386 protein-coding genes, 3 tRNA genes, 1 other RNA gene and 2 riboswitches (2 of these 392 cut by a window edge) are annotated in these 461,373 nt (G+C 66.6%); of the genes, 167 read left to right on the forward strand and 223 right to left on the reverse strand.

Annotated features, from left to right (window positions below):
- Positions 1 to 816: the 5' portion of an FtsH protease activity modulator HflK gene (gene hflK / locus SMAL_RS15340; RefSeq protein ID WP_006383788.1), read on the reverse strand. Its footprint begins 318 nt before the window's first position; 816 of the gene's 1,134 nt are visible here — the first part of the coding sequence; it begins with the start codon at positions 814 to 816; the stop codon falls past the left edge of the window.
- Between the two features lie 153 nt (positions 817 to 969).
- On the opposite strand from hflK, the gene SMAL_RS15345 reads away from it, so the two are divergent.
- Complete coding sequence (locus tag SMAL_RS15345) at positions 970 to 1,965, forward strand: YhdH/YhfP family quinone oxidoreductase (protein WP_012511837.1); 996 nt, start codon at positions 970 to 972, stop codon at positions 1,963 to 1,965.
- A gap of 88 nt (positions 1,966 to 2,053) precedes the next feature.
- A complete protein-coding gene (pilH, locus tag SMAL_RS15350) occupies positions 2,054 to 2,425 on the forward strand; it encodes a twitching motility response regulator PilH (RefSeq protein ID WP_005410644.1) in 372 nt (123 codons plus the stop codon).
- A 98-nt stretch (positions 2,426 to 2,523) separates the two neighbouring features.
- Here the strand turns inward: pilH and SMAL_RS15355 are convergent, their stop codons facing one another.
- Positions 2,524 to 3,411, reverse strand: a complete 888-nt coding sequence (locus SMAL_RS15355; protein ID WP_012511838.1) for a DnaJ C-terminal domain-containing protein — start codon at positions 3,409 to 3,411, stop codon at positions 2,524 to 2,526.
- Between the two features lie 261 nt (positions 3,412 to 3,672).
- Here SMAL_RS15355 and SMAL_RS15360 point away from each other — a divergent pair, with 261 nt between their 5' ends.
- A complete protein-coding gene (locus SMAL_RS15360) occupies positions 3,673 to 4,155 on the forward strand; it encodes a peroxiredoxin (RefSeq protein WP_006383828.1) in 483 nt (160 codons plus the stop codon).
- Between the two features lie 29 nt (positions 4,156 to 4,184).
- Entirely contained in the window at positions 4,185 to 4,760 is a 576-nt protein-coding gene (locus tag SMAL_RS15365) for a ferritin-like domain-containing protein (protein ID WP_006383829.1), read from the forward strand.
- A gap of 113 nt (positions 4,761 to 4,873) precedes the next feature.
- Here SMAL_RS15365 and pbpC read toward each other — a convergent pair whose 3' ends face one another.
- The 9 genes from pbpC to prpB all read right to left on the reverse strand — a co-directional run bounded on the left by pbpC (position 4,874) and on the right by prpB (position 20,721).
- Complete coding sequence (pbpC, locus tag SMAL_RS15370) at positions 4,874 to 7,255, reverse strand: penicillin-binding protein 1C (protein ID WP_012511839.1); 2,382 nt, start codon at positions 7,253 to 7,255, stop codon at positions 4,874 to 4,876.
- A gap of 64 nt (positions 7,256 to 7,319) precedes the next feature.
- The gene (locus SMAL_RS15375; RefSeq protein ID WP_012511840.1) at positions 7,320 to 12,227 is read right to left on the reverse strand and encodes an alpha-2-macroglobulin family protein; all 4,908 of its coding nucleotides are present in this window, start codon (positions 12,225 to 12,227) and stop codon (positions 7,320 to 7,322) included.
- Positions 12,228 to 12,431: 204 nt separating this feature from the next.
- A complete protein-coding gene (locus SMAL_RS15380) occupies positions 12,432 to 13,892 on the reverse strand; it encodes a bifunctional 2-methylcitrate dehydratase/aconitate hydratase (RefSeq protein WP_006384082.1) in 1,461 nt (486 codons plus the stop codon).
- Positions 13,893 to 14,044: 152 nt separating this feature from the next.
- On the reverse strand, positions 14,045 to 15,223 hold the full coding sequence (gene prpF, locus SMAL_RS15385) for a 2-methylaconitate cis-trans isomerase PrpF (protein ID WP_006384130.1): 1,179 nt from the start codon (positions 15,221 to 15,223) through the stop codon (positions 14,045 to 14,047).
- A gap of 23 nt (positions 15,224 to 15,246) precedes the next feature.
- The gene (locus tag SMAL_RS15390) at positions 15,247 to 15,573 is read right to left on the reverse strand and encodes a type II toxin-antitoxin system RelE/ParE family toxin (protein WP_006384132.1); all 327 of its coding nucleotides are present in this window, start codon (positions 15,571 to 15,573) and stop codon (positions 15,247 to 15,249) included.
- Complete coding sequence (locus SMAL_RS15395; RefSeq protein WP_006384133.1) at positions 15,560 to 15,817, reverse strand: type II toxin-antitoxin system ParD family antitoxin; 258 nt, start codon at positions 15,815 to 15,817, stop codon at positions 15,560 to 15,562. The genes SMAL_RS15390 and SMAL_RS15395 overlap by 14 nt, the downstream gene beginning before the upstream one ends.
- 100 nt (positions 15,818 to 15,917) lie before the next feature.
- Positions 15,918 to 18,536 carry a Fe/S-dependent 2-methylisocitrate dehydratase AcnD gene (gene acnD, locus SMAL_RS15400; RefSeq protein WP_012511841.1) on the reverse strand — a complete coding sequence of 873 codons (2,619 nt, stop codon included), beginning with the start codon at positions 18,534 to 18,536 and terminating at the stop codon, positions 15,918 to 15,920.
- Between the two features lie 97 nt (positions 18,537 to 18,633).
- Positions 18,634 to 19,791, reverse strand: a complete 1,158-nt coding sequence (gene prpC, locus SMAL_RS15405; RefSeq protein WP_006384137.1) for a bifunctional 2-methylcitrate synthase/citrate synthase — start codon at positions 19,789 to 19,791, stop codon at positions 18,634 to 18,636.
- A gap of 36 nt (positions 19,792 to 19,827) precedes the next feature.
- Positions 19,828 to 20,721 (reverse strand): methylisocitrate lyase, encoded by an 894-nt coding sequence (prpB, locus tag SMAL_RS15410; RefSeq protein ID WP_012511842.1) that lies wholly within the window; start codon positions 20,719 to 20,721, stop codon positions 19,828 to 19,830.
- Positions 20,722 to 20,874: 153 nt separating this feature from the next.
- Between prpB and prpR the strand changes: the two genes are divergently transcribed.
- On the forward strand, positions 20,875 to 22,458 hold the full coding sequence (gene prpR, locus SMAL_RS15415) for a propionate catabolism operon regulatory protein PrpR (RefSeq protein WP_012511843.1): 1,584 nt from the start codon (positions 20,875 to 20,877) through the stop codon (positions 22,456 to 22,458).
- A 74-nt stretch (positions 22,459 to 22,532) separates the two neighbouring features.
- Here prpR and SMAL_RS15420 read toward each other — a convergent pair whose 3' ends face one another.
- Entirely contained in the window at positions 22,533 to 22,994 is a 462-nt protein-coding gene (locus SMAL_RS15420) for a DoxX family protein (protein WP_006384211.1), read from the reverse strand.
- Between the two features lie 205 nt (positions 22,995 to 23,199).
- On the reverse strand, positions 23,200 to 23,799 hold the full coding sequence (gene pdxH, locus SMAL_RS15425) for a pyridoxamine 5'-phosphate oxidase (protein WP_012511844.1): 600 nt from the start codon (positions 23,797 to 23,799) through the stop codon (positions 23,200 to 23,202).
- Positions 23,800 to 23,839: 40 nt separating this feature from the next.
- Between pdxH and SMAL_RS15430 the strand changes: the two genes are divergently transcribed.
- Positions 23,840 to 24,667 (forward strand): kinase, encoded by an 828-nt coding sequence (locus SMAL_RS15430; protein ID WP_041864575.1) that lies wholly within the window; start codon positions 23,840 to 23,842, stop codon positions 24,665 to 24,667.
- A 6-nt stretch (positions 24,668 to 24,673) separates the two neighbouring features.
- Here SMAL_RS15430 and SMAL_RS15435 read toward each other — a convergent pair whose 3' ends face one another.
- A complete protein-coding gene (locus tag SMAL_RS15435; RefSeq protein WP_012511846.1) occupies positions 24,674 to 24,877 on the reverse strand; it encodes a dodecin family protein in 204 nt (67 codons plus the stop codon).
- Positions 24,878 to 24,976: 99 nt separating this feature from the next.
- Between SMAL_RS15435 and SMAL_RS15440 the strand changes: the two genes are divergently transcribed.
- The 5 genes from SMAL_RS15440 (at position 24,977) to mdtD (ending at position 29,601) form a co-directional block, all read left to right on the forward strand.
- Positions 24,977 to 25,519 (forward strand): shikimate kinase, encoded by a 543-nt coding sequence (locus SMAL_RS15440; protein ID WP_006384262.1) that lies wholly within the window; start codon positions 24,977 to 24,979, stop codon positions 25,517 to 25,519.
- Positions 25,516 to 26,628 carry a 3-dehydroquinate synthase gene (aroB, locus tag SMAL_RS15445; protein ID WP_006384265.1) on the forward strand — a complete coding sequence of 371 codons (1,113 nt, stop codon included), beginning with the start codon at positions 25,516 to 25,518 and terminating at the stop codon, positions 26,626 to 26,628. Before SMAL_RS15440 ends, aroB begins: the two co-directional genes overlap by 4 nt.
- Before the next feature lie 122 nt (positions 26,629 to 26,750).
- Positions 26,751 to 26,990, forward strand: a complete 240-nt coding sequence (locus tag SMAL_RS15450; protein ID WP_012511847.1) for a WGR domain-containing protein — start codon at positions 26,751 to 26,753, stop codon at positions 26,988 to 26,990.
- Positions 26,991 to 27,016: 26 nt separating this feature from the next.
- Positions 27,017 to 28,099, forward strand: coding sequence for a uroporphyrinogen decarboxylase (gene hemE / locus SMAL_RS15455; RefSeq protein ID WP_012511848.1), 1,083 nt, complete (start codon positions 27,017 to 27,019; stop codon positions 28,097 to 28,099).
- Between the two features lie 92 nt (positions 28,100 to 28,191).
- Positions 28,192 to 29,601, forward strand: a complete 1,410-nt coding sequence (gene mdtD / locus SMAL_RS15460; protein ID WP_012511849.1) for a multidrug transporter subunit MdtD — start codon at positions 28,192 to 28,194, stop codon at positions 29,599 to 29,601.
- A 550-nt stretch (positions 29,602 to 30,151) separates the two neighbouring features.
- Here the strand turns inward: mdtD and SMAL_RS15465 are convergent.
- Both SMAL_RS15465 and SMAL_RS15470 read right to left on the reverse strand, forming a co-directional pair.
- Complete coding sequence (locus SMAL_RS15465) at positions 30,152 to 33,679, reverse strand: hybrid sensor histidine kinase/response regulator (RefSeq protein WP_012511850.1); 3,528 nt, start codon at positions 33,677 to 33,679, stop codon at positions 30,152 to 30,154.
- 97 nt (positions 33,680 to 33,776) lie between these two features.
- The gene (locus SMAL_RS15470; protein WP_012511851.1) at positions 33,777 to 37,322 is read right to left on the reverse strand and encodes a hybrid sensor histidine kinase/response regulator; all 3,546 of its coding nucleotides are present in this window, start codon (positions 37,320 to 37,322) and stop codon (positions 33,777 to 33,779) included.
- 165 nt (positions 37,323 to 37,487) lie between these two features.
- Between SMAL_RS15470 and SMAL_RS15475 the strand changes: the two genes are divergently transcribed.
- Genes SMAL_RS15475 through SMAL_RS15485 form a run of 3 tightly spaced genes read left to right on the forward strand, consistent with a single transcriptional unit; the run spans position 37,488 to position 39,279 of the window.
- On the forward strand, positions 37,488 to 38,120 hold the full coding sequence (locus tag SMAL_RS15475; RefSeq protein WP_012511852.1) for a YceI family protein: 633 nt from the start codon (positions 37,488 to 37,490) through the stop codon (positions 38,118 to 38,120).
- A gap of 10 nt (positions 38,121 to 38,130) precedes the next feature.
- Positions 38,131 to 38,703 carry a cytochrome b gene (locus SMAL_RS15480; protein ID WP_006384699.1) on the forward strand — a complete coding sequence of 191 codons (573 nt, stop codon included), beginning with the start codon at positions 38,131 to 38,133 and terminating at the stop codon, positions 38,701 to 38,703.
- A 3-nt stretch (positions 38,704 to 38,706) separates the two neighbouring features.
- Entirely contained in the window at positions 38,707 to 39,279 is a 573-nt protein-coding gene (locus tag SMAL_RS15485) for a YceI family protein (protein WP_006384701.1), read from the forward strand.
- 79 nt (positions 39,280 to 39,358) lie between these two features.
- Here the strand turns inward: SMAL_RS15485 and SMAL_RS15490 are convergent, their stop codons facing one another.
- Positions 39,359 to 39,586, reverse strand: a complete 228-nt coding sequence (locus SMAL_RS15490; RefSeq protein WP_012511853.1) for a glutaredoxin family protein — start codon at positions 39,584 to 39,586, stop codon at positions 39,359 to 39,361.
- Positions 39,587 to 39,686: 100 nt separating this feature from the next.
- Between SMAL_RS15490 and SMAL_RS15495 the strand changes: the two genes are divergently transcribed.
- Complete coding sequence (locus SMAL_RS15495; RefSeq protein ID WP_006384709.1) at positions 39,687 to 41,069, forward strand: L-serine ammonia-lyase; 1,383 nt, start codon at positions 39,687 to 39,689, stop codon at positions 41,067 to 41,069.
- 203 nt (positions 41,070 to 41,272) lie between these two features.
- Positions 41,273 to 42,268: an alpha/beta fold hydrolase gene (locus tag SMAL_RS15500; RefSeq protein WP_012511854.1), complete on the forward strand. Its 996-nt coding sequence runs from the start codon at positions 41,273 to 41,275 to the stop codon at positions 42,266 to 42,268.
- 90 nt (positions 42,269 to 42,358) lie between these two features.
- On the opposite strand, the gene SMAL_RS15505 is transcribed toward SMAL_RS15500, so the two are convergent.
- From SMAL_RS15505 to metX, 3 genes are read right to left on the reverse strand one after another with little or no spacing between them, the layout of a single operon-like run.
- A complete protein-coding gene (locus tag SMAL_RS15505; protein ID WP_006384718.1) occupies positions 42,359 to 43,426 on the reverse strand; it encodes a homoserine dehydrogenase family protein in 1,068 nt (355 codons plus the stop codon).
- Positions 43,423 to 44,658 (reverse strand): O-succinylhomoserine (thiol)-lyase, encoded by a 1,236-nt coding sequence (locus tag SMAL_RS15510; RefSeq protein WP_012511855.1) that lies wholly within the window; start codon positions 44,656 to 44,658, stop codon positions 43,423 to 43,425. The genes SMAL_RS15505 and SMAL_RS15510 overlap by 4 nt, the downstream gene beginning before the upstream one ends.
- The gene (gene metX, locus SMAL_RS15515; RefSeq protein ID WP_006384721.1) at positions 44,655 to 45,686 is read right to left on the reverse strand and encodes a homoserine O-succinyltransferase MetX; all 1,032 of its coding nucleotides are present in this window, start codon (positions 45,684 to 45,686) and stop codon (positions 44,655 to 44,657) included. Before metX ends, SMAL_RS15510 begins: the two co-directional genes overlap by 4 nt.
- A 77-nt stretch (positions 45,687 to 45,763) precedes the next feature.
- Positions 45,764 to 45,882, reverse strand: a riboswitch (SAM riboswitch).
- Positions 45,883 to 46,031: 149 nt separating this feature from the next.
- Here metX and SMAL_RS15520 point away from each other — a divergent pair.
- From SMAL_RS15520 to SMAL_RS15535, 4 genes are all read left to right on the forward strand, one after another.
- The gene (locus SMAL_RS15520; RefSeq protein WP_012511856.1) at positions 46,032 to 46,925 is read left to right on the forward strand and encodes a M23 family metallopeptidase; all 894 of its coding nucleotides are present in this window, start codon (positions 46,032 to 46,034) and stop codon (positions 46,923 to 46,925) included.
- 66 nt (positions 46,926 to 46,991) lie between these two features.
- On the forward strand, positions 46,992 to 48,596 hold the full coding sequence (locus tag SMAL_RS15525) for a peptide chain release factor 3 (protein WP_006384729.1): 1,605 nt from the start codon (positions 46,992 to 46,994) through the stop codon (positions 48,594 to 48,596).
- 178 nt (positions 48,597 to 48,774) lie between these two features.
- Entirely contained in the window at positions 48,775 to 49,413 is a 639-nt protein-coding gene (trhA, locus tag SMAL_RS15530; protein ID WP_032972214.1) for a PAQR family membrane homeostasis protein TrhA, read from the forward strand.
- 79 nt (positions 49,414 to 49,492) lie between these two features.
- Entirely contained in the window at positions 49,493 to 51,466 is a 1,974-nt protein-coding gene (locus SMAL_RS15535) for an AsmA family protein (RefSeq protein WP_012511857.1), read from the forward strand.
- Positions 51,467 to 51,946: 480 nt separating this feature from the next.
- On the opposite strand, the gene SMAL_RS15540 is transcribed toward SMAL_RS15535, so the two are convergent.
- The 3 genes from SMAL_RS15540 to mtgA are packed head-to-tail and all read right to left on the reverse strand — an operon-like array spanning position 51,947 to position 54,163.
- The gene (locus SMAL_RS15540) at positions 51,947 to 52,378 is read right to left on the reverse strand and encodes a CBS domain-containing protein (protein ID WP_012511858.1); all 432 of its coding nucleotides are present in this window, start codon (positions 52,376 to 52,378) and stop codon (positions 51,947 to 51,949) included.
- Positions 52,338 to 53,357, reverse strand: coding sequence for a glycosyltransferase family 2 protein (locus SMAL_RS15545; protein WP_012511859.1), 1,020 nt, complete (start codon positions 53,355 to 53,357; stop codon positions 52,338 to 52,340). The genes SMAL_RS15540 and SMAL_RS15545 overlap by 41 nt, the downstream gene beginning before the upstream one ends.
- Before the next feature lie 56 nt (positions 53,358 to 53,413).
- Positions 53,414 to 54,163 carry a monofunctional biosynthetic peptidoglycan transglycosylase gene (mtgA, locus tag SMAL_RS15550; protein WP_012511860.1) on the reverse strand — a complete coding sequence of 250 codons (750 nt, stop codon included), beginning with the start codon at positions 54,161 to 54,163 and terminating at the stop codon, positions 53,414 to 53,416.
- 77 nt (positions 54,164 to 54,240) lie between these two features.
- Here mtgA and hslO point away from each other — a divergent pair, with 77 nt between their 5' ends.
- Together hslO and SMAL_RS15560 are read left to right on the forward strand one after the other, a co-directional pair.
- On the forward strand, positions 54,241 to 55,134 hold the full coding sequence (hslO, locus tag SMAL_RS15555) for an Hsp33 family molecular chaperone HslO (protein WP_006384774.1): 894 nt from the start codon (positions 54,241 to 54,243) through the stop codon (positions 55,132 to 55,134).
- Between the two features lie 116 nt (positions 55,135 to 55,250).
- Positions 55,251 to 56,096 carry an XOO1806 family protein gene (locus SMAL_RS15560; protein WP_006384775.1) on the forward strand — a complete coding sequence of 282 codons (846 nt, stop codon included), beginning with the start codon at positions 55,251 to 55,253 and terminating at the stop codon, positions 56,094 to 56,096.
- A 203-nt stretch (positions 56,097 to 56,299) separates the two neighbouring features.
- Here SMAL_RS15560 and SMAL_RS15565 read toward each other — a convergent pair whose 3' ends face one another.
- Both SMAL_RS15565 and SMAL_RS15570 read right to left on the reverse strand, forming a co-directional pair.
- Positions 56,300 to 59,257, reverse strand: a complete 2,958-nt coding sequence (locus SMAL_RS15565; protein ID WP_012511861.1) for a TonB-dependent receptor domain-containing protein — start codon at positions 59,255 to 59,257, stop codon at positions 56,300 to 56,302.
- 230 nt (positions 59,258 to 59,487) lie between these two features.
- Complete coding sequence (locus SMAL_RS15570) at positions 59,488 to 60,087, reverse strand: TetR/AcrR family transcriptional regulator (protein ID WP_012511862.1); 600 nt, start codon at positions 60,085 to 60,087, stop codon at positions 59,488 to 59,490.
- Positions 60,088 to 60,228: 141 nt separating this feature from the next.
- Here SMAL_RS15570 and SMAL_RS15575 point away from each other — a divergent pair, with 141 nt between their 5' ends.
- From SMAL_RS15575 to SMAL_RS15585, 3 genes are all read left to right on the forward strand, one after another.
- Positions 60,229 to 61,146, forward strand: a complete 918-nt coding sequence (locus SMAL_RS15575; RefSeq protein ID WP_012511863.1) for an alpha/beta fold hydrolase — start codon at positions 60,229 to 60,231, stop codon at positions 61,144 to 61,146.
- A complete protein-coding gene (locus SMAL_RS15580; RefSeq protein ID WP_012511864.1) occupies positions 61,143 to 63,620 on the forward strand; it encodes an acyl-CoA dehydrogenase in 2,478 nt (825 codons plus the stop codon). Before SMAL_RS15575 ends, SMAL_RS15580 begins: the two co-directional genes overlap by 4 nt.
- Before the next feature lie 76 nt (positions 63,621 to 63,696).
- Positions 63,697 to 64,164, forward strand: a complete 468-nt coding sequence (locus SMAL_RS15585) for a hotdog fold domain-containing protein (RefSeq protein WP_012511865.1) — start codon at positions 63,697 to 63,699, stop codon at positions 64,162 to 64,164.
- Between the two features lie 580 nt (positions 64,165 to 64,744).
- Here the strand turns inward: SMAL_RS15585 and SMAL_RS15590 are convergent.
- Positions 64,745 to 65,095, reverse strand: coding sequence for a DUF1304 domain-containing protein (locus tag SMAL_RS15590; RefSeq protein ID WP_006384872.1), 351 nt, complete (start codon positions 65,093 to 65,095; stop codon positions 64,745 to 64,747).
- A gap of 78 nt (positions 65,096 to 65,173) precedes the next feature.
- Complete coding sequence (locus SMAL_RS15595; RefSeq protein ID WP_006384874.1) at positions 65,174 to 66,499, reverse strand: NTP/NDP exchange transporter; 1,326 nt, start codon at positions 66,497 to 66,499, stop codon at positions 65,174 to 65,176.
- A gap of 286 nt (positions 66,500 to 66,785) precedes the next feature.
- Between SMAL_RS15595 and SMAL_RS15600 the strand changes: the two genes are divergently transcribed.
- Complete coding sequence (locus SMAL_RS15600) at positions 66,786 to 68,186, forward strand: serine hydrolase domain-containing protein (RefSeq protein WP_006384876.1); 1,401 nt, start codon at positions 66,786 to 66,788, stop codon at positions 68,184 to 68,186.
- Between the two features lie 114 nt (positions 68,187 to 68,300).
- On the opposite strand, the gene SMAL_RS15605 is transcribed toward SMAL_RS15600, so the two are convergent.
- Positions 68,301 to 69,059, reverse strand: coding sequence for an SDR family NAD(P)-dependent oxidoreductase (locus tag SMAL_RS15605; protein WP_012511866.1), 759 nt, complete (start codon positions 69,057 to 69,059; stop codon positions 68,301 to 68,303).
- Positions 69,060 to 69,173: 114 nt separating this feature from the next.
- Between SMAL_RS15605 and SMAL_RS15610 the strand changes: the two genes are divergently transcribed.
- Positions 69,174 to 70,088, forward strand: coding sequence for a LysR family transcriptional regulator (locus SMAL_RS15610; RefSeq protein WP_006384880.1), 915 nt, complete (start codon positions 69,174 to 69,176; stop codon positions 70,086 to 70,088).
- 62 nt (positions 70,089 to 70,150) lie between these two features.
- Here the strand turns inward: SMAL_RS15610 and SMAL_RS21140 are convergent, their stop codons facing one another.
- From SMAL_RS21140 to nudE, 10 genes are all read right to left on the reverse strand, one after another.
- Positions 70,151 to 70,702, reverse strand: coding sequence for a hypothetical protein (locus SMAL_RS21140; RefSeq protein ID WP_006384881.1), 552 nt, complete (start codon positions 70,700 to 70,702; stop codon positions 70,151 to 70,153).
- Between the two features lie 775 nt (positions 70,703 to 71,477).
- Positions 71,478 to 71,873: a glycine cleavage system protein GcvH gene (gene gcvH, locus SMAL_RS15620; protein WP_012511867.1), complete on the reverse strand. Its 396-nt coding sequence runs from the start codon at positions 71,871 to 71,873 to the stop codon at positions 71,478 to 71,480.
- Between the two features lie 93 nt (positions 71,874 to 71,966).
- A complete protein-coding gene (gene gcvT / locus SMAL_RS15625; RefSeq protein ID WP_012511868.1) occupies positions 71,967 to 73,079 on the reverse strand; it encodes a glycine cleavage system aminomethyltransferase GcvT in 1,113 nt (370 codons plus the stop codon).
- A gap of 144 nt (positions 73,080 to 73,223) precedes the next feature.
- Positions 73,224 to 73,667 (reverse strand): NfeD family protein, encoded by a 444-nt coding sequence (locus tag SMAL_RS15630; RefSeq protein ID WP_006385101.1) that lies wholly within the window; start codon positions 73,665 to 73,667, stop codon positions 73,224 to 73,226.
- A 1-nt stretch (position 73,668) separates the two neighbouring features.
- Positions 73,669 to 74,628 (reverse strand): SPFH domain-containing protein, encoded by a 960-nt coding sequence (locus SMAL_RS15635; RefSeq protein ID WP_012511869.1) that lies wholly within the window; start codon positions 74,626 to 74,628, stop codon positions 73,669 to 73,671.
- 66 nt (positions 74,629 to 74,694) lie between these two features.
- Entirely contained in the window at positions 74,695 to 74,997 is a 303-nt protein-coding gene (locus SMAL_RS15640) for an Mpo1-like protein (protein WP_006385112.1), read from the reverse strand.
- A 139-nt stretch (positions 74,998 to 75,136) separates the two neighbouring features.
- Positions 75,137 to 75,466, reverse strand: coding sequence for a YnfA family protein (locus SMAL_RS15645; RefSeq protein WP_012511870.1), 330 nt, complete (start codon positions 75,464 to 75,466; stop codon positions 75,137 to 75,139).
- Complete coding sequence (gene mazG / locus SMAL_RS15650) at positions 75,463 to 76,302, reverse strand: nucleoside triphosphate pyrophosphohydrolase (protein WP_006385122.1); 840 nt, start codon at positions 76,300 to 76,302, stop codon at positions 75,463 to 75,465. The genes SMAL_RS15645 and mazG overlap by 4 nt, the downstream gene beginning before the upstream one ends.
- Positions 76,303 to 76,315: 13 nt before the next feature.
- Positions 76,316 to 77,119 carry a 3'(2'),5'-bisphosphate nucleotidase CysQ gene (gene cysQ, locus SMAL_RS15655; RefSeq protein WP_006385123.1) on the reverse strand — a complete coding sequence of 268 codons (804 nt, stop codon included), beginning with the start codon at positions 77,117 to 77,119 and terminating at the stop codon, positions 76,316 to 76,318.
- Positions 77,116 to 77,679 carry an ADP compounds hydrolase NudE gene (gene nudE, locus SMAL_RS15660; RefSeq protein WP_012511871.1) on the reverse strand — a complete coding sequence of 188 codons (564 nt, stop codon included), beginning with the start codon at positions 77,677 to 77,679 and terminating at the stop codon, positions 77,116 to 77,118. Before nudE ends, cysQ begins: the two co-directional genes overlap by 4 nt.
- Positions 77,680 to 77,756: 77 nt before the next feature.
- Between nudE and bioA the strand changes: the two genes are divergently transcribed.
- Together bioA and SMAL_RS15670 are read left to right on the forward strand one after the other, a co-directional pair.
- Positions 77,757 to 79,148, forward strand: a complete 1,392-nt coding sequence (bioA, locus tag SMAL_RS15665) for an adenosylmethionine--8-amino-7-oxononanoate transaminase (RefSeq protein ID WP_012511872.1) — start codon at positions 77,757 to 77,759, stop codon at positions 79,146 to 79,148.
- A complete protein-coding gene (locus SMAL_RS15670; RefSeq protein ID WP_012511873.1) occupies positions 79,139 to 79,876 on the forward strand; it encodes a 16S rRNA (uracil(1498)-N(3))-methyltransferase in 738 nt (245 codons plus the stop codon). The genes bioA and SMAL_RS15670 overlap by 10 nt, the downstream gene beginning before the upstream one ends.
- A gap of 99 nt (positions 79,877 to 79,975) precedes the next feature.
- On the opposite strand, the gene SMAL_RS15675 is transcribed toward SMAL_RS15670, so the two are convergent.
- From SMAL_RS15675 to pilG, 7 genes are all read right to left on the reverse strand, one after another.
- Complete coding sequence (locus tag SMAL_RS15675; RefSeq protein ID WP_006385148.1) at positions 79,976 to 80,440, reverse strand: chemotaxis protein CheW; 465 nt, start codon at positions 80,438 to 80,440, stop codon at positions 79,976 to 79,978.
- Positions 80,437 to 81,771 carry a chemotaxis protein CheB gene (locus SMAL_RS15680; RefSeq protein ID WP_012511874.1) on the reverse strand — a complete coding sequence of 445 codons (1,335 nt, stop codon included), beginning with the start codon at positions 81,769 to 81,771 and terminating at the stop codon, positions 80,437 to 80,439. The genes SMAL_RS15675 and SMAL_RS15680 overlap by 4 nt, the downstream gene beginning before the upstream one ends.
- A complete protein-coding gene (locus SMAL_RS15685) occupies positions 81,758 to 88,396 on the reverse strand; it encodes an Hpt domain-containing protein (RefSeq protein ID WP_012511875.1) in 6,639 nt (2,212 codons plus the stop codon). The genes SMAL_RS15680 and SMAL_RS15685 overlap by 14 nt, the downstream gene beginning before the upstream one ends.
- A 100-nt stretch (positions 88,397 to 88,496) precedes the next feature.
- Positions 88,497 to 90,533 (reverse strand): methyl-accepting chemotaxis protein, encoded by a 2,037-nt coding sequence (locus SMAL_RS15690; protein WP_006385328.1) that lies wholly within the window; start codon positions 90,531 to 90,533, stop codon positions 88,497 to 88,499.
- Positions 90,534 to 90,574: 41 nt separating this feature from the next.
- Positions 90,575 to 91,105, reverse strand: a complete 531-nt coding sequence (locus SMAL_RS15695) for a chemotaxis protein CheW (RefSeq protein WP_006385330.1) — start codon at positions 91,103 to 91,105, stop codon at positions 90,575 to 90,577.
- The gene (locus tag SMAL_RS15700) at positions 91,105 to 91,467 is read right to left on the reverse strand and encodes a response regulator transcription factor (RefSeq protein ID WP_006385332.1); all 363 of its coding nucleotides are present in this window, start codon (positions 91,465 to 91,467) and stop codon (positions 91,105 to 91,107) included. Before SMAL_RS15700 ends, SMAL_RS15695 begins: the two co-directional genes overlap by 1 nt.
- Before the next feature lie 18 nt (positions 91,468 to 91,485).
- Positions 91,486 to 91,887: a twitching motility response regulator PilG gene (gene pilG, locus SMAL_RS15705; RefSeq protein WP_005418455.1), complete on the reverse strand. Its 402-nt coding sequence runs from the start codon at positions 91,885 to 91,887 to the stop codon at positions 91,486 to 91,488.
- A 240-nt stretch (positions 91,888 to 92,127) separates the two neighbouring features.
- On the opposite strand from pilG, the gene gshB reads away from it, so the two are divergent.
- Together gshB and SMAL_RS15715 are read left to right on the forward strand one after the other, a co-directional pair.
- Positions 92,128 to 93,075: a glutathione synthase gene (gshB, locus tag SMAL_RS15710; RefSeq protein WP_012511876.1), complete on the forward strand. Its 948-nt coding sequence runs from the start codon at positions 92,128 to 92,130 to the stop codon at positions 93,073 to 93,075.
- Positions 93,075 to 93,959 (forward strand): energy transducer TonB family protein, encoded by an 885-nt coding sequence (locus SMAL_RS15715; protein ID WP_012511877.1) that lies wholly within the window; start codon positions 93,075 to 93,077, stop codon positions 93,957 to 93,959. The genes gshB and SMAL_RS15715 overlap by 1 nt, the downstream gene beginning before the upstream one ends.
- A 400-nt stretch (positions 93,960 to 94,359) precedes the next feature.
- Here SMAL_RS15715 and tsaB read toward each other — a convergent pair whose 3' ends face one another.
- The 8 genes from tsaB to SMAL_RS15755 all read right to left on the reverse strand — a co-directional run bounded on the left by tsaB (position 94,360) and on the right by SMAL_RS15755 (position 106,254).
- A complete protein-coding gene (gene tsaB / locus SMAL_RS15720; protein ID WP_012511878.1) occupies positions 94,360 to 95,073 on the reverse strand; it encodes a tRNA (adenosine(37)-N6)-threonylcarbamoyltransferase complex dimerization subunit type 1 TsaB in 714 nt (237 codons plus the stop codon).
- Positions 95,074 to 95,082: 9 nt separating this feature from the next.
- Positions 95,083 to 97,128, reverse strand: coding sequence for a DNA repair helicase YoaA (gene yoaA / locus SMAL_RS15725; RefSeq protein WP_012511879.1), 2,046 nt, complete (start codon positions 97,126 to 97,128; stop codon positions 95,083 to 95,085).
- Positions 97,129 to 97,355: 227 nt separating this feature from the next.
- Positions 97,356 to 97,892 carry a hypothetical protein gene (locus SMAL_RS15730; protein ID WP_050767040.1) on the reverse strand — a complete coding sequence of 179 codons (537 nt, stop codon included), beginning with the start codon at positions 97,890 to 97,892 and terminating at the stop codon, positions 97,356 to 97,358.
- Complete coding sequence (mrcB, locus tag SMAL_RS15735; RefSeq protein ID WP_012511881.1) at positions 97,889 to 100,330, reverse strand: penicillin-binding protein 1B; 2,442 nt, start codon at positions 100,328 to 100,330, stop codon at positions 97,889 to 97,891. Before mrcB ends, SMAL_RS15730 begins: the two co-directional genes overlap by 4 nt.
- An 84-nt stretch (positions 100,331 to 100,414) precedes the next feature.
- Complete coding sequence (locus tag SMAL_RS15740) at positions 100,415 to 101,467, reverse strand: glycosyltransferase family 2 protein (protein WP_006385413.1); 1,053 nt, start codon at positions 101,465 to 101,467, stop codon at positions 100,415 to 100,417.
- A 72-nt stretch (positions 101,468 to 101,539) separates the two neighbouring features.
- Positions 101,540 to 102,430, reverse strand: coding sequence for an SDR family oxidoreductase (locus SMAL_RS15745; protein ID WP_032972301.1), 891 nt, complete (start codon positions 102,428 to 102,430; stop codon positions 101,540 to 101,542).
- Positions 102,431 to 102,495: 65 nt separating this feature from the next.
- Positions 102,496 to 104,067: a hypothetical protein gene (locus tag SMAL_RS15750; RefSeq protein WP_012511883.1), complete on the reverse strand. Its 1,572-nt coding sequence runs from the start codon at positions 104,065 to 104,067 to the stop codon at positions 102,496 to 102,498.
- Between the two features lie 30 nt (positions 104,068 to 104,097).
- Positions 104,098 to 106,254 carry a RelA/SpoT family protein gene (locus SMAL_RS15755; RefSeq protein WP_012511884.1) on the reverse strand — a complete coding sequence of 719 codons (2,157 nt, stop codon included), beginning with the start codon at positions 106,252 to 106,254 and terminating at the stop codon, positions 104,098 to 104,100.
- A 130-nt stretch (positions 106,255 to 106,384) separates the two neighbouring features.
- On the opposite strand from SMAL_RS15755, the gene SMAL_RS15760 reads away from it, so the two are divergent.
- Positions 106,385 to 106,921 carry a hypothetical protein gene (locus SMAL_RS15760; RefSeq protein WP_012511885.1) on the forward strand — a complete coding sequence of 179 codons (537 nt, stop codon included), beginning with the start codon at positions 106,385 to 106,387 and terminating at the stop codon, positions 106,919 to 106,921.
- 42 nt (positions 106,922 to 106,963) lie between these two features.
- Here SMAL_RS15760 and hrpA read toward each other — a convergent pair whose 3' ends face one another.
- Entirely contained in the window at positions 106,964 to 111,046 is a 4,083-nt protein-coding gene (gene hrpA / locus SMAL_RS15765; protein WP_012511886.1) for an ATP-dependent RNA helicase HrpA, read from the reverse strand.
- Between the two features lie 86 nt (positions 111,047 to 111,132).
- Between hrpA and SMAL_RS15770 the strand changes: the two genes are divergently transcribed.
- From SMAL_RS15770 to SMAL_RS15795, 6 genes are all read left to right on the forward strand, one after another.
- Positions 111,133 to 111,681, forward strand: a complete 549-nt coding sequence (locus SMAL_RS15770) for a Dps family protein (RefSeq protein ID WP_006385608.1) — start codon at positions 111,133 to 111,135, stop codon at positions 111,679 to 111,681.
- Between the two features lie 563 nt (positions 111,682 to 112,244).
- Positions 112,245 to 114,050 (forward strand): DNA helicase RecQ, encoded by a 1,806-nt coding sequence (recQ, locus tag SMAL_RS15775; RefSeq protein WP_012511887.1) that lies wholly within the window; start codon positions 112,245 to 112,247, stop codon positions 114,048 to 114,050.
- A gap of 192 nt (positions 114,051 to 114,242) precedes the next feature.
- Complete coding sequence (locus SMAL_RS15780) at positions 114,243 to 114,626, forward strand: CopL family metal-binding regulatory protein (protein ID WP_012511888.1); 384 nt, start codon at positions 114,243 to 114,245, stop codon at positions 114,624 to 114,626.
- 75 nt (positions 114,627 to 114,701) lie between these two features.
- A complete protein-coding gene (locus SMAL_RS15785; protein WP_012511889.1) occupies positions 114,702 to 116,504 on the forward strand; it encodes a copper resistance system multicopper oxidase in 1,803 nt (600 codons plus the stop codon).
- Entirely contained in the window at positions 116,501 to 117,526 is a 1,026-nt protein-coding gene (locus SMAL_RS15790; RefSeq protein ID WP_006385663.1) for a copper resistance protein B, read from the forward strand. Before SMAL_RS15785 ends, SMAL_RS15790 begins: the two co-directional genes overlap by 4 nt.
- An 83-nt stretch (positions 117,527 to 117,609) precedes the next feature.
- The gene (locus SMAL_RS15795; RefSeq protein WP_012511890.1) at positions 117,610 to 118,122 is read left to right on the forward strand and encodes a GNAT family N-acetyltransferase; all 513 of its coding nucleotides are present in this window, start codon (positions 117,610 to 117,612) and stop codon (positions 118,120 to 118,122) included.
- 43 nt (positions 118,123 to 118,165) lie between these two features.
- Here SMAL_RS15795 and SMAL_RS15800 read toward each other — a convergent pair whose 3' ends face one another.
- Entirely contained in the window at positions 118,166 to 118,486 is a 321-nt protein-coding gene (locus SMAL_RS15800) for a TFIIB-type zinc ribbon-containing protein (protein WP_006385814.1), read from the reverse strand.
- 149 nt (positions 118,487 to 118,635) lie between these two features.
- On the opposite strand from SMAL_RS15800, the gene SMAL_RS15805 reads away from it, so the two are divergent.
- Both SMAL_RS15805 and SMAL_RS15810 read left to right on the forward strand, forming a co-directional pair.
- A complete protein-coding gene (locus SMAL_RS15805) occupies positions 118,636 to 119,403 on the forward strand; it encodes a CPBP family glutamic-type intramembrane protease (RefSeq protein ID WP_006385816.1) in 768 nt (255 codons plus the stop codon).
- Between the two features lie 94 nt (positions 119,404 to 119,497).
- Positions 119,498 to 119,923, forward strand: a complete 426-nt coding sequence (locus tag SMAL_RS15810; RefSeq protein ID WP_006385818.1) for a response regulator — start codon at positions 119,498 to 119,500, stop codon at positions 119,921 to 119,923.
- A 37-nt stretch (positions 119,924 to 119,960) separates the two neighbouring features.
- Here the strand turns inward: SMAL_RS15810 and SMAL_RS15815 are convergent, their stop codons facing one another.
- Positions 119,961 to 120,899 carry an alpha/beta hydrolase gene (locus SMAL_RS15815; RefSeq protein ID WP_006385820.1) on the reverse strand — a complete coding sequence of 313 codons (939 nt, stop codon included), beginning with the start codon at positions 120,897 to 120,899 and terminating at the stop codon, positions 119,961 to 119,963.
- 84 nt (positions 120,900 to 120,983) lie between these two features.
- A complete protein-coding gene (locus tag SMAL_RS15820; RefSeq protein WP_012511891.1) occupies positions 120,984 to 121,826 on the reverse strand; it encodes an alpha/beta hydrolase in 843 nt (280 codons plus the stop codon).
- Between the two features lie 173 nt (positions 121,827 to 121,999).
- Between SMAL_RS15820 and SMAL_RS15825 the strand changes: the two genes are divergently transcribed.
- Positions 122,000 to 122,338: a hypothetical protein gene (locus tag SMAL_RS15825; RefSeq protein WP_012511892.1), complete on the forward strand. Its 339-nt coding sequence runs from the start codon at positions 122,000 to 122,002 to the stop codon at positions 122,336 to 122,338.
- 74 nt (positions 122,339 to 122,412) lie between these two features.
- Here SMAL_RS15825 and SMAL_RS15830 read toward each other — a convergent pair.
- Positions 122,413 to 122,488, reverse strand: a tRNA-Lys gene (locus SMAL_RS15830).
- 177 nt (positions 122,489 to 122,665) lie between these two features.
- On the opposite strand from SMAL_RS15830, the gene SMAL_RS15835 reads away from it, so the two are divergent.
- Positions 122,666 to 123,622, forward strand: a complete 957-nt coding sequence (locus tag SMAL_RS15835) for a DUF2268 domain-containing putative Zn-dependent protease (protein ID WP_012511893.1) — start codon at positions 122,666 to 122,668, stop codon at positions 123,620 to 123,622.
- A gap of 202 nt (positions 123,623 to 123,824) precedes the next feature.
- Here the strand turns inward: SMAL_RS15835 and queC are convergent, their stop codons facing one another.
- The 18 genes from queC to aspS form a co-directional block, all read right to left on the reverse strand.
- Positions 123,825 to 124,490, reverse strand: coding sequence for a 7-cyano-7-deazaguanine synthase QueC (gene queC / locus SMAL_RS15840; protein ID WP_012511894.1), 666 nt, complete (start codon positions 124,488 to 124,490; stop codon positions 123,825 to 123,827).
- 77 nt (positions 124,491 to 124,567) lie between these two features.
- Positions 124,568 to 125,269, reverse strand: a complete 702-nt coding sequence (gene queE / locus SMAL_RS15845; RefSeq protein WP_012511895.1) for a 7-carboxy-7-deazaguanine synthase QueE — start codon at positions 125,267 to 125,269, stop codon at positions 124,568 to 124,570.
- A 237-nt stretch (positions 125,270 to 125,506) separates the two neighbouring features.
- Positions 125,507 to 126,325 carry a tol-pal system protein YbgF gene (gene ybgF / locus SMAL_RS15850; protein ID WP_012511896.1) on the reverse strand — a complete coding sequence of 273 codons (819 nt, stop codon included), beginning with the start codon at positions 126,323 to 126,325 and terminating at the stop codon, positions 125,507 to 125,509.
- Positions 126,326 to 126,328: 3 nt separating this feature from the next.
- A complete protein-coding gene (pal, locus tag SMAL_RS15855) occupies positions 126,329 to 126,847 on the reverse strand; it encodes a peptidoglycan-associated lipoprotein Pal (RefSeq protein WP_006386160.1) in 519 nt (172 codons plus the stop codon).
- 64 nt (positions 126,848 to 126,911) lie between these two features.
- Positions 126,912 to 128,231, reverse strand: a complete 1,320-nt coding sequence (gene tolB, locus SMAL_RS15860) for a Tol-Pal system beta propeller repeat protein TolB (RefSeq protein ID WP_006386162.1) — start codon at positions 128,229 to 128,231, stop codon at positions 126,912 to 126,914.
- A 296-nt stretch (positions 128,232 to 128,527) separates the two neighbouring features.
- Positions 128,528 to 129,583, reverse strand: coding sequence for a cell envelope integrity protein TolA (gene tolA / locus SMAL_RS15865; RefSeq protein ID WP_006386164.1), 1,056 nt, complete (start codon positions 129,581 to 129,583; stop codon positions 128,528 to 128,530).
- Positions 129,573 to 130,001 (reverse strand): protein TolR, encoded by a 429-nt coding sequence (gene tolR, locus SMAL_RS15870; RefSeq protein WP_006386166.1) that lies wholly within the window; start codon positions 129,999 to 130,001, stop codon positions 129,573 to 129,575. The genes tolA and tolR overlap by 11 nt, the downstream gene beginning before the upstream one ends.
- 24 nt (positions 130,002 to 130,025) lie before the next feature.
- Positions 130,026 to 130,805 (reverse strand): protein TolQ, encoded by a 780-nt coding sequence (tolQ, locus tag SMAL_RS15875; RefSeq protein ID WP_006386168.1) that lies wholly within the window; start codon positions 130,803 to 130,805, stop codon positions 130,026 to 130,028.
- 10 nt (positions 130,806 to 130,815) lie between these two features.
- Positions 130,816 to 131,247, reverse strand: a complete 432-nt coding sequence (ybgC, locus tag SMAL_RS15880; RefSeq protein WP_006386170.1) for a tol-pal system-associated acyl-CoA thioesterase — start codon at positions 131,245 to 131,247, stop codon at positions 130,816 to 130,818.
- Positions 131,237 to 132,277 carry a Holliday junction branch migration DNA helicase RuvB gene (gene ruvB, locus SMAL_RS15885; protein ID WP_010481595.1) on the reverse strand — a complete coding sequence of 347 codons (1,041 nt, stop codon included), beginning with the start codon at positions 132,275 to 132,277 and terminating at the stop codon, positions 131,237 to 131,239. Before ruvB ends, ybgC begins: the two co-directional genes overlap by 11 nt.
- A 127-nt stretch (positions 132,278 to 132,404) precedes the next feature.
- The gene (locus SMAL_RS15890; protein ID WP_012511897.1) at positions 132,405 to 134,324 is read right to left on the reverse strand and encodes a potassium transporter Kup; all 1,920 of its coding nucleotides are present in this window, start codon (positions 134,322 to 134,324) and stop codon (positions 132,405 to 132,407) included.
- A 49-nt stretch (positions 134,325 to 134,373) separates the two neighbouring features.
- Complete coding sequence (gene ruvA, locus SMAL_RS15895) at positions 134,374 to 134,967, reverse strand: Holliday junction branch migration protein RuvA (RefSeq protein ID WP_012511898.1); 594 nt, start codon at positions 134,965 to 134,967, stop codon at positions 134,374 to 134,376.
- 13 nt (positions 134,968 to 134,980) lie between these two features.
- Complete coding sequence (ruvC, locus tag SMAL_RS15900) at positions 134,981 to 135,502, reverse strand: crossover junction endodeoxyribonuclease RuvC (RefSeq protein WP_006386268.1); 522 nt, start codon at positions 135,500 to 135,502, stop codon at positions 134,981 to 134,983.
- Between the two features lie 129 nt (positions 135,503 to 135,631).
- A complete protein-coding gene (locus SMAL_RS15905) occupies positions 135,632 to 136,363 on the reverse strand; it encodes a YebC/PmpR family DNA-binding transcriptional regulator (RefSeq protein WP_012511899.1) in 732 nt (243 codons plus the stop codon).
- Between the two features lie 162 nt (positions 136,364 to 136,525).
- Positions 136,526 to 137,158, reverse strand: coding sequence for an esterase/lipase family protein (locus SMAL_RS15910; protein ID WP_012511900.1), 633 nt, complete (start codon positions 137,156 to 137,158; stop codon positions 136,526 to 136,528).
- A gap of 75 nt (positions 137,159 to 137,233) precedes the next feature.
- A complete protein-coding gene (locus SMAL_RS15915) occupies positions 137,234 to 137,755 on the reverse strand; it encodes a GNAT family N-acetyltransferase (protein ID WP_012511901.1) in 522 nt (173 codons plus the stop codon).
- A gap of 32 nt (positions 137,756 to 137,787) precedes the next feature.
- The gene (locus tag SMAL_RS15920) at positions 137,788 to 138,120 is read right to left on the reverse strand and encodes a hypothetical protein (protein ID WP_012511902.1); all 333 of its coding nucleotides are present in this window, start codon (positions 138,118 to 138,120) and stop codon (positions 137,788 to 137,790) included.
- 16 nt (positions 138,121 to 138,136) lie between these two features.
- On the reverse strand, positions 138,137 to 139,888 hold the full coding sequence (gene aspS, locus SMAL_RS15925; protein ID WP_012511903.1) for an aspartate--tRNA ligase: 1,752 nt from the start codon (positions 139,886 to 139,888) through the stop codon (positions 138,137 to 138,139).
- 158 nt (positions 139,889 to 140,046) lie between these two features.
- On the opposite strand from aspS, the gene SMAL_RS15930 reads away from it, so the two are divergent.
- Positions 140,047 to 140,790 (forward strand): DUF3011 domain-containing protein, encoded by a 744-nt coding sequence (locus SMAL_RS15930; protein ID WP_012511904.1) that lies wholly within the window; start codon positions 140,047 to 140,049, stop codon positions 140,788 to 140,790.
- A 110-nt stretch (positions 140,791 to 140,900) separates the two neighbouring features.
- Here the strand turns inward: SMAL_RS15930 and SMAL_RS15935 are convergent, their stop codons facing one another.
- The 3 genes from SMAL_RS15935 to blaL2 all read right to left on the reverse strand — a co-directional run bounded on the left by SMAL_RS15935 (position 140,901) and on the right by blaL2 (position 143,807).
- The gene (locus tag SMAL_RS15935; RefSeq protein WP_012511905.1) at positions 140,901 to 141,542 is read right to left on the reverse strand and encodes a hypothetical protein; all 642 of its coding nucleotides are present in this window, start codon (positions 141,540 to 141,542) and stop codon (positions 140,901 to 140,903) included.
- Positions 141,543 to 141,595: 53 nt separating this feature from the next.
- Positions 141,596 to 142,810 (reverse strand): cation:proton antiporter, encoded by a 1,215-nt coding sequence (locus SMAL_RS15940; RefSeq protein WP_012511906.1) that lies wholly within the window; start codon positions 142,808 to 142,810, stop codon positions 141,596 to 141,598.
- An 85-nt stretch (positions 142,811 to 142,895) separates the two neighbouring features.
- Complete coding sequence (blaL2, locus tag SMAL_RS15945; protein WP_012511907.1) at positions 142,896 to 143,807, reverse strand: L2 family extended-spectrum class A beta-lactamase; 912 nt, start codon at positions 143,805 to 143,807, stop codon at positions 142,896 to 142,898.
- A 177-nt stretch (positions 143,808 to 143,984) separates the two neighbouring features.
- Here blaL2 and ampR point away from each other — a divergent pair, with 177 nt between their 5' ends.
- Positions 143,985 to 144,848, forward strand: coding sequence for a LysR family transcriptional regulator AmpR (ampR, locus tag SMAL_RS15950; RefSeq protein WP_012511908.1), 864 nt, complete (start codon positions 143,985 to 143,987; stop codon positions 144,846 to 144,848).
- Between the two features lie 92 nt (positions 144,849 to 144,940).
- Here the strand turns inward: ampR and SMAL_RS15955 are convergent, their stop codons facing one another.
- On the reverse strand, positions 144,941 to 146,806 hold the full coding sequence (locus SMAL_RS15955; RefSeq protein WP_012511909.1) for an ABC-F family ATP-binding cassette domain-containing protein: 1,866 nt from the start codon (positions 146,804 to 146,806) through the stop codon (positions 144,941 to 144,943).
- A 336-nt stretch (positions 146,807 to 147,142) separates the two neighbouring features.
- On the opposite strand from SMAL_RS15955, the gene SMAL_RS15960 reads away from it, so the two are divergent.
- Positions 147,143 to 149,530 (forward strand): TonB-dependent receptor plug domain-containing protein, encoded by a 2,388-nt coding sequence (locus tag SMAL_RS15960; RefSeq protein ID WP_006386625.1) that lies wholly within the window; start codon positions 147,143 to 147,145, stop codon positions 149,528 to 149,530.
- 169 nt (positions 149,531 to 149,699) lie between these two features.
- Positions 149,700 to 151,400 (forward strand): YbaL family putative K(+) efflux transporter, encoded by a 1,701-nt coding sequence (gene ybaL, locus SMAL_RS15965; RefSeq protein WP_012511910.1) that lies wholly within the window; start codon positions 149,700 to 149,702, stop codon positions 151,398 to 151,400.
- Positions 151,401 to 151,893: 493 nt separating this feature from the next.
- Here ybaL and SMAL_RS15970 read toward each other — a convergent pair whose 3' ends face one another.
- Entirely contained in the window at positions 151,894 to 153,180 is a 1,287-nt protein-coding gene (locus SMAL_RS15970; protein ID WP_012511911.1) for an O-acetylhomoserine aminocarboxypropyltransferase/cysteine synthase family protein, read from the reverse strand.
- Positions 153,181 to 153,361: 181 nt separating this feature from the next.
- Between SMAL_RS15970 and SMAL_RS15975 the strand changes: the two genes are divergently transcribed.
- From SMAL_RS15975 to SMAL_RS15985, 3 genes are all read left to right on the forward strand, one after another.
- Positions 153,362 to 154,099 (forward strand): winged helix-turn-helix domain-containing protein, encoded by a 738-nt coding sequence (locus SMAL_RS15975; RefSeq protein WP_012511912.1) that lies wholly within the window; start codon positions 153,362 to 153,364, stop codon positions 154,097 to 154,099.
- Positions 154,096 to 155,385 (forward strand): ATP-binding protein, encoded by a 1,290-nt coding sequence (locus SMAL_RS15980; protein ID WP_012511913.1) that lies wholly within the window; start codon positions 154,096 to 154,098, stop codon positions 155,383 to 155,385. Before SMAL_RS15975 ends, SMAL_RS15980 begins: the two co-directional genes overlap by 4 nt.
- Before the next feature lie 140 nt (positions 155,386 to 155,525).
- On the forward strand, positions 155,526 to 156,326 hold the full coding sequence (locus tag SMAL_RS15985) for a MipA/OmpV family protein (RefSeq protein WP_006386820.1): 801 nt from the start codon (positions 155,526 to 155,528) through the stop codon (positions 156,324 to 156,326).
- Between the two features lie 72 nt (positions 156,327 to 156,398).
- Here SMAL_RS15985 and clpB read toward each other — a convergent pair whose 3' ends face one another.
- Both clpB and SMAL_RS15995 read right to left on the reverse strand, forming a co-directional pair.
- Positions 156,399 to 158,984, reverse strand: a complete 2,586-nt coding sequence (gene clpB, locus SMAL_RS15990) for an ATP-dependent chaperone ClpB (RefSeq protein ID WP_012511914.1) — start codon at positions 158,982 to 158,984, stop codon at positions 156,399 to 156,401.
- A gap of 181 nt (positions 158,985 to 159,165) precedes the next feature.
- On the reverse strand, positions 159,166 to 159,987 hold the full coding sequence (locus SMAL_RS15995) for a DUF3014 domain-containing protein (RefSeq protein ID WP_006386823.1): 822 nt from the start codon (positions 159,985 to 159,987) through the stop codon (positions 159,166 to 159,168).
- Positions 159,988 to 160,157: 170 nt separating this feature from the next.
- On the opposite strand from SMAL_RS15995, the gene SMAL_RS16000 reads away from it, so the two are divergent.
- Positions 160,158 to 160,868, forward strand: coding sequence for a glutathione S-transferase (locus SMAL_RS16000; protein WP_012511915.1), 711 nt, complete (start codon positions 160,158 to 160,160; stop codon positions 160,866 to 160,868).
- 59 nt (positions 160,869 to 160,927) lie between these two features.
- Here the strand turns inward: SMAL_RS16000 and SMAL_RS16005 are convergent, their stop codons facing one another.
- The 4 genes from SMAL_RS16005 to SMAL_RS16020 all read right to left on the reverse strand — a co-directional run bounded on the left by SMAL_RS16005 (position 160,928) and on the right by SMAL_RS16020 (position 166,505).
- Entirely contained in the window at positions 160,928 to 162,535 is a 1,608-nt protein-coding gene (locus SMAL_RS16005; RefSeq protein WP_012511916.1) for a SulP family inorganic anion transporter, read from the reverse strand.
- A gap of 745 nt (positions 162,536 to 163,280) precedes the next feature.
- On the reverse strand, positions 163,281 to 164,999 hold the full coding sequence (locus SMAL_RS16010) for a thiamine pyrophosphate-dependent enzyme (protein WP_012511917.1): 1,719 nt from the start codon (positions 164,997 to 164,999) through the stop codon (positions 163,281 to 163,283).
- Positions 165,000 to 165,128: 129 nt separating this feature from the next.
- Positions 165,129 to 165,986, reverse strand: a complete 858-nt coding sequence (locus SMAL_RS16015) for an XAC2610-related protein (RefSeq protein ID WP_012511918.1) — start codon at positions 165,984 to 165,986, stop codon at positions 165,129 to 165,131.
- Between the two features lie 36 nt (positions 165,987 to 166,022).
- Positions 166,023 to 166,505 carry a DUF3574 domain-containing protein gene (locus SMAL_RS16020; protein ID WP_012511919.1) on the reverse strand — a complete coding sequence of 161 codons (483 nt, stop codon included), beginning with the start codon at positions 166,503 to 166,505 and terminating at the stop codon, positions 166,023 to 166,025.
- A 215-nt stretch (positions 166,506 to 166,720) separates the two neighbouring features.
- Between SMAL_RS16020 and SMAL_RS16025 the strand changes: the two genes are divergently transcribed.
- The 4 genes from SMAL_RS16025 (at position 166,721) to otsA (ending at position 173,670) form a co-directional block, all read left to right on the forward strand.
- Positions 166,721 to 169,156, forward strand: a complete 2,436-nt coding sequence (locus SMAL_RS16025) for a TonB-dependent receptor plug domain-containing protein (protein ID WP_012511920.1) — start codon at positions 166,721 to 166,723, stop codon at positions 169,154 to 169,156.
- Between the two features lie 571 nt (positions 169,157 to 169,727).
- The gene (gene otsB / locus SMAL_RS16030; protein ID WP_006386900.1) at positions 169,728 to 170,486 is read left to right on the forward strand and encodes a trehalose-phosphatase; all 759 of its coding nucleotides are present in this window, start codon (positions 169,728 to 169,730) and stop codon (positions 170,484 to 170,486) included.
- 41 nt (positions 170,487 to 170,527) lie between these two features.
- Positions 170,528 to 172,309 carry a glycoside hydrolase family 15 protein gene (locus SMAL_RS16035; protein ID WP_006386902.1) on the forward strand — a complete coding sequence of 594 codons (1,782 nt, stop codon included), beginning with the start codon at positions 170,528 to 170,530 and terminating at the stop codon, positions 172,307 to 172,309.
- Positions 172,306 to 173,670 (forward strand): alpha,alpha-trehalose-phosphate synthase (UDP-forming), encoded by a 1,365-nt coding sequence (gene otsA / locus SMAL_RS16040; RefSeq protein WP_006386904.1) that lies wholly within the window; start codon positions 172,306 to 172,308, stop codon positions 173,668 to 173,670. Before SMAL_RS16035 ends, otsA begins: the two co-directional genes overlap by 4 nt.
- Before the next feature lie 72 nt (positions 173,671 to 173,742).
- Here otsA and SMAL_RS16045 read toward each other — a convergent pair whose 3' ends face one another.
- From SMAL_RS16045 to rluD, 4 genes are read right to left on the reverse strand one after another with little or no spacing between them, the layout of a single operon-like run.
- On the reverse strand, positions 173,743 to 174,180 hold the full coding sequence (locus SMAL_RS16045) for a thiol-disulfide oxidoreductase DCC family protein (protein WP_006386906.1): 438 nt from the start codon (positions 174,178 to 174,180) through the stop codon (positions 173,743 to 173,745).
- Positions 174,155 to 174,679 (reverse strand): DUF4166 domain-containing protein, encoded by a 525-nt coding sequence (locus SMAL_RS16050; protein ID WP_012511921.1) that lies wholly within the window; start codon positions 174,677 to 174,679, stop codon positions 174,155 to 174,157. Before SMAL_RS16050 ends, SMAL_RS16045 begins: the two co-directional genes overlap by 26 nt.
- Positions 174,680 to 174,681: 2 nt before the next feature.
- The gene (pgeF, locus tag SMAL_RS16055) at positions 174,682 to 175,452 is read right to left on the reverse strand and encodes a peptidoglycan editing factor PgeF (protein ID WP_012511922.1); all 771 of its coding nucleotides are present in this window, start codon (positions 175,450 to 175,452) and stop codon (positions 174,682 to 174,684) included.
- A complete protein-coding gene (gene rluD, locus SMAL_RS16060; protein ID WP_012511923.1) occupies positions 175,452 to 176,441 on the reverse strand; it encodes a 23S rRNA pseudouridine(1911/1915/1917) synthase RluD in 990 nt (329 codons plus the stop codon). Before rluD ends, pgeF begins: the two co-directional genes overlap by 1 nt.
- A 113-nt stretch (positions 176,442 to 176,554) precedes the next feature.
- Between rluD and SMAL_RS16065 the strand changes: the two genes are divergently transcribed.
- Positions 176,555 to 177,442 (forward strand): outer membrane protein assembly factor BamD, encoded by an 888-nt coding sequence (locus SMAL_RS16065; RefSeq protein ID WP_041864578.1) that lies wholly within the window; start codon positions 176,555 to 176,557, stop codon positions 177,440 to 177,442.
- A gap of 199 nt (positions 177,443 to 177,641) precedes the next feature.
- A complete protein-coding gene (locus tag SMAL_RS16070; protein WP_012511925.1) occupies positions 177,642 to 178,844 on the forward strand; it encodes a lipase family protein in 1,203 nt (400 codons plus the stop codon).
- A 92-nt stretch (positions 178,845 to 178,936) separates the two neighbouring features.
- On the opposite strand, the gene SMAL_RS16075 is transcribed toward SMAL_RS16070, so the two are convergent.
- The 3 genes from SMAL_RS16075 to sucC form a co-directional block, all read right to left on the reverse strand.
- Positions 178,937 to 180,571 (reverse strand): NAD+ synthase, encoded by a 1,635-nt coding sequence (locus tag SMAL_RS16075; RefSeq protein WP_012511926.1) that lies wholly within the window; start codon positions 180,569 to 180,571, stop codon positions 178,937 to 178,939.
- Positions 180,572 to 180,792: 221 nt separating this feature from the next.
- Positions 180,793 to 181,668, reverse strand: a complete 876-nt coding sequence (gene sucD, locus SMAL_RS16080; RefSeq protein WP_012511927.1) for a succinate--CoA ligase subunit alpha — start codon at positions 181,666 to 181,668, stop codon at positions 180,793 to 180,795.
- 20 nt (positions 181,669 to 181,688) lie between these two features.
- Positions 181,689 to 182,858, reverse strand: a complete 1,170-nt coding sequence (gene sucC / locus SMAL_RS16085; protein ID WP_004154430.1) for an ADP-forming succinate--CoA ligase subunit beta — start codon at positions 182,856 to 182,858, stop codon at positions 181,689 to 181,691.
- 376 nt (positions 182,859 to 183,234) lie between these two features.
- Between sucC and SMAL_RS16090 the strand changes: the two genes are divergently transcribed.
- A complete protein-coding gene (locus tag SMAL_RS16090) occupies positions 183,235 to 184,848 on the forward strand; it encodes a sensor histidine kinase (protein WP_032972469.1) in 1,614 nt (537 codons plus the stop codon).
- A 60-nt stretch (positions 184,849 to 184,908) separates the two neighbouring features.
- On the forward strand, positions 184,909 to 186,282 hold the full coding sequence (locus SMAL_RS16095) for a sigma-54-dependent transcriptional regulator (protein ID WP_006387002.1): 1,374 nt from the start codon (positions 184,909 to 184,911) through the stop codon (positions 186,280 to 186,282).
- 232 nt (positions 186,283 to 186,514) lie between these two features.
- Here SMAL_RS16095 and pilB read toward each other — a convergent pair whose 3' ends face one another.
- The gene (gene pilB / locus SMAL_RS16100) at positions 186,515 to 188,248 is read right to left on the reverse strand and encodes a type IV-A pilus assembly ATPase PilB (protein WP_012511929.1); all 1,734 of its coding nucleotides are present in this window, start codon (positions 188,246 to 188,248) and stop codon (positions 186,515 to 186,517) included.
- Between the two features lie 344 nt (positions 188,249 to 188,592).
- Here pilB and SMAL_RS16105 point away from each other — a divergent pair, with 344 nt between their 5' ends.
- The 3 genes from SMAL_RS16105 to SMAL_RS16115 are packed head-to-tail and all read left to right on the forward strand — an operon-like array spanning position 188,593 to position 191,928.
- The gene (locus SMAL_RS16105; protein ID WP_041864579.1) at positions 188,593 to 189,465 is read left to right on the forward strand and encodes a glycosyltransferase family 2 protein; all 873 of its coding nucleotides are present in this window, start codon (positions 188,593 to 188,595) and stop codon (positions 189,463 to 189,465) included.
- Complete coding sequence (locus SMAL_RS16110; protein ID WP_012511931.1) at positions 189,462 to 190,691, forward strand: glycosyltransferase; 1,230 nt, start codon at positions 189,462 to 189,464, stop codon at positions 190,689 to 190,691. The genes SMAL_RS16105 and SMAL_RS16110 overlap by 4 nt, the downstream gene beginning before the upstream one ends.
- Positions 190,681 to 191,928, forward strand: a complete 1,248-nt coding sequence (locus SMAL_RS16115; RefSeq protein ID WP_012511932.1) for an oligosaccharide flippase family protein — start codon at positions 190,681 to 190,683, stop codon at positions 191,926 to 191,928. Before SMAL_RS16110 ends, SMAL_RS16115 begins: the two co-directional genes overlap by 11 nt.
- Here SMAL_RS16115 and SMAL_RS16120 read toward each other — a convergent pair.
- On the reverse strand, positions 191,894 to 193,006 hold the full coding sequence (locus SMAL_RS16120) for a glycosyltransferase (RefSeq protein ID WP_012511933.1): 1,113 nt from the start codon (positions 193,004 to 193,006) through the stop codon (positions 191,894 to 191,896). The genes SMAL_RS16115 and SMAL_RS16120 overlap by 35 nt on opposite strands.
- Positions 193,003 to 193,773 carry an FkbM family methyltransferase gene (locus tag SMAL_RS16125; protein ID WP_041864581.1) on the reverse strand — a complete coding sequence of 257 codons (771 nt, stop codon included), beginning with the start codon at positions 193,771 to 193,773 and terminating at the stop codon, positions 193,003 to 193,005. The genes SMAL_RS16120 and SMAL_RS16125 overlap by 4 nt, the downstream gene beginning before the upstream one ends.
- Positions 193,774 to 193,972: 199 nt before the next feature.
- Here SMAL_RS16125 and SMAL_RS16130 point away from each other — a divergent pair, with 199 nt between their 5' ends.
- Positions 193,973 to 195,085, forward strand: coding sequence for a glycosyltransferase family 4 protein (locus SMAL_RS16130; RefSeq protein ID WP_012511935.1), 1,113 nt, complete (start codon positions 193,973 to 193,975; stop codon positions 195,083 to 195,085).
- Here the strand turns inward: SMAL_RS16130 and SMAL_RS16135 are convergent.
- The 3 genes from SMAL_RS16135 to SMAL_RS16145 all read right to left on the reverse strand — a co-directional run bounded on the left by SMAL_RS16135 (position 195,079) and on the right by SMAL_RS16145 (position 197,896).
- Positions 195,079 to 196,983, reverse strand: a complete 1,905-nt coding sequence (locus tag SMAL_RS16135) for a hypothetical protein (protein WP_012511936.1) — start codon at positions 196,981 to 196,983, stop codon at positions 195,079 to 195,081. The genes SMAL_RS16130 and SMAL_RS16135 overlap by 7 nt on opposite strands.
- Positions 196,983 to 197,387 (reverse strand): pilin, encoded by a 405-nt coding sequence (locus tag SMAL_RS21285; RefSeq protein ID WP_012511937.1) that lies wholly within the window; start codon positions 197,385 to 197,387, stop codon positions 196,983 to 196,985. Before SMAL_RS21285 ends, SMAL_RS16135 begins: the two co-directional genes overlap by 1 nt.
- 95 nt (positions 197,388 to 197,482) lie before the next feature.
- Positions 197,483 to 197,896 (reverse strand): pilin, encoded by a 414-nt coding sequence (locus SMAL_RS16145; RefSeq protein ID WP_012511938.1) that lies wholly within the window; start codon positions 197,894 to 197,896, stop codon positions 197,483 to 197,485.
- A 354-nt stretch (positions 197,897 to 198,250) separates the two neighbouring features.
- Here SMAL_RS16145 and SMAL_RS16150 point away from each other — a divergent pair, with 354 nt between their 5' ends.
- Genes SMAL_RS16150 through coaE form a run of 3 tightly spaced genes read left to right on the forward strand, consistent with a single transcriptional unit; the run spans position 198,251 to position 201,004 of the window.
- Positions 198,251 to 199,510: a type II secretion system F family protein gene (locus SMAL_RS16150; RefSeq protein ID WP_012511939.1), complete on the forward strand. Its 1,260-nt coding sequence runs from the start codon at positions 198,251 to 198,253 to the stop codon at positions 199,508 to 199,510.
- Positions 199,511 to 199,517: 7 nt separating this feature from the next.
- Complete coding sequence (locus SMAL_RS16155; RefSeq protein ID WP_012511940.1) at positions 199,518 to 200,381, forward strand: prepilin peptidase; 864 nt, start codon at positions 199,518 to 199,520, stop codon at positions 200,379 to 200,381.
- An 11-nt stretch (positions 200,382 to 200,392) separates the two neighbouring features.
- A complete protein-coding gene (gene coaE, locus SMAL_RS16160) occupies positions 200,393 to 201,004 on the forward strand; it encodes a dephospho-CoA kinase (protein ID WP_012511941.1) in 612 nt (203 codons plus the stop codon).
- Positions 201,005 to 201,180: 176 nt separating this feature from the next.
- Here the strand turns inward: coaE and SMAL_RS16165 are convergent, their stop codons facing one another.
- The 5 genes from SMAL_RS16165 to rimK form a co-directional block, all read right to left on the reverse strand.
- On the reverse strand, positions 201,181 to 202,548 hold the full coding sequence (locus tag SMAL_RS16165; RefSeq protein ID WP_012511942.1) for a sensor histidine kinase: 1,368 nt from the start codon (positions 202,546 to 202,548) through the stop codon (positions 201,181 to 201,183).
- Positions 202,511 to 203,188 (reverse strand): response regulator transcription factor, encoded by a 678-nt coding sequence (locus tag SMAL_RS16170; RefSeq protein ID WP_005410804.1) that lies wholly within the window; start codon positions 203,186 to 203,188, stop codon positions 202,511 to 202,513. The genes SMAL_RS16165 and SMAL_RS16170 overlap by 38 nt, the downstream gene beginning before the upstream one ends.
- An 8-nt stretch (positions 203,189 to 203,196) precedes the next feature.
- Entirely contained in the window at positions 203,197 to 203,667 is a 471-nt protein-coding gene (locus SMAL_RS16175; RefSeq protein ID WP_006387227.1) for a hypothetical protein, read from the reverse strand.
- A gap of 89 nt (positions 203,668 to 203,756) precedes the next feature.
- Positions 203,757 to 204,233, reverse strand: a complete 477-nt coding sequence (locus tag SMAL_RS16180; RefSeq protein WP_006387229.1) for a hypothetical protein — start codon at positions 204,231 to 204,233, stop codon at positions 203,757 to 203,759.
- A gap of 245 nt (positions 204,234 to 204,478) precedes the next feature.
- A complete protein-coding gene (gene rimK, locus SMAL_RS16185) occupies positions 204,479 to 205,357 on the reverse strand; it encodes a 30S ribosomal protein S6--L-glutamate ligase (RefSeq protein ID WP_012511943.1) in 879 nt (292 codons plus the stop codon).
- A gap of 131 nt (positions 205,358 to 205,488) precedes the next feature.
- On the opposite strand from rimK, the gene SMAL_RS16190 reads away from it, so the two are divergent.
- Complete coding sequence (locus SMAL_RS16190) at positions 205,489 to 205,911, forward strand: acyl-CoA thioesterase (protein ID WP_012511944.1); 423 nt, start codon at positions 205,489 to 205,491, stop codon at positions 205,909 to 205,911.
- Positions 205,912 to 206,036: 125 nt separating this feature from the next.
- On the opposite strand, the gene SMAL_RS16195 is transcribed toward SMAL_RS16190, so the two are convergent.
- The 4 genes from SMAL_RS16195 to SMAL_RS16210 form a co-directional block, all read right to left on the reverse strand.
- A complete protein-coding gene (locus SMAL_RS16195) occupies positions 206,037 to 207,218 on the reverse strand; it encodes a hypothetical protein (protein WP_012511945.1) in 1,182 nt (393 codons plus the stop codon).
- 39 nt (positions 207,219 to 207,257) lie between these two features.
- Positions 207,258 to 207,662, reverse strand: a complete 405-nt coding sequence (locus tag SMAL_RS16200; RefSeq protein ID WP_006387338.1) for a DUF805 domain-containing protein — start codon at positions 207,660 to 207,662, stop codon at positions 207,258 to 207,260.
- A gap of 245 nt (positions 207,663 to 207,907) precedes the next feature.
- Positions 207,908 to 207,981, reverse strand: a tRNA-Gly gene (locus tag SMAL_RS16205).
- A gap of 112 nt (positions 207,982 to 208,093) precedes the next feature.
- Complete coding sequence (locus SMAL_RS16210) at positions 208,094 to 209,947, reverse strand: autotransporter domain-containing esterase (RefSeq protein WP_012511946.1); 1,854 nt, start codon at positions 209,945 to 209,947, stop codon at positions 208,094 to 208,096.
- A 207-nt stretch (positions 209,948 to 210,154) separates the two neighbouring features.
- Between SMAL_RS16210 and thiS the strand changes: the two genes are divergently transcribed.
- The 4 genes from thiS (at position 210,155) to SMAL_RS16230 (ending at position 213,890) form a co-directional block, all read left to right on the forward strand.
- The gene (gene thiS, locus SMAL_RS16215; RefSeq protein ID WP_008265079.1) at positions 210,155 to 210,355 is read left to right on the forward strand and encodes a sulfur carrier protein ThiS; all 201 of its coding nucleotides are present in this window, start codon (positions 210,155 to 210,157) and stop codon (positions 210,353 to 210,355) included.
- Positions 210,356 to 210,486: 131 nt separating this feature from the next.
- Entirely contained in the window at positions 210,487 to 211,281 is a 795-nt protein-coding gene (locus SMAL_RS16220) for a thiazole synthase (protein ID WP_006387459.1), read from the forward strand.
- Positions 211,281 to 212,015 (forward strand): tRNA (guanosine(46)-N7)-methyltransferase TrmB, encoded by a 735-nt coding sequence (trmB, locus tag SMAL_RS16225; protein WP_006387461.1) that lies wholly within the window; start codon positions 211,281 to 211,283, stop codon positions 212,013 to 212,015. The genes SMAL_RS16220 and trmB overlap by 1 nt, the downstream gene beginning before the upstream one ends.
- A gap of 27 nt (positions 212,016 to 212,042) precedes the next feature.
- On the forward strand, positions 212,043 to 213,890 hold the full coding sequence (locus tag SMAL_RS16230) for an SLC13 family permease (RefSeq protein WP_006387463.1): 1,848 nt from the start codon (positions 212,043 to 212,045) through the stop codon (positions 213,888 to 213,890).
- Positions 213,891 to 214,009: 119 nt separating this feature from the next.
- Here SMAL_RS16230 and SMAL_RS16235 read toward each other — a convergent pair whose 3' ends face one another.
- Positions 214,010 to 214,345, reverse strand: a complete 336-nt coding sequence (locus SMAL_RS16235) for a Rieske (2Fe-2S) protein (RefSeq protein ID WP_012511947.1) — start codon at positions 214,343 to 214,345, stop codon at positions 214,010 to 214,012.
- A gap of 178 nt (positions 214,346 to 214,523) precedes the next feature.
- On the opposite strand from SMAL_RS16235, the gene SMAL_RS16240 reads away from it, so the two are divergent.
- The 4 genes from SMAL_RS16240 (at position 214,524) to SMAL_RS16255 (ending at position 217,703) form a co-directional block, all read left to right on the forward strand.
- On the forward strand, positions 214,524 to 214,805 hold the full coding sequence (locus tag SMAL_RS16240; protein WP_012511948.1) for a hypothetical protein: 282 nt from the start codon (positions 214,524 to 214,526) through the stop codon (positions 214,803 to 214,805).
- Between the two features lie 75 nt (positions 214,806 to 214,880).
- Positions 214,881 to 215,597, forward strand: a complete 717-nt coding sequence (locus SMAL_RS16245) for a fumarylacetoacetate hydrolase family protein (RefSeq protein ID WP_006387611.1) — start codon at positions 214,881 to 214,883, stop codon at positions 215,595 to 215,597.
- 55 nt (positions 215,598 to 215,652) lie between these two features.
- Entirely contained in the window at positions 215,653 to 216,057 is a 405-nt protein-coding gene (gene mscL, locus SMAL_RS16250) for a large-conductance mechanosensitive channel protein MscL (protein WP_012511949.1), read from the forward strand.
- Between the two features lie 224 nt (positions 216,058 to 216,281).
- The gene (locus tag SMAL_RS16255; RefSeq protein WP_006388317.1) at positions 216,282 to 217,703 is read left to right on the forward strand and encodes a M28 family peptidase; all 1,422 of its coding nucleotides are present in this window, start codon (positions 216,282 to 216,284) and stop codon (positions 217,701 to 217,703) included.
- 146 nt (positions 217,704 to 217,849) lie between these two features.
- Here the strand turns inward: SMAL_RS16255 and SMAL_RS16260 are convergent, their stop codons facing one another.
- The 9 genes from SMAL_RS16260 to SMAL_RS16300 form a co-directional block, all read right to left on the reverse strand.
- On the reverse strand, positions 217,850 to 219,301 hold the full coding sequence (locus SMAL_RS16260) for an alanine/glycine:cation symporter family protein (protein WP_006388325.1): 1,452 nt from the start codon (positions 219,299 to 219,301) through the stop codon (positions 217,850 to 217,852).
- 10 nt (positions 219,302 to 219,311) lie between these two features.
- Positions 219,312 to 220,304, reverse strand: a complete 993-nt coding sequence (locus tag SMAL_RS16265; protein WP_012511950.1) for a hypothetical protein — start codon at positions 220,302 to 220,304, stop codon at positions 219,312 to 219,314.
- Between the two features lie 237 nt (positions 220,305 to 220,541).
- Entirely contained in the window at positions 220,542 to 221,378 is an 837-nt protein-coding gene (locus SMAL_RS16270) for a TrmH family RNA methyltransferase (protein WP_006388350.1), read from the reverse strand.
- On the reverse strand, positions 221,371 to 222,888 hold the full coding sequence (locus SMAL_RS16275) for an alanine/glycine:cation symporter family protein (protein ID WP_012511951.1): 1,518 nt from the start codon (positions 222,886 to 222,888) through the stop codon (positions 221,371 to 221,373). Before SMAL_RS16275 ends, SMAL_RS16270 begins: the two co-directional genes overlap by 8 nt.
- Positions 222,889 to 223,066: 178 nt before the next feature.
- Positions 223,067 to 223,651: a GNAT family N-acetyltransferase gene (locus SMAL_RS16280; protein ID WP_012511952.1), complete on the reverse strand. Its 585-nt coding sequence runs from the start codon at positions 223,649 to 223,651 to the stop codon at positions 223,067 to 223,069.
- Positions 223,644 to 226,769, reverse strand: a complete 3,126-nt coding sequence (locus tag SMAL_RS16285) for an efflux RND transporter permease subunit (protein ID WP_006388394.1) — start codon at positions 226,767 to 226,769, stop codon at positions 223,644 to 223,646. Before SMAL_RS16285 ends, SMAL_RS16280 begins: the two co-directional genes overlap by 8 nt.
- Positions 226,766 to 227,872, reverse strand: a complete 1,107-nt coding sequence (locus SMAL_RS16290; RefSeq protein ID WP_012511953.1) for an efflux RND transporter periplasmic adaptor subunit — start codon at positions 227,870 to 227,872, stop codon at positions 226,766 to 226,768. The genes SMAL_RS16285 and SMAL_RS16290 overlap by 4 nt, the downstream gene beginning before the upstream one ends.
- A gap of 272 nt (positions 227,873 to 228,144) precedes the next feature.
- Positions 228,145 to 230,208, reverse strand: coding sequence for a TonB-dependent copper receptor (locus SMAL_RS16295; RefSeq protein ID WP_012511954.1), 2,064 nt, complete (start codon positions 230,206 to 230,208; stop codon positions 228,145 to 228,147).
- 72 nt (positions 230,209 to 230,280) lie between these two features.
- Complete coding sequence (locus SMAL_RS16300) at positions 230,281 to 230,712, reverse strand: DUF2946 domain-containing protein (RefSeq protein WP_012511955.1); 432 nt, start codon at positions 230,710 to 230,712, stop codon at positions 230,281 to 230,283.
- Between the two features lie 239 nt (positions 230,713 to 230,951).
- Here SMAL_RS16300 and SMAL_RS20895 point away from each other — a divergent pair.
- Positions 230,952 to 232,303, forward strand: a protein-coding gene (locus SMAL_RS20895) for an IS3-like element ISStma2 family transposase (protein ID WP_087943697.1) whose coding sequence is annotated in 2 segments (ribosomal slippage) — positions 230,952 to 231,399 and positions 231,399 to 232,303 — 1,353 coding nt in all. Because the reading frame shifts where the segments join, the coding sequence is not laid out codon by codon here.
- A gap of 475 nt (positions 232,304 to 232,778) precedes the next feature.
- Here SMAL_RS20895 and SMAL_RS16315 read toward each other — a convergent pair.
- Positions 232,779 to 233,762 (reverse strand): LysR family transcriptional regulator, encoded by a 984-nt coding sequence (locus SMAL_RS16315; RefSeq protein WP_012511956.1) that lies wholly within the window; start codon positions 233,760 to 233,762, stop codon positions 232,779 to 232,781.
- Between the two features lie 207 nt (positions 233,763 to 233,969).
- Between SMAL_RS16315 and cysK the strand changes: the two genes are divergently transcribed.
- Positions 233,970 to 234,929: a cysteine synthase A gene (gene cysK, locus SMAL_RS16320; RefSeq protein ID WP_012511957.1), complete on the forward strand. Its 960-nt coding sequence runs from the start codon at positions 233,970 to 233,972 to the stop codon at positions 234,927 to 234,929.
- Positions 234,930 to 235,221: 292 nt separating this feature from the next.
- A complete protein-coding gene (locus SMAL_RS16325) occupies positions 235,222 to 235,821 on the forward strand; it encodes an O-acetyl-ADP-ribose deacetylase (RefSeq protein ID WP_006388480.1) in 600 nt (199 codons plus the stop codon).
- A gap of 91 nt (positions 235,822 to 235,912) precedes the next feature.
- Here SMAL_RS16325 and SMAL_RS16330 read toward each other — a convergent pair whose 3' ends face one another.
- From SMAL_RS16330 to gap, 8 genes are all read right to left on the reverse strand, one after another.
- Positions 235,913 to 237,061 carry an iron-sulfur cluster assembly protein gene (locus SMAL_RS16330; protein ID WP_012511958.1) on the reverse strand — a complete coding sequence of 383 codons (1,149 nt, stop codon included), beginning with the start codon at positions 237,059 to 237,061 and terminating at the stop codon, positions 235,913 to 235,915.
- Positions 237,062 to 237,190: 129 nt separating this feature from the next.
- Positions 237,191 to 238,195, reverse strand: a complete 1,005-nt coding sequence (locus SMAL_RS16335; RefSeq protein ID WP_006388532.1) for a class I fructose-bisphosphate aldolase — start codon at positions 238,193 to 238,195, stop codon at positions 237,191 to 237,193.
- A 196-nt stretch (positions 238,196 to 238,391) separates the two neighbouring features.
- Positions 238,392 to 239,858 carry a pyruvate kinase gene (gene pyk / locus SMAL_RS16340; protein WP_006388586.1) on the reverse strand — a complete coding sequence of 489 codons (1,467 nt, stop codon included), beginning with the start codon at positions 239,856 to 239,858 and terminating at the stop codon, positions 238,392 to 238,394.
- Between the two features lie 214 nt (positions 239,859 to 240,072).
- Positions 240,073 to 240,726, reverse strand: a complete 654-nt coding sequence (locus SMAL_RS16345; RefSeq protein WP_012511959.1) for an HAD-IA family hydrolase — start codon at positions 240,724 to 240,726, stop codon at positions 240,073 to 240,075.
- Positions 240,723 to 241,898 (reverse strand): phosphoglycerate kinase, encoded by a 1,176-nt coding sequence (locus SMAL_RS16350; protein ID WP_012511960.1) that lies wholly within the window; start codon positions 241,896 to 241,898, stop codon positions 240,723 to 240,725. The genes SMAL_RS16345 and SMAL_RS16350 overlap by 4 nt, the downstream gene beginning before the upstream one ends.
- Before the next feature lie 725 nt (positions 241,899 to 242,623).
- On the reverse strand, positions 242,624 to 244,000 hold the full coding sequence (locus tag SMAL_RS16355) for a DUF3999 domain-containing protein (protein ID WP_012511961.1): 1,377 nt from the start codon (positions 243,998 to 244,000) through the stop codon (positions 242,624 to 242,626).
- A complete protein-coding gene (locus SMAL_RS16360; protein ID WP_012511962.1) occupies positions 243,997 to 246,672 on the reverse strand; it encodes a DUF2339 domain-containing protein in 2,676 nt (891 codons plus the stop codon). The genes SMAL_RS16355 and SMAL_RS16360 overlap by 4 nt, the downstream gene beginning before the upstream one ends.
- Before the next feature lie 125 nt (positions 246,673 to 246,797).
- Positions 246,798 to 247,802 (reverse strand): type I glyceraldehyde-3-phosphate dehydrogenase, encoded by a 1,005-nt coding sequence (gene gap / locus SMAL_RS16365; protein ID WP_006388661.1) that lies wholly within the window; start codon positions 247,800 to 247,802, stop codon positions 246,798 to 246,800.
- 193 nt (positions 247,803 to 247,995) lie between these two features.
- On the opposite strand from gap, the gene SMAL_RS16370 reads away from it, so the two are divergent.
- The 3 genes from SMAL_RS16370 (at position 247,996) to SMAL_RS16380 (ending at position 250,822) form a co-directional block, all read left to right on the forward strand.
- Positions 247,996 to 248,625 (forward strand): OmpW/AlkL family protein, encoded by a 630-nt coding sequence (locus tag SMAL_RS16370; protein WP_012511963.1) that lies wholly within the window; start codon positions 247,996 to 247,998, stop codon positions 248,623 to 248,625.
- A gap of 566 nt (positions 248,626 to 249,191) precedes the next feature.
- Positions 249,192 to 250,010: a S1/P1 nuclease gene (locus SMAL_RS16375; RefSeq protein ID WP_012511964.1), complete on the forward strand. Its 819-nt coding sequence runs from the start codon at positions 249,192 to 249,194 to the stop codon at positions 250,008 to 250,010.
- A gap of 11 nt (positions 250,011 to 250,021) precedes the next feature.
- On the forward strand, positions 250,022 to 250,822 hold the full coding sequence (locus SMAL_RS16380) for an MBL fold metallo-hydrolase (RefSeq protein WP_006388709.1): 801 nt from the start codon (positions 250,022 to 250,024) through the stop codon (positions 250,820 to 250,822).
- Between the two features lie 65 nt (positions 250,823 to 250,887).
- Here SMAL_RS16380 and SMAL_RS16385 read toward each other — a convergent pair whose 3' ends face one another.
- Genes SMAL_RS16385 through SMAL_RS16395 form a run of 3 tightly spaced genes read right to left on the reverse strand, consistent with a single transcriptional unit; the run spans position 250,888 to position 253,047 of the window.
- Entirely contained in the window at positions 250,888 to 251,451 is a 564-nt protein-coding gene (locus SMAL_RS16385; RefSeq protein WP_012511965.1) for a hypothetical protein, read from the reverse strand.
- Entirely contained in the window at positions 251,448 to 252,689 is a 1,242-nt protein-coding gene (locus SMAL_RS16390) for a M56 family metallopeptidase (RefSeq protein WP_012511966.1), read from the reverse strand. The genes SMAL_RS16385 and SMAL_RS16390 overlap by 4 nt, the downstream gene beginning before the upstream one ends.
- The gene (locus SMAL_RS16395) at positions 252,682 to 253,047 is read right to left on the reverse strand and encodes a BlaI/MecI/CopY family transcriptional regulator (RefSeq protein ID WP_012481135.1); all 366 of its coding nucleotides are present in this window, start codon (positions 253,045 to 253,047) and stop codon (positions 252,682 to 252,684) included. Before SMAL_RS16395 ends, SMAL_RS16390 begins: the two co-directional genes overlap by 8 nt.
- 118 nt (positions 253,048 to 253,165) lie before the next feature.
- Here SMAL_RS16395 and SMAL_RS16400 point away from each other — a divergent pair, with 118 nt between their 5' ends.
- Positions 253,166 to 253,723, forward strand: coding sequence for a flavin reductase family protein (locus SMAL_RS16400; protein ID WP_012511967.1), 558 nt, complete (start codon positions 253,166 to 253,168; stop codon positions 253,721 to 253,723).
- Positions 253,724 to 253,757: 34 nt separating this feature from the next.
- Positions 253,758 to 255,710 carry an acetyl-CoA hydrolase/transferase C-terminal domain-containing protein gene (locus SMAL_RS16405; RefSeq protein WP_012511968.1) on the forward strand — a complete coding sequence of 651 codons (1,953 nt, stop codon included), beginning with the start codon at positions 253,758 to 253,760 and terminating at the stop codon, positions 255,708 to 255,710.
- Between the two features lie 125 nt (positions 255,711 to 255,835).
- On the opposite strand, the gene tkt is transcribed toward SMAL_RS16405, so the two are convergent.
- From tkt to SMAL_RS16470, 13 genes are all read right to left on the reverse strand, one after another.
- Positions 255,836 to 257,833, reverse strand: coding sequence for a transketolase (tkt, locus tag SMAL_RS16410; protein ID WP_012511969.1), 1,998 nt, complete (start codon positions 257,831 to 257,833; stop codon positions 255,836 to 255,838).
- Positions 257,834 to 258,170: 337 nt separating this feature from the next.
- On the reverse strand, positions 258,171 to 259,490 hold the full coding sequence (locus SMAL_RS16415) for a dicarboxylate/amino acid:cation symporter (RefSeq protein ID WP_006388765.1): 1,320 nt from the start codon (positions 259,488 to 259,490) through the stop codon (positions 258,171 to 258,173).
- A 57-nt stretch (positions 259,491 to 259,547) separates the two neighbouring features.
- Positions 259,548 to 261,263, reverse strand: a complete 1,716-nt coding sequence (locus tag SMAL_RS16420; protein ID WP_006388766.1) for a BatD family protein — start codon at positions 261,261 to 261,263, stop codon at positions 259,548 to 259,550.
- Complete coding sequence (locus SMAL_RS16425; protein ID WP_012511970.1) at positions 261,260 to 263,098, reverse strand: tetratricopeptide repeat protein; 1,839 nt, start codon at positions 263,096 to 263,098, stop codon at positions 261,260 to 261,262. Before SMAL_RS16425 ends, SMAL_RS16420 begins: the two co-directional genes overlap by 4 nt.
- On the reverse strand, positions 263,095 to 264,099 hold the full coding sequence (locus tag SMAL_RS16430) for a vWA domain-containing protein (protein WP_012511971.1): 1,005 nt from the start codon (positions 264,097 to 264,099) through the stop codon (positions 263,095 to 263,097). The genes SMAL_RS16425 and SMAL_RS16430 overlap by 4 nt, the downstream gene beginning before the upstream one ends.
- The gene (locus SMAL_RS16435; RefSeq protein ID WP_012511972.1) at positions 264,096 to 264,545 is read right to left on the reverse strand and encodes a DUF4381 family protein; all 450 of its coding nucleotides are present in this window, start codon (positions 264,543 to 264,545) and stop codon (positions 264,096 to 264,098) included. The genes SMAL_RS16430 and SMAL_RS16435 overlap by 4 nt, the downstream gene beginning before the upstream one ends.
- Entirely contained in the window at positions 264,542 to 265,471 is a 930-nt protein-coding gene (locus SMAL_RS16440) for a DUF58 domain-containing protein (RefSeq protein WP_012511973.1), read from the reverse strand. Before SMAL_RS16440 ends, SMAL_RS16435 begins: the two co-directional genes overlap by 4 nt.
- An 8-nt stretch (positions 265,472 to 265,479) precedes the next feature.
- A complete protein-coding gene (locus SMAL_RS16445) occupies positions 265,480 to 266,505 on the reverse strand; it encodes an AAA family ATPase (protein ID WP_041864582.1) in 1,026 nt (341 codons plus the stop codon).
- A gap of 190 nt (positions 266,506 to 266,695) precedes the next feature.
- Positions 266,696 to 268,669: a type IV pilus secretin PilQ gene (locus tag SMAL_RS16450; RefSeq protein WP_012511975.1), complete on the reverse strand. Its 1,974-nt coding sequence runs from the start codon at positions 268,667 to 268,669 to the stop codon at positions 266,696 to 266,698.
- A 21-nt stretch (positions 268,670 to 268,690) separates the two neighbouring features.
- Entirely contained in the window at positions 268,691 to 269,194 is a 504-nt protein-coding gene (locus SMAL_RS16455; RefSeq protein ID WP_050559910.1) for a pilus assembly protein PilP, read from the reverse strand.
- 26 nt (positions 269,195 to 269,220) lie between these two features.
- The gene (locus tag SMAL_RS16460; protein ID WP_006388913.1) at positions 269,221 to 269,877 is read right to left on the reverse strand and encodes a type IV pilus inner membrane component PilO; all 657 of its coding nucleotides are present in this window, start codon (positions 269,875 to 269,877) and stop codon (positions 269,221 to 269,223) included.
- Complete coding sequence (locus tag SMAL_RS16465; protein WP_012511976.1) at positions 269,874 to 270,746, reverse strand: PilN domain-containing protein; 873 nt, start codon at positions 270,744 to 270,746, stop codon at positions 269,874 to 269,876. The genes SMAL_RS16460 and SMAL_RS16465 overlap by 4 nt, the downstream gene beginning before the upstream one ends.
- A complete protein-coding gene (locus SMAL_RS16470; protein ID WP_006388916.1) occupies positions 270,746 to 271,804 on the reverse strand; it encodes a pilus assembly protein PilM in 1,059 nt (352 codons plus the stop codon). The genes SMAL_RS16465 and SMAL_RS16470 overlap by 1 nt, the downstream gene beginning before the upstream one ends.
- A gap of 219 nt (positions 271,805 to 272,023) precedes the next feature.
- Between SMAL_RS16470 and SMAL_RS16475 the strand changes: the two genes are divergently transcribed.
- From SMAL_RS16475 to SMAL_RS16485, 3 genes are all read left to right on the forward strand, one after another.
- The gene (locus SMAL_RS16475; RefSeq protein ID WP_012511977.1) at positions 272,024 to 274,447 is read left to right on the forward strand and encodes a penicillin-binding protein 1A; all 2,424 of its coding nucleotides are present in this window, start codon (positions 272,024 to 272,026) and stop codon (positions 274,445 to 274,447) included.
- Positions 274,448 to 274,742: 295 nt separating this feature from the next.
- Positions 274,743 to 275,387: a hypothetical protein gene (locus SMAL_RS16480; protein ID WP_012511978.1), complete on the forward strand. Its 645-nt coding sequence runs from the start codon at positions 274,743 to 274,745 to the stop codon at positions 275,385 to 275,387.
- Positions 275,388 to 275,779: 392 nt separating this feature from the next.
- Positions 275,780 to 276,745, forward strand: coding sequence for an IS110-like element ISStma4 family transposase (locus tag SMAL_RS16485; RefSeq protein WP_012510657.1), 966 nt, complete (start codon positions 275,780 to 275,782; stop codon positions 276,743 to 276,745).
- A 147-nt stretch (positions 276,746 to 276,892) separates the two neighbouring features.
- Here SMAL_RS16485 and SMAL_RS16490 read toward each other — a convergent pair whose 3' ends face one another.
- The 7 genes from SMAL_RS16490 to SMAL_RS16520 all read right to left on the reverse strand — a co-directional run bounded on the left by SMAL_RS16490 (position 276,893) and on the right by SMAL_RS16520 (position 289,741).
- Complete coding sequence (locus SMAL_RS16490; protein ID WP_012511979.1) at positions 276,893 to 277,642, reverse strand: hypothetical protein; 750 nt, start codon at positions 277,640 to 277,642, stop codon at positions 276,893 to 276,895.
- A gap of 69 nt (positions 277,643 to 277,711) precedes the next feature.
- The gene (locus tag SMAL_RS20635) at positions 277,712 to 283,156 is read right to left on the reverse strand and encodes an ESPR-type extended signal peptide-containing protein (protein ID WP_012511980.1); all 5,445 of its coding nucleotides are present in this window, start codon (positions 283,154 to 283,156) and stop codon (positions 277,712 to 277,714) included.
- Between the two features lie 61 nt (positions 283,157 to 283,217).
- Positions 283,218 to 283,925 carry a fimbrial protein gene (locus SMAL_RS16500; protein WP_012511981.1) on the reverse strand — a complete coding sequence of 236 codons (708 nt, stop codon included), beginning with the start codon at positions 283,923 to 283,925 and terminating at the stop codon, positions 283,218 to 283,220.
- Positions 283,926 to 283,943: 18 nt separating this feature from the next.
- The gene (locus SMAL_RS16505) at positions 283,944 to 285,095 is read right to left on the reverse strand and encodes a CblD like pilus biogenesis initiator family protein (RefSeq protein ID WP_012511982.1); all 1,152 of its coding nucleotides are present in this window, start codon (positions 285,093 to 285,095) and stop codon (positions 283,944 to 283,946) included.
- Positions 285,092 to 287,824: a TcfC E-set like domain-containing protein gene (locus SMAL_RS16510; protein WP_012511983.1), complete on the reverse strand. Its 2,733-nt coding sequence runs from the start codon at positions 287,822 to 287,824 to the stop codon at positions 285,092 to 285,094. The genes SMAL_RS16505 and SMAL_RS16510 overlap by 4 nt, the downstream gene beginning before the upstream one ends.
- Positions 287,825 to 287,885: 61 nt before the next feature.
- The gene (locus SMAL_RS16515) at positions 287,886 to 288,386 is read right to left on the reverse strand and encodes a CS1 type fimbrial major subunit (RefSeq protein WP_012511984.1); all 501 of its coding nucleotides are present in this window, start codon (positions 288,384 to 288,386) and stop codon (positions 287,886 to 287,888) included.
- A gap of 596 nt (positions 288,387 to 288,982) precedes the next feature.
- On the reverse strand, positions 288,983 to 289,741 hold the full coding sequence (locus SMAL_RS16520) for an alpha/beta fold hydrolase (protein ID WP_012511986.1): 759 nt from the start codon (positions 289,739 to 289,741) through the stop codon (positions 288,983 to 288,985).
- A 93-nt stretch (positions 289,742 to 289,834) separates the two neighbouring features.
- Between SMAL_RS16520 and SMAL_RS16525 the strand changes: the two genes are divergently transcribed.
- Positions 289,835 to 290,608 carry an AraC family transcriptional regulator gene (locus tag SMAL_RS16525; protein ID WP_012511987.1) on the forward strand — a complete coding sequence of 258 codons (774 nt, stop codon included), beginning with the start codon at positions 289,835 to 289,837 and terminating at the stop codon, positions 290,606 to 290,608.
- 148 nt (positions 290,609 to 290,756) lie between these two features.
- Here the strand turns inward: SMAL_RS16525 and SMAL_RS16530 are convergent, their stop codons facing one another.
- The 8 genes from SMAL_RS16530 to gmk form a co-directional block, all read right to left on the reverse strand.
- Positions 290,757 to 292,034 (reverse strand): citrate synthase, encoded by a 1,278-nt coding sequence (locus SMAL_RS16530; protein ID WP_012511988.1) that lies wholly within the window; start codon positions 292,032 to 292,034, stop codon positions 290,757 to 290,759.
- Between the two features lie 296 nt (positions 292,035 to 292,330).
- Positions 292,331 to 292,573 carry a type B 50S ribosomal protein L31 gene (locus SMAL_RS16535; protein ID WP_006389217.1) on the reverse strand — a complete coding sequence of 81 codons (243 nt, stop codon included), beginning with the start codon at positions 292,571 to 292,573 and terminating at the stop codon, positions 292,331 to 292,333.
- A gap of 87 nt (positions 292,574 to 292,660) precedes the next feature.
- Positions 292,661 to 293,599, reverse strand: a complete 939-nt coding sequence (locus SMAL_RS16540) for a nucleoside hydrolase (protein ID WP_012511989.1) — start codon at positions 293,597 to 293,599, stop codon at positions 292,661 to 292,663.
- A 541-nt stretch (positions 293,600 to 294,140) separates the two neighbouring features.
- A complete protein-coding gene (recG, locus tag SMAL_RS16545) occupies positions 294,141 to 296,252 on the reverse strand; it encodes an ATP-dependent DNA helicase RecG (RefSeq protein ID WP_012511990.1) in 2,112 nt (703 codons plus the stop codon).
- A gap of 7 nt (positions 296,253 to 296,259) precedes the next feature.
- Positions 296,260 to 296,646 carry a RidA family protein gene (locus SMAL_RS16550; RefSeq protein ID WP_012511991.1) on the reverse strand — a complete coding sequence of 129 codons (387 nt, stop codon included), beginning with the start codon at positions 296,644 to 296,646 and terminating at the stop codon, positions 296,260 to 296,262.
- A 332-nt stretch (positions 296,647 to 296,978) separates the two neighbouring features.
- On the reverse strand, positions 296,979 to 299,141 hold the full coding sequence (locus tag SMAL_RS16555; protein WP_006389575.1) for a RelA/SpoT family protein: 2,163 nt from the start codon (positions 299,139 to 299,141) through the stop codon (positions 296,979 to 296,981).
- 106 nt (positions 299,142 to 299,247) lie between these two features.
- On the reverse strand, positions 299,248 to 299,547 hold the full coding sequence (gene rpoZ / locus SMAL_RS16560; RefSeq protein ID WP_005410877.1) for a DNA-directed RNA polymerase subunit omega: 300 nt from the start codon (positions 299,545 to 299,547) through the stop codon (positions 299,248 to 299,250).
- 110 nt (positions 299,548 to 299,657) lie between these two features.
- Entirely contained in the window at positions 299,658 to 300,323 is a 666-nt protein-coding gene (gmk, locus tag SMAL_RS16565) for a guanylate kinase (RefSeq protein WP_006389578.1), read from the reverse strand.
- Between the two features lie 291 nt (positions 300,324 to 300,614).
- Here gmk and fdnG point away from each other — a divergent pair, with 291 nt between their 5' ends.
- From fdnG to SMAL_RS16615, 9 genes are all read left to right on the forward strand, one after another.
- Positions 300,615 to 303,683 carry a formate dehydrogenase-N subunit alpha gene (gene fdnG, locus SMAL_RS16575; RefSeq protein WP_012511992.1) on the forward strand — a complete coding sequence of 1,023 codons (3,069 nt, stop codon included), beginning with the start codon at positions 300,615 to 300,617 and terminating at the stop codon, positions 303,681 to 303,683.
- A gap of 10 nt (positions 303,684 to 303,693) precedes the next feature.
- Positions 303,694 to 304,611: a formate dehydrogenase subunit beta gene (gene fdxH / locus SMAL_RS16580; RefSeq protein ID WP_012511993.1), complete on the forward strand. Its 918-nt coding sequence runs from the start codon at positions 303,694 to 303,696 to the stop codon at positions 304,609 to 304,611.
- Positions 304,608 to 305,255 (forward strand): formate dehydrogenase subunit gamma, encoded by a 648-nt coding sequence (locus SMAL_RS16585; protein ID WP_012511994.1) that lies wholly within the window; start codon positions 304,608 to 304,610, stop codon positions 305,253 to 305,255. Before fdxH ends, SMAL_RS16585 begins: the two co-directional genes overlap by 4 nt.
- A 393-nt stretch (positions 305,256 to 305,648) precedes the next feature.
- Complete coding sequence (fdhE, locus tag SMAL_RS16590) at positions 305,649 to 306,632, forward strand: formate dehydrogenase accessory protein FdhE (RefSeq protein ID WP_012511995.1); 984 nt, start codon at positions 305,649 to 305,651, stop codon at positions 306,630 to 306,632.
- Positions 306,633 to 306,635: 3 nt separating this feature from the next.
- Positions 306,636 to 308,060 carry an L-seryl-tRNA(Sec) selenium transferase gene (gene selA, locus SMAL_RS16595; RefSeq protein ID WP_012511996.1) on the forward strand — a complete coding sequence of 475 codons (1,425 nt, stop codon included), beginning with the start codon at positions 306,636 to 306,638 and terminating at the stop codon, positions 308,058 to 308,060.
- Positions 308,057 to 309,988, forward strand: a complete 1,932-nt coding sequence (gene selB / locus SMAL_RS16600; protein ID WP_012511997.1) for a selenocysteine-specific translation elongation factor — start codon at positions 308,057 to 308,059, stop codon at positions 309,986 to 309,988. The genes selA and selB overlap by 4 nt, the downstream gene beginning before the upstream one ends.
- A 24-nt stretch (positions 309,989 to 310,012) precedes the next feature.
- Positions 310,013 to 310,108 (forward strand) — tRNA-Sec (locus SMAL_RS16605).
- Between the two features lie 26 nt (positions 310,109 to 310,134).
- Positions 310,135 to 311,214: a selenide, water dikinase SelD gene (gene selD / locus SMAL_RS16610; RefSeq protein WP_012511998.1), complete on the forward strand. Its 1,080-nt coding sequence runs from the start codon at positions 310,135 to 310,137 to the stop codon at positions 311,212 to 311,214.
- Positions 311,215 to 311,396: 182 nt separating this feature from the next.
- Entirely contained in the window at positions 311,397 to 312,542 is a 1,146-nt protein-coding gene (locus tag SMAL_RS16615; RefSeq protein WP_006389651.1) for a Fic family protein, read from the forward strand.
- A 151-nt stretch (positions 312,543 to 312,693) separates the two neighbouring features.
- Here the strand turns inward: SMAL_RS16615 and SMAL_RS16620 are convergent, their stop codons facing one another.
- Positions 312,694 to 313,554: a YicC/YloC family endoribonuclease gene (locus tag SMAL_RS16620; protein WP_012511999.1), complete on the reverse strand. Its 861-nt coding sequence runs from the start codon at positions 313,552 to 313,554 to the stop codon at positions 312,694 to 312,696.
- 124 nt (positions 313,555 to 313,678) lie between these two features.
- Between SMAL_RS16620 and rph the strand changes: the two genes are divergently transcribed.
- The 7 genes from rph to pepQ all read left to right on the forward strand — a co-directional run bounded on the left by rph (position 313,679) and on the right by pepQ (position 320,930).
- The gene (gene rph, locus SMAL_RS16625; protein ID WP_012512000.1) at positions 313,679 to 314,404 is read left to right on the forward strand and encodes a ribonuclease PH; all 726 of its coding nucleotides are present in this window, start codon (positions 313,679 to 313,681) and stop codon (positions 314,402 to 314,404) included.
- Positions 314,401 to 314,790 carry a VOC family protein gene (locus SMAL_RS16630; protein ID WP_006389719.1) on the forward strand — a complete coding sequence of 130 codons (390 nt, stop codon included), beginning with the start codon at positions 314,401 to 314,403 and terminating at the stop codon, positions 314,788 to 314,790. Before rph ends, SMAL_RS16630 begins: the two co-directional genes overlap by 4 nt.
- On the forward strand, positions 314,787 to 315,383 hold the full coding sequence (gene rdgB / locus SMAL_RS16635) for an RdgB/HAM1 family non-canonical purine NTP pyrophosphatase (protein ID WP_006389722.1): 597 nt from the start codon (positions 314,787 to 314,789) through the stop codon (positions 315,381 to 315,383). The genes SMAL_RS16630 and rdgB overlap by 4 nt, the downstream gene beginning before the upstream one ends.
- Positions 315,384 to 315,439: 56 nt before the next feature.
- Positions 315,440 to 316,666, forward strand: coding sequence for a radical SAM family heme chaperone HemW (gene hemW, locus SMAL_RS16640; RefSeq protein WP_012512001.1), 1,227 nt, complete (start codon positions 315,440 to 315,442; stop codon positions 316,664 to 316,666).
- 203 nt (positions 316,667 to 316,869) lie between these two features.
- Positions 316,870 to 319,152 carry a DUF1631 family protein gene (locus SMAL_RS16645; protein ID WP_012512002.1) on the forward strand — a complete coding sequence of 761 codons (2,283 nt, stop codon included), beginning with the start codon at positions 316,870 to 316,872 and terminating at the stop codon, positions 319,150 to 319,152.
- Positions 319,149 to 319,523, forward strand: a complete 375-nt coding sequence (locus SMAL_RS16650) for a PilZ domain-containing protein (RefSeq protein WP_006389793.1) — start codon at positions 319,149 to 319,151, stop codon at positions 319,521 to 319,523. Before SMAL_RS16645 ends, SMAL_RS16650 begins: the two co-directional genes overlap by 4 nt.
- Before the next feature lie 75 nt (positions 319,524 to 319,598).
- Complete coding sequence (gene pepQ, locus SMAL_RS16655) at positions 319,599 to 320,930, forward strand: Xaa-Pro dipeptidase (protein WP_012512003.1); 1,332 nt, start codon at positions 319,599 to 319,601, stop codon at positions 320,928 to 320,930.
- A 221-nt stretch (positions 320,931 to 321,151) separates the two neighbouring features.
- On the opposite strand, the gene SMAL_RS16660 is transcribed toward pepQ, so the two are convergent.
- Positions 321,152 to 322,474, reverse strand: a complete 1,323-nt coding sequence (locus SMAL_RS16660; protein WP_087943715.1) for an aminopeptidase P N-terminal domain-containing protein — start codon at positions 322,472 to 322,474, stop codon at positions 321,152 to 321,154.
- Positions 322,475 to 322,479: 5 nt separating this feature from the next.
- A complete protein-coding gene (locus SMAL_RS16665; protein WP_012512005.1) occupies positions 322,480 to 323,028 on the reverse strand; it encodes a YecA/YgfB family protein in 549 nt (182 codons plus the stop codon).
- A gap of 152 nt (positions 323,029 to 323,180) precedes the next feature.
- Here SMAL_RS16665 and SMAL_RS16670 point away from each other — a divergent pair, with 152 nt between their 5' ends.
- The 8 genes from SMAL_RS16670 to SMAL_RS16700 all read left to right on the forward strand — a co-directional run bounded on the left by SMAL_RS16670 (position 323,181) and on the right by SMAL_RS16700 (position 327,330).
- A complete protein-coding gene (locus SMAL_RS16670; RefSeq protein WP_005410898.1) occupies positions 323,181 to 323,402 on the forward strand; it encodes a TIGR02449 family protein in 222 nt (73 codons plus the stop codon).
- Complete coding sequence (locus SMAL_RS16675) at positions 323,399 to 323,695, forward strand: cell division protein ZapA (protein ID WP_006389797.1); 297 nt, start codon at positions 323,399 to 323,401, stop codon at positions 323,693 to 323,695. The genes SMAL_RS16670 and SMAL_RS16675 overlap by 4 nt, the downstream gene beginning before the upstream one ends.
- Before the next feature lie 153 nt (positions 323,696 to 323,848).
- Positions 323,849 to 324,034: non-coding RNA, 6S RNA (gene ssrS / locus SMAL_RS20905), on the forward strand.
- Between the two features lie 83 nt (positions 324,035 to 324,117).
- Positions 324,118 to 324,711 (forward strand): 5-formyltetrahydrofolate cyclo-ligase, encoded by a 594-nt coding sequence (locus tag SMAL_RS16680; RefSeq protein ID WP_012512006.1) that lies wholly within the window; start codon positions 324,118 to 324,120, stop codon positions 324,709 to 324,711.
- Positions 324,708 to 325,187 carry an EVE domain-containing protein gene (locus SMAL_RS16685; protein ID WP_012512007.1) on the forward strand — a complete coding sequence of 160 codons (480 nt, stop codon included), beginning with the start codon at positions 324,708 to 324,710 and terminating at the stop codon, positions 325,185 to 325,187. The genes SMAL_RS16680 and SMAL_RS16685 overlap by 4 nt, the downstream gene beginning before the upstream one ends.
- Positions 325,188 to 325,209: 22 nt before the next feature.
- On the forward strand, positions 325,210 to 325,857 hold the full coding sequence (gene rpiA / locus SMAL_RS16690; protein ID WP_012512008.1) for a ribose-5-phosphate isomerase RpiA: 648 nt from the start codon (positions 325,210 to 325,212) through the stop codon (positions 325,855 to 325,857).
- 20 nt (positions 325,858 to 325,877) lie between these two features.
- Positions 325,878 to 326,324 (forward strand): DUF192 domain-containing protein, encoded by a 447-nt coding sequence (locus SMAL_RS16695; protein WP_012512009.1) that lies wholly within the window; start codon positions 325,878 to 325,880, stop codon positions 326,322 to 326,324.
- A 160-nt stretch (positions 326,325 to 326,484) separates the two neighbouring features.
- Positions 326,485 to 327,330, forward strand: coding sequence for a SirB1 family protein (locus tag SMAL_RS16700; RefSeq protein ID WP_010484022.1), 846 nt, complete (start codon positions 326,485 to 326,487; stop codon positions 327,328 to 327,330).
- 59 nt (positions 327,331 to 327,389) lie between these two features.
- On the opposite strand, the gene SMAL_RS16705 is transcribed toward SMAL_RS16700, so the two are convergent.
- Positions 327,390 to 327,614: a rubredoxin gene (locus SMAL_RS16705; protein ID WP_014038358.1), complete on the reverse strand. Its 225-nt coding sequence runs from the start codon at positions 327,612 to 327,614 to the stop codon at positions 327,390 to 327,392.
- Positions 327,615 to 327,648: 34 nt separating this feature from the next.
- On the opposite strand from SMAL_RS16705, the gene thiE reads away from it, so the two are divergent.
- Both thiE and hemL read left to right on the forward strand, forming a co-directional pair.
- Positions 327,649 to 328,275, forward strand: a complete 627-nt coding sequence (thiE, locus tag SMAL_RS16710) for a thiamine phosphate synthase (protein WP_012512011.1) — start codon at positions 327,649 to 327,651, stop codon at positions 328,273 to 328,275.
- Positions 328,276 to 328,291: 16 nt separating this feature from the next.
- On the forward strand, positions 328,292 to 329,581 hold the full coding sequence (gene hemL / locus SMAL_RS16715) for a glutamate-1-semialdehyde 2,1-aminomutase (protein WP_012512012.1): 1,290 nt from the start codon (positions 328,292 to 328,294) through the stop codon (positions 329,579 to 329,581).
- An 80-nt stretch (positions 329,582 to 329,661) separates the two neighbouring features.
- Here hemL and azu read toward each other — a convergent pair whose 3' ends face one another.
- Positions 329,662 to 330,111 (reverse strand): azurin, encoded by a 450-nt coding sequence (azu, locus tag SMAL_RS16720; protein ID WP_006389875.1) that lies wholly within the window; start codon positions 330,109 to 330,111, stop codon positions 329,662 to 329,664.
- 123 nt (positions 330,112 to 330,234) lie between these two features.
- Here azu and SMAL_RS16725 point away from each other — a divergent pair, with 123 nt between their 5' ends.
- The gene (locus SMAL_RS16725; RefSeq protein ID WP_012512013.1) at positions 330,235 to 330,837 is read left to right on the forward strand and encodes an HAD-IA family hydrolase; all 603 of its coding nucleotides are present in this window, start codon (positions 330,235 to 330,237) and stop codon (positions 330,835 to 330,837) included.
- Positions 330,838 to 330,976: 139 nt separating this feature from the next.
- Here the strand turns inward: SMAL_RS16725 and SMAL_RS16730 are convergent, their stop codons facing one another.
- Positions 330,977 to 332,203, reverse strand: a complete 1,227-nt coding sequence (locus tag SMAL_RS16730; protein WP_006467246.1) for an acetylornithine transaminase — start codon at positions 332,201 to 332,203, stop codon at positions 330,977 to 330,979.
- Between the two features lie 63 nt (positions 332,204 to 332,266).
- On the opposite strand from SMAL_RS16730, the gene SMAL_RS16735 reads away from it, so the two are divergent.
- Positions 332,267 to 333,139 carry an ion transporter gene (locus SMAL_RS16735; RefSeq protein WP_012512014.1) on the forward strand — a complete coding sequence of 291 codons (873 nt, stop codon included), beginning with the start codon at positions 332,267 to 332,269 and terminating at the stop codon, positions 333,137 to 333,139.
- Positions 333,140 to 333,241: 102 nt separating this feature from the next.
- Here SMAL_RS16735 and SMAL_RS16740 read toward each other — a convergent pair whose 3' ends face one another.
- The 3 genes from SMAL_RS16740 to SMAL_RS16750 all read right to left on the reverse strand — a co-directional run bounded on the left by SMAL_RS16740 (position 333,242) and on the right by SMAL_RS16750 (position 336,129).
- Positions 333,242 to 334,207, reverse strand: a complete 966-nt coding sequence (locus SMAL_RS16740; protein ID WP_012512015.1) for a YiiG family protein — start codon at positions 334,205 to 334,207, stop codon at positions 333,242 to 333,244.
- Between the two features lie 17 nt (positions 334,208 to 334,224).
- Complete coding sequence (locus SMAL_RS16745) at positions 334,225 to 335,217, reverse strand: YiiG family protein (protein WP_012512016.1); 993 nt, start codon at positions 335,215 to 335,217, stop codon at positions 334,225 to 334,227.
- Between the two features lie 93 nt (positions 335,218 to 335,310).
- The gene (locus SMAL_RS16750) at positions 335,311 to 336,129 is read right to left on the reverse strand and encodes an SDR family oxidoreductase (RefSeq protein WP_012512017.1); all 819 of its coding nucleotides are present in this window, start codon (positions 336,127 to 336,129) and stop codon (positions 335,311 to 335,313) included.
- Positions 336,130 to 336,237: 108 nt separating this feature from the next.
- Here SMAL_RS16750 and SMAL_RS16755 point away from each other — a divergent pair, with 108 nt between their 5' ends.
- Entirely contained in the window at positions 336,238 to 336,921 is a 684-nt protein-coding gene (locus SMAL_RS16755) for a hypothetical protein (protein ID WP_012512018.1), read from the forward strand.
- A 63-nt stretch (positions 336,922 to 336,984) separates the two neighbouring features.
- Here the strand turns inward: SMAL_RS16755 and SMAL_RS16760 are convergent, their stop codons facing one another.
- Positions 336,985 to 337,491, reverse strand: a complete 507-nt coding sequence (locus SMAL_RS16760) for a DUF2867 domain-containing protein (protein ID WP_012512019.1) — start codon at positions 337,489 to 337,491, stop codon at positions 336,985 to 336,987.
- Complete coding sequence (locus SMAL_RS16765; RefSeq protein WP_012512020.1) at positions 337,488 to 338,150, reverse strand: serine/threonine-protein kinase; 663 nt, start codon at positions 338,148 to 338,150, stop codon at positions 337,488 to 337,490. Before SMAL_RS16765 ends, SMAL_RS16760 begins: the two co-directional genes overlap by 4 nt.
- Positions 338,151 to 338,235: 85 nt before the next feature.
- On the opposite strand from SMAL_RS16765, the gene SMAL_RS16770 reads away from it, so the two are divergent.
- On the forward strand, positions 338,236 to 340,230 hold the full coding sequence (locus SMAL_RS16770) for a bifunctional DedA family/phosphatase PAP2 family protein (RefSeq protein WP_012512021.1): 1,995 nt from the start codon (positions 338,236 to 338,238) through the stop codon (positions 340,228 to 340,230).
- Positions 340,231 to 340,472: 242 nt separating this feature from the next.
- Here SMAL_RS16770 and SMAL_RS16775 read toward each other — a convergent pair whose 3' ends face one another.
- From SMAL_RS16775 to SMAL_RS16785, 3 genes are all read right to left on the reverse strand, one after another.
- Entirely contained in the window at positions 340,473 to 341,051 is a 579-nt protein-coding gene (locus SMAL_RS16775) for an LON peptidase substrate-binding domain-containing protein (RefSeq protein ID WP_006389956.1), read from the reverse strand.
- Positions 341,048 to 342,412, reverse strand: a complete 1,365-nt coding sequence (gene mpl / locus SMAL_RS16780; RefSeq protein WP_012512022.1) for a UDP-N-acetylmuramate:L-alanyl-gamma-D-glutamyl-meso-diaminopimelate ligase — start codon at positions 342,410 to 342,412, stop codon at positions 341,048 to 341,050. Before mpl ends, SMAL_RS16775 begins: the two co-directional genes overlap by 4 nt.
- Before the next feature lie 327 nt (positions 342,413 to 342,739).
- Positions 342,740 to 343,303 carry an adenylate kinase gene (locus SMAL_RS16785; protein ID WP_012512023.1) on the reverse strand — a complete coding sequence of 188 codons (564 nt, stop codon included), beginning with the start codon at positions 343,301 to 343,303 and terminating at the stop codon, positions 342,740 to 342,742.
- A 136-nt stretch (positions 343,304 to 343,439) separates the two neighbouring features.
- Here SMAL_RS16785 and SMAL_RS16790 point away from each other — a divergent pair, with 136 nt between their 5' ends.
- The 3 genes from SMAL_RS16790 to SMAL_RS16800 all read left to right on the forward strand — a co-directional run bounded on the left by SMAL_RS16790 (position 343,440) and on the right by SMAL_RS16800 (position 346,206).
- The gene (locus SMAL_RS16790; RefSeq protein WP_006390031.1) at positions 343,440 to 344,696 is read left to right on the forward strand and encodes a 6-phosphofructokinase; all 1,257 of its coding nucleotides are present in this window, start codon (positions 343,440 to 343,442) and stop codon (positions 344,694 to 344,696) included.
- A 205-nt stretch (positions 344,697 to 344,901) separates the two neighbouring features.
- The gene (locus SMAL_RS16795) at positions 344,902 to 345,696 is read left to right on the forward strand and encodes a hypothetical protein (RefSeq protein WP_006390034.1); all 795 of its coding nucleotides are present in this window, start codon (positions 344,902 to 344,904) and stop codon (positions 345,694 to 345,696) included.
- Between the two features lie 120 nt (positions 345,697 to 345,816).
- Positions 345,817 to 346,206 carry a DUF488 domain-containing protein gene (locus SMAL_RS16800; RefSeq protein ID WP_032972765.1) on the forward strand — a complete coding sequence of 130 codons (390 nt, stop codon included), beginning with the start codon at positions 345,817 to 345,819 and terminating at the stop codon, positions 346,204 to 346,206.
- A 72-nt stretch (positions 346,207 to 346,278) separates the two neighbouring features.
- Here SMAL_RS16800 and SMAL_RS16805 read toward each other — a convergent pair whose 3' ends face one another.
- The gene (locus tag SMAL_RS16805; RefSeq protein WP_006390041.1) at positions 346,279 to 346,782 is read right to left on the reverse strand and encodes a hypothetical protein; all 504 of its coding nucleotides are present in this window, start codon (positions 346,780 to 346,782) and stop codon (positions 346,279 to 346,281) included.
- A gap of 284 nt (positions 346,783 to 347,066) precedes the next feature.
- Between SMAL_RS16805 and SMAL_RS16810 the strand changes: the two genes are divergently transcribed.
- Positions 347,067 to 349,094, forward strand: a complete 2,028-nt coding sequence (locus SMAL_RS16810; RefSeq protein ID WP_012512024.1) for a sodium-translocating pyrophosphatase — start codon at positions 347,067 to 347,069, stop codon at positions 349,092 to 349,094.
- A gap of 36 nt (positions 349,095 to 349,130) precedes the next feature.
- Here the strand turns inward: SMAL_RS16810 and SMAL_RS16815 are convergent, their stop codons facing one another.
- Genes SMAL_RS16815 through SMAL_RS16835 form a run of 5 tightly spaced genes read right to left on the reverse strand, consistent with a single transcriptional unit; the run spans position 349,131 to position 352,083 of the window.
- Positions 349,131 to 349,850: an energy transducer TonB gene (locus SMAL_RS16815; protein WP_006390046.1), complete on the reverse strand. Its 720-nt coding sequence runs from the start codon at positions 349,848 to 349,850 to the stop codon at positions 349,131 to 349,133.
- Positions 349,847 to 350,272, reverse strand: a complete 426-nt coding sequence (gene exbD, locus SMAL_RS16820; protein ID WP_012512025.1) for a TonB system transport protein ExbD — start codon at positions 350,270 to 350,272, stop codon at positions 349,847 to 349,849. Before exbD ends, SMAL_RS16815 begins: the two co-directional genes overlap by 4 nt.
- Before the next feature lie 9 nt (positions 350,273 to 350,281).
- The gene (gene exbB, locus SMAL_RS16825) at positions 350,282 to 351,010 is read right to left on the reverse strand and encodes a tonB-system energizer ExbB (protein WP_012512026.1); all 729 of its coding nucleotides are present in this window, start codon (positions 351,008 to 351,010) and stop codon (positions 350,282 to 350,284) included.
- Positions 350,997 to 351,464: a YbaN family protein gene (locus SMAL_RS16830; protein WP_012512027.1), complete on the reverse strand. Its 468-nt coding sequence runs from the start codon at positions 351,462 to 351,464 to the stop codon at positions 350,997 to 350,999. The genes exbB and SMAL_RS16830 overlap by 14 nt, the downstream gene beginning before the upstream one ends.
- A gap of 31 nt (positions 351,465 to 351,495) precedes the next feature.
- Entirely contained in the window at positions 351,496 to 352,083 is a 588-nt protein-coding gene (locus SMAL_RS16835) for a biliverdin-producing heme oxygenase (RefSeq protein ID WP_012512028.1), read from the reverse strand.
- A gap of 107 nt (positions 352,084 to 352,190) precedes the next feature.
- On the opposite strand from SMAL_RS16835, the gene SMAL_RS16840 reads away from it, so the two are divergent.
- Positions 352,191 to 352,448, forward strand: coding sequence for a DUF2789 domain-containing protein (locus SMAL_RS16840; protein ID WP_006390068.1), 258 nt, complete (start codon positions 352,191 to 352,193; stop codon positions 352,446 to 352,448).
- Positions 352,449 to 352,543: 95 nt separating this feature from the next.
- On the opposite strand, the gene SMAL_RS16845 is transcribed toward SMAL_RS16840, so the two are convergent.
- The 4 genes from SMAL_RS16845 to SMAL_RS16860 form a co-directional block, all read right to left on the reverse strand.
- Positions 352,544 to 355,465 (reverse strand): TonB-dependent receptor, encoded by a 2,922-nt coding sequence (locus tag SMAL_RS16845; protein ID WP_012512029.1) that lies wholly within the window; start codon positions 355,463 to 355,465, stop codon positions 352,544 to 352,546.
- A gap of 244 nt (positions 355,466 to 355,709) precedes the next feature.
- The gene (locus SMAL_RS16850) at positions 355,710 to 356,648 is read right to left on the reverse strand and encodes a FecR family protein (protein ID WP_012512030.1); all 939 of its coding nucleotides are present in this window, start codon (positions 356,646 to 356,648) and stop codon (positions 355,710 to 355,712) included.
- A 104-nt stretch (positions 356,649 to 356,752) separates the two neighbouring features.
- Positions 356,753 to 357,253, reverse strand: coding sequence for an RNA polymerase sigma factor (locus SMAL_RS16855; RefSeq protein WP_006390147.1), 501 nt, complete (start codon positions 357,251 to 357,253; stop codon positions 356,753 to 356,755).
- A 72-nt stretch (positions 357,254 to 357,325) separates the two neighbouring features.
- Complete coding sequence (locus SMAL_RS16860; RefSeq protein WP_012512031.1) at positions 357,326 to 357,799, reverse strand: hypothetical protein; 474 nt, start codon at positions 357,797 to 357,799, stop codon at positions 357,326 to 357,328.
- Positions 357,800 to 357,983: 184 nt separating this feature from the next.
- Between SMAL_RS16860 and ppa the strand changes: the two genes are divergently transcribed.
- Together ppa and SMAL_RS16870 are read left to right on the forward strand one after the other, a co-directional pair.
- Positions 357,984 to 358,520, forward strand: a complete 537-nt coding sequence (gene ppa, locus SMAL_RS16865; RefSeq protein WP_006390151.1) for an inorganic diphosphatase — start codon at positions 357,984 to 357,986, stop codon at positions 358,518 to 358,520.
- Between the two features lie 151 nt (positions 358,521 to 358,671).
- A complete protein-coding gene (locus tag SMAL_RS16870) occupies positions 358,672 to 359,793 on the forward strand; it encodes an HDOD domain-containing protein (protein WP_006390153.1) in 1,122 nt (373 codons plus the stop codon).
- Between the two features lie 56 nt (positions 359,794 to 359,849).
- Here SMAL_RS16870 and SMAL_RS16875 read toward each other — a convergent pair whose 3' ends face one another.
- The 7 genes from SMAL_RS16875 to SMAL_RS21055 form a co-directional block, all read right to left on the reverse strand.
- Positions 359,850 to 360,056, reverse strand: coding sequence for a hypothetical protein (locus SMAL_RS16875; protein ID WP_012512032.1), 207 nt, complete (start codon positions 360,054 to 360,056; stop codon positions 359,850 to 359,852).
- Positions 360,057 to 360,235: 179 nt separating this feature from the next.
- A complete protein-coding gene (locus SMAL_RS16880; protein WP_006390155.1) occupies positions 360,236 to 363,199 on the reverse strand; it encodes a TonB-dependent receptor plug domain-containing protein in 2,964 nt (987 codons plus the stop codon).
- Between the two features lie 49 nt (positions 363,200 to 363,248).
- Entirely contained in the window at positions 363,249 to 364,148 is a 900-nt protein-coding gene (locus SMAL_RS16885; protein ID WP_006390157.1) for a helix-turn-helix transcriptional regulator, read from the reverse strand.
- 114 nt (positions 364,149 to 364,262) lie between these two features.
- Complete coding sequence (locus SMAL_RS16890; RefSeq protein ID WP_012512033.1) at positions 364,263 to 366,587, reverse strand: winged helix-turn-helix domain-containing protein; 2,325 nt, start codon at positions 366,585 to 366,587, stop codon at positions 364,263 to 364,265.
- Between the two features lie 269 nt (positions 366,588 to 366,856).
- Entirely contained in the window at positions 366,857 to 367,528 is a 672-nt protein-coding gene (locus SMAL_RS16895; protein WP_012512034.1) for an ion channel, read from the reverse strand.
- A 134-nt stretch (positions 367,529 to 367,662) separates the two neighbouring features.
- The gene (gene thiC, locus SMAL_RS16900; protein WP_012512035.1) at positions 367,663 to 369,507 is read right to left on the reverse strand and encodes a phosphomethylpyrimidine synthase ThiC; all 1,845 of its coding nucleotides are present in this window, start codon (positions 369,505 to 369,507) and stop codon (positions 367,663 to 367,665) included.
- 82 nt (positions 369,508 to 369,589) lie between these two features.
- A riboswitch (TPP riboswitch) is annotated at positions 369,590 to 369,691 on the reverse strand.
- A 39-nt stretch (positions 369,692 to 369,730) separates the two neighbouring features.
- Positions 369,731 to 369,871 (reverse strand): hypothetical protein, encoded by a 141-nt coding sequence (locus SMAL_RS21055; protein ID WP_154354822.1) that lies wholly within the window; start codon positions 369,869 to 369,871, stop codon positions 369,731 to 369,733.
- Between the two features lie 66 nt (positions 369,872 to 369,937).
- On the opposite strand from SMAL_RS21055, the gene SMAL_RS16905 reads away from it, so the two are divergent.
- Positions 369,938 to 371,515 (forward strand): BCCT family transporter, encoded by a 1,578-nt coding sequence (locus SMAL_RS16905; RefSeq protein WP_006390329.1) that lies wholly within the window; start codon positions 369,938 to 369,940, stop codon positions 371,513 to 371,515.
- 561 nt (positions 371,516 to 372,076) lie between these two features.
- Here SMAL_RS16905 and ggt read toward each other — a convergent pair.
- The gene (gene ggt, locus SMAL_RS16910; protein WP_041864679.1) at positions 372,077 to 373,795 is read right to left on the reverse strand and encodes a gamma-glutamyltransferase; all 1,719 of its coding nucleotides are present in this window, start codon (positions 373,793 to 373,795) and stop codon (positions 372,077 to 372,079) included.
- A gap of 687 nt (positions 373,796 to 374,482) precedes the next feature.
- On the opposite strand from ggt, the gene ilvC reads away from it, so the two are divergent.
- From ilvC to leuB, 9 genes are all read left to right on the forward strand, one after another.
- The gene (ilvC, locus tag SMAL_RS16915) at positions 374,483 to 375,457 is read left to right on the forward strand and encodes a ketol-acid reductoisomerase (protein WP_012512037.1); all 975 of its coding nucleotides are present in this window, start codon (positions 374,483 to 374,485) and stop codon (positions 375,455 to 375,457) included.
- A 39-nt stretch (positions 375,458 to 375,496) separates the two neighbouring features.
- On the forward strand, positions 375,497 to 377,233 hold the full coding sequence (gene ilvG / locus SMAL_RS16920; RefSeq protein WP_012512038.1) for an acetolactate synthase 2 catalytic subunit: 1,737 nt from the start codon (positions 375,497 to 375,499) through the stop codon (positions 377,231 to 377,233).
- On the forward strand, positions 377,217 to 377,468 hold the full coding sequence (locus SMAL_RS16925) for an ACT domain-containing protein (RefSeq protein ID WP_012512039.1): 252 nt from the start codon (positions 377,217 to 377,219) through the stop codon (positions 377,466 to 377,468). Before ilvG ends, SMAL_RS16925 begins: the two co-directional genes overlap by 17 nt.
- A gap of 96 nt (positions 377,469 to 377,564) precedes the next feature.
- A complete protein-coding gene (locus SMAL_RS16930) occupies positions 377,565 to 378,656 on the forward strand; it encodes a threonine dehydratase (protein WP_012512040.1) in 1,092 nt (363 codons plus the stop codon).
- A complete protein-coding gene (locus tag SMAL_RS16935; RefSeq protein WP_012512041.1) occupies positions 378,653 to 380,239 on the forward strand; it encodes a 2-isopropylmalate synthase in 1,587 nt (528 codons plus the stop codon). Before SMAL_RS16930 ends, SMAL_RS16935 begins: the two co-directional genes overlap by 4 nt.
- Before the next feature lie 10 nt (positions 380,240 to 380,249).
- On the forward strand, positions 380,250 to 381,023 hold the full coding sequence (locus SMAL_RS16940; RefSeq protein ID WP_006390723.1) for a class I SAM-dependent methyltransferase: 774 nt from the start codon (positions 380,250 to 380,252) through the stop codon (positions 381,021 to 381,023).
- Positions 381,024 to 381,083: 60 nt separating this feature from the next.
- Complete coding sequence (gene leuC / locus SMAL_RS16945; RefSeq protein WP_006390725.1) at positions 381,084 to 382,502, forward strand: 3-isopropylmalate dehydratase large subunit; 1,419 nt, start codon at positions 381,084 to 381,086, stop codon at positions 382,500 to 382,502.
- The gene (gene leuD, locus SMAL_RS16950) at positions 382,502 to 383,080 is read left to right on the forward strand and encodes a 3-isopropylmalate dehydratase small subunit (protein ID WP_006390726.1); all 579 of its coding nucleotides are present in this window, start codon (positions 382,502 to 382,504) and stop codon (positions 383,078 to 383,080) included. The genes leuC and leuD overlap by 1 nt, the downstream gene beginning before the upstream one ends.
- The gene (gene leuB / locus SMAL_RS16955) at positions 383,070 to 384,131 is read left to right on the forward strand and encodes a 3-isopropylmalate dehydrogenase (protein ID WP_012512042.1); all 1,062 of its coding nucleotides are present in this window, start codon (positions 383,070 to 383,072) and stop codon (positions 384,129 to 384,131) included. Before leuD ends, leuB begins: the two co-directional genes overlap by 11 nt.
- A 107-nt stretch (positions 384,132 to 384,238) precedes the next feature.
- Here leuB and SMAL_RS16960 read toward each other — a convergent pair whose 3' ends face one another.
- Positions 384,239 to 385,012: an SDR family oxidoreductase gene (locus tag SMAL_RS16960; RefSeq protein WP_012512043.1), complete on the reverse strand. Its 774-nt coding sequence runs from the start codon at positions 385,010 to 385,012 to the stop codon at positions 384,239 to 384,241.
- 115 nt (positions 385,013 to 385,127) lie between these two features.
- Here SMAL_RS16960 and SMAL_RS16965 point away from each other — a divergent pair, with 115 nt between their 5' ends.
- The gene (locus tag SMAL_RS16965; protein ID WP_012512044.1) at positions 385,128 to 386,033 is read left to right on the forward strand and encodes a LysR family transcriptional regulator; all 906 of its coding nucleotides are present in this window, start codon (positions 385,128 to 385,130) and stop codon (positions 386,031 to 386,033) included.
- 214 nt (positions 386,034 to 386,247) lie between these two features.
- On the opposite strand, the gene SMAL_RS16970 is transcribed toward SMAL_RS16965, so the two are convergent.
- The gene (locus SMAL_RS16970; RefSeq protein WP_012512045.1) at positions 386,248 to 389,409 is read right to left on the reverse strand and encodes an efflux RND transporter permease subunit; all 3,162 of its coding nucleotides are present in this window, start codon (positions 389,407 to 389,409) and stop codon (positions 386,248 to 386,250) included.
- A gap of 3 nt (positions 389,410 to 389,412) precedes the next feature.
- Positions 389,413 to 390,552, reverse strand: a complete 1,140-nt coding sequence (locus tag SMAL_RS16975) for an efflux RND transporter periplasmic adaptor subunit (protein ID WP_012512046.1) — start codon at positions 390,550 to 390,552, stop codon at positions 389,413 to 389,415.
- 123 nt (positions 390,553 to 390,675) lie between these two features.
- Between SMAL_RS16975 and SMAL_RS16980 the strand changes: the two genes are divergently transcribed.
- The 3 genes from SMAL_RS16980 to SMAL_RS16990 all read left to right on the forward strand — a co-directional run bounded on the left by SMAL_RS16980 (position 390,676) and on the right by SMAL_RS16990 (position 393,515).
- Positions 390,676 to 391,356 (forward strand): TetR/AcrR family transcriptional regulator, encoded by a 681-nt coding sequence (locus SMAL_RS16980; RefSeq protein ID WP_012512047.1) that lies wholly within the window; start codon positions 390,676 to 390,678, stop codon positions 391,354 to 391,356.
- A 136-nt stretch (positions 391,357 to 391,492) separates the two neighbouring features.
- Positions 391,493 to 392,140: a protein-L-isoaspartate O-methyltransferase family protein gene (locus SMAL_RS16985; protein WP_006390984.1), complete on the forward strand. Its 648-nt coding sequence runs from the start codon at positions 391,493 to 391,495 to the stop codon at positions 392,138 to 392,140.
- A 16-nt stretch (positions 392,141 to 392,156) separates the two neighbouring features.
- Positions 392,157 to 393,515: a TolC family outer membrane protein gene (locus tag SMAL_RS16990; RefSeq protein ID WP_012512048.1), complete on the forward strand. Its 1,359-nt coding sequence runs from the start codon at positions 392,157 to 392,159 to the stop codon at positions 393,513 to 393,515.
- Positions 393,516 to 393,615: 100 nt separating this feature from the next.
- On the opposite strand, the gene SMAL_RS16995 is transcribed toward SMAL_RS16990, so the two are convergent.
- Both SMAL_RS16995 and waaA read right to left on the reverse strand, forming a co-directional pair.
- Positions 393,616 to 394,866 (reverse strand): hypothetical protein, encoded by a 1,251-nt coding sequence (locus SMAL_RS16995; RefSeq protein ID WP_012512049.1) that lies wholly within the window; start codon positions 394,864 to 394,866, stop codon positions 393,616 to 393,618.
- A gap of 213 nt (positions 394,867 to 395,079) precedes the next feature.
- Entirely contained in the window at positions 395,080 to 396,378 is a 1,299-nt protein-coding gene (waaA, locus tag SMAL_RS17000; RefSeq protein WP_012512050.1) for a lipid IV(A) 3-deoxy-D-manno-octulosonic acid transferase, read from the reverse strand.
- Positions 396,379 to 396,438: 60 nt separating this feature from the next.
- On the opposite strand from waaA, the gene SMAL_RS17005 reads away from it, so the two are divergent.
- Positions 396,439 to 397,356: an LpxL/LpxP family Kdo(2)-lipid IV(A) lauroyl/palmitoleoyl acyltransferase gene (locus SMAL_RS17005; protein ID WP_006390992.1), complete on the forward strand. Its 918-nt coding sequence runs from the start codon at positions 396,439 to 396,441 to the stop codon at positions 397,354 to 397,356.
- Between the two features lie 100 nt (positions 397,357 to 397,456).
- On the opposite strand, the gene SMAL_RS17010 is transcribed toward SMAL_RS17005, so the two are convergent.
- Genes SMAL_RS17010 through SMAL_RS17020 form a run of 3 tightly spaced genes read right to left on the reverse strand, consistent with a single transcriptional unit; the run spans position 397,457 to position 400,097 of the window.
- Positions 397,457 to 398,788, reverse strand: coding sequence for an O-antigen ligase family protein (locus SMAL_RS17010; protein ID WP_012512051.1), 1,332 nt, complete (start codon positions 398,786 to 398,788; stop codon positions 397,457 to 397,459).
- Positions 398,769 to 399,884 carry a glycosyltransferase gene (locus tag SMAL_RS17015; protein ID WP_006391101.1) on the reverse strand — a complete coding sequence of 372 codons (1,116 nt, stop codon included), beginning with the start codon at positions 399,882 to 399,884 and terminating at the stop codon, positions 398,769 to 398,771. The genes SMAL_RS17010 and SMAL_RS17015 overlap by 20 nt, the downstream gene beginning before the upstream one ends.
- 15 nt (positions 399,885 to 399,899) lie before the next feature.
- On the reverse strand, positions 399,900 to 400,097 hold the full coding sequence (locus SMAL_RS17020; protein ID WP_012512052.1) for a zinc-finger domain-containing protein: 198 nt from the start codon (positions 400,095 to 400,097) through the stop codon (positions 399,900 to 399,902).
- A 420-nt stretch (positions 400,098 to 400,517) separates the two neighbouring features.
- On the opposite strand from SMAL_RS17020, the gene SMAL_RS17025 reads away from it, so the two are divergent.
- Positions 400,518 to 403,862, forward strand: a complete 3,345-nt coding sequence (locus SMAL_RS17025) for a GH92 family glycosyl hydrolase (RefSeq protein WP_012512053.1) — start codon at positions 400,518 to 400,520, stop codon at positions 403,860 to 403,862.
- Positions 403,859 to 404,593 carry a basic secretory protein-like protein gene (locus SMAL_RS17030; RefSeq protein ID WP_012512054.1) on the forward strand — a complete coding sequence of 245 codons (735 nt, stop codon included), beginning with the start codon at positions 403,859 to 403,861 and terminating at the stop codon, positions 404,591 to 404,593. The genes SMAL_RS17025 and SMAL_RS17030 overlap by 4 nt, the downstream gene beginning before the upstream one ends.
- 459 nt (positions 404,594 to 405,052) lie before the next feature.
- On the opposite strand, the gene SMAL_RS17035 is transcribed toward SMAL_RS17030, so the two are convergent.
- Both SMAL_RS17035 and SMAL_RS17040 read right to left on the reverse strand, forming a co-directional pair.
- A complete protein-coding gene (locus tag SMAL_RS17035; RefSeq protein WP_012512055.1) occupies positions 405,053 to 407,344 on the reverse strand; it encodes an NADP-dependent malic enzyme in 2,292 nt (763 codons plus the stop codon).
- 229 nt (positions 407,345 to 407,573) lie between these two features.
- Complete coding sequence (locus SMAL_RS17040; RefSeq protein ID WP_006391248.1) at positions 407,574 to 408,917, reverse strand: dicarboxylate/amino acid:cation symporter; 1,344 nt, start codon at positions 408,915 to 408,917, stop codon at positions 407,574 to 407,576.
- Positions 408,918 to 409,249: 332 nt separating this feature from the next.
- On the opposite strand from SMAL_RS17040, the gene SMAL_RS17045 reads away from it, so the two are divergent.
- Both SMAL_RS17045 and SMAL_RS17050 read left to right on the forward strand, forming a co-directional pair.
- A complete protein-coding gene (locus SMAL_RS17045) occupies positions 409,250 to 410,419 on the forward strand; it encodes an OprO/OprP family phosphate-selective porin (RefSeq protein WP_012512056.1) in 1,170 nt (389 codons plus the stop codon).
- Between the two features lie 66 nt (positions 410,420 to 410,485).
- Complete coding sequence (locus SMAL_RS17050; RefSeq protein WP_012512057.1) at positions 410,486 to 413,128, forward strand: hybrid sensor histidine kinase/response regulator; 2,643 nt, start codon at positions 410,486 to 410,488, stop codon at positions 413,126 to 413,128.
- Positions 413,129 to 413,646: 518 nt separating this feature from the next.
- Here SMAL_RS17050 and SMAL_RS17055 read toward each other — a convergent pair.
- The 4 genes from SMAL_RS17055 to SMAL_RS17070 all read right to left on the reverse strand — a co-directional run bounded on the left by SMAL_RS17055 (position 413,647) and on the right by SMAL_RS17070 (position 417,505).
- Positions 413,647 to 414,297: a response regulator gene (locus SMAL_RS17055; protein ID WP_012512058.1), complete on the reverse strand. Its 651-nt coding sequence runs from the start codon at positions 414,295 to 414,297 to the stop codon at positions 413,647 to 413,649.
- A gap of 76 nt (positions 414,298 to 414,373) precedes the next feature.
- Positions 414,374 to 415,429, reverse strand: coding sequence for an ABC transporter substrate-binding protein (locus tag SMAL_RS17060; protein ID WP_012512059.1), 1,056 nt, complete (start codon positions 415,427 to 415,429; stop codon positions 414,374 to 414,376).
- Positions 415,426 to 416,817, reverse strand: a complete 1,392-nt coding sequence (locus SMAL_RS17065; protein WP_006391394.1) for a sensor histidine kinase — start codon at positions 416,815 to 416,817, stop codon at positions 415,426 to 415,428. The genes SMAL_RS17060 and SMAL_RS17065 overlap by 4 nt, the downstream gene beginning before the upstream one ends.
- On the reverse strand, positions 416,810 to 417,505 hold the full coding sequence (locus tag SMAL_RS17070) for a response regulator transcription factor (RefSeq protein WP_012512060.1): 696 nt from the start codon (positions 417,503 to 417,505) through the stop codon (positions 416,810 to 416,812). Before SMAL_RS17070 ends, SMAL_RS17065 begins: the two co-directional genes overlap by 8 nt.
- A 276-nt stretch (positions 417,506 to 417,781) precedes the next feature.
- On the opposite strand from SMAL_RS17070, the gene SMAL_RS17075 reads away from it, so the two are divergent.
- The 5 genes from SMAL_RS17075 (at position 417,782) to SMAL_RS17095 (ending at position 423,991) form a co-directional block, all read left to right on the forward strand.
- Positions 417,782 to 418,921 carry an OprO/OprP family phosphate-selective porin gene (locus SMAL_RS17075; protein WP_032972851.1) on the forward strand — a complete coding sequence of 380 codons (1,140 nt, stop codon included), beginning with the start codon at positions 417,782 to 417,784 and terminating at the stop codon, positions 418,919 to 418,921.
- A 75-nt stretch (positions 418,922 to 418,996) separates the two neighbouring features.
- A complete protein-coding gene (locus SMAL_RS17080; protein WP_032972858.1) occupies positions 418,997 to 420,325 on the forward strand; it encodes a CitMHS family transporter in 1,329 nt (442 codons plus the stop codon).
- A 24-nt stretch (positions 420,326 to 420,349) separates the two neighbouring features.
- Positions 420,350 to 421,090 carry an acetoacetyl-CoA reductase gene (gene phbB, locus SMAL_RS17085; RefSeq protein ID WP_012512061.1) on the forward strand — a complete coding sequence of 247 codons (741 nt, stop codon included), beginning with the start codon at positions 420,350 to 420,352 and terminating at the stop codon, positions 421,088 to 421,090.
- Between the two features lie 205 nt (positions 421,091 to 421,295).
- Complete coding sequence (locus SMAL_RS17090) at positions 421,296 to 421,556, forward strand: hypothetical protein (RefSeq protein ID WP_198283144.1); 261 nt, start codon at positions 421,296 to 421,298, stop codon at positions 421,554 to 421,556.
- 137 nt (positions 421,557 to 421,693) lie between these two features.
- Positions 421,694 to 423,991, forward strand: coding sequence for a TonB-dependent receptor (locus tag SMAL_RS17095; RefSeq protein ID WP_012512062.1), 2,298 nt, complete (start codon positions 421,694 to 421,696; stop codon positions 423,989 to 423,991).
- A 444-nt stretch (positions 423,992 to 424,435) separates the two neighbouring features.
- Here SMAL_RS17095 and SMAL_RS17100 read toward each other — a convergent pair whose 3' ends face one another.
- The gene (locus SMAL_RS17100; RefSeq protein ID WP_012512063.1) at positions 424,436 to 425,689 is read right to left on the reverse strand and encodes a flavohemoglobin expression-modulating QEGLA motif protein; all 1,254 of its coding nucleotides are present in this window, start codon (positions 425,687 to 425,689) and stop codon (positions 424,436 to 424,438) included.
- A 210-nt stretch (positions 425,690 to 425,899) separates the two neighbouring features.
- On the reverse strand, positions 425,900 to 427,009 hold the full coding sequence (gene rsgA / locus SMAL_RS17105; RefSeq protein WP_012512064.1) for a ribosome small subunit-dependent GTPase A: 1,110 nt from the start codon (positions 427,007 to 427,009) through the stop codon (positions 425,900 to 425,902).
- A gap of 114 nt (positions 427,010 to 427,123) precedes the next feature.
- On the opposite strand from rsgA, the gene SMAL_RS17110 reads away from it, so the two are divergent.
- Genes SMAL_RS17110 through SMAL_RS17120 form a run of 3 tightly spaced genes read left to right on the forward strand, consistent with a single transcriptional unit; the run spans position 427,124 to position 429,740 of the window.
- Entirely contained in the window at positions 427,124 to 428,398 is a 1,275-nt protein-coding gene (locus SMAL_RS17110; protein ID WP_032972151.1) for a pyridoxal phosphate-dependent aminotransferase, read from the forward strand.
- 3 nt (positions 428,399 to 428,401) lie between these two features.
- The gene (locus tag SMAL_RS17115; protein ID WP_012512065.1) at positions 428,402 to 429,019 is read left to right on the forward strand and encodes an SGNH/GDSL hydrolase family protein; all 618 of its coding nucleotides are present in this window, start codon (positions 428,402 to 428,404) and stop codon (positions 429,017 to 429,019) included.
- A gap of 4 nt (positions 429,020 to 429,023) precedes the next feature.
- Positions 429,024 to 429,740 (forward strand): class I SAM-dependent methyltransferase, encoded by a 717-nt coding sequence (locus SMAL_RS17120; protein WP_012512066.1) that lies wholly within the window; start codon positions 429,024 to 429,026, stop codon positions 429,738 to 429,740.
- A 68-nt stretch (positions 429,741 to 429,808) separates the two neighbouring features.
- Here the strand turns inward: SMAL_RS17120 and SMAL_RS17125 are convergent, their stop codons facing one another.
- Positions 429,809 to 430,588 carry a polysaccharide deacetylase family protein gene (locus SMAL_RS17125; protein WP_012512067.1) on the reverse strand — a complete coding sequence of 260 codons (780 nt, stop codon included), beginning with the start codon at positions 430,586 to 430,588 and terminating at the stop codon, positions 429,809 to 429,811.
- Between the two features lie 59 nt (positions 430,589 to 430,647).
- Here SMAL_RS17125 and grxD point away from each other — a divergent pair, with 59 nt between their 5' ends.
- The gene (gene grxD / locus SMAL_RS17130) at positions 430,648 to 431,574 is read left to right on the forward strand and encodes a Grx4 family monothiol glutaredoxin (RefSeq protein WP_012512068.1); all 927 of its coding nucleotides are present in this window, start codon (positions 430,648 to 430,650) and stop codon (positions 431,572 to 431,574) included.
- A 77-nt stretch (positions 431,575 to 431,651) separates the two neighbouring features.
- Here grxD and SMAL_RS17135 read toward each other — a convergent pair whose 3' ends face one another.
- Entirely contained in the window at positions 431,652 to 432,191 is a 540-nt protein-coding gene (locus SMAL_RS17135) for a DUF924 family protein (RefSeq protein ID WP_006384394.1), read from the reverse strand.
- A gap of 43 nt (positions 432,192 to 432,234) precedes the next feature.
- The gene (locus SMAL_RS17140) at positions 432,235 to 433,011 is read right to left on the reverse strand and encodes an AMP nucleosidase (protein WP_005414446.1); all 777 of its coding nucleotides are present in this window, start codon (positions 433,009 to 433,011) and stop codon (positions 432,235 to 432,237) included.
- 153 nt (positions 433,012 to 433,164) lie between these two features.
- Here SMAL_RS17140 and SMAL_RS17145 point away from each other — a divergent pair, with 153 nt between their 5' ends.
- The 5 genes from SMAL_RS17145 to SMAL_RS17165 all read left to right on the forward strand — a co-directional run bounded on the left by SMAL_RS17145 (position 433,165) and on the right by SMAL_RS17165 (position 437,942).
- The gene (locus SMAL_RS17145; protein WP_012512069.1) at positions 433,165 to 434,574 is read left to right on the forward strand and encodes an amidohydrolase; all 1,410 of its coding nucleotides are present in this window, start codon (positions 433,165 to 433,167) and stop codon (positions 434,572 to 434,574) included.
- A complete protein-coding gene (locus tag SMAL_RS17150) occupies positions 434,574 to 435,836 on the forward strand; it encodes an amidohydrolase family protein (RefSeq protein WP_012512070.1) in 1,263 nt (420 codons plus the stop codon). Before SMAL_RS17145 ends, SMAL_RS17150 begins: the two co-directional genes overlap by 1 nt.
- A gap of 20 nt (positions 435,837 to 435,856) precedes the next feature.
- Positions 435,857 to 436,489 (forward strand): 2-hydroxychromene-2-carboxylate isomerase, encoded by a 633-nt coding sequence (locus SMAL_RS17155; protein WP_012512071.1) that lies wholly within the window; start codon positions 435,857 to 435,859, stop codon positions 436,487 to 436,489.
- 95 nt (positions 436,490 to 436,584) lie between these two features.
- Positions 436,585 to 437,526, forward strand: coding sequence for a DegV family protein (locus tag SMAL_RS17160; RefSeq protein WP_012512072.1), 942 nt, complete (start codon positions 436,585 to 436,587; stop codon positions 437,524 to 437,526).
- A 77-nt stretch (positions 437,527 to 437,603) separates the two neighbouring features.
- On the forward strand, positions 437,604 to 437,942 hold the full coding sequence (locus SMAL_RS17165) for a hypothetical protein (protein WP_012512073.1): 339 nt from the start codon (positions 437,604 to 437,606) through the stop codon (positions 437,940 to 437,942).
- Positions 437,943 to 438,152: 210 nt separating this feature from the next.
- Here the strand turns inward: SMAL_RS17165 and SMAL_RS17170 are convergent, their stop codons facing one another.
- The 4 genes from SMAL_RS17170 to SMAL_RS17185 all read right to left on the reverse strand — a co-directional run bounded on the left by SMAL_RS17170 (position 438,153) and on the right by SMAL_RS17185 (position 443,267).
- The gene (locus SMAL_RS17170) at positions 438,153 to 439,565 is read right to left on the reverse strand and encodes an efflux transporter outer membrane subunit (protein WP_012512074.1); all 1,413 of its coding nucleotides are present in this window, start codon (positions 439,563 to 439,565) and stop codon (positions 438,153 to 438,155) included.
- Positions 439,562 to 440,644: an HlyD family secretion protein gene (locus SMAL_RS17175; protein WP_006384446.1), complete on the reverse strand. Its 1,083-nt coding sequence runs from the start codon at positions 440,642 to 440,644 to the stop codon at positions 439,562 to 439,564. Before SMAL_RS17175 ends, SMAL_RS17170 begins: the two co-directional genes overlap by 4 nt.
- A 21-nt stretch (positions 440,645 to 440,665) precedes the next feature.
- Positions 440,666 to 442,195 (reverse strand): MFS transporter, encoded by a 1,530-nt coding sequence (locus SMAL_RS17180; RefSeq protein ID WP_012512075.1) that lies wholly within the window; start codon positions 442,193 to 442,195, stop codon positions 440,666 to 440,668.
- A gap of 154 nt (positions 442,196 to 442,349) precedes the next feature.
- Positions 442,350 to 443,267, reverse strand: a complete 918-nt coding sequence (locus SMAL_RS17185; protein ID WP_012512076.1) for a LysR family transcriptional regulator — start codon at positions 443,265 to 443,267, stop codon at positions 442,350 to 442,352.
- 141 nt (positions 443,268 to 443,408) lie between these two features.
- Between SMAL_RS17185 and SMAL_RS17190 the strand changes: the two genes are divergently transcribed.
- Entirely contained in the window at positions 443,409 to 443,855 is a 447-nt protein-coding gene (locus SMAL_RS17190; RefSeq protein ID WP_012512077.1) for a universal stress protein, read from the forward strand.
- Positions 443,856 to 443,860: 5 nt separating this feature from the next.
- Positions 443,861 to 444,331 (forward strand): hypothetical protein, encoded by a 471-nt coding sequence (locus tag SMAL_RS17195; RefSeq protein WP_012512078.1) that lies wholly within the window; start codon positions 443,861 to 443,863, stop codon positions 444,329 to 444,331.
- A gap of 54 nt (positions 444,332 to 444,385) precedes the next feature.
- On the opposite strand, the gene SMAL_RS17200 is transcribed toward SMAL_RS17195, so the two are convergent.
- From SMAL_RS17200 to frmR, 5 genes are all read right to left on the reverse strand, one after another.
- Positions 444,386 to 445,831: a GGDEF domain-containing protein gene (locus tag SMAL_RS17200; RefSeq protein WP_012512079.1), complete on the reverse strand. Its 1,446-nt coding sequence runs from the start codon at positions 445,829 to 445,831 to the stop codon at positions 444,386 to 444,388.
- A 186-nt stretch (positions 445,832 to 446,017) separates the two neighbouring features.
- The gene (fghA, locus tag SMAL_RS17205; RefSeq protein WP_012512080.1) at positions 446,018 to 446,848 is read right to left on the reverse strand and encodes an S-formylglutathione hydrolase; all 831 of its coding nucleotides are present in this window, start codon (positions 446,846 to 446,848) and stop codon (positions 446,018 to 446,020) included.
- 63 nt (positions 446,849 to 446,911) lie between these two features.
- Complete coding sequence (locus SMAL_RS17210) at positions 446,912 to 447,271, reverse strand: YqcC family protein (protein WP_012512081.1); 360 nt, start codon at positions 447,269 to 447,271, stop codon at positions 446,912 to 446,914.
- A gap of 8 nt (positions 447,272 to 447,279) precedes the next feature.
- Positions 447,280 to 448,389, reverse strand: a complete 1,110-nt coding sequence (locus tag SMAL_RS17215; RefSeq protein WP_012512082.1) for an S-(hydroxymethyl)glutathione dehydrogenase/class III alcohol dehydrogenase — start codon at positions 448,387 to 448,389, stop codon at positions 447,280 to 447,282.
- Positions 448,390 to 448,446: 57 nt separating this feature from the next.
- Positions 448,447 to 448,722, reverse strand: a complete 276-nt coding sequence (gene frmR / locus SMAL_RS17220; RefSeq protein ID WP_005411009.1) for a formaldehyde-responsive transcriptional repressor FrmR — start codon at positions 448,720 to 448,722, stop codon at positions 448,447 to 448,449.
- A gap of 187 nt (positions 448,723 to 448,909) precedes the next feature.
- Here frmR and SMAL_RS17225 point away from each other — a divergent pair, with 187 nt between their 5' ends.
- Positions 448,910 to 449,329 carry an Imm70 family immunity protein gene (locus tag SMAL_RS17225; RefSeq protein WP_012512083.1) on the forward strand — a complete coding sequence of 140 codons (420 nt, stop codon included), beginning with the start codon at positions 448,910 to 448,912 and terminating at the stop codon, positions 449,327 to 449,329.
- A gap of 8 nt (positions 449,330 to 449,337) precedes the next feature.
- On the opposite strand, the gene SMAL_RS17230 is transcribed toward SMAL_RS17225, so the two are convergent.
- The gene (locus SMAL_RS17230; RefSeq protein WP_012512084.1) at positions 449,338 to 450,243 is read right to left on the reverse strand and encodes a LysR family transcriptional regulator; all 906 of its coding nucleotides are present in this window, start codon (positions 450,241 to 450,243) and stop codon (positions 449,338 to 449,340) included.
- Between the two features lie 130 nt (positions 450,244 to 450,373).
- On the opposite strand from SMAL_RS17230, the gene SMAL_RS17235 reads away from it, so the two are divergent.
- On the forward strand, positions 450,374 to 451,477 hold the full coding sequence (locus SMAL_RS17235; protein WP_012512085.1) for an alkene reductase: 1,104 nt from the start codon (positions 450,374 to 450,376) through the stop codon (positions 451,475 to 451,477).
- Positions 451,478 to 451,536: 59 nt separating this feature from the next.
- Positions 451,537 to 451,953 (forward strand): VOC family protein, encoded by a 417-nt coding sequence (locus tag SMAL_RS17240; protein ID WP_012512086.1) that lies wholly within the window; start codon positions 451,537 to 451,539, stop codon positions 451,951 to 451,953.
- Between the two features lie 12 nt (positions 451,954 to 451,965).
- On the opposite strand, the gene SMAL_RS17245 is transcribed toward SMAL_RS17240, so the two are convergent.
- Entirely contained in the window at positions 451,966 to 452,661 is a 696-nt protein-coding gene (locus tag SMAL_RS17245) for a DAPG hydrolase family protein (RefSeq protein ID WP_012512087.1), read from the reverse strand.
- A 78-nt stretch (positions 452,662 to 452,739) separates the two neighbouring features.
- On the opposite strand from SMAL_RS17245, the gene SMAL_RS17250 reads away from it, so the two are divergent.
- A complete protein-coding gene (locus SMAL_RS17250; protein ID WP_012512088.1) occupies positions 452,740 to 453,402 on the forward strand; it encodes a TetR/AcrR family transcriptional regulator in 663 nt (220 codons plus the stop codon).
- A gap of 72 nt (positions 453,403 to 453,474) precedes the next feature.
- On the opposite strand, the gene SMAL_RS17255 is transcribed toward SMAL_RS17250, so the two are convergent.
- Positions 453,475 to 454,359, reverse strand: coding sequence for a LysR family transcriptional regulator (locus SMAL_RS17255; protein ID WP_006384681.1), 885 nt, complete (start codon positions 454,357 to 454,359; stop codon positions 453,475 to 453,477).
- A 106-nt stretch (positions 454,360 to 454,465) separates the two neighbouring features.
- Here SMAL_RS17255 and SMAL_RS17260 point away from each other — a divergent pair, with 106 nt between their 5' ends.
- Both SMAL_RS17260 and SMAL_RS17265 read left to right on the forward strand, forming a co-directional pair.
- Positions 454,466 to 455,524 (forward strand): NAD(P)-dependent alcohol dehydrogenase, encoded by a 1,059-nt coding sequence (locus tag SMAL_RS17260; protein WP_006384682.1) that lies wholly within the window; start codon positions 454,466 to 454,468, stop codon positions 455,522 to 455,524.
- Positions 455,525 to 455,681: 157 nt separating this feature from the next.
- Positions 455,682 to 456,938: an NnrS family protein gene (locus SMAL_RS17265; RefSeq protein ID WP_012512089.1), complete on the forward strand. Its 1,257-nt coding sequence runs from the start codon at positions 455,682 to 455,684 to the stop codon at positions 456,936 to 456,938.
- Positions 456,939 to 456,977: 39 nt separating this feature from the next.
- Here SMAL_RS17265 and SMAL_RS17270 read toward each other — a convergent pair whose 3' ends face one another.
- Positions 456,978 to 458,342, reverse strand: a complete 1,365-nt coding sequence (locus SMAL_RS17270) for a glutamate--cysteine ligase (RefSeq protein WP_012512090.1) — start codon at positions 458,340 to 458,342, stop codon at positions 456,978 to 456,980.
- Positions 458,343 to 458,494: 152 nt separating this feature from the next.
- Here SMAL_RS17270 and SMAL_RS17275 point away from each other — a divergent pair, with 152 nt between their 5' ends.
- The 3 genes from SMAL_RS17275 to SMAL_RS17285 form a co-directional block, all read left to right on the forward strand.
- Positions 458,495 to 459,199, forward strand: coding sequence for a VIT1/CCC1 transporter family protein (locus tag SMAL_RS17275; protein ID WP_012512091.1), 705 nt, complete (start codon positions 458,495 to 458,497; stop codon positions 459,197 to 459,199).
- The gene (locus tag SMAL_RS17280) at positions 459,196 to 460,020 is read left to right on the forward strand and encodes a helix-turn-helix transcriptional regulator (protein WP_012512092.1); all 825 of its coding nucleotides are present in this window, start codon (positions 459,196 to 459,198) and stop codon (positions 460,018 to 460,020) included. The genes SMAL_RS17275 and SMAL_RS17280 overlap by 4 nt, the downstream gene beginning before the upstream one ends.
- Before the next feature lie 635 nt (positions 460,021 to 460,655).
- A protein-coding gene (locus SMAL_RS17285; RefSeq protein ID WP_012512093.1) for an MBL fold metallo-hydrolase crosses the window boundary here: on the forward strand, positions 460,656 to 461,373 show its 5' portion. The gene runs 257 nt beyond the window's last position; only the first 718 of its 975 coding nucleotides appear in the window; it begins with the start codon at positions 460,656 to 460,658; its stop codon lies off the right edge, out of view.

Here is a 461,373-nt window from a genome sequence, read left to right on the forward strand (position 1 = left end):
ACCCTCGGCCTTGGACACCACGGCCTGCTTGTAGCCTTCGGCAGTGGTACGGGCACGCGAGGCCTGGCCTCGGGCTTCCGGCACGACCTTGGCGGCATAGGCCTGGGCTTCGTTGATCAGGCGTTCCTTGACCTGCTGGGCACCGTTGACCTCGTCGAAGGCCGGCTTCACTTCCTCCGGCGGACGGGCGTCCTGCAGGGTCAGGCCGGTCACGGTCAGGCCGGTCTTGAACGCCTTCAGCAGCGCCTGCAGGCGCTCCTCGGCGGCCACGGCCAGCGGGCCACGGTTGTTCAGTACCGCGTTGAGGTCGGCACGGCCGACTTCCTCGCGCACCGCGCTCTGCGCCGACTGCTCCAGCACCTGGTTGGCATCAACCGTGCCGAACAGGTACTGCTGCGGGTCGTCGATGCGGTACTGGACGTTCAGCGAGACGTTGACGATGTTCTCGTCGCGGGTCAGCACCGGCACCTGGATCGAGAACGTCTTGATCTCGGTGGCGTTGACCTTGGTGACCGATTCGATCGGCCACGGCAACTTGAAGTTCGGACCTGGGGTGAGGATGCGCGAGAACTGGCCGAAGCGCAGCACCACGCCACGCTGCTGTTCGCCGATCAGCTGGAAGCTGGAGAACAGCACCAGCAACACCACCGCTGCCGCCACCCAACGCAGGATGCCACCGTCGAACAGATCCTTCAGCGGCCCGGGCAGTCCGCCCCAGCCACCGCCATTGCCACCGCCGCGCGTGCCGAAAGGCCCACGTCGCTTGTCCTCGGGGCCTTGTCCGCCCTTGTTGCCGCCGGGTGTATTCCAGGCCATGCACGCTCCATCAAGATTTGGGCTGCGGCGCGGGCCCTTCCCGCAACGCCAGCCGTGAAACCATTACCGATCATACAAGATGGGGCGGACCGGCAGGATTGAAAGGGGCTCGACGGGGTAAGGTGGCGTTTTCCTCGAAGTCAGGCAACGCCGATGGCCCCCACCACCCCGTTTACAGCCTTCCGCATCGAAAATGACGATGCCGGTTACCGCGCCGGCCTGGCCCAGATCACTGTCGACGACCTCAACCCCGGCCAGGTGCTGATCCGCGCCCAGTGGTCTTCGGTCAACTACAAGGACGCGCTGGCGGGCACCGGCAAGGGCAGGATCCTGCGCCGCTTCCCGCTGGTCGGCGGGATCGATGTGGCCGGCACCGTGGTGGCATCCACCGACCCGGCCTGGCGTGAAGGCGATGCGGTACTGGCCACCGGCTGCGGCCTCAGCGAAACCCGGGATGGGGGCTACAGCCAGTACGTGCGGCTGCAATCGAGCGCGGTGATCGCGCAGCCGGCCGGGCTGAGCCCGCGCGAGGCGATGGTGCTGGGCACCGCCGGCTTCACGGCAGCGTTGGCCCTGCTGCGCCTGCAAGACAACCGGCAGACCCCGGAGCTCGGCCCGCTGGCAGTCACCGGCGCCAGCGGCGGTGTGGGCGCGCTGGCGCTGTCCATCTTCAGCCGTGCCGGCTACACGGTGCACGCGGTCAGCGGCAAGCCTGAGCAGTCGGACTTCCTGCGCGGCATCGGCGCCGCCGAGGTGCTGCCACGCTCGGCGTTGGCCGATACCGGCCCACTGCAATCGGCCCGCTTCGGCGGGGGCCTCGACAATGCCGGAGGCGACATGCTGGCCAGCCTGCTGGCGCAGACCGTGCCCTATGGCAGCGTGGTCAGCGCCGGCCTCGCGGCGAGCCCGAAACTGGACATGACGGTGATGCCGTTCATCCTGCGCGGCGTGTCACTGCTGGGCGTGTCCTCGGCCAACGCACCGCGCGGGCTGCGCGAAGCAGTGTGGGCGCGGCTGGGCAATGAGTGGAAGCCGCAACACCTGGACCGCATCTGTACCGCCGAAGTCGGCCTGGACGGCCTGCCGGCGGTGTTCGAGCGGATGCTGGCCGGCGGTTCGCTGGGCCGCACCGTGGTGCGGATCGACTGAACGTTGCAGGCAGGCGACGGACGGCAGATGCGGCCCTCCCACCGGTAATGAGCCCGCACTACACTGCGGGCATTACATGGGGAACAACATGGCACGCATTCTGATCGTCGACGACTCACCGTCGCAGCTGTTGGGGATACAGCGCATCGTCGAGAAGCTCGGGCACCAGATCCTGACCGCCACCGATGGCGCCGCCGGGGTCGAAACCGCCAAGGCCGAGCTGCCCGACCTGGTCCTGATGGACGTGGTGATGCCCAACCTCAATGGCTTCCAGGCCACCCGCACGCTTGCCCGCGACGAGGCGACCCGGCACATCCCGGTGATCCTGGTGACCACCAAGGACCAGGACACCGACCGCATGTGGGGCATGCGCCAGGGTGCCAAGGCCTACATCACCAAGCCGTTCTCGGAAGACGAGCTGTCCGAGGTGCTGGAGCGGGTGTTCGCCGGGCAGGGCTGAGACGCGCGCGGTAGTGCCGGCCGCTGGCCGGCAACCACGCATCACCGTCCCGGGTCATGAAATTGCCGGCCAGCGGCCGGCACTACCGCAAGGCATGCTCAGATTGACTCGCCGAACGCCTTGGCCAGATTGCGGTAGGCCTTCTTCTGCGCCTCGTCGGTCGCGGCCGGGGCCACGATCTCGATTTCAACAATCTGGTCGCCATCCGGGCTGCCTGGCAGCCCACGGCCACGCAGGCGCAGCTTGCGGCCGGCATCGGAATCGGCCGGAATCTTCAATTCCACCGCTCCACCCAGGGTCGGCACGCTGATGCTCGTACCCAGCGCGGCCTGCCACGGCGTGACCGGCAGCGTGTAGAGGATGTTGCGGCCATCGACCTCGAACTGCGGGTGGGCGGCGTATTCCACTTCCAGCAGCAGGTTACCGCCGTGGTTGCCCTGCCCGGCCAGCCGGATCACCTGGCCCGGGCGGATACCCTTGGGCACGCGTACATCCAGCTGCTTGCCGTTGACCGTGATGCGCAGGCTGTCGCCGCTGTAGGCCGCTTCCAGCGGCACCGACAGCTTGGCGCGGGTATCACGATTGGGCGCATGGCCCTGGCTGCTGAAACCCGGCCCCGGACCGGCACCGCCACGCTGGCGCGCGAACAGGCTCTCGAAGAAGTCACTGAAGCCGCCATTGGGGCCGCCACCGCCGAACACTTCCTCGAAGTTGAAGCCACCGGCACCACCGTAGTTCGGCGGTACGTTGAATTCCTCGCCCGGGCGATAGCCCTGTGCGCGCAGCTGGTCGTAGGCCGCGCGCTTCTCCGGGTCACGCAGCGCCTCGTAGGCCTCGTTGACCGCCTTGAACTTGTCTTCGGCCCCGGCCTCCTTGCTGACGTCCGGGTGGTACTTGCGTGCCAGCCGGCGGTAGGCGGTCTTGATTTCCGCCTCGCCCGCGCTCGGTTCCACCCCCAGGGTGGCGTAGTAATCCTTGAATTCCATCCAGCTACCTCGATCTGCTTCGGCCGCGCCGGTGGCGCCGCCCCGGGTTCATTCTACGCGCCGGCGATGCTACGCCGCCCCTCGTGCGGCCCCGGTGAGGCCGACTGATCCTGCGCAATGCGGCTGCCATCCCCATGCGCCACGCTGTGGCTGGAAGCCCCTGCCGCAAAGCCTGAAGATGGGGCCTGCACACGGGTTTTCCAATGTCTTGACGCCCCTGTCCCATCCGGCCCACTAGCCTGCCCCAGCAAGGAGTTCCCCATGACCATCCATGTCGGCGACCGCATTCCGGAAGTGACCCTCAAGCGCATCCGCGAGGGCATCGAAACGCTCGATACGCATTCGCTGTTCGACGCGCGCAAGGTGGTGCTGTTCGCCGTGCCCGGCGCGTTCACCCCGACCTGCTCGGCGCGCCACCTGCCCGGCTACGTCGAAAAGTTCGAGGCGTTCCGTCAGCGCGGTATCGACGTCTACTGCGTGGCAGTCAACGACCCGTTCGTGATGAAGGCTTGGGCGGCCGAACAGGACGTGCCCGCCGGCCTGATGATGCTGTCCGACGGCAACGCCGAACTGACCCGCGCGCTCGGCCTGGAACTCGATGCCAGCGCCTCGGGCATGGGCATCCGTTCGCGCCGCTTTGCCCTGTACGTGGTCGACGGCGTGGTGCGCGCGGCCTGGATCGAGCAGCCCGGCCAGTTCGAGGTGTCTTCGGCCGAGTACGTGCTGGAGCATCTGCCAACCTGATCTTTCACCGCAAGAGGAAACGGCCAGCCATGTCCACCAAGCCAGCCAAAGCCGCAAAGCCTGCCGCAAAGGTGCCCGGCATCAGTGACCGCAAGACCCTGCGCGAACGCGCGCGGCGCAACATCGAAGACGGGGCGATCACCGACAGCTACAGCGCCGACCGCAAGGTCGTGATCAAGCTGCTCAACGATGCACTGGCCACCGAGTACGTATGCGTGCTGCGCTACTACCGGCACTACTTCATGGCCAAGGGCATGTTGGCCGACGCGGTGAAAGCCGAATTCCTCGAGCATGCACAGCAGGAACAGGCGCACGCCGGCAAGCTGGCCGAGCGCATCGTCCAGCTCGGCGGCGAGCCGGACTTCAACCCCGACACGCTGACCGCGCGCTCGCATGCCGAGTACAAGGAAGGCAGCGACCTGCGCGACATGGTCCGCGAGAACCTGGTGGCCGAACGCATCGCCATCGACAGCTACCGCGAGATGATCAACTTCATCGGCGACCGCGATACCACCACCAAGCGCGTCCTTGAAGAGATCCTCGCGCAGGAAGAGGAACACGCCGACGAATTCGCCGACCTGCTGGATGGGTGGATCGGGGAATGATCCGGTAGATGCCCACCTTGGTGGGCGCTTCGCCGCGTGCCAACCAAGGTTGGCACCTACCAGAGCACAAAGGTGTTGTTGGCGCTGGACCGAGTGCCGACCAAGGTCGGCATCTACCTGAGAACGTTGAACCGCACCTGCGTCCACGCGCCATCGGCCGCCAGCGCGGTCAGGGTGTGTGCGCCCGGCTCGGCGAATTCGCGCTGCATCAACTGCGCGCCATGGGTCTGCGCGATCCAGCGTCCATCCAGCAACCAGTCCACTGCCTGCTCGCTGCCCAGCGCGCGCAGTTGCAGGCGCACGCCATGTTCGGCATTGGGTGCGCGCGCCAGGGTAGCGCCGTTGTTGAGACCGTCGATGTGCAGCGCCACGCTGGCATCGCGTCCGTCTTCGCGGCAATCCGGTGACAGCGCTGGCAACTGCGAGGCCTCGCGCGTGGCCTTGGGTAACCATGGCGACAACAGCGCCGGCCAGCGCGCGATCTCACGCGCGACTTCCTCATGCGGCAAACGGCAATCAGCAGATACACGCAGACCGGTCCGCGCATCGGCCAGGTAACGCTGCCGGCCCGGCTGCCAGCGCCGCGCCTCGCGCTCGGGGAAGGTCGGTGGTGCTGCGCCGTCCAGCAGGTAGGCCGACATCCGCCGCTGGCACAGTGCCGCGGGCAGCCCCTCGGCACGTTCGCCGGTCGGCCAGCAGATGTCTTCCTGGCTGACACTGGCCGGCATCGGCGCAGCAGCGGAATCGCCACGCTGGCGCGGCAGGCTGTCGACCACTTCGAACATCAGCGGCAGTGCAGTGACCGCACCGTACTGGCCCGGCAACGGCGTGCCGTCCGGTCGGCCCACCCACACGCCTACCGTGTAGTGGCGGGTGCTGCCAATCGCCCACGCATCGCGATAGCCATAGCTGGTACCGGTCTTCCAGGCCACGCGCGGGCGGCCACCGATATCGAAGGTACCGACGCTGTAGCCCGGTCGTGGGTTCGATTCCAGCATCTCGCGCACGATCCAGCTGGCGCCCGGCGACGCCAGGCGCCGCTCGATCATCGGTTCGTCATCGGTGTAGCGCACGCGTCCGGCAATGCCGTTGCGGTTCAGCGCCGCGAACGCGCCGACCAGATCTTCCAGCCGCGCGCCGGTGCCGCCCAGAATCAGTGACAGGTTGGGCGTGCTGCCCGGCGGGAAGCGCAGCTGGATGCCGGAGTGCGAAAGCCGTGCAGCAAAGCGCGCGGCCCCGACCCGCTGCAGCAGGTCCACCGAGGGCACGTTGAGCGACAGGCGCAATGCGCTGGACGCGCCGATCGGCCCATTGAAGGCCATGTCGAAATTGCCGGGCCGGTAGCTACCGAAACTCTGTGGCGCATCGACCAGCAGGCTTTCCGAATGGATCAAGCCATCGTCCAGCGCCATCGCATACAGGAACGGCTTGAGCGTGGAGCCCGGCGAGCGCCAGGCCTGCACCATGTCGACGTGGCCGAGCCGCTGGCGGTCACCAAAGGACAACGTACCGACGTAGGCACGCGCCTGCAGGGTCTGGTTGTCGACCACCAGCAAGGCCGCCGAAGTACGCTCGGGCAGCGTCGAGAAATAGCTGGCCACGCGCTCTTCCAGCGTGCGCTGCAGGCCGATGTCGATGCTGCTCTGGATGCGCGCCTGTCCTGGATGCGCCGAATGCAGTCGCTGCGCAAGCAATGCGGCATGCAGCGGCGGCCGCAGCGAGCGCGCCACCACGTTCTCGATACGCGCGTCCTGCACTTCTTCCGGCGTCCACGCGCCCAGTTCGGCCATGCGTGACAGCACCTTGTCCCGCGCCTTCTGCGCGGCTTCCGGGTGGCGGTCCGGGCGCAGCCGGCTTGGTGCCTGTGGCAGTACCGCCAGCAACGCGGCCTCGGCATGTGACAGCTGCGCCGCCGGCTTGCCCAGATAGGCCCAGCTGGCCGCTTCCACGCCCTCGATGGTGCCACCGTAGGGCGCGCGCTCCAGATACAGGGCCAGGATCTGCCGCTTGCTCAGGTGAACTTCCAGCTGCACCGCGCGCAGCATCTGCTTGAGCTTTCCCCAGGGCGTGCGCGTATGCGGGTCGAGGATGCGCGCGACCTGCATGGTCAGGGTCGAGCCGCCGGAAACGATGCGACCACCGCGCAGCAGCTGGCCGCTGGCACGCAGGATCGCCAGCGGGTTGATGCCCGGATGGCGCCAGAACCAGCGGTCTTCGTAGGTCAGCAGCGCCTGCAGGTACAGCGGCGAGACGCTGTCGATCGATGCCGGATAGCGCCACACGCCCTCGGCATCGGCAAACGCACGCAACGGCGTGCCGTCGGCGGCGACCACCAGGGTGCTGGTATCGCGTTGCTTCGGCAGCGGTGGCGGGAAGGCGAAATCCAGCACCAGCAGCAGTGCCAGCAGGGCCGCCGTACCCCAGCGCAGCCACGGCCACAGCGGCCGCAGCCAGCGGCGCAGGGCCGCCAGCCGGGTCGACATCGTCTTCTTCATTGCAGCGTGCCGGATTGGAGCTTGCCAGCGGGACGGGCCGCGCCCTCGCGGCCCGTCCGCGCGGTCACGGCTGTACCACCGTGATCGTGGTCGGGTTGCTGCGGCCGACGCCACGCAGCTGCGGCCGGTACATGTCCTCCACCAGCGGCGGCGGCACCGAGTAAGTACCCGGGGTCACCGCGCGCACCAGATAGAACACGTTGGCCTTGCTGCCACGCGAGAGCTTCAGCGCGGCCACATAGCGGTCGTCGCGGAACTCCTCATGCTTGGTGTCGGCGGCTTCACCGCGGTCGCTGATGGTGATGCCATCAACCACCACATCGGCCCACTGCTTGGCGTCGCCCAGATTGAAGTTCTCGATCTCCAGACCCGCCGGCAACAGGTCGGTCAGCAGGGCATCGGGCATCGTGGTGTCGGCGGTGACCGTCACGCGCACGATCAGGGCTTCGCCTTCCTTCAGCGGACGCGGCGACCACGGCTTGCCATCGGTGCCGTAGTAGCTGCGCTCAATGCCCAGCACACTGTTGTCCGGTGCCGGCGCGCTGCGCGGGATGCCGGCCACGTCGATGCTGGCGAACATCGGCGGCTGGCCCTGCGGGGTGAAGCGCACGCCGCTGGCCAGCTCACTGGCGCTGAAGTTGCGGCCGAACAGCTTTCGCTCGCCGATGGCTTCGGTGTTGCCACCAATCACCAGTTCACCGGCCACCAGTGCCTTCTGGTTGGCGGCCAGGGCCTTGCCAAGACGGGCGATGGCCACCTGCTCCTGCGTGCTCAGCCACATCCAGCCGGCATTGCGGCGCGCATCCAGGCCACGGCCGAGATCCACCGCACGCGCGTCCCACGCGGGCTTGGCCAGCTTGTTTTCGTGGGTCAGCGCGATCATCAGCGCGTCATCACGGATCGCACTGCCGTAGTCGCCGAAGTACGACGGGCGTTCGCTGCTGGACTTGGCGAAGGCCGCGGCCAGCGCGGCCTGACCGCGCTTGGCATCGCCCTGCAGCGACAGCGCCACGCCCAGATGGACCAGCGACAGGCCGCCGACCGCCTTGCTGCGCTCGTTGTCGTACAGCGTGCGCAGGGTACCCAGCGGCGCACGGTTGACCCGGGCCAGCACGTAGCCCGAATACGCCTGGTTGGCGAACTTCAGCTTTTCGCGGTCGTCCTGGCCGTAGAACTGGTTGCCACCGGACAACAGATCCTCGCTGAGACGGTTCAGTGCCTTCTGCAGCACGTTGTCGGGCACCGCGAAGCCGGCATCCTTGGCATCGAGCAGGAACTCGGTGATGTACGGGGTCAGCCACGGGTTCACATAGCCGTCGTCCCCCCACATCGAGAAGTTGCCATTGGCCACCTGCATCGACGCCAGGCGGCCGAATGCGCCTTCCATGCGCTCGCGGCGGGTCTTGGCATCCAGCCCGTCGGCACCGAGCATCGACGACGTCGCCTGGTCCAGGATCAGCGCGGCGTAGCCCTTGCTGGTGGTCTGCTCGGCACAGCCGTACGGGTAGTTCAGCGCGCCCTGCAGCGCACTGGCGAACGGGATCGGCGGCAGCGGGCTGACCAGCAGGCGGGCATTCACCGACTCGGACATCAGGCCATCGGTCAGGCTGTTGTCGAGACTGACCGCTGCCAGCGGATCCAGCGTGCGCACCTGCGAACGCAGCACCTGCGGCCACGCCGCACGCACCGGCAGCTCGTAGCGGCGATCAGCCTTGAAGCCGTTGCCGTCCACACGTACGCGCACCTTGGCCACGCTGTGGCCCTCACGCGCCGACAGCGGGAAACTCAGCGTTGTCTTGGCATCAGCATTCAACTGCACGCTGCGGCTGCCCTCGCCCAGGTTCAGCGGGCCTTCGCTTTCCACCTTCACGTTGAACTGGCCCGGCTTGCCGGTGAAGTTCTGCACGTCCAGGGTCACGGTGCTGCGGTCGCCCGGGGCGAGCACGCGCGGCATGCTGGCTTCGGCCAGGATCGGCGCGCGCACCACGGTTTCCACATCGCGCTTGCCGTACTGGTCATCGCTGTAGACCAGTGCCGACACCCGCAGCGTGCCGTTGAAGTCCGGCACCTTCAGGCGGATGCGGGCGATGCCCTTGGCATCGAGCTGCACCGGGCCGGAGAACAGGTCCACGGTCTGCACGCGCGCGGTCGGGCGCTTGGCCTGCGGCAATGCCTGCAACGCCATGTCGCCACCGAACTTCAGCTTGCCGGCACCGCCATCAAAGCTCTCGATCACCCGGCTGTAGATGTCGTAGGCATCGATGCCGAGGCGACGCTGGGCGAAGAAGTGCGCACCGGCATCGGGCACCGGGAAGCGGGTGATGTTGAGGATGCCCACGTCCACCGCCGAGACGGTGACGTGCGCCATCTTGCCGGCCAGCTGCGGTGCACTGACCGTCACCGGCAGGTCCTGCTCCGGGCGCATCTGCTTGGGCGCCACCAGGCCGACCGCCACGGTGCGGCCCTTGCGGTCCATCGGCACATGCACCACGCCCACAGCACGGGCCGGGGTGATCTTGCTCGGCGCGCTGCCGCCGCGGAACACCAGTGCGGTGATGTAGACGTCGTGGCGCTCCCAATCGGCGGTGACCGGAATCTTGAAGGTCGAACCCGGCTTGGCCTCGATGTCCTGCACGTACAGCATGCGGTCGGTCTCGACCATCAGGATGCCCTTGCCGGCATGCGGCGGGGTCACCGTCACTTCCAGGGTGTCACCGGCCTTGTAGCCGGTCTTGTCCAGGCCCAGCTTGACCTTGTCCGGGCGTGCATCCAGGCCACGGTTGTCATCGCCCCAGCTCCAGCCGGCGCGGAACGGGTAACGGCTGGTCAGGCCGGTGGACGGATCGAACACGTCCACCCGGTACTCGCCCCACTCCACCGGGAAATCGAAGGCGACCGCGCTGCTGCCGGCATCGACGGTGCGGGTTTCCTTGTTCTCGAAACGGCGGGTGAAATCGTAGTCCCAGCGGTTGTCGTTGAAGGTCCAGTGGTAGTCGCGCAGTTCGCGCACCAGGGTGATCTTCAGGCCATTGGCCGGCTGCGGCTTGCCGGCGGCATCCACGCGCATCAGCTCGAAGCGCGCATTGCCGTTGGAGTCGGCACCATCCTCGGGGTTGAACAGCGGGCGCACGCCAACCAGCGCGTTGGCCGGCCACATCACCCGCTTCAGGGTACGGGTGACGGTACGGCCACCGGTTTCATACAGGCTGCCGGACAGCACCACGGCGATCGGTGCCTTGGCCTTGGCGGCCTCTTCCGGCAATGCCACATCCTCACGCAGCTGGCCGTTGCCCGGCAGCGTGGAGTCGATCACGTCCTTGGCTTCGCGCGGCAGCTGCAGGGTCGGGTCACCGAAGAAGTAGCCCGGCAGGCCTTCGACTGGCTGCTGTTCGGCGGCCACCGCCATGCGCGCAGTGAAACGGTTGCCGTCGGCCGGCGCACCGTACAGGTAGGCACCATTGGCCTGCAGGCGCAGGTCCTCGCCCGGCTTCAGCGTCTTCTGCGCGCTGTCCAGGTCCAGCTTCATGCGCTCGGGCAGGAACTCCTCGATGCGCAGGGTCATGCCCTGGATCGCTTCCTTGCTGGCCGGATCGGTGCGGAACTCGACCTGCCAGCGCCCGGTCGGCGCCTCGGCGGGGATCACCTGCTCGAAGTTGATGTAGCCCTGCTCGCCCGGCTGCAGGCGGGTCTCGCGGAAGGTCTTGCCGTCGGGCTGCTTCAGGCGCAGGAACACCGGCTGTGCCTTGACCGGCTTGCCATCGTTGTCGCGCAGCAGGGCGGACAGGCGCACGGTCTCGCCCGGGCGGTACAGGTCACGGCCGGACCAGGCGTAAACGTCGAACCAGGCATTGTCACGACCGGCCACGGCAAATTCGCTCAGGTCCAGCGCCGGCTGGTTGAACGGCAGGAAGCTGGTGTCCTTGCCCGTGCTGGCGACCAGCACGTGGGTGGCATCCAGCGTGTAGTTCAGCAGCGCATTGCCGTTGCCGTCGGTGCTGCCCTTCAGCACCACCTCGCCCTTGGCGTCGAGCACGCGCAGGTCGATGCCCTTCAGCGGCGCACCGTCCTTGAGGCCGGCGGTGTGCACGAACAGCTTGTCCTTGTAGGCGCGGGTATGCAGGCCGATGTCGCTGACCGAGAAGAACGCGGTATCGAACTCGCCTTCATAGTCGCCGGTACGCTTGAGCAGGGCGAAGTACAGGCCTGGCTCCTGCAGTTCCTTGATGTCCTGGGTCGGCAGGTAGGTCAGCACCCGCTCGTTCTTCTTGCCACCAAGGATGAAGCGGTTGACGTAGACCGGCTCGGCCAGCTTGTTGATCGGGCTGCGCTCGTAGTCACTGCTCAGCTCCCAGCTGCCGCGGCGGCCACCGCGCTGGTACTGGCTGAAGAAAGTCGGCAGGTCCTTCTCGCGCACGCGCAGGAATTCAACATCAACCTCGGGCACGTTCACCGAGACCACCGGCAGGCCACGGCTGTCCTTGGCCGGCAGAACGCTGCCCTGCGAGGCGAAACCGACCACCGGCTTCAGCTCGCCGCTGAACACCTTCTGCTTCAGTTCCTTGCCCAGGCGGCTGCCATCGGCGGCCAGCAGGTCCGGCGAGACCACCAGGCTGAACTCCTTGCCAGCCTCGACGAACGGGTAACGCAGGGTCAGGCCGTCATCGGACAGCGTCCAGCTGCTGTCGTCGGTGCCGACCTTCTCTTCGAAGCGCACCAGCTTGTCGAAATCCTGGGTGCCGACCAGCGGGCGCGAGAACTCCAGCGCCAGCGACAGGCCTTCATTCTTCCGGTCCGGGTAAGCGCGCAGCAGGGTGAATTCCTTCACCTGCTCGGCCTTGGTGGTGATGGCCTCACCGCTGCTCTTGGGCAGCTGCCCGCTGTCGTTGCGGCAGCCGGCCAGGCCCAGCAACAGGCCTCCTGCCAGTACCGCCGCCGCCCATCCCCACCGCTTCCGCCGTGCCGGACCGCTCATGTCGTCACTCCTTGATCGAGGTGGCCATTATAGGCAGGCCGCGTCAAGGTGTTGACGCGAATTCGGCAGGAATGCATCGGAACGGTCGCACCGGGCCGCGCCCGGCTGGATCGGATCCGTGCCGACCAAGGCGGTCCCGATAGCCGCCAACCTTGGTTGGCGTTGGGCCCGTGCCAACCAAGGTTGGCACCCACCAAAGCGTTGCTACCCCGGCAGGTACAGGTCCACGTAATCGGTCACCGGCATCGCCGCCAGCGCCACCGGGTCCAGCGATGCCGCCAGGATGCGCTGCTGCTGGGCGGTCGGGAAGCGATGGGCCAGGTGCCGGCGGAACTTGTCCTTCAGCAGCGGAATGCCTTCCTCGCGGCGCCGGGCATGGCCGAGCGGGTACTCCACCAGCACCTCCGGCAGTTCGCTGCCATCGTTGAAGCGCACGCTGAGGCCGTTGGCGATGCTGCGCTTGTCCGGGTCCAGGTAGTCGGCGCTGAGCTGCGGATCCTCGTGGCAGGCCATCTTTGCGCGCAATGCGTCGATGCGCGGATCGGCGGCGACGTCGTCCTCATAGTCCTCGGCCACCAGCCGCCCATGCAGCAGCGCGATGGCGATCATGTACTGCACGCAGTGGTCGCGGTCGGCCGGATTGTGCAGCGGGCCCTGCTTGTCGATGATGCGGATGCAGGCGTCCTGGGTCCGGATCGCGATGTGTTCGATGTCCTCGGCGCGCCGCCCGGCCACGCGCAATTGCTGGTGCAGCGTAATCGCTGCCTCCACTGCGGTCTGGCCGTGGAACTCGGCCGGGTAGCTGATCTTGAACAGCACGTTCTCCATCACATAGCTGCCCAGCGGTCTCTCCAGCGTCAATGCCTGGCCATGCATGGACACTGCCTCGAAGCCCCAGGTCGGTGCACTGAGCACGCTCGGATAGCCCATTTCACCCGTTGCCGCGATCAGCGCCAGGCGCACGCCACGGCTGGTGGCATCGCCGGCGGCCCAGCTCTTGCGCGAGCCGGTGTTGGGCGCGTGCCGGTAGGTCCGCAGCGCCTGGCCATCGACCCAGGCCAGCGACACTGCATTGAGCATGCGTTCGCGATCAAGCCCGAGCAGCTGCGCTACCACGGCGGTGGTCGCCACCTTGACCAGCACCACATGGTCCAGCCCGACCCGGTTGAACGAATTCTTCAGCGCCAACACGCCCTGGATCTCATGCGCCTTGATCATCGCCAGCAGCACGTCCTGCACGGTCGGCGGCGGGCGGCGCAGGGCCTGCGCATTGCGTCCCAGCCAATCGCAGACGGCGAGGATGCCGCCGAGGTTGTCCGACGGGTGGCCCCATTCGGCGGCCAGCCATGTGTCGTTGAAATCCAGCCAGCGCACCATCGCGCCCAGGTTGAAGGCGGCCTGCACCGGGTCCAGCACGTAGTGCGTGCCCGGTACGCGCGCGCCGTTGACCACGCTGATGCCCGGCACCAGAGGACCGAGCAGCTTGCTGCAGGCCGGGAAGGACAGCGCTTCCAAACCGCAGCCCAGCGTGTCGAGCAGGCAGTGGTGCGCGGTCTGGAACGCCAGGGGTGAGTCGATGCGCGCGTCGCGCACGTAGTCGACGATGTCCACCAGCAGCGCATCCCACGCTGCACGCTCGTTGGATGGGGTGTGGTTATCGGACATCGTCGATCTCCTCTTCAGAAAAGCAGGTCAGGCCGCGCCTCCCGGTAGTCGCCAACCTTGGTTGGCGCTGGACATTGCCCGGGCGGTGCCAATGCCATGCCAACCAAGGTTGGCATCTACCGAAGCGTGTGATGCCAGCGCCGACCTGCTGGTTACTCGGCCGGCACCCGCACCTTGCCTTCCATCAGCACGCGGGCGCTGCGGCTCATGATGGCCTTGGTCACCGTCCACTGGCCGTCAACGAGACCGGCCTGCGCGCCCACGCGCAGCGTGCCGGAGGGGTGGCCGAAGGTCACCGCCTCGCGCTCGCCACCACCGGCCGCACGATTGACCAGAGTGCCCGGAATCGCCGCGGCAGTGCCGATCGCCACGGCGGCGGTGCCCATCATCGCGTGGTGCAGCTTGCCCATCGACAGTGCGCGCGCATGCAGGTCGATGGCCGAGGCCGGAATGGCCTTGCCGCTGGATGACACATAGTCCTGCGCCGGCGCCACGAAGGCGACCTTCGGCGTGTGCTGGCGGGTTGCCGCATCTTCCAGGTTCTTGATCAGACCCATGCGCAGCGCGCCATGCGCGCGGATGGTCTCGAACTTCTGCAGTGCGGCCTTGTCCTCATTGATCGCCGGCTGCAGCTCGGTGCCGCTGTAGCCCAGATCGGCAGCGTTGAGGAAGATCGTCGGGATGCCAGCGGTGATCATGGTCACCTCGAAGCTGCCCACGCCGGGCACTTCCAGGGTATCGACCAGATTGCCGGTCGGGAACATCGCACCCGCATCGCCGTCATCGGACGGATCGATGAATTCCAGCTGGATCTCGGCCGCCGGGAAGGTCACGCCGTCCAGCTCGAAATCGCCGATCTCCTGCACTTCGCCATCGCGCATCGGCACGTGGGCGATGATGGTCTTGCCGATGTTGGCCTGCCAGATGCGTACGGTGCACAGGCCGTCACGCGGTACCCGGGCCGGATCGATCAGACCGTTGGCGATTGCGAACGGACCCACCGCAGTGCTGAGATTGCCGCAGTTGCCGCTCCAATCGACGAAGGCGGTGTCGATCGCCACCTGACCGTACAGATAGTCGACATCGTGATCCGGCACAGAGGCAGTGGAGATGATCACGCACTTGCTGGTGCTGGAGGTGGCGCCGCCCATGCCATCGGTCTGCTTGCCATACGGATCGGGCGAACCGATCACGCGCATCAGCAGCGCGTCACGCGCGGCGCCCGGCACCTGCGCGGCCTCGGGCAGGTCCTGCAGGCGGAAGAACACGCCCTTGCTGGTGCCGCCGCGCATGTAGGTGGCGGGAATTCGGAGTTGCGGAAGAAAATTCATCGTCGGATCCAAGCGTTTGGATTTCAGGAAATGTCTTGCATCAGTGCGTCAAGGCCACGATCAACGCACCACACCCGCATGACGTCCACGCGGTCCGGCAGATCGAGGTAGTAGACGAGATAGCGTTCAAAGCCCGGAACCTGCATGAAGCGCAGGAGTGCCGGCAACTGTGCGGCGAGGTCGGCATGGCGGACGGAACCTGACGCAGGGAACATCGCAATACGTTGAAGCGTGGCCTCCAGCTCGGCGAGAAAGCGCTGACCCAGTGCCAGCCCTCCCTGTCGTGCGTACCACAGCGCGGCGTCGGCTGCGTCTGTCTCGGCCCGGGGCCTCCATTCAATCGCCTTCACGCTCCATCCTTTCGGTCAGCTCGCGACGCATCCGCTCGAATGTGGCCGCAGTCACCGGAACGGCAGGCCCAGAAGCCAGCCCCTCGGCAATCAGCTGCTTGAGCAGCTCTTCAGCCTTGCTGCGCTGGCGCTGGCGGATCAGGTCACGCACATAGTCCGACGTGCTGGAGTAGCCGCCTTCGCGCACTTCTTCGTCCACGAACTGCTTGAGCGGATCGGTCAGCGAAATGTTCATGGTGGCCATGAAACTCTCCTTTGGCAGTTTTTGCCAAGTCAGTGTGCGCCCTGCCCTGGTGTCGGACAAGCCCGCCCCCGGCCTCCGGGGGCAGGCATTCAGTCCGGCATCACGCCACCTTGGCGCCTTCCAGGAAGTCCTGGGCGAAGCGCTGCAGCACACCGCCGGCTTCGTAGATCGCCACTTCCTCGTCGCTGTCCAGGCGGCAGGTGACCGGCACGATCACGTCCTGGCCGTCGCGGCGGTGGATGACCAGGGTCAGGTCGGCGCACGGGGTGCGCTCGCCGATCACGTCGAAGGTCTCGGTGCCATCGATGCCCAGGGTCAGGCGGGTGGTGCCCGGCTTGAACTCCAGCGGCAGCACGCCCATGCCGATCAGGTTGGTACGGTGAATCCGTTCGAAGCCTTCGGCCGCGATCGCCTCCACGCCGGCCAGGCGCACGCCCTTGGCGGCCCAGTCACGCGAGCTGCCCTGGCCGTAGTCGGCACCGGCGATGATGATCAGCGGCTGCTTGCGGTCCATGTAGGTTTCGATCGCTTCCCACATGCGCATGACCTTGCCTTCCGGCTCCACGCGCGCCAGCGAACCCTGCTTCACGCTGCCGTCGTCGTTGCGCACCATCTCGTTGAACAGCTTCGGGTTGGCGAAGGTGGCGCGCTGCGCGGTCAGGTGGTCACCGCGGTGGGTGGCGTAGGAATTGAAGTCCTCTTCCGGCAGGCCCATCTTCGCCAGGTACTCACCGGCGGCACTGGACGCCAGGATCGCGTTGGACGGCGACAGGTGGTCGGTGGTGATGTTGTCCGGCAGCACCGCCAATGCGCGCATGCCAGACAGCGTACGCTCACCGGCCAGCGCGCCCTCCCAGTACGGCGGGCGACGGATGTAGGTGCTATGCGGGCGCCAGTCGTACAGCGGGCTGACCGCCGCACCGTGCTCCACACGCACGTTGAACATCGGGTTGTAGACCTTGCGGAACTGCTCGGGCTTCACCGAAGCCTTCACCACAGCATCAATCTCGGCATCGGTCGGCCAGATGTCCTTCAGGCGCACCTCGTTGCCATCGGCATCCACACCCAGCACGTCCTTCTCGATGTCGAAGCGCACGGTGCCGGCGATGGCATAGGCGATCACCAGCGGCGGCGAAGCCAGGAAGGCCTGCTTCGCATACGGGTGGATGCGGCCATCGAAGTTGCGGTTGCCCGACAACACGGCGGTGGAATACAGGTCACGGTCGATGATCTCCTGCTGGATCGCCGGATCCAGCGCGCCACTCATGCCGTTGCAGGTGGTGCAGGCGAAGGCGACGATGCCGAAGCCGAGCTTTTCCAGGTCCGGCAGCAGGCCGGCCTCTTCCAGGTACAGCTGCACCGCCTTCGAGCCCGGCGCCAGCGACGACTTCACCCACGGCTTGCGCAGCAGGCCACGTTCGTTGGCCTTGCGCGCCAGCAGTGCGGCGGCGATCACGTTGCGCGGGTTGGACGTATTGGTGCAGCTGGTGATGGCGGCGATGATCACCGCGCCATCGGGCATCAGCCCCTGCGCCTGCTCGGCCTTGCCCGCTTCCAGCTTGGCTTCGTCGGCGATGCCGCGCTCGGCCAGCTCGGCGGTGGCCACGCGCTTGTGCGGGTTGGACGGGCCGGCCATGTTGCGCACCACGCTGGACAGATCGAAGCGCAGCACGCGCTCGTACTGTGCGGTGGCCAGGTCATCGGCCCACAGGCCGGTGGTACGAGCGTAGTTCTCCACCAGCGCCACCTGCGATTCCTCGCGGCCGGTCAGGCGAAGGTAATCGATGGTCTGCCCGTCGATGTAGAACATCGCGGCGGTCGCGCCGTACTCCGGGCACATGTTGGAAATGGTGGCGCGGTCACCGATGGTCAGTGCCGCGGCACCCTCGCCGAAGAATTCAAGCCACGCACCGACCACGCGTTCCTTGCGCAGGAATTCGGTCAGGGCCAGCACCACATCGGTGGCGGTGATGCCCGGCTGAGGGCGGCCACTCAGTTCGACACCGACGGTGTCGGGCAGGCGCATCCAGGACGCGCGGCCCAGCATCACGTTCTCCGCTTCCAGGCCGCCCACACCAATCGCGATCACGCCCAGCGCATCCACGTGCGGGGTGTGGCTGTCGGTGCCCACGCAGGTATCCGGGAAGGCCACCCCGTTCTGCACGTAGATCACCGGCGACATCTTCTCCAGGTTGATCTGGTGCATGATGCCGTTGCCCGGCGGAATCACGTCCACGTTCTCGAAGGCCAGCTTGGTCCAGTCGATGAAGTGGAAACGGTCTTCGTTGCGGCGATCCTCGATGGCGCGGTTCTTCTCGAACGCCTGCGGATCGTAACCACCGCATTCCACCGCCAGCGAGTGATCGACGATCAGCTGCACCGGCACCACCGGATTGACCTTAGCCGGATCACCACCCTTGTCGGCGATCGCATCACGCAGGCCAGCCAGGTCGACCAACGCGGTTTGGCCGAGGATGTCATGGCACACCACGCGCGCGGGGAACCAGGGGAAATCCAGGTCGCGACGGCGCTCGATCAGCTGCTTCAGCGAATCGGTCAGCGTGGCCGGATCACAACGACGCACCAGGTTTTCGGCCAGCACGCGCGACACGTACGGCAGCGTGGCATAGGCGCCCGGCTGGATCGCATCGACAGCGGCACGCGCGTCGAAATAATCCAGCGAGCTGCCGGGGAGGTTCTTGCGGTAATCGGTATTCATGGGCTGGCGGAGTGCTTGAGGCGGGCCGGGTGCCGGCGGTGCGGCGGCGAAAGCATCCGGCCGGCACGCGGCCGGCCGGATGGGTACAGCAGGTGGATCAGACGCGCTTGTCGATGGCGACGAAGTCGCGGTCTTCCGGACCGATGTAGTTGGCGCTCGGGCGGATGATCTTGCCGTCGATGCGCTGCTCGACGATGTGCGCGCTCCAGCCGGCGGTGCGGGCGATCACGAACAGGGGGGTGAACATCGCGGTCGGCACGCCCATCATGTGGTAGCTGACGGCGCTGAACCAGTCCAGGTTCGGGAACATCTTCTTGATGTCCCACATGACCGTTTCCAGGCGCTCGGCAATGTCGTACATCTTCAGGCTGGACTGCTCTTCGGACAGCTCGCGGGCCACGTCCTTGATCACCTTGTTGCGCGGATCGGACACGGTGTAGACCGGGTGGCCGAAACCAATCACCACTTCCTTGCGCTCCACGCGGGCCTTGATGTCTTCCTCGGCCTCGTCGGGATTGTCGTAGCGCTTCTGCACCTCGAAGGCCACTTCATTGGCACCGCCATGCTTGGGACCGCGCAGCGCACCGATGCCACCGCAGATCGCGCTGTACATGTCGCTGCCGGTGCCGGCGATGACGCGGCAGGCGAAGGTGGAGGCATTGAATTCGTGCTCGGCGTACAGGATCAGCGAGGTGTGCATCGCCTTCACCCACGAATCCTGCGGCTTCTCGCCATGCAGCAGGTGCAGGAAGTGACCTCCGATCGAGTCATCGTCGGTTTCCACGTCGATGGCACGGCCGTTGTGGCTCCAGTGGTACCAGTACAGCAGCATCGAGCCGAGGCAGGCCATCAGCTTGTCGGCGATGTCGCGCGCGCCCGGATGGTTGTGGTCGTCCTTTTCCGGCGACACGCAGCCGAGCACGGACACGCCAGTGCGCATCACGTCCATCGGGTGCGCCGACGGCGGCAGCTCTTCCAGCGCCGCCTTCACCGCGGCCGGAATGCCACGCAGCGACTTCAGCTTGGCCTTGTACGAAACCAGCTCGGCGCGGGTCGGCAGCTTGCCGTGCACCAGCAGGTAGGCGATTTCCTCGAACTCGCTGGTGTTGGCCAGGTCCAGGATGTCGTAGCCACGGTAGTGCAGATCGTTGCCGCTGCGGCCCACGCTGCACAGCGCAGTGTTGCCGGCAGCAGTGCCGGACAGGGCGACGGACTTCTTCGGCTTGAAGGTCGGGGTTGCGGTCGTATCGTTCATGTTTTCCCTCCGAAAACTGATGGTGCAGGGTACTGCTTATTTCTTGGCGGCGAACAGTGCATCGAGCTGCTGCTCGAAGGCGTGGTAGCCGATGCGGTCATACAGCTCTTCGCGCGTCTGCATGCTCTCCACCACATTGCGCTGATGGCCATCGCGGCGCACCGCCTGGTAGACATTTTCGGCGGCCTTGTTGGCCGCACGGAACGCTGACAGCGGGAACAGCTGGATGGCCACGCCGGCCGAGGCCAGTTCATCGCGGCTGAACAGCGGGGTGGCACCGAATTCGGTGATGTTGGCCAGCACCGGTACCTTCACCGCGTCGACGAAGCGGCGGTAGGTGTCCAGGTCGTAGGCGGCCTCGGCGAAGATGCCGTCGGCACCCGCCTCAACGCAGGCGATGGCGCGCTCGATGGCCTTGTCCACGCCGTCCACCTGGATGGCGTCGGTGCGCGCGATCAGGAAGAAGTCCGGATCGGTCTTGGCATCGGCAGCCGCCTTCACGCGGTCGACCATTTCACCCTGCGAGACGATCTCCTTGCCGGGGCGGTGACCGCAGCGCTTGGCGCCGACCTGGTCCTCGATGTGGCAGGCGGCCGCGCCGGCCTTGATCAGCGACTTCACGGTGCGCGCGATGTTGAACGCGCTCGGGCCGAAACCGGTATCGATGTCGACCATCAGCGGCAGGTCGCAGACATCGGTGATGCGCCGCACGTCGATCAGCACGTCTTCCAGGGTGTTGATACCCAGGTCCGGCAGGCCCAGCGAACCAGCGGCAACGCCGCCGCCGGACAGGTAGATGGCACGGAAGCCAGCGCGCTTGGCCAGCAGCGCATGGTTGGCGTTGATCGCGCCGATCACCTGCAGCGGCGATTCGGCAGCCAGCGCCTCACGGAAGCGGGCACCGGCGGAGAATGGGGCGGAAGCGGTCATGCGGCAATCCAGGTTGAAGAACGGGAAGGTAGGCGCAAGCACCATGCCAAGCTGCAAGCGGTTGATTTCACGGGGATGACCGGCACGCAACGGTGAAACAAATAAAACATTGAAACGGATGTATCATGAAACACCCCACCCGAACCCGCCGCCATGTACCTGCCCCGATCACCCCTGCGCCACGCCGATACCGACCCCGGCCGCCCGGTGATCTGGACCGTCAGCGTCTCGCGGCTGACCGGCCTGCTCGGCGACGTCATTCCCGAGTTCGACCGCCGCGCACGCATCGAGCAGATCAACCTCGGCTTCGAGGAAGCGGTGGACGTGATCGGGCAGCGCCTGCGTCGCGAGCACTGCGATGTGGTGATCGCCGGCGGCTCCAATGCGGCGTGGCTGCGTGGTCGGCTGGAGCTGCCGCTGGTGCCGATCCAGGCCAACGGCTTCGACCTGATGGAAGCACTGGCGCGCGCGCGACGCATCGCTCCGCGCATCGGCCTGGTCACCCACGCCAGCGATGTACCAGTGTTCAGCAACTTCCAGCAGAGTTTCGGCCTGGATATCGAACATCGCCGCTTCGTCACCCGCGAGGACGCACGAGACTGCATCGCCGACCTGCGCGCCAACGGCATCGAGGTGATCGTCGGCACCGGCATGGCCATCGACCATGCAGAACAGGCCGGTCTGCCCGGGGTGCTGCTGTATTCGGCCGACTCGGTGCGGCAGGCGTTCGAACATGCGCTGGAACTGACCCAGACCCTGGCACGTTCCGGCAGCAACCGCCCTGCCCCGCGCCGGCGCCCGGCAGCGCGTGCCGATGCGCATGAACTACTCGGCGACAGCGACGCGATGGCGCAGGTGCGCGCGCAGATCGCGCTCTACGCCCCACATGACAGCACCGTGCTGGTCAGCGGCGAAACCGGCACCGGCAAGGAACTGGTGGCGCGCCAGCTGCACGCCGCCAGCGGTCGTCGCGGACGCTTCGTGGCACTGAACTGCGGCGCGATCAGCGAATCGCTGCTGGAAGCGGAGCTGTTCGGCTACAGCGATGGCGCCTTCACCGGCGCGCGGCGTGGTGGCCGTGTTGGCCTGGTCGAGGCGGCAGATGGCGGCACCCTGTTCCTGGACGAAATCGGCGAACTGCCGCTACCGCTGCAGACCCGACTGCTGCGGGTGCTGGAGGAACGCGAAGTGCTGCGCGTCGGCGCCACCGAACCCACGCCCGTGGATCTGCGCGTCGTCGCTGCCACGCTGCAGTCACTGGAACAACGTGCCGCCGCCGGAAGTTTCCGCCGTGATCTGTATTACCGCCTGGCCGCGCTGCGTATCGCGCTGCCTTCGCTGCGTGCGCGGCACAGCGATATCCCGCTGTTGGCGCAGCACTTCTTCCGCCAGCTGCGTGGCATCGATGCGCCACTGGATGAGGATGCGCTGGCGGTGCTGACCGCCGCACGTTGGCCCGGCAACGTGCGCGAACTACGCAATCTGGTGGATCGCCTGCGCATCCACTGGCAGCCCGGTGAAGGGCTGATTGATGCCGCGCGACTACTGCAGCTGGCGCCCGAACTGGTGAATGAAGGCGTTTCAGCATTGCCGGTGGAAAGCAACGGCAAGCGCCCACCGCGTGCGCAACTGGAAACGCTGCTGCAGGAACATCGCAATGATCGCGAGGGGATGGCGCAGGCGCTGGGTGTATCGCGCACCACGCTGTGGCGCTGGCTGCGCGCGGAAGGCCTGTAGAGCCGAGCCCATGCTCGGCTGATCTTCCCGCAGAAGCAGCCGAGCATGGGCTCGGCTCTACAGGGTGCGTGCCGTCAGCGTGACCAACGCGCCTCTATCGCAAACCGGCCACTCCCCACCGCCGCAATCCAAAGCAGCAGCACCCCAAGCGGCACTTCGCTGAGGTAGAAGAACCAGCTCAACCAATCCGGCACGCTCAGCCCGGCCGGAATGCGTGCGATGCCATCGGTCAATGCGGCCACCGCGCAGATGCCCGCCAGCAGCAATGCCGAAGGGCGACTGAGCAGCCCCAGCACCAGCAGTCCACCGGCAATCCATTCAATCACACCCAGCACCGGCGCACTGAATACCGGGAACGGAATCCCCGCATCGACCAACGTATGCACCATGCGCTCGCGCCCGGCGTCGGTGAACACCTTGTTCCAGCCGGAGACGCAGAACATCACACCGGCGACGATGCGGGCAAGCAGCAGCAGGTAAGCCTCCACGCCACGACGCGGTGATGGCACCGCAAACAGGCAACGCCAGGAGGGCATGGCAACTCCACAGATTGAAGGCTTCGATTGGAGTGTGCCCGCCAGCTACCTGCTCATACATGAAGCTGACCAGTCCACTCGCAAAAAGCGTGGACTTCTGTAGAGCCGAGCCCGCGCTCAGCTGATGCTCTCGAAGAAGCAGCCGAGCGTGGGCTCGGCTCTACAACAGGCCTCCAACAACCAGCAGGCGTTGCATCGGGCAGCCTTACGGATACAGCAGGCGCTTGCTCCAGCGCCCTTCAGCCCCGGCCTCATAGCACCAGCGCTCATGCAGGCGGAATTGCGCGCCGTACCAGAACTCGATGCGGTCGGGCACCACGCGCAGGCCGCTCCAGCCATCCGGGCGCGGCACGTCCTTGCCTTCGAAGCGGGCTTCGATCTCGGCCACGCGTGCGTCGAATTCCTCGCGCGTCGACAGCGTCTTCGACTGCTGCGAGGCCCAGGCGCCGACCTGGCTCAAGCGCGGGCGGCTGGCGAAGTAGGCATCAGCCTCGGCATCAGCGACCTGCTCGACACGGCCTTCGATGCGCACCTGGATGCCGGCCTCGCGCAGGCTGCGCCACAGGAACAGCAGTGCGGCCTGCGGATTGGCCTGAAGTTCCTGGCCCTTGTGGCTGTCCAGATGGGTGTAGAAGACAAAGCCACGCTCGTCGAAGGCCTTCAGCAGCACGGTACGCGCCGAGGGACGGCCCTGCGTATCGGCGGTGGCCACGGTCATCGCATTCGGCTCGACCTCGCGGCTCTGCTTGGCCTCCTCGAACAGGCCGGCAAACGTGGACAGGGCTTCGGCGTACAGGTCGCTCATGATTGCGTTCTTCTCACACGGATTGGGCTATTGTGGCTGCATGGTCGCTGCTGCGTATATGCCCCAGGTGAAAGGATTCCCCGAAACATTGGCCGAACAGGCGCTGGACGATGCGCTGGCCAGCGATGCAGCAGTTCCAGTATTGGCGATCAGCGGTCTGCAGGGGAGCGGCAAATCGACGCTGGCCGCGCAGGTGGTGGCGCGCGCCCAGGCACGTGGCCTGAACGCGGCCACGCTGTCGATCGATGATGTCTACCTGACCCGCGCACAGCGCCAACGGCTGGCCCGCCAGGTGCACCCATTGCTGATCACCCGCGGCCCGCCCGGCACCCACGACCTGCCGCTGGCCCACGCCGTACTGGACGCGGTGGCCGCACGCCAGCCCTTCGCGATGCCGCGCTTCGACAAGCTCGCCGACGAGCGCCTGCCCGAGGCTCAGTGGCCGCAGCTGCAGCAGCCATTGGACCTGCTGGTGTTCGAAGGCTGGTTCCTCGGCACACCGGCGCAGGATGACAACGCACTGGACAGCCCGTTGAACGCGCTGGAACGCGAGGCCGACGCCGATGGTCGTTGGCGCCGCTGGTGCAACCAGGCACTGGCCCGCGACTACCCGGCGTTGTGGCAGCGCTGCGACCGCCTGTGGTTCCTGCAGCCGCCGGATTTTTCGGTGGTGCCGCGCTGGCGCTGGCAGCAGGAGCAGAACCTGCAGGCGGCGCAGCCGGGCCGGCACGGCATGAGCCGGCCGCAGCTGGAGCGCTTCGTGCAGTATTACGAGCGGGTCAGCCGGCAGGCACTGCATGCCCTGCCCGGCCTGGCCGACCACGTGGTGGTGCTGGACGGCCAGCGCCAGGTGCAGGCGGTGCGCTGAGGGCGCCTATTCCACCAGGAACGTCACCCGCAGATTGACCCGCCATTCGGTGATTTCGCCGTTGCCATCGGTCACCACCTTGGTTTCGTTGATCCAGGCGCCCTGGATGCCCTTGACCGTCCCGGATACCTTCTTCAAGCCACTGCGCACGGCATCCTCCACGCTCTTGGGCGAGGACGCATTGATTTCGATGACCTTGGCGACCGTCATGACTGCTGCTCCGTCAGGCGCGGGAGAGCCCCGCAGTAACGCCCAGCTTGACGTGAAGAACGTAAAGGCCAAGGCACGGAGGTGTTAGGATCAGAGGGCATGAATCCTGCTCCGAACCTGATCCTGATCGGCCCGATGGGCGCCGGTAAAACCTGCATCGGCCGCCGCCTGGCCGAGCGCTTCACGCTGGACTTCGTCGATGTCGACCAGGCCATCGTCGATGCCGCCGGCGCCAGCATCCCGACGATCTTCGAGCACTCGGGCGAAACCGGCTTCCGCAGCCATGAGCGTGAGGCGCTTGCTCGCGTACTGGAAGGCCGTGGCCAGCTGGTCTCCACCGGTGGCGGCGCCGTACTGGATCCGGACAACCGTGCACTGATCGCCCGGCGCGGCTTCGTGGTCTACCTCCGGGTCAGCGTGGCCGAACAGCTGGAGCGCCTGGCCCGCGACAAGGGCCGGCCGCTGCTGCAGCGCCCTGACCGCGAGCAGGTGCTGCACGATCTGGCCGCACACCGCGACCCGCTGTACCGCGAGCTGGCCGACCTCATCCTCGATACCGACCCGTACACCGCTGCCGATGCGACCGCCCAGCTGGTGGTCAAGCTGGCCACGCAATGGCAGCGCCAGGACCTGACCGCATGACTTCCCCCGCCCTGTTGCAGGTCGCCGTTGGCGGCGACCGCCCCTACTCCATCACCATCGGCGCTGGCGCGCAGGCCGACGGCACCGCGCTGGCCTCGCATGTGCGCGGCCGCCATGTGCTTTTGCTCAGCGACAGCGAAGTGGCTCCACGCTACCTGGCCGCCGTGAAGCAGACGCTGCTGGCCGCACGCCCCGACCTGATCGTCGGCGAGCACGTGCTGGCCGCCGGCGAAGCCTCCAAGACCCTGGCCGAATTCGGCCGCACGATCGAAGCGCTGGCCGCGCTCGGCGCCACCCGAGATGCCTGCGTGTTCGCCCTCGGCGGCGGCGTGGTTGGTGACCTCGCCGGATTCGCCGCCGCCTGCTGGATGCGCGGCGTGGACTGCGTGCAACTGCCGACCACCCTGCTGGCGATGGTCGATTCGTCGGTGGGCGGCAAGACCGCGGTCGACATTCCAGCCGGCAAGAACCTGGTCGGCGCGTTCCATCCCCCCCGCGCGGTGATCGCCGATACCCTCGTGCTGGCCACCCTGCCGTCGCGCGAACTGCGCGCTGGCCTGGCCGAAGTGGTGAAGTACGGTGCACTGGGCGACGCGGTGTTCTTCGAATGGCTGCAGCAGCACGCCGATGCGCTGCTGGCCGGCGAGGATGCAGTGCTGGCCGAGGCCATCGCGCGCAGCTGCCGGCACAAGGCCGCCATCGTCGAGCGCGATCCGTTCGAGAAAGGCGAGCGCGCCCTTCTCAACCTTGGCCACACCTTCGGCCACGCCATCGAGACCGAACAGGGCTACTCCGCTCCCGGCCGCGATGCACTGAACCATGGCGAGGCGGTGGCGGTGGGCATGGTGCTGGCGGCGAAGCTGTCCACCGACCTGGGCCTGGCCGAGGATGCCGACCGTGCACGCCTGCAGATGCTGCTGGAACGCCTCGGCCTGCCGGTGGCGATCCCGGCCGGACTGGACCCGCAGGCCCTGCTCGGCCGCATGCGGCTGGACAAGAAGAACGTGGCCGGCCGCCTGCGCCTGGTGCTGTGGCGCGGCATCGGCCGTGCTGAAGTGGTGCCGGACGTGGACGAGGCGGCGGTGCTGAAGGTGCTGGGCGCGGCCTGACCGTTTCCGTGTTCGCCGGGCATGGCCCGGCGCTACCGGGGAGGTTTCATGAAGTTGCCGGCCAACGGCCGGCACGACCGCGTTGCGGCCGGGGTCACCCTGGCCCCGCTACAATCGGCGCCATGCACGTTTACCTGCAACATCCCGACGCCGGTGCGCAGGCACCGCGCTTCCTGCGCCTGAGCCTGCAGCCGGACCTGTTCGGCGGCTGGGAGCTGCTGCGCGAGAGCGGTCGCGCCGGTGGTCGCTCGCAGCTGCGGCGCGAGCTGTACCTGCAGGCCGATGAAGCCCGCCACGCTTTCGAGAAGGCCCGTGATGCCGAACTGCATCGCGGCTTCCAGATTCTTCCGCACGGCGACTGACGCCGCTGCCAACTTTCGCCCAAGGAATGCCCATCGTGACCAGCCCTCTCCGCAACGATCGCCTGCTGCGCGCCCTGCGCCGCGAACCGGTGGACTGCACCCCCGTCTGGCTGATGCGCCAGGCCGGCCGCTACCTGCCGGAGTACCGCGCGACCCGGGCCAAGGCCGGCAGCTTCCTGGCCATGGCCAAGAACCCGGAGATCGCCTGCGAAGTCACCCTGCAGCCGCTGCGCCGCTTCCCGCTGGACGCTGCGATCCTGTTCTCGGACATCCTCACCATTCCCGATGCGATGGGCCTGGAGCTGTACTTCGTCGAAGGCGAAGGCCCGAAGTTCCGCCACCCGGTGCGTGATGAAGCCGCCATCGCCAAACTGGCGGTGCCGGACATGGAACAGGACCTGGGTTACGTGATGGACGCAGTGCGTCTGATCCGCCGCGAACTGGACGGCCAGGTACCGCTGATCGGCTTCTCCGGCAGCCCCTGGACGCTGGCCTGCTACATGGTGGAAGGCGGCGGCAGCAAGGATTTCGCGCGCATCAAGGCGATGGCACTGAACCATCCGCAGGCCCTGCACCGCCTGCTGGAAGTCACCACCGAGGCGGTGATCGCCTACCTCGGCGCGCAGCGCGCGGCCGGTGCACAGGCACTGCAGGTGTTCGATACCTGGGGCGGCGTGCTGTCGCCGTCGATGTATCGCGAGTTCTCGCTGCGCTACCTGCAGCGCATCGCCGAGGGCCTGGAGCGCGGCGAAGGCAACGAGCGCACGCCGCTGATCCTGTTCGGCAAGGGTACCGGCCTGCACCTGGAGGCGCTGTCGCAGACCGGTGCCGATGCACTGGGCCTGGACTGGACGCTGGACCTGGACGAAGCGATGCGCCGCACCGGTGGCCGCGTCGCCCTGCAGGGCAACCTCGACCCGACCACGCTGTACGCCTCGCCGGATGCGATCGCCGCCGCAGCAGCACGCGTGCTCGACACCTATGCCGCCGGCAATGGCGGCTCGCGCGAGGGCCATGTGTTCAACCTCGGCCACGGCATGTCGCCGGACATGGACCCGGCGCACGTGCAGGTGCTGGTCGACGCGGTGCACGCGCACAGCCAGCGCTGAGCATTGCGCATGCGGTTGCGGCGCGATGTTGATCGCGCCGTGACCCGCGGTGCGCGATCATGGCGTCCCCCACGCTGCACCGGCCACACCCCATGTCCACATCGCCATCGACCTACACCCGCCAGCGCCCCTTGCTGTGGCTGGTTTCGTTGGCGATCTTCATGCAGATGCTGGACTCGACCATCGTCAACACGGCCTTGCCGGCGATGGCGGCCAGCCTGGGCGAAAGCCCGCTGCAGATGCAGTCGGTGGTGTTCAGCTACGCGCTGGCGGTGGCCACTTTCATCCCTGCCTCCGGCTGGATTGCCGACCGCTACGGCACGCGTCGTACCTTCCTGGTAGCGATCATCCTGTTCACCCTCGGCTCGCTGGCCTGCGCGCTGGCCCAGCACCTGCACCAGCTGGTTGGGGCACGTGTGCTGCAGGGTATCGGCGGTGCAATGCTGCTGCCGGTCGGCCGCTTGGCAGTGATGCGTTCGGTGCCACGCGAGGACTTCCTGCGCGCGATGAGCTTCATCGCCATCCCCGCGCTGGTCGGCCCGTTGATCGGCCCGACGTTGGGTGGCTGGCTGGTCGAGATCGCATCGTGGCACTGGGTGTTCCTGATCAACCTGCCGATCGGCGTGATCGGTTTCATCGCCGCGATGAAGATCATGCCCGACCACTACGCCAGCCATCGCACCCGTTTCGACCTGCGCGGCTACATCATGCTGGCCTTCGCGATGGTGGTGCTGTCGCTGGCGCTGGACGGCATCTCCGGGCTCGGTACGCCACACGCGTTGGTGATGCTGATGACCGTGGCCGGCCTGGCGGCGCTGGTGGGTTACTGGCTGCACGCCGCCAACTCGACCGCGCCGTTGTTCTCGCTGGCGCTGTTCCGCGTGCCCAGCTACCGCATCGGCATCCTTGGCAATCTGTTCTCACGCATCGGCAGCAGCGCCATGCCGATGCTGATCCCGTTGCTGCTGCAGGTCGGCCTCGGCCTCGGCCCGATGAACGCAGGACTGATGATGGTGCCGGTGGCGGCCGCCGGCATGGTCTCAAAGAAGCTGGCGGTGAAGCTGGTCGAGCGCTACGGCTACCGCCGCGTGCTGATGGTCAACACCGTGCTGGTGGGCCTGGCGATGGCCAGCTTCATCCTGATGACGCCCGGCCAGCACCTGGCCTGGCGCCTGCTGCAGCTGGCCTTCTTCGGCGCGGTCAATTCGCTGCAGTTCACCGTGATGAACACCGTGACCCTGCGTGATCTGGACCGCGAATTCGCCAGTTCCGGCAACAGCCTGCTGTCGATGGTGATGATGCTCGCAGCCGGTTTCGGTGCCGCCGCCGCCGGCAGCCTGCTGGCCGCGTTCGGCAGTCACCTGGACAGCGACAGTGCGACGTCGGCGCTGCACGCCACCTTCCTGTGCGTGGGTGCGATCACCCTGACCTCGACGATGATCTTCTGGCAGCTGCCCGATACCAAGCCGGAGCCACGGCAGGTCGAGCACGTCGCGGAGTGAGGGGGTTCGGCAGGGTTGCACCCTGCGCCCGCAGAGGCCCAACCCGAAGCAACAGCAACAGCAACAGCGAGCATTCCGTGGGATGGCGGGGCGGTGTGGGCTTGCAGGACACGCCGTAAACCCGTCCATGGGGGCTCGATGGCGCCATCCATGGCGCCAACGGTCCTGCAAGCCCACACCGCCCCACCTCTGACAGGTTCACGCGGCTGTGGGTAACGGCGACTGTTGGAACGCGCGGTTGTTGGTAGGTGTCGACCTTGGTCGACACATCTGTCAGATATCGAATTCCAGATTGGGGTCAGAGCCCGTTGCGCGCCAACGGGATCCGACCCCGTGCTCCGACAGATCGCGGAAAACTGTCGAAGGCGGAGAGGGTCCGGTTGCGGGAGTGTCCGCTGCATGGATGCCGCGGCCAAGTTCCGGGGGTCACTTCATGGACGGGTTTACGGCGTCTCCCGCCACCGGACCCACCCCGCCATCGCATGGAATGCACGCTTTTGACGTTGACGTTGATCCGGCGGGTGCAGGGCCGCAGGCCCTGCCGAACCCTCTACCGTCCCATGATCCTGGCAATCGCTTCCACCAGCAGCTCCCCGGTCACCGGCTTGCGCAGGAAGCCACCGATACCGGCCGCTTCCACCTGCTGCTGCAGGTCCGGGTCGGTACGCGCGGTCACCGCCAGCAGCGGCAGCATGTAGCCCTGGTTGCGCAGGTGCTGGGCCAGCTCGAAACCACTCAGTCCCGGCAGGTCCAGGTCCAGCAGGCCGACGTCGAAGTCACCGGCACTGATCTCGCGCAACGCCGCCAGCGCGTGGCCGGCATGTACCACGTCATGCCCACGCGCGCTCAACAGTCCGCGCACCACGTCGGCCACGGTGGCGTCGTCCTCCACCAGCAGCACCCGCAACGGCGGCATGTTCGCCGCTTCCTCGCGGTGCGCTTCGCCAGCGGCTTCGGCGTCGGCGTCGACCACCAGCGGCAACGGCAGGGTCACGCCGAAACAGGTGCCCCGCCCCAGCTGGCTCTCGACCTGGATCCGGCCCTGCATGGCCTGCGCCAGCTCGCGGCAGATTGCCAGGCCCAGGCCGCTGCCGCCGTACTGCGCGGCGGTGCGCGCACCATCGGCCTGCTCGAAGCGGCGGAACAGGCGTTGCTGTTGTTCCTGGCTGATGCCCGGACCGGTATCGCGTACCTCGAAGTGCAGCGCGCGCAGTTCGCCATCGCTGCGCGCGTGCAGGGTGATGGTGCCGCGGCTGGTGAACTTCACCGCGTTCGACAGCAGGTTGAGCAGGATCTGGCGGACCCGCATCGCATCACCGGTCGCCTGCAGCCCCGGTGGCAACTGGTTGTCCAGGGTGAAGCGCAGGCCCTTCTGCGCGGCCAGCGGTCCCATCAACGCGGCCAGGTCCTGCAGCAGGCGACTCAACGCGAACGGCTTGGACTGCAGTTCCAGCCTGCCCGATTCGATCCGCGCCAGGTCCAGCGCATCATTGACCAGATGCAGCAGGTGTTCACCGGCGTGGCGGATCGACTGCGTGTAGCCGCGCTGCTGCGGATCCAGCGGCGAGGCCAGCAGCAGTTCGCTCATGCCCAGCACACCGGTCATCGGCGTGCGGATCTCATGGCCGAGGTTGGCCAGGAAACGGGTCTTGGCGGCGGAGGCCTGTTCGGCCAGCTCCTGCTTGTGCAGCGCCAGCTGGTAGGCATGGCGACGCTGCAGGCGGCGGCGATACAGCCAGGCGAACCAGCTGGTCAGCAGCAGTGCGATCGACGCCAGCACCAGCAACCCGGACAGGCTGCGCCACCACGGCGGCTGCACGCGAAACTCCAGGCTCTGCACCCGAGACCAGACATGGTCGGCCGAGCGCGCCTGCACTTCCAGGCGATAGCTGCCCGGTGGCAGCCGCGAGAACAGGCGCTCACCGGCCGGCCCCACTTCAACCCAATCCGGGTCGTAGCCGGCCAGCCGGTAGCGATAGGTGTTGGAGGCCGAATCCGCAAACGACAGCAGGCGCGCGACGATGCGCAGGTCGCGGTCGCCATCGGCAATCTGCAACGGGGTGTCATGGGTCAGGTCCAGCACCTGCTCGTTGCGGCGCACCTCGACACGCTCGATCACCAGCGGTGCACGCCGCACCGACGGCCGCACCTGTTCCGGGTCGAACACCACCACGCCGGCCGGCGTGCCCGCCACCAGGTGCCCGTCGCCCGAGGTCGTCAGTGTGTGCTCGCGGAATTCCTGGCTGGGCAGGCCGTCGTGCACGCCATACAGACGCACGCTCTGGCCATCGGCACCCACCCGCACCAGCCCACGTGCACTGGTTGCCCAGGCCACGCCCTGCGCGTCGACCACCAGGCCAGAGGCGGAGATCGCCGGATAGCCCTGCTCGGCACCGATCACAGCCTGCCGTTCCAGGCGCCCCTGGCTCCAGCGATAACGCGACAGACGCCCGTCTTCGGACAGCCAGACCTGGCCATCGCGGCCCACGTGCAGTGCGTGGATCGCCGTGGCCGGTGCACCGGGCACCGGCTGGAATCGTTCGCTCTCCGGCAACCACTGCAGCAGGCCACGGCTGCTGGCCAGCCAGATGTGGTCCTGCGGGCCGCATTCCACGTCGAGGTTGAGTTGCCCCTGCTGCAATCCACGCTGGCCATTGTCCAGCTGCCGGCGCAGGCGCCCATCCAGATCACGCTGCTGCAGGCCGGCCGGCAGCATCAGCCAGAGGCTGTCGCCATCGCAGGTCATCATCGATTCGATGACCCCTTCCATGGTCGCGTCGGCGCCAGCGTCACGGCCCCACCGGCGCAGGTCGCGACGCTTGGGGTCGTAGCGCATCAGCGCGTCGGTCGAGCCGATCCAGACCTGGCCACGCCGGTCCTCGCGCACCGAGGTCAGCCAGTACATGCCATTGACCCAGGTGCGGTGCTGCTCGATCCTGCCGGTCTTCGGGTCGAAACGGTCCAGCGCGCCGTGGCTGCCCACCGTCCAGATGCCGCCATTGCTGGAGGGACTGGTCCCGAGCACGAAAGCATTGCGCAGCGAACTGGCATCGTCCTCCAGCCGCGACAGCACCGAGAACTGCCACCAGCGCGGCAGCAGGTGCCACAGGCCTGCATTGGTGCTGGCCAGCCAGATGCCGCCTTCGCGGTCCTCGTAGGCGCCGGTCCAGTTCGGCCGTACCGGGCCGCGCGCAACCGCGCTGTACAGCGGAACGGTCTGGTACTGGCCGTCCACGGCCCGGCCCAGGCCACTGCGGGTATCCAGCCAATGCCCGCCCTGCTCGTCGCGCAGCATCATGCCGAGCACCTGTTCGCCCTGCGGCAGCTTCCACGGCAATGTTTCGAAACGACCATCGGGACGACGCACGGTGGCGCCGGCCATCGTGCTGATCCACAGGCTGCCATCGGGTTCGCTGGTCAGGCCGTTGATCAGCAGGCTGGGAATCACGTCGGCGCCGATGCGCTCGAAATCGGTGCCGGTCCAGCGCGCCACGCCATGCTTGGTACCAACCCACAGGCTGCCATCGGCCAGCGTGACCAGGTACGGCACCGACGCAGCAGGCAGGCTGCGCGGATTGTTCGCCTCCGGCAGGAAGCGCTGCAGGCGGTCCTGGCTGTCCAGGCGGTACAGGCCGCCTTCGTGGGTACCGAACCAGATCGAGCCGTCAGGCGTGGTTGCCAGGCTCCAGATGGTGTTGGTGCCCATCAGCGGCTGGCTGCTGCGGTCGTAGAAATGCAGTTGCCGGCGGTCGGCCGACATCCGCACCAGGCCGGCGTTCTCGGTACCGATCCAGAGTTGGTTGCGCGCATCCACCAGCACCGTCCAGATGCGGTTGTCGCGCAGCCCGTCTTCCGAGCGCCAGATCCGGTAGTTGCGGCCGTCGTAGCGGGCCAGACCGTCGTTGGTGGCGATCCACAGGTAGCCGTAGCGGTCCTCGGCCATGCGGTTGACGGTATTGGATGGCAGGCCATCGAACACGGTGACCTGGCGCGGGCTCGGCGGCACCGGCTGCGCCGCAGCAGGCGACAGGCAGCACAGGAGGACCAGCAGCAGCATCGCCGCCCGCAGATACACCACCGATTGCCTCCTCACGCTGCTTCTGATGGATTCCCGCGCTGCGGGCGTCGGCATGGTAAACCGAAAGTCACGCCGTTCGCGTCCGGCACCGACGCTTTCAATGTGGGACCTGTCGTTTTGCGCGAGCCTGGGCAATCGCGGTCACCAGCAGGTCGCCGGTGACCGGCTTGCGCAGGAAACCATCGAAACCGGCCGCAAGCACCTGGCTTTCGGCATAGGCGTCGGAGCGTGCGGTAACCGCCACCAGCGGTAGTTCATAGCCCATGGTGCGCAGCTGGCGGGCGATCGCGGTTCCATCCAGGGCAGGCAGGTCGAGGTCGAGCAGGCCGACATCGAAGCCATCGGTAGCGATCTCGGACAAGGCTCCCAGCCCATGCAGCACATGCACCACCTCGTGGCCACGGCCACGCAGCAGGCCGGCGATGACCTCGGCCACGGTGGCATCGTCTTCGACCAGCAGGATGCGCAAGGGCGGCAGTACCGGCATCGCCGGAGAGTCGCCCTGCGCGTTGGCCGCCTGCCGGGTCCACGGCAACGGCAGGCGCACCTGGAAGCGCGCGCCCTTGCCCGGCTGGCTGTCCACTTCGATGCGCCCGCCCATCGCCACCGCCAGTTCCTGGCAGATCGCCAGGCCCAGGCCGCTGCCACCATAGCGCGACGCCGTGCGCGGCCCCTCGGCCTGCTCGAAGCGATGGAACAAGCGCTCCTGCTGCTCGGCATTGATACCCGGACCACTGTCGTGCACCTCGAAGCAGAGGCCAGCACCGTTGTCATCCAGGCGCACGGCCAGGCCAACGTGGCCACGTTCAGTGAACTTGATCGCATTGCCCAGCAGGTTGAGCAGGATCTGGCGCACGCGCATCTCATCACCGCTGACGCTGATCGGCCCGGGCGGATCGTCGCCCCGCTGGAAAGCCAGCTGACGCTGCCGTGCCATCGGCTGCATCAGGGCCTGCACCTGGTCGAGCAGGCCGGCCAGGTCGAACGGACGCAGGTCCAGCTCCAGCCGCCCAGCCTCGATGCGGGCCAGGTCCAGCGCGTCGTTGACCAGCCGCAACAGGTGGCTGCCCGCCTGCTGGATCGAGCCGGCGTAACTGCGCTGCACCGGGTCCAGCGGCGTGGCCAGCAGCAGCTCGCTCATGCCCAGCACGCCCGTCATCGGTGTGCGCACTTCGTGGCCCAGTGTGGCCAGGAAACGGCTCTTGGCCTGCGACGCCTGCTCGGCCAGCTGCTGCTTGTGCACGGTCAGCTGCCACTGCTGGCGGCGACGCAGGCGCGCCCGGATCGACCACACCAGGGTCACCAGCAGCAACGAACCAAGCAGGATATAGCCGAAGATCGCCATGCCGCTGCGCCACCACGGCGGCAGCACCTTCACCTGCAGTCGCTGTGATGGTGTCCATGCGCCGCTGGCGGTCGCCGCCTGCACTTCGATGACATAACTGCCGGTGGGCAACCGCGAGAGCGTACGCTGGCCGTCGCCGCCCTGCTCGACCCAGTTCTGGTCGTAGCCGCGCACCCGGAAGCGATAGCGGTTGCCCTGCGGGTTGGCATAGGACAGCAACCGTGCATCGATCTGCAGATCACGATCATCCGGCCCCAGCAGCAGGGTGCCGGTGTTAGGCAGCGGCTGCCAGCCGCGGGCATCGTCACGGCGCACGCGTACCTCGGCAATCACCAACGACGAAGGCGGCAGCACCGCGTCGACCGAGTTCACATCGAATGCGACCAGGCCGGTCTGGCTCACCGCCAGCACACGACCATCGGCATTCACCGCCGGCGGCCGGCTGGTGAACTCGGCATCGGACAGGCCATCGCGTTCGTTGAACTGCTGCAGGCGCCGCGCCTTGGGATCCCAGCGCAGCAGGCCGCGCGGCGTGGTTGCCCACAGGCGGCCGTCATCGGCCAGCGCCAGCCCGCCCATGCTGACCGCGGGCACACCGGCACCGCCATCAACACGCTGGATCAGGCGCAGGCTCATGCCATCCCACTGGTAGCGCTCGAGCGCGCCCTGCCGGGCCAGCCACAACTGTTGCGGATCAATCCATACCAGGTCGTAGATGAGCCCACGCGAGACACCTGGCACTGCTTCAAATCGTCCCGCGTGCTCGCGCCAGAGGCCCATGTCGCCCATCACCCAGGCCTGGCCATGGGCGTCGAAACGGATCTGCTCGATCGGTGAATCGGCGGTGCCACGGATGTCATCCAGCGGGAAACTGCGCAGCAGCCGGCCGTCGGCGCTGCGCTGCTGCAGGCCCAGGTTCATCACCGACAGCCAGACCGTGCCATCCGGCGCCTGCCGCATCAGATCGATGCGCTGGCGCAGGTCGGCGCCGCCATCGATGCGCCAGTCGTGCAGCGCACGGGTGGCCGGATCGTACACGCTGATGCGGCCCGCGCGGCCCAGCCACAGGCCCCCGTCCGGTCGCGGCAGCACCGACCACACCGCCCCGCTGCCGATCTCGCGATCGCTGGCCAGCAGGCGCAGCGTGCCCTGAGCATCCAACTGGTACACGCCATGCGCTGAGCCGACGTAGTAATTCCGGCCATCACTGGCTGCACTCAGCAGGTACTGGCTGTCCAGCGGCTTGCCGTCAAGCTGGTTCCAGATCGAAAACCGGCGCCAGTCCGGCGGCAGGTAGGCCAGGCCCTGGGTCAGCAGCGCCACCCACAGTCCCCCTTCATGGTCCTGCAGCAGATCAAGCACACCGCTTTGCGCGGTCAGGAAGCCGCTGCCACGGTCCCCCTCGAGCCGGCGCAGCGTGCCGGCATCGCCGCGCAGCAGGCCATCGGACGTACCGGCCCAGTAGCCGCCCTGGCGATCGGCCAGCACCAGTGCCGAACGCAGGCTGGCGCTGTCGGCCCAGCGCGGACGACTGACCCGGTCCTGCGCATCGATGCGGTACAGGCCCTCGTTCTGGCTGCCGACCCAGATCGAGCCGTCAGGATCCCGGCTCAGCCGCAGCACGCTCAGCGTACCCAGCTCGCGTGGGGCCACCGCCTCGAAGCTGCTGCCGTTCCAGCGCGCCAACCCCGCTTCGGTGCCGATCCACAGACGGCCCTTTGCATCGACCAGGCTGCTGAAGATGGTGTTGCTGGGCAGTCCACCGGGATGCCCCGGATCATGCTGGAAGAAGCGCAGGCTGCCGTCCTCGCCGAAACGGCAGACACCATGGCCGCTGGTACCGATCCAGAGGGCATCCTCGGCATAGGCCAGGGTCCAGAACTGGCTCATGCACGGGCCATTGACCGTGTCGAAGGTCTTGAAGCGCTCGCGATCGGCATCCAGGCGCGCCACGCCCTTGCCGTTGATACCCACCCATACGCGATCCAGCGGATCGACCAGCAGGGTCTCGATCTCGTTGCCGGGCAGCGAGCCCGGCTGATCCGGATCGTGCTCCCAGACCCTCAGGCCGCCCCCGTCGTAGCGCACCAGGCCGCCGTCGGTAGCCGCCCAGATATGCCCCTGGCGATCCTCTGCCAGGGCCAGCACCATGCGCGACGGCAAGCCTTCGGCGGCACCAAAGCGGCGCAGGCGTGGTGTTTCCGCCATGTCCAAGGTGGCAGCTGCCACGGCAAACGCCATCAGCAGCAGCCCCGTACCCGCGATGCCTTGGCACCACAGGCGCCAGCCGCTCGTCATCCTGAACCCCCTGTCCTGTCCCGATTGTCACACAGGGCCAGGTCCATCGCTGCAACAGCCTGTTTCCAGAGGCAATACCACCACGAACTGTTGCAGCCGTGCACGCAACGTTGGCAGGGGGCTATGCGTATGATCGCAGCGTCCCCCTTCCGGAGCCCGCCATCGATGCGTCCCTGCCTGGCCCTGCTGCCGATGCTGCTCGCCACCGCGCCCGCCTGGGCGGACGCAGACACCTATCGCCTCGACCCAGTGCATACGCGGGTGCTGTTCGCCATCGACCACGCCGGCTATTCGCAGGCGATGGGGACGGTCTCCGGCAGTGAGGGCCGCCTGCAGTTCGATCCCGACAACTGGCGCGAGGCTACGCTCGACGTCGAAGTCCCCGTGTCGCGATTGGACCTTGGCGATGCCAAGTGGAACCAGGCCACGCTGGCCCGCAGCCTGCTCGATGGCGAGCGCTTCCCGAGCGCGCGCTTCGTCTCCACCCGGGTTGAACCGATCGATGCCAAGCGCGCCCACGTGATCGGCACCCTGACCCTGCGCGGGGTCAGCCAGGAGGTCACGCTGGACGTGACCCTCAACGCCATCAAGCGCTACCCGCTGCCCCCGTTCCGACGCACCGCCGGTTTTTCCGCCAGCACCACGCTGAGCCGGCGTGCGTTCGGCATCACCGCCTGGCCGGGCGTCATCGGTGATGCAGTACAGCTGAGGATCGAGGCTGAAGCCACCCTCGACCGCAGCGACGCCCCGGGAACTCCCGCTCCCGTTCCGCACTCCGACCCCAAGACGGCCCCCTAGAGGACCTTTCATGACCGCCAAGAACACCCCCGCCGCCTGGGGGAGTGTCAGCCAGATCCTGCATTGGTTGATCGCACTGCTGATCCTCGCCCTGGGCGTGGTCGGCCTGACCATGGGCGAGCTGCCCAAGACCCCCAAGTACTTCTGGGTCTACACCGCGCACAAGTCGATCGGCATCACCGTATTGGCGCTGGTGCTGTTCCGCCTCGGCTGGCGTGTGTATGCCGGTGCGCCCAAGCCGGTGCCGGGCGTGCCCAGCTGGCAGGAACGCATCGCCAGTGCCACCCACGTGCTGCTCTACGTGCTGATGTTCGCCATCCCGCTGTCGGGCTGGCTGTACGACTCGGCCAGCGGCCTGCGTCCGTTCCGCTGGTTCGGCCTGGTTGACGTGCCGAAGCTGAGTGGCCCGGACCCGCAGGTCGTCGCGGTGTCCCATGCCATCCACGAATACGGCTTCTGGCTGTTGATCGCGGTGGTGCTGGCCCATGCCGGCGCTGCCTTCTACCACCACCTGTTCCAGCGCGATGCAACGTTGTCCCGCATGTTGCCGCGCGGCTGGCTCGCCTCCCCTCAGAAGGACTGATCGATGAACCTGAAACTGACCACTCCGGCCGCCGTGGCCGCCGCCCTTGCCGGCATGCTGGCCACCGCCCCGGTGCTCGCCGCCGACTACGCGCAGGCGCCCGGCGCCGGCTCGATCCTGGTGTTCGCCACCAAGTACGACGGCGAAGTGTTCACCGGCAGCTTCCCGGGCTTCGCCACCAAGCTCAGCTTCGACCCGGCCAATCCGGCCGCCGGTTCGCTGGACGTGGTGATCCCGCTGGCCGGCGCCAAGAGTGGCAACAGTGATCGCGACTCGACCCTGCAGACCGCTGACTTCTTCAACGTCGGCAAGTTCGCCACCGCACGCTACACCGCCAAGGGCTTCCGCGCGGTGGGCAACGACCAGTTCGCCGCCGACGGCACACTGGAACTGCGCGGCGTCAGCAAGCCGGTCACCCTCACCTTCACCTGGAAGCCCGGCACCCAGCCGGTGCTGACCGGCAAGGCCACGGTCAAGCGCCTCGACTTCGGCGTTGGCGGCGGCGACTGGGCCGACACCAAGACCATTCCGGACGAAACCGCGATCAGCACGATCGTGAAGTTCGACGCGAAATAAGACGGGTGTGCCGCCGGGCATGGCCCGGCGCTACCGCAGAACGGTGACACAGGGTAGCGCCGGGCCATGCCCGGCGGATTCAACCCGCAGCCAGCCAGGCCTGAACCGTGGCCGCGTCGAACGGCCAGTCCAGCTCGCGGTCAGCGCCCTCGTCACGCAGCACCGGCACCCGCGCGCCGTAGCGCGATTCCAGCGCCGGCTGGTCATCCAGGAATACCGATTCGAACTCCGGCGCCCGCGCTTTGGCCAGTTCGGCCAGGGCCATGTCGCACAGGTGGCAGTCGTCACGCTGGATCAGGGTCAACACCGGTTGGGCTCCCGTGGTGGAAATGCTGCGCCGCAGCCATTGAAGTGCGGCGTGAACCGCTAGAATAGCGGTCTCTTCCGGTACCCGCAGTACGGCAACCATGGCTGTCAGCACGTTCGACGTTTTCAAGATCGGCATTGGCCCGAGCTCCTCGCACACCGTCGGGCCGATGAAGGCCGCCGAGCGATTCATCCACCGCTGGCTGCTCGACCCGGGCCGCCTGCACGAGGTCGCGCGCATCCGTGCCGACGTCTACGGATCGCTGGCGCTGACCGGCCGCGGCCATGGTACCGACAAGGCGATCCTGCTCGGCCTGGAAGGGCAGCGGCCGAACCTGATCGACCCGGACATCATCCCGGCGACGCTGGAGCGCATCCGCAGCAGCAAGCGCATCCAGCTGATGGGCCAGCACGAGATCGCCTTCGACGAGAAGCGCGACCTCGGCATGAACAAGCGCCAGAAGCTGCCGTACCACACCAACGGCATGCGCTTCACCGCGTACAACGCCGACGACGAAGTGCTCGCCACCCGCGATTACTACTCGGTCGGCGGTGGCTTCGTGGTCAACCAGGACGACGCGGCTGATGACCGCATCGTGCCCGACGAAACCCCGCTGCCTTACCCGTTCAAGAGCGGCGACGAGCTGCTGGCGCAGACCGCGCGCAGCGGCCTGAGCATCGCCCAGCTGATGTTCGAGAACGAGAAGTGCTGGCGCAGCGAAGACGAGATCCGCGCCAACCTGCGCGAGATCTGGAGCGCGATGCAGTCGTGCGTCAGCCGCGGGATCCGCGAAGAAGGCGTGCTGCCGGGTGGCTTGAAGGTGGGCCGTCGTGCACCGGCGCTGTACCGCGAGCTGTCGTCGAAGCCGGAAGCGGCGATGCGCGATCCGCTGACCACGCTGGACTGGGTCAATCTGTATGCGCTGGCGGTGAACGAGGAAAACGCGGCCGGTGGCCGCGTAGTGACCGCACCGACCAACGGTGCAGCCGGCGTACTGCCTGCGGTGCTGCATTACTTCGACCGTTTCTGCCCGGGCGCGAACGAGCAGCGCGTGTTCGACTTCCTGTTGACCTCGGCGGCGATCGGCATCCTGTACAAGGAAAACGCCTCGATCTCCGGCGCCGAAGTCGGCTGCCAGGGCGAAGTGGGCGTAGCCTGTTCGATGGCGGCCGGTGGCCTGGTGGCGGCGCTGGGTGGCAACCCCAGCCAGATCGAGAATGCTGCGGAAATCGGCATGGAGCACAACCTCGGCCTGACCTGCGACCCAATCGGCGGCCTGGTGCAGATTCCGTGCATCGAGCGCAACGCGATGGGTGCGGTGAAGGCGATCAATGCCTCGCGCATGGCGATGCGTGGCGACGGCAAGCACAAGGTGTCACTGGACAAGGTGATCAAGACCATGCGCGATACCGGCCGCGACATGCAGGACAAGTACAAGGAAACCAGCCGCGGTGGCCTGGCGGTGAACGTCATCGAGTGCTGAGCTCGACCGGGCTCGGCGCGATGGCGCCGGGCCACAGGTAGAGTCAACTGTTAGTCGACTATCGCGCGCAGCGCGGGTTTTTCGCGGTCTGATCGAAGAGCAGTCGACTGCCAGTCGACTCTACCCCGTTGTCCCTGGCCGGTCGGACGACACCATCACCGCGTTCCGGTTAGGCTCGGGGCTCCCTCGCCCCGGATTACCCCATGCGCGTGATCGCCACTGCCCTGCTTGCCTGCCTGTCGTTGCCGGCCCTGGCCGCGCCCACTTACGGGCCGCGGCTGGAGGGTTTCGACTACGGCTATCCAGTCAAGACGTTCGCGCTGGAATCACAGCGGCAGCCTGTGGAGATGGCCTATCTGGATGTCCTGCCCAAGCGCCGCGCCATCGGTGTGGTGGTACTGCTGCACGGCAAGAATTTCTGCGCAGCCACCTGGCAACAGACCATCGCGCCGCTGCTGAACGCCGGTTACCGGGTCATCGCGCCCGACCAGGTGGGCTTCTGCAAGTCCAGCAAGCCCGAGCGCTACCAGTACTCGTTCGCGCAGCTGGCGGCCAACACCCATGCGCTGCTGCAGCAGTTGCAACTGGAGGACATGCCGGTGCATCTGGTCGGCCATTCGATGGGCGGCATGCTGGCGGTGCGCTATGCGCTGATGTACCCGCAGGACCTGCGCAGTCTGTCACTGGTCAACCCGATCGGACTGGAAGACTGGAAGGCGCTGGGCGTGCCATGGCGCAGCGTGGATACGTGGTACGCCGGCGAAATGAAAACCAGCTACGACAGCATCCGCCGCTACCAGCTGGACGTGTACTACGACAGCCAATGGAAGCCGGTTTATGAAACCTGGGCGAGGATGCAGTCGGGCATGTACGAAGGCCCCGGCAAGCAGGCCGTCGCGTGGAGCCAGGCCCTGGCCTCGGACATGGTGTTCAACCAGCCGGTGGTCTACGAGCTGAAGAACCTGCAGGTGCCGACCACGCTGTTCATCGGCCAGAAGGACCGCACCGCGATCGGCCGTGACCTGGCGCCGCCGGAACTGAAGGCAACGCTGGGCAACTATCCGGTGCTGGGCAAGGCAGCGGCGGCGGCGATTCCCGGTGCGACGCTGGTCGAGTTCGCCGAGCTGGGCCATTCGCCGCAGGTGCAGGACCCGAAGCAGTTCAATGCGGCGTTGTTGAAGGCGTTGGAGTCGCGTTGAGATTGCGGGTCCGCCGGGCATGGCCCGGCGCTACCTGCGAGCGGGGTTGGTAGCGCCGGGCCATGCCCGGCGAGCGCAGCAGCAGGGACGTCAACCCACGATCCGCAGCACGTCATCCAGCAGCGCGGCCGCAGTGACTTCCGCGCCCGCGCCCGGCCCCTGGATCAACAACGGCTGGCGCTGATAGCGATCGCTGTGGATCGCTACCCGGTTGTCGGTGCCCGCGCCCTGTGCCAGCGGATGATCGGCCGGCAGCTCGCGCAGGCCTACCTGCGCACCGTTGCCATCAACGCGACCGACAAAACGCAACACACGCCCGTTGTCGCGTGCCTGCTGCCAGCGCGCCTGCAGCGGCGCATCCAGCTGTTCCAGCGCAGCCACCGCATCCTCCAGCGGCAACGCTGCCAGTGTTTCCGGCACCAGCGAATCCACCTGCACCTGCGAAGCATCCAGCGCCAGCCCGCTGCTGCGGGCCAGGATCAGCAGCTTGCGGCGCACATCCTCGCCGGACAGGTCCAGGCGTGGGTCGGGTTCGGTGTAGCCCGCCGCCAGCGCTTCGCGCACCGCCGCCGAGAACGGCGCTTGGCCGTCATAGCGATGGAACAGCCAGGCCAGCGAACCGGACAGCACGCCCTCGATGGCGTGGATGTGGTCGCCACCGGCTACCAGCGCGCGCAGGCTGCTCAGCAACGGCAGGCCCGCGCCCACCGTGGCGCTGTCGCCGTAGCGCGCACCGCTGTCGGCACAGCTCTCTGCAATGGCCTGTGCGCGTGCCAGCTGCGCGCCACGACCCAGCTTGTTGGCAGTCACCACGTGCACACCGCGTGCCAGCCACTGCACGTGACGCGCGGCGACGTCTTCACTGGCGGTCGCATCGACAACCACGTCGCCACGCTCCAGCCCTTCGGCACTGGCCCATGGCGGCGAGTTCTGGCCATCACGCGGCGCACGCCGCGCCAGTTCCAGCGGCAGCGCCAGATCACGATCGATCGCCAGCGCGGTGCGCGAATTGGCCAGCCACTGCACGCTGGGCAGCTCAAGCCCGCGCGCCTGCAATGCCTGGTAGCGCTGCACGAAGGCCGAACCAACCGTGCCCGTGCCGAGCAGCGCCAGGCGCCCCGCGCCCAGCGCAGGAATGTCAGCGGCGAGTGCGCTCATGCATCCACCACCTGTTTGCGGCGCGCAGCCGCATCGATCACGGCTTCGGCGCGCTGCAGCGCTGCGCCGAGATCCGCCAGCAGGTCACGCTCGGCCTCGATGCCGACCGACAGGCGCAGCAGGCCTTCGCTGATGCCGGCGGCCGCGCGCGCTTCGGCGGTCATCGCCGCATGGGTCATGGTGGCCGGATGCGCGATCAGGCTTTCGACGCCACCCAGCGATTCGGCCAGGGTGAAGCAACGCAGGCCGTCGACGAAGGCGCGCACAGCGGCATGCGGATCGTCACCGGCACAGCCTGCCAGTTCGAACGACAGCATCGCGCCGAAGCCACTCTGCTGGCGAGCGGCGATGGCATGGCCCGGATGATCTGCCAGGCCCGGGTAGTAGACCGCGCCGACCGCCGGATGCTGATCCAGCAGGGCCACGATCGAGGCGGTGTTCTCCTGGTGCACGCGCAGGCGCGCATCCAGCGTGCGCAGGCCACGCAGGGTCAGGAAAGCATCGAACGGCGAACCGGTCAGGCCCAGCGCATTGCCCCACCACACCAGCTGCTCATGCAGTGCCGGATCACGCGCGATCACCGCACCGCCGACCACATCACTGTGGCCGTTGATGTACTTGGTGGTCGAATGCAGCACCAGGTCCGCGCCGAACGACAGCGGTTGTTGCAGCGCCGGCGACAGGAAGGTGTTGTCGACCACCACCAGCGCACCAGCCTTGTGTGCCGCCTCGATGACGAAGCGCAGGTCGGTGATGCGCAGCAGCGGGTTGGACGGCGTTTCCACCAGCACCAGCTTCGGCTGGGTGGCCAATGCCTGCGCCAGCGCGCGCGGATCGGTCAGATCGGCGGTGACCAGCTCAAAGTGGCCCTTCTTCGCCAGCGCATTGAACAGGCGCCAGCTGCCGCCGTAGGCATCGTGCGGCACCACCAGGGTGTCGCCAGGCTGCAGCAGCGCGTTCAGCACCAGGTTGATCGCGCCCATGCCGGTGGCGGTAATGACGCCGCCGGCGCCGCCCTCCAGTTCCGCCAGCGCCTCGCCCAGAAGGTCACGGGTCGGGTTGCCACTGCGCGTGTAGTCGTACTGGCGCTTGTTGCCGAAGCCTTCAAAGCTGAAGTTCGACGACAGCACGATCGGCGGCGTGACCGCTCCATGCGCGGTGTCACGATCGATGCCGGCGCGGACGGCGGCGGTGGTGCGACTACAGGACGGCTCGTTGGCGTGCAGGCTCATGCGGACTCTCCAGAAGTGCGGAAGGCGGTGGCGAGGATCGCGTCGATGCGATCGGTTTCTTTGAGGAAGGCGTCGTGGCCGTAGGGCGAGCGCAGCACGCGCAGGCTGCCGCGCGGGCCCAGCCCTTCGACCAGGCCGACCAGATCGGCCAGCGGCACCAGGCGGTCGCCCTCCACGGCCACCACCACGGTCGGTGGCAGGATCGCGGTCGGATCAACGCGGTGCAGGTCGATCGATTCGGACAGGCGCAGGTAGGCGGTCACCGGCGTGCGCGCGACGTACTGCGCGCCGGCCGCATCGAGATAGTCTTCGGCAGCCACACGCACGCGGCCATTGATGACTTCCGGCGCGGCATCGAAGCGCTCGCCGAATTCTTCCGGCGTACGGTAGCTGAGCATTGCGAACTGCCGCGCCAGGGCAAGGCCGTGGTCTTCACCGCACTGCAGCTGGCCGAGCGCGACGGCGCGGCGCTGCAGCGCACGCCAGGCGGCGGCATACGGATGCGGGCGATGTGCACCGCTGGCCAGCACCAGCTGGCGCACTCGCGCGCGGTGACGGATCGCGAACTGCTGGCCGACCAGCGCGCCATAGGAATAGCCAACGAACGCCTTCAGCGCGCGGATGCCGAGATGGTCCAGCAGCAGCGCCAGTGCATCGGCCTGGTCGGCGGTATCGATCGGCACATCCAGTGCACCGTCGGCACCGATGAAATCGAAGGCCAGTACACGCAGCTGCTGTGGATCCAGCGCGCGCCCGCTGCCGACCAGATCTTCGGCCCAGCCCTTCTCGCTGAACTGTGCATTGGACGCCACGTGGCGATGGGCGGAAATGCCACCGGCCAGCACCACCACCTGCGCATTGGCCGGGCCGACCCACTCATAGCGCAGGCGCACCGGGCTGGAGCCGGCGTGACGCATCGACAGCACCGCGGCGAACTCACCGCGCTCGGCATGCACGCGGTCCTCGACCGGCACGCTGACGGGGACAAAGGGTTCGGGGCGAATGGCGGTACTGGCGGCGAAGCTCATGGCGGGATCCGGTTGGGGAATCGGCCATCGAGCCTTCGCGGGGCCCGCGTTCGAGATGCACGTGCGGTGCATGGTTCGAACCATCTTTCGGTGGACGCCAGGGTCCCCGCAGGATTTGGCACCTACGCAGTCGCTTGCGCGCCTGCGGGCTGCCCCGGCTTCAAAGGGCCTGTCCCTCTGCCGGTCTCGATGGTGGAGCTACGATGCCAGCCTCTTTCGGGACTGTCAATCCTTTCATGCGGATAAAGCGATGAATATTTTCAGCCCAGCTGTGCGAAGGCGGTCGCGGTCGTCCCGTTCAGGATCGGCTACAGTCCCGGCGGCCCCTACCCGCTGGAACCGCTGATGCCGCGCCTGCCCCTGACCTGCCTGTTGTTGTCCCTGCTGGCAAGCGCGACGGCAAGCGCCGGCGACTGGCGCCAGGGGTGGGGACTGGTGCCCAAGTCCGCCCCGGCCGCTCCGCCCCCCCGTGGCGAGACCGCCCAGAGCGCCGCGCCGATGGCCCAGCTGCGCCTGCAGCCGATCGGCCAGCAGTGGCAGGCCCGGATCGACAATGCCCTGGCCGGGCCACTGCAGGTCGAGCTGCGCGCCGCGCCCGGACACCCTGTCGAGGGCCTGCCGGTACAGTCGCTTATCCAGGGCGACAGCAGCCTGGTCGTCGGCCACCTGCCCGCGCCGGTCAACGGCCGCACCTTGGACCTGCGCCTGCGGTCGGTTCCGGGCAACCCGGCCGCGCAGGCCGAGGATGTGGCCTACCGCCTGCCGTTCGATGACGCCCGTCCGCGCGTGGACCAGGCACCACAGGGCCGTTTCAGCCATGATGACGAGGAGAACCGCGACGCGGTCGACTTCGCACTGCCGGAGGGCACGCTGGTGCTGGCCGCGCGCGAGGGCACGGTGATGCAGATCCAGGACGGCTTCCATGGCAACGGCCTGGATCGTGAACGCGATGGTGCCCGCGCAAACTTCATCCGCGTGCTGCACAGCGACGGCAGCATGGCCCTGTACGGCCATCTGCAGGCCGGTGGTATGCGTGTGCGCCGTGGCCAGGCAGTGGGCATCGGACAGCCGATCGGCCTGTCCGGCAACAGTGGCTTCAGCAGCGCGCCGCACCTGCACTTCGTGGTGCAGGTCAACCGCGGCATGGGCCTGCGCTCGTTGCCGGCACGCATCTTCGCCGAGCAGGGCCAGCTGCAGTTCGCCCGCCAGGGCGAGGCCGGCGGCGGCACCGGGCGCTGACCGGCCCCGGCCGGTATAATCGGGCGCTTATCTCTTTGAAAAGCGCCCCGGGCGGGCGCCACTGCCATGTCCGAAGTCGCCAACGAAGCGTCGCGTCGCCGCACCTTCGCCATCATCTCCCACCCTGACGCAGGCAAGACCACGCTGACCGAAAAGCTGCTGCTGTTCGGCGGCGCGATCCAGATGGCCGGTTCGGTCAAGGGCCGCAAGGCCGCCCGCCACGCCACCTCCGACTGGATGGCGCTGGAAAAGGAACGCGGCATCTCCGTCACCTCCTCGGTGATGCAGTTCCCGTACGAGGGCAAGATCGTCAACCTGCTCGACACCCCCGGCCACGCCGACTTCGGCGAGGACACCTACCGCGTGCTGACCGCGGTGGACTCGGCGCTGATGGTGATCGACGTGGCCAAGGGCGTGGAAGAGCGCACCATCAAGCTGATGGAAGTGTGCCGCCTGCGCGACACCCCGATCATGACCTTCATCAACAAGCTCGACCGCGAGGGCAAGGACCCGATCGAGCTGCTGGATGAAGTGGAGACCGTACTGGGCATCCAGTGCGCACCGGTGACCTGGCCAATCGGCATGGGCCAGCGCCTGAAGGGCGTGGTCCACCTGCTGACCGGCGAGGTGCATCTGTACGAACCGGGCCGCAACTTCACCCGCCAGGACTCCACCATCTTCCCGTCCATCGATGCGCCCGGCCTGGCCGAGAAGATCGGTGCACAGATGCTGGCCGAGCTGCGCGACGAGCTGGATCTGGTGCAGGGCGCCAGCCATCCGTTCGACCTCGACGCTTACCGTGCCGGCAAGCAGACCCCGGTGTTTTTCGGCTCGGGCGTGAACAACTTCGGCGTGCAGCCGCTGCTGGACTTCTTCGTCGAGCATGCACCACCGCCGCAGGCGCGCACCACCACCGGCCGGGTGATCGCCCCGGAAGAGAACAAGCTGACCGGCTTCGTGTTCAAGATCCAGGCCAACATGGACCCGCAGCACCGTGACCGCGTGGCGTTCATGCGCATCTGCTCGGGCCGTTTCAGCGCCGGCATGAAGACCTTCCACGTGCGCACCGGCAAGGACATGAAGCTGGCCAACGCGCTGACCTTCATGGCCAGCGACCGCGAGATCGCCGCCGAGGCGTGGCCCGGCGATGTGATCGGCATCCACAACCACGGCACCATCTCGATCGGCGATACCTTCACCGAAGGCGAAGCGGTCACCTTCACCGGCATCCCCAACTTCGCCCCGGAACTGTTCCGTCGCGCCCGCCTGCGTGATCCGCTGAAGCTCAAGCAGCTGCAGAAGGGCCTGGCCCAGCTGTCCGAGGAAGGAGCGACCCAGTTCTTCCGGCCGCTGACCAGCAACGACCTCATCCTCGGCGCCGTCGGCGTGCTGCAGTTCGACGTGGCCGCCTACCGCCTGAAGGACGAATATGGCGTGGAAGCCACCTTCGAGCAGGTCAGCGTCAGCACCGCACGCTGGGTCCACTGCAGCAACGAGAAGAAGCTGGAAGAGTTCCGCGAGAAGAACGCGCTGAACCTGGCGCTGGATGCAGCCGGCCATCTGGTCTACCTGGCACCGACCCGGGTCAACCTGCAGCTGGCCCAGGAACGCTCGCCAGACGTGCGTTTCTCGGCCACTCGCGAAGCGGCGCATACCGTTTCGGTAGGCTGAGCCGTGGGGTCGGATCCCTTTCCGCAAGGAAAGGGCTCTGACCCCAGCAGTCGCGGGCGATTCATCCCCCGCAACACTGGGATTCACCCACCATACGGTGACGGGCGTGCACGCACCGGCCATCGCGGCGATGATAGGGGCACGCGGGTCCCCCTCCCCGTGACCGATGCCCATGCCCATGTCCACGACGTCCATTGCTTCGATCCGTGAAGAAATCGCCAGCGCCTTGACCCACGGGTTGGGCGCGGTATTCGCCCTGGCCGCCAGTGCGGTGTTGATCACCCTGGCCGCGATCTACGGTGACGGCTGGCAGCTGGCCAGTGCGATCGTGTTCGGTATCGCCCTGTTGCTGCTGTATACCGCCTCCACGCTGTACCACGCCATCCAGCATCCGGTCGCCAAGGGCCGCCTGAAGGTCTTCGACCATTGCGCGATCTACGTGTTGATCGCCGGCACCTATACGCCATTCACCCTGATCGGCCTGCGCGGCCCCTGGGGCTGGGGCCTGTTCACCGCGATCTGGGCGCTGGCGCTGGGCGGCGTGGTGTTCAAGCTGTTCTACACCGGCCGCTTCAAGGTGCTCTCAACCGTGATCTACATCGCCATGGGCTGGTTGGTAGTGGTGGCGATCAAGCCGATGTGGGCTTCGATCGACGGCGGCACCCTGGCCTGGCTGTTCGGCGGCGGCCTGTCGTACACGCTGGGCACGTATTTCTATCACCGTGAATCGATCCCCTATTCGCATGCGATCTGGCACCTGTTCGTGATCGGCGGCAGCGTCTGCCACTTCGTCGCAGTCACCATGCAGGTGCTGTAAGCGCGCACGCGCGGCTTGTGCACACCACGCACATGGACGCTTCGCGCCCCCTCCACGATCAGGGGGCAACCATGGCAGCGTGAATGCTGCCCCCTCCCCTGCCGCGCCACGCGCATCCCGCTGGCGTTTCCGTCGCCCAGGCCCGCGCGGCCAGCGCGGGTTGGCCGTGCTGGTCTTCCTGCTGGCCGCGATCCTGCTGCTGATCGCGCTGTGGGACTGGAACTGGTTCAAGGGCCCGGTCGAGCGCGCCGTGCAGGCGCGCACCGGCCGTGTGCTGCACATCGGCCACCTGGATGTCGACCTCGGCCGCACCAGCACGGTCCGCGCCGATGCGATCACCTTCGCCAATGCAAGCTGGTCGAAGCAGCCGGAGATGGCCACGGCCGACCGCATCGAGATCGATGTGCGGGTGTGGCCCCTGCTGCGCGGCAGTGTGCAACTGCCCGAGGTGCGCCTGACCCGGCCGGACGTGCTGCTGGAAACTGCGCCGCGCAAGGATGAACCAGGCAACTGGGATTTCCTCGGGGACCGCTCCGGCGGGACCAGCCCGCAGCTCAAGCGCCTGCGCATCGATGACGGGCGCCTGCAGTTCCTCGACGCTCTGGGCCGCACCGACATCCGTGTGGATGTGCGCAGCGGCCAGCCGAAGCAGGCCGACGCCGCACCACCGCTGCTGGTACAGGGCAAGGGTCGCTGGCGGGGCAACCCGTTCACCCTGCGTGGCGGTACCGAGTCGCCACTGCAGCTGACCGACAGCGATCATCCGTTCCGCATCCACCTCGATGGCCGCGCCGGCGCCACCCATGCGGTGGCCACCGGTACGCTGACCAATCCCTTCCAGCTGCGCATGTTCGACCTGCAGTTCGCGCTCAGCGGCCAGGATCTTGCCGATCTCTATCCGCTGCTGGGTATCGCCATCCCACCGTCGCCCCCCTATGCCCTGAACGGCCGTCTCAAGCGCGACCACAACGTCTGGCGCTATGAGCAGTTCACCGGCAAGGTCGGCGACAGCGACCTCGGCGGCAACCTGCAGTTCGAGGTGGGCGGCGCACGGCCGCGGCTGACCGCCACACTGGAATCCAAGCGCCTGGACTTCGACGACCTGGCCGGCTTCGTCGGTGCGCCACCGAAGACCGGCGGCGGCGAAACCGCGAACGCGCAGCAGAAGGCCGAGGCCGCACGCGTTGCGGCCAGCGCGCGGGTGCTGCCGGATACCCCGTACAACCTGGGCAAGCTGCGCGCAATGGATGCCGACGTGCGCTGGAAGGCCCACCGCATCAATGCGCCGTCACTGCCGCTGGATGACATGGATGCGCACCTGTTGCTGGATGATGGCGTGCTGCGGCTGGACCCGCTGAACTTCGGCGTGGCCGGCGGCGATATCCGCAGCACCATCCGCATGGACGCACGCCAGCCGCAGATCGCCACCGCACTGAAGGCCAGCGTGCGCGGTGTACAGCTGGGCCAACTGTTCCCGGATGCCAAGCTGGCCGAGCAGGCCAAGGGCGGCATCGGCGGTAATGTGGACCTGAGCGGCCACGGCAACTCGATCGCCGCAATGCTCGGCAGCAGCAGTGGCCAGGTCGGCCTGGCGATGGGTCGCGGCCATGTCGGCAACCTGGTGATGGAACTGGCCGGCCTGGACATCACCGAATCGTTGAAATTCCTGGTGACCGGCGACAAGCAGATCCCCCTGCGCTGCGCCTTCGCCGACTTCGGCGTGCGCGACGGCCTGATGACCAGCGAGGCGCTGGCGGTGGACACCACCGATACGATCCTCATCGGCGAAGGCACAGTCAGCCTGCGCGACGAGAGCCTGGACCTGCTCCTGAAGCCGCGCCCGAAGGACAAGAGCATCCTGGTACTCCGCTCGCCGCTGCACATCTCCGGCACGTTCAAGGACCCGTCATTCCGCCCGGACTTCAAGGCGTTGGGCATCCGGGGAGCCGTGGCCCTGGCACTGGGCAGCATCGCCCCACCGGCGGCGTTGCTGGCGACCATCGAACTGGGGCCGGGGAAGGATGCCGACTGCGGGGGGCAGTATGCGAAGTAGAAGCGTTGTTCGCGGCGCCTCGTTTTTCCGCGCGTAGAGCCGGAGCAAGGCGACAGGCAGGACACGCCGTAAATACGTCCCTGTAGGCTCGGTCGGCGCATCCATGCGCCTCACGGTCCTGCCTGCCGCCTTGCTCCGGCTCCGGACAGTTTCCAGCGCGCGGAACGAGAGCGGAAATTCAAAGTCAAAAGAAAAAGCAAAGTCAAAAGCTGTTGCCAACCAAGGTTGGCAGCTACCAAAGGCGAGCCACCGCGCATGTATGCACCGCGCTCGCAGGAACGTGTCCAGGGGCGGAGGGCATGGCCGTGCAGGACCGTTGGCGCCATGGATGGCGCCATCGAGCCCCCAGGGAGGGGTTTACGGCGTGTCCTGCACGGCCATGCCCTCCGCCTCCCCGACGTATCAGGAAGGCGCTGCTTTGGCTTTGGCTTTGAGCTTCGAAAAGCGGGCCGGCGGGCCGCAGGCCCGCCAGCGAACACCTCACCCCGCCACAATGTACTGCTGCAGTTGATCCAGCTCCCTGCGCTGCGCATCGATCACCGACTTCACCAGGTCGCCGATGGAGATCACTCCCAGCACCTGTGCGCCCTCCACCACCGGCAGGTGGCGGATGCGGTAGTCGGTCACCAGCTGCAGGCAGTGTTCCACCTGCTCGCCCGGCGACACCGTCACCACCTGCGCCGTCATGATCTCCGCCACCGCCGTATCGCGCGACGAACGATCGCGCAGCACGATCTTGCGCGCGTAATCGCGCTCGGACAGGATGCCGACCAGCCGCGGCCCGTCCATCACCAGCACCGCACCAATGCCCTTTTCCGCCATCAACCGGATCGCGTCGATCACCGCCGCATCCGGCGCGACCGCATGTACTTCAGGAGACTTGCCGTCCAACAGTTGCCGTACCGTGGTCATCCGCCTGCCCTCCAAGGGTGGGTTGCAGGGCCGAGTCTGCCACGGCGGATGCTAGCCACGCGTCAACCAGGTACAACGGCCGCTGCTTGGACTCCTCGTACAGCCGGCCCAGGTACTCACCGATCAAGCCAAGTGCGATCAGCTGCACGCCGCCCAGGAACAGGATCACCGCCATCATCGTCGGCCAGCCGGCAACCCGGTCGCCGTACAGGGCCGCCTTGGCGATCACCCAGACACCGAACACGAAGGCCACCGCCGCCGTCGCCAGGCCCATGTAGGTCGCCGCGCGCAGCGGGACGGTCGAGAACCCGGTGATGCCCTCCAGGGCGAAATTCCACAGCCGCCACAGACTGAACTTGCTGGATCCGGCCACGCGCGCATGGCGGTGATAGGGCACCGCGATCCGCTTGAATCCGACCCAGCTGAAAAGGCCCTTCATGAAGCGGTGGCGCTCACGCATTTCGCGCAGTGCACTCAACGCGCGCGCCGAGAGCAGGCGGAAATCGCCGGTATCGGCGGGGATCGGTGTGCGCGACAGGCGCCCGATCACCCGGTAGAACATCGCGGCAGTAGCGCGCTTGACCCATGCCTCGCCATCGCGGGCCATGCGCGTGCCGTAGACGTTGTCATGGCCTTCGCGCCAACGCGCGACAAACTCCGGCACCAGTTCCGGCGGGTCCTGGCCATCGGCGTCAAGGATCATCGCCGCGCCGTCGCGCACCAGATCCAGGCCGGCGGTCAGCGCTGCTTCCTTGCCGAAGTTACGCGACAGCTTCAGGGCGGAGACCCGTACATCGGACTGGGCCAGGCCGGCAATCACCTCCCAAGTGCCGTCATGGCTGCCATCGTCCACATAGAGGATGTGGCCCTCGATGTCGGGCATGCCGTCGAGCACGGCGCACAACCGCGGATGCAGCAGCGGCAGTGCCAGGGCCTCGTTGTAGGCAGCGATGACGAAAGTAAGCCGTTCGCGGGTCATGCCCGGATTGTACGTCGCCGGCAGGCGCACGGCCTGCCGACCGGGCCGCCTGGGCCTCACTCCTCCGACAGGTACGCCGCCCCACCCAGCTGCCGCGCCTGGCGCTGGATCCACGCCGCGCGCCGCTGCACATACGGCCCCGGCGCCGCTGCGTTGTAGCGCCGCGGTGCCGGCAGCACCGCCGCCAACCGCGCACTCTCGGCCGGGCTCAGCCGCGCCGCATCCTTGCCCCAGAATTTCTTCGCCGCCGCCTGCGCGCCGTACACACCATCACCGAACTCGGCGATGTTGGCGTACATCTCCAGGATCCGCTCCTTCGGCCACAGCGCCTCGATCAGCACCGTGTACCAGACCTCCAGGCCCTTGCGGATCCAGCTGCGGCCCTGCCAGAGGAACAGGTTCTTGGCCACCTGCTGGCTGATCGTGCTGGCCCCCCGCAGGCGTCCGCCCTTGGCATTGTGGTCGCGGGCCTTCTCGATGGCCTGCAGATCGAAGCCACTGTGCTCGGGGAAGCGCTGGTCCTCGGCCGCCACCAGCGAAATCGGCAGGCTCGGCGCCATCTGCTCCATATCCCGCCATTGGTAGTGCAGGCGATAGGACCAGTCACCCTCGCCCAGCGCCTCGCCATAGCGCCACAGCATGACCGTGGACAGCGGCGGGTCGATGAAGCGCAACACCAGCACCTGCAGGCAGCTGAAGGCGGCCAGCAGCACGGGCAGCCACAGCAGGCGCTTCCAGTGCCAGCGACGACGGCGTGGCGGAGCCTCAACCGCCTCTACCTTGTGCTGCTCTCCCGCTGCCCCCATTACTGGTGCATCCTTCTTCTGTCTGGTTGTCGGCACATTATCCGGCAACCGCCCCTGTTTACGCGCGATGTGAGCCGATGACCGCCAACCCCGATTCCCTGATCCGCTTCCTGCTCCCCGACGCTGGTGTCCGCGGCGTCCATGTGCGCCTGCAGGCGACCTGGCAGGAGATCCTGTCCCACGCCCAGTACCCGGATACTGCCGCTGAGCTGCTCGGTGAAGCCTGCGTGGCCTCGGCACTGTTCACCGGCCACACCAAGATCGATGGCCGCCTGTCGATCCAGCTGCGCAGCAGCACTGCACTGCGCACCCTGTTCGCCGAATGCACCGCGGCCGGCACCCTGCGCGGCATTGCCCAGCTCAGTGAAGGCGCCGATGCACCGCGCGACCTGTCCAATCTCGGCGACGATGCCCTGCTCGCCATCACCATCGAGAACCCGGGGCTGGACCCGCGCGAGCCGCAGCGCTACCAGAGCCTGGTCGGGCTGACCGCGCCGGAACTGGACGAGGCCTTCGAGGACTACTTCCGCCAATCCGAGCAGCTGCCAACCCGCCTGCTGCTGGTCGCCGACCGCGACGGCGCCGCCGGCCTGCTGCTGCAGAAGCTGCCCGGCGACGAGGGCGACGAGGATGGCTGGGCACGCGCCAGCGCGCTGTTCGAGACCCTGGGCAAGGCCGAACTGCTGGCCACCCCGGCCGAGCAGCTGCTGCACCGGCTGTTCCACGAGGAGCAGCCGGCGCTGCTGGGCGAAAAGCCGCTGTCCTTCGCCTGTTCCTGCTCCCGTGATCGGGTGGCCTCGATGCTGCAGTCGCTGGGCGAGGACGAGGCCCGTGCTGCCGCCGAAGCCAGTGGCGCGGTCGAGGTCCGTTGCGAATTCTGCGGGCGGGAGTATCACTTTCCGTTGACGGAGTTCGGCATATTGTTCCACGGTGCCGAGGGGACTGTGCCGGCGCCTGAACGGCTTCAGTAAACGGCATGTCTTGCATCTGGGGGGATCAAGGCTTGTTAAGAATTCATAAACACCCTAGGATCAAGTTCCCGTATCCGCGGGAACTTCCGTTGTCCGTCCCTGTCTGAACTGGTCCGATGCGTACCTTCCTGCGTCTACCGCTGGCCCTGCTGATCGCCCTTGGCGCGATCACGGGCGTGCACGCGCAGAGCAAGGACACCCGCACCGTGCTGCCGGTGTGGAACAAGGGCAGCGGCAAGGTCGAGGCCCTGCTGTATCTGGAACCGACCGGCGAACAGGCGGCCGGCGCGCGCTGGCACTTCGGCCGCAACTCGCTGGATGCAGCCTTCGGGCTGTCGTCCGGCGACTCGCTGGGCCTGCTCTGCAACAGCAGCGGAACCAGCATGAGCGGACTGGCCAGCCATTGCATGCTGGCCAGCCTCGGCGATGACGATGACCTCAACAGCCGCCGCTTCACCGGCACCGCTGCGCTGAACCGTGGCAACAGCCGCCTGGGCATCACCGCCGGTACCGGCCGTGAAACCCTGCCGGCCTGGTTGTCCGGGCCGAACAAGACACCTTCGTTGCGTGCCGAGCAGAACGACCTGACCGTATTCGCGCAGAAGAACATCGGCCGCGAAGGTTTCGTCTCCATCGCCGGCACCTACGCCAAGGCGCGGCTGGTGCCACTGGCCGATGCCTCACCGGCCATCGTCGATCGCTGGGACAGCAAAAGCCTGAGCATCGGTGCCGGCTATGGCAACTTCACCGGCAGCATCATCGGCCGCGTCATTGACGTACCCGGCAAGCCAGGCAAGTGGGAAGGCCTGGGTATCGGCTTGACCTGGCGCACCCCGTGGTCCGGCCAGCTCACCGTCGGCGCCGAGAATGTGATCAGCCGCGGCAAGAACCCGTTCTCGCCCCGCAACGAGAGCAACGACGACGGCACCGTGCCGTACGTGCGCTACGAGCAGGACCTGTAAGCCCCCTGCCTGATCGCAGCGTCAACGCTGCGATGCTCTTCTCTTCTACCTCCCTGGTGACACAACGTCACCTGCCTGCGGCTGCGTGCATGGCGACGTGCACTGGGCCGTTCCGCCCGGTGCCGGCCGGCGAACCCACCCCATGAAAAAGGCCACGCCCCTTTCGGGGCGTGGCCATGTCACACGTACGGATTACGCTGCAATCAGAAGCGCTGCGTGTACTTCATGTACAGGAAGCGACCGATGTCGAAGCCACCGTAGTAGGAGACGTTGGCGTTCGGCTGGCTGTACATGGTCGGGCCCACGCGGCCGAACACGTTGTTGGCACCCACCGCCACGGTCGCGTTCCACGGCGCGCTCCAGCGCAGCTGGACGTCGTTGAACACCGTTGCGCCACGCTGGTTGGTCGCGCTGCCCACGGCCACGCCCTGGTTGTTCGGCGAGGCGTAGTTCGGCAGGTTGCACTCTTCCGGGAACGTCACAGCACTCAGGCACGACTCCTTCATGCCCGAGAAGTAACGAACGGTCCAGCTGGCGCCGAAGTCACCCATTTCCCAACCCAGGTTCAGGTTCGAACGCACGCGGAACGCGCCGCCCGCCCAGCCCACGCCGGTGCGGGGGTTCGGGTGGGTGACCGGGTTCTTGGTGGTGACCAGGTCATCACGCGAGGTGTAGGTGCTGGTCCACTGCGCGCTGAAGTTACCGAAGCGATCGGTCGGCAGGCGGTAGCTGACGTCCAGATCGAAGCCTTCCACCTCGCGGTAGCCGGCGTTGATGCCGGTGCGGTTGAGGTTGTTGACGATGCCGGTCACCGGGTCGCGCGTGAAGGCCGAGCAGCGCGACGCGATGTCGTTGAGGTAGCAATCGTTGAGGATCAGGTTGGCCGTGTCGGCGATGATGGTGTTCTCGACACGGATTTCCCACCAGTCCAGCGACATGTTGAAGTTCTGGATGAAGCCCGGGCTCCACACCACGCCCAGCGTCTTGGACGTCGAGGTTTCCGGAGTCAGCTGGTCGTTCGAACCCGAAACGAAGGCCAACGGCGTCTGCGACGACGCAGCGGTGGTCGGGGTGAAGCCCTGCTGCTGCTGGCGGAAGTTAGCGACATTGACGCCAGCCGGCAGTGCGGCGGCGCAACGGGCACGCACCGCAGCATTGGTACGCGCAGCGCCATAGACCGAATCGCACGGATCGGTGTAGAAGTCGAACGACTGCGAACCACCGCTGTACAGGTCGGCGATGGTCGGGGCACGGAAGCCCTCGGCCCAGGTACCGCGGATCAGCACTGAATCGACCGGCTTCCATTTGAAGCCGAACTTGCTGTTCAGCGTGGTGCCGAAGGTGTCGTAGTCCGAATGACGGGTGGCCGCGTTGAGGCTCAGCTCGCGGGCGCCCGGCAGATCGGCCAGGATCGGTATGTTGAACTCGGCATAGACTTCGTCAACCTTGTAGCCACCACCGGTCGGGAAGTTGGCCAGGCCGGAAGTGTTGCCCGACTGCACCAGCGCATCCGGGCTGAAGCTGCCCGTTTCCTTGCGGTGTTCGATACCGACGGCGAAGCCCAGATCGCCCGCAGGCAGGGTGAACAGGCTGCCGGCCAGGTTGGCGGTCACGACCTTGGTGGTGGTCTCGGCGGTGGAGTGAGCCGCCGGGAACAGCAGCTTCTGCAGCGCATCATTGCCGGTCAATGCGCCATTGGCACCGTTGCTCGGAATGCCGGCACGCAGGAACGGGTTGTACGGCACGCACTGGTTCAGCGGAATCGGACTGGCGGCGGTACCGCACTGCGCCACGCCGCTGCTGTTGATGAAGGACGGGCCCACCGCCGCACGCAGCGCGGTCAGGTTGAGGTCACCGGTGCTGGTCTGGACCAGCTTGTTGTTGTTGTACAGGTAGCCGACATCCCAGTCGAACAGACGGTCAGCGAACTCGAAGCTGCCTTCCAGGCCACCACTGAAGCGGAACGTGGTCAGTTCGGCGCGGGTGTTGCGCGGCACTTCCAGGGTACGACGCCACCAGTTGCTGATTTCGGTGCCCAGCGGGTTGAACGCGCTGGTGGCCGACATCGGCGAAGTGAAGGCCAGCGCCTGGTACGGGTAGCCGGCGATCTGACGGTTCGAATCGCGGTAGCTGTACAGCATGTTGGTGCGCAGGCGCACATTGTCGGTCAGGTCATAGATACCATCGACGAACACCGCGCGGCGTTCCTGCGGGGTACGCAGGTCGGTCTGCAGGTTGGTATTGGTCTTGTCCTTGGTGACCAAGCTGTTGACGTTCTGCGCGACGTAGTCGGCCTTGTTGTTCGGGTTGCCACCCTCACGCAGGATCACGCGCACTTCGCGGTTGGGATTGCCCGCACTGGCAGCCGGATAGGTGACGCCCGGCAGGCCATCGGCCGGACGGCTGACGAAGCCACCGAATTCACCGACGGTGGTCCAGCCGAAGTCCGGGTGGTTGGCGCTGCGCGGGAAGGCACCGTACGGACGATCCGCCGCCCGCACCTTGTCTTCCTTGGCGTACTCGGCACCGATGGTCAGCGAACCGCGCTCACCCTTCACGCCCATGGTGAAGTCCATGGTGCGGGTGGCACCGTCGCCCTCACTGTACTGGCCGTAGTAGACGCTGCCGGTGGCGCCTTCGAAGTTGGTACGGGTGATGATGTTGATGACGCCGGCGATAGCATCGGAACCGTAGATCGACGAAGCGCCATCCTTCAGCACTTCAATGCGCTCGATGGCCGACACCGGCACGGTCGAGATGTCCTGCAGGCCACCGGTGGTGATGCCCAGGCGCTTGCCGTTGAGCAGCACCAGGGTACGGGTGGCACCGAGATCACGCAGGCTGATGTAGGTACCGCCCACGGCTTCGCCCGAGGACAGCGGCTGGGCACGGCTGATCGGCGGCGAACCGACGGCGCTGATGTTCTGCAGGATGTCGGCGACCGACGAGAAGCCCTGCTTCTCGATATCCGCGCGGTTGAGGGTCAGGACGGGCTGGGCGGTTTCGACGTCGACGGTACGGATGCGCGAACCGGTGACTTCGATGCGGTCCAGATTGGTCGCTTGCTGGGCGAGGGCCGTGCCGGTGCCGGCCACGGATGCGGCGCTGGCCGCCAACGCAACGCACACAGCATCGCGCAGCTTGTTGCTGTTCAACTTCATGGGCTCTCTCTCCATGGATCTTGGGTTGTGTGCTGAGTCCAGCCGGCGTGCCAGAAAAGGAGGCACAAAAACGACTGGTGACCCGATAGTAGCCACACTTGATCTGGAATTAAAGAGTCGTTAAGAAAACGCCCAAATCGCGTGAAATCGGTCTCACTGCGACATACGTTGGCGCATTGAGGCCGTCCTGCTTGACGCTTCCAGCCTCAGCAGGACGCCCCCTTGCCCATTCAGCTGGGGATGAGCGTGTCGATCAGATGCTCGACGTAGGCCTCGAAATCTTCGCGGGCCTGCTTGGGTTGCTGCAGCTGCAGCGACAGCTGCAGGAAGCCTACATAGGCCGCGTAGGCCAGGCGCGCGCGATGGCGTGCATCGGTCGAGCTGAGCCCGGCCTGGCGGAACGAGGCGATCAGGTAATCCAGGCGGCGCTGCGAGACGCGGTCGATCACCGGACGCACCATCGGGTGGTCCAGCGCCTTCAGCAGTTCGCTGTAGATGATGTGCGGCTGCACCTCATGGGCGACCATCTGGAACAGCTGGCGCAGGCGCACCCGGGGATCGGGCACGTCTTCGAGACTGCCGAACACCTGTTCCTGTTCGAACAGCTCCCAACGCTCCAGCGCGGCCTGCAGCAACGCATCACGCGAGGGGAAATGCCAGTAGAAACTGCCCTTGGTCACGCCCAGGCGCCGCGCCAACGGTTCCACCGCGACGGCACCCACGCCTTGTTCAGCAATCAGATCGAGGGCCGCCTGGGCCCAGTCTTCGGCACTCAGGCGGCTGTTGCGGCCGGCGCGCGGTTCGCCGGCGGAAGCGTCAGGTTGATTCATGGGCTGATTTAACCATACGCCGGGGTTCGTTGCAGTACGCGAATGCGGCCGAATCCGTCGCAGAGCAGTCCGGATGGCCTTCCGCATCGCACCATACGATGCAGTATTGACTTCCTTCCGAAGCAATCCATACTAGCAAGTATGGTTACGTCCCCGACTCCCGCTGCGTTCCATGACCTGCGCCTGGAAGCGGCCCATGGCACCCGTCTGGCCGCCACCGCCAGTGACCACGGCCGTCGAGGCCGTGTGCTGTTCGCACATGGCTTCGGCCAGACCCGGCATGCCTGGAATGCGACCGCCGGCGCACTGTCTGCAGCTGGCCTGCAGACCCTGGCCTACGATGCCCGCGGCCATGGCGATTCGGACTGGAATGCCGCCGACCTGCCCTATCACGGCGAACAGTTCGCCGATGACCTGATCGTGCTGGCCGGCGAGCAACCGCGCCCACCGGTGCTGGTTGCAGCATCGATGGGCGGCCTGTTCGGCCTGCTCGCCGAATCGCGCTGGCCGGGCCTGTTCTCGGCGATGGTGCTGGTCGACATCACCCCGCGCTGGGATACCGCTGGGGTCGAACGCATCCTGGCCTTCATGACCGCTCACCCCGATGGCTTCGCGTCGCTGGCCCAGGCCGCCGACGTGATCTCGGCCTACATGCCGCACCGCCCGCGCAAATCCGAACAGTCGCTGCGCGCCCTGCTGCGCGAGGACGACCACGGCCGCTGGCGCTGGCACTGGGACCCGCGCCTGGTGGCCGAACTGGCCCGCGACAGCGAGCAGCACCAGGACGCGCTGGCTGAAGCCGCGCGCCAGGTGAAGTGCCCGTTGCTGCTGGTCAGCGGCGGTCGCAGCGATCTGGTCACGCCACAGACCGTGGCCGAATTCCTGGCGTTGGCGCCGCACGCGCGCCATGTACAGCTGCCGCAGGCCACGCATATGGTTGCCGGCGACGACAACAACGCCTTTACCGCTACTGTGTTGGACTATCTGGACGTGTTGCCCGCAGCGGATGCTGCGGCTTCGTCCGCCACAAACGAGCACGTCACCGGAGCACGCTCATGAGCATCGTTCTTCCCTTCCTCGCCCTGCTGCTGGCAGGCGCGTTCGTCGCCTACCACCGCATGCGGCTGGTTACCTGGACGCTGATCAGCGTGGCCCTGCTGGTCGCCTGCTGGTTCGTGCCCTACGTCAACCAGACCGCCACGATCGTTGCCGCCGCCGTGCTGGCGGTGATCGCCGTGCCGCTGCTGCTGCCGTTCATCCGCAAGCCGCTGCTGACCGGCCCGATGATGAAGGTGTTCCGCAAGGTGCTGCCGCCGCTGTCGCAGACCGAGCGCATCGCGCTGGAAACCGGCTCGGTCGGTTTCGAAGGCGAGCTGTTCACCGGTGACCCGGACTGGAACATCCTGCTGAACTACCCCAAGCCGCAGCTGACCGCGGAAGAGCAGGCCTTCCTCGATGGCCCGGTCGAAGAGCTGTGCAAGATGGTCAACGACTGGGAAATCACCCACGTCCATGCCGACCTGCCGCCGGAACTGTGGGCCTTCATCAAGAAGAACAAGTTCTTCGGCATGATCATTCCGAAGGAATACGGCGGCCTCGGCTTCTCCGCGCTGGCCCACCACAAGGTGATCCAGAAGCTGGCCTCGGTGTCCTCGGTGGTCAGCTCCACCGTCGGCGTGCCGAACTCGCTGGGCCCGGGCGAACTGCTGGTGCATTACGGCACCCAGGAGCAGAAGGACCAGTACCTGCCGCGCCTGGCCGATGGCCGCGAAGTGCCCTGCTTCGGCCTGACCGGCCCGTTCGCCGGCTCCGACGCCACCTCCATTCCGGACTACGGCATCGTCTGCAAGGGCGAGTGGAACGGCGAGCAGGTGCTCGGCGTCAAGCTGACCTTCGACAAGCGTTACATCACCCTGGCCCCGGTCGCGTCGCTGATCGGCCTGGCCTTCCGCATGTACGACCCGGATGGCCTGATCGGTGAAACCCGCGACATCGGCATCACCCTGGGCCTGTTGCCGCGTGATACCGCCGGCGTTGAAATCGGTCGCCGCCACTTCCCGCTGAACTCGACCTTCCAGAACGGCCCGATCCGCGGCAAGGACGTGTTCATTCCGCTGACCCAGCTGATCGGTGGCGCTGCCATGGCCGGCAAGGGCTGGAACATGCTCAACGAGTGCCTGGCCGTGGGTCGCTCGATCACCCTGCCGTCCACCGCCAGTGGCGGTGCCAAGGCCGGTGCCGCCGTGACCGGCGCCTATGCGCGCATCCGCAAGCAGTTCGGCCTGTCGGTCGGCCGCTTCGAGGGCGTGGAAGAAGCACTGGCCCGCATTGGCGGCAAGGCGTACAAGATCAGTGCGCTGTCGCAGGCCACCGCAGCTGCGGTGGACCGCGGCGACGTGCCGTCGGTGCCGTCCGCCATTGCCAAGTACCACTGCACCAACATGAGCCGTGAAGTGATCTCGGACATGATGGACGTGATCGGCGGCAAGGGCATCATCCTCGGCCCGCGCAACTTCGCCGGGCGCAGCTGGCAGGCCGCGCCGATCGCGATCACCGTGGAAGGCGCCAACATCATGACCCGCAGCCTGCTGATCTTCGGCCAGGGTGCGATCCTCTGCCACCCGTGGGTGCTGAAGGAAATGAAGGCCGCGCAGGATCCGGACATCCGTGCCGGCCTGCAGGACTTCGACCGCAGCCTGTTCGGCCACATCCGCTTCGGCATCTCCAATGCCGTGCGTTCGTTCTGGTTCGGCCTGACCGGCGCGCGCTTCGGCGCTGCCCCGGGCGATGCCTACACCCGCCGCTACTTCCGCAAGCTGGACCGCTACTCGGCCAACCTGGCGCTGATGGCTGACATCTCGATGATGACCCTCGGCGGCAAGCTGAAGTTCAAGGAGTCGCTGTCCGGCCGCCTGGGCGACGTGCTGAGCCATGTCTACATGACCAGCGCCATGCTCAAGCGCTACCACGACGAAGGCGCACCGCAGGCCGACCAGCCGCTGCTGGCCTGGGCCTTCCATGACAGCGTGCACAAGATCGAGGAATCGCTGTCGGCGGCCCTGCGCAACTTCCCGATCCGACCGATCGGCTGGCTGATGTGGGCACTGATCTTCCCGCTGGGCCGTCGCGCCGAGGCACCGGGCGATCGCCTGAGCCGCCGCGTGGCCGCCCTGCTGATGGCTCCGAACGAAGCGCGTGACCGTCTGGCCAGCGGCGTGTTCCTGACCCCCTGCGAGAACAACCCGGGTGGCCGCATCAACAGCTACCTGAGCAAGGCGATCATGGCCGAGCCGGTGGAGCGCAAGTTCCTGAAGGCGCTGAAGAGCAAGGGCATCGAAGCGCTGGACTTCAACAGCCAGCTGGACGAAGCCGTGGCCGAGGGCGTGATCACCCAGGACGAGCGCAGCCTGCTGGAAGAACTGCGCACGCTGACCCTGGACACCATCACCGTGGACGATTTCGACACCCACGAACTGCGCGCGGCCAGCTACTACGACCGCCAGCACAAGGACCCGCACTCGCAGGCAGCCTGATCGCCCGCGACATGTGTTGCCTTCGACGGCGGGCTTCGGCCCGCCGTTGTTTCATCTGCCGACCGGAATTCCAACCATGTCCACGCCCCTGCTGTCCCTCTACCAGCGTCTTCAGCGCTGGCCTGCCGGCAACTGGCTGTTCTCCCGCGCGGTGTGCTTCAAGGCACCCTACTTCGCCAGCATTGCGCCACGCATAACCCGTCTGGAGCACGGCCGCTGCGAAGGCACGCTGGCCGACCGCCGCAAGGTGCGCAACCACATCGGCACGGTGCACGCGATCGCGATGTGCAACCTGGCCGAGCTGACCGCCGGGTTGATGGTCGATGCCTCGCTGCCGAAGGGCATGCGCTGGATCCCGAAGGGCATGCAGGTGCAGTACCTGGCGAAGGCGCGTGGCACGCTGCGGGCGCTGGCGTTGCCGGCGCAGCCGATTGTCGTCGCGGCCGAGGGCTATGCGCTGCCGGTGACGGTGAGCGTGCGCGACCGTGCGGGCACCGAGGTGTTCAGCGCAGTCATCGACATGTGGATGTCGCCGGCGAAGTAGTGTTCCCGCGAACGGCGCAGCCCCTCGTGGGTGGGCAGTTGGTCGCGGAAAGCTTTGGTTTGGCTGGGGGCGGTGGGTTCGCGGGGGACGCCGTGAACCCGTCCATGGGGGCTTGGCCGCGGCATCCATGCCGCGGACACCCCCGCGAACCCACCGCCCCCAGCCTCTGACAGATCTCTGCGGCGTCCACCCACGGAAGAGAAAAAGAAGAGCAAAAGCAAAAGCGGCCCACCGGCCGCTTTTTTCATGCGCGCAGAACCCACGAGCGCAGCGACCCGCTGTTGCTCTTGATCTTCTTTTTCTTCTCCGTGGGCTGGCCGCGCACGGAAACTGTCAGGGGTGGGGCGGGTGGGCCGTGCAGGGGCGTTGGCGCCATGGATGGCGCCATCGAGCTTACATGGGTGAAGGCGCTTTGCTTGCGAAGCACTGCTTCGCAAGCGCCTGAACGCACAGCCGCCAGCGGCTGGGCCGGGCCCCGGAGGGGGACTTGCAGCGTCCCCTGCACGGCCCACCCGCCCCACCAATCACATGAACAGCTCTACGCGACCACCCCACGAGGGGCTGCGCCGTTGGCTGGAAACTACGCCAGCGCGCGAAACACCAACGCCAGAATCGCCGGTACGGCCTGGATCATGAAAATGCGCCGGCTCACGCTGTACGCGCCATAGCACCCCGCCACCACCACGCAGGCCAGCGAGAACGTCACCAGCACCGGCTGATCGATCACCAGCCCCACCACGATGCCCGCCGCCAGGAAGCCGTTGTACAGGCCCTGGTTGGCCGCCAGCACACGCGTGGCCTGCGCCTTCTCCGGCGTATTGCGGAACGTCTTCAGGCCCAGCGGACGGGTCCACAGGAACATCTCCAGCACCAGGAAATAGGCGTGCAGCAATGCGACCAGCAGGGTCAGGGCAAGTGCGATCCAGTACATGGGCGGTTCCTTGGATAGATGGATGGGGTGATGGGGTCAGAGCCCTCTCCGTGGGAGAGGGATCCGACCCCGCGCGTCTCAGCGGTCGCGCGGCAGCTTCTTTTCTTCGCGCAGCACGCCGAATGCGGCGGCGGTCATGCACGCGGCAACCAACACGCCACCGATGAACACCACATGGGAACCCAGCAGCGACAGCCCCTTGTGCACCCAGGTGAAGCTCAGGTCCGCTCCGCGGTAAACCACAGTGTCGATGGCCGCGCCGGCCTTGTAGCGCCACTGGCGGTCCACACGGGTGTAGATGGTCTCGCGGGCAGGCTTGGCCAGCGCGAATTCGCTGGCACGGGTCATCACCTGCACCACTGCCACCATCAGCGGCATCGGCGAGGCGGCCAGTACCGAGAAACCGATCAGGATCGCAAAGCCCGGGATCAGCAGCGCCGGGGCGATACCGTGACGTGACAGCAGCCAGCGGGTCAGGCCGAGCTGCATCAACAGGGCCAGTGCGTTCACCGCCAGGTCGATGCGCGAGAAAAACGCCGTGCTCGCTGCCGGGTCACTGAAGGCCGCGCGCACGATGCTGGCCTGCTGGTTGTACAACAACGTGCCCACGCCCACGCCGAACACCACCATCACCGCCAGCCAGCGCAGCAGCGGCTCGCGCACGATCAGCTTCAGGCCATCGAGCACGCTGCCGCCCATCGGCTTCTCGCCCGACACCAGCTGCTGTTCGCGTTCGCGCAGCACCGCCCAGTGCCGCAGCCGCCAGATGCAGAACAGGCACACAAGCAGGAACCCGGCCGAAACCAGCATCAGGTTGGCAATGCCCACACGCTGCACCAGCACGCTGGTGATGAGCGGGCCGAGGAAGGCGCCAACGGTACCGGCCGCACCGATGTAGCCGTAGTACGCACGCGCCTGCGCATTGGAGAACACATCGGCCATGAAGCTCCAGAACACCGCCACCGCAAACAGGTTGAACACCATCACCCAGAGGAAGAAGGCCATGCCGCGCCCTGGCACGCCGGTATCGAACAGTGCGTAGAAGCCCAGCAGGGTGACGATGAAGAAGCCATACACCGCCGGCAGGAACACCCGTCGCGGGAAGCGGCTGACCAGCCAGCCGTAAACCGGCTGCAGCACCAGCATGATCACGAACACGCAGGAGAACAGGAACTGCAGGACGAAGTCCTTCAGCGCAATGCCATGACCGGCGAACCAGGCGATCAGCATCGGCGGGAACACGGTTTCCAGATCGGCCGAGGCGGCCATCGCCTCGCGCACCGGGCGCAGCACGTAGTAGCCGCTGAGCAGGCAGAAAAAATACAGGAACGACCACCACAGGGCCGGCGACTCGCGCAGCCCGGTGAACAGCCCTCGCAGCGGGCCGGAACCGGCCGCGCTCACGCGGCTCCCCTCGCCTGCGAAAGGCGGTTGGACAGCGGCATGGCAGGCTCCGGCGGCGGTGAAGCGCGTACGTTAGCCAATGCACTGCAACATCGCCAGCAGCAGCCATGCAGAAGGCCGCAACGCAGTGTCACGGCCTCGCCCGGACGACACGTTCCGATACATGCTTTCGGGGCGTCAAAATTCCAACTTTTTCAACGAGATGCGCATTCATCTTCGCTTTGTTTGTGCACAAGGGAAAAGCGGCGCTAGAATCGCCATCAGCAGTCGCGCACGGGTCCAACCGATGAAAAAGAACAGCCTGCGTCGTCCGATCCGTTCGGCGGCCACCGGTTTGCTGGGCATGTTGATGCCCGTTGCCTTGTCCACCACCGCGCAGACCCCGCCGCCATTGCCGCCGATGCCGACCAACATCGAGTCCGCTGCCGGCGCTGCTGTCGCCCACACCCAGCCGGCGGCCTACCGTACCGGCCTGGTGCCGCAGGTGCAGCTGCCAGCGGCCGGCTTCAACGTCGCCAACATCGAATCGATGGCGCAGCAGCTGACCTATGGCGAGCGCGTGCCGGGCATGGCCGTGGCGATCGTGCAGGGTGGCCGTGTGCTCAGCGCACGCGGCTATGGCGTCACCGACGTCAACAACCCGCTGCCGGTTGATGCCCACACCGTGTTCCGCCTGGCGTCGCTGTCCAAGGCCTTCGCCGGCACCATGGCCGGCCTGCTGGTCAACGACGGCACCCTGCGCTGGGACAGCAAGGTCACCGACTATGTGCCGGGCTTCCGCCTCAACTCGCCGGAAGCGACCGACCGCCTGACCGTGGCCGACGTGCTCAGCCACCGCGTCGGCCTGCCGTACAACGCCTACGACCGCGACATCGAAGGCAACGCCGAGTACTACTCGCTGACCCAGAAGCTGGCCAACACCGGCCTGAAGTGCCTGCCGGGCGACTGCTACGCCTACCAGAACGTGGCCTTCAGCCTGATCGGCGACGTGGTCTATGCCGCCTCGGGCAGCTTCTACGAGCAGTCGGTCGAGCGCCGCATCTTCAAGCCGCTGGGCATGAACGATGCCAGCCTCGGCCTGGCCGGCATCCAGGCCAGCTCGCGCTGGGCGCGCCCGCACGTGCGCAGCCGCAACGGCTGGGTGTCACTGACACCGAAGCCGACCTATTACCGCGTCGCCCCGGCTGCCGGCGTCAACGCCAGCGCCAGCGACATGGCGCAGTGGCTGCTGGCCCACACCGGCCACCGTCCGGACGTGCTACCGGCGCCGCTGCTGGCGACCCTGCATTCCAGCCTGATCAACACCCCGGGCGAGATGCGTTCGGGCTGGCGCCGCGAGCGGCTGCACTCGGCCGGTTACGCGCTGGGCTGGCGCACCTTCGACTACGCCGGCCACGACGTGGTGTTCCATGCCGGTGCCGTGCAGGGCTATCGCGGCCTGGTCGCGCTGGTGCCGGAACGCGATCTCGGCATCGCCATCATGTGGAACGGCGAAAGCGGCCTGCCCAGCGGCCTGTTGCCGACCGTGCTCGATTCCGCGCTCGGCCTGCCGACGCAGCGCTGGCTGGACGTGGACACCGACTTCGGCAGCGACAACCTGATGGCCGAAGGCGCGAGCCCTGCGCAGCAGGACAAGCGCAAGGGCAAGGGCGCTTCCAGCAACCGTGCCGTGGCCTCGCCGCGCTGATCTGGCGGACTCGACGGTGAGTACGAAGGGCGGCCTGCGGGTCGCCCTTTTTGTTGGCTCGACTCTACAGATGCGAAGGGCAGTCGAGCATGGCTCGACTCTACAAACGCCGGGCTAATGCGCGAAGTAGTGCATGCCGCCGTCCACCGGAATCACCGCGCCGGTGATGTACCCGGCCAGCGGCGAGGCCAGAAAGGCCACCAGCGGCGCCACCTCCTCCGGATCACCAAAACGCCCGATCGGAATGTTGCGTTCGATGAACTCACGCCGGCTTTCCTCGGTGGGATGCAGGCGGTTCCGGATCTGCGCGCTGTTGATCCGTCCCGGCGCGATTGCATTGACCGTGATGCCCTGTGTGGCCAGCGCCGACGACAGCCCTTTGCTCCACAGATGCAACGCCGCCTTCGCCGCCGTGGCAGCGTTCACCGCGCGCGGCTCCATCGAACCGCTGAGGTTGATCACCCGCCCCCAGCCCTGCGCCTGCATCGCCGGCAGCAGTGCCTGGGTCAGGCGGCGTGCTGCAGAGAAGTTCAAGGCCATGGCTTCCTCCCAGACATCGTCGCCCGCATCCACCGTGGTCGGCCGCCCTCCTCCAGCCGCGTTGACCAGGATGTCCACGCGCTGCAGCGCCGCCAGCGAGGCATCGGCGATGCGGCGCACATCATCGGCATCGGTGACATCACCGAGCACGATGACCGGCGCGGGCGCGCCACCGCTTTCGATTTCCGCCGCCAGCGCCTGCAGCGGCTCCGCGCGCCGTGCACTGATCACAACACGCACACCCTGCGCCGCCAGCAACCTGGCGACACCGGCACCGATGCCACTGCCTGCACCGGTGACCAGCGCGGTGCGTCCTTCGAGGTTCAAGTCCATGGTGTTCTCCTGTGAGCATGGCCGGCACATCCGGCCCGTGCAGCGCATGCTCTTTGATCACCACTGATTGATAAACTCCGCGCAGGTTTCAGCATTCAACACCCGGGGTGTCAGATGAACCTGCTGGAGAGCATGCAGGTCTACGTGCTGATCGTGGACAGGGGCAGCCTCAGTGCTGCAGCAACGGCGATGGATATCTCCGCGACGATGGCCGGCAAGCACCTGCGTGCGCTGGAAGCACGCCTGGGCATGCAGCTGCTGAGCCGCACCACCCGGCGCCAGCACATGACGCCGTTCGGCGAGGACTACTACGCGCGCTGCAAGGAGATCCTGCGCCTGGTGGACGAGACCGATGCGCAGGCCCAGCATCAGCAGCTGGCACCCGCAGGAACGCTGCGCATCAGCGCCCCGGTAATCTTCGGTACCCATGCACTGGTGCCGGCGCTGGCCGAGTACATGGCCCGCTACCCGGACGTCCGTGTCGAGGCGACGCTGACCGACCGCGTGGTCGACCTGACCGAGGAAGGCTTCGAAGCAGCGCTGCGCATCGGCACGCTGGCCGGCAGCAGCGAGCTGGTGGCACGCGCACTCACCCCGTATCGCCTGATGATGTGCGCCTCGCCGGCCTACCTCGCACGCCACGGCACCCCGGATACCTTGCCGGCGCTCGCCTCGCATCAATGCCTGTCCTTCGAACCCAGCGCGCTCGCGCAGTGGCTGCAGGCCGGCGCTGGCGAGCTCGACCGAACGCCCGATGGCCGGCTGCAGATCAACAACGGCGAAGCACTGCGTTCGGCCGCACTGCATGGGCTGGGCATCGTGCTGCAATCGACCCTGCTGCTGGCTGCGGATGTCGACGCCGGGCGCCTGGTGCAGCTGTTCCCCGAGCACGGTCAGGCCGGTCGGCCGATGCACGTGGTCTACGCCCACGACCGCTACCGCTCAACCCGCCTGCGCAGCTTCCTCGACTTCCTGGTGGAGCGTTTTCCGCCCTTGCCGACCGCGTTCGCAACCGACATCCGAGCATAAAAAAACCCCCTCCCTGCTGGGCAACAGGGAAGGGGTTTCAGGATGCGGCTATCGGGAAGTACTTAGATCAGCGGCGCCGGGGTTGCCGGCAGAGCGACCGGAGCAGCCTTCTTCTTGCGGGCGGCCGGCTTGCGCTTGGCAACCTTCTTCGCTGCCTTCTTCGGGGCAGCCTTCTTGGTGGCCTTCTTCGCGGTCTTCTTCACTGCCTTCTTGGCGGTCTTCTTTACCGCCTTCTTTGCAGTCTTCTTTACGGCCTTCTTGGCAGTCTTCTTTACTGCCTTCTTGGCGACCTTCTTGGCCGGCTTGCGGGCAGTGACCTTCTTGGCAGTCTTCTTGGTGGCCTTCTTGGCTACCTTCTTGACGGCCTTCTTCGCGGTCTTCTTGACGGCCTTCTTGGCAGTGGACTTCTTGGCTACCTTCTTTGCCGCCTTCTTCACTGCCTTCTTCGCAGTGGTCTTCTTGGCGACCTTCTTCGCAGCCTTCTTCACTGCCTTCTTGGCGGTCGCCTTCTTCGCGACCTTCTTCACTGCCTTCTTGGCAGCGGCCTTCTTAGCGACCTTCTTCACCGCTTTCTTGGCGGCGGGCTTTTTCTTCGCAGCTTTCTTGGTTGCCATGGGATGGCTCCTCGTCAGTGATAGGGAGTTGAAACGCCCAGGTGGATCAAACCCGCGGATGCTGCGTGCGGGGACCGCCGGCGCGTCAGGCGCGCCGTTACGGATGCGGCAATGCCCGCCTCGATCGGCGGAGCGGGCATCGGAACGGGAGGTACCTTGCATTTCTCCGGGGGAAGCGGGGCCATGTCCACCGTCATCAGGGTCGCGGTGGTCTTGAAGGGGCTGCTTCGCATCGGACGATTGATTCTGCGCACTCGGTTGGGCAGGCAAGGTCTGCTGAGGCGAAACCTAATCACGGTTTTTTTTACTGTCAACAACCCCCGCGAAAAATTTTCACATCCGCGCCGTCCGCGGTGGCGCCTGCACGGTCGCTGCGGCCCGCCTGCAGCGACCGCCAAAGTGCCGTGCACGCACGTTGCCTGCGACAACGCAAACGCAATCGTTGAACAAAAAACACTTGAAATAGGCACTCTGCGCAGAAGCGTGCATGTTCGTCGCCACAGCACACATGCATCGTCAGTGACCTTCGACGCTGCCGCCAACGCCAGCACAACGGCGCCGCAACAGGGGATCAAAAGTTTTCACATCCGGGCGCGCCAACGCGGGGTGGAAACGCGGAATTGCGCAAAACTGCGCATGCCCTTCCATGCCGTTCGTCCGCCCTCTGATGCCGTGCAGAGGGCATGCAGCGAACCCGTCGTCATGAGCCAGGCACGGTCGCCAAAACAAAAACGGCCACCCGAAGGTGGCCGTGTCCGAACCCGGAAGCGACGACTCAGTGGTCTTCGTCTTCCAGTGCTTCGGCGTACGCGTCCGGATCCAGCAGCTCGTTGAGTTCTTCGGCGTTGGACAGTTCGACCACGTACATCCAGCCGTCGCCGTAGGCATCTTCGTTGATGGTTTCCGGCTTGTCCGACAGCGCCGAGTTGACCTCGACGATGGTGCCGCTGACCGGGCTGTAGACGTCGGAGGCGGCCTTCACCGACTCAACGACTGCGATCTGCTCGTTGGCCTTGGCCGTCGCGCCGACTTCGGGCAGCTCGACGTAGACCAGGTCACCCAGCAGGCCCTGGGCGTGGTCGGAAATACCGACGGTCACGCGGCCATTGCCTTCGACACGGGCCCACTCATGGGACTTGAGGAACTTGAGGTCGCCGGGGATCTCGCTCATGGGACTGCTCCAGAGATATGCAGGGGTGGAAAAAACGGGGCTAGTGTAACCAACCGGCCGCCACTGCTGTCAGTGACGACCGGCATGTTTGGATCACGCGTCGCCAAGCACGCCGGGCTGGGCCTGGCCTTCGCGCACGAACGGGAACTTGACCACGCGCACCGGCACCTGCCGGCCGCGGATATCGACGGTGACCTGGCCCAGTTCACCGGCCGGCACGCGGGCGAAGGCGATGCCCTTGGCCAGGGTCGGCGAGAAGGTGCCGGACAGGATCTCGCCCTGGCCACCGGCGGTGGTCACCGCCTGGCCATGACGCAGCACGCCCTTCTCGTCCATCACCAGGCCGATCATCTGGCGTGCGTTGCCTGCGGCCTTCTGCGCTTCCAGCACGTCGCGGCCAATGAAGTCGCGGCCCTCGTCCAGCGACACGGTCCAGGCCAGCGCCGCTTCGTACGGGCTGATTGCTTCGTCCATGTCCTGGCCATACAGGTTCATGCCGGCTTCCAGGCGCAGGGTGTCGCGTGCGCCGAGGCCGGCCGGCTTCACGCCCGCCGCCAGCAGGCGATTCCAGAACGCGACCACGGCGTCCTGCGGCAGCAGGATCTCGAAACCATCTTCACCGGTGTAGCCGGTGCGGGCGACGAACAGCTCGATGCCATCGTCGGACTGCGCCTGCAGCGCGGCGAAGCGGCCCAGCTTGGTCAGCGCTGCACGGTCGGCTTCGCGGGCCAGGCCGATGACGATGTCGCGCGCCTGCGGGCCCTGCACGGCGAGGATGGCCAGGTCCGGGCGCTGCTCGACGGTGACGCCGAACGGCGCAGCCTGCTCGCGCAGCCAGGCCAGGTCCTTCTCGCGGGTGGAGGCATTGACCACCATGCGGAAGAAATCGTCGCCCAGGTAGTAGACGATCAGGTCGTCGATGACGCCGCCGCGCGGATTCAGCATGCACGAGTACAGGGCCTTGCCGGTCACCTTCAGCTTGTCCACGGAGTTGGCCAGCAGGCGGCGCAGGAACGGCTTGACCTGGTCACCGCGCAGGTCGACCACGGTCATGTGGCTGACGTCGAACACACCGGACTCACGACGCACCAGGTGGTGTTCGTCCAGCTGCGAGCCGTAGTGGATGGGCATGTCCCAACCCCCGAAATCGACCATCTTGGCGCCAAGGGCGCGGTGGGTATCGTTGAGCAGCGTCTTCTGGGTCATGACCGGGTCCGGCAGCAGAGGAAACAAGAATCCCCATTATCCCAGATCGGTCGCCCGCAGGTGTGCCGCAGCGCAGCGCCGGAGCTGTAGAGCCGAGCCCATGCTCGGCTGCTCTTCGTGTGGAAGCCGAGCGTGGGCTCGGCTCTACAGGGGGCGGCCTGCGGCCTCGACCACCAGCACCGTGCCCTGCACGCTGAGCACCTTCACCCACGCGCCTGCAGGCAGTTCCGGACCAGTCACCTGCCAGGACGCGTCGTCGATGCTGACCCGCCCATGGCCATCAACGATCCCCTGCTGCAGTGCCACCACCCGGCCGATCAGTTGTTCCGTGCGGCGGTTGAGCAGCGGCGCGTCGCTGGGCCGGGCGCGGGGCCGCCCCCAGCGCCGGTAGCATTGGATCGAGACAACGCTCAACAGCACGAAGGCAACCACCTGCCACAGCAGCGGGATATCGCCGAACACCGCCACCAGCACGAACACCGCCGCCGCGCCGATGCCGATCCACAGCATGAACGCCCCCGGTGCCAGCGCCTCGGCCGCGAACAGCAGCAGTGCCAGGGCGCCCCAGCCTACGACTTCCCAGCGCATGTCAGCCTCCGATCGGTGGTGGCCGCTTGCTGGCGGCCTTGCTGTCCTGGTCGGCCAGCGCCTGCTTGGCCAGCTCAGCCACGCCGGCAATCGAACCGATCACCCCGCTGGCCTCCATCGGCATCAGCACCAGCTTCTGGTTCGGCGAACTGGCCAGTTCCTTGAAGGCTTCCACATACTTCTGGGCGACGAAGTAATTGATCGCCTGCACGTCACCCTCGGCAATCGCCACCGACACCACCCTGGTCGCCATGGCCTCGGCCTCGGCCAGGCGCTCGCGGGCCTCGGCATCGCGGAACGCCGCTTCACGGCGGCCTTCGGCCTCCAGCACCGTGGCCTGCTTCTCGCCTTCGGCGCGCAGGATCTCCGACTGCCGTGAACCCTCTGCCTCAAGGATCTGCGCGCGCTTCTCGCGCTCGGCTTTCATCTGCCGCGCCATCGCATCCAGCAGGTCGCGCGGCGGCTGGATGTCGCGGATCTCGATGCGGTTGACCTTCACGCCCCACGGGTTGGTGGCATGGTCGACCACGCTCAGCAGCTGCGCATTGATCACTTCGCGCTGGCTCAGTGATTCATCCAGGTCCATCGAACCGATCACGGTCCGGATGTTGGTCTGTACCAGGGCGATCATCGCCACTTCCAGATTGGCCACTTCATAGGCGGCCTTGGCCGCATCGAGTACCTGGAAGAACACCACGCCATCCACGCGCACGGCGGCGTTGTCCTTGGTGATCACTTCCTGGCTGGGCACATCCAGCACCTGCTCCATCATGTTCACCTTGCGGCCCACCCCATAGACGATCGGGATCAGGAAGTGCAGGCCGGGCGTCATGGTGTGCGTGTAGCGCCCGAAGCGCTCGACGGTCCATTCATACCCCTGCGGCACCATCCGCACCGCCTTGAACAGGATCACCACGGCCACGAAGGCCAGTACCACGGTGAAGAACATGGTCGGGAACATCGCGCTTTCCTTATCTATGACGTCCAGGCCCCAGCATAGCGCGTGGGGGCGGCGGGCACAGCGAAGCTACCAGGGCACCCGCCCGCGCAGGATGTCGACGAACATCACCCAGTCGCCCATGAATGAATACAGCGGATGCCGGAAAGTGGCCGGGCGGTTCTTCTCGAAGAAGAAATGACCGAACCAGGCGAACCCGTAACCGCAGAACAGAGCGCCGATCAGGAGCAGCGGCTGGCCGCGCAGGATCGCGGCAGCGACCAGCAGCAGCACCCCGCAACTGCCGATGAAATGCAGCCGGCGCGACACCGGGTGGCGGTGCTCGTCCAGATAGAACGGATAGAACTCACGGAAGCTGGCGAAACGGGACATGCGCATGCTCCGGGGGCCGTGGTCACCGTCATCATGCGCCTTTCTGGGAGGGAAAGCGGCTTGGACGGCGTGGCCGATTCTGACAAGGCAGTGCATGATCCGGTGGCGCTGCCTTTGTAGAGTCGAGCATGACTCGCCTCTACACCGAAGGCGCGCGCGGGCCGAACATGATCACCGCCATCCCGGCCAGGCAAAGTGCGGCACCGAGCAGGTCCCAGCGGCTGGGGCGGATGCCATCGACCAGCCACAGCCAGAACAGCGCGGTGCCGATATAGACGCCACCGTAAGCGGCATAGACGCGGCCACTGGGGGTTGGATGCAGGGTCAGCAGCCACGCGAACAGGGCCAGACTGGCTGCCGCCGGCAGCAGCAACCAGATGCTGCCGCCCTTGCGCAGCCACAACCACGGCAGGTAGCAGCCAACGATTTCGGCCAGCGCGGTCAGCAGGAACAGCGCAAGTGTCTTCACGCCTTCTCCGCCGCCTTGGCGTGCTGCCACAGCGCTTCCTGCGCATCCAGGTCCAGCGCGGACAGCGCTTCCCCCTGCACTTCGGCCTGTGCTTCCATCGCGCGGAAGCGGCGTTCGAACTTGTGGTTGGCGCCACGCAACGCAGCACCCAGGTCGATGTCGGCGTGCCGGGCCAGGTTGGCGCAGACGAACAGCAGGTCGCCCAGTTCTTCCTGCAGGCGCGCCTTGTTGCCGGCAATGTCGCCGCGCTCGAACTCTTCGCGCAGTTCCTGCAGTTCCTCAGCTGCCTTGTCCAGCACCGGCAGCGGGCCCGGCCAGTCGAAACCGACCTTGGCCGCGCGCGACTGCAGCTTCACTGCCCGCTGCCATTCCGGCAGGCCGCGCGAGATGCCGGCCAGCGCGGAAGTGTCCTGCTCGCCTTTGGCCACACGCTCGGCGCGCTTGATCGCATCCCAGTTGCGCGTCACCCCGTCGGCGTCATCGACGCTGACATCGGCGAACACGTGCGGGTGGCGGCGCTGCATCTTGTCGCTGATCGCGCGCGCGACCTCGGCGAAGGCGAAGGCGCCCTGCTCCTCGGCCATGCGCGCATGGAACACCACCTGCAGCAGCAGGTCGCCCAGCTCATCGCAGAGATCATCGAGGTCGCCCCGATCGATGGCATCGGCCACCTCGTAGGCTTCCTCGATGGTGTACGGGGCGATGGTCGCGAAGTTCTGCTCCAGGTCCCAGGGGCAGCCACCCTGCGGATCGCGCAGGCGCGCCATGATCGACAGCAGGCGTTCCAGTTCGTTGCTGGCGGCACTGCCGGTGGTGGGGGTGTCGTGCGCGCTCATGCGGTCTCCAGGGTCAATCGGACAACCAGTCGCGCCAGGGCAGGCTGGTGTCACCAAGGGCAATGAAATCACCGTTCAACAGGGTCTCGCGGCGGTTGTAGCGGAACGGCTTGCCGGTCGCCGCCGACAGCACCGCGCCACCGGCGGCGTGCAGCACGCACTGGCCGGCGGCGGTGTCCCATTCGGAGGTCGGGCCCAGCCGGGGATAGACATCCAGCCCGCCTTCGGCGATCCGGCAGAACTTCAGCGATGAGCCCTGCGCGATGGTTTCGATGCGGCCCATCCGCGCCAGCAGCGCTTCGGTTTCCGGCGAGCGGTGCGAGCGGCTGGCGGCGACCCGCAGTGGTGCGGTGGCCGGCGTACGGGTACGCAGCACGGTGTCGTGCAGGCCCTGGCGACGGTATGCCAGCTCACCGCGCATGGCATGCCAGACGATGCCGGTGACCGGCGCCAGCACCACGCCGAAGGCCGGCGCACCCTGGTAGATCAATGCGATGTTGACGCTGAACTCGCCGTTGCGCTTGATGAACTCGCGGGTGCCGTCCAGCGGGTCGACCAGCCAGTAGGCGCCCCAATGACGGCGTTGCTCCCACGTGACCTGGGCCGACTCCTCGGACAGGATCGGCAGATCCGGGGTCAGCTGCTGCAGGCCCTGCTCGATGACCTGGTTGGCGGCCAGGTCGGCGGCGGTGACCGGGCTGTTGTCGTCCTTGAGCTGCACGTCGAAGCCATCGGCATATACCTGCATGATGGCCTGTCCGGCTTCCTGGGCGATGGCGATGGCGGTCTCGCGCAGGTCCGTGGTCAATTTGATCATCGCGTTCCCTGCAGCCACTGCCGGGCGATGAACAGCGCCGCCAGCGAGCGTCCCTCGGAGAAGTCCTCGCGCAGCATCAGCTGGTCCAGCTCGGCCAGCTTCCACGGCACCACTTCCAGTTCTTCCGGCTCATCGCCGGCCAGCTTTTCCGGGTACAGGTCCCGCGCCACCACCAGCCACGACTGATGGCTCATGTAGGTCGGGGCCAGCGTCATCGCGCGCAGCACGTCGACCCGGCGTGCACCGTAGCCGGCCTCTTCCTTCAGCTCGCGGTCGGCCGCCTGTTCGGGGGTCTCGCCGGCGTCGATCCGGCCCTTGACCAGGCCCAGCTCGTAGCGGTGCATGCCAGCAGCGTATTCACGTACCAGCAGCACGGTCTCGTCATCGAGCATCGGCACCACCACCACCGCGCCGTGGCCCCGGCTGACCAGGCGCTCGAAACGGCGGCGTTCACCATTGGAGAACTCCAGGTCCAGGTGCTGGCGCTGGAAGGGACCGTTCTCTTCATCGGTGATCCGATGGATGATCGGCAAGCGACGGCCGCCACGGTCATCGTTCATGCGGAATCTCCGCGGCGGCCGGCGCCTGCGCCGGGGCCGATAGAATGTGCAGGCAGCAACATGTTCATGAGCCCGAAATGCTAGCAGACCCAACCCCCTCCCCGCTGGTCGAGCACTGGCGGCAACGCGACCTGAAGGTGCTGTGGCACCCGTGCACGCAGATGCGCGAGCATCCGCACACCCTGCCACTGGTCCCGATCGCACGCGGCCAGGGTGCCTGGCTGTTCGACCACGACGGCAACCGCTACCTGGACGCGGTCAGCAGCTGGTGGACCAACCTGTTCGGCCATGCCGAGCCGCGCATCGGCGGCGCCATCGCCGCCCAGGCCGGGCAGCTGGAACAGGTGATGCTGGCCGGCTTCGGCCACGAGCCGGCGATCACCCTGGCTGAACGCCTGCTGGCGCTGGCACCACGCCAGCCCGGCCGCGAACCGCTGGCCAAGGTGTTCTATGCCGACAACGGTTCAGCCGGCGTGGAAGTGGCGCTGAAGATGGCGTTCCAGTATTTCCAGAACCGCGGAGAGCCGCGCCGCACGCGCTTCATCGCTCTCGAGAACGGCTACCACGGCGAGACCCTGGGCGCGCTGGCACTGGGCGACATCCCGCTGTACCGCCGCGTCTATGCGCCACTGCTGGCCGAAGGCCTGTTCGCGCCCTCGCCCGATGCCTATCTGGCCGAACCAGGGCAGAGTGCGGCCGACCGCGCCCGGCAGGCCGCTGATGGCCTGGCCACGCTGTTCGACCAGCACCCGGGCGAGATCTGCGCGGTGATCCTGGAACCGCGCCTGCAGTGCGCCGGCGGCATGCGGATGCACGACCCGGTGTACCTGCAGCGCGTGCGCGAACTGTGCGATGCGCACGGTGCATTCATGATCGCCGACGAGATCGCCGCAGGCTTTGGCCGCACCGGCACCCTGTTCGCCTGCGAGCAGGCCGGGGTGATGCCGGACCTGATGTGCCTGTCCAAGGGCCTGACCGGCGGTTTCCTGCCACTGGCCGCCGTGCTCGCCACGCAGGCGCTGTACGACGCGTTCCTCGACGACTCGCGCGAGCGGGCGTTCCTGCATTCGCACAGTTACACCGGCAACCCGCTGGCCTGTGCGGCCGCGCTGGCGACGCTGGACATCTTCCGCGACGACGATGTGATTGCCCGCAACCGCGGCATCGCCTCGGTGATGGGCACGCTGGCGGCACCGTTCAGCGACCATCCGCACGTGGCCGATGTGCGCCAGGCCGGCATGGTGGTGGCGTTCGAGCTGTCGCGCGATGGCAACAAGCGCACACCGTTCGACCCGGCCATGCGGCTGGGCCTGAACGCCTACAAGGCCGCGCTCAAACGCGGCGTGGTACTGCGCCCGCTGGGCGACGTGCTGTACTGGATGCCACCCTACTGCGTGGATGACGAACAACTGGAGCTGCTGGCACATACCACGCTGGCGGCGATTGACGAGGCGATTGCATGCGCGTGACCCGCTGCCCCATCGACCTGGCGCTGCACAGCGGCCAGACCGTGACCCTGCCGGAAGAGACCGCCAACCACCTGGTACGGGTGATGCGCCTGCGCGAGGGCGATACCTGTGTGCTGTTCAATGGCGATGGCCACGACTACAGCGCGACGCTGACCGTGGCCGGCAAGCGCGAAGTGCAGGTGCGCATCGACGCCGTGCAGGCCATCGACACCGAATCGCCGCTGGCGATCACCCTGCTGCAGGGCATCGCCCGCGGCGAGAAGATGGACCTGATCCTGCAGAAGGCCACCGAGCTGGGCGTGGCGGCGATCGTTCCGGTCAACGCCGAGCGCACCGAGGTGAAGCTCGATGCAGCACGCGCGGAGAAGCGCGTGGCGCACTGGAACAACGTGGTGACCTCAGCCTGTGGCCAGTCCGGGCGCGCGCGCATTCCGCAGGTGGGCCCGCCGCTGTCGCTTGCGCAGGCGGCAGCGGCGCTGCCGGTGGATACGCTGCGGTTGACCCTGGATCCGCAGGGTGCGCACCGGCTGTCGACGCTGGACGCCGCGCCTGGCGGGGGCATCGTGATTGCAATCGGTCCGGAAGGGGGGTGGTCGCCACGCGACCGTGATCAACTGGCGGCCGCGGGCTTCCAGGGCCTGCAGCTGGGGCCGCGCATCCTGCGTACCGAGACCGCCGGGCTGGCCGCGATCGCGGCGCTGCAGGCGCGGTTGGGCGATCTGGGGTAAGGCGACGGATCGCGCGACCGCTGCGCTCGCCGGGCATGGCCCGGCGCTACCGGGAATCCGGAACGCCTGAGGTAGCGCCGGGCCACGCCCGGCGGATTTTCAGGCGGCCAGCGAATCCAGCGCCGCTTCCAACGCGTCCAGGTTCGGCAGCAGTGCGCTCTGCTCGCCCAGCAACACACGCATGTGCACGATGTCCGGCAGGGTTTCCTCCGAGGCGTCGGCCAGCAGGCCATCGCGCGGCACCGAAATCAGCTGCGGGAAGTTCTGCGTCAGCAGGGCGTAGTACGGGCGTTGCGCGTTGCCGCTGAGGGCCTTCAGCACCACCACCTTGTTGTGGCCGCCCACGGCTTCTTCGCCCAGTCCCGAAAGACGTGCGAACGACACCAGCGGCACCTGCCAACCATGCCAGCCGATCTCGCCGACCAGCCAGCGCGGCGCATCGGAGACCGGCTGCACCGGCACGCGCGACATCATTTCGGCCACGGTGGCATTGGGCAGCAGCACGCGCGCGTTGCCGGCCTGGATCAGGACGCCGCGGATTTCGTCATTGCTGGCATAGCTCATGGTGCCTCTCCGTTGTCGTCCTGCTCACCCCAGCGCGCGGCAATCGCCTGCGCCAGTTCCTGCGGTTCGCCCGCGACCATACCGGCGGCAACCACAGCGGTGGCTGTGGCGGGGTCATAGCAGCCCTCGCCCACCTGCCCGGCCACCCAGGCGCCGGCGGCAGCCAGGTCCAGCGCCGGGCCGACGTGGACCAGGTCGGCGCCGCTGAGCAGCACCAGCGCCGTGTGTTCCGCCGGCAGCGCGGCAATCGAGATGCCCTGTGCGTTGCTGATGAAATGCAGGCCATCACCGGCCGCCTGCACGCCGATGTCATCGGCCAGCACGTGCACTTCACCGGGCGTGGCGCGCTGGCCGGCTTCAGCCAGCTGCACCGGCAACGGCGACACCCGTGCCATCTGCTTGACCAGGTTGCCGTAACGACCACCATCCAGCCGCATGTGCACCAGCACCGGCACGGCCAGCGACGCCGGCAGTGCGCCGAGCAGGCGCCGCAGCGCATCCGGGCCACCGATGCCGGCCAGCACCAGCAGCGATCCGGCGCGCGCGCCGACCGGCGCGGCAGCGTCCAGATCGACCAGGCTCAGGTGATCGGTATCGAACGAGGGCGGTGCCGCTTCGACCGCAGCGATGTTGGCAGCAGCGGCCGGTGCATCCGCCACGTCATCGACCAGCGACCACGCCGTGTGGTCGAAGGAGACCAGCGGTGCGGCAGTGGCAGGCTCGGCCATCGCTGGCGGCAACGACGGCGCCTGCAGCGATTCGGGGACGATCGGCTGCAGCGCGGCCAGTGCCTGCTCCAGCGCGATCGGCTCGTGCAGGTGCGCGGGGGGCGAGTACAGGCTGTCGGCCGGGACGTCGTCGGCCCAGCTCAGCGCCTGTTCCACGTGCGGCTGCAGTGCTTCTTCGCGTGGCGCGGGCGGCGGTGCCGGATGGCCCGGTTCCAGCTGCAGGCTGGGTTCTTCCTCGGCACCGGGCGGCAGCACCTGCTGGTGGCCGTGCAGCTTGGCGGCCAGATGGCGGCCCCAGCGCTGCACTTCCCAACCATCACGGCGTGCGGCCAGTTCGGCCTCGTCGAACACCAGGGTCAGGCCAGGTGCGGACAGCACAGTGTCCAGCCGTTCCAGCGCGTCCTCGATGGCCGCCTCCAGGGCGATCACCACGAACTGCGGTCGCGCCTGCTGCAGGACCTGCGGCTCCAGGCTGTTGGGGTCTTCTTCCAGCACCAGCTGCACATCGGCGTGCGACAACGCCTCACGCAGGCGCTCGCGCGCGGCGCCGGGGCGGGCCAACAGGGCAACGGCCGGGGCCGGATGGGCTTCACTCACGGACACGGGCGATCCCCAGCAGGTCGTACACGTTACGCATCAGGTCCAGTTCCTGGTACGGCTTGCCCAGGTAACGCTGGACACCGATCTCGAAGGCGCGCTGGCGGTGCTTGTCGCCGCTGCGCGAGGTGATCATCACGATCGGCACGTCCCTGTAGCGCGGGTCGGCACGCATCGCGGTGGCCAGCTCGTAGCCATCCATGCGCGGCATCTCGATATCCAGCAGTATCAGGTCGGGTACGCGCTCTTCCAGCCGCTCCAGCGCTTCCACGCCATCGCGGGCGACGCTGACCTCGAAGTTGTGGCGCTCGAGGATGCGGCCGGTGACCTTGCGCATGGTCAGCGAGTCGTCGACCACCATCACCAGCGGCACCTGGCGCTCCTGCCGTGGTGCATTGGCCAGTACCGGCAGCGTCGGATTGGCGAGGAAGCGGCGCACCAGCGGCGCCACGTCCAGGATCACCACCACGCGGCCATCGCCGGTGATGGTGGCACCGTAGATACCCGGCACCGAGGCGATCTGCAGGCCGACCGGCTTGACCACGATTTCGCGGTTGCCCAGTACCTGGTCGATCGCCACGGCGGCGCGCAGGTCGCCGGCGCGGACCAGCAGCAGCGGCACCTGGTCCTGGCCATCGGCACGCGCCGGGGCCTGTCCGACCAGGCTGCCGAGGTCGTACAGCGGGTAGTCTTCGCCGCTGTAGCGGTAGCTGCTGTCGGCGGCTTCAAAACGCTCGCGCGACAGGCGGCCGATACCACTGACCGAGGCGACCGGCACCGCGAAGGTGGTTTCGCCGATCTGCACGAACACCGCCTGGGTGACCGCCAGTGTCTGCGGCAGGCGCAGCGTGAAGCGCACGCCCTGGCCACGCACCGACTGGATGTCGACCGAGCCGCCCAGCTGGCGCACTTCGTTGCGCACCACGTCCATGCCCACGCCGCGGCCGGCCAACTGGCTGACCTGATCGGCAGTGGTGAAACCGGAGGCGAAGATCAGGTTGTCCAGCTCCTGCTCGCTCGGCTGCGCATCGGCAACCAGCAGGCCACGGTCGAGAGCGCGGCGGCGGATCGCTTCGCGATCCAGGCCAGCGCCGTCGTCGGCCACGTCCAGCACGATTTCCGAGCCTTCGCGGTGCAGGCGGATGGCAATCTCGCCCTCCTCCGGCTTGCCGGCGGCACGGCGCTGCTCCGGCGCTTCCAGGCCATGGGCCACGGAATTGCGTAGCATGTGTTCCAGCGGCGCGACCATGCGGTCGAGCACGTTGCGGTCGAGTTCGCCGTGGGTACCTTCCAGGGTCAGGTGGACCTGCTTGCCGGTGTCCATGCCGGCCTGGCGGACCACGCGGCGCAGGCGCGGCACCAGACCATCGAACGGCACCATGCGCGCGCGCATCAGGCCATCCTGCAGTTCCGAGCTGACGCGCGACTGCTGCTGCAGCAGCGAATCGTACTGGCGTGACAGATCATCGAGCACGCCCTGCAGGCCGCCAAGGTCAGCCGCCGATTCGTTCAGCGCACGGCTGAGCTGCTGCAGGGTGGAGAAGCGATCCAGCTCCAGCGGGTCGAACTTCTGATCGGCCTGGTCCTGCTCACGCTGGTAGCGGGCGACGATCTGCGCCTCGGTTTCCAGATCGAGGCGGCGCAGCTGATCGCGCAGTCGCGCGTTGGTACGTTCCAGCTCACCCATGGCGCCACGGAAGGCACCCAGCTGCTGCTCCAGCCGCGAGCGGTAGATCGCCACTTCACCGGCATGGTTGACCAGGCGGTCGAGCAGATCCGCGCGCACGCGTACCTGTTCCTGTTGCGGGCGCGCCAGCGCGTCTTCATCGACCACGCCTTCGGCCGGCAACGGCGCCGACAGCGGCGCATCAGCCAGTGCGGTGACCGGAGCTGCGATCGTTGCCGATGCGGCTTCGACCATGCTGGCGGCATTGGCCGCAGCGGCAGCCGCGGCGATATCGGTGGTGGTGCGGACCTCGAAGGCCTCGACCAGATCCTGTGCAGGTTCCACCACACGGTGGGCACCGGTGCGGGTCAGCAGCTGGTGCAGGCGGTCGAAACCACGCTCCAGCAGCTGCACGTCGCGGCGTTCGATCTCGGTGCGGCCGGCGGCGACAGCTTCCAGCAGCGATTCGATGCTGTGGCCAAGATCGCCGATGGCATTGATGCCGGCCATGCGTGCACCACCCTTGAGGGTATGCAGGTCGCGCTGCAGGCCGGACAGCGCCTCGCGATCCTGTGGCGCATCGCGCAGTTCGCTGATCAGGCCATCGCAGTGGTCGAGCAGGTCCTTGCCTTCCTCGACGAAGATGTCGACCAGCTCGCGGTCGTACACGCTGAAGTCGAGTGTGTCTGCACTGTCTTCGGTTTCTTCTTCGGCTGCTGCGGCCGGCATCGCGTCGATGACCAGGGAGCTGGCTTCGGCTTCGGCGACTTCGGCATGCACCGTCCCTTGACCTGGTGCGTCTTCGAGTTCGAAGAAGCGCACCGGCTCATCAGTGGCCTGCGGTGCTTCCGCAGCGATCTCCTCATTCACCGTCGCCGGGGACGGCTGATCGGCGCTCTCTCCTTCACCGACCGCCGCCTCCCCGCCGACGTCCGCATCCTCGGCAAAGGCTTCCGCCTCGCCCGGCGCGAGTTCGCTGGCCTGCAGGCCGAGTACGGGCCAATGCCCGTCGTCGGCCAGGGTCTGCTCTTCGTCGATCACGTGCAGGCCGGCCTCGAGCGCGGCTGCCAGCGTGACCGGTTCTGCAAAACCCGGCGCAGCCATTTCATCCTGCAGGCTCGACAGCTCGCTGTCGAGTGGCAGTGCAGCAGGTGTGTCGAGGAAGCTGTCTTCAACGACATCGGCGTCATCGGACAACGTCGCATTCAGGTTGATTGCGTCAGCTTCGCCGAACGTCGCTGCCTCATCAGCATCACGGTCATCCACCGGCAATGCGCTGGCATCCAGGTACGGCGACAGATCATCGGCCACGGTGAGATCGGCGGCGTCGGCCAGCGACGATGCGGGCTCCGCGTCCGCGTCCTCCGTGGCAGGGATTGCCGCGATCGCGTCCACCTGGACCGATTCAAGTGCGTCCGGGGCGATCACGGCGGGCTCGCCTTCGCCCGGCACCGACGGCCATCCCGCATCGAAGTAGCGCGAAAGATCATCGCTGGCGGTCAGCTCGGCAACGTCCAGCCCACTGTCGGCGGTGGCGAGGGCCGCTGCCACGTCCACCTCGGCCGGAATCGGTTCCAGCACCTGCTCGGACGGGGCTTCGAGAGCTGCCGGCACTTCGGCATCGTCCTCTGCGTCCAGCGCCAGGTCTTCGTCTTCATCTTCCAGCCCGACCATCGGCCAGCGCGCTTCCGGCAGTTCGCCGGCGAGCGCCTGCAAACGCTGCACCAGCGCGTCCTGCGGTGCGATGCGTGGCTGTTCGGCCTGCAGCGCGTCCATGGTCGCAGTGATCGCCTGCGCGGTCGCATCCAGTGCGGCCAGGCCTTCTTCACCCGGCACCACGTCAGCGGCCAGTGCACGCTTGATGTAGGACTCGGCGCCCCCGGTGACGGCGGTGATCTCCGGCACTTCGGTCATCGCGAAGGCACCGTTCATGGTGTGCACCGCGCGCAGCAGTGCGTCGCTGACCGGCTGCGGTGCCTGCTGCGCCGAGCGCAGCCAGTCCTGCAGGGTCGCCTGGTGGACTTCCACCTCGGCCTCGAGGATCTCGCGCAGCACGCTGTCGATGTTGGCCGGCGTACCGGTTGCTTCAACCACCGTACCAGCGTTGCCCTGCACCGATGCCACCGCTTCGGCCTCAAGGATGCGGCTGATCTCGTCTTCGCCTTCGGCCGCAGACGGCGGCACTGCCGGTGCGGCAGCGACCGGCAACGGTACGTAGAACGTTTCCTCGCCGGCGCCAACGCGGTCGGCGATGGCCTGCATCGCCTGCAGGTCGACGCTGATGCGCTGGCCATCGCGCAGCGCGGCGTTCAGCTGCGGCAACGCGGCGTGGGCGTTGTCGACCATCGCCAGCACCGCCGGCGAGGCCGCGCGGCTGCCATCCAGCACGCGGTTGAGCATGCCTTCGATCTTCCACGCGAACTCACCCAGGGTGCGCGCACCGACCAGGCGGCCACTGCCCTTGAGGGTGTGGAAGATGCGCCGGATCGGCCGCAGCCGGTCCATGTTGTCCAACTGCATGCGCCATGCCGGCAGCAGCGTGCCGAGGTTGGCCAGTTCGTCGTCGAACTCTTCCAGGAACACCTCGCGGATGTCCTCGTCGATGTTCTCCGCGTCGTCATCGAAGCCGGCCTCGAAGCCGGCGTCGGCAGCGACCACGACCGGCGTTTCCGCAGCGGCGGGAGTGGCTGCCGCCTGCGGATTGAAATCGGCGGCCGCCGCGCTCAGTTCGGCGAAGAACTGCGCATCGGCTTCGCTGAAATCGATGGGCGCGATGGTGTCGATATCAATCACCGATACCGCCGGCGCCGGTGCATCGGAGGCCGGCGTCAGCACCTCGGCCATCGGCGCGGGCACGTCCTCCGGCACATCCGCCGGAACGGCGTCGACTTCGGCAACCACGGGGCTTTCGTCCACCAGCACGGGCGCGGCGGTATCGACGATCTCCAGCGACGGCAGCAGGCCGGCATCGTCGTCCAGCGACAAGGTCTCCATCGCGTGCAGCGACAGCACGTCGTCGGCGTTGTCCAGCGCATCGGCATCGAAGCGGAACACCACATCATCGTCCGGCAGTGCGCCAGCCTCATGCTCGGCTGCAACCGGATCGAACACCGGCGCGGCATCGAAGCCGGTGTCGATCGATACCGCAACATCGCCAGCGTCATCAGCGGTCAGCGTGGTGGCATCCGCCAGGTCATGCGACGGCGCCCCGGACAACGCCCACTGCGGCGCAGCGAACTGCCCGGCATCGGCCTGTTCGAAGCCGACCGGATCGAAGCTGGCGAAGGTCGGGCTGCGTTCGTCATCGGCGACCGCCAGCGGATCGGCGTCCGGATGGAACGGCGCCAGGTCCCACTGCGGAACCTCGGGTGCCGGTGCACTGGAGGCCGCGAACACCAGCGGCGCATCCTCCCCGTCATGAAGCGACAAGGGCGTCGCGCCGGCGCTGCCGGCATTGACCGCAGCAGTGACTGCCGCGGAGCCCAGCGCACCAAACATCAGGCTGTTGTCGGCAACCTCTGGCGGCGCCACCGGCGGTGGATCGAAGGTGAAGTCCGGCAGCGGCACCGGTACGGTGCCAGCGGCGGGTGCGGCGGGCTGCACCGCGATCTCGACAGGTTCCGGCTGCAGCGGCCCGGTCTCCACCGCGACCGGCTCGCGCTCGACCAGCAGCGATGCGAACACCACCGGCTCGGCTGCGGCAGGCGTCGCTGCATTGCGGTCCGGCAGCGGCCAATAGCGCAGCGCTTCCAGGCTGCTACGGGTGATCTCGAGAATGTCCTCGCGGCCGGGGCGACGGTCGCGCAGCGCCTCCAGGTAATACTCGAGGCTGGCCATGGCATCGGCCAGGGTATCCAGCTGGCGGCCACTGGGCACGCGCTGGCGGCCGACCAGTTCGGCTTCGATGTATTGCTGCACGCCGCGCAGATAGTCGGCAGCAGTGCCCAGGTCGAGCATGCGCAGCGCGCCGGAGACATCGCCCAGCAGGCGCGGCACATCCTGCAGCTCGGCATGGTTCCAGCTGGTTTCAATGAAAGCGACGAAATGCTCGCGGGCCGCCGCGAAGTTGGCGATGGCTTCATGCGCCAGCACTTCCACGGTGCGCCGATTCTCGACCGCGCTCGGATCGTCCTCGCCACTGCCACCGGCGCCCAGATGGGCCACCTGGTCGTCCAGCGAGGCATCCACGTACAGCAGTGCGCCGGCGATATCCAGCAGCAGGTTCTCATCGATCTGCTGGCGACCCTCGACCACGCCACGCAGCGCGTCGCGCTGCTGCACGACCACGCCGCGGGCCACGCCCAGGCCCATCATGCCCAGCGTATCTGCCACGGCGCCAAGTTCGTTGGCCTGGGTCTGCAGCTGCTCCGGTGCGCCGCCGGTGCGCAGGTGCAGGTCCAGCGCATCCTTGATGCGCAGCAGTTCTTCCTTCACCGCGCTGCCCACGGTATCCAGCAGCTCGCGGTTGCGCCCGCTCAGGCTGCCACGGGCATGGTCCAGCTCGGCCTCGGTGGCACTGACGCTGTCCGGCGCGAACGCCAGCAGCACGCTGTCATGCACGCCTTCTTCGCCTCGCGCGGCACGGATCTCGTTGAGCAGCGGCATCAGCACGATCGGAATATCGCGATGACCGTTCTGCAGGCGCTCCAGGTAATCGGGCAGCAGCACGCTGCCGCGCATCAGGGTTGCACAGGCCTCATCGCGATCGGCCACACGGCCGGCACCGATGGCGTTGGACAGCTGTTCCAGCTCCTCGGCCACCATCGCCGGGGCATACAGCTCGACCATGCGCAGGGTGCCCTGCACCTGGTGCAGGTAGCCGGCGCAGATGCGCATGCGGCTGGCATCGCTGGGATCTTCCGCGTAGTACTCGACCTCGTTGCGCACCTGGCGCAGGGTCTCGTCCAGCTCGGGCTTGACCCAGCCCAGCGCTGCGTGGCTCATCGCATCGCGCAGACTGCTCATGGACGCGCTCCGTTCGCCGCCGCGCGGTGGCCGCGCGAGTTCTGGCGTGGGAAATGGAAATGCTTCATCGACTGGTTCCTTGCTCGCCGCCCTGTCCGCGTCACGCCGGCAGCTTGAAGTCGGCGACCGAACGACGCAGGTCGGCCGCCAGCTGCGCGAGGTGGCCGATCGATTCGGCGGTCTGCCCGGCACCCTGCGAGGTCTGGCCGGTGATCTGCCGGATCACGCCCATGGTGCGGGTGATGTCCGAGGCCGCAGCGGACTGCTGCTGGGCAGCGATGGAGATGTTCTTGATGAGGTTGTTCAGGGCGTTGGACACGCGCTCGATTTCGGTCAGGGCGGTACCGGCGTCTTCGGCCAGGCGCGCACCGGACACCACTTCGGCAGTGGTCTGCTCCATCGAGGTGACCGCTTCGTTGGTATCGGCCTGGATCGCCTGCACCAGGTTTTCGATGCGTCGGGTCGCCCCCGAGGTGCGTTCTGCCAGGCGCTGCACTTCGTCGGCCACCACGGCAAAACCGCGGCCGGCCTCACCGGCCGAAGCTGCCTGCACCGCCGCGTTCAACGCCAGAATGTTGGTCTGTTCGGAAATGTCGTTGATCAGTTCCACGATCGAGCCGATTTCCTGCGACGATTCACCCAGGCGCTTGATGCGCTTGGAGGTTTCCTGGATCTGGTCACGGATCTGGTCCATGCCCTGGATGGTCTCGCGGACCACGCCGGCACCCTCGGCGGCGATGACCACCGAACGCTGTGCCACGTCGGCCGATTCGGCCGAGTTGCGCGACACCTGCTCGATGCTCGCCGCGATTTCGCCGATGCGGTCCGAGGCCGAGGTGATCTGGTTGGCCTGGTGGCCTGCCGCCTCTGCAAGCTGCATGGCGGTGGCCTGGGTTTCCTGGGTGGACAGCGCGACCTTGGCCGAGGTGTCGTTGATGGTGGTTACCAGGTGGCGCAGCTCGTCAACCGCGTAATTGATTGCGTCGGCGATGGCGCCGGTCATGTCCTCGGTCACCGAGGCCTTCACGGTCAGGTCGCCCTCACCCAGCGAGGAAATTTCGTCCAGCAGCCGCATGATCGCCTGCTGGTTGCGGCTGTTGAACTCCACCTGGGTCTGGTAGCGCAGCTCCTGCTCGCGCGAGCGGCTGCGCACGTTGGTGGAGACGAAGCCGATGATCGCGATCAGCGACAGCGCACCGGACACCACACCAATCCAGAAATTCGGGAACAGGCGGGTATCGGACACCGAACCGAACGAGGAGAACGCTTCGAACAGCTTGCGGCTGTCGTCCAGCATGTGCGCCGAACCCTGGCCCAGCGCGGTGGCGGCGGACTGTGCGGCAAACAGCTGGCGCGAGCTGGCCAGGATCGCGTCGGCGTCCTGCTTCATCGCTTCCCACTTCTGCTGTGACTGCTCCAGCGCAGCGACGGCGGCGGCACCACGCACGGCGGTGATGCCCAGTTCCTCGTTGCCATTGCGCAGGCCATCGAGCACCTGCGAGAACACGGTGATGTCACGTGCCAGCGCATCACCGGCAGTGGCCGCACCACTGCCACCGGCACGCATTTCGGTCACGCGACGGGCCATCGAACCGGCCACCACGACCTGTTGCAGCGCGCTGTATACCTGCGCCGACGGCGCGCCGGAGGCGGACATCGCACGCACCAGTTCATTCAGCTGAGCCTGCAGGCCCGGCACCGCGCCGCTGAAGTTGTTGGCGTTGCCAGCCAGGGCCAGCACCGCCGGCTCACTGGCGACCAGCTGGCCGGCCTGCTTGCCCAGCGGCGCCCAGGTTTCACCCAGCGTGGAGATCGCGCCGGACACGCCCGGCTCCTTGCCGTAGCGCCCCTGCAGGGTCGACACGTTCTGTTCGATCGCGTTGCGGGTGGCCTTGAAGGCGGTGAACGCCTGCGCGTTGCCACCCACCGCGTCACGGCCCTGGTTGGCCAGCTGCTGCGACAGCACCTGCAGGTCGGCGGCCTTGGAGCCGGCATCGGCCAGGCGGCTGCCCTGCCAGGTGGCGACGCCGGTGTTGACGCCGAACAGGATCATCGATGCCAGCAGCAGGAACAGCCAGAGGTTGCTGCCGCCCAGCCGCAGCTTGCCGGTCTTGGTGGCGCCCGAAGCAGTACTCATCGTTCAACCTCGTTCTTCAATGCAGGGGGCAATGCCCGGCCTCAGGCCGCGGCTTGCCGGAATTCAGGGGTGCGCGACAGCAGCGAGAGCGAGAACACGCCCCAGTCCTGGCCGTCGGCATGAAAGGCGCGGTCGACAAAATGGCCATAACGCCCATCGGCCAGTGCACCGGCCTCGATCTGCTGGGCCAGTTCGAAGCTGCGCTGGCCGAACAGTTCATCGATGGTCAGCGCGACGTCGCCGCCGGCCTGGCGCATGATCAGCACACGCTGGCCTTCCTGCTGCACAGTGCGCGTGCCTTCCAGGAAGTACTTCAGGTCGACCACCGGGAACAGGTTGCCGCGCAGGTTGCCCACGCCCAGCAGCCACGGTTGCGCGCACGGCACCGGGGTTACCGGCGGCATCGGTACGATTTCCACCACTTCGCGGAAATCGGACACCAGCCGACGCTGGCCGACGCGATAGCCGACGCCACGCCACAGGTCCTGGGCGAACTGCCGTTCGGGCAGCTGCACCGCATGGGCCAGGCTGCGCCGTTCGTAGGCTTCAAGAATGTCGAAGGGCGAGCGCATCAGGCCACCAGTTCGTTGATCCGCGCGATCAGTTCATCCTCGCGCGGCGGCTTGACGATGTAATCGGCCGCGCCCTGGCGCAGGCCCCAGGCCTTGTCGGTTTCCATCGCCTTGGTGCTGACGATGATCACCGGGATGTGCTTGATCGCGGCGTCGCGGGCCATCGCCCGGGTCGCCTGGAAACCGCTCATGCCGGGCAGCACCACGTCCATCAGCACCAGCTGCGGCGATTGGTCGCGGACCAGCTGCAGGCCATCCTCGGCGTTGTCCGCTTCCAGCACCTCGTGGCCGGCACGGCGCAGCCACTGGGTGAACACCGCGCGGTCGGTCGGTGAATCCTCGATCAGAACGATACGAGCCATTGTGCCTTTCCCCCCTGGTCAGGCGTTGACGTATGTGCGGATGGCACCCAGCAGTTCTTCACGCGTGAAAGGCTTCGTCAGGTACTGCTCCGAGCCGACGATGCGTCCCCGCGCCTTGTCGAACAGGCCATCCTTGGACGAGAGCATGATGACCGGGGTCGCCTTGAACAGCTGGTTGCCCTTGATCAGCGCACAGGTCTGGTACCCGTCCAGGCGCGGCATCATGATGTCGACGAAGATGATCTGCGGTTGCTGGTCTGCGATCTTCGCAAGCGCTTCGAAGCCGTCGGTGGCGGTGACCACCTCGCAGCCTTCGCGCTTGAGCAGCGTTTCCGCAGTCCTGCGGATGGTCTTCGAATCATCGATGACCATCACCCGGAGTCCTGCGAGTTCCCCGCCCGCAGTCGTGTTTTCAGTCATTGCCTATCCCCAAGCGCACGGCCCGATCTCTGGCGGGGGCCGCTACGAAAGCGTATCTATATCGCACTTTCCGCGCCCGCTTCAAGGCCGCCCCATGGCGCGGGGCATGGCGCCCTCCTGAACGTGACGGGTTTCGCAATGACTGCGCGGGCGCCGGGCGGACGCAGCGTTGCAGTACGGCGGGGAGGCGCGCGACCGGCGTTGCCGCTACCATCAACGCCTTGCCAGACAGGTGCGCCCATGCCGTTGAACGTCATCGTGGTGATGGATCCCATCGCCCACATCAAGATCGCCAAGGACACCACCTTCGCCATGCTGCTGGAAGCCCAGCGCCGCGGCCATGCCCTGCACTACGTGCGACCGGGCGGGCTGGCCCTGGAAGGCGGCGTGGCGGTGGCCCAGACCGCGCCGCTGCAGGTGCGCGACGACCCGGCTGGCTGGTATGAGCTGGGCGCGTTCAGCCGCACCGAATTCGGTCCCGGCCAGATCGTACTGATGCGCAAGGACCCGCCGGTCGACGCCGAGTACATCTACGACACCCAGGTGCTGGACGTGGCTGCGGCGGCCGGTGCCTGCGTGGTCAACAACCCGCAGGGGCTGCGCGACTACAACGAGAAGCTGGCCGCCCTGCTGTTCCCGCAGTGCTGCCCGCCGACCCTGGTCAGCCGCGACGCCAAGGCGCTGAAGGCCTTCGCGCTGGAACACGGCCAGGCCGTGCTGAAGCCGCTGGATGGCATGGGCGGCCGCTCGATCTTCCGCAGCGGCCAGGGCGATCCGAACCTGAATGTGATCCTGGAAACGCTGACCGACGGCGGCCACAGGATGGCGCTGGCACAGAAATTCATCCCGGACATCACCGCCGGCGACAAGCGCATCCTGCTGGTCGATGGTGAGCCGGTCGATTACTGCCTGGCGCGCATCCCGCAGGGCGATGAATTCCGCGGCAACCTCGCCGCCGGCGGTCGCGGCGAAGGCCGCCCGCTGAGCGAGCGCGACCGCTGGATCGCCGCCCAGGTCGGGCCGGAGATGAAGCGTCGTGGCATGCGTTTCGTCGGCCTGGACGTGATCGGTGATTACCTGACCGAGGTCAACGTGACCAGCCCAACCTGCGTGCGCGAACTCGACGCACAGTACGGCCTGAACATCGCTGGCACCCTGTTCGACGCGCTCGAGGCCGGCCTGCGCTGATGCCCCCCGCACCTGCCGTCCTGCCCCCGCCGCCGCGCGAAGCGCAACGGCTGGGGGCGACCATCGCGCTGTCGGTCCTGGTCCACGCCCTGCTGATCCTGGGCGTGGGCTTTGCCGTGAAGGGCGATGCGCCGCTGGTGCCGACGCTGGAAGTGATCTTCAGCCAGACCCGCACCGCACTGACGCCCAAGCAGGCCGATTTCCTGGCCGCGGCCAGCCAGGAGGGCGGCGGCGAGCACGACCGCGCACAGCGCCCGCGCGACAACCAGGCCGGCATCGTGCCGCAGGCCCAGTCCGGGCTGAGCCCGGTGCCGCAACAGCAGCAATCGGCCGCGCCCGTGCCACCGCCGCAGGCGCGGGTGGTCAGCAGCCGCAATGGCGAGGACACAGTGGTGCAGGCGCAATCGCGCCCCACCCCGCTGGAGCCGACGCCGGATGCGCCGATGACCGCGCGCGAACAGCGTGATGCGGAAATGGCGCGCCTGGCAGCGGAAGTGCACCTGCGTTCTGCGCAGTACGCCAAGCGCCCGAACCGAAAATTCGTCTCCGCCAGTACGCACGAATATGCCTATGCCAATTACCTTCGCGCGTGGGTCGACCGCGCCGAGCAGGTGGGCAACCTGAACTATCCGGACGAGGCGCGGCAGCGCCGTCTCGGCGGCCAGGTGGTGATCAGCGTGGGCGTGCGCCGCGATGGCAGCGTGGAAAGCAGCCGCATCCTGCGTTCGAGCGGGACGCCGTTGCTGGACGAAGCTGCGCTGCGGGTGGTGCAGCTGGCACAGCCGTTCCCGCCGCTGCCGAAGACCGAAGACGAGATCGATATCCTGCAGGTCACGCGTACGTGGGTGTTCCTGCCGGGCGGCGCCCTGCGCGACGATCGGTAGGGGTTTGTTGCCCGGGCCTGCGGCCCGGGACCCGCAGAGGCAACGGCCACAGCCGAAGCAACAGCAGAAGCGGCGGCAGAGATGCCGCCCCACCTCTGACAGATCGCGGCGCATTTTTGCTATTGGTAGGTGTCGACCTTGGTCGACACACATCCACGCCACGCGTGGATGCGAGCGAAGCGACCCGCTTTTGACTTTGATTTTCTTTTTTGATTTTCCGCGGCGGACGCACACGGAAACTGTCAGAGGCGGGGCGGGGTGGGGTCGCGGGGGTGTCCGCGGCATGGATGCCGCGGCCAAGCCCCTGGGACGGGTTCACGGCGTCCCCCGCGAGCCCACCCCGCCCGGCCCAGCGCGGCTTCTGCTCTTGCCTTCAGCAACCACCCCCGCCACGAGGGGCTCAGCCGTTGGCCTTCGCCTTCGCCTCGCGCGCGGCCTGCTGCTCGACCAGGGTCAATGCCACGTTGTCGCGCAGGTACGCCGGCTCCACCTTCTCCGGCGCAATGGCTTCGCCACGTGCGAAGGCTGGCACCGCCAGCGTCAGCAGATCCGACGCGCGCGGCAGTGCAGTGGCATCGAATCCGCGCAGGCCAGCACCGAGCTGCGCCACCAGTGCGCCCTCGGCCGCACCGAAACCGGTGCCGACGCCGTAGGCAGCCAGCCCTTCCGGCAACGCCACCACAGCAGGTGCGCACACGCGTTCGGCATCGCGTGCCACCGGCAGGCCGTCCACGCGCTCAAAGCGCGCGACGTACAACTCACCCATGCGCGCGTCGATTGCCGAAACTATCTGGTTTTCTTCGACCGGCGCGCGCAGCGCCAGTACCTGCAGCGTCGAGACCGGCAGCAGCGGGCGGTCCAGCGCCAGCGCGATACCCTGCGCAATGGCGATCGCCAGACGCACGCCGGTGAACGCACCGGGGCCACGGCTGAGCGCGATGCCGTCCAGTTGGCGGCGGCTGATGCCGGCTTCGGCCAGCAGCGCCTCGGCCCATGGCAGGCTCAGTTCGGCATGCCGGCGCGGGGCGATCTCGAAACGTTCCAGCACCTGCCCATCCACATGCAGGGCAACGGAACAGGCTTCGGTGGCGGTTTCAAAAGCGAGCAGTTTCATCGGATCAGGTCAGAACAGGGGGAACGTGGCGCCGGGTGCCGGTTGCGGGCCCGCCGCAACAGCGGACGGAGCAGCAGCATCGGCCACGGGTGCCCATTGTGGCGTAAAGAAGGCCTGCACATCGGCCAGGCTGCGGGTACGCCGGAACGGCGGCAGCGAATCGAGGAAGACCCGGCCATAGCCCCGGTTGAGCAGGCGCGGGTCGCACAGCACCAGTACGCCACGATCGCTCTCACTGCGGATCAGGCGGCCGACGCCCTGCTTCAGCGCGATCACGGCCTGAGGCAACTGCTCGTCGCGGAACGGGTTGCCCCCCTGGCTGCGGATCGCCTCCAACCGCGCCTCGTACACCGGGTCATCCGGCGCCGCGAACGGCAGCTTGTCGATCATCACCACGCTCAGCGCTTCGCCGACCACGTCCACACCCTCGCGGAAGCTGGCCGAGCCGAGCAGCACGCCGTTGCCGGATTCGCGGAAGCGCTGCAGCAGCGTCGCGCGTGGCGCCTCGCCCTGCACGAACAACGGCCATGGCCCGTCGCGCAATGCCTCGGCCGCCTCACGCAGGGCGCGATGCGAAGCAAACAGCAGGAATGCCCTGCCCTGCGACGCCTGCAACACTGGCCGCAGGCTCTGGATCAGTGCGGTACCGAAACCGCGCGCGGCGGGATCGGGCAGGCCCTCGGGCATGTAGCACAGCGCCTGCTCAGGCCAGTTGAACGGACTCGGCTGCACCAGCGTGTGCGGATCGTCCAGGCCCAGGCGGGTGGCGATGTGATCGAAACCACCGCCCACGGTCAGCGTTGCCGAAGTGAAGATCCACGCGGCACGGCTGCGCTCGCGATGCTCACGCAACGGACCGGACACATCCATCGGCGTGCGCTGGCAACGGAAACCACGCGGCGTAAGCTCGTACCAGAGCACATCGGCCGCACTGTTCGCTTCCGACGGATCGGTGTCGAAATCGAGAGTGGGTTCGTCATCGCCCAGCCAGCGGCTGAGCCGCGAGACCGCCTCGCGCGCCCGCGCATGGCAGGCATCCAGGCCGGCCGCCGCTTCGCGCAGCGGCTGCAGTGCCTGCTCCAGCATCACCAGGCCCGCCATCACCGTATCGAAGCCGTCACGTACCTGCGGCATCGCCAACGCACGCCACTGCGTGCCACGCGACGGCAGCCCTTCCATCGCCGATCGCAACGCCAGCAGCGCCTGCTGCAGCTGATCGACCGGCTCCTGCAGGGCCGACTGTGCGCCACCCACGCCACGTGCTTCGGCCAGGCAGTCGCGTCCCAGCTCCTGCCACGGGCGCATGCCGAAGCCTTCGCCAAAAAACTGCGCGGCCAATTCGGGCAGCTGATGCGCCTCGTCGATGACGAAGGCCTGTGCACCGGGCAACAGCTCACCGAAGCCGTCCTGCTTCAGCGCCAGATCGGCCAGCAGCAGGTGATGGTTGACCACCACCACATCGGCGGCCTGCGCGCGTTGCCGCGCGCGCACCACGAAGCAGTCATCCCAGAACGGGCAATCGGTGCCCAGGCAGTTGTCGACAGTGGAAGTGACCATCGGCAGCAATGGGGAGTCGTCGGCCAACCCGTCGAGCTCGGCGATGTCACCGAACTCCGAGCGACCGGACCAGGCCAGGATCCGCTGGAACTGCGCTGCCTGTTCGGGGCTGGAAAAACGCGGCTCTCCACGCGCCTGCTGCAGGCGGTAGCGGCACAGGTAATTCGCACGCCCCTTCAGCAGCGCACTGCGCAGGCCGACCCCGAGCGCCTGGCGCACGCGCGGCAGATCGCGGTGGTAGAGCTGGTCCTGCAGCGCACGGGTGCCGGTGGAGATGATGGTACGCAGCCCGGACAGCAGCACCGGCACCAGATAGGCGAAGGTCTTGCCGGTGCCGGTACCGGCTTCGGCCAGCAACAGATCACGCTGCTGCAACGCGTCGGCGATCGCTTCGGTCAGGCGCAGCTGTGCGGGACGCGGGACGAAGGCATCCAGGTGCGAGGCGAGCGCGCCGCCGTCGCTGAGGGCTTCGCGGCTGGCATGGACAAGGTCGGACATCAGAGGGAAAGGATACCCGGCCGGGCGCTGCCCGGCACCCGTTTCAAGCCAGAGCACCAGCAACAGCAACAGCGGTGTTCATGGCTCTGGGTTGTACTGGGGACTGGCAGGGGACTGTGGGTTTGCGGGGACGCCGTAAACCCACCCCGCCCGGCCCAGCGCGGCTTTTGCTTCTGGCTTCAGCGATCAACCCACAACCACGAGGGGCTGCGCCGTTGGCCGGAAACTCAGTACCGCTTGATCCCCGGCACAGTGCAGCCTTCAATCTGCGCATGCGCGGACACTGCGTTCTCCTTCTCGCCGCGCGCCAGACGCGACTGCTCGATCGTCGCCCAGTGCCGGCGGCACAGCGGCCCGGTCTTCGAGCCCAGATCAACGGCCTTGCGCGCGAACGTCTCCGCCTGTGCCCATTGGCCCTGCAACAGCGCCAGCTCGGCACGCTCCTGCAACACCGCCGGGTCACCGGCCACGATCTCCAGCGCATGGTCCAGGCTGCTGGATGCGCCAGCCAGGTCGTTGGCCTGGCGCTGGGCCTGCGCGGCCAGGCGCAGGTCTTCCACCTGCGAATCACGCAGCGGCTGCACCGACAGTTCCTTGTCGTCCGGGCCTGCTGCGGCGTCGACTGCGGCCAAGCGCTGCGCCGGCGTCGTGGTATCCACCGGCTTGACCACCGGCGGCGGGCTGCTCACGCAGGCGGCCAAGGCCAGGCTGAGGCCGGTCAGGGCCAGGGGCTGCAGCAGGGATCGGATGTTCATCGGCATCATCGGCTCGGAGGAGGTGTGGCCGCGGCGGGTGCCGCGGCAGGTTCAGCAGGCGGCTCGGGCTTTCGGTCCAGGCCGAACCAGCTGCGCCAGCCGCCGCCCTCACCTTCGGCCCCACCCTGCCCATCCGGCGACACCGCCGGCGCACACGGCGCATAGGCCGGTGCATAACCCACTACGAACGGGAAGCGACGCGCGCCCGGGCAACCATCGTCGGTAGTGTTCATGCCGGTGGCGGCCACCGACTGCCAGTCCAGGCCCTTGTTGCTGACCCGCAGCGGGGCACTCGGCAGGCGCTGGAAGATGCCCGACCACACCCGCATCGCACCGGTGGCACCGTACAGGCCGGCCTGCTCGTTCTGGTCGTTGCCCATCCAGATCACCGCCAGGTGGTCACCGGTGTACCCGGCGTACCAACTGTCGCGACCATCGTTGGTGGTACCGGTCTTGCCCGCCGGCTGCAGGCGGCCGAGGCCATCGGCGTTCAGGCGCTGCGCGGTGCCGCTGGCGACCACCTGCTGCAGGCCGACGCTGATCAGATTGGCGGCGATCGAGTCACCTTCCTGCGCCGGCGCCGGGGTCTTGTCGTAGCGCTTGAGCAGCTTGCCCTGCGGATCGAGCACGCCACGCACCGCGTGCAACGGTTGGATCTCGCCACCCGAAGCCAGGAACTGGTACAGCTGCGCCATCGCGTAGGGGCTCTGGTCGGTCGAACCGAGGATCACCGCCGGATTCGCCTCGGCCTTGATCCCGGCCAGCACGTGGATCAGCTGGGTCACGCGCTCGGGGCCGACCTGCATGCCCACGCGCACCGTGGCCTGATTGTAGGAATGCGCCAGCGCGTCGATCAGGCGCACCGTGCCGTGGCTGCGGTTGTCGGCATTGCCGGGATTCCAGTTGCGGCCGCGGCCGAGCTGCACGGTCACCGGTGAATCGTCGACCCAGCTGGCCAGCGAGTAGCGGTCCGGCTGTGCCAGCGCCAGCAGGTACACGAACGGCTTGAGCAGCGAGCCGACCGGGCGCTGTGCCTCGATGGCGCGGTTGAAGCCGACTTCGGAGACCTCGCGGCTGCCGATCACCGCCAGCACGTCGCCGTTGTGCACATCGGTCAGCACCATGCCGGCCTGCAGCTCCGGCCGGCGCTTGCTCTCCAGCGACTTGATGGTGCGGGTGACCGCGCCTTCGGCATAGGCCTGGGCGGACGGCGACATGCCGCTCATCACGCTCAGGCCCGCGCCCTGCAGTGCCGATTCCGGATAGTCATGGCCAAGCTGGCGACGGACCAGATCGACGTAGGCCGGGAAGCGGTTGGCAGCGACCAGGCCCGGGGTCTTGGGCACGCCGAGCGGCGCCTTGAGGGCGCGCTGGTACTCGGCATCGTCGATCAGGGTTGCCTCGTGCAGCTTGCCCAGCACGAAGTTGCGGCGATCCAGCGCGCGTTCCGGGTTGCGACGCGGATCGTAGAAGGAGGGGCCCTTGACCAGGCCGATCAGCAACGCGATCTGCTCGGTTTCCAGCGACGACAGGTCGCGGCCGAACCAGAATTCGGCACCGGAGGACATGCCGTGGATGGCCTGGCTGCCGCGCTGGCCCAGGTACACCTGGTTGAGGTAGGCCTCGAAGATGGTGCGCTTGTCGTAGCGCGCTTCCATGATCAGCGCGTAGAGCACTTCATTGAACTTGCGGGTGACCGTCTGTTCCTTGCCAATACCGAGCAGGCCGCTGCGGGCCAGCTGCTGGGTCAGGGTGGAAGCACCCTGGCGGCTCTGGCCGCCGGAACGAATCGTCACCCACACCGCACGCGCGATGCCGGACAGATCGATGCCGTGATGGCGGTTGAAGTCCTTGTCCTCCACCGCCTGCAGGCCGGTCACCAGCAGGTCAGGTGCCTCATCCATGCGGATCAGGCGGCGCTCTTCCTGCTTCTGCCCGTACAGGGTGGCGATACGCGCCGGATCCAGCCGCGCGGCCTTCAGTGCCTTGCGACTGCCAGCGTCACGCAGCGAGGCGATGCCTCCATCGGCCAGCGACAGCTCGACACGACGCGCGGCGACCACGCCATCCACGTCGTTGTAGCCACGGCTGGAGATGACGAAACGGCCGCCGTTCACGGCGTAGGTCGCCGGCTCCTTGCCCTGCCCGTCATCGCGGTAGGCGGAGGCGGCCAGCTCGGTCTTCAGGGTGGACGCGTCCATCGCCTTGCCGGGCGTGAGCACCAGCGGGCGTGCATAGACCCGCGTCGGGATCTGCCAGCGCAGTTCGCCGAAGCGCTGGGTCACCTGCTGGTTCAGGTACAGCGTATAGGGAATCAGGAAACCCAATCCCAACGCGACCGCTGCCATGCTCCAGGTGATCAGGCGGCGCCGCCACAGGGGGCTGTTGTCCTGCTGGTCGTCGTCGTCGAAATCGTCGATGTCGTCGGAATCGTAGCGTCGGGGCACGGGAATGCTGGAAGGTAGGGTCTGGCGAGTCTAACGCAGGCACTGCGGTGGCTGGCAGGCGGTGGCCCGCGGTTTCACTGCAGTTCAAGCAGCACGAGGCTTCCGCCAACCGGTTCCGGCCCCCGCCAACGCCGCCCATACACCCTTCCAGCCGGCTCCGGCCAGGCAGACGTTGGCCAGCCTTGCGATCAAGCGCGGCGCGTCATGGCCGATCCAGCGCAGGCTGACATCTGCCCGCCGATACAACTGCAGCCGTGACCAGGCCATGCGCCAGGCCAGCGCGTGAAGGCCCTGGTAGTGTTCGGGTGCTACCACCACACCGCGCTGCCGCAGCAGGTCCGCCAGGGCGAGCAGGCGCCCGGCCGTACGCTGGCGGGCCTGCGCGTCGAACAGGTCAAGATGACGCAGGCGCTGCAGGAAACCGCGCCGGCTTGCGCCGATCTGGTTGTTGCCGTGTTGCCGGTAATCGATGGTTGGCTCGGCCAGCATGTCCAGCCCTCCACGCAACGACGCATTGACTGCCAGCCACTCGTCATGGCTCCAACCGGGCGGCACCGGCAACGCGCTGGTCAGCAGGGTGCGACGCACTGCACAGGTGGCCCCGGTGATGAAATTGCGCAACAGGATCGCGTCGATGGCCTGGCCCGAGCGCTCCAGTTCCACTTCGGCTGGATGTACCACCAACACCTCCAGCAGTTGCTGGCCCAGCGGCGCTCCCTCTGCGTCCACCAGCCGCGCATCGCTGTGCAGCAGCAACAAGCCCGGATCGGCGCTGAAGCGCTGGGCATAGGTGCGGACCCGCCCCGCATGCCAGACATCATCCTGGTCGCACAGGAACAGGATGTCGGCCTGGCAGCGTTGCAGCGCATCGGAGAAATTGCGTACATAGCCAAGATTTCGCGTGTGCTGGACAATCTCGACCCGGACCCCCAGAGCCTGCGCACGCGGCACGAAAGCCTGAAGCAGCTCCAGTGTCTGGTCGCTGGAGCCGTCATCACCAATCACGACTTCGTGCACCCGCGGGTCCTGGCTGAGGATGCTGTCCAGCTGCGCCTGCAGGTAGCGAGCCCCGTTGTAGGTGCACAGCGCGACACCAATGCGCTCGGCAGGGGCCGATCGGGATGGCGCGTCAGGCATCGAACGTACTCGCGGAAAACCAAGGCCGGGGGATGGTAGCAGAGCCCTCCAGCAGATGGATTCAGGCCCCGGCTAACTGTTGCCGGGATGCGCCGCGATCCGCTGCAGGGCCTGGGTGGCACTCATCGGTTGCCACGTGCCTGCATCGGGCTGGAACGGCCGCGGATGTACGCCCAGCAGCGCCTGCAGTGGTCCGTTGTCCGCAATCAGGTCCTGCTGCAGACGCGACACCGGACCGCGCGCGCGCGGCAGCACCGCCGCCAGCCCGCGCAGTGCACCCGCCGGCAACGGCAGCGCCAACGTCGGCTGCACCAGACTGGCATGTACGCGGCGGAACATCGCATGGTATGGCAGGCGCTCACCGCCCCCGATCTCCAGCACCCGCGCCGACGCCGCGCCGGTGGTGATGGCGGCCAGTACGGCACGCGCAATATCGTCGGCGTGTACCGGCTGGCGCAGGCCATCCGCCAGCGGAATCGGGAACACGCGCAGGCGCAGGGCACGCTGCACGATCGGGGTGATGCTGCGATCGATGCCCGCGCCATAGATCAGCGTCGGTCGCAGGATCGTCCACTCCATGCCCAGCCGTTCAGCCTGCTCGATCAGGCCACGCTCGCCCCGCTGCAGCATCGCCACCACACCCTGTTCGTCGGCCTGGGCCGAGCCCTGCTTGCTCAGCACGCTCATCGAACTGGTCGCGATGACCCGTCGAGCCGGTGCCGAGGCCTGCCGCGACAGCCAGTGCGCCAATCCTTCCAACGGACCGAAGCTTGCGATGGCCTGCCAGGACGGAGATGGCACGCTGTCCAGCGCGGCAGCCAGATCACCGCACAGCCACTGCACGCCGTCCTGCGCAGGTTGTGGCTGCCGGCTCACCGCCTGGACCTGGCCATGCGCCTGCAGCAGGCGCGGCAACAGGAACCGGCCGATCTGGCTGGTCGCTCCGGAAACAAGGACGGTCATCGGACATCCGTGAGGCGTGGTTGGCAGGGCCGCTACTATAACGGCCACGGCAGCAAACACCGGGCTCAGGGTGAAGACGTTGCGATGTCGCGCAGGCGTTGCTGCAGTTGAAGATACTCTGTGCTGGAAGCACCGACACCGAGTTCTGCCGCGTGCTGCAATGCGCGTTCGGCAAATGCGATATCACCATTGCCCAAGCGTTCGCTGCCAATCGCCAACCAACGTTGCGCCAGACGCTGACGCGCAGCAGGCAGCCCCGCTGCAGTCGGCGACAGCGTCTGCCAGGCCTGCAGGCAAGCCCCTGCAGCCTGTACCCGGTTCTGTCGCAGATTGTCGTCGAAGCAACGACGGCTGGCCGGCAGCAGGCGCGCGGCAGCCGCTTTCACCCGGGCATCGCGCGGTGCCAGTGATTGCGCCTCACGCAACGCATCAAACGCACTGTGGCCCGGCGGACTGATCCACTGACCGGCGCGCTCGGCGCGTTCGATCCTGCGCAGATGATCGCGCAGTTGCCGTTCACGCTGCGCATTGCTGACGCTTGGCAGCTGCAATGCCTGCTGTGCCTGTTGCGCACGCTGCAGGCGCTGCGCCAGTTGCTGCTGCGCAGCGGGCGACGCCCCCAGTTCCTGCGCCAACGCCGCGTCACGCTGTGCGGCCTCGAACTGGAAGTCGTCGGCCTGTTTCTGGCTGCGTGCCAGCACCGCCTGCAACGACTGCTCGCGGCCGCGCTGGGCGTTGGGATCGTCGGGGGCTACGGCCAGCACGGCCAGGAACCCGTTTCCTGCAACGTCCAACTGCTGCCGCTGCAAAGCGCGCTGTGCCTGCCGCAAGCGCTGGTCCACCGCCTGTGCCAACGCTTCCTGGCTCGCCGGCAGATCGGCATGGCCTGCATCGAACTGGCGTGCGCGCTGCACGATGCCAGCGGCCGCGGCCAGCTCACCGCGCCCGGCCAGTGTGCGCGCATGCTGCAACAGATCGCTCAGTGCATCCTCGCGCCCTTCCAGCGCCGGCAGATTGTCCGGCTGCAATGACAGGATGCGTTGGAACAGTGGCAGCGCACTGCTGTCGCCATCATCCAGGCGGCCGGCGGCAAAGGCATTGCGGGCCTGTGCCAGCAGCGCGCCGATACCGGCTCCGGCGCTGCGACGTGCCTGCAACTGGCGCGCCACGGCATCGCCTTCAGCCTGTGGCACCTGCAGCTCACGGGCCAACGCCAGCGCCTGCGCGCTTCCGTTCAGGTCATTGACCTGCAGCTTGTCCCGGGCCTGCTGCAGCGCTGCGGCGCCTGTACGGGCCAAGCCCTGGCGCGCCTGCGGGCGGTCGCCATCCAGTGCCAGCACGGCCTGGTAGCGTTCGCGCGCACCACTGCCATCGTCCGCACTCAATCGACCCGCCGCCAATGCGCGATCACCTTCAGCCAGCAGCTGCTCGATCTGCGGCTCGTCCCAGAACCAGTCTGCCAGCGGCTTGCGCAGCAACACCAGCAGCACGAACACCGCAAGCGCGGCGACCAGCGCCCAGCGCCAGACCCGGCGTGCATGGCGCGCCTGCAGCCACCACCAACGGCCTTCGCGGCGGACGCGGTCCAGCGCAGGATGATCAGCGCCATGCGGGCGATGCGGGGGCTCGCGTTCCATGCGTGCAGGGTAGCCGGGGCAGCGTGAAGCCTAGCCGAGGCGACGCGCCTCGCTCACGCCCGGCAGCGCGTCCAGCTTGCCCAGCAGGTTGGACAGCTGGCCGTAATCGCTGACCTTCAGCCGCAGCCGCAGATGCGCACGGCCACTGTTGCGCACGTTGTCGCTGTGAATGTCGAGCACGTAGGCGTCTTCCTGGGCGATCAGATTGGTGATGTCCTTCAGCAACCAGCGGCGATCGACCGCATCGACCACCACGTCCACTTCGTAGCCGCCGCCGGCCTGCCCCCATTCCACCGGCAGGATGCGCTGCGGGCTGGTGGCGGCCAGCCGGGCCAGCGCGACACAGTCTGCACGATGCACGGTGACACCGCGGCTACGGGTCAGGTAGCCGACAATCGGTTCGCCGGCCACCGGCTGGCAGCAACGTGCCAGCTGCACCAGCAGGTTGCCCACGCCCTGCACGGTGAACTTGGATTTACCCAGGTTCTCGCGGCGCGCGGTCGGCCGCGGCAGCGTCGGCGCGGGTGCCGGCTGGTTGGCCGCACGCTCCGCTTCCAGCAGCGCACGGCTGACCTGGTTCGGGCCGGTGTCGCCCAGCGCCACCTGGATGTACAGGTCATCGACGCTGTCGGCATGGAATTTCTTCGCCGCCACCGCCAGGTCCGAATGCTGCAGGCCCAGCCGCTTCAATTCGCGCTCCAGCAGCTCGCGGCCGGCCTGCACGTTGCGCGCACGGTCCAGCTTGTGGAACCAGCTGCGCACCTTCTCGCGCGAACGGTTGCTGGCCAGGAAACCCAGGGCCGGCATCAGCCAGTCGCGGCGCGGATCAGCCTCCTTGCCGGTCAGGATTTCGACGCGGTCGCCGCTGCGCAGGCGGTAGGTCAGCGGCACGATGCGGCCGTTGACCTTGGCGCCACGGCAACGGTGCCCCACCATCGTGTGCACCTGATAGGCGAAATCGAGCGGCGTGGCGCCCTGCGGCAGGTCCAGCACCTCGTCCTTCGGGCTCAGTGCATAGACACGGTCTTCGGTCAGCTCGGCATCAAGCGCGCCGGCCAGCTCGTTGCCCTGCCCCTCCTGCGCCTGCTCCAGCAGCTGGCGCATCCAGGTGATCTTGCGGTCGAAGGACTTTTCCGCGCCCTTGCCGCCTTCCTTGTACTTCCAGTGCGCGGCTACGCCCAATTCGGCCTGCGAGTGCATCTCGTGGGTACGGATCTGCACTTCGATGGTGCGGCCTTCCGGCCCGACCACGGCGGTATGCAGCGAACGGTAGTCGTTGGCCTTGGGCCGGGCGATGTAGTCATCGAATTCGCTGGGCACCGGCGCCCACAGTGCATGCACCACGCCCAGCGCGGCGTAGCAGGCGGCGACATCGTCGACCATGACGCGCACCGCACGGATGTCGTACAGCTGGTCGAACGCCAGCCGCTTCTTCTGCATCTTCCGCCAGATGCTGTAGATGTGCTTCGGGCGGCCACTGACCTCAGCCCTGATGCCCTGCGCGACCAGCTCGCGCGACAGCACCTTCTTGACGTTCTCGACGTAACGCTCGCGCGCGATGCGGGTTTCGTCCACCTCACGGGCGATGCGCCGGTAGGTCTCCGGCTCCAGGTGGCGGAACGCCAGATCTTCCAACTCCCATTTCAGCTGCCAGATGCCCAGGCGGTTGGCCAATGGCGCATGGATGTCGCGGGTCAGCTGCGCCAGCGCGCGGCGCTGTTCGTCGTCCAGCTTGTCGGCGGCACGCATCCGCGCCAGCTGCCGGGCCAGCAGGATCGGTACAACCCGCAGGTCGCGGATGATCGCCAGCAGCAGCCGACGCAGGCCTTCACTGTTGCGCCCTGCTTCACGGCCGGCATGCAGCGCCCACACCGGATCGGCGGCATCCTGGCCATCCAGCAGGCCGATCACGGCCGCCCTGTGGTTGCCCAGCGGCAGCTGCTCCAGGCTGGCGCGCAGACCCGGCAGGTCGAACAGCAGGGCTGCGGCCACCGCGCCTTCGTCGGCAGAGAGCATCGCCAGTGCGTCGAGGGTGTCACCCAGCACCGACCAGCTGGCGCGCATCTGGTGGTCGCACTCGGGCGCTTCCCAATGCTCGCGCAGGGCCTGGCGCAGCGGAGCGGGCAGCACCGCTGCCGAGGGACGGTTCAACAAGGCATCCAGGCCGGGGACGGAAGCGCGGTTCACAGCATCGAGCAGGCAAGACAGAGGCCTCTACACTAGCGCCGGCGCCGTTCAGGGACAATCACTGCGGCCACCATCACCCGGCATGAAGACATGCCGCTACACTCGCGGGCAAACCCAGGAGAGTCCCGACATGTCCTCGATCGTCCCGCGTTTCCGCCTACGGCTGCTGGCCGGTGCCGCGCTGTTGCTGTCCCTGTCGGCGCCCGCGCTGGCCCAGCGCGTGGTGGAAGGCGACCTGCAGCAGCAGATGTCACCGGCCGAATTCAAGTCGGCTGGCCTGGACAAGCTCAGTGCCCAGGAACTGGCCGCGCTCAACCGCTGGCTGCAGGGCAAAGTCGAAGCGGCCACCACCCAGGCGGTGGCCGCGGTACGCGAGGAAGCCCGTGAACAGGGCCGCCAGGAAGTGATCGTGAAGAACCGCGGTTTCTTTGATTTCGGCAGCAGCGAACCGATCACCGGTGCCCTGCAGGGTGAGTTCCGGGGCTTCGGCAAGGGGCGCGTCTACGTGCTGGACAATGGCCAGGAATGGGAACAGACCGACACCACCAGCGTGGTCGGCGTGCGCAAGCAGTCGCCCAAGGTCAGCATCAAACCCGGTGTGATGGGCGTGTGGTACATGAAGGTGGAAGGCGTGAACAGCCAGCCGAAGGTGCGCCGCTCCAAGTAACGGTGTGAGGGAAGCCGCCGGGCATGGCCCGGCGCTACCGCATCACAGCTGGCGCAGCGCGGTCACCCGCTGCGCCAGTTTCTTTGCAGAGATGCCGGTGCGTGCACCCAGCTCCTGCGCGAACAGCGACACCCGCAGCTCTTCCAGATCCCAGCGCAGTGCCTGCCATTGCGGCCGCTCGCGCAGGCCCTGCTGCTCACCCGCCTGCAGCGCCTCCAGGAACGGATGCAGTTCCAGCATGCGCGCCTGGTCACGCGGCGGGTCGCGCTTGGCGCGCTCGGTGCGCAGGATCATCGCCTTCAGGTAGCGCGGGTACTGCGCCAGCGCGTCGGCCGGCGTATCGCGCAGGAAGCCGGGGTGGATCAGCCCGACCAGCTGCGCCTCCATGTCATCCAGATTGCCGCGTGCCCAACCCATCAGCGGCGCTTCCAGCATCGGCTTCAGTTCCGCCACCAGGGCCAGGATCGCCTCGGCCAGCTTCAGCCGCTGCATGGCCTCGCCAAACAGCGCCTTGGCCGCTTGCTCGCGGCGTTGCTCGAACGCCTGCGCATCGCGGATCTCGCCCAGGCCATCGGCCAGCACCGCGTTCAATGCGGCGTCGACCAGGTCACCCCGCAGGCGCTCCTGGGTTTCGATCGAGGCGTACAGCAGGCCGGTCTTGGCCGCTACCGGCAACTGCTTGCGCGCCTGCTTGATCTTCTCGCCAAGGCCGATTTCCAACAGTCGGCGCACGCCAAGCGGATGTGCTTCTTCGGCCTGCTGGCGGTCCGCGAAGATGCGCAGGGCTACGCTGTCGCCCTCGTCCAGCAGCGCCGGGTAGGCAGGAACACCCGCCTCGCCAGGCACCTGCAGCGGAATCGGCGTGGCCGGGAACGTACGCAGGCCATCGGCGGCCATCTCGCGCCCCGCGCGCGCGGCGAAGGCATCGCCGGCTCGGCCACCGAACGTTGCACGCAGCGCGTCCAGATCGCGCGAGGTCGCAAGTACCTTGCCGTTCTCGTCGCGCAGGCGCAGGTTCATGTGCAGGTGGGCTTCGATCGAATCCGGCTCGAAGTCGGTGGCTGCCACCTTGGCGCCGGTCGCGCGCGACAGGAAGCGCGCCAGCTCGCCGGTGATGGCGTCGGCGCCGGGCTGCGGGAATGCCTCGAAGAATGCACGCGCGAAGTCCGGCGCAGGCACATAGTTGCGGCGCATCGCCTTGGGCAGGCTGCGGATCAACGCGGCCGCCTTGTCGGCAACGAAGCCCGGTGCCAGCCAGCCCAGCTGCACGGCGTCCAGCGCGTTGAGCAGGTGCAGCGGCACCTCCAGGGTTACCCCGTCATCGTCGGCGCCTGGCTCGAAGCGGTAGTGCAGCGGCAAGCGCGCCTGGCCCAGCGCCAGGTACTTCGGGTAGCGCTCCTGCTCGCTGCCTTCGCCCGGCAACAGATCAACCAGCGACCAGTGCAGGGGCTTGCGCTGTTCCGGTGCCAGCCCCTTCCACCAGGTATCCAGTCCCGCGGCAGAATGGATCTGCGGCGGCACCCGGTCCAGGTACCAGCGCGCCTGCCAGTCCTCGTCGGCGACGATACCGGCGCGGCGCAGCTTGGCTTCTTCCTCGCGGGCGATCTCCAGCACCTTCTGGTTGTCGGCCACGAAGCTGGCGCGTGTAGTGATCTCGCCGGTCACCAACGCCTGGCGCACGAAGATGTCATGCGCTTCGCCGGGGTTGATGCGGCCGTAGTGCACTGGTTTTTTCGGCGCCAGCACCAGCCCGAACAGACTGATCTGCTCGGAGGCCAGCACCTGGCCCTGCGCGCGTGACCAGTGTGGATCGAAATGTTTGCGCAGCAGCAGGTGCGGCAATTCGGCGATCACCCAGTCCGGTTCGATCGCAGCCAGGGTCATGCCCCAGACCTTCTGCGTATCCAGCAGGTTGGCCACCAGCAGCCACGGCGGCGGCCGCTTGGACAGCGTCGAGCCGGGGAATGGCAGGAAGCGGCGCTGGCGTGGCGCCTGGAAATCACCTTTCTCGGTGCGGTGGCCGATCTGCGTCGGCAGGCCCGCCACCAGCGCCCGATGCAGGGTCTGGTAGGCGGTAGCACGCACGCGCTCGCTGAAACCGCCGCCAACCGGCGCCTGTTCCTTCTGCGCGCGCACGGCCACCGGTGCCGGCGCCGCCTCGGCCTTGCCTTCGCGGGCCAGGCGCGCCGCACGGTGCAGCTGGCCACGGGTGGCCTTCACTGCCGCCGCATCGTCGCGCGCAGCGGCCGGCGCACTGCTGCCCGCCAGCAACGGCGCCATCGAGGCCTCGTTGGCTTCTTCCTTCCAGCCCAGTTCCTCGCACAGCAGACGCAGTTGCCGATGCAGCTCGCGCCACTCGCGCATGCGCAGGAAGCCGAGGAAATGACGGCCACACCAGTCGCGCAACTTGGATTGGGTCAGGTCTTCGTGGGCCTGCCGGTAGGCATCCCACAGGCGCAGCACACCTACAAACTCGGAGCGCCCATCGGCAAACTGCGCGTGCGCGCTGTCAGCCGCGCCGCGCGCTTCGGGCGGGCGTTCGCGCGGGTCCTGGATGCCCAGGAACGAGGCGATCACCAGCATCGGCCGCAGGCAGCCGGCGGCCTGCGCGGCCACCAGCATGCGTGCCAACTTCACGTCCACCGGCAGGCGCGACATCTGCTTGCCGATCGCGGTCAGGTGACGCTCGCTGTCAATCGCGCCCAGTTCGGTCAGATGCTGCCAGCCATCGGCCACGGCACGTTCGTCGGGGGCCTCCAGGAACGGGAAGTCCTCAATGCGGCCCAGGCCAAGCTGCAGCATGCGCAGGATCACCCCGGCCAGGCTGGAGCGCCGGATTTCCGGATCGGTGAATTCCGACCGTGCCTGGAAGTCGGCTTCGGCGTACAGGCGATAGCAGATACCCTCGGCCACACGGCCGCAGCGGCCCTTGCGCTGATTGGCGCTGGCCTGCGAGATCGGCTCGATGTGCAGACGGTCAAGCTTGTTGCGCGGACTGTAGCGCTTGACGCGGGCAAAGCCCGGATCGACCACGTAGCGGATGCGTGGCACCGTCAGCGAGGTTTCCGCCACATTCGTGGCCAGCACGATGCGGCGGTTCGGGCCGGGGTTGAACACCCGGTCCTGGTCCTGGTTGGACAGGCGCGCGTACAGCGGCAGCACCTCGGTATTGCGGTACTTGCGCCGTTCCAGCGACTGGTGCGCATCGCGGATCTCGCGCTCGCCCGGCAGGAAGATCAGCACGTCGCCGCGCGAATCCAGACGGGTGATCTCGTCGATGGCCGACACGATGGCGTCGTTGACGGTGCGCTCGCCCTCCTGCTCGCCCTCGCCTTCCAGCGCGCGGTAGCGCACCTCCACCGGATAGGTGCGGCCTTCGACGCTGATCACCGGCGCATTGTCGAAATGCTGGGCAAAGCGTTCGGTGTCGATGGTGGCCGAGGTCACGATCAGCTTCAGGTCCGGGCGCTTGCGCAGCAGCTGCTTCAGGTAGCCCAGCAGGAAGTCGATGTTGAGGCTGCGTTCGTGCGCCTCGTCGACAATGATCGTGTCGTAGTTCGACAACCAGCGGTCACTGGCGATCTCCGCCAGCAGGATGCCGTCGGTCATGAACTTGATGCGGCTGTCTTCGCTGACCTTGTCGTTGAAGCGCACCTGGTAGCCGACCAGCTGGCCCAGTTCGCTCTGCAGTTCCTGCGCCACGCGGCTGGCCACCGCACGTGCGGCAATCCGTCGCGGCTGGGTGCAGCCGATCATGCCGGCCTGGCCACGGCCTGCGGCCAGGCACAGTTTCGGCAGCTGGGTGGTCTTGCCCGAGCCGGTTTCACCGGCGATCACCACGACCTGGTGGTCGCGGATCAGCCCGATGATGGCGTCGGCTTCACGCGCAATCGGCAGCTGCGGGTCCAGAGTAATGGACGGCTGCTGTTGCGCCCGAGCCTGCCGGCGCTGCACCGATACCTGCAAGGCCTGCTCGAAGGTGGCGGCCAACGCCGCATCCTGTGGCTTGGCCTGGCAACGCGAGAGCATTCCCAGCAATCGTCCACGGTCGCGGCTCATGGCACCGTCAATGGCGGCACGCTGTTGGCGCTGGCGGGACTGCGGCATTTTGTCGATAGCGTTCATCAATCGGTTCGTTCAAAACTTTGAAAGCGACCAGTCATCACGACCGGTTTATTGTGAAGGCCAACGATTCCACAAGGAGGAACCCCATGGCGAAGACCAAGAGCACGACCAAGCCCAAAACCGGCAAGCAGAAGCTTGCAGCGGCGGCACCGTCGGCACCGAACATCGATATCGGGATCACCCAGGGCGACCGCAAGAAGATTGCCGACGGTCTGTCGCGCTTCCAGGCCGATGCGTTCACGCTCTACCTGAAGACGCACAACTTCCACTGGAATGTGACCGGGTCGATGTTCAACTCGCTGCACACCATGTTCGAGACGCAGTACACCGAGCAGTGGGCGGCACTGGACGATGTGGCCGAGCGCATCCGCGCACTGGGCTTCAATGCCCCGGGCTCCTACCGGGAATTCGCTGCGCTGACCTCGATCGCCGAGGAGCCGGGCCTGACCGACAGTGCGGACTGGCGTGAAATGGTACGCCAGTTGGTGGTCGCCAACGAAGCGGTCTGCCGTACGGCACGTGAAGTGCTGGAGGTGGCGGCCAAGGGTGACGACGCCCCGACCGAGGATCTGATGACCCAGCGCCTGCAGACCCACGAGAAGTACGCCTGGATGCTGCGCTCGCTGCTGCAGTAAGGGTTGGGGGTGTTCGGCAGGGCTTGCAGCCCTGCACCTGCCGAGGCAACGTCAAGTTCAACGTCAACGTCAAAAGCGGGTTTCCTGAGGGTTGGCGGGGTGGGTCCGGTTGAGGGGGACGCCGTAAACCCGTCCATGGGGGCTTGGTCGCGGCATCCATGCCGCTCACACCCCCTCAACCGGACCCACCCCGCCTTCGACAGTTTTCCGCGATCTGCTGACAAAGCTTGGGGTCAGATCCGTTTTCCGCAGGAAAACGGATCTGACCCCATTTCGTTTGTCGATATCTGACAGATTCCATCCACGCAACGCGTGGATGGCCCCACCGTCACCAGGAATCTGTCGGGGGTGGGGCAGTGTGGGCTTGCAGGACCGTTGGCGCCATGGATGGCGCCATCGAGCCCCCATGGACGGGTTTACGGCGTCCCCGCACTCCGACACCGCCCCGCCAAACTACGGATCACTTCAGAGCCGGCTGTCGCTTTTGACGTTGCTCTGGCTTGAAGGCTTCTGCAGGTGCAGGGCGCAGCCCTGCCGAACCCCCGCCGGGGTAAACTAGCCGGATGGCTTCCCGTCCCGCGCACGACCTGCTCCAACGCGTCTTTGGTTACGACGATTTCCGTGGTCCCCAGCAGGACATCGTGGAGCATGTGGCTGCCGGTCACGATGCCCTGGTGCTGATGCCCACCGGCGGCGGCAAGTCGCTGTGCTACCAGGTCCCGGCCCTGCTGCGTGACGGATGTGGCATCGTCATCTCGCCGTTGATCGCCTTGATGCAGGATCAGGTCGAAGCCCTGCGCCAGCTCGGCGTGCGTGCCGAGTACCTGAATTCCACCCTGGATGCCGAGACCGCCGGCCGCGTCGAGCGCGAACTGCTCGCCGGCGAGCTGGACATGCTCTATGTCGCTCCCGAGCGCCTGCTGACCGGTCGCTTCCTGTCGCTGCTGTCGCGCAGCCGCATCGCCCTGTTCGCCATCGACGAAGCGCACTGCGTGTCGCAGTGGGGCCACGACTTCCGCCCGGAATACCGCCAGCTGACCGTGCTGCACGAGCGCTGGCCGGAGATTCCGCGGATCGCGCTGACCGCCACCGCAGACCCGCCAACCCAGCGTGAGATCGCCGAGCGGCTGGACCTGCAGGAAGCACGCCACTTCGTCAGCTCGTTCGACCGCCCCAACATCCGCTACACCGTGGTGCAGAAGGACAACGCCCGCAAGCAGCTGGGTGACTTCCTGCGCAGCCATCGCAGCGAAGCCGGCATCGTCTACTGCATGTCGCGTCGCAAAGTGGAAGAAACCGCCGAATTCCTCTGCACACAGGGCTTCAACGCCCTGCCCTACCATGCCGGCCTGCCGTCGGAGGTGCGCGCCAACAACCAGCGCCGCTTCCTGCGCGAGGACGGCATCGTGATGTGCGCCACCATCGCCTTCGGCATGGGCATCGACAAGCCGGACGTGCGCTTCGTGGCGCATACCGACCTGCCCAAGTCGATGGAAGGCTACTACCAGGAAACCGGCCGCGCCGGCCGTGATGGCGAAGCCGCCGAGGCCTGGCTGTGCTACGGGTTGGGCGATGTGGTCCTGCTCAAGCAGATGATCGAGCAGTCCGAGGCCGGCGAAGAACGCAAGCAGCTGGAACGGGGCAAGCTCGACCACCTGCTGGGCTACTGCGAATCCATGCAGTGCCGCCGCCAGGTGCTGCTGGCCGGATTCGGTGAAACCTACCCCAAGCCCTGCGGCAACTGCGACAACTGCCTGACGCCGCCAGCGTCGTGGGACGCGACCATTCCTGCCCAGAAGGCGCTCAGCTGCGTGTACCGCAGTGGCCAGCGTTTCGGCGTCGGCCACCTGATCGATGTCCTGCGCGGCAGCGAGAACGAGAAAGTGAGGCAGCAGGGCCACGACAAGCTCAGCACCTACGCGATCGGCCGCGACCTCGACGCGCGCACCTGGCGCAGCGTGTTCCGCCAGCTGGTGGCCGCCAGCCTGCTGGAAGTGGACAGCGAGGGCCACGGCGGACTGCGCCTGACCGATGCCAGCCGCGACGTGCTGACCGGCCGCCGGCAGATCAGCATGCGTCGCGACGCCGTCAGCACCAGCACCGGCCGTGAGCGCAGCGCGCAGCGCACCGGCCTGTCGGTGCTGCCGCAGGATCTGGCGCTGTTCAATGCCCTGCGCGGCCTGCGTGCCGAACTGGCACGCGAACAGAACGTGCCGGCGTTCGTGATCTTCCACGACAGCACCCTGCGCAACATCGCCGAACAGCGCCCGACCAGCCTGGACGAACTGGCCCGGGTCGGCGGCATCGGCGGCACCAAGCTGAGCCGCTACGGCCCGCGCCTGGTGGAGATCGTGCGCGAGGAAGGTTGACCGCCACGAGTTACCGCGTTGGGCGCTACCCCTGCGCTGGTGTCCTTGTAGAGCCGAGCCCACGCTCGGCTGCTGTTGCCGCACAAGCAGCCAAGCATGGGCTCGGCCCTACATACATTGGTGCAGCTCCAACCTTGAACCGGCCATTCAGCCGGAAGTGCATCCGCGGCCGCTTACGGCTAGATTAGCGTCATGTCCCTGGCCTCGACCCTGCTCCGTGTCGTGCTCATGCTCAGCCTGTTGCTCAACGGGCTGAACGCGGCCATGGCCAGTGGTCACGAGGAAATGGGCCGGATGGCGCATGCCATGGCCACCGCGGTCGACGACGGTGACCCTGACTGCCACCACCACACGGGCATGCAGGCCGACGAGGCCCCGCAGGCCAAGGCCCCCGCCCACGACGCCCACTGCCAGATCAAGGACTGCGTGCGCAGCTGCGCCCAGCACCCGCTGCTGGTGGTGCAGCCGTTGCCGTTCATGGCCGGTCCGACGTTGTCGCTGGCCCCGCAGCCGATGCCGGCCACTGGCCGTCCGGCGCCGCCACTGCCGCCGATTTCGCGTCCTCCCATCGGCTGATTCCACACGCACCGTGCGCCCTGCGCACCGCAGCCGGCCGCCTGCCGGCGTCTTTACGTGTCTGGAGTCACCACCATGAATACCCGCATTCCCCCCGGCCCGGGCGCTGTGCCCATGCCGTCGCGCCGCCTGTTCGTACAGGGCCTCGCCGCAGGTGGCGTGGTTGCCGGCATCGCCGCTGTCGGCGTGCCGCAGCGCGCGCTTGCTGCTGCCAGTGCCGCCCCCCGCCTGGCCGGCGCCCCTGCCGTGCTCAGCGATACCCGCGTTGAACTGGCCATCGGCGAATCCCTGGCCAACTTCACCGGCCGTACCCGCCCGGCGATCACCGTCAACGGCTCGCTGCCAGCGCCGATCCTGCGCTGGCGCGAAGGCCAGACCGTGGACCTGTTCGTGCGCAATACGCTGGAACGCCATCCGACCTCGATCCACTGGCACGGCATCCTGCTGCCGGCCAACATGGACGGCGTGCCCGGCCTGAGCTTCAACGGCATCGGCCCCGGTGAGACCTATCACTACCACTTCGAGCTGAAGCAGTCGGGCACCTACTGGTACCACAGCCACTCGATGTTCCAGGAGCAGGCCGGCCTGTACGGCGCGCTGATCATCGACCCGGCCGAACCGGCGCCGTACCACCACGACCGCGAGCACGTGATCATGCTGTCCGACTGGACCGACATGGACCCGGGCGCGCTGTTCCGCCGCATGAAGAAGCTGGCGGCCTACGACAACTACTACATGCGCACGCTGCCGGATTTCCTGCGCGACGTGAAGCGCGATGGCTGGTCGGCGGCGCTGTCCGACCGTGGCATGTGGGGGCGGATGCGGATGACCCCGACCGACCTGTCCGACGTCAACGCCAACACCTACACCTACCTGATGAACGGCACCGCCCCGGCCGGCAACTGGACCGGTCTGTTCCGCAGTGGCGAGAAGGTGCTGCTGCGCTTCATCAATGGCGGGTCGATGACCTACTTCGACGTACGTATTCCTGGTTTGAAGATGACCGTGGTCGCCGCTGACGGCCAGTACATCCACCCGGTCAGCATCGATGAATTCCGCATCGCCCCGGCCGAGACCTACGACGTGCTGGTTGAACCGAGCGGCCAGGATGCCTACACGATCTTCTGCCAGGACATGGGCCGCACCGGCTACGCCGCCGGCACGCTGGCGGTTCGCCACGGCCTGCAGGCGCCGATTCCCGAGCGCGACCCACGCGTGCTGCTGACCATGGCCGACATGGGCCATGGCATGGGCGGTGGCGGTCACGACATGGCAGCGATGAAGGGCATGGAAGGTGGCTGCGGCGCCAGCATGGGCCACGGCGCGCATGGCGGCGGCGATTCCGCCAGCAAGGCACCGAAGCACCCGGCCAGCGAACGCAACAACCCACTGGTGGACATGCAGAGTTCGGCCAGCGAACCCAAGCTGGATGACCCTGGCATCGGCCTGCGCGACAACGGCCGCCAGGTGCTGACCTACGGCGCGATGCGCAGCCTGTTCGAGGATCCAGATGGCCGCGAACCGAGCCGCGAGATCGAACTGCATCTGACCGGCCACATGGAGAAGTTCTCCTGGTCGTTCGATGGCATTCCCTTCGCCAGTGCCGAACCACTTCGACTGAACTACGGCGAGCGCATGCGCATCGTGCTGGTCAACGACACCATGATGCAGCACCCGATCCACCTGCATGGTGTGTGGAGTGATCTGGAAAACGCGCAGGGCGAGTTCCAGCTGCGCAAGCACACCATCGACATGCCACCGGGCACCCGCCGCAGCTACCGTGTGCGCGCCGATGCACTCGGCCGCTGGGCCTATCACTGCCATCTGCTGTACCACATGGAAGCGGGCATGATGCGCGAAGTGAGGATCGAAGAATGAGCCGCTCACTCCTTTCTCCCAGCCTGCTGGCCCTGGGCCTGGCGGCGGCGCTGCCGGTGTTCGCGCAGTCGCATGCCGGCCATGACATGGCCGCGATGAACGCGCCCGCGAAAACCGCGAAGTCGCCGGTCGAACCGGTCGATCATTCGAAGATGGATCATTCAAAGATGGATGCCGGTGCGATGGATCATGCCGGCATGGACCATTCCAAGATGGACCATGGCGCGATGCAGCCCACGTCGACGGACCAGGTCACGATGGACCATTCCAAGATGGACCACGCGGCCATGGGCCACGGTGCGCCCGCCCCCACCGAACCGCGCGAACCCATTCCGGTGCCGACCGATGCCGACCGTGCCGCCGCATTCCCGCCGATCGCCCATGGTGCGATGGAGCACGCACCGGAGATCAACAGCCTGCTGCTAATCGACCGTCTTGAACACTGGGATGGCAAGAGCAGCAACGGCCAGGCCTGGGAGGCCACCGGTTGGATCGGCGGCAACATCAACCGCCTGTGGCTGCGCACCGATGGCGAGCGTAGTCGTGGCCGCACCGAATCATCGTCGCTGGAAGCGCTGTATGGCCGCAGCGTGTCGCCCTGGTGGGACGTGCTGGTCGGCGTGCGCCAGGATTTCCGCCCCGCCGATTCACGCACCTGGGCGGCGATCGGCATCCAGGGTCTGGCGCCGTACAAGTTCGAGAGCTCAGCCACGCTGTACATGGGCTCCGGTGGCCAGGTACTGGCCAAGGCCGAGGTCGAGTACGACGTGCTGCTGACCAACCGCCTGATCCTGCAGCCGCTGCTGGAAGCCACCGTCGCGGCCAAGGACGAGAAGGAGTACGGCATCGGCCGTGGCCTGAACAAGGTCGAAGCCGGGCTGCGCCTGCGCTATGAGTTCAGCCGCCGCTTCGCGCCCTACATCGGCATCAGCCACGAACGCACGTTTGGCGACACCGCCGACTACGCCGGTGACCACGCGCGCGACACGCGCTGGGTGGCCGGCGTGCGCATGTGGTTCTGAGCAGCGTTACGTGAGCAGTGTAGCCGGCCCCGGCAGCCGCCGGGGCCGGCTACACTGCGCCACGTTCCAATGCAGGCACCGCCATGTCGTTGCAGATCCGCCGCGCCACCCTTGCCGACGTCGACGCGCTGTCGGCGATCGCCATCGCCACCTACACCGAGACCTGGGGCGATTCGTATCCGACGCAGGACCTGCACGATTTCCTGCAGGATCACTACAGCGGCGAACCGCAGCGCATCGAACTGTCCGACCCACGCAGTGCCATCTGGCTGCTGATGGACGATGATGCCGTGGTCGGCTATCTGGCCGCCGGTGCCAACACCCTGCCGCATGCGGATGCGCGCGAGGGCGACATCGAACTGAAGCGGTTCTACATCCTGGCCGCACACCAGAACGGCGGCCATGGCGCGCGCATGATGGACGCGTTCATGGCCTGGCTGGACCAGCCACACCTCCGCACCCTGTGGGTGGGCGTGTGGGAGGAGAATTTCGGCGCGCAGCGCTTCTACTCGCGTTATGGCTGCAGCAAGGTTGGCGAGTACGACTTCATCGTCGGCGACAGCCGCGACCGTGAATTCATCCTGCGCCGCCCGTGATCGCGCGCCTTTTGTGGAGTCGAGCGCAGCTCGACTCCACAAGTTAGAAATCGAACAGCTCGGAGAGGAAGCTCTCCTTCTTCTTTTTCTTGTAACCGTGGCCGTGCTGTTGGCCGCGATTGTCCTCGTAGCGCTGGCCCAAGTGGCGGGTATCACGGTGCATCACCGGCGGCGGAGAGGATGCCGGATGCTGCTGCACAGGCGCGGGCGGCGGCACGGCCGCACCGGCACCGGCGCGCTCGATGATCTTGTCCAGTTCACCACGATCCAGCCACACGCCTCGGCAGCCGGGGCAGTAGTCGATCTCGATGCCATGGCGCTCGGCCATCTGCAGGGTCTGGGTCTTGCACACGGGGCACAGCATCGGCATTGCTCCTGTCGGTCTGACCTCGACTGTACCTGCGCGGTGATGACTGTGCGGCAACGCATGACCGATGGCACAGGGACTTCCGACGCGTGCCGGTATTGCCGAAGGGCCCGACACTGCAGGCTTGTTCCGCAGGGAGTGCGTACATGACAATTCTGTCCCGCTTGCCCTCCGCCACACGCCTGTTGCTGGTCCTGCTGGGCGTTGGCCTGGGCCTGAACCTGCGCGATATCGCCGCAGCCGCGGGCACTCCGATTCCTGCCCTGCCCATGCCCTACGGCGGCAGCCTGCTGGACAACGCACTGGCAATCCTGGTTGCGCTGCTGCTGGCTACGCTGCTGCGCCCCCGCAGCATGGGCCTGCTGGCCAGCCTCGGCCTGCGTGGAAACGGCTGGGGCGGTCCGCTGTGGGTGCTGCTGGCCAGCCTCCCCTGCTGGCTGGGACTGGCGCTGCTCGGCACCCCGAACATGGCGCTGACCGCGCTGGACGCCGCGATGCTGACCGTGCTGTTCCCGCTGGCCGAGGAAGTGCTGTTCCGCGGCCTCGGCTTCGTGCTGCTGGTGAAGCTCGTGCGCGGCCCGTGGCCGCTGCTCGCGCTGCCGCAGGCGCTGCTGTTCGGCATGGTGCACTGGCTGGGCTTCGGTGGGTTCGACGGTGGCGGCATCGCGCTGTTCATCGGTGCGGTCATCGCATTCGGCGGCTTCATCTTCGCCTGGCTCGACCACCTCGATGGCGACACCCTGTGGTGCGGTCTGGTACTGCATGTTTCGATGAATCTGGCCTGGAACGTGTTCAGTCTGGATGACGCTGTTGCGCTGGGCTGGCAGGCCACCAGCCTGCGCATCGGCACGACCCTGCTGGCGGTTGCGGTACTGGCCTGGCACGTGCGCCGCCAGCGCCGCGACCGGGTGTAACGCCCACTTAGCTTGCCGTGCACGCCGGGATCACCCCCGGCTTGCGCATACTTGCGCGCCTTCCGCTCCCCCTGTTGTCCGGAGTTGCCGCGTCATGTTGCTGTCCAAGCGTTTTGTGGAACCGCGCGTCCTGCTGATCGAGGACGCCGAGGAAACCCAGGAACTCAGTCGCCTCGCCCTGGAAAGCCAGGCCTGCCAGGTCACCGCTGTCAGCAGCGCCGAGGCCGCACTGGGCCTGCTCAACGCCGGCGAACCGTTCGACCTGCTGTTCACCGACGTCTGCCTGGGCGGCATCAGCGGCATCGAAACCGCCAACCGCGTGCGCGAGCACCTGCCGCAGCTGCCGATCCTGGTCACCTCCGGCATGGACCAGCACCGCGTGCTGCCGCAGCTGCGCGCCGGCATCCACTTCCTGCCCAAGCCGTACAGCATGAGCGAACTGCTCGATGCCATCCGCCTGTGTTTCCGCCATGCGGCGGATGCCACGTTGATGCCGCCGCCGCAGGCCAGCGCGGCCTGAGGCAATCATCCACGCATGGCGTGGATGCGACCGGCCATCAACCGCCGGTGTACGGCCCATCGCCCGGCATCACCTCCAGCAGTGCACGAGTGATCACCCGCGGGTAGACCGTGAGATGGTCCTCGCCGTCAATCACCACGTTGTCCACCTGCAGCTTGCGGCCACTGCGCTGCAACTGGGTGGTGAAGTCCGCGGTCTGCCGCAGCATGTCGTTGCCGGTTGAATAGCGCGGCCCTGGCTTGTCCGTCTCGTAGCTTCCTACCGACAGCAGCACGCGCGTAGGCTGCGAGGGAATCACGGCGGCATCCTGCATGCGCGGCAGCAGAAGCTGGTCGAACCACAACGAAGGACTGGACAGGATGTAGGTACTGAACAGGTCCGGCTGGGTGGTCAGCACGTAGGTACCGAACAGCGCGCCATAGGAATGACCGGCGAACACGCGCCGGGCCGGATCGGTGCGATAGCGCGCATCGACCATCGGCAGCACGTGTTCCGCCAGGAAATCACGATAGTGCGCGGCACCGCCGTAGGTGACGTCATCGCTGTAATAGCCCTTGGCAGTACGCGCCGGATTACTGGGCGTGTAGTCGCGCGAGCGACTCTGCTTCGAGGTCAGGCCTTCCTGTGGAGGCAGCCCAACCAGGATGAAATTCTCGATGTTGACGCCCTGCTGCCCCACCAGATTGCGCACGCTGCGCACCAGCGGGAAGCTGTACAGCGCATCGGTCACGTACAGCACCGGGTAGTGCTTCTCAGGGTGCGCGGCATAGTCGGCCGGCAGCGCCACCCATATCGGGTAATCGCGGCCCACAGGATCGTGCACGCGCAATGCTTCGGTATCCGGCAGCACCACGCCCGGCGCAGCGGTGGCCGCGCTTTCCTTCGCTTCATTCTGCGCTGCCGGTGGCGCCACCGACATCGCGCAGCCACTCACGACCAGGCAGGCCGCCACACTCCATCCACGCACACGCTGCATCCACGCTCTCCCGTTGCGGGCGGCGCACCCGGGTGGCGCCGCTACCGCATCCTCACATGTCGCGCGGCTACGCGCCACGCAGGGTCAAGGCGAGGCCGGCGGCGGCGCCGGGAACAGCGTGCGCAGCGCCTGCAGGGCGGCCGGGTGATAGATCGTGGCGTGGGTTTCCTCCGGCAGCGGCAGGTACTTCACCAGCGGCGACGGCGAGGCCTGCTGCAGCAACGCGGCCAGTCGCGCAGTGGATGCGGCCAGTTCCGGCTGCCCGCTGCTGGCCAGGAACACCTGCGGCTGCGCGCGCGTCACCGCCGGCAGCTGTTTGGCCGCCCCGGCCAGCATCGCGCCATGGTTCCACCACAGGCTCGGGTCCAGCGCGATGTAGCTGTTGAACAGTGTCGGTTCCTGCAACAGCGTCTCGACCACGAACAGGCCGGCCAGCGATTCACCGATCAGCGCGCGCTCGTCGGTGGTCGGGTAGCGCTGGCGCACCTGCGGCATCAATTCATCGCGCAGGAAACGGCGGTAGGCCGCCGATCCACCGATGCGCGGCGCGATCTTCTGGTCCTGCGGGTCGTTGCTGGGGCCGGTCATGTCGCGACGGCGTTCGGTGTTTTCGATGCCCACCAGCAGGAACGGTCGCATGCTGCCGTTGCCGCTCAGCACCTGCACCAGCCCGGCCACATGCAGGAAGTCCTCGGCGATGCCGCCATCGGCCATATACAGCACCGGCAACGGCGCCTTCGGGTCCAGACCCCAGGGTTGTGGGCGGTAAACATTGATGCGGCGGGTTTCGCCCAGCGCCTTCGACTCGATGGTGAAGGTCTCGCCGATGACCAGTGGCGAGGCGGCAGCGGGCGACGCGGATTCGGCGGCCATCAGCGGCGCGGCGGAGACGACGGACAACAACAGCGACAGCGCGATCAGACGCATGGGGCGGTCCATTCTGGGAAAGCGCTGAGCATAGACCGCCGGAGACATTGTCGTTCGCGGCACTTTGCCGATCTACCGGAACTGGAGCACCATGGAGTCGGTGATGGTCATGCAACGCGCACCTTGGCTCACGGACTGGTCACCGCCACGCTCATGTCCACAAGGAGGTTCCCATGTTGAGTGTATTGATCGCCACCACCCTTGCTGCCGGCTCACCGCAGGCCAGCAACATTCCCCCAGCATCCGCCGCGTATGCGGACTGCCTGCTCGCCCACCTCCAACCGGGATTGTCCGACCACGCGATCCCGCTGCTGCAGCAGGCCTGCGTCGCGAAGTATCCGGAGAGCTACGTCGCATATTCAGAACTGGAACGCCGGATCAGCGCGCAGCGCCGGGCCGATTTCGAGGCGGCTCAAGCGGAGGCGGCGCGTTCCGCGAATGCGGCAGCGACGGCCGCACAGGAAGCTGCCGACGCGGCGGCCGCGAAAGCCAAGGGAATGCGGGCGAAGTAGAGGGCCTTGACCAGGCAACAAAAAAGGCACCGCATTGCGGTGCCTTTCTGAATGACCTGGGTCATTGGCTGCAATGGTGGGCCGTGAAGGATTCGAACCTTCGACCAAAAGATTAAAAGTCTTCTGCTCTACCGACTGAGCTAACGGCCCATTGCACTGCCCCGGCCTCTCGGCGGGGTGGGCATTCTACCCTACTTTGCCGGGCCGGGTGAAACCCTGGTGCATGAGGTTGCCGGCCAGCGGCCGGCACTACCCGATCTGGTGAGCCCGCTTAAACCTTCCGGGCCTCCGTCGCATCCCATCTGTGATCCTTCCCCGGAGCCACGGATGCGCCTGCCCTTCTGCCTCATTGCCGCCCTGCTGCTGCCCTGTGCGGCACTGGCCGCCCCGCCCCAGGTCGTCACTGAAGATATCGGCCGCTTCTGGGCCACCTATGACGCGGTGCGCGCCGAGCCTGATGCCGAGCGCCAGGTGGCGCTGGTCCAGCAGCACTACATCGATCCGGGCAGCCCCGGTCTGCACGCGCTGATGCAGGTCCGCAACTACACCGCCCGCGAGTACGCCGAAGCGATGCGCTCCTGGCCGCGCTTCTGGAACTCGGTACGACCACTTACCGCCAACGCGCAGCAGGCCAGCGCTACGCTGGAACGGGATCTTTCCGACTTCCGGGCGCTCTACCCGGCTTTGCGCCCGGCCACCATCACCTATGCGGTAGGCGTGCTGCGTACCGGCGGCACCACGCTGGGCGACAAGGTGCTGATCGGTGCGGAGATGGCGCTGGGCGATGAGCGTGTGGACGTGAGCGAGCTGCCGGAGCCGATGCGCAGCCGCCTGCGGATCTTCTACGACAGTCGGCCCGGTGCGAACAACGCGCAGAACAACCTGCACGAATACGTGCACACCCAGCAACGCGAGACCACCGGCAGCCTGGCCCAGTACGCGGTGCGCGAGGGTGTTGCCGAGTATGTGGCGGAGCGCATCAGCGGACGCCGGCCGGCGTTGCCGCTGTACACCTACGGGCCCGCGCACGAAGCGGAAATCCGCACGCGCTTCATTGCTGAGATGGACGGTGATGACCTGGACAACTGGCTGTACAACAGCGCCCGCAATCCGTTCGGGGTGAGTGATCTGGGTTACTACGCCGGCTACCGCATCGCGCAGGAGTACATGCGGCAGCAGGCCGATGAGAAGGCGGGCATCGCGCGGATGATCGAGCTGGACTATGCCGATCCGAAGGCGGTGCGTGCCTTCATCGAGGCGTCGGGGTGGTTGCGGGAGCGATAGCGCCGAGTCGTGCCTAGCGGACAATGCCAACCAAGGTTTGCACCCACCAGAGTCAGACCTCCCCGGTAGCGCCGGGCCATGCCCGGCGGACAGTGCCAACCAAGGTGGGCACCCACCAGAGTCAGACCTCCTCGGCATCGCCGATCCATGCCCGGCGAAGAGCGTGCGAACCAACGGTTCGCACCCACCATGCCATGGGCCGTCAGGCGTACAGCGTCGGGTCGGCTACGCCGGCCTCGGTGAAGCCCTGCGCGCGCAGGCGGCATGCGTCGCAGTGGCTGCAGGCGGCGCCGTTGGCGTCGGCGTTGTAGCAGGACACGGTCAGGCCGAAGTCCACGCCCAGGCGCACGCCTTCGCTGACGATCTGGCCCTTGCTGAGGAACTGCAGCGGTGCATGTACCTTGATGCCCGCGCCCTCCACGCCCGACTTGGTAGCCAGGTTGGCCAGCGCCTGGAACGCGGCCACGAACTCGGGGCGGCAGTCCGGGTAACCGGAGTAGTCCACGGCGTTGACGCCGCAGAAGATGTCGTTGGCGCCGAGCACTTCGGCCCAGCCCAACGCCAGCGACAACATGATGGTATTACGCGCCGGCACGTAGGTGACCGGAATACCAGCACCACCGGCCTCGGGCACGTCGATATCGTCAGTCAGCGCCGAGCCACCAATACTGCGCAGGTCCACGTCCACGGTCTTGTGCGCGATTACGCCCTGGGCCTTGGCCACACGGGCGGCGGCGTCCAGTTCAGAGGTGTGGCGCTGGCCGTAGCGAACGCTCAGGGCATGCACGGCAAAGCCCTGTTCCTGGGCCATGGCAATGACGGCGGCTGAATCCATGCCGCCGGAGAGAAGCACGACTGCCTTCTTCATGGGTCAATCTTCCGGTTTGGGGGAAAAGCCAGCACGCTGTCCCGCGCCGGAGCTACATCAGGGAACGCTGCGTGGGCTCATCGGCCCGGTTCGTCGTTCCACAGGATTTTATGCAACTGCATCTGGAAGCGCACCGGCAGCCGGTCTTCGACGATCCAGTCGGCCAGCTGGCGCGCGGTGATCTCGCCTTTGCTCGGCGAGAAGAACACGGTGCAACGCTTCACCAGATCGTGCTCGGCCAGCATGGCCTTGGCCCAGTCGTAGTCCTCACGGCTGCAGATGACGAACTTGATCTGGTCGCGCGCGGTCAGCAGCGGCAGGTTTTCCAGGCGGTTGCGCGCGGCTTCGGCCGAACCCGGGGTCTTGATGTCGACCACGCGCGACACGCGCGGGTCCACTGCGCTGACGTCCAGTGCGCCGGACGTTTCCAGCGAGACGTCCATACCGGCATCGCACAGCTTCTGCAGCAGCACCAGGCAGCGCTTCTGTGCCAGCGGCTCGCCACCGGTCACGCAGACATGGCGCACGCCCTGGGCCAGCACCTCGGCCACGATGTCGTCGATGTCCCACCAGGTGCCGCCGTGGAAGGCATAGGCGGTGTCGCAGTACTGGCAGCGCAGCGGGCAGCCGGTCAGGCGCACGAACACGGTCGGCCAGCCGGCGGTATCGGCTTCGCCCTGCAGCGAGGTGAAGATCTCGGTGATCTTCAGGCGTGGCAGCGGCGACTGCACGATCTCGCTGGGTGTGGCGGCGGCGCTGGACGGGGTAACGGCGGTCATGGCGGGGACTTCTTGGTGGGGCACGTGGCGGGTGGGCTACCGTGGCCGGTAACGAAAGCAGCCGAGCATGGCTCGGCTCTACAACAGCAGCCGGTCGGGTATGGCCCAGCCGGAAATGCACGCCGCCGGGCATGGCCCGGCGCTACCGGATCCGGGCGGGTTTGCCGGTCCGGAAACGAAAGCAGCCGAGCATGGGCTCGGCTCTACAGGACACGTATTGTACGCCCGGTCAGCGGATCAGCGGATCTGCTTGCCGAGGCGGATCGACTGCAGGCGGTCCTGCGCGGTGCGCGCGGCGTCCGAGCCGGGGTACTGCGCCACGACGGTCTCCAGCGTCTGCTGGGCCTGGTCGACCTTGCCCTCGCCGTACTGCGAGAGGCCAACCTTGAGCAGGCCGCCAGCGGCCTTGTCGTGGGTCGGATAGCGTGAGAGCAGTTCACGGAACTGGGTCTCGGCCATCGGGAAATTGCGGGTGGCGTAATAGCTCTCGCCCAGCCAGTACAGCGCGTTCGGCGCGTAGACGCCGTTCGGGTACAGCTGCAGGAAGCTCAGGAACAGCTGCGCCGAATCATCGTACTTGCCGGCCTTCAACGAATCGAAGGCGACGTTGTAGGTGGTGCGCTCGTCGCCGGTGGCGGCAAGGCTGCCGGCATCACCATGGACGGAAGGCGGCCGCTCGGAAGTGGCCGCCGTCGCGGGTTTTGCCGGGGCCGGAGCGGCCTTCGGCGTGCTCGCCGGAACGGGCGGCAGGGCCGGGGCGGCATTACCCCCTTCCAACCGGTTCAGGCGGCTGTCCAGATCCAGGTACTGGTCCTGGGCGGACTGCTTGAGCTGGGCGTTGTCGTGCTGCAACTGCTCGATCGAGGCCTGCAGGCTGGTGACCTGCTGCCGCAGCTGGTTGATCTGGTTCAACAGGTCCTGGTTGGCACTGTTGTTGTACATCTGCTGCTCGATCGCGCCGACACGGTCGGCCAGACTCTGTCGCTGTGCATGCGCCGGTGCGGCAGCCACGAGGGCTGCCGCAACGACCAGCATCAGTTTGATGCCAATGCGCATGGATTACTGCGCGGTGTAGACGATTTCGACGCGACGGTTCTGCGACCAGCAGGACTCGTTCGATTCGGTGCAGACCGGACGCTCTTCACCGTAGGACACGACGGTCAGCTGCGAAGCCGAACCACCGTTGGCCTGCAGGGCCGAGTTGACGCCGTTGCCACGACGCTCGCCCAGGGCCTGGTTGTACGCGCGCGAACCGCGCTCGTCGGTGTGGCCCTGCAGGGTGATGCGCGAGGACGGACGGTCACGCAGGTACTTGGCGTGGCAAGCCATGATGGCCTGGAATTCCGGCTTCACGTCTTCCTTGTCCAGGTCGAAGTAGACAACGCGCTGGCGCAGGCAGGCATCGGTGTCCAGGTCGCCCGGGCCGTACAGGCCGGAGGTGGACGGACCGGTCGGGGTGGTGGTCGAGGTGCCGGTATCGACCGGAGCCTGCGGCTCTTCCTTGACCTTCTTCGAGCAACCGGCCAGGACGGCCACAGACAGCAGGGAAACAAGCAGAACGCGGGTGGACTTGTTCATGGCGATACCTTTGTGGCTCCTAGGCCGATGAGGGGATCAAGACAGCGAAAATATTAACACTCTTTTAGCGCTGGGTACGGTATGGGGACCATGCCGGTTCGCGCACATCTCCGTCAGCCAGAACCAACCGCTGGCGCACGCGCGCATCGGCGGAAACGGCATACAGGACACCACGGCCACCCTCGCGGGCGGCGTACAACACCATGCTTGCGTTGGGCGCAAAGCTCGGAGACTCATCCAGCGAACCGGGGGACAGCGTGCTCCAGCGGGGCGAACCCAGCGAGCTGTCCATCATCGCAATCTTGTAGCTGTTGCCGGAGCCCTGGGCGACGGCGATCTTCTTGCCATCGTAGGACACCGAAGGCTTGGCGTTGTAGTTGCCCTGGAAGGTCACGCGCTCGGCGCTGCCGCCGCCCGCACCCACCTTGTAGACCTGCGGACGGCCACCGCGGTCGGAAGTGAAGTACACCGCGCTGCCGTCCGGTGCCCAGGTCGGCTCGGTGTCGATGGCGAAGTGGTTGGTCAGCTGGGCCAGCTGCTTGCTGCCCAGGTCCATCACGTAGATTTCCGGGTTGCCCGAACGCGACAGGGTCAGGGCCAGCTTGCGGCCATCCGGCGAGAACGCCGGGGCGCTGTTGATGCCACGGAAGCTGGTGACCAGCTCACGCGCGCCGGTGCCGATGTTCTGGATGTAGATGGCCGAGTTGCCACGTTCGAAGCTGACATAGGCCAGCTTACTGCCATCCGGGCTCCACGACGGCGACAGCAGCGGCTCGGCCGAACGCACGATGGTCTGCGGATTGAAGCCATCGGAGTCGGCCACCATCAGCGCATAGCGCATGGCATCGCCCTTGCCGCTGGCGGTCACGTAGGCGATGCGGGTCCAGAAGGCGCCGCGCACACCGGTGATCTTCTCGTAGATGGCATCGGCCATCTGGTGGGCGACGTCACGCATGGCATTGCCACGGGCGGTCATCGCCAGGCCCAGCAGGCGCTCGCCCTTGGGCACGTCGAACAGCTCGTACTCGACGCGGTAGGCGCCGGCACCGGCGTCGAGCACGCGGCCGACCACGATGTAGTTCTGCTTCAGCGCGCGCCAGGTGGCGAACTGGATGTCGCCGCCGCGCACCGGCTTTTCGACGATCTGCGCTTCCGGCAGCGTGCGGAACTGGCCCGAACGCTCAAGGTCGGCACGGACCACGCCGGCGACGTCGGTCTGCGGTGCGGCCGAAGACCCCTGGTAGGGCATCGGCACGACGGTGATCGGCAGCGCGGAGGCATTGCCGCCGATGATGTCGATATCCAGCCCCTTCTGCTGCGCAACGGCAGCAAAGGGCAGCAACAGGGCCGCAAACACGGCAAGCCAGCGAGGCATCTTTTTCATGGAGCGCTCAATAGGGGGAAACCGGAACGAGGGATAGCAAAGCGGAAGTGAACCGCTTCGCAATCATGAACCAAGGGTACGTGAATTCCGGGTCAGTTCCAGCCCGTCCTCTCACGCACCGTTAACGTCGTGGCTAACATCGCACCCACCGGCCTCGTCGGCCCCGATCACGCCCCCCATCGAAAGGCGGCGTTCCCGGGCGACGTCCAGCCTGCCCGGCTGAAACCGGGCCCGCCAGAGGCAAGCGCGACATCCGTGGGCGCAGGTGGCCCGATGGCCACCCTGCCCTGCCCGCCTCAGCGATCCTGGGCGGTAAAGGTGAAGTTGAGCGTGCGCGCGAACACCGACTCGAAACCGCGGTACGGCAGCGGCTGGGCGTTGAGCACCGCGGCCTCGATCGAACGCCTGCCGGCCTCGTCGTACGGGCAGTTCGGGCTGACCTTGGCCTGCATCACCGTGCCACCCGGAATCTGGGTGATGGTGATGGTGCAACGCTGGCCCAGTGGCACCGTGTCCGGACGTACCCACTGCGACAGCACCTTGGCCTGGATCGCGGCGGCGTACTTGGCCGAAAGGTCATCGCTGGTGCCACCACCACCGCCAGCCGGCTGTGCCGCACCGCTGGCGCCGGCGGCGGCGCTGCCGGCGGCATTGCGCGCAGCGGCGACCTGGCGCAGCTTCTGCTCGGCCAGCTTGGCTTCCTTCTCGGCCTGCTCACGGCGGGCGCGGATCTCGGCGATCTTCTTCTGCTTTTCGGCCTCGGCCTTGTCAGCGGCCACGCGCTCCTGCTCGGCCTGCTTCTTCTTCTCGTCCGCTTCCTGCTGCTTGGCCAGGCGCAGCTTCTGCTCTGCTTCTTCCTGGCGCTTGCGTTCGGTGAGGTCGATCTGCTCCTGGCGGCGCTTGGCTTCCTGTTCCTGCTTGGCCTTCTCCTGCGAGATGGCCAGCGCGCTCACGGCGTCCTGATCCTTGGTATCGGGCTGCGCGACACGCTCCTGCGCCTGTTGCTGCTGCGGCGTCGGCGCATCCTGTGGGCGCGGCTCGGGAATCGGCTGCGGCGGCGGAATGGTGTCTTCCGGCACCGGGATCGGCTCGGCGACCGGCGGCGGCAGGTCTTCCAGCTTCTCCGACTGGCGCAGGGCCTGGCGCGCGGCAGCGGCCTCGGACGAGGACAGCGCCAGGCTGGCCTCGACCGACGGATCGCCGGCGGCAGCGTCGGTGTTGCGCTGGGGCGACCACAGCCAGGCGCCGATGAAGATCAGCGCGACCAGCAGGTGCACCAGCACGGCCAGGGCCAGGGGCAGGCCCCAGCCGGGTTCGCGCTGATGCGGGGGTGGCAGGGCGTCAGCGTGCATCGGTGGCCAGGCCTACCTTGTCTACCTTGGCGCGCTTGATCACATCCATCGCGGCAATGACCTTTTCATAGGCCACGGCACGGTCGGCGGCGACGATCACGCGCACGCCCTTGTCCTGGGCGGCGATGCCGGCCAGGCGGCCTTCCAGTTCCTCGGCCGACACGGCGGTCGGCTCTTTGGCGTCAGGCAGCTTCAGGCTGAGCTGGCCGTCCTGGCGCACCGAGACGATCACCGGGTCCTGCTTGCTTTCCAGCGCCTTGGCGTTGGAGTTGGGCAGGTCGACGTCGAAGCTCAGGGTGAGCAGCGGTGCGGTGACCATGAAGATGATCAGCAGCACCAGCATCACGTCGATGTAGGGAACGACGTTGATTTCCGATTTCAGCTTGCGGCGCTTGCGGCGACCGATGGCAGCGGACATGGCTTGGACTCCCGGGTCGGTCGCTTACTCGTCGCCAGCGCTCTGGCGCTGCAGGATGGAGCTGAACTCCTCGGCGAAGGTCTCGAACCGCACCGACATGCGCTCCACGCGAGTGGTGAAGCGGTTGTAGGCCCACACCGCCGGAATCGCCACGAACAGGCCGATGGCGGTGGCGAACAGCGCTTCGGAAATACCCGGGGCGACCGCTGCGATACCGGCCTGTGCACCGCTGCTGATCATGTCGTGCATGGTCACCATGATGCCGAACACGGTGCCGACCAGGCCCACGTAGGGGGCGGTCGAGCCGATGTTGGCCAGCAGTTCCAGGTTGCGCTCGAGCTGGTCGACTTCGCGGGTGTAGGTGGTGCGCATGGCACGCTGCGCGCCTTCCAGCTGCGCACGGCCGTCCAGCCGGCGCTTGTCGCGCAGGCGGCTGTATTCGCGGAAACCGGCTTCGAAGATCGCTTCCAGGCCGCCGACATTACGGCTGCGGTCGGTGGCCGAGCTGTACAGCTTGCCCAGGTCCGCACCGGACCAGAAGCGGTTCTCGAACTCGTCGGCTTCGCGCGTGGCCTGCTTGAAGATGCGGGCCTTGCGGAAAATGATCACCCAGCTGACGAACGAGCCGACCAGCAGCGCCAGCACGATGATCTTCACCGGCAGGCTGGCCTTGGCCATCAGTTCGAGGTAGTTGATGCCGCCGCCGGTGGTGGCCTGGGCAAGGGTCTGTGTCGCGGCGTTGCTGACGTCGGCCGGCAATGCCTCGGTGACCGTGGCCTGCAGGGCCAGGAGCGTTGCGATCATCCGTTGTTCCTCAATGTTCGGATTCGGGGTGGAGGTGGGGTTTCAGCACGGCAAGGACGGCTTCGTCCATGCCACGCGGGCGAAAACTGGCCGCTTCCAGTGCGGCGATGCGGACCTGGGCCGACAGCAGTAGTTCGCCGTCGCGCAGGATCTGCTGGTCGAAGGCCATGCTGGCCTTCTTCAGCTGGACCAGCGTGGCGCTCACCTGCAGGGTGTCATCCAGCCGTGCCGGCTTGATGAAATCCATCTGCATCGAACGCACCGCGAAGACCATCCCGTGCTCGGCACGCATGCGCTCCTGGCCATAGCCCAGCGCACGCATCCATTCGGTCCGGGCCCGTTCCATGAAGGCCACGTAGCGGGCGTGGTAGACCACGCCACCTGCGTCGGTATCTTCCCAGTAAATGCGTGTCGGCCAACTGAATCGGGGCTCAACCGACATCGGGAACCTCGGCGAACAGGTCCTGCGGCGGGTTCTTGGGCTTCAGGCCCATGTGCCGGTAGGCCTTGTGGGTGGCCATGCGGCCACGCGCGGTGCGCACCAGGAAGCCCTGCTGGATCAGGTACGGCTCGACCACGTCTTCCAGCGTGCCGCGCTCTTCAGACAGCGCCGCAGCAAGCGATTCGATGCCGACCGGGCCGCCATCGAAGTAGTCGACCATGGTCTTGAGCAGGCGACGATCGAGCTCGTCGAAGCCTTCCGGGTCGACCTTGAGCATCTTCATCGCAGCCTGGGCCACGGCCTCGTCGATGTGGCCGCCGGCCTTCACCTGCGCATAGTCACGCACGCGGCGCAGCAGGCGGTTGGCGATACGCGGGGTGCCACGCGCGCGACGCGCGATCTCCCCTGCCCCATCGGCGGTGCAGTCGATGGCCAGGATCGCAGCCGAACGGCGCACGATCCGGGTCAGCTCCTCGACGCTGTAGAACTCCAGGCGCTGGACGATGCCGAAGCGGTCGCGCAGCGGCGCTGTCAGCAGGCCGGCACGGGTGGTGGCACCGATCAGGGTGAACGGCGGCAGGTCGATCTTGATCGAGCGGGCGGCGGGGCCCTCGCCGATCATGATGTCGATCTGGAAATCTTCCATCGCCGGGTACAGCACTTCCTCGACCACCGGCGACAGGCGGTGGATTTCGTCGATGAACAGCACATCGTGCGGCTGCAGGTTGGTCAGCAGCGCGGCCAGGTCGCCGGCCTTTTCGATCACCGGGCCGGAGGTCACCCGCAGGGCCACGCCCAGTTCGTTGGCGATGACATGGCTGAGCGTGGTCTTGCCCAGGCCGGGCGGCCCGAAGATCAGCACGTGGTCCAGCGCGTCGCCACGCCCCTTGGCCGCCTGGATGTAGATCTCCATCTGCTCGCGCACCGGCACCTGGCCGAGGTAGTCGGCAAGGCGCTTGGGGCGGATGCTGGCGTCGGCGGCGTCATCCTCGCGGGTGGCGCCGGCGCCGATGATGCGGTCGTCGGTCATGCCGTGATTATGCGGTAAATGGGCGCATTCCGGGGCCGGAAGCACGGTAGTGCCGGCCGCTGGCCGGCAACCCCATGAACGCCGGCGGCATTACGGGATGCCGGCCAGCGGCCGGCACTACCAGACCTCAGATCTCCACCTGGGCGCCCAGTTCCACCAATCTGTTGCCCGGGATCCGGAAGAAGCCCGTCGCCGGGGCGGCGTTGCGATGCATCAGCGCGAACAGCTTGTCGCGCCAGATCGGCATGCCGCGGTTGGCGGTGGCGACGATGGTTTCGCGGCTGGCGAAGAAGGTGGTGTCCATCGGGTCGAAGTAGATGCCGCCGTGGTCGCACGAACGCATCAGCGCCAGTGGTACGTCCGGGGTCTCCATGAAGCCAAAGCGCACGTAGACCCGGTAGAACTCGTCGCCCACCGATTCAATCTTGAGGCGCTGCCCCTCCGGCGCATACGGTACCGGCAGGGTTACCACGTGCAGGAACACGTTGCGCTCGTGCAGCACCTTGTTGTGCTTGAGGTTGTGCATCAACGCATGCGGGGCCACGGTCGGGTCGGCGGTCAGGAACACCGCGGTGCCCGGCACGCGTACCGGCGGCGCCAGCATCAGGCCCGGCAGGAAGGTATCGATGCGGATACCGTCCTTGCGGATTTCATCGCGCAGCAGTTCGCGGCCACGACGCCAGGTACGCATCATGGTGAACAGGAAGATGCCCAGCACAACCGGGAACCAGGCGCCCTGCAACAGCTTGGCGCCGTTGGCGATGACAAAGCCCAGGTCAATGACGAAGAACACCACGCACAGCGGCAGGATCCAGTTGCGCGCCTTGGGCCACAGCGAGCGCGCGACCAGGGCCAGCAGCAGGGTATCGATCAGCATCGTGGCCGACACCGAGATGCCGTAGGCCACGGCCAGGTTGGACGAGCTGCGGAAGGCCAGCACCAGGCCGATCACCATCACCGCGATACCCCAGTTGATGCCCGGGATGTAGATCTGGCCGATGGTGTCGTGCGAGGTGTGCTTGATGCGCATGCGCGGGATGTAGCCCAGCTGCATGGCCTGGCGCGAGACCGAGAACGCGCCGGTGATGACCGACTGCGAGGCAATCACCGCTGCCATCGTGGCCAGGATGATCATCGGGTACAGCGCCCACGACGGCACCGCTTCGAAGAACGGGTTCTTTACCGCCTCGGGGTGGTTGAGCACCAGCGCGCCCTGCCCCAGGTAGTTCAGCACCAGGCACGGCAGCACGAAGAAGTACCAGGCGTGGCGGATCGGCTTGGCACCGAAGTGGCCCATGTCGGCGTACAGCGCCTCGCCACCGGTCACTGCCAGCACCACCGCGCCCAGGATGAAGATGCTGTGCCAGCCATGTTCCATGAAGAAACGGATTGCCCACCACGGGTTGAACGCCTTCAGCACTTCCGGCGCGTCGACGATGTTGTAGATGCCGATCGCCGCCAGCGAAATGAACCAGATCGAGGTGATCGGCCCGAACAGCTTGCCGATCTTCGCCGTACCGAAGCGCTGTACCGCGAACACGGCCAGCAGCACCACCACGGTGATCGGCACGATGAAGGCATGCAGCCCCGGCGCAGCGACCTCCAAGCCTTCGACCGCACCCAGCACCGATATCGCCGGCGTGATCACGCCATCGCCGAAGAACAGCGAGGCACCGAAAATGCCAAGGATGCCGACCACATAGGCCGAACGCGACCCATTGCGCAGCGTGCGCTGGGTCAGCGCCATCAGCGCCATGATGCCGCCTTCGCCGTCATTGTCGGCGCGCATGATGATGGTCACGTACTTCAGGGTGACCACGATGTTCAACGCCCAGAACGCCAGCGACAGCACGCCCAGCACGGTGTCATGGTCGCTGTTGAGCCCGTAGTGCGGCGAGAACGCCTCCTTCAGGGTGTACAGCGGGCTGGTGCCGATATCGCCGAAGACCACGCCGATCGCACCGATGATCAGCGCCAGGCCTCCGGCTGGAGGGGCGTGACCGTGGCCGCCGGGGGCGGCTGCGTGCGGGGTTTGACTGCTGGACATGGGACTCCTGGCGGGGCTCAGGCGGTTCGTTGGAGGAAAGGAAAGCGGGTCAGCGCAGCGCCGACTGCAGCGCCTTGCGGATCACGATGGCCACTTCATCACCTTCATTGAAGGCTTCGCGGGCCATCCGCGCCGCTTCAGCCGGCTTGTAACCCAGCTGCTGCAGGGCCACGGTGGCATCGGACAGCGGATCAGCCGGGGCCGGGCCACTGCCGGTCGGCAGCGCGCCACCGGCACCGAACTGGGCAGCGCGGTCGCGCAGCTCAAGCACCATGCGCTCGGCGGTCTTCTTGCCGATGCCGGGGATGCGGGTCAGCGCGGTGATGTCGCCAGCCTGGACCATGCGCGCGAACTCCTCGACGGTGACACCGGACAGCACGGCCAGCGCGATCTTCGCGCCGATGCCGCTGACCTTCTGCACGTCGCGGAACAGGCGCCGCTCGCCCTCGCGCAGGAAGCCGTACAGCGAGACGCTGTCTTCCTTCTGCGAGTAATGGGTGTACAGGGTGACCTCGCGGCCGAGTTCGGGCAGGTCGTAGAAGGTGCTCATCGGCGCCTCCAGCTCGTAGCCCACTCCGTTCACGTCCACCACCAGCCACGGCGGCGCCTTGTAGGCGACGATGCCGCGCAGTCGACCGATCATTGCGTGCAGCTCCTCATTTGCGGCCCCACGCCTGGCGGGCACTGAGCCCCAGGCGGTTGGCCGTTGCCCTTACGTGGGCATGGGTGATGGCCACCGCCAACGCGTCGGCCGCGTCGGCCTGCAGCTTGGTTTTCAGGTTGAGCATGAGCCCGACCATGTGTTGAACCTGTTGCTTTTCGGCGCCGCCGCGCCCGACCACCGCCAGCTTGATCTCGCTGGCGGCATATTCGTGCACCGGCAGGTCGCGCAGCACCACGGCCGAAATCGCCGCGCCACGGGCCTGGCCCAGCTTCAGCGCCGAATCGGGGTTGCGTGCCATGAACACGCGTTCGATGGCCACTTCCTGCGGTTCGTACTCACGGCAGAGGTCGGCCAGGCCCAGCACCAGCAGCTTCATCCGCTGCGGGAAGTCATCAGCGCCCAGCAGCACCAGCGGTTGGTGATGCACATGGCTCACCCGGCCGGTGGCATCGACATCGATGATGCCGACCCCGGTCCGCTGCGAACCCGGGTCGATGCCAAGAATGCGGGTCATGCGGCACACACGCGGCTGCCGAAGGCCCGGGACGGACGCTGGCAGCGGCAATGGCAGGAAACGGCTGGGGTCATCATGGTGCGCATTGTCCGCTCACCGGCCGCCAAAGGCGACCGGTGATGCGTCCGTTCAGGCGTACGCGTCCGCGCCGAGATCGGCGTTGGAGTACACATCCTGTACGTCGTCGAGGTCTTCCAGCATGTCCAGCAGCTTCTTGACCTGCAGGACGGTGTCGCCTTCGACCTTGATGTCGTTGTCGGCTCGGAAGGTCAGTTCCGCATGATCCGGCGTGCGTCCGGCCGCTGCCATCGCTTCCTTGACCGCGTGGTAGCTGTCGGCGGCGGTGAGCACGTCGATCGCGCCATCTTCGGGATAGACCACGATGTCGTCCGCACCGGCCTCGATGGCCGCTTCGGAAATGGCGTCCTCATCGGCACCTGCGGCGAAATGCAGCACGCCCACGCGCTTGAACATGAAGCTCACCGAGCCTTCGGTGCCCATGTTGCCGCCGCACTTGCTGAACGCATGGCGGACATCGGCCACCGTGCGCACGCGGTTGTCGGTCAGGCAGTCGACGATGACCGCCACGCCACCCGGGGCATAGCCCTCGTAGCGGATTTCCTCGTACTCGACGCCTTCCAGCTCGCCGGTGGCCTTCTTGATGGCGCGCTCGATCACGTCCTTGGACATGTTCGCGGTCAGGCCCTTGTCCATCGCCACGCGCAGGCGCGGGTTGTTGTTGGGGTCGCCTCCACCGCCGCGCGCGGCAACGCCGATCTCACGGATGATCTTGGTGAAAATCTTGCCGCGCTTCGCGTCAGACGCGTTTTTGCGGTTTTCGATGGAGGGGCCTCTACCCATGGGTCTTTCCGTACGTGCGTTGATGGATAAGGCCGCGGATTCTACCTGATCGGGCCCCGTGACCGTGTCGAGGCCGGCCAGATGCCGCCGGGCATGGCCCGGCGAAGAGCGTGCGAACCAACGTTTCGCCCCCACCAATGGAGGACGTTCGCGCCCACCGACTTACGCGGCGGCGGCGTCGCGACCGTGCTGGAACTGGCCGTGACGGAGGAAATGCGCGGTCTGCCGGGCTGCATCCGGCGACACCACCAGGCCGCTGTGGCTGGTACGCACCACGCAGTGGTCAGCCAGCCCCGGCAGCCGGGTCTCGGCCAGCGCCACGGTACCGTCGGAGGCATCGTCAATGGCGCCGAGCAGGCTACCCAGCCCGTGCGGGACCGAACCAGCGATCAGGCCGACCTCGGCTTTGCCCTGCCAGTCCGGCAGGCCGTCCAGCAGCAGATCGCTGCTGCGGCCCAGGGCCAGGCCCCAGCCATGTTCGGACAGCGAACGCGCCGTACCACTGCCGCGCAGCGGTGACCCCAGGCAGACCACGCGTTGCACCGGCAGCTGCGGATTGCGACGCAATGCCTCCAGCGCCAGCAGTCCGCCCAGGCTATGGCCGACCAGCGACAGCGGGCCGGCATCGGCCAGCCGCTCCAGCAGCTGCGGCACGGCCACGTCCGGGCCGCCGAACACCGAGGAGTAACCAAACGCATGCACCTGGAAGCCACGCGCGCGCAGGCGCCAGGCCAGCGGCCCGACCCAGGCGCGGGCGTTCCAGATGCCATGCAGCAGTAATACGGGGGGAGTCATGCAAACAGCCTGGCAGTCAGCGGGGCAGGAACGTACGGTGATTGGACACGCGCGCGCAGCAAGCGGCGGTGAACGTCAGGCCTCGCGCGGTGCGCGGCGCAGGATGAATTCAAGATCGTTCGTGTCGCCGACCGGGAACAGGTACTCGCCGACCTTCTCGAAACCATAACGGGCGTAGAAGCGCTGCGCACCAAAGTTTTCCGACCACACGCCCAGCCACAGCGTGCGCGGGCCCGGCTGTTCCAGCCAGGCCAATGCGGTTTCCAGCAGCCGGCTGCCCCAGCCGCAGCTCTGCTGCGTCTTGATCAGGTACAGCCGCTTGAGTTCGCCGTCACCAGGCTTCACCTCGGGATGCGGCAGGCCACAGGGGCCGGCGGCGGCATGGCCGACCGCCTCCCCATCCAGTTCCAGCAGCCACACCGCGTAATCGGGGTGGGCCAGGATCGTGCGCTGGCGCTCGACCGTATAGGACTCATCCAGGAACGCCTGCAGGTCCTGCGGCGGATAAAGATGTCCGAAGGTTTCGGTGAACGTGCGGGCGGCCAGCGCCGACAGGGTCGGCGCGTCGTCCACAGTAGCGCGGCGGATCGAATACATGGGTCGAGTTGACGTCAGGACAACGGTTCGGGTCAAGCCCGTTCCGCCGCTGCCTTCTCGTCTTCTTCCTCTTCCTCTTCGTATTCCTCGTCGTCCTCTTCTTCCTCGCCGTCTTCCTCTTCTTCGCCTTCCTCGTCCTCGTCGTACTCTTCCTCTTCGTCGTCCTCGTAATCCTCGACGCCGAAGTCTTCACCGTCCCAACGGCCTTCGCCGTCGGCGACGAAGGTCAGGGCCATCGCCGCCGGGTTGGTTCCGACGCGAACCAGCCAACCACCGAACACGCGCGCACGCTCGGTGACCAGGGTGGCCTCGGAGCCTTCATTGCCCAGCTTTTCCCACTCCAGCGAAAACGCAAACTCGGTCATTGCCTGGATCTCCTGATCAGTTGGTCTTGGGGCGAACCTGGATGTGCACTTCGGCCAGCTGCGCGTCGACGATCGGCGACGGCGCGTCGGTCATCAGATCCTGTGCACCGGTGGTCTTCGGGAACGGGATGACGTCGCGGATCGACTCGGTGCCGGCCATCAGCGCGGCGATGCGGTCGATACCGAAGGCGATGCCACCGTGCGGCGGCGCGCCGTAGTTCAGCGCGTCGAGCAGGAAGCCGAACTTGGCGCGGGCCTCTTCGGCACCGATGCCGAGCAGTTCGAACACCGCGCTCTGCATGTCCGGACGATGGATACGGATCGAACCGCCGCCGATTTCATTGCCGTTGAGCACCATGTCGTAACCGCGCGAAACGGCGGTACGGGCATTGGCGCGCAGGTCGGCGATGTCGTCCACAGCCGGTGCGGTGAAGGGGTGATGCAGGGCGACGTAGCGCTGTTCTTCCTCGTCCCACTCGAACATCGGGAAGTCGGTGACCCACAGCGGTGCCCAGCCGTCGGCGACCAGGCCGAAGTCCTTGCCGGCCTTCAGGCGCAGCGCGCCCATGAAGTCGGAGACCTTGTTGTAGCCACCGGCGCCGAAGAACACGATGTCGCCGTTGCCGGCACCGACGTGCGCGACCAGGGCGGCGAAGGATTCCTCGCTGAAGAACTTCTGGATCGGCGAGCTGACTTCGCCGTTGTCGGCGATCTTGATGTAGGCCAGGCCCTTGGCGCCGTACTTGGCAGCATGCGCTGCATACTCGTCGATCTGCTTGCGGCTCAGCGACGCACCGCCCGGAATACGCAGCGCGGCGACGCGGCCGTCGGCATCGTTGGCCGGGCCGGTGAACACCGGGAATTCACTGTTCTTGACCAGCTCGGCCACGTCCACCAGCTCCAGCGCGATGCGCAGGTCCGGCTTGTCCGAACCGTAGCGACGCATCGCCTCGGCCCAGGTCATGCGCGGGAAGCTTGCATCCAGTTCGACGTTGACCACTTCCTTGAAGATGCCGCGGATCATGTCCTCGACGAAATCCTGCACGTCACGCTCGCGGACGAAGGCGAACTCCATGTCCAGCTGGGTGAACTCCAGCTGGCGGTCGGCACGCAGCGCTTCGTCGCGGAAGCAGCGCGCAATCTGGTAGTAGCGGTCGAAGCCGGCCACCATCAGGATCTGCTTGAACAGCTGCGGGCTCTGCGGCAGGGCGTAGAACTCGCCCGGGTGCATGCGCGCCGGCACCAGGAAGTCACGCGCGCCTTCCGGGGTGGCCTTGGTCAGGATCGGGGTCTCGATGTCCTGGAAGCCCTTCTCATCCAGGTGGCGGCGCAGGGCCTGCACCAGCTTGATGCGGGTGCGCTGCATGCGCTGCATTTCCGGACGGCGCAGGTCCAGGTAACGGTACTTCAGGCGGGTTTCCTCGCCCGGGTTCTCGTGGGCGTGGAACGGCAGCGGCGCGGCCTTGTTCAGCACGGTGATGGCAGTGGCGATCACTTCCACCTTGCCGGTACGCATCTTGTCGTTGACCGCGTGGCGGGCGCGCACCACGCCTTCCACCTGCAGCACGTCCTCGTAGCCCAGCGACGCGGCCACGGCGAACACTTCGGCGTTGTCGACCTCCACCGTCACCTGCACGATGCCTTCATGATCTCGAAGATCGATGAAGCAGACGCCGCCCTGGTTACGGGCCACGTCGGTCCAGCCGGCGAGGGTGACAGTCTGGCCAATCAGGGTCTCATCGACCAGGCCGCAGAAGTGGGTACGCATGGGGGGAAGCTCCGCTGGAGAACGCCGGCGCCCGATGGGGGCCGGAAAGCCTCGTATTCTGCGGCCGAGGCCCCGGCCGGGGCAAATCCTGCCAGTCACATCGGCTTGATCGCCCCCCTCCCTATAGTCGGGCACCTGCCACCGTATGGGATGCCGCCATGAAACCGCTGTCCCTGGCCAGCCTGGCCGTGACCCTCACCCTGGGTGCACTGGGCACCCTCGCCCTGCCCGCCCCGCCAGCCGCTGCGCAGAACGGCGTCATCCGCTGCGAAAGCCAGAGCAACCGCGAACGGGTCTGCAACACCGGCTGGCGCGGAGCGCAGCTGGTCCGCCAGCTGTCCGGCAGCCCCTGCGAGGAGGGACGTAGCTGGGGCAGCCGCAGTGGCAGCATCTGGGTCACCAACGGCTGCCGCGCCGAGTTCGTCGAGGCTCGCGGCGGCTGGGGCGGTGGCAACGGGGGTGGCTGGGGCGGCAACAACGGCCGACCGGGCGAAACGATCCGCTGCGAAAGCCAGAACAACCGCGAGCGCAGCTGCCAGGTCGGCTGGCGCAATGCCCGCCTGGTCCGCCAACTGTCCGGCAGCCCCTGTGATGAAGGCCGCACCTGGGGCGTGCGCAATGGCGCGATCTGGGTCAGCGGCGGCTGCCGCGCCGAGTTCGCCGAGGCCCGCGGCTGGGGCGGCGGTGGCGGCTGGGGTGGCGGCGGTGATCGCAACTACTCCATCACCTGCAGCAGCAACAACAACCGCTCGCAGACCTGCGACTGGGATGAGCGCCAGGGTCGGCCGGTGCTGCAGCAGCAACTGTCCGGCAGCGCCTGCCAGGAAGGCCGCAGCTGGGGTTACTCGCGTGGCCAGGTGTGGGTAAGCAACGGTTGCCGGGCGAGATTCGGCACGCGTTGAGTGAATGGGCGCGGACGCGGCCGATTCGTGGGTAGCGCCGGGCCATGCCCGGCGAGCGCAGCGGCAGAAGACGGCCGCCGGGCATGGCCCGGCGCTACCGGCCTGCGAGGTCAGGGTGCCGGTGGCGTGTCGTCGCCCCACGGCGCTGGCGGCAGGTCCACCGGCTTGCTCAGATCGAACTGCACGCGGAAGCGACGGCCGTCGGGCCGGGTCAGCTCGTAGACGAAGGTCTGATCGGGATCGATCTCCATCGCCCAGGTGTTGTGGGTCGACGCCAGCATGTCGGCACGGCGGAACATCGCCACCGAATCCGTATCGGCCGGGAACTGCTGGCGCTCGGCGGTCCCCGGCGGCGTGCTGTCGCCGCCATACAGCGTGATCGCATCGGGGCTGCCGTCTGCATGACGATGATCGTGCTTCAGCCGCAGGCCGCTCGCGGTACGGGTCAGCACCCAGGTGCGCGAGTGGTCATCGCCGACATGGAACGGGATACGCAGCTCATGCGCCGGGTCGGCACAACCACGAACGTGCATGACCAGGCGCTGGCCGGCGAACGGGTCCTTGCCGGTGGGTGCCGGGGTGTCCTCCACCACCCTGCCGGCGTAGGCCTGGCCGCAATGTGCGGCCACGGCGGCCATGAAAGCGTCGGCCGGTGCGGTCGCCAGATCATGGGCGACCGTGTCGGAGCGCTGCGTACACGCAGCGAGGCTGAGCAGGAGGGCGGAGGCGGTGACGGCGGCGGGCAGTTTCATACCCCAACCCTAACGGCCATGGCCGGTGGGCGCAAACCGCGCACGCTCTCCGATCAACGTTCAGCCGTCTGCGCCACCGGCAACGTTTCGGTGGCGGCCACCGGTGCCGCCTCGCCCTCGCCCGCCGGCTCCTGTTCAACCGGATCGACATCGAACGGCGTGCGGAACACCAGCGACGGCAGCAGCGTGGTCAGTGCCGCATACAGCAGCAGCGCACCGAACAGTACCGCCGGAATCTGGAAGCGCTCGCGCATGATCGCCGCCAGCACCAGGGTGAAGATCAGCGTCGGGGCCAATGCCAGCGAGACCCGCAGGCTGCTGCGGAAGCTCTCGCCGAACATCACCCGGCGCTGCAGCCAGACCACGCCGATGCGCAGCGGCAGCACCACCAGGGTGATCACGATGCCCAGCCCCAGCGCCTCGAAGCTGAGTGCTTCGCTGGGCACCTTGGTGCCGGCGTTGAAGAAGTAGAACGGCACGAAGAACGAGGCGAACAGGCGCAGCGCGTGCAGGTTCTCGTGCGAAGCCAGCAGTGGCATGCGCTGGTGCAGCAGGCGGGCGACCAGACCGGCGATGAACGCGCCGACCAGGTAATACACGCCCAGCAGGTAGGTGATGTAGGCGGCGACCATGCCGACCATCACCAGCAGCGAGAACTCCGAGCCCGGCGCGTGCGGTGCCACCCAGCGCCCCAACGCAATGAACAGCAGCGGCAGGCCGATCATCATCGCCAGCAGGGCCAGGCTGGACAGCGCCATATGCCCCGGATCGCCGGCCTGCAGCACGATGAACAACGCGGCCAGCGCCAGCAGTTCACCGGCAATGGCCTTGCTGGTGACCCAGAACCGCTCGTCCTCGCTCAGGCCAAGCCGCGACAGCGAATCCATGATGAAACCGGTGGAGGGGGTCAGCAGCGCCAGCGCCAGCAGGCCGGCGGCCTGCCACGGCAGCCCCGCGTAGCGCCAGGCCAGCCAGCCGACCCCGAACAGGGTCGCACTGCGGATCACAAGGTGCGCCAGCAGCGGCCACATGCCCCGGCGCAGCGCCTGCAGGTCCACTTCCAGGCCGGCAAACAGGAACAGCGAGGAAATGCCCAGCGTGGCCAGCAGGCCGATCACCGCGTCGTGTGCCTGGTCGCCCAGCCAGAGCATGCCGATGATGCCGAACAGCAGGCAGGTCAGCGGCGCCGGCAGGCTGAAGCGCTGCAGCGCGCGCGGGATCACCAGCAGCGCGAAGATCAGCAGCAGGTAGATCAGCTCATGGCTCATGGGGGACATCCATGTGGTTCGAAGGCGCGCAGGATGCGCGCGCCCGACCGATCCGGCAAGCGACTTTTGAATGACCCCGGTTACCTCAACCGATCAGGCGATCGGCGATCCGCCCGACCTGCGCCAGCACCGTGGCACGTTGTTCATAGCTGATCGCACCCGCCTGCAGATAGGCGGTCAGCACCCACGGTGCGCCGCCGGCCACTGGCCACAGCACGCCGATATCGTTGCGCGCGTCTTCGCCATTGCTGCCGGTCTTGTCGCCGACCCGCCAGCGCTTGCCCAGGCCCGCGCGCAGGCAGGCATCGCCGGTTTCGTTGTCGATCAGCCAGTCGGCCAACTGCTGCCGCGAGGCCGGTTGCAGCACTTCGCCCAGCACCACCCGTTGCAGGGTCGCGGCCATCGCTGCGGGCGTGGTGGTATCGCGCGGGTCATCCTTGGCAAAGCTGTTCAGCTCAGGCTCGAGCCGATCGCTGCGGCTGAGCGCATCGCCACTGGCGCGCAGGAAGGCGGTCACCGCGGGCGGGCCACCGACCACGCCGAACAGCAGATTGGCGGCGGTGTTGTCGCTGGTGATGATCGTGGCACGGCACAGATCGCGCACGGTCATGTCCTTGCCGGCGTGGCGACGTGTGACCGGCGCATGCGAGAGAAGATCGGCATCGCGAACCGGCACGCGCGTGTCGAGCAACGCGGGTCTGCGCTCGGCCTGGCTGAGCACGGTGGCGGCCAGCACGCTCTTGAACGTGCTGCACATCGGGAAACGCTCGTCCTGGCGATGACCGATGCGGCGGCCGCTGGCGGTATCGAGCAGGGTTACGCCAAGGCGGCCCGCACAGGCTTTTTCCAGCGCCGCGAAGTCGGTGGCGGCGGTGATCGCAGCTTCGGCGGGCACGTTGGCGGTGGCCTTGCCCGTCGCACGTGCCAGCAACGGAAGGGCAAGCGAGGAAGCCACGGCGGCACCACTGAACTGCAGGAATCGGCGACGGGCGAGCATGCGGGGTTCTCCTGGGGGACCGTTCGATTATTGAAGCCTCGCACGCAGGCGACCAGCGCGAAAAATCAGCGGGAGGCATTAGATGGATTAATGGCTGTCGCGATCAACCCCTTAATTCTCCTGAACTGGGCGCGAGGCAGGTAGGATCAGTCATCACCCTGGCTCACGACTCCCCCGATGCTGCACCCGACCCTGCCGCTGAACGCCCTGCGTGCCTTCGAGGCGGCCGCACGCCACCAGAACTTCACCCGCGCCGCGCTGGAGCTGTGTGTCAGCCAGGCCGCACTCAGCCACCAGATCCGCGGCCTGGAAGACCGCCTCGGCATCCGTCTGTTCCATCGCCTGCCGCGCGGCGTGGCGCTCACCGAGGAGGGCGCGGCACTGTATCCGGTACTCAACGAATCATTCGAGCGCATCTCGGCCAGCATCGCGCGCTACACCGGTGGCCCGGCCCGTGAAGTACTGACGTTGGGCGTGGTCGGTACCTTCGCCACCGGTTGGCTGCTGCCAAGGCTGGCCGCGTTCGAGGCCGCGCATCCGGATATCGAGCTGCGACTGCAGACCCACAACAACCGCATCGATCTGGCCGGCGAGGGCCTGGACCTAGCGATCCGTTTCGGCGACGGCGACTGGCAGGGCCAGGCCTGCACGGCGATCCTCGATGCGCCGTTCGCACCGCTGTGCGCGCCGGCATTGGCGCGACGGCTGAAACAGCCACGCGACTTGGGCACGCTGCCGCTGCTGCGCTCCTACCGCAGCGACGAATGGCCGCGTTGGCTGCAGGCGGCAGGAGTGAGTGGCGTGGAAGCCCGTGGGCCGGTGTTCGATTCGTCGTTGACGGTGGCGATGGCCGCGGTCGGCGGTGCCGGCGTGGCGCTGCTGCCGCTGCGCATGTTCGAGCAGGAACTGGCTGAAGGCCGGTTGCTGCAGCCATTCAGCACCACGCTGGAACTGGGCCGCTATTGGCTGACCCGGCTGCGCTCGCGTGCCGAGCGCGAGCCAGCGAAGCGGTTCCGCGAGTGGTTGCAGGCGCAGGGATGAAACACGCGCGCCGTGGGTAGCGCCGGGCCATGCCCGGCGAGCGCAGCGGATGGAAAAAGCCCGCCGGGCATGGCCCGGCGCTACCCATGGAATCAGGACTCCAGCAGTTCCATCCACGCTGCCTCAGCTTTTTCCAGCTGCGCGGCGGTGGTTTCGCGGTCGCGGCCGATCACCGCCATGCGGGTGGCATCGGCGTAGTTGGCCGGGTCGGCCAGCTGCCGGTCCAGCTCGGCCAGGGCGCCTTCCAGCTCGGCCACCTTGGATTCGGCCGCGGCCAGCTTGTGCGGATTCACCGGCTTCTTCTGCACCACCTGCGCCACCGGCGCAGTCTTGACCACCACCGGCTCTTCCACCTGTTCCATGCGCGCCTTGGTGCCTTGCGCCTGCGGACGGGTCCGCAGCCAGGCGGCGTAGGCGTCGAGGTCGCCGTCGAACGGTTCGACCACGCCATCGGCCACGCGCCAGAAGGTGTCACAGACCAGGCCGATCAGATGGCGGTCATGCGACACCATCACGATCGCGCCGTCGAAATCGGCCAGTGCCTCAGCCAGTGCTTCGCGCATTTCCAGGTCAAGGTGGTTGGTCGGTTCGTCCAGCAGCAGCACGTTCGGCTGCTGCCAGGCGATCAGCGCCAGCGCCAGGCGCGCGCGCTCGCCGCCGGAGAAGCCATCGACCGGCTCGAACGCGCGGTCGCCCGGGAAGTTCCACTTGCCGAGGAAATCGCGGAACGACTGGTTCGGTGCGTCCGGGGCGATCTCGCGGAAATGCTCCATCGGCGACTGGCCTTCGTGCAGCGACTCCACCGTGTGCTGGGCGAAGTAGCCGATCTTCAGGTCCGGGTGCGCCATGCGCTCGCCGACGATCGGTGCCAGTTCACCCACCAGGGTCTTCACCAGGGTGGTCTTACCGGCACCGTTGGGGCCGAGCAGGCCGATACGCTGGCCCGCTTCCAGGCCGAAGCCGACGTTGTGCAGGATCACCGCGTCCTTGCCGTAGCCGGCCTCGACGTGGTTCAGGCGGATCAGCGAGAACGGCAGCTTGGCCGGCGGCGCAAACTCGATGCGGAACTCGCGCTCGGCGCGCACCGCTTCGGTGCCGGCCAGCTTGGCCAGGCGCTTCATGCGGCTCTGCGCCTGCGCGGCCTTGCTGGCCTGCGCCTTGAAGCGGTCGATGAAGCTCTGCAGGTGGGCGCGCTCGGCCTGTTCCTTCTCGTGCGCGATCTGCTGCTGGCGCAGCTGTTCGGCGCGCTGGCGCTCGAAATCGGTGTAGCCGCCCGGGTAGAGCTTGGCGCCGCCACCGTGCAGGTGCAGGGTGTGGGTGGCCACGTTGTCGAGGAACTCGCGGTCATGCGAGATCAGCAGCAGCGTGCCCGGATACTTCAGCAGCCACTGCTCCAGCCAGTACACCGCGTCCAGATCCAGGTGGTTGGTCGGTTCGTCCAGCAGCAGCAGGTCGCTGGGCATCATCAGCGCGCGGGCCAGATTCAGGCGCACGCGCCAGCCGCCGGAGAACGAGGACACCGCGCGGTGGTGGGTCTCTGCCGGGAAACCGAGGCCGTGCAGCAGCTTGCCGGCGCGCGCTTCGGCGTCGTAGGCATTGAGCTCGGCCATCTTCGTGTGCGCCTCGGCCACCGCTTCCCAGTCTTCGCGGGCGGTGGCCTCGGCCTCGGCGGCCAGCACGGCGGCCACTTCGGTATCACCGCCCAGCACGAAGCTCAGCGCCGGGTCCGGCAGCGACGGGGTTTCCTGGGCAACGCTGGCGATGCGCACCTTGCCGGGCAGGTCGACGTCGCCCTTGTCCGCCTCCAGCTCACCCTTCACTGCCGCGAACAGGCTGGACTTGCCGGCACCGTTGCGGCCGACCACACCCACCCGGTAACCGGCATGCAGGGTCAGGTCGACATTGGACAACAGCAGCCGCTCGCCGCGGCGCAAGGCGAAATTACGAAGGGAGATCATCGGGGGAGGGGTCCATATAACCGAATGGAATGTGCTGGTGAGCACTGTTCCTGCGACGCAATTCTAACGTTAACGAATACTTGACGGGCCCCGGGATGCGCAGCGGCCGACGTTCCTCTCTCCCACGTTCTCGCCGCGCGCCTCCCGGGTCCCCTCCCCCGTCAGTGCCGATCCGGGCTAAATGGTTGCTGCTGCAACGTTTTTTCTGATGACCGGCATTTGACAGGCGCTGAATATCCCGTTAATTCCTGTATTGCGCACCGCAACAACCGCCGTCCGCCTCACCCCCGTGATGTCGATTCCGGTGCCGCCCCCGCCAACCGGAGCCCCATCCCGATGACCCGCAAGACCAGCCTGATCGCCGCCGCCGTCGCTGTCGCACTCGGTGGTTCTCCGTTCGTTGCCGCTGCCCAGCAGGCCGGCACCGCAGCCAATACCCTGGACACGGTGATCGTCACCGGTACCCGCGTGGCCGACCGCACGGTGGCCGAGTCGCAGTCGCCGATCGACATCATCACCCCCGAAGCCCTGCAGTCCACCGGCACCAGCGAGCTGGCCACCGCGCTGTCGCGCGCCCTGCCCTCGCTGAACTTCCCGCGCCCTGCCCTGACCGATGGCACCAGCGGCGTGCGCCCGGCGCAGCTGCGCGGCCTGTCGCCGGACCAGGTGCTGGTGCTGGTCGACGGCAAGCGCCGCCACACCTCGGCGATGATCAACGTCAACGGCAGCATCGGCCGTGGCTCGTCGGCCGTGGACATCAATGCGATCCCGATCGCCGCCATCGAGCGCGTGGAAGTGCTGCGTGACGGTGCGTCGGCGCAGTACGGCTCGGACGCCATCGCCGGCGTCATCAACATCGTGCTCAAGGGCAGCGGCAGTGGCGGCAGCCTGGCGGTGGACTACGGCCAGTACTCCGCTGGTGACGGCAACAAGTACCAGCTCTCCGGCGATACCGGCGTCGAGTTCGGCAACGGCCGTGGCCGCGTGCACGTGGCCGGCCAGATCAGCCAGCAGGACGAAAGCAACCGCGCCGGCCCGTATCGCGGCAGCACCCCGAACACCGGCAACTACCCGAGCATCGGCCAGAAGACCTTCATCGTCGGCGACCCGCGCGTGGACGCCACCGCCGCCTCGGTCAACGCCAGCTTCGATTTCAGCGACCACGTGACCGGCTATGCCAGCGCGCTGCTCAGCAACCGCGACATCACCTCGTTCGCGTTCTACCGCTCGCGCAACCATCTGAACCAGACCGCGCTGCTGGCGCAGACCTATCCGGACGGCTTCGTGCCGGAGATCAACCAGTACTCCAAGGACCGCTCGCTGGTGGCCGGGGTCAAGGGCAACACCGACAGCGGCTGGACCTGGGACCTGAGCCTGAACCACGGCGAGAACACCCTCGACTTCCACACCCGCAACAGCATCAACTACAGCCTGGGTGCGACCAGCCCGCGCTCGTTCTACGACGGCACGCTGAAGTACCAGCAGGACATCTTCAACGCCGATCTGACCAAGTCGCTGGACTGGGGCCTGGCCTACCCGGTCACGCTGTCCTTCGGCGGTGAGTACCGCAAGGAAAAGTGGGACCAGAAGCCGGGCGAACTGAACTCTTACACCGGCAGCGGCGCACAGGGCTTCGGTGGCTTCACCCCCACCAATGAAGTGCATGCCGACCGCCACAACTACGCGGTCTATGCGGGCCTGGAAGCGGACCTGACCGAGAAGTTCTCGGCCGGCATCACCGGCCGCTACGAGGACTACTCGGACTTCGGCGACCGCTTCTCCGGCAAGCTGTCGGCACGCTACGCGTTCACCGACAAGGTCGCGCTGCGTGCCACCGCCTCCAGCGGCTTCCGTGCACCGTCGCTGGCGCAGCAGGGCTACCAGGCGGTGACCAGCCAGTTCACCAACGGCGTGTTCGTCGAGCGCGGCACCTTCCCCACCACCAGCCAGGCCGCGCAGGCGCTGGGCGCTTCGCCGCTGAAGGCCGAGACCTCCACCTCCTACAGCCTGGGCCTGGTGCTGCAGCCGGTCGACCGCCTGTACATCACCGTCGACGCCTACCAGATCGACATCGATGACCGCATCGCATTGTCGTCCAGCATCACCACCAACGCCGCCACCAGCGCGCTGCTGGGCACCCTGGGCCTGCCGCAGGTGACCGCGTTCTCGTACTTCACCAATGGCCTGGATACGCGTACCCGTGGCGTCGACTTCGTCTCCAGCTACACGGTGCCGTTCAGCGCCAGCAGCCTGGAACTGACCGCTGCGTACAGCTACAACGACACTGAAGTGCGCCGCGTCGGCGGCACCCCGGCGGTGTTCGGCACGCTGGGCCTGAACCAGTCGCTGATCGGCCGCGATGAAATCGGCCGCATCGAGGACAGCTACCCGCGCGACAAGGCGATCCTGAGCGGCACCTGGCGTTCGGATCACTGGGAGCTGGGCCTGGCGGCGACCCGCTACGGCAAGTTCACCGTGCGCAACTCGGCCACCGCGCTGCGCGACCAGACCTACGGCGACGCCTGGGTGGTGGATGCCTCGGCCAGCTACAAGCCGAGCAGCAACTGGACCCTGACCGTGGGCGCCGACAACCTGCTGGACAAGTACCCGGACCGCACCGAAGACCTGCAGAACTCCACCTTCGGCATGCTGCCGTACAGCAACTACTCGCCGTTCGGCTTCAACGGCGCGTACGTGTACGGCCGGGTCAAGTACACCTGGTAAGCGCTGGCGGGCGCCTCTCTGGTAGTGCCGGCCGCTGGCCGGCAACTCCCTGGTGGGGTCAGATCCTTTTTCCTGCGGGAGAGGGATCTGACCCCATTCGCATTTAAGGTTTGCCGTATCTGGCGTCATCGGTGAAAATCGGGATACCCCCGTTTTTCTGCGAGAGCCGATGCACCATGACACCGACCTGATCAACATCGTTGCCGTTGGCCTGGGGCTCGCCTTCATCTTTGGCGCGCTGGCCAACAAGCTGCGTTTGTCTCCGCTGGTCGGTTACCTGGTTGCTGGCATCTGTGTAGGTCCGTTCACCCCCGGCTTCGTCGCCGACCAGGCGCTGGCCAACCAGCTGGCCGAGCTGGGCGTGATGCTGCTGATGTTCGGCGTCGGCCTGCACTTCTCGCTGAAGGACCTGATGGCGGTCAAGGCCATCGCCATTCCCGGTGCGATCGGCCAGATCCTGGTCGCCACCCTGCTCGGCTGGGGCCTGGCAGCCTTGATGGGTTGGCCGGTCATCCACGGCATCGTGTTCGGTTTTGCGCTGGCCACCGCCAGTACCGTGGTGCTGCTGCGGGCGATGGAAGAGCGGCGCCTGCTGGAAACCCAGCGCGGCAAGATCGCGGTCGGCTGGCTGATCGTCGAAGACCTGGCCTGCGTGCTGGCACTGGTGATGATGCCGGTGATGGCCGGCGTGTTCGGCCCCGATGCCGCCAACGAAACCCATACCTTCGGCAGCGTGCTGGCCAGCATCGGCTGGACCTTCGTGCAGCTGGGCCTGTTCGTTGCGGTGATGCTGGTGGTCGGCCGCCGGGTCATTCCGTGGATCCTCGAACGCATTGCAGGTACCGGTTCGCGCGAGCTGTTCACCCTGTCGGTGCTGGCAATCGCGCTGGGCGTGGCATTCGGCTCGGCGATGCTGTTCGGCGTGTCCTTCGCGCTGGGCGCGTTCTTCGCCGGCATGCTGCTCAACGAATCCGAACTCAGCCACAAGGCGGCCAACGATTCACTGCCGCTGCGCGATGCGTTCGCAGTGCTGTTCTTCGTCTCGGTGGGCATGCTGTTCAACCCCAGCATCCTGATCGAGCACCCGTGGCAGGTGCTGGCCACCGCCGCGATCATCATGTTCGGCAAGTCCGCCGCCGCGTTCTTCATCGTGCGCGCGTTCGGCCACCCTACCGGTACCGCACTGACCATCTCGGCCAGCCTGGCGCAGATCGGTGAGTTCGCCTTCATCATCGCCGGCCTCGGCGTGACCCTGAAGATCCTGCCGCCCACCGGGCAGGCTTTGGTGCTGGCCGGCGCGCTGATCTCGATCATGCTCAACCCGCTGGTGTTCGGCCTGCTCGACCGTTGGCTGATGAAGCACCAGGAAACCACGCCGGCCGCAGTGGAAACCGAATTGCCGCCCGGGCCGTCGCTGGACCTGCACGACCACGCCATCGTCATCGGCTACGGTCGTGTTGGCAGTGCGCTGGCGCAGGTGCTGCGCGACCGCGGCGTGCCGGTGATGATCATCGACGACAACAAGGAGCATGTTGCCGAAGCGCATGCGGCCGGCCTGCCCGGCATCCGCGGCAGTGCCGCCTCGGACAAGGTGCTGGCCGAAGCCCATCCCGAGCGCGCCAAGATCGCCGTGCTGGCGATCCCGCAACCGCTGGAAGCCGGCGAGACCCTGGCCAAACTGCGTGCGCTGAACCCGAATCTGACCCTGCTGGCGCGAGCACACAGCGATGCAGAGGTGAAGCACCTGCTGGAGCATGGTGCCGATGGCACGGTGATGGCCGAGCGAGAGCTGGCCTATTCGCTGGCAGAGATGGTGATGGCCACGCCGCCGTATCGCAACCTGGGCCAGCACAGCATTCCTGTGGTGTGAGAGTTCTGCGGCAGGGCTGCGCCCTGCACCCGCCGAAACAACGGCAACGGCAAAAGCTGGCATTCCGTGGGATGGCGCGGTGGGTCCGGTTGCAGGGGACGCCGTGAATCCCCAGGCCGGCCCAGCCGCTGGCGGCTGTGCGTTCGGGCGCTTGCGAAGCAGTGCTTCGCAAGCAAAGCTCCCTCACCCATGGAGGCTCGGTCGCGCCATCCATGGCGCTCACGCCCCTGCAACCGGACCCACCCCGCCTTCGACAATTTCCTACTGCTGTTGGTAGGTGTCGACCTTGGTCGACACGGCGGCGCATGCGGTCAGATCCGTTCTCCGCAGGAAAACGGATCTGACCCCGGAAACAAAAAAATCCCCGGTCGACCCGCATCGACCGGGGATCTGGATCGCCACGTTGCCATTGCCTTGGAGAGGCAGCTCCACCGTAGCGCATTGGGTGACCGGTGGTGATCGCCTGTGGCGATGAGGACCAAGCGCGTGGCTATCAGGCGCCGGCCAGGGCCTGCTCCAGGTCGGCACGCAGGTCGCCGATGTGCTCGATGCCGATCGACAGCCGCACAGTGTCTTCGCTGACACCGGCCCTGGCCAGCTCGGCGGCGTCCAGCTGGCGATGGGTGGTCGAGGCCGGATGGGTGGCCAGTGACTTCGCATCGCCCAGGTTGACCAGGCGGGTGAACAGCTTCAGCGCATCGAGGAAACGTGCACCCGCCTCACGGCCGCCCGGCAAGCCAAAGGTCAGTACGCCCGAGCCGTGCCCGCCCAGGTAGCGTTGCGCGGCGGCATGCTCGGGGTCGTCGGCCAGCCCGGCATAGCGCACCCAGGCGACCTTTGCGTGCGCCTGCAGGAACTGTGCGACCGCCAGCGCGTTGGCGTTGATGCGCTCCATGCGCAGGGCCAGGGTTTCGATGCCCTGCAGGATCAGGAACGCATTGAACGGCGACAGCGCCGCGCCGGTATTGCGCAGCGGCACCACCCGCGCGCGGCCGATGTAGGCCGCAGGCCCCAGCGCTTCGGTATAGACCACGCCGTGATAACTGGGGTCGGGCTGGTTGAGCCGTGCGAAGCGCTGGGGTTGTGCAGCCCAGTCGAAGCGGCCGGAATCGACGATCGCGCCGCCGAGGCTGTTGCCGTGGCCGCCGAGATACTTGGTCAGCGAGTGCACCACGATGTCGGCGCCATGCTCGAACGGGCGCAGCAGGAACGGCGTGGCCACCGTGTTGTCGACGATCAGCGGCACGCCGGCGGCATGCGCGACCTCGGCAATCGCCGCGATGTCGGTGACGTTGCCACGCGGGTTGCCGATCGACTCGACGAAGACCGCCTTGGTGCGTTCATCGATCAACGCGGCGAACGCGGATGGATCGGCCGGATCGGCGAAGCGGGTCTGGATGCCGTACTGCGGCAACGTATGCGCCAGCAGATTGAGGCTGCCTCCATACAGCGCGCTGGAGGCGACGATGTTGTCGCCGGCTTCGGCGATGGTCTGGATGGCGTAGGTGATCGCAGCCTGCCCAGAGGCCAGCGCCAGCGCACCGATGCCGCCTTCCAGCGCCGCCACGCGCTGCTCCAGCACATCGGTGGTGGGATTCATGATGCGCGTGTAGATGTTGCCTGCCACCTTCAGGTCGAACAGGTCGGCGCCGTGCTGGGTGTCATCGAAGGCATAGGCCACCGTCTGGTAGATCGGCACCGCCACCGCGCGGGTGGTCGGGTCGGGACGATAGCCGCCATGCACGGCCAGGGTTTCCAGTTGCCACTGCGGGTCGCTCATTGCGCCAGGCTCCATCCGGGGAAACGGCCACGATAGGCCAGCCGGCAGCGACCGCTGAGAGCCACTGGCGATGACGCCCGTACCGGTGGTTATCAGGTTGGCCGCGATTCAGGCAGCCGTCATGGGCCGTTGCTAGGCTTCGCCGCCGGGCGCTCCTGCCCGGGCACGGAGGCCCAAGCGCATGCAGTCATCCCCCTGGACACCCGCCGCCAGCGGCTCGCCGACCCCGGTGCTGCTGGTGGAGGACGACCGCCGCCTGGCCGAACTGGTCAGCGACTACCTGCACGAACATGGCTTCGCCGTGCAGCATGTGGCCCGTGGCGACCTCGCCGGTGCGGCCTGCCGCCAGCACGCGCCGGAACTGGTGGTGCTGGACCTGATGCTGCCCGGCCTTGGCGGCATCGATGTGTGCCGGCAGATCCGCAGCTTCTCCGATGTGCCGATCCTGATGCTGACGGCCTGCGAGGACGACATCGAGCAGGTGCTCGGCCTGGAATCAGGCGCCGACGACTACGTGCACAAACCGGTCGAACCGCGCCTGCTGCTGGCCCGCCTGCGCGCCCTGCTGCGCCGCCGCCACGGCAGCGGCAGCACCGGCTCACCCTGCCGGCTGATGCACGGAGGGCTGCTGATCGACCGCATGCAGCGCGACGTCCAACTGCATGGCCACGCGGTGGAGCTGGGTACCACCGAATTCGAGATTCTGTGGCTGCTGGCCAGCCAACCCGGACAGATCCTCTCGCGCGACCAGATCCTGCAGGCGGTGCGTGGCATCGGCTTCGATGGCCTGGACCGCAGCGTCGACGTCAGCATCGGCAAGCTGCGCCGCAAGCTGGGCGACGACGCGCGCGAACCTCGACGGATCAAGACCGTGTGGGGCCGGGGCTACCAGTTCAATCCCTCGGCCTGGTCGGCGTGAAGCGCCTGTTCCTGTGGCTGTGGTTCGTCACCGGTGCCTGTTTCCTGGTTTCGGTGTACTTCCTCAATCACATACTGGATGGCATCTACACGCCCGTGCAGGACCGCGTGTTCGTGCAGCAGGTGCGCGGGCAGGTGTACGCCCTGCGCAGTGGCCTGGCCGGCCTGGATGCAGAACAGCAGCGTGAGCGCCTGCAGCAGTGGCAGCCGCACTACGGCATCGCCCTGACCCTGCTCGACAAGCCTCCCTCGCTCGACCCGCAGGAACAGGTGGCGGTGCGGGCCGATGGCTTCATCGTGCGCGACCTCTACCAGCAGCTACTGCTGCCCATCGACGGCGTTGACGGCCGCTGGCTGCACCTGCGCCTGCCCGGTGCGGTGTCGATGACAACGTACATGACCATCGCTGCCTACCTCGGCATCCTGCTGCTGGTCGGCGCCAGCCTGTATGCCTGGGTACGCCTGCTCTGGCGCGACCTGGAGGCACTGCGCATGCATGCCGATCGCATCGGTGCCGGCGACCTGCAGGCGCGCGCGCAGGTGTCGCCACGCTCGCAGATCCGGGTCATTGTCGATCATTCCAACCGCATGGCCGCGCGCGTGGCTGAGCTTGTGCAGCGCCAGCGTGACCTCACGCATGCGATCTCGCATGAACTGCGCACGCCGATCGCACGCGTGGCCTTCGGCCTGGACCTGATGCGGGACAGCGACGATCCGGCACGACGCGTGCGCTTGGCGCAGGGGCTTCACGGTGACCTGGCCGAGCTCAACGGACTGGTCAGCGAACTGCTGGCCTACGAGCGCCTGGAACATCCCAACGAAGCCGAGCCCCTGCAGCGCATCGAAGCCAATGACTGGTTGCAGGCCTGCCTGGCCGATGCGCGCCGCGATGCCGAACGCGCCGGCCTGGTACTGCGCGTGCAACCCAGCGCACTGCCGCGGGTGGATGCCGAACCACGCCTGCTGCAGCTGGCGCTGAGCAACCTGGTCGGCAATGCGTTGCGCCATGCGCGTTCGCAGGTGGAAGTCTCGCTGGTTGGCGTTGGCGGTCGCGCCTGTCTGCGCGTGGATGACGACGGCCAAGGCATCGCCGAAGCCGACCGCGAGAAGGTGACGCGCCCGTTCACCCGCCTGGACGACAGCCGCAGCCGCGATACCGGTGGCTTCGGACTGGGCCTGGCCATCGTCAGCCGCATCGCGGCGCGCCATGGCGGGGAACTGCACATCAGCCGCGCCACGATGGGCGGCGCTCGCTTCGAAATGCACTGGCCGCTGGCTGCCAGCTGAACGCCCACGGGCGCGATTACAGTTGATTACAACTCCCGCACAACTGCGGAGGGATCGGTCGCCGGCATATCGCCACGCTGGCGACCCTGCAGCACTCGCCGGATGCGCGCGCTGCTTTCCTCCCATTGTCGAGAGATTCCATGTCCCAGCTTCGCCGTACTCCGTCCCTGCTCTGCCTGGCCCTGCTGCCGCTGTTTGCCGCACCGATCGCCCACGCCAAGGATGACCACTGGACCTTCGAAGTCGCCGCCGGTGCCGGCGCGACCCCGCGCTACAGCGGTAGCAAGGAGTACCAGGCGTCGCCCATGCTGTCCTTCGATGCCAAGTCGCCCGGTGGCTGGTTTCTGGGCACCAGCGGTGTCGGCTGGGGTACGGCCATCGGTGAACACACTCACCTGCGCGCCTACATCGGTGCCAGCGGCAGCCGCCGCGAAAAGGACTCCCCCCTCGGCGGTTCGGACTTCCTGCGCGGCATGGGTGATATCCGTACCCGTCCCCTGGTCGGCCTCTCGGCTGGCTATACGCTGGGAGAAGCCGTGCTGAGCGGCAGCTGGCAGTTCACCCGCAAAGATGAAGACAAGGGCGACAACGGCCTGGCCACCCAGCAGATGCAGCTAAGCCTGTCGATGCCGCTGTTCGATTTCGCCGGCGGCGTGGTCAGTGGCAGTGTCGCCACCGAATACGGCAATCGCGGCTACATGCAGACCTGGTACGGCGTGAGTCCGGAACAGGCGGCGCGTACCGGATTTGCCCAGCACAAGCCGAAGGCCGGCCTGGTCAGTGCCGGGCTTGGCCTGAAGTGGAGCCACCGCGTGGGTCGCAACGGCAACTGGTACATCTCGGCGGAAGGCACGCGCCTGCTCGGCGATGCAGCCGACAGCCCGATCGTGCAGAAGCCGAACCAGTTCGGTTTGATGAGCGGGTACACGCACCGCTTCTGAGGCGACGGCGGGTGTGACCCGGTGCTACACGCAGGAAACGGGGCGCTGCGACCAGGCAGCGCCCCGTGTGGATCACGCCTTGGCGAACACCAGGTGGCCGCCGTCGTTGCCGACTTCGATGGTATCGCCGTTGACGAAGGCGCCGGACAGGATCTTCTGCGCCAGCGGATTCTCCAGCTGGGCCTGGATCGCACGCTTCAACGGGCGCGCACCATACACCGGATCGAAGCCGACGTTGCCGAGCAGGTCGAATGCCGCATCGGACACCACCAGCTTCAGCCCGCGCTCGGCCAGCCGCTTCTCCAGGCCGCGCATCTGGATGCGCGCGATCTGCTTGATCTGCTGCTTGTCCAACGGGTGGAACACCACGATGTCGTCCAGGCGGTTGATGAACTCCGGACGGAAGTGCGCCTGCACCACGCCCATCACCGCCGCCTTCATCTGCGTGTAGGCCTCCGGGCTGTCATCGCTGCTCATGTCCTGGATCTGGTGCGAGCCCAGGTTAGAGGTCATCACGATGACGGTGTTGCGGAAGTCCACGGTGCGGCCCTGGCCATCGGTCAGGCGGCCATCGTCCAGCACCTGCAGCAGGATGTTGAACACATCCGGATGCGCCTTCTCCACTTCGTCCAGCAGGATCAGCGAGTACGGACGACGACGCACAGCCTCGGTCAGGTAGCCACCCTCTTCGTAACCAACGTAGCCCGGGGGCGCACCGATCAGGCGGGCGACGCTGTGCTTCTCCATGAACTCGCTCATGTCGATGCGGATCATCGCGTCGGCACTGTCGAACAGGAACTCGGCAAGCGACTTGCACAGCTCGGTCTTGCCGACACCGGTCGGGCCGAGGAACAGGAACGAACCGGCCGGACGATTCGGATCGGACAGGCCCGCACGCGAGCGGCGCACGGCGTCGGAGACGACCTTGATCGCTTCCTCCTGGCCGACCACGCGGTTGTGCAGCACCTCTTCCATGCGCAGCAGCTTGTCACGCTCACCTTCGAGCATCTTGTTGACCGGAATGCCAGTCCAGCGCGAGACGACCTCGGCGATCTCCTCGTCGGTGACCCGATCCTGCACCAGCTTGAAATCCTTGTGTTCTGCTTCCTGCGCGGCGGCCAACTGCTTTTCCAGCTGCGGCAGCAGGCCGTACTGGATCTCGCTCATCTTGGCGAAATCCTGGCGACGCTGCGCGGATTCCAACTCCAGCTTGGCCTGCTCGACCTGCTCCTTGATTTTGGTCGTGCCCTGCAGCGCGGCCTTCTCCGACTTCCAGATTTCATTGAGGTCGGAGAACTCGCGCTCCAATCCATCAATGTCGTTCTCCAGATCGGCCAAGCGCTGCCGCGAGGCCTCGTCCTTTTCCTTCTTCAGCATCTCGCGCTGGATCTTCAGCTGGATCACCCGGCGTTCAAGGCGGTCCAGTTCCTCCGGCTTGGAGTCGATCTCCATGCGCAGGCGCGAAGCAGCCTCGTCCATCAGGTCGATGGCCTTGTCCGGCAGCTGCCGGTCGGTGATGTAGCGGTTGGACAGGGTCGCCGCCGCCACGATGGCCGGATCGGTGATCTCTACGCCGTGGTGCACCGCGTACTTTTCCTTCAGCCCGCGCAGGATCGCGATGGTGTCTTCCACCGAAGGCTCACCCACGAACACCTTCTGGAAGCGGCGCTCCAGCGCGGCGTCCTTTTCGATGTACTTGCGGTACTCATCCAGCGTGGTCGCGCCCACGCAGTGCAGCTCGCCACGGGCCAGCGCCGGCTTGAGCATGTTGCCGGCATCCATCGCGCCGTCGGCCTTGCCGGCGCCGACCATGGTGTGCAGTTCGTCGATGAACAGGATGATCTGGCCTTCGCTCTTGGCCAGGTCATTCAGCACGCCCTTCAGGCGCTCTTCGAACTCACCGCGGAACTTGGCACCGGCAATCAACGCGCCCATGTCCAGCGACAGCACGCGCTTGCCGCGCAGGCCTTCGGGCACTTCGTCGTTGATGATGCGCTGGGCCAGGCCTTCGACGATCGCGGTCTTGCCCACGCCCGGCTCGCCGATCAGCACCGGGTTGTTCTTGGTCCGGCGCTGCAGCACCTGGATGGTGCGACGGATCTCTTCATCGCGGCCAATCACCGGATCGAGCTTGCCGCTCTCGGCACGCGCGGTCAGGTCGATGGTGTACTTTTCCAGCGCCTGCCGCTGTTCCTCGGCATTTTCCGACTGCACGTTCTCGCCGCCGCGCAGCTTGTCGATGGCGGCCTGCAGGCGGGTCTTGTCGGCGCCGGCGGCGCGCAGCGCCATGCCCAGCGTGCCGCTGTCTTCCAGCGCCGCCAGCACGAACCACTCGCTGGCAATGAAGGCATCGCCATTCTGCTGGGCCAGCTTGTCAGTGTGATTGAGCAGGCGTCCGAGGTCGTTGCCCATCGAAACGTTGCCAGCCTGGCCGGACACCTTCGGCAGCGCATCCAGTGCCTCGGTCAGGCGCTCGCGCAGCACCGGCACGTTCACCCCGGCCTGGGCCAGCAACGGGCGCGTGCTGCCGCCCTGCTGGTCCAGCAGTGCGCTGAACAGGTGAACCGGTTCGATGATGCTGTTGTCGCGGCCCACGGCCAGCGACTGTGCGTCTGCCAGCGCCTGCTGGAAACGCGAGGTGAGCTTGTCCATCCGCATTGCGAATCCTCATCGGTCATCAGGGCCGGCCCGCGCCGGCGATGCTGGAAAGATGCGGTTGCCCCACCCGGTTTCAAGGGTGGCTGCGACTGCACCCCGAGGCCAGTCAGCCTGCGGCCAGCATGCCGGAGCGGGTGTGGTCGGCGCGTTGATCCCGATCAGTTTCGCCCGCTGGATGGGCTCAGCGGGTGATCGCAGTACGGATCGCCCGCAGCTGCTGCTTGATGGCCCTTGCCTGCGCCACATCCATGCGCAGCAGGGCCTTCTGCCCGATCGAGCGCGACTGCAGGGTGGCGTCGACGAAGCGGTAGCGGCCACGCTCATCGCGTTCCACCAACGGCGGCTGGGCCGGCTCCGGGGTGTCCAGCAGGTGGTCGATCACCGCCACCAGACGGTCGTTGAAGTAGCCGTCGGGCCGGCCAAGATCGACATAGGCCTGCTGGATCAACGGATAGAAACGCTTGTAGGCGGTGGCCGTCGCCGCCGGATCCAGCGCGGTGAAGGCCTGCACGTAGGGTGCATAGCGCGCCGCGTTGCTGGCGGCGATCCGCTCGCCGCCCTCACCGGGCTCGACCTGCAGGCTGCCTGGCAGCGGCCGCGCGGCCAGCGCGGTGGGTGGCACGCTGGGCTTGTCCAGGTTGTCGACCTGGGTGACCAGGCGCTGGATCAGATGGTCGCGCAACAGCAGGGTCAGTGGCCCTTCGCCCTGGAACAGCTGGCTCAGCGCGCCCCAGGCAGCGGCATCGCTGTCGGCCAGTTTCGGCAGCGCTGGATCAGCGGCCGCCTCTGTCTCCAGCGGGTGCCTGATCGGTGGCGGTGCCGGGGCCGGTTGCTCGGCCGTCATTGGCTGTGGAGGTGCAGCGCTGCTGGCGGGAGTGGATTGCACCGGCACCGAAACGCCGTCCGCCAGGCTCTTCAGCTGATCGCGGAACAACCACCCGCCCGCACCGCCGATCACCACCACGCCCAGCACCCAGGGCCATACCGCCTTTCCACTCTGCATGATGCAGCACCTCGTTTTCACACGCATGGAGAAGGTGTGACCCCCCGTGTCTGCGAGGGTTCCCCCTTCGTTCGGCTGCGGTTTGGGTTGGGCAGGACATGCAGCCATGCTCACGCCTGCTTTGCACGCCGCGCGCGAGGCTGTTGCTCTTGTCGTGTGGAGACGTTGCCATGCAATACGCGCTGTACTACTGGACCGGCATCCAGGGCCGCGGTGAATTCGTACGGCTGGCGCTGGAAGATGCCGGCGCCGACTACGTCGACATGGCGCGGGTACACGGCGATGCAGTGATGCAACCTTTCCTTGATGGGAAAAGCGAGGGGACGCAGCCATTCGCACCGCCGTTCCTGAAGGCCGGCCGCCAGGTCATCGCACAGGTCGCGGCGATCCTGGATTTCCTTGGCCCGACATTGGACCTGGTGCCACAGGCGGCCTCGCGGCGGATGCAGGCGCTGCAGTTGCAGCTGACCATCGCCGATCTGGTGGCCGAGGTGCATGACACCCACCATCCGATCGCCGTATCGAAGTACTACGAAGACCAGAAGAGCGAAGCCAAGGCACGCGCCGCCTCTCTGCGCAGCGAACGGCTGCCGAAGTTTCTCGGCTACTTCGAGCAGGTGCTGGCCGCCAATGGCGGCCGCCATACGCTACGCGAGCATTCCTACGTGGATCTGTCGCTGTTTCAGCTGCTGAGTGGGCTGGATTACATGTTCCCACGCCGTATGCAGGCACTGGGCCAAACCCTGCCCCTGCTGCGTGCGCTGCAGGAGCGGGTGGCGAAGCGGCCGAACATTGCCGCCTACCTGGCCTCGGAACGACGGTTGCCGTTCAACACCAACGGCATCTTCCGCCACTACCCGGAACTGGATGGGGAGGGGTAGCGCCGGGCCATGCCCGGCGACCTCGCAGCCGAACGCCGGGCATGGCCCGGCGCTACCGATCACTGGGCCTTGTCACTCAGCGGCTTCACCGCCTGCTTCTGCAGCGACAGCAGGCCCAGCAGCACTGCCAGTGCCACGTAGGCGCCGGCGAACTGCCAGCTGATGATACGTGCCAGCCCTTCCAGCTCCCAAGGCAGGTAGATGCCACCACGCGGGTCCACCGAGTGGATCAGGCCGAACAGGGTCAGCACCGCGGCCACCAGCAGGAAACCGCAGGCCCGGCGCAGGCGGCCATCGACCATTGCCGCCACCGCCGAGATCCACAGCATCGAGGTGATGATGAAGCCATTGCCGAGGGTGAAGATCACCGCCAGTTCCGGCAGGCCGTGGCCGTCGAGCTTGGTCAGCAGCTGCGGCAGCTGGTCCGGCGCGATCCAGCCCGGCGCCTTGATCGCCAGCAGATAGGCCACCGACGGCAGGAAACCGAACACCATCGCACCGGTGTGGTGGCGCGGCGTGGCCTGGAACGCCTGGGTGGTGATGTCGATGGCCACGTACACGATGATCGGTGCCAGCACCGCCAGCGGCAGCCACTGCACCAGCCCGGAGATGATGCCGAGCATGCCGCCGATGCCGACGAACAGGCCGGTCAGCAGCGTGTAGCCGCTGCGAGCGCCCATGTGCTTGTAGGCCGGCTGGCCGATGTACGGCGTGGTCTGCGCGACGCCGCCACAGACACCGGCCACCAGCGTGGCCACCGCCTCCACCAGCAGGATGTCGCGGGTGCGATAATCATCGCCGGCTGCGCGTGCGCTTTCGGACACGTTGATGCCACCGACCACCATCAGCAGGCCGAACGGCAGCAGCAGCGGCAGGTAGGTCATCGCGGTAGGCAGGCCCTCGAGGAAGCCCAGCGTCGGCAGCGGCAGCACCACCTGCGGCGGCACCCACTCCGGCACGTGGAAGCCCGGTGCGCCCAGCCCGGCCAGGCCAAGGCCGTAATACAGCACGGTGCCGAACACGAAGGCCAACAGCACGCCCGGGCCACGCACCGGCAGCTTGCCCTTGGCGATCAGCACGTACAGCAGCAGGCCCAGCGTGGTGAAGCCGACCAGCGGCGAGCGCAGCGTTTCCAGCAACGGCAGCAGGCCCATCAGCACCAGCGCGATGCCGGCGATGGAGCCCAGCAGCGCGGCCCGCGGCAGCGCGCGGGTGACCGCTTCGCCGAAGAACGACAGCACGAACTTGAGCACGCCCATGATGACCAGCGCGGCCATGCCCAGCTGCCAGGTCGCGATACCCGCAGCATGCGGGTCCATGCCCTGCTGCTTGAAGGCGATGAAGGCCGGACCGAGCACCAGCAACGCCATGCCGATGCTGGTCGGTGCATCCAGGCCGAGCGGCATGGCGGTGACATCATCGCGGCCGGTACGCGCGGCCAGCCGGCGTGCCATCAGGGTGTACAGCAGGTTGCCGACCAGCACGCCGAAGGCGGTGCCGGGGAACATGCGGCCGAACACTACGTCGGCGGGGAACTGGAAGATCCCGACCAGGGCCATGGCGATGAAGCCGAGGATGGAGAGGTTGTCGACGACCAGGCCGAAGAAGCCGTTGAAGTCGCCGGCGACGAACCAGCGACGCGGTGCGGCGGAAGCGGGAGCGGACATGGAAGGGGCGGTGGGGGTGGGGACCGCCGATGGTAGGCCCAGCGGAGCCGGTGCGCCAATTCCGTCGTGGAATGATGGGTTCCAGCCAACGGCGGAGCCCCTCGTGGCTGGGGGTTGGTCGCGGACAGCGGGTTTATCGGAATGGGCCGTGCGGGGTGGCCTGCGCAGGACACGCCGTGAACCCGTCCCTGGGGGCTCGATGGCGCCATCCATGGCGCCAACGGTCCTGCGCAGCCCACCCCGCACAGCCCCTGACAGTTTCCTGCGCGTGCCAGCCACGGAAGAGAATCAAAAGATCAGAAGCAAAGGCAGGCGCTCGTTGTAGAGCCGAGCCCATGCCCGGCTGCTGTACGCGAAGCCTCTCAGCCGAGCATGGCTCGGCTCTACAGAAGATCATTTCGATCATTCCTGCGTTATCCACGCATGGCGTGGATCTACCGTGTCAACCAAGGTCGACACCTACCAACAGCAGCGATGATCTGTCGAAGGCGGGGTGGGTCCGGTTGCGGGGGTGTCCGCGGCATGGGCCCGAGGCATGCCTCGGGCGGGTTGGGCAGGACGCCCAACCCCGGTCTTGCCGTGTGCGCAGGACAGCGCACACGAGCAAGCCGCGGCCAAGCCCCCAAGGACGGGTTTACGGCGTCCCCCGCAACCGGACCCGGCCACTCCACGGAAACCCGTTTTTGAATTGGATATTGCTCTGGCCTCTGCGGGTGCAGGGCGCAGCCCTGCATCGACCAACCCCCTACTTCTTCAGGAAGTTGTCCACCAGCAGATGCTTCACGTCGTCGAAGCGGCCGTTCAACACCGCCTTGGCGGCATACAGCGCCGTACCGGCCACCTGCTTGGCCTCGATCTGCGGCGGCATCACCAGCTCGGCGCGGCTGGTGTGCACATCCAGCAGCGCCGGGCCGCGTTGGGCCAGGAAGTCCTGCACCGCTTCCTCCAGATCCTCGCTGCGGGTCACGGTGCGGCCGTGGAAGCCGATCACCTCGGCCAGGCGGCCGAAGTCCGGGTTCTTCAGGTCGGTGTAGTTATCCAGCAGGCCTTCCACCTTCTGCTCCAGCTCGACGAAATTCAGCGAGCTGTTGTTGAACACCACCACCTTGATCGGCAGATTCTCCTGCACAGCGGTCAGCAGATCGCCCAGCAGCATCGCCAGGCCACCGTCGCCGGACAACGAGATCACTTGCCGCCCCGGGAACGCCTTCTGCAGGCCCAGTGCCTGTGGCATCGCATTGGCCATCGTGCCGTGCAGCAGGCTGGTCAGCGTGCGGCGGCGGCCGTTGACGCGGATGTGGCGCAACACCCACACCATCGGCGAGCCTCCGTCGGCGGTGAACAGTGCATCATCGGTGGCGTACTTCGACAGCAGCGCGGTCAGGTGCTGCGGATGGATCAGCTCGCCCTCACCGGGCTGCTCTTCCTTCTCGCGCTTCTTCAGTGCCTTGTCACGGCGCTCGATGCACTCGTCCAGGAAACTGCTGTCCTCGCGCGGCGGCAGCATCGGCAGCAAGGCGTCCAGCGTCGGCGCGATATCACCGACCACGCCAAGGTTCACCGGATGGCGGCGACCGAGGTGGCTGCCATCGCGGTCGACCTGGATGATCGTGGCCTTGTCCGGGTAGAACTGGCCCCAGGCGAAGTCGGCGCCGAGCAGCAGCAGCGTGTCGCACTCCATCAGCGTGTGGAAGCCGGATTCGATGCCGAAGATGCCGGTCATGCCCATGTTGTACGGGTTGTCCGGCTCGACGAAATCCTTGGCGCGCGAGGTGTGCGCCACAGGCGCCTGCAACCTGCGCGCAAGTTCCAACAACTGCACATGCGCGCCCTGGCAACCGGCACCGGCATAGATGCCGATGCGCTTGCCCTGCCCCAGCAGCTCGGCAATGTGCTGCAGCTCGGTGTCGGACGGACGCAGCACCGGCTGGGTGTAGTGCACCGAGAACGGCACATCGTGCTTCACCTCGGTCTCGCTGATGTCAGCCGGCAGGATCACTACGGCGACGCCGCGACGGCTGATCGCGGCCTGGCAGGCCAGCGCCACCACGCGTCGCGCCTGTTCGGCACTGTGCACCTGCTCGCAGAACACCGTGCAGCTGCCATACACCGCCTTGAAATCCACTTCCTGCGGGAACTCCATGCCCAGCTCGCTGGTGACGATCTGGCTGGCGATCAGCACCATCGGCGCCCGGTTGCGGTTGCTTTCGAAGATACCGTTGATGAAGTGCAGGCCACCGGGCCCGCAGGAACCGGCGCAGGCGGTCAGTTCGCCACTTACCAGCGAATCGGCACCGGCGGCAAAGGCCGCCACTTCCTCATGGCGTACGTGCACCCAAGCGATCTCGCTGCCATGCATCGCATCGGTCACATGGTTGAGCGTATCGCCCACGATGCCGTAGCAACGGCGGACACCAGCCTGCTGCAGGGCGTCCACCACGATTTCGGCCACGCGCTTGCTCATCGGATACATCCTCGAACGGGGGAACGTTCGAGGCTAGACCTGATGAAGTGATGCTTCCGCAAAAAAAGGGGACGGAGGGAATTAAGTCGTTTGTGCCGTTAACGACTTAATTCCCTCCGTCCCCTTTTCTTAATCGTTGACGTTGATCCAACCTTCCACCGCGCCTTGCTTCGGGTTGCGGTAGCGCAGCTTCATCCAGCCATCCTGTTCATCCAGCATCTCCACACGGTCGCCTTGCACCAGATAACGCTTGGTGCTGGATGCACCGGGCCGGTCGAACAGGAACAGGCGCGCCGCCAGCACAGAGGCCTGCTGGCCACGCAGCGGTCCGTCGGCGGGTGCACCCAGGCCATCGGCGATGGCGCTCTCCAGCACACGACCAGTGGGATCATAGGTGCGCCAGACTGCCAACGGGCCCTGCTCGTCGGTCTGTTCCCATTGCAGCGCGGCGTTCAGCGTGTCGCCCAGCATCAGCACGCTCTCGCTGCGGTAGAGATAAAGCTTCGCACCTGCAAACCGGTACTGGTCGGCGTACCACATCGGGCCGCTGCGGCAGCTGCTGGTCAGGGTGCGGCTCAGACGATCGACAGTCAGCCCCATCAGGTCACCGCAGCTGTCCTTGCCGTGGGTGTCGGCCTGCAGCGCGCGGAACCCGGCACTGGACGGATCGAAGCGGTACACCGTCACCGCTTCGTTGACCATGCCCACCGAGGCGCGCGCGACCAATTCCGGGTAGCCATCGAAATCGACATCTTCAAGAGACCATCTCGAATTGCCGTCGGCATCGGCCGCGCCCTCAAGCGTCTGGCGCTTGCCTGACGGTGACATCTGCACGGCGATGCTGCCGTCCTGCTGGGGATCGGCGTGCGCCTGCACGTGAGCGGCGACCTGGAACCGTAGCGTCTCGCCGCCGTCCTCATTCGCCTCCGCCGTCGGCAGCCATAGGCCTGCCAGCAGCAGGCCCAACACGTAGTCCCTGTGTTTCATCGTCTATCCCTGTGGCGCCACGATGGCCCCTTCAGGTCAGAACGATACCTCGACCGGCTGCCGCGACCACAGCACCGACTGATGCTTGGTCTGCTGCTTCCACGCCAGGCGGATCGCTTCAATGTCAGCACGGCGCTGCGGGGTGTCCTCGTGCAGCACCACCAGCACCTTGGTGCGCAGGCGATTGGGCGAGGCATCGCCGCGGAACAGCCACTGGCCATAGGCATCGAACACGGTCAGGCCATCCGGGAAACGCGGGGTCACTTCTTTGTCCAGGAAAGCGCGCCACTGCGCCTCGCTGATGGTGTCGGCCTGCGGGCGGTTGCCGGCACCCTGCTCTTCACCCACGCCGAAGTACAGCTCGCTGCGCACCCAGCCGTGGCCGGCGGAGGGGCGGGCGGCATCGCCCTTCAGTTCGGCGGTGGTGGCCGTGGCATAGGCGCTGGGCGCCTGCGAGGACAGGCTGGCACAGCCGCTGGTGGCCAGCAGCACGGCGAAGACGAGGCCAAGGTGTTTCATCGGTACAGCTCCGGGGAAGGGGGACAGAGGCGAGCCGGCAGCGTACAGCGCCACTGGCCCGGCGTGCTGATGCCAGCAGGGCATCAGCTCATGCCGGGACGGCAGGGACTTGCATCGGCACCGGCCATCACGCGAAGATAATATATCGCTTCATCCGGATGGATGTAAGTGAAACTATCTACCCCTTCCCCGTCGTCGTTGTTGCTGGAGCCCCCATGTCCATCCGCCTGCCCGCGTCGCCGCTCGGCCTCGCCATCGCCCTCGCGCTTTCCTCCACCGCCGTCCCGGCTCTGGCCCAGGACGCTACCAACCTCGACACCGTGATCGTCACCGGCACCCGTGCCGCCGACCGCACCGTGCTCGAATCCACCTCGCCGGTGGATGTGCTCACCGCCGAGGACATCCGCAAGGCGGGCGTGGTCAACGGTGAGCTGGGCAGTGCGCTGCAGGCCCTGCTGCCGTCGTTCAACTTCCCGCGCCAGTCCAACTCCGGCGGCGCCGACCACGTGCGCGCCGCACAGCTGCGTGGCCTGTCGCCGGACCAGGTGCTGGTGCTGGTCAATGGCAAGCGCCGCCACCACACCGCGCTGGTCAACACCGACAGCAAGATCGGCAAGGGCACCACGCCGGTCGACTTCAATTCGATCCCGGTCAGCGCGATCAAGCGCATCGAAGTGCTGCGCGACGGCGCCGGTGCGCTGTACGGCTCCGATGCGGTGGCCGGCGTGATCAACGTGATCCTCGACAACGGCGGTGACGGCGGCGAGATCGAGGCCAGCTACGGTGCCCACCACACTGACCTCAAGCCGATCGGCCGCACCCTCACCGACGGCCAGACCGGCAACATCAGCGCCAAGGTCGGCACCTCGCTGGGCGAGGACGGCGGCTTCCTGCGTGTCGGCCTGGAGTACAAGCACCGCAACGGCACCAACCGCGCCGGCTTCGACCAGATTCCGCCGTGGGACCAGACGCCGGACAACCTGGCGCTGCAGGGCAAGCGCAACTATGTGCTGGGCGATGGCAAGAGCAAGGACATCAACCTGTGGCTGAACACCGAAATTCCGGTGGGCCAGACCTCGACGTTTTACGCGTTCGGCACCTTCAACCAGCGTGATACCGAAGGCGCGAACTACTTCCGCTATCCCGATGGCGATGCCAACTGGAAGCAGGTCTATCCGAACGGTTACCGGCCGATCTCCGAAGGCGAGAACCGAGACGTGCAGGCCGTGGCCGGCGTGCGCGGCCAGTGGGGTGAGTGGAGCTACGACGGCAGCCTGGATTACGGCCAGAACGACTTCACCTACCGCCTGCGTGATTCGCTCAACGCGTCGCTGGGCCCAACCAGCCCGACCCGCTTCAAGACCGCTGACTACAAGTACGCACAGACTGTGGGCAACCTCGATCTGAGCCGCGTGTTCACCCAGAGCGACAGCATCAGCCACACCCTGGGCCTGGGCGTGGAAGCGCGCCATGAGCGCTACCAGACCCGCCCGGGTGACCCGGCCAGCTACGCCGCAGGCCCCTACACCGATCGCCCGACCGGCTCGCAGGCCGGTGGCGGCCTGACCCCGCAGGATGCGGCCCGCCTGTCGCGCGATGTCGCCAGCGCCTACGCCAGCCTGTCCAGCCAGTTCGGCGAGAAGTTCTCCACCGATCTGGCCGCGCGCTACGAGCACAACGACGATTTCGGCGGTGAACTGACCGGCAAGCTCGGCCTGCGCTATAAATTCACCCCGGCGTTCGCGCTGCGTGGCGCCATCTCCAACAACTTCCGTGCGCCGTCACTGGCGCAGATCGGCTACGAATCCACCTCCACCGGCTACAACGCCGGCGGCCAGCTTGTGCAGGGCCGCCTGTTGTCGGTCAACAATCCGATCGCACGTGGCCTGGGTGCGCAGAATCTGAAGCCGGAAAAGTCGATCAACACCTCGCTGGGCTTCACCAGCCGCATCGGTGAGCACTTCGACCTGTCGCTGGACTTCTTCCAGATTGACATCGACGACCGCATCGCGCTGTCGGAAAGCATCACCGGCGCTGCACTGACCGACTACGTGGCGGCCAACTACGGGGTCACCGGCCTTCAGAGCGCCAGTTTCTTCGTCAACGCCGCCGATACCCGCACCCGCGGTGCCGAGCTGGTGAGCAACTGGCGGCAATCGCTGGGCGATGGCCAGCTGCTGCTGACCGGCACCTACGCGTACACCAAGACCACACTGAAGAACGTGCTGGCCACGCCGGCACAACTGCGTGCACTGAATCCGGACTACGTGCTGTTCGGTATCGAAGAGACCAATACCCTCACCGATGCCACGCCGCGCACCCGTGGCAGCTTCTCGGCCGCCTGGAGCAACGACCACTGGTCGCTGAGCACCCGCGTGAACCGCTATGGCAGCGCCACCCGCGTGTTCAACTTCGGTGACGGCTACATCCCGCGCCAGACCTACCAGGCCGAATGGCAGCTGGATGCCGAAGTCGAGTACCGCATCACCCCGCAGTGGAGCGTGGCCATCGGTGGCCAGAACCTGACCGACAACTACCCGGATCGATCCAACAGCGATATCCACTACTTCGGCAACCTGCCGTACGACGTGCTGTCGCCGATCGGCAGCAACGGCGCGTATTACTACGGCCGCGTCCGCTATACGTTCTGATTGCATTGGACCAATGACTCCCGGTGGGTGCGGACCGTTGGTCCGCACTGTCTGCGTTCCATGCAGGCTGCCCTTCGTGCCGACCAACGGTCGGCACCCACCGGAGGTGAACGCTCTGGGCGGGTGCGGACCGTTGGTCCGCACTGTCTGCGTTCCATGCAGGCTGCCCTTCGTGCCGACCAACGGTCGGCACCCACCGGAGGTGATCGCTCTGGGTGGGTGCGGACCGTTGGTCCGCACTGTCTGCGTTCCATGCAGGCTGCCCTTCGTGCCGACCAACGGTCGGCACCCACCGGAGTGATCGCTCTGGGTGGGTGCGGACCGTTGGTCCGCACTGTCTGCGTTCCATGCAGGCTGCCCTTCGTGCCGACCAACGGTCGGCACCCACCGGAGGTGATCGCTCTGGGCGGGTGCGGACCGTTGGTCCGCACGACACGGTAGTGCCGGCCGCTGGCCGGCAACCGCAGGGTGCATCCATGGACCATGACGTTGCCGGCCAGCGGCCGGCACTACCAGATCCGTAGCCTGCCCTCGACCCCACGTACACGCCCGCGCTGGCAAGCTGGGCGTCATGGCTGAACCGCTCCCCCTGCGTCCGCCACCTCCATTGCTGGACGATGCCTGCGCGTTGTTCCTCGATGTTGATGGCACCCTGATCGAATTCGCTGCACGCCCGGATGCCGTGCAGCTGCTGCCCGATGTGCGCGAAGCCATCGGCCGCATCAGCGACCGCCTGGAAGGTGCCGTGGCACTGGTCAGTGGCCGCCCGCTCGAGCAACTGGACCAGTTGTTCGCTCCGCTGCAGCTTCCCGCCGCCGGCCTGCATGGCCACGAACTGCGTGGCGAGGATGGTCGCGTGCTGCGCGACACGCATGATGACGACACCGCCGACTGGCTGCATGCGCTGCACCAGCAGGCAATGCGTTTCGCACATGGGCACCCCGGCGTGCTGGTGGAGGACAAGGGCGTCGGCCTGGCCCTGCACTGGCGCGGCGCACCGAACGCAGCGGCCGATGTGCGCGCCTTTGCCAACCGCCACCTGCGCGGTCGCAGCAGCCATCGCCTGCAACCCGGCGACCATGTGGTCGAGTTCGTGCCGGTCGGCTCCGACAAGGGGCGCGCGGTGCGACGGATGATGCAGTACCTGCCGTTCCGTGGCCGGCTGCCCGTGTTCATGGGGGACGACCTCACCGATGAGTTCGGCTTTGACGCCGCCAATGGCCAGCATGGCTGGAGTGTGCTGGTGGGTGAACGCGAACCCAGCGCGGCGGTGTTCGCACTGCCCGACATACGCAGCGTGCACGCCTGGCTGCGTGAGAATGCCTATTGACCCGGCCAACCCCCACGGCCGCAACCGAGATGTAGCACGTGATGACCCAACCCGATCTTGATCTGGGCGTGGTCGGCAACGGCAGCTTCGGCGCCCTGGTCGACAAACATGCCCGCGTTGTCTGGAGCTGCCTGCCCACCTTCGACGGCGACCCCACCTTCTGTGCCCTGCTCGGCCCCAACCAGCAGACCGGCGGCGACTTCGCCATCGAGCTGGAGGATTTCAGCAGCAGCGAGCAGGAATACCTGACCAACACCGCGATCCTGCGCACCGTGCTGCACGACAGCCACGGCGGCTCGCTGGAAATTCTCGACTTCGCTCCGCGCTGGCGCCAGAACGATCGCTTCTACCGCCCGGTGAGCCTGATCCGCCAGGTGCGTCCACTGGCGGGCAGCCCGCGCATCACCGTACGCGCGCGGCCGCTGGCCGACTGGGGCGCACGCGTACCCGAGTCCACCTGGGGCAGCAACCACGTGCGCTGGATCCTGCCCGAACACGTACTGCGGCTGACCACCGACGTGCCGGTGCGCCTGGTGCGCGACGGCCTGCCCTTCGTGCTCAACCATCCGGTCCACCTGATCCTGGGCGTGGACGAATCGCTCGACCGCTCGATCAGCGGCTACGTGCAGGACGCCTTCCAGCGCACCCGCGACTACTGGCGCGAATGGGTGCGCTACCTGTCCATTCCGCTGGAATGGCAGGACGCGGTGATCCGCAGTGCGATCACCCTCAAGCTGTGCCAGTACGAGGACAGCGGCGCGATCATCGCGGCGATGACCACCTCCATTCCCGAAGCGCCCGGCAGCGTGCGCAACTGGGACTACCGTTACTGCTGGCTGCGCGATGCCGCGTTCGTGGTGCGTGCGCTGAACCGCCTCGGCGCGACGCGCACGATGGAACAGTTCCTCGGCTACATCTTCAACCTGGCCAGCAACGACGGCACCCTGCAGCCGCTGTATGGCATCGGCTTCGAAGCCAAGCTGGACGAGGACGAAGTGCCCAGCCTGTCCGGTTACCGCGGCATGGGGCCGGTGCGCCGCGGCAACCTGGCCTGGGTGCAGCGCCAGCACGATGTCTATGGCAGCGTGGTACTGGCCTCCACCCAGCTGTTCTTCGATCGTCGCCTGCAGGATCCCGGCGACGCGCACACCTTCGCGCGGCTGGAACCACTCGGCGAGCAGGCCTTCGCCCTGCATGACGTACCGGATGCCGGCCTGTGGGAGTTCCGCGGCCGCACCGAAGTACATACCTACACCAGCGCGATGTGCTGGGCCGCCTGCGACCGCCTGTGCAAGATCGCCGTGCGCCTGAAGCGCGATGACCGCGCACGCTACTGGCGCGAGCGCGCCGACACCATCCACGCCCGCATCATGGCTGAGGCCTGGAGCGAAGAACGGGGCCACTTCACCGATACTTTCGGTGGTCACCGCCTGGATGCGTCGTTGCTGTTGCTGGCCGACATCGGCTTCATCGACGCGATGGACGCCCGCTTCGTCGCCACCGTCGAGGCCATCGGCCGTGACCTCAAGCATGGCAACTCGCTGTACCGCTATGTCGCCCCGGATGACTTCGGTGAACCGGAAACCAGCTTCACCATCTGCACGTTCTGGTACATCGACGCGCTGGCCGCGATTGGCCGCATGGAAGAAGCGCGCGAGATGTTCGAGCTGCTGTTGAAGCAGCGCAATCATCTGGGCCTGCTGTCGGAGGACCTGGCCTTCGACAGCGGCGAGGCCTGGGGCAATTTCCCGCAGACCTATTCGCACGTCGGCCTGATCACCGCCGCGATGCGCCTGTCGCGGTCGTGGCAGGAGGCATCGTGAGTCGTCTTGTGGTGGTTTCAAACCGCGTGGCCGTGCCGGGCGAGAACCGCGCCGGCGGCCTGGCGGTGGGCCTGCTGGCCGCGTTGAAGGAACGCGGCGGCATGTGGTTCGGCTGGAGTGGCAAGAGCGTGCGTGATGGCAGTGGCACGCTGCACCGGCAGAAGGACGGCGACATCGAGTTCGTCACCCTGGACCTGAGCAAGCGCGAGGTCGATGGCTACTACAACGGCTTCGCCAACCGCACGCTGTGGCCGCTGCTGCATTTCCGCCTGGACCTGGTCGATTACGATCGCGGCACCCGCGAGACCTACCACAAGGTCAACGCGCTGTTCGCCGACAAGCTCGCACCGCTGCTGCGCGAGGACGACATCGTCTGGATCCACGACTACCACCTGATTCCGCTGGGCGCGATGCTGCGCGAACGGGGCATCGGCTGCCGCATCGGTTTCTTCCTGCACATCCCGATGCCCTCGGCCGACCTGCTGCAGGCGATGCCGGACCATCTGCGGTTGTTCTCGGCGCTGTATGCCTACGATCTGGTCGGCTTCCAGACCCAGCGTGACGCCGACCGTTTCCAGACCTACCTGCGCCTGTTCGGTGGCGGCAAGGTACTCGAGAACGGCGAACTGGAAGCACCGGGGGGACGCCGCTTCCGCGCGGCCGCCTTCCCGATCGGCATCGATACCGAACTGATCGCCCGCCAGGCTGGCACCGCCGCCACCAAGGCAGCGGTGAAGAACCTGCGCGGCAGCCTGCGCGACCGCCAGCTGGCGATCGGCGTGGACCGCCTGGACTATTCCAAGGGCCTGCCCGAGCGCTTCCTCGGCTTCGAGCGCTACCTGGAACGGCATCCGGACCAGCACGGCTCGCTGACCTACCTGCAGATCGCCCCGGTCTCGCGCGGCGATGTCACCGAGTACCGCCAGCTGCGCAGCCAGCTGGAACAGATCGCCGGGCACATCAATGGCGGCCACGCCGCACCCGACTGGACCCCGCTGCGCTACGTCAACCAGAACTTCACCCATGCCACGTTGACCGGCTTCTACCGCGCTGCGGCGGTGGGCCTGGTCACCCCGCTGCGCGATGGCATGAACCTGGTGGCCAAGGAGTACGTGGCCTCGCAGGATCCGGAAGATCCCGGCGTACTGGTGCTGTCGCTGCTGGCCGGTGCCGCCGACGAACTCAAGCAGGCGTTGCTGGTGAACCCGCATGACCTGGACGGCGTCGCCGATGCCATCGCCACCGCAGCAACGATGTCACTGCACCGGCGCAAGGAGCGCTGGCACGCAATGATGGAGCACCTGCGCACCTACGACATCAATCATTGGCGCCGCAGCTACCTGGACGCGCTGGAAGGCTGAGGGAAAAAGGGGACGGAGGGGATTAAGTCGTTTGTGCACAAACGACTTAATCCCCTCCGTCCCCTTTTTTCTTCAATCCAGGAACCGCGCGGCCTGCTCCGGTGCCGGCAGATAGCAGGCGTCATGCCGCCCGAACCAGCGATAGCGGTTGCGGGCCAGCGCGCGGTACGCCGCGTCGCGCCAACTGCGCGGCAGCACGCGCAATGCACCGGTCAGGCGCCAGCCACCGCCCATTCCTGACAGCACGCGCAGGATCGCATCGGTATCGGTCCAGGCGCCCTGTTCGTCCAGCAACAGGAACGACATCGGGTCCTGCGGGTCCAACCCGTGCGAACGCAGCAGCGCACTGCCCCGCTCGCCCTGCATTGCCGCGAAGCGATAGCGTTCCTTGCGATCAAAGCGCAGCAGGAAGCGCACCCAGCGGTTGCACAGTGCGCAGACACCATCGAACACGATCACCGCGCCGCCCGCTTCGGTGGCGGCTTCACTGCGGTTCGAGCCAGCCTTCATAGCGGATCAGGGCTCCTGCCCAGGGCAAGGTCACATCGACCAGGAAAGTGTAGCGCTGGTCATCCCAGGCCTCGCGGCAACGTACGCCACCAAACCAGCGCGTCGGCAGCGGCAGCAGGCCAAATGCCCAGACCCGCCGCACCGACCAGTCGATGCCACCGTCGCGGGCCTGCAGGTCGAATTCAAAACGCACCGCACCCAACTGCTCGCGCAGATACCCTTCGTGCACCCACAGCCTCGATACCATCGGCCAGCGGCCGAAGCGTCGTGCCCAGCGTTCCCCCTGCCCGTATGCGCTGAACGCCACCTCGGTCGGCAACGCCTCGCCATCCCTTGGCAGCCGCGCCAACGCAGCCAGCAGCGGCACCAGCCAGTGCCGGCCGCGCTCGATTCGCGCCTGCCCCACGTAGCGGCAGGGCAGCGGCGCGGCATGCAGTGCCTGCACCGGTGCGGCCAGGGTGGCGAAGGCCGGCCCCAGCACGCGCGCGAACAGCGGCACGCTCAGGGCGCGATCCAGGCCAGGGTTGCCATGCGTCCGGTACGACGGTCGCGCCGGTGCGAATACAGGTCCGGATCGGCCATGGTCGACACCGTGCCGCCGTGAATCTGCGCCGGGTCCATCCCCGCCGCCTGCAGGCGCTGACGGGCCAGGGCGAACAGGTCAACCTTCCAGTGCCCAGCTCGGGTTGCCACGAAGGCGGCCTCGGCAGCCGGATCGTGACCGACGAAGGCGTGATAGACCTCCTCGCCGATCTCGTAGTCGGCCGGTCCGGCCGCCGGGCCCAGCCACGCGCGCAGCTGCGTCGGCGGGGTGTGCATGGCGGCCACGGTGGCCTCCAGCATGCCGTCGGCCAACCCACGCCAACCGGCGTGCGCAGCGCCCACCTCGCTGCCATCGACGGCGGCGAACACCACCGGCAGGCAGTCAGCGGTCAGGATCGCCAGCACCACACCCGGCACCGAGGTCACCGCGGCGTCGGCGACCGGTTCGCTGGCACCGGCCACTGGCGGCGCGTTGAAGCGCAGTACGGTGCTGCTGTGCACTTGGCGCAGCCAATGCGGTGCCGACGGCAGCGCCAGCCCCTGCTGCAGCAGCTGGCGGTTGTGTTCGACGTTGGCCGGGGTGTCACCATCGGCCGCGTGGCGGTTGCCCAGGTTGAACTGCGCGAACGGCGCCGGCGAGATGCCGGCACCATGCCGCCGCGTGGTCAGCGCGTGGACGCCCGCAGGCGCCGGCCAGTCCGCCTGCAGCAACGGCAGCGCGGCAGCCATCACCAGCGGTCCCGCTCGCGTGCGGCGAAGGCGTCACTGTCTTCGCGCAGCACCTTCAGCAGGTGCAGCATGTCGGCCGGCACCGGCGCGGTGTTGCGCACCGTCTCACCGGTGATCGGGTGCACGAACTCCAGCGTCTCGGCATGCAGCGCCTGGCGCTTGAAGCCGCGCAGCGCGGCTACCAGCTCGTCGCTGGCGCCCTTGGGCAGCTTCAGCGCGCCGCCATACAGCGGATCGCCCACGATCGGGTGACGGATGTGCGCCATGTGCACGCGGATCTGGTGGGTACGACCGGTTTCCAAACGGCATTCCAGTGCGGTATGTGCACGGAAGCGCTCGCGCAGGCGGTAATGGGTCACCGCTTCCTTGCCATCCTCGCGCACGCCCATCTTCAGGCGGTCGCGCGGGTGGCGGTCGATCGGCGCATCGGCAGTGCCGCCGGCCACCAGTGCGCCCATCACGATGGCCAGGTACTGGCGGTGCACGTCGCGTGCGGCCAGCTGCTCGACCAGCGCGGTCTGCGCCTCCAGGGTCTTGGCCACCACCATCACGCCGCTGGTGTCTTTGTCCAGGCGATGCACGATGCCGGCGCGCGGCAGCACCGCCACCGACGGGTCGCGGAACAGCAGGGCGTTGACCAGGGTACCGCTGTGGTTGCCGGCGCCGGGGTGCACCACCAGGCCGACCGGCTTGTTGATCACCAGCAGGTACTCGTCCTCGAACAGCACGTCCAGCGGGATGTCCTCCGGCTGGGCGTCGGTCTGGGTTTCCAGCACCACGGTGAGGGTGACCACCTCGCCGCCGCGCAGCGGATCGCGCGGGCGGGCCTGGGCGCCGTCCAGCAGGACATCGCCGTTCTTGATCCACTCGGTCAGGCGCGAACGCGAGTATTCGGGGAACAATTCGGCCACGACCGCGTCGAAACGGCGGCCGGCAGAGGTGTCGGGGACGATGGCCTGGCGGGCCGATTCAGAGGGTTGTTCAGACATGGCAGGGGGCATTCTTTGAAATTTTGGGGTCCCGGCGGCCGGTTTCAGTCGCTGGACAGGACACTAGGCTATCATCGACCCTTCGTATTCCAGCCGCGTCCCGCCTCGACCTCATGATCCGACGCTCCGTCATGCTCTCTGCGCCCGTCCGCCTCACCGCCCTGTTGCTGGTGCTGGTCATCGCTGCCACCGGCTGCCACCGTGGTGCCAAGAAGGGCGATCGCCCCGATGAAGGGACGCCGGTCGAACAGTTGTACGAGAAGAGCCACAAGCTGATGCAGGGTGGCAACTGGAGCGGTGCTGAGTCCAGCTTCCGCCGCCTGGTGGCCCAGTATCCGTACGGCCCGTACACCGAACAGGCGATGATCGAAACCGCCTATGCCCAGTACAAGGCCGGCAAGCACGATGACGCGGTGTCCAGCATCGACCGCTTCATCCGTACCTATCCGACCCACCGCAACATCGCCTACCTGTACTACCTGCGCGGCCTGGCCAACTCCAACCGCAGTACGGTTTTCCTGCGCCACGTATGGTCGCTGGATGCAAGCCGCCGCGACCTGTCCACGCCGCACCAGGCGTACTCGGACTTCAACATCGTGGTCGACCGCTACCCGAACAGCCGCTACGCCGCCGATGCGCGCCAGCGCATGCTGGAGCTGCGTGACGTGTTCGCCCAGCATGAGCTGGACAACGCCCTGTACTACATGCGCCGTGGCGCCTGGGTCTCGGCCGCGGGCCGCGCCAACTACCTGCTGGAAACCTACCCGCAGAGCGCCTTCCAGTACGACGCCGTCGCCGTCCTGGCTGATTCCTACACCCACCTGGGCAACAAGACCCTGGCCGACGACGCCCGCCGCGTCCTGCAGCTGAACCAGCCGGACCACCCGTGGCTGGAAGGCAAGTGGCCGAAGTACCCGTGGATGATCCGCAAGCTGAACCCGTTCGCCGGCGAGAAGTCCGCCAGCACCGGCCAGCGCAACGCGCGACTGGAAAAGAAGTAAGAGAGGGCCCCGCAAGGGGCCCTTTCCTTTTGTAGAGTCGAGCCATGCTCGACTACTCTCCCAGCCCGCCTCCCCGCACCGGGACCGGCACCTAGGAATTCTCCGAATCCCCGGTGGATGCGACGCCGGTCCCATTCGGCGCGGGCAAGGCCCTCCACACTGCGGCGCAACGGCCATCCCGGCCGGCAAGGAGCGCCCCATGTCCCGACCGTCCCGCCATTTGCGGCCGCTGCCCGCCCTGATCGCCTGTGCCGTGCTGGCGCTGGCCGCTGGCCCGCTGGGCGCCAGCCCGGCCGCACCCGGCGACCTGCTCTCTGCGGCACCCTACCGCGCCAGCTGGGTGCCGTCCAAGGCCGCCCAGGCCTACAAGCTGCACTACCGCACCCCAGACCACCGTGGCCAGTTGGCCGAAGGCACCGGCCTGCTGTACCTGCCGGCCGGCGCGGCTCCGGTCGGTGGCTGGCCGGTGGTGTCGTGGGCACACGGCACCCAGGGCATCGCCGATCGCTGCGCCCCCTCCGTGTCCGGCCCCTACCAGCCTAAACGCGACGGGCGTTTCCTCGACCTGTTCCTGGCACAGGGCTATGCCGTGGTCGCCGCCGACTACCAGGGCCTCGGCAGCCCCGGTGACCACGCCTATCTGCACGTACGCACCGCCGCACGCAACGCCATCGATCTGGTCAAGGCCAGCCATCAGTACCTCGGCCGCACCACGCTGTCGCCGCGCTGGGTGTCGGTTGGTCATTCGCAGGGCGGTGCCGCCGCACTTGCTGCCGGCCACATCGCAGATGCTTACGGCGGACCATCACTGCGGTACCGAGGCAGCTTCACCACCGGCACGCCCACCGCCGTCGAACTGACCGCGCTGGTGATGAAGCCGGACAACCGCACCGCCAATCCCGGCGCACTCAACGCCTATCACGCCTATCTGCTGGATGGCCTGCTGCAGGTCGCCCCGCGGATCGACCGCGTGCTCAGCGATGAGGGGCGTACACGGGTCGCGCTGGCGCGCAGGCAATGCCTGGGCGAACTGGCCGCCACGCTGGAAGGCGCCGATACCGGCGCGATGTTCACCGCACCGCTGACCGACGTGGCGGGCATCTGGACGTTGCTGCACGACTACCTGGGCGTGCCGCGCCGCGGTTTCAGCCAGCCGCTGATGCTGGGCCATGGCAGCGAGGACCGCGACGTGCCGTACCTGACCACCCTGCTGTATGCCGCGGGGCTGGCCCTGCGTGGAGAGCCCGTGGCATTCCGGCGCTATCCGGTCGACCACCGCGGCACGCTGGATGCGGCGGCAGCCGATGGGCTGGCGTTCGTGCGTGCGCGGTTGGGGGACAGCCCGTTCGACGAAGCCACCGAAACCGCTGGCTTCGAACAGCTGCTCGACGAAGCCCGGTAGATCCATGCCATGCGTGGATACGCGGTGTGCGGGGTTGCCGGCCAGCGGCCGGCACTACCTGGTAGCGCCGGGCCATGCCCGGCGACCTGCCCTCAGCCCTTGTAGCCGTTGCTGATCGGGTAACGGCGCTCACGGCCGAACGCACGCCGCGAGACCTTCGGCCCCGGTGCGGCCTGGTGCCGCTTCCACTCACTGATGCGCACCAGGCGCAGCACGCGGTCGACCACGGCCGCGTCGTAACCGGCCGCAACGATCTCCGTGCGCGACTGCTCCTGGTCGATGTAGCGGTACAGGATGCCGTCCAGCACGTCATAGGCCGGCAGCGAATCCTGGTCCAGCTGGTTCTCGCGCAGCTCGGCCGACGGCGGGCGGCTGATCACGGCCGGCGGGATCACCGGCGCACCGCCCACGGTGTTGCGCCACTTCGACAGGCCGAACACCTCGGTCTTGTACAGGTCCTTCAACGGCGCGTAGCCACCGCACATGTCGCCGTAGATCGTGGCGTAACCCACCGCATACTCGCTCTTGTTGCCGGTGGTCAGCAGCAGTCCGCCGAACTTGTTGGCCAGCGCCATCAGGATCACGCCACGGCTGCGCGACTGCAGGTTTTCCTCGGTCACGTCCGGGGTGGTGCCTTCGAACATCGGCGCCAGCGATTCCATCAGGCCCTTGAATGCCGGCTCGATCGACACCGCTTCCAGCTTCACGCCCAGCGCCTGGCACTGTTCGGCGGCCAGGTCGTTGGACAGGCCAGCGGTATAGCGCGACGGCAGGCGCACCGCGGTGACGTTTTCGGCACCCATCGCGTCCACGGCCATCGCCAGCACGATCGCCGAGTCGATGCCGCCGGACAGGCCCAGCCACACCTTCTTGAAGCCGTTCTTGCGGCAGTAGTCCTGGATGCCCCGGGTCACTGCGCGCCACGCCAGCGCGTCCATACTCTCGTCGCCATCGTCCATCCACACGTGCGGCAGGAAGCGGCGGGTTTCACCGTCGTACTCCACCACCAGCCACTGGTCGACGAAGGCCGCTGCGGCCGGGTGCACGGTGCCGTCGCCATCGGCCACCACCGAGGCACCATCGAATACCAGCGCATCCTGGCCACCGACCACATTGAGATAGGCGATCGCCGCCCCGCTCTCGCGGGTACGCGCGGCCAGCACGGCGTCGCGCTGGGCGTGCTTGCCGCGCTCGTAGGGCGAAGCATTCGGCACCACCACCAGCTGCGCACCTTCGCGCACGGTGTCGGCCAGCGGCTCGGCGAACCACAGGTCCTCGCAGATCAGCAGGCCCACCGGAATGCCGTTGACCTCGAACACGCAGCTGCCGCCGTCCGGGTCGACATCGAAGTAGCGACGCTCGTCGAACACCGCGTAGTTGGGCAGCTCGCGCTTGCGGTAGGTCTGCTCGACCAAGCCATCGCGCAGCACGCTGGCGGCGTTGTAGACCACCGCACCAGCCGCCTGCGGCCAGCCGACCACGGCGGTGATGCCACGGCAGGCAGTCGCGATGCGGGTCATCGCCTGCTCGCACTCGTACAGGAAGCCGGGGCGCAGCAGCAGGTCCTCCGGCGGATAACCACTCACCGCCAGCTCGGGGAACATCACCAGCTCGGCGCCGTACTCGTCGCGCGCCTGGCCGATCATCTCGATGATGCGCTCGGTGTTGCCGGCGACATCGCCGACCGGGAAGTCGAACTGCGCCATCGCGATGCGGATCGAAGCCATGGGAATCCAGCCTGTGGTTGCAATGCGCTCATTGTAGCGCTGCGCGTTCGCCGGGCATGGCCCGGCGCTACCGTGTAGATCCGGCCAGGTAGCGCCGGGCCATGCCCGGCGGATGTTCGCGCGACGCCAGACGCAGAAAGGCCGCCCGGAGGCGGCCCTTCTGTTTCAAGCAGCCGGCCAGCGGCCGGCTCTACAGAATCGTCTGCCAGAGGCAGTCGATCTTATTTCACCAGCTTGGCGATGGCAGCACCCAGGTCGCCCGGCGAGCGGACGGTGACAACACCAGCGGCTTCCATGGCAGCGAACTTGCCTTCAGCAGTGCCCTTGCCGCCCGAGGCGATCGCACCGGCGTGGCCCATGCGCTTGCCGGCCGGAGCCGACGCACCGGCGATGAAACCGACAACCGGCTTCTTCACGAACTGCTTGATGTACTCGGCGCCGGCTTCTTCGGCGTCACCGCCGATTTCGCCGACCATGATGATGCCTTCGGTCTGCGGGTCTTCGTTGAACAGCTTCAGGCAGTCGACGAAGTTCAGGCCGTTGATCGGGTCACCACCGATGCCGATGCAGGTGGACTGGCCCAGGCCGACTTCGGTGGTCTGCTTGACCGCTTCATAGGTCAGGGTGCCCGAACGCGACACGATGCCGATCTTGCCCGGCTTGTGGATGTGGCCCGGCATGATGCCGATCTTGCACTCACCCGGGGTGATGACGCCCGGGCAGTTCGGCCCGATCAGCACGGTGTCCGGATGCGAACGGGTCAGCACGTTCTTGACGCGCAGCATGTCCAGCACCGGGATGCCTTCGGTGATGCAGACGATGACCTTGATGCCGGCAGCAGCGGCTTCCAGGATCGCGTCAGCCGCGTACGGCGGCGGCACGTAGATGACCGAAGCGTTGGCGCCGGTGCTCTGCACGGCGTCGGCAACGGTGTTGAAGACCGGCAGGTCGATGTGGGTGGTGCCACCCTTGCCCGGGGTCACGCCGCCAACAACCTGGGTGCCGTACTCGATCATCTGAGTGGCGTGGAAGGTGCCCTGCTGGCCGGTGAAGCCCTGCACGATCACCTTGGTGTTCTTGTTAATCAAAACAGACATGGGAATTCCTTGGTGTCGAATCAGGCAGCGTTCTTGACAGCTTCAACGATCTTCTTGGCGCCATCGTTGATGTTGTCAGCCGGGATGATGGCCATGCCGCTGTCACGCAGCAGCTGCTTGCCTTCTTCCACGTTGGTGCCTTCCAGGCGCACCACGACCGGAACCTTGACGCCCACTTCCTTCACGGCGGCGATGATGCCTTCGGCAATCATGTCGCAGCGGACGATGCCGCCGAAGATGTTGACGAAGATGCCTTCGACCTTGTCCGAGGACAGGATCAGCTTGAAGGCTTCGATGACGCGCTGCTTGTTGGCACCGCCGCCCACGTCCAGGAAGTTCGCCGGCTCGCCGCCGTTGAGCTTGATGACGTCCATGGTGGCCATGGCCAGGCCTGCGCCGTTGACCATGCAGCCGATGTTGCCGTCCATGGTGACGTAGTTGATGTCCAGCTCCGAAGCGATCACTTCGGTCGGATCTTCCTGGGTCTTGTCGCGCATGGCGACCAGGGCCTTCTGGCGGAACGCGGCGTTGTCGTCGCTGTCGAACTTGCCGTCCAGCGCGTACAGGTTGCCGTCGTCCAGGATGGCCAGCGGGTTGATTTCAACCAGCGCCAGGTCCTTTTCGTTGAACAGGCGGTACAGGTTCACCATGATGCTGGCGAACTGGCCGGCCTGCTTGGCGGTCAGGCCCAGCTTGAAGCCGAAATCACGGCCGTGGTAACCCTGCACGCCTTCGACGAAGTCGACGTTCAGCGAGTGGATCAGCTCCGGGGTTTCAGCAGCGACCTGCTCGATCTCCACGCCGCCTTCCGAAGAAGCGATGTAGGTGATGGTCTTGGTGCCACGGTCAACCAGCACCGACAGGTACAGTTCCTTGACGATCTCGCCAGCGGTGGTCACCAGCACCAGGTTGACCGGCAGTTCAACGCCAGCGGTCTGGTAGGTGGCCATCTTGGTGCCGAGCATCTTGGCCGCAGCGGCCTTCACGTCGTCGGTGGTCTTGCAGAACTTGACGCCGCCAGCCTTGCCGCGGCCGCCAGCGTGGATCTGCGCCTTGACCATCCAGGGGCCCTGGCCCAGGGAGTTGGCAGCGGCAACCGCTTCGTCCGGGGTCGCAGCGACCTTGCCGGCCGGGACCGGGATGCCGTACTCGGCAAGCAGTTGTTTTGACTGGTATTCGTGGAAATTCATGCGTCACCGTGGGAATAGGAACGACCGCACGCAATTCCTCAGGGCCCCGGCGGGGCGCCGGCATGGACCGCGGCGGGCCCACTATTGTGGCCGAGCCAGCGCCGGGGCGCAAAGAAGTCTGTACAAAACGCCAGACCCGGCCAGATTTCCACCATCATTCAGGCAGTTGCGCCCCGCCCGACGCTGGCCACCGGTATCCACAGCGGGCCAAATGCGCGATCCGGGTGACTCCGGCGGCGTCCTGTCGGGGGCCCTATACTGGTCGTATCGAGCAGACTCGACGCCACATCGACGCGACGTGCCGGCCGGCTTCAGGGGACGCCAGGCAGGCCCGCCGCAGATTCCAGACCCAGGCAGCCAGAAGGGGAGTTCCGGCGTGTCACCCAGTGCTTCATTGATCGACCGCATCGAATCGATTCCGCGGCGTGAGCTGTACTTCTTCGCGCTGTACCGGGTGCTGATCGCCGCGGTCATCGCCGGCCTGCTGTACAGCCCGTTGTCGGCCATGGTCGGCGAAGCCCATCACCCGCGACTGGCCGATACCGTCGCGGCCATCTACCTGCTGCTGTCGCTGCTGGCCCTGGCCATCGGCCGCAACGAACGCTGGCTGCGCCCGATCGTGGTCAGCGGCGTACTGGTGGACATCGTTGCCGCCACCCTGCTGTCGCATGCCCTGCCCGGTGCCAGTGCCGGCATCTCGATGTCGCTGCTGTTCAACATCGCCGCTGCCGCCACGCTGCTGCCACTGAGCTGGGGCCTGGGCCTGGCGATCGCCGCCAGCGTGGCCACCGGTACCGAATACCTCTGGAAAGTACTGGAAGGCGGCGACCCCACCCGCACCCTGGCCGAACTGGCGATGTTCGCCACCAGCTACCTGGCGCTGGCCTTCATCAGCTTCCAGGTGGGCAACCGCGCGCGCCGCAACCAGCAGCTGGCCAACCAGCGCGGCGATGAAGTAGCCAACCTGTTCCAGATCAACGAACTGATCATCCGCCGCATGCGTACCGGCGTGCTGGTGGTGGATGCCGACAGTCGCATCACCCTGGCCAACGAAGCCGCCTCGATGCTGCTGGGCGACAGCGATGGCAATGGTGAAAGCGGGCGCCTGGACCTGACCAGCGCCGCGCCGGAACTGGCCCGCCGCCTGCAGCGCTGGCGCAACGGCTGGGCGCAGGACGAGCTGCCGCTGCAGCTCAACCCCGACCAGCCCGAGGTACAACCGCGCTTTGCCCGCCTGCTGGCCGGCAGCGAACTGGCGCTGGTGTTCCTGGATGACTCCAGCGTGGTCTCGCGCCGCGCCGAATCGCTCACCCTGTCGGCGATGGGGCGGTTCTCGGCCAGCCTGGCGCACGAGATCCGCAACCCGCTGGCGGCGATCAACTACGCCGTGCAGTTGCTGGAGGAAGGCACCGGCTTCAACGAAAGCGACCGCCGCCTGCTGCAGATCATCCGCCAGCAATGCCAGCGCACCAACGGCATCGTCGAGAGCGTGCTGGGCCTGGCCCGGCGCGAGCGCGCCACCCCCGAGAACGTGGACCTGGCCGCGTTCGTGCGCCGCTTCGTGCTGGAGTACAAGCAGGGGCAGACGCTGGAGACCGACAGCATCGAGCCGATCATCAACGACAGTTCGGTGATGGCCCAGGTCGATGCGAAGCATCTCTACCAGGTGCTGACCGTGCTGGTGCACAACGCGCTGAAGTACGGCCGCATCGGCCAGCAGCCTGCACGCGTGCGGCTGCGCGTGGCGCAGCACGAGCGCAGCGCGGTGATCGACGTGATGGACCGTGGTCCGGGTATTCCAGAGAGCGTGGCCGCGCAGCTGTTCCGGCCGTTCTTCACCACCTCCGAGCATGGCACCGGCCTGGGCCTGTATATCGCCCGCGAACTGTGCCGGGCCAACCAGGCACGGCTGGACTACATTCCAGTGCCGGCCGGCGGCTCCTGCTTCCGCCTGGTGCTGCCCGGCCCGCACACGCTGTTGCCCACCTGATTCCGATTCTGTGCGTCAAACATTTGTCGCTTCCAGCCCCCTCGTTTATCTTTCACGCCCATGAACGAAACCCGCAGCGCCCTCGTCGTCGACGATGAACGCGACATCCGCGAACTGCTGGTACTGACCCTCGGCCGCATGGGGCTGCGTATCAGTACCGCCGCCAACCTGGCCGAAGCGCGCGAGCTGCTGGCCAGCAATCCGTACGACCTGTGCATCACCGACATGCGGCTGCCCGATGGCAACGGCATCGAGCTGGTCAGCGAGATCGCCCAGCACTACCCGCGCACGCCGGTGGCGATGATCACCGCCTTCGGCAGCATGGACCTGGCCGTGGAAGCACTGAAGGCCGGTGCCTTCGACTTCGTCAGCAAGCCGGTGGATATCGCCGTCCTGCGTGGACTGGTCAAGCATGCACTGGAACTCAACAACGCCGAACGCCCGCAGCCCGGGCCCAACGCCGAACAGGGCGCACGCCTGCTGGGCGCTTCGCCGGCCATGGACGTGCTGCGCACCACCATCGGCAAGGTCGCGCGCAGCCAGGCGCCGGTCTACATCCTGGGTGAGTCCGGCGTTGGCAAGGAACTGGTCGCACGCACCATCCACGCCCAGGGCGCGCGCGCGGCCGGACCGTTCATTCCGGTCAACTGCGGCGCCATTCCCGGCGAGCTGATGGAAAGCGAGTTCTTCGGCCATCGCAAGGGCAGCTTCAGCGGCGCCCATGCCGACAAGCCCGGCCTGTTCCAGGCCGCACACGGCGGCACCCTGTTCCTGGACGAAGTGGCCGAGCTGCCGCTGCAGATGCAGGTGAAACTGCTGCGCGCGATCCAGGAGAAGTCGGTGCGGCCGGTCGGTGCAGCCAACGAAGAACCGGTGGACGTGCGCATCCTCTCTGCCACCCACCGCGATCTGGCCGAACTGGTCGAGGACGGGCGTTTCCGCCACGACCTCTACTACCGCATCAACGTGATCGAACTGAGGGTGCCGCCGCTGCGCGAGCGCCGCCAGGACCTGCCGGAGCTGGCCGCGGCAGTGCTGGCACGACTGGCCCGCAGCCACGGCCGCGCCACCCCGCTGCTGGCGCCGTCGGCGCTGGAGGCACTGGCCCAGTACGCCTTCCCCGGCAACGTGCGCGAACTGGAGAACATCCTGGAACGGGCGCTGGCGCTGGCCGAGGAAGACTGCATCGGTGCAGACGACCTGCGCCTGCCGCAGCATGCTCCGCGCGTCCCCGGCGGTGCCGCTCCTGTCGAAGCCGTGGCCGACCTGCAGCCTGGCAGCGCTGCCCTGCCCTCGTACATCGAGCAGCTCGAGCGCAGCGCCATCCAGCGCGCGCTGGAAGAGAACCGCTGGAACAAGACCCGCACCGCCGCACAGCTGGGCATCACCTTCCGTGCGCTGCGCTACAAGCTGAAGAAGCTGGGGATGGAGTAAGGACCGGGTCGGATCCCTTTCCGCAGGAAAGGGCTCTGACCCGATGCGCGGCACCCCATCCACGCATGTCGTGGATCCACCTACCAACGTGGTAGGACCGGCCGCTGGCTGGCAACCTCACACATCCCGCATCCACGCATGGCGTGGATCTACTGTAGGGCCGAGCCCATGCTCGGCTGCTGTTCGGGCATTGAGCCGAGCATGGCTCGGCTCTACAGAAAGCCGCGCGGCATCAATCCTTGGTCACGCGATTGATCTCGGCCAGGCTGGTCACGCCTGCCGCCGCCTTCTTCAATGCCGACTGCCGCAGGTCATTCACCCCGATCTGCTGCGCTGCTTCCGCAATCTGCAGCGCGTTGCCGCCAGCCAGCACGATGGTGGCGATCTCATCAGTCATCGGCATCACCTGGTAGATACCGGTTCGGCCCTTGTAGCCCTCGGTGCACTCATCGCAGCCCACCGCCTCATACAGCTCGATGCCCGCGTCCAGCTGCGCCTGGGTAAAGCCCTCGGCCAGCAGCGCATGCTCCGGCAGGGTCGAGCGCCGCTTGCAGTTGCCGCACAGGCGGCGTGCCAGGCGCTGGGCGATCACCAGCGTCACCGAGCTGGTGATGTTGTACGGCGCGATGCCCATGTTCATCAAACGCGCGATGGTCTGCGGCGCGTCGTTGGTATGCAGCGTGGACAGCACCATGTGGCCGGTCTGCGCCGCCTTGATCGCGATCTCGGCCGTCTCCAGGTCGCGGATTTCGCCGACCATGATGATGTCCGGGTCCTGGCGCAGGAACGAGCGCAGCGCCGCAGCAAAGGTCATGCCGCGCTTGTTGTTCTGCTGCACCTGGTTGACGCCGGGCAAGCGGATTTCCACCGGGTCTTCGGCGGTGGAGATGTTGCGCGTCTCGTCGTTGAGGATGCCCAGCGCGGTATACAACGACACGGTCTTGCCCGAACCAGTCGGGCCGGTCACCAGCACCATGCCGTACGGCTTGTGGATGGCATCCTGGAACAGCTTCTGCTGGTCCGGCTCGTAGCCCAGCTTGTCGATGCCCAGCTTGGCCGCGCTGCCATCGAGGATACGCAGTACCACCTTCTCGCCAAACAGGGTCGGCAGCGTGCTGACGCGGAAGTCGATCTGCTTGCTCTTGGACAGGTTGAGCTTGATGCGCCCGTCCTGCGGCACGCGCTTCTCGGCGATATCCAGCTGCGCCATCACCTTCAGGCGCGCGGCGATGCGCTGATTCAACTTCACCGGCGCGCGCGCGACCATCTTCAGCAGGCCGTCGATGCGCAGGCGCACACGGTAATCGTCTTCGTAGGGCTCGAAATGGATGTCCGATGCACCCTTGCGGATCGCATCGACCAGCACCTTGTTGACGAACTTCACCACTGGGGTGTCGTCGCCCTTGGCGTCGATGCCGGAGTCGCCACTGCTGGTGCCGAGATCTTCGTCACCGGCCGCGACATCCAGGTTTCCCATGCCGTCGTCGTCACTGCCCAAGGCGTCGCCGATGGTGTCATGGCTGGCGTGCCACTGCTCCAGCGTGCGGCGGATCTGGTCCTCGTCGACCAGGATGGGCTCCACCACCAGGTTGGTGTGGAACTTGATTTCGTCCAGCGAGTGGGTCGGGTTGCTGGTGCCGACAAACAGCTTGCCACCCCGTTTGAACAACGGCAGCACGTTGTGCTTGCGCAGCAGCTCCTCGCTGACCAGGCTCATCGCATTCTGGCTGGCATCGAAGGTGGACACGTCAAACAGCGGCATGCCGAACTCGACCGCATTGGCGGCGGCCAGCTGCGAGGCATTGACCAGCTTGTTCTGCGCGAACCACGTGGGCAACGGCTGGCGGGCCGCGGCGGCCTTGGCCATGGCGTCGCGGGCGCTGGCCTCATCCAGGGCGCCGTCCTGGACCAGGCGACGGGCCAGGCCGGTGATGCCGACAAGGTTGGCGGTGGTTACGGCATTCATAGAAATCCTTGGCTCATGGGTCTGGCAGCGCCGGGCACCCTCCAAGGGCACGGCACCGGGCAGCAGAACCTGCCACGACCCAACGGCCAATGGCATCGCCAATCCATGAGCAACACTGCCTTGCCCGGCACTCCCAGCCCGGCAGACACGATCCTGACTCCCCCGGGGATGATAGCTCCGTCAAGGGTCGACCAACATCCCATCGGATCACATGTTTGGGATCCGTCGTGCCTGTACGTCCAGCAGGTCCTGCAAGGCCTCCCCCGCTCCGCTTCCACGGAGTTACCACCCCATTCATACATCGCAGCGGAGTAACATTGCACTGGGGAAAATGGGGACACACCTTGAATCAGCTCAGCATCATCCTGCCGGCCAAGAACGAAGCCGAAGGCCTTCTTCGCACGCTGCCGGCACTTCGTCAGCACTACCCGCATGCAGAGATCATCGTCGTCGACGATGGATCCACCGACGCGACGGCAATCATTGCCCGTGAACAGGGCGCTCAGGTCCTTTCCAGTCCCTACTCAATGGGCAATGGTGCCTCGATCAAGCGTGGCGCACGTGCCGCCAGCGGAGACATACTGGTGTTCATGGACGCGGACGGTCAACATGATCCGGCCCACATCCGCGCTTTGCTGGACAAGCTGGCCGAAGGCTACGACATGGTCGTTGGTGCACGCGACAGCAGCGGCCAGGCCAACGTTCATCGCGGCTTGGCCAATGGATTCTACAACTGGCTGGCCAGCCACATGACCGGCTTCAAAGTGATGGACCTCACCTCTGGCTTCCGCGCAGTCCGCGCAGGGCGCTTCCGTGAATTCCTACACCTTCTGCCGAACGGATTCAGCTACCCGACCACCAGCACCATGGCCTTCTTCCGAAGCGCCTATCCGGTCGCCTATGTGCCTATCCCGGTAGCAAAGCGCGTGGGCAATGGCAGTCACATCCGTCCGATCAAGGACGGCATCCGCTTCCTGCTCATCATCTTCAAGATCGCGACACTTTACTCTCCGCTGAAACTGTTCGCTCCGGTAGCACTGGCGTTCTTTATGCTTGGCCTTGGGTATTACGGATACACGTTCGCGACCATGCACCGATTCACCAACATGAGCACATTGCTGTTCAGTGCATCGGTGATCATCTTCCTGATCGGATTGGTGTCGGAGCAGATCACCGGCCTTACTTACCTCGCATCACGGAAGGACTCGCAGCCGTGACAGAGGCTGACGCACAGGCTGCAGATCTTCCGGGATTGCTGGTTGTTGCGTCTACCTATCCGCGCTGGGCGGGCGACCCCGAGCCTGGGTTTGTGCACGCTTTGAGCCAACGCCTGACTAGTGATTTCAAAGTCACAGTGCTATGCCCCCATGCCCCGGGCGCGGCCACGCGCGAGCAGCTCGATGGGGTTCAGGTCATTCGATATCGATACGCACCCGAGGCAATGGAACAGCTGGTCAATGGCGGAGGCATCACCTCCAACCTCCGCCGCCGCCCATGGACGTTGGTGCTGGTGCCAACCTTTCTTCTGGCCCAATGGTGGGCCATGCGACGCGAGCTGCAGCGCCATCGCCATAAGGTCCTGCATGTCCATTGGATCATCCCACAGGGACTTGCCAGCGCGCTGTTGCCGAAACGGCTCCGCCCTCCGATGTTGGTGACTTCCCACGGCGGCGATCTCTTTTCACTCCGTGGGCCATTGTTCCAGGCCATGAAGCGCTTTGCCCTCGCTCGGGCCCAGGCCGCCAGCGTCGTGAGTCATGCGATGGTGGCGCCATTTCGCACCCTGGCGGCCGACCTGCCGTTGGCAGTCTCGCCAATGGGAGTGGATCTTCAGCATCGTTTCATCCCCTCTTCGATGGAACGCGCGCGTGATGAACTTCTGTTCGTTGGGCGACTGGTAGAGAAGAAGGGCTTGACGTATCTGATTGATGCGTTGCCAGCGGTCCTGGCTCGACATCCCCGGGTCTCACTCACTGTCATCGGACATGGGCCTGAGCTTCAGGCATGCCAGTCCCAGGTGGAGGCGCTTGGGCTACAGCGCCATGTTCGCTTTCTCGGGGCAGTGTCGCAGGAAACGCTGCCGATGCACTATCAGCGTGCAATCGCTCTTGTCGCGCCCTTCATCGAAGCACGCAATGGTGATCAGGAAGGTCTTGGTCTGGTCTCGGTGGAAGCCCTGGGCTGCGGATGCCCGGTCGTCACAACCGACGTTGCTGCCGTGCGTGATGCATTCCCTTCCGGGCCGCCGCACTATCTGGCGCAACAGCGCTCTGCAGCAAGTCTCGCCGAGGTACTACTGGATCTTCTGGACGCGCCAGAAGATGCCCTAACCTGGGCCCATGAGCAACGCCAGGCGCTGGTGGACCGTTTCGACCATGCGAAGGTAGCCACCCGCTATGTGAAGCAACTGCAGACCATCATGGAGAAACCGGATGCTCGGTAGACTGCCGCGCCTGGGAAATCTGGCCAGGACCTCAATTCTGGTGATGTTCTGGCAAGGTATTCGGATCGTTTGCCTCGCCGCGTGGATAATCATCGGCGCGCGCGTATTGGGAGCGACAAACTACGGACTATTCTCCGGCACGGTAGGTACGGCATCGGCCCTTGCGGGCTTAGTCGGACTTGGTGGCGGTATGCTCATGTACCAGTACAGCGCTTCGGACCGCGCGCAGTTCCCTCGCTATTGGAAACAGTGCTTGTTCCTTTGCGTGCTGAGCGCACTCCCACTCTCCCTGCTTTTCTCGCTACTGACTGCAGGCCTACTGCCTTGGCACGCACTCGGCCTGATCGCGCTCTCGGAGATCATTGCATTCCCCTTCGTGACCAACGCGGCATTTGCTTTCTCTGCCAATGACCGACTGGGCTGGTCAGCCGCGCTACCCGCATTGAATGCAATCTTGAGGTTGGCCGCGATCTGCGTCTTCAGCCTGCTGCCACTGGATCATGATCTGACTGTCTACCTCATGCTGCACCTTGCTTCATCTGCATGCAGCGCGATGCTGGCACTGCTGCTGGTACGCAGACTGCTGCGGCCAGGCCCTGCGCACTTGCACATCGGGCGTAGTGACTTGTTGCATGGAACGGGGCATGCCGTTGCGTGGAGCTCTGCTGTCGGCGTCACCACCCTGGACAAATCCTTTGTTCTTCGCATCGGTGGCAGTGAGACAGCAGGCCTATACGCCGCCTGCTACCGCATCGCCGCCGTGGTGACCATGCCACTGGATGCAATGATCATGTCCGCCATGCCACGATTGTTCAGAGCGCAGCGCGATCTTGCTCAATACAGACGTCTTGTCATCTCGATGGTCATGACCGCTTTCGGCTACGGCATGCTCACTGGCCTGGTGTTGTGGTGGGCCGCAGTTCTGCTTCCCCGGCTACTGGGCGGCGAGTTCGCAGCTGCCATTTCGGGCCTGCGATGGATGGGATTATTCGTGCTTGGCTACAGCCTTCGCCAGATCGCCTGCCATGCATTGATTGGGCGGGGCTGGAAGATGCGTCGGTTCCTCATCGAAGCAGTCGGACTATTGATGATGGCAGGGATAGCATCGGCATGGATCCCCACTCATGGTTTACAGGGGGCTGTATGGATGATCATCGCATCCGAGGCACTAATGGCCATTATCGCTTGGATAACCCTTCTCTTCAGTTCCGTCGCCGCTGACGCCGCGCCAGGTTGAACTCGTCCAGATAGGCTTCGCACGCCGTTTCAATTGAGAACTCCATGCTGCGTTTGCGCAGCTCTTCAGGCGGCACCCAGTACTTTCCATCCAGTACCATCCGCATAGCCTGGGTCAACGCCGCAACGTCGCCAACAGGCACTAATTGACCATAGCGACCTTCGTCGAGCACTTCCGCAGGCCCATACGGGCAATCTGTGGCTATCACCTGGGTCGCACAGCACATCGCCTCTACCAGCACATTTCCAAATCCCTCATAGTCTGACGGAAGCACCAGCACGGTACTCCGAGCAATCCAGGGCAACACGTCCTCCACCCGACCAAGCATCGCACACTCGTTCTTCAGATCACTACTCGCTATCCACCCGGCGAGACGCTCTCCTTCCTTTCCCTGCCCCAGCACAAGCAAACGGGCCATGTGCGTTGTTCGAAGTTGGCGATAAGCGTCCCACAGCAGGTCCAATCGTTTTTCTGACGAAAGGCGCCCTGCATACACAAAAACGGGAATCCCGTCATTCGGGAACGGCCACGCGTGGCTTGGCAGGATAACGGGAGCATTGTCCTTGCGGGTCAAGGGATTGTGTATCACCCGGACGCACGAAGCGGCGAGCCCCAGCTCATGCTCTATATCCGCTGCCAAGGCAGCGGACACGGCAACCACCCCTTGAGCCCGCGGCACCACCATGCGCATGGCCTGACGAATCAACTCCAGTTTGCACCGGGCCAGCCCATGCGCCTTATGCCTTGGCGCGGACAAAGAAAGGTGCTGTGACACGACAATAGCAGTCGATGGATAGAGAAGTCGCCTCCAGAAGACAGCCCATACGGCGACATCGTTGGAGGTAGTAACCACAACCTGCGGCCGCTCGCGCCGAATGCGCCATGGAAGCTTAAGTAGTAGTTGCCAGGCGCCACGGGGAGCAATGAATTCAACTTCGCCACTGCCCCCCGGCCCACCCAGATCACGACCTGCAACGACGCGAGCCGTGTGCCCCAGCTCGTTGAAGCCGCGCGACAGATTCAGTTGCACGCGCTCCAGGCCACCCGGCTCCCATCGGCTTGCAATAAGCCAGATCATGTCCCTTCCACGCTCCGATTACATCCCGCGATACAAACAACATCCTGGTAGTCACGAAGGCACTGGATATCGATCCGGACCAAGCGTCCCTTCACTTCCAAGCGATAGAAGCGATACCCCAATGGCTCCAGCAATTCCAGGATCTCACGACTGTGGTATCCGGCTGCCAAACTGGAACGTTCCTGTACTTCGACCACAATCACCGGCGAGAAGCGCCGCAGGGTTTCGATGCCACCTCGCAGACAGGGCAGTTCACCGCCTTCGATGTCGATCTTCAACAGATCCAGTCGTGACAGGCCAATACGCTGGGCGAGTTCGTCCAATGTGGTGATGTCGACCATCCCAATGCATTGATCGACGCCCTCGATTCCATGCAGGCTCCCGAGCCCCTGGTGAGCCTCATTCACATCATGCTGCCCGCAGGATGCATAGATCGGCAGTCGACCAATCTCGGCAGCCAACCCTTGTCGGAAAATCTGCACGACAGAATGCAGTCCATTGCACTGAACGTTCAGCTGCAGCTCGTCAGCGATCCCGGAGACGGGTTCCAGGGCGACCACGCAGCCGTCCTGCCCAACACGATTGGCGCAGACCAAGGTGACCTCGCCGATGTTGGCACCCACATCGACCACGGTCATTCCGGGTTCCAGGATGCGATCCAGAAAGGAAACCAAGCGAAGATTGTAGTATCCCATCCAGAACATTCGCCGCTGCATGTGCTCGGCCAGATCCAGCGTCACGGTGAACCGACCATCGAAATCATCCACAACCTGCCGTCCGCGCGTATGACGGAACAGCCGCCGAAGCGCGCTCTGTGTCCATCCAGGCCTCTCGCCAAATCGCAGACCGTTTCCCACCCCTCGAAGTACTGATATCAGCCCCATCGCCAGCCCTTCATGGTGACTTTCTCCCTTCAACTGCCCATGATGATGCATTGCCCGCCAGAATAGTCATACAGGTCCATACATGCATGTCCTCATGCTCTGCAAGCGGCAGTACACCGGACAGGACCTTCTCGATGACCAGTATGGAAGATTGTATGAGCTGCCAGAAGGCCTAGCTCGCCTGAGCATCCAGATCAGCGGCATTGCCTTGAGCTATCGGCCTCGCCCGGCCGTAGAGCATCTGTCTTTGTGCGGCGTTCAATGGCAATCAATCAATGCCATTCCGAAGGGCCCCTTCCGCTTGCCGGGATACATCCAAGACGTTCATCAACGAAACCCGGTGGATATCGTGCTAGCGGCCTCGGATGCACCATGCTGCATCCTCGGCATGAAGATCGCAAAGCGACTCGCCGTACCTTGTGTGCTCGATCTTTATGACAATTACGAGAGCTTTGGCCTTACCCGTATCCCAGGACTAAAAGCAGCCTTCAGGAATGCATGCAGATCCGCCGATGGGATCAGTACTGTCACTCACGCACTAGCTGACCATGTCCGGGAAACCATTGACCCGCGGGGCCCGGTGCAGGTGATTGCCAATGCAGTGAGGACCGACATCTTCCACACCATGGACAAGCTGGATTGCCGGCGGAGCCTGGGACTGCCTACCACCTCGCGCTTGATCGGCTGTGCTGGCGCCATCGACCAAAGCCGTGGCATCTCCGATATGTTTCAGGCATTTCACCAACTGGCGGAGCGCGATGCCGATCTTCATTTGGTGATTGCTGGCCGCAGGAGCGGCACAGCAGCTCGTTTTAACCACCCTCGTCTGCTGGACCTGGGCATGCTGGACTGGCAACGTGTGCCGATACTGCTTAATGCATTGGATGTGGCCATCACCTGCAACCGCAGCTCATCCTTTGGACGCTACTGCTACCCGCTCAAGCTTGCCGAGAGCCTGGCATGTCGAATACCCGTGGTCACCGCCAACGTGGGCGACGCTGTTGCAATGGTCCAGAACGAGACCGCCTGTCTCTATACGCCCGGTGACGCAGAAGGGTTGGCCGCTGCAATCAGCGGCCAGCTATCCGCCCCCAAGCACCCTTCATTGACGGGGATAAGCGACTGGCAGGACCGGGCGGCGGTATTGGCTGACCTGCTGGAGTTGGCGGTCCAGTCCGCAGGTGTAACTCACTGAGGACGCTGTGCCTGTGTTTCATCGGAGTGCTCAACATCGATGCCCAGTCGCCTTGCCGTGTCCCGCGCAACGTTCGCCTGATGGGTGTGGCCCTGGCGCTCCAATTCGTCGATCACCTTCTGCGCATAACCCGGCCAGCCCACACTTTCCTCTACAGACTTGGCAAATGCCCAATCAGCTAGTCCCGGATTGCCGGCATGCGTCAATAGGTAGTCTCCAAACTGAGCGTAGCTGTTGGGCGGCAACGTTGCGCGCTCGAATAGCACGCCAAAGGCCTCCACCAAGCGGCCATCATCCAATTCAAAACCCTTGTAACGGCTGTTCATCAGTGAGAAAAGTGCCCCACTCACTTCGGGCGCGATGGGTTGGTGCTGCAACTTACCAATCAAACGCTGCCACCAAGCGTCCGGCACCAGGCGTCCAGCCTGGGTGGCAGCCAGGATCAGCCCCTGATCACTGATGACGGAACTTCCCGGCAGCGACGCAGAACGCTCAAACTCGCCGATAGCCAGATCGTTGAAAGGAGAGTCCGCATAACCATCCGACATCTCCAGATAGATCGCCCCTAGCTCGTTCGCAGCACGCGCCGAGCGTGGATTTTCCAGGGCCATGTCAGTGGCAAGCAGCAGTCTGTTGCCCCATACGCTCGAACGTATCAACGACGCACCGGACAGCAGCACGACAATTGCACTAACGGCAGCCCAACGGACCACTACCGATTCAATCCGGATGTGGACAGCTATCGCCACTATTGCCCAAAGAATACCCAGCAACGCAAGGTAATTCCGGTGTTCGAAAATCAGCTCGAGACCCACCACGTTACTGGTTAACATATGGGAGACGAAGAACCAGACAATACCCAAGCAGAACAGCGGGACCTTGCGCCGCAGTCCGAGGGCCACCAGCAGAAGCGCCAGCAGGGCCACACCCGACACCAGAGTGGAGACGGGATACAGCCAGCCGTGCGAGGGCTGAAAGTCGTCATAGTAGAACGTCAGCGCATTGGGCAGAGGCCAGAACACTTGGCCGAGGTACATGCACAAGATTCGCAACTGACTCAACAGGCGCTCATAGGTTCCGAAATCACGACCAAAATAGGTGTCGACCCAGTACGCCGGCGCAACCACGAACAAATAGCCCACCACGGCGGTGATCACGGCAACGATGCAGAGCAGCTTCCAGAAGCGCGCCACGCGTAGCGAGCGCGCCTGGAAAGCCAGCACTCCCCATTCCAGTAGGACGCCATAAGCAACCACTAGTACACCGGACTCCTTTGCAAGCACGCCAAGTAGTGCAAGGGGCAGGCATGCTACAAGCCATGGCCATGCGCATCCGCCCTGTATTTGACGCTCACGCGCCTGCAGGTAACACAGCAACGCTCCCAGCATGAAACTCGCCGCCAGCGTCTCCATCCGTTGCACGACGTACAGCACACTGGAAATCTGCAGGGGATGGACGGCCCAGATCAGCGCAACGAAAAAACTAATGCGCAGCGCCACGGCCGCCGGGACAACTCGCAGATGATTCAGGATCCGCCGTGTAAGAAGCAGCACAAGAACGACATTGATCAGATGGACGAGTAGTCCAACCAGTTTGTAAGCCCAAGGATCCAGCCCACTCCCAACGTAGTTCAGCGCGAAGCTGACCATCGACAGCGGCCGCGCGCCCAGCAAACCACCTGGATCGAACGATGTGGCTGCCCTCCAGAGCTCCGGCCAACCCAGCTTCTCCACATGAATGGCGCTGTTGTCAACAATCGTGCCGAAGTCATCAAAGATGAAGGGCCCCCTCAGCCCCGGCCAGAAAATGCCAGCCACCAGGACCAAGAGGACAGCCATCCATACGCGAGGCGAAGCGATCAGATCTTTCGCGCGCGATTCATTCAACACCATGGACATCAGTTGCAGTCACGAGGCCAGAGATAAGCAGGGATGTTCGCATCAACTTTGCACTGCCAATTGCCGGACATATTACGTGCAATCTGCACCGTCTTTCCGTTGACTAACGGATTGCCCTTAAGGCGACACTGGATACTTCCGGTTTCCGACGATTCCATGCTCATCACGCATCGCGCAGTACTGGACTGCAGACCAATATCTGCAAGCTGGAAGGTGGTAATGTTGTTGGCGAGAATCTGCGACTCGAACATCGTGCGCCCACCACTTACCTCAGCCAGACCCGCCGTCAGCTGCGATCTGGCCACGTACATCTGGTACATCGGCACGGCAATGGCCGCAAGCACCGCGATAGTCGCGACAACTATCATCATTTCAATCAACGTAAAACCACGCTTCCCACGCATGGCAACTCCCCTTCAACTCCGGTCATTACCCGAAATGGGCAACAAAAAAAGGGGGCGAAACCGCCCCCTTTCTTCAGACGGCTGCAGGGCAGCTATCAGCAGCCGGCCGGCTTGTAGGTGGCCAGATCCGCGTGTGCAGAGCAATTCCACGCGCCCGAGCCATTGCGGGTCAGCGTGATGGTCTTGCCCGCAACCTTCGGATTGCCCTTCAGGGTGCAGGTAATCGTCTGACCCGAGGCGGCGTTCCAGGCGCCAGTGGCAGCGATGGCGCAACGCGGGGTGCTGGTATTCAGACCGAGGTCAGCCGGAGCGGCCGAGCCAGTCTTGGTACCCGACTGGATACCTTCTTCGAAGGCGGTGACGCCGCCACGGATGTCGGCAAGGCCGGCAGTAACCTGCGACTTGGCAACATAGTTCTGGTAAGCAGGCAGCGCGATGGCGGCCAGAATGGCGATGATCGCAACAACGATCATCAGTTCGATAAGGGTGAAGCCCTTCTGGTTCTTCATTGGTACATCCCCAAGATAGTGGTGGTTGATTTCAGCGCCCAGGATCGAGCCAGCCTGCTAGCTGGTTGAGCGGGTCCTGCGCCCTGCGGGTGGATCAACGCAGGTTGCGTGCCAACTCTGGCACACCCCCCCCTGGATTTCCCCGGGCTCATGATGGCATCAATTTCGCGGATGGGAACCCCCCGGATGCGAATCTGCGACGGACGCGGCAATGTGACGCAGTGCGTCACCTTTGGTCGACCCCCGGCACGAAAGTGCATCGCAGGCCGTTCCCGAACTGCCCAGATGACCATGAACCCGCTACCATCAACAGCTAGACGCCCGCCCGGGGATGGCGGGTCTTGGGGAGCCAACATGTCTGTCAGTCGCAGTGCGATCAAGAAGGTACCCGTGGCACGCAGTACCACGGAGTTGCAACCGTTTGTCTGGGAGGGGACCGACAAGCGGGGCGTGAAGATGAAGGGCGAACAGGCCGCCAAGAACGCGAATCTGCTGCGGGCCGAACTGCGACGCCAAGGAATCAATCCTGGCACAGTGAAGCCTAAGCCAAAGCCCCTGTTTGGGGCAGCTGGCAGCAAGATTTCGGCGAAGGACATCGCGTTCTTCAGCCGCCAGATGGCGACAATGATGAAATCCGGCGTGCCCATTGTCGGCGCCCTGGACATCATCGCGAGCGGGCACAAGAACCCGCGCATGAAAAAGATGGTTGACTCCGTGCGTACCGACATCGAGGGCGGGTCCTCCTTGTATGAGGCTGTCAGCAAGCATCCGGTGCAGTTCGACGAGCTCTACCGCAACTTGGTGCGTGCAGGCGAGGGGGCGGGTGTACTTGAAACGGTGCTGGACACCGTCGCCACCTACAAAGAGAACATCGAATCCCTGAAAGGCAAGATTCGCAAAGCGCTCTTTTATCCCGTCATGGTCATGGCGGTAGCGCTCTTGGTCAGCAGCATTTTGCTCGTTTGGGTTGTTCCGCAATTCGAAGATGTGTTCAAGGGCTTCGGCGCCGAACTACCTGCCTTCACTCAGATGATTGTCAACCTATCCAGATTCATGGTGTCCTGGTGGTGGTTGATACTGATCGTTTTGGTAGGCGGCATTGTTGGGTTGATCGCCTCCTACAAGCGTTCTCCGAAGATGCAGCACTGCATGGATCGCCTGGTCCTGAGGGTGCCAGTCATCGGCCAGATCATGCACAACAGTGCCATTGCGCGCTTCGCCCGCACAACTGCAGTGACCTTCAAGGCAGGTGTGCCGCTTGTGGAAGCATTAGGCATCGTCGCTGGCGCCACGGGCAATACCGTTTACGAGGACGCCGTACTACGCATGCGGGACGACGTTTCGGTCGGCTATCCGGTCAACGTGTCCATGAAGCAGACCAACCTGTTCCCGCACATGGTCATCCAGATGACTGGCATCGGCGAAGAGGCCGGCGCGCTGGACGCCATGCTGTTCAAGGTGGCCGAGTACTATGAGCAGGAGGTCAACAATGCCGTTGATGCCCTGAGCAGCCTGCTGGAACCGATGATCATGGTATTCATTGGTACCATCGTCGGCGGCATGGTCATCGGCATGTACCTGCCGATCTTCAAGCTCGCTTCCGTCGTCGGATAACACATACATGGCTTTTCTCGACCAGCATCCCGGCCTCGGCTACCCCGCCGCGGCCGCCCTGGGACTGCTGCTGGGCAGTTTCCTCAACGTTGTCATCCTGCGGCTGCCCAAGCGGCTGGAGTGGCAGTGGAAGCGCGATGCGCGCGAAGTCCTGGAGGAGCCGGACTTCTATGAACCACCCCCTCCGGGGATCGTGGTCGAGCCGTCACACTGCCCGCACTGCAAGCACAAGCTGAGCTGGTACGAGAACATCCCCCTGTTCAGCTGGATCATCCAGGGCGGCAAGTGCCGGCACTGCAAGGCGCCGATCTCGCTGCAGTACCCGCTGGTGGAGGCGCTGACCTCGGTGCTGGTGCTGGCCTGCGTCTGGCAGTTCGGCTTCGGCTGGCAGGGCTTCGGCGCCATCGTGCTGACCTGTTTCCTGATCGCTCTGTCCGGTATTGACCTGCGCACGCAGCTGTTACCCGACCAGTTGACCCTGCCGCTGATGTGGCTGGGGCTGATAGGCAGCATTGACAACCTGTACATGCCGGCCAAGCCCGCTCTGGTGGGTGCGGCGGTGGGTTACCTGTCGCTGTGGACGGTGTGGTGGCTGTTCAAGCAGCTGACCGGCAAGGAAGGCATGGGCCATGGCGATTTCAAGCTGCTGGCCGCACTGGGCGCCTGGTGCGGGTTGAAGGGCATCCTGCCGATCATCCTGCTGTCGTCGGTGCTGGGCGCCATCATCGGCTCGATCTGGCTGTACAGCCGGGGCCGTGACCGTGCCACACCGATCCCGTTCGGCCCCTACCTGGCCATCGCCGGCTGGTTGTACTTCATGTGGGGCGCTCCCGTGGTGGAGCAGTACCTGCTGATGAGCGGGCTGCGCTGAGGGGAGTCCCCATGAGCCGCTATGTGGTGGGCCTGACCGGCGGCATCGCCTCCGGCAAGAGTGAAGTGACCCGGCGCTTCGAGGCGCTGGGGATCGTGGTGGCCGACGCCGATCTGGCCGCACGGGCCGTGGTCGCCGCCGGCAGCCCAGCCTTGGCCCGCATCGCCGAGCGTTTCGGCGCCGACATGCTGCTGGCCGATGGCGGCCTGGACCGGGCCCGGCTGCGCGCCCACGTGTTTGCCGACCCGGCCGAGCGGACGGCGTTGGAGGCCATCACCCACCCGGCCATCCGCCTGCTGATGCAGCAGCAGTGCGAGCAAGCTGAGAGCCCCTATGCGATTGCCGCGATTCCGCTGCTGACCGAGGTGGGTGGGCGGAAAGCCTACCCGTGGCTGGACCGGGTGTTGCTGGTGGATGCGCCCGAAGCCGTGCAGCATGCGCGGCTGATGCAGCGCGATGGCATTGATGCCGCGCTGGCCGACCGGATGATTGCTGCGCAGGCCAGCCGCGCGCAGCGGTTGGCGCTGGCCGATGACGTGGTGGTCAATGACGGGCAGCCGGAGGACCTGCAGGTGCAGGTGGAACAGCTGCATGCGCGGTATCTGGGGTTGGCCGGGGGGTGAGGCCTGGTTGCCGGCCAGCGGCCGGCACTACCGGAGTGCATCCACGCATGGCGTGGATCTACTGATTGGGCATCCATGCGCGAAGTGGATCTACTGTAGAGCCGAGCCCATGCTCGGCTCCGGGAGCCCAAGGCAGCCGAGCATGGGCTCGGCTCTACAACGGCGGCACCTACCGCTTACAACGGCTTCGGCGAGAACGTCAGGGTGGCGATCACGCCGCGTTCGCCGCCGGGGCGCACGCTCACCTGCCAGCCGTACAGATCGCACAGGCGGCTGACGATCGACAGGCCGATACCTCCGCCCTGCGAGTGGCCGGCATGGGTGCCGCGGTAGCCACGCTGGAACAGCTTGGCCGCGTCTTCCTCACTCAGGCCCGGGCCACTGTCGGTCACCGACACCGAATTGGTGCCGACGAACACGCGTACTTCGCCATCCTGCGAGTACTTCACCGCATTGCCGATCAGGTTGCCCAGCGCCACCGACAAGGCGGCTTCGGGTGCGTCGATGACCAGGTTGCGCTCGCCTTCCAGCAGCAGCTCCAGCGGCTTGCCGCCCAACTGCGCGCGATGCGCGTCCAGCAGCTGCTCGGCCACGCGGGCCACGTTGCTGGTGCCCTGCCCGCGCTCGTTGCGCGACAGCAGCAGCAGCGCGCCGATCAGGTCGCTGCACTGCTGTTCGGCGCGCTGGATGCGCTGCAGGCGCTGCAGTACCTTCTCGTCCAGGCCGGGCCGGGTCAGCAGCAGTTCGGTAGCGCCACGGATCACCGCCAGCGGCGTGCGCAGTTCGTGGCTGACGTCGGCGTTGAACTCACGGTCGCGCTGCACCACTTCGGTCAGCCGCGAGGAATAGTCGTCCAGCGCCTGTGCCAGCTGCCCCACTTCGTCGTCGGGGAAGCGTGGCGCCAGGGGTTCCGGGTCACTGGTGCCGCCGCGATAGGCACGCAGCCGCGCGGCCAGGTCCGACACCGGCTTCATCACCTTCGACGCCGACCACCAGCCCAGCACCAGCGACAGCACACTGAACACCAGCACCGACAGCACCAGCGCGCGGTTGAGCTGCTTGCCACCGCGCACGCTGTCGGTCATGTCATAGGCGAGGAAGAACCAGGCGTCAGGCGTCTTGCGTACCGCCAGCTTGTAGGAATACGCCTCGCCGTGCTCATCACCGCTGACGCTGTGGATGCCATCGGAGAAGCCGGCCCATTGCGCGCGCTCTTCGCGCACCCGGTCGAATTTGTCCTTGGAGTACGCGTACGCCTTGATCTGCAGCACGGGGGCATCCGGGTTGTGGCCCGGATGTTCGTAATAGCGCCGCGCGTACTCGTCGATGTTGCGGTTCATCAACTCTTCCACCAGCTGGTTTTCCACGCGAAGGCGGGCCCAGTTGGTGGCGAACGCGAACAGTGTTGTCAGGCAGAAGCCCAACAACACGAACGACACGATGATGCGGCTGCGCAGGCGCCGCCGATACGGCGTACGCCGGCGCTCCCCCTTGGCTGCCACGGAATCAGGCTTCCGGGGTGGCGATGCGGTATCCGATGCCATGGCGGGTCTGGATCAGCGGTACTTCAAACGGCTTGTCGACCACCGCACGCAGGCCATGGATATGCACGCGCAGCGAATCGGAGTCGGGCAGCTCCTCGCCCCACACGCGGGTTTCCAGCTCCTGGCGGGTCACCACGGCCGGGGCCGCTTCCATCAGCGCCTGCAGGATCTTCAGCGCGGTCGGGTTGAGCTGCAGCAGCTTGCCCTGGCGGCGCACTTCCAGCGTATCCAGGTTGTATTCCAGGTCGCCGGTTTCCAGCACGCGGGTCTGCACGCCCTTGCCGCGACGCGACAGGGCGTTCAGACGCACTTCCACTTCCTGCAGCGCGAACGGCTTGATCAGGTAGTCGTCGGCACCGGAATCGAAACCCGCCAGCTTGTTGTCCAGCGAATCGCGGGCGGTCAGCATCAGTACCGGGGTCTGCTTGCGCGCTTCATTGCGCAGCTTGCGGCACACTTCGATGCCGTCCATGCCTGGCAGGTTGAGATCCAGCACGATCGCGTCGAACTCGTGCACCACGGCCAGATGCAGGCCGGTGACCCCGTCAGCGGCGAAGTCCACCGTATGCCCGCGGTCCTCCAGGTAGTCGCCCAGGTTGGCCGCAATGTCGCTGTTGTCTTCGATTACCAGGATTCTCACTGTCACCTCTAATTGACTGTTCTGCCGGCGCGCATGACCTGGCCCATGTCCTGCTGTGCCCGTTCTTTCTGCCGGGCGCGTTCGGCAACGGTCATGCACTGCGTGGTGGTTCGGTTGGAACCAATGGGCTTTTCACGTTGGCATATTAGACGACTATCTTCACGCGCCTGTGTCAAAACTGTGTTCACGACCTGCTGATCGTTGAAGACCTGGGTTTGTACCGGTTCAGGCATGGCCTCACGCGTGGGGTACTGCTCGACCGCACCACGCATGCGCCCCAACGCCTCGCTGACGCGGGCACGCTCATCCTGCTTCAGTTCCGAATAGGTCTCGCCATCCTTGAGCTCCACCTCGATACGCGCGATCTGCTGCTGCAGCGGCTGCCCGGGCACGAAGATTTCCTTGCCCTTGGATGCCGATGCGGTACTGGCCAAGGCGAGTCCCGACACCAGGACGGCCGTCATCAAAGCCTGTTTCATGGCAAACAAATCCTTGTCTGTAGTGAATCCCGACTCTATTCGCACCGCCTTCACGCCAGCAAGTGCCAATCGGCCGGGTGGAAAGGGCCTTATCGCGAGCTGGCTGGATTGAAATTGTTGAAGGTGCGCTGGTCATTCAGAAGCGCCTTGCCCTTCTCTTCGATCCGGCGGCGCTCGGCCACGGTCAGGCAGCGGCTCTTGGGCATGTTGCTGCCGGTGCTGCGGGTGTGCTGGCAGATCTGCCGGCTGTCCTCGTGGGCGCGGGTGAGCAGGGTGTTGATCCGCTCCTGGTCATTGAAGACTTCGCCCTGCACCGGTGCCGGCAGCTCCTGCAGGCTCTGGTGGTCGCCCATCCGCGCGGTGATGCGGGCCAACGCCTCCCGCACCTGGACGCGATCGTCGGCGGAGATTTCGCTGTAATCGCCATCGTCCAGGGCCTTTTCGACCCGGCGCACCTGTTCGGCCACCGGCGACTGCCGGTCCATCTGTACCACCGATTTTTCCGGCTTGGCCGCAGCGGCCCCGGCCAGACCCAGCAACAACGCGATCATCGTGATGCGGTACATCGCCAGCCTCCGATCCATCCAGGAACGATGGGCGCACTGTACGGCCGTCACGCGGCCTCCACAAGGGGCCTTCGGCAGGCATAAAAAAGACCCAGGCGGTGCCCCCGCCTGGGTCTGAAGTTGTATCCCGATACCGATCCTGCTGAGAGGCAGAGCTGCGGTTCGCTGAAGGCTACGCCCGCCCCGATTAAAGGCGTGTTAAAGCCGGCCTCACTTGCCCATGAGAATCACAACCAACTGAAATATCAAGGTTTTCTCAGCTTCTCGACGTGTTCGATGATCCGCGTGGCCACGTCCACTCCGCAGGCGGCCTCGATCCCTTCCAGCCCGGGCGTCGAATTGATTTCCAGCACCAGCGGCCCGCGTGCGGAGCGGATCAGGTCCACCCCGCACACCGACAGGCCCAGTGCCTTGGCCGAGCGCACCGCCACCTGCTGCTCGGCGCGGCTGGCCTTGGCCGCCACGGCGGTCCCCCCGGCATGCAGGTTGGAACGGAAGTCGCCTTCCGGCGCCTGCCGCTGCATCGAGGCCACCACCTGGTCGCCCACCACGAAGCAGCGCAGGTCGGCGCCCTTGGCCTCGCCAATGAACTCCTGCATCAGGAAGTTGGCGTACAGCCCACGCAGGGCCTCGACGATGCCGCGCGAGGCGCTGGCCTTCTCGGTGAGGATCACGCCACGGCCCTGGGTACCCTCGTTGAGCTTCACCACGTGCGGCGGCGGGCCGAGCATGGACAGCAGGTCGACGGTGTCGTCGGGGTTGTCACCGAACACGGTGACCGGCATGTCGATGCCCTTGGCCGCCAGCAGTTGGTGCGCGCGCAGCTTGTCGCGCGAACGCAGGATCGCATCGGACGGATTGGGGGTACGCGCGCCCATCAGCTCGAACTGGCGCAGCACGGCGGTGCCATAGCGGGTGATCGAGGCGCCGATGCGCGGGATGACCATGTCCACGCCGGTCATCGGCCGGCCCTTGTAGTGCATCGAGAAGCCATCGGCGGCGATGCGCATGTAGCAGCGCAGCGGGTCGAGGATGCGTACGGTGTGGCCGCGCGCGCGCGCCGCCTCGACCAGCCGGCGGGTGGAATACAGGGTGCTGTTGCGGGACAGGATGGCGAGCTTCATCGCAGCGGGATCGGACGGCAGGCGCGCAGCATAGCGCGGGCGTGTGGCGGGTGGATGATGCCGTGCGGCGTGGCTTGGCCGGCAGCAGCCGGCACACTGCGCGGACCTGTTCAGTGCGCATGGAGCGGCCGATGACGATCACCGTGTTTCCGCGATTTTCCGAAGTGGACGTGCTTGGCCACGTCACCAACACCGCCCTGCCCGTCTGGTTCGAGGAGGGTCGCCAGGAGATCTTCCGCCACTTCAGCCAGGAGGCCAGCATGCGTGACCTGACGCTGATCCTGCGCCGCTACGAGATCGACTTCCTGCAGCAGATCCAGGCCGGCCATGAGGTGCGCATCGAGACCCGCATCGAGGCCATCGGCCGCTCCTCGCTGTCGATCGTGCAGCAGGCGTTCCAGTTCGAGGCCCTGGTGGCCAGCGGGCGCTGCGTGATGGTGCATTTCGACTACACAGCCAACGCCTCACGCGCCATTGATGCGGAGCAGCGTCGGGCGTTGTCGGGGCTATTTACCGAGGAGTATGCGCAGCTGATGCAAGCGGAAGGCACATGAGTCATCCGGAAATCCGATCATCCGCACTCAGTACTGCCCGCAGCCCATTTCTTCAGCTTTTCCAGCGCTTTCCCGGCCTGCATCCACGACGCATGCCGGAACCTCCTTGTTTGATTCGAAGCGGCCTAACCTGTGACTGACGGCCGCTGGTCCGCGCGGGGCAGGCGCAGCGAGAAGCGTCCATCGCGGACACGCACGGCCAGTCCGGTTTCCCGCCACTCCACCGGCAGTGCCAGTGCCGTGTGTGGCGTGGGGATGCGTGTGATCGCCTCGAACGTCCAGTGTTCCTCATAGGCTTCGCAGCGAAGCCTACCGTCATCACCGACCTCGATCACATCGATCCAGGCACCACTCCGGGCCTTGCCGCTGCCGCCCATCGCACGGCGGCCGATGGCCTGCCAACGCCCCTGCCAGTGGACGAGCCACACACCCTCGATGGGACGCAGATCCCCATCAAGTACGCTACCCGCCACCACCACGCATCGCCCTGACGGGCTGGCGATGACCGTCTCCAGATCGCAGGCGTGACGGTCACTGGCCTCGCCATCAAGGCAGAGGGCGTACGGGCAGACGCGGGTGAACAGGGTCGGATGCGCGGTCAGGCGCAGGTCGTCGGGAAGCAGCGGGATGGCCTGCAGAACCCGGCCATCAGGCAGGACATGCCGCAATGCCTGCGGCAACCCGGCGGCCAGTGCCGGGTGTTCCTGTTCCAGCCATAGACCCCGACAGGGGCGCAGCGTGGTCACTCGACTGGGAAGATCGCGCAGCCACATCGCGGCTTCTGCATCTCCGCCAAGCTGCCGGCGCTCGTGCAGTTCCTGCCAGAACAGGCTGGGAACAATCGTCAGCAGGTGCATCACCCTCTTGTCCGCTTCGTCGTAAACGATCACGGCCTCGCTGCGATCAATGTAGCCACTGGCCACACGCAGCGCGCTTCCTGCCAGCTCCTGCCACTCACCGCTGGCATCGTGGCTGCCGCTGGTCGATACGCCTTCAACGATGGCGCCATCGCGCAGCATCTGGGTGCTGTAGGCAGGCCCGCCCATACCCAGCTCGCCCCAGTCCAGCAGCACATCGTGCGTGGGCGGCCAAATGGCAAAGGGCAGCGTCGCCCGCGAGCGCAGCTGTGCGCCGCCTACGGCATCGCCAACCAGATCGAAGCGCTGCAGCACGCCGCCCAGGGCAAGGCATGCGGCCAGGCCAACGACCACGCCCAAGGGCGACCACCAGGCCACGCAGATGGCCACCCAGGCCAGGAACGGCAGCCATTGGGTGTATCGGCGGAGGGTGATGCGATCAACAATCATGCGGGTGTGGTGGCTGCCACTTCGCACCAGAACGCTGATTCAAGCGCCCGGCACTCCAGGCATTCCGCCGAATCGATTCTCTTCCTCGCTTCCCGGAAGGAGCATGAGAGGAAAGAGAACGAACACACCCAACGGAATGAATGCGATCACCACGTACCAGCCGGACTCGTCGATATCGTGCAATCGCCGAACGGCCAGGGCCAGCATCGGCGGGAGGAGGACGATGACGGCAAACATCGCCACTGCCAGTCCTGCGCCCTGCAGATGCTGGGACATTTCCCCATCGTAGAGATCGGTACCGATCAGCCAGGAGCTGGCATTCATCAGAATGTAGCCCAACCCCGCCACGAACCCGGCAAGCAGGGAATACGACCAGAATTCTGTCCGGTTGGATCGCCCTGAAAAATCAAGGCATCGCCTGATGGGCATAAGTGCAGCGATCATTCTCGCTCCGGGCAGCGGACGATGGGGACCAAAAGTTAACGATCTTTTAGCATCCCCAAGCCGAGCACCGACTGAATCTTCCCGCGCGACACAGCCTGGGAGACAGCGGGCGTTGCAAGAGAGGATTTCCCGCGCAAACCCCGCACCAAGGCCAGTACGGACATGGCCACTCGGTTCACGCATGCCTATGAGATGAGCGGTTCGGATATTGCCGAGCGTCAGCCTTGCGCTGACCGCTGGAGACATGGAGCGGGCGATGGGAATCGAACCCACGTCAGTAGCTTGGGAAGCTACAGCTCTACCATTGAGCTACGCCCGCATTGCGGGTGAAAGTCTATGCGGAGCGGCCGGTATTGCGCAATGGTGGCCTCTGCATCAGCGACGGGGTCAGAACCCTTTCCTTGCGGAAAGGGATCCGACCCCGCTCTGGATCAGAAGCTGCCGCTGACGGTGGCGAAGATCGAGGCATCACGGGCGCGCTTCTGCGCAGCCGTGGTGCTCAGGCCAACGTTGCCCTGCAGGCCGAACAGGTCCATACGCGCACCCAGCACGGCGGTGGCGTAGTTCTTGTCGAAGTCCAGGCCCGGCACGCGGTAGCTGCCCAGCTCCGGCAGCGTCTGCAGCCAGGCGCTGGCCTGCTTGGTGTCCTCGAACTCGTGGTCGTAGGTCACCTGCACGTACGGCTTGACGGTGCCGCCATCGAAGCGGGCCTGCCAGCCGATACGACCGACGGTGGAGTCGACGTTCTGGCGGTCGTAACCCAGGGCGGTGGCCAGCGTGCCCGCAGCGGCGCTTTCGCTGTAACCGTCGATCTTGACCTTCTGCCAGATCACCGCAGCGACCGGACCATGACGGAAGCCACCTTCGGTGCCGAACTCGTAACCGGCGTTCAGTGCGGCGGTCAGGTTGCTGCCATCCGGGGAACCACCGTGTTCGCGGGTGGCCGGGCCCAGCTGGACCTTGCGGTTCACGTCATACGACAACCAGGTGTAGCTGACCTGGCCGTTGACCCAGACGCGGTCGCCGTACCATGCCGCGAACAGGCCGGCGGTGGTGTCCTTCTGGGTGAAGTCACCACGGCTGTTGCCGAAGTCGGCATTCAGGCGGCCGAAACCGGCGAAGCCGCCGACCACCACGCCGTTGCGTGCCCAGTCGATACCGAACAGGCCGGCCGGAGCGAGGCCGTCATACAGGTCTGCGTGGTCATAGCGCTGCAGGTCGCCACGCACGCCACCCCACCACGACAGGCCATCAGCCGGACGGGCACCCAGGTGATTGCTGACCTGATCGGCACGCGAGCGGCCAATGGTCTGTGCCGAGTGGCTCAGCACCTGCTGCAGGCGCGGAGCCTCCAGCACCGAGACGGCGTACTGGCCCAGCAGCTGGTGGCCGGTAACGGTGGGATGCACGCCATCTGCGAACAGATAGGTCTGGTACGCATCGGGGCTGACGTAGGTGGTCGGGTTGCAGCCGATGATGCTGCCCGTGGTGTTGGCCGGGTTGATCTTGCAGGCGGTGCCGGTGACGTTGGTGAAGCCGTACATGCCCGGGTTGGCGGTCACTTCACGCAGGATGCTGAAGGTATCGAGCGGAATGAACTCGATGCCCGCCTGCTTCAGGCCGCCATACAGCGCCTTGTTGTAGCCGACCGACATGGCGGTGGCCGCCGCCGCGTTGGGGCCACGGAACTGCGGGGTGATGCCCACGTCCGGCAGGTTCGGCACCAGCACGTACTGGGCACCGGCCTGCTTCAGGGCGCCGACCAGCGCGATCTGGTCGGTGACTGCCGCGCCGATGATGCCCTGCACCTGGGCCGGCGGCGCACCCGCACCGGCAGCGCCGGCGGCGGCAAACAGGTCGTTTGCGCCACCCCAGACGGTATACAGGGCGTTGCGGTCAGCCTTGCCACCGTTTGCAGCCAGGTAGCGGGCCGCCTGCGACTTCAACGACGGGATCGCGCCGAGGGCACCGCTGCCTTCCACCGACACGCGGGCCCCGCCGACAGCGTAGTTGTCGCCGTTCTGGCCGTTGCCGTTGGGGTCCTTGTTAAGGCCGTAGTAGTTGGCGACCTGCTGCGACCACACCCAGCCCGGGTTGGTGGTGAACTGGCCGGAGAGCCCCTGCGTGGCCTCGGGCAGCAGCGGGCGGAAGTAACCGGCATCGGTCAGGCTGTCGCCGAAGAACACCGCCTTCGAATACGGGTTTTCGCCTGCCATGGCCGGAAGCGCGGCCAGCGCGATCGCGGCCGCCATCAGGGAGCGGATCGGGTGTTTGCTGAGCTGCATGAAGAAACTCCTGTGGGGTGAATAAGTGGGAACCCGGCGTACGTACGCCGGCGCACGGTGAATGGTTTCACCGCGCCGCCTTTTGCTCACGCTGCGCCGCCGCATGGATTGTCGCCTGAACGCCTGACAGCACGCTGTGCCGGAGCTGGCGCCCGGCGGAAGTTGCAAGCATTCCGATCCTGGCAGGCCATCAGCGACAATGGGCCGATGAACATCCAGCTCAATGGCGAACCGCGTACCCTGCCCGCTTCGGCGACCCTCCACGACCTGCTCGAGGCCGAGCAGCTGCTGCAGCGCCGGGTGGCGGTGGAGGTCAACGGCGAGATTGTCAGCCGCAGCCGCCACGGCGAGCATGTTCTGGCCGAAGGCGACGTGGTGGAGATCGTGCACGCGCTGGGTGGCGGCTGAAGCGACCGCGCTGCGCGCTCGCCGGGCATGGCCCGGCGCTACCACGCGCGCACCTCCTCGGTAACGCCGGGCCGTGCCCGGCGGTGCAATCGCGTGACCCCATCTTCAGGCGGATAAGCGATAATCGCGCCATGAACGTTCAAGTCTCCCCCGATTCGCTGGTGATCGCCGGCAAGACCTATGGCTCGCGGCTGCTCACCGGCACCGGCAAGTTCAAGGATCTGGAAGAAACCCGCCTGGCCACCGAGGCCGCTGGCGCCCAGATCGTCACCGTGGCCATCCGCCGCACCAACATCGGGCAGAACCCGGGCGAGCCGAACCTGCTCGACGTGCTGCCGCCGGAGCGTTTCACCATCCTGCCCAACACCGCCGGCTGCTACACCGCCGAGGATGCGGTGCGCACCTGCCGCCTGGCCCGCGAACTGCTGGACGGCCACAACCTGACCAAGCTGGAAGTGCTGGGCGACCAGAAGTCGCTGTACCCGGACGTGGTGCAGACCCTCAAGGCCGCCGAGCAGCTGGTCAAGGACGGTTTCGAGGTGATGGTCTACACCTCCGATGATCCGATCCTGGCCAAGCGCCTGGAAGAGATCGGCTGCGCTGCGGTGATGCCGCTGGCTGCACCGATCGGTTCGGGCCTGGGCATCCAGAACAAATACAACCTGCTGCAGATCATCGAAGACGCCAAGGTGCCGATCATCGTCGATGCCGGCGTCGGCACCGCTTCGGATGCGGCGATCGCGATGGAGCTGGGCTGTGATGGCGTGCTGATGAACACCGCCATTGCCGGTGCGCGCCACCCGGTGCTGATGGCCAGCGCCATGCGCAAGGCGGTCGAGGCCGGGCGCGAGGCGTTCCTGGCCGGGCGCATTCCGCGCAAGCGCTACGCCAGTGCGTCGTCCCCGATCGATGGGTTGATCGGCTGATGACCAATCCGTTCGACAGTGCCGGTTCCAAGGCCCCGCCCAAGCCCTTCACCGTCAGTGAAGGCCGCCGCGAAGTGCGCAGCTTCGTGCTGCGCCAGGGCCGCTTCACCCCCGCCCAGCAGCGCGCGTTCGACGAACGCTGGCCACGCTTCGGCATCGACTACAACGGCCAGCCGCGTGACCTGGACGCGACCTTCGGCCGTCCCGCGCACAAGGTGCTGGAAATTGGCTTCGGCAATGGCGCCGCCATGCGCTTCGCCGCCCAGCACGACCCGTCGCGCGACTACATCGGCATCGAAGTGCACGCCCCCGGCGTGGGCCGCCTGCTGAACGCGCTGGCCGACGACAACGCCGATCACGTGCGCCTGTACCACCACGATGCGGTGGAAGTGCTGCAGAACGAGATCGCCGATGGCGCGCTGGATGAAGTGCGCATCTACTTCCCGGATCCGTGGCACAAGAAGCGCCACAACAAGCGCCGCCTGCTGCAGCCGGCGTTCGCCGAACTGATCGTGCGCAAGCTGCGCCCGGGCGGCCGCCTGCACTGCGCCACCGACTGGGAAGACTACGCCGAGCAGATGTGGGACGTGCTCGACGCCACCGCCGGCCTGGTCAACCGCGCCGGCCCGCGTGGCAGCGTGCCTCGCCCCGACTGGCGGCCGCAGACCCACTTCGAGACCCGCGGCCAGAAGCTCGGCCATGGCGTCTGGGACCTGTTGTACGACCGCACCTGATGATCGCCTGAGGACGCTGCGCCCCACATGGATACCGCGCTGACGCTGACCACTGACATGAAGCTCGTGCTCGGGCTGGTCGGCTTCACGATGGCGATGTTCCTGTTCGAGCGCATCCGCGCCGACGTGGTTGCGCTGGTGGTGCTGGTGGTACTGGGCGTGACCGGCCTGATCGCGCCAGAGGAGATCTTCGGCGGTTTCTCCGGTAACGCGGTGATGAGCATCATCGCCACCACCATCCTCGGCGCAGGCCTGGACCGCACCGGGGCGTTGAACCGGCTCGCCGCCTGGCTGCTGCGCCGTGGCCACGGCGTGGAGCAGCGGTTGCTGATGATGACCACGGCCATCGCCGGCCTGAACTCGTCCTTCATGCAGAACCCGTCCGTGATGGCGCTGTACCTGCCGGTGGCCTCGCGGCTGGCGGCGCGCACGGGCCTGACCATGCAGCGGCTGCTGCTGCCGATTTCGGCGGCGATCGTGATGGGTGGCGCGCTGACCATGGTCGGCAACTCGCCACTGATCCTGCTGAACGATCTGCTGGCCTCGGCCAACAACAACCTGCCCTCGGGCCTGGCCACCATCGAACCACTGCGCATGTTCGCGCCGCTGCCGATCGGCGTGGCGCTGCTGATCGCTTCGCTGCTGTACTTCCGCTACTACGGCGACCGCAAGCTGGTGGAAGAGGAAAGCCTGGTCAACGACGGGGTCACTCCGGCGCGTACCGAAAGCTACTTCGCCAAGACCTACGGCATCGAAGGCGATGTGTTCGAGCTGGTGGTCAGTGCCGAAAGCCCGCTGGTCGGCATGACCCTGGGCGAGGCCGAGAACCTGCACGATGCACCGCTGCTGCTGGCGCTGAAAACCGGCAACGACACCCGCCTGGCGCCGCCGGCGGAAATGCGCATCTGGGTGGGCAGCGTGCTCGGCGCGATGGGCCCGCGCGAGCAGATCAACGACTTCGCGCAGAACCAGTTCCTGCGCATGTCTTCGCGGCTGAAGCATCTCGGCGACCTGTTCAACCCGAGCCGCGCCGGTATTTCCGAGGCGGTGGTGCCGCCAACCTCGAACGTGATCGGCAAGAGCGCGGCCGACCTGCGCCTGCGCAAGGAGCGCGGCATCAGCCTGCTGGCGATCAACCGCGACAAGCAGGTGATCCGCGAGGACGTGCGCGACGTGCAGCTGCGCGCCGGCGACATGCTGGTCTTCCACAGCATCTGGACCGACCTGGCGCAGGCCGCCCGCAGCCGCGACTTCGTGGTGGTGACCGACTACCCGACCGGCGAGCAGCGACCGCACAAGTTCAAGATCGCGATGGCGATCTTCGCCTTGACCATCCTGATCGCGCTGACCAGCAAGCTGCCGGTGGCACTGACCCTGATGACCGGCGTAGCCGGCATGCTGCTGACCGGCGTGCTGCGCATGGACGAGGCCTACGCCTCGATCAACTGGAAAACGGTGTTCATGATGGCCGGGCTGATCCCGCTCGGCTGGGCGATGGATTCCAGTGGCGCGGCGGCGTGGGTGGCCGGCCATACCATCGACAAGCTGCCCACTGGCATCCCGGTATGGGTGCTGGAAGTGGCGTTGGCACTGCTGACCACGGCGTTCTCGCTGGTGATCAGCCATGTAGGCGCGACCATCGTGATGGTGCCCATTGCGGTGAACCTGGCACTGGCGGCGGGCGGCAATCCGACGGCGTTCGCGCTGATCGTGGCGCTGTCGGCGTCCAACAATCTGATGACGGCCTCCAACCCGGTGATTTCGATGATCACCGGCCCGGCCAACTACACCCCGCGCGAGATGTGGCGGGTCGGCGGCCCGCTGTCGCTGATCTACACCTGCGTGGTGGTGCTGATGATCAACCTGATGTTCTGAGGGGATTGATCGGCAGGGCTGCGATAGGTGGGTGCGGACCGTTGGTCCGCACAGGGCTTGCCTGCAACGGAGCGTGCGGACCAACGGTCCGCACCTACCTCAAGCAACATCGCCCGGCCTCAAGCCAGGTAGACCTGCCCGTCGCGCACGTCCACCGGCACCGCGCGCAGGCGGTCGCCCTTGCAGGGACCGGCGATGCAGTCGCCGCTGTCCAGCGCGAACGAGGCGCCGTGGGCGGCGCACACCAGGTGGCCTTCGCGGCTCTTCAGGAACTGGCCCGGCGCCCAGTCCAAGCGGCGGCCGGCATGCGGGCAGATGTTCAGGAATGCCCGCACCTGCGCACCGTCGCGGTACAACACCAGCGACTCGGCATCGCCATCGACCACCGCTTCGACCTCAGCAAACGCGCCATCGGCAATGGCATCAAGGGCGATCAGGGCAGCAGCGGCAGTCATGGCGAAGGCTCGGACAGTAAACGCGCATTGTCGCACGCCCACTCAGGTGACTGGCTGCAACATGAACACAAGTCATTGATTCGTAATAAGCACAGGCTATATTTAACGAGTTTTTCACTCAATGACAGTGGCACGTCCCGATACTCTGGTTTCGCTGATCCCAGCCTATCGAGCCGCCATGTTCAATCGCGCATCCGCCTTCAACCAGTTCCGCACCCTGTTCGCGCCGCGCAAGCCGCGTCACCCGCTGGTGCGCGTTGCCGTGGGCCTGCTCGGCCTGGCGATCCTGGCCGCGATGGTGTTCATCGGCGTGTTCGTCGGTGCGGCGATGATCCTGGTCGGCCTGGCGTGGAAGCTGCTGGCTTCGCGCAAGCCGGGCACTGCCCGTGCGCTCGACCCGAACGTGGTCGAGGGCGAGTTCCGCGTGGTGCGCAAGCCGGTGCTGCCGGCCTCGCGTTGATCCACGCCCTACGCGCCCGCTGACGGCGGGCGCCATGCGTTCTAGACTGCGGGCACGCCCTTCCTGGATGCCCGCATGTCCGATGTCTCCGATGTGATCCCTGCCGTAGCCCTGCCGCGTGTGCCGGTGGTGGGTGGTGGCAGCTTCCCCGTGCACCGTATCTACTGCGTCGGCCGCAATTTCGCCGACCATGCCCGCGAAATGGGCGCAGCGGTGCCGGCGGCCGACGACCGCGGCCGTCCGATGTTCTTCAGCAAGCCGGCCGATGCGATCGTGGTCGGACACGACGATGCCATCCCCTATCCCCCGGCAACCGCCAACCTGCACCACGAAGTGGAGCTGGTGGTGGCGATCGGCCGTGATGCGCCAGCCGGCGAACTGGCCGTCGCCGATGCCGACGCGCTGGTCTACGGCTATGCCGTCGGCCTGGATCTGACCCGCCGCGACCTGCAGGCCGCCGCCAAGGACAAGGGCCATCCGTGGGATGCGGCCAAGGGCTTCGATGCCTCGGCGCCGATCAGCGAGATCGTGCATGCCGCTGAAGTGGGCGACCTGGCCGCGCTCAACCTGTCGCTGGAGGTCAACGGCGAGGTGCGCCAGCAGGCCCTGCTCGACCAGATGATCTGGAACGTGCCGGAGATCCTGCATGAGCTGTCCAAGCTGTGGCAGCTGCGTGCCGGCGACCTGGTGTTCATGGGTACCCCGTCCGGAGTGGCCGCGCTGAAGCCCGGCGACCGCTTCAGTGCCCGCCTGGAAAACGTGGCCGAGCGCCACGGCGTGATCGCCGGCTGACATCACCTGCGCTACCCTGCGCGCTGTCCACTTCCCCCACCGGAGAAAAACAACAATGGGAATGCTCACCGAGTTCAAGGAATTCGCGATGCGCGGCAACGTCATCGACCTCGCCGTCGGCGTGGTGATCGGCGCGGCCTTCGGCAAGATCGTGACCGCGCTGGTCGAGAAGATCATCATGCCGCCGCTGGGCATGCTGATCGGCAAGGTGGATTTCTCGCAGTTGGCGTGGACGTTGTCACCGGCCAGCATCGGTGCCGACGGCAAGGAAATCCCGGCCGTGGTGATCGGCTACGGCGACTTCATCAATACGCTGATCCAGTTCGTGATCGTAGCCTTCGCCATCTTCCTGGTGATCAAGGTGATCAACCGCCTGTCGCGCAAGCAGGACGCCGCCCCGGCCGCCCCGGCCGAGGAAGTGGTGCTGCTGCGCGAGATCCGCGACAGCCTGAAGAAATAAGGTGGTAGCGCCGGGCCATGCCCGGCGGGACGCCATCTTGCCGCTGCGCTCGCCGGGCATGGCCCGGCGCTACCGCAGAAGCCTGTGAAAGCCCCGCCCCGGCGGGGCTTTCGCTTTGCCGGACGTGGCGGAAAACAGCGTTCGCGGCAGCCATGACCTCCCGCCCATGCGCCGGGCTGAACGACTGTTAAGCTCCAAGGCTTGGTCCCTTCCCGGAGCTGTCCATGCGTCGCCGCGTCCTTGCCATCGCATCCTCCCTCGCCCTGCTGGCCGCCCCGGCCTTCGCGGCGCCGCACACCACCACCCTGCCCCCGGCGTCGCTGTCCACCGCTGCGCAGCTGCGCGACCAGGCGCTGGCTGACGACACCGGCTGGAAGGTGGTTGAATCGCTCACCACCGAAATCGGCCCGCGCATCGCCGGCAGCGAAGCCGACGCCCGCGCCGTGGCCTGGGCCGAAGCCAAGTTCAAGTCGCTCGGCTTCGACAAGGTCTGGAAGGAACCGGTGACGTTCCCGAAGTGGGAGCGCCGCAGTGAACACGCCGCGGTGACCGGCAAGAACCCGCAGCCGCTGCAGATCACGGCGCTGGGCGGCAGCCCGGGCGGCACCGTTGAAGCCGAAGTGGTCCGCTTCGCCGACCTGGCCGCACTGCAGGCCGCACCGGCCGGTTCGCTGAAGGGCAAGATCGCGTTCGTTGATTACCAGATGCTGCCGTTCCGCGATGGCCGCGACTACGGCCGTGGCGGCGCGATCCGCAGCAAGGGCCCTTCCGAAGCAATCCGCAAGGGCGCGGTCGGTTTCCTGATGCGCTCGGCCGGTACTGACTCGCACCGCGTGCCGCACACCGGCATCACCCGCTTCGACGACGGCCTGACCCCGGTGCCGTCTGCAGCACTGTCGGTGCCCGACGCCGACCAGCTGGCCCGCCTGCTGGCCCGTGGCGCGACAACGGTGAAGGTGGCGCTGGACTGCGGTTGGGACGGCACCGCCACCTCGTACAACGTGATCGGCGAGATCACCGGCCGCAGCCTGCCCAAGGAAGTGGTGGTGATCGGTGGTCACCTGGATTCCTGGGACCTGGGCACCGGCGCAGTGGATGACGGTGCCGGCGTGGGCATCACCATGGCCGCTGGCCATCTGATCGGCCAGCTCAAGCAGGCGCCGAAGCGCACCATCCGCGTGATCGCCTTCGCCAACGAAGAACAGGGCCTGTATGGCGGCAAGGCTTACGCCGAGGCGCATGCCAAGGATGTGGCCCTGCACCAGCTGGCCGCCGAGAGCGACTTCGGTGCCGGCCGCATCTATGCCTTCAATACCGGTTCGCCGAACCCGGAAGGCTCGCGCGAAGCGACGAAGCAGATTGCCGAAGTGATGAAGCCGCTGGGCATCGAGTACCAGGCCGACAAGGGTGGTCCGGGCCCGGACGTCGGCCCGTTGGCCGCCAAGGGCGGCGCGTGGGCATGGCTGGCGCAGGACGGCTCGGACTACTTCCACCTGCACCACACCGCCGACGACACGCTGGACAAGATCGACCCGAAGGCGCTGGCGCAGAACGTGGCCGCGTACACCGTGTTCGCGTATCTGGCCGCGGAAGCCGATGGCAGTTTCGGCAGCGAAGCCAAGGCGACCACGCCGCCGAACGAATGATGCGCCAGCGCCGGGCCATGCCTGGCGAGCGCAGCGGGAAGATCGGTGCGAACCAAGGTTCGCACCCACCGAGTAATGGCGCACCCACCGGGCGATGGCGTGGGTCAGATCCCTCGCCATGAGCGAGGGATCTGACCCTGATCCTGTCAGCCCTCCCACACGCTGGTGTTGCGCACACCCAGCAGCTTCGGATTGAACAGCGGATCCTTGCCCGCCTGGCGATGCTGTTCGTAGTCGCGCAGCGCCGCCAGCGCCGGCTTCTGCAGCAGCAGGATGGCGATGATGTTCAACCAGCTCATCAGGCCGACGCCGATGTCGCCCAGCGACCACGCGATCGTCGCACTGTTCACCGCCGAGTAGCCGGTCGCGGCCAGGAACAGCAGCTGGAACCCGCCCATCACCCACGGCGCGGGACGATCACGGCACAGGTAGCTGATATTGGTCTCGGCCATGTAGTACAGCGCCAGAATGGTGGTGAACGCGAACGGCAGGATCGCCAGCGCCACGAACGAACGGCCGAAGCCCGGCAGCGCGGACTCCACCGCGTGCTGCACGAAGCGCGGCCCGGCCTCGACGCCAGGCAGATTGCCCAGCAGCAGGCGCGCCTCATCCGGAATGCCGTTCACTGCCGGGTCGTAGACGTTGTACAGGCCCGTGGACAGGATCAGGAACGCGGTAGCACTGCACACCACCATCGTGTCGATGTAGACCGAGAATGACTGCACCAGGCCCTGCTTGACCGGATGCGAGACCTCGGCGGCGGCGGCTGGATGCGCACCGCTGCCCATGCCGGCCTCGTTGGACAGCACACCACGGCGCACGCCCCACTGGATGGCGGTGCCGATCATTGCACCGAACGCTGCATCCACACCGAATGCGCTGCGCAGCACCAGCATGATCACCTCCGGCACTTTCTCTGCATTGAGCACCATCACCAGCGCGGCCACCAGCAGATACGCCACCGCCATCAACGGCACCACCCATTCGGCCACCCGTGCGATGCGGCGCACGCCGCCGATCAGGATCGCCCCCAGCACCACCAGCAGCACCGCCGTGGTGGTCATCACCGGCACGTCCCAGGCTTCGTTCACCGCGCTGGTGATCGCATTGGACTGGGTACCGGCCAGCATCGCACCGGCCAGCACGGTGACCAGCGCAAACAGCACTGCATACCAGCGCTGGCCCAGGCCTTTTTCGATGTAGTACGCGGGGCCACCGCGGTACTGGCCCTTGGCATCGCGGTCCTTGTAGATCTGTGCCAGCGTGGATTCGATGAAGGCGCTGGAGGCGCCGAGGAAGGCGACGATCCACATCCAGAAGATCGCGCCCGGGCCACCAAAGGCGATGGCCATGGCGACGCCGGCGATGTTGCCGACGCCGACGCGGCTGGACAACGACAGCGACAGGGCCTGGAACGGTGACACACCGGCTTCGGAGCGCTCGTGCCGGAACATCAGGCGCAGCATCTCCGGCAGCGCGCGCAACTGGATGAAGCGGGTACGCACGCTGAAGTACAGGCCGGCGAGCAGGCACAGCACCACCAGGTACGGGCTCCAGACGATGCCGAGGATGGTGTTGACGATGGATTCGATGTTCATCACCTGCCCCTCAGAAGAACATGCCCAGGGCGACCTGGGGGCTGATGATGCGGCCGGTGTTGCGCCCGGCCACGGTGAATTCGACGCCGGCGATCAGGCCCAGCGACGGGCTGAAGTGATACTCCACTGCCGGCGCCAGGCTGACGTTGCGGCTGGCCGGACGGTGCTCTTCAATCCGTTCGATCGCACCACTGCCGTTGCGTGCGAAGCCGCTCAGGCGCTGGCCGGTCTCGCGGCTGGCGGCCATTTCCATCACGCCCACCCAGCGCGAATTGAAGCTGTACTCGGCGCCTACCGACAGGCCCAGTACCGAGCCGCGCGAAATGTGCCCCTGGAAGCTGTCATCGGTGCCGTACACGCTGGTGCCGGAAATGGCGGTGCGCGACGGTGCCGGCCCGGCGCTGAGCTGGGCGCGCCAGCGCACGGGGCGGTCATTGCCCAGCCACACCACCTGCTGCACGCCCAGCGCCGCGGTGGTGCGCTGTACGCCGTCGCCCTGCGCATCCAGCGGATTGCCGGTGATGCGATCGTGGCTGCCGGTGCTGAAACGCTGCACCAGCGCGACCGAGATGGCCGGACGGGTGCCATCGGCATTCGGCGCCTGCAGCAGGTACTGCAGGCGTGCGGTGGTGTCACCGGCGCGGAAGCCGCTGCTGCGCGCACTGCCGGATTCGGAGCGCGAGGCGCTGAGATTGACCTGGCCCATCACCCGGTCACTGAAGCCATAGATGATCGGCACCACCGTGGCCCAGGCGCCACTGTGCTCGGCACTGCGGCGACGATCACCGTTGTTGTCGTAGTGGTCGCGGCTGTCGACCCGCACCAGATAGGGCTCGATGTACCAGTTGCCCTGCGGCAGGCCGGCGGGATTGGGAGTGATCAGCGGTCCGGTGAAATTGACGCCATCGAGACTGCGTTCCGCGGCCTGTAGCGATGGTGCGGCAAGCGCAGCGAGTGCCAGCACCAGGCAAGTGTGACGTGTGCGGCGTTGGATTCGATGCATGGAACCACTCCTGTACGACGTTGGAAGGAACTCCACCGTGCGGCGCGGGAAACGGCCCAGCAATGAGACAAATACTAAAATCGCTTGCATACCCATCAAGCGTGTTTGAAGCAACGTAAGCTGACGCAGATGACCCAGTTTGCTGCGCGTGCATCGTTTGCGGCCTTGCGCCGCGCAAAAGAAAACCCGGCCGCGAGGGCCGGGTCAGGAGATCAACACAGCATCAGCACGACAGGATCAGCCGTGGCGGCGGCTCGCCCACTGCGCCAGCAACACGGCCGTGGCCGAGGCCACGTTCAGGCTCTCCACCGCGCCGCTGCCGGGAATCGAGACCTGCAGGTCGCATTCGCTGGCAAGGCTGCGGTCCATGCCTTCGCCTTCGGCACCCATTACGTAGACCAGTCGTGCCGGCAGCGATGCGCGGAACACGTCCTCACCGCCCTCGACCAGTGTCGCGGCCAGCCCGAAACCGGCCGCTCGCAGCTGTGCCATGGCCTGTGCGTTGTCCGGCAACTGCACCAGCGGTACCGATTCGGCGCCACCTTCGGCCACGCGCGCAGCGGCACCAGACAGCGCCAGCGTGCTGCCGGCCGGCAGCAGCAGCGCCTTGACACCGAAGTGCGCGGCCGAGCGCAGGATTGCGCCGAAGTTGTGGGGATTGCCGACACCGTCCAGCCACAACGCCAGCGCCGGGCCTTCGCCCAGATCCTCCAGCCACTGCGCCAGCGGTACGACGGGCGCACGCAGCACGTCGGCCACCAGGCCTTCGTGATGGGTGGTGGCAGCCAGCTTGTTGAGGTCGCCCTCCTCCACCACGCGGTAGCCGACGCGGTTGGCCACGCACCACTTCAGCACCGGCTGCATGCGCGGAATCAGCGATTCCACCAGGTACAGCTTGCGCAGTGCCTGCGGGCGCTTGTCGAACAGGGCCTGCACGGCGTTCCAGCCGTACAGGCGCAGTTCGTCGTTGCCACGCCCCGGCGGTGGCGGGGTGCCGCCCTCACGCGGCGGCAGCGGGGTGGCCCGCGGCGGTCGCGACGACGGACGGCGGGCATTCTTCCAGGGATCATTCACTACGGGACAACTCCAGCTTGCGTTGACGCCAGAAATCGGCGTTCTTGATGCCCAGGGCATCGGGGTCGAAAATCGGATCCAGGCCCAGCTTCTTCTGCCGCTCGTAATCGCGCAGGGCCAGCATGGCCGGCTTCTGGATGATGAGGATGGCGATGATGTTCAGCCAGGCCATCAGGCCCACGCCGATGTCACCCAGCGCCCAGGCCAGGGTCGCATTATGGAACGCGCCGAACACCACCATGGCGATGATGCCCAGGCGCAGGCACAGCACGGTCAGCGGGCGCTTCTTGTTGTGGTTGACGTAGGTCAGGTTGGTTTCGGCCATGTAGTAATAGGCCATGATCGTGGTGAAGGCGAAGAAGAAGATCGCGATCGACACGAACGCCGAGCCCCAGCCCGGCAGCACGGCTTCAACACCGGCCTGCGCATAGCCCGCGCCTTCCGGAATACCGGCCAGGCCCTGGAAGATCGGCGCGGCACCCGGCACCGGCGAGTACACGTTGTAGGTGCCGCTGGCCAGGATCAGGAAGGCGGTGGCGGTGCACACCATCATGGTGTCGAAGTAGATGGCGAACGCCTGCACGTAGCCCTGCTTGGCCGGGTGCGAGACCTCGGATGCGGCGGCCGCGTGCGGGCCCGAGCCCTGGCCGGCCTCGTTGGCGTAGATGCCGCGCTTGATGCCCCACTCCACCGCCAGGCCCATCATCGCGCCGAATGCCGCATGGGTACCGAAAGCGCTCTTGAAGATGATGCCGAACATTTCCGGCACGCGGTCGTAGTTGATGATCATGATGACGATGGCGGTCAGGATGAACGCCGCCGCCATGAACGGCACCACCACTTCGGCGAAGTTGGCGATGCGCTTGACGCCGCCGAAGATCACCACGCCCAGCAGCAGGCCCACCACCAGTCCGATACCCAGCTTCAACGCCTGCGCCGATTCCATGCCAAAGACCTGACCATCAAGCGGGCCGCACAGCGCGGTGCCACGGCAGGCGTTGATGACGCTGTCGGCGATGGCATTGGCCTGCACGCCCGGCATCAGGAAACCGGCGGCGATGATCGTGGCGATGGCGAAGGCCATGGCATACCACTTCAGGCCCATCGCTTTTTCAATGTAGTAGGCCGGGCCACCGCGGTAGCGGCCTTCGGCGTCCTTGGTCTTGTAGATCTGCGCCAGGGTGCATTCCACGTACGAGGTGGACGCACCGAGGAAGCCCATCACCCACATCCAGAAGATGGCACCGGGGCCGCCGAAGGCGATGGCCGTGGCCACGCCGGCGATGTTGCCGATGCCCATGCGCCCGGCCATCGACATGGCCAGCGCCTGGAAGGAAGACACGCCGGCGTCGGACTTCTCACCTTTGACGGTAAGGCGGCACATCTCGACGAAGCCGCGGATCTGCATGAAGCGGGTGCGCAGGCTGAAGAACAGGCCGGCGGCCAGGCACATGAAGATCAGCGCCTTGCTCCAGATGATGCTGTTGATGAAATGTACGGTAGCTTCCACGCGCGCTCTCTCCAGTCGGCGGGTTGTGAGGACGTCCCGTCGGCTGGAAGGGACCGGTCGATTCTCCCTGATCGAAGGCCGCTGCGGTAGCGGCAGAAGGAATCCGCCGGGCATGGCCCGGCGCTACCGGCAATGACCGTGGCCCCCACGGTAGCGCCGGGCCATGCCCGGCGGCCTTTCAGGGCAGCTGCGTGCGCACCCGGGCGAAGCGGCGCAGGTCGTGCAGCACGCCGCGCTTGTAGACCGCGCAGCGGTCCACGCCCTCTTCCTGGAAGCCGTTCTTTTCCAGCACACGGGCCGAGCCGAGGTTGAAGTCGACCACCCCGGCCTGCAGCCTGAACAGGCGTAGTTCGTCCATCACCCACGGTGCGAACAGTCCGACCACGCGGGTCATCAGGCCCTGGCCCCAGTACGCGTGGCCCAGCCAGTAGCCCAGCTCCGCCATGTGCCCGCGCTCGGCATGGCCCTGCTGGGCCCCGACGCTGCCGCAGGCCTGGCCGTCGATCTCGATGGCCAGGTTGAGCGTGCCCGGCGCCAGCACGCGGCCAGCCAGGAAGGCCTCGCCATCCTCGCGCGTGTACGGGTACGGGAAACGATCGCGCAGGCCCCGCGATACCTCGGCGTCGTTGGCATGGCGCAGCAGCGATTCGAGGTCTTCATTGCGCCAGGGACGCAGGAGGAAGCCGTCGCCCTGCAGGTGTGGGGTCAGAGCCCTTTCCTCTTGGGAAAGGGATCCGACCCCGCTGGCGGTCAGGTCAGGCATGCCCACCCACCGACGGCGACTCCGCCTCCTGCTTCTCCAGCTCGCGCTTCACCGCTTCCGGCGAGCGCGTGTACGGCGCCAGCCGCGCGTAGAACGCCGGCACCACGAACAGCGACAGGAAGGTCGAGAGGGTCACGCCGAAGATGATCACGATGCCGATGGTGCCACGGCTGGCCGAACCGGGGCCACCGGCCACCACCAGCGGGACCGCACCGACCACGGTGGCGATCGAGGTCATCAGGATCGGGCGCAGGCGCACCATCGCCGATTCGATGATCGCCTCGCGCACGGTTCTCCCGTCGTCGCGCAGCTGGTTGGCGAATTCGACAATCAGGATGCCGTTCTTCGCCGCCAGGCCGACCAGCATGACGATACCAATCTGGCTGAACAGGTTCACCGTGCCACCGCTGACCCACAGGCCGACCAGCGCACCGAGCACGCCCAGCGGCACGGTCAGCATGATGGTGAGCGGGTGGATGAAGCTCTCGAACTGTGCGGCCAGCACCAGGTACACCACCAGCAGCGCCATGGCGAAGGTCAGCAGCACCGCGCCGCCGGCACTCTGGTATTCGCGCGATTCGCCCTTCCAGTTCACCTGCGCGTACTGCGGCAGCTCTTCGCGCGTGACCTGCTGCGCCCAGGCAATCGCCTCGCCCAGCGGATAGCCCGGCGCAAGGCCAGCATTGATGGTGATCGAGCGCAGGCGGTTGAAGCGGTTCAGGGTGCCGGCCTCGGCCACTTCGCTGAGCGTGACCAGGTTGGACAGCGGCACCAGCTCGCCGGAGGTGGCGCGCACACGGATCGCGGCGAGGTCGGCCGGGCTGGCGCGGCCATCGCGACCGGCCTGGACCAGCACGTCGTACTCCTCGCCGTTGTCGACGAAGGTGGTGACGCGGCGCGAGCCCATCATCGTTTCCAGCGCCGAACCGATCGCGGTGACCGGCACGCCCAGATCGGCCGCACGCTGGCGGTCGATGTTGACCCGCATCTGCGGCCGGGTTTCCTTGTAGTCCGAGTCCGGGCCGACCAGGCCGGGGTTGTCGGCCATGCGCAGCAGGATGCGGTCGCGCCACTGCGCGATCTCGGCGTATTCCGGGCCGCCCAGCACGATCTGGAACGGCTGGCCGCCACTGCGCACCAGGCCACCGCCCACCTGCGTGCGTACGCGCACGCCGCGGATGGTGTCCAGTTCCTTCTGCAGCTCATTGGCCACTTCCGGCGTGCCTTCGCTGCGCTGGCGCCACGGCTGCAGGAACACGCTGACGCGGCCGGTATGCATTTCCTCGCTGGCGCCCCAGCCGCCCGGCACGCGCGGGTTGGCGCGCACGATCGGTTTGTCGGCGCCCACATGCGGGGCCAGCATCGCTTCCACCTGCTGCACCTGCTGCACGGTGTAGTCGTAGCCGGCGCCTTCCGGGCCGTCGATCATGATCTGGAACGAACCGCGGTCTTCGGCCGGTGCCAGTTCCGACGGCAGCAGCTTGAGCAGACCCCAGCTGGCGGCCAGCGCGGCCACCATCACCAGCAGGTAGATCCAGGTGCGATCGACATGGTGATCGAGCACCCGCCCATAGGCGCCGGCCAGGCGCTCCAGGTTGCGGTTGATGAAACCATGCAGGCCACGCGGCGCCTGCCCGGTATGCGGCTTGAGCAGCTTGGAGGCCATCATCGGCGTCAGCGTCAGCGCCACGAACGCGGACAACGCCACCGCCGCGGCCAGCGCCACTGCCAGTTCGCGGAACAGCCGTCCCGTGTTGCCCTCCAGGAAACCCACCGGCAGGAACACCGCCACCAGCACGGCCGTGGTGGCGATCACTGCGAACGCCACCTGCGCGGTACCGCGTTTGGACGCCACCAACGGCGGTTCACCCAGATCGATGCGGCGCTGCACGTTCTCCACCACCACGATCGCGTCGTCCACCACCAGGCCGATGCACAGCACCAGGGCAAGCAGGGTCAGCAGGTTGATCGAGAAGTCGAACGCATACAGCGCGATGAACGCGGCGACCAGGCACACCGGCACCGTCACTGCCGGAATCAGTGCAGCGCGGAAGCTGCCGAGGAACAGCCAGATCACCGCCAGCACCAGGATCATCGCTTCCACCAGCGTGGCGTAGACACGGTCCACTGCGGCTTCGATGAAGGTGGTGTTGTCGAAGGCAACGAAAATCTGCGTGCCCTTGGGCAGGGTCAGCGCGACCCGCTCCGCCTCAGCGCGCGCGGTGCGTGCCACGTCCAGCGAGTTGGCGGTGGAGGTCTTGACGATGCCCAGGCCGATGCCCGGTTCACCGTTGCTGCGGTAGTAGGCGCGACGCTCGGCCGAAGCCAGCTCGATCTTCGCCACGTCGCCCATGCGCACCACGTAGCCGTCGCGGCCCTTGCCCAGCGGGATGGTCGCGAAGTCTTCGGGCTTGATGTAGTTGCGCTCCACGCGCAGGGTGAAATCGCGGTCGGTCGATTCGATGCGACCGGCCGGCAGTTCCACGTTTTCGTTGCGCAGCGCGGTTTCCACATCGCCGGTGGTCAGCCCGCGCGCCGCCAGCTGATCGCGGTCCAACCAGATGCGCATCGCATAGCGCTGGCGGCCACCGATGCGGACCTGGGCCACGCCATCGAGGCTGGAGAAACGATCGACCACATAGCGGTCGGCGTAGTCGCTCAGCTCCAGCGTGTCCATGGTCGAGGAGACCATGTTGAACCAGATGATCGGGTCGGCATCGCTTTCGACCTTGGCGATTTCCGGCGGACGTGCTTCTTCCGGCATGCGGTCGGCAACGCGGCTGACCGCATCACGCACGTCGTTGGCCGCGGCCTCGATATCGCGGTTGGAGGTGAATTCGATGCTGACCTGCGAACGGCCGTTGTTGCTGCGCGCGTTGATGGTATCGATGCCTTCGATACCGGCCAGCGCGTCTTCCAGCACCTGGGTGATGCGGCTTTCGATGACCGCCGCCGATGCACCGGTGTAGTCGACCGACACCGAGACGATGGGCGGATCGATGGCTGGTAGTTCGCGCAGGGTCAGGCGGGTGAAGGACATCACGCCCAGCACCAGCAGCAGCAGGCTCATCACCACGGCGAACACCGGCCGCTGGATGGAGGTGTCGGACAGCTTCATCCGCCGTGGCCCTCGGCCGCGACCGGCACCGGTGCATCAGCCGGTTTGGCACCCTTGGCCGGTGCCGCGTCCTTGGCGGCTACCTTCAGGCCCGGGCGCAACTTGCCGGTGCCATCGACCACGATGCGCTGGCCCGCTTCCAGGCCCTGCCTGATCTCGACCACGCCGGCACGACGCGCGCCGGTGACCACGTCCACGCGCTCGACACTGTCGTCGCTTTTGATGCGGTACACGAAGGTATCGCGGCCGACCTGCACCACCGCGATTTCCGGCACCACCAGCGCCGGCCGTTCGGGATGGAACAGGCGCACGTCCAGCAGCATGCCCGGACGCAGTGCGTGGTCGCTGTTGGCGAAGTCGGCGCGCACGGTCACTGCACGGGTCGCCGGATCGATGCGCGCATCGATGGTGCTGACCACGCCTTCGAAGGTGCGGCCTGGCCAGGCCACGCTGGACGCACTGACCTTGTCGCCGACGCCGAGCGCGGCCAGTTCCACTTCCGGCACCTGGAAATCGATGTGCATGTGCTCGATGTCGTCGAGCGTGGCGATCACCGTGGTCGGCGTCAGCAGCGTGCCCGGGCTGACCTGGCGGATGCCGAGCACGCCGGCAAACGGCGCACGCACACGACGGTCACCGATGTCCGACTGCATCTGTGCCACGCGCGCTTCGGCGGCATCGCGGATCGACTTCTGCGTATCCAGCGTGGCACTGGACACCAGCCGCTGCGTGGCCAGCTCGCGCTGGCGCTTGTACAGCTGGTCGGCCTCGTGGAAGGTGGCCTGCGCCTGCACCAGCGCGGCCTCCTGGGCCTGCCCGCGCAAGGTCACGATCGGCGCACCGGCGACGATGTGCTGGCCGCTCTCGAAGTGCACCTTCTCGACGATTTCGCTGACCTTGGCGGTGACACTGATCGATTCGCGCGCCTTGGCCGTGCCCAGCGCCTGCAGGGTGTCGCTCCACTGCGTGGGCTGCACGACCTGCGCGGTGACCGGCACTGCTTCGCCCTGCCGACGTGCGGCAGCCTCCTGTTTGCCTGCGCACCCGGCCAGCACGGCCAGGCTGAGGCCGAAGGCCAGGGTCGAAGCGATACGAGCCAACATGAACGGTCCTGATTGATCCACGGCCGCCGAGTGTAGGCAAGGGCCTGCATAAGCGATATGTGCCAAGCGTTTACCGGCGTGGAACCGGCACCGCGCTAGCGCCTTCAACCGGTTCCGTGCAAGGCTGGTGCTGGCGGTGTCGACTTGTGTCGGGGTGTATCCAGCGACCCATTGCCGACGTTGCCATCGTAGAGTCGAAGCTGCCCGACAGAGGGCGTCGGGCGGGGACGGATCCTGGCGGGGATCCGGCCCCGTTTTTTTTGCCCGGCGGATCAATACCGGTAGTTCACCTTCATCCACACGCTGCGGCCCGGCTCATTGATGCGTACCGGGTCGGCCGGGAAACCGAAATCGGCACTGCCGGCCAGGTTCAGGTGCTCGCTGTAGGCGCGGTCAAACAGGTTGTCGACACCCGCGCTGAGCTGCAGTTGCGAACTGAAGCGGTAGGCGGTGTTGAGCGCAAAGGTGGCGAAGCCGGCGCTCGGTCCCAGGTCCTGCGCGACCACGTTGCCCTGGCCATCGGCGACACGGTGCTGGTGGGTCACCGCCCGCAGCAGGGCGCCAGCACTCCAGCGCTGGCCTTCCCAGTTCGCACTCAGGCGCGCTTCCAGCGGCGGCATCTGCGGCAACGGTCGCTGCTGGTCGCGGTTCTCGCCCCAGGCATAGGCCAGCGTGCCGCCCAGTTTCCACTGTTCGGCCAGCGCCACTTCCACGCCCGCCTCGGCACCGGCAATGCGGGCATCGACGTTGCGGGCCTGGCTCATGCCCATCATCCCGCTGCCGTGGTAGGTGAACAGGATGTAGTCCTGGATCTGCCCGGCGTACGCCGAGACCCAAGCGTGCACGCGCGGACCCTTGTACTGCATGCCCACATCAAGCTGGGTGGTGCGCTCGGGCTGCACGCCGCTGAATGCATTCACCGCGCCGGCCGGTCCCTGGTTGGGCGAGAACAGCTCCCAGTAGTCGGGCATGCGCTCGCTGTGGCCGAGGCCGGCGTACCAGGTCAGGCCGTCGGCCAGATCCTGCTCGTAGCGCAGGAAACCACTGCCCAGCCATTCCTTGCGCTGCAGGCCAGCGGTCGGGTTCGGCCGGTTGCCCATCATCCCGCGCACCGACTGCCGCTCATCGCGGACGCTGGCGCGATCGATGCGCAGCCCGCTGATCCAGCGCTGGTCGGTGCCGGCGCCGAGGGTGAGTTCGGTGAAGGCACCGTAGCGGCGGAAGTTGGCATCGGTCTCCCACGCCGCCTGCCGGTAGGTGTCGCGGCCCATGCCCATGCGGCCGCGGTGACGACTGCCCTCTCCATCCACACCGGCCACCAGCTGCACATCCTGCCAGCGCCACTCGGAACTGACCCGCCCGCCCTGGGTGCGGCGGTCCACGTTAGAGGCCATCGGCATCGGCATCATGCTGTGCGGGTTCGGCGTGCGCAGCGTGTAGTTGTCCATCACGTGATCGGCCTCGTTGTAGTACACATTGGCCTGCAGCGTGTCCCACGCACCCGGCAGGTTGCGCTTCTCGAAGCGCGCCGCGTAGCTGGTGCGCTCGAACGCGGCACCGTCCATGCCACGGCCCGCGTAGCGCGCGATCGCATCGCCGGCACCGGCGGAGATTTCCAGCAGCGTGTCGGCATCCGGCGTCCAGCCGATGGCCACGTCGCCGTTCCACTTGCGCCACTTCGACGGCACCACGTCGCCATTGCCGTCCTTGTAGTCATCGGCTTCGGAACGGTTGCCGCTTGCACGCACGTAACCGGTCGGATTGCCCAGGGTCAGGTCCAGCACCTGGTCGTTGCGGTTGCGCGAACCGACCAGCGCACTGGCATCGGCACGCAGGCCCGGTTCCTCGAAGCGCGGCGTATCGCGCTCGAAACGCACGGTGCCGGCCGACGCGCCCGCGCCCCAGCGCACGCTCTGCGGCCCCTTGATGATGGTCAGCCGGTCGAAGCTTTCCGGCGCGATGTAGGACAGCGGATTGTCCATGCGCGACGGGCAGGCACCGATCAGGTTGCCATCGTTGCTGAGGATGTTCAGGCGCGAACCAAACATGCCGCGCAGCACCGGGTCGCCATTGGTGCCACCGTTGCGGATGGCGGAGAAGCCGGGGACGGTTTTCAGGTAATCAGCACCGTCGCTGGCGGGCACCGGCTGCCGCGGCAGGCGCGGATCGGTCACCCAGTGCAGCGGCGAGGACGGTGCAGCGGCGGTCACCACCATCGTGTCGAGGGTGCGCGCCTCTTCGGCAGGCGCAGCGTGAGCCAGTGACGCGGTCACGGCCAGGCCAAGGGCAACCGGCAGGCGCGCGCAGGCGCCCGCGGGGCGGGAAGTCATTTTCATCGGAACAGCTCCAAAGTACGCACGCGCGCACGGCGCCCGGTCAGGCGTCGTGCGGCAGATTCGATAGGGACATCAGCGAACGATGGAGAAGCGCGGCGGCCCACGCGCGGCATGTGCCGGCCACCGCAGTGCCGGCAGCACCTGCTGCGACCATGGGAACGCCAGCTGCGGCCGCCACAACAGAGGCAACAGCAGCACCAGCACGGCCAGCCACGGCAGCAGGCGCATGGCCAGCACGCAGTATTCGCAGGCTTCGCCATGCATGGCGTGGGGGTCGGCCGGACGGCTGGGCGCTGCCGGCGCGGCGCCGTGTTGATCGTGCCCAGGCATGGCCATGTCGTGCATGTCATGGCCCATGGCGGCGTGGTCCATGCCTGCCATCGCGGCATGCTCCATCGGCTGCGCCTGCAGCGAGCGGCTGACCAGTGGCGCAAGCACCATCAACAGCGTCGCCAGGACGGCGAGCTGGAGCAGAAGGCGCTGCGGGCGGGACAGGCGGGTCACCCCGCTAGTGTAGAGCCGGGTCCAGGGTTACCCGTGCGACGAACCGTCGCAGGAGGGGGTTTATCGGCAGGGCTGCGCCCTGCACCCGCTGCGAGCTGGAGCAACAGCAACAGCAACAGCCGAAGCAGAAGCGGAATTCCTGTGGGTAGGCGGGGTGGGTCCGGTTGCGGGAGACGCCGTAAACCCGTCCCTGAAGTGACCCCCGGGAATTGGACACCAGATCCAACCCCGAGGGATACATGAACAGATACGACGCGCGTTTCAAACTGCAGGTCGCCAAAGAGGCCTGCAAGACCTCCACATCGGTCAAAGCCATTGCCCGTCGCCACGGCCTGGAGTTCTCCACGGTCAGGCGCTGGGTGGCGACCTATCGGCTGCATGGTTGGCGAGGATTTCATCGCCAGGCCCGGTTCTATGACCTCCCGTTCAAGCTGGCTGTCCTGGAGAAAATGAGCCAGGACGGCATGTCCGGGCGGGAGGCCACCACCTACTTTCAAATTGGCGATGCCGGCGCGGTGGGGCGATGGCGGCGCCTGTATGCTCAAGGCGGTGCCCAAGCGTTGGCACCCCCTCCGCCGCCGCCCCGAAAGCCGATGAAAAAGACCCGTTCGTCCAAGCCACCTGAAGATATGAGCCGCGATGAGCTGCTCAAGGAAGTCGCCTATCTGCGTGCGGAGACCGACTACCTAAAAAAACTCGATGCCTTGATCCGGGAAGAGCAGGCGGCGCAGGACGCAAAGCGCAAGCCGTCCAAGGATTGAGGCAGGTTCATACGCTGTCGCTTCTGCTCGAAGCAGCTGAGCTGTCACGCAGTACGTTCTATTACCAGAACCATGTCCTGGCCCATCCGGATCAGGACGAGGCACAGCTGTGCGAGCGCATCCGTGCAATCTACGATCAAAGCCAAGGGCGCTATGGCTATCGCACGGTGACGCTGGAATTAGCCAATCAGGGCCATCGGACCAATCACAAGCGGGTTCAGCGCCTGATGGGGGAGATGGGGCTGAAATCGCGGGTGCGTGTGAAGCGCTACCAGGCCTTCAAGGGGGCGGCCAACGTTGTGGTTGGCAATGACCTCAATCGCCAGTTCCATGCCGAGCGCCCCAACCAGAAATGGGTGACTGACGTGACCGAGTTCAAGGTGCAGGGCATGAAGCTGTACCTGTCGCCGATCATGGACCTCTACAACGGCGAAATCGTGGCTTATCAGATCAAGCGTCGGCCCGTATTTGATCTGGTGGGCCAAATGCTGGAGGAGGCCATCAAGAAGCTTCCCCCGGATGAGCGCCCCATGATCCACTCCGACCAGGGCTGGCAGTACCAGCATGAAAACTACCGGCACATGCTGGAAAAGCACTCGTTGAAACAAAGCATGTCCCGGCGCGGCAACTGCCTGGACAATGCGGCGATGGAGAGCTTCTTTGGGACGCTGAAGTCGGAATTCTTCTACCTGAACAGCTTTGACAGCATCGAGAGTCTGGAAGCTGGGCTGGTGGAATACATCCAGTACTACAACGAAGAGCGCATCAAACTGAAACTGAAAGGTCTCAGCCCGATAAAGTACCGGGAGCAGGCCCAATCGGCCGCCTGACCCCGTCCAAGTCTCGGGGGTCACTTCACCCTGGGGGCTTGGCCGCGGCATCCATGCCGCGGACACTCCCGCAACCGGACCCACCCCGCCTTCGACAGTTTTCCGCGATCTGTCGGAACGACTCTCGGGGTCAGATCCGTTTTCCTTCGGAAAACGGATCTGACCCCAGATGTATTTCGATATCTGACAGCTTTCATCCACGCATGGCGTGGATCTACCGTGTCGACCAAGGTCGACACCTACCAATAGCCGCCAGAATCTGTCAGAGGTGGGGCGGTGTGGGCAGGCAGGACCGTTGGCGCCATGGATGGCGCCATCGAGCCCCCATGGATGGGTTTACGGCGTGTCCTGCCTGCCCACACCGCCCCGCCATCCCACAGGAAACCCGCATTTGATGTTGCTGTTGCTTCTGAGGTTGCCGGCCAGCGGCCGGCACTACCGCGGGTGCAGGGCGGCACGCCCTGCTCGACCAACCTCACACCGTGATGGTCTGGGTCAGTGACTCCCACGTCGGTGGTACCGGCCACGCCGCCGCCTGGTTGCCATCCAGCACCCTGCGCAGGTCGCGCGGATCGATCTGCGGCGCCAGCACGTGCACCAGCTCCAGCGCGTAGTCGCGCAGCACGCGGTCGCGCGGCAGCACCGCCCAGGCGATGCACTCGGCAATCGGTGCCGGCGCCGGCCATGCCTTCAAGTCCTCGTCGTTGGAACTGACCGCCATCTCGGCCAGCAGACCCACGCCCAGACCGGTGCGCACATAGGTCTTGATCAGATCGGCATCCAGCGCGGTCAGCGCCAGATCCGGCACCAGGCCGTTGGCGGCAAAGGCACGCTGCAGCGATGAATTCGGCCGGGTCGAGGATTCGTAGCTGATCAGCGGCTGCCGGGCCAGCGCGGCGAGGTCCGGGGTGCGGCCTGCGCGGTCCAGCGGGTGGCCCTTGGGCACCACCACCAGGCGCCGCCAGCGGAACAGCGGCACCGCAATGCCATCGGTAGGCTCGCTGCCAGCGGTGCTGATGATCGCAATGTCGGCATCGCCCTGGTTCAAGCGATCCAGTGCATCGGCTTCACCGGCCTGCTGCAGATGCACGCTCACCTGCGGATACGCCTGCTTGATCGCTGCCACCGCCGGCGGCAGCACGAAGCGCGCCTGGGTGTGGGTGGTGGTCAGGATCAGCTGGCCCTGGCTCTCGCGGCGCTGGTTGGCCGCGTAGGTGCGGATGTTGTTGGCCTCCGCCAGCACCGAGCGGGCGCGGGCGATGACCTCGGTACCGGCCGGTGTGACCGACTCCAGGCTGCGGCCCTTGCGAACGAACAGCAGGAAACCGAGCTCGTCCTCCAGCTGCTTGAGCTGCTTGGACAGGCCGGGCTGGGTGGCATGCACGCGCGAGGCGGCGAGCGTGATGTTCAGCTCGGCGTCGGCGATGGCAACCAGATAGCGCAGCTGGGTCAGCGTCATGGCAGGCGGGCGATGTGGGGGCGGAGGTCCACTCTAGGGTCAATTGCCGTCACCAGCTTATAACCAAAGGTTGTTTAAGAAAGGTATCTGGTCATTTCCGGGCGTCATATGCCGGCGCTACGGTCAGCCGGCAGCCGCTGGCCTGAACAGCCAGCCCTCCCCCTTCGCCCGCCGCAGCCCGGCGCGGCCCCTCTCCGGAGCGCTTCCATGGCCCTGTACGACTCCATCCTCGACACCGTCGGCAACACCCCAATCGTCAAGCTGCAGCGCCTGGCGCCGCCACAGGTCAGCCTCTACGCCAAGGTCGAGTCGTTCAACCCGGGCGGCTCTGTGAAGGATCGCCTGGCGCTGGCGATCATCCTCGACGCCGAAGCGCGTGGCCTGCTCAAGCCGGGCGACACCATCGTCGAGGCCACCTCGGGCAACACCGGCGTGGCACTGGCGATGGTCGCCGCCGCGCGCGGCTACAAGTTCGTGGCGACCATGGTCGAAACCTTCTCGGTGGAACGGCGCAAGCTGATGCGCGCGTATGGCGCCAAAGTGATCCTGACCCCGGCCGCCGAGCGCGGTAGCGGCATGGTACGCAAGGCCGCCGAACTGGCCGAGCAGCACGGCTGGTTCCTGGCCAGCCAGTTCGCCAACCCGGCCAACCCGGCGTACCACCGCAACACCACCGCCGCCGAGATCCTGCGCGACTTCGCCGGCAAGCGACTGGACTACTTCGTCAGTGGCTGGGGCACCGGCGGCACCCTCACCGGCGTCGGTGAAGTGCTGAAGGTCGCGCGCCCGCAGACGCGCATCATCGCCACCGAACCGGCCGGCGCCGCGCTGCTGAAGGGCGATGACTGGAAGCCGCACAAGATCCAGGGCTGGACCCCGGACTTCGTGCCGGACGTGCTCAACCGCGATGTGGTGGATGAACTGGTGACGGTGGAAGATGACCGCGCGATCGCCACCGCCCGCCGCCTGGCGGCGGAGGAAGGCATCTTCGTCGGCATCTCCGCTGGCGCCACTGTTGCCAGCGCACTGGATGTGGCCGCGCGCGCCGAACCGGGCTCGGTGATCCTGGCGATGCTGCCGGACACCGGTGAACGCTACTTCTCCACGCCGCTGTTCGCCGATGTGAATGAAGGTTCCGACGACGACTGGTTGGCCGGCCTGCCGTGAGCCCAGGGTCGAATCCCGTTTTCGTTCAAGGTAGCGCCGGGCCATGCCCGGCGTTGCTGTTTCCGGCATTCGCTTCGTCCACCATCCGCCGGGCATGGCCCGGCGCTACCGTTTCGCCACCTCCCCCTTTCTGCTTCAGCCTGCGTGAAGGCGCCGCCAGCCATCGTGCGTGAAGGCCGCCGGATCGCAGCGCGTGAGACGGTCATGACGCAGTATCAATGCCCTGTCCCCTACCTTGGGAACAGCCGGCGCAGATGCTGCGCGGAACACCTCACAGGCAGGAGACGGACGCATGAAGATCGAAGTTTGGCAGGGCGACATCACGACCCTGGCGGTGGATGCGATCGTCAACGCGGCCAATGAAACACTGCTCGGTGGTGGCGGTGTCGACGGTGCGATCCATCGCGCTGCTGGCCCAGCGCTGCTGGCCGAATGCGAGCAGCTGCCGGAACTGCGCCCCGGTGTGCGCTGCCCGACCGGCGAAGTGCGTGCCACCGACGCCCATGCGTTGCCGGCGCGGCATGTGCTGCATACGGTCGGCCCGGTGTGGCACGACGGTCAACGCGACGAACCGGCGCTGCTGGCCAACTGCTACTGGAAGTCCCTGCAGCTGGCAGAATCGCTGGGCGTGACATCGATCGCTTTCCCCGCGATCAGCTGCGGCGTGTACGGCTACCCGCTGTACCAAGCCGCGCAGATCGCAGTGACCGAAACGCTGGCATGGCAGCGCAGCCATGCACAACCGATGCGCATCGTGCTGGTGGCGTTCAATACCGCTACCGCCAAGGCGTACCAGCAGGCACTGACCGCTGCCGGCCAGAACGCGGACAACGAGCCACGCAGCTCGATGCTGCCACCATTGGGCGATACCGGATTTGCAGCCGCGCATTGAACGGCTGAAGGGGTTGGAACAGAAAAGGCCGGGCAATGCCCGGCCTTTTCTGTTGCGGCCTTGAGGTCATCCACGCTGCGCTTGGATCACCTCAACGGCTGGCAGCTTCCACCGCAGCAGCGGCATCATCGGCCACTGCGGCAGCAGCGTCTGCAGCCGCGCGCGCGGCTGAGGCTGCGGCACCGTCGGCGCTGGCACCCTCCACCTGCACGCGCACTTCCACCATGCCCGCGCCATTGTTCAGGCTGGACACGTCAATGGTGTAGTGACCGGCCGGCAAGGTCTCCTCCAGGCGCGCATTGGTACCGTTGCCACCGTCGTCGTCGGTCAGCTCGACATCACCGCCGACCACGCGCAGCACGGTGTCGACCTGGCTGGAGATCGCATCCAGGCGCACGTCGGCCGGGCGATCCAGGGTCAGCAGGAAACGACGGCGGCCATCGTTGTCGAGCATGGTGTACACGCTGCCCGACTTCGGCAGGGCGGTGCCATCGCGTTCAACCAGATTGCCCGGCAGTTCGATGCGATTGGCGGACAGGGTAAACATGCCATTGACACCGTCGCCCAGACCGCGCGCGGTCAAGGTGTACTTGCCCGGCTTCAGCGACAGGGTCAGGCGCGAGTTGGTGCTGTCGTTGCCATCATCGTTTTCGGCCTCAACGCCCTGGCCCGACAGCTTCAGCACCGGGTCGAACACATCCGACACCAGGCGGATCTCGTACAGGCCAGCCTTGTCCACCTGCAGGGTGTAGTCCTGCGAGCTGCCGGCCAGCATGTCGGCGATCTCACCGCTGCCCAACAGCGGCTTGCCGTCATACGGCTTCAGCTTCTCGGCGCGCAGGCGATACGGACCGAAGGCGCTCGGGCCATCGGCGTTGACCGCCACCTGGTAGGTGCCGCCACCGTTGGCACGGAAGGCCAGCGAGACGTCGCCTTCGCGTTCGTAGCCGGTATTGCTGGTGGATACCAGGCTGCCGTTGTTGAACACGGCGATCGAACCGGTCAGTGCACCGGTCAGCTTCAGGCCGACCAGGTCCTTGTCTTCCAGCTTGATCTGGTACAGCTGGTGGTGACTGCCGTCGTTGAAGTTGATGCCGCTGCGCGAGGTGATTTCGCCGGACACCGGCTTGTCGAAATCGAGCGACGCGGCCTTGCCTGCGTCACCACCGCCACCGATGCGGTTGCAACCGCCGGCGATCAGGACCGTGGCAACGGCCACTGTGATTGCTGCCAAACGCATGTTTTTTCTCCTTGGCCTTCCATGTATGTCCCGCACACCGGCCCGGTGCGTGGGGGCGGAAACGATACCCGCAAAAGCAAACGCCGGCGTGATGCCGGCGTTGCCCTGTTCATCCTGCGATGGGACGGATCAACCGTTCCACTTGCCCAGCGCGGCCAGGCCATTGTCCTTGGCGCGCTCGTACACGGTCTTCTGGGCAGCAGCGTAGTTGCCCTTCATGTCCTTGGCCCACAGCTTCAGCGCAGCCTGCTGCATCGCGCGGCCGTAGGAGAAGCTCAGCGGCCACGGCAGGTTGCCCATCTGGTTCATGGCGTTGAGGTGAGCGGTGGACTGCTCGTCGCTCTGGCCGCCGGACAGGAACACCACACCCGGCAGGATCGCCGGCACGGTGCTCTTCAGGCACATCACGGTCGACTCGGCCACTTCCTCGACGTCGGCCTGCTCATCGCAGTTCTTGCCGGAGATGACCATCGAGGCCTTCAGGATGGTGCCTTCCAGCAGCACGTTCTGCTGGTACAGCGCATCGAACAGCGAACGCAGGGTCGCTTCGGTGACTTCATAGCAGGTCTCGATGTCGTGGTCGCCGTCCATGATCACTTCCGGCTCGACCATCGGCACCAGGCCGCATTCCTGGCACAGCGCTGCGTAGCGGGCCAGCGCGTGGGCGTTGGACTCGATGCAGGTGCCCGACGGAATGCTCTCGCCGATGTTGATCACCGCACGCCACTTGGCGAAGCGCGCGCCCAGCTTGTAGTACTCCTGCAGGCGCTCGCGCAGGCCGTCCAGGCCTTCGGTCACCAGCTCGCCCGGGCAGCCGGCCAGCGGGTGCGCACCCTTGTCCACCTTGATGCCCGGAATCATGCCGTGGTCGGCCATGTACTTGGCGAACGGCACGCCGTCCTTGGTCGACTGACGGATGGTTTCGTCGTACAGGATGGCGCCGGAAATATGCTCGTTGAGCTTGGGCGTGGTCAGCAGCAGTTCGCGGTAGGCACGACGGTTCTCCTCGGTGTTCTCGATACCGACGCCGGCGAAACGCTTGGCGATGGTAGCGGTGGATTCGTCGATCGCGATGATGCCCTTGCCCGGGGCAACCATGGCCTGGGCGGTTTCAGCCAGCTGTTCGATGCTCATGTACTTCCTGTGGCGGGTGCGGGAAAAACGTAAGTATAGCCCCGCTACCCGTTGCCTCGCCGTAGAGGCCAGGCTGGAAACGATTCCAATGTCCGCACTGGACAAGGGATGTCCTGTGGCATGGGGTCAGAGCCCCTTCGGGGATCTGACCCGGGGTCGGATCCGCAACGCGGCTCGGACCCCAGGCCAACAATACTTACAGGTCGCCCAGACCGCTGGCGCGGCCGTCTTCGCCCACTTCCAGCAGGCGCAGGGTGTTGGTCGCACCCAGGGTTTCCATGTGCTCGCCGCTGGTGAACACCACGCGGTCGCCGGCCTGCAGCAGATCGGCTTCAACCAGCAGGCGGATGCTGCCGCGCGCGGCTTCGCGCGGGGTCAGGCCACGGCTGTCGAAGTTGATCGGATACACGTCGCGCATCAGCGCCATCTGCCGACGGGCGCCGTCATGGCGGGTGACCGCGAACACCGGCGCCTTGGCGCGGAAGCGCGACAGGTAGCGGGCGGTGCCACCGGACTCGGTCATCGCCACGATCGCGCGCACGCCCACGTGCTGCGACAGGAACATGGTGGCCATGGCAATGGCCTGGTCGGCACGTTCCAGGTTGCGCGGCGAGGCGTTGAAGTCGGTCTCGGTCTGGAACTGGCGCTCGGCACCCAGGCAGATCCGCGCCATCGCTTCCACGGCCTTGACCGGGTAGGCACCGGCAGCAGTTTCGGCCGACAGCATGACCGCATCGGTGCCGTCGATGACCGAGTTGGCCACGTCCAGCACTTCGGCGCGGGTCGGGATCGGGCTTTCGACCATCGACTGCAGCATCTGCGTAGCGGTGATGACCACCTTGTTCTGCGCCAGCGAGGCCTTGATGATCTTCTTCTGCAGGCCCGGCAGTTCGGCATCGCCGATTTCCACGCCGAGGTCACCGCGCGCAACCATCACCACGTCACTGGCCTCGACGATCTCTTCGAGGTTTTCGATGGCCTCGGTGCGCTCGATCTTCGACACCAGCGCGGCGTAGCAGCCGTGCGATTCAGCGATCTCGCGCGCGTCATTCATGTCCTGCGCATTGCGGCAGAACGACACGGCGATGAAGTCGACGCCGATCTTGGCGACGATGCCGATCAGTTCCTTGTCGCGCTCGGTCAGCGCGCCCAGCGACAGGCCACCGCCCTGCTTGTTCAGCCCCTTGCGGTCAGACAGCGCGCCGTCGTTGAGCACGGTGTTGATGATGCGCTCGCCTTCCACTTCGACCACCTGCAGCTGCATCAGGCCATCGTCGAGCAGCAGGACATCACCCGGGCCGACGTCCTGCGGCAGGCCGAGGTAGCTCACGCCGACCTGGGTCGCATCACCGGGGCCGGCATTGGTGCTGGCGATCAGGTCGAAACGGTCGCCCGCCTTCAACTGCACCTTGCCTTCGGCGAAGCGCTCGATGCGGATCTTCGGGCCCGGCAGGTCGGCCAGGATGCCCACTTCCACGCCGACGCGGGCCGCAGCCGCACGCACTTCGGCGGCGCGCTTGGCCTGGCCGGACGGATCACCGTGGCTGAAGTTCAGCCGCACCACGTTGACGCCGGCGCGGAACAGATCCTCCAGCACGCCCGGCGGATCAGTGGCCGGGCCGAGGGTGGCAAGGATCTTGGTGCGACGCTGACGCTCGAACATGGTGAATGGGCCTCTCCCGATAAAGAACGGAAATTAGCACATCCTTCACGCCGCATGTATACGGTTACAGCCTTGCGCTGCCTGACTTCGCGGGTCATCGAACGGACATCGGCCGGACATACGCTGGCGCAGGGTCGTGGTAGCGCTGGGCCATGCCCGGCGGGTGCTGGGCAAAGCCGCCGGGCATGGCCCGGCGCTACCGATCAAAGGCGCATCACGCCAGCAGCGTTTCCAGCTGCGCCGGTTCGCGTGCCAGTTGCCCGGCGCCGGCCTCGGTCAGCTCCTGCTCGCCACCGAAGCCCCACAGCACACCGATGCTGCGCAGGCCGTGGTGACGCGCGCCTTCGATGTCCATGCGGCGGTCGCCGATCATCCAGCAGTGCGCCGGCTGCACCTGCAGCCGGCGCAGCGCTTCACCGACCAGTTCCGGCTTGTGGCTGCGCGAGCCATCCAGGGTCGAGCCGACGATCTCCTCGAACAGCCCGCCGAACGGCAGGTGGGCAAGGATGCGGCGCGCATGCGGCTCGTTCTTGGCGGTGACCACCGCCAGGCGGTGACCACGACCGTGCAGCGTGCGCAGCGTGTCTTCCACCTGCGGATACACCGTGTGCTCGCGCCAGCCTTCGGCATCGAAACGTTCACGGTAGTAGCCGACGGCCTGTTCCACCCGCGCCGGTTCGACGAACAGCGGCGCGAAGGTGGTCCGCAACGACGGACCGATCCAGCCCAGCAGGGTGTCCTGCGGCGGCACCGGATGGTCCATCTTCTGCAGCGCGTAGGCGATGCAGGCGGTGATGCCCACCTGCGAATCGATCAGCGTGCCGTCGAGGTCGAAGAACAGCACATCCCTGCCGTGGTCGGCATTCATGCGCCGCGCGCGTCGAGTGCGGCCACGGCCGGCAGGGTCTTGCCTTCCAGGAACTCCAGGAACGCACCACCGCCGGTGGAGATGTAGCTGACCTGCGCGGCGATATCGAACTTGTCGACCGCAGCCAGGGTGTCGCCACCGCCGGCGATGGAGAACGCGTTGGAGCTGGCGATGGCGCGCGCCAGCGCTTCGGTGCCCTTGCTGAAGGCCTCGAACTCGAACACGCCGACCGGACCGTTCCAGACCACGGTGCCGGCGTTTTCGATCAGCTGCGCGTACTGCGCGGCGGTCTGCGGGCCGATGTCCAGGATCAGGTCGTCTTCGGCGACGGCATCGACCGCCTTCACTTCAGCCACGGCATCGGGCAGGAACTGCTTGGCGGTGACCACGTCGACCGGCAGCGGGATGTCCGCGCCACGGGCCTTGGCATCGGCGACGATCTTCTTCGCGGTGTCCAGCAGGTCCGGCTCATACAGCGACTTGCCGACGTTGTAGCCAGCGGCGGCGATGAAGGTATTGGCGATGCCGCCACCGACGATCAGCTGGTCGACCTTGCCAACCAGGCTGGCAAGCAGTTCCAGCTTGGTGCTGACCTTGCTGCCGGCGACGATCGCCAGCAGCGGCTTGGCCGGGGCATCCAGCGCCTGGGCCAGCGCATCCAGCTCGGCCATCAGCAGCGGGCCACCGGCCGCGACCGGTGCGAAGCGGATGACGCCGTGGGTGGAGGCCTGGGCGCGGTGCGCAGTACCGAAGGCATCCATCACGAACACGTCGCACAGCGCGGCGTACTTCTTCGACAGGGCTTCATCGTCCTTGCCCTCGCCGACATTCATGCGGCAGTTTTCCAGCAGCACCAGCTGCCCCGGCTGCACGTCGACGCCGTCGACCCAGTCGCGCACCAGCGGAACCTCGCGGCCGAGCAGCTCGGACAGGCGCTGGGCCACCGGCGCCAGCGAATCGGCTTCGCTCCACACGCCTTCCTTCGGGCGCCCCAGGTGCGAGGTGACCATCACCGCCGCGCCCTGCTCCAGCGCGCGCTTGAGCGTCGGCAGCGAAGCGGTGATGCGCTGTTCGGAGGTGATGCGGCCATTCTCGATCGGCACGTTCAGATCCTGGCGGATCAGCACGCGCTTGCCGGAGAGGTCGAGGTCGGTCATGCGGACGATGGACATGGGCAACTCTTTGGCTCAGGGACGGGATGCCGGGCTACGGCAGACGGCCATTGTATCGGGTGCGGGTGGTGGGAGGGCCGATGCCTGCGGCAGGCAGAAGCGCAGGGCGACAGCAACGGCAACAGCAACAGCAACGGCCGAAGCCAAAGCGCTGGCGCTTCGTGGTGCTGTGGATGGGCCGGGGTGGTGTGGGCTGGCAGGGGACGCCGTAAACCCATCCATGGGGGCTTGGTCGCGGCATCCATGCCGCTCACCCCCCTGCCAGCCCACACCACCCCGGCCTCGACAGGTTCATGTGGCGGAGCGGATGGCAAAAGCAGAAGCGGTTTCTGATGTCGGTTGGAAAATGAAGGGGTCAGATCCGTTTTCCTGCGGAAAACGGATCTGACCCCGATGGCATCGTTGTTCTGTGGAGCCGAGCGTGGGCTCGGCTGGATCTATCGCGAACAGCAGCCGAGCGTCGGCTCGGCTCTACAAGAAGCGCGCAGCCAAGCTGCTTTGCTTTTGCTCTTCTTTTTTCTCTTCCATGGGTGGACGCACACGGAAACTGTCAGAGGTCGGGCGGGTGGGCTGGGCAGGGGTATCCGCGCCATGGATGGCGCGGCTAAGCCTCCAGGGACGGATTCACGGCGTCCCCTGCCCAGCCCACCCGCCCGGCCAAGCGCGGCTTTTCGCTCTACGCGACCAACCGCCCACCCACGAGGGGCTGCGCCGTTCGCCGGAACCTACGCCGAAGGCGCAGGCTTCTGCCGAAGCAGGCTGACCGCCAGGCCGCCCACCACCAGCACGCCCAACCCCAACAACGCCCACAGCAGCCACGCCTTCCAATCGCGCTGCGGCTTCAGCGCCGCGTCGCCGGCCAGCGGTTCCGGGCTGCCTTCCAGGCGCGCCAGCGTCGGCTGCCAGGAGGGGTCATTGCGCTGCCGCAGTTCCTCGATCAGCACCCCCACCGGTGCCTCCGCCCGGCGTGCGGTCGAACTGCCTACCGCCAACGCATACGGTGCCGCGCCCTGGCTCAGGAACACCAGCACTTCCGGCTGATAGCCCAGGCGCAGGGTCGGCGCCGTCGCCGTTTCAGCCGGGTTCGCCACCAGCTTCCAGTAACGGTCGCGGTGGATGCCGCCCAGCGGTTGCGCGGCAGACTGCTGGCGCTGGCCCTGGGCGCCCTGCTGCAGCTGGTAGGCAATCCACGGTGCGCTGCGGCGCTGCCATTCCGCGCTCTCGTCATCGCGGCTGAACAACGTCCACTGCACCAGGCTGTTGTCGGTGCTGGCCACGTCGGCGCGCGCCACCGGGAAGCGGCCGTCCAGCTCGAAGGTGTACTCGCCCTTGCCCTTCGACGTCGGCTCCAGCGACAGCCATTCCCACGGCAGCGTGGCCGGTGCAGGCGGCAGCTCGGCCAGCACACTGCGCAGGGTCGGCAGGCGTGCTTCGCCCTGTGCCAACACGCGCACGTAGCGAGCGCTGCTATCCACCTGCAGCCGGCGCTGCAACAGGCGCTTGCCGGCGCGCTGCAGGTCCACCAGCGGCACGTCCCGCGCGATCGGGCGCCAGTTCTGCAGATCGTCGCTGGCGTCCAGCTGCACCTGTGCCTGCAGCGGCTGGCCGCTGTCGGCCCAGTCCAGCACCAGCGCTGCCAACGGCTGCTGGCCAAGCACGCTGGCGTCGATCAGCCAACCGCCCTGCCCGTTCGTCACCGCGCCGCCGCCCACACGCGCTTCAACCCGGCGCACGCGGCCGTCGGTATCGCGTTCGGTCAGCAGCTGCAGGTCATTGCGCTGCGCTTCGGCCAGCGGCGGCAGCACGAACCATGGCAGCTCGCGCTGCACCGGCGGCTGTGCCAACGGCTGGTCCGGTGCCAGCAGCGCCGATGGCAGCGATTGGCCCGCCGCGTTGAACACCTGCAGATCGCCCAGGTCGGCGGCACCGGCACGGCGGTAGATCGCCGGTTCCAGCACGACGCGATACGCGCCGGACTGCACACTGGACAACGTCAACGGCCATTGTTCGGCGTACTGGGTGCGGTACTCGGCGGCCTGTGCCGCGACGGCGGCCAGCATGCCGAACATCACCGGCAGCAGCGCCCTGCTCCACTTCCTCATTGTTTTTCCTCCACGGACGGCGCCGCGCTGGGCGGTGCCGGTGCCAGATACCCCACGACCGTGCACAGCAGGCCGTAGGCGATGAACGATGCGATGCCGAGCAGGTTGCCCAGGTGCTGGCGATCGATGAGTACCAGCTTGGCCAGCACCACGCCCATCAGCACGGCACCCACCATCCACAACACGCGCTGGCCGCGACGCGAGCCCCATACCCAGGCGATCACGCCAAGCACGCTCCACAGCACGGTCAAGCTGGTCTGGGCCAGGCTGAAGCGCATCATCGAGGCACTCCAGGAGAGGCCGCCCCACTGGTGCACGCCATGCAGCACCAGGCTGGTCAGCGCAATGAAGGCCGCCAGCGCCAGCACGGGCAGGCGGACCTTCAGCAGTGCCTGCGGCGCCTGATCGCTGTACAGCCAGCGCGCCAGCAACAGCAGGCTCAGCCACTGCCCGATCTCGGCCGGGTTCAATACCGGCAGCCACAGCAGTGGCGCGGCATCACCCGGCAGCAGCTGGCCGAACAACCAGCCGATCGACAGCAGGCCGAACAGCACGCACTGCAGCGGCAGGCGCACGCTGTCGAAGGCCACGCCCAGCGGCCAGCGCAGGACGTTCCAGCGCCACAGCGACAGCGCCGCCATCAGCAGCCACGGCAGCGTGACCAGCAGGGTCGTCCAGCCCTGCGCCAAGTTGGCCTCGCCACCGCCCCACAGGGCCAGCAGCGAAAGCAGCGACGGCCACAGCAGCCACCACAGGAACTGCGCGATGCGTGCCACGGTGTCGCCGCCCTGGCGCAGGCACAGCAGCGTGCGCACACCCAGTACCGCGAACACCGCCCAGGCCAGCGCACCGTAGCCGGCGAACGGTTGCTGGTGCGCATCGCTCTGCATCAGCGCCAGCGGGAAGCCCAGCGCCAGCATCGCTAGTGCAGTCACGCCCAGCGCGCGCGCCGGCTGGCGACGCTGCATTTCCGCGGCCAACCATGCGGTAACCGCGGCCAGCACCAGCAGTGCATCCACTTCGATGCGGTAGGGGAAGAACCGGGTGATCTCGTGCACCAGGCCACCCAGCCACCACAGCAGTCCCCACAGGTAGTAGACCAGCGCGATCTCGTGACGCTCCCTGCGCTGGTAACTCCACGCCGACGCGAAGCCGGCCACGGCCAGCAGCAGCGCACCAATCGCCGTCGGGTTGAGCAGGAAACGCAGGTCCTCATGCCAGTGATCGCCACCGGCAACGAAGGCGAACGCGGCACCCATCTGCAGCAATGCACCGGACACCTGCGGCAGCCAGCGCTTCTGGCGCAGCCCCAGCCAGGCCAGGCCGGCACCTTCCAGTGCGAACACCGCACCGGTTGCACGCGCCGACAGCGCCAACGGCACCGCCAGCGTGGCGAAGCCCACCGCCAGCACCGCATGCGACTGCGCCAGCACGGTGTACGACGCACGCGCGATCAGCGCCCGCGCCAGCACCGCGTAGATCGCAGCCAGGCCCAGTGCACACAGTGCCAGCGTCATCGGCTGCTCATGCAGCATGCCGGCCTGCAGCGAGAACGCGACCAGCGGCGTGCCGAACACCAGGCTACCGTCGACCAGATCGCGCCGACCCGCCGGCTGACGGCGTGCATACAGCAGCGGGATCAACAGATAGAAGGCGAAGAACAGCAACAGGAACGGCTCGGTGCTGCTGAACTTCTCAGGCGCGTACTGCAGCACGCCCCAGAAGGTACCGATGCCGAACGTAAAAGCGAAGCCGAGCAGATTCAGCGCACGCCATGGACGGAACCAGGCGATGGCGAAAATGCCTGCGTTGAGCACCGCGTAATAGCTGAACAACCCCACGTGGTTGCCGCTGCCCGTGGACAGCCACAACGGCGCCATGAAGCCGGCGAGGATGCCCAGCACCGCCAGCGTGCGCGAGTTCTGTACCACCGCCAGCACGCACAGCCCGGCCACCAGTGCGATCGAACTGGCAAAGGCAAAGCCTGGGTTGAGCAGTTCAAAGCGTTTGAACGCGGCGAAGATGGTCAGCAGCAGCACGCCGATGGCACCGCCCTGCAGGGCCAGCGCAAACAGGCGCCGACGTTCGCGCTGGTGCCAGCCGAAGGCCAGCAGGCCCAGTGCACCCACGGTGACGCCGGCCAGGCGCAGTTCGATCGGCAGCACCAGCCAGCCCTGGTCGCTGACGTACTTCAGCAGTGCGGCGACACCGGCCAGCAGCACCAGCATGCCGATCTTGACCGGCACGTTGCCTTCGGTGAACCAGCGTTTGACCGCACCGACGCCACGCTCGATGAAATTCGGCAGCGCCGGCTCGGCCGGCAACGGCGGCTGTACTGGTGACGGTGGCACCGGAGGCGGCGTGAGCGGTCGCGGCGCGGGCACTTCGGCCGAGGCCTGTTCGCGCAGCGGCGGCGGTGGTGGCAGCGGCGGGGTGGCCAGCACCGGCCGCAGGAACGGCGGATCGGCACTGGTGGAAGCCGCGGCGGCAGGCCGTGCAGGCGCGGCCTCGGTGGTGGTTGAGGCCGCTGCGCGGGGGGCCGGCGCGCCGTCCAGGGCGCTCTCCAGCGCGGCGACGCGACGGCGCAGGCCGGCAATCATCACCAGCGCCACCACCAGCAGCAGCGGAATGGCCAGCAGGACGAGTACGACCAGGGCTATCAATGCTTCCATTGCGTGCTTCCATTGCGATCCCGCGCCCCAGCGGCAGCGGTCGACCGGCCCATGCTACGACAGTGCCGGCCCCATAAACGACGAACCCCGGCCAGGCCGGGGTCCGCGTGCGATCTTTGCTGGCCTTACTTGGCGGCGACGACCTTGGCCATTTCCAGGCACTTGTTCGAGTAGCCCCACTCGTTGTCGTACCAGGTCACCAGCTTGACGAAGGTGCTGTCCAGGGCGATACCGGCTTCGGCGTCGAACACCGAGGTGCAGGTTTCGCCGCGGAAATCGGTGGCCACGACCTTGTCTTCGGTGTAGCCCAGGATGCCCTTCAGCGGGCCTTCGCTCTGTGCCTTCACTTCAGCGCAGATCTCGGCGTAGGTGGCTTCCTTTTCCAGCTCGACGGTCAGATCGACCACCGACACGTCCGAGGTCGGGACGCGGAAGCTCATGCCGGTCAGCTTCTTGTTCAGTTCCGGGATGACCACGCCGACGGCCTTGGCCGCACCGGTGGACGACGGAATGATGTTCTCCAGGATGCCGCGGCCGCCGCGCCAGTCCTTGTTGGACGGGCCATCGACGGTCTTCTGGGTGGCGGTGGCCGCATGCACGGTGGTCATCAGGCCGCGCTTGATGCCCCACTTGTCATTGATGACCTTGGCCAGCGGCGCCAGGCAGTTGGTGGTGCACGAGGCGTTGGAGACGATCGCCTGGCCGGCGTAGGTCTTGTCGTTCACACCGTAGACGAACATCGGGGTGTCGTCCTTCGACGGCGCCGACATGATCACCTTCTTCGCGCCCGCGTCGATGTGCTTCTGCGCGGTTTCCTTGGTCAGGAACAGGCCGGTGGACTCGATCACCACGTCCACGTCCACGTCGTTCCACTTCAGGTTGGCCGGGTCGCGTTCCTGGGTCAGGCGGATCTTCTTGCCGTTGACCAGCAGGTCGTTGCCCTGCACCGCCACATCGGCCTTGAAGCGGCCGTGCACGGAGTCGTACTTGAGCATGTAGGCCAGGTAATCCGGCTCCAGCAGATCGTTGATGGCCACGATTTCGATGTCGTCGCCGAAGTTCAGCACCGCCGAGCGCAGGACGTTACGCCCGATGCGACCGAAACCGTTGATACCAACCTTGATTGCCATGTTCTCAAGCTCCTGCGGCCGCGTCGGGTGCGGCGGGATGGATAGGGCCCACAAGTCTAGCAAACCGGGCATGGCCACCGTGGGCCAGCCCCTGCCGGCAGCGGGCTGGCGGACAGGATTTGATCCGGATCAAAGCGTTAGCGCGACGTGAGGCCGAGACTGGCCGCATCCACCCAGCAACGAGATCACCCCCATGCGCAAGACCTCCCCCCTGATCGTGGCCAGCCTGGCCGCCGCCCTGTCCCTCGCCGCCGCCCCGGCCATGGCCCAGTCCAAGGGCGACTGGACCGTTTCGGCCGGTATCCACCAGGTGGCACCGAAGTCGAACAACGGCTGGCTGGCCAACGGCACCCTGAAGGTCGATGTCGACAACGACGTCAAGCCGACCATTACCGGTGAATACTTCATCGCCGACAATCTGGGCATCGAAGTGCTGGCCGCGCTGCCGTTCAAGCACGACATCAACATCAACGGGCTCGGCCGCGTGGGCAGCACCAAGCAGCTGCCGCCGGTGGTGACCGTGCAGTACCACTTCAACAGCAGGGGCAAGGTGTCGCCGTTCATCGGTGCGGGCGTGAACTACACGACCTTCTTCAGCGAAGACACCACCGGTGCGCTGAAGGACAGCCGCCTGAAGCTGCAGGATTCGTGGGGCCTGGCCGCGCATGCGGGCGTGGACTTCGCGATCGGCGAGAAGGGCGCGCTGCGCGTGGACATGCGCTGGATCGACATCGACAGCAAGGTGAAGTTGAACGGCGAGAAGATCGGCACGGTCAACATCGATCCGCTGGTCTACGGCGCTTCGTACGTCTTCAAGTTCTAAAGCGGTGTGTTGAGCGCGGGGGCTTCGCCCCCGCTCCCCCGCTACACGCAAAACCCTCGCAGCATGTTGCCCCGGTGATTGCCGGGGCTTTTTTTGTTTGCGCGAAAAGCACCGGCATCTGGAATTGGGCGGAGAGGGTGGGGTGATCGGGACACGCCGTAAATACGTCCCTGTAGGCTCGATCGCCGCATCCATGCGGCGAACGGTCCCGATCACCCCACCCTCTCCACCCTTCCCATCTGCGCGCGCGTGCCAGCTCAAGCAAAGGCAAGAGCAGAAGCAGAACCTGAACATCCGAGGCGTAGTGGTTGCCTGTAATTGCAGGAGGCCGATTTTGATCCTGCATTTGTTTTTGATGTTGCCTTTGACGTTTGCATCCGCCTCCGCGGCCATGTTTGGAGGGGAGCGCAGCGGGAGGGGCGGCGGGACCGTTGGTGCCATGGATGGCGCCATCGAGCCCCCATGGATGGGTTTACGGCGTGTCCCGCCGCCCCTCCCGCTGCGCTCCCACTTCGGAACAGGAACGCGCCGCTCTTCAATCCACCTACCCCCGCTAGAATGTGCACATGAAAGCCCTGCACTCCTTCTTCCTCGCCGCCGCCCTGGCGCCGGCCCTGCTGTCCGTCTCCGCCCCTGCCCATGCCTGGGGCGCGCAAGGCCACCGCCTTGTCGCCGAAGTCGCCGACGCCCGCCTCAACCCCACCGCCCGCGCCGAAGTGGACCGCCTGCTGGCCACCGAACCGGACGCCACGCTGGCCAGCATCGCGCCGTGGGCCGATCAGCTGCGTGCCAAGGATCCGGGCCTGGGCCGTCGCTCGGCCGGCTGGCACTACGTCAACATCGCCGAAGACAACTGCCATTACGAAGCACCGAAGCACTGCAAGAACGGCAACTGCATCGTCGAGGCCCTGAAGGCGCAGAGCACCATCCTCGGCGACCGCAGCCTGACCGACGGCGAGCGCCTGCAGGCGCTGAAGTTCGTCGTGCACCTGGTCGGCGACATCCACCAGCCGATGCACGCTGGCTACGCCCACGACAAGGGCGGCAACGACTTCCAGCTTCAGTTCGGCAACCGCGGTACCAACCTGCACTCGCTGTGGGACAGCGGCATGCTCAACACCCGCAAGCTGGACGACGCCGGCTATCTGCCGCTGCTGCAGGGCCAGCGCGCGCCGAAGCTGGCGCGCCAGTCCAACCCCCAACGTGACCCGCAGACGTGGGCCGAGGCCAGCTGCCGCATTTCCATGCAAGCTGGCGTTTATCCGGCCACGCGTAAAATCGGTGATGAATACACCGAGCGCTACCGGCCGCTGGCCGAAGCGCAGCTGCGACTGGCCGGTGAGAACCTGGCGCAGTTGCTGAACCGCGTGCTGGGCACGCGCTGAGGAGCGTTCCAATGTCAGTCCAGGTGCAGTCGTTCTTCCACCGTGACAGCAATACCTTCAGCTATCTGGTCAGTGATCCGGCCAGCGGCGAAGCGGCGCTGATCGACCCGGTCCTGGACTACGACCCGGATACCGACGCCAGCAGTGAAGCGCCGCTGCATGCCGCGTTGCAGGCCATCGAACAACAGGGCCTGCAGCTGCGCTGGCTGCTGGAGACACACGCTCACGCCGACCACGTATCGGGTGGGCGCCGGCTCAAGCAACGCTTCCCGCAGGCCACGCTGGCCATCGGCGAAGGCATCCGTGCGGTGCAGGCCACCTTCGCGCCGCGCTACGGCCTGCAGCTTCCTGCAGCGGATGAAATCTTCGATCACCTGTTCGGCGATGGCGAAACCTTCGCTCTTGGCGAACTGCGCTGCCAGGTGATCGCCGTGCCCGGCCATACCAGCGACAGCATCGCCTACCTGATCGACGATGCGCTGTTCACCGGTGACTCGCTGTTCATGCCCGACGGCGGTACCGCCCGCTGCGATTTCCCGGGTGGCGATGCCGCGCAGCTGTACCGTTCAATCCAGCGCCTGCTGGCGCTGCCCGATGCGACCCGCGTGTTCGTCTGCCACGACTACGGTCCGGGTGGTCGTGCATTCGCCAACGAAACCACCATCGGCGAACAGCGCGCACACAACATCCACGTGCATGACGGCGTGGCCGAGGCGGAATTCGTCAGCGTGCGCCAAGCACGCGATGCAACGCTGGAAGAACCCAAGCTGATGCAGCCCGCGGTGAAGGCCAACATCCAGGGCGGGGCCTGATCCACGCCGCTGCGCTCGCCGGGCATGGCCCGGCGTTACCGTTTTCGGTCAGGCATCGCGGGCGTTCATTTCCCCTGTGTGCGCACCACATGCTGACCCTTCACGATTTCGAACGTAAAGGCGTACTGCAGGGTGACCGCCACCGGCTCGATGCGCTCGGCGCCGCGACAGTCGCCGCGGTCGGCAGGCACCTTGCCAGCCGCAAAGTGGCAGACCGCTGCGGACGAGTACTTCCACATGGCCACCGCTTCCTGTGCGGCCTGCAGAAGGGGCGCATTCTCGCGTGCGGCACCTGCCGCGCACCCGGAGCGATCAGTCAATGGCAGGCTGCGCTCGACTGCGCCATTGGCATCAACCACCACCTGCAGGCAGATGGTGGTCGGTGCCAGCTCCGCACGCGGGTCACGATCACCGACCTCCGGATCCGGCGCCGCGTACAACTGCGGCATCCGGTAGCCCTCGCTCGCGCCCAGCGAATAGGCCTGCAGCTGCCCACTGCCGCCACCGGTCTGCGGCTGCAGGCGCTGATGGCCGACATTCTCGCTGCGGGTATCAACGGTGGTCAGGCGATCCTGGGTCGCGCACCCTGCCAACAGCGCCGCCATCATCAACAGTGGCGCGGACTTCACTGGGAGTCCTCGGTGTTGTCCATGGCATAGGTGATCGGAATCTTCACAGCCCCTGCAACGGGCTTTCCGTTCTTCATCGCCGGACGATAGGTCCAGCTCCGCGCAGCGGCGATCGACACCGCATCGAACACACCCGGATTGGTTGCACTGAGCACCTGGAAGTCAGTCGGATGGCCGTTGGCATCCACGTCCACGCGCAGGTTCACCACGCCCACCTGGCGCTGTTCGATGGCGGACTTCGGATAGGACGGTGGCGGCATCTTGTCGACCTGGATCGGACGGTCCAGCCCCGCCTTGGCCGCATCTTCTTCAGCATGTTCGAACGGCTCGACGCTGATCGACGGCACGCCCGTCGCGCCACCCTGGCTGGCCCACGCCACCGCTCCCATTCCCAGGCACAACCCGACCACCAGCACCTGCCCCGACACCCACGGCAATGCCTTCCGCTTGGACTGCTTCAACATGGCGATACGCTCCTTCAACACGGGTTGGCTGCGCCAATGGCAGACCGCTGGCGCAACCGGATGGACCAGCTGCGCCTTCAGCAGCGTGCTGGCGTAGAGACCACGCAGTGCAGGCTGCGGGGCAATGGTGCGGGCATCGCAGGCCAGCTCCTGGTCACGCAGGAATCGGCGGGCGGCCCACGGCAGAAGCGGATGGAACCAGAACACCGCGCGTGCCATCAGCAGCGCCCCATTGGCCCAGTGATCGCCATTGCGACGGTGGCTGCGCTCGTGCTGCAGGATCAGGCCCTGTTCCTGTGCGGTGAACTGCTGGTCGAAGTCCGGGCCTACCACGATGCGTGGACGCCACAGGCCGACCAGCGCCGGCAGCCCGGGATCAACGCTGGCCTGCCAGCTGCCATCGGCGCGTGCGCACAGTTGGCCCATGCCGCGTTCAAAGCGCCACTGCGCACGTAGATCGCGTAGCAGACAGAGGACCGCCCCCAGCGTCCATGCCAGCAGCAACAGCCCGGCCCACGGCAACGACTGCCCTGTCATGCCTTCGACGGCGCCGGGTACCACTTTCAACGGCAGCGTTGGCACATGCTCCAGCAGTGCCACCTGCGGCAACGGCAGCAGCAACGATGCCCCCAGCAACGGCAGCAGCCACCAGCTGCGGTAGGCCAACGCCACGCCCCCCAGGCGCACCAGCAAGGGACGCAGCACCGCCAGCACGACCACACCCAGTGCCAGCCACAGGCTGGCCTGCCACAGTCCATCGAGCAGCTCAGTCATGGTCCAGCTCCTGGATCAGCTTCTTCAGTTCGGCGATGTCCTGCGCACTCAACTGGCCGCGTTCGCTGAAGTGCGCGACCAGCGGTGCCACCCGCCCTTCGAAGACGCGGCCGATGAAGTCCTGGCTCTGCGCCTCCACCCACGCCTGGCGCTGCAGCAGCGGCCGGTACAGGTAGCGCCGGCCATCGCGCTCGGCGGCGATCGCGCCCTTGGTCAGCAGGCGGTTGAGCAGGGTCTTGATGGTCGGCTCGGCCCAGTCGCGGTGGGCCAGCGCGGCCACCACCTCGTCGGCGCTACGCGGTGCCTGCTGCCACAGCACCTCCATCACAACGGCTTCGGCTTCGCTGATCGGGGTCATGGTTTACATCCGTAATCGACAACCCGATTACGCGCGTAATCGAATCGCCTGTCAAGCCCCTCGACTCCAGGTTCATCGCACCTGCGCCAGCATCGATACCTCCCGCCCCAGGCCCCGGATGAAAGCGCTGCCCAAGAAGGATTTCCCGGTCGAGCAGGCGCGCCGCTTCCTCGAACCCGGCCCGATCGTGCTGCTCAGCACCGCCTGGCGTGGCCAGCGCAACCTGATGACGATGGGCTGGCACATGGTGATGGGCTTTTCGCCCTCGCTGGTCGCCACCTACCTGTGGGACGCGAACCACAGCCACGCGCTGGCCCATGGCAGCGGCGAGTGCGTGATCAACGTGCCCGGCGTGGAGCTGCTCGATACCGTGGTGGACATCGGCAACTGCAGCGGCCGCGAGGTCGACAAGTTCGCCCACTTCGGGCTCGATGCACAGCCCGCGTGCGAGGTCGGTGCACCTCTGGTCGGGCAATGTCATTCGTGCTTCGAATGCCGCCTCTACGACGACAGCCAAGTGGAATCGAGCAACCTGTTCATCTGGGAAATCGTGCGCGCCCATGTTGCACCACGCCCAAAGCTGCCGCGCACGGTGCATTACCGGGGCGATGGGCAGTTCATGGTGTCTGGCGCCGAAGTCTCGCGTCGACGGCGGTTCAAGCCCGACATGCTGTAATGCCAGCACTCCCCCACTCGCAGGACCACCGCGCATGACCGAACACCTCACCGACCTGGACGCCGCCGTCGACTGGTTGTTTGCGCGCGTGGACGGGCCGCTGCGGATCGGGGCACCGCTGGCACTGGGCAAGCCGCATCGGCTGCTCAATGCCCTTTACGCACGCGTCGAGCACGATCCGTCGCGGCCGCTGCAGCTGTATACCGCGCTCTCGCTGAACCCGCCGAAGGCACGCGGCAATGGCCTGGAAGCGCGCTTCATGGCACCGTTCGCGCAGCGCCATTTCGGCGACGATTTCCCGCGCCTGGCCTATGCCGATGCGATCGCGCGCGACGCGTTGCCGGCACATGTGCAGGTGGAAGAGTTCTACATGCAGTCCGGCGCCCTGCTCGGTTCGCGGCAGGCGCAGTCCAGCTATACCAGCCTGAACTACACCCACGCCGCAGACGCGGTGGCGCAGCGCGCGCCGCAGGTGATCGTGCAGAAAGTGGCGATGCGGCCGGATGACCGCCGGCTCTCGCTGTCGTGCAACAACGACATTACCCAGGACACGCTGGATGCGATCGCCGCGCGCGGCCTGCCGCGGCCGCTGCTGGTCGCCGAGATTGATCCGCAGCTACCCTACCTGGGTGGCTCGGCCACGGTCGATGTGTCGTTCTTCGATCTGGTGATCACCCCACCGCCGCCGTACCCGGCGCTGTTCGGCCTGCCGCGGCAGCCGGTCGGTGATGCCGACTACGCCATTGGCCTGTATGCCAGCACGCTGGTGCGCGACGGCGGCACCCTGCAGATCGGCATCGGCACGCTGGCCGACGCGCTCAGCCATGCGCTGGTGCTTCGCCACACCGACAACGCGCGCTACCGCCGCGTGCTGCATGCGCTGGATCCGCAGCTGGCCAGCCACCCGCTGGTGCAGGAAATCGGCGGACTGGAACCGTTCGAAGTCGGCCTGTACGGCTGCAGCGAAATGCTCAACGAGGGCTTCCGCCGCCTGGTGCAGACCGGCGTGATCAAGCGCAAGGTGCACGACGACCTGGCGCTGATGCAACGCATCGAAAACGGCAGCACCCTGTCCATCGACCACGCCACCCTGGCCGCCGAAGGTGAGTACCTGCACGGTGCGTTCTACCTGGGTTCGCCGGAGTTCTACGAATGGTTGCGCACGCTGCCGGAAGACGAGTGCCGCGCGATCGGCATGCGCCGTATCAGCGAGATCAACCAGCTGTACGGTGGCAACGAGACACTGGAACGCCTGCAGCGCCGGCACGCGCGCTTCTTCAACTCCTGCATGATGGCCACCGCGCTGGGTGCGGCGGTGTCGGATGCGCTGGACGATGGCCGTGTGGTGTCCGGCGTGGGCGGCCAGTACAACTTCGTGGCGATGGCACATGCGCTGCCGGAAGCGCGCAGCGTGCTGATGTTCCGCGCCGCGCGCGATGACAAGGGCCAGCGGGAATCCAACGTGCGCTGGAACTACGGACACACCACCATCCCGCGCCATCTACGCGACATCTACCTCAACGAATACGGCATCGCCGATCTGCGCGGCTTGACCGACGAGGACTGCGTGCATGCGATGACCGCAATCACCGAGGCCCCGTTCCAGGGCGGCCTGCTGCAGCAGGCACACACTTCGCGCAAGCTGCTGGCCGCCAAGCAACCGGATCCCGAGCGCCAGCAACGCAACACACCGCAGGCATTGACGGCGGCGCTGGCAGCGTTCCGCGCCGATGGCACGCTGCCGGACTATCCGCTGGGCAGCGACTTCAACGAGATCGAGCAGGTGCTGGTGAAGGCGCTGGGCTGGCTGAAGGCCAACACGCAGACCCGTGGCGACAAGCTGCGCACGGTCTGGGCGGCGCTGCGGCAACCGGCCGGTGATGGCGATGCGGTGTACCTGCAGCGCATGGGCCTGCAGGCACCGAAGGATTTCGCCGAACGCCTGGACGCGCGACTGCTGCGCCTGGCGCTGGCGCGTACCGCCTGAGAAAAGTTTCCGGTAGCGCCGGGCCATGCCCGGCGAGCATCTGATCCGCCGGGCATGGCCCGGCGCTACCCAATAGAGAAAGGCCGGCTTGCGCCGGCCTTTCCTTCATCTCACTGCCGGGCTGCTTACAGCGCCTTGGCGGCTTCCACCACGTGGGCGGTGGTGATGCCGAAGTGCTTGTACAGCTGGTCGGCGGGGGCCGAAGCGCCGAAGGTGTCGATGCCGATCACTGCACCGTCCAGGCCAACGAACTGGCGCCAGAAACCGGTGACGCCGGCTTCCACGGCCACGCGCTTGCGCACGGCGTTCGGCAGCACCGATTCACGGTAGGCCGCATCCTGGCGCAGGAACACGTCGGTGGACGGCATCGAGACCACGCGGGTCTTGAGGCCAGCCGCGTCCAGCTGGGCCTTGGCTTCAGTCGCCAGCGAAACTTCCGAACCGGTGGCGATCAGGATAACGTCCGGGGTACCAGCAGCATCGGCCAGCACGTAACCACCGCGCTCGATCTGGGCGATCTGCTCGGCGTCGCGCGGCTGGTGCGGCAGGTTCTGGCGGCTGAACACCAGGCAGCTCGGACCATCCTGACGGGTGATCGCAGCCTTCCAGCTCACCGCCGACTCGACCGCATCGCACGGACGCCACACGTCGTTGTTCGGGATGTAACGCAGCGAAGCCAGGTGCTCCACCGGCTGGTGGGTCGGGCCGTCTTCGCCCAGGCCGATCGAGTCGTGGGTGTAAACGTGGATGGCGTGTGCCGGGATCAGCGCGCTCATGCGCACGCCGTTGCGGGCGTAGTCGCTGAACACCAGGAAGGTGGCGTCGAACGGAATGAAACCACCGTGCAGGGCCAGGCCGTTGGCGATGGCGGTCATGCCGAACTCGCGCACGCCGTAGTACACGTAGTTGGCGTTGGCGTCGTCGCTGGCGACCGACTTGCTGCCCTTCCACAGGGTCAGGTTGGAGTGCGCCAGATCAGCCGAGCCACCGACGATTTCCGGCAGCAGCGGCGCGTAGGCTTCGATGGCCAGCTGCGAGGCCTTGCGCGAGGCGATCGTCGGGCCTTCAGCGGCCACCTGGGCGATGTACGCATCGGCCTTGGCAACGAAGTCGGCCGGCAGGTCGCCGTGCGAACGGCGGGTCAGTTCGGCCGCTTCGGCCGGGTACTGCGCGGCGTACTTGTCGAACTGCTGTTCCCATTCGGCCTGGCGCAGGGTGCCGGCACCATTGGCGCGCCAGCCGTCGTAGATCGCCTGCGGGATCTCGAACGGGCCGTATTCCCAGCCCAGCTTCTTGCGGGTGGCTTCCAGCTCGTCCTTGCCCAGCGGTGCGCCGTGGCTGGATTCCTTGCCCGCCTTGTTCGGCGAACCAAAACCAATGGTGGTGCGGCAGCAGATCAGGGTCGGCTTGTCGCTCTGCGACAGCGCGGCCTCGATGCCGGCCTTGATGCTTTCCGGGTCGTGGCCATCGACATCGCGGACCACGTTCCAGCCATAGGCCTCGAAACGCTCCGGGGTGTTGTCGGTGAACCAACCCTCGACGTTGCCGTCGATGGAGATGTGGTTGTTGTCCCAGAAGCAGACCAGCTTGTGCAGGCCCCAGGTGCCGGCCAGCGAAGCGGCTTCATGCGACACGCCTTCCATCAGGCAGCCATCGCCCATGAACACCCAGGTACGGTGGTCGACCACTTCCAGCTCCGGGCGGTTGAAGCGCTGTGCCAGCAGCTTCTCGGCCAGGGCGAAGCCCACGGCATTGGCGAAACCCTGGCCCAGCGGGCCGGTGGTGGTTTCCACGCCCGGGGTCTCGTGGCGTTCCGGGTGACCGGCGGTGTGGCTGCCCAGCTGGCGGAACAGCTTGAGCTGCTCGATCGGCAGGTCGTAACCGCTCAGGTGCAGCAGCGCGTACTGCAGCATCGAACCGTGGCCGTTGGACAGCACGAAACGGTCGCGGTTGAACCAGTGCGGATTGCTCGGGTTATGGCGGAGATAGTCGTTCCAGAGGACTTCGGCGATGTCGGCCATGCCCATGGGCATGCCGGGGTGGCCGGACTTTGCGGTTTCAACCGCATCGGCGGCAAGGAAGCGGATGGCGTTGGCCAACTGGCGACGGGTAGGCTGCGTCATGGTTCTGTCGGAATCGGGAGGCGGCCGCGGACGTGCGGGCGGCCTATTGTCCCATAGTCGCCGGGCGGGGGGTCAGTTCACCTTGCCCGGTAGTGCCGGCCGCTGGCCGGCAGTTGCGCAGAATTCAATGAAGATCATGAAGTTGCCGGCCAGCGGCCGGCACTACCCGCCCCCGGAGTTCGGGGGCTGCGCCATAGGCGCCGGGGTGTGGAGGCCGGTAAGGGGGGCCCGCGATTCGCATCGCGAAACGTGGGAGCGGCAGCGCGCATGCGATGACGCGTACCCGGCCAGCGGCCGGCACTACCGCCCCCGGAGTCCGGGGGACGGGAATCCGATCTCAGTCCTTGTGCGGGGTCAGCGCCGGGCCGTCGTGGCCCTCACCCTTGGCCACCAGGGTGGTCAGGGCCAGGTCACCGGTGACGTTCAGCGCGGTACGGCACATGTCCAGGAAGTGGTTCACGCCCAGGATCAGGCCGATGCCCAGCGGGTTCACGCCCACCATCGCGCAGATCATCGCCACCACCGGCAGCGAGCCGGACGGTACGCCGGCGGTACCGATGCCACCGAGGATGCAGACCGCCATCACCATGATCTGCTGGCCGATGCTCAGATCCACGCCGAAGAACTGGGCCAGGAAGATCACCGTCACGCCCTCGAACAACGCGGTGCCGTTCTGGTTGGCGGTGGCACCCACGGTCAGCACGAAGCGCGAAACCCGCTGCGGCAGGCCCATCTGGTCGGCCACGCGCAGCGCGGTCGGCAGGGTGGCATTACTGGACGCGGTGGAGAACGCCATCACTGTCGCCTCCTGGGTATCGCGGAAGAACGACAGCGGCGAACGGCCGGACAGCCACACGGCCGTACCGTAGGTCACCACCATGTGCAGGCCCAGTGCCAGCACCACCACGCCCACGTAGGCGCCCAGGCGGATGATCAGCTCGAAGCCGAACAGTGCGGCCAGGTTGAACATGAAGCAGGCCACCGCGTACGGCGCCAGGCGGATGACCAGGTTGATCAGGGTCATCGAGATTTCGAACACGCCTTCGATGGCGCGGCGCAGCGGGGCGACCTTCTCGTTGTCGGTCAGCACCATGCCGATGCCGAACATCAGCGCGAAGAACATCAGCGACAGGATCGCGCCGTTGTCAGACGCGGCCTGCAGCACGTTGCTCGGCACGATCGACAGCAGCATGTCCATGCCCTTCGGCGTGCCATGGATGCCAGCAACGATCTCCTTGCTGCGCTCGGCGTTCTCCGACAGCATCATCGCCGCGACCTGCGGGTCGACGCCCACGCCCGGCTTGAGCAGATTGACCAGCACCAGGCCGATGCCGACGGCGATGCCGGACAGCAGCACGGTATAGGCCAGGGTCTTCCAGCCGATGCGACCGAGGGCGCGGATATCGCCCATCTCCGACACGCCCATGATCAGCGCCGAGAAGATCAGCGGCACGATCAGCATGAAGATCAGGTTGAGGAACAGGCCCGAAGCCGGGGTGGTGATGTAGTCCATTACCCACTTGGCACCGGCCTGCAGACCATCGACGCTGCCACCCAGGGCGTGCACGATCAGTCCCAGGACCAGGCCGATCGCGAAGCCGATGCCCATCTTCCAATGCAGGGGCAACTTCTTCTTGTCGGCAGCAGCTGCTGTCATACGCGGGTTTCCTCGAAAAATGAATGCACTCTAACAAAGCGCGCAAGCGGCGCCGGTTCAGGTTCGCCGTGGCGGATACAGCGGCGCCAGACCAGTGTCAGCGGTGCCCGCAGCCGCCGACCAGTGCGGTCCGTCACGGAAGGCCTCGCGCAGGCGCGCACGCAGCGACGCCAAGTCGCCCTGCCCACCCCAGCGCGCCTGCTGCAGGTCCTGCAGCACTTGTCGCTGTCCGGGGTCAGCCAGGCGGTCGATGACCTGCTCGATACGTTCGACACCGGCCATCGCACACAGCTGCGCTTCGACCTGCTCAAAACCTTCGCCATCCAGCACACGGCGCAGTTCGGCCAGACCGGCACGCCCGCTCGCCACAACCGGCACAGCCGAGCGACCCGCCACCGGCGCCGCCGCACGCGGGCGACGGCCACGTTGCCAACCCCACAGCAGGGTCAGCAGCCACAGCAACGCCAGGCCGATGGCCGCTCCCATCCACGGCCATGGCCGTTCGGACAGGCCACTGGCGCGCGGATCGGTCGCCGCGATACGGCTGTCCTGGCCATCGGCACCCGGCAGCGCCGCATCGGTGTCGATCGGCGGCAAGGGTGCCGGCGGCGCGTTGCTTGCGCCGTTGCCCGCTGCAACGGCCAGCGTCAGGTCTGGCAGGCGCGCTTCCTGTGCCTTGCCGCTGCGAACATCCCACCATGGCAGCTGCGGCCCCGGCACCACCAGCGAACCGGGCTGGCGCGGCACGATCGAATAGCGGCGGGTGATCTTCAGCCGCGGCGTGCTGCCGTTGAAGGTCTCCTCGTACTGTGCCGGCTCGGCAAACACCTGCGCATTGCTGCCGACCTCGGGCACCGGCAGATCGGTGAACTGCGCGCGGGTCGCGCCTTCGGCAATCGCCTCGACCACGATGTTGGCGGCTTCCCCGCTGCGCGCACTGGTCGGCGCGCTGGTGTAGCGCAGTTGCAGGCTCTGCAGCGGCAGCCACGGCTGCGGTGCCTGCGCCGGCTGTGCCTGCACCTGCAGGGTGCGGTCGGCGCCGGTGGCATTCATGCGGCCATCGCCGCCGCCAAAGAAATCATCGAAGAACCCACCGGCACTACGACCGTTGAAGCGTGCACCGGCCAGCCGCAGTGCACCGCTGCGCTCGGGGATCAGCAGGAAGCGGCGCTCGACCACGTTGTAACGGCGGCCATTGACCTGGCGCACGTCGGTGCGGTCGTCGCCCACCCGCTGCAACGACGCGCCGGCCGGTGTATCCAGCACCAGTTCGCCGGACGCCAGCTGCGAGGCGAAGTACAGCCGCACCACCACGCCTACGCTCTGCTGCACGTACGGCGTCTGATCATCGACAACGGTTTCGATGAAGGCCATCGCGTTGCTGTCCGGACCGGCGACGGTGGCGGCGTCCACCTGCAGGGTCAGCGGCGCGGTCCGCGTGCTGCCCACCTGCAGGCCGGGAATGACCAGCGCACCACTGCGACGCGGCGTCAGCGCCACACCGTACAGATTGCGCTGCTGCATGGCGCCGTTGCTCCACTCCACCTGGCGGCTGCTGGTCTGCCCACTGAGGTCGAAGTCGGTACGCAACGGGTTGAAGTCGGGTGCGCCCTGGTCACTCTCGACGTTGAGGGTGACCGTATCGCCCATCGCAACACGGTCGCGGTCGAGCCAGGCGCGCGGCTGCGCCCACGCCAGCAGCGGCAGCCACAGCAGTAGTGCCGCCAGTACCTGCAGCGGCCAGCGCCCATGCATGTTCGTCGCCCGCGTCATCGCCCTTCCCTCTTCCTGCGTTCGTTTTCCAGCTGGAACTTGGCCCGCAGCAACGCGCCCGGATCATCCGGCACACGCCGCATCCACGCCTCCACCGCCTGCTGCTCCTCGCGCTGGCGTGGCGTGGCGCCATCGCTGCCTGGTACCGGCTTGCCGTCCTTGTCGGCCTGATCCTCGCGCGCCTGCTGCATCGCCTGCTGCATGCGCTGGCGCTGCTGTTCATCGGCCTGCGCCTGCGCCTTGGCGTCTTCCACCTGTGGTGGTGCCTGCTGGCCGTCGCGGCCACGCTCGCCGGGCTGCGGGTTCGACTGCGTTTTGTCGTCGCCCGGCTTGGGCTGGCCCTGCTGGCCAGACTGCGGCTGGCCCTGGCCGGAATCCTTCCTGCCCTGCTGCGGCTGCTGGCCCTGCGGATTCTGCTGGCCCTGACCATTCTGCGGTTGTTTCTGCTGCCCGTTCTGCGGCGGCTTCTGCTGATCCTGGCCCTGGCCACCGGATGACTTGCGCTTGCGCGCGGCATCGACCACCGCACGGTTGGCCACCGCGTCGGCCATGCCCGGATGCAGCGCCAATGCGCGATCGTAGGCAGCAATGGCTTCGTCGTAGTTGCCCTGGCGTGCCAGTGCGTTGGCCAGGTTGTACCAACCGGCATCGTTGTCGATGCCCTCGAACTGCTTGCGCGCACTGGCGAAGTCGCCATTGCGGTATGCCTGCACGCCGTCGGCCAGGCGCTGATGCTGCAGCTGGTCGCTGCGCTTCCACAGTGTGCCCTGCACCGGCTGCGGCGCAGCGGCCGACGGCGCCTGCGCCTGCACCTCGCCCATCCATGGCAGCAGGCCCACTGCCAGTACGGCAGCCAGCAATGCGCGGCGACGGAACGCCAACAGCGCCAGCAGCATCAGGGGCGGCAGCAGCCAGAAACCTTCATCGCGCCATTGCCTGCCCTCGCCCGGTCGCTCCGCCGTCGTGCCCTCACGCACATCGAGCACGCCCAACGCACGCAGATCGCTGTCATCGGCGGCAATGCGCGCATAGCGTCCGCCGCCGGCCGTGACCACCGCGCGCAGGCTGGCTTCATCCAGTGCGGCCTGGCGGATCTGCCCGCTGCCATCGCGATAGGCCGCACCGGCTGGCGTACCCAGCCCCAGCACCGACACCTGCAGGCCCAGGCTGCGTGCCTGAGCTGCGGCCAGTCCGGCTTCGCCGTCGGCCTGGTCGGTCACCAGCAGGATCTGCCCGCGCAATGCACCGATCTGCCGCATCAGCCGGGTCGCCCAGTCGATGCCACGGTCGGCGCGCTGGCCGTCGCGCGGCATCACTTCAGGTGACAGCGCATCCAGATACAGCGCGACATTGCTGCCGTCATCGGTCAGCGGCGCGACGGTGTAGGCATCGTCGGCGTACACCACCAGACCGACCTGTCCGCCCTGACGCGCGCGCAACAGCTCACCTACCTTTGCACGCACCTGCAGCAGGCGCGAGGGCGGCAGGTCGGTGGCGGTGATCCGGCTGGACAGGTCCAGCACCACCAGCAACGGTGCGCTGGCCTGGAACATCGGTTGCGCCTGCTGGCGCCAGCTTGGCCCGGCCATCGCCAGCGATGCCAGCGTCCAGCCCAGCAGCAGCGCCCACGGCAGGCGCGCACGACGGCGCGTGCCAGCCGCCAGCAGATGCGGCAGCAGGTGCGCATCCACCGCCTGCCGCCACACATCGCTGCGCCGCTGCCGGTACAACGCCACCGCGATGATCAGCGGCAGCGCCAGCAACGCCCACAGCCATTCCGGGCGCAGGAAGTGCAGCGCGTTCCAGTCGGGAAGATTCGAAACCAACGCGATCATCGGCGACGCTCCGGCCACAGCCAGGCCAATGCGCCCAGCAACAAGGCCAGGCCCAGCGCCCATGCGTAGCGTTCCTCGCGCGGGCGCAGGCTCGGACCCTTCGCCGCGATCGGCTCCAGCCGGTCCAGCTCGGCATAGATGCCGGCCAGCTGTGCGGTGTCACGTGCGCGGAAGAACTGGCCGCCGGTCATGGTGGCGATCTTCTTCAACGTCGCTTCGTCGACCGGATCCTGGTCGGCAGAGATCGGAATACCAAACAGGCGCATGCTGCCGTCACCGCCAAAGGCCACGGTGTGGATGCGTACGCCTTCGGCGCGCGCCACCTCGGCCGCACGCAACGGTTCCAGCACGCCGGCATTGCTCACGCCATCGGTCAGCAGGATCAGCACGCGCTGGCCCTCGGGTTGGCTGCGCAGCCGCTTCACCGCCAGGCCGATGGCATCGCCAATGGCCGTCTCGCGGCCGGCCAGGCCGACCACGCTGTCGCGCAGCTGATCGCGCACGCTGGCCAGGTCGGCGGTCAGTGGCGTCAGCGTGTAAGCACGGTCACCGAACACCAGCAGGCCGATGCGATCCCCGGCACGACGATCAAGAAAATCGGCCAGCACGGCCTTGGCTGCGGTGAGGCGATCAACCGCCTGCCCGCCCAGCACCATGTCGCCCTCGCCCATGCTGCCGGACACGTCCATCGCCAGCATCATCTGCCGGCCTTCCTGCGGCGGCGTGATCGCCTCACCCAATTGCTGCGGACGCGCCAGCGCCACGCACAGCGCGCACCAGCCCAGCCACAGCAGCAGCGTGCGCAGCCACGACACATCGACGCGGCCGCCACCGGCCAGCGCTTCCAGTTCGGTGGCCGCATACGGCACGCGCAGCGCAGCGCCCGGATCGGCACGGCGTTTCCACCAATGCATCAACAACGGCAGCGGCAGCGCCAGCAGGGCCAGCGGCCATGCCAGCTGCAGGTCCGGCCACGGCCAGTAACTCGCCAGCACGTTCATCGGCGGCGCTCCAGCAGCAGCGCCAGGTAGCGCTCGCGCGCCCAGCGGCGTACTGCGGCCACCTCGTTGACGTCCACGCGTGGGCGATAGGCACCTTCGGCCAACAGGCTACGGCGTGCTTCCGGCAATGTGCCCTGCGGATCCACGCGCTGCCACCAGGCCTCATCGCGCAGCGACTCGCTGCCCGGACGCGCATGGCGGGCGGCACGACGCAGCAGTCCCGCAATGGCCGCCAGTTCCGCAACGGCGTCGTGGCTGGCAGCCAACTCCTGGTCGAACAGCTGCAACCAGCGCTGGTGACGACGGCGGCGGCGCCACCACAGCACAGCCACCACCAGCAGCACCAGCAGCAACACGCCACCGATCATCAGGTAGCCCGGTGCCGGCGGCCACCAGGATGGTGGCGGCGGCAGCTGCACATCACGCAGCGGCAGGTTGGCGCTCATGCCGGCACCTCGGTCGGCGACGGTGCCAGCCAGGCATCGCTGGGCGCGTCGGTGGACAGCACCTGCACGTCGACACGGCGCGCACCGAGCTGACGCCGCAGCTCCTGCAGCGGTTCAACGAAATGCGCCTGCCAATGGGCCTGCACCTCGCTGCGGCGCAGGTCGAGGCCAATGAGCTGCTGCAGGGTCTGGAACTGCAGCGCGGCCGACGGCGGCTGCAGTTCCAGCGGATCGACCAGCAGCACCAGGCTGAGGTCGTGATGCTGGGCCAGCGCGCTCCAGCGTGCCGGCGGAATGCGGATGGCCTGCTGCGGATCGGCCAGCACCAGCATGCGCGCACCCGGGCGCAGCACGCGGCCGGCGTGGTCCAGCGCGCGCTCCAGGCCCAGATCATCGGCAGGCGGCTGCGCATACCAGCGGGTCAGTGCGTCGAGCACGCGCAGCACGCCGCGCGGACCGCCTGCGGGGGCAATCGGTGGTTCACGGTCGCTGCCACGCAAGGCGCCGATGCGATCGCCACGGCGCTGCGCCGACCACGCGGCGACGGCGCCGGCGCGTGCGGCCTGCACCGACTTGAAGCGCACGCGGGTGCCGAAGTACAGCGACGGTGAAGTATCGGCCACGATCAGGCTGACCCGCTCGCGCTCGGCCTGGAACAACTTGGTATGGGCACGACCGGTCCGTGCGGTCACCCGCCAGTCGATATGGCGTGCATCGTCGCCGGCCACGTACTCGCGCGACTCGGCATATTCCATGCCGCGCCCACGCAGCGGCGACGGCGCCTGCCCGGCATTGCCGGCACGGCCACGGCGCGGCGGTGGCGGACGCTGCGCCAGCCGCCGCAGTGCCACCAGTTCGGCCAGCTGTGGGCGCAGCCCGTCACCGTCACTGACGCTGGGTACGTGTTCCAGGGATCGATCGGTCATGCGCAGGCTCAGGGTGCCGGCACCCGGGCCAGCAGTTCCTGCACCAGGCGCTCGCCGTCCCAACCCTCGGCGGTGGCTTCGTAGCTGGGCAGCACGCGATGGCGCAGCACGTCGGCAGCGACCGCGCGCACGTCATCGGGGGTGACGAAGTCGCGATCCGCCAGCCAGGCGCGTGCGCGCGCACAACGCTCCAGCGCGATCGAGCCGCGCGGGCTGGCGCCCCAGGCGATGCGGCGGCCGAGGCCGGCGTCATAGCGCGACGGGTCACGCGAGGCCAGCACCAGCTCGATCAGGTAGCGCTCCAGCGCCGGCGCCATGTGCAGGTCCAGCACTTCGCGGCGGGCATCGAACACATCCTGCATCGGCATCTTTTCCGGTACCGGTGCCGACTCGCCCAACGCACCACGGGCGCGCTCGCGGGCCAGGCGCAGGATTTCCGATTCGGCCGCCTGGTCCGGGTAACCAATGCGCACGTGCATCAGGAAGCGATCCAGCTGTGCTTCCGGCAGCGGGAAGGTGCCTTCCTGCTCGATCGGGTTCTGCGTGGCCATCACCAGGAACAGTGGCGGCAACGCGTAGGTGTGGCGGCCCACGGTGACCTGGCGCTCGCCCATCGCTTCCAGCAGCGCTGACTGCACCTTTGCCGGGGCGCGGTTGATTTCGTCGGCCAGCAGGATCGGGTGGAAAATCGGGCCGGGCACGAATTCGAAGCGGCCTTCCTGCGGGCGCCAGATCTCGGTGCCGGTCAGGTCGGCCGGCAACAGGTCCGGGGTGAACTGCACGCGTGCGAAGTCGGCTTCCAGGCGCGCGGCCAGCGCGCGGATGGCGGTGGTCTTGGCCAGGCCGGGGGCACCTTCCACCAGCAGGTGGCCGTCGGCCAGCAGGGCGATCAGCAGGCGTTCGACCAGCGCGGCCTGGCCCACGATCTCGGCCGACAATGCGTCGCGCAGCTGGCTGAAAGCGGCATGCAGGCGGGAGGTAGCCGGCGCGGGCGGCGGCGAAACGGTTTCGGGCATCGGCGGTGGCAGGTTCATGGGGGCCTTTGACCGGCGCAGGACGGCACGGGTTCCCGACATCATCGCAGGGTGCCCTGCGATTGGCATCAAGAACGGCTGAACAGCATCCACGCATGACCTGGATCTACCGGGCCGTAGGCGTGGAAGGGGGCCCAAACGAAGAAGGGCCGCACAGGGCGGCCCTCTTCGTGTTGCGGGGTGCGATGGCTCAGTTCTGCTTGGCCACGCGCAGCACCTTCGGGGTCACGAACACCAGCAGTTCGGCCTTGTCCTTGTTGCGGCCACGCTTCTTGAACAGGTTGCCGAGGAACGGCACGTCGCCCAGGAACGGCACCTTGCTGATGCTGCTGCGGTCGGTGAACTCGTACACGCCACCGATGACCACGGTCTGGCCGTCCTCGACCAGCACCGCGGTGTTGACTTCGCGGCGGTTGATCGACGGCACGGTGCCGTAACCGTCCAGCTGGATGAGCTGGTCCACTTCGTCCTTCTTCACCTGCATGTTGAGGAACACGCGGTTGTCGTTGGTGATGGTCGGCGTGACCTTCAGTTCCAGCACCACTTCCTTGAACTGCACGTTCGGCGTTGCAACGCCACCGGTGCCGCCACCACTGATGGTGACATAGCCGATTTCCTTGCCCTGCTTGATCGTTGCCTCGCGCTGGTTGGTGGTGACCACACGCGGGTTGGAGATCACTTCGCCACGCGACTCTTCCTGCATGGCCGAAAGCTCCACATCCAGCAGGTAGCCGGCGTTGAGGATCGACAGGGCCAGCGAACCCGGATTGCTGGCCGTAGCAACCGGCAGGCTCCAGTTCAGGCCGCGGGTGATGGTCGAGCCCGTCGCCACCGGCGGCGGACCGACGCGGCCGCCGGCAATCCAGTCACGCTCGGCCTTGGCATTGTCCTGCGCCGTCTTGACCTGCGATTCGCGGGTCAGGCGATTGGCTTCCAGATTGCCACTGAAGTAGACGTTGTCACGGCTGCCACTGATGCCGAACTTCGCACCCAGCTCGCGGGCGAAGGTGTCGGTCGCAATGACGATACGGCTTTCGATCAGCACCTGGTCGACCGGGCGGTCGATCACGTTGATCAGCTCGCGCATGCGCGCGATCTTCTTCGGAATGTCGCTGATCATCAGCGTGTTGGTGCGCTCGTCGGCCACGATGCGGCCGCGACCGGACAGGAAGCCACTGTCCTCCTGCGAGGATGAGCCACCACCGCCGCCGCCAGCGCCACCACCGCCACCGCCACCGATGCCCTTGGCTTCAGTCAGTGCTTTGAAGATCTGGGTGGCGCTGTGGTAGTTGATCTGGACGTAATCGGTGACCAGGTCCTCGCGGTTCTCGATGGCGATGCGCGCGTCTTCCTTCTCCTGCTCGAACTTGGCCAGTTCGGCCTGCGGAGCGACCCAGATCACGCTGCCGTCGCGACGCTTGTCCAGGCCCTTGGCGCGCAGCACGATGTCCAGCGCCTGGTCCCACGGCACATTCACCAGGCGCAGGGTCACGTTGCCCTGCACCGAGTCGGATGCCACCACGTTGAGATTGGACTCTTCGGCAATCAACTGCAGCACGGTGCGCACCGGCACGTCCTGGAAGTTGAAGGTCACCGGCTTGCCGGTGAAGCCGCGCTGCGGCAACGCCTTGGCTGCCTGGGTGACGCTGCCGGCGGTGACCGCGCCTACAGCGGCCGGGGCCTGCCGCGGGCTGATCTCGACCACGTACTCGTTGCCGCTCTGGTAGGCGAGCGATTCGACCGCACCGCCGGTGCTCAGCACCAGCTGGGTACCGGCACCGGACGGCTTGGCGTCGATGCGCTGCACCGGCGTGGCGAAGTCGACGACATTCATCGGCTTCTGCAGGTTGGCCGGCAGACGGGCATTGCCGACGTCCACGACCACGCTGTTGCCCTGCGTACGCAGGTCCGGGATCGCGCCCTGGCCGTCGAACTGGACGATCAGGCGCCCGGCGCCATCATCGCCCCGCTTGAAATCGATCTTGGCCACCGACAGGCCGGCCGGTGCTGCAGCCGCTGCCACGGTGGTGCCCACCGGCTTTTCCGCCGGTGCGGCAGCCAGCGCCGGAGCGCAGGCCAGCATCAGCGCGACTCCCAGCGCGCTGACACGGTTCAAGGTAGAGCGCCGGACGGGACGCAGCCCCTTGGCTTGGTGAAAGGTCATCGTGCTATCCCCAGTAAACGATCATTGATCTTCAAGCGAGAGCGTTGCCGGCCGTTCCAGCCAGCCACCCGCGCCATCCGGCACCAGTTCGATCAGCTCCACGCGGTCCTCGAAGACCGCCGTGGCCCGTCCGTCGCTCTGCCCCAGGTAACCGCCCGGGCGCACCCGGTAGGTCACCTTGTCCGGTCCCATCACCAGCGCGACAGTGCCTGCGCCGGTGCCGATGGTGCCGACCATGTCCAGTGCGTCCAGCGGGAAGCCTTCCAGCGGCTCCTTGCGCCGGTTCGGATCCGGCCGCAACCCACCGCTCCCCTGCGGATTGGTCCAGGCATCGGTGAACGGATCACGCATGCCCTGCGCGGAGTATTCGAAGGTCTCGAACTGCTGCATCACCGGCAGCGGCTCCAGTGGCTGCGCCGGTCGTGCACGCTCACCCTCCACCCACTTTTCCAGGTTCGGTGCATCGCCGGGCGTGCTGGTCACGCCACGGCCGCACGCAGCCAGCAACAGCACTGCAGCAGCCATTCCACAACGTGCGAAGAAGGAACGGATCACTTCTTGTCCTCCTTGCCGGCTTCAGCCTTCTGCTGTTCCTGCACCTCGGTCTCGTCCAGGTAGCGATAGGTCTTGACCGTGCCGGACAGTTCCAGCGCACCACTGCGGACGTTGCCGCCGGTCTTGTCCTTGGGCTTGAGGTTGATGTCGTGCATGGTCAGGATCACCACCCGCGGCAGCGAGGCGACGCCACTGACGAACGCGCCGAACTGGTGGTAACTGCCCACCATGCGCAGCTTGATCGGCTTCTCGGCGTAGAACTCCTTCACCTGCTCCTGCTCCGGCTCGAACAGCTCGTTGGTCAGGCCGCTGGACAGCGCCGTCTGCGAGATGTCGATGATCAGATCGGGCATTTCGGTCTTGCTGGGCAGCTGCCGCAGCATCTGCTGCAGCACCTGTTCCATCTGTGCCAGCTGCTGCTTCAGCGGCGCCAGGTTCACCGCGCGTTCCTGCTGCTTGGTGAACTCGGTGCGCAGCTCGACTTCCTTCGATTCCAGGCCGGCCAGTTCCTCGCGCTTGCCGCTGATCAGCAGCATCCACGCCACGAACATGATCACCAGCGCCAGCAGCGAGCAGAAGACGATCTTGGCCTTCTGCGGCCAGTTGCCGATGTCGTTGAAATCAAGGTTCTTCAGATCGATCTTCTGGCTCATGCGCGGTCCCCCTGCAGCGGGGCATGGAAGGCCTGCGGCGGCTGCGCCAGGCGGCTGCCCTCAGGCTTCGGGGCGGGCTTGGCAGCCGGCTGGTTCGGCGCGGCCGGTGGATTGGCCGGTACTGCTGCAGGTGCCGCCGGAGCCGCCGGAGCCGCCGCTGGCTGGCCTGCGGCCGGTGCCGCCGGCGTGGCAGCATCCGGACCCGCGGCAAGCGGAGCCACGGGTGCCGGCGCTGCCGGCGCAACCGTGCCGTCTGCGTTCAGGCCCGGCGTCGCCGCCACCTCTTCACTCTGTGCCGGCAGCTTCACCTTGACCACGAACACGTACGGCAGCGCCTTCATGTCCGCAACCGGACCCGCCTTGCCGTCCTTGTCCTTCTCCGGATCACGCGCCTCGATGATCGACAGCTCCGGGTTGGTCATCCAGCCGGAGGTATCCAGGTTGCGCATGTAGGCCGAAACACGGGCATTGGACTGGGTACGGCCTTCCAGGGTCAGTACATCGCCTTCCTGCTTCAGCGCGGTCAGTACCACGCCGTCAGGAATGGTGCGCACCAGCGCATCGAACAGGTGGACCATCTGCGAGCGCTTGGCCTGCAGTTCCTCGATCACCTTCTTGCGGGCCAGCAGGCGTTCCTTCTGGGCGTCGAGGCGGTCGATCTCCTTGTTCTGTTCCTTGACCTTCTCGATCTCGGCTTCCAGATAGGCGTTGCGGTCCATCTGGCCGCTCACCTGGCGGTCGTAGTAGAACCAGATCACCAGCGACAGCAGCAGGCCACCGATCGCGGCCATGCCCAGCATTGCGTAGAACTCACGCTGGCGTTGCTTGCGCCGCTCGGCGCGCCAGGGCAATAGATTGATGCGCGCCATCAGTCGAAGCTCCTCAGCGCCAGACCGGTGGCGATCATCAGCGCGGGGGCATCCTGGGCCAGCGCATGTGCGTTCACCTTCGGGCCCAGGGTCATCTGTGCCAGCGGGTTGGCGATCACGGTCGGCACGCCCAGCTGCTCTTCGACCATTTCCGGCAGGCCACCGAGCACGGCGCAGCCACCGGCCAGCACAATGTGATCGACGCGGTTGAATTCACTGCCCGCATAGAAGAACTGCAGCAGGCGGCTGATCTGCTGGACCGTGGCTTCCTTGAACGGCTCCAGCACTTCCATCTCGTAGCTTTCCGGCAGCCCGCCCTGGCGCTTGGCCAGGCCCGCTTCCTCGTAGCTCAGGCCGTAGCGGCGCATGATCTCGTCGGTCAGCTGCTTGCCACCGAACACCTGTTCGCGGCTGTACAGGCTGCGGCCACCGCGCAGGACATTGAGGGTGGTCATGGTGGCGCCGATGTCGACCAGCGCGACCACGCCCTCGATGGACACCGGCAGCTCGCTGGCGACCAGGGCATAGGCGTTCTCGACCGCGAAGGCCTCCACGTCCATCACCTTGGCCTGCAGGCCACCCAGTTCCAGCGCGGACTGGCGCAGTTCCACGTTTTCCGAACGCGACGCGGCCAGCAGCACCTGGACCATCTCCGGGTTGTTCGGGATCGCCCCGATCACCTCGAAGTCCAGGTTCACTTCCTCGATCGGGTACGGAATGTAGTTGACCGCTTCCAGCTCGATCTGGGCTTCCATGTCGTTCTCGTCGAGCTCGGCCGGCATTGGGATCACCTTGGTGATCACCGCCGACCCAGCGACGGCGGCAGCGGCCAGCTTGGCCTTGCTCCCCGAGCGGTTCATCGCGCGGCGGATGGCCTCACCCACGGCCTCCACTTCCACGATGTTCTTCTCCACCACCGCATTCGGCGGAAGAGGTTCCACAGCGTAATGTTCCACACGAAAACGATTGCCACTGCGGGACAGCTGCAAAAGCTTTACCGCAGTCGAACTGATGTCGACGCCTACAAGCGGCGACTGACTTTTTGGGATGAGCCCCACGGTTTCTCCCCTGCCGACGGGCACTTGGACGCAAGACCTGCGCCCGAGCATTAATAACGTATTCTTAGCAAATGGCAACGGCCCTGCTGTGAAGTCCCTCACGGATTCACCATGCAGCCCCTGACTGTTCCCTTTGCGCTCCCCGGCGACGACCCCAGCCGCCACCTTGCGTAATCTATACTCTGCGACCACGAAATTCGCAATCGGAATCTGAACCCGATGACTCGACTCCGCCGCTGGCTGCGCTGGATCTTCCTGATTGTCCTGGTCCTGGCGCTGATCGGCGCGGCCGCCGTAGGCGGTCTGTACTATGCCGTTTCCTCCAAGCTTCCCGACGTGCAGACCCTGCGCGACGTGGAAATGCAGGAGCCGATGTACGTCTACGCTGCCGACGGCAAGCTGATGGCGGTGTTCGGCGAGACCCGGCGCACCCCGATCACCATGAAGGATGTGCCCGAGCGCCTGAAGCAGGCGTTCCTGGCCACCGAGGATGCCCGCTTCTACGAGCATGGCGGCGTCGACTACATGGGTATCGGCCGTGCCGTATGGCTGCTGGCCACCACCAGCGACAAGCGCGTGCCCGGTGGCTCCACCATCACCCAGCAGGTCGCCCGCCAGTTCTTCCTCAGTTCCGAGTACAGCTACACCCGCAAGCTGGCCGAGATCCTGCTGGCGCGGAAGATCGAGTCCGAGCTGAGCAAGGACGAGATCTTCGAGCTGTACCTGAACAAGAGTTTCTTCGGCAACCGTGCCTACGGCGTGGCCGCCGCCGCCGAGTTCTACTACGGCAAGAAACTGAACGAGCTGGACCTGGATGAAATGGCCTCGCTGGCCGGCATCCCCAAGTTCCCGTCTTCGGGCAACCCGATCTCCAACCCGGAACGTGCCCGCCAGCGTCGCGACAACTACGTGCTGCAGCGCATGGCCGACCTGAAGTTCGTCAGCCAGGCCGAGGCCGATGCGGCCAAGGCCGTGCCGATGCACGCCACCGCGCACGAGCCGCCGGTGCAGGTCGATGCCCCGTACGTGGCCGAGCTGGTGCGCCAGGAAATGATCGCCCGCTTCGGCGGCGATGTGGTCAACAAGGGTTACCACGTCACCACCACCATCGATGCGACCCTGCAGACCGCCGCCAACCAGTCGGTGCGCGACGGCCTGCTGCTGTACGACCACCGCCACGGCTGGCACGGCGTGGAGAAGCAGGTGCAGGTGGGGGCCGGCGAAGACGCCGCCGCTCTGGCCGAGCACCTGCGCGGCATGTTCGGCCAGGCCGGCCTGCTGCCGGCCATCGTTGCCAGCACCGGCGCCGATGGCAGCGCCACCGTGGTGCTGGCCAACCGCAGCGAGATCGTGCTGCCGGCCGGCGCCGCCAAGTGGACCAACAAGACCCCGGGCAAGCTGGTGCAGCGCGGCGACATCGTGCGCGTGCGCACCGGCGCCAAGGAAGGTGAGTGGCTGCTGGACCAGCTGCCGCGCGGCCAGTCCGCCCTGGTTTCGCTGGATGCCCACAGCGGCGCGCTGAAGGCACTGGTCGGTGGCTTCAGCTTCTCGGGCAACAAGTTCAACCGCGCCACCCAGGCCCGTCGACAGCCGGGGTCGAGCTTCAAGCCGTTCGTCTACGCCGCCGCCTTCGACAAGGGTTACAACCCGGCCTCGATCGTGCTCGACGCCCCGGTCGTGTTCCGCGACCGCCGCGGCAAGACCTGGGCCCCGCAGAACGACGGTGGCGGCTTCCGCGGCCCGATGCGCCTGCGTGAGGCGCTGGTGCAGTCGCGCAACCTGGTCTCGGTGCGCCTGCTCGATGGCATGGGCGTGGACTACGCGCGCAAGTACATCAGCGAGTTTGGTTTCGCCGAATCGGAACTGCCGCCGAACCTGTCGATGTCGCTGGGTACCGCCTCGCTAACCCCGTTGTCGGTGGCCCGCGGCTACGCCGTGTTCGCCAACGGCGGCTCGCGCGTGGACACCTGGCTGATCGACCAGGTGAACGACCGCGACGGCAACCTGGTGTTCAAGGAAAACCCGGCGATGGCCTGCCGCGACTGTGCCGGCAGCAGCGGCCAGCCGGTCAACCAGGTGGTGGACGGCTTCAACTTCGGCGCTCCGGCCCCGAAGGTGGACCCGGCTGCTGCGGCCAAGGCCGAAGCCAAGACCGAAACCCCGGCCGCGCCGGTCAACCCCGATGCCCGCACCGCCCCGCGCGCGATCGACGCCCGCACCGCCTACCAGCTGGTGTCGATGATGCGCGACGTGGTCCAGCGCGGTACCGGTGCCCAGGCCAAGGTGCTCGGCCGCGAGGACGTGGGCGGCAAGACCGGCTCCACCAACGACCACCGCGACGCCTGGTTCTCCGGCTTCGGCGGCCCGTACGTGACCACCGTGTGGGTGGGCCGCGACGATTTCCGCTCGCTGGGTTACCGCGAATACGGTGGCAAGGCCGCCCTGCCGATCTGGATCGACTACATGCGCACCGCGCTGAAGGACACCCCGATCGCGCAGAACGAGCCGCCCAGCGGCATGGTCCAGGCCACCCTCAACGGCGCCACCGAGTGGGTGAAAGTGGAAGACATGGACCGCCTGACCGACTACGACCTGAACCTCAATACCCCGCAGGCCGACGCTGCCGCGTTCGATATCTTCTGAGGAAGGGTGCGGTGGGTGCCGCTCTGGTAGATGCCAACCTTGGTTGGCGCCGATGCCGCCCCGGTAGTTGCCAACCTTGGTTGGCGCCCTGTGCCGACCAAGGTCGGCACCTACCAAAGCCTTGGTGGGTGCCAACCTCGGTTGGCACCGATGCCGCCCTGGCAGATGCCAACCTCGGTTGGCGCCCCGTGCCGACCAAGGTCGGCACCCACCAAAGCGGTTGCATCCGCCATACCCACGCAGATGTCACATCCGTGCGCTAGTCTGTAGCCAGGTCGCAACAGGGAGTCATCGCATGCATCGCGCCCGTCAGCATGCTGCCAGCCAGACCCGCGAGCGGCGCCACCGCCTCGCCCACGAAGCCGCCCGCCTGATGGCCGAAGGCGGCATCCGCGACTACCACCAGGCCAAGTTGAAGGCCGCCAGCCGGCTCGGCATCCACGACGATGCCTCCCTGCCCCGCAATACCGAGATCGAGGACGCCCTGCGCGAGTACCAGCGGCTGTTCTCCGGGCCGCAGCACGGCAACGAACTGCAGCGCCGCCGCGAAGCCGCGATGCGCGCCCTGGAGTTCCTGCACGGCTTCGCCCCGCGCCTGGCCGGCCCGGTGCTGGATGGCACCGCCGACGCCAACAGCCCCGTGCAGCTGCACCTGCACAGCGACGACCCGGAAGCCGTGCACCGCTTCCTGGACGAACACGGCATCCCCGCCGAATCGCGGACGCGTCGCCTGCGCATGGACCGCGAGCGCTGCCTGGACGTGCCGGTGTGGGTGTTCAGTGCCGAAGAGCTGACCTTCGACCTGGCGGTGTTGCCGTATGACGCCCTGCGTCAGGCACCGCTGTCACCGGTGGATGAGAAGCCGATGCGGCGCGCGTCCGTGGCGCAGTTGCGGCAGGTGCTGGCTGAGGCGGAGATCACCGCGTATATCGGCGGGTGACGGTAGCGCCGGCCCATGGCCGGCGAGCGCAGCAGTGTGGGACGGGCGTGGTGGGGGGCCGTGCCGGTCTTTGTAGGTGCGGACCGTTGGTCCGCACGGTGTTTCGGACATTCGGATACCTGACCAAAGAGCAGCCGAGCGTGGGCTCGGCTCTTGTGTCTTGGATCGTGCCCTGATCAGGCACAATCCCCCGGTGACCCGGGAGGCTCCGATGACGCTGCCTCGGCTCTTAAGCCTTCGAGCTTGCAAAGTAGATTCAGCGCGTCGGCGGCCTGACACCGCCATGGAACTTGAACGGTATCTTAGGCCCGCCATCGGGTGAGAGCCTGTACTCACAAGGGCAAGTCTGGCGGCTTCCGATCACGATCGTAAGTTCAAGCTGGAGCGAAATCATGCAATTTATCGGCATCGACGCAGCCAAGGCAACTTTTGACATCGCCCTGCCTCTATCTCACGGCAAGTATCGAACCAAGGCCAAACTCCCCAATACGCCAAAGGGTTTTGATGAGCTTCTGGCCTGGCGCGCCAAACATGCGCCGAACGCGGCGGTAGGTATGGAGGCTACAGGCATCTATCACGAGGCCTTGGCTCAAGCACTGGTGGAAGCGGGGGTAGTGGTTCATGTGGCCAATCCCGCCCGAGTAAAGGCGTTTGGGCAGGCGGAGGGGATGCGGACCAAGACTGACCGCAGCGACGCCAAGCTGATTGCCCGGTTTTTTGAGGCACAACGCTCGGAAAAGCTGTATCCCTACGTTCCACCGACGCCCTCGGAGGTGAAGCTGCGCGCCTTGGTACGGCGTCGAGATGATCTCCAGGAAATGCTGCAGATGGAGCACAACCGCCTGGACGTTGCCGATATCTCGGTCCAGCAAGGGATCAAGGATGTGATCCGGACGTTGGAAGAGCAGATCAAGCAGGTCCAGAAGGCGATTGAGGACCATATCGATAACGATCCGGACCTGCGCCGGCGTCATCAACTGCTTACCAGCATCCCCGGTGTAGGCAACACCAGCAGTGCCCAGCTGTTGGCCATGCTGGGGGATCTAAGCAAATACAGCGACGTGCGCCAGGTGGTTGCCCACGCGGGCCTGAATCCGGCCCAGCGTCAATCAGGAAACTACGAAGGCAAATGCCGGATATCACGCGTCGGCGACGCCAATTTCCGCAAAAAGCTGTACATGCCGGCGCTGACCGGGAAGACCCACAACCCCACACTGAAGTCCTTTGCAGACCGGCTCAGCGCGAAAGGCAAGCCCTTCAAGGTCGTCATGTGTGCAGTGATGCGCAAGCTCATCCATCTGATTTGGGGCGTACTGAGAAGTGGCCGACCCTTTGAGCCTGACGTCGCCCTTGCCTAGGCGAGGGCGACACGGTATCTACAAGGAGCGCGGTCCCCGCCTTTGGTGGGTGCGGACCGTTGGTCCGCACGGTGTTTCAGACATCCGGATGCCTGACCAAAGAGCAGCCGAGCGTGGGCTCGGCTCTACAGGGGGCCGGTTGCGGTGTTACAACGGCATTCCGTTTCGAGACTCCGGCGTCGATCCCGTCATCCACTTCGGCAACCACGACACTGGTGCGCGCCGTGGGTACTCCGCCATCATCCGGGCATGCATTCTCTGCAGATCGTTCAGCAGCCATGTCTGGTGATAGATGTCGTCGAACGAGTCCGACCAGCCACTCTTCACCCGCTGGCGCTCGTTGTCTTCCAGATTGGGCAGCAGATCCATCGGCTCGTCCAGAATCGCCTGCAGCGCCCGGTTGACGCCCGCGTTCTCCTCCGCCGCCTCGCGCAGGAACGCGATGCGCTCCTGCACGCGCTCGCAGCGGTAAGGCACGCATCCATCGGTCGCGTCGATGTACTCGGCGATATCCGTCAGCAGGCTGGCCTTCAACCGCCAGGCGACCTCACCGTCCAGCACCTGCCGCACCCGCATCGTGCGTACCGTGCTGGCCCGGATCTCCTCCGGCGTAGTGAACGCCTTGCCGGGCGTGGTACCGCCATGGCGCACCAGCACGATGCGGCGGATGGCCTCGTTGGTGATGCCCTCCACCCGCAGCGCAGCCGCCTGCGGATGCATGCGCGGCGGCGGCGCGCTGGTGAACTGCCAGTAGTACCAGAGCAGCGCCACCACTCCCATGAGGCACAGTGTGCTGGCCAGCATCCAGGCATCCAGATGCCGGGTGTAGTAACGATACCGGGCACGCCACACGTAGAAGCTGCGGTAGCTCATGAACCAGCTTACCCATCGATACATCGCCATCTCCTGGGCGAGGACCCCGGCGCGACGGGGTGGATTACGCGCGTCACGCCGGGGCTCCATGGCTTACCAGCCGATGCCTACGCCGACGCCCATGCTGCGCTCACCGCTGTTGGTGAACGCACCATTGAGGCTGAAGGTGGCCGAGCCCTTCTCGTTGAGCACGCGCTGGTAACCCACCGCCATGGCCGACTCGCCTTCGGCGTAGCCGACGCCCGCACCGAGACGGTTGTAGGTGGCCAGGCCGGCCGTGTTCATTGCCATCGCCGTCTGAGCGCTGCTCATCGCCGCCATGCGGTTGAAGCGCTTGTCCATCTTGTCCAGGCGGCGTTCGACGTTGCTGATCGCGCCATCGGTGTACTCGTTGGCGCGGGCCAGCATCTTCTCCAGCTCGGCGGTGTCGACCTGCGGCTTCGGCGACTCGTCCTTGTTGGCCTTCGGCTGCGGCGTGGGCTTGTCACCCTCGCCCAGCGAAGCGACCTGCTGGGAATCCTTGCCTTCCGGTACCACAGGAGTTTCCTCGGCCTGCGGCTTGGGCACCGAGGACGACGCCAGTGCACGCGGTGCTGGGGCATCGTCGATGCGCTGCTCCAGCCCATCCATGCGGCCGTTGAGCTGCTGCTGCATCGAATGCAGCTGGCCACCGTTGACCGCATCGCGACTGCCGGCCGCGATCAGGCCGTTGGCCACATTGGAGATGACCATGCCGTTGGCACCCGCGAGGGTGAGCTGGTTGACGCCGTCGGCGCGGACCGAGGGGGTGTCCTGGAAGACGGAGCGGAGCTGGGTTTCGACCTTGTCCACGCGCGAGGTTGTGGTGACGACCGCGCCATCGAGCGCCTGCAGTGCACCGTTCAAGGTGGACTGTGCCTGGCCCTGGACGTTGAAGCTCGGGCCGACGATGTTGCCGTTTGTATCCACCTCGCCGCCGAGGGCGGAAAGCGCACCGCGCAGCTGGCCGACGGTGGCGGCATTGTGATTGGCGGTGCCGTTGGCGACATTCACCAAGCGCCGCCCTGCGGCCAGACTACCGAACGATACAGTGTTCGCCTCGGTTGCCTCAGAACCTGCACCCACTGCCACTGACCAAACCGCGCCAGCACCCACCTTGGCACCGGAGCCCATAGCGATTCCGTGCTGTGCGCTCACTTGAGATCCCGCGCCCACGGCAAAGCCGCCAACTGCTCGCTCCTCAACATATGAACCTCTTCCCAGCGCCACAGAATTAACGCCAAGCGCCGCTGCATAGGCTCCAAGCGCCGTACCACCGTCAGCCCCAGTCCTTGCAGAATCGCCGATTGCCACGCCCAAGAAGCCAGCGAAGGCATCTTCGCTCAACTCATCTGTATTGATCTTCAGGAAGCGTCCTTGATGCTCAATCTTGGATACCCGATCACTGACGCCAAACAACTGGCGACCGGTAACCACGTCGTGACTATCCCCAGAGACTGAACCATCGCCCACACCAGTCAAACGCGCACCACCGAAGTCGATCGGGCCGTTTGCATCCATCTCTCGCATTGCCTGCTGCCCCATCTCCCGCTTCTTGCGCATTGCCTCCAGATCATTCCGATTCTGCGAGATCTTCTGCTCTGCGGCGTACAGCTGGTTGCCCGTTACGGCATCACGGCTTCCTTGGGCCACTCGGCCATCGGCAAGATTGGTCAACACCATGCCATTCACGCCATTCAGCGCGATCTGCCTCGTGCCGTCGGCGCGGGCCGAGGGTGAATCCTGGAAGATCGAGCTGAGCTGACCTTCCACCTTGTCCGCGCGACGGCCGGCGGTGATGACAGCGCCATCGAGTGCCGTCAGCGCATCCTCGACGGTGTTCTGCGTTCCGCCTTGCAGCGTGTAGGTCGGAGCGATGATATTTCCGTTGCCGTCCATGCCTGCGCCGCCGCCGAGAGTGGCGAGGGAATCATTGAGCTGAGAAACGGTGGTGGCGTTGTGGCCAGCTGTACCGCGGGCGATGTTTACAAGGCGGCGCTGGATGCCGACACTCCCGAATGACACAACCCCAACTTCATCAGCTTGGGAACCCATTCCAAGTGCCAACGAGCCGTGAGCTCCGCCTTCAACGCTTGCGCCAGCACCGATCGCTACACCTCCACGTGCACCGCCAGCGTCTCCGCCGACCTGTGCACCGACTCCCATTGCGAACCCATTCTCGGAATCCACAGAGACACTCGCCGCTCTACCGATTGCGGTGGAGTTCCTTCCCATCGCCTCCGCAAACGTGCCCACCGCGGTCCCTCCTTCTAGTCCAGTCTTTGCTGAATTTCCGACCGCAACACCTGCCACACCGGCTGCTGCGCGCTCACTGATTGGCGCTGAGCCTATACTCACAAACTGCGCGACATCCTCAAGATCTGAGACGCGTGAATTGGTTGAATGCAGCTGCTTACCAGACACAGCCTCGGCACTACTTGCGCTCAAGAGCCCATCTGCAACGCCACTGATTCTCCGATTGGCATTGGTACTGTTACGCACATCCAACGTCGTACCGCTGTTCTTCTCACCCAGGCGCACATTGCCGGACGCGGAAACCTGCGCCACCAGCCCGCCCAGCGCCGCTGTCTCGGTCAGTGCCTTGGCTGCATCCGTCTTCGCCACGGCAGCTTCCGTGCCCGCAGACCTGGCTATACCCTCCACCGTCGCCACCTTGTCATTGGTGGTATTGAGCTGCCTACCATTGACGGCCTCATAGCTGCTGGCGCCGACTACACCATCGGCCACTCCGGTCAGCTTCCGATTCGCGTTCGCACTGTTGCGCACATCGAGCACGGTGCCGCTGTTCTTCTCGCCAACACGAACGTTGCCGTTGACAGCGACTTGACCGACAAGCCCATTCAGCACTCCGGTGTCAGCCAGCGCCTTGTCCGCGCTGACCTTCGCTGCGCTGGCTGTCGCCTGTGCCGAATTCACGTTCGCGTTGGTTTCATGGAGCTGCTTGCCGGTCACGGCCTCATTGCTGGTCGCGCTGATGGCCCCTTCGGCGACGCCCACGATCTTGCGATTCGCATTGGCGCTGTTGCGCACATCCAACTGCGTGCCACTGTTCTTCTGGCCCAGACGAACACTGCCATTGGCAGCGGTCTGGTTGACCAGGCCACCCAGCACCACCGTCTCGGCCAGTGCCTTGCCCGATTCCACCTTTGCGGCATTGGCGATGGTCGTCGCTCCGTCAGCTGCTGTCTGGGCCTTGGTCACGGCCTGGTTGGTGACATGAAGCTGGTTGCCGGTGATGGCATCGGTGCTACCGGCCCCCACCACACCATCGGCGATGTACTGGATCTTCCGCTTCCTGCTGGCGCTGCCGACCGATACCGAATTGGCCGAAGCGGTCACTGCACCTGCGCCCAGCGCAACGGCATTCTCATGTGAGGCCTGAGCGCGGTCACCCAGCGCCACGGAGCTGGTGTTCGTAGCCTTGGCCAGATTGCCCAGTGCGCTGGCGAATTGCGCCGTCGCCTCACTGCCACGCCCCAGCGCGGTGGCCTGGCTGGCGCCTGCCTTGCTCAGATAGCCAACCGCCGTAGCGTGCTCTGCCTCGGCCTTGGCGTCGCCACCTACGGCAATAGAGAAGTTGCCGCTTGCGTTTGCACGGAAGCCGGTTGCAACGGCGCCGTTGGCGCTACGGGTTCCGGCGCCAACCGAGACACCCGCGTTCTGGTTGGCCACCTTGTTACCGTCCGCATCCACACCAGCGCGCGCGTCGTCGCCCAGCGCTACGCTGCGGCCGTTGTACGCCTTTGCGTTGTTGCCGAGTGCGGTGCTGATGCCGTAGCTGCCGCTCTCTGCGGTGGCACCGTTGCCCAAAGCCAAGGTCGTTGCATCGATGCGGTTCGTGGCGGCCTGTGCGATTGACTTCACTGCGGCCAGCTCACCCGTCACATCGCCTGCGGTCTTCTCCACGGCCGCGAGCCGGGTATTGGTCTGGAACAACTGGTTGCCAGTGATGGCATCGGTGCTGCCGGCACCCACCACACCATCGGCGACGTATTGGATCTTCCGCTTCCTGCTGGCGCTGCCTACCGAAACGGAGCTTGCCGAAGCGGTTACCGATCCGGCGCCAATCGCAACAGAGTCCTCGTGCCCTGCGTGTGCACTGTTTCCAAGTGCCAGCGAATTGATGCCCGTTGCCCTGGCAAGATTGCCGACAGCGGTGGCGAACTTCGCCGTTGCCTGTGTCCCTCGCCCCAAGGCCGTCGTCTGCTGGGCACCTGCGATACTGGTTTTTCCGAAGGCGGTACTCAACTCCTCATTGGCGACGGCATCGGAGCCGATCGCAACGGAGAAATTGCCACCCGCAACTGCCTTGTGACCCATGGCAACGGCGCCGTGCGCACTGCGGGTGCCGGACCCGACCGAGACTCCTCCCGTCCTGCCATTGACCTTGTTTCCTGCCACATCTACGCCTGCGCGAGCGTCGTCGCCGAGCGCAACGCTCGCTCCGTTATAGCCCTTGGCATTATTACCCAGCGCAGTACTTGCGCCACGGGAAGTATCCGACTCAGCGACGGCCCCGTTGCCGAGCGCCAGCGCCGTCGCATCCACCCGATTGTTGACCGATTGCGCAAGGGCTTGGGTCGCAAACAGCTGCTTGCCGCTGACGGCGTCCGTGCTTGTTGCATTCAAGCGCGCATCGGCCACGTTGACGATTCGTCGCTTGGTCGACGCGTTGCCGACGGAGACCGAGTTCGCCTCGGTCGCTTCAGAGTTGGCGCCGATGGCGACCGAGCCATTAGCCAGTGCCTTCGCATGGTGACCGAGCGCAACGCCGCTGAACTCTGCACGCGCGTTGCCACCCACTGCAATGGCTCCTGAGTAGCCAGCGGTTCCCGCAAATGCATTTCCTCCAATCGAGATGCGGGATACACCCGCCGTGCTTTCAACTGTGCGGGCGCCACTACCTACTGCTATTGAGTTCTGAGAATAAGCACGAGCATCGTGACCGACAGCAGTGGTACCAACACCCGACGCAACCGAACTCGCACCGAGCACTGTGGAGTAGCCGCCCGTGGCTTCCGCCTTGTACCCAACCGCCACAGCCCGGTCCCCCTTTGCAATCGCCTCATTTCCGACAAGCACGCTTCCCCTCCCTGCCAGCGCCGACGCGGTGCCGACGACCACGGAACCCCAACCGTTGATGCTGGATCTGGAGCCCAGAATCATCTGCATGTCACCATTGAGGGTTGAGTCTTTGTAGTAGGCATCGTTCACGATGGCGCCTTGCACCACGATCTTGCGTGGTTGCGCAGCGAACAGCGAAGAGATCATTGGAGAGCTGGACAGGAACCTAGCCACCTCTTCCTGAGGCTCTCCGTTCTCATACTCATCCTTCGGGCGCTCTTGTGCTGATGCAGACATCCCGACCGATGCAACAGCCGCCAGTACCAGCAACCGCGGCTTGGTCCGAGAGGATTTTCTGCGCGGACTACTCAACTCACTGCCCACCACCCAGCATTGCTTGGCCACACTCCAGATACGTCGATAGATTCGATTCATGCTTGCTCTCCTTAACACCAAAGGGATATGAAGCCCCGCGCTTGCGCGGGGTGATAGAGGGTCAGGCGCTTGGCGACAGGGTCGCTATGTGATCGCGATAGCCGTCGTTCGACAGGCGGTACTGCAACTGCAGGGCGCTGCCCGGCTGGAGCTGGAACGGCAAGGTCAGCGCAGCATCGGGGTAGAGGCTTTTCGACAGCTCGTGCGGTGCACATACGCCAGCGGCATTGCACTCGGACGCACCGGTGATACCCACACGCAACGTGCCGGTATTGCGCAGGGTGTTGCCCTGCAGTTGCAGATCCACGGTGCCCTTGGCAGGCACCACGTTCACCAGCGCGCCCCAGACCAGGCTGACGCCGACGTTGGCCTGCGCCGCCTGCTCGTCGCCCTCCAGGATCGTGCCGTCGGGACCATTCACGCCCTCGAAGTAGATGCGATAGGCCGCTTCTTTTTCGACGGTCTGCAGCGGAATCACCCGGATCAGGCGATTGCCACCACCGCTGAGTGCGAACTTGCCAGGCGTGATGGCAATCGCCGCATCGGCAGCTTCCACTTCGATCTCTTGCTCCCCCACCTGCGCCGGGTTGTTGATGCGCAGCAGCCGCGCCTGCACGTACTGCGGCTGGGTGGATTGCGAGTACACGCGGATCTTCGTGCCATGCTTGGCGTCCACCGCCGCACGCATCGGATGAATGGACAGATTGGCCTGTGCCGGTGGGGCCAGCAGTGCACTCAACGGCAACAGGCAGAACAGCAGCTTCTTCATGATGAGCCTCCGTGGGGATCAGGGTTTGGCGGTCGGCACGCGCAGCTCTACCGTCAGCTCGCCGTCGTAGAGACCGGGGCGCTTGCCGGCGATGGGCGTAGGCGGTGTCTCCAGCGTCAGTGGCGTAGGCACGCAGTACACGGGTTGGCTGATGCCCGGCAGCAGCACCATGCGCAGTTGCGCGCTGTCGATACCGCGCAGCAGCTGTTCCTCACCATGCTTCATCGCCAGCAGATTGCCGCCATAGCTCAGGCCGACCTGGTAGTCGAGGCGCTGGGTATCGTCGCTACCGCCATCCTGATGCCAGACAGCAAAGTCACGCCCTGGTGACGGTCGCGGCCCACTGTCGCGCACAGTGACGCCGAGGAATTCGCTCTGCGAACCCACGCCGTCGTAGAGGCACATGTCAACGTCCTTGCGCCCGGCGACGACCTTGCGGATGGGGTCGTAGCGCAGGTCCATGTTGACCAGCGGTGCAACACCGTCGAAGCCGGGGAAGTAGATCGAGATCGCGTCGTAGTCGGTGACGGTGAAGTCGAAGTTGAAGGTGGCCGTGGCGACCGGTGCTGCGGCCGGGTCAGCCTTGATGTTCAGGCGCATCGTGGCCTTCCAGTGGCCTGCGACGAGCCGCGAGATCTCGCGTTGAGGCAGAATCATCTCGACGCCGGTGCCGAGCGGCTGATCTGCCCCACTCCCTATGCCACATGTGTACCAGAATGCTGCATTCAGAACACGCGGTACTGAGTCCCAGTAATCTAAATTGCAGCGATATCCCGACATGACCCGCTGCAGGTTTCCTACTGCACGAATCTCGGTACGCAGGCCAGTCCTTAGTTCAACGAGACGTAACGCTATCTCTGTTGTTCCTGTTCCCCCTGACGAGGTCAGGTCACCTTCCGTCGGACACCGCCCAAACTCACTATCAGAAGCAGACCCACAAACCACATGGATCTGCCCATACTTCATCGCCAGGTCGTGGCTAAACCCCAGCACCGTCCGCGGCGCCCACAACTCCACATCACCCGGCACGGCCGAGCGATCCCAGGTCATCACGATGTCCCGGCTCTGATCCGTCGGGTGCGTCTCCGGCGGCCACTGCGCCCACGCCCTCGGCGCCAGCACCACCAGCGCACACACCAGCATCAACACCAACAACACACGCCGGTTCATGGCGTTCCTCCTGCAGCAGCGGTCTGGGGCGTGGCGGCAATCAACGCGCGCTCCTGCAGCAGCCGGGTCACGCGGGCCTGCTGGCGGATCTCCGGCGGCAGCTGGGCCACGGCCAGCGGCTCGCAGTGCACGGCGCCGACCAGCAGCACCACCTGGCGGCGCTCGCGCACCTGCAGCGGGCAGTGCAGCAGGCGGTCGTCCTGCAGCAGGTACAGCGTTGTTTCGCGACGCGGGAAGTCGGCGACGAAGCCACCGTTGGCACTGGTGCCGGGCACCGGCGCGTTGAGGATGCGGGCGCCGCCCAGCGGTGCTCCGGCAAGATCCTTGGCGTTGCCGATGAAGGTGTAGGTCACCTCGATCGGCACCGGCATGCGCATCAGCCGCCCGGGGCTGAGGAACATCGGCCGTGCACCACCCACGCCGGTCACGCGGATGGCGGCGATGCTGTCCAGCGTGCTGGCGTCCTGCACTTCAGCGCGGTGCGACTGGTACGACGACAACGGCAGCAACCGGCGCTCGCCAATCTGCAGGCGTTGCCTGCGCAGGCCGCCCACCTGCAGTTCGGCCGCCACGCCACGCAGGTCGACGTCGTCGGTGTCGGCCACCTGTACGGCCAGGCCAGCATCGGCACCGTTGCTGCCGCTCCAGTAGAAGCCGCGCTTGCCCAGTGCGAAGCCGGAGCTGTGCATGCCGCTGTAGGCGGTCTCGCTGCGGCCGCGCTGCTGGTAGTGCGCCAGCGTGGCACCGCTCTGGCCCAGGCTGTTCTGCAATTGGCCGCTGAGCGTGGCGCTGTAGCGGTCACTGTTGTTGGCGCGTAGTTCGGCCGACAGCTCGCGGTACTGCGCATCCACCTCCTGGCGCAGGCTATGGCCAACGCTGTAGTTGATGTCCGGGCGCTGATGCTGCGGCTGCCGCACGTCCACGCTGTAGCGGCGCTGGCCGCTGCTGGCGGTGCCACGCAGCAGGCGGGTCAGGCTCAGGTTGAAGTAGATGCCGCGGTCGCGTTGATCACTGCCGCGCAGGCTGTCGCTGGCACGCTGCTGCCACACACCCACGCGGGTGGAGACGCTGAAATCCTGCCAGCGATGGCTGCGGCTGAAGCTGGCCTGCCAGGTGCGGCTGAGCTGCGGCTCGCGGCGCGGTTGCCACGGCGGTGGCGGTGGCAGCAGCGGGTCCAGCCCGGCCAGCGGATCGTCTTCCGCACCCGGCAGGATGCGTCCCGCGCGCCAGGTCTGACGCCGCGTGTAGCCCACATAGGCACTGCCACCAGCCAGCGGCAGCGCCATCGAAGCGCTGAGCGAGTTGGTGCAGCCCAGCTGGTCGCGGGCGTCGGCCTCGAACTGGCAGGCCTTGCCGCGCATGCGCTGCTGGTAGATGTTCCAGGATGCGATGCGGCGGTACGACAGCTGGTGCTGCTGGCCGGTGCTGCCATCGTTGCCGCGCATGCCGCCGAAGCTGGCGCGCAGTTCCTGGGTGGCGTACAGGCGGCGAAGGTCCACACGCAGCTCGCCATAGCGGAAGCCGCCGAGGTCGGCGGCACCGGCCACCATCGCCACGTCGCGGCCCAGCGGGACGCGCATCCCGGCCACCGCCACGCGTTCGCCATCGAAGCGGTCACTGCGGCGCTCGTTGCGCCTGCCGCCCTGCACGAACCACTGCCACTGGCTGTTGGTCCAGTCGCCGCCCTTGTCGAACGGTGCGTCTTCGCTGCGCACCAGCACGCCATCTTCGTAGATGCGCAGGGTGACGTTGTAGTTGCCGAACGGGAAGTTGCGGGTGTCGATCTGGTTGATGCCGGCCTGCAGGTAGGAGGTCTGCAGCAGGCGCGTGCCGTCGTAGGCATCCACGCGTGCGTCGCGTGCCAGCAGCACGGTCAGCGGCGTGGCCTGCACGGCGGCATCGGCGTCCACATAGGCCTGGGTGGTGCCCACGCGCAGGCCCTGCAGGCGGTCCAGCGGCAGCATGCTGAAACTGAAGGTGCCGCCCTGCGGGCTGGACAGGTTGCGGCGGTCCATGCGCCCGGCCTGCAGGTAGTGCGCCTGCCCCAGGTCGTGACGGTAGTAGACGTTGTCGAACTGGAACTCACTGTCACTGCCGCGGCTGCGGTAGCGCTGCTGGTTGAAGTTCCATTCGGCGGAGACATGTCCGCGATCGAACAGGCCCAGCACACCGGTGCCGCGCGCGGACAGCGTCTGGTAGTCACGGCTGCCACTCACATTGATCACCTGCTGGTGCAGGAAGGCGTTTTCGGCGTTGGCGCTGACGGTGTGGAAGCGTTCGGCAGCCGGCTTGCCCGGAATCCACTGGCGGGCGACGAACAGGCGCACCGCGCCCTCGCCTTCGTCGTACAGCGCGCGCACGGCGGCGGGGTCGTCCGGTGGATCGAGATAGCCGCAGCCGGCAGTAGCGCCACCGAAGCGGCAGGCCAGATGGCTGTTGCGCGGCATCGGCTGGGACAACGCGGGCAGCAGCGCGGCCTGCGCCTCGACGGGCAGATCCAGCGCCTGCAGCACGCCTGCCGGATCTTCCAGCTGCACGTGTTCAAGGGTCACGCGCACCGGCGACAGCCCGGCCGAGCGGCCGAACAGTTGGATGTCGAGTTGTTCGGTCTGGCCTTCGACCAGATCCTCGAAGCCGGGCGGGACGCCGCGCGCCGCCGCCAGCGGCGTTGCCAGCACCAGGGCGAGCGCGACCGCCAGCCGGGTGATGGCGGGGGCGTGTGGGGTCATGAGGGTACCGCTGGAGAAGCGGCCGGCCCGAGTCAGGGGCCGGCACAGGAACCGCGTTGAATCAGGGCTTCTGGTTCAGCACGATGTTGACGACGCCCGAGTAGCGACCCTGGGTGGTCAGCGGTGCCGGAGCGGTCTGCGCGATGACCAGCGGCATCGAGATCGACGCGCCCGGGGTCGAGCCTGCACCGGTGAACAGATCGGCCGCAGCGTATTCAATCGGGGTCAGGCCCAGATCGCGACCGTTGAGGCTGACCTTCATCGGCACGGTGACCGTACCGTCACCGTTGGCCAGCACGAACGCACCACCGATCTTGGCTTCGATATCGGCGGTGTCATCGTTGGAGTGGATGCGCACGTGCTGGGTGTCCGGAATCAGGCCACGCAGCGGATCGTGGGTCAGGGTGACGGCGTCCGGCAATGCGCTGCCGTCGTCGCGCAGCAGGGCCAGGGTCGGGTCGACGTCGGCATAGACGGTGATCTTGGTTTCCACGGCGTGCGCGGACAGCGAAGCCGTGGCCAGCGCTGCAGCGAGCGCGGCCTTCTTGAGAATGGCGTGCATGGGTTGTCTCTCTCGGACAAGGGGGAATGAGAAAGCCCCCCTCCCCAAAGGAGAAAGGGAGGGAGGCGCCGCCCGCAGAGGTGGTTGCGGGCGACGGAGAGAATGTTAGGAACCCATTGTCCTGCCGGCCATTCAAGCATTCCTAAAACGTTGAGCGTTAAGAAGAATCTTTGAATGAGTTCAACGTTCCAGGCTTATGCAATTTCCCTCATTCGGTAAATGCAAAAAATCTCATTGCTTCGCCTTTGTAGAGTCGAGCCATGCTCGACTGCTGTTCGCGCTATGCGTGCGAGTCGAGCATGGCTCGACTCTACAGTGGTTCATCCACGCATGGCGTGGATCTACAGACAAGGTTATGCAACTTCCCTCACGCGTTGAATACAACAAACCCCATTGCCTCGCCTTTGTAGAGTCGAGCCATGCTCGACTGCTGTTCGCGCTGTGCGCGCGAGCCTCAGCCTGCGGGCACCACGGTCACGCGATCAACATCGATGTCGGTCGGCTTGAACCGATGCGTGTCGACCTCGCCATGCGGTTCCACCACCGTACCCATCCGATGGCCTCCGTCGGCAGATCGTCGTCGATCTCCTATTCGATCAAGGCGATGACAACAGGAAGGACTCCATTGCCTCCACCAGTACCAACGGTGTCTCATTCATCGGGTAGTGTCCTGCATCCTCCAGAACCTGCAGCGTGGCCTGCCGGTAGCGGCGCAGATAGGTGCGCTCCATCAGTGATCGGTTGAAGGTCGGATCGTGCCCGCCTATCAGCACCTTCAACCGGTGCTCGCCAACGATCTCGTCGCTGAAATCGGTATCTGCCCACGCGGGAAGATAGGCAGCAAACGCGTCAGGCGCGGAGTGCTGCATTGAATAGCGGGCCTTCCAATCCAGCCAGGCTGCAGGCAGTCTGCCGCCAGTACTGCGATCGATGATGGCCCTTCGGCTGGCCACGCTGCCGGCAGCACTCTCCAGAAGTCCTCGCGTGGATGCGTCATAGGCAATGCCACCACAGGGGACGGGTGCGATGGCCAGCATGGAGCGCACCCGCTGGGGCGCGAGCACGGCGATGCGCTCGATGGCCATGCCTCCCATGGAATGCCCCGCCACACTGAATGTCGCCAGTCGAAGTGCATCGGCGAGCGAGAGTGCGTCACGGGCGATTTCGTCGATGCTGTACTGCCCCGCCACATCGCGCATGCCGCCGTAGCCACGGCAGTCCATGAAGATGTAGCTGAAGTGGTCGCGTGACAGCCATGGCTCGATCGGTTCGAACGCGTGTGCGTCGCCGAACCAGCCATGCAGGACCAGGACGGAGTGAGGCCCCTGCCCCACGCGATGAAAGGTATTGGCCATGAAGCATTGCCGCAGTGAGGAGGAGTGTTGATGCTAGGCAGCGCAGGCCCGGCCCACCGTCGATGACAGGTCAACCGCTATAGAATCCGGGCCATGCGCAATTCACTGCTCGATCCCTACGAAGACCTGCCGCGCGATGTCGTGGTCACCTCGAACGACTATGCAGCGTCGTCCACCTTTCCCCGCCATGCCCATCGACGCGGGCAGTTCGCGTTCGCCGCGCGCGGCACCATCAGCGTGACGACACCGCAGGGACACTGGCTGGTGCCGCCACGGCGCGCCTGCTGGGTTCCCGCCGGGCTGGCCCACGAGATGACGATGCGCGGGCCGGTGACGATGCTCAACGCCTTCCTTTCCATCGAGGCCGCTGCTGCGGTGGCGATGCCGGCGCAGTGCCACGTGTATGCCGTTTCGCCGCTGCTGCGGCAGCTGCTGGAAGGCGCAGTGGACCTGCCTGCGTTGTACGACGAGGACGGGCGTGCGGGCAAGCTGATGCAGTTGCTGGTTGCGGAGATCGCGTCGATGCCGATGCTTTCCCTGCATGCGCCGTTGCCTGCCGATGCACGCCTCGCGCGCGTCTGCCTGGCGCTGTTCGATGCGCCCTCGCTCGCCATCGGGCTTGATGAGGTGGCTGCGGATGCAGGCATGAGCCGGCGCACCTTCACGCGGACGTTCCGCGCAGGTACCGGGGTGAGTTTCGCCGAGTGGCGGCAGCAGGTATGCCTGCTGGCAGCCATCGAACGGCTGGGCCAGGGGCAGGCAGTGACCCGCGTGGCACTGGACCTGGGGTATGCGAGCCCCAGCGCGTTTTCTGCCGCGTTCCGGCGCGAACTGGGGTGTTCGCCGAGCCGGTATTCAGAGGTGTAGTGCCGGGCAGGTGTTTGGTTGCCGTGCGGACCAACGGTCCGCACCCACCACCCGTCGACGGTCCGCAGCCACCCTCCGCCGAACGCGATCGGGGCAAAAAAAACGCCCCGCGGATGCGGGGCGTTCTCGGCACAACCTACGCGGGCGATCAGCCCTGGTAGTCGCGCACGTCGCTGCCGGTGTAGACCTGGCGCGGACGGCCGATCTTCATTTCCGGATCAACCTGCTGTTCCAGCCAATGCGAGACCCAGCCGGAAGTACGGCCCAGGGCGAACATGACGGTGAACATTTCGGTCGGGATCTGCAGCGCCTTGTAGATGATGCCACTGTAGAAATCGACGTTCGGGTACAGCTTGCGGGCGACGAAGTACTCGTCCTGCAGCGCGGCCTGTTCCAGCTTCACGGCCACGTCCAGCAGCGGATCCTGCACGCCCAGCTGCTTGAGCACCTTGCCGGTCATCTCGCCGATGACCTTGGCGCGCGGGTCGAAGTTCTTGTAGACGCGGTGACCGAAGCCCATCAGGCGGAAGCCGGAGGTCTTGTCCTTGGCCTTGAGCACGGCGGACTCGACATTGTCGGCAGTGCCGATCTCTTCCAGCATCTTCAGCACGGCTTCGTTGGCACCGCCGTGGGCCGGACCCCACAGCGCGGTGACGCCAGCGGCGACCGACGCGTACGGGTTGGCACCGGTCGAACCGACCAGGCGCACGGTCGAGGTCGAGGCGTTCTGCTCGTGGTCGGCGTGCAGGATGAACAGCAGGTCCAGCGCCTTGACCACGTCCGGGTTCAGATCGTACTGGCCATCAGCCGACTCGAAGGTCTGCTTCAGGAAGCGGCTGACGTAGTCCAGCGAGGTGTCCGGCTTGTTGGCCGGCAGGCCCTTGCCGTGGCGGTAGATCAGCGCCGACAGCGTCGGCACCTTGGCGATCAGGCGCACGGCAGCCTGGCGGCGCTGTTCGGCGTCGGCCAGGTCCAGCGAGGCGTGGTAGATGCCTGACAGCTGCGCGATGGCGGCGGTCAGGATGGCCATCGGATGAGCATCCTTGGCGAAGCTGCCGATCAGGGTGTTGATCGACGCATCGACGTTGGCTTCAGCCGCCAGCTCGTCGGTGAAGGCCTTCAGCTGTTCGGCGCTCGGGCGCTCGCCGTTGATCAGCAGGTAGGCCACTTCGACGTAGCTCGACTTTTCCGACAACTGTTCGATCGGGTAGCCGCGGTACAGCAGCACGCCCTTGTCGCCGTCGATGTAGGTGATGGCGGACTTGCAGCTGGCCGTCGCGGTGAAACCGGAATCGTAGGTGAAGTACCCCGTTTCCTTGGTCAGCTTCGCGATGTCGACGCAGTCGTTGCCAAGGGTGGGTTTGATGACGGGCAGAACGACCGACTTATCGCCGGCGTTGAGCGTGACCTGATCAAGATCGGACACTGTGTGCGCTCCTTCATGGGAAGGCGCCTGCCCAAGCGCATTGGTCAGGCACGTGAATGACGTCCTCGGCCTGTGCCGGGGATCACGCCATTATCGCACAGCAGCATTTGCCCGGCGCTAGACAGAAGTCGTATACGACAGGCGGCCAGACGCCGGCCGTTGAGCGGCCCGGATCGGCAAAAGCGTTGTCATCCGAACGCAGTGTTCCGTCCATCCAAACGCCCGTTGGGTAGGCGTTGGGGAAAAACAAACGGCCGCGCAGAGCGCGGCCGTCGGTTCGAAGCTGGATCGACAGATCAGCGCGCGTAGCGCTTCTGGAACTTGTCGATGCGGCCCGAGGTATCGATGACCTTGTGCTTGCCCGTGTAGAACGGGTGCGAAGCAGAGGAAATTTCAACCTTCACCAGCGGGTAGTCGTTGCCGTCTTCCCACTTGATGGTTTCCTTCGTGCTCATGGTCGAGCGGGTCAGGATCTTGAAATCGGAGGTGACGTCATGGAAGACGACGTCGCGGTAGTTCGGATGGATATCGGCCTTCATGGGCTCACACCGTAAATGGGCTGGTGGTCAAGAGCGGCATTATAAGCACCGGTTGCCCCTCGGGGCAACCGGTTGCCGGCATCCGGCTCAGGCGGCGCCCAAGGCCTGGCGTACCAGGGCCTCGAAACGGGCCTGATCGTAGGCCATCAGCAGATCGCAGTTGTCCGGCTGGCCGGTCTGGCGGTTCCAGTCGACGATGGTGGCGCCGCGGCTGAACGTACCGTTCAGCTCCACGTTCAGCGGCCGCGACTCGACCTGCAGCTGCCCTTCCGGGTTCAGCGCCCAGGCCATGGCCAGCGCGTCGGCGGTGTACCAGCGGCCGCCCTTGCTGTCTTCGGACAGGCCACGGGTCTTGCGCGAAATCAGCTCGTAGAAGCGCGCGCGATCGGAATCGGCCTGCAGCCATTTTTCGGCGTCCTGCAGCGGCAGGCCGTGGGCGACGGTGGCCTCCCAGTCCGACACCAGCAGGTGCTTGAACGAGGTGAACACCACGTGCGCCGCTTCCGGATCGAAGGCGATGTTGAATTCGGCGGCCGGGGTGATGTTGCCGTGGCAGGTGACCGCGCCGCCCATCACCACGATGCGCTTGATGCGCTCGGGCAGGGTCGGGTCCAGCTTCAGTGCCAGTGCCAGGTTGGTCAGCGGGCCAAGCATCACCAGCATCAGTTCGCCGGCGTGCTCGTGCGACAGGCGCAGGATGGCCAGCGCGGCGTGTTCGGCGTCGGCCTGGCGGCTCGGCGGCGGCAGATCGACGTCGCCGTAGCCGTCACGGCCATGCACGTGGGCGGCGTCAACGGAGGGATGCAGCAGCGGATCCGGGCTGCCGGCGAACACCGGCACGTCGGCGCGGCCGACGATGTCGCAGAGCTTGAGGGCGTTGCGGACGGTGTACTGCAGGCCGACATTGCCGGCGGCGATGGTCAGGGCGACCACGTCATGCCGTTCATCGGCAAAGGCCATCAGCAGGGCCAGGGCGTCGTCCACACCGGGGTCGGTGTCGATCAACAGGGGGATCTTGTGGGTCATCGTTGCCGTCTTCAGATCGGCAACGAAGTGTGGACCGGGATGATGACCGTTGCAAGTACGGGGGATTGGGGTTCGGCAGGGCTGCGCCCTGCACCTGCTTAATGCAACGGCAAGGGCAAAAGCTGGCTATCCGTGGGATGGCGGGGTGGGTCCGATGGCGGGGGACGGCGTGAATACATCCGTGTAGCCTCGGTCGCGCCATCCATGGCGCTCACGCCCCCGCCACCGGACCCACCCCGCCTTCGACAATTTCCCGCGGTCTGTCGGAACGGCGTTCTGCTCTGGTAGGTGTCGACCTTGGTCGACACATTCACGCAATGCGTGGAGGAACATGTAAATGATCGAATCGGCTCTCTGTAGAGTCGAGCCATGCTCGACTCACGCGCGTAGCGCGAACAGCAGCCGAGCGTGGGCTCGGTTCTACAGTAGATCCACACCATGCGTGGATGTGTGGATCAAGTTCCACACCTTCAAATGCGGCGTGGATGAGCGCCGGGACATGGGGTCAGAGCCCTTTGCCATGCAAAGGGATCCGACCCGCTTACGCCGAGGCGTAGCGCACGGCGGTGCCGATCCAGCGTTGCACCACGCGATCGGCCAGCGCGGGTTGCTGGTCCAGCAGGCGCTCGGCCAGGTCATGCACGCCGGGCAGCAGGCCGGCGTCGCGGGCCAGGTCGGCAATGCGGAAGCCGGCCAGGCCGGTCTGCCGGGTACCCAGCAGTTCGCCGGGGCCGCGCAGTTCCAGATCCTTCTCGGCGATGACGAAGCCATCGTTGGTTTCGCGCATGGTCTGCAAACGCTCGCGCGCCATCTGCGAAAGCGGCGCCTGGTACAACAGCACGCAGCGCGAGACCGCCGAACCACGACCCACGCGGCCGCGCAGCTGGTGCAGCTGCGCCAGGCCGAGGCGCTCGGCGTTCTCGATCACCATCAGCGAGGCATTCGGTACGTCCACGCCCACTTCAATCACGGTGGTGGCCACCAGCAGGTCGATCTCGCCGGCCTTGAACGCCACCATCGTTGCCAGCTTTTCCGCCGCCTTCAGCCGGCCATGCACCAGCCCGACGCGCACACCCGGCAGCAGCGCCTGCAGCGATTCGTAGGTGGCCTGCGCCGGGGTGGCATCCAACTCTTCGCTTTCTTCAATGAGCGTGCACACCCAGTACACCTGTCGCCCTTCCTGGCAGGCCAGGGCGATGCGTTCGATCAGTTCCGGGCGGCGATCATTGTTCAATGCAACCGTCTGCACCGGCGTGCGGCCCGGTGGCAACTCATCGATGGCCGAGACATCCAGGTCCGCATACTCGGACATCGCCAGCGTGCGTGGAATCGGCGTGGCGGTCATCACCAGCTGGTGCGGCACGCTGTTGCCGCCCGCGCCCTTGTCGCGCAGCGCCAATCGCTGGCGCACGCCGAAGCGGTGCTGCTCGTCGACGATGGCCAGGGCCAGGTCCTGGAACACCACCGCCTCCTGCATCAGCGCGTGGGTGCCGACCACGACCTGCGCTTCGCCGTTGGCGACCTGCTCCATCACCTTGGCGCGCGCCTTGCCGGTAACCTTGCCGGCCAGCCAGGCGATGCGCACGCCGAGCGGCTCCAGCCAGCCGCGCAGGTTGTTGAGATGCTGCTCAGCCAGCAGTTCGGTAGGGGCAGCCAGTGCGACCTGCTTGCCCTGCTCCACCGCCAGCATCGCCGCCAGTGCGGCAACCACGGTCTTGCCGGAGCCGACGTCGCCCTGCACCAGCCGCAGCATCGGGCTGGGGCGGGCGAGATCTTCGCGGATCTGCTTGAACACACGCGCCTGTGCGCCGGTCAGCGCGAACGGCAGCTGCTTCAGCAGTGCCTTGGCCAGCTTGCCGGGACCGGCCAGCGGCGGCGCGTGGTGTGCCTGCAAGGCGATCCGCTGGCGACGCAGGCTGAGGTGGTGGGCCAGCAGCTCTTCCATTGCCAGCCGGCGCTGCGCCGGATGGGTGCCTGCGGCCAGCGCGGCCAGGTCGGCATCCGGCGGCGGCCGGTGCACGGTCAGCAGGGCGCTGCGCAGTGACGGCAGGCCGAGGCCATCCAGCCAGCCGCTGGGCAGCAGTTCCAGCGTGCTTTCCTCGGGCAGGCGGTCCAGCGCCTGGCCGATCAGCTTGCGCATGGTCATCGGGCCGACGCCTTCGACGGTGGGATACACCGGGTCGAGGCGGTCGCCGAGTTCGGGATCGTCGTTGCGGCCCAGCACCTGGTAGCTGGGGTGGACGATTTCCAGGCCGAGGTGGCCGGGTTTGGGCGTGCCGAAGCAGCGCAGCCGGTTGCCGACCGCGAACTGTCCGACCTGCTGCTGGCGGAAGTGGAAGAAGCGCAGCACCAGGGTGCCCTGCCCTTCGTCTTCCACCGCCACTTTCAGCATCGGCCGGTAGCGCATGCCGCGCTCGACCGCGACCACCCGCCCTTCCACCTGCGCCGGCACGCCGTTGCGCAGGTCTTCGATGCGGGTCAGCCGGGTCCGGTCTTCATAGCGCAGCGGCAGATGAAGCCAGAGATCCTGCAGGGTGGCCAGGCCACGCGCCTGCAGTTTGGCGGCCACGGCCGGACCGACGCCGGCGAGCATCGCAAGCGATGCTTCGCCGGACGGTGACAGGACCGGGGTGACCGCCGCCTTGCGTGCCACGTGGCGGTCAGTCGATGACCATCACCGCGTCGACCTCGAAGTTGGCGCCCTTCGGCAGGCCGGAGACTTCGATGGTGGAACGGGCCGGGAACGGGGCCTGGAAGTAGTCCTGCATGACGGCGTTGACCTTGGCGAACTCGCCCAGGTCGGTCAGGTACAGGCCAAGGCGCACGACCTTGTCCAGCGAGCCGCCGGCGGCTTCGGCAACCGCCTTGAGGTTGTCGAACGCACGACGGGCCTGGGCTTCGACGTCACCGGCGCCGACGATGTCACCGGTGGCCGGGTCGAGCGGAATCTGACCGGAGAAATACACGGTGTTGCCGGCGCGCACGGCCTGCGAGTACGGGCCGATGGCGGCCGGGGCCTTTTCGGTGTTGATGATCTGGCGGGACATGGGTCGCTCCGGTGCTTTTGGGGGAAAACAGAGCGGTGATTGTACCGGGTGGGGGCGCATCCACGCATGGCGTGGATCTACCGCGCCGCTTCGGTAGTGCCGGCCGCTGGCCGGCAACTCCATGAACGTTTGCCGACATCGCGAGGTTGCCGGCCAGCGGCCGGCACTACCGGGAACATCCACGCATGGCATGGATCTACTGCAATGCAACCGGTAGCGACGGGCCATTCCCGGCGAGCGCGCAATCATCCACGCATTTGTGTGGACCTGCAGCGGGATTCAATGGGGTCAGAGCCCTCTCCGTTGGAGAGGGATCCGACCCCGGGTTCGTGTTACTGGCGGCGCACGGCCTGCACGACCGACAAGCGGCGCAGGCGGCGCATCACTTCGGCCAGGTGGTTGCGGTCGCGCACCTGGATGTTGAACGCCAGCACGGCGGCGTTGAAGTCGCGGTCCAGGTAATCCACGCGCTCGATGTTGGAATGGCTCTGCGCGATGGCCGCGGCCAGCTGCGCCAGCACGCCGGTGCCGTTCTCCACTTCCACCACCAGCGAGGTGTCGTAGTCGCCGGAAACGGTGGTGTCCCAGCCGATCGGCACCCAGCGCTCGGGCGACTTGCGCAGCTCGGCCAGGTTCGGGCAGTCCATGCGGTGCACCACGATGCCCTTGCCGGCGGTGTGGTAGCCCATGATCTCGTCGCCGGGAATCGGCTGGCAGCAGCCGGCGAAGGTGACCACGCCGCGCTCGCTGCCGTTGATCAGGATCTTTTCCTGCGAGTGGTGGCGCGAATGCGGGCCGCCACGCAGTTCGGCGTAGGCCATCAGCGCCTGTGCCGCCTGGGTCGGCATCCAGTTGCCCAGCGCGACCTCGGCCAGCAGCGCCTCCAGACGCGGGAAGCGGTGCTCGGCCAGGAACGCATCCAGGCGTCCCTTCGGCAGCCGCTCCAGCGAGGAATCCATCGCTTCCAGCGCGCGGTCGAGCATGCGATGCCCCAGCTGCACGGCGTCTTCGTGCTCCAGCTGCTTGAGCTGGTGGCGGATGGCGGTGCGCGCCTTGCTGGTGACCACGAATTCCAGCCACTGCGGTTTCGGCGTGGCCGAGCGCGCGGTGATGATCTCCACCGACTGGCCCGACACCAGCTTGGTCCGCAACGGCACCAGCTTCTTGTCCACGCGCGAAGCGACCGCCATGTTGCCGACGTCGGTGTGCACGGCATAGGCGAAATCGAGCGCGGTGGAGTTGCGCGGCAGCGCCAGGATCTTGCCCTTTGGGGTGAACAGGTAGACCTCGTCCGGGAACAGGTCGACCTTGACGTTGTCGAGGAACTCCAGCGACGAACCGGCAGCACGCTGCGAGTCGATCAGTTCAACGATCCAGGCATGCGCGCGGCTCTGTGCGCTGTTGGGCGAATCACCACCGAACTTGTAGGTCCAGTGCGCGGCCACGCCGCGTTCGGCGATCAGGTCCATCTCCTCGGTACGGATCTGCACTTCGATCGGCGAGCCATACGGCCCGAACAGCACCGTGTGCAGCGACTGGTAGCCGTTGGCCTTGGGAATGGCGATGAAGTCGCGGAAGCGCCCATCCAGCGGCTTGAAGGTAGCGTGCACCGAACCCAGCGCGTGGTAGCAGCTGGGCACGCTGCGCACGACCAGGCGGAAACCGAACACATCCATCACCTGGTCGAAGGATTTGTTCTCTTCGTGCATCTTGTTGTAGATGCTCCACGGCGTCTTGATGCGGCTGACCAGGCGGTGCTCGATGCCCTCCTTGGCCAGGCGCTGCGACAACTGCACTTCCACCTGCGCCAGCGCCTCGCGGCGCACCACCGGCTGGCTGCGGATGTGCTTTTCCAGGATGGCATGGCGCCACGGATACAGCGCCTTGAACCCGAGGTTCTGCAGTTCGCTCTTGACCAGGCTCATGCCCAGGCGCTGGGCGATGGGCGCGTAGATCTCCAGCGTCTCGCGGGCGATGCGGCCACGTGCCTCGCGGCTCTGCGCGCCCAGCGTGCGCATGTTGTGCAGGCGGTCTGCCAGCTTGATCATGATCACGCGCAGGTCGCGCGACATCGCCAGCAGCATCTTGCGGAAGCTCTCGGCGGCAGCCTCCTGGCGGTCGCGGAACTTCAGCTTGTCCAGCTTGGTCACGCCGTCGACCAGCTCGGCCACGGCCTCACCGAACTCGGCCGACAGCGCCTCACGGGTCAGCGGGGTGTCTTCAATGGTGTCGTGCAGGATCGCGGCGATCAGCGCCTCCACGTCCAGGCCCAGCTCGGCCAGCACCTGGGCCACGGCCACCGGATGGGTGATATAGGGCTCGCCCGACTTGCGCGTCTGCCCAGCATGCGCGGCGGCGCCGACTTCCCAGGCGCGGCGCAGCAGCGGCAGCTGCTCGGGCGGCAGGTAGTGGGCGGCGCGTTCAAGCTGGAGGACGTAGTCGGGTACGGCGGCAGCGGGGACTGCGGCGACCTTGGCAGTGGGGCCTGGGTTCATGCCCGAAGCCTATGCCAGTGCGCCGTTTACGGCAAATCCTGAATGCGAAACAGCCCGCACGGGGCGGGCTGTTCGGCGTATCCAGCAATGACCTTGATCGATGCGATCAATCGTCGTTCTTGGACATGTCTTCGTCGGCGACCACTTCGGCGGCGGCCCACTCCAGCGCTTCGCGCTCGGCGCGCTCACGCTCGGCCTTCTCGACTTCGTCGATCAGCGCGTTGTCGATCTTGCGGGCGGCGATTTCGCGCAGTGCCAGCACGGTCGGCTTGTCCTCGGTCTCGCTGTTGTCCAGCGTGGCCTGCACGCCGTTGGCGAGCTGGCGGGCACGCTTGGAAGCCATCATGACCAGTTCGAAACGGTTGTTAACGACTTCCAGGCAATCTTCTACGGTGATGCGGGCCATACGGGCTCCCGGCGACCGGTCGGCCGCTCAGTCGAATGAGGGAAAGGGGACGGAGTGTACTGGCAGGGGCTGGACAAAATCAAGCCAACCCCCACCCGATTCTTTTGGAATCAGTCAGTTGCGCCCGGATCAGGGGTCAGCAGCGCCTGGATCAGGCCGGCGTGGCGGACCTTCTGGGCCTCCCGGCGCAGGCGGCTGGCGGTGAAGATGGCACACAGCTCGTCCACGGCGGTGTCGAACACCTCGTTGACGATGACGTAGTCGAACTCGTTGAAGTGCAGCATCTCGTCACGGGCGGCACCCAGGCGCTGGGCGATGACCGCCTCACTGTCCTGCCCGCGCTTGCGCATGCGGTCCTGCAGGGCCTGCTTGGACGGCGGCAGGATGAACACGGTGACCGTGCCCGGCACCAGCTGGCGTACCTGCTGCGCCCCCTGCCAGTCGATCTCCAGCAGCACGTCCTGGCCGGCAGCGAGCTGCGGTTCCACCGACTGGCGGGCGGTGCCCTTCCAGTCGCCGTGCACCCAGGCATGCTCGAAGAAGTCGCCGGCGGCGATCATCTGCTCGAACTTCTCGGCACTGACGAAGTGGTAGTGCTTGCCGTTCACTTCACCCGGGCGCATGGCGCGCGAAGTGAAGGAGATCGACAGGGCGATCTGCGGATCACGCGCCAGGGTGGCATTGACGATGCTGCTCTTGCCGGCACCGGAGGGGGCGGCAACGATGTACAGCGTGCCGCGCGCAACGGCGTCCGACGGCTTCGACGGGGCGCTCATGCGCGGAACCCAACTGGTTGATTTCGCAAAATTTTTCCTCAGTGTTCCAGATCCGGCGCGGAGGATCGCGCCAGGACGGCGGGGGCTGCGCGGAACATCCTGGAACCAGGCCCGGCAGACGGCTCCCCGGGGTGCGGGCACGCAACTTTAGCAGAGGCGCCCCTTTCCGCGCCCGGCCAGCGGGCTGCCGGGCCTTGTGCCACATGGGCGTGCGGGGGCCTGTGCTATAACCGGGCCGTACCCACCGACAGCCCGGAGGCCTGCGCCTCCTCGCCATCCCAGGAGAACGGCATGCCCTCGATGAGCCGCCGCCAGTTCCTGAAAGTGACCGGGACAACCCTGGTCGGCTCCAGTCTGGCATTGATGGGCTTCGCGCCCGGCATCGCGCTCGCGGAGGTCAGGCAGTACAAGCTGACCCGCGCGACCGAGACCCGCAACACCTGTACATACTGTTCGGTGGCCTGCGGCATCCTGATGTACAGCCTCGGCGATGGCGCCAAGAACGCCGAGCCGAGCATCTTCCATATCGAGGGCGACCCGGACCATCCGGTCAACCGAGGCACGCTGTGCCCGAAGGGTGCCGGACTGGCCGACATCATCCACAGCAAGTCGCGCCTGCTCTACCCCGAGTACCGCGCGCCGGGCTCGAACGAGTGGAAGCGGCTGAGCTGGGACGATGCGCTGGACCGCATCGCGCGGCTGATGAAGGAAGACCGCGATGCCAACTTCGTGCAGCAGAACGAAGCCGGGCAGACGGTCAACCGCTGGCTGACCACCGGCATGCTGGCCGCCTCGGCCACCAGCAATGAAACCGCGGTGCTGACCCACAAGGTCGTGCGCTCCCTTGGCATGTTGGCATTCGACAACCAGGCACGTGTCTGACACGGCCCGACGGTGGCAGGTCTTGCCCCGACGCTAGGCCGTGGTGCGATGACGAATCACTGGGTCGACATCAAGAATGCCGACCTGGTGCTGATCATGGGTGGCAATGCCGCCGAGGCGCATCCGTGCGGGTTCAAATGGGTGACCGAGGCCAAGGCCCACAACAAGGCCCGGCTGATCGTGGTCGATCCGCGTTTCAACCGCTCGGCCGCGGTGGCCGACGTGTACGCGCCGATCCGCACCGGCACCGACATCGTGTTCCTGGGCGGCCTGATCAACTACCTGTTGACCGAGGACCGCATCCAGCACGAGTACGTGCTGAACTACACCGACATGTCGTTCCTGGTGAAGGACGAATTCGCCTTCAAGGACGGCCTGTATTCGGGCTACAACGAAGAGAAGCGCAGCTACGACCGTTCCAGCTGGGACTACGTGTACGGCGATGATGGCTTCGTGCGCAGCGACCCGACGCTGAAGGACCCACGCTGCGTCTACACCCTGCTCAAGCAGCACTACGCGCGCTACACCGTGGAGATGGTCGAACGCATCTGCGGCACGCCGGCCGACAGCATCCGCCAGGTCTGGGACATGATCGCGTCCACCGCCGGCAAGGACAAGGCGATGACCATCCTGTACGCGCTGGGCTGGACGCAGCACTCGGTGGGTGCGCAGAACGTGCGCGCCGGCACCATGGTGCAGCTGCTGCTGGGCAACATCGGCGTGGCCGGCGGTGGCATGAACGCGCTGCGCGGGCATTCCAACATCCAGGGCCTGACCGACATCGGCCTGATGTCCGACCTGCTGCCCGGCTACCTGACCCTGCCGAAGCAGGACGAGCAGGACTACGACGCCTACATCGCCAAGCGCACACAGAAGCCACTGCGCGCCAACCAGATGTCGTTCTGGCAGAACTACCCGAAGTTCCACGTCAGCCTGATGAAGTCGTGGTGGGGCGACGCCGCCACTGCGGACAACAACTGGTGCTTCGACCATCTGCCCAAGCTCGACAAGCCGTACGACATGCTGCAGGCGTACGAGCTGATGAACGAAGGCAAGATCCACGGCTACATCTGCCAGGGCTTCAACCCGCTGGCCTCGGCGCCGAACAAGGGCAAGCTGATCAGTGCGTTCTCCAAGCTGAAGTTCATGGTCAGCATGGACCCGCTGGAAACCGAGACCATCGCGTTCTGGCAGAACCACGGCGCACTGAACGACGTCGACCCGGGCACGATCCAGACCGAAGTGTTCCGCCTGCCGACCACCTCGTTTGCCGAGGAAAACGGCGCGGTGGTGAACTCCTCGCGCTGGCTGCAGTGGCACTGGAAGGGGGCCAATCCGCCGGGCGAAGCGCGCAGCGACATCGAGATCATGTCCGAGCTGTTCCATCGCATCAAAGCGATGTACGAAAAGGACGGTGGTGCGTGGTGGGATCCGGTGCGCGACCTGGCCTGGAAGTATTCCAACCCGGAACTGCCGACGCCGGAAGAACTGGCGATGGAGTACAACGGCAAGGCACTGGTGGACGTGTTCGATCCGAAGGACCCGACCAAGCTGGTGCGCAAGGCCGGCGAGCAGCTGGCGGCATTTGGCGACCTGCGCGACGACGGCAGCACCGCCTCCGGCTGCTGGATCTACATCGGTGCCTGGGGCCCGACCGGCAACATGATGGCGCGGCGTGACAACAGCGACCCCACCGGTATCGGCAACACGCTGGGCTGGGCCTGGGCGTGGCCGGCCAACCGCCGCGTCATGTACAACCGCGCCTCGTGTGACGTGGCCGGCCAGCCGTTTGATCCGCGGCGCACGCTGCTCGCCTGGAACGGGAAAAACTGGGGCAGCGTGGACGTGCCGGACTTCAAGGCCGACGAAGATCCCGCAGGCGGGATGGGGCCGTTCATCATGAACCCGGAAGGCATCGCCCGCTTCTTCGCCAAGGCCGGCATGGCCGAGGGGCCGTTCCCGGAGCACTACGAACCGTTCGATACGCCGCTGCGCAGCAACCCGCTCAGCCCCGGCCAGGCACTGACGCTGAACAACCCGGCGGCCCGCGTGTTCGCCAGCGATCGCGCACAGATCGGTTCGCCGGATGAGTTCCCGCATGTAGCCACCACTTACCGGCTGACCGAGCATTTCCACTTCTGGACCAAGCACGGCAAGCTCAACGCCATCATCCAGCCCGAGCAGTTCGTCGAGATCGGCGCGGCCCTGGCCGACGAGCTGGGCATCAACAACGGCAGCCGTGTGCGGGTCAGTTCCAAGCGCGGCCACATCGAAGCGGTGGCGATGGTGACCAAGCGCATCAAGGCCCTGCAGATTGATGGCAAAACCGTGCACCAGGTGGGCGTGCCGATCCACTGGGGCTTCCTCGGTGCGGCCAAGCCCGGATACATCGCCAATACGCTGACCAACGCCATCGGTGACGGCAATTCGCAGACGCCGGAGTCGAAGTGCATCCTGGTCAAGGTCGAGAAGGTGTAGGAGACACGCCATGTCACTGCAATCCCTGGATATCATCCGCCGCTCGGCCACCACCACGCCCTCGCCGGAGGCACGTGGTGCGCATACCGGCCAGGTCGCCAAGCTGATCGATGTGAGCAAGTGCATCGGCTGCAAGGCCTGCCAGGTCGCCTGCATGGAGTGGAACGACCTGCGCGACGAGGTCGGCAGCTGCGTTGGCAGCTACGACAACCCGCCCGACCTGAGCGACCAGTCGTGGACGGTGATGAAGTTCCGCGAGTACGAGGACGAGAAGGGCAAGCTGGAGTGGCTGATCCGCAAGGAAGGCTGCATGCATTGCGCCGACCCGGGATGCCTGAAGGCCTGCCCGTCGCCGGGTGCGATCATCCAGTACGCCAACGGTATCGTCGACTTCCAGGAAGAGAACTGCATCGGCTGCGGCTACTGCGTGACCGGCTGCCCGTTCGACGTGCCGCGCATTTCCAAGAAGGACCACAAGGCCTACAAGTGCACGCTGTGTTCGGACCGGGTGGCGGTGGGCCAGGAACCGGCCTGCGTGAAGACCTGCCCGACCGGTGCGATCACCTTCGGCAGCAAGCAGGCGATGACCGAGCATGCCGCCGGGCGCGTGGAAGACCTGAAATCCCGTGGCTACGAGAACGCTGGTCTGTACGACCCGCAGGGCGTGGGTGGCACCCATGTGATGTATGTGCTGCAGCACGTGAACAAGCCCGAGCTGTACGCCGACCTGCCCAAGGACCCGCGCATCAGCCCGATGGTGGAAGTGTGGAAGGGCGTCGCCAAACCGCTGGGCGTGCTGGCGATTGCCGCCACCGCCTTCGCCGGCTTCCTGCATTACATCGGCATCGGCCGCAACACGGTGAACGATGAGGAAGAGGAGGAGGCCGAGCACGAGGCGAAGAAGATCGAAGAGGAGCAGCGGCCATGAAGTACGCCCCGCACCCGCGGCAGATCGTGCGCTACCGCGCGCCGACCCGCATCAACCACTGGATCGTGGCGATCTGCTTCGTGCTGACGGCGCTGTCCGGGCTGGCCCTGTTCCACCCTGCCCTGTTCCCGCTGACCCAGCTGTTCGGCGGGGGGCCGTGGACGCGCATCCTGCACCCGTTCATCGGCCTGGTGATGGTGGTGGGCTTCGCCTTGCTGGCGTTCCGCATGTGGCGCGACAACCTGCCGACCGCCGACGATGGCAAGTGGATGCGCGGCATGCGCGATGTGCTGCGCAACGAGGACGAGAAACTGCCGCCGGTAGGCCGCTTCAATGCCGGCCAGAAGCTGCTGTTCTGGGCCATCATCGGTTGCCTGTCGGCGTTGCTGCTGACCGGCTTCGTGATCTGGCGGCAGTACTTCAGCCACTTCTTCCCGATCGGGGCGATCCGCTTCTCGGTGCTTGCCCATGCGCTGTTCGGCTGGGTGCTGATCTGCGCGATCGTGGTGCACATCTACGCGGCGATCTGGATCAAGGGTTCGGTGCGGGCGATGACCCAGGGCAAGGTGACCTATGGGTGGGCGTACAAGCACCACCGGCAGTGGTTCCGGGACATCCTGCGCGGACGGCGGGGAGAGGGTTGACGGCAGGGCCTGCGGCCCTGCACCCGCAAAATCAACGTCAACGTCAACGGCAAAAGCGGGTTTCCTGGGGATGGCGGAGTGGGTCCGGTTGCGGGGGACGCTGCAAGTACGTCCATGTAAGCTCGGTCGCCGCATCCATGCGGCTCACGCCCCCGCAACCGGACCCACCCCGCCTTCGACAGTTTCCTGCGATCTGTCGGGACGGCGTTCTGCGTTGCTCTTGGTGGGTGTCGACCTTGGTCGACACGATGAACACGGCAACAACCGATGGGGTCAGATCCGTTTTCCAGAGGAAAACGGATCTGACCCCAACCTTTCAAATGGCCGGCAGCACGCTGGACGCCAGCGCCGACAACGGCGAGGATGGAGGCTGGTTCTTCCGGCTGGCCCTGCATGGCGCAACGCATCCTTGAACCCGGTGAAATCGAGACGCTGGCCTCGCGCGATGTTCCGCGCATCATCCTGCCCGATGCTGCGTCCCTGTTCTCCGATCGCGCAGCACGCCTGCGCAGCCTGGCCGCGCACAGTGCCATCGGCGGTTACCTGCAGTTGCTGGCGGCGTTGGCCGAAGCGCAGCAGGCGCTGCTGGATGAATTGACGCCGCAGCAACGTGAAGCGCTGCAGGTACAGGCGCGCGCGCAGCAGTCGAGCGCTGCGGCCGGCGCCGGCATGCCGCTGCGTCCCGCCAACACCCTGCAGCTCGACGACCGCTGGCGCGGATGGTTGCGCACGCTGTGCCAACACTGTGCCGATGAAGCCGGCCTGCCGGCGGAAACCCGCCAGGAACTGCAACGCGTTGCCGCTGCCGATGACGCGTGGCTGGATGCGCAGGCGCACGCGGTGCTGGAGCGGGACGACGCGCCGTCGCTGGATGCGGTGGCTGCGCTGCTGGTGATGACGGCGCTGCAGGTGTACTGGGTGGTATTGGCCGAGAGCTTCCGCCCGGCCGATCTGAAGCCGCTGGCCGATGCACCCGGGCTGTGCCCGCTGTGCGGCACCCTGCCGGTGGTAAGCGTGGTGCAGGCACGCCCACCCTATGCGTCCTATCGCTACCTGTCGTGCGCGTTGTGCGCCTGCCAGTGGCACTACGTGCGCGTGCAGTGCAGCCAATGCGGCACCGCCGGCAAGGACATCGCCTACCGTGCACTGGCCGATGTGGATGGCGACGCCGGCCACGCCGTGCGCGAAAGCGCAGTGCGCGCCGAGACCTGCGACCACTGCCACAGTTACCGCAAGATCCTGTACCTGGAAAAAGACCCGATGCTGGAACCGGTGGCCGACGATCTGGGCACCCTCGCACTGGACCTGCTGCTGGGCGAGGAAGGCTACGCGCGTGCCAGCCAGAACCCGCTGCTGTGGCAGGCCGACGGCGACTGACCGATGCCACGCACGCCTCCTGCTCCGGCATCCGCCGCTGCCCTGCCCTCGCTGGATCGGCTGCTGCGACTGCCGGCATTGTCCGAACTGATTGAAGGCCACGGACGCAGCCGCATCACCCAGCTGCTGCGTTCGCACCTGCAGCAGCTACGCGATCGGATCAGCAGCGGGCAGTTGTCCGCCGAGCAACTGCAACAGGCGGTGGACGGCCCAGCGCTGGTCGCCGCACTCAACGCAGCGTTCGCCGCCGATGCACGCTTGGACCTGCAGCCGATGTACAACCTGACCGGCACCGTACTGCACACCAATCTGGGCCGCGCCCTGCTGCCCGAGGCTGCGGTACGGGCGGTGACCCGCGCGATGACCGCACCGGTCGATCTGGAATTCGACATCAGCCGTGGCCGCCGCGGCGACCGCGATGCGCGGGTGCAGGCGCTGGTCTGCGAATTGACCGGCGCCGAAGCCGCTACCGTGGTCAACAACAATGCGGCAGCGGTCCTGCTGCTGCTCAACAGCCTGGCCAACCGCCGCGACGTGGTGGTGTCGCGCGGCGAACTGGTGGAGATCGGCGGTGCCTTCCGCATTCCCGATGTGATGCGCAGCGCCGGCGCGCGGCTGCTGGAAGTGGGTACGACCAACCGCACCCATCCGGCCGACTTCGCCAACGCCATTGGTGCGCGCACCGCGCTGCTGATGGAGGTGCACGCCAGCAACTACGCGATCACCGGTTTCACCGCCAAGGTCGAGACCGCGAAGATGGCGACGATCGCGCACGAGCATGGCCTGCCGCTGGTGGTGGACCTGGGCAGCGGCAGCCTGTGTGATCTGGCCCTGTTCGGCCTGCCGCACGAGCCGACCGTACAGGAAACGCTGGCGGCCGGTGCCGACCTGGTTTCGTTCAGCGGTGACAAGCTGCTGGGCGGACCGCAGGCCGGCATCATCGCCGGTCGCGCCGACCTGATCGCACGGATCAACCGCAACCCGCTGAAGCGGGCGCTGCGCATGGACAAGATGGGGCTGGCCGCGCTGGAAGCGGTGCTGGCCCTGTACCGCGAACCGGAGCTGCTGGCGCACAGGCTGCCGACCCTGCGCACCCTGTCGCGCACGCAGGACGACATCGATGCGCAGGCACAGCGCCTGCTGCGGCCGATGCAAGACGGGTTGGCATCGGAGTACGGCCTTGAACGCGCGGCGATGCACAGCCAGATCGGCAGCGGTGCGCAACCGCAGGCACAGCTGGCCAGTGCCGGACTGCGCATCACCAGTACACGCCGAGGCGGACTGGATCGCCTGGCCAAGCGCCTGCGCCAGCTGCCACGGCCGGTACTGGGCCGCATCGCCGATGACGCATTGTGGCTGGACCTGCGCTGTCTCGAGCCTGCGGACGAAGCCGACTTCCTCGCGCAATGGAGCACGCTGCAGGCATGATCGTCGGCACCGCCGGGCATATCGACCATGGCAAAACCAGCCTGGTACGCGCACTGACCGGCATCGAGACCGATCGTCTGCAGGAAGAGCGAACGCGCGGTATATCGATCGAACTGGGCTATGCCTATGTCCCGGTGGAAAGCAGGGACGCCGAAGGCCCGGCTGCGACGCTGGGCTTCGTCGACGTGCCAGGCCACGAGCGCTTCGTGCATACGATGGTGGCCGGCGCCACTGGTATCGATGTCGCCCTGCTGGTGATCGCCGCCGACGACGGTGTGATGCCGCAGACCCGCGAGCATCTGGCGATCCTGCAGCTGCTGGGCGTAGACCGTGCCGCGGTGGCGCTGACCAAGATCGACCGCGTGGATGCCGCACGCCTCGCCCGGGTCGAAATCGAGATCGCTGCACTGTTGGCCGGCACGCCACTGCAGGACGCCCCCGTGTTCGCCTGTAACAGCACGTCACCTGAAGACACAGGTGTCAGCGCACTGCGTGCCCGCCTGCACGCGTGGGCTGCGGACGATGCCAGCACGCGCCAGGCCGAACTGCGCAGCGAACTGTTCCGCATGCCGGTGGACCGCGTGTTCTCGCTGGCCGGCCACGGCACGCTGGTGACCGGCGCAGTGCATGGCGGCGTGGCTGCTGTTGGCGAACATCTGCAGCTGATGCCGGCCGCCACCGACGTTCGCGTGCGCAGCATCCACGCGCAGAACCAGGCCAGCGAACAGGCGGTGGCGGGGCAGCGCTGCGCGCTGAACCTGGCCGCCATCGCCCGCGACGACATCACGCGCGGTGACTGGATCGCCGACCCGCGTGCGCTGCTGGCCACCACCCGCGTCGACGTGCGCCTGCGGCTTTCCGCGCGGGAAGCCCCCCTGCGCGACTGGGCGCCACTGCATATCCACTGGGGAACGATGCACCGGCAGGCCCACGTGGTGCTGCTGGAGGACCATGACCACGGCGATGGTCAGCTCGTGCAGCTGGTGTTCGATGCACCGGTCTGCGCGATGTGCGGTGACCGCTTCATTGCCCGCGATTCGGCCGCGACCCGTACCCTGGGCGGTGGTGTTGTGCTCGATCCAGATCCCCCGCAGCGGCGTCGGCGCAGCCTGGCTCGCCTTGCTTTGCTGGGTGCACTGGAGCAACTGGCGGCCGGAGCAGGGGTTGGCCCGCTGCTGCGGCAGGCCCCTTCCGGCATCCCCCTCGGCGCTCTGCAGCGCTACTGCCGGCGCGCCGCCGACCGGATCGACCTGCCCGACGACGCGCGCCGCATCGCTACCCGCGAAGACACGGTGATCATTCTTGCCCCGCACTGGCAGGCGCTGCGCGAACAGGTGCTCACCTCGCTGTGCGACTGGCATGAACGACGCCCGGACGAACCCGGCGTCGACAGTGGACGCCTGCAGCGCAGCACCCTGCCCGCGTTGGCAACCAGCCTGTGGAACGCCCTGCTGCAGGATCTGCTCGACGATGGCAGCGTGCAGCGCGCGGGTGCATGGTGGCGCTTGCCCGGCCACGATCACGCACCGCCGGAACGCGAACGCCTGCTGCTCGAACGCGTGCTGCCACAACTGCACGCGGGCGGTTTCGATCCGCCATGGGTACGTACCCTGGCGGCCGACATCGGCCTGCCCGAGGATGAGGTCCGCGCGGTCCTGCGCCGCGCTGCCGCGCGTGGTGAACTGTTCCAGGTGGTGCCCGACCTGTTCTATGCACCGGCCCGCATCGCCGAGCTGGCCGCGATCGTCGCGCAGCTGTCACAGGCCAGCGGCACGGTGGATGCGGCGGCGTTCCGCGATGCCATCGGGCTGGGCCGCAAACGCAGCATCCAGATCTTGGAGTTCTTCAATCGCGTTGGCTACACTCGACGCGTCGGTGACCAGCATCGGCCGCGCGGCGACCTGCAGTGGAACGAAGCGCGCGACTGAGCCCACCGGCATCGCGGTACTTTCGGAAGGCATGCGCATCCGGGCATGCGGCTGGGCTTCAAACCCAGTAGGGGGCGTCGATCGTTCCCTGGTAGGTTCGACTCCTGCTGCCTTCCGCCATTCGTGTTTCCGCAGGAGATGTCGGCATGGCCACGCACGCGCAGTCCCCCGCTCCTTCAACGGCCGATGCCCCGCAACGACTGACGTCTCTCGCGCATGGCGGCGGCTGCGGCTGCAAGATCGCGCCGGGTGTGCTGACCGAACTGCTGCGCGGGGTTCCGGCACTTCCCGCACCGGTCGAACTGCTGGTCGGCCGCGAGACCAGCGACGACGCCGCGGTGTACCGCCTCGATGACCACCAGGCGATCGTCGCCACCACCGATTTTTTCATGCCGATCGTCGACGACCCGTTCGACTTCGGCCGCATCGCTGCCACCAATGCCTTGTCGGATCTGTACGCGATGGGCGCGCGGCCATTGTTCGCGCTGGCCATCGTCGGCATGCCGATCAATACCCTGCCGCAGGACACCATCCGCGGCATCCTGCAGGGCGGCGAACGCGCCTGCGCCAATGCCGGCATCGTGGTGGCCGGCGGCCACAGCATCGATTCGGTGGAACCCATCTACGGCCTGGCTGCCATTGGTGTGCTCGATCCGCAACGGCTCAAGCGCAATGCCGATGCCCGCGCCGATGACGTGCTGGTGCTGGGCAAGCCATTGGGGGTGGGCGTGTATTCGTCAGCACTGAAAAAAGAAGTACTGGATGCCGAGGGCTACCGGCAAATGGTCGAGTCGACCACACGCCTGAACAGCGTGGGCATGCCCCTTGCCGCGCTGGACGGCGTGCACGCGATGACCGACGTCACCGGTTTCGGCCTGCTCGGCCACCTGCTGGAAGTGTGCCGCGCCAGTGGCGTGGCCGCCGAGGTGGACAGCGCGCAGATCCCGTTGCTGCCGCAGACGCTGGACCTGCTGCAACGCGGCTGCGTGACCGGCGCCTCCAACCGCAACTGGGCCTCGTATGGCGCCGAGGTGCGTTTCGCCGAGGGCACGGCGGCGCACTGGCAGCCACTGCTGACCGACCCGCAGACCAGTGGTGGCCTGCTGGTGTCCTGCGCCCCGGAGGCGGTGGATGCGGTACTGGCCTGCTTCCACGACGCCGGGTTCGGCCAGGCGGCCGTGGTGGGGCGCTTGAGCGAGGGAGCGCCGGGCGTCAGCGTGGTTTGAGATGTTCTTGCCTCGGGCGCGCGTCTCCCGTCGATGAGATCCGCAGCCATGGCGGCGGCACCACTTCATCGGCTTGCTCAGATAACGTGCCACTGAGAGCAATCTCATCACTATTAAAGCATGCTTTAATAGTGGCCGGGATTCTTAAAGATCCCTTTAACAACGCCTCGCCAGGAGCGCAAATGCCCAGGACCACCGGCACTTATACCACCACCGATTCGGGTGGCGAGCTTGTCAAGGCCTTCGTGCCCCATCCATTGCCGCCCACGATGCCGCCCCTTGACCCTGCTTGCTACATGGCCAATGCGGCAGCCGAGGCGGCGCTGGGACGGCTCTCCGCCATGTCAGGTTTGGTCGCTTCTGCTGAATGGCTGATCTACAGCTCCATCCGCAAGGAGGCCTTGTTGACCTCCCAGATGGAAGGCACTCAGGCGACACTGACGGATCTGCTGGATCAAGAATCCGGAATCGACGTGGCCAGTACCACAGACGTTAGCGACGTGACGAATTACCTGCAAGCGTTCGCGTATGTGCGAGACCAGCTGAAGCACGATCGGGGCCTGCCGATCTCAACGCGCCTGCTGTGCGAAGCACATAGCATCCTTTTGAACAGTGCGCGCGGCGAGCAGAAGCTACCTGGTGAAGTGCGCCGCTCCCAGAACTGGATCGCAGGTACCCGGCCAGGCAATGCTCTTTACGTCCCCCCGCCTCACATGGAAGTCGGACGGTTGCTGGGTGAGATGGAGCACTATATCCACGAGACTACGACAGACCTTCCTCCTCTGGTCCGCATTGCCTTGATCCATGCGCAGTTCGAAACGATCCACCCGTTCCTTGATGGCAATGGGCGCATAGGCCGCTTGCTGATTGCAGCATTGCTGGAAGACTGGAAGCTGCTGCCGGAGCCACTGCTCTATGTCTCTGGCGAACTCAAGAAACATCAAGCCGAGTACTACCGGCTCCTGTCGGCCATCCGCGCCGATGGCGACTGGGAGAGTTGGATCCGCTTCTTCCTCGACTGCACGACCGAAGCCGCCGAGAACGCCCAAAGAAACATCATCGACATCGCCTCACTCATCGCAGCCGACCGGAGAAAGGTCATGGCTGCGAAAGACGGCACGGTGCAGGCGATCCGCTTGTTCGAAATGCTGCCTACGATGCCGCGCTTCACCATTACATTTGCAGCTGAAAGGCTGGGGGTGACATTTCCCACCGCCAGTGCGGCTGTCAAAGTCCTGCAAAGCGTTGACGTCCTTGTCGGTACCGAGAATCAGAAACGGAACCAGCAGTTCAGCTACAAGCAATACACCGAACTGCTGCAGCGCTAGGGAGGTAGGCGCAGCCCGCGCATCGAAGTGAAGACGTTGAATCTCCCCCTAATGCGTACCCAGGCGGATCAACGATCCCCCATCACACGCTCGTCCCAACCGCCAGGGCACGCATCTTCGATGGCCTGACGGCACGCCCGGCCACGCACTCTCACTCGATGTTCTGCACCTGTTCGCGGATCTGGTCGATCAGCACCTTCAGCTCCACCGCCGCATTGGACGTACGGCTGTCCACCGACTTCGAGCCCAGCGTGTTGGCTTCGCGGTTGAACTCCTGCAGCAGGAAGTCCAGGCGGCGGCCGACCGGCTCGCGCTGCTTGAGCACGCGGCGGATCTCGACGATGTGGCTGCCGAGGCGATCCAGTTCCTCATCCACATCCAGCTTCTGCAGCCACAGTACCAACTCCTGCTCGGCGCGGCCGGGGTCGACCGGATGCGGCAGGTCAGCCAGGCGGGCGGCCAGCTTGGCGCGCTGGCCGTCGCGAATGGCCGGAATCAGCGTGCGCACTTCGGTGGCGATGCGTTCGATGCCGTCCACGCGCTCGCTGATGGCAGCGGACAACTTGCCGCCTTCACGTTCACGGGCTTCGACGAAACCGTCCAGCACCTGGTCCAGCAGCGCAAGGGCCTCGGCCTGCAGCGCGGCAGCATCGGTGGCCTCGCCGCGGGTGACGCCCGGCAGCTGCAGCAGATCGGTGAAGCTGACCTGCAGGTTGGGGAAATCGGAGGTCAGGCGGTGCGCCAGGCGACCCAGCTGGCCCAGCAGGGCCTCGTCCACCTGCAGGTTGGCGGCGGCTTCCGGCGCGCGCAGGCGCATCACCAGATCCAGCTTGCCACGGCTCAGGCGCGCGGCAATGCGCTCGCGCAGCTGCGGTTCCAATGCCCGCAGTTCATCGGGCAGGCGCGTGCCGACCTCCAGGAAGCGGTGGTTGACCGAGCGCAGCTCGCAGCCCAGCGTGCCCCACGGGGTGACCCGCTCGCCGCCGGCATAGGCGGTCATGCTTCGAATCATGGAATGTGTCCGGTGCGTGCAAAGGGGGAATGGTACCCTAGCGCCCTCACCAGAGCCCCCTTGCCCGCCCCGTGAAGGCCGCGGGCGTGGCGGCGTACTCCCTCGCCATTACGGAACCCGCACCATGTCCGATTCCCGCCCCAGCGGCCGCCAGCCCGACCAGCTCCGTCCGGTCGTCATCCAACGCGGCTTCACCCGCCACGCCGAAGGTTCGGTGCTGGTCTGCTTCGGTGAAACCCGTGTGCTGTGCACCGCCAGCGTCGAGAACCGCGTGCCGGGCTTCCTGCGTGGCAAGGGCGAGGGCTGGGTGACCGCCGAGTACGGCATGCTGCCGCGTGCCACCCACACCCGCAGCGACCGCGAAGCGGCCCGTGGCAAGCAGGGCGGTCGCACCCTGGAGATCCAGCGCCTGATCGGCCGCAGCCTGCGTGCCTGCGTGGACCGCAATGCACTGGGCGAGCGCACCATCACCCTCGACTGCGACGTGCTGCAGGCCGACGGTGGCACCCGCACCGCTGCCATCACCGGCGCCTACGTGGCCCTGGTCGATGCGGTGAACGTGCTGATGAAGCGTGGCGACATCAAGCGCAACCCGATCCTGGGCGCCGTGGCAGCGGTGTCGGTGGGCGTCTACCGCGGCACCCCGGTGCTGGACCTGGACTACGCCGAAGACAGCGACTGCGACACCGACATGAACGTGGTGATGAACGACGGCGGTGGCTTCATCGAACTGCAGGGCACCGCCGAAGGCCATGCCTTCCGTCGCGACGAACTGGACGCGCTGCTGGGCCTGGCCGAAAAGGGCGTGCGCGAGCTGCTGGACGCGCAGCAGGCAGCGCTGTCGGCATGAACCGGCGCCTTGCCCTGACCACGCTGGTGGTGGCCGACTACGACGAAGCCATTGCCTGGTACACCGGCAAGCTGGGCTTCGCGCTGCTGGATGACATCGACCAGGGCCACAAGCGCTGGGTGGTGGTCGGCCCGACCGACGGCAGCGCCGCCGCACTGCTGCTGGCACGCGCCAGCGACGACGAGCAGCGCAGCCGCATCGGCAACCAGACCGGTGGTCGCGTCGCCTTCTTCCTCAACACCGACGACTTCCACCGCGACCACGCAGCGATGCTGGCCGCCGGGGTCGAGTTCCTGGAAGCGCCGCGCGAAGAACCCTATGCAACGGTGGCGGTGTTCCGCGACCTGTACGGCAACACCTGGGACCTGCTGGAGCCCCGTCAATGAAGCAACTGGTACTGGCCAGCCACAACGCTGGCAAGCTGGTGGAAATGCAGGAGATCCTCGCCGATCTGCCGCTGCAGATCACCTCGGCCGCCGAGCTGGGCCTGGGCGACGTGGAAGAGACCGGCCTGACCTTCGTCGAGAACGCGCTGCTGAAGGCGCGCGCGGCCTGCGAAGCGACCGGGCTGCCGGCGCTGGCCGATGACTCGGGCCTGATCGTCGATGCCCTCGGCGGTGCACCGGGCCTGTACAGCGCGCGCTATGCCGGCCATCCGACCAATGCTGCGGCCAACAACGCCAAGCTGCTGGAGGCGATGGCCGATGTACCCGATGGCCAGCGCGACGCCCGCTTCTATGCGGTGATCGTGCTGCTGCGCCACGCCACCGACCCGCAACCGCTGATCTGCGAAGGTCGCTGGGAGGGGCAGATCATCCGCGAACTGCGTGGAACGAATGGTTTCGGCTACAACCCGGTGTTCCTGGATACCACCCACGGCCTGACCGCCGCGGAGATGGAGCCGGCACTGAAGAACGCCATCAGCCACCGTGCCCTCGCCCTGCAACAGCTCAAGCAGCAGCTGGCGACGCTGTACTGACGCCACCCGATCGAACCAGGGAAGCCGGCCAGCGGCCGGCACTACCGAAGAAGCCCATGCCGCACGCCCACGACCACTGCAACCACCTGCCCGGCGAAGCCTGCTCCGCTGACCACGACAGCCCGCCGCGACTGGTGCCACCGCCGCTGTCGCTGTACGTGCACCTGCCGTGGTGCGTGCGCAAATGCCCGTACTGCGATTTCAATTCGCACCAGGCCAAGGGCGAGCTGCCGTTCGATGCCTACATCGATGCGCTGCTGCGCGACCTCGACCAGGACCTGCCGCTGGTCTGGGGCCGGGTGGTGCACAGCGTGTTCTTCGGTGGTGGTACGCCCAGCCTGTTCCCGCCGGAAGCGATCGACCGCTTCCTGCAGCAGGCCAGCGCACGCCTGCGCTTCGCGCCCAATGCCGAAATCACCCTGGAAACCAACCCGGGCACCGCCGAACACGGCCGCTTCGACCGCTATCGCGCAGCCGGCGTGAACCGCCTCAGCTTCGGCATCCAGAGTTTCGACGATGCGATGCTCAAGCGCCTGGGCCGCATCCACGACAGTGGCGAGGCCGAGCGCGCGGTGAAAATGGCGCAGGACGCGGGCTATGACAACTTCAACATCGACCTGATGTACGCACTGCCGGAACAGACCCTGGCCGGTGCCGAGGCTGATCTGGAACGCGCGTTCGCGCTGCAGCCGGCGCACATCTCGCACTACCAGCTGACCCTGGAACCGAACACGGTGTTCTTCGCGCGGCCGCCGCAGGGCATTCCCGATGAAGACAACGCCTGGGACATGCAGGAGCACTGCCAGGCGCTGCTGGCGCAGGCCGGTTTCGGCCAGTACGAAGTCAGTGCCTACGCCCGCCCCGGCCGGCAGAGCGCGCACAACCTGAACTACTGGCGCTTTGGCGACTATCTCGGCATCGGTGCCGGCGCGCACGGCAAGATCAGCTCCGGTGCCGAGGAACACGTGCTGCGGCGTTGGAAACTGAAGCATCCGCAGGCCTACCTGGACAGCGCTGGCACGCCAGCCTCGTTCGGCGGTGACGAGGTGATCGCGCCCGAGCGCCTGCCGTTCGAGTACATGCTGAATCTGCTGCGCCTGCATGAAGGCTTTGGCCTGCGCGATTTCGAGTCGCGCACCGGGCTGCCGCGCAGCGTGCTCGATGCGCCGCTGGCCGAGGCCGTGCAGCGCGGTTGGCTGGACGTGACGGATGGCCATGTGCAGCCGACCGAGCTGGGCCGGCGTTTCACCAACGATGTGGTGAGCCTGTTCCTGGAGGAATGATCCCTTCCGCCGTAACGGGTAGTGCCGGCCGCTGGCCGGCAATCCGATAAAGACAGAGTTGCCGGCCAGCGGCCGGCACTACCGTTCATCCACCGGGCATGGCCCGGCGAACAAGGTGCACATTCACCCTAAAGTAGCGCCGACAGCGGCCGACACGGTAGATTCACCAGATCGATCCGCGGGAATCCGGGTACCGCCTGCCGATGTCAGCTGTCTTTTCCATCACTCCTGCCGACAAGAACCGCCTGGCCGCCAGCGACCTGCCACCGCGGGTGCGCGAACTGCTGGGCGCGTTGATCGGCCTGTGCCGGCAAACGCTGGCCGCGCCGCTGATCCTGACCGTCGAAGCGCTGGAGCAGACCCTGCTGCACGACGCCGACCGCGCGCGCAATCCGCAGCAGCAGTCCGAACTGATGGCCCAGCGCGGCCAGCTGCACACCTTCTCCGGTCACTTCGCCGACCGCATGCTTGATGCCGTTGCCGAAGCACTGGCACGCCTGCGCGAGCCGGCTGCCGCCGCCACGAGCAGCGCGGCTCCGCCACCGCTGCCCGGCATGCTGGGGCTGTCGCTGGTGGCCGAGCATGACGTCGACCGCGACCTGCTGCTGACCGAGATGGTGCGGCGGGAAACCCTGCGCTCGACCAACACGCTGAACCTGCTGGGCCAACGCCTGGGCGTGCTGGCGGCAGCGCCGGCTTTCGAAGCCGACACCCTGCCACTGGCGCCGCAGGCGCTGTGCGTGATGGTGCGCAGACTGGCCGAACAGGATGCGCTTGGCGCCGAGGTGCAGCTGGCGCTGTACCGCAGCTTCGAACGGCAGGTGCTGGAGCGGCTGGGTGATGTACTCGACCGCGCCAATGCACTGCTGGCCCAGCACGGCGTGCTGCCGGGGCTGGTCTACACCCCCTATCTGGCGCGTTCCTCGAGCACGCGGCGGATCATCACCCAGTCGGTGGGTGGCGGCCGCACCACGCAGCCCGCAAAACGCGCCGCTGCGCCACTGACCGGCTGGAACGGTTCGGCCCCCTCGGGCTCCTGGTCGAGCCTGGTGCAGGACGCCTTCAACGAGGGCGGCGCTGCCGGCCCCGCCACCACGCCTGGATTGACCACGTCCACCGGCAGCGCACTGCATGAGCTGTTGCAGCAGGCACGCCATGCCAGCGCCGCACCCGCGGACAGCGGCGCCGTACCCAGCGCTGCGGTGGACGCCATACTCGCGCGCCTGCAGGCCCAGTCCAGTGCCGCCACCGGCGTGGCCGACCTGCAGGCCGCCGTCGTCGCCCAGCTGCGCAGCGAGCACGGCGCGCAGGCCCAGCTCGGCAGCCACGACCGCGACAACCTCGACCTGCTGCGCCTGTTGATGCAGCAGGTGCAACAGCAACAGCGCCCCGACCCGGTGCCCGCCGCATTGCTGGCGCGCCTGCAGGTACCGCTGGCGCGTGCTGCGATGGCCGACCCGGGCTTCTTCGTACGCGACGAACATCCCGCGCGCGAGCTGCTCAACCAGATCGCCGAGGTCGGCGCCAACTGGCTGGGCGACGATGATGTCGACCCGCAGCTGCTGCAGCGCATGGCGCAGAGCGTGCAGGGCCTGCTCGGCCAGGATGCACGCGCGCCGGAAGCCTTCGCCGCTGCCAATGAAGATGTGCAGCAGCACCAGCGTGCCGCCGCGCATCGTGCCGAACTGGCCGAACGCCGTCACGTGGAAGCTGCACGCGGCAAGGAACGGCTGGAACTGGCCCGGCGCCAGGCCAGCGCCCGCATCGATCAGTGCTGCGATGCGCAGGAGCCACCGCGCTTCGTGCAGACCCTGTTGCGCCAGGCCTGGGCCGATGCCCTGACCCTGACCCGGCTGCGCCATGGCGACGACTCACCACAGTGGCAGGAGCGCCTGCAGCAGACCGAGCGCATCGCAGCGGTGACCGCACAGCCGGTAGATACCGCTGTCGGCACCGATACGGTGCTGGCCGCCGAGGTCGAAGCAGCCTTGCTGCAGGTTGGCTACCACGCCGAGGAAGCCGCTGCCGTCGCCCGCCGCCTGGCCACGCCCGGTGGCGAGGATGACAGCACCTCGCGTACCGAACTCAGCGCCCGCCTGAAGGCACGCGCGCGCCTGGGTGAACATGCCGGCACGACCGCCGGTACCGCTGCCGACGCACCGCGCAGCGATTCCGAAGAAGCGGCGTACCAGCAACTGTCGACGCTGCCGTTCGGCAGCTGGTTCGATATCGACAACGACGACGGCACCCTTCGCCGCCAGCGACTGTCCTGGTACAGCCTGCTGACTGGCCACGCGTTGCTGGTCAACGCACGCGGGCAGAAGATCGCCGATACCGACCTGGATACGTTGGCCCGGCAGATCAGCGCTGGCCATGCGCAACTGGTCACCGAGGACAAGGGCCGGCTGGTCGACCGCGCCTGGCAGGCCAGCCTTGGCGCATTGCGCACATTGGCCGGTGATCGCACGCAGGAGACCCACGCATGAAACCCGTCCCGCCGCAGGACACGCGCCGCGCACCGCGCCGCCAGGTCTCGGACCTGGTGCCGGTCACCGACCAGATGCGCGAATGCGTGGTCGGCCGCCTCGGCAATGTCTCCGAGACCGGCATGCTGATGCTGGCCAGCGCCCCGCTGCGCGAAGATGCGCTGTACCAGCTGCGCTTCCCGCTGCCGATGGGTGATGGCCGCCAGGAAGCGATCGATGTCGGCGTGCATCTGCTGTGGAGCGAGCCGGCGCACGTACCTGGACAGAGCTGGACCGGCTTCCGCTTCCTGACCCTGTCACGTGAACATCGGCAGCTGCTGCGCCAGTGGGTGGGCGAGGACAGCGACGAGGGACCGCTTTCGACGGCCTGAGTGCCGGTTCCGGCACAGCGGTTTTTCGCGGTATGCGGCAGAATCTAGGGCCGTTTTCCGTGTCGAGCCACCGCAATGATCCAGCAAGACCCCGGCGCCCTGTATTCCGACCACCTGGCCGTGCTGTTCCGACGCGCCGAACAGGCACTGGCCCGCGGCGGCTTCGACCATCTGGTGGTGCCCAGCGGTACCCTGCACTACCAGGTGTTCGACGACCGCGACTACCCGTACGCGGTGAACCCGCAGTTCAAGGCCTGGCTGCCGCTGACCCGCGTGCCCAACAGCTGGATCGTGTTCACCCCGGGCAAGCGCCCGGCGGTGCTTTTCCACCAGCCCTTCGACTACTGGCACGTGGTGCCGGACGCACCCAGCGGCTGGTGGGTGGAGCACTTCGACATCCACATCATCCGCAAGCCCGAAGAGGCGCTGGCGCTGCTGCCGGCCGATCCGTCGCGCTGCGCGATCCTCGGCGAGCCGCAGAGCGCGCTGGGCAGTTATGTGCCGAACAACCCGGCACCGGTGGTGAACTACCTGGAATGGCACCGCGGCAGCAAGACGCCGTATGAAATCGCGTTGATGCGCCAGGCGCAGGTGCTGGGCGTGCGCGGCCATCGCGCCGCCGAGGCTGCGTTCCGCAACGGCGCCGACGAGTTCAGCATCCACATGGCGTACTGCCAGGCCGTGGGCCAGGATGCCACCGAGCTGCCGTACGGCAACATCGTGGCGCTGAACGAACACGCCGCCGTGCTGCATTACACCGAGCTGGGCCGCAAGGCGCCGCAGCCGCTGCGCAGCTTCCTGATCGATGCCGGCGCCAGCGCGCACGGCTACGCCAGCGACATCACCCGTACCTACGCCGCGCGCGGCCACGACGAGTTCGCGGCGATGATCGCTGCTGTCGATGCCGCGCAGCAGCAGATGTGCGCGGCGGTGCGCCCGGGCTTCGACTACAAGCAGCTGCACGTGGACGCGCACCTTTCGCTGATGGGCGTACTGAAGGACTTCGGCGTGATCAAGGTGTCGCCGCAGACCGCACTGGAGACCGGCGTCAGCGCCGCGTTCTTCCCGCACGGCATCGGCCATCTGATCGGCCTGCAGGTGCACGACGTGGCCGGCTTCGCGGCCAGCGACGAAGGTGGCCGCATCGAGCGCCCGGCCGGCCATCCGTACCTGCGCCTGACCCGCGTGCTGGAACCGGGCATGGTGGTGACCATCGAACCCGGCCTGTACTTCATCGACATGCTGTTGAATGAAGTGAAGGACGCCGGTCATGGCGATGCGATCAACTGGGACCGCGTGGACTTCTTCCGTCCGTATGGCGGCATCCGCATCGAAGACGAAGTGCTGTGCACCGAGGGCGAAGCGGACAACCTGACGCGGCCGGTGTTTGCGGCGGCGAACGGCTGAGCCCCTCGTGGTTGGTCGCTGAAATCAGAAGCCGCGCTTGGCCGGGCGGGGTGGGTTTACGGGGTGTGAGCCGCATGGATGCGGCGACCAAGCCTCCAGGGATGGATTCACGGCGTCCCCGCAAACCCACAGTGCCCCGCCATCCCACGGATAGCCCGCTTTGGCCTTGGCTTTGGCTGTTGCCTCTGCGGGTGCAGGGCTGCAAGCCCTGCCGAAACCCCTTACCCCGCCATCACCGCTTCGATCTCGTCAGCGCTGCGCGCCAGGCCCTCGGTCAGCACGCGATGGCCGTCATCGGTGATCAGCACATCATCCTCGGTGCGGATGCCGATACCGCGCCAGCGCGGTTCCACCGTCGTATCGTCCACGCCGATGTACAGCCCCGGCTCGATGGTGAACGCCATGCCCGGCTCCAGCAGGCGCGAATCGCCGGCCAGGCGGTAGTCGCCCACGTCGTGCACGTCCATGCCGATCCAGTGCCCGGTCTTGTGCCGGTAGAAGCGCTGGTACAGGCCCTCGGACAGGTTCTTTTCCAGCGTGCCCTTCAGCAGGCCCAGCCGCAGCAGGCCTTCGGTCAGGGTCTGCACCGCCGCCAGGTGACCCAACTCGTAAGCCACGCCCGGTTTGGCCTGGGCCAGTGCCGCGGCCTGTGCATCGCCGACCAGGTCGTGCAGCGCGCGCTGTTCGGCACTGAAACGGCCGTTCACCGGGAACGTGCGGGTGATGTCGCTGGCATAGCCACGGTACTCGGCACCGGCATCGATCAGCACCAGCTCGCCGTCACGCGAACGTGCGTTGTTGTCGCGGTAATGCAGGATGCAACCGTTGCGGCCGGCACCGACAATGCTGCAGTACGCCGGCACCGCATCGCTGGCACGGAACACCCGCTCCAGTTCGGCCTGCAGTTCGTACTCGTGGATGCCCGCCTTCGCCGCCTTCATCGCCGCCAGATGTGCGCGCACGCTGATCTGCGCGGCGTGGTGCATCAGCGCCACTTCCGAACCGGACTTGAACAGGCGCTGCTCATGCAGCAGATGGCCCAGCTCCAGGAACTCATGTGGCGGCTGCGCACCGTGGCGCACCTGCGAACGAACGCGGTTGACCCAGCCGATCAGCTTCAGGTCGAAGTCGGCATCGCGGCCGAAGTGGTAATAGACGCGCGAACGCCCTTCCAGCAGGCCCGGCAGGATCTCGTCCAGATCATCGATCGGATAGGCATCGTCCATGCCGTACTGCGCCACCGCGCCTTCCTGGCCGGCACGCCCACCGTCCCAGGCTTCGCGCTCGGCGTCGCGCTCGCGGCAGAACAGGATCGCCTCGCCGTGGCGACGGCCGGGAATCAGCACCAGCACCGCTTCCGGTTCCGGGAAGCCGCTCAGGTACTGGAAATCCGAATCCTGCCGGAACGGGTAATGTGTATCCAGGCTGCGCACCTTCTCGGCCGCGGCGGGCAGCACCAGGATCGCGTCCTCGCCGGCCATGTCCATCAGCTGGCGGCGGCGACGCTTGTACTCGCCGGCCGCGATGCCGGTGCGCTGCTTGATATCCATCAGTTCAGGCGCTGCCGATGGCGCGAGGCCAGCACCACGTCACCGTGCAGCAACAGCACCGCCACGCGGATGAACTCCTCGATCTCCGACAGTGCTTCGTCGTCATCGTCACCACCGGCCTCGAAATCCTCGCTGGAGGCGCGGGCCAGGCTGGCCATGTCGTTCAGCGCTTCCTCGCCCTCTTCGGACAGCGCCGGGCGATGGCCACCACTGCCCAGGCCGAAGCCGCCGAGGAAGCTGCGGGTCCAGGCGAACATGGCATCGGCCTGCGCGGCCACGTCGTCGTTGTCGGTCAGCAGCAGCTCGAAGGCGAAGTCGCGGTCTTCCAGCTGCCTGATGGTGACCTGCAGCAGCTGTGCCAGCACGCTGTCGGCGGCCACCGGCGGCAGGTTGTCGTCGGCCAGCACGCGCGCCGGCCAGTCGTTGCCAGGGGCGCCGCCGGCGGCCAGCCAGCCGCACAGTGCGCCGTGCAGCTCGGCAGCGGTGGCGCCCAGGCCCAGCTCCTGGCTGGCGCGGGTAACGTCGTCGACGGAGGGAAGTTCGGTCATCGTGCGGCTCGTTCGGATAAGGAAACCAGGAGCGCACGCGCGCGCCCGTGAGACCGCCTAGTGTAGCAACCCGACGGCCTCCTCCCCGTGGCCGCCGGGCCTTGCTGCGACAGCGCTTGACCGCCCTTGCCCCGCTTGCCTATCGTGCCCGCATGGAACCCGCCGATCCCCTTGCCCAGCTGCAGGACTTCGCCGCCCGCGTGGAAGCGTTGCTTGAACGCAACCAGCGGCTGGCCGAGGAGAACCGCAGCCTGCGCCATCAGCAGGAACAACTGGTGGCCGAGCGCTCCACGCTGCTGGCCAAGAACGAACAGGCGCGCTCGCGGGTGGAAGCAATGATCAGCCGGCTCAAATCCCTGGAGCAGCACACATGAGCGCCGAACCGGTCAGTGTCCGCATCCTCGATCGTGAATACACCGTGGGTGTCGGCGGCGATGAACGCGACAGCCTGATGGCCGCCGCGCGCCTGCTCGATGCACGCATGCGCGAGATCCGAGGCAGCAACCGCATGGCCGCGGTGGACCGCATTGCGGTGCTGGCCGCGTTGAACCTGGCCCACGAACTGCAGCTGCTGCGCGACGAAAACGCCCGCCAGGCGGTGGCGCTGCAGCAGACGCTGGCCGACCTGAACCGGCGTCTGGACCGCGCGATCGACGGCACCCCATAGAAAAAGGGGACGGAGGGGATTAAGGCGCATTCGCCCCTTCTGCGCTGGAAACGTCTTAATCCCCTCCGTCCCCTTTTCTCATATCTGAATTGGCACGGACTGTTGCCGACGAACGGCCTATCCAGATCCTGCGTGCTGGCTATAATGGCCACGCGTTCTCTGCGGTACTCGACGGCATGTGCAAACATTCGCCTTGTCCCTTAAGAACGACACCGGGAGCGCGACAGCGCCGGGAGTGCAGGTCCGCCTTGTAGCGGGAAGCCCGATGGTTCTCCAGCGTTCCCACTTGAGCCCCCGGGTTCAAGGTCGTTTCGCATGCATCGACATTGCGGAGAATGCAATATTCCAGCAAGGGCGGCGTCTTCGGGCGTCGCCCTTGTTCTTTCCGGCACAATGACGGCTGATCCTTGCCGCACGCTGCCATGACCGACCCGCGCCAGGCCCTGCGCCACGACCTGCGGCAACGCCGCCGCGACCTTTCCGCCGGTGAGCGCATCGCCGCCGCCGAATCCCTCGCCGATGCCCTGCTGGCCCTGCCGTTCGCCCCGTGCGAAGGCGCCGTGGCCGGCTACTGGGCGCTGGATGGCGAAATCGCCCTGCACCGCTGGCAACTGCAGCTGCCCGAAGGACTCACTTACTGCCTGCCGGTACTGGCCGGCGACGTACTGCGCTTCGCGCCGTGGCGGCCCGGGCAACCGCTGACCAGCAACCGTTACGGCATCCCCGAGCCGGATGTGACCGTGGAAGACACCCTGGAACCCGCGCAGATGGCGCTGGTGGTGACCCCGCTGGTGGGCTTCGACACCCAATGCCGGCGGCTGGGCATGGGAGGCGGCTGGTATGATCGCAGCTTCGCCTTCCGCCACGACCGGCCGGCGCCGCCCTGGCTGGTCGGCGCTGCGTTCGCGGTGCAGCAGGTCGAGTCCTTGCCGGTGGCGTCGTGGGACGTGCCGGTGGATGCGATCTGCACCGAAGACGGCACCCTGTTCCCCTCCGCTGCCCCCGTGAACGCATGACCGCCCGCAAGCGCTACTGGCTGATGAAGTCCGAACCGGACGCCTTCTCCATCGATGACCTGGCCAAGGTCAAGGTCGAACCCTGGAACGGGGTGCGCAACTACCAGGCGCGCAACTTCATGCGCGATGGCATGCAGGTCGGCGACGGCATCCTGTTCTACCACTCCAATACCAAGGTGCCGGGCATCGTCGGCCTGGCCACGGTGGCCAGCACGGCCTACCCGGACGACACCCAGTTCGACCCGAAATCCGACTATCACGACCCCAAGAGCACGCGCGAGAACCCGCGCTGGATGCTGGTGGACGTGGCCTTCGACCGCAAGCTCAAGCAGGTGATCGCGCTGGACGAGATCAAGCTGCACGCCGAAGCGCTGGGCGAAGGCTTCCCGCTGGTTGCCAAGGGCAACCGCCTGTCGGTGTTCCCGGTGACCGCTGCGCAGTGGAAGCTGCTGCTGTCGCTGGAAAAGAAATCCTGATTCCCTGCCTGAGAGTTCTCCCATGTCCGAAGCCAAGCGCCTGGCCGCCGAGAAAGCCATCGAGTACGTTGAAGACGGCATGATCGTCGGTGTCGGCACCGGTTCCACCGTGGCCTATTTCATCGATGCCCTGGCCCGCATCCAGCACCGCATCAAGGGTGCCGTGTCCAGCTCCGAACAGAGCACCGCGCGCCTGAAGCAGCACGGCATCGAGGTGATCGAGCTGAACCACAGCGGCAATCTGTCGCTGTACGTGGACGGCGCCGATGAGTGCGATGCCAACAAGTGCCTGATCAAGGGCGGCGGTGCCGCGCTGACCCGCGAGAAGATCATCGCCGAGGCCAGCGAGCGCTTCATCTGCATCGTCGACCCGAGCAAGCAGGTGCCGGTGCTGGGTAAATTCCCGCTGCCGGTGGAGGTGATTCCGATGGCGCGCAGCCTGATCGCCCGCCAGATCCGCGACATGACCGGCGGCCAGCCGACCTGGCGCGAAGGCGTGGTGACCGACAACGGCAACCAGATCCTGGACATCCACAACCTGCAGATCACCGATCCGGAAAAGCTGGAGCGCGAGCTCAACCAGCTGCCGGGTGTGGTGTGCGTCGGCCTGTTCGCGCGCCGTCGCGCCGATGTGGTGATCGTCGGCGGCGAGCCGCCGGTCGTGCTCTGACCTTTGCAAGGATCCTGACGATGTCGCTGTTGCGTTCGCTGCTGATGCTTCCGCTGCTGGCCCTGGCCGGCTGTGCCACCGATGCGGCCCGCCACTGGGTCGAGCTGGATGGTGCGCGCTACCAGGTGGAGCTGGCCACCAACGATGAAACCCGCGCGCGCGGGCTGATGTTCCGCGACCAGATGGCCGCTGACCACGGCATGTTGTTCATCCACGACCGCGAAGAAATGCAGGCGTACTGGATGAAGAACACCAAGCTTGCGCTGGATATCCTGTACTTCGACAGCCAGCGCAAGCTGGTCAGCCAGCAGCGCGACGTGCCGCCGTGCTCGGCCGGCGACATGTGCCCGCCCTACCCCAGCGGTGGCCCGGCGCGCTACGTGCTGGAGCTCAACGCCGGCCAGGCCGAGAAGCTCAAGCTGAAGGACGGCACCGAGCTGACCTTCGGCCCGGGCATCGAAAAGTAAACGATGCGGCCGGCCAGCGGCCGGCACCCGCGGTAGTGCCGGCCGCTGGCCGGCAACCCTGCAGGGGTCAGATCCCTTTCGCACGCGAAAGGGATCTGACCCCTGAATTTTTCACGCGACACCGCTTGAAACCGCCTGCAATTGCCGCCAGTCTGTGGTCATGCAGGACCGGATCTCACTCCCCGACTGGGATGCACTGGCCGACCTCGAAGACGAGGCGCTGCCACTGTTGCCGACCGCGCTGCTGATCGCGCGCGATGAATACCCCGATCTGCAGCCGTCCACGTACGACGCGCTGATCCAGAGCCACGTCGACCACCTCCGCTCGGAAGTGGACAGCATCGATAACAGCCCGCTGAAGATGGCGGCAATCAACCGCCACCTGTTCGACGAGCTGGGCTACAGCGGCGACCACGACGAGTACTACGACCCGCGCAACAGCTACCTCAACCAGGTATTCGAGCGCCGCCTGGGCAACCCGATCTCGCTGGCACTGGTGCAGATGGAAGTCGCGCGCCGGCTGGGAATCCCGCTCGACGGCGTGTCCTTCCCCGGCCACTTCCTGGTGCGCCTGCCGGTAGACGACGGCGTGCTGGTGATGGACCCGTTCAATGGCGGCCGCCCGCTGGACGTGGACGAACTGCGCGAGCGGGCCAAGTCACACCTGGGCGGGCAGATGCCCGACGACCAGGTGCTGGCGCAGATCCTCGACCCGGCCCCTGCGCGCGCAATCCTGATGCGGATGCTGCGCAACCTGCACGGCGTGTATGCCGAAGCGGGCGAATGGGACCGCGCTGCACGCAGTGCCGACCGCCTGCTGAAACTGGCCCCGGAGCAGGACGACGCCCTGCGCGACCGTGGCCTGGCCTACCTGCAGCTGGAGTATCTGGCCGGTGCCCGCCATGACCTGGGGCAGTACCTGAAGCGCAATCCCGAGGCCAGCGATGCGCAGTGGCTGCGCGAGAAGCTGATCGACCTGGGTGGACCGGTGCCGCGGCTGCATTGAGGATGTCGGTGTGTGGACCAACGGTCCACACCCACCGGATGGGCCGGGTGGCCCACCAATCAATCGACCTCGACCATCTCGAAATCGGCTTTGGTCACGCCGCAATCCGGGCAGGTCCAGGTCTCGGGAATGTCTTCCCAGCGCGTCCCCGGCGCGATGCCCTCCTCCGGCAAGCCTTCCGCTTCGCTGTAAAGGAAGCCGCAGACCACGCACATCCAGGTGCGCAAGGTGGTGGGGGTGGCATCGCTCATCGGATAATCAGGACTGGATTCACGGGCCGCCATTGTCCCATCGCGGTCCACTCACCGGTAGCCATCGATGACTTCTGCTTCCCCGGCGCCCCGCGGCGTCTACCTGATCACCCCGGACGAGCCCGATACCGCGCGCCTGCTGGACCGCACCGCGCCGCTGCTGGCCGCCGGCGCCACCTGGCTGCAGTACCGCAACAAGACCGCCAGTGACGCGCTGCGGCGCGAGCAGGCCACCGCCCTGCAGGCGCTGTGCGCGGAACACGGCGTGCCGCTGATCGTCAACGACGACCCGGCGCTGGCCAAGGCGGTCGGCGCCGCCGGCGTGCATCTGGGCGGCACCGATGGCGACATCCCCAGCGCGCGCGCCCTGCTCGGCGCGGATGCCATCATCGGCGCGTCCTGCTACGACCAGCTGGCCAATGCCGAACAGGCCGTGGCCGCCGGCGCCAGCTACGTGGCCTTCGGCGCATTCTTCCCGACCACCACCAAGATCACCACCAGCCGCGCCCATACCGACCTGCTGCGGCAAAGCGCCGCACTGGGCGTGCCGCGGGTGGCGATCGGCGGCCTGACGCCGGACAATGTCGGTCCCATCATCGACGCCGGCGCCGATCTGGTCGCCGTGGTCAGCAGCGTGTTCGCCGCCGAAGACCCGGTGGCGACCCAGCGTGCCTACCTCGCCCAGTTCGCGTAATGCCCAGGAAAGCCCCATGAACCACGACCAGTCCCACGCCCTGTTCTCCCGCGCCCAGCAACTGCTGCCGGGCGGCGTCAATTCGCCGGTGCGCGCGTTCAAGTCGGTCGGCGGCGAGCCGTTCTTCGTCGAGCGCGCCGACGGTGCCTACCTGTATGACGTCGACGGCAATCGCTACATCGACTACGTCGGCTCCTGGGGTCCGATGATCGTCGGCCACAACCACACGGCGGTGCGCCAGGCGGTGAAGAAGGCGATCGACAATGGCCTGTCCTTCGGCGCGCCCTGCGCAGCCGAAGTGACCATGGCCGAGACCATCACCCGCCTGGTACCGTCGTGCGAGATGGTGCGTATGGTCAACTCCGGTACCGAGGCCACGCTGTCGGCGATCCGCCTGGCGCGCGGCGCCACCGGCCGCAACCGCATCGTCAAGTTCGAAGGCTGCTACCACGGCCACGGCGACTCGTTCCTGGTCAAGGCCGGCAGCGGCATGCTGACCCTGGGCGTGCCGACCTCGCCCGGCGTGCCGGCCGGCCTGAGCGAACTGACCCTGACCCTGCCCTACAACGACTTCGAAGCGGCCACCGCGCTGTTCGAGCAGCAGGGCGACGACATCGCCGGCCTGATCATCGAACCGGTGGTTGGCAATGCCAACTGCATCCCGCCGCGCGACGGCTATCTGCAGCACCTGCGCGAACTGTGCACGAAGCACGGCACGCTGCTGATCTTCGACGAAGTGATGACCGGCTTCCGCGTCGCCCTCGGCGGTGCACAGGCGCATTACGGCATCACCCCGGACCTGACCACCTTCGGCAAGATCATCGGCGGCGGCATGCCGGTGGGCGCCTACGGCGGCCGCCGCGAACTGATGCAGCAGATCGCCCCGGCTGGCCCGATCTACCAGGCCGGCACGCTGAGCGGCAATCCGGTGGCGATGGCCGCCGGCCTGGCGATGCTGGAACTGATCCAGCAGCCGGGCTTCCACGCCGACCTGGCCGAGCGCACCGCGCGCCTGTGTGCCGGCCTGGAAGCGGCCGCCGCCGACGCCGGCGTGGTCGTGACCACCACCTGTGTGGGTGCGATGTTCGGGCTGTTCTTCACCAGTGAGAAGGTGGAGACCTATGCGCAGGCCACCGCCTGTGACATTCCGGCGTTCAACCGCTTCTTCCACGCGATGCTGGACCAGGGCGTGTTCCTCGCGCCGTCGGCGTACGAGGCCGGCTTCCTGTCCAGTGCACACGATGACGCCGTGATCGAGGCCACGCTGGCCGCCGCACGCGTGGCGTTCAAGGCCGCCAAGGGCTGAGCCCGCTCTGCACGAAAAAGGGGACGGAGGGGATTAAGTCGTTTGTGCACAAACGACTTAATCCCCTCCGTCCCCTTTTTTCAACCGAAGACGAACTTGCCCTTCATCATCGCGAAGTGGCCGGGGAACGAGCAGAAGAAGGTGTAATCCCCACCCTTCTGCAGCCCCTGGGTAGAGAAGCGCACGCGCGTGGTTTCGCCGCCGCCGATCACCTTGGTGTGCGCCAGCACGCGCTTGTCAGCCTTCGGCAGGTAGCTGTCGGCCAGGGTCATGCGCATGCCGGCCATCGCCACCGGCTGGTAATCCGCGCTGCGGGTCAGCACCCAGTTGTGGCCCATCGCGGTAGCGGCCAGCTTGCCGGTGTGGCGCAGGGTCAGGTCGACGGCGGTGCAGTCGGCGGCCACCTTGATCTCGCGGCTGCTGAAGCTCATCTGGTCGGTGCTGTCGATACTCACCGCACACACCCGCGCCATCGCCGACGGCGCCAGCATCAGCGCGCCCAGTCCCACTGCCACCATCCAAGCCTTCATCGTTGCGTCTCCTGCGGATTCAAGCGCCATTCTAGGCAGGCGCCTGCGGCCCCGTCTGCGACCGTCTGTCGCATGGCTGGTCCAGGGTTTCCCGCGTGTTCATTGCAATGGCATGCTCGGCCAATGCGGATCGACCTGTTGCTGCTGGATGTGGATGGCGTGCTGGTGCAGTACCAGCGCGCGCAGCGCGTGCTGCACCTGGCGCGGGCGCTGGATGTCGCGCCGGAAACCGTGCAGGCCGCGCTGTACGACAGCGGGCTGGAAGCCCAGCACGACTGCGGCGCCCTGGATGGCCTCACCTATCTGGCGCAGCTGAGCAAACAGCTGGACCGCACCGTTGATATGCACACCTGGATCGCTGCGCGACAGGCCGCCAGCCATCCACGGCCCGCGGTACTGCAGCGGCTGCAGGCCCTGCAGCTGCCACTGGCGGTGCTGACCAACAATGGCGCGCTGATGGTGCAGGCCTTGCCCACGCTGCTGCCGGAACTGTTCCCGGCGCTGCAGGACCGCGTGTTCTGCAGCGCCGATTTCGGCCTGCGCAAACCCGAGCCAGCGGTGTTCCTGCGTACGCTCGATGTACTGGGCGTCGCGCCTTCGCACACGCTGTTCGTCGATGACCTGTTCGCCAACGTGCGCGGCGCACGCGCCGCCGGCCTGCACGCGGAAACCGTGCGCGATGGCCGTGGGTTGGGCAAGGTGTTGAGGCGTTACCAGATTGCGTGAACCACTGTAGAGCCGAGCCCATGCTCGGCTCATCGCCATGTCAGGCAACAGCAGCCGAGCATGGGCTCGGCTCTACAGGCATTCCGCGGCAGCCGGGTCAGAGCCCTCTCCGCAGGAGAGGGGTCCGACCTCAGCAGATTCAGCGCGCGGCGATGAACGCGGCAATCGCCGCGCGCAGGCGCTTGAGGCCTTCGGCCACTTCTTCGTCGGTGATGTTCAGCGACGGCACGAAGCGCAGCACGTCCGGGCCGGCCTGCAGGGTCAGCAGGCCCTGCTCGGCAGCGTGGTCGAGGATCGCACCGGCCTGGCCGGCGAAGTCCTTGCTCAGCACCGCGCCCAGCATCAGGCCACGGCCACGCACGTCGCTGAACACACCGAACTCGTCGTTGATGCGGGCGAAGCCATCCCGCAGCGCCTTCGACTGACGGCTGACGTTGGCGGCGATCTCCGCCGAGGCCAGCTTGCGCAGCGCCACGCGCGCGACGGCGGCCGCCAGCGGGTTGCCACCGAAGGTGGTGCCGTGCGCGCCGAACTGCATGGTCTCAGCCACCTTCGGGCCGGCCAGCATCGCGCCGATCGGGAAGCCGCCGCCGAGCGCCTTGGCCAGGGTGACCATGTCCGGCACCACATCGTCCTGCCAGTGCGCGAACAGGGTACCGGTGCGGCCCATGCCGGCCTGGATTTCATCCAGCACCAGCAGTGCGTTGTGCTGGTCGCACAATTCGCGCACGCGCTTGAGGAAACCGGACTTGGCCGGCATCACGCCGCCCTCGCCCTGGATCGGCTCCAGCATCACCGCCGCCACGTCGCCGGCGGCCATCGCGGTTTCCAGCTGCACCTCATCGTTGAAATCGATGTAGCGGAAGCCACCGGGCAGCGGCTCGTAGCCTTCCTGGTACTTCGGCTGGGCAGTCGCGGTCACCGCGCCCATGGTGCGGCCGTGGAAGCTGCCGCGGAAGGTGATGATGACGCGCTTGTCGGCCGGGCGGCCCTGGCTGGAGGCCCACTTGCGGACCATCTTGATCGCCACTTCGTTGGCTTCGGCGCCGGAATTGCACAGGAACACGCGCTCGGCGAAACGGCTGGCCTTCACCAGCTCCTCGGCCAGGTGCAGCGGCGGTGCACTGTAGAACACGTTGCTGGTGTGCCAGAGCTTGCCGGCCTGCTCGACCAGTGCGGCCACCAGGTCCGGATCGTTGTGGCCCAGGCCGCACACCGCGATGCCAGCCGCCAGGTCGATGAACTCACGGCCCTGGCTGTCCCAGACGCGGGCGCCCTGGCCGCGCTCCAGTACCACCTGGCGGGGCTTGTAGACCGGCAGGTAATAGTGCGAAAGGGAGATCAGCGGATCGGTAGCGGCGGTCATGGCAGTCGGCAGGGTTCAGGAATGCCCATTCTCGCGCCGGAACCCCTGCGGCACAATGCGCCCATGCGACCGTTTTCTGCCCCCCAGCTGAACCCCGCCACCGAGACCGGCTGGCGCCGTCGGTGGTTCGACATCATCTACCGCCATGACTCGCGGCCCTCGCGCAACTTCGACCTGATCCTGGTGGTGGCGATCGTCGCCAGCATCCTGGTGGTGATGATCGACAGCGTGCAGCACCTGCATGCCGAATGGTCCACCGGCCTGTACATCCTGGAATGGGCCTTCACGATTATCTTCACCGCCGAGTACCTGCTGCGGCTGGCGGTGGTCAAGCGCCCGCTGCGTTACGCGGTGAGCATCTGGGGCATCATCGACCTGCTGTCGATCCTGCCCGCCTACCTGTCGATGTTCATCCCCGGCGCACAGAGCCTGCTGGTGGTGCGCGCGCTGCGCATCCTGCGCGTATTCCGCATCCTCAAGCTGACCCGCTACATCGAGGAAAGCGGCGTGCTGATGACGTCGCTGTGGCGCAGCCGGCGCAAGGTACTGGTGTTCCTGTTCACGGTGATCACCATCACCATCATCGCCGGCGCGCTGATGTACGTGATCGAGGGCCCCGAACACGGCTTCACCAACATCCCGGCCAGCATGTACTGGGCGGTGGTGACCATGGCCACGGTCGGCTTCGGCGACATCGTGCCGCAGACTGTGCTTGGCCGCTTCGTCACCTCGGTGCTGATCCTGATCGGCTACAGCATCATCGCCGTGCCCACCGGCATCTACACCGCCGAACTGGCCAGCACCATGCGCGATGCCGAACTGGCCGCGCGCCGCGATTCACGTGGCTGCCCGCACTGCGGGCTGGAAGGCCACGAGCCGGATGCGCGGCACTGCCGCAAATGTGGCGGACCATTGCCGGATACGTTCAGCCATTGAGGCGCATGCAGGCCAGCGGCCGGCACTACCGAAACAGGATGGTGCGCGCCGGGCATGGCCCGGCGCTACCGTGGGCAGGCCCACGCCCTGCGTGGATCGCGCTCAACGCATGCGGTTGCTGGTGGTTACCAGGTCGTTGTAGGCATCCAGAATCGTCGACTGCGCCCCTTCAGGATCAGTGGTGAGCCAGCTGCCCGACGCCTTGCGCTCGGCTGCCAACGCATCGGCGGCGATCGGCTTGCCCTGTTGCAGCCGCTCGACACCGCGTCCGGCAGTACGCACCAGCTTGTCGGCCGAGCGCTGCACATGGCCCCACATCGGGTCGTCCTTGCCGACACTACCGTTCTGGATTTCCGTCACCAACGCCTGATAGTCGGCCAGTTGCCTGCGCAGCACCGCCACATCCGGTGCGTCACCCTGGAACGCCATCGCCAGCTGTTTGCCATCACCGACAAGGCGCAGGTGGTAATACGCCAGCGAGCGGCCTTCGCGTTCCTCAATCTGCTTCAGCTGCGCGGCGCGGCGATCGTTCTCGTTCTTTTCCAGCGCCGCATCCATCGCTTCGCTGGCCTTGAAGAAATCAACATAAGCCTGCATCAGCGGGGCATGCTGGCTGCGCATCCCTTCACCGCCATCGCGACGATAGTCTTCGCGGGTGAAATAGCCATCAGCGCGCTCGACCAGGGTGTTCAGTGCCTGGAACGCCTGCTGGTACTGCCGCGCGGGAGCGTCCAGCGGCGTCGCGGGGGTCTTTGCCAGCGCATCGGTCAGCGGCTGGCCGCAGTACTCGACCCGGTGCGACAGCACCTTGCCGGGCGAACGAGGTTGCGCTTCCTTGCCGGTCGGGCCGACTTCAGGGTCCTTCATCCAGCTGGTGTAGGCCTGGAAGCCCTCGTGAATGGGTTGTTCAACGCCGTTGTAGCATTCGATGTAGGCGTTCACCTTCTCCAGGCCGGGGTCGGCCACAGACAACCCTGCCGATTTGTTGCAGCCGCTCAGGCCAGCCACAGCGCCGATCAGCAGCAGCGGCGCGATACGCAGATAGGAAGTCGTCATGGTCTCTAGCATGGGTGCTGGCGCGCCGGTCACTGGCGGTTGCTCTGGAAAACTAGCGTGTTGTATTCCTGCATGAGCTTGCTGGCAGAGCCACGCGGCGCCATCGACGGCGAATCAAGCATGCGTCGTTCGAAATCGGTGTAAGGCTTCTTCTCGCTGACGCGCTGCAGCCGCTCCTTGCCTTCGCGCCGGAAATTCTCGGCCCCACGCTCGAAGCCTTCCCAGTCGGACTTGCCCGGCTCCTGGTCGGCAACCTTGGCGTGCGCTTCATCGGAAATGCGGTTGAAGGCATCCAGACGTTCACGGGCCTTGGCCTGATCGAAATCATCCTCGCTCATCAGATCCATGATGGCCTTGGCTTCCAGCATCATCGCCAGACGGTAGTACTCGCGGGTGCGCCCCTCGGCCTGCTCCAGCGCCTTGAGCTGCTCGCGCTGGGCAGCGTCGTTCTGGCGCTCCAGCTCGGCATTGAACGTTTCGCTGGCAGCCACGAAATCCTTGAAAGCGGCCATCAAGGGCGCATGCAGCTGCTTGCCCTTGGCAAACTGGTCGTCCTCGTAGTCATGGCGATCGTAGTAGTCGTGCGCGTCCTTGCTCACCGGCACCAGCGCCTTCAGCGCCTGCTGGTAACGGCCTGCAGCCGCATCGAGATCGGCCAGCGCCGGCTTGGCAGCGATCGCCTCGGTTACCGGGGCGTCGCACTGCTTCATGTCGTAATCGCTGATCTCGAACGGCCCGTACACGTGCGTCTCGCGGCCGGTCGGGCCAGCGTCGACATCCTTGATCCAGCGCGTGTAGGACTGGATGCTGCCGCGGGTTTTCGAATCCAGCGCGTTGAAGCAGCTGATGTAGGCGTTGAGCTTGGCGGTCAACTGCTGCTGCGTGTCGGACGGGGCCGCGCTGGCGTCTGCCGTGCCGGAGGCAGCGGCGCCGCCCGCAACTGCGGGTGCCTTGCCACCGCAGGCGGTCAGGATCAACGACAGCGAAGCGGCCAGCGCCGCGACGGAAAGAGTGCGTGACATGTGCTCACATCCCTGTTGAAAACGATTACAGCCACGCATTCTAGCGCAGCAGGCCGAAGGTCGCAGCCCTCGGCCTCTTCCGGCGACGCGCGATCAATCCAGGAACAGATCCGGCAACAATGGACGCGACGGATCCACCGCGTAACCCGAAAGATCGGTGACACCGGCCTGCGCCAGCGCTTCATCATCGATCAGGAACTGGCCGTGGAAACCGGCCGCCTCACGCACCAGCACCGCATGCGCGGCGTCGGCCATGATCTGCGGCGTGCGGCAGCCGGCCGCGTCCACGCCGGGAATCATGTTGATCGCATCGGTGGCGATCACCGTGCGCGGCCACAGCGCATTCACCGCCACGCCCTGCGGACCGAACTCCGCGGCCAAGCCCAGAGTGACAAAGCTCATGCCCATCTTCGCCAGCGTGTAGCCGGTGTGCGGTGCCCACCACTTTGGGTCCAGGCTCGGCGGCGGTGCCAGGGTGAGGATGTGCGGATTCGGTGCCTGCAGCAGGTACGGCAGGCAGGCCTGCGCGCAGAGGAAACTGCCGCGCGAATTGACCTGCTGCATCAGGTCGAAACGCTTCATCGGCGTATCCAGCGTGCCGCGCAGCCAGATCGCGCTGGCGTTGTTGATCAGGATGTCGATGCCACCGAAGGTGTCGACCGTGGCCGCAACTGCCGCGTTGACCTGATCTTCCTCGCGGATGTCGCACTTCAGCGCCAGGCCCTGGCCGCCGGCGGCGGTCACCGCTTCGGCAGCGGTGTGGATGGTGCCGGGCAACTTCGGATTGGCCACCGAGGACTTGGCGGCGATGGCGACGTTGGCACCGTCGCGCGCGGCGCGCAGTGCAATGGCCAGGCCAATGCCACGCGAGGCACCGGTGATGAAAAGGGTTTTGCCCTGCAGACTGCCCACGTTCCACACTCCAGCGTATGCAATGAGTCGCTAGTATGCCGCGCCGACGCGGAGTTCACCCAGCCTTGACGATACTCGGGTCTCCAGACAACGCACGAGGTCCACGCCATGCGCCGTTCCCGCCTGTTGCTGCCTGCCCTGGGCCTCGCCCTGCTGACTGCCTGCCAGGGCCGTTCGCCGGAACCCGGTAAGGAGCCGCCCGCCGGTGACGCGCCCAGTGCGGAGAAGGCCGCCGCCGACGGCAAGATGCGCTGGAGCGAGGCGGTGGTCTGGGATGGCGACCTCAATGCCTGCCGCCAAGGTGAGAACGCCGCGACCCGCGATTGCCTGCGCGATGCGATGCGCGCGGGTGGCGCCAGCGCCGATGCCATCACCGCCGCCGAGCAGTTGTCCAGCGGCGGCGAGCTGGCCTATGTGACCGCCTGGCACGAGAACGAAGGACTTGGCATTGCCACGGTCGAGTATCCGTTCCGCGCCAACACCAATGAAGGCACGCGACTGGTCGATGCCGGTGGTAAGCGCATCGACGTGGATGCGGTGCAGCTGGACGACACGCTGCGTGCCGACCCCACTGTGCAGGAACTGCTGAAGGCCAACCCACAGGCCACGCCGTTCGCACCGGCGCAGTCGGCCGGCGCTTCGCCATTGGATAACGGCGGCATCCGCCTGCTGTACCGCACGCCGCTGCGCGACTGCCACGCCTGCCCGGACGTGGGCCAGTTGCAGATCGCCTATGACTTCGACGCCAAGCGCAACTTCATCGGCCAGCAAGTGGTACCGGCAACGCCGTAAGCAGGTAGCGCCGGGCCATGCCCGGCGGACGCAGCGTTCAATGCCGCCGGGCATGGCCCGGCGCTACCGATAGCTGCGGACCTGCTTCTGAAGCAGATGCGGCACGATCAGCCGATGCACGGGTGCAACCGGCAGCATGTACGCACGCCCGAACGCGTTGTGGGTATGCACCACCGTCGCCACTTCCAGCACGTCACCCTGCCATTGCAGGGCCAGCTGCACGCGCAGATGGCGATCATCGTCTTCCAGCACGATGGCATCGTCGCCCAGCGACTGCAGGGTGAAGATGCCCAGCCGCTGGCCGGGCCGAGGATCCTCAACAACCTGCACCGCACGCAACGACCCCAGATGCTTCATGCCGAGCAGGCGCATGCCGTGGTTGCGCAGCGTCATCAGCCCGTCGAACCAGCCGGGAATGGTCGCCGACATATCGCGGTACGCCTGCAGCGCGGTGCGCCCGTCGCGCCGGGTCGTGGCCTGGCAGGCGTGCACGAAGTCGGCGCCGGGCAGCTGCGCACGCAGCACGTTGCCCGCACCCGGCGGGCCGCTCACCACCTGCGCACGGCTCACGGCTTCGGCCCCTGCCCTTCGTTGTCTTCCCAATGCAGGATGCGGCGGGTGACGAAGCGGTAGACCGGCTTGCCGGTGGCGAACCACAGCTCGCGCACCCACGAGGTGCGCTTGAGCACACGCTTTTCCACCGGGGTGAGCGACTCGCGGCAGTACATGCGCTTGTGCTTGAGCAGGTGGCGCAGGTCCTCGCGGGCCAGCAGCCGCATCCAGCGCGAGCGCGGGTTGCCGATCACCGCCAGCTGGAAGTCGATCAGCGCCGGCCGACCATCCTCGGTGACCAGCCAGTTGGCTTCCTTGGCCAGGTCGTTGTGGGCGACACCGTTGCGATGCAGCTGCTGCAGCAGGCGACGCGCCGAGCGGAACCAGGCCAGATCGCCGCGCGGCGGGCGCTGGTACATGGCGTCGCCGGCCATGAAACTGCGGTCCAGGTGACGGCCATTCCAGGCCAGCAGCTGCGGCACATCGGCCATGCCGTGGATGTGCTGCAGCGCGCGTGCCTCGCGGCGGGCCAGCCACCAGGCTGGCAGCCGCAGCCACATCGGTGTGGCGCCCAGATCACGGCGCACGAACGGGCCATCGGGCCCTTTCACAAGAAGGATCTGGCCGAAGCTGTCGGCCTTCAAAGCATGCGGTGGAGCGTCTGGCGTATGCGGCATGGGCCCATTCTAGGCGATGGCGCCGGTTGCAAACGGTCACGAAGCGGCTGGGAACCAGTCACCTTCACGCCCCTATAATCGGGCAATGGACTCTTCATGGATCGACGCCACGCTCGCGTGGATTGCCGCTCACCCCGTGTTGGCGGGTGCCGTTATCTTCCTCATCGCCTTCTGCGATGCGGTCATCATTCTTGGCGCCATCGTGCCGGCGCTGCCGTTGCTGTTCGCGGTGGGCGTGTTCATCGGCCTGGGCCAGATCTCCGGGCCGTACGCGGTTGCGGCTGCAGCTCTGGGCGCCTTTGCCGGCGACGGCATCAGCTACTGGATCGGCCGCCGTTGGGGTGACCGACTGCGCGGCGTCTGGCCGTTCAGCCGCTACCCGCAGCTGCTCGACCGCGGTGAGAACCTGTTCCGCCGCAATGCGTTCAAGAGCATCCTGATCGCACGCTACGTCGGCGCGATCCGCCCGTTCGTGCCCGCCATTGCCGGCATGATGAAGATGCCAGCCAGCCGTTACGTGCAGGCCAGCGGCATCGCCAGCATCTCCTGGGCGGTGCTGTTCCTGGCGCCAGGCTGGATCCTCGGCGAAGCCTACGACGCAGTCGCGGCGGTGGCCGGGCGTCTGGTGGTGGTGGTCGGCCTGCTGGCGGTGATCCTCAGCCTGGTCTGGGCCATCGTGCTGTACGGCTACCGCTGGTCGGCCGCGCGCATGGACAACTGGCTGGCGCGCCTGCTGGACTGGTCCAACCGTCATCCGACGCTGGGCCGCTACACCGTTGGCGTGCTGGACCCGAAGCGCCGCGAGTCGGTGCCGCTGGCGATGCTGGCACTGATGCTGCTGGTGCTGGGCTGGGGCTGGTTCGCGCTGCTGACCGTGGTAGTTGCGCATGGGGAGCCGCTGGCAATCGATCTGCTGGTGCACCAGGCCATGCTGGCACTGCGCAACCCGCTGGCCGACTACCCGATGGCCGCGCTGGCTTCGCTGGGGGCGTGGCAGGTACTGCTGCCGGCCACCGCTGCGGCGATGGGCTACCTGATCTGGCGCCGGCGCTGGATGGCGGCCGCGCACTGGCTGGCCGCCCTCGCCTTCGGCCTGGCGCTGACCATGCTGCTGGGTGCCACCGTGGATGTGGTGCGCCCGGTCGACGCCAGCAGCGGCTTCGGCTTCCCGTCGGTGTCGGTGACCATGGCCACCATCACCTTCGGCTTCTTCGCGGTGCTGATCGCCCGCGAGATGCCCGGCCGCACCCGCGTCTGGCCCTACCTGGTGTCGGGCATCGTGGTCAGCCTGATCGGCTTCTCACGCCTGTACCTGGGCGCGCATTGGCTGAGCGACGTGATCGGCGGCATGCTGTTCGGCACGTTCTGGCTGCTGGTGCTGGGCATCGCCTACCGCCGCCGCTTCAACCGCTCGTTCTGGGTCAAGCCGGTGGCTTGGCTGTTCTACGGCGTGTTCGCGGTAGCGGCGATGTGGTACGCGCCGCGCCACATTCCGGTGAAGCTGGAACGCTTCGAGCCGACCCTGCCGGCACCGCAGGCGATGGATGCGCAAGCCTGGTGGCAGCACGACTGGGCCACGCTGCCGGCGCGCCGCAACGAGTTCGACGACGACCAGCGCTGGCCGCTGGACGTGCAGGTAGCCGGGCCGCTGGCACCGCTGCAGGCTCAGCTGGAAGCGCGCGGCTGGAAGCGGCAGGAACAGGCTGGCTGGCAGCAGGCGCTGCTGATGCTGGACAAGAACACCGGTGCAGATGAACTGCCGGTGTTGCCGGCAACGCTGGACACCCGCGTGGAAGCACTGCTGATGGTGCGCCAGGGCGCGAAGCCGGATGAGCGCTATGTGCTGCGCCTGTGGCCCGCACCCGCGCAGTTGCAGCCGGGCAACACGCCGCTGTGGCTGGGCAGTGCACAGACCCTGCGCTACGAGCGCCACTTCGAATGGATCGGCATGTGGCACCCGTTGCGTGGTGTCGACCCGGCCTTGAATGCAGTGAAGGACGCCGTGCAGGACCTGCCGCAGCGCGAAGACGTGCACAGCGAAACCGGATTGCCGGTGCTGCGGTTGAAGACCACGCCGTGATGGCGCCGCCGGGCATGGCCCGGCGCTACCGCCGCGCTCTGGCAGATGCCAACCTTGGTTGGCGCTTCGGGAAAAGGCTGCCAACCAAGGTTGGCATCTACCGGCTCCGCCGCGCCCTGGTAGTCGCCAACCTTGGTTGGCGTTTTCCGGCTCCGCCGCGCTCTGGTAGTCGCCAACCTTGGTTGGCATTTTCCGGTTCCGCCGCGCTCTGGTAGTCGCCAACCTTGGTTGGCGGTTTCCGGTTACGGCATCCAGCCCAGCAACTGCTGCAACCGCTGGTGCGGGTCATCCATCTGCAGCAGCTGCAGGCGCTGCTGCTCGCTCAGCGGCAGCAGTTCGGCCAACCGCCAGCCGACCCAGCTGGCCTGGTCCAGCAGTGCCGGGCTGGCGGGCGCATAGGCCTCGCCCGCCTGTTCGATGATGTGCCCCAGCACCGTGGCCAGCAGCGCATGCTGCGGCTTCAATTCGTCATCGGGATCTTCCTCGCACCAGTGCACGTCGGCCACCACCAGGCCGTTGTCGCGCACGCGGGTGCGCTCGACATGGAAGCGGCGGGTACCGCGCAGGCGCAGTTGCAGCACGCCATCGGCGCCGACATCGAAGTCTTCGATGCGTACCTGCACGCCATACGCTGCCGGTGTCGCCGGGGCTCCCACTTCCTGGCCGTCGAGGATCAGGCAGACACCAAAGCCTTCGCCACTGCGACCGCTGTCGCGGACCAGATCCAGATAGCGGCGCTCGAACACACGCAGGCCCACCGCTGCACCCGGCACCAGCGTGGTGTGCAGCGGAAACAGCGGCAGCGAATCGTCGGCGCTCATCGGGCCTGCAGGGCAGCGAGGAAGCGGCGCGGTGCGCCGTCGAAGCCACCGTTGGACATGAACACCACATGGTCACCGCTGCGCACGCTGGACTGCAGCTGCGCCAGCAACGCGTCGGTATCGGGTACCGCATGCGCTTCACCACGCACGGCGGCGACCACTGCCGCCGCGTCCCACGCGAGCTCAGGGCGGTGCAGGAACACCACTTCATCGGCCAGCGCCAGCGACGGGGCCAGCGCCTGCGCATGCGCGCCCAACCGCATCGAATTGCTGCGCGGCTCCATCGCGACCACGATGCGCGCATCGCCAACCTTGGCACGCAGGCCTTCCAGCGTGGTGGCGATCGCGGTCGGGTGATGGGCGAAATCGTCGTAGACGGTGATGCCATCGTGGCTGCCGATCACCTCCATGCGGCGCTTGACGCTGCGGAAGTGCGCCAGCGCCGGGATCACCTCGGCCGGGGCCACGCCCACCGCATGCGCGGCAGCCAGTGCGGCCAGGCCGTTGAGCACGTTGTGGCGGCCCAGCAACGACCACTGCACGTCACCCAGCGCCTGCCCGCGATGGTGCACGCGGAACGCGCTGCCATCGGCGGCCAGCAGTTCGGCGTGCCACTCCAGCGAGGGATCGAAACCAAAGCGCTCCACCGGGGTCCAGCAGCCCATGGCCAGTACTTCGGCCAGGTGCGGGTCCTCGCCGTTGACGATCAAGCGGCCGCGAGCCGGCACCGTGCGCACCAGGTGGTGGAACTGGCGCTGGATCGCAGCCACGTCCGGGAAGATGTCGGCGTGGTCGTATTCGAGGTTGTTGAGGATGGCCACCAACGGCCGGTAGTGCACGAACTTGCTGCGCTTGTCGAAGAAGGCGGTGTCGTATTCATCGGCCTCGACCACGAACTCGCGGCCCTGGCCCAGCCGGGCTGAAACGCCGAAGTCCTCAGCTACGCCGCCGATCAGGAAACCCGGCGAGCGCCCAGCGCTTTCCAGCAGCCAGGTGAGGATGGTGGTGGTGGTGGTCTTGCCGTGGGTGCCGGCCACAGCCAGGGTATCGCGCCCCGGCAGGACCTGCTCGGACAGCCACTGCGCCCCGGAAATGTAACGCTGGCCGGCATCAAGCACGGCCTCCACGGCCGCGTTGCCGCGCGACAGCGCGTTGCCGATCACCACCTGGCCGGTGTCGGCCGGCACGCTGTCGGCGCGGTAGCCCTGGTCCAGGGTGATGCCCAGCTGCTCGAGCTGGGTCGACATCGGCGGGTAGATGGCCTGGTCGCTGCCGCTGACCGTATGGCCCAGTTCCCGCGCCAGGGCGGCCACGCCGCCCATGAAGGTGCCGGCGATTGCAAGGATATGTACGCTGCTCATGACCGAGGATTGTGACTGATGACGGCTGTATAGGGCCAATGTCCGACCGGGGGTAAGACAAGTCCTACACAGGATGTGAGAAAACTCCAATCTTCTGTCAGGGAAATCCCGATAGCGATGTTCTGTGAACCCGGACACAATTCGAACTGCCAGCCGCAGTACCCGAACCGGTCCTACTCCCCAAGAGGCCATCCCCAAGGGAGCTCATGCTGCGGGGCCCTGAGCAAGCCCTCTGCTGGCGCCTATGAAACGACACAGGCCTGATCCTCGCGGACCAGGCCTGTGTTTTTTGCGCCCGGGGGCCGGCAAGACGCCGGCCCGGCCGGTTCAACCCTTGATCGCCGCCAGGATGCGGGCTTCGATCTCGTCCAGCTCACCGACGCCGTCGACGCGGGCCAGAGTGCCACGGGCGGCATAGAAGTCGACCACCGGGGCGGTCTGGTCGTTGTAGACCTGCAGGCGCTGACGCACCGCTTCCGGACTGTCATCGGCGCGGCCCTGCTCCTTGGCACGACCGGCGATGCGGTCGACCAGCAGCTCGGTGGCCACGTCCAGCTGCACCACCGCGTCCAGCGGCTGGCCGATCTTGGCCAGCAGGCCGTCCATCGCATTGGCCTGGGCCACATTGCGCGGGTAGCCATCCAGGATGAAGCCCTTGGCGACATCGGCCTGGGTCAGGCGCGACTCCAGCATGCCCAGCAGGATGTCGTCCGAGACCAGGTTGCCGGCGTCCATGACGGCCTTGGCCTGCTTGCCCAGCTCGGAGCCGGCAGCGATTTCCGCGCGCAGCATGTCACCGGTCGAAATGTGGGCGATACCCAGCTTTTCCTTCAGGCGCGTCGCCTGTGTCCCCTTGCCCGAACCGGGCGGTCCCAACAGAACCAATCGCATTGACCTGACTCCAACGTGTTGAAAATTAAGAAGGTTCGCGTCCCGGACGGTCCGGTATCGCTGCACCGCAATAGCGCCACTTTACCGCATACGGGTAATGTCCCTGCAATGTCCCCTCCCCCGAGCAGGTAGAAGCATGCGCAACGGTACTCTCCTTTATGCCCAGTCCGGCGGTGTCACCGCGGTCATCAATGCCACTGCAGCAGCGGTGATCGAGCAGGCCCGCGCCAAGGGCATCAAGGTACTGGCCGCCCGCAACGGCATCCTCGGCGCGCTGCGCGAGGAGCTGATCGACACCAGCAAGGAGAGTGCTGCGGCCATCCGCGCCCTCGCCCACACCCCGGGCGGCGCCTTCGGTTCGTGCCGGGTCAAGCTGAAATCGCTGGATGCCGACCGCGCCCGCTACGACCGCCTGCTGCAGGTGCTGCAGGCCCACGATGTGCGCTGGTTCCTCTACAACGGCGGCAACGACTCGGCCGATACCGCGCTGAAGGTCTCGCAGCTGGCCAAGGCCTCCGGCTATGACCTGACCTGCATCGGTGTACCCAAGACCATCGACAACGACCTGGCGGTGACCGATACCTGCCCGGGCTTCGGCTCGGCGGCCAAATACACCGCCGTGTCGGTGCGCGAGGCAGCGCTGGACGTGGCGGCGATGGCAGAGACCTCCACCCGCGTCTTCATCTACGAGGCGATGGGCCGCCATGCCGGTTGGCTGGCGGCGGCCGCCGGCCTGGCAGGCAATGGCGATGACGAGGCCCCGCACATCATCCTGCTGCCCGAACGCGCCTATGACGAGGCGGTGTTCCTGGCCAAGGTCAAGGCTGTGGTGGAACGCGTCGGCTACTGCGTGGTGGTGGCCTCGGAAGGCATCGCCACCGCCGATGGCCGCTTCGTCGCCGACGCCGGTGGCGGCAAGGACTCGTTCGGCCACTCGCAGCTGGGCGGCGTGGCCGCGCATCTGGCCGGCCGGGTCAAGGACCAGCTGGGCCTGAAGGTGCACTGGGCGCTGCCCGACTACCTGCAGCGTTCGGCCCGCCACCTGGCCAGCAAGACCGACTGGGAGCAGGCGCAGGCAGTCGGCAAGGCCGCGGTGCAGCTGGCACTGAAGGGCCAGAACGGCGTGATGCCGGTGATCGTGCGCAGCAGCGATGCGCCCTACCGCTGGAAGATCGAAGCGGCACCGCTGTCGAAGATCGCAAACCACGAGAAGAAGATGCCCGCCGGCTTCATCCGCCGCGATGGCTTCGGCATCACCGCCAAGGCACGCGCCTACCTGTCACCGCTGATCAAGGGCGAAGCCCCGCTGCCGTACGGCACCGACGGCCTGCCGAAGTACGTGACGCTGAAGAACGTGGCCGTGAAGCAGAAGCTGCCGGCCTTCGAGGGCTGAGCCGAAAAAGGGGACGGAGGGGATTAAGTCGTATAAGCCCCTCCGTGCTGAGCCCTGTGCCGAGCGCAGGGCACATTGCGGCGGCCGCCGAAGCACCCCACAATCGGGCTCCGGCCCGGGGCAAAGGGGCCGCCGCAAGCCAGATTCGACGCTGCCCGGCCTTCAAGGCCCGGGCCTGTGCTGCCATTTCACAAGGACTGTAACCATGAAGCACCCGATCCTGATCGCCGCGCTGCTGTGCGGCGCTGCCGCGCCGGCCTTCGCTGCGACCTGCGAAAGCAACTTCCAGAAGAAGGGCAATCCCTTCGTCGGCACGACCTTCACTTCATCGGTCACCCACCCGGACCTGACCGTGGCCAGTGCCATCGGCCAGATGCGGGTGATCGCCAAGAACGCCAACATGGATGTCCTCAGCGAGGACGTGGAAGGCGGCTCGATGCTGATCGAAGAACCGGAAACCATGGCCCACAAGCCGATTCCGATGATCATCAGTGCCACCTCCGAAGGCGGCCAGGGCACCGTCGGCATGGTGGTGAAGGTCAACAAGGGCGCCATTGCCTCGGCCGATGGCGTGCGCGAAGAAATGTGCAAGCTGCTCAACCAGATCAAGCCGGGCAAGGCTGGCGAACAGGCAGCCAAGGCCACTCCGCAGGCGTCGGTGGTAACGATTGCCGCCGACCGCTTCGGCTTCCAGCTGCGCAACCAGAACAAGGACAACCCGGCCGCGGTCGAGCCGCGCTACAAGGGCAAGACCTACGCCATCACCGGTCGCATCACCTCCGTGCTGCGCAGTGGCGGCACCTACAACACCAGCTTCGACCTGCCCAGCGATGGCAGCATCGACTTTGAGCGCGTGGCCATTTCCTGCTCGTTCGCAGCCAACCAGGCCGCGTATGCGCTGGCCCTGCGCCCGCGCGAGAAGGTGACGCTGACCGGCGTGGTCGACAGCTACGACCAGATTGGTCGTGTGTTGTGGCTGAAGGACTGCCGCGGCAACTGATCGCTGCCAGCATGGGAAAAGGCCCGGGTGCGCAGGCGCCCGGGCCTTTTCGTTTCCACAGCGGTTCACACCTGGCGCACGTGCATCGCAGGATGATGGATGCCCCGCATGGAGATCATCATGGCACTGCGTGTTGTGCGATTGGGCACCCCTCGCGCCCCCGGTGAAGGCCTGCGCATCGGCACCGTTCGGCGCCCACCGCGCGGCGTGCCACGCAGCGAATTCGCGAAACAGGACTGGTACGACGTCTGGTTCCCGACCCTGTCACCCAGCGCGGAGCTGGTGAAGCAGGCCCATGAAGCGAAGACCACCGCCGACTGGAATGCCTTCTTCCGCCACTACAAGGCCGAGATGAAGGCACCCGATGCCGCGCATGCGCTGGATCTGCTGGCCGCGATGTCGCAGCACAGCGACATCAGCGTGGGCTGCTACTGCGAGGATGAGACGCACTGCCACCGTACGGTATTGCGCGAGCTGCTGGTCGCGCGCGGGGCGACGCTGGCGGAGTGATGATTGCAGGGTTGCCGGCCAGCGGCCGGCACTACCGGTGGATGACCGCGTGGGTACACCGCCCGCGCAATTTCAATTGCAGGCCTTGCCTTCCATCTGCAGCTGCGCGGCGAACATCGTCACCTGCGGGATCTTGCCGGCAGCGGCCTGCTTCTTGGCCTCTTCCAGATAGATGCGCGACTGGCCCTGCCCATCCAATGCCTGGGTATTGTTCACTGGCAGGCGCCACACCCGCACTACTGCCTGCTGCGCCGGGCACGCGGCATTGGGTACGCGGATCACATCGTTGAGCTTCCAGCCCTTGTCCACACTCGGCTGCGCCTTGGCATAGTCGACGAAGCGTGCGCGCGGCTGGCACTGCTCGCTGGTCCGCACCGGTGCGAAGCGATACGGCTCGGCCGCCTGGCCGGTGAATGCACCTTCCAGTCGCGCACAGGCCTCGGGGATCTGCCGCAGCGTGTGCACTGCGCCCACCGCCTGTGGGGCACCCACGGCACGCTGCAGCTCGGGGGTTTCCACGGCGAGTGCCGGTACGGCCGGGACCAGGGCGGCAAGCATCAACAGGGACAGGCGCATGCGGGATCTCCTTCAGGACTGTGCGCAGGCTTGCAGAGGCAGGCTTAACGGGGCGCAAAGACGCATCCATCGAGCAGCCACTGCGCTCGCCGGGCATGGCCCGGCGCTACCATCCGGGCGCAGGTGCACGCATACTGCGGGCACCAGGGAATGCTGAACACCGCCATACGTCGGACGACCACCAAGGTCGGTACGGGTTGGTTCCAGGCTGCAGCCCGTCGTCCCCCTCGTGGTGCAGTTCATCGCCACTGGATGCTTGTCCATCCATTCTGCGGAGGGGTCTAATGCTGGAACGTCACGGGCTGTCACTGGCGCTGGGCTGCGCCATTCTCGCGATCCTGTTCGGAATCGTCTCGGCGCGCTGGATCCTGCGCCAACCCACCGGCAATGAACGCATGGTCGCGATCGCCACCGCGATCCAGGAAGGTGCGCGTGCCTACCTCAACCGCCAGTACCTGACCATCGGCGTCGCCGGCGTGGTGCTGTTCGTGCTGGTCGGCATCTTCCTCAGCTGGTACACCGCAGTCGGCTTCGCCATCGGCGCGGTGCTGTCCGGTGCCGCCGGCTACATCGGCATGAACGTCTCGGTACGCGCCAACGTGCGCACCGCCGAAGCTGCCCGCCACGGCATCAGCGCGGCGATGGACGTCGCCTTCCGCGGCGGTGCGATCACCGGCATGCTGGTGGTCGGCCTCGGCCTGCTGGGCGTGGCCGGCTACTACGCACTGCTGCTGCGCATGGGCCTGCCGATGGAACAAGCGCTGCATGCCCTGGTGGGCCTTGCCTTCGGCTCCTCGCTGATCTCGATCTTCGCGCGGTTGGGCGGCGGCATCTTCACCAAGGGCGCGGACGTAGGTGCCGACCTGGTCGGCAAGGTCGAAGCCGGGATTCCCGAGGATGACCCGCGCAACCCGGCGGTGATCGCCGACAACGTCGGTGACAACGTCGGCGACTGCGCCGGCATGGCTGCCGACCTGTTCGAGACCTATGCGGTCACCGTGATCGCCACCATGCTGCTGGGCAGCCTGATGCTGGCCGAGGCCGGCGCCAATGCAGTGCTGTATCCGCTGGTGCTGGGCGGCGTATCGATCATCGCTTCGATCATCGGCGCACTGTTCGTCAAGGTGAAGCCGGGCGGTTCGATCATGGGCGCGCTGTACAAGGGCGTGATCGTCTCCGGCGTACTGGCCGCGATTGCGTTCTACCCGATCACCACCGGGTTGATGAGTGACAACGTGCATGGGCCGATGGCGCTGTATGGCTGCGCATTGATCGGGCTGGTGCTGACCGGCCTGATCGTGTGGATCACCGAGTACTACACCGGCACCCAGTACAAGCCGGTGCAGCACGTGGCACAGGCGTCGACCACCGGCCACGGCACCAACATCATCGCCGGCCTCGGGATCTCGATGAAGTCCACCGCACTGCCCGTGATCGCGGTGTGCGCGGCCATCTGGGGTGCGTTCGCGCTGGGTGGCCTGTACGGCATCGCCATCGCCGCCACCGCAATGCTGTCGATGGCCGGCATGATCGTCGCCCTCGATGCTTACGGGCCGATCACCGACAACGCCGGTGGCATCGCCGAGATGGCTGAACTGCCCTCGGAAATCCGCGACATCACCGATCCGCTGGATGCGGTGGGCAACACCACCAAGGCGGTGACCAAGGGCTATGCAATCGGTTCGGCGGCACTGGCCGCGCTGGTGCTGTTCGCCGACTACACCCATAACCTGCAGGCGGCCAATCCCGGTCAGGAGTTCCGCTTCGACCTCAGCGACCACACGGTGATCATCGGCCTGCTGATCGGCGGCCTGATTCCTTATCTGTTCGGTGCGATGGCGATGGAAGCGGTCGGCCGCGCCGCCGGTGCGGTGGTAGAAGAAGTGCGCCGCCAGTTCCGCGAGATCCCCGGCATCATGCAGGGCACCGGCAAGCCGCAGTACGACAAGGCGGTGGACATGCTGACCCGCTCGGCGATCCGCGAAATGATCGTGCCCTCGCTGCTGCCGGTGGCGGTGCCGGTGGTGGTCGGCCTGCTGCTGGGGCCGCGCGCACTGGGCGGCCTGCTGATCGGCACGATCGTGACCGGCCTGTTCGTGGCCATTTCGATGACCACCGGCGGCGGCGCCTGGGACAACGCCAAGAAGTACATCGAAGACGGCCACTTCGGCGGCAAGGGCAGCGAGGCGCACAAGGCGGCAGTGACCGGCGATACCGTCGGCGATCCCTACAAGGACACCGCCGGTCCGGCGATCAATCCGCTGATCAAGATCATCAACATCGTGGCGCTGCTGCTGGTGCCGCTGCTGTAGATCCACGCCATGCGTGGATGAGATGCCCGATGGCGATCACCGCCCGCGCAGGAAGAACGACACCGGCACCATCACTTCCACCGGGTCGCCGGCCACTTCGGCCGGCGGCGCCGGTACCGGGCTGGCCCGCTGCACGGTGTCCAGCGTCTCCTGGTCGAGCAGCGCGAAGCCACTGCTGCGGCCCAGTTTCAACCCCGAGACCGCGCCATCGCGGGCAACCGCAAAGCGCACGTAGACCACACCCTGCTGGCGCAGCCGCTCGGCCTGGCGCGGATAGCGGCGGTGTTTCTGCAGGTGCCCGAGCAGGCGTCCTTCCCAGGTCGCCTCGGCACGACTGCGCTCACCCGCCGTGGTCTGCGGTGCGGTGTAGCGTGTAGCCGCGTCAGCCGCCACCTGCGGCGGTGCGCTGGTCTGCGCGACGTTGGCGTCAGCGGTGTCCGGCGACGGCGTCGGCTCCGGTGTACGCGGCGGTGGCAGCTCACCCTGCGGCTGCATCGGCGCCTTCGGTTGCTCGCGCAGGGCCGGCTTCGGCGCCTGCCGCTGCTGTTGCTGCTGCAGCGGCCCGGTGGCGACCTCGCGCGGCGGCACCGGCGGCGCCTGCGCCATCGGCGCCAGTTCCAGCATCAGCGCCGCAGGCGGAACCGCAGCCGTCAGCGCCGGCGCACGGGCCGCCCACCAGCAGGCCGCGCCGATCAACAGCGCATGCACCAGTAGTACGATCGCCAGGCTGGTCGCCCAGCGCCGCAGTCCACTCATCGTGCGCCCTGCTCCAGGCCGACCAGCGCCACCTTCAGGTAACCGGCCGCTCGCAGCGCATCCAGCGTGGCCATCAGTTCGCCATAGGGCACGCGGGTATCGGCACGCAGGAAGATGCGCTGCGTGGTATCACTGTGAGTGGCCGCCTGCAATGCAGCCGCCAGCCCGTCGCGCGCTACGGCCTGTTCGCCAACGCGCAGCGACAGATCTGCCTGCACGGTCACGTACACCGGTGCCTGTTCCGGCGGCGTGGCACTGGCATTGCTGGCCGGCAGCTGCACCGGCACCGACACGGTGGCCAGCGGTGCGGCCACCATGAAGATGATCAGCAGCACCAGCATCACGTCGATGAAAGGCGTGACATTGATCTCATGCGCTTCTTCCGGCGCATCGTCACGGTCGGACGCGGTCCTGATCGCCATCGTCGCGCCTCAGTGCACCGCACGCAGCGGCGCGGCTGCGGTACGCGGAACGGCACGATCGAGATCGCGTGAGACCAGTTGCTGCACGGCCGCCGACAGATCGCCGAGCAGCCCACACAGGCCAGCCAGCACGCGGCTGAAATGGTTGTAGACCAGCACTGCGGGAATCGCTGCGACCAGGCCCAGCGCGGTCGCCAGCAGGGCCTCGGCGATGCCGGGGGCGACCACCGCCAGGTTGGTGGTGTTGCTGTGGGCGATGCCGATGAAACTGTTCATGATGCCCCACACCGTGCCGAACAGGCCAACGAACGGCGCCACCGCGCCGATGCTGGCCAGCACGCCGATGCCGCGCCGCTGCACGCGCGCAGTTTCCAGTTCGATACGGCCCAGGCGCGAGGCAACGCGTTCCTTGGTGCCATCGCGGCTGTCCAGCTCCTGAGACAGGCGCAGCTCGGTTCGCGCCGCGTCCAGCATGGCGAGTGCGGTGCCCTGCTGCACACTGGCGTCGGCGCTTTCGCTGGGCAGGCTCGGCGCCTGCAGCAGCAGCGCACGCGCTGCGCGCAGCTGCCGTGCCTGGCGGGCCAGTTCCCAGCCCTTGGCCAGCAGCACGGTCCAGGTGGCCAGCGACGCCAGCGCGAGCGCGATCATCACGGTCTTCACCACCACGTCGGCGGCCAGATACATGCCCCAGGGCGTCAGTGCAGGGGCAGCCACGGGGGCCAGGTCAGCAGGCAACATCGTCTCGTTTTCCATCAGCATCAGGGGTCGCAGCACGGCGGCGTGCCGAGCGCGGATCATTGGCGTCGTCCACTTCCACGACCGGGTTGGGCTCCAGCCGCGGTGCGGGCCGACTGAGCACGTAGCCGGCACTGACCGCGAAGAACAGGCCCACGCCCAGCAGCAGCCGCCAGGACGGGTGCGCGCCCCAGCAGAACAGCGCGAAGCCCACCGCCATGCCGGCGCTGGCAAACGCCTTGCCCTTGCGCGACACCGCGCCCTGCTCGCGCCACAGCCGAAGTGACGGGCCGTAGCGCGGGTGCGCCAGCAGGCGCTGCTCGAACTTCGGTGAACTGCGTGCGAAGCAGCCCACTGCCAGGATCAGGAAGATGGTGGTCGGCATCACCGGCAGCAGCGCGCCGATCACCCCGAGCCCGACCATCACCCAGCCCAGCGCGAACCAGAGCCAGCGCATCAGCGTTGCGCCGATAGGCGGGAGGCGTGCATCAGGCGAATTCCACTTCAACGTGGCCGTGCACGCTGCGGAAGGCGGCGTCCGCCGCATCGATCACCTGCTGCTCCTGCTCGGCGCTCAGCGGCACCGCATCCAGCGCAGCGGTGAACTCACGCCAGTGGCGCGCCGCGCCATCCGGGTGCGCGGCCAGGTGACGGGCGCCGAAATCGCGGTCCAGGCCGAGCTTGGCGGCCATCTTGTACAGCACGGTGCCGCCCAGGTTGGACCCTTCGGCCACATACAGCCACCCCAATGCGGCGGGCAGCTCCAGATCGGACGGCAACGCCGCGATGTCGGCCCCCGGCAGGGTCTGCTCCAGGTCCTGCAGGTCGCGCGCCACCTGGGTCAGGCGGCGGCGTTCGCCCAGATCGGGCAGCAGTGCGTCCAGCGCAGGGTTGGCATACAGCGCATCGATGCTGCGGTGGAAGCGGTACTGCACGCGCAGGAAACGGGCGAAGTTGCTGCGGTCGGCGAAGATGTCGCCGGCCATGATGCGCTTGTCCAGCGCGCCATGGCTGTCGCGGGTGGCGGCCTTGAGCCGCAGGCTGCGGCTGTCTTCAGGGGCGATGTGTGCGTTCATGGGGGAATGCCAAGGGGGTCGTCCTGCTGTAGACGTTCGCCATGGGGCTTTCCCCAAGGCCATGGGCACCGATAATGGCGTATCCCTTCTTCCCGCAGGAACCGACGATGATCACCACCGAACCGCGCATGACCAACCTGTTCCTGCAGCTGGGCCTGGACGCCAGCGCCGAGGGCATCGCCCGCTTCATCCGCGAACACCAGCTGGCCACCGATGTGGAAGTCGTCGAAGCGCCGTACTGGAACGATGCCCAGCGCCAGTTCCTGTCCGAGTCGCTGCAGGCCGATGCGGCATGGACCACGGTGGTGGATGAACTGAACGAGTCGCTGCACGAAGATGCGGTGAAGGCGGCGACCGGGCTGTAATGCCTGGAGGAAGGCGCCGGGCATGGCCCGGCGCTACCGTTGTCTCCCGCTGGGGTCAGAGCCCTTTCCGCAGGAAAGGGATCCGACCCCGCCGATCAGTACCTCCAGGTCAATGCCAGCCGCGCGGTGCGACCTGGGGCCGGCATCACGCCCAGCGCCAGCGGATCCAGGTAGTAGCGGTCGGTGACGTTGTCCACGCCCGCTTCCACCGACAGCTGGTCGTTGAAGCTCCAGCTGGCGAACAGGTCGACCAGGGTAGTCGGCCGGTACAGCTGCTGGATCGCCGACAGGCCCACGTTCCAGTCCTTGTCCAGCTTGCTGATCGGGCCGGCGTTGTGGACCACGCGGGTGCCGAAGGTCAGGCGCTCGTCGAACAGGCGCGAGCCCAGGGTCAGGTTGACCATGTAGCGCGGCGGATTCTGGGTATTGGTGTACGAGCCCTCGAAGCCACCGTCCACGCAGTTGGGCGTGTTGGCCAGCTCATCGTTCCTGCGCTGTGCCCCATAGGCACGGCGCTCGGCGGCGATGTCCGGTGCACAGGTCTTGGCCTTGAAGTAGTAGTGCGCGGACAGATCCGCAAATACCTTGCCGCTGTCATAGCTGGACTGGAACTCCATGCCCGAGACCTTGAACTGGTCGACGTTGCGGATCAGGCCGGCCGACAGCGTGCGGTAGTCGCGGGTGATCAGGTCATCGATGCGGGTATCGAAGTAGGCCAGCTTCAGTGCCAGGCGGTCGCCGGCAGTGAACAGGTCGTAGCGGATGGTACTGGCGCCGATTTCCCAGCTGCGCGCGCGCTCCGGCTTCAGCTCGCCCACCGGTTTGGCGGCAGTGAACAGGCCCAGCGTGGTCTCGAACAGGCTCGGCAGCTTGGTGCCTTCGGCGTACTTCACATAGACCATGGTGTCTTCGCTGAAGCGGTAAGCCACGCTGGCGGTCGGCGAGAACGCGGTGTCACGACGGCGGATCGGCTGCGACCAGGTCCAGCTGACCGGCACTTCCAGGTCCTGCGCCTTGCCGGCGTCGTAGAAGTTCCAGCCACCGATGTCGCCCACCGTACCCTTCTTGTACGGTGAGGCCAGCAGCGATTCCTGGGTGAAGTTGCCGTTGGCATCCGGATACCAGTTCAGCAGCGCGATGCGCTTGGCCCGCCACGACGGCAACGCCGGGTTGCCGTTGAGCAGTTCGGTGTAGCGGTACTGGCCCTGCACCTCATAGGCATCGGGCGTGGCCAGGCGGTTGCGGTCATGCACATCCACGCGGTTCCAGCGGCCGCCGGCCAGCAGTTCCCAATGCTCATCGGGCTGCCACTTCAGCGAGGCCACGGCACTGTATTCCTTGCGCTCGGCGTTGCGCAGGAAACGGTTGTTGATCAGATCGTCGTGCATGACCGGCCCCGAACTGCCCGGCGCGATGTCTTCGTCGCTGTAGGACAGGCCATAGTCGAGGGTGAACGCGCCGGCACGAGTGTCGAACTTCGAGGTATTGCTGGCATCCAGGCCGAAGCGCTTCTGTCGCAGCGGGTTGCGGTACGCATCCTTGTAGCCGGGGTCGCCACTGAAGCTGGGCGCGTCGTACCACTCGGTGCGGCGATCGAAGTACCACGGGGTGATGCCGGTCAGGCTGTTGTACATCACGCTGTCGGTGTCGGTGTACGCGGCATTGACGCGCAGGTCGACCAGCTCGCTGTCCGGGTTGAAGCGATAGCGCAGGGTGTAGCTGTCCATGTCGACGTGGCCCGGATCCCATTGCGGAATGCGGTCGCGATCGACGCGGATGATCTGCGAGGCCATGATCTCGCCGGCGGTGCCCTCGTAGCGGCGGTAGCCCGCTTCCAGCATCTGTGCATCGTCGATGCGCCAGGTGCCCTTGAGCAGCGCCGACTTCGAGCGCGCCGAGGTATTGAAGACCTCGGTACGCGGCGGATTCAGCGGTGCCAGCGTGCGCCGGGTCTGCGGGAAATCGTCGTAGCCGTGCTTGCCGGAGAAGTAGTTTCCATTGTCACGGTAGGCATAGGCGGCCACGAGATCGAAACGATCCCAATGACCGGCCGCGGCCACGTTGAAGAACTGGCTGCCGGTGGCGCTGCGATCGTTGCGCGGCGCGGCACTGTAGGAAGGCAGGTTGTTGGCGCTGTTGTTGGCCAGGCCGCCACGCACGCGCACGCCGAAGTCCCGCCCTTCGCGCAGCACGTCACCGATCTTCAGCGTCTCCATCTCGACCACGCCGCCGATGCCACCGGAGGCATTGGCCTGCAGACTCGGGCCCTTGGTGATGGTCAGGCTGGAGATCAGGTCCGGGTCGAGGTAGGTGCGCTGCGACTGGCCGGCATAACCACGGTAGGTATCCATGCTGGACTGGCCACCGTCGATGATCACCGGCACGCGGCCCTGGCCCTGGATGCCACGGATGTTGACGTCAAAGCCGTTGCCCACGCGCGGATCACCGGCGGTGACGCCAGCCACGCCCTTGACGATGTCGCCGTTGGACGTACCGCGGAATCGCTCCAGGTGGGTGCGGTTGAGCGTGGTGGTGGAGCCGACGCTGCGATAGCCGTCGAGCAGGCGCGCCTCGTCGCTGGTTGCGCCACTGTCGACGCGGTCGCCGGCCACGCTCAGCGTGTCGGTGACGATCACGCCGCTGTCGGCCTGCACGGGAGTTGCCGATTCCAGGGTGACCGCATCGGTGCCGACCCGGCGCACCGCCAGGCCACTGCCCTGCAGCAGGCGAGCCAGGGCCTCATCGGAAGACAGGTTACCGCTGACCGCGTGCGAGCTCACGCCCTGGGCCAGCGTGGCCGGATACACCACCTGCACACCGGACTGGCGCATGTAGCTGCGCAGCGCTTCATCAAGCGGCTGCGCGGGAATGTCGAAACGCTGCAGGGCCGCATGGCCGCTGGCAGCACTCTGCGCCAGTACGGACGATGGTGCGGCGCAGGCGAGGCCGACAGCCAGCAACGCGATGCACAGGCGGGACGGGCGCAGCACGCGGCCCGGACGATGGGAGTCGAACATGGGGGAACCTGTCAGGTAATCGGAGCCGCAGGCGCGGCGTCATCCGCGGCGGGCGCGGACACGGCGACGTACGTGGCGGCGGCGGGTACGTTCGCGGGGTAAGACGGATGGGGTGGCGACAACCCCAAGAGGGAATTGCAGTTGAAGGTGTATCTCAGGTTGTCGCGGCGGCTGCCGACTGTTGGTCGGCTGCTTGCAGTGGTGGGTGCCGACCGTTGGTCGGCACACGGGGAATGGCGGGGATCTACGGGTGGACGATGGCGACCCCGAACGGCAGACGGGTAACCTGCAAACCTGCCGTTGCCGCCAGCGCGTCCAGCGCCTGCTCCGGGCGATCGATGCGCAGCGCTGCACTGACCGCCGGCAACCGCGACAGATCACCGTGCACGAAGGTCGGGCCAGCACGATAGCGCCCTACCCCTCGCACCGCGTCGGCGACGCTGGCCTGCTCCAGCAGCAGCTCGCCCTGCCGCCAGGCGCCGACACTGTCAGCCGCCACGTCATCGAGCCGCGTCACGCCACTGCGCTCGCCATAGACCGCACGCTGCCCCACCTGCAGGTACGTCCAGCCACCGTCGGCCGGGCTGGCCACACGCACCCTGCCCTGCCCGACCTGGGTTTCCACCCGGTCATCGCCGCGCGCAACGGTGAACGCGGTGGAGATGTCCTCGACCACACCATTGCCGGCACGCACGCTGAAACGCCGCTGCGCGTCTGGACTGACCTCGAACCAGACGCGGCCCCGCAGCAACTCGACCTGGCGCGCATTCGCATCGAAGTGCACGGCGATCGCGCTGTCGGCATCCAGCACCGCGCGACTGCCATCAGGCAGCTGCACGTTCTGTACGACATGCGTGCTGCGATGGTCGGCCTGCGCACGCAGCCAGGCTTCCGGCCACACCACCAGCATCGCCAGCGCCGCAGCGGCGGCCATCGCCCACCGCAGGCGCTGCGGCCGGCGCCGCGCGATCGTCGCGGCCTGCGACGGACGCGGCCCTGCGCTGCGCCACAGCACACGCTCGTGCTCGAAGGCACGGCGATGCCCCGGCAGTGCCAGCCAGCACTCGAAGTCGTGCATGCGCGCATCACTGATATCGCCAGACGCCAGCCACACGATCCAGCCCCGGGCCTGTTCGGCCAGGGCATCATCGTTGGCGGCGGGCAGCGTGTTCGGCGGGCTCATGGGCTGGCAGAGAGGCGCATTCAAGCGCGGGCGAAGGAACTAGACCGCATGCACGGTCCAGTAATCAAGACGTTTCAGCGAAGGCCTGCCCCAAGCCGGGTCGTTCATCGGCCGCTGCGCGCCCAAGCCAGGCGTTGCAGCGCGGAGCGCACGTGGTTTTCGACAGTGGTCACCGACACGCCGAGGCGGCGTGCGATCGCGGCCTGGGTCAGGCCCTGCAGGCGGTTGAGGCGGAAAATGGTGCGGGTCGGCTCCGGCAGGTGGCCGGCGGCATCCAGCACCCGCTGCAGTTCGTCCTGTGCCATCGCCTGTTCTTCGGTCGAGATCACCTCGTCCGGCCCCCACAGGTAATGGTCGGCGAGCAGGCGGTTGCGGCGGGTCGATTCACGGCCATGGTCGGTGGCCAGGTTGGCGGCCAGCCGGTACAGATAGGCCCGCGGGTTGTCGATGGCCTGGCTGTCGTCGACCCCACGCGCCTTGAACCAGACCGCCTGGATCACGTCCTCGGCACCATTGTCTCCGCCGAGGATGCGCTGCACCCGGCGCAGCAGTGCCGGCCGCTCGCGGATCAGCAGTTCGGTGAGGGTGGCGGCATTGGAGGACATGCGCGGGGCCGGGAGGACAGACGGAAGGCGCCGCGCATGCTACTCCGTTAATGCGAATCAGTCACGTTCTCATCAATAGATGCATTCGGTCAGGCCGTCATAGGCGCTCTGCGACGTGCCCGGCAGTGGGTCGTGCAGTGGGTTGCGGGCGGCAAGCGCGGCATGGAAGGCCTCCACCGGGGTTCCCGCCACCAGCGGCAGCCGGCACAGCCAGGTCGGCTGCCGGGCCACCACGGTGCCATCGGCCGGAGTCACCGCCAGATCGCTGGCGGCAAATGCCCACAGACACTCATGGACGGTGCCACGCACCGCATCCACCGAGCAGCGCAGGCGCAGAGCGCGGATATCGCTGTACTCGCCCTCGCAGAAGGTGTCGCCACAGATGGCGTCGAAACCATGCTGCAACCGGCCTTCCAAGGCGAAGAAGCGGTCCCAGTTGGCCTCCTGGTGCGGGTAGTCGATCAGATCGACATAGGGAAACGCCTGTACCGGCGGCGCCATCAGCAGCGCGCAGGTCAGGCCGATCGGCAGGGCAGACATTTTCATGCGGGAGCTCCTCGGGAACAGGGTTCCAGCCTGCACCCGGCGTCCCGATGCCCCCATCGGGCAACACCTCCAGCAAGGGTGGGCCACTGCCGTGCCGTGCTGTCGGCCGCGCCCCCTGCACAGCGCCCGGCAAAGGCATAAAATGGGGGGCTATCCGTCTATATCCCCCACCTGGAGCACGACCATGGGTCTGGAACTCGTCTCGCCCGGCAAGAACCCGCCGGAAGAAATCAACGTCATCATCGAGATCCCGAAGGACTCGGAGCCGGTGAAGTACGAAGTGGACAAGGAAACCGGCGCGATCTTCGTCGACCGCATCCTGTCCACCCCGATGCGCTACCCCTGCAACTACGGCTACGTGCCGAGCACCCTGTGTGGCGACGGCGATCCGGCCGACGTGCTGGTGGTGCTGCCGCTGCCGCTGGTTCCGGGCTCGGTGGTGCGCTGCCGTCCGGTCGGCGTGCTGAAGATGAGCGATGAGGCAGGCAGCGACGAGAAGATCCTGGCCGTGCCGGTCACCAAGGTGTTCGGCGGCTACGCCCACGTGGAAGACATCGAGCAGGTGTCCAGCCACTGGCTGGAGCGCATCGGCCACTTCTTCGAGCACTACAAGGACCTGGAGAAGGGCAAGTGGGTCAAGCTCGACGGTTGGGGTGGCGCCGCTGAGGCCAAGCAGATCCTGGTCGAGGCGCATCAGCGCCATCTCGACAGCAAGGCCTGAGCCTGAACCGGATCGCTCCGGCGCAGGCCGTCGGAGCGATGCGGGTCACGTTTCATGACTGCGGCGCATCACCTTTGTCGCCGTATTAGGTAAATTGCGTCACTTCACACGTCGTCGACATCCATCGTCGAGACAGCCAGGGGAATGTGTCGTGCGTATTCTGCTTGTTGGGGATGCAGCCAGCCTGCCGGCCGAGCTGACCGAATTCATTGCCGATCTTGGGGAAGACTGGCAGCCGCTGACCGCTATCGATGGCCAGACCGCGATGACCGCGGTGGCTACGCAGGGCGTGGATGCGGTGATCGTCTGTCCGCAGCTGCCGGACCTCAATGCAACCACGTTGCTCGGCCAGATCCGGACGCTGCGCCCGGAAACCATCCGCATCGCACTGGTGGATGCACAGCATGGCAACCGCCCGCCACCGGCGCGCCTGATCGGTGTCGCCCATCGTTTCCTGCCGTTGCCACTGGCGCCGGAAGTGCTGTTGGAAGCACTGACCAGCCTGGAAGAACTACGCGAGGTGCTGGACAGCCCTCGTCTGCGTGATGCCATCGGCCGCATCGAGAAACTGCCGTCGCCGCCGCACCTGTACCTGAGCCTGACCCAGGCGCTGGAGCATGACGACGACGCCGACAGCGCCGACGTGGCCAAGCTTGTGGCGGCCGATCCGGCCATTGCCGCGAAGGTGCTGCAGCTGTCGAACTCGGCGTTCTTCAGCCAGGGGCGCACCATTGCCGACCTGCGTACGGCGGTGACACGCCTTGGCCTGTCGACGCTGCGCGACCTGGTACTGGCCAGTGAAGTGTTCTCGGCACCGACGTTGTCCACGGCCGAACGCAACTCGCTGCAGCAACGTGCCCTGCTCGCCTCGCGGCTGGCCGCACGCCTGCTGCCCGAATCCAGCGCCGAACTGGGCGCGACCGCCGCCCTGCTGGCCGACATCGGCCTGCTGCTGCCCGGCGTGCGCAACGAGCGCAGCGAACCGTCGCTGGCCGGTGATACCCGCCCAGGCCACGCCGAAGCCGGCGCCTACCTGCTGGGCCTGTGGGGACTGCCGATGCCGATCATCGAAGCGGTGGCGTTCCATCTGCAACCGCAGCGTGCCAACACACGCAGCTTCTGGGTAACCGGCGCGGTGCACGTGGCACTGGCACTGGTCAATGGCGATCCGGTGGACGAGGACTACCTGCAGCGCGCGGGCGTGCTCAACAAACTGCCGCAGTGGCGCGAGCATGCCAACAGCCTGATGGGGCTCACGCCCAGCGAAGCCTGATCACACCGGCAATGCATGCGATGAAGGCGCGCCCGCAGTGACGCGCCTTCGTTGCATCAGGGCTGCGCGCAGTGGTCGTACACGCAGCGCTCGAACAGGAACTGGCAGTACGCCGCATCCTCACCGGCCTTGATGCAGTTGCTGCGCACCTCCGCGCAATAGCGGCCATTGGCACACACCAGCGGACCGGCCGACACACTGCCGGCCAGGCTCAGGACGGCGAGAACCGCCGCAGCGAACATCCGTGGCATCGCGTTCTTCATTTCGCGCTCTCCTTGGTCCGGAATGGACCTCTGTGAACGTACCAGCGGTCCAGTTGCGACAAGCGTGACCTCTGTCGCTGAACCGCCCGATTCAGAGTTTCCCGACCCGGCCCTGCCAAACGCAAAGAGGGCGGGCCTTGCGGCCCGCCCTCCTCGTATTGCCTTCAGGCTTCGATGGATCAGAAGCGCTGGTTGTACTGGATGAACAGGAAGCGGTCGTAATCCAGCATCGGGTCCAGCTGCACGGCGCTGGCGTTGGTCACCGCGTAGGTGATCGGCGGGGTCTTGCCGAACACGTTGCGGGCACCGACGGTCACGCTGCCGTTCCACGGAGCCTGCCAGGTGGCCGAGATGTCGTGATAGACGATCGCACCCTTCTTGTTGGCACCCAGGCCGCCGGTCCAGCCACCGTTCTCGGTGTAGTAATCCGGCTGGTTGCACTCCAGGCCATTTTCCTGGTCGTAGCAGAAGTCGCGGAAGCCGCCGTAGTAACGCATGGTCCAGGTGGCCGACAGGTCGCCCTTGGTCCAGGTGGTTGCCAGGGTGCCGCGGACACGCGGGTAGTTCCAGTAGCCTGCGTAGTCATCCCATGCAGCGCCCTTGGTGGCCTGCTGACGGAAGCTGGTCAGGTAGTTGGTGTCCAGGTTGAACGACAGGGTACCGAAGCTGTATTCCGGCATACGGTAGCGGACGCCGAAGTTGTAGCCTTCGGTTTCCAGCGAACCCAGGTTGGCATTGCCGCGGCTCAGGCCGGTGACCTGCTGGCCATTGGCAACGTCGCCACGGCTGTACTGGTCACAGAAGGCCTGCACACCGTTCTGGTAGCACTGGTTCAGCACGTAGTTCGCCGACAGCGCGGTGATCACGTTGTCCACGGTGATCTTGTACCAGTCCAGCGAGACGTTCAGGCCGCTGACGAAGCTCGGGCTCCACACCAGGCCCGCGGTGCGGGTCTTGCTGGTTTCCGGCTGCAGCTTGTCGTTGCCCACGCCCGAGTTGAACGGGTTGTTGCCCTGGGTGTCACGGGCACTGATCGGACGACCAGCAGCGTCGGTCTGACGGAAGTCGGACGCCAGGCCTTCAGCACCGCAACGGGCGGCAACGGCCGGGTTGCTGCGCTGGCCGAACACGGCATCACACGGATCGGTGAACTTGTCGAAGGTCTGCGAACCACCGCCGAAGGTGTCGTCCAGGGTCGGGGCACGGAAGCCCTCGCCGTAGGTCGCACGCACCAGCAGGTCGTCGATCGGCTTCCAGGTCACGCTGAACTTGCTGTTGACCGTGTTGCCGAACTTGTCGTAGTCCGAGTAGCGGCTGGCGATATCCAGCGACAGCTCCTTGGCACCCGGCAGGTCACGCAGCAGCGGCACCATCAGTTCCAGGTAGAACTCGTTGGTCTTGTACTTGCCTTCGGTCGGCTGGGCGGCCAGCTCGGTGGTGTAACCCGAGGAGGACAGCGCGTCCGGGTGGTCGTAGCCCGACACTTCACGATGCTCGTAACCGGCAGCGAAGGCGAACTCGCCCGCATTGCCCGGCATGTCGAACAACGAACCGGTGATGTTGGCGAAGTACTGCTTGCTCTTGCTCTGGCCGGTCGAGTTCAGCAGGGTGTTGATGTACTTCAGCGCATCCGGGGTCGCGGCGCTGGCGCCGCCCAGCAGGTCGAACGGGACGCAGCTGCCCGGGCTGGTGCCCAGCGCGATCGGGTTGGCAGCGGTGCCGCACTGGGCGACGCCGTTGGCGTTGATGAACGACGGGCCGAGGGCGTTCTTCAGTGCCAGCAGGTTGATGTTGCCCGAGCTGGTCTGGGTCACATCGAACTGGTTGTAGTTGATGCCCACATCCCAGTCGAACGGACGGTTGTTGAAGTCGAAGTTGCCTTCCAGGGCCGCGTCGAAGTGCAGCGACTTGACGTTGTTCTGGGTGATGCGCGGCAGTTCGAAGATACGACGGCCCCAGCCACCGATGTCAACGCCGGCGCCCGGGTTGGCCCAGTTGCCCAGCGGGTTGTAGATGCTGTCCTTGCTGATCGCCACCGGGAACTGCGGCTGCGAGGTGCCGGTCAGCGGGTAGCCGGCGATCTGGCGCTTGGAGTCACGCTCGGAGTACATCGCCGTCGACTTCAGACGCAGGTTGTCGTTGATGTCGTAGCTGGCCGAGGTGAACATGGTCTTCGACTCAGCGCCCTGGTTCAGCATCATCTGCTGCGAGGCGTTGTAGTAGTCGTCCAGACCAATCAGGTGGTAGTTGTTGAAGTTGTTCGACGGCTGGCCAACGCCGACCGGGGTGTCCCACGAACCGGTGTGGTTGACCACCCAGGTGTTCGGGACCCACTTGCCAGCCTTGTTGTATTCACCAGCACCGGCGGTGCCTTCGGCACGCGGATCGGTGAAGCGGCCCCACGGGCCCGCCGGGCTCAGACCGTCTTCCTTGTGGCCCTGGCCATAGGAGTACTGGGTCAGGCCACGATCCTTGGCCCACACCGGATCTTCCTTGATGTAGTTCGCGCCGAACACGATCGAGGAGCGCTCGCCGGTGGCACCCAGGGTCAGGCTGTACTGGGTCTTGGAACCGTCGCCGTGGCTGTTCTGGCCGTAATAGGCACTGGCCTCGGCGCCGTCGAAGTTCTTGCGCAGGATGATGTTGACCACGCCGGAGATGGCGTCGGAACCGTAGATCGCCGAGGCGCCGTCCTTCAGGACTTCAATGCGCTCGATCAGCGAGGTCGGGATGGTCGACATGTCGGTGAAGCCGGCCAGGCTGGTGCTCCAGCGCTTGCCGTTGACCAGCACCAGCGTGCGCTGCTCACCCAGGTTGTACAGGCTGACGTACTGGCCGCCCTGTTCCGGGTTGGACGCCAGCACGGCCGCCTTGCTGAAGGTCTGGGTGCCTGCCACGGACAGGTTCTGCAGCAGGTCGCCGACGCTGACCAGGCCCGAACGCTGAATGTCCTCATGGCTTACGGTGAGGACCGGCTGGGAGGTTTCCACATCCACCGAGCGGATGCGGGAGCCGGTGACTTCCAGGCGATCAAGGGTGGTGGGGGCACTGGCTTCCTGGGCGGAAGCAAATGCCGGGGCAAGCGCCAGTGCGATGCCGGCGGGCAGCAGGCCCAACCGCACAGCAGGGGTGCGAACGTTCATCAATCTCTCCAAGGTACGTGTTAGTAGCGTGTTAAAACGCTTCAGCACGTTACGATTGCGTTGCGACGCTGTATTTGCGCGACCCAACCGGAGACTTTGCAGAATGTGGCGGGAGCAAGCCGTCGTTTTCCCTGAAGCGGGAGGCCGACTGGCCGTAGCGGGCCCGGAAGGCACGCGCGAAACTGCAGCAGTTGTCGAATCCGCTCGCCGCGGCGACTTCTCCCACCATCATGTCGGTATCGCGCAGCAGGTCGGCTGCCCGCTCCAGGCGCAACCGCGCCGAAAGCGATTGGGGGCTCTCTTCGTACAGGCTCTGGAACGTCTTGGAGAGGTACCAGCTGGAGAAATTGGTCAGCTCGGCCAGCTCGCCGATGCGCACCACCCGGTGACTGTTGCCTTCCAGATACAGGCGGGCGCGCTGCATGCGGCCAAAGACCTGGCGTTTGCGGCTGCGTGACCGGCCCGGGCAGCGCTGCACATTGTCGGCCAGCCCACGCTGCAGGCCCGCCAGATGCAGCAGCAATGGGCGCAGCGCCTGTGCCGGCATGCCGCTGGCCAAGGCATCGCGCCAGAGGCGCAGGGCAACCCGGGCGTCGCCGCGGCTCATGCGACCACGGCCCGCATACAGGCCGCAGTCGGCCATCTCGGACAGTACACGCAGCGCTTCGGCGTTCAGGTTCAGGCCAACGCACAGGCTGCTGCGTCCTGCCTGGACCAGCGGACGCGACTCCTTCTCGAAGGCGATCCACTCCCCGTGGCGCAGGCGGAAGCGTCCTTCCTTGGCCTCGACCCAGGAATTGCCCCGGACCTGAAGCCAGACCGTGAAGCTGGTGCCTGCAGTCTGCAGGCTGCCCAGCCGGGCCACGCCCATGCAGGTCGGCGCAACATCGTCGAGGGCCTTGTCGAGGGAAACGGTTTGGCCGCGATCGGCCAGCGAGAGTTGACGCATGGGGCACCACGGGTTTGCCTGATACAGGCCTCCGTTTTGCCTAATCAGGCGTCACGCCGTCAGGAAAATCCGCCGAGATCGCCACGAATTCGCGGCGAGAACCCCACGAAGAAATCACGAAGAAATATTCTTCTTCAGTATCAACGAGTTGAGGAATGCCGGGAACAGCGTCGGGGCGGGCTTGGGCAGCTGCATTACGCCGATGTCGGCGCCATCACTGATCGCCAGGGCGACGAACAGATCGCGTCCATCGGCACTGGCACTGATGCCGTTGCCCGCACTGAGGCGCTGTCGATCCAGGCAGCGTTCGGGCGCTTCCTTGCCGGCCTGGATATGGACCAGAGTGGTACCGCACTCGGCAGAGGTACCGAGATAGCCAATGCCACCCGCGCCAGCCACGGTCCAGGTCCGATAGCGCCACCGGCTGGGCCGGTCTTCACTGACCTGCTGCACGCTGGCCGGGGACAGCGACGCGTCCACCGACCACAAGCCACCGGACGCCAGCCGGGTGAACAACACCCGGCCGCCACCGCGATCGAAACGGGCCTGGGAGACGCCATCAATGCTGGCCAACCGGCGCCAGGGGGTCACGCTGCGATCAAACAGGCTCAACCGGGTGCGCTGCTCGGCATCGCGCTCGACCACCAGCAGCTGTCCGGGGGTCGCCCCATACAGCGCCTGCAATGGCTGTTCGACCGGAACCGGCAGCGGCTGCAGGCGTTCGTCACGCGGTGCGATTTCGTAGACCACGGTGCGCCCGTGCTCGTCACGACCGACCACCAGCAACTGGCGGCTGTCAGCCGACCAGTCCGGCGCCTGCCGGCCTTCCGGCCGCAACCCCTCGATCGGCCGCAGCGAATCCGGCCGCTGCATGTCGGCCCACCACAAGGCGAAACTGCCGGAGCGGTCGGAGGTGAAGACCAGCTGGCGGCCATCGGGCGCTGCCATCGGCTGACCGTCACGCCCACTGGAGGCGAACAGGCGTTCGGCGCCCCCGCCTGCCATCGGCATCCTGAACACACCGAACTGTGCACGGCGATGGACGAAAGCCAACACGTCACCATGGCGTGACACCGTCGGCCATTGCGCGTCATCAAGGCCGGCATCACGCAGCGTACGCCGCTCGACATCCAGGTAGTACAGGCGCACCTCGCTGTCGACGCGGCGGCCGAACACGATGCTGCGCCCGTCGCCCAGCCAGGCCCAGCCGCGCTGCTCGGCGGACTCGTTGGTCAGTTGTTCCAGCGCACCGCCGCCTGCTGGCATCCGCCAGAGGTCGCCCATCTGCGGGTTGCGGACAAACACCAGCCACTTGCCGTCGGGCGAGTAACGCGGCGCGTAGTCGAAATCATCCTGGTCAACCTCATACGCCAGCGCGCGCCATTGCCCGCTGGCCAGGTCGAGCACGCGGATACCACGATGGGCGTAGCGGCCCACCATGCTGCCGAAGACCAGGCCACGGCCATCGGGGGTCCAGTCGAAACTCAGCAGCTCGGTTCCGTCGCAGCGCGTGGCCTGGCGCACGACGCCTCCGGTCGCGCTGGCGATCAATACCTGGCACCCCCCATCGGCACTGAAACGGGCAAAAGCGATCTCGCGCCCATCCGGCGACCAGCTCGGGAAACGGTCACTGGCACCCTTGGGTGGCAGCGCCAGCTGCCTGGCCGGGGCATTACCGGACGTCTGCACCTTGATCGCGCCGCCGCCGGCACCGTCCTCGTTGGCGCCTTCATAGGCAACCTGCGAGCCATCCGGCGAAAGCGTGGGATACGTCTCAAAACCACTGGTCGCAGTGATCAAGCGATAGGGGCGCTGCGGGCTGCCGATCACCCGCACACCGTTCTCGACCGCCGCATCCACTGGCGAACTCGTTTCCGGTCCGCGGCGCAACAGCAGCGTGGCCATGACCACCAGCGCGGCCAGCATCAGCACACCCAGCACCCACAGCAGTTGCCGGCGCAACTGCCGCCATCCACTGCGCCGTGAAGGAGCCGGCAACACCGTCGCCGTCGGAATCGCACTGGCACCTGCCAGCGCGGGCATCACCTCAGGGACCGCATCAACCTCCACGACAGGCGCCACGTCATCCAGCACCAGCACCGGCACCAACAGGCGATAGCCGCTCTTGGCGATGGTCTCGATGTAGGCCTGGCCATTGTCGTCGTCATTGGCGAACACCTTGCGTAGCTGGGTGACCGCCTGGGTCAGCACGTCATTGGTGGGCAGCGTATCGGGCCAGACTTCTGCAAACAGCTCTTCACGGGTCACGACCCGCCCCGGCTGACGCATCAGCACCCGCAGCACGCCCAGCGCCTTCGGCGTCAACCGGAGAGGTCGACGTGCGCCTTCGACCTCGACCTCTCGCGAGGACAAGGTGATGACGCAGTCGCCAACCTGGATACGGTCGGCCTCGACGGGCAGGAATTCGCTGCTGTTCATCTTCCGCTATACAGTAGGGACGGGGTCTGGGCAGGGTTCACCAGCAATACCGCCCCTACCGTCCCTGGACAGGGCCATCGAAAAGCCAGATTCCGCACAAAGCATCGGCGCATACCGCAAAAACAATATCGCCCCCGGATATTAGCCTAAGCCGGTTACCCCGCCTATGACGGGGTCGACACTCAGGCTCTCTCTCGCCGACGCATTCACATAATCTGCTTCACTATTCGCGCCCTCTTGGGCGCGAAATTTTTATCTGGCGTTCATTTTCACATGCGCCGAAGCATGGTCAGACCGACCAATCTCGATACGACAAGCGCCACGTACATAACGCCTGCGAACTGTTCAAGCATGACCAGTGCCCGCGCTTGCGGGTGCAGCGGCACCACGTCGCTCAAACCCACTCCGGACAACAAGCTGAAGCTCAGATAAAGAAGCTCCATCCACGTCCGCTGCGCCCCACCGCCAGTGCCCTGGAAACTGCCCGGATACCACTGCTGGCAGACCGCGAAGGTGAATGCGAAGGCCCAGGCCAGCAGTGTGAAGGTTGCTCCAGCAGCAAACAGTTCATCGCGGGTGACTTTATGGTCCTGCAGCATGTAGGCGATCAGGGCCCCCGCCGTATAGAAATACAGCAGGCTTTCCAGCAACTGCGCAGTGGTCAACAGGGCAGTACGGTCCAGCAGTGCGCCGGCCAGCGAGAACACCACCGAGGGAAAGGCCAGCAGCAGCGCCAGCCAGGTGCCCAGCGGGCTGCGCTGGACCACCCACAGCGCCAGGCCGAGTACCGCCATGCCGAACATGCCCAAGGCCGCGCGCCCCCCAGCAGTGTCATCCAGCGCCGGATACAGGACTACCGCCAGCAGTTGCGCGCCCAGCAGCCATGCAGACGGATGGCGGCGGGCGATGGCCAGCCAGCGGGTGGTCACGGCAACGGGCATGGCGTCCTTTTCCCCTGGGCGATGCGGCGAGGATAGCCGGGATGGATGTGAGGCTCCGGTAGCGCCGGGCCATGCCCGGCGGCTGTCCTGAACCCCCACGTCGCCGGGCATGGCCCGGCGCTACCTGGGCGGGATCAGCCCTGGTGATAGACCTCGGCACCGGCGGCACGGAATGCCTCCGACCTTTCCTTCATGCCCGACTCGGCGTACTCGCGCACGTCCTGGGTGATCTTCATCGAACAGAAGTGCGGACCGCACATCGAACAGAAGTGGGCCAGCTTGTGCGCGTCCTTGGGCAGTGTCTCGTCGTGGAACTCCTTGGCCTTCTCAGGATCCAGGCCAAGGTGGAACTGGTCTTCCCACCGGAACTCGAAACGCGCCTTGCTCAGCGCGTTGTCGCGCACCTGCGCGCCCGGATGGCCCTTGGCCAGATCGGCCGCATGGGCGGCGATCCGATAGGCCATGATGCCGTCGCGCACGTCCTGGCGGTTGGGCAGGCCGAGGTGCTCCTTCGGCGTCACGTAGCAGAGCATCGCGGTGCCGAACCAACCGATCATCGCTGCACCGATCGCGCTGGTGATGTGGTCGTAGCCCGGCGCAATGTCGGTGGTCAGGGGGCCCAGCGTATAGAACGGCGCTTCGCCACACTCACGCAGCTGCTTGTCCATGTTCTCCTTGATCAGCTGCATCGGCACGTGGCCGGGGCCTTCAATCATGGTCTGCACATCATGCTTCCAGGCGATCTTCGTCAGCTCGCCCAGCGTTTCCAGTTCACCGAACTGCGCAGCATCATTGGCATCGGCGATGCAGCCCGGGCGCAGGCCATCACCCAGCGAGAAGGTCACGTCGTAGGCCTTCATGATTTCGCAGATGTCTTCGAAGTGGGTGTAGAGGAAGTTCTCCTTGTGGTGCGCCAGGCACCACTTGGCCATGATCGAGCCGCCGCGGCTGACGATGCCGGTGACCCGCTTGGCGGTGAGCGGCACGTAGCGCAGCAGCACGCCGGCGTGGATGGTGAAGTAGTCCACGCCCTGCTCGGCCTGCTCGATCAGGGTGTCGCGGAAGATCTCCCAGGTCAGTGCTTCGGCGCGGCCGTCGACTTTTTCCAGCGCCTGGTAGATCGGCACGGTACCGATCGCCACCGGCGAGTTGCGGATGATCCACTCGCGGGTCTCGTGGATGTGCTTGCCAGTGGACAGGTCCATCACCGTGTCGCCGCCCCAGCGGATTGCCCACACCAGCTTCTCCACCTCTTCGGCAATACCGGAGGACACCGCGCTGTTGCCGATGTTGGCGTTGATCTTGGTCAGGAAGTTACGGCCGATGATCATCGGCTCACTTTCCGGATGGTTGATGTTGTTGGGCAGCACCGCACGGCCGCGCGCGATTTCATCGCGCACGAACTCCGGCGTGATGATCTTCTGGATCGAAGCGCCGAACGCCTCGCCCGGATGCTGCTGCAACAGGCCGGCATCGCGGATCGCTTCCAGCCGCTGGTTCTCGCGGATCGCGACGAATTCCATTTCCGGGGTGATGATGCCGCGGCGCGCGTAATGCATCTGGGTGACGTTGGCACCTGCGCGCGCACGGCGCGGCAGGCTGCGCGCGGGGAAGCGCACCGCATCGAGCTTCGGGTCATGCTCGCGATCGCGACCGAACGAAGAACTCAGTCCTTCCAGCCGCTCGGTATCACCGCGTTCTTCCACCCAGCCGCGACGCAGTGCCGGCAAACCAGCGGACAGATCGATGCGCACCTCCGGGTCGGTGTACGGGCCCGACGTGTCGTAAACGGTCACCGGTGCATTCTCTTCTCCGCCGAACAAGGTCGGCGTGCGGGTCAGCGCGATCTCGCGCATCGGCACCTGCAGATCCGGGCGTGAACCGGGCACGTGGATCTTGCGCGAACCGGGAATGGGCCGGGTCACGGATTCGGAGAGTTGCTGGGCCTGTTGCTGCAGGGCGGAGAGCTGTGCGTTCATCGGGCATCGTCCAGGAAGGTCAGGGACGAAGCGGCGGCGCACTGCGGCCGCATCCGGACGGTCCTTGGGCGGAGTCCGGGCATGGCTGCACTGCAAAGCTTCCCTACGCCGGTATGAGCCGGATCAGGTTCCAAGGGACTGTCTCAACCGTGGCCACATGGCCGCGGTACCCCCGCTTCTTGCCGTGCATTAGAGCATAGAACGCACTGCAGCTCATGGCCGTTCATCCATGCATGGCGTGGCGCTGCTCCATCGGCATTAACAGAACCGTGACATCGCATTCAGTAACGTGCACGCGCATCGTGCCGCTGCGGCCGATGTTTCCTTTGCCGCCTTCGCGGCTCCTGCCCGGTTCGTGCTGCATGCCGCCGGCCCCCTCGCAGCAAGCTCTGCTCGCTCCCCTCAATCCCTTGATCGGAGAAGCTCCTTCATGGTGTTTCGCGTTTCCATCGCACTCGTTCTGCTGCTGGTGCTGCTGGCTGGCTTCGCGCCCGGCCCGTTCAATACCGTCGTTCAGTCGGTACTCGCCGATGTCATCCGCAGTGTCGGCTGGCTCTATCTTCTGGTCGTGTTCCTGGCGCTGACTTTCCTGATGTACCTGGCATTCGGTCGCTTCGGCAACCTGCGCATCGGCGGTGAAGATGCCGAGCCGGAGTTCTCGCGCGCCAGTTGGATGTCGATGCTGTTCGCCGCCGGCATGGGCATCGGCCTGGTGTTCTGGGGCGCCGCCGAGCCGATTTCCCACTTCACCAAGCCTCCGGAAGGCCTTGCACCGCAGAGCATGGACGCGGCGCGGGCTTCGATGCGCTATGCGTTCTTCCATTGGGGCCTGCATCCATGGGCAATCTACGCGCTGATCGGCCTGGCGATGGCCTGGTTCCAGTTCAACCGCAATGGCCGTGGACTGGTCAGTGACATGCTGCAACCGATCATCGGCCGCCACCATCGTGGCTGGATCGGACGCGTGGTCAACATCGCCGCGGTCGTGGCCACCGCGATTGGCGTTGCCACCACGCTGGGCTTTGGCACCATCCAGATCGCTGCCGGCATGGAACGCGTGTTCGGCCTGCACGCGGGTGTGCCACTGCAGCTGACCATCATCGCCATCGCGTTCGTGCTGTACATGGCGTCCACCGCCAGCGGTGTCGAGCGCGGCGTGAAGTGGCTGTCCAACTTCAATCTTGCGCTGGCCGCGCTTCTTGCGGCCACCGTACTGGTGCTGGGCCCGACCGGATTCATCTTCGATACGTTCACCACCACTCTGGGGTCGTACCTCAACCAGCTGGTGACGATGAGCCTGCGCATGTCGCCGTTCTCGGGCAGCACATGGGTAGCGGACTGGACCATCTTCTACTGGGCGTGGTGGATTTCCTGGGCGCCGTTCGTCGGCTCGTTCATCGCGCGCATCTCGCGTGGGCGCAGCGTCCGCGAGTTCGTCATCGGCGTCGTGCTGGCACCGACGGTGCTGGGCTTCTTCTGGTTCGCGGTGTTTGGTGGTACTGCACTGTGGGCGCAGATCTTCGGCCACGCCGACCTGGTGCAGGCGCTGGGCAACGGCTATGAGACGGTGCTGTTCACCCTGTTTGACAGCATGCCGCTGCCCTTGCTGCTTTCCTGCATCGCACTGGTGCTGCTGATGATCTTCTTCGTGACATCAGCCGATTCGGCGGTGCTGGTGCTGGCCAGCATGTCCACTGACGAGGCAGGCGATCCGCCGTTGAAGCGCAAGCTGGCCTGGGGCATCGCGGTGGCATTGATCGCAGCCGCATTGCTGCTGGCCGGTGGCCTGGATGCGCTGCAGGGCATGATCACGATCGCGGCGTTGCCATTCGCGCTGCTGATGGTGCTGGTGATGGTGTCGCTGTACCGGGTACTGGACCAGGAGTACACCCGCGAGCGGCGGCAGGCGCAGCGCCAGCGGCACATGATCGACGCGTGGATCGCGCGCGAGATGGCGGCGCAGGAAGAGACCCAGGCGGAGGCGGCGCGCGCGCACGATCAGGATTGAGGGAGTTTTGCAGCCTGCGGCTGCACCGCTTTTCTTTCAAGCAAGAGCAAGTTCAAAACCCAGAGCAGCTCTGGGCTTCTACTGGTTGGGCGGGTCGGTGTGGGTGGGCAGGACACGCCGTAAACCCGTCCATGGGGGCTCGATGGCGCCATCCATGGCGCCAACGGTCCTGCCCACCCACACCGCCCCACCCCCGACAGGTTACGTGTGACGGTTGGTCCATCCACGGCATGCGTGGATGAGGTGTATCGGAAAACAGGAAGGGGTCGGATCCGTTTTCCTCCGGAAAACGGATCCGACCCCAACCCGCAGCGCGCAGCTGTTGCTGTTGCCTTTGCTTTTGATCTTCTTTTTTCTTTTCCTGCGGTGACGGGCACGGAAACTGTCAGGGGCCGGGCGGGTGGGCTGGGCGGGGGTGTCCGCGGCATGGATGCCGCGGCCAAGCCTCCAGGGACGGATTCACGGCGTCCCCCGACCAGCCCACCCGCCCGGCCCAATCACATGATCCCGCTTCCACGAACCATCACCGCAGAGGGGGCTCAGCCCGGTGGCCGGAAAACCTCAGTACCCCGCCGCCTGCCCATCCTTGCGGCTCTCCGAAGCACCGTAGTAAACCCCGGTCTCGGGATCACGCATGATCGCCTGGTACCCGCCGTAGGGCCCGTCGGCGAACACGATGCGATGCCCCTTGCGCATCAACGCACGCACCGTCTCATACGGGAACCCGGTCTCCAGATTCACTTCGCCGCCATCGGTCATCGCCGTGGCCTGTCCGGTCGGTTCGGTCGAGCCTTCATGCTGGATGCGCGGTGCGTCACCGGCTTCCTGCAGGTTCATCCCGAAGTCCACCAGGTTCATCACGATCTGTGCGTGGCCCTGCGGCTGCATCGCGCCGCCCATCACGCCGAAGCTGGCATACGGCTTGCCACCCTTGGTGATGAACGCCGGGATGATCGTCTGGAACGGGCGCTTGCCCGGTGCGTAGCCATTGGGATGGTTCTTCTGCAGCACGAACATCTCGCCACGATCCTGCAGGATGAAGCCCAGCCCCGGCGGCGCCATGCCGCTGCCCATGCCGCGGTAGTTGGACTGGATCAGCGAGACCATCATGCCGTCGGCGTCGGCCACGGTCATGTAGATGGTGTCGCCTTCTTCCAGCTGCTTCGGCGTGCCCGGCTGCACTTCCTTCAGCGCCTTGTCCATCGAGATCAACGCGCGGCGCTGTGCGGCGTAGTCCTTGGAAATCAGCTTCTGCACGGGCGCCGGCTGGAACGCCATGTCGGCATAGAAGCGCGCGCGGTCGGCGAAGGCCAGCTTCTTCGCTTCAACGAACAGGTGCACATGCTCGGGTGAACCGAACGGGATTTTCGAGAAGTCGTAGCCTTCCAGCACATTGAGGATCTGCAGCGCGGCAATGCCCTGGCTGTTCGGCGGCAGCTCCCACACGTCGTAGCCACGGTAGTTGCTGCTGACCGGTTCGACCCATTCACCGTGGTGGTCGGCCATGTCCTGGTAGCTCAGGTAGCCACCGTTGGCCTTGAAGTAGTCGCCGATGGTGCGGGCGATGTCTCCCTTGTAGAAGGCATCGCGGCCACCGTCGGCGATTTTCTGCAGGGTGCTGGCCAGGTTCGGGTTCTTCCACATATCACCCTTGCGCGGGGCGTGGCCATTGATCGTGAACTGCTCCTTGAAGCCCGGATACTGCGACAGCTTGGGCACCGAGCGGTCCCAGTAGTAGGCGATCACTTCAGCCACTGGGTGACCGTCGCGGGCGTAGCCGATGGCCGGTGCCAGGTTGTCGGCCATCGGCTTGCGGCCGAAACGGTCGTGCAGGGCGAACCAGCCGTCGACCGCACCAGGCACCGACACCGGCAGCGGGCCCGTGGCGGGAATCTCCTTCAGGCCACGGCGCTGGAACTCGGCCAGGGTCAGCGACTTCGGCGAGCGGCCCGAGCCGTTGTAGCCGTAGAGCTTCTGCGTCTTCGGGTCCCAGACGATGGCAAACAGATCGCCGCCGATGCCGTTGCCGGTCGGCTCCATCAGGCCGAGTGCGGCGTTGGCGGCGATCGCCGCGTCCACCGCCGAGCCACCGCCCTTCATCACATCCAGCGCGATCTGGGTGGCCAGCGGCTGCGAAGTGGCGGCCATGGCATGCGGGGCGATCACCTCCGAGCGGGTGGCGAAGCTATGGCCGGTGATGCGATCGGCGGCGAAGGACAGCGCGGGCACGGCAGCCAGCACGGCGGCAGCGAGCAGGGAACGGGCAAGGCGTCGGGACACGGTCGGGTTCCGGTGGAAGGGTGATGCCCCGATCTTCGCCGCTGCGGCCTTCATGCGGTATCGGGCAGAGGTCATGGACCAGGCGGGTGATCCGCCGGGCATGGCCCGGCGAGCGAAGCGGCAGAGACGCCCCCATTCCCGCGCAAAAACCACAACGAAAAGAGTGAATTCGGGTTCACCGAAACACTTTCAGCGGCAACCATCCTTGTGCTGCAAGCGATTGCGCTGGATGCAGCGGCAACCGATGGAAATTCCATCGCAAGGGTTGACATCGCCGAAACGGCTGTGTTTCTCTCGATCACATGTTGCATCACAACACGCCACCGCGAACCCACATTGAAGCCGCCGACATCGGCGCCGCCTCGCTGCGTTCGATTCTTGTGCTCGTACTTATTACCCAACCAACAGGTGCGGGACGAGCCAGCGTGTAAGCAACAAACACACCGGAACTCATCAAAAACCCGCACCCGCCCCGGTGCGGGTTTTTTCATTTCAGGACCTGGTTTCAGACGCAACCACCATGAACAACGCCACCTTCAAAACCAGGACCAGCACCACCACGACGCCTCGTGGTGGCTGTGCCTGTGCGATGCGCGGCGCCTCCTCCACCGCTTTCCCCTGACCGGCCGGCACGTCACCTCGACGACCGGCCGTTCTTTTTTCTTCCCACCGCAAGGAACCTCCCCCATGAGCACCAACGACCTGCCCCAGACCAAGATCGCTGTCATCGGCTACGGCAGCCAGGGCCGCGCGCACGCGCTGAACCTGCGTGAATCCGGCTTCGATGTGGTGGTAGGCCTGCGTCCGGGCGGCCCCACCGAGGTCAAGGCGCAGGCCGACGGCTTCACCGTGAAAGCACCGGCCGATGCGGTGAAGGATGCCGACCTGGTCGCCGTGCTGACCCCGGACATGGTGCAGAAGAAGCTCTACGACGATGTGCTGGCACCGAACATGAAGCAGGGTGCGGTGCTGCTGTTCGCGCACGGACTGAATGTGCATTTCGACATGATCAAGCCGCGCGAGGACCTAGACGTGGTGCTGGTCGCGCCCAAGGGCCCCGGTGCACTGGTGCGCCGCGAGTACGAAATCGGTCGTGGCGTGCCGTGCATCTGGGCGGTCTACCAGGACAAGAGCGGCAAGGCCGCCGAGTATGCCCTGGCCTATGCCGGTGGCCTGGGCGGCGCCCGCGCCAACCTGATCCAGACCACCTTCAAGGAAGAGACCGAGACCGATCTGTTCGGCGAACAGGCGGTGCTGTGCGGCGGTGCCTCGGCGCTGGTGCAGGCCGGTTTCGAGACGCTGGTGGAAGCCGGTTACCAGCCGGAAATCGCCTATTACGAAGTGCTGCACGAACTGAAGCTGATCGTGGACCTGTTCTACGAAGGCGGCATCTCGCGCATGCTGGAGTTCATCTCCGAGACCGCGCAGTACGGCGACTACGTCAGCGGCCCGCGGGTGATCGACGCCGGCACCAAGGCGCGCATGAAGGAAGTGCTGAAGGACATCCAGGACGGCACCTTCACCAAGAACTGGGTGGCCGAGTACGAAGCGGGCCTGCCGAACTACAACAGGTTCAAGCAGGCCGACCTGGAGCACCCGATCGAGAAGGTAGGCAAGGAACTGCGCGCCAAGATGGTCTGGTTGCAAGGACAGGCCGCGTAACCGCGCGGCCCTCCCCCACCCGCTTTGCAAGGTTCCCCCATGAACTCTTCGACACATCGCAGCGCGCCGCCCAACGGCGCGCGCTGGCTGACCCAGGCGCTGGAGGCCGAAGGCGTCCGCACGCTGTTCGGCTATCCCGGTGGCACCATCATGCCGTTCTACGACGCGCTGGTGGATTCGTCGCTGAAGCACATCCTGGTACGCCATGAGCAGGGCGCGGCGCTGGCCGCCAACGGTTTTGCCCGCGCCAGCAACCAGGTGGGTGTCTGCGTGGCCACTTCCGGCCCGGGCGCCTCCAACCTGGTCACCGGCATCGCCGACGCGATGCTGGATTCGGTGCCGATGGTCTGCATCACCGGCCAGGTCGCCACCCCGTTGCTGGGCACCGATGCCTTCCAGGAGCTGGATGTGTTCGGCCTGACCCTGCCGATCGTCAAGCACAGCTGGCTGGTGCGCAGCGTCGACGACCTGCCGCGCGTGGTCGCCGATGCCTTCCGCATCGCCCGCGAGGGCCGTCCCGGCCCGGTGCTGATCGACCTGCCCAAGGACGTGCAGCTGGCCGATGCCAGTCATCTACCGGTGCACGTGCCGAGCAGCGTCGAACCGCCGCCGGCCCCCGCTGAAGCAGCCATCGCCGAAGCCATCGCCGCACTGGCGGCGGCCGAAAAGCCGGTGGTCTACGCCGGTGGTGGCATCGCGCTGGGCGATGCGGTGCAGGACCTGCGTGACTTCGTCGAGGCCAGCGCCATCCCCACCGTGATGACCCTGCGCGGACTGGGCGCGCTGCCGGCCAACCACCCGCACTCGCTGGGCATGCTGGGCATGCACGGCACCCGCGCGGCCAACATGGCGGTGCAGGAAAGTGACCTGCTGCTGGTGCTGGGTGCGCGCTTCGATGATCGTGCCACCGGCAAGCTGGCTGAGTTCGCACCGTTCGCCCGCGTCGTCCACATCGACGCCGACGCCTACGAGATCTCCAAGCTGCGCAGCGCCGATGTCGCCGTGCCCGGCAATGTCGGCCATGCCATCCGCGCCCTGCGTGCGGCCTTCCCCTCCCCCAAGGCCCATCAGGACGCGTGGCGCAAGCGATGCGCGCAGCACCGCGAACGTTTCGCCGCACGCTACGACGCGCCGGGCCAGCACATCTATGCGCCCGCCATGCTGAAGCGGTTGAGCGAACTGGCCCCGGCCGATGCGGTGATCGCCTGTGACGTTGGACAGCACCAGATGTGGGTGGCCCAGCATTGCCGCTTCAACCACCCGCGCAACCACCTGACCAGTGGCGCGCTGGGCACCATGGGCTTCGGCCTGCCAGCGGCGATGGGTGCTCAGTTCGCCTGTCCCGAGCGCACCGTGGTGCTGGTGTCCGGCGACGGCAGCTTCATGATGAACGTGCAGGAGCTGGCGACCATTGCCCGCTGCCGCCTGCCGGTGAAGATCGTGCTGCTGGACAACAGTTCGCTGGGCATGGTGCGGCAGTGGCAGGAACTGTTCTTCGCCGAGCGCTACAGCGAGATCGACCTGTCCGACAACCCGGACTTCGTGGCACTGGCCAAGGTATTTGGCATCGCCGCGACCCGCATCGATGCACGCGACGACGTCGAAGGTGGGCTGGCCGCGCTGCTGGCCGAACCGGGCCCGGCGCTGCTGCACGTGGCCATTGATGCACGCGCCAATGTGTGGCCGCTGGTGCCGCCGAACACTGCCAACAGCACGATGCTGGAAAGCAACCCCGCCCATGCCCGCCAGGAGATCCCCAATGCAATACCGGCTTGACCTGGTGCTGCACCCTGCCGAAGGCGCGCTGCTGCGCGTGATCGGCATGGCCGAGCGTCGCGGCTTCGCACCGTGCGCGATCAGCGGTGCGCCGGTGGCCGCCGATGATGGCCGCTGGCACCTGCAGCTGGTGGTGGATGGCCAGCGCCCGGCGGAAACGCTGTGCCGGCAGATGGAAAAGATCTACGACTGCGTGTCGGTGCAGATGACCGCACTGGAAGGAGTATCCGCATGAACACCCGTACCGTTTCCAACACGGTGCCGGTACGGAGGCGTCTTCTTCGCCGCCCGTGCCCGTGCGCGGTGGTCGCCTGCCCCCCGTTGGTGGTCCATGCCGGCCACTGACACCAGCCAGGAAAGCGATGTCGGCGACGTAAGCGTCGCCGACGTACTGGCAGCGCAGGCCCGCCTGCGCCGCTTCCTGCCGCCCACGCCGCTGCACCATGCCGAGCGCTTCGGCACCTGGCTGAAGCTGGAAAACCTGCAGCGCACCGGTTCCTACAAGGTACGCGGTGCATTGAACGCGCTGCTGGCCGGGCGCGAGCGCGGCGACACCCGGCCGGTGATCTGCGCCTCGGCCGGCAACCATGCCCAGGGCGTAGCCTGGGCCGCCTACCGCCTGGACGTGCCTGCCATCACCGTGATGCCGCACGGCGCACCGGCCACCAAGATCGCCGGCGTCGCCCACTGGGGCGCGACCGTGCGCCAGCATGGCAACAGCTATGACGAGGCCTACGCGTTCGCGGTTGAACTGGCGCAGCGCCACGGCTACCGCTTCCTGTCCGCGTTCGACGATGCCGATGTGATCGCCGGCCAGGGCACGGTCGGCATCGAGCTGGCCGCGCATGCGCCGGACGTGGTGATCGTGCCGATCGGTGGCGGCGGGCTGGCCTCCGGGGTCGCGCTGGCGCTGAAATCACAGGGCGTACGCATCGTCGGTGCACAGGTCGAGGGCGTCGATTCGATGGCCCGCGCGATCCGCGGCGATGTGCGCGAGATCGCCCCCGTTGCCTCGCTGGCCGACGGCGTGCGGGTGAAGATCCCCGGCTTCCTGACCCGCCGCCTGTGCACTTCGCTGCTGGACGACGTGGTGATCGTGCGCGAGGCCGAGCTGCGCGAAACCCTGGTCCGCCTGGCACTGGAAGAACACATCATCGCCGAGGGCGCCGGCGCACTGGCACTGGCGGCCGGTCGACGCGTTGCCGGCCGCCGCAAATGCGCGGTGGTCTCCGGCGGCAACATCGATGCCGGTGTCCTGGCCGGCCTGCTCACCGACATCCGCCCTCGCCCACCGCGCAAACCGCGGCGACGGCGCAGTGAATCCCCACGCTCGCCCAGCAAGGCCAGTGCCACCACTTCCCCCACCTCTTCCCCTTCCCCCCTGCAAGCCGTCACGCCCGCTGTCGAGGAGATTTCACTGTGACCACCATCGAACGAATTACCACCCCGCGCATCCGCATCTTCGACACCACCCTGCGTGACGGCGAGCAGTCCCCCGGCTGCAGCATGAGCCCGCCGCAGAAGCTGGTGATGGCGCGTGCGCTGGACGAACTGGGCGTGGACATCATCGAGACCGGCTTCCCGGCCAGCTCGCAGTCCGACCGCGATGCGATGGCGCTGATCGGCCGCGAGCTGCGCCGCCCGAGCCTGAGCCTGGCGGTGCTGTCGCGCTGCCTGCAGGCCGACATCGAAACCTCCGCACGTGCGCTGGAGGCCGCTGCCAACCCGCGCCTGCACGTGTTCCTGTCGACCAGCCCGCTGCACCGCGAGCACAAGCTGCGGATGACCCGCGAGCAGGTACTGGAGTCGGTACGCAAGCACGTATCGCTGGCACGCTCGTACATCGACGACGTCGAGTTCTCGGCCGAAGATGCCACCCGCACCGAGCTGGACTACCTGATCGAAGTGTCGCGCGCGGCGATCTCTGCCGGCGCCACCACCATCAACCTGCCTGATACCGTGGGCTTCACCACGCCGGAAGAGATCCGCGAGATGTTCCAGCAGGTGATTGCCGGCGTGGCCGATGTGCCGAACGCGGCCAACGTGATCTTCAGCGCGCACTGCCACAACGACCTGGGCCTGGCCGTAGCCAACTCGCTGGCCGCCATTGAAGGTGGCGCGCGCCAGGTCGAATGCACCGTCAACGGCATCGGCGAGCGCGCCGGCAACTGCTCGCTGGAAGAGATCGCGATGGTGCTGAAGGTGCGACAGGCGTTCTACGAGCAGGACAGTTCGATCAACACCCCGCGCATCGTCGGCACCTCGCAGCTGCTGCAGCGCCTGGTCGGCATGCCGGTACAGCGCAACAAGGCGATTGTCGGTGCCAATGCCTTCGCCCACGAATCGGGCATCCACCAGCACGGCATGCTGCGCCATCGCGGCACCTACGAAATCATGCGTCCGGAAGACGTGGGCTGGGAGGACTCGCAGATGGTGCTGGGCCGCCACAGTGGCCGCGCCGCCGTCGAAGCACGCCTGCGTGCACTGGGCTTCTGGCTGGAAGAGGACGAGCTGAAGCTGGTATTCGAGCAGTTCAAGGGCCTGTGCGAACAGCAGCGCGTTGTCACCGATGCCGACCTGCAGACGCTGATGCAGGGTGGCTCGAATGCGCAGGGCTATCGCCTGGCCTCGATGACCATCAGCGACGTCGGCAGCCGCGCCAACGCGCTGGTTGAGCTGTCCGACCCGGACGGCAACCGCGTGGCCGAGACCGCGCAGGGCGACGGTCCGGTCGATGCGCTGTTCGGCGCGCTGTCGGCTGCCACCGGCGTGCAGCTGATGCTGGACAGCTACCACGTGCACAGCGTCGGCATCGGCGCCGACGCGCGCGGCGAAGCCAATCTGAGCGTGCGTCACGAAGGCGTGGAGTACGACGGCACCGGCACCAGCAAGGACATCATCGAAGCCTCCGCGCTGGCCTGGCTGGATGTGGCCAACCGCCTGCTGCGCCAGCGCCAGGCAAACGCTGCCAGCACCACTGAAGCACCCGCCCCCGCTACTGCCTGAGGAACCTGAGATGAGCGCCTTCGACACCACGGCACTGCCCGCAGGGCAGCACTGGAACGCCCAGGACTATGCAATCGACGCCGGCTTCGTGCCGCTGCTCGGCGGCGCGGTATCGCGCCTGCTCGACCCGCGCGCCGGTGAACGCATCCTCGACCTGGGCTGTGGCGACGGCGTGCTCAGCACTGAGTTGGCGCTCAGCGGTGCGCGCATCCACGGTGTCGATGCTTCGCCGGAGCTGGTGATCGCCGCACGTGCACGCGGCGTCGATGCGCAGGTGATGGACGGCCACGCGCTGTCGTTCGACAGTGAGTTCGATGCGGTTTTCAGCAACGCGGCACTGCATTGGATGAGCAATCCCGACCGGGTGATGGAAGGCGTCCGCCGCGCACTGCGCCCGGGCGGCCGCTTCGTTGCCGAGTTCGGCGGCCATGGCAACGTGGCCACGATCATTGCCGCGGTGCAGGCCGCACGCGTGGCCCATGGCCACGGCGCCAGCGCATTCCAGTGGTACTTCCCTACTGCCGACGCCTACGCCGACCGCCTGCGCCAGCATGGCTTCCAGGTGCAGCTGATCGAATGCACGCCGCGCCCGACCGCGCTGCCCACCGGCGTGGCCGGCTGGCTGCGGGTGTTCGCCGCACCACTGCTGGACGACCTGACGACGGAGGCACGCGCCACCGTGCGCGAGGCCGCCACCGCATTGCTGGGCGAGCTGCCGCGCAACGCCGCCGGCCAGCCGCTGGCCGACTACGTGCGGCTGCGGGTACTTGCCCGCCGCCGCTGACATGATCCATTCGTTATCTTTTCCGATGTCCGCAACTTCGTACTCCTGCCAGGCAAACGCATGACTTCCGCACCCCGCACCCTGTACGACAAACTGTGGGACGCCCACGTGGTGGTTCCCGAAACCGACAGCGCGCCTGCCGTGCTGTATATCGACCTGCACCTGATCCATGAAGTGACCTCGCCGCAGGCGTTCACCGAGCTGCGCGAGCGCGGCCTGGCGCCGCGTCGACCGGATCGCACCAAGGCGACGATGGACCACTCCACCCCGACCCTGCCTGCCGGTGCCGACGGCAAGCTGCCCTATGCCAGTGCCGCCTCCGAAGCCCAGGTCGCCACGCTCGCACGCAACTGCGCCGAACATGGCATCGAACTGTTCGACATGGCCTCGGACAATCGCGGCATCGTCCACGTGATCGCCCCTGAGCAGGGTTTCACCCAGCCGGGCATGACCATCGTCTGTGGTGACAGCCACACCTCCACCCACGGTGCATTCGGTTCGCTGGCCTTCGGCATCGGCACCAGTGAAGTCGGCCACGTACTGGCCACCCAGTGCCTGCTGCAGCGCAAGGCGAAGACCCTGGCGATCAGCGTCGATGGCGCTCTGGCACCCGGCGTTGGTGCCAAGGACGTGGTCCTGCACATCATCGGCGTGATCGGCGTCAACGGCGGCACCGGCCACGTGATCGAATTCCGTGGCAGCACCATCGAAGCGATGGACATGGAACAGCGCATGACCCTGTGCAACATGTCGATCGAGGCGGGCGCGCGCGCCGGCATGGTCGCGCCGGACCAGGTGACGTTCGATTTCGTCGCCGCCACTCCGCGCGGCCCCAAGGGCGCCGACTTCGATGCCGCCGTCGCGCGCTGGCAGCAGCTGCGCAGCGATGAAGGCGCACGCTTCGACAGCGAAGTGCACATCGACGCCGCCGATATCCGCCCGACGCTGACCTGGGGCACCCATCCCGGCACCGCCATTGCGGTGGATACGCCGATTCCGGCGGCCAACGATGCGGCCGCACAGAAGGGCCTGGACTACATGCACTTCGAGGCCGGCAAGGCGCTGGCCGGCACGCCGGTGGACGTGGTGTTCGTCGGCTCGTGCACCAACGGCCGCCTGAGCGACATGCGTGAAGTGGCGCAGGTGCTGCGTGGTCGTCGCGTCGCTGAGCGCGTGCGCATGCTGGTGGTGCCGGGCTCGGAGATCGTCAAGCGCGAGGCCGAGGCCGAAGGCATCCACGAGATCGTGCGTGCCGCCGGTGCCGAATGGCGCGAACCGGGCTGCTCGATGTGCATCGCCATGAACGGTGATCTGGTCGCCCCCGGCCAACTGGCCGTGAGCACCAGCAACCGCAACTTCGAAGGCCGCCAGGGGCCCGGTTCACGCACGCTGCTGGCTTCGCCGATGAGTGCGGCGTGGGCCGCGGTGAACGGGCACGTTGCCGATACCCGCGAACTGTTCGCGCAGGAGGTGGCCTGATGGCCGGTTTCCGTACCCTGACCTCGTCCAGCGTGGTGCTGGCGCAGACCAACATCGACACCGACCAGATCATTCCGGCGCGGTTCCTGTCCACCACCGAGCGCGCCGGCCTCGGCCGCAACGCGTTCAATGACTGGCGCTGGCAGGCCGACGGTTCCCCGGTGGCCGACTTCGCCTTCAACCAGCCGCACAACGCCGGCCGCAGCATCCTGCTGGCGGGCCGCAACTTCGGCTGCGGTTCCTCGCGCGAGCATGCACCGTGGGCGCTGACCGACCTCGGCCTGCGTGCCATTGTCAGCAGCGAGATCGCCGACATTTTCCGTGGCAACTCGCTGAAGAACGGTCTGCTGCCGATCGTGCTGGACGAGGCCGACGTGCAGGCGCTGATGCAGCGCCCGGACGATGAACTGACCATCGACGTCGCCGCGCGCGAGCTGCGGACGCCTGACGGTCGCGTCTATTCCTTCCCGCTGGATGGCTTCTCGCAGACCTGCCTGCTGGAAGGCGTCGACCAGTTGGGGTATCTGTTGGGCCGTGTCCCTGAAATCGAACGTTACGAGAGTGAGCATGCACGCTGAGATCGTTGTACTCCCCGGTGATGGCATCGGCCCGGAAGTGGCCGCCGCTGCGGTTGCCGTCCTGAACGCCGTCGCCGAACGCTTCAACCACAGCTTCACCTTCAGCGAGCACGACATCGGTGGCATCGCCATCGATCGCCATGGCGAGCCGCTGCCGGCCGCCACCCTCACCGCCTGCCAGGCTGCCAACGCGGTGCTGCTGGGCGCGGTGGGTGGCCCGAAGTGGTCCGATCCGAATGCCAAGGTGCGCCCGGAACAAGGCCTGCTGGCGATCCGCAAGGCGCTGGGCCTGTACGCCAACCTGCGCCCGGTGCGCACTCATGAAGCCGCGCTGCACGCCTCGCCGATCAAGGCCGAGCTGCTGCAGGGCGTGGACTTCGTGGTGGTGCGCGAACTGACCGGAGGCATCTACTTCGGCGACAAGACCCGCGACGCCGACAGTGCCAGCGACCTGTGCCGCTACACCGTGGCCGAGATCGAGCGCGTGCTGCGCAGTGCGTTCCGCCTGGCGCAGCAGCGCCGCGGCAAGGTCACCTCGGTGGACAAAGCCAACGTGCTGGAAACCTCGCGCCTGTGGCGTGACGTGGCTGCACGCATCGGCCGCGAGGAGTTCCCGGACGTTGCCCTGGAGCACCAGCTGGTCGATTCGATGGCGATGCACCTGCTGGCAAAGCCGCGCGAGTACGACGTGATCGTGACCGAGAACATGTTCGGCGACATCCTCACCGACGAAGCCTCGATGCTGGCCGGCTCGCTGGGCCTGCTGCCGTCGGCCTCGCTGGGCGAGCCCGGTGCGGTCGGCATCTACGAACCGATCCACGGTTCGGCCCCGGACATCGCCGGCAAGGGCATCGCCAACCCATACGCGACGATCTTCAGCGCCGCGATGCTGCTGCGCCATTCGCTGGGGCTGGAAGCGGAAGCCGCTGCGGTGGAAGCGGCCGTGCATGCAGTGCTGGACGATGGCGTGTTCACCGCCGATCTGGCCGCGAAGGGCCAGGCGGTGAGTACCGCCGCAGCCACGGATGCGGTGCTGGCCAGGCTGGCCTGACCTATCCGGCAACACTTGTAGAGTCGAGCCATGCTCGACTGCTGTTGCGTGAGTCAAGCATGGCTCGACTCTACAGGTGGGCCGCAGCCACGCCCTGCGTGGCTGCTTTACTTTGTGGTGTACCCGCCATTGACCAGGATGGTCTGGCCAGTCATCCACCAGCCGTCGGTGACCAGGAAGCGGATCCACGGCACGATGTCGGCGATGTCGGTCAGGCCGGTGCGGGTGAATGCCGACAGCGCCGCCGCGGTCTTGTGGTACGCCTGCGCGTCGGCACTCTCGGCCGGATAAAAGAACGGCGTGTCCATCGGACCGGGGCCGATCGCCGTCACCGAGATACCGCGCTCACCGAATTCCTTCGACGCCGCACGGGTGAAATGCTCCACTGGCGCCTTGGTGCCGGCATAACTGGAATAGAACGGCGTGAACGCGCCCAGCAACGAGGTGACCAGGGTGCAGATGCGACCGCCGTCATTGACGTTTCGACCGGCTTCCTTGAGGAAGAAGAACGCGGACTTCGCATTGACCGCGCTCATCTCGTCGTACTCGGCTTCGCTGATCTCCAGCATCGGCTTCTTCAGCACTTTGCCGACGGTATTGATGGCGATGTCCGGCCGGCCGACTGCAGCCACGGCATCGGCGAACAAGCGCTCCATCGCTGCGGCCGAAGTCAGGTCGCCCTGCAGCGCCACCGCCTTGCTGCCAGCGGCCTGCACGGCGGCGACCGTTGCTTCCGCATCAGCCTGGGTGGCGGCACTGTTGTAGTGGATGACGATGGCCTTGGCGCCCTGGCTGGCAAAGTCGCGGGCCAGCAGCCCGCCCAGGTTCTTGGCACCGCCAGCGATCAGCACGGTCTTGCCCTTGAGGGAATGGTCAGTCATGGCTTGGTCTCGGGGAGGGGCTGCCCGGGATGGCAACCTGCCCTGATGACGATATCGTGCAGAAAATCCGGATAAAGCCCGCTACATTGACTTAACTTTCCAGAGTCAGCGAACAATGGACCGCATCGACCGCTTCCGTATCTTCACCCGGGTGGTGGAGAGCGCCAGCTTCACCCGCGCCGCCGACCAGCTCGGCCTGCCCCGCTCCACGGTATCGGCGGCCATCGCCGAACTGGAGCAGCGGCTCGGCACCCGCCTGCTGCAGCGATCGACCCGTCGGGTGTCCACCACCCATGATGGGGACGTGTTCCATGCCCGCTGCCTGCGCCTGATCGCCGAGGTTGAAGACGCCGAATCGCTGTTCCGCCAGGATGACGCGCAACCGATTGGCCTGCTGAAGATCGACGTACCCAGCCGCATCGGCCGACGCATCATCGCCCCTGCCCTGCCGGATTTCTTTGCGCGCTACCCGCAGGTGGAACTGGACCTGGGCATGACCGATCGCGCGGTGAACCTGATCGAAGACGGCTGCGATGCCGTGCTGCGGGTTGGCCACCTGGGTGACTCCAGCCTGGTGGCACGCACGCTGGGCCAGCTCGACTTCGTCAACGTTGCTGCGCCCAGTTACCTGCGTGAGCACGGAGTGCCGCAGCATCCCGCGGATCTGCCGCAGCACCGCGCGGTGAACTATGCCTCACCAACAACGGCGCGGGTGGAACCGTGGGAATGGCAGGACGGCAGCCAGCTGCGCACGCAGCCGATGCCCGGCTGGGTACGGGTGAACAGCGCCGAGGCGTCGATTGCCTGTTGCGTGGCGGGGCTGGGGCTGCTGCAGATCCCGCGTTACGACGTGCAGGCGGAACTGCACGCCGGCGCACTGGTGGAAGTGATGCCGCAGTACGTGGCGCAACCGTTGCCGGTGACGTTGCTGCAACCGCATCGGCAGCATCGTGCGCAACGCGTGCAGGTGTTCATCGAATGGCTGCTGCCATTGCTGCGCACCGACCTGCAGCTGCAGTAGATCCACGCCATGCGTGGATGCTTCTGTAGAGTCGAGCCGTGCTCGACTCATCCCATCATCGCGCGAAGAGCAGCCGAGCATGGCTCGGCTCTACAGAAGGCAGGTCCCGCGAGCAGATCAATCCACGCCATGCGTGGATGTGCACATCGTGGATGGGGTCAGAGCCCTTTCCCAGCTGGAAAGGGATCCGACCCCGGCCGAAGAACCCGGGGCATCACGCCCCGGATTCGTCCGGCTTGACCCGGAACCATGCCGCGTACAACGCCGGCAGGAACACCAGGGTCAGCACGGTGCCCACGATCAGGCCACCCATGATCGAGATCGCCATCGAGCCATAGAACGCACTGCGCGACAGCGGGATCATCGCCAGCACCGCCGCCAGCGCAGTCAGCACGATCGGGCGGAAACGGCGCACCGTGGCATCGATGATCGAATGCCAGCGGTCATGCCCGGCATCGATATCCTGCTGGATCTGGTCGATCAGGATCACCGAGTTGCGCATGATCATGCCCGCCAGCGCGATCGTGCCCAGCAGCGCCACGAAGCCGAACGGCGCGCGGAACAGCAGCAGGAACAACGTAGCGCCAATGATGCCCAGCGGCGCGGTCACCAGCACCATCGCCGCACGCGAGAAACTACGCAGCTGCAGCATCAGCAGCGTGGCCACCACGATCAGGAACAACGGCATGCCGGCCTTGATCGAGTTCTGCCCACGGGCCGAATCCTCCACCGAGCCGCCGGTTTCCAGCAGGTAGCCACTAGGCAGTTCGGCACGGATGCCGTCCAGCGTCGGTACGATCTGCTGCACCACGTCCAGCGCCTGCATGCCGTCGCTGATGTCGGCACGCACGGTCACCGTCGGCAGGCGGTTGCGGTGCCAGATGATGCCGTCCTCGAAGGCGTATTCCAGCCGCGCGACCTGCGACAGCGTCACTGCCGTGCCACTGCTGGTGGGCATTGCCAGGCTGCCGATCAGGTCCAGCTGCGCGCGCTCGTTGTCCGGCCCACGCAGCAGCATCTCGATCTGGCGGTTGCCTTCGCGATAGGTGCTCACGCTCATGCCAGACAACGAACTGCTGAGGAACTGGCTGACCTGCGCGCTGCTGACGCCCAGCGCGCGTGCACGGTCCTGGTCGATCACCAGCCGCACCACTTTGCTCGGCTCGCTCCAGTCCAGATTGACGTTCATCACGTGCGGGTTCTCCCGCACCTTGGCCTCGACCTGGCGCGCGATCGCCTGCACCTGTGCGATGTGCTCGCCGGATACGCGCATCTGTACCGGGTAGCCGACCGGCGGGCCGTTCTCAAGCCGGGTCACGCGCATCTGCACGTCCGGGAACTGCTTGATCACGTCCTTCAGCATCCAGTCGCGGGTCGCCTCGCGGGCCTTGGCATCTTCGGTGAGCACCACGAACTGGGCGAAGTTGGTCGCCGGCAGCTGCTGGTCCAGCGGCAGGTAGAAGCGCGGCGAACCGGTGCCGACGTAGGCCACGTAGTTGCTGATGCCCTCGCGCTGCTTCAGGAGCGTTTCCAGCTTGCTGGCCTGCGCCTGGGTGGCGGCCAGCGATGCGCCTTCGGCCAGTTCGATGTCCACCATCAGCTCAGGGCGGGTGGAATCGGGGAAGAACTGCTGCGGCACGAAGCGGAACAGCATCAGCGAGCCGATGAACAGCGCGATGGTCGCACCGATCACCCACCAGCGATGGCGCAGGCAGGTATCCAGGAAACCCCGGAAGCGGGTGTAGAACGGCCGCTGGTACGGATCATGGTCATGCGCATGCTCCTTCGGCGCGATCCAGCGCAAGAGCGTCGGGTGGCGGTCAGCCCACTGCAGGCGCTTGGCACGCCAGCGACCGGCCAGGCTGTCGGGCTTGGGCAGCTGCGGATTGAACAGGTCCGGCAGCATCTTGTCGCCGAGGTACGGGATGAACAGCACCGCAGCGATCCAGGACACCACCAGGGCGATGGTCACCACCTGGAACAGCGAACGGGTGTACTCACCGGTGCTCGAGGCTGCCGTTGCGATGGGCAGGAAGCCGGCCGCGGTGATCAGCGTGCCGGTCAGCATCGGGAACGCGGTCGATTCCCAGGCAAAACTGGCTGCACGCAGGCGGTCGTAGCCCTGCTCCATCTTGGTGGCCATCATTTCCACCGCGATGATCGCATCGTCCACCAGCAGGCCCAGCGCCAGCACCAGCGCGCCCAGCGAGATCTTGTGCAGGCCGATGTCGAAGTAGTGCATGACGAAGAAGGTCATCGCCAGCACCAGTGGAATGGTCACGCCCACCACCAGACCGGTGCGCAGGCCCAGCGAGAAGAAGCTGACCAGCAGCACGATCACCACTGCTTCGGTCAGCACCTGCACGAACTCACCCACCGACTCTTCCACTGCGTGTGGCTGGTCGGACACCTTGCGCAGCTGCATGCCGGCCGGCAGGGTCTTCTGCAGGCGCTCGAACTCGGCATCCAGGGTGGCACCGAGTTTCAGGATGTCGCCGCCCTCCTTCATCGCCACCGCCAGGCCGATCGCATCCTGGCCCATGAAGCGCATCTTCGGCGAGGCAGGATCGGCAAAGCCACGCTTCACCTCGGCGATGTCGCCCAGGTGCAAGGTCCGTTCGCCCGCCTGGATCGGGAATTTGCGGATGTCTTCAATCGAATCGAACTGGCCGGTCACGCGCAGCTGCACGCGGTCGGTCGGGGTCTCGAAGAAGCTGGTGGCGGTCACCGCGTTCTGGTCGGCCAACGCCTGCTGCACCTGCTGCAGCGACACGCCCAGCGTGGCCAGCTTGGTGTTGGACAGTTCGATCCAGACCTTCTCGTCCTGCAGGCCGACCAGGTCGATCTTGCCGACGTCAGGCACGCGCTGCAGTTCCAGCTGGATACGGTCGGCGTAATCGCGCATCACCGCGTAATCGAAGCCTTCGCCGGTCAGCGCATAGATGTTGCCGAAGGTATCGCCGAACTCATCGTTGTAGAACGGCCCGACGATCTCGCGCGGCAGCGTCGCCTTGATGTCACCCACGCGCTTGCGCACCTGGTACCAGAGGTCGGGAATCTGCTTGGAACGCAGGCTGTCGCGGGCCATGAAGATCACCTGCGACTCGCCCGGGCGCGAGTACGAGCGGATGAACTCGTACTCGCCGGTGTTCATCAGCGCCTTCTCGATCGGCTCGGTCACCTGCCGCGAGACCTGCTCGGCGGTGGCGCCAGGCCACATCGTGCGTACCACCATCGCCTTGAAGGTGAAGGGTGGATCTTCAGACTGGCCCAGGTGCTTGTAGGACCAGGCGCCGATGACGGCGAAGGCCAGCATCGCAAACAGCACCAGCGGGCGATTGCCCAGCGCCCATTCGGAGAGGTTGAAGCGGCGCACGGATCAGTGCCCCTTGCCTGCGGCCGGCGCAGCGGCCGGCGTGGCCGCCGGTGCCAGCACCGGACGATTCTGGCGGTCGACCGGCGTCACCACCTGGCCTTCGCGCAGCAGATGGCCACCGGCAGCCACCACCCAGTCACCCGCGGCCACGCCGGACAGCACCGGCACCGCCTGCGCACCATAGGCACCGACCGTCACCGGGGTGGCCTTCAACGCACCATTGGACGGATTGACCACCCACACGCTGGCCTTGCCATCACTGCCGCGCAGCACCGAGCCGAGCGGCAGCTGCAGGGTACCATTGCGGCCAGCGGCGGCGAACACCCGCGCGCTCTGGCCCAGTTCCACTTCGCTCAAGGCTTCCGGCGCCAGGCTGACCCGCGTGGCATAGGTGCGTGCCTGCGCATCGGCGGCCGGCGCGATCTCGCGCAGGGTGCCCGGCAGCAGCTGGCCCGGGCGGTTCCACAGTTCCACCTGCACCGGCTGCCCGACCTTGTAATCACGGATGTTGCTTTCCGGCAGCGCGATCAGCACTTCGCGGCCACCATCTGCGGCCAGGGTGAACACCGTCTGCCCGGCACTGACCACCTGCCCGGCTTCGGCCTGGCGGCTGGCGATCACGCCGTCGGCCGGCGCGCGCAGCTGCGCGTACTCGGCCTGGTTGCGGGCCACCGCCAGGTTGGCGCGGGCGGCATTGGCCTGGCCCTGCGCGGCCTTGAACGCAGCGGTCTGCTGGTCCAGCGCCGAGCGGCTGACCAGCTGGTCCTCGGCCAGCTTGGCGTAGCGCTTCTGGTCATCGCGGGCGCGCACCAGGTCGGCTTCTGCCGCCGCCAGCTGCGCCTGCGAGGCGGCTGCCTGCGAGGCGTAGTCGGCCACGTCCAGCTCGGCCAGCAGCTGGCCCTTCTTCACGCGTTGCCCAGCGTCGACATGACGCTTGATCAGGTTGCCGCCGACCCGGAACGACAGCGGGCTCTCCTGGCGGGCGCGTACCTCGCCGGGGTAGGCCGCCGGCGCCTGTCCGTCCTGCGTGGTGGGATGCACCACCAGCACCGGAATGGCCGCCACCGGCTCGGCGGCCTGCCTGCCACAAGCCGCCACTACCACCGCCAGCACGCCAACACCCAACCAACGCATGTTCTTCATGAGGTACAAGACCTGAAAAGGGGATCCGGGGGAACGCGCCGGCAACATACTGTTGCGACACGGACATTAGTGAACCAGTCGGTATAGTATAAATATCGAACCGCTTGGTCTAGTATTGTCGTGATGAGTTCTCCCACTTCCCGCAAGCCGTCGGCCAAGCCCGCTGCCAAGGCCGCCGGGCCCGGGCGCCCCAAGGACCTCGGCAAGCGCGCGGCGATCCTTGAAGCAGCCAAGGCACTGTTCATCGAACAGGGCTATACCGGCGTGAGCATGGACACCATCGCCGCTCAGGCCGGCGTCTCGAAGCTGACCGTGTACAGCCACTTCGGCGACAAGGAGACCCTGTTCTCCGAGGCCGTGCAGTCAAAATGCATTGAAATGCTGCCTGACGCGCTGTTCGTGGCCGACGCGGACGGACCGTTGCGCGACCAGCTGATCGGCATCGGCCTGGCCTTCTTCGAGTTGATCACCTCCGACGCGGCGATCTCCATCCAGCGCATGATGATGGCGCCGGAAACCGATGAGCGCCTGCGCGAGCTGTTCTGGCAGGCCGGCCCGGAGCGCACCTGCGAGGCCCTGGCCGACTTCCTGCGCGCGCGCGGCGCGCGCGGCGAACTGGACATCCCCGACTATTACCTGGCTGGCCAGCAGTTCCTGACCCTGGTCAAGGGCGAAGTGCACATGCATATGATGTGCGGCATGCCACTGTCACCGGTGGAATGCGACCCTCTCACCCACGTGACCGCCAGCATCGACTTCTTCCTGCGCGCCTACGCGCCAAGAGGGGCCGGGACGGCCGGATAACCAAAACTGAACGAACCGGAGGTCGCGATGACTTCCGGCACTGCGACCCCGGCCACCCGGCAGCTGATGCTCTGGGCGCGCCGCCGGCCTCCGGCACCGGTAAAATGGCCGGCCCACTGCGCTGGATTTGAACCTCATGACGATTGATTACGCCCACGCCCGCGAACTGATGGTGGAACAGCAGATCCGTCCCTGGGACGTGCTGGACATCAAGGTGCTCGACGTCCTGGCCCGCCTGCCGCGCGAGGCCTTCGTCGCCGACGCGCACCGGGCGCTGGCCTACGCCGATGTTGAACTGCCGATCGGCCATGGCCAGAAGATGATGAAGCCGGTCATCGAGGGCCGTACCCTGCAGGCACTGGACCTGCAGCCGGGTGACGAAGTGCTGGAAATCGGCACCGGCAGCGGCTTCCTGTCGGCCTGCATCGGCGCGCTGGCGCGCGACGTGCTGAGCCTGGAGATCGACCCGGAGCTGGCTGCCGCCGCACGTGCGCGCCTGGATGCTTCCGGCCTGGGCACCAACGTCCGCGTGGAAGTGGCCGACGCCCTGGCCTGGCAGACCGAACGCCGCTTTGACGTGATCTGTGTCACTGGTGCCGTCGACGTGGTGCCGTCACAGTTCGCATCGTGGCTGCGTCCGGGTGGTCGCCTGTTCGTGATCCATGGCCGTTCGCCGGCAATGGAGGCCCTGCTGGTCAAGGCCGACGGCAGCAGCGAGTCCCTGTTCGAGACCGATATCGATTACCTGCGTGGTGCCGCCCCGGCACCCCAGTTCCACCTCTGAGTCCAAGGAAGCCGCAATGATCCGCCGATCCCTCGCTGTTGCGCTGGCCACTGCCCTGCTGCCGTTGTCCGCCCATGCCGCCGACCTGCTGCAGGTCTATGAAATGGCGCGCAACGGCGATCCGCAGCTGTCCGCCGCCGAATCGACCCGGCTGGTCGACAAGGAAGGCGCCGTGCAGGCACGTGCCGCCCTGCTGCCGCAGCTCACCGGCCAGGCCACGCTTAACCGTTCGCGTTCGGAGGCCAATGCCGATGCCAACTCCGGCACGGTCTCCAGCAGGCGCCGCAATTACACGGTCGAGGGCAGCCAGACGCTGTTCAACTGGACCCAGATCAACAACCTGCGTTCGCAGCGCGAACTGAGCAAGGCGGCGGATTTCACCCTGGATTCGGCCAACGACAGCCTGATCGTGCGCACCTCGGCGGCCTACTTCAACGTGCTGGTGGCGATCGAATCGCTGAACGCCGCGCAGACCAATGAAGCGGCCGCGAAGAAGCAGTTCGACTTCGCCGACAAGCGCCTGGAAGTGGGCCTGGCGCCGATCACCGACGTGCACGAAGCACGTGCCCAGTACGACCAGGCACGTGCCAACAGCATCGTTGCGCAGAACACCCTGGCCGATAACTACCAGGCGCTGACCGAACTGACCGGCCAGCCGGTGGTCAACCTGCGCGGCCTGCCGGCGGACTTCCGCCCGGAAGTGCCGGCCAACCGCGGCAACATCGATGAGCTGGTGCACCAGGCCACCACCGGGAATCCGGCACTGAAGGCACAGGAACTGAAGGTCAGCGCTGCCGAGGCCGGCGTGCAGGCCGCACGTGGTGGCCACTACCCGACCCTGTCGCTGGGCGGCAGCTGGGGCAAGAGCGCGACCTGGGGTGACAGCACCGGTGCAGGCTCGTTGTCGCCGGATGCACGCACCAACAGCATCGGGCTGACCCTGAGCGTGCCGATCTTCGCCGGTGGTGCCACCCAGTCCGGCGTGCGCCAGGCGCTGGCCCAGCGCGACATCGCCCAGGACGGCTACGAGCAGCAGAAGCGCGCCCTGGACCGCAACACCCGCAATGCCTACCAGACCCTGGTGCAGGGCATCAGCGAAGTGGAAGCCCGCCGCCTGGCGGTGGTCTCGGCGCAGAGCGCGTACGACGCGTCGCAGGTCGGCCTGGAAGTCGGTACCCGTACCGTGCTGGACGTGATCCAGAACCAGCGCATCCTGTTCTCGGCGCAGCTGGATTATGCACAGGCCCGCTACACCTTCCTGCAGAACCGCCTGCTGCTGAGCCAGTCGCTGGGCGCGCTGGACGTGGCCGAGCTGCAGGACGTCAACCGCCTGCTGACCCAGGACGCAGGCAACCCGGCAACGACCACAAACTGAGTCGTCGTCCTGCCGGCAACGAAGAAGCCACCCACGAGGGTGGCTTTTTTGTGGACGCCGCATGCGCACGCAATCACGCATGACGCAGAACTACCGCGCATCAGCCGGGCCATGCGCGCAGCTGCAGCACCGCCGACAGCAGGCACAGTGCCGCCGCCAAGGGCGCCAGCACCGGCATCGTCAACGACCATCGTGAGCCGTGCGACACCTCCACGCATTCCCGCGTGCGCAGTGCCCCAAGGCACAGCGCTGCCGTCACCAGCAGGGCGGCCGGGCCAGGCAGCACCGGCAGCCACCCCATCGGCACGCATAGCGCCAACAAGGCCGAGAGCAGAACAACGACCACGGTCGCCAGCGTTTTCCTGGGCCCATGCTTCTCTTTGCATGCCACGGACCACATCCCCATTGCCAGATGTGCGGCCAGCAACACCAGCACCAGTAGCAGCGCCGCCAATCCGGCCATGCCGGCCAAAGGCAGCAGCGGCAGCAGCCACTGCAGTTCGGGATGGCCTTGCAGTGCCACCGACAACGGACGCGGGCTGGCCAGCGCCGGGAATGCGACCAGCCCCGCCTGCAGCGCAGCCAGCAGGATCAACAGCAGCATGGCCAGCAACACCATCGCTGCCAGCACCCTGAATTGCTGCGATACCGTTCGCAGGCGCAGGCCGGGAAAGCCCAGCGCCAGCCCTGCGCTGGCAAACACGCCCAGCAACGACACGCTCGCGGCAAGTACGCCGCCCAGCCCGAAGTGATAGGGCGCGGTTGCCTCTGGCAACCACGGAATCCAATGGGCGTAGTGCACATGCCGCGCCGCCAGCGCCAGCAACAGCACGCCGATACCGATCTTCACCGTCAGCAGTGCGCAGACCAGCAGTGCGGCACGCCGCGGCGGCAACACCGCGAACATTCCCAACAGCAGCAGGCCTGCTGCCGCCAGCAACGGGCCCGGCAGCCAGCTGTCCGCGCTGATGCCGCGGCTGGCCAGCACCGCATGTAGATGCAGGGCAGCGGACTGCGCGACGCCTGCTGCCGTCGCCACCAGTTCCAGCAGCAGTACGGCGCCCAGCAAGCCGGCGAGGCCCCTGCCCCAGCTTGCAACCAGCAGCCCGTGCAGGCCATCCACGCCTGGCCATTGCTGGCGCACGACCTGCACGCAGCACAGCACCAGTCCGGCAGCCAACGCGGCCAGCAGCAGACTGAGCACGATGGCTGGACCGGCCTGGACAGCGGTGTACTGGCCGACCCGCGCCACCACATTTCCTCCCAGCAGCAGCGTCAGCGCAACCACCGCCAGATGTTCCTTCCCGGGATGCAGTCCGCCGACGCCATCCCTGCTGCTGTCGCCATCCATCGCAAGTCCTCTTGATATGCGCCCACATGCGGGCGACCGCAGGCTGGCAGCCCACGCCAAGAGGCGGTATCAGATTCCGTGCGATCTATGCCGCGATGTGATCGCAGGCACGCTGCCTTCTACGCAAACGGTCCGGCGACGACAGGAATCTGGCCGCTAAGCAGAATTGATGCAGTCGTTCGCGACAGCGAGACCGCGGGCGTAGGCACAACCCTAGCGACGAGGCGGCGGCAGGTGCGGCGCAACCAGCGCCAGCGTGCGCTGCAATGCGCCGCGACCGTTGCTGACCAACGTGCACCCTGCACGCGCCATGTCTTCGCGCGCCTGCGCGCTGTCGAGCAGATGCAGCAGCAGATCACCGACCGCCTGCACGTCCTCGCCGATCAGCAACGCACCGGCCTCGCGCATGCGTCGCGAGATCTCGGCGAAGTTGTGCAGGTGCGGACCGGTTACCGCTGCGGTGCCCATCGCCGCTGGTTCCAGCAGATTGTGGCCGCCGATCGGCTGCAGGCTGCCGCCGACGAACGCGACCTGTGCGCAGGCATAGAACGGCATCAGCTCGCCCAGGGTGTCGATGACGAACACATCGGTATCGGCATCGGGCCACTGCTTCGCGCGACGGGTCGCCACGTTCCAGCCCTGTTCGCGCGCCAGCGCCTCCACCTTCGGGAAGCGCTCGGGATGCCGTGGCGCCCACAGCAGCAACAGGCCGGGGTGCTGCTGGCGCAGGCGTCGGTGCAGGTCGATCACCGCCTGTTCTTCGCCGTCATGGGTGCTGGCCGCGATCCACACCGGGCGCCCGGCCGCAACCCGCGCATGGAACTGTTCGACAAAGCCCTGTACGTCCGGCGTGGCGATATCGAACTTCAGATTGCCCAGCGCCTGCACCTGTTCCGGCACGGCACCCAGCTGCACGAAGCGCTCGGCATCGTCCTGCGACTGTGCGGCAACGCAGGTGACGGTGCGCAGCGCGCGGCGGATCAGTGCGGCCAGCAAGCGGTAGCCTCGCAACGAGCGCGCGGACAGGCGGGCGTTGAGGATATAGACCGGGATGCGGCGGTCGCGGCAGCCGAACAGCATGTTCGGCCACAGCTCGGTTTCCAGGATCAGTGCCAGGCTGGGCTGGAAATGGCCGAGGAAGCGGTTTACGCTGCCCGGTACGTCGTACGGCAGGTAGACGTGGTCCAGCGCGTCTCCCCACAGCGCGCGCACGCGCTCCGAACCGGTCGGGGTGATGGTGGTGATGACCCAGCGGATGTCCGGACGCTGCTGGCGCAGGGCATTCACCAGCGGCGCGGCGGCATTGACCTCGCCCACCGAGACCGCGTGCAGCCAGACCCGCGGCTGGCCGGTCGGCTGCGGATACGAGGCATAACGCTCGTCCCAGCGCCGGAAGTATTCACGGACCCGGAAACCGCGCCAGACCAGGTGGTACACGGTGATCGGCAGCAGGATGTAGAGCACGGCCGAGTACAGGCCGCGCAGGATCCATTCGACAGGGTCTTTACGCATGCGGCAAGGATACGGGAGCCCCCCGGGAAAGACACGCAGCCGGGTTGGTAGAATGGCGCCATGTCCGATGCCACCACCGCCGTCCGCCCGTCGCTGCGCGATCCCCGCAACTGGCCGATGTTCGCCGCCATGCTCGGCGCCTTCGCCATCGCCCGCCTGCCGTGGATGCTGCAGCGTGCGCTGGGCCGTGGCGTCGGCTGGATCAGCTGGCGCCTGCTCGGCAGCCGCCGCCGCGCCGCCGAAGTCAACCTCAAACTGTGCTTCCCGGAAAAGGACGAGGCCTGGCGACAGCGCCTGGTCCGCGACAGCTTCGACGCACTGGGCGTGGGCGTACTCGAGTGCATCCGCGCCTGGTGGGGCAGCATCGACCGCATCCGCCCGCAGGTGCAGATCGAGGGTCTGGAACATCTGCGGCAGATGCAGGCCGAGGGCCGTGGCGTGCTGCTGGTCTCCGGCCACTTCATGACGCTGGAGATGTGCGGCCGCCTGCTGTGCGACTACGTTGACCTGTCGGGCATGTACCGCAAGCACAAGAATCCGGTATACGAGTGGGCGGTGAAGTTCGGTCGCCTGCGCTATGCCAAGGCGATGTACGCCAACGAGGACATCCGCGCCACGGTGCGCCACCTGAAGAAGGGCGGCTTCCTCTGGTACGCGCCGGACCAGGACATGCGCGGCAAGGACACCGTGTTCGTGCCGTTCTTCGGCCATACCGCATCCACCATTACCGCCACCCACCAGCTGGCACGGATGACCGGCTGTGCGGTGATCCCGTATTTCCACCGCCGCGAAGGCGGGAAGTACTTCCTGAAGATCGGCGCGCCGCTGGAGAATTTTCCCAGCGAGGACGTGGAAGCCGATACCACGCGGGTCAACCAGGCCATCGAAGCGATGGTGCGCGAAGCCCCCGACCAGTACCTGTGGATCCACCGCCGCTTCAAGCGCCAGCCCGGCGGGCGGAGCGATTTCTACAAATAACCGGATGCGGTGGAAGGGCCGGCGTGCTCATGGTAGTCGCCAACCTTGGTTGGCGCCGATGAACCAAGGCCGGTCCCGAAGAGCCAACCAAGGTTGGCAACTACTGCATCGGCGGAGATTCATCCGATTCGCGGGCCAGCAGGCTGCCGGCGAACAATGCGGCCAACAACACGGTCAGGCCACCCCAGAACGCGGAATAGAACGCAAGGTGGGTGTTGAGCGGAAACACCGTGACCGCCAGCGCCAGCATTGCCGGGCGCGCTCGCTCGCGGGCGGCGGTGGGCGCGAAGCGCCACGCACGCCAGGCCTGGGCGACCGCGGCCAACCACAGCAGCAGGCCCAGCACGCCGGTTTCAGCAAGGATTTCCAGTACGATCTGGTGGGCATGCAAGGCCGGAGCATTGCCCCACACCGCAGGGCCCTCCTCAGCCACGCAGTCCGCATAGGCGTCGCGGAAGCCACGCGCGCCGACTCCGTTGATCGGATGCGCCTCGATCATGCAGGCGGCGGCTTCCCAGATCCTTGCACGCCCGGACAGCGCTTCGTCGACGCCACGCTCGCCTCCATCCCAGGCCATCGCGGTACGCGCGAAGCGTTCGCGAAGCTGTGGCACGCTGGCGGTCAGCGCGCCCGCTCCGAGAACCGCGAGCAGCGCGAGCAAAGCCAACCGCTTCCAGCCGAACTGGCGCACGCCGCTGTAGGCCAGCACCAGCGCGAAAGTGATCCATGACGCGCGCGAGCCGGCCAGCAGCAGCACGCTGCCCAGCGCCGCCGCTGCCAACACCCAGCCCAGGTTGCCGAAGCGGCGCGCTACCGGCAGCAACAGGAACGGCGACAGGCTGGCCAGCACCTGGCCGAACTTCAGGTTGCACGGACCCAGTGCGCCACTGAGGCGGTCAGCCAGCGCGGCCTCGTCGGCCGGACACAACGCGTGGCCGCTCACGGCCAGCTTCAGGTGTTCCAGTGACCAGAACCAAGGGCTGGTACCGGCCACCGCCTGCACCAGCGCATCCAGCGTCCAGGCGGCGGTGATCAACGCCAGTCCGCCGAAGGTCAGCCGTCGCCGCTCCGGCGTGGCCACGGCAATCGCCACCAGCCACATGAAGGGCAGATAGCGCAGGCCAGCGGCGGCCTTGGTCCACGACGCCGCCGGATCGATGGCATCGAACGCGGAAAACGCCTGTGGCAGCCAATAGCCGAGGAACAGGATCGAGGTCAGCGCCCACGCCGCGGTGCTCAGCAGGTGCGGGCGGCGCTGCAGCCGGCGGATCATCATGCGCGCGGCGGCATACAGCGCACCGAGTCCGAGTACGGTTTCGGCGATACCCGGCAACGGCCACATCGCCACGTACGCCAGCACCCACCACGGTGCCCAGCGACCGGCGCGGTCGTCGCGCACGATGACGGCGGGATCAGCCGGCGAGGTCGGCATAGAGGCGGAGGGTGTCACGCTGCATGGCCTGCAGGGTAAACGGGATACGGGCCGGCAAGGACGGCGGCTGCGCCAGCAGGGCCAGCGCGCGTTCACCCAGCGCGCGTGCATTACCCAGCGGCACCGCGCCGCTGGGCTGCAGCTGCTGCAGCAGTTCGCCGACGCCACCATGGTCCCAGCCCAGTACCGGGCGACCGACCGACAACGCTTCGACCACGGTGCGGCCGAACGCCTCGGGCTTGTCCGAGAGCTGCAGTACCAGGTCGCTGGCGGCATAGGCCTGGGCAATGCGCGCGGTCGGCGTGCTGATCTGCACCGCGTCGGCGATGCCCAGCGCCGCCGCCTGCCTGCGCAGATCAGCCACGTAGGCTTCGCGGCCGGGTTCATCAGTACCCAGCATCCACAGCTGCGCCGGCACACCGGTGGCGCGAACGTCAGCCAGCAGCTGCAGCGCGTGTGCGTGGCCCTTCAGGCGGGTGCCCCGCCCCGGCAGCAGCAGCAGCGGCCCTTCAACCTGGGCCAGCCACGGGTAATCCGCGGCCAGCGCCAGCCGCGGACGGCGATCGGCACACGCCACGCGCGGGAACTGGCGGACATCGACGCCGCGCGGAATCACCTGCAGCCTCGCTTCGGGAACCGTCGGATAGTGCCGCTGCACATAGTCGCGCACGGTGTTGGACACGCAGATCACGCGCTCGCCGCTGGTCATCACCGCGCTGTAGCGACTGGGTGAATTCAGGCCGTGCACGGTAGTCACCCAATGCGGGCGCTGTGCGACGGGCATCGCACGGATCGCGTACAGGCCCAGCCAGGCCGGCAACCGCGAACGGGCATGCACGATATCCGCACCGACCTCGGTGAACAGGCGACGCAGGGTCGGCAGGTGACGCAGGGTCAGCAGCGACTTGCGGCCGATATCGAGGGTGAGATGCTCGGCACCACTATCGAGCAGCGGCTGTACCAGGCGACCGCCAGCGGACACCACCAGCGCGCGATGGCCGGCAGCCACCAGCGCCGCAGCAATTTCAAGGGTCGAGCGCTCGACACCGCCGGAGTGCAGCGCCGGCAGCAACTGCACCACGGTCAATCGGCGCATCGATCGAAGGCCTGCTTAGTCGGCCAGCACGAACACGGAGCCGCAGTACGCGCACTTCGCTTCGCCGTTGGGCTCGTCTTCGATCGGCAGGTACACGCGCGGATGCGAGTTCCACAGCGCCATTTCCGGCGTCGGGCAGCTCAGCGGCAGATCGCTGCGGTGCACGGTGTAGCGCTTTTCGGCGTTGGCGGGCGCGGTGGCGGTATGGCTCATGGCGGATGTCGATGAACGGGTTGCGAGGCCTGCGATTCTAGCATCCGGGCTGCCCTGACATTGCGCCGCAACAGGTCTTTGCGCGTACCGGGCCGATTCCCTGCGGCCTTGCATGCCGCCTCGGGACGGGGTGCCGGTGGAAATTCCCGACCGATCCTGCAGGTTCATGCCGAAAATCGGCCGGCAGCGATATTTCCCGCATTTGGATCGAACTAAATGGCACTTGTCAGGCCGCGATGGCTGTTGCAGGATCGGGCCAGGTCGTAACCCGACCTGCTCAATCCGACCCGATCGCATGGCCCGCCCCCACCGGACCAGCATCGCCTCTGCCACTGCCAGCCTGGCGGGCGGAGCGATGCTGCCTGTGGTGTCCGCCGATGCGGGTTCTGCCTGCCGCCTGCCCCTCCGGGAGACCCTTGCATGACCCTGTCCGATCCGCGCCGCGCCCTGCTTCCGCTCGCCCTGGCCCTGGCCTGTGCGACCACTGCGATGCCGGTGCTGGCACAGGGGCTGCAGACCTCGTTCGAGCCCGGTGAGCCAGCTCCGACCCAGACCGCGGGCGCACTGCAGGTCACGATCGGCAACGGCCCTGCAGCGCCCTACACCGCCAAGCGCAACGCCGGCTACAGCGGCCTGCATGCACTGCGCTACAGCAGCGCTGGCGGTAACGCGCGGCGCGAACTGTTCAAGACAGACCTGGCCATCGAGGCCGATACCACGCTGTCGTGGTTGGTGCTGCCGGAAATCGTCGGCAAGGACAGCGTGGCCTCGACCTATGTCTCGCTGGACCTGCTGCTGGACGATGGCAGCAGGGTTTCGGCCGGCACTGCCCGCGACCAGCATGGCGTGGCCATCAGCGCGCGCGCGCAGGGCGATTCGAAGACGCTGTATCCGCAGCAGTGGGCGCGCAAAGCGGTACGCCTGGGCGACGTGGCCGCGCTGAAGGGCCGCCGCGTGGTGGCGATCGAACTGGAAGTGGCCAGTGCCGACGGCGCACCGGTATCCGGCTGGATCGACGATGTGCGCCTCGACGCGCAGCCACACCAGCAACCGCAGCGCGTCTCCGACTGGGTGCTGACCACCCGTGGCACCCAGGCCAACGGCACCTTCTCGCGCGGCAACAATTTCCCGGCCACCGCTGTGCCGCACGGATTCAACTTCTGGACCCCGGTGACCGATGCCGGTGCGCTGAACTGGCTGTACCGCTGGAACGAACAGAACGACGCACAGAACCGGCCGCAGCTGCAGGCGCTTGCGCTGAGCCACCAGCCCAGCCCGTGGATGGGCGACCGCCAGACCTTCCAGGTGATGCCCTCGGCCAGTCGTGGTGTGCCGGAGGCAGACCGCCGCAAGCGCGCACTGTCGTTCGATCGCAGCCATGAAAGCGCGCGCCCGTATCGCTACGACGTGCGCTTCGACAATGGCATCGCGGCCTCGATCGCACCGACCGACCATGCCGCAGTGTTCCGCTTCGACTTCCCCGCAGACGGCAACGCCAACCTGCTGTTCGACAACGTCGATGCACGTGGCGGCCTGACCCTGGACGCTGCGACGCAGACGCTGTCCGGCTACACCGATACCCGCAGCGGCCTGTCCAACGGCGCCAGCCGCATGTACGTGGTGGCCAGCTTCGACAAGCCTTGGCGCAGCAGCGGCCGTCTCGATACAGGCCGCCCCACCGGCTACATCACGTTCGACACCGGCAGCGAGCGCCGGGTGACCATGCGCATCGCCACCTCGCTGATGTCGGTGGAACAGGCGCGGCACAACCTCGCACTGGAAATCGCCACCACCGACACGCTGGAAAGCGTGGCCGGTCGCGCCCAGGATGCATGGGACGCCCGCCTGGCCCGCTTCGATATCGGCAATGCCAGCGACGACCAGAAGACCACGCTGTATTCCAGCCTGTACCGTCTCTACCTGTACCCCAACTCCGGCCACGAGAACGTGGGCAGCGCGGCGGCGCCGGACTGGCGCTACGCCAACCAGGCCAGCGCCAGTGACGACAACACCGACGGCAGCGCGACCCGCAGCTTTGCCGCCGTGCGCGATGGCAAGGTGTTCGTCAACAACGGCTTCTGGGACACTTTCCGCACCACCTGGCCGGCCTATGCGCTGTTCACTCCGGAGGATGCCGGGCAGCTGGTGCAGGGTTTCATCGAGCAGTACCGTGCCGGCGGCTGGATCGCACGCTGGTCGTCGCCGGGCTACGCCGATCTGATGGTCGGCACCAGCTCCGATGTTGCCTTCGCCGATGCATGGCTGAAAGGCATCGGCGGCTTCGACCCGGCCGAGGCCTATGCCGCCGCACTGAAGAACGCCACGGTGGTACCGCCGGACCGCCATGTCGGCCGCAAGGGCATGGAGCGCTCGACCTTCCGTGGCTACGCCAGCGCTGACGTGCATGAAGGCATGTCGTGGACGATGGAAGGTGCGCTCAACGATTTCGGCATCGCCAACATGGCCGAGGCCCTGGCCAAGCGCGCGACCACGCCCGCCGCACGCGAGCGCTACAGCACCGAGGCCGACTACTTCCGTCACCGCGCCGCCAGCTACGCGACGATGTTCGACCCGGCCGCAGGCTTCTTCCAGGGCCGCAGGGCCGATGGCCGCTGGCGGGTGGACGCCAAGCACTACGACCCGCGCGTGTGGGGCCACGATTACACCGAATCCAATGGCTGGACGTTCGCCTTCACCGCCGCACACGACGGCGAAGGCCTGGCAGCGCTGTACGGTGGCCGCGACAGGCTGGCCGCCAAGCTGGACACCTTCTTCGCCACGCCGGAAACCGCCGACGCGGCGTTCGCCGGCTCCTACGGCGGCACCATCCATGAAATGACCGAAGCACGCGATGTGCGCATGGGCATGTACGCGCACAGCAACCAGCCGGCGCACCACATCCCGTGGATGTACCTGTATGCCGGGCAGCCGTGGAAGACCCAGCAGCACGTGCGCGAGATCCTGTCGCGGCTGTATGTCGGCAGCGAGATCGGCCAGGGTTATCCGGGAGACGAGGACAACGGCGAGACCTCGGCATGGTATGTGCTGGCCTCGCTGGGCCTGTACCCGCTGCGCATGGGCGCGCCGGAGTACGTGATCGGCTCGCCGGCGTTCCAGCATGCGCGGGTGGAACTGCAGGGCGGCGCGGTGCTGACCGTGAACGCGGCCAACAACTCGCGCGAGAACGTCTACGTGCAGTCGCTGAAGATCAACGGCACGCCGTGGACGAAGACCTGGGTGCCGCACGAAGTGATCGCCAAGGGCGCGACCCTGGACTTCGTGATGGGCCCGCAGCCGTCGCGCTGGGGCAGTGGCGTGGACGATGTTCCGCGCTCGTTGACCGCGCGTGGCCAGCGCCCGCAGCTGCTGCACGACCTGCTCGGCAGCGGTACGAAAGCAACGCTGGCCGATGGCCGCGCCGTGCCCGCACTGGTCGATGACGATGCCACCACCACGGTGGGCCTGGGCGGTGGCGCAACCATCGCGCTGAGCGGCCTGACCGACGGCACCCCGACGATGTACACGTTGACCAGTGGCGACGGCAGCATCCGTGGCGGCGAATGGGCACTGGAGGCACGCAACGGCAATGGCGGCTGGACCGTGCTCGACCAGCGTAGTGGTGAGGACTTCGCGTCCGCCCGCCAGACCCGTCCGTTCCGCATCGCCAAGCCTGGCCGCTACAGCGAGTATCGCCTGCGCCTGCTGGCACCGGGTCGGCTGCCGTTGGCGGAGATCGAACTGTTGGCAGCCAGCACCGTACAATGAGTCCTATGCGCTACCGTCTGCTGCCTCTGGCCCTTGTTGCCCTGTCCTTCTCCAGCTTCGGCCAGACCCAGGCGTTCGATACGCAGCTGACCCGCGATGGCGTGACGCTGAACTACCAGGACGCCCGTGGCGCCCTGGCCGCGCCGCAGCGCAAGCGGGTGATCGATACGTTCTTCTTCGCCTATCTGCGCGAACGCGCGGACTTCCATCCGGCGGCGCCGTCGATGGTGCGCATCGTGATCGATCCGGCCTACACCGGCATCGCCTTCGTTGGCGACAAGGAACAGGCGGCGACGATCACCATCAATCCGGGTTGGCTGGCGCAACACCCGAACGACATCGACCTGGTTACCCATGAGGCGATGCACATCGTGCAGGGGTATCCCGGCTACAGCGATGCACGGGTACCGGGCTGGCTGGTGGAAGGCATCGCCGACTACGCCCGCGACCGCTATGGCATGGATAACGCCGCCGCCAGCTGGGCATTGCCGGTCAAGGTCGAGAAGGGGCAGAACGTCGACAGCGGCTACCGGGTCACCGGCGCCTTCCTGAAGTGGGCCGAGACCGAGCATCCGGGCCTGGTGCTGGCACTGGACAAGGCCCTGCGCGATGGTCGCTACACGTCTGCGCTGTGGCAGAAGCAGACCGGCAAGGCGTTGCCGGCACTGTGGGCGCAGTACGCCAAGCCGCGTTCGGATGCGCCGCCGCCAGCACGCCGCGGCAAGCGCTGACGGGTAGCGCCGGGCCATGCCCGGCGGAATGCAGAGCGCCGCGCTGCGTGCTCGCCGGGCATAGCCCGGCGCTACCACATCGCTGCCTCAGCGCGACCGCACGAAGCCGGCGTACAGCGCGAACAGCTGCCGGAAATAACGACGCGTCACTCGATTGCGCATGGCACCCTCGCCGATGGAAAGTTGGTCGGGCCCAGGGCAGGAAGGCCGGTCCGGTCCCTTCCCGCGGCCGGGCCACGTGGGCGTATTGGGCCGCAAAGGCGTTGCAGGGACATGACCGGGCGGCGTAGCGCGTGTGGCACAGGCCGGCGGGCGGTAGAGCCGGCCGCTGGCCGGCTGCAGTGGCGGTGGACATGATTGCGGTTGCCGGCCAGCGGCCGGCACTACCCGTTTCCGCTTTGCGGAAACAGAAACGCGCCCCGCGGGGCGCGTTTCTGCAGCTGTCGCTGGAAAGAAGGCTTACGCCTTCTTTTCCGCTTCCAGCTGCTTGCGGATCTGCGCATCCACCGCGGCAATCGCGGTCATGTTCAGGATCCGGCGCGAGGTCGCGCTGGTGGTCAGGATGTGCACCGGCTTGTTCACGCCCATCAGGATCGGGCCGATCGCCACGCCGTCGGTGAACACGCGCACCAGATTGTAGGCGATGTTGGCCGCTTCCAGGTTCGGCAGCACGAACAGGTTGGCACGGCCCTGCAGGGTCGAACCCGGCAGCAGTTTCTGGCGCAGCGCTTCATCCCATGCGGTGTCGCCCTGCATCTCGCCATCCACGTTCAGACGCGGGTTGCGCTTGAGCAGCAGCTCGCGCACCTGACGCATCTTCAGCGCATCCTTCGAGTCGTGGCTGCCGAAGTTGGAGTGCGACAGCAGCGCCACCTTCGGTTCCACGCCGAACAGCTTCATGCGGTAGGCGGCCTGCAGGGTCGCTTCGCACAGCTGCTCGGCGGTCGGATCTTCCTGCACGTGCGTATCGACGAAGAAGAACACGCCCTGCTGGTTGATCACGCCGGTCATCGCCGAGGTCGAGGTGACCTTCGATTCCAGCGGCAGCACGCTGCGCACGTAACCCAGCTTCTTGTGGAAACGCCCGACGATGCCGGTCAGCATCGCATCGGCTTCACCACGGGCCACCATCACCGCCGCGATCAGGGTCGGACGCGAACGCATCAGGTTCTTCGCCGCGGCCACGGTCACGCCACGACGGCCGGTCAGGCCGTGGTAGTACTGCCAGTATTCGTTGAAGCGCGGGTCGTCATTGATGTTGGTGACTTCAATGTTCTCGCCGATCTTCAGGCGCAGGCCGAGGCGCTCGATGCGCGACTCGATCACTTCCGGGCGACCGATCAGGATCGGATGCGCCAGGCCGTCGTCGACCACGTTCTGCACCGCCTGCAGCACCACTTCCTCTTCGCCTTCGGCGTAGACCACGCGCTGCTTGTCACTGCGTGCGCGATCGTAGACCGGCTTCATCATCAGGCTGGTGCGATAGACGAACTGGGCCAGCTTGTCGCGGTAGGCGCCCATGTCGGCGATCGGACGGGCGGCCACGCCCGAATCCATCGCAGCCTGCGCCACCGCAGCCGACAGCTCCACCAGCAGGCGGCGGTCGAACGGGCGCGGAATCAGGTATTCGCGGCCGAAGCTCGGGGTCTCGCCGCCATAGGCCGAACCCATGTCGGTGGCCGCACGACGCGCCAGCGCGGCGATCGCGCGCACGCAGGCGATCTTCATTTCCTCGTTGATCGCGGTCGCGCCCACGTCCAGCGCACCACGGAACAGGTACGGGAAGCACAGCACGTTGTTGACCTGGTTCGGGTAGTCCGAACGGCCGGTGCCGATGATCGCGTCCGGGCGCGCCGCGCGCGCCAGCTCCGGCATGATTTCCGGGGTCGGGTTGGCCAGCGCGAAGATCACCGGGTCCGGCGCCATCGTCTTGACCATCTCGGCAGTCAGGATGCCCGGCGCCGACAGGCCCAGGAAGATATCCGCACCGTCGACGATCTCGGCCAGGCTGCGCTTGTCGGTATCGCGCGCATAGCGCTGCTTTTCCGGGTCCAGATCGGTACGGCCGGTGTGGATCACGCCCTCGCGGTCGAAGGCCAGGATGTTTTCCGGCTTCAGGCCCAGCTGTACCAGCATGTTCACGCAGGAAATGCCGGCCGCGCCCATGCCCGTGGTCGCCAGCTTCACTTCCTCGATCTTCTTGCCGGTGATCGCCATGGCGTTGAGCACCGCCGCACCGACGATGATCGCGGTGCCGTGCTGGTCGTCATGGAACACCGGGATCTTCATGCGCTCGCGCAGCTTGCGCTCGACAATGAAGCACTCCGGTGCCTTGATGTCTTCCAGATTGATGCCGCCGAAGGTCGGTTCCAGCGAGGCGATGATGTCGACCAGCTTGTCCGGGTCGGTTTCATCCACTTCGATGTCGAACACATCGATGCCGGCGAACTTCTGGAACAGCACGCCCTTGCCTTCCATCACCGGCTTGCCGGCCAGTGCGCCGATGTTGCCCAGGCCCAGCACCGCGGTGCCGTTGGAGATCACCGCCACCAGGTTGCCGCGCGCTGTCAGCTCGCTGGCCTGCTGCGGGTCGGCCTTGATCGCTTCACAGGCATATGCCACGCCCGGCGAATACGCCAGCGACAGGTCGCGCTGGGTCAGCATGGGCTTGGTAGCGGAAACCTTGATCTTGCCCGGCGGGGACATCCGGTGGTAATCGAGGGCGGCCTGTTTGAAATCTTCGTTGGACATCGATGTGGGTTACATGAATGGGCAGAAGGGACAGGGGATCATACCCCCGTTGGAGCGCTCGGACCTGTCGCTACCCTGTCGCAGTCATGCTGCGACCGCACAATTCCGGGGCGTATGCGACGGCCTGAAGGGACAGCTTCGGCGCTGGCCATGACAGCCATGGGACGCCTTGAAACGCTGCGGGGCCGTACCACTGTCGTGATCGGCCCCGCAGTACCACACACCTGGATCAGCCCTTGGCCGGCAGTGCCTCGGGCACCACGTCGATCGGCGGCGGCAGCTCGCTCTCGCGGCCGTCCAGCGCCAGCTGCAGGCGGTTGCGGTCCAGCGCCCCCTCCCAGCGCGAGACCACCACGGTGGCCACGGCGTTGCCGATGAAGTTGGTCAGCGAGCGGCACTCGCTCATGAAGCGGTCCACGCCGAGGATCAGCGCCATGCCGGCCACCGGCACTTCCGGCACCACCGCCAGCGTAGCGGCCAGGGTGATGAAGCCGGCACCGGTGACACCCGCGGCGCCCTTGGAACTGAGCATGGCAACCAGCAGCAGGGCGATCTGGTGGCCCAGGGTCAGTTCGGTATTGGTGGCCTGGGCGATGAACAGCGCGGCCAGGGTCATGTAGATGTTGGTGCCGTCCAGGTTGAACGAGTAGCCGGTGGGAACCACCAGGCCGACCACCGACTTGCTGCAGCCGGCGCGTTCCATCTTCTCCATCAGCGACGGCAGCGCCGACTCCGACGAGGACGTGCCCAGCACCAACAGCAGTTCGGCCTTCAGGTAGCGCGCCAGCTTGAACACCGAGAACCCGCACAGGCGGCAGACCACGCCCAGGATCACCGCTACGAACAGGAATGCGGTGAGGTAGAACGAGCCGACCAGCCAGGCCAGGTTGACCAGCGAACCGACGCCGTACTTGCCGATGGTGAAGGCAATCGCACCGAAGGCGCCGATCGGGGCGGCCTTCATCAGGATGTGCACCAGCTTGAACACCGGGGCGACCAGCGCCTCCAGGAAGTTCAGGATCGGCTTGCCCTTCTCGCCCACCGATGCCAGGGCGATGCCGAACAGCACCGCGATGAACAGCACCTGCAGGATGTTGCCATCGACGAAGGCGCTCACCAGCGTCTTCGGAATGATGTCCATCAGGAAGCCGACCAGAGTCAGGTCGTGCGACTTCTCGACGTAGCTGTGCACCGCGGTCTGGTCCAGCTCGGCCGGGTTGATGTTCATGCCGGCGCCGGGCTGCACCACGTGCGCCACGATCATGCCGACGATCAGCGCCAGCGTGGAGAAGAACAGGAAGTACGCCATCGCCTTGGCGAATACGCGGCCCACCGTGCGCAGGTGGGTCATGCTGGCGATGCCGGTGACGATGGTCAGGAAGATCACCGGCGCGATGATCATCTTCACCAGGTTGATGAAGGCGTCGCCGAGCGGCTTCATCTTCTCGCCAACCAGCGGTTCGTAGTGGCCGAGGATGGCGCCCAGGACGATCGCCACGATCACCTGGAAGTACAGCTGGCGATAGATCGGCAACGGCTTTGCAGGCGCCGGGGCTGCGGTCGGGATGTGCATGGCGGACTCCGGAAGGGGCGTTTTCAGGCACGTACGGCCCCAGCACTGCACGGGAACCGTTACCGTGGAAACTGTTCGCAGGCCCTGTGCTGCACGCGCAGGGGGTGCGACCAATGGACGCCTTTGTACGCGCCGGGCACGCCGGCGCAGATAACCTATTGGTACTAGCCCCCCGGTTCAGGTGGCAGCGGTGCCTACACTGGCGCCGCACCGCCCGATCACGGGGAGGCCGGTGGCCCGAGCTGAACGGCCGGGCGCGTCATTGCGAAAGTTCCGGCCCTTGCGGCCGTTGTTGTCCTGTCCACACGCAATCTGAGAGAGCCGCACCCAACATGCGCCCGATTCCCACCTTGCTGGCCTTGTCGCTGGCCGCCCTTCCCGCCTTCGCTTCGGCTGCCGATTTCGACAACTGGCCGACCAAGTACGCCTTCGGCGACGGCACCGAGCTGGCGGCTACCGCCAACATCGCCTACGACTACAACGATTTTTCCTCGGGCAGCGGCCTTGAGGACGACGATGCCGTGCGCCGCAAGGAGTTCGGTGCAACGCTGAAGAAGAAGGGCGTCTACGACGCGATGGTCTATTACGACTTCCAGTCCGACACCTGGCTGGACGTGTTCGTGCGCTTTGAAAGCAAGGCCTTCTTCGGCCGCGACATCGGCCGCTTCCGCTTCGGCTACATGAAGACCCCGGTCGGCCTGGATGCGAATACCTCTTCGCGCGCCGGCAGCTTCCTGGAAACCGCGCTGCCCGTGCAGGCCTTCTACGCAGGCCGTCGTACCGGCGTGGAATGGGTGCTGGAGCGTCCGCAGTACCTGCTGCAGGCCGGCGCCTATGGCGGCAAGGACCTGCAGGGTGACAACCCCGGCACCACCCAGGCGGTGCGTGCGGTGTGGACCCCGGTGAAGGCACCTGGTGACGTGATCCACCTGGGCCTGGCCTACTCGCAGGAAAATCCGCGTGGTTACAGCGATGGCCGCGACGTCCACCACGAAGCCAGCGCACGTCTGCGTGCCCGTCCGGAAGCCGGCCTGACCGATATCCGCTTCGTCGATTCCGGCGCGCTGGTCACCGCCGACCAGATCCGTCGCACCGGCCTGGAAGGCATCTGGATCCGCGGCCCGTTCTCGCTGCAGGCCGAAGCCCTGCGCGCCACGGTCACCCGCAATGACGGCAAGCCCGACTACACCGGCAGCGGCCAGTACGCGATGGCCAGCTGGGTGTTGACCGGCGAATCGCGCCCGTACAACGCCGGTGCGGTGGCCAACATCAAGCCGGCCCACGACTACGGCGCGGTGGAACTGGTGGCCCGCTACAGCCGCCTCGACCTCGACGACGGCAGCATCCTCGGCGGCCGCCAGCACGACCTGACCCTGGGCGCGAACTGGTACCTGACCAGCCATTTCAAGTTCCAGGCCAACTACGTGAAGGTCGACGCCAGCCGTCGCGGCGTGCACAGCACGCCGGAGATCTTCGAACTGCGCGCGCAGATGCACTTCTGACCCCTTCCACGTCAGACCCCGGCGGGCGTGCACGTCACGCCCGCCGGCCCTGCGTAGACTGCCGCCATGTACTGGCTCAGCCGCCACCGGATGCTGTTGCTCACCCTGCTGGTCATGGTCGGCGGCACCGTGCTGTGCGCCGTCGCCGCCGGCCACTACGCCTGGCGACGCGCCCTCGGCGACGAGAGCAGCCAGGTGCAACGCCAGCTTCAACTGTACGGCCAGGGCCTGCAGCAGCGTATCGACCGATTCGGTACGTTGCCGCAGGTGCTGGCGCTTGATCCGGATCTTCTGCACGCACTACGCGTGCCGCCCTCGCCCACCGAACGGCAGCGGCTGAACCTCAAGCTGCAACGTGCCAATGAAGTCACCCGCGCTTCGACCCTGACTCTGGTCGGTCACGATGGCGTGGCCGTGGCGGCGAGCAACTGGGACCAGCCGACCACCAACGTCGGCGAGAACTACAGCTACCGCCCCTATTACCGCCAGGCGCTGGCCCAGGGCCGTGGCCGCTTCTACGGGATCGGCATGACCACCGGCGTGCCCGGCTACTACCTGTCGCAGGCCATCGAGGAAGACGGCAAGCGACTGGGCGTGGTGGTGATCAAGGTCGAGCTGTCCGCACTGGAACAGGAATGGCTGAGCAGCCCGGACGTGGTGCTGGCCAGTGACGACCACGACGTGGTCTTCCTGGCCAACCGCGATGCCTGGCGCTACCGCCTGCTGCGCCCGCTGGGTGCCGATGAGCGCCGCGAGATGCTGGATGCGCGCCAGTATGCCGACCGTACCCTGCAGCCACTGCGCGCGCGCACTGAAGACGTGCTGGCAGACGGTGGCCGCATGGTGCGCCTGCTGGACCCGGCATTGCCGCAGCCGATGCTGTGGCAGAGCCTTGCGCTGCCGGCCGAAGACTGGAACCTGCACCTGCTGCACGATGCCAGTGCCGCCACCGCCGCCGGCCGTGCGGCCGCGCTTACCGGAGGTGCTGCGTGGCTGGCGCTGGGCTTCCTGGTGCTGTTCGTACAGCAGCGCCGGCGCCTGGCCAAGCATCGCCTGCGCAGCCGCCGCGAGCTGGAAACCCTGCTCAAGCAGCATGCACAGGAACTGCGCACCGCACAGGATGGCCTGCTGCAGGCCGCCACAGATGCTGACAGCGGCCTAAGCCGCAGCCTTGAGCACCTGCCGCAGGGCGTGGTGGTGATCGACCGCGAGTTGCGCCTGGTTGCCTGGAATTCGCGCTACCTGGAGCTGTTCCGTTTCCCGCTGGACCTGGTACGCGTGGGCCGGCCGATCGAAGAGCTGTTCCGTTTCAACGCCCGCCGCGGCCTGCTCGGCCCCGGCCCGGTCGACGAGGCCATCGAGCGCCGCCTGAACCATCTGCGCAGCGGCCGCCCGCACATGCGCGAGAGCGAGAAGGACGACGGCACGGTGCTGGAAATCCGCGGCAATCCGCTGCCCGACGGCGGCTTTGTCACCAGCTACGCCGACATCACCAGCTACAAGAACGCTGCACGCGAACTGCGCTCGCTGGCCGATGCACTGGAACATCGCATTGCCGAACGCACCCATGACCTGGACGAAGCACGCCGCGAGGCCGAACAGGCCAACCGCTACAAGACCCGCTTCGTCGCCTCGGCGGTGCACGACCTGCTGCAGCCCCTCAACGCCGCACGTATGTTCGTCTCGGTGCTGCGCGGCAAGCTGAGCGACCCGGCGCAACAGCAGACCAGCGACCATATCGATGCCGCGTTGGCGGCACAGGACGCGATCCTCAACAGCCTGCTGGACATCGCGCGGCTGGAATCGGGCAGCCTGCCGACGCGTGTACAGGCCTTCCGGCTGGGACCGCTGCTGCAGACGCTGGCACGCGAATTCGGCATCGCCGCGCAGTCGCGCGGCCTGGTGGTCGACTGGGTCGATACTGATGCCGTAGTGGTCAGCGATGAGGCACTGCTGCGCCGCATCCTGCAGAACTTCCTGTCCAATGCGCTGCGCTACAGCGAGCGCGGCCGCGTGCTGCTGGGCTGCCGTCGCCGCGAAGGGCTGCTGTGGATCGAAGTGCACGACCAGGGCCCTGGCATTCCCGATGCGCTGCAGGGCGAGATCTTCGAGGAATTCCGCCGCCTGCATGATGGCCAGCAACGCGGTGCCGGCCTCGGCCTGGCGATCGTCGACCGCATCGGCCGCCTGCTCGGCCATCCGATCCGGTTGCGCTCGCAGCTGGGCCAGGGCAGCGTGTTCGCCGTGGGCGTGCCATTCGGCGAGGCCAGCGCGATTCCAGCCACTGCACCACCACCGGTGCTGGTGCAGGAGCCTGCTGCGGACAATCCCCTGCGCGGGTGCCGGGTGTGGGTGATCGACGACGACCCGCACGTGTGTGCGGCCAGCCGCGCGTTGCTGGAGCGCTGGGGCTGCGAGGTGGTGCTGGCCGACGGCCCGCAGGCCGCGCTGCAGCTGGCCACCGCCGAAACAGTGCCGGAGCTGGTGTTGCTGGATGTACGCATGGGCGACCACCACGGACCGGTGCTGTACGAGACATTGGCGGAGCTGTGGCAGGCCCGGCCACCGGTGGTGCTGGTCACCGCCGAGCGCGATGCGGGATTGCGCGAGATGGCCGCCGAGCGTGGCTGGGGAATGATGGCCAAGCCGGTGAAGCCGCCGGCGCTGCGGGCGCTGATGAGTCAGTTGTTGATCCGGCATCGCGGGTGATTCCAGCCAACGGCGCAGCCCCTCGTGGTTGGTGCCTGGTTGGTCGTGGAAAGCAAAAGTCGTGGGTGGGCCGGTCGGGTTGGGTGCGCGGGGGACGCCGTGAATCCGTCCCTGGAGGCTTGGCAGCCGCATCCATGCGGCTGACACCCCCGCGAACCCAACCCGACCGCCCTCTGACAGATTTCGGTGGCCTGCACCCACGAAGAAGAAAAAGAAGATCAAAAGCGGATCGCGCGCTGCGCTTGCTCGTGTAAAGCCGAGCCCAGGCTCGGCTCTACAAAAGGCAGCCTGCCAGGCTGCCTTTGCTTTTGATCTTCTTTTCTCTTCCGTAGATGGATGCGCACGGAACCTGTCCGTGGCCGGGCAGGTGGGCTGCGCAGGGGCGTGAGCCGCATGGATGCGGCGACCGAGCTTACATGGACGTACTTGCAGCGGCCCCTGCGCAGTCCACCTGCCCGGCCTCACTCATGAACTGCTCTACGTGTCCACCCACGAGGGGCTGCGCCGTTGGCTGGAAACTACAACCCGATGCCGGCGTCGCCTTCCGGCTCCAGCGCCTTCACCAGCACTGCGGCCTGTGTGCGGCTGTGGCATTCGAGCTTCTTCAGGATCGCGGTGACATGCACCTTCACCGTGTTTTCCGCCAGCCCCAGCGTGTAGGCGATCTGTTTGTTGAGCAGCCCGTCGGCCAGGCACAGCAGCACGCGGAACTGCTGCGGGGTCAGCTGGGCCAGGCGGCTGGCCAGCAGCGCGTCGGCCTCGGAGCGTTCGGCAGCCATCGCCGGGAACCACAGTCCGCCGTCCAGCACCGCCCGCACGGCCTCACCGATGGTCTCGGCCGGGGCCGACTTCGGGATGAAACCAGCCGCGCCGAACTGCTGCGCGCGGCGGATCACACGGGGGTGATCGTTGGACGAGAGGATCACCACCGGGATGTCCGGATGCGAGCCGCGCACGTGCAGCAGCGCGGAAAAGCCGTGCGCGCCGGGCATGGTCAGGTCGAGTAGCACCAGGTCCACATCCGGATGCGCATCGAGTGCCTCGGCCAACGCATCGGCACTGGCGACCTCACGCACCTGCGCCAGCGGCAGGCTCTGCCGCAATGACTGCACCACCGCCGAACGCAGCAGCGGGTGGTCATCGGCGATCAGGATGGTGTATTCGCTCATGCGGCCATTGTACGGGCGCGACACCGGTAGCGCCGGGCCATGCCCGGCGGAATTGCGATGGGCATCGTCCCCTGCATCAGCGCCCTGCCGGCTCCACGCTGCTGCGCCAGGCATCGAGGAACTGGCGGCGCTTGAGCGCGTCCAGGTACACCAGCAGGCCGGGGCCGAGCTGGATCGGGCGGCGGCTGCGGCCGGGTGCATTCGCGCTGCGTGCATTGCCGGTCACGATCGGCATCAGCCGCGCCTCGCGCGACAGCACCTGCTGGCCGCGTGGCGACAGCAGGTAATCGAGGAAGCGCCGCGCTTCATCCGGATGCGGGCCGGTACGCGGAATCACCGCGGTACGCAGCACCACCAACGTGTAATCCTCGGGCTCGACGATGGCCAGCGGTGCGCCGACATCGACACGTGCCTGCGCGTAGGAGCCGAGCACGTTGTAGACCAGCGACAGCTGTCCGCTGGCCACCTTGTCCAGCAGCACGCCAGTGCGCTCTTCACGCACCACGTCGTTGTCGCCCAACGCGCCCAGCAACGCACCGGCGATGCTGCCACGCTGCGCGTCCTGGGTCGCCAGCAGGTACCCGACGCTGCTGCGCTCGATGTCATAGGTGCCGACCTTTCCGCGCAGCGGTGCGCCCTCGGCACGCAGCCGGTCCAGCAGCTGACGCCGGGTGTGCGGCACCTTCGCTGCAGGCAGCGCTCGGGTGTTGTAGACCATGACCACCGGCTCGTAGCTGATCCCGAACGCCTCGTTGCGCCACTGCGCCCAGGCCGGCAGCGCAGCGGTCTGCGCCGAACGGTGCGGCAGTGCATGGCCGTCGTTGACCAGCTTGGTCTGCAGGTCCATGCCGCTGGAGATCAGCAGGTCCGGCGATGCAGGTCCGGTGCGGTCATGCAGGTAACGCGCGTACAGGTCCTGGGTGATGATGTCCTCGTACACCACTTCGGTGCCGGGGTGCAGGCGCTGGTAATCGGCGATGACCACCGCGAACACTTCAATGTCGGTGGTGCCATGGATGCGCAGCTGCGCAGCCGCCTTTCCCTGCGCAGGGAAGCGGCGCACGTCGCCCGGCGCGGCCAGTACCGGCACGGCCAGCAGCAGGGCAACAGCGGCGGCGAACAGGCGGATCATGAACTGCTCCGGGGCAGGCGGATGGTAGCGATCAAGCCGCCCTGCGGGCGGTTGCTGAGGTCGATGCGGCCGCCGTGGCTGTCGACCACGCGCTTGACGATGGCGAGGCCGAGGCCAGCACCGCCGGACGGCGCACCTTCGCCACGGGCAAAACGTTCAAAGACGCGCTCTGCGTCTGCTGCGGCAATGCCGGTGCCGTGGTCGGCAATGGTCAGCACTGCCTGCCCGCCTTCCACCGTCAGTGCGATCTGCAAGGGGCCATCACCACCGTACTTCAGGGCGTTGTCGACCAGGTTCTTGATCGCCTCGCGCAGCAGCAGTGCATCGCCATGCACCTGCACCGGCTCGGCGGTCATCGCCAGCTGCACGCGCGGCGCCGGGCCGGCTTGCGGCAGCGCTTCATGCAGGGCCTGGTGCACGGTCTCGGCCAGGTCCACCGTGGCGAAGCGCTGCAGGTGCGAACGATGGATCACGCTGGCGTCGCTGAGTAGCTGGTTGAGCAGCCGGCTCATGTGGGTGGCATTGCGCTCGATCGCCTGCAGGCTGCGACGCATGTCTTCCGGGTCGTCATCGTCCAGCGCCAGCTGCGCCTGCGCGCGCAGTGCGGCCAGCGGCGTGCGCATCTGGTGCGCGGCCTCGGCCATGAACGCACGCAGTGTCTCGTTGCTGCTGGACAGGCGCTCCATGAAGCGGTTCAAGGCGGCCACCATCTGGTCCATCTCACGCGGCACGCGCGCATCCAGCGGTTTCAGGTCGGACGGCTCGCGGCGCGACAGCTCGCGTTCCACCCGCACCAGCGGCCGGAACGCGCGGTGCACGCCAAACGCCACCAGCGCCAGCAGCAGCCCCGACAGCACGCCGATGGCCAGCAATGCGCGATTGACCAGGTCCTGCGCCACGGCTTCGCGGGCGCGCCGGGTCTGGCCGACCTGGACCTGCACCTCGCCCTGCGCCGAGGCGGCCGCGAAACTGCGGCCGACCACCACGAACCGCACAGTCTCGCCGCTGTAGGCGGCATCGAACAACTGCGGTTGCGTGCCGGGCCGGCGCGGCGGCGCCGGCAGGTCGCCGTAGCCGGTGATCAGGTTGCCGCGGCTGTCGGCGACCCGATAGAACACGCGGTCCTCCGGCGCCATCGCCAGCAGGTCCAGCGCCGCATAAGGCAGGTCGACCTGCCATTGGCCATCAACCAGCGCCACCGAGTCGGCGATGGACAGCGCCGAGGACAGCAGCAGGTGGTCGTAGGAACGATTGGCGGCGCGTTGGCCATAGTCACGCGCGGCGAACAGCAGGGCCACCGCGAACACCGCCAGCAATGCACCGAGATACAGCAGCAACGTGCGCCGCAGCGAGCCTGGTGCGGCGTTCGCGGCGCGCGCGTCAGCCATCGGCGTCGGCGTCGGTGCTGCCGTCACTGGCTTCCAGCAGGTAGCCGACACCGCGCACCGTAGTGATGCGCAACGGCGCAGCAGCCAGTTTTTTTCTCAGGCGACCGATGTACAGCTCGATCGCATTCGGGCCGGCCTCGTCATCGAAGCCGAACAGGCCATTGCCGATTTCGTCCTTGCCAACCACCTGGCCGAGGCGGCCGACCAGAATCTCCAGCAACCGGTACTCGCGGTTGGGCAGTTCGATCGGTTCGCCATCGAGGCTGACGCGGTGCGCGGCATTGTCGAACTGGAACCCGCCGATCTGCACCACCTCACTGGCCTGGCCACGCGCGCGCCGCAGCAGCACGCGGCAACGCGCTTCAAACTCGCGAAAATCGAATGGCTTGCCCAGGTAATCGTCGGCACCGACATCCAGCGCCTGCACCCGATCTTCGATGCCATCGCGCGCGGTCAGCATCAGCACCGGCGTGCTGTCGCCGCGCTCGCGCATGCCGGAAAGCACGCGCAGGCCATCCAGCTTGGGCAGCCCGATATCCAGCACCACCAGGTCGAAGCTCTGGTAGCGCAGCACGCTGGCAGCGGCCAGGCCATCGGCCTGCCAGTCCACGGCGTGCCCACTGCGGCGCATGCGGCGGATGATGGCATCGGCCAGATCCGGATTGTCTTCGACCAGCAGCAGGCGCATGGGCACGGGGGTGGGAGGGGAAACGAATGCTACCGCATGACGCCGGGGCCGCCCGCCGGTCATGGACCGGCGCTACCGGGATACACCGCATGGGTAGCGCCGGGCCGTGCCCGGCGGTCTTTTACGCTGCACCGCACAATCCGTTGACAGGACGATGACAGCTTGCCCGACCCAGACTGCGGCCGCGCACCGTCCGGTGCCCACGATTGCCGCGCGCCTGGCGTGCACCTGGGAGGGTTTGTGGAATTCACGTTTGCCTGGCGGCGTCCTGCCGCCATGATGGCTTTGGCTGCCCTGTCGGCGCCGGCCTTTGCCGCCGAAGACGACCGTCCGGTCACCGCCAGCCTGGGCGGCCGTCTGCACCTGGACTTCGCCACCTTCGACAACGACAACCGCGGCACGCCGAACAAGGACGATACCGAGATCCGCCGCGCCTGGCTGGACGTGTCCGGCAAGTTCTTCGTGGTCGACTACAAGCTGGAAGCCGACTTCTCCGGCGATCGCGTCGAGGCCAAGGACGTGTACCTGGCACGCAGCTTCGGCAAGGCCGGCAAGCTGACCGTCGGCCAGTTCAAGCAGTATTTCTCGCTGGATGACCGCACCAGCTCCAACTACGGCAGCTTCCTGGAGCGCGGCAACGCCGGCACCACGCTGGCGCCGCTGTACCGCCTGGGTGCGTCGTGGCAGGCCAATCCGGGTGACTTCACCTGGGCGGCCAGCATCTACAGCCTGGAAAGCATCGATGCCTGGCAGGTGAAGGGCCGCGCCGCCGGTGGCCGCGTCACCTGGGCCCCCTCGCCCAGCGAGGGCGACGTGCTGCACCTGGGCCTGTCGCTGGCCCGCGAGGCCTACGACAACCCCGGCGCCAACGGCACCCCGGGCCTGAGCATCCGCCCGCGTCCGGCCGGCCATCTCTCTGATGAAAGCCGCCTGACCCTGGTCAACTTCTCCGCGGGCCGCGATACCGACGTCAACAAGTGGTCGCTGGAATACGCGCAGGTGCGCGGCCCGCTGTCATGGCAGGGCGAATTCAGTGGCGCCACCTTCGATGACGGTGCCCAGCGCGGTGACGTGATGGCCGCCTACGGCATGCTCAGCTGGTTCGTCACCGGCGAGAGCCGCGCCTACGACCGCAAGACCGGCCGCTTCGCGCGGGTGAAGGATATCCGCCACAAGGCCGGTGCCTTCGAAGTGGCATTGCGCTACGACCAGATGTGGGGCGCGCAGCACCTCGACGGTGCGCCGGACCTGCGCCGCGGCAGCACCGAAGCCTGGACGCTGGGTGGCAACTGGTACCTGCGCGACAACCTGCGCTTCATGCTCAACGTGATCGAAAGCCGCAACCGCGACCGCCTGGCCGGGGTCACGGTGGACCGCACGCGTGCGGTCACCGGCCGCCTGCAGTACGACTTCTAAGCCCGACATTCCGGGCATGCCGCCCGGGCCTCTTCCACTCCCCCACGTCCTGTTTTCGCAAGGAGTCCGCAGATGATGCTGAGCATCCTCGGCTTTGGCATGGTCATTACGTTCATGTACTTGATCATGAGCAAACGCCTGTCGCCGCTCGTCGCCCTGATCACCATCCCCATCCTGTTCGCGCTGATCGGCGGCTTCGGCGCCGGCCTCGACGAGATGATGCTGGAGGGCATCAAGAAGATCGCGCCGACCGGCGTGATGCTGATGTTCGCCATCCTCTACTTCGGCGTGATGATCGATGCGGGCCTGTTCGATCCGCTGGTGCGGATCATCCTGCGCTTCGTGAAGGGCGATCCGATGAAGATCGTGCTCGGCACCGCGGTGCTGGCGATGCTGATCTCGCTCGATGGTGATGGCTCGACCACCTACATGATCACCGTCTCGGCGATGCTGCCGCTGTACCAGCGGCTGGGCATGAACGCGCTGAACATGACCTGCGTGACCATCCTTGCCGGCGGCGTGATGAACCTGACGCCGTGGGGCGGCCCGACCGCCCGCGCGGCCACCGCGCTGCACGTGGACCCGGCCGATGTGTTCGTGCCGCTGATCCCGTCGATGGTGATCGCCTGCGCCGGCGTGCTGCTGCTGGCCTGGTACCTGGGCCTGAAGGAACGCCGCCGGCTGGGTGTGGTGACCCTGCCCAAGGGTGGCAGCTGGATGGACAACAGCGTGTCCGACGACAGCAATGCGCTGCCGACGGTGGAAGACGCCGAGGACATCAAGCGTCCGAAGCTGCTGTGGGTGAACCTGGCCCTGACCGTGGCGCTGATGACCGCGCTGATCATCGGCATCCTGCCGATGCCGGTACTGTTCATGGTCGGCTTCGCCATCGCCCTGGTGATCAACTACCCGAACCTGGCCGAGCAGCGTCGCCGCGTGGTCAACCACGCCGGCAACGTGCTGTCGGTGGTATCGCTGATCTTCGCCGCAGGCATCTTCACCGGCATCCTCAACAACACCGGCATGGTCGAGGCAATGTCGCACAGCTTCCTGGCGGTGATCCCGGAATCGTGGGGCCCGTACCTGGCGGTGATCACGGCGGTGGCGTCGATGCCGTTCACCTTCTTCATGTCCAACGACGCGTTCTACTTCGGCGTGCTGCCGATCCTGTCCGAGGCCGCCAGCAACTACGGCATCACCCCGGTGGAAATGGCGCGCGCCTCGCTGGCCGGCCAGCCGGTGCACCTGCTCAGCCCGCTGGTGCCGTCCACCTACCTGCTGGTAGGCCTGGCCAAAGTCGAATTCGCCGACCACCAGAAGTTCACCCTGAAGTGGGCCATCGCCATCTCGATGCTGCTGATGGTCGGCAGCCTGCTGTTCGGCCTGTACCCGCTCGCTGCCTGACCCTCTACCAAGGAGCCTTCTGCAATGACGCTTCGAATCGCTTACGTCACCAGCGGCATGGGCAGTGTCGGCACTGCCATCTGCCAGAGCCTGGCCCGTGCCGGCCACACTGTGGTTGCTGGCTGTGCACCGAACTCGCCGCGCAAGGCCAACTGGCTGCGCGAGCAGCGCGAACAGGGCTTCGACTTCATCGCCTCCGAAGGCAACGCCACCGACTGGGCCTCGACCAGCGCCGCGTTCGCCAAGGTCCGCGCTGAAGTCGGTGAGGTCGACGTGCTGGTCAACAATTCCGGTGGCAGCCGCGACCTGCTGTTCCGGCAGATGACGGTGGAGGACTGGAATGCGGTGATCGCCTCCAACCTCAACTCGCTGTTCAACCTGACCAAGCAGGTCGTCGACGGCATGGCCACGCGGGGTTGGGGCCGCATCATCAACATCGGCTCGGTCAGCGCCCACAAGGGCCAGATCGGCCAGGTGAACTACGCCACCGCCAAGGCCGCGATGCACGGCTTCAGCCGTGCACTGGCCGCCGAAGTGGCCTCGCGTGGTGTCACCGTCAACACCTTGTCGCCGGGCTATATCGCCAGCCAGGCCATCAGCAGTTTCCCGCCGGACGTGCTGGACCGGCTGGCCGCCTCGGTGCCGGTGCGGCGCCTGGGCCGTCCGGAGGAAGTGGCCGGCCTGTGTGCGTGGCTGGCCTCGGATGAAGCCTCGTACGTGACCGGCGCCGATTATCCGGTCAACGGTGGCCTGTACATGGGCTAAGCCCTCGTCCACGCAGTACGTGGACCGCCTCCCCCACGGAGTGCGCGGGGCCGGTGAACCTTCGCTTGCGAGGGTGATCCGGCCTCTTTTTGTTTCTGCATTTTCGGGACGCATTGCCCGATACATCGGCAGAACCGGTGTTTACCTGCCAACGCTCGCTGAGCCCGATGGATGAACGGCCGGACCGCTTCGGATCACCGGCGGCGTGGTCCTGCTGCAGGCCGATCACCAGCACGTGCACTCCGTGCGCCTGGATGTCGGGGGCGCCTGCGTTACGCGTCGGCAGATCGTCCAGCGCCAGATCGCGCCAGCGCTCGTGCTTCCTCCTTCAGGCCATGCCCCCGAACAGGCATTGACGCTGAGCTACCCGTCCCCGGACCGATGGATGAGCTACCTCTTTCCCGGATTGCATCACACGTGCGTCGCGCAGGTGATCCTCAAACCGGCAGATGCACCGCCGCCGTGACAGGAATGTTGCAGGACACGCACCACTGCCCTGCACTGTTCGTTGGTTTTCCGTAAAGAAGGTTTCATGTTCCGTTCGCATAGTGGCCATGCGCCGCGCATCCGTGCCGGTGACCACCCCCAATGCAACGGACCACCATGCAGACCCGACACCTGACGATCGCCGTGACGATCGCGCTCTCCGCCGCCGCCAGCGCCCATGCCGCCTCTGCCGCCGATACCGGCGCCAGCACCGATGCCGCGCTGAGCGCACAGACGTTGGATACTGTCTCCGTGATCGGCCAGGGCGAGACCCGCCAGGTACAGCGCATCACCACGGTGGACAAGCAGGTACTGCCGCCGGGCACGAGCGGCCAGAAGATTCTCGACCGCCTGCCAGGTGTGTCGGTGCAGTCCAACGATGCCTTCGGTGCCAACGAGGAGTCGCAGACCATCAGCCTGCGCGGCTTCGACAAGAGTCGCCTCGGCTACACGCTGGACGGCATCCCGCTGGGTGACAACAGCTACGGCAACTACAACGGCCTGAGCATCGCCCGTGCACTGATCGCCGAGAACCTGGCCGGCGCCGAGCTGTCGCAGGGCATCGGCTCGCTGGGTGTGGCCTCGACCAGCAACCTGGGCGGCACCATCCAGTACTTCTCGATGGACCCCTCCACCGAGTTCGGCGGTCGCGCCAGCGTCACCGTTGGCGACAACAGCCAGCGCCGTGGCTACCTGCGCGTGGATACCGGCGACATCAACGGCTTCTCGGCCTATGTGTCCGGCGTGCACCAGGACCAGGACATGTGGGCCGCGCCGTACCAGAACCAGACCACCCGCCAGTTCAACGCAAAGGCGGTGTGGAACGTCGGCGACCATCGTTTCGGTGCATTCGTCGCGACATCGCGTGCCAGCCAGGCCAACTACGCTTACCTGTCCAAGGACATGCTGGCGCGCGGCCTGGGCTATGACTGGAACATCTACGCGCCGGACTGGGACCGCGCAGTGGCTGCCGCGTACTGCGCGCCGGGCACGCTGGACCGCAGCAAGTGCAAGTTCAGCGGTGGCGTCAACAGCATCGACGATGCGTACTACCAGAGCCGCGCACTGCGTGACGACAACCTGTACTCGGTGGATGCCGACCTGCGCCTGGGCGAACAGGGCCGCCTGAAGCTGCTGGCCTACCACCACGACAACCGTGGCCAGGGCCACTGGTGGGCACCGGGCCAGCCGTCCTACCCTGGCACCGACAAGATGTTGCCGATCTCGATCCGCAGCACCAACTACACGATCAACCGCGATGGCCTGACCGCCGCGCTGTCGTGGACGGTGGGCATCCACGAACTGGAAGCCGGCCTGTGGTACGAGCAGAACGACCATAACGTGTCGCGCAACTTCTACTACATCAGCGGTCCGTTCCTGGACGACCTGTACCTGAAGAACCCGGACCGCCTGCTGTTCAACCAGGACTTCGACATCCGCACGCGCCAGTTCTACGTGCAGGACCGCATGCGCTTCCTCGACCAGCGCCTGACCGTGGACGTCGGCATCAAGAGCCCGAACACCCGCATGCGCGCCACCGCCAACCCGGGCGTGGAAACCAGCATCGCCTCAGGCACGCTGACTGCCAAGGAATCGGTGCTGCCGCAGCTGGGCCTGGGCTTCAAGCTCAACGCCAACAACGAGCTGTTCGCCTCATATGCCGAAAACATCGCTGCCTTCGTCGGCGGTGGCAGCGGCGGCCCGCTGCAGGTGTCGCCGGAATCGTTCGCGGCCAGTGCCGGGCTTGAGCCGGAGAAGTCGAAGAGCCTGGAAGCCGGTTTCCGTACTTTCGGTGAGAAGTACCAGGCGTCGATCGCGGCCTACAACGTGAAGTTCGACAACCGCCTGCTGTCGCTGAACCCGTGCTCGAGCATCGAAGTCGGCACGCGTCCGGAGTGCGTGACACGCTTCATCAACGTCGGTTCGGTGAAGAGCCACGGCGCGGAGCTGACCTTCATCCTCAAGCCGATCGACGGCCTGCAGTGGTACAACGCGCTGTCCTGGAACAAGACCACCTACGAGGACGACTACCTGTCCGGCGGCGCGGTGGTACCGGTAGCCGGCAAGATCACCGTGGATACGCCGCAGCGCATGGCGTCCAGTGAGATCAGCTGGAACCGCGATGGCTTCTTCGCCAGCCTGCGTGCCAAGTACACCGGCAAACGTTACTACACCTACACCAACGACCAGTCGGTGCCAGGCGTGACCACCTTCGACGCCGGTGCGGGCTACGACTTCGGTCCGGGCCTGGGCCTGCGTAACGTGCGGGTGTCGTTGAACGCGACCAACCTGACCAACAAGCGCTACGCCGGCCAGCTGAGCTCGTTCGCACCGACCGATCCGAAGGGCACGCGCTATGCGATCCATGCGAGTGCGCCGCGGCAGCTGTTCATGACGGTGGCGGCGGAGTTCTAAATCGAAAGCGGGCGCTGCGGCGCGTTGATTGTTCCTGCATGGCGTGGGTAGGCAGGCCCATGCAGGACACGCCGTAAACCCATCCATGGGGGCTCGATCGGCGCATCCATGCGCCTCACGGTCCTGCATGGGCCTGCCTACCCACGCTGGACAGTTCCCCGCGCCGGCGCGGAGGCAATTGAAAGCAAGAGCAAAAGCAAAAGCAAAGAGCCGGGCACTGCCCGGCTCTTTGCTTTTCAAGCTTTTCAAACGCAATCCCTCTGGTGGATTGCTGGCCGTCTCGCAGGAAATTGTCTGGAGCGGGGGGCTTGCGCTGGCCAGGACCGTCCACGGCATGGATGCCGTGGCCGAGCCTACAGGGACGTACTTGCGGCGTGTCCTGGCCAGCGCAAGCCCCCCGCTCTCTCCGATATCAACCAAGACGCCACAAGCCGCCAACGCATTTCATTCCGGCGCCAGCTGGTCCATCCGTATCCGGTTGGCGAACAGCGAGAACGCCAGCATGCCGGCCAGGCCGTTCGCCCGGCTCACCCAGTGCGGCAGCCAGCGCGGCGGCTTCAATACACCGGACTCGAACAACGGCGCGAACGCGATCGCATCGGTCAGACTCATCTTGCCCGCGAACAACCAGCGACAGACCTGCAGGCGGTCCTCGGCCAGCATGTGGCGGAAGAACGTGTGCACCGACACCAGGCCGCGCAGGTACACCGTGTCCTTGGTGAACGCCAGGCCGCCACTCGGCGGTACCCCACGGAACACGCGCTGCGCCGAAGCGAAACTTTCTTCAGCGTTCTGCCCGGCATCGCAGAAATAGCGGAACACTTCGATGAAATCGGCGCCTTCGCGTGCCATGGCAATCGCTTCAGTACGCAGGCTGATGCGCTTGAGGCGCTCGATGTCGATGCTGCCGGTGATCTGCTCGGCGAAGGTGGCCAGCCCTTCCTGGGTCGCGGTCACCCGCGGCGAGGACAGTGCCAGACTGGGCAGCACCGGCTGCTCGCGGCCGTTCAGGGCGGTCAGCGAATGCACCAGCGCTTCATGGTGGAACAGCTGTGCGCGGTCGTAGGCGCTGAAGCGTGCACTGGTGCGCAGGCGGATGCGGGTCGGGCCGGCGGCGGCCTTGGACACCAGCTCCGGGTCCAGCTGCACCTGGATGATGCGCGATTCAAAGAACGCGTCCAGATCGTTCTGCAGCTGCAGTTGCAGGGCGATGGCCGAGACCGGCACCTGTTCTTCCGGCGCCAGCAGTTCGTGGTCCAGTTCGGCGGCGATCTGGATGAAGTGGCGTGCAGCCTCACGCGTACTTGGGCCATTTCCCGGCAGCGGCTGCTCGGGCGCACCGAAAAGCTGCACCGAGCAACGGTCGACGGCGGCGGTGCCCAGTCCTTCCAGCAGCTGCGCAGCCAGATCCCAGCTCTGCGCTGACTGCCGCACGTAGTGACCCAGTGGATGGCTGTCGTCGCAGTCGGCGGCAATCGCGGCCAGCGCACGACGTTCCTCGCTGAAATCCAGCTTCGGGTAGTCCACCTTCGGCAGTACCGGCTGGCCGCGTGCCACGCTGGCCAGGAACGGTGCCTGCAGCGTCGCCGGCCAGCTGGTCAGGCCCAGCAGGCGGATGCCCCCCACGGCCTCGACCAGGCGCGCATCGAGCGCTGCATGGTGGGCCACGTCACGGTCCAGCGTCGCGGTCGGTTCCATGGGCGGACTATAGCGCCCTGCCCGCACGTTGGTAGCTGCCAACCTGGGTTGGCATCCGCCGAAGGCGGGCTTCGGATACATCCGTGCCAACCAAGGTTGGCACCTACCAGGAGCGGGCAGTTGGCATCCACCCGAAGCAGGCAGAGGCGGGTTTCATTGCAGGGGTCAGAGCCCATTGCGGTGCAATGGGATCCGACCCCGCGATACCGATCAGCGCCTGCGCGGCTTGCCGGCCGGGCGGAACTGCTGGCCCTTGCCCTTCTTGCCGCCACGCTCCTGCGCGGTTTCGGCCTGGCGCACGGCCAGCTTTGCCGCAGCTGCGGCCACTTCTTCCTTCAGCTTGAAGTAGTTCAGCAGCCGGCTTTCTTCAATCTCACCTGCGTCGATCGCTGCGCGTACGGCACAGCCCGGTTCCTGTTGATGCATGCAGTCGTTGAAGCGGCACTGCGCCGCCAGAGCTTCGATATCGGCGAAACCGCCTTCGGCCAGCGTCTCTTCACCGGTCGGCTTCAGTTCGCGCATGCCGGGGGTGTCGATCAGGCAGGCACCCATCGGCAACGGCATCAGCGCGCGGTGGGTGGTGGTGTGGCGACCACGCGAATCGTTGGCGCGCACCGTATTGGTCTTCATCCGCTGCTCGCCCAGCAGCGTGTTGGTCAACGTCGACTTGCCGGCACCGGAAGAACCGACCAGCACCACCGTGCGGCCCGGGCCCAGCCACGGTTCCAGCACCGCCACACTGTCGGCATCCAGGCCGTTGATCGCATGCAGGGCGATGCCCTGCATCTCCAGCTCTTCCAGCACCGCCAGCGCATCCTCGCTGTATTCGGTCTGGTCGGCCTTGGTCAGCACCACCACCGGTTCGGCACCGCCACCGCCGACCAGCAGCAGGTAACGCTCGATGCGGCGCGGGTTGAAGTCGGCATCCAGGCCACAGACGATGAACACCGTATCGATGTTGGCCGCGATCACCTGCTGGTGGTAATGCTCGCCGGCCGCGCCACGCTTGATCGCGGTACGCCGTGGCAGCAGGGCAACGATGCGGATGCCATCCAGCAGGACCCAGTCGCCCACCGCCGGCCGTTCGTGGCTGGGGAAGCGCGGGCGCTGCCATTCCGGCAGTGATTCGGCCTTGATTGCCGCATCCGGGCCATCGGCCACGACATAGTGCGTTCGGTGCTGTTCGATCACCCGCGCCGGGCGGGCCTGCGGGTGGGTGGCCATCACAGCCTGCCAGTCGGCCTGCTGCGCCGGGCCCGGCCAGGGCCAGCCGATGGTCTGCAGGGCGGTGAAATCGGGAGTCTGGGTCATCGCCGCCATTCTACCTGTGCCAGTGCCCCGCCAGCCCAACAACGGCAGGCCCTGGGGCCTTGCCATGCGCTGCAGCAATTCCGCTACCATGGAAGCCCCATGCCATTCGACGGCCCACCGCCCATGTCCACCCCCTCGCCCAAGCCCCTGGTCATCCGCGAGCGCCTCTCCGAAGTGCGCTACGAAATCCGCGGAGAACTGGCACGGCGAGCGCGGGAGCTGGAAGCGCAGGGCCGCAAGCTGATCAAGCTCAACATCGGCAACCCCGGTGCGTTCGGCTTCCGTGCACCGGAACACCTTCAGCGCGCCATCGCCGATGACATGGGCCGCACCGACCCCTATACCCACCAGCAGGGCCTGCCGGTGGCGCGCGAAGCCATCGCCGCCTACTACGCCCGTCGCGGTGCGCCCGATGCACATCCGGACCGCGTGTTCGTCGGCAACGGCGTCAGCGAGCTGATCGACCTGTCGCTGCGGGCGTTGCTCAATCCGGGCGACGAGGTGCTGGTGCCCTCGCCGGACTACCCGCTGTGGTCGGCCTCGACCATCCTCAACGACGGCCGCCCGGTGTACTACCGCTGCGCCGCCGAGAACGGCTTCCAGCCGGACCCGAGCGAGATCGAGACGCTGGTGTCCTCGCGCACCCGCGCCATCGTGCTGATCAACCCGAACAATCCCAGCGGCGCCAGCTACCCGCGCGAGCTGCTGGAACGCGTGGTCGAGATCGCGCGCCGCCACAACCTGCTGCTGCTGGTCGACGAGATCTACGACCAGATCCTGTACGACGACGCGGTGTTCCAGCCGGTCGCGCCGCTGGCCGGCGACCACCCGTGCCTGACCTTCAGTGGCTTGAGCAAGGTGCACCGCGCCTGCGGCTGGCGCGTGGGCTGGGCCCACCTCAGCGGCGACGATGCGCGCCTGGGTGACTTCCGCGCCGCACTGGACCTGCTCGGTGCGCTGCGCCTGTGCGCCAACGTGCCGGGCCAGTACGCCATCGATGCCGCGGTGAATGGCCCGGACACCATCTCCGAGCTGTGCACCCCGGGTGGCCGCCTGTATGAAACCCGCCGCGCGGTGATCGAAGCCTGCGAAGCCAGCGAGCACCTGTCGCTGGTCGCCCCGGCCGGTGCGCTCTATGCGTTCCCGGCCGTGGTCGGCGCCGCCGCCAAGGGCTTCGACGACCACAATTTCGCGCTGGACCTGATGAACAACGAAGGCGTGCTGGTGGTGCCTGGCTCCAGTTTCAACGTGCCCTACCGCCATCATTTCCGCGTGACCCTGCTGCCGGAAGCCTCGGTGATGCGCGATGTGTTCGCGCGCATCGACCGCGTGCTGGCCCGCCGCGCCGAAGACGCGACCAAGGTCGTGCCGTTGAAGCCACGCCGTTCGGTGGCCTGAGCTGTGACCCTGTCCTACCTGGCGCTGGGCGATTCGTACACCATCGGTGAAGCGGTTGCAGTCGAAGGCCGCTGGCCGCACCAGCTGGCCGCCGCGCTGCGTGCACAGGGCATTGAGCTGTCCGATCCGCAGACCATTGCGACTACCGGCTGGACCACCGACGAACTCGATGCTGGCATCGATGCGGCCGCGCCACAGGGCCCGTTCGATTTCGTCAGCCTGCTGATCGGCGTCAACAACCAGTACCGCGGGCGTCCGCTGGACGAATACCGCGTCCAGTTCCAGGCGCTGCTGCAACGTGCGATTGGCTTTGCCGGTGGTCACCCCGAGCGTGTATTGGTGCTGTCCTTCCCCGACTGGGGCGCAACCCCGTTCGGCGCCGGTAGTGGCCGTGACCTGGCCGCGATCGAGATCGAGACCGACGAGTTCAACGCGGCCGCCGAGGTGATCAGCACCCGGCTGGGCGTGGCCTTCGTCGATATCACCGATATCAGCCGCGCGCAGGGCGAAGACCCGACGATGATTGCCGAGGACGGCCTGCATCCTTCGGCGCGGATGTACGCGCTGTGGAGCGCGCGCGCCCTGCCGGTGGCCGCGCACCTGCTTGGCGGCACGGACTGAGGCGATGGACGGCACGCCACGGAACGGCCCGCCCCTGCCCTGCACGCCCCTGACCGCCCCGCAGGCCCGCGCGATCGCCGAGGCGTTCCGCCCAGCACAGGCCTGGGGCAGCCGCCGCGACTACTACTACACCCGCGGCAAGCTCGGCAGCGACCCGTTGTACGACGGCGTGCTGCAGCATCTGCCTGACGACGGGCAGCCGCTGCTGGACCTCGGTTGCGGGCTGGGCCTGTTCGCCCATGTGCTGCGCCAGCGCGGCGGCAGCCAGCGCTATCTGGGGGTGGACGTGGATGCCGGCAAGATCACCCGCGCGCAACGCGCCGCCGCCCACCTGCACGATGTGCACTTCGACTGCCTGGATGTACAGGCGCCGCTGCCGGCGCAGGCCGGGCACGTCCTGCTGCTGGATGTGCTTCAGTACCTGGATGCGGGCCCACAGCAGGCCCTGCTGCGCGCGGCCAGCGCGCAGGTGGCCCACGGCGGCTGCCTGCTGCTGCGTACACCGCTGGCCACCGGCGATGGCCGCGACCGCACCACGCGGGTGGCGGACAGGCTGGCCTGGCTGGTCGGCTGGATGGGCACGCGACCGCGCCACTATCCGGATCCGCAGGTGCTGCAGGCGACATTGATCGAGGCCGGATTGCAGGTGACGTCGCCCCGGCCGCTGCACGGGCGTACCCCCTTCAACAGCTGGCTGCTGGTGGCGCACCGCATCCGGTAGCGCCGGGCCATGCCCGGCGGATTCCATCCATGCCGCTGCGCTCGCCGGGCGTGGCCCGGCGCTACCGGTTATCCGGCCGGCAGCTGCGCCTTCAACCCACGCTCGTCCAACGCCTGCAGCACGCGCTCGATGATGGCCAGGTTGTGGCCGTGCACCGCACCTTCATGCAGCAGCACGATGGCGCCCGGGCGCAGGTCCGGCAGCAGCCGTGCCAGCACGCCATCCGGCGTGCAGCCGACCCCGTCGAAGCCGCGCGCGCTCCAGCCCACCCGGACCAGGCCCAACCGCTGCAGCACCGGCGCTACGAACGGATTGGTCATGCCCACCACCGAGCGGTACCAGCGCACCGGCTGGCCACCCAGCGCCTGCAGTGCGTGCTGGCAGCCCTCGATCTCGGCGCGCATCGCGGCCGGGCCCAGCCGCCAGAAGCGCGCCTGCGGGTGGCTGTGGCTGTGATTGCCCAGGTCGTGGCCACGGCGCAGGATCTCGGTCACCAGTTCCGGCTGCGCCAGCGCTCGTTCCCCCACCAGGAAGAAGGTCGCACGTGCCTGGTGGCGGTCCAGCAGGTCGAGCACGGCACGGGTTTCCGGGCCGGGACCGTCATCAATGGTGAGCCAGACCGTGTTGCCAGCATCCGGAACCCGGCTCAGCACCGGCGCATAGAAGCGGCTGTTGGGCAGGAACACCGGCACCATGAACAGCGCATGGCTGGCCACCATCAGCGGCAGGCCCCAATACCAACCGGCCAGCCCCCATACCAGGATCACGACCAGCTGCGACGCCACCAGCCAAGGCAGCCAGCGCCAGGGGCGGGCCGGGATGCGATGCAATGTTCCTGTGTTGCTCATCCCCCATGATGCCATGGGGGTTAGAATTAGCGATTCGAATTCCCGGAACCCCGACGTCCATGTCCCTCGATCCCGCCCTGCGTTCGCGCATCGAAACCATCCTCAACGACAACCGCGTCGTGCTGTTCATGAAGGGCCAGCCGTCGATGCCGCAGTGTGGTTTCTCGGCCAAGGCCGTGGGCGCCCTGCAGGACCTCGGCGTCGAGTTCGCCCATGTCAACGTGCTGGCCGACCAGGAAATCCGTGAGGGCATCAAGGCCTATGGCGACTGGCCGACGATCCCGCAGCTGTACATCGACGGCGAACTGGTCGGCGGCAGCGACATCGTGCTGCAGATGGCCGCCAGTGGCGAGCTGAGCAGCGTGCTCGGCCTGGCCGCACCGGACCGCACCCCGCCGAGCATCACCGTCACCCCGGCCGCCGTGGAAATGCTCAAGGGCGCGTTGGCCGACGCCCCGGGCGCCGCCCTGCAGCTGAGCATCGACGCCGGCTTCCAGCCGAACTTCCAGCTGGCCCCGCACGACGAAGGCGCGATCGCCGCCGAGTCCAACGGCCTGCGCGTGCAGTTCGACCTGGCCAGCGCCCGTCGCGCCAATGGCATCACCATCGACTGGGTGGACGACATCCGCGGCAAGGGCCTGGCGATCGACAACCCGAACGCGCCCAAGCCGGTACAGGAAATCAGCGTGCGTGATGCCGACGACCTGGTGCGTGCCGGCAACATCACCCTGGTGGACGTGCGCCCGGCCGACGAGCGCGCCATCGCCGCGGTCGGCGTGCCGTTCAAGAGCTTCGACGGCAACGGCCGCGCCGAGCTGGAAGCCCTGCCCAAGGACACCGCGCTGGCCTTCATGTGCCACCACGGTGGCCGCAGTGCGCAGGCCGCCGAGCAGTTCCGCGCCCTGGGCTTCACCAAGGTGTTCAACGTCACCGGCGGCATCAACGCCTGGTCGGAAGACGTGGACAACGGCGTGCCGAAGTACTGATCGGCACTGAAAAAGGGGACGGAGGGGATTAAGTCGTTTGTGCCTCAAACGACTTAATCCCCTCCGTCCCCTTTTTCTTAGCCGGCGAACCCGCCTTCGGCCAGGTAATCCAGTTCTTCCGGCGTGGGGATGCGGCCCAGCACGGCGTTGCGATGCGGGAAGCGACCGAAGCGGCGGATGATGTCGCGGTGCAGTTCGGCGTACTGCAGGTATTCCTTGTCACCCAGCACGTCGAACATCGCCACCGAGCGGTCCTGGTCCAGCGGATCCTCGGAGTGCTCGAACGGCAGGTAGATGAAGGCGCGCAGCTTGGGCACCAGCTGCAGGTCCAGGCCTTCCTCGATGGCACGCATGGCGTAATGCCGCGCCAGGCCGTCGGTCGCATAGGAATGCGCGGTACCACGGAAGCAGTTGCGCGGGAACTGGTCCAGCAGCAGCATCAGGGCCAGCGCCCCTTCGGCACTGCCCAGCCAATGCTCGCGCCCGCGCGAAGCCGCTGCGAAATGCTCATCCAGAAACAACTGGCGGAACTGCGCGTCGAACGCGTCGTCGCGGGCGAACCACTTCGCAGGGCCCGCCTCCTTCCAGAATTCCACCACTTGCGCGGCAACGTCCATTACCTACTCCCAGGCCCGGACGCCCCGCGCCCGGCCTTCATCATCATTCGTCGAAGCGCAGGTGGCGGACCGACTTGCCGTTGCGCCGGATAAGCTTAAGCGCCTCGATACCGATCTGGATATGGTTTTCCACGAACTGGGAGCTGACCTTGGCATCGGAGGCCTCGGTCTTGACCCCGTCCGGGATCATCGGCTGGTCCGAAACCAGCAGCAGCGCGCCGCTGGGGATGTGGTTGGCGAAGCCGGCGGCGAACACCGTAGCCGTTTCCATGTCGATGGCCATGCAGCGCATTGCCCGCAGCCGCTCCTTGAAGGCCTCGTCGTGCTCCCAGACCCGGCGGTTGGTGGTGTAGACGGTGCCGGTCCAGTAATCGTGGCCGAGGTCGCGGATCATGGTCGAAACCGCACGCTGCAGCGCGAAGGCCGGCAGCGCCGGTACTTCCGGTGGCAGGTAGTCGCCCGAGGTGCCCTCGCCGCGGATCGCCGCGATCGGGAGCACCAGGTCGCCCAGCTGGTTCTTGCGCTTGAGGCCGCCGCACTTGCCCAGGAACAACACCGCCTTGGGCATCACCGCCGACAGCAGGTCCATGATGATCGCGGCATTGGGACTGCCCATGCCGAAATTGATCATGGTGATGCCATCGATGGTGGCACTGGCCATCGGCCGGTCCAGGCCGATGACCGGCGCACCGGTCAGCTCCGAGAACGTATGCAGGTAGCCGCCGAAGTTGGTCAGCAGGATGTGCTGGCCGAACTGGTCCAGCGGTACGCCGGTATAGCGCGGCAGCCAGTTGTCGACGATTTCCTGCTTGCTCTTCATGGACGGTCCGGTACGGCGGGGGACCGGCTATTTTCGGCCAGCCGGGCGATGCCGTCGAGCAGCCGCACGCCACCATGTGAAGAAGGTCACTTGGCAAGCACGCCACCGCCCGGCTAGCGTCGGCGGCTTGGACTACGCCGCGAGGGGAACTGCATGGCATCGACGTTGTTGCGCGCCGGGGTGGCACTGGCGCTGCTTTCATTGAGCACGGCACCGGCAGTGGGCGCCTCGCGCTTCGTCGCCGATCCCTATCCCAGCACCTACCAGGCGCATCCCGATGCGCCAGTGCTGATCCAGAACGCTACCGTGCTGACTGGCACCGGCCAGCGGCTGGACAACGCCGACGTGCTGCTGCGCGATGGTCGCATCGTCGCGGTCGGCCGCCAGCTGCAGGCTGACCCCGGCATCGCCCGCATCGACGCGCAGGGCAAGTGGGTGACCCCGGGCCTGATAGACGTGCACTCGCATCTGGGCGTGTACCCCAGCCCCGGTGTTGGCGCGCACAGCGACGGCAACGAGATGACCGCACCGGTCACCGCCAATGTCTGGGCCGAACACTCGGTGTGGCCGCAGGACCCGGGCTTCGCCACCGCGCTGGCCGGCGGCGTGACCAGCATGCAGGTGCTGCCGGGCTCGGCCAACCTGGTGGGGGGCCGCGGCGTGACCCTCAAGAACGTACCCGCGGTGACCTACCAGGCGATGAAGTTCCCCGGTGCGCCCTGGGGCCTGAAGATGGCCTGCGGTGAGAATCCCAAGCGGGTCTACGGCGAAGGCAAGGGCGTAACCCCGGCCACGCGCATGGGCAACGTGGCCGGCTATCGCGCGGCCTTCATCGATGCCGCCGACTACATCGCCAAGAACAAACCCAAGCCGGCCAAGCGCAAGGGCTGGTTCGGCAACGACAAGGGCGACAGTGCCGGTGATGCCGGCGGCAAGCGCGATCTCAAGCTGGACACCCTGGCCGGTGCGATCGAAGGCGACATCCGCGTGCACATCCACTGCTACCGCGCCGACGAGATGGCCACCATGCTCGACCTGGCCAAGGAGTTCGGCTTCAAGGTCGCTGCGTTCCACCATGGCGTGGAGGCCTACAAGCTGGCCGACCGGCTGGCCGCCGACGGCGTCTGCGGCGCGTTGTGGGCCGACTGGTGGGGCTTCAAGATGGAAGCCTTCGACGGTATCCCGGAGAACATCGCGCTGGTCGACCGCCCGAAGAACAGCTGCGCCATCGTCCACTCCGATTCACCCGAGGGCGTCCAGCGCCTGAACCAGGAAGCCGCCAAGGTGATGGCCTCCGCGCGACGCGCACGCATGCCGGAGATCACGCCCGAACATGCCATCACCTGGATGACCGCCAACGCCGCCAAGGCGCTGGGCATCGAAGGCCAGACCGGCACCCTGGAGGCCGGCAAGATGGCCGACGTGGTGGTGTGGAATGGCAATCCCTTCAGTTCGTATGCACTGGCCGAACAGGTCTTCATTGATGGCCGCAGGTTGTACGACCGCAGCACGCCGCAAGCGACGCCGCGTTCCGATTTCCAGCTTGGCCAGGAGGTGCGCTGATGGGCGTGTTGAACAAGCGTCGCCGGGCATGGCCCGGCGCTACCGTGGTGGCGTTGCTGTTGCTGGCAACCACGGCATCGGCGCAGGACCTGCTGGTGCGCAACGCAACGGTGCACACCGCCAGCACGCGTGGCAGCCTGCAGAACGCCGATGTGCTGGTGCAGGGCGGCATCATCCGCGCGGTGGGCAACGGCCTGTCGGCGCCGGCCGGCGCCACCGTGGTCGAGGCCAATGGCCGTCCCCTGACACCGGCACTGTTCGGTGGCATCACCGAGACTGGCATCGAAGAAGTTTCCGGTGAATCGAGCACGGTGGACAGTTCTCTGAAGATCGGCGAGCAACCGCTGCGGCCGGAATTCGACGTCACCCTCGCCTACAACCCGGCTTCAGTGCTGATTCCGGTAACGCGGCTGGAAGGCATCGGCTTCACTGCGCTGGGCGCCGCCACCGGCGGTGGCTTCGTGGCCGGCCAGGGCGGCGTGATGCGGCTGGATGGCAGCATCGATCCGATCGGTCCGCGCGCGCTGTTCCTGCGCATCGGCGCAGCGGCCTCAGAACTGACCGGCCATTCGCGCGCCGCACAGTGGATGCTGCTGCAGCAGATGATCGACGAGGCGCGTGGCCAGGTGGCTGCGGACTCGCCGCATGCGTTGCTGACCCCGGCCGGGCGCCGCACGCTCAGCCGTTACCTGGCCGGCCAGGGCCGCGTCGTGGTGGAAGTGGACCGTGCCGCCGACATCCGCCAGCTGCTGCGCTGGGCCGCCCGCGAGAAAGTGAAGATTGCCATCGCCGGCGCCAGCGAAGCCTGGCAGGTGGCCCCGGAACTGGCCGCTGCGCACGTGCCGGTGTTCGTCGACGTGCTGGCCAATCTGCCCGCCAGCTTCGACCAGATCGGTGCCACCCTGGAAAACGCTGCGCGCCTGCAGCGTGCTGGCGTAGCAGTCTCCTTCGTGCAGCGCGGCGACGCCACCCACAACGCGCGCAAGATGCGCCAGCTGGCCGGCAACGCGGTGGCCAACGGCCTGCCGTGGGCCGATGGCCTGGCCGGGCTGACCCGGGTGCCTGCACAGGCGTTCGGGGTGGCCGACCAGATCGGCAGCATCGAGCCCGGCAAGCGCGCCGACCTGGTGCTGTGGGAAGGCGATCCGCTGGACGTGGCGCACTATGCCGAGCAGGTCTGGCTGGGCGGCCGTGCGATGCCGATGCGCTCGCGCCAGACCGAACTGCGTGACCGCTACCTGCAGCGCAACGCGCAGCCCTGACCGCACACGAGGACACACCGATGGCGACACTGCGCTGGTACTTCGACTTCATCTCTCCGTACTCCTACCTGCACTGGCAGAAGCTGAAGCAGCTGCCGCAGTTCGCGCAGATCCAGACCGTGCCGATCGCCTTCGGTGCGGTGCTGCATCACCTTGGCAATCTCGGTCCGGCGGAGATTCCGGCCAAGCGGCGCTTCATCTACCGCCAGCTGCTGTGGACCGCGCAGGCCGAGGGCACGCCGCTGCGCTTCCCGCCGGGCCATCCGTTCAACCCGTTGTCCGCCCTGCGCCTGTGCCTGGCCGCCGGTGCCAGCATGCAGGCGGTGGACGCGCTGTTCGACTGGATCTGGCGCGACGGCAATGCCGCCGACAGCGCCGAGGCGCTGCGCGAGCCCGGCGCCCGGCTGGGCATCGATGATGTCGCCACGGCCATCGCCGAACCGGCGGTCAAGGAGCAGTTGCGGCGCAATACCGAAGCCGCGATCAGCGCCGGCGTGTTCGGTGTGCCGACCCTGGCCATCGACGGGGAACTGTTCTGGGGCAACGACGCCCACCCGCTGATGGCCGCGGTGCTGGCCGATCCGGGCCTGCTGCGGCAGCCCGAATGGCAGCGCCTGGCCACCCTGCCGGTGGCGGTGCAGCGCAGTCGCTGAACAGGGCGTGGCGCGTTTCCCTCGCGCGCCTGCCTGGGATTTGAGATAGATTTCACGTTTCCGAACCTACAACCGCCCTGGAGGGGGAGCCGCGGATGCGCATCGGAATCGTCGTCGACTCGGCCTGCGACCTGCCGCAGGCCTTCATTGCCGAACACAACATCGTGCTGCTGCCGATCACCGTACGCATCGGCGAAGCGGTGCTGGCCGATCATCGCGATGAGCAGGCCACACTGAGCTTCCTGCATGCGCATGTGGCCGAGCACGGTGCTGAAGCGGAGACCATCGCCTTCAGCGTCAACCAGATCCGCGACCTGTTCCTGCAGCAGCTGGTGATCGATTACGACCACGTGTTCTGCATGACCATCACCAAGACCCGCAGCCCGATCCACGACAACGCGCTGCAGGCCAGTTTCGCCATCCTCAACGACTACAAGCCGGTGCGGCAGGCAGCGGGCTACAACTCGCCGTTCGCGCTGCGCGTGCTCGACACCCAGAACCTGTTCGCCGCGCAGGCAGTGACCGCGGTGGAAGCGGTGCGCCTGCGCGACAGCAACGCCAGCGTGCAGCAGATCCGCGAGCGGCTGGAAGAACTGGCCGGCAACGTACACGGCTACATGGTCACCCGCGACCTGTACTACATGCGTGCGCGCGCACGGCACAAGGGCGATCGCAGCGTCGGCCTGCTCAGCGCCGCACTGGGCAGTGCGCTGGACATCAAGCCGGTGCTGCACGGTTACCGCGGCGAGACCGGGCCGGTGGCCAAGATCAAGGGCTTCGACAACGCCGTGCAGAAGCTGTTCGCGGTGGTCGGCCAGCGGGTTCGTGCCGGGCTGATGACACCGACGGTGTGCGTCAGCTACGGCGGTGAGCTGGAAGAGCTGCGCACCCTGCCCGGCTATGCACAGCTGAAAGAGGTCTGCGCCACCCATGGCGTGACCGTGTACGAATCGGTGATGAGCCTGACCGGCATGGTCAATGTCGGCAAGGGCGCGGTCACCGTGGGCTTCGCCGATGGGCCGCATCGGTTTGAATGAGGGCCAACGCGGGCTGGAATCTGCACAACGATTCCACCGCGACTGTGCCAGTCTTCCCGCACTTCAAGGAGAACTCCATGCCTGCGCAGTACCACATCAGCCTGCCCGACCCGTCCAAGGCCCGCGGCAATGATCCTGACCTGTCCTTCCATTCGCAGGGCGCCGCCGGTTTCGCCGAAGAGCTGCAGGATGCGCTGCGCAATGGCAGCCTGTTCGAGCGCTGGAAGGCCAAGCAGCCTGACCCGGACGCGGTGGAACCGCAGTGGGGCGTAACCGACCCGGACGCCACCGTTACCGGCGAACAGAAGGACCTGCGCATCAACCTGGTGGCCACCACCCGTATTGACAGTGACGTGTTCAAGCAGCGCCTGCGCCTTCTGGCCGGCAGCCATTGGGAGCTGCGCGACGTGCGTTGAGGCAACCGCCCGCCGGGCATGGCCCGGCGCTACCGCCCGCACGTCGTGATCGGCCCGGCGCCGATGGGCGTGCTCTGGTAGATGCCAACCTTGGTTGGCGCTTGCACAAACGGCTGCCAACCAAGGTTGGCAACTACCAAGCCGCAGGGCATGGCCCGGCGCTACCGACACGATGGATAGCGCCGGGCCATGCCCGGCGTTTCCATTTCCCTACCAGCCACCGCCCAGCGCGCGGTACAGCTCCACCCGCGCGATCGCAGCCGTGGCCTGGCTGTTGGCCAGTGCAGCCTGGTTGTCCAGCGCGATGCGCTGGGTGGTCAGCACATCCAGCATGTCGACCACGCCAGCCTGGTACTGCCGGCGCGCCGCGCCCAGTGCGCTCTCGCTCTCGTCCACCGCCACATGCAGCTGCACCGTGCGCTGCTGCTCGGCGGCATAGCCATCGATGGCGTCGTCCACTTCATGCCAGGCCTGCAGCACGGTACGGCGGAACTGCAGCGCCGACTGTTGCTGCTGCAGCCTGCTCAGCGCGAGGTTGGCCTTCAGCCGCCCGCCCTGGAAGATCGGTACGCTGATCGACGGGCCGATGCTGAAGCGGTGCGCGTTCCAGCCATCCAAATCATCCAGCTGCTTGGCCTGGAACCCAGCGTCGCCATTCAAGGTGATGCGCGGCAGGAAACTGGCCTTGGCCACGCCGATGCCGGCGGTTGCCGCATGCAGTGCCGCTTCGGCACGACGGATGTCCGGGCGACGCTCGGCCAGTTCGCTGGGCACCCCCACCGCTACGGCCGGCAGCGCCGGCCAGTCGCGGCGTGCATCCTGCAGCTGCGCGTCCAGCGCCTGCGGCGGCTGCGCCAGCAGGAACGCCAGCGCATTGCGCAGCTGCGATTCACGATGCCGCAGCGGCGCGATGCGGGCCTGCAGCGATGCCACCTGCGCGGACGCGCTGGACACCTGCAGCGTGCTGGCCACGCCCTGTTGCTGGCGTGCCTCGGTCAGGCGCTTCATGTCGAGGGCGATGCTGAGGTTGTCCTCGGTGATCGCCAGCAGCTGCCGCGTCGCGCGCAGCTGCAAGTAATCACGCGCGGTTTCCGCCAGCAGCGCGATGCGCACAGCGTGTGCATCCTCCTCGGCCATCTGCACGCGTGCGTCGGCCGCTTCCACCTGGCGGCGCACACGCCCCCACAGGTCCAGTTCCCAGCTCAGGCCGATGCCGGCCTGGAACAGCCCGTAGTCATCACGGCCGCCGTTGCCGGACGGATCATTCAGGCCCACCTCGCTGTTGCGTGAACGCACGCCACTGGCGCTCGCGCTGACGCTGGGCAGGCGATCGGCGGCGGTGATGCCACGTGCGGCGCGGCTCTGCTGCACGCGGTTGGCGGCCAGCTGCAGGTCCAGGTTGGCCGCGAGCACCTGGCCGGCAAGCTGCGCCAGCAGTGGATCGTCGAAGCCGGCCCACCAGGCCGCGTCCTGGTCGATGGCGTTGCCGGCGACCGCCTCACCCTGCCAGTGGCTGGGCAGTTCCGCCTGCGGGCGTACGAAGTCCGGACCCATCGTGCAGGCAGCCAGGGCCGTGCACAGGCTGGCCGCAACGAAGGTGCGGAACAGGGTGACTGCGCTCATGCACCCTCCCCGCTCTTGTGGCCCGGACTGTGCTGCACGCTCTGCGCGCGGGCGCGGCTGCCCAGGTCAACACTGGCTTCCACCGACATGCCGGCACGCAGCTGGTCCAGCAGTGGCTGGCCGGGTTCCAGCACGATCTTGACCGGAATGCGCTGCACCACCTTGGTGAAGTTGCCGGTGGCGTTTTCCGGTGCGACGGCGGCGAAGGTGACGCCGGTGGCCGGTGCGATGCTGTCGATGTGCCCGCGCAGCGGCTTGCCCGGGAACACGTCCACCTTCAGCTCGACCTGTTGGCCGGCCTGCATGCGGGTCATCTGCGTTTCCTGGAAGTTGGCGACCACGAAGGCGCGCTTCAGCGGTACCACCGCAGCCACCGGCGTACCCGGGGTCAGGTAGGCGCCCACGCGTACCGCACGACGGCCGACCATGCCGTCGATCGGCGCGCGCAGCACGGTGTGCGACAGGTCCAGTTCGGCACGCGCCTGCGCCGCTTCTGCACGCTGTACCGCCGCCTGCGCGGCCTGCACGCCAGCGCTGAGGATGTCGGTGCGCTGGCGTGCGGTCGACAGCGCGGCCTGGCCCTGCTGCAGATGCGCACTGGCCACGGCCTGCTTCGACTGCGCCTGCTGCGCGTTCTGCACGGTGCCGGCGCCATCACGGGCCAGTTCGCGGTAACGCTGCTGGTCGGCGCTGGCCAGGGTCAGTTCGGAGCGGCTGACATCGACACTGGCCCTGGCCTGTTCAATCAGCGAGTCCTGCTGGGCCAGTGCGGCCTGCGCGTTGGCCAGCTGTGCACGGGCGTTGGCGAGGTCGGCACGGGCCGCCTGCAGGGCCACCTGGTAGTCGCGGTCGTCGATGCGGGCAAGCACGTCGCCCGCCTTCACCGACTGGTTGTCCTCTACTTCCACGGCACTGACGAAGCCGGGAATCTTCGGCGCGACCAGCGTGTAGTCGGCAACGACATAGGCATTGTTGGTGGTCTGGTGACCGCCGTCGCGCAGCAGCAGCCAGGCACCGATGGCCAGGGCCAGCACGCCCAGGCCCAGGCCGGTATTGAGAGTGGTTCGATTGATCGTCATGAGGGGGTTCCTGCGAAAGGTTCAGGCCACGGCACGTGGCGGATGGATGCGGGTGGGCATCCAGGCAATGAGGGGAATGAAGGCCAGCGCCACCAGCGCGACCACCCAGTACAGGTCGGCCGAGGTCAGCGCCTGCACCTGCGCATGCAGGCGCGCGCCCAGCTGCGGGCCCTCGGCCAGCCACGGCTGCTCGCCAAGGCGGTCGACCAGCACGGTGGAATGGAAATGACGGCGGCCCTGGGCGACGGCATCCAGCACGCCGCTGGCGAGCACGGCAGCAAAGCCCTTGACCGTGTTGAACCACGCCGAGGCGAACGGACCGTCCTGCGGTGCCAGCCCGCCAGTGGCCAGCATCAGCAGCGGCAACACCGCCATCGGCTGGGCGAATACCTGCAGCAGCTGTACCCACAGGAAGTTGTCGCGGATCCAGGCCACATCCAGATGCGAGCCCAGCCAGCAGGCCAAGGCCAGCATCGCCAGGCCGGTGGCCTGCACCCAGCGGCAATCCACTGCACGGATGTTCAGCAACGCCGCCACCAACGGCAGTGCGATCGCTTGTGGCAGCGCCACCCACAGCAGCATCGGTGCGGTCTGCAATGGCCGGTAGCCCTGAACGCTGGCCAGGAAACCGGAGGGAATCGAGATCACCGCCAGCAGCACGAACAGCACGCCGCCCAGGGTCACCAGCGAGTAGCTGAGGTTGCGGTTGGTCAGCAGCTGCAGCTTGAAGAATGGCAGCGGGTGGAACCATTCATTGATCATGAACAGCACCATCAGGCCGGCGCCGCCACCGATCATCAGGGTGATCATCGGCGAGTCGAACCAGTTCAGGCGCGGGCCCTGCACCAGGCCCAGCACCAGCAGCACCAGCGCCGGCAGGCCCAGCGCCAGGCCCACGCCATCGAACTGGGCAAAACGCTCCAGCCGCAGCGGGTCCTGTGGCAGGCCCCAGCTGACCATCGCCATGGCGGCCAGGCAGTACGGCACGATCTGCCAGAACGCCCAGTGCCAGCCCACCTGCTCGACCCAGAACGCGGCCAGCGGCGTGCCCATGCTCGGGCCGAAGGTGGCGGTCAACGCGTAGCCGGCCAGGCCATACAACTTGATGCCGGGCGGCAGGAACCGCAGTGCCACGCTCATCAGCAGCGGCGGCAGCGCACCACCGCACAGGCCCTGCAGCGCGCGCAGCAGCAGGAACACCTGCAGGTTCGGGGCAAGCGGGCAGAGCACGCCCAGCACCATGAAGCCACCAATCATCACCAGCGCGAAGCGGCGCAGCGAGAAGGTGGCGGCACACCACGGGGCGAAGGCCATCGCGCTGACCGACATCGCGCTGTAGAGGGCGACGATCCAGCTGCCGTCGTCGACGCTGAAACCCATCGCACCGCGGATGTCAGCCAGGGCGACCTTGGTGATGTTCTCGTTGAAGCCCGACACCAGCACCGCCAGCAGCACGCCACACAGGCCGACCAGAACGCGGCGGTCGAGCCCGGGGGCGGCGGCAGGACGGGGCGCTGCAGCGGCCGGGACAGCGGCGGCCGGCGTACTCATCGCCGGGCACCGATCCGTGCAGTGCACGGCATATTGGGGGTCATTGGAATGCGCTCAGTGAAACTCCGGGGAGCGCAGTCTAGGGAGACGGTACCCTGCGAAAAATGGCGCGGCCGGCATCCCAGGCGTGCGTCCGGCGCACGCCTGCCGCCAATCAGTGGCGAGCCGCCTCGACCGAATCGCACATGCTCTTGATCGCCCGCCGCAGCCACTGGTGGGCCGGATCGTTGTCCATCCGCGGGTGCCAGGCCTGCACCAGCGCAACGGTACGCACCGGTACCGGCAACGGGAACATGCGCAGCGGCAGGCCCATGTGGGCGATGCGGTCGAGCATCACACTCGGCATCTGCGGCAGCACCAGGTCCGAATCGGCAGCGGCGAAGATCGCACCATGGAAGGTGGGAATCACCACCGCCACCCGCCGCTGCAGGCCCAGCGCTGCCAGCTCCTCGTCGATCGGTCCGTGCGCCAGGCCGCGCCGGGACACCGCGATGTGATCGCAGGCAGCGAAACGTTCGGCGCTGATATCGCCATCGAACAAGGGATGGTCGGCGCGCGCCGCACCCAGCAGCGAGGTGGTGAACAGGTGCTGCACCTTGGTTTCCGGGCTGTGCTTGCCAGCGGTGCTGATGTACAGGTCGATTCGCCCCTGCACCATCGCATCATCATCGGTATCGCCCTCGGGTACGAAGCGCAGCATGCAGCCCGGTGCCTGCTGGCGGAACACCTCGCGCAGCCGCCCACCGTAGCTGCCGATGAACACATCGTTGGCGCGCACGCTGAAGGTCCGTTCCAGGGTTGCCATGTCCACTTCACGACCGGCATTGAACACGCGGTGCGCCTGCTCGATGACGTCGCGGACCTGCTCGCGCAGTTCCAGCGCGCGCGGGGTGGGGGCCAGGCCGCGGCCGGCGCGCACCAGCACCGGGTCGCCAAGCGCGGTCCGGATCCGGCCGAGGGTACGGCTCATCGCCGGCGCGCTCAGGTTCATCCGCCGCGCGGCGGCGGCCACGCTGCATTCGTCGATCAGCACGTCCAGTGCCAACAACAGGTTCAGGTCCGGCAGGGGCATGACAGTCTCCAGTAAATCAGATGACTCTACGACACTCGTTATCGGCATGGAGTGCGTTTGACGCATTCATTGACTGCCGCGCACGGCATGGGTGCGCGCGGTGACATCGGCGACCATCCCCGTCCTGCAAAGGAGACATCCATGTTCACTACCCTGCTGGTCGCCCTCGACGGTGGCCCCCAGCACGCACGCGTGCTGGACCTGGCCGCCGCCATTGCCGGCCCCCGCAGCCGCCTGCACCTGCTGTGCGTGCTCGACCCCGAATTCGCGCTGGCGGCCGATGCCAGCGAAGCCGACCGCATCGAGTACCCGGAAGCCGCCCGCCAGCGCTCGCGGGCCGAAGCGGTGCTGGCCGAAGCCCTGGCCGAGCTGCGCGAGCGCGGCGTCGACGCCATCGCGCAGATTCCCTCGGGTGACCCGGGCGAAGTGATCAGCGAGCAGGCCCGGCGCCTGAAGTGCGATCTGATCGTCATCGGCCACCGCCACCTGTCCCGCCTGGAACGCCTGTTCGAACCCTCGATCGGGCAATGGACCATCGACCACGCGCCCTGTCCCGTGCTGGTGGAAACCCGCGACCCACAACCCTAGCAACCATGGCCTCCCGTTCCCCGTTGTTTCCCACCCGCGTCAACTACCGCGCCTTCGGCCGCCAGTTCGGCCGCGGCGAACAGGCACTGCTGGCGGCGATACGCCAGCTGCACGATCCTGATCAACAGGCCGATGGACTCGCCCAGCTGAGCAGCCTCGGTATTGATCCCGAAGGCTGCGACGCGTTCGTCGGCCTGCTGCCGCTGCTGGCCACGCCCACCGCCCCGATCGACCTGCTGCCCGCCGGCTCACCGTTCATCGCGGCCAGCGAACTGGACCTGCTGGTCTGCCTCCTGCGCATCGCACAATGGCGGCATGCCCGCCCGCGCGAAGATGACGCACTGGCTCCGCTGCGCCAGCAGCTGGCGCGCTGTGCGATGGCCGTGCAGGCGGCAAACCTGCCGTTGCGCCAGCGCTCGTTGTCACCGGTCGGGCTGAGGTTGCTCGATCCCACTGGCTGGTTGCGGCAGCGCTGACCCGGCCGCGCCGCCCGTGCGCAATCACGCACGGGGACCGGGCACCCGGCGCGCTCAGCAATCCATCCTGCCGTGCGCACTGCCTTCGTCGTCGAGCACGTGCGCATGCAGGATCACCTGGTTGCGACCGGCACGCTTGGCGGCGTACAGGCCGGCATCGGCATCCGCCAGCAACTGATCGGCGCTGGCCAGAGCCGGCGGGTGCAGGTAGCCCACGCCGATGCTGATACTGACCGACCCTTCGGGCAGTGGCAGCGCCGCCACCGCCTCACGCAGGCGCTCGGCCAGCGCCAGCACGCCCGACAGCGGGCTTCCGGGCACGATCACCGCAAATTCCTCGCCGCCGTAACGGGCAACACTGTCACCGGCACGGCCGGCACTGATCTTCAGGACCGTGGCCACGGCCTGCAGGCAGCGATCCCCGGCTGGATGTCCGTGGCGGTCGTTGAAGACCTTGAAATGGTCGATGTCCAGCAACAGCAGCCCCAGCTCGCTGCCGCTGCGCCGCGCACGGTTCCATTCCGCCAGCAGCAGTGCATCGAACTCGCGCCGGTTGGCCACACCGGTCAGGCCATCCTGACGAGCGAGCTGGTCCAGCGATGCCTGCCGTTCCATCAAGTCCACCTGCAACAGGATGCTGCGCACGCCGAAGCCCAGCGTTGCCACCACGAAGCCAGTGACCGCCAGCGGCCGCGCATGGTCGACCACCAGGGTACCGACCACCAGCAGCAGCAATGGCAGGATCATCGGCCCCGCCGCCTGCACCGTTCTGCCCAGCCTCGGGTGCATCACGAACGTCGGCGCGGGTGCCTGGCTCATCGCCAGCAACGCCAGCAGCAGGAACGGCAGGTCGATCAGCAGATCGTTGTAGGCACCGAAGGACTGTTCCGAGGTGTAGTGGTTGATGTAGTACGCCACCATCAGGTAGCCCACCGCGTAGATCGCCAGCGCGCGGAAGAAGTTGCGCCGCTCCGGAACGTCGCCCACCAGCCAGCGCACCACCGCAAACCCGGCAATGCACAGATTCTGGATATCGAACATGCGCTGCATGTTGGACAACGCGTGGTCGTCGATGTCGACGCGCGCGGCGAACGACTGCGCATGCACGAAGAACAGCACGCCCAGCAATGCGGCCATCGCCGCATCGATCAGGCTGATGCTCAGCCGCTCGCGGCGTGCACGGGCCAGGATGAACACCAGCGGCACGCCGTACAGCACATACAGGAACAGGCTGGCCTGCGGCGTGACATCGGCACGGCCGGCACCGAGCGCGTCGATCATGTTGACGGCCATGCCACCCGCCCAGAGCAGCAGCGCCAGAGCGGTAGCGCGCCAGCCGAGTGCCGCACGGTCGCGGCGCGCCCGCCACAGGCAGGCCGCCGCCGCCAGCAACGGGGCACCCGTGAGGAACCCGAAGGAACCCGCACCGGCGGGACCCGGCCACAGGGCCACGACCAGGCCGTGGCACAGCACATACAGCAGCGCCAGCACTACCGGCATGCATCCCCCGATCCGCAAGGCCGTATGGACGCACGATAGCCCCGCCCGCGCCACGGCCACGTGATCCAATACGGCAATACGACACTTCGCGTGCCCCGCCATGGTAGTGCCGGCCGCTGGCCGGCAATCCCGGGGAATCACAGGGCTGCAGGTTGCCGGCCAGCGGCCGGCACTACCGGAAAGCCGTCAGCCGTGCAGGGCGTGGGCGTGGTGGGCGATGTGCTCGCCGATGAAACTGGCGATGAAGTAGTAGCTGTGGTCGTAGCCCGGCTGCAGGCGCAGGGTCAGCGGATGGCCGGCGGCATCACAGGCCTGCTGCAGGCGCTGCGGTTGCAGTTGGGTCTGCAGGAATTCGTCCGCCTCGCCCTGGTCGACCAGCAACGGCAGGCGCTCAGTGGCCACGGCGACCAGTTCGCTGGCATCCCACAGCGCCCAGTCCGCCGGGTTGTCGCCCAGGTAGGCGTGGAAGGCCTTCTGCCCCCACGGCACGTGGCTGGGCGCGACGATCGGCGAGAACGCCGACACGCTGCGGTAGCGCCCCGGGTTGCGCAGTGCGATCACCAGCGCACCGTGACCGCCCATCGAGTGGCCGCTGATGCCACGCGCATCGGTGACCGGGAAATCCGCCTCGATCAGTGCCGGCAGTTCCTGCGCCACGTAGTCGTGCATGCGGTAGTGCTTCGCCCACGGTGCGCGGGTGGCATTGAGGTAGAACCCCGCCCCCTTGCCCAGGTCATAGCCCTCGGCATCGGCCACGTCATCGCCGCGCGGGCTGGTGTCGGGCGCGACGATGATCACGCCGTGCTCGGCCGCGTAGCGCTGTGCGCCGGCCTTGGTGATGAAATTCTGCTCGGTGCAGGTCAGCCCGCTCAGCCAGTACAGTACCGGCAGTTTCTGCGTTTCCGCCTGCGGCGGCAGGTACACGGCGAACTGCATGTCGCAGCCCAGCGTGGTGGAGTGATGGCGGTAGACGTCCTGCCAGCCGCCGAAACAGGCGCGGTGTTCAATGCGTTCCATGGTGCTCTCCTGCGCGGCGCGTCAGCGCGCGCGTGCTTCTGGTAGATGCCGACCTTGGTCGGCTTATCCACGCGCGGCGTGGATGCCTTTGTTGATCCGTTCATCCAGCTGCGCCAGCAGGCGCAGCAACGATTCGACGCCAGGCTGGCCATCAAGATTGCGCCAGGCCGCCACGGCCACATCGCTGCGCGGCGGCCACTGCCCGGCCGCGCGCGCCTCATGAAGGCGCGGCAGGAATACCTGCGCAAGCCACTGCTCGAACGGCATGCCATCGTCGCTGCCGAAGGCCGAGGTCACCGCACGCGGTGGCCCCACCTCCCCCACTACCCAGCCCAGCGCACGCAACGCCTGCTCGATCGGAACCACCAGGGCCGCGCGCGGGTCTTCCGCACGCGGCCGGCGCAGGGCATCCAGCCAGCCCATGACGCGGCTCAGTAGTGGACCACTGAACGGATCGACTTGCCTTCGTGCATCAGGTCGAAGGCTTCGTTGATCTTGTCCAGGTCCATGGTGTGGGTGACGAACGGTGCCAGCTCAATATCGCCCTTCATCGCGTCCTCCACCATGCCCGGCAACTGGCTGCGGCCCTTCACGCCGCCGAAGGCAGTACCCATCCACTTGCGCCCGGTCACCAGCTGGAACGGACGGGTGGAGATCTCCTGGCCCGAACCGGCCACGCCGATCACCACGCTCTGGCCCCAGCCCCGGTGCGCGCATTCCAGCGCCGCGCGCATCACGTTGACGTTGCCGATGCACTCGAAGCTGTGGTCCACGCCCCAGGTGGTCATCTCGACGATGACCTGCTGGATCGGCTTGTCGTAGTCCTTCGGGTTGATGCAGTCGGTGGCGCCGAATTCGCGCGCCAGTTCGAACTTGGACGGGTTGGTGTCCACCGCGATGATGCGGCCGGCCTTGGCCTGGCGCGCACCCTGGATCACCGCCAGGCCGATGCCACCCAGGCCGAACACCGCCACGCTGTCGCCTTCCTGCACCTTGGCGGTGTTGTGCACCGCGCCGATGCCGGTGGTGACGCCACAACCGAGCAGGCAGACGTGCTCCGGGTTCGCGTCCGGATTGATCTTCGCCAGCGAGACTTCGGCCACCACGGTGTACTCGCTGAAGGTCGAGCAACCCATGTAGTGGTACAGCGGCTCGCCGTTGTAGCTGAAGCGGCTGGTGCCGTCGGGCATCACGCCCTTGCCCTGGGTGGCACGTACCGACACGCACAGGTTGGTCTTGCCACTCTTGCAGAACAGGCACTCGCCGCACTCGGCGGTGTACAGCGGAATGACGTGGTCGCCCGGCTTGACGCTGGTCACGCCCTCGCCCACTTCCACCACGATGCCGGCGCCTTCATGGCCCAGCACCACCGGGAACAGGCCTTCCGGATCATCGCCGGACAGGGTGAATGCATCGGTGTGGCAGACACCGGTGTGGGTGATCTTGACCAGCACTTCGCCCTTCTTCGGCGGGGCGACGTCGATCTCAACGATCTGCAGCGGCTGGCCGGGACCAAAGGCGACGGCGGCACGGGACTTCATGGTGGACTCTCCAGACATAGGGAAAACGGGATGCATGGCGCGGTGATGCGCCATCGCTTACTTCAGGTACGAGCGGATCAATGCGCTCATGTCGCGCACGCGTTCGGCGCGCTGTTCATCGGAAGCCGCAGGCTGGCCGAACTCCTCGCGCAGATGGGCCTCCATCACTTCGGACATCAGGCCATTGACCGCGCCACGGATGGCGGCGATCTGCTGCAGCACCGGCCCGCAGTCGGCACCGGCTTCCAGCGCGCGGTCCAGCGCATCGCACTGGCCGCGGATACGGCGCACGCGGGCCAGGACCTTCTTCTTCTCTTCGGGGGAGTGCGGCATGGCGGGGCCACCCAGGAACTATACTGGGGGATAGTATACATAGAAGCCTTTGACTTGACGCAAATGGCTTTCTGACACTCCGAGACGGCAGCTTTGAATTCAACCGAATCAATTACTTGCAACGATCCAGCGGCCACTAACACCGTGTCAGGCAAGCTCTGGGGTCGGCAACGGCTGGAATCAAACAATGGGTATTGGCATCCAACTCGGGCGCGTCACCGATGAGATCGGCAGCAGCGATTTTCTGTATGCGTTCTTCTCGACAATCACCGGCAATCTGGAACCGGATGGATGGGGAAGCCGCTTCCCGATCATCATGAAGCAGTTCTATACCGGCTGCGTGCAGAAATCAGATGCGGCCGCAGCGCTGTCCGAGATGCACGTCATCCGCACTGAGCTGGCCGAAATGCCACCGGCCCATGCCATCTGGTCGCTCGACGATCGAGCGCAGCGTCCGCCCTGGGGAGACGATATCGCTCCCGAGATCGATAGCTTGGGGACCTATTTCGTCACTGCACATGGGCGTGATCTGATTACGCTTCTGATTGATGTGCTTGAAGCACTCCAGGAAGGCGAAGACACGTCCGCCCGGATCGTCGACTACTGATCCCCAGCTCAGTCAAACACGCCCTCACCCGCCAGCCGGGTCAGCTCATCCACCACATAGCGCACCTTGGGCCGCAGGTGGCGCGTCGGTGGCCACAGCGCATGGATGTCGATGTGCCGCTGCATGTGCTCGTCCAGCACCGATTGCAGTGCGCCGGATTCCAGGTGGCGACGCACCAGTGAAACCGGCATCTGGCAGATACCGAGCCCGGCGATGGCCGCTTCGATCACCGCGTCGCCGTCATTGAGTTGATACGGCGCACTGGGAATGAACGTTCCCTCGTCCTCCTCGCTGCCGATCCGCCACCAGACCGGCTGGCCATGGCGGAAGCCGACGATGCTGCGGTGCTGCGCCAGTTCCTCCACCGTGCGCGGCACGCCATGTGCCTGCAGGTACGCCGGCGATGTGCAGGTAACCAGCCGCTGGCGCCCCAGCCGGCGCGCGACCAGATGCTCGGCATGGTGCAGCCCACCGAAGCGGATCAGCAGGTCGATGCCCTCTTCGACCGGATCGACGAAGTGATCGGTGAAGGTCATCGTCAACTGCAGGTCCGGATACTGGCGGCACAACCGCAGCAGCACCGGCAGCACCACCAGCCGCCCGAACGAGGACGGCATGTCGATGCGCAGCCGCCCGCTGGGCAGGCCCGCCGAACCCAGACAGGCCTCGGCCGCGGAGATTTCTTCCAGCGCCGCCGCACAGGAGGCGTAGTACGCCTCGCCATCAGTAGTCAGTGCGATGCGCCGCGTAGTGCGATGGAACAGGCGCACCCCCAGCCGCGCTTCCAGACGGGCGATGGCCTTGCCCACCGCCGAGCGCGAGATGCCCAGCGCGTCTGCCGCCTCGGTGAAGCTGCCCGAGCGTGCGGTCGTGACGAACGTCACCAGGCCATTCAAGGATTCCAGCGGCAGCATCGTTCGCACTCCATTGGGGACAAATAGTCCCGCACCAAGGGAGATCGAAGCGCTTTATGCGCCTGCATGTCAACTCCATCCTGTGTGCATCGCGCCGCTGGCGCCTCTCCCCCGCACCGAGATGACCGACATGACCACCGCCCTCTTCCGCCCGTTCGACCTGTCAGGAACCGCCCTGCGCAACCGCATCGCAATGGCGCCGATGACCCGCGCCCGCAATCCCGGCGCGATCGCCAACGCGCTCACCGCGCAGTATTACCGGCAGCGTGCCAGCGCCGGCCTGATCATCAGCGAAGGCACGCCGGTCTCGCCGCAGGGCCAGGGCTACATCGACGTGCCGGGTATCTGGTCGGCCGAGCAGGTGGCCGGGTGGAAGCTCGTCACCGAGGCGGTGCATGTCGCGCAGGGCACGATCTTCGCCCAGCTCTGGCACGTCGGCCGCATGTCGCATGCCTCGCTGCAGCCCGGGGGTGGGCAACCGGTCAGCGCCGGTACCCGCCCGGTCGCCAGCGCACCGAAGAACACCTCGTTCGTGTATCTGGACGATGGCAGCCGTGGTCATGCTGATCCCACCCCGGCACGTGCACTGGCCACCGAAGAGATCCCGGGCATCATTGCCGACTTCGCACGGGGCGCCGACAACGCCATCGCCGCCGGTTTCGACGGCATCGAACTGCATGCGGCCAACGGCTACCTGTTCGAGCAGTTCCTCAACCCGCTCATCAATGTACGCGAGGACCGCTACGGTGGCTCGCTGCCCAACCGCGCACGGCTGATCCTGGAGACCGTCGACGCGATGGCCCAGCGCATCGGCGCCCACCGCATCGGCGTGCGCCTGGCACCGAACAACCTCACCTTCGACATGCCGTTCTACCCCGACAACGAAGCCACCTATCTGTACCTGGCCGAGGAATTGGGCAAGCGCGGCTTGGCCTATGTGCACCTCAATGACAACCTGCAGGCGGGGCAGTCGGTGCTGGGCGAGGCGTTCCTGCAGCAGTTCAGGCAGGCCTACGGTGGCACGTTGATCCTGGCCGGCGGCATGACCCGCGAGCGTGCCATGCAACTGGTCGAGACCGGCATCATCGACCTGGCGGCGTTTGGCCAACCGTTCATCGCCAACCCGGATCTGGTCGAGCGCCTGCAACGCGACGACGCGCTGGCCACGCCCGACCGCAATACCTATTACGGTGGCGGCGAGGCAGGCTACCTCGATTACCCGCGCGCGCAGTAGAGCCACGCGATGCGTGGATGCGGGCGTACACTGCCCACCCGCATCCACCGGATCTGCCCATGGATACGCCCACCGCATCGTTCATCGTCAACCTCGATGTCCCCGATCTTGCCGCTGCCGAGGACTTCTACATCCGCGCCTTCGGCCTGCAGATCGGCCGCAGCCTCGGCCCAGGCGCCGTGGAACTTCTCGGTGGGCCAGCGCCGCTGTACCTGCTGCAGAACGAGGCCGGCAGCGCCGCCACCGAAGACGGCGACGTGCGCGACTACGAGCGTCATTGGACGCCGCTGCACCTGGACTGGGTAGTGCATGACATCGAGGCCGCACTGGCCCGTGCGGTTGCGGCCGGGGCGACGCTTGAGCAGTCCGTGCGCGAGCGTCGCTGGGGGCGCATCGCCGTGCTGGCCGATCCGTTCGGCCACGGCTTCTGCCTGATCCAGTTCAGTGGCGAAGGCTACGACGTGCTGGTCGAATGACCCTTGCGCCGCTCACCACGGCAACGGCACCGCCTCGCCGTTGGCGCGCTCGCCGTAGTACAGCGACGGCAGCAGGCGCGAGAGGAAACTGAACTCGGTGTAGCAGTGCTTGAGCAGGCCCAGGCCAACCGCATCGCTGGCATCACGCTGCGGATCGGTGCTGTCCAGGCCAAGCACGAAGCGGCTGCGCAGCACACAACCAAACGGCGTATCGCGCGCCACATGCAGCATCTGCCCATCGCAGGGATCGCCCTGTGCATCCAGACGCACGTGATCACCGAACCCGATGCGCGCGGCGATCACCGCCGATACATCGCCTGCATCCAGTACCGCCTGCAGGCGCTCGGCTGCCAGCAACGTGCGCGGGTCATGGAACTTCAAACGCGCCGCCACCGGCGGAATGTCGGCCAGCGATTCCACCGCATGGATGCTGGCGCCATGGTAGCTGCGTCCACGCTGCCAGGCCGCGTCCCAGCCGCGATGCTCGAGATGGTCGACCGGATGCCACCAGCGGATGTGCTGGGTGGTCTCGAAGAAGGTGAACCACCAGTCCAGCATGCGGCCCTTGCAGCCGTGAAGGTCAGTGCGCACCGCCACCAGCAGGGTGCCGTCTTCGCGGCGCTGGATGCCGGTTTCCAGATGCATCGGTGCCGGGTCCAGCAGATCGTGGTGGTCCAGCCAGGCGCGAGCGTTCACAGCGGTATCCATGAGGGGTTTCCTACCGGGGTTGGGAGGCCCAACAATACGGAAACGACATGCGTTTCGCAATTATCCGGATGCGGTAAGATGGGCGCAATGAACAGCACCACCCTGCCCGAGCCCTCAACGCCGACCCGCCGCCGCGGCCGTCCAGCGCGACCAGAAGCCGAGGTCCGCCATGCGGTGCTGCAGGCCACCCTGGAGCTGCTGCTGGTCCAGGGATACGAGGCCACCACCATCGAAGCGGTGGCCGCGCACGCCGGGGTGGCGAAGAAGACTGTGTACCGCCATGCCAGCAACCGCGATGCGCTGGTCGGGCTGGCGGTGCGCGAGTGGACGGATGGCTTCGCGCCACAGCTGCAGCGGGACGCGCACGACAGTGACGAGGTACTGCCGCTACTGCAGGTCATCCTGCAGGCAGTGTGTGCACAGGCGCTTTCGCCGCAGGCGGTGCAGGTGTTCCGCCTGCTGGCGACCGACTTTCCCGGCAAGGAAGCGCTGCTGCAGGCCTACCTGGACAACGGCATCGAGCGCTGCCGGGCGCTGCTGGCCGACTGGCTGGCACGGCAGCAGCAGCGTGGGCTGCTGCGCGAGGGAGATGCCGCGTGCATGGCACGGCTGATCCTGGCGATGGCAGTGGCCGAGCCACTACGCGAACGCGTGATCGGTGTGGTGGCCGAGGATGCGCCGGTAGAGGTGCATCTGCGTGAGTGCATGGCGTTGTTGGCGCCGGTGTTGCAGGCGCCGTAGCAGAACCCATCCACGCATGGCCGATACCGGTGGGTGCCGACCGTTGGCCGGCACTGCATCAGCTACTGCAACTCACTCCCGCAACATATCCACGAACGCGCGCAACGCTGCCGGCATCTGCCGCTGCTTCGGGTAGTACAGCGCGAAACCGGCGAACGGTTCGCTCCAGTCTTCCAGCACCGCCACCATCTGCCCGGAGTCGATGTACGGCCGCGCGGTATCTTCCAGCACATAGGCCAGGCCGATGCCATCGAGCACGGCACTGACCACGGTGCCCTGCTCGCCCAGGGTCAGCCGCCCCGGCACATCGATCTCCAGCGCCTGCCCCTCGCGCTCGAACTGCCACTTGTACAGATGGCCGCTGGCGAAGCGGAAGCGGATGCATTCATGCGCGGCCAGATCGCGCGGGTGCCGGGGCGCGGGGTGTCGCCGCAGGTAGTCCGGCGCGCCGACGATCAGACCACGCAGTGGTGGCCCCATCGGCACCGCCACCATGTCCTCGGGCACGAACTCGTGCAGGCGCACGCCGGCGTCGTAGCCTTCGGCGACGATGTCGACCAGGCCGTCGTTTTCGGTCAGCTCCACCCGAATGTCCGGATGCGCGTGCAGGAAGCGCGCCAACCGCGGCCCCAGCTGGGTCGGCACCGCCGCGCGGGTGGCGTTGATGCGCAGCAGGCCAGCCGGTGCGGCGCGGAACTGGTTCATCTCCTCCAGTGCGTCGTGCACCTGCCCCAAGGCAGGCTGCAGACGCTCCAGCAGGCGCTGTCCGGCCTCGGTCAGGGCCACGCTGCGGGTGGTGCGATGGAACAGGCCCACGCCCAAGCGTTCTTCCAGCGCGCGGATCGCATAGCTCACCGCCGAGGTCGACAGTGCCAGCTCGGCGCCGGCGCGGCGGAAGCTGCGGTGGCGGGCAACGGCCGCGAACGCGGCCAGGTGCGAGAGATTGTCAGTGGCCATGATTGTGCAGTCTGCCTTGATGAATCATGCCGATATCCGGGCTTCTTACCCCGGGTTACGCCGCGTATTGTAAAACGCCTTTCGACAAACCCGCCAAGGATTCCCCATGTCCCTCGCCCGTGGTTACGCCGCCCATACCCATACCGACCCGCTGGTGCCGTTCGAATTCGAGCGCCGCGCCGTCGGCCCGAACGACGTGCGCATCGAGATCCTCTACAGCGGCATCTGCCATTCGGACCTGCACCAGGCCCGTGACGACTGGGGTGGTTCGATCTACCCGATGGTGCCGGGCCACGAGATCATCGGCCGGGTCACCGAAGTCGGCAGCGAGGTCACCCGTTTCAAGGTGGGCGACCACGCCGGCGTCGGCTGCATGGTCGATTCCTGCCGCCATTGCGATGCCTGCGAACACGACCTGGAACAGTACTGCGCCGAAGGCGCGACCTGGACCTACAACGGCCGCGAGCGCGCGGACGGTGCGCCGACCTACGGTGGCTATTCCGACCACGTGGTGGTCGAGCAGCGCTTCGTGGTGAAGGTGTCCGACACCCTTGACCTGAAGGCGGCCGCGCCGCTGCTGTGCGCCGGCATCACCACCTGGTCGCCGCTGCGTCACTGGAAGGTCGGCCCGGGCCAGAAGGTCGGCGTAATCGGCCTCGGTGGCCTCGGCCACATGGGCGTGAAGTTCGCCAAGGCGCTCGGCGCGCACGTGGTGATGATCACCACCACGCCGGAAAAGGGTGCCGATGCCAAGCGCCTGGGCGCCGATGAAGTACTGGTCTCGCGCGATGCCGCGCAGATGAAGGCGCACGCCGGCAGCTTCGATTTCCTGCTCAACACCATCCCGGTCGGCCATGACACCAACCCGTACATGGGTCTGCTCAAGCGCGAAGCCACCATGTGCCTGGTCGGCGTGTTGACCGAACTGGACCCGCCGCTGACCGGTGGCAGCGTGATCTTCGGCCGCAAGCACCTGACCGGTTCGGCAATCGGCGGCATGGCCGAAACCCAGGAAATGATGGACTTCTGTGCCGAGCACGGCATCGTCAGCGACGTCGAAGTGATCGACATGAAGGACGTCAACGAAGCCTGGGAGCGCATGGCGAAGAACGATGTGCGCTACCGCTTCGTGATCGACATGGCGACGATGAAGAACGCCGCCTGATCGATCGGCGACTGTGAACGAAGAACCCCGGCACTGCCGGGGTTTCTTGTTTGCGTTGCACGGCCCGTCCGCCGGGCATGGCCCGGCGCTACCGGAAAGATGACGAGTAGCGCCGGGCCATGCCCGGCGAGCGAAGCGGTTGCCTGCCTCCTTGGGCATGACGAAGGTCAAGGCCCCCGCCACACGCGGGGCGCAGACTCACTGCATGGCCCGCCTGCCCTCCCCTGCGATGCTGATGCGTGCACCGCATCGGCTGCTGTTCTTCATCGGTGCCAGCAACCTGTTGCTGGCGATGCTGTGGTGGACGCTGTGGCTGGGTGCGCTGCGTGGCCTGTGGACGCCACAGCCACCATCGCTGCCACCAGCCTGGCTGCACGCGCTGCTGATGCAGTACCTGGTGCTGCCCAGTTTCATCTTCGGCTTCCTGCTTACCGTGTTTCCGCGCTGGATGAACCAGCCCGAGCTGCCGCGCAGCCGCTATGCACCGGTGGGGCTCGGCCTGTTCGGCGGGCAGGCGCTGCTGATTGCCGCCGCCTGCGGGTGGACACCCGGGCTCTGGCCCGGCCTGCTGCTGGCGCTGGCCGGCTGGAGCGCCGGATTGATCGTGCTCGGCCACGTACTCAAGGCCGCCGGCCCCAACCGTAACTGGCATGCACGTGCCTGCTTCGCGGCGTTGCTGCTCGGCTGGCTGGGCCTGCTCGCGTTCATGGCCGTAGCCTGCGGCCGTGCCACGCTGATGCCTGTGCATGTGGCGTTGGGAACGTTTGGCATGTTGCTGCCGATCTATCTCACCGTCGCGCACCGCATGATTCCGTTCTTCGCCACCAACGTGGTGACCGGCTACGTGCCCTGGCGGCCGCTGCGCTGGCTGGCCGTGATGTGGGCGCTGATCCTGCTGCGCCTGTTGTTGATGATCCTGCAGGCCGAGGGCTGGCTATGGCTGGCCGACGCACCGCTGTTGGCGCTGTCGATCCAGGCGCTATGGCACTGGTGGCCGCGCGGGCCGATGCCCGGCCTGCTTGCCGCGCTGTTCCTGGCGCTGGCATGGCTGCCGATCAGCTTCGCGTTGTATCTGCTGCAGGATGTTGGTCATCTGCTCGGCCAGCCGCAGCTGCTCGGCCGTGCGCCGTTGCACGCGCTGGCAGTGGGACTGTTCGGCAGCCTGCTGGTGGCGATGGTGACCCGGGTCACCCAGGGCCATTCCGGGCGACCGCTGGTGATGCCGGCAGTGGCCTGGTTCGCGTTCGTCACGCTGCAGGCGGTGGCGATCATGCGCATCGTCGCCGAGCTGATGCCGGACGCCTACGCGTGGCATTTCGCCGCTGCCATCGGCTGGTTGCTGGCCTTGGCACCGTGGGTGGCGCGGCTGGGCTGGATCTATCTGAGCCCGCGGCGGGATGGCAAGCCGGGCTGACATCGACGCCGGGCATGGCCCGGCGCTACCGCAATCGAATCAATACGCGAACTCGCGGAACACCGGGTCGACGTCGCCGTGCCAGCGGCCATGGAACAGCGCCAGCTTGCGTTCGGCCGGGGTCAGGCCGGACTCGACGATTTCCTGCAACACGTCCAGGAACTTGCTCTCGTCCTGGCCGTCGGCATTGCGTGCGGCGCGGCGCTTGAGGCCTTCCACGGAAATCTTCACCGCCTCGCGGGCCAGGTCACGCACGCTGCCATTGCGGAACGGCAGGTTCATCGCATGCTTCGGCACGCCGTCACGCAGCGCATGACGCTCGGCCAGGGTGAAGTCACGCACCAGGTCCCAGGCGGCATCCAGAGCGGTGTCGTCGTACAGCAGGCCGACCCAGAACGCCGGCAGCGCGCACAGGCGGCTCCACGGGCCACCATCGGCGCCGCGCATTTCCAGGTACTTCTTCAGGCGCACTTCCGGGAACGCGGTGGTCATATGGTCCGACCAGTCGCGCATGGTCGGCAGCGCACCCGGCAGAATCGGCAGCTTGCCCTGCATGAAGTCGCGGAAGCTCTGCCCGCTGGCATCGTGGTAGACGCCATCGCGGTAGGAGAAATACATCGGCACGTCGAGCAGGTAGTCGACATAGCGTTCGTAACCAAAGCCATCCTCGAACACGAAGTCGAGCATGCCGGTGCGGTCGGCGTCGGTGTCGGTCCAGATATGCGAGCGGTAGCTCAGGTAGCCGTTCGGCTTGCCTTCGGTGAACGGCGAATCGGCGAACAGCGCGGTGGCGATCGGCTGCAGCGCCAGCGACACGCGGAACTTCTTCACCATGTCCGCTTCGGTGGCGTAATCCAGGTTCACCTGCACCGTGCAGGTGCGGGTCATCATGTCCAGGCCCAGCGAGCCGACCTTGGGCATGTACGCACGCATGATCTTGTAGCGGCCCTTCGGCATCCACGGCATCTCGTCGCGCTTCCACTTCGGCTGGAAGCCCATGCCGAGGAAGCCCAGCTGCAGTTCACCGGCCACCTGCGCCACCTCGTTGAGGTGGGTGCCGGTTTCCACGCAGGTCTGGTGGATGGTCTCCAGCGCCGCGCCGGACAGTTCCAGCTGGCCGGCCGGTTCCAGCGTCACCGAGGCGCCATCGCGCAGCAGGGCGATGGTATTGCCGTTCTCCTGCACGGGTGCCCAGCCGAACCGCACCAGGCCATTGAGCAGCGCTTCGATCCCGCGCTCGCCTTCGAAGGTCGGTGGACGCAGGTCATCCAGGCGGAACCCGAACTTCTCGTGCTCGGTACCGATGCGCCACTGCGCGCGGGGCTTCTCGCCGGAGGCGATCTCCGCCACCAGCTGCGAGCGGTCGGTAATGGGCGTATCGGCGACGTGGCTGGGGCTCGACAAGGGGAGGACTCGCTGGACAGTGGCAGGGGATGTGGGGCTGGGAGCCTTGCATCGCAAGGGCGCACTATAGCGTGGCGGCCCGTTGCGTCATGCGACGGTGACGGGTTTCAGCATCCTACCGACGCCCTCTTGACCCTCGTACACTCGAAGCCATGAGCCGCCATTCACGACACCCTGAGCTGCACCGCGCCGACCGTGTCGGCTGGCTGCGTGCCGCCGTGCTGGGGGCAAACGACGGCATCGTATCAGTGGCCGGCCTGGTCGTCGGCGTGGCCGCCAGCGGCGCTTCGGCCAGCACGATCCTCGCCACCGGCATAGCCGGCACCGTAGCGGGTGCGATGTCGATGGCTGCCGGTGAGTATGTCTCCGTGCAGACCCAGGCCGACACCGAAAACGCCGACCTGGCCATGGAGAAGCGTGAACTGCACGAAGACCCGCACAGCGAGCTGGAAGAGCTGGCGGCGATCTACCGCCACCGCGGACTGGAGCCGGCGCTTGCGCGGCAGGTCGCCGAGCAGCTCACCGCCCACGATGCACTGGGCGCTCACGCCCGCGACGAGCTGGGCATCACCGAAGAACTGCGCGCACGCCCGCTGCAGGCGGCGATGGCCTCGGCCAGCGCCTTCACCTGCGGCGCCGCGCTGCCGGTGCTGACCGCGCTGCTGGCACCGGCCAACAAGGTGGCGATGATGACCACGGCCAGCACCCTGCTCGGCCTGTGCCTGACCGGCGCAATGGCCGCCCGGGCCGGCGGTGCTTCGCCTGCACGCGGTGCGATCCGGGTAATGTTCTGGGGCGCGCTGGCAATGGCCGCCGCTGCCGGTGTCGGCAGACTGCTGGGAGCCCACGTGTCATGACCGCGATGCTGCCACCGGCCGTCGCCCTGCTGACGGAGATGGCCAGCCTGGCCGGCTGCGACCGCGCCGAAGGCTATGCCTGCATCACTGCGCGCCGCGAACACGGCGCCAGTTCGGTGGAAATCCCACAGCCGCAGTTCGCAATCCTGCTGGAAGGCCGCAAGCAGGTACGCACCGCGCACCAGTCGCTGGAGTTCGTTCCCGGCGACATCCTGCTGCTGACCCAGCGCTGCCGCATCGATGTGGTCAACACACCCGACCCGGGGACCGGCCGCTACCTCAGTGCCATCGTACCGCTGTGTGCCGAAGTACTGGCCGCGGCGCGCACGCTGTGGAGCGAAGCGCTGCCCAGCGCCGGCCCGGTGATGGGGCGGTTGCCATTGACCGAGCATGGCGCGGTGCTGCGACAGTGGCGGCAATCGCTGCAGGACGGCCGTTACAGCGACGCACGGCTGGCCCTGGCCTCGCTGGTACTGACCCTGTGCCGGCAGGGCCATGGCAACCTGCTGCTGCCGCAGGCACCCAGCCTGGGTGAACAGATCCGCGACCGCATCGCCGCCGAACCGGCCCGCGACTGGCAATCACGCGATGTGGAAGAGCAGTTCGCGCTGAGCGGGGCGACCCTGCGACGTCGGCTGGCGGCCGAACGCACCAGCCTGCGGCAGTTGTTGACCGAGGCGCGGCTGGCACATGGAATGACGTTGCTGTACACGACGGATCTGCCGCTGAAGACCGTCGCTGCACGCGCAGGCTACCGGTCTGCGGCGAGCTTCAGCAAGCGCTTCGCCGAGCAGTACGGGCTGGCTCCTACAGACATTTGAGGGTGTTCGGCAGGGCTGCGCCCTGCACCCGCAGAGGCAACGGCAACAGCCGAAGCAACAGCAACAGCATGCATTCCGTGGGATGGGGGGGCGGTATCGGAGTGCGGGGACGCCGCAAGTACGTCCCTGTAGGCTTGGCAGCCGCATCCATGCGGCTGACACCCCGCACTCCGATACCGCCCCACCTTCGACAGGTTCACTCGGCTGTTGGTAGGTGTCGACCTTGGTCGACACATCTGTCAGATATCGAATGAAATTCTGGGGTCATATCCGTTTTCCTTCGGAAAACGGATATGACCCCCAAGAGCATTTCCAACAGATCGCAGAAAACTGTCGAAGGCGGGGTGGGTCCGGTTGCGGGAGTGTCCGCGGCATGGATGCCGCGGCCAAGCCCCCATGGACGGGTTTACGGCGTCTCCCGCAACCGGACCCACCCCGCCATCCCACGGATAGCCCGCTGTTGCTTCGGCCGTTGCTGTTGCTTAGGCCGTTGCCGTTGCCTCTGCGGGTGCAGGGCGCAGCCCTGCAGACACCCCTTCCATGAGCATTCCGCGTAGTGGTTTGAGCGCCGCGCGCACACCGGCCACGGCACGCTATGCAGCAACGGAACCGCCCGTCGTCCACCGAGAACCACCATGTCCCTGCGTCCCCTGCCGCTGCACCACGCTCTGCTGTTGGCCCTGTCATCCCTGCCACTGGCCGCGCTGGCCGAAACCACGTCGCCTGCCCCCACCCAGCAGGTCCCAGGCGTCTACCACCAGCGCGTCGGTGCGCTGCAGGTCACCGCCCTGTTCGATGGCGTGGTCGCGCTGGGCCGGCAGGAAGTCGTGGACGTGCCGCCGACGCTGGTCAGCCGCCTGCTGGAAGGTCGCTATGTGCCGGAAGACAAAAAGGGGCTGCAGACCGCGATCAACGCTTTCCTTGTGCGCCAGGGCAATCACCTGACCCTGGTCGATACCGGTACCGCGCAGTGCTTCGGTCCTGGCCTGGGCCAGGTGCTGGGCAATCTGCGTGCTTCCGGCGTCGACCCGGCCGAGGTGGATGACGTGCTGCTGACCCATGCCCATCCGGATCACCTGTGTGGCGTACTCGACGCGCAGGGCAAGCCGGCCTACCCGAACGCCACGGTGTGGCTGTCCAAGGCCGATGCCGGTTACTGGCTCAACCCGGCCAGCGAGGCCAGTGCACCGCAAGGCGTACGCTTCGCCTTCCCACTGGCACGCAACGCGGTGGCGCCGTACCAGGCCAGCGGCCACCTGCGCACGTTCAGCCCCGGCGATGCCCTGCCCGGTGGCGCGGTGGCGATGGATACCCATGGCCATACCCCGGGCCATGTCTCCTACCGGTTCGACA

Origin of the sequence: Stenotrophomonas maltophilia R551-3, from assembly GCF_000020665.1 — a bacterium.
GTDB classification, from domain to species: domain Bacteria; phylum Pseudomonadota; class Gammaproteobacteria; order Xanthomonadales; family Xanthomonadaceae; genus Stenotrophomonas; species Stenotrophomonas maltophilia_L.

Coding starts and splice junctions, on each gene's coding strand:
- SMAL_RS15345 (WP_012511837.1), top strand. CDS start 970: ATGGCCCCCACCACCCCGTTTACAGCCTTCCGCATCGAAAATGACGAT.
- pilH (WP_005410644.1), top strand. CDS start 2,054: ATGGCACGCATTCTGATCGTCGACGACTCACCGTCGCAGCTGTTGGGG.
- SMAL_RS15355 (WP_012511838.1), bottom strand. CDS start 3,411: ATGGAATTCAAGGATTACTACGCCACCCTGGGGGTGGAACCGAGCGCG.
- SMAL_RS15360 (WP_006383828.1), top strand. CDS start 3,673: ATGACCATCCATGTCGGCGACCGCATTCCGGAAGTGACCCTCAAGCGC.
- SMAL_RS15365 (WP_006383829.1), top strand. CDS start 4,185: ATGTCCACCAAGCCAGCCAAAGCCGCAAAGCCTGCCGCAAAGGTGCCC.
- pbpC (WP_012511839.1), bottom strand. CDS start 7,255: ATGAAGAAGACGATGTCGACCCGGCTGGCGGCCCTGCGCCGCTGGCTG.
- SMAL_RS15375 (WP_012511840.1), bottom strand. CDS start 12,227: ATGAGCGGTCCGGCACGGCGGAAGCGGTGGGGATGGGCGGCGGCGGTA.
- SMAL_RS15380 (WP_006384082.1), bottom strand. CDS start 13,892: ATGTCCGATAACCACACCCCATCCAACGAGCGTGCAGCGTGGGATGCG.
- prpF (WP_006384130.1), bottom strand. CDS start 15,223: ATGAATTTTCTTCCGCAACTCCGAATTCCCGCCACCTACATGCGCGGC.
- SMAL_RS15395 (WP_006384133.1), bottom strand. CDS start 15,817: ATGGCCACCATGAACATTTCGCTGACCGATCCGCTCAAGCAGTTCGTG.
- acnD (WP_012511841.1), bottom strand. CDS start 18,536: ATGAATACCGATTACCGCAAGAACCTCCCCGGCAGCTCGCTGGATTAT.
- prpC (WP_006384137.1), bottom strand. CDS start 19,791: ATGAACGATACGACCGCAACCCCGACCTTCAAGCCGAAGAAGTCCGTC.
- prpB (WP_012511842.1), bottom strand. CDS start 20,721: ATGACCGCTTCCGCCCCATTCTCCGCCGGTGCCCGCTTCCGTGAGGCG.
- prpR (WP_012511843.1), top strand. CDS start 20,875: ATGTACCTGCCCCGATCACCCCTGCGCCACGCCGATACCGACCCCGGC.
- SMAL_RS15420 (WP_006384211.1), bottom strand. CDS start 22,994: ATGCCCTCCTGGCGTTGCCTGTTTGCGGTGCCATCACCGCGTCGTGGC.
- pdxH (WP_012511844.1), bottom strand. CDS start 23,799: ATGAGCGACCTGTACGCCGAAGCCCTGTCCACGTTTGCCGGCCTGTTC.
- SMAL_RS15430 (WP_041864575.1), top strand. CDS start 23,840: ATGGTCGCTGCTGCGTATATGCCCCAGGTGAAAGGATTCCCCGAAACA.
- SMAL_RS15435 (WP_012511846.1), bottom strand. CDS start 24,877: ATGACGGTCGCCAAGGTCATCGAAATCAATGCGTCCTCGCCCAAGAGC.
- SMAL_RS15440 (WP_006384262.1), top strand. CDS start 24,977: ATGAATCCTGCTCCGAACCTGATCCTGATCGGCCCGATGGGCGCCGGT.
- aroB (WP_006384265.1), top strand. CDS start 25,516: ATGACTTCCCCCGCCCTGTTGCAGGTCGCCGTTGGCGGCGACCGCCCC.
- SMAL_RS15450 (WP_012511847.1), top strand. CDS start 26,751: ATGCACGTTTACCTGCAACATCCCGACGCCGGTGCGCAGGCACCGCGC.
- hemE (WP_012511848.1), top strand. CDS start 27,017: ATGCCCATCGTGACCAGCCCTCTCCGCAACGATCGCCTGCTGCGCGCC.
- mdtD (WP_012511849.1), top strand. CDS start 28,192: ATGTCCACATCGCCATCGACCTACACCCGCCAGCGCCCCTTGCTGTGG.
- SMAL_RS15470 (WP_012511851.1), bottom strand. CDS start 37,322: ATGACGAGCGGCTGGCGCCTGTGGTGCCAAGGCATCGCGGGTACGGGG.
- SMAL_RS15475 (WP_012511852.1), top strand. CDS start 37,488: ATGCGTCCCTGCCTGGCCCTGCTGCCGATGCTGCTCGCCACCGCGCCC.
- SMAL_RS15480 (WP_006384699.1), top strand. CDS start 38,131: ATGACCGCCAAGAACACCCCCGCCGCCTGGGGGAGTGTCAGCCAGATC.
- SMAL_RS15485 (WP_006384701.1), top strand. CDS start 38,707: ATGAACCTGAAACTGACCACTCCGGCCGCCGTGGCCGCCGCCCTTGCC.
- SMAL_RS15495 (WP_006384709.1), top strand. CDS start 39,687: ATGGCTGTCAGCACGTTCGACGTTTTCAAGATCGGCATTGGCCCGAGC.
- SMAL_RS15500 (WP_012511854.1), top strand. CDS start 41,273: ATGCGCGTGATCGCCACTGCCCTGCTTGCCTGCCTGTCGTTGCCGGCC.
- SMAL_RS15505 (WP_006384718.1), bottom strand. CDS start 43,426: ATGAGCGCACTCGCCGCTGACATTCCTGCGCTGGGCGCGGGGCGCCTG.
- SMAL_RS15510 (WP_012511855.1), bottom strand. CDS start 44,658: ATGAGCCTGCACGCCAACGAGCCGTCCTGTAGTCGCACCACCGCCGCC.
- metX (WP_006384721.1), bottom strand. CDS start 45,686: ATGAGCTTCGCCGCCAGTACCGCCATTCGCCCCGAACCCTTTGTCCCC.
- SMAL_RS15520 (WP_012511856.1), top strand. CDS start 46,032: ATGCCGCGCCTGCCCCTGACCTGCCTGTTGTTGTCCCTGCTGGCAAGC.
- SMAL_RS15525 (WP_006384729.1), top strand. CDS start 46,992: ATGTCCGAAGTCGCCAACGAAGCGTCGCGTCGCCGCACCTTCGCCATC.
- trhA (WP_032972214.1), top strand. CDS start 48,775: ATGTCCACGACGTCCATTGCTTCGATCCGTGAAGAAATCGCCAGCGCC.
- SMAL_RS15540 (WP_012511858.1), bottom strand. CDS start 52,378: ATGACCACGGTACGGCAACTGTTGGACGGCAAGTCTCCTGAAGTACAT.
- SMAL_RS15545 (WP_012511859.1), bottom strand. CDS start 53,357: ATGACCCGCGAACGGCTTACTTTCGTCATCGCTGCCTACAACGAGGCC.
- mtgA (WP_012511860.1), bottom strand. CDS start 54,163: ATGGGGGCAGCGGGAGAGCAGCACAAGGTAGAGGCGGTTGAGGCTCCG.
- hslO (WP_006384774.1), top strand. CDS start 54,241: ATGACCGCCAACCCCGATTCCCTGATCCGCTTCCTGCTCCCCGACGCT.
- SMAL_RS15560 (WP_006384775.1), top strand. CDS start 55,251: ATGCGTACCTTCCTGCGTCTACCGCTGGCCCTGCTGATCGCCCTTGGC.
- SMAL_RS15565 (WP_012511861.1), bottom strand. CDS start 59,257: ATGAAGTTGAACAGCAACAAGCTGCGCGATGCTGTGTGCGTTGCGTTG.
- SMAL_RS15570 (WP_012511862.1), bottom strand. CDS start 60,087: ATGAATCAACCTGACGCTTCCGCCGGCGAACCGCGCGCCGGCCGCAAC.
- SMAL_RS15575 (WP_012511863.1), top strand. CDS start 60,229: ATGGTTACGTCCCCGACTCCCGCTGCGTTCCATGACCTGCGCCTGGAA.
- SMAL_RS15580 (WP_012511864.1), top strand. CDS start 61,143: ATGAGCATCGTTCTTCCCTTCCTCGCCCTGCTGCTGGCAGGCGCGTTC.
- SMAL_RS15585 (WP_012511865.1), top strand. CDS start 63,697: ATGTCCACGCCCCTGCTGTCCCTCTACCAGCGTCTTCAGCGCTGGCCT.
- SMAL_RS15590 (WP_006384872.1), bottom strand. CDS start 65,095: ATGTACTGGATCGCACTTGCCCTGACCCTGCTGGTCGCATTGCTGCAC.
- SMAL_RS15600 (WP_006384876.1), top strand. CDS start 66,786: ATGAAAAAGAACAGCCTGCGTCGTCCGATCCGTTCGGCGGCCACCGGT.
- SMAL_RS15605 (WP_012511866.1), bottom strand. CDS start 69,059: ATGGACTTGAACCTCGAAGGACGCACCGCGCTGGTCACCGGTGCAGGC.
- SMAL_RS15610 (WP_006384880.1), top strand. CDS start 69,174: ATGAACCTGCTGGAGAGCATGCAGGTCTACGTGCTGATCGTGGACAGG.
- SMAL_RS21140 (WP_006384881.1), bottom strand. CDS start 70,702: ATGGCAACCAAGAAAGCTGCGAAGAAAAAGCCCGCCGCCAAGAAAGCG.
- gcvH (WP_012511867.1), bottom strand. CDS start 71,873: ATGAGCGAGATCCCCGGCGACCTCAAGTTCCTCAAGTCCCATGAGTGG.
- gcvT (WP_012511868.1), bottom strand. CDS start 73,079: ATGACCCAGAAGACGCTGCTCAACGATACCCACCGCGCCCTTGGCGCC.
- SMAL_RS15630 (WP_006385101.1), bottom strand. CDS start 73,667: ATGCGCTGGGAAGTCGTAGGCTGGGGCGCCCTGGCACTGCTGCTGTTC.
- SMAL_RS15635 (WP_012511869.1), bottom strand. CDS start 74,628: ATGTTCCCGACCATGTTCTTCACCGTGGTACTGGCCTTCGTGGCCGTG.
- SMAL_RS15640 (WP_006385112.1), bottom strand. CDS start 74,997: ATGTCCCGTTTCGCCAGCTTCCGTGAGTTCTATCCGTTCTATCTGGAC.
- mazG (WP_006385122.1), bottom strand. CDS start 76,302: ATGAGCGCGCACGACACCCCCACCACCGGCAGTGCCGCCAGCAACGAA.
- cysQ (WP_006385123.1), bottom strand. CDS start 77,119: ATGATCAAATTGACCACGGACCTGCGCGAGACCGCCATCGCCATCGCC.
- nudE (WP_012511871.1), bottom strand. CDS start 77,679: ATGAACGATGACCGTGGCGGCCGTCGCTTGCCGATCATCCATCGGATC.
- bioA (WP_012511872.1), top strand. CDS start 77,757: ATGCTAGCAGACCCAACCCCCTCCCCGCTGGTCGAGCACTGGCGGCAA.
- SMAL_RS15670 (WP_012511873.1), top strand. CDS start 79,139: ATGCGCGTGACCCGCTGCCCCATCGACCTGGCGCTGCACAGCGGCCAG.
- SMAL_RS15675 (WP_006385148.1), bottom strand. CDS start 80,440: ATGAGCTATGCCAGCAATGACGAAATCCGCGGCGTCCTGATCCAGGCC.
- SMAL_RS15685 (WP_012511875.1), bottom strand. CDS start 88,396: ATGAGCAGTCTGCGCGATGCGATGAGCCACGCAGCGCTGGGCTGGGTC.
- SMAL_RS15690 (WP_006385328.1), bottom strand. CDS start 90,533: ATGAGTACTGCTTCGGGCGCCACCAAGACCGGCAAGCTGCGGCTGGGC.
- SMAL_RS15695 (WP_006385330.1), bottom strand. CDS start 91,105: ATGCGCTCGCCCTTCGACATTCTTGAAGCCTACGAACGGCGCAGCCTG.
- SMAL_RS15700 (WP_006385332.1), bottom strand. CDS start 91,467: ATGGCTCGTATCGTTCTGATCGAGGATTCACCGACCGACCGCGCGGTG.
- pilG (WP_005418455.1), bottom strand. CDS start 91,887: ATGACTGAAAACACGACTGCGGGCGGGGAACTCGCAGGACTCCGGGTG.
- gshB (WP_012511876.1), top strand. CDS start 92,128: ATGCCGTTGAACGTCATCGTGGTGATGGATCCCATCGCCCACATCAAG.
- SMAL_RS15715 (WP_012511877.1), top strand. CDS start 93,075: ATGCCCCCCGCACCTGCCGTCCTGCCCCCGCCGCCGCGCGAAGCGCAA.
- tsaB (WP_012511878.1), bottom strand. CDS start 95,073: ATGAAACTGCTCGCTTTTGAAACCGCCACCGAAGCCTGTTCCGTTGCC.
- yoaA (WP_012511879.1), bottom strand. CDS start 97,128: ATGTCCGACCTTGTCCATGCCAGCCGCGAAGCCCTCAGCGACGGCGGC.
- SMAL_RS15730 (WP_050767040.1), bottom strand. CDS start 97,892: ATGATGCCGATGAACATCCGATCCCTGCTGCAGCCCCTGGCCCTGACC.
- SMAL_RS15740 (WP_006385413.1), bottom strand. CDS start 101,467: ATGCCTGACGCGCCATCCCGATCGGCCCCTGCCGAGCGCATTGGTGTC.
- SMAL_RS15745 (WP_032972301.1), bottom strand. CDS start 102,430: ATGACCGTCCTTGTTTCCGGAGCGACCAGCCAGATCGGCCGGTTCCTG.
- SMAL_RS15750 (WP_012511883.1), bottom strand. CDS start 104,067: ATGGAACGCGAGCCCCCGCATCGCCCGCATGGCGCTGATCATCCTGCG.
- SMAL_RS15760 (WP_012511885.1), top strand. CDS start 106,385: ATGTCCTCGATCGTCCCGCGTTTCCGCCTACGGCTGCTGGCCGGTGCC.
- hrpA (WP_012511886.1), bottom strand. CDS start 111,046: ATGAACGCTATCGACAAAATGCCGCAGTCCCGCCAGCGCCAACAGCGT.
- SMAL_RS15770 (WP_006385608.1), top strand. CDS start 111,133: ATGGCGAAGACCAAGAGCACGACCAAGCCCAAAACCGGCAAGCAGAAG.
- recQ (WP_012511887.1), top strand. CDS start 112,245: ATGGCTTCCCGTCCCGCGCACGACCTGCTCCAACGCGTCTTTGGTTAC.
- SMAL_RS15780 (WP_012511888.1), top strand. CDS start 114,243: ATGTCCCTGGCCTCGACCCTGCTCCGTGTCGTGCTCATGCTCAGCCTG.
- SMAL_RS15785 (WP_012511889.1), top strand. CDS start 114,702: ATGAATACCCGCATTCCCCCCGGCCCGGGCGCTGTGCCCATGCCGTCG.
- SMAL_RS15790 (WP_006385663.1), top strand. CDS start 116,501: ATGAGCCGCTCACTCCTTTCTCCCAGCCTGCTGGCCCTGGGCCTGGCG.
- SMAL_RS15795 (WP_012511890.1), top strand. CDS start 117,610: ATGTCGTTGCAGATCCGCCGCGCCACCCTTGCCGACGTCGACGCGCTG.
- SMAL_RS15800 (WP_006385814.1), bottom strand. CDS start 118,486: ATGCTGTGCCCCGTGTGCAAGACCCAGACCCTGCAGATGGCCGAGCGC.
- SMAL_RS15805 (WP_006385816.1), top strand. CDS start 118,636: ATGACAATTCTGTCCCGCTTGCCCTCCGCCACACGCCTGTTGCTGGTC.
- SMAL_RS15810 (WP_006385818.1), top strand. CDS start 119,498: ATGTTGCTGTCCAAGCGTTTTGTGGAACCGCGCGTCCTGCTGATCGAG.
- SMAL_RS15815 (WP_006385820.1), bottom strand. CDS start 120,899: ATGCAGCGTGTGCGTGGATGGAGTGTGGCGGCCTGCCTGGTCGTGAGT.
- SMAL_RS15820 (WP_012511891.1), bottom strand. CDS start 121,826: ATGCGTCTGATCGCGCTGTCGCTGTTGTTGTCCGTCGTCTCCGCCGCG.
- SMAL_RS15825 (WP_012511892.1), top strand. CDS start 122,000: ATGTTGAGTGTATTGATCGCCACCACCCTTGCTGCCGGCTCACCGCAG.
- SMAL_RS15835 (WP_012511893.1), top strand. CDS start 122,666: ATGCGCCTGCCCTTCTGCCTCATTGCCGCCCTGCTGCTGCCCTGTGCG.
- queC (WP_012511894.1), bottom strand. CDS start 124,490: ATGAAGAAGGCAGTCGTGCTTCTCTCCGGCGGCATGGATTCAGCCGCC.
- queE (WP_012511895.1), bottom strand. CDS start 125,269: ATGACCGCCGTTACCCCGTCCAGCGCCGCCGCCACACCCAGCGAGATC.
- ybgF (WP_012511896.1), bottom strand. CDS start 126,325: ATGCGCATTGGCATCAAACTGATGCTGGTCGTTGCGGCAGCCCTCGTG.
- pal (WP_006386160.1), bottom strand. CDS start 126,847: ATGAACAAGTCCACCCGCGTTCTGCTTGTTTCCCTGCTGTCTGTGGCC.
- tolB (WP_006386162.1), bottom strand. CDS start 128,231: ATGAAAAAGATGCCTCGCTGGCTTGCCGTGTTTGCGGCCCTGTTGCTG.
- tolA (WP_006386164.1), bottom strand. CDS start 129,583: ATGCACGCTGACGCCCTGCCACCCCCGCATCAGCGCGAACCCGGCTGG.
- tolR (WP_006386166.1), bottom strand. CDS start 130,001: ATGTCCGCTGCCATCGGTCGCCGCAAGCGCCGCAAGCTGAAATCGGAA.
- tolQ (WP_006386168.1), bottom strand. CDS start 130,805: ATGATCGCAACGCTCCTGGCCCTGCAGGCCACGGTCACCGAGGCATTG.
- ybgC (WP_006386170.1), bottom strand. CDS start 131,247: ATGTCGGTTGAGCCCCGATTCAGTTGGCCGACACGCATTTACTGGGAA.
- ruvB (WP_010481595.1), bottom strand. CDS start 132,277: ATGACCGACGACCGCATCATCGGCGCCGGCGCCACCCGCGAGGATGAC.
- SMAL_RS15890 (WP_012511897.1), bottom strand. CDS start 134,324: ATGTCCAGCAGTCAAACCCCGCACGCAGCCGCCCCCGGCGGCCACGGT.
- ruvA (WP_012511898.1), bottom strand. CDS start 134,967: ATGATCGGTCGACTGCGCGGCATCGTCGCCTACAAGGCGCCGCCGTGG.
- ruvC (WP_006386268.1), bottom strand. CDS start 135,502: ATGACCCGCATTCTTGGCATCGACCCGGGTTCGCAGCGGACCGGGGTC.
- SMAL_RS15905 (WP_012511899.1), bottom strand. CDS start 136,363: ATGGGTAGAGGCCCCTCCATCGAAAACCGCAAAAACGCGTCTGACGCG.
- SMAL_RS15910 (WP_012511900.1), bottom strand. CDS start 137,158: ATGACTCCCCCCGTATTACTGCTGCATGGCATCTGGAACGCCCGCGCC.
- SMAL_RS15915 (WP_012511901.1), bottom strand. CDS start 137,755: ATGTATTCGATCCGCCGCGCTACTGTGGACGACGCGCCGACCCTGTCG.
- SMAL_RS15920 (WP_012511902.1), bottom strand. CDS start 138,120: ATGACCGAGTTTGCGTTTTCGCTGGAGTGGGAAAAGCTGGGCAATGAA.
- aspS (WP_012511903.1), bottom strand. CDS start 139,888: ATGCGTACCCACTTCTGCGGCCTGGTCGATGAGACCCTGATTGGCCAG.
- SMAL_RS15930 (WP_012511904.1), top strand. CDS start 140,047: ATGAAACCGCTGTCCCTGGCCAGCCTGGCCGTGACCCTCACCCTGGGT.
- SMAL_RS15935 (WP_012511905.1), bottom strand. CDS start 141,542: ATGAAACTGCCCGCCGCCGTCACCGCCTCCGCCCTCCTGCTCAGCCTC.
- SMAL_RS15940 (WP_012511906.1), bottom strand. CDS start 142,810: ATGAGCCATGAGCTGATCTACCTGCTGCTGATCTTCGCGCTGCTGGTG.
- blaL2 (WP_012511907.1), bottom strand. CDS start 143,807: ATGCTCGCCCGTCGCCGATTCCTGCAGTTCAGTGGTGCCGCCGTGGCT.
- ampR (WP_012511908.1), top strand. CDS start 143,985: ATGCTGCACCCGACCCTGCCGCTGAACGCCCTGCGTGCCTTCGAGGCG.
- SMAL_RS15955 (WP_012511909.1), bottom strand. CDS start 146,806: ATGATCTCCCTTCGTAATTTCGCCTTGCGCCGCGGCGAGCGGCTGCTG.
- SMAL_RS15960 (WP_006386625.1), top strand. CDS start 147,143: ATGACCCGCAAGACCAGCCTGATCGCCGCCGCCGTCGCTGTCGCACTC.
- ybaL (WP_012511910.1), top strand. CDS start 149,700: ATGCACCATGACACCGACCTGATCAACATCGTTGCCGTTGGCCTGGGG.
- SMAL_RS15970 (WP_012511911.1), bottom strand. CDS start 153,180: ATGAGCGACCCGCAGTGGCAACTGGAAACCCTGGCCGTGCATGGCGGC.
- SMAL_RS15975 (WP_012511912.1), top strand. CDS start 153,362: ATGCAGTCATCCCCCTGGACACCCGCCGCCAGCGGCTCGCCGACCCCG.
- SMAL_RS15985 (WP_006386820.1), top strand. CDS start 155,526: ATGTCCCAGCTTCGCCGTACTCCGTCCCTGCTCTGCCTGGCCCTGCTG.
- clpB (WP_012511914.1), bottom strand. CDS start 158,984: ATGCGGATGGACAAGCTCACCTCGCGTTTCCAGCAGGCGCTGGCAGAC.
- SMAL_RS15995 (WP_006386823.1), bottom strand. CDS start 159,987: ATGCAGAGTGGAAAGGCGGTATGGCCCTGGGTGCTGGGCGTGGTGGTG.
- SMAL_RS16000 (WP_012511915.1), top strand. CDS start 160,158: ATGCAATACGCGCTGTACTACTGGACCGGCATCCAGGGCCGCGGTGAA.
- SMAL_RS16005 (WP_012511916.1), bottom strand. CDS start 162,535: ATGTCCGCTCCCGCTTCCGCCGCACCGCGTCGCTGGTTCGTCGCCGGC.
- SMAL_RS16010 (WP_012511917.1), bottom strand. CDS start 164,999: ATGAGCAAGCGCGTGGCCGAAATCGTGGTGGACGCCCTGCAGCAGGCT.
- SMAL_RS16015 (WP_012511918.1), bottom strand. CDS start 165,986: ATGAAACACAGGGACTACGTGTTGGGCCTGCTGCTGGCAGGCCTATGG.
- SMAL_RS16020 (WP_012511919.1), bottom strand. CDS start 166,505: ATGAAACACCTTGGCCTCGTCTTCGCCGTGCTGCTGGCCACCAGCGGC.
- SMAL_RS16025 (WP_012511920.1), top strand. CDS start 166,721: ATGTCCATCCGCCTGCCCGCGTCGCCGCTCGGCCTCGCCATCGCCCTC.
- otsB (WP_006386900.1), top strand. CDS start 169,728: ATGGCTGAACCGCTCCCCCTGCGTCCGCCACCTCCATTGCTGGACGAT.
- SMAL_RS16035 (WP_006386902.1), top strand. CDS start 170,528: ATGACCCAACCCGATCTTGATCTGGGCGTGGTCGGCAACGGCAGCTTC.
- SMAL_RS16045 (WP_006386906.1), bottom strand. CDS start 174,180: ATGAAGGCTGGCTCGAACCGCAGTGAAGCCGCCACCGAAGCGGGCGGC.
- pgeF (WP_012511922.1), bottom strand. CDS start 175,452: ATGGCTGCCGCGCTGCCGTTGCTGCAGGCGGACTGGCCGGCGCCTGCG.
- rluD (WP_012511923.1), bottom strand. CDS start 176,441: ATGTCTGAACAACCCTCTGAATCGGCCCGCCAGGCCATCGTCCCCGAC.
- SMAL_RS16065 (WP_041864578.1), top strand. CDS start 176,555: ATGATCCGACGCTCCGTCATGCTCTCTGCGCCCGTCCGCCTCACCGCC.
- SMAL_RS16070 (WP_012511925.1), top strand. CDS start 177,642: ATGTCCCGACCGTCCCGCCATTTGCGGCCGCTGCCCGCCCTGATCGCC.
- SMAL_RS16075 (WP_012511926.1), bottom strand. CDS start 180,571: ATGGCTTCGATCCGCATCGCGATGGCGCAGTTCGACTTCCCGGTCGGC.
- sucD (WP_012511927.1), bottom strand. CDS start 181,668: ATGTCTGTTTTGATTAACAAGAACACCAAGGTGATCGTGCAGGGCTTC.
- sucC (WP_004154430.1), bottom strand. CDS start 182,858: ATGAATTTCCACGAATACCAGTCAAAACAACTGCTTGCCGAGTACGGC.
- SMAL_RS16095 (WP_006387002.1), top strand. CDS start 184,909: ATGAACGAAACCCGCAGCGCCCTCGTCGTCGACGATGAACGCGACATC.
- pilB (WP_012511929.1), bottom strand. CDS start 188,248: ATGAATGCCGTAACCACCGCCAACCTTGTCGGCATCACCGGCCTGGCC.
- SMAL_RS16115 (WP_012511932.1), top strand. CDS start 190,681: ATGCTCGGTAGACTGCCGCGCCTGGGAAATCTGGCCAGGACCTCAATT.
- SMAL_RS16120 (WP_012511933.1), bottom strand. CDS start 193,006: ATGATCTGGCTTATTGCAAGCCGATGGGAGCCGGGTGGCCTGGAGCGC.
- SMAL_RS16130 (WP_012511935.1), top strand. CDS start 193,973: ATGCATGTCCTCATGCTCTGCAAGCGGCAGTACACCGGACAGGACCTT.
- SMAL_RS16135 (WP_012511936.1), bottom strand. CDS start 196,983: ATGTCCATGGTGTTGAATGAATCGCGCGCGAAAGATCTGATCGCTTCG.
- SMAL_RS21285 (WP_012511937.1), bottom strand. CDS start 197,387: ATGCGTGGGAAGCGTGGTTTTACGTTGATTGAAATGATGATAGTTGTC.
- SMAL_RS16145 (WP_012511938.1), bottom strand. CDS start 197,896: ATGAAGAACCAGAAGGGCTTCACCCTTATCGAACTGATGATCGTTGTT.
- SMAL_RS16150 (WP_012511939.1), top strand. CDS start 198,251: ATGTCTGTCAGTCGCAGTGCGATCAAGAAGGTACCCGTGGCACGCAGT.
- SMAL_RS16155 (WP_012511940.1), top strand. CDS start 199,518: ATGGCTTTTCTCGACCAGCATCCCGGCCTCGGCTACCCCGCCGCGGCC.
- coaE (WP_012511941.1), top strand. CDS start 200,393: ATGAGCCGCTATGTGGTGGGCCTGACCGGCGGCATCGCCTCCGGCAAG.
- SMAL_RS16165 (WP_012511942.1), bottom strand. CDS start 202,548: ATGGCATCGGATACCGCATCGCCACCCCGGAAGCCTGATTCCGTGGCA.
- SMAL_RS16175 (WP_006387227.1), bottom strand. CDS start 203,667: ATGAAACAGGCTTTGATGACGGCCGTCCTGGTGTCGGGACTCGCCTTG.
- SMAL_RS16180 (WP_006387229.1), bottom strand. CDS start 204,233: ATGTACCGCATCACGATGATCGCGTTGTTGCTGGGTCTGGCCGGGGCC.
- rimK (WP_012511943.1), bottom strand. CDS start 205,357: ATGAAGCTCGCCATCCTGTCCCGCAACAGCACCCTGTATTCCACCCGC.
- SMAL_RS16190 (WP_012511944.1), top strand. CDS start 205,489: ATGACGATCACCGTGTTTCCGCGATTTTCCGAAGTGGACGTGCTTGGC.
- SMAL_RS16195 (WP_012511945.1), bottom strand. CDS start 207,218: ATGATTGTTGATCGCATCACCCTCCGCCGATACACCCAATGGCTGCCG.
- SMAL_RS16200 (WP_006387338.1), bottom strand. CDS start 207,662: ATGATCGCTGCACTTATGCCCATCAGGCGATGCCTTGATTTTTCAGGG.
- SMAL_RS16210 (WP_012511946.1), bottom strand. CDS start 209,947: ATGCAGCTCAGCAAACACCCGATCCGCTCCCTGATGGCGGCCGCGATC.
- thiS (WP_008265079.1), top strand. CDS start 210,155: ATGAACATCCAGCTCAATGGCGAACCGCGTACCCTGCCCGCTTCGGCG.
- SMAL_RS16220 (WP_006387459.1), top strand. CDS start 210,487: ATGAACGTTCAAGTCTCCCCCGATTCGCTGGTGATCGCCGGCAAGACC.
- trmB (WP_006387461.1), top strand. CDS start 211,281: ATGACCAATCCGTTCGACAGTGCCGGTTCCAAGGCCCCGCCCAAGCCC.
- SMAL_RS16230 (WP_006387463.1), top strand. CDS start 212,043: ATGGATACCGCGCTGACGCTGACCACTGACATGAAGCTCGTGCTCGGG.
- SMAL_RS16235 (WP_012511947.1), bottom strand. CDS start 214,345: ATGACTGCCGCTGCTGCCCTGATCGCCCTTGATGCCATTGCCGATGGC.
- SMAL_RS16240 (WP_012511948.1), top strand. CDS start 214,524: ATGTTCAATCGCGCATCCGCCTTCAACCAGTTCCGCACCCTGTTCGCG.
- SMAL_RS16245 (WP_006387611.1), top strand. CDS start 214,881: ATGTCCGATGTCTCCGATGTGATCCCTGCCGTAGCCCTGCCGCGTGTG.
- mscL (WP_012511949.1), top strand. CDS start 215,653: ATGGGAATGCTCACCGAGTTCAAGGAATTCGCGATGCGCGGCAACGTC.
- SMAL_RS16255 (WP_006388317.1), top strand. CDS start 216,282: ATGCGTCGCCGCGTCCTTGCCATCGCATCCTCCCTCGCCCTGCTGGCC.
- SMAL_RS16260 (WP_006388325.1), bottom strand. CDS start 219,301: ATGAACATCGAATCCATCGTCAACACCATCCTCGGCATCGTCTGGAGC.
- SMAL_RS16265 (WP_012511950.1), bottom strand. CDS start 220,304: ATGCATCGAATCCAACGCCGCACACGTCACACTTGCCTGGTGCTGGCA.
- SMAL_RS16280 (WP_012511952.1), bottom strand. CDS start 223,651: ATGCCTGACCTGACCGCCAGCGGGGTCGGATCCCTTTCCCAAGAGGAA.
- SMAL_RS16285 (WP_006388394.1), bottom strand. CDS start 226,769: ATGAAGCTGTCCGACACCTCCATCCAGCGGCCGGTGTTCGCCGTGGTG.
- SMAL_RS16290 (WP_012511953.1), bottom strand. CDS start 227,872: ATGTTGGCTCGTATCGCTTCGACCCTGGCCTTCGGCCTCAGCCTGGCC.
- SMAL_RS16295 (WP_012511954.1), bottom strand. CDS start 230,208: ATGAAAATGACTTCCCGCCCCGCGGGCGCCTGCGCGCGCCTGCCGGTT.
- SMAL_RS16315 (WP_012511956.1), bottom strand. CDS start 233,762: ATGACGCTGACCCAGCTGCGCTATCTGGTTGCCATCGCCGACGCCGAG.
- cysK (WP_012511957.1), top strand. CDS start 233,970: ATGGCCCTGTACGACTCCATCCTCGACACCGTCGGCAACACCCCAATC.
- SMAL_RS16325 (WP_006388480.1), top strand. CDS start 235,222: ATGAAGATCGAAGTTTGGCAGGGCGACATCACGACCCTGGCGGTGGAT.
- SMAL_RS16330 (WP_012511958.1), bottom strand. CDS start 237,061: ATGCGTTTGGCAGCAATCACAGTGGCCGTTGCCACGGTCCTGATCGCC.
- SMAL_RS16335 (WP_006388532.1), bottom strand. CDS start 238,195: ATGAGCATCGAACAGCTGGCTGAAACCGCCCAGGCCATGGTTGCCCCG.
- pyk (WP_006388586.1), bottom strand. CDS start 239,858: ATGTTCGAGCGTCAGCGTCGCACCAAGATCCTTGCCACCCTCGGCCCG.
- SMAL_RS16345 (WP_012511959.1), bottom strand. CDS start 240,726: ATGAATGCCGACCACGGCAGGGATGTGCTGTTCTTCGACCTCGACGGC.
- SMAL_RS16350 (WP_012511960.1), bottom strand. CDS start 241,898: ATGTCCATCGTCCGCATGACCGACCTCGACCTCTCCGGCAAGCGCGTG.
- SMAL_RS16355 (WP_012511961.1), bottom strand. CDS start 244,000: ATGAGGAAGTGGAGCAGGGCGCTGCTGCCGGTGATGTTCGGCATGCTG.
- SMAL_RS16360 (WP_012511962.1), bottom strand. CDS start 246,672: ATGGAAGCATTGATAGCCCTGGTCGTACTCGTCCTGCTGGCCATTCCG.
- gap (WP_006388661.1), bottom strand. CDS start 247,802: ATGGCAATCAAGGTTGGTATCAACGGTTTCGGTCGCATCGGGCGTAAC.
- SMAL_RS16370 (WP_012511963.1), top strand. CDS start 247,996: ATGCGCAAGACCTCCCCCCTGATCGTGGCCAGCCTGGCCGCCGCCCTG.
- SMAL_RS16375 (WP_012511964.1), top strand. CDS start 249,192: ATGAAAGCCCTGCACTCCTTCTTCCTCGCCGCCGCCCTGGCGCCGGCC.
- SMAL_RS16380 (WP_006388709.1), top strand. CDS start 250,022: ATGTCAGTCCAGGTGCAGTCGTTCTTCCACCGTGACAGCAATACCTTC.
- SMAL_RS16390 (WP_012511966.1), bottom strand. CDS start 252,689: ATGACTGAGCTGCTCGATGGACTGTGGCAGGCCAGCCTGTGGCTGGCA.
- SMAL_RS16395 (WP_012481135.1), bottom strand. CDS start 253,047: ATGACCCCGATCAGCGAAGCCGAAGCCGTTGTGATGGAGGTGCTGTGG.
- SMAL_RS16400 (WP_012511967.1), top strand. CDS start 253,166: ATGAAAGCGCTGCCCAAGAAGGATTTCCCGGTCGAGCAGGCGCGCCGC.
- SMAL_RS16405 (WP_012511968.1), top strand. CDS start 253,758: ATGACCGAACACCTCACCGACCTGGACGCCGCCGTCGACTGGTTGTTT.
- tkt (WP_012511969.1), bottom strand. CDS start 257,833: ATGACGCAGCCTACCCGTCGCCAGTTGGCCAACGCCATCCGCTTCCTT.
- SMAL_RS16415 (WP_006388765.1), bottom strand. CDS start 259,490: ATGACAGCAGCTGCTGCCGACAAGAAGAAGTTGCCCCTGCATTGGAAG.
- SMAL_RS16420 (WP_006388766.1), bottom strand. CDS start 261,263: ATGACGCGGGCGACGAACATGCATGGGCGCTGGCCGCTGCAGGTACTG.
- SMAL_RS16425 (WP_012511970.1), bottom strand. CDS start 263,098: ATGATCGCGTTGGTTTCGAATCTTCCCGACTGGAACGCGCTGCACTTC.
- SMAL_RS16430 (WP_012511971.1), bottom strand. CDS start 264,099: ATGAACGTGCTGGCGAGTTACTGGCCGTGGCCGGACCTGCAGCTGGCA.
- SMAL_RS16435 (WP_012511972.1), bottom strand. CDS start 264,545: ATGAGCGCCAACCTGCCGCTGCGTGATGTGCAGCTGCCGCCGCCACCA.
- SMAL_RS16440 (WP_012511973.1), bottom strand. CDS start 265,471: ATGACCGATCGATCCCTGGAACACGTACCCAGCGTCAGTGACGGTGAC.
- SMAL_RS16445 (WP_041864582.1), bottom strand. CDS start 266,505: ATGAACCTGCCACCGCCGATGCCCGAAACCGTTTCGCCGCCGCCCGCG.
- SMAL_RS16450 (WP_012511975.1), bottom strand. CDS start 268,669: ATGACCTTTCACCAAGCCAAGGGGCTGCGTCCCGTCCGGCGCTCTACC.
- SMAL_RS16455 (WP_050559910.1), bottom strand. CDS start 269,194: ATGGCTGCTGCAGTGCTGTTGCTGGCTGCGTGCGGCCGTGGCGTGACC.
- SMAL_RS16460 (WP_006388913.1), bottom strand. CDS start 269,877: ATGAGCCAGAAGATCGATCTGAAGAACCTTGATTTCAACGACATCGGC.
- SMAL_RS16465 (WP_012511976.1), bottom strand. CDS start 270,746: ATGGCGCGCATCAATCTATTGCCCTGGCGCGCCGAGCGGCGCAAGCAA.
- SMAL_RS16475 (WP_012511977.1), top strand. CDS start 272,024: ATGACTCGACTCCGCCGCTGGCTGCGCTGGATCTTCCTGATTGTCCTG.
- SMAL_RS16480 (WP_012511978.1), top strand. CDS start 274,743: ATGCATCGCGCCCGTCAGCATGCTGCCAGCCAGACCCGCGAGCGGCGC.
- SMAL_RS16485 (WP_012510657.1), top strand. CDS start 275,780: ATGCAATTTATCGGCATCGACGCAGCCAAGGCAACTTTTGACATCGCC.
- SMAL_RS16490 (WP_012511979.1), bottom strand. CDS start 277,642: ATGTATCGATGGGTAAGCTGGTTCATGAGCTACCGCAGCTTCTACGTG.
- SMAL_RS20635 (WP_012511980.1), bottom strand. CDS start 283,156: ATGAATCGAATCTATCGACGTATCTGGAGTGTGGCCAAGCAATGCTGG.
- SMAL_RS16500 (WP_012511981.1), bottom strand. CDS start 283,925: ATGAAGAAGCTGCTGTTCTGCCTGTTGCCGTTGAGTGCACTGCTGGCC.
- SMAL_RS16505 (WP_012511982.1), bottom strand. CDS start 285,095: ATGAACCGGCGTGTGTTGTTGGTGTTGATGCTGGTGTGTGCGCTGGTG.
- SMAL_RS16510 (WP_012511983.1), bottom strand. CDS start 287,824: ATGACCCCACACGCCCCCGCCATCACCCGGCTGGCGGTCGCGCTCGCC.
- SMAL_RS16515 (WP_012511984.1), bottom strand. CDS start 288,386: ATGCACGCCATTCTCAAGAAGGCCGCGCTCGCTGCAGCGCTGGCCACG.
- SMAL_RS16520 (WP_012511986.1), bottom strand. CDS start 289,741: ATGGCCAATACCTTTCATCGCGTGGGGCAGGGGCCTCACTCCGTCCTG.
- SMAL_RS16525 (WP_012511987.1), top strand. CDS start 289,835: ATGCGCAATTCACTGCTCGATCCCTACGAAGACCTGCCGCGCGATGTC.
- SMAL_RS16535 (WP_006389217.1), bottom strand. CDS start 292,573: ATGAAGGCCGATATCCATCCGAACTACCGCGACGTCGTCTTCCATGAC.
- SMAL_RS16540 (WP_012511989.1), bottom strand. CDS start 293,599: ATGACCCACAAGATCCCCCTGTTGATCGACACCGACCCCGGTGTGGAC.
- SMAL_RS16550 (WP_012511991.1), bottom strand. CDS start 296,646: ATGTCCCGCCAGATCATCAACACCGAAAAGGCCCCGGCCGCCATCGGC.
- SMAL_RS16555 (WP_006389575.1), bottom strand. CDS start 299,141: ATGAACCCAGGCCCCACTGCCAAGGTCGCCGCAGTCCCCGCTGCCGCC.
- rpoZ (WP_005410877.1), bottom strand. CDS start 299,547: ATGGCCCGCATCACCGTAGAAGATTGCCTGGAAGTCGTTAACAACCGT.
- gmk (WP_006389578.1), bottom strand. CDS start 300,323: ATGAGCGCCCCGTCGAAGCCGTCGGACGCCGTTGCGCGCGGCACGCTG.
- fdxH (WP_012511993.1), top strand. CDS start 303,694: ATGTCACTGCAATCCCTGGATATCATCCGCCGCTCGGCCACCACCACG.
- SMAL_RS16585 (WP_012511994.1), top strand. CDS start 304,608: ATGAAGTACGCCCCGCACCCGCGGCAGATCGTGCGCTACCGCGCGCCG.
- fdhE (WP_012511995.1), top strand. CDS start 305,649: ATGGCGCAACGCATCCTTGAACCCGGTGAAATCGAGACGCTGGCCTCG.
- selA (WP_012511996.1), top strand. CDS start 306,636: ATGCCACGCACGCCTCCTGCTCCGGCATCCGCCGCTGCCCTGCCCTCG.
- selB (WP_012511997.1), top strand. CDS start 308,057: ATGATCGTCGGCACCGCCGGGCATATCGACCATGGCAAAACCAGCCTG.
- selD (WP_012511998.1), top strand. CDS start 310,135: ATGGCCACGCACGCGCAGTCCCCCGCTCCTTCAACGGCCGATGCCCCG.
- SMAL_RS16615 (WP_006389651.1), top strand. CDS start 311,397: ATGCCCAGGACCACCGGCACTTATACCACCACCGATTCGGGTGGCGAG.
- SMAL_RS16620 (WP_012511999.1), bottom strand. CDS start 313,554: ATGATTCGAAGCATGACCGCCTATGCCGGCGGCGAGCGGGTCACCCCG.
- rph (WP_012512000.1), top strand. CDS start 313,679: ATGTCCGATTCCCGCCCCAGCGGCCGCCAGCCCGACCAGCTCCGTCCG.
- SMAL_RS16630 (WP_006389719.1), top strand. CDS start 314,401: ATGAACCGGCGCCTTGCCCTGACCACGCTGGTGGTGGCCGACTACGAC.
- rdgB (WP_006389722.1), top strand. CDS start 314,787: ATGAAGCAACTGGTACTGGCCAGCCACAACGCTGGCAAGCTGGTGGAA.
- hemW (WP_012512001.1), top strand. CDS start 315,440: ATGCCGCACGCCCACGACCACTGCAACCACCTGCCCGGCGAAGCCTGC.
- SMAL_RS16645 (WP_012512002.1), top strand. CDS start 316,870: ATGTCAGCTGTCTTTTCCATCACTCCTGCCGACAAGAACCGCCTGGCC.
- SMAL_RS16650 (WP_006389793.1), top strand. CDS start 319,149: ATGAAACCCGTCCCGCCGCAGGACACGCGCCGCGCACCGCGCCGCCAG.
- pepQ (WP_012512003.1), top strand. CDS start 319,599: ATGATCCAGCAAGACCCCGGCGCCCTGTATTCCGACCACCTGGCCGTG.
- SMAL_RS16665 (WP_012512005.1), bottom strand. CDS start 323,028: ATGACCGAACTTCCCTCCGTCGACGACGTTACCCGCGCCAGCCAGGAG.
- SMAL_RS16670 (WP_005410898.1), top strand. CDS start 323,181: ATGGAACCCGCCGATCCCCTTGCCCAGCTGCAGGACTTCGCCGCCCGC.
- SMAL_RS16675 (WP_006389797.1), top strand. CDS start 323,399: ATGAGCGCCGAACCGGTCAGTGTCCGCATCCTCGATCGTGAATACACC.
- SMAL_RS16680 (WP_012512006.1), top strand. CDS start 324,118: ATGACCGACCCGCGCCAGGCCCTGCGCCACGACCTGCGGCAACGCCGC.
- SMAL_RS16685 (WP_012512007.1), top strand. CDS start 324,708: ATGACCGCCCGCAAGCGCTACTGGCTGATGAAGTCCGAACCGGACGCC.
- rpiA (WP_012512008.1), top strand. CDS start 325,210: ATGTCCGAAGCCAAGCGCCTGGCCGCCGAGAAAGCCATCGAGTACGTT.
- SMAL_RS16695 (WP_012512009.1), top strand. CDS start 325,878: ATGTCGCTGTTGCGTTCGCTGCTGATGCTTCCGCTGCTGGCCCTGGCC.
- SMAL_RS16700 (WP_010484022.1), top strand. CDS start 326,485: ATGCAGGACCGGATCTCACTCCCCGACTGGGATGCACTGGCCGACCTC.
- SMAL_RS16705 (WP_014038358.1), bottom strand. CDS start 327,614: ATGGCGGCCCGTGAATCCAGTCCTGATTATCCGATGAGCGATGCCACC.
- thiE (WP_012512011.1), top strand. CDS start 327,649: ATGACTTCTGCTTCCCCGGCGCCCCGCGGCGTCTACCTGATCACCCCG.
- hemL (WP_012512012.1), top strand. CDS start 328,292: ATGAACCACGACCAGTCCCACGCCCTGTTCTCCCGCGCCCAGCAACTG.
- azu (WP_006389875.1), bottom strand. CDS start 330,111: ATGAAGGCTTGGATGGTGGCAGTGGGACTGGGCGCGCTGATGCTGGCG.
- SMAL_RS16725 (WP_012512013.1), top strand. CDS start 330,235: ATGCGGATCGACCTGTTGCTGCTGGATGTGGATGGCGTGCTGGTGCAG.
- SMAL_RS16730 (WP_006467246.1), bottom strand. CDS start 332,203: ATGACCGCCGCTACCGATCCGCTGATCTCCCTTTCGCACTATTACCTG.
- SMAL_RS16735 (WP_012512014.1), top strand. CDS start 332,267: ATGCGACCGTTTTCTGCCCCCCAGCTGAACCCCGCCACCGAGACCGGC.
- SMAL_RS16740 (WP_012512015.1), bottom strand. CDS start 334,207: ATGCTAGAGACCATGACGACTTCCTATCTGCGTATCGCGCCGCTGCTG.
- SMAL_RS16745 (WP_012512016.1), bottom strand. CDS start 335,217: ATGTCACGCACTCTTTCCGTCGCGGCGCTGGCCGCTTCGCTGTCGTTG.
- SMAL_RS16755 (WP_012512018.1), top strand. CDS start 336,238: ATGCGCCGTTCCCGCCTGTTGCTGCCTGCCCTGGGCCTCGCCCTGCTG.
- SMAL_RS16765 (WP_012512020.1), bottom strand. CDS start 338,150: ATGCCGCATACGCCAGACGCTCCACCGCATGCTTTGAAGGCCGACAGC.
- SMAL_RS16770 (WP_012512021.1), top strand. CDS start 338,236: ATGGACTCTTCATGGATCGACGCCACGCTCGCGTGGATTGCCGCTCAC.
- SMAL_RS16775 (WP_006389956.1), bottom strand. CDS start 341,051: ATGAGCGCCGACGATTCGCTGCCGCTGTTTCCGCTGCACACCACGCTG.
- mpl (WP_012512022.1), bottom strand. CDS start 342,412: ATGAGCAGCGTACATATCCTTGCAATCGCCGGCACCTTCATGGGCGGC.
- SMAL_RS16785 (WP_012512023.1), bottom strand. CDS start 343,303: ATGCGATTGGTTCTGTTGGGACCGCCCGGTTCGGGCAAGGGGACACAG.
- SMAL_RS16790 (WP_006390031.1), top strand. CDS start 343,440: ATGCGCAACGGTACTCTCCTTTATGCCCAGTCCGGCGGTGTCACCGCG.
- SMAL_RS16795 (WP_006390034.1), top strand. CDS start 344,902: ATGAAGCACCCGATCCTGATCGCCGCGCTGCTGTGCGGCGCTGCCGCG.
- SMAL_RS16800 (WP_032972765.1), top strand. CDS start 345,817: ATGGCACTGCGTGTTGTGCGATTGGGCACCCCTCGCGCCCCCGGTGAA.
- SMAL_RS16805 (WP_006390041.1), bottom strand. CDS start 346,782: ATGCGCCTGTCCCTGTTGATGCTTGCCGCCCTGGTCCCGGCCGTACCG.
- SMAL_RS16810 (WP_012512024.1), top strand. CDS start 347,067: ATGCTGGAACGTCACGGGCTGTCACTGGCGCTGGGCTGCGCCATTCTC.
- SMAL_RS16815 (WP_006390046.1), bottom strand. CDS start 349,850: ATGAGTGGACTGCGGCGCTGGGCGACCAGCCTGGCGATCGTACTACTG.
- exbD (WP_012512025.1), bottom strand. CDS start 350,272: ATGGCGATCAGGACCGCGTCCGACCGTGACGATGCGCCGGAAGAAGCG.
- exbB (WP_012512026.1), bottom strand. CDS start 351,010: ATGTTGCCTGCTGACCTGGCCCCCGTGGCTGCCCCTGCACTGACGCCC.
- SMAL_RS16830 (WP_012512027.1), bottom strand. CDS start 351,464: ATGCGCTGGCTCTGGTTCGCGCTGGGCTGGGTGATGGTCGGGCTCGGG.
- SMAL_RS16835 (WP_012512028.1), bottom strand. CDS start 352,083: ATGAACGCACACATCGCCCCTGAAGACAGCCGCAGCCTGCGGCTCAAG.
- SMAL_RS16840 (WP_006390068.1), top strand. CDS start 352,191: ATGATCACCACCGAACCGCGCATGACCAACCTGTTCCTGCAGCTGGGC.
- SMAL_RS16845 (WP_012512029.1), bottom strand. CDS start 355,465: ATGTTCGACTCCCATCGTCCGGGCCGCGTGCTGCGCCCGTCCCGCCTG.
- SMAL_RS16850 (WP_012512030.1), bottom strand. CDS start 356,648: ATGAGCCCGCCGAACACGCTGCCCGCCGCCAACGATGATGCCCTGGCC.
- SMAL_RS16855 (WP_006390147.1), bottom strand. CDS start 357,253: ATGTCCTCCAATGCCGCCACCCTCACCGAACTGCTGATCCGCGAGCGG.
- SMAL_RS16860 (WP_012512031.1), bottom strand. CDS start 357,799: ATGAAAATGTCTGCCCTGCCGATCGGCCTGACCTGCGCGCTGCTGATG.
- ppa (WP_006390151.1), top strand. CDS start 357,984: ATGGGTCTGGAACTCGTCTCGCCCGGCAAGAACCCGCCGGAAGAAATC.
- SMAL_RS16875 (WP_012512032.1), bottom strand. CDS start 360,056: ATGAAGAACGCGATGCCACGGATGTTCGCTGCGGCGGTTCTCGCCGTC.
- SMAL_RS16880 (WP_006390155.1), bottom strand. CDS start 363,199: ATGAACGTTCGCACCCCTGCTGTGCGGTTGGGCCTGCTGCCCGCCGGC.
- SMAL_RS16885 (WP_006390157.1), bottom strand. CDS start 364,148: ATGCGTCAACTCTCGCTGGCCGATCGCGGCCAAACCGTTTCCCTCGAC.
- SMAL_RS16890 (WP_012512033.1), bottom strand. CDS start 366,587: ATGAACAGCAGCGAATTCCTGCCCGTCGAGGCCGACCGTATCCAGGTT.
- SMAL_RS16895 (WP_012512034.1), bottom strand. CDS start 367,528: ATGCCCGTTGCCGTGACCACCCGCTGGCTGGCCATCGCCCGCCGCCAT.
- thiC (WP_012512035.1), bottom strand. CDS start 369,507: ATGAACGCACAGCTCTCCGCCCTGCAGCAACAGGCCCAGCAACTCTCC.
- SMAL_RS21055 (WP_154354822.1), bottom strand. CDS start 369,871: ATGCAGCACGAACCGGGCAGGAGCCGCGAAGGCGGCAAAGGAAACATC.
- SMAL_RS16905 (WP_006390329.1), top strand. CDS start 369,938: ATGGTGTTTCGCGTTTCCATCGCACTCGTTCTGCTGCTGGTGCTGCTG.
- ilvC (WP_012512037.1), top strand. CDS start 374,483: ATGAGCACCAACGACCTGCCCCAGACCAAGATCGCTGTCATCGGCTAC.
- ilvG (WP_012512038.1), top strand. CDS start 375,497: ATGAACTCTTCGACACATCGCAGCGCGCCGCCCAACGGCGCGCGCTGG.
- SMAL_RS16925 (WP_012512039.1), top strand. CDS start 377,217: ATGCAATACCGGCTTGACCTGGTGCTGCACCCTGCCGAAGGCGCGCTG.
- SMAL_RS16930 (WP_012512040.1), top strand. CDS start 377,565: ATGCCGGCCACTGACACCAGCCAGGAAAGCGATGTCGGCGACGTAAGC.
- SMAL_RS16940 (WP_006390723.1), top strand. CDS start 380,250: ATGAGCGCCTTCGACACCACGGCACTGCCCGCAGGGCAGCACTGGAAC.
- leuC (WP_006390725.1), top strand. CDS start 381,084: ATGACTTCCGCACCCCGCACCCTGTACGACAAACTGTGGGACGCCCAC.
- leuD (WP_006390726.1), top strand. CDS start 382,502: ATGGCCGGTTTCCGTACCCTGACCTCGTCCAGCGTGGTGCTGGCGCAG.
- leuB (WP_012512042.1), top strand. CDS start 383,070: ATGCACGCTGAGATCGTTGTACTCCCCGGTGATGGCATCGGCCCGGAA.
- SMAL_RS16960 (WP_012512043.1), bottom strand. CDS start 385,012: ATGACTGACCATTCCCTCAAGGGCAAGACCGTGCTGATCGCTGGCGGT.
- SMAL_RS16965 (WP_012512044.1), top strand. CDS start 385,128: ATGGACCGCATCGACCGCTTCCGTATCTTCACCCGGGTGGTGGAGAGC.
- SMAL_RS16975 (WP_012512046.1), bottom strand. CDS start 390,552: ATGAAGAACATGCGTTGGTTGGGTGTTGGCGTGCTGGCGGTGGTAGTG.
- SMAL_RS16980 (WP_012512047.1), top strand. CDS start 390,676: ATGAGTTCTCCCACTTCCCGCAAGCCGTCGGCCAAGCCCGCTGCCAAG.
- SMAL_RS16985 (WP_006390984.1), top strand. CDS start 391,493: ATGACGATTGATTACGCCCACGCCCGCGAACTGATGGTGGAACAGCAG.
- SMAL_RS16990 (WP_012512048.1), top strand. CDS start 392,157: ATGATCCGCCGATCCCTCGCTGTTGCGCTGGCCACTGCCCTGCTGCCG.
- SMAL_RS16995 (WP_012512049.1), bottom strand. CDS start 394,866: ATGGATGGCGACAGCAGCAGGGATGGCGTCGGCGGACTGCATCCCGGG.
- waaA (WP_012512050.1), bottom strand. CDS start 396,378: ATGCGTAAAGACCCTGTCGAATGGATCCTGCGCGGCCTGTACTCGGCC.
- SMAL_RS17005 (WP_006390992.1), top strand. CDS start 396,439: ATGTCCGATGCCACCACCGCCGTCCGCCCGTCGCTGCGCGATCCCCGC.
- SMAL_RS17010 (WP_012512051.1), bottom strand. CDS start 398,788: ATGCCGACCTCGCCGGCTGATCCCGCCGTCATCGTGCGCGACGACCGC.
- SMAL_RS17015 (WP_006391101.1), bottom strand. CDS start 399,884: ATGCGCCGATTGACCGTGGTGCAGTTGCTGCCGGCGCTGCACTCCGGC.
- SMAL_RS17020 (WP_012512052.1), bottom strand. CDS start 400,097: ATGAGCCATACCGCCACCGCGCCCGCCAACGCCGAAAAGCGCTACACC.
- SMAL_RS17025 (WP_012512053.1), top strand. CDS start 400,518: ATGACCCTGTCCGATCCGCGCCGCGCCCTGCTTCCGCTCGCCCTGGCC.
- SMAL_RS17030 (WP_012512054.1), top strand. CDS start 403,859: ATGAGTCCTATGCGCTACCGTCTGCTGCCTCTGGCCCTTGTTGCCCTG.
- SMAL_RS17035 (WP_012512055.1), bottom strand. CDS start 407,344: ATGTCCAACGAAGATTTCAAACAGGCCGCCCTCGATTACCACCGGATG.
- SMAL_RS17040 (WP_006391248.1), bottom strand. CDS start 408,917: ATGCACATCCCGACCGCAGCCCCGGCGCCTGCAAAGCCGTTGCCGATC.
- SMAL_RS17045 (WP_012512056.1), top strand. CDS start 409,250: ATGCGCCCGATTCCCACCTTGCTGGCCTTGTCGCTGGCCGCCCTTCCC.
- SMAL_RS17050 (WP_012512057.1), top strand. CDS start 410,486: ATGTACTGGCTCAGCCGCCACCGGATGCTGTTGCTCACCCTGCTGGTC.
- SMAL_RS17055 (WP_012512058.1), bottom strand. CDS start 414,297: ATGAGCGAATACACCATCCTGATCGCCGATGACCACCCGCTGCTGCGT.
- SMAL_RS17060 (WP_012512059.1), bottom strand. CDS start 415,429: ATGATCCGCCTGTTCGCCGCCGCTGTTGCCCTGCTGCTGGCCGTGCCG.
- SMAL_RS17065 (WP_006391394.1), bottom strand. CDS start 416,817: ATGGCTGACGCGCGCGCCGCGAACGCCGCACCAGGCTCGCTGCGGCGC.
- SMAL_RS17070 (WP_012512060.1), bottom strand. CDS start 417,505: ATGCGCCTGCTGCTGGTCGAAGACAATCCGGATCTGGCCGATGCCATC.
- SMAL_RS17075 (WP_032972851.1), top strand. CDS start 417,782: ATGATGGCTTTGGCTGCCCTGTCGGCGCCGGCCTTTGCCGCCGAAGAC.
- SMAL_RS17080 (WP_032972858.1), top strand. CDS start 418,997: ATGCTGAGCATCCTCGGCTTTGGCATGGTCATTACGTTCATGTACTTG.
- phbB (WP_012512061.1), top strand. CDS start 420,350: ATGACGCTTCGAATCGCTTACGTCACCAGCGGCATGGGCAGTGTCGGC.
- SMAL_RS17095 (WP_012512062.1), top strand. CDS start 421,694: ATGCAGACCCGACACCTGACGATCGCCGTGACGATCGCGCTCTCCGCC.
- SMAL_RS17100 (WP_012512063.1), bottom strand. CDS start 425,689: ATGGAACCGACCGCGACGCTGGACCGTGACGTGGCCCACCATGCAGCG.
- rsgA (WP_012512064.1), bottom strand. CDS start 427,009: ATGGCGGCGATGACCCAGACTCCCGATTTCACCGCCCTGCAGACCATC.
- SMAL_RS17110 (WP_032972151.1), top strand. CDS start 427,124: ATGTCCACCCCCTCGCCCAAGCCCCTGGTCATCCGCGAGCGCCTCTCC.
- SMAL_RS17120 (WP_012512066.1), top strand. CDS start 429,024: ATGGACGGCACGCCACGGAACGGCCCGCCCCTGCCCTGCACGCCCCTG.
- SMAL_RS17125 (WP_012512067.1), bottom strand. CDS start 430,588: ATGAGCAACACAGGAACATTGCATCGCATCCCGGCCCGCCCCTGGCGC.
- grxD (WP_012512068.1), top strand. CDS start 430,648: ATGTCCCTCGATCCCGCCCTGCGTTCGCGCATCGAAACCATCCTCAAC.
- SMAL_RS17135 (WP_006384394.1), bottom strand. CDS start 432,191: ATGGACGTTGCCGCGCAAGTGGTGGAATTCTGGAAGGAGGCGGGCCCT.
- SMAL_RS17140 (WP_005414446.1), bottom strand. CDS start 433,011: ATGAAGAGCAAGCAGGAAATCGTCGACAACTGGCTGCCGCGCTATACC.
- SMAL_RS17145 (WP_012512069.1), top strand. CDS start 433,165: ATGGCATCGACGTTGTTGCGCGCCGGGGTGGCACTGGCGCTGCTTTCA.
- SMAL_RS17150 (WP_012512070.1), top strand. CDS start 434,574: ATGGGCGTGTTGAACAAGCGTCGCCGGGCATGGCCCGGCGCTACCGTG.
- SMAL_RS17155 (WP_012512071.1), top strand. CDS start 435,857: ATGGCGACACTGCGCTGGTACTTCGACTTCATCTCTCCGTACTCCTAC.
- SMAL_RS17160 (WP_012512072.1), top strand. CDS start 436,585: ATGCGCATCGGAATCGTCGTCGACTCGGCCTGCGACCTGCCGCAGGCC.
- SMAL_RS17165 (WP_012512073.1), top strand. CDS start 437,604: ATGCCTGCGCAGTACCACATCAGCCTGCCCGACCCGTCCAAGGCCCGC.
- SMAL_RS17170 (WP_012512074.1), bottom strand. CDS start 439,565: ATGAGCGCAGTCACCCTGTTCCGCACCTTCGTTGCGGCCAGCCTGTGC.
- SMAL_RS17175 (WP_006384446.1), bottom strand. CDS start 440,644: ATGACGATCAATCGAACCACTCTCAATACCGGCCTGGGCCTGGGCGTG.
- SMAL_RS17180 (WP_012512075.1), bottom strand. CDS start 442,195: ATGAGTACGCCGGCCGCCGCTGTCCCGGCCGCTGCAGCGCCCCGTCCT.
- SMAL_RS17185 (WP_012512076.1), bottom strand. CDS start 443,267: ATGCCCCTGCCGGACCTGAACCTGTTGTTGGCACTGGACGTGCTGATC.
- SMAL_RS17190 (WP_012512077.1), top strand. CDS start 443,409: ATGTTCACTACCCTGCTGGTCGCCCTCGACGGTGGCCCCCAGCACGCA.
- SMAL_RS17195 (WP_012512078.1), top strand. CDS start 443,861: ATGGCCTCCCGTTCCCCGTTGTTTCCCACCCGCGTCAACTACCGCGCC.
- SMAL_RS17200 (WP_012512079.1), bottom strand. CDS start 445,831: ATGCCGGTAGTGCTGGCGCTGCTGTATGTGCTGTGCCACGGCCTGGTC.
- fghA (WP_012512080.1), bottom strand. CDS start 446,848: ATGGAACGCATTGAACACCGCGCCTGTTTCGGCGGCTGGCAGGACGTC.
- SMAL_RS17210 (WP_012512081.1), bottom strand. CDS start 447,271: ATGGGCTGGCTGGATGCCCTGCGCCGGCCGCGTGCGGAAGACCCGCGC.
- SMAL_RS17215 (WP_012512082.1), bottom strand. CDS start 448,389: ATGAAGTCCCGTGCCGCCGTCGCCTTTGGTCCCGGCCAGCCGCTGCAG.
- frmR (WP_005411009.1), bottom strand. CDS start 448,722: ATGCCGCACTCCCCCGAAGAGAAGAAGAAGGTCCTGGCCCGCGTGCGC.
- SMAL_RS17225 (WP_012512083.1), top strand. CDS start 448,910: ATGGGTATTGGCATCCAACTCGGGCGCGTCACCGATGAGATCGGCAGC.
- SMAL_RS17230 (WP_012512084.1), bottom strand. CDS start 450,243: ATGCTGCCGCTGGAATCCTTGAATGGCCTGGTGACGTTCGTCACGACC.
- SMAL_RS17235 (WP_012512085.1), top strand. CDS start 450,374: ATGACCACCGCCCTCTTCCGCCCGTTCGACCTGTCAGGAACCGCCCTG.
- SMAL_RS17240 (WP_012512086.1), top strand. CDS start 451,537: ATGGATACGCCCACCGCATCGTTCATCGTCAACCTCGATGTCCCCGAT.
- SMAL_RS17245 (WP_012512087.1), bottom strand. CDS start 452,661: ATGGATACCGCTGTGAACGCTCGCGCCTGGCTGGACCACCACGATCTG.
- SMAL_RS17250 (WP_012512088.1), top strand. CDS start 452,740: ATGGGCGCAATGAACAGCACCACCCTGCCCGAGCCCTCAACGCCGACC.
- SMAL_RS17255 (WP_006384681.1), bottom strand. CDS start 454,359: ATGGCCACTGACAATCTCTCGCACCTGGCCGCGTTCGCGGCCGTTGCC.
- SMAL_RS17260 (WP_006384682.1), top strand. CDS start 454,466: ATGTCCCTCGCCCGTGGTTACGCCGCCCATACCCATACCGACCCGCTG.
- SMAL_RS17265 (WP_012512089.1), top strand. CDS start 455,682: ATGACGAAGGTCAAGGCCCCCGCCACACGCGGGGCGCAGACTCACTGC.
- SMAL_RS17275 (WP_012512091.1), top strand. CDS start 458,495: ATGAGCCGCCATTCACGACACCCTGAGCTGCACCGCGCCGACCGTGTC.
- SMAL_RS17280 (WP_012512092.1), top strand. CDS start 459,196: ATGACCGCGATGCTGCCACCGGCCGTCGCCCTGCTGACGGAGATGGCC.